The sequence below is a fragment of the Bacillus pretiosus genome (genome assembly GCF_051294775.1).
Classification (GTDB): domain Bacteria; phylum Bacillota; class Bacilli; order Bacillales; family Bacillaceae_G; genus Bacillus_A; species Bacillus_A wiedmannii.
Genome location: NZ_JBPPHF010000002.1, coordinates 602,014 through 1,063,386 on the forward strand (window position 1 = coordinate 602,014; position 461,373 = coordinate 1,063,386).

The window sequence follows — 461,373 nt, forward strand, 5'->3', positions numbered from 1 at the left end:
GCTGAGCAACATGGTGATATTTCTTTTGCGTTGCAACAAGGGAGCGCACTTCTTTATAAAAAGGATAAGTATCGGAAAGATATGATGAAAATAATGCAGTATCCTATGTTTTTGGCGTTCTTTTTAATAATCATGATTTTTGTTTTTAACCGCATTTTATTACCGCAGGTTGACATGGTATATAGTTCATTCGGTTCTACAGCACCGTTACTTACAGAACAAATATTAAGTGCAATTAAGCTGCTACCCAGCCTTATTTTTAGCACTATTTTTATCATTATGATTGGATGTAGTGTATATATGTTTTACTTTCGGAAACTCCCGCATATGAAGCTGGTAAAAATTATGCTTCGTATCCCCCTCGTAAAAACATTTCTTATTTTAAAGCATTCACATTATTTCGCCACTCAATTGAGCGGTTTATTACAAGGTGGACTATCAGTACTTGAGGCCCTAACAATAATGATGGAGCAAAATTATCATCCGTTCTTTCAATATGAAGCGGGTCGAATTGAACGCCAATTAATTGCAGGAGAACCGTTGCAATCTATTATTGCTAAAAGCGGATATTATGAGGAAGAACTTTCTTATATTATTACGCATGGACAAGCAAACGGTAATTTGGCGCTCGAATTAGGTGACTATAGCGATCTTATTATGGAAAAGATGGAGCAAAAAGTTAAACGTATGTTAGTGATCATTCAACCAATTTTATTTACGTGTATTGGAGGAATAGTCGTTCTTATGTATTTAGCGATGATTATGCCAATGTTTCAAATGATGAATTCTATTTAGGAGGCATTTACATGCAGAATGAAGAAGGGTTTACCCTTTTAGAAATGTTATTAGTTATGGTCGTCATAACTGTACTATTACTATTAATTATTCCGAATGTAGTTACACAGCGTTCATCTGTCGAAGGAAAAGGATGTAAAGCCTATGTGAAATCTATAGAAGCTCAAATACAAGCATACCATTTACAACATAATAAAATTCCCTCGCTAAAAGAGCTAAGGGATGAAAAATATATTACAGCTGATGAGTGTCCGAATGGTGAAGCCATTCATATTTCAAATGATGGCACAGTAACAACTGGGAAACTGTGAAACAAAAAGGTTTTACTCTTTTAGAAATGCTACTCGTTCTATTTGCAATTTCTGTACTAAGTATGGTCACGTATTTTAACGTACATTCATTACATGAAAAACAAAAAGTGGAACAATTTTTAAGACAGTTTTCAAACGATATTTTGTATATGCAACAATTAGCGATAAACCGTCAAAAACACTATACATTACGATGGTATAAAGATAGACATATGTATTATATAGGGGAGCTAAGTGAGAATCTTGCTATCATTAAAAGAGAATATGATAGCGATATACAAATTGATTTGAATACTTTTCCAAATCCGATGACATATAATCCGAGTGGAAATATTAATAGAGGTGGCACTATTTTACTTTCGTATCGAAGTTATAAATATGAGATTGTATTTCAGCTTGGGAGAGGGAGATTTACGTATCGTGAAATGTCAAAAAGGGTCAGTGATGGCTGAGATGCTTGTAGCATTAAGTATAGTAATGATGGCAGTATCTTTACTACTTCCGCAAACAGTATTGGTTATGCAAGAACGAAAAAACATACAAATTCGTTATAAAGCATTTGTATTATTAAAAAGGGAAGCAGCTTTATATATGTATGAGAATGGGGCGAAACGACCGCAAGAAAAAGTCGTAAACGGAAATGTATATTACACATATTGGGGAGGAAATGAAGTTTGTGCTATGTGGAAAGATGTGAAAGGAAGAATGATGGAACAATGCTTTTATGCAGGAGAAAAAATAAATTAGAAGTTGGGTTTACATTAATAGAAATGATCGTATGTTTTTTTCTGTTATCACTGTTCTTTTTACTCTTGCCACGTTTAAATTTTATTGGAATAGAAAACAACCAATCAAAAGGATTAAATAATTGGGAATGGGATGTGTTTATAGGACAAGTACAGTTAGAGTTTCGTAAAGTATCTTTTGTAGAAAAAATAGTCCCTGAAAATAAAGATAATCTTTTGCGCTTCCGTCTTCGCACTGGAGATGAAGTGACGTATGAAAAATTGAATAATCATCTTATAAGAAAAGTGAATATGCGCGGAAGAGAAGTTATATTGCAAAATGTTGAAATGGTTTCGTATGAAGTAACACCTCATTTGCTCTTTATAAATGTGAAAGATATGAGTGGGAAAATATATGAAGGTGTAGCTGTCAGGTATAGCGAAATGGAAATAAATATATGAGAAAACAAGATGGATTTACGATGCCAGGAACAATCATTTTTCTTGTATTATTAACTTCGTTCTTTGTATACGAAACGAATATGTTGCTTATAGATAAAAAATTTTATATTGAAATAGAGCAAAAGTTTGTACTGGAGGAACTACTAAATCGATCTATTACAAATATAAAAAAAGACTTACAGCAAAAAGAAAAGGAAGATACTTTTTTCTTTCAATATGAAAAGGGCGAAGCAAGTGGGAATTACGTCTTTGAAAACGATGTTATACTCGTTTCGTTGCAGTGCAAAATAAAACAAGAAGTTTTCTACAAGGTTAGTTTCCGGTATAGAAAAAAGGATGAGAAAATATTCGATTGGATAGAAGGATAGCATGTAAAATATACGGATGAAAACCATAATTTCTTATTTTAAAATAGGTTATTTTTTTATAGAAAATGGATAAATAAAACAATTGAAAGTTTAAATTTTCTCAAAAAAGAGAAAGGTAGGAAGAATATGATATATTCATGCTATCCAAACATATTTTTTTAGGGAGAATAGGGAAATGACAAATAACAATCAAATAGGTGAAAATAAGGAACAAACTATTTTTGATCATAAAGGAAATGCAATTATGACAGAAGATAGGGAAATACACATTATTTCAAAATTCGAAGAACCTCTTATTGTCGTGTTAGGAAATGTATTAAGCGATGAAGAATGCGACGAATTGATTGAATTGTCTAAAAGTAAAATGAAACGTTCTAAAGTTGGTTCATCACGTGATGTAAATGATATTCGAACGAGTAGCGGTGCATTTTTGGACGATAATGAACTTACTGCGAAGATTGAAAAACGAATTTCATCTATCATGAATGTTCCTGCGTCGCATGGAGAAGGATTACACATTTTAAATTATGAAGTGGATCAACAATATAAAGCGCACTATGATTATTTTGCGGAACATAGTAGATCAGCTGCTAATAATCGTATTAGTACGCTTGTCATGTACTTAAATGATGTAGAAAAAGGCGGAGAAACGTTCTTCCCGAAATTAAATCTTTCTGTGCACCCTAGAAAGGGAATGGCAGTGTACTTTGAGTATTTCTATCAAGACCAATCACTAAATGAGCTTACGTTACATGGAGGGGCACCTGTAACGAAAGGTGAGAAATGGATTGCAACGCAGTGGGTGAGAAGAGGCACTTATAAGTAAAAACGTGTATGTGACGTTTTGTTCTTCATTGTACAAGGAGAACAAAACGTTTTTTTATTAAATAATGTAATCTTTCGTTATAATAACAAATAATAACGGATGATTGAGAGGAACGAACATGAAAACTATATACATAACCGGTTATATGGGAGCTGGGAAAACAACAATTGGAAAAGAATTAAGTAAAGAACTTCATATGGATGTTGTCGATACCGACCAAAAGATTGAAGAGAAGCAAGAGAAGGCAATTCGTGATATTTTTGCCGAAGAAGGGGAAATCGCTTTTCGGGAATATGAAAGTGAAATGTTACGTTCACTACCCAGTTGTAATGTAATTATTACAACTGGTGGTGGAATCATTGAGCGAGAGGAAAACCGAAAGTGGATGAAGGAAAATGGAACTGTCGTGTATTTATATTGTGATCCACATGTAATTGCAGAAAGGCTTCGTGAAGATACGACACGTCCACTATTTCAGAAGAAAGATATAGAGGCATTTGTGGCAAAATTTGAATCGCGCCGAGCTCAATATGAAGAGGCTCATATTCATATCGATACGACGAATAAATCGGTAAAACAAATCATGAATGAATTAAAAGAAAAGATTAATGAATAAAAAAGTGGACATACTAATCAAGTAGAGGTGATGATAATATGTCTACTAATGATTATGTTCGCTTTGTGACACAGCAGTTTGTGTCGTATATGGATGCTCCAAAAGAAGATCGTAAACAAAAGAAAGAACAACGCCGTGCTGAAAAAGAGCCATTTATGAATAAGTGGTTTGGTGTTATGCCGCTTAGTGCTGCTTTGTTTTATCGAAACGTAAAAAATAAAAGAAAAAAATCAAGTTAACGATTTCTTAATATGTGTAGTAAAATGAAAATCCCCTAGTAGTATGATGCTACTAGGGGATTTTCATTTACTGTACAGATTCTTTTTCTTCTGTAACAGCATGTATTTTGTTGTTTACCCAAACAAATCCAATTCCGATACAAATGGAAATGCCCCATCCAACAGCGGTCATAATCGCTCTCATTTCACCATAGCCATCTACACCGAAAACAGAGATGAAATAAATTTTTAAGAAGCTTTTTAATATGAATTGTAGCCCGAAAAATAGCGTTAAATATTTTAGTGCTGGATAGATACGACTATCACGATACAGTTCACGACTTTTATCACGGTCATGGCCTTGCAATGCGGCAATATCTGCTGCGAAATATAACATAAGTGGTTTTTTTATAAAAATGGTACATATAACGATAATACCGAGCACGATGTGATAATACGCATCGTTCCATAACATTCGTTCAGCTGATCCAGATAATAGGTCTACCGTTGTATTAGAAATGAGTGTAATTAAAATAAAGAATCCTGTTACGTTAAACTGTTTTTCTTTTTTAAAGGTATACAGTGTATAAATAATCCCCGGAACAGAGGAAAGTAACATCGCGTAATAAGGATCGATATAAGGTTTTGCAAATTTCCAAATGAGGAATGGGATTACGAGATAAAAGACAAGATCTAATATAGCTTTTTTATTTTGATTCATATAAATCCTCCTTAAGTCATACATATATTTTATAATATAATTTCTGAAAATTGTATAATGTTTAATGGGAAAAGAAAAAATATATCACTTTTTGAGGGATTAGTAGATTGAAAAAATTGCCCCTAGCGTAGTAAGTTTTTTTAGTATATAATAAAGGAAACGCTTTCATTTTTTGGTTTGTTCACAAAATGGACGGAAAATCACATATTTACTATCGATATGTTGCTTTATAATGAAACTAATTAAATATACATGCATACAATATTGTGAAATAAATAACATAAATAATCTATATAAATGTAAACGTTATCAAAATAGAGAGGTGGAGACAATGAGTAAATTTTTCTTCAATCATAATCCAGCAACAGTAGAGGATGGAAGGCTTGTTAAGTATGCTGAAATTATTTATGGAGAAGGTGGCCGTTCTGTATTAGAAAATTTAATGGTGAAGGCATCTATCAGATTGCGTGATCGTTATCCGAATAAATCTGACGAGCAGATCTCGAACCTCGTAAATAAAGGCATCCATGATATGTTTCAAAAATATGTGAGTGAGTAAGAGTAGCCAATGGCTGCTCTTATTTTTTTGTATAAGGATTGTATCTCTAGCTGAAAATAAGGATGTATTTTGAAAGATATAAAAAGGAGTGATAAAGATGAGTAATGGAATTGGTCGTTCAAAAGAAAATCTTCCAACTGATGCTAATCATGTGAGCGCAAAGGATCGTGCGCATCAAAAACGTATGGCAAAGCAAAAACAACAAGAGCGTAATGGCGATAGAGGATAACTCAAAAAAAGCTCCTTCTAAAACAGAAGGGGCTTTTTAAGAAAGAAAATGATTCGCGGTAACATAAAAGAGTCCGCCGTTAATAATTTGTACTGTAATGCGTGGTTCATATTGCTCTTGCAAGGCTTGTTTTTCAATTTCATAGCTTTCGGGGAGTTCATCACTTTCTTCATAAAAACGATTTAAAAGATCTAAATCGTGATTCCAGCGCACTCTTGCTTCTTTCGCCCACGTATGGTCATCTTCTGCAATAATATTTTTTAAAGCATCCTCTATACGTTGTAAACCGCTTTGCGGTTTAATGATAGGCGAGAGCGTAAAGCAAAAGTCAGGTATTTTCGGTGTAAGTTTAATTTTAGCTAATGTTTCATGAAAGTTTGCAATCATTGTGCCAGAAATGAGATGAATCCCAATGGAGTGAAGGATGTCTTTTTTTCGATCACATTGATAGGAAACTTTAATATTTACACCGAGCCAAGGATGGAGTGGTGTATGTGTCGCTCCGCTATGCCGTACTTCCTCATATAAACGTATGTAAGAGCCTAATTCTTTTGTCGTTTGGAAAATTTGATGAAGACGTGGTGAACCGTAGTGAATAAGCTCACCATCGCTTTCTTCACTTTCTGGATTTGTAAGAAGAGTAAGGCGCATCGGATTCGGTACGCCTCCTGTTTTCTCAAGATAGTGCCAATAAAAAGGACGGTTCATTAATAATTTATCCATCTCAATTGTTAACTGCACATCTAATAGATGAGGGGAGCGCTTTAAAATTTCGCAGTTATTCGCCTCAAAAAAATTGTATAAGTAATTATGAATTTCATGTTGCTGCATAGCCTTGCACCTCAGCTTCATTTCGTTTCGCGAAGTCGATAATAGATGTTAAGTTTTCCATCTTAATTCGGATTTCTCCTTCGCTTTTTGATTGCGCAAATATTTCTTGAATATGTGCGTCGATGTTTTTCATATTAATTCTCGTTAAAATTTCATCAAGTTCACCGATAACACGCTCAAATAAATTGATTTTTTCATATAACAGTTTCAAAATATGTTCTTCAACAGTATGTTTTGTAGCTAAGTTATAAATATGAACATCATTCTTTTGACCAAGACGGTGAATACGTCCGATTCTTTGTTCAAGACGCATTGGATTCCACGGTAAGTCATAATTAATCATATGGCTACAAAACTGTAAGTTAATCCCTTCACCACCAGCTTCGGTTGCAATTAATACTTGTGCGTGGTTTTGGAAAAGCTCCTTCATCCAATCTTTCTTCCCACGTTTAAACCCGCCGCGGAATGGAACGGAAGAAATACCGTGTTGTTGTAAAAACCATTGTAAATACATTTGTGAAGCTCTATATTCAGTGAAAATAATGACTTTATCGTCAATTTCTTTTATAAGTTCTAGTGCTTTATTCGCTTTTGAGTTGAAAGGAATATGATTAATTTTGTCCATTAGCACATCAATATGCGGGTCTTTTATGTAATGCTCATTTTCTTTCTGCCTTTTTTCCACATGTTTTTTTAATGAATAGTAAACAGCTTCACGACTACTACACGCTTCCCGTTTTAAAGTTAACGATGAGAAAGCAGATGTGAAGGCATCTTGTCCTCGCCAATTTTCAATACCATTATACAAAGCTTGCTCTTCTTCATTAAACTCAACAAAAATTGTACGTACATGTCTCTTTGGCCAATCAATTCCGGTATTATGACGTCGATTTCGGACCATCACTTTGTTAATAAGAGATTTTAAATCTTCATCAGATTCGGCGGAACGATTTTTTGAAGCATAATATTCTTCAAAGTTGGATTGATTGCCTAAATGTCCTGGCTTTAATAAAGAAACGAGGTTGAAAATTTCATCAATCTTATTTTGAACAGGCGTAGCGGTTAATAATAAGCAAAATTTCTTTTTTAATCGTTGTGCAAATTCATAGTTTTTTGTTTTATTATTTTTAAGTTTATGTGCTTCATCGATAATAATAAGGTCATATTCTAAATTCAAAACGATATCGCGATGCGGTGAACGTTTTGCAGTATCAATTGATGATACAATCACATCGGCTTGTTCCCACGAGTAGCTTTTCTTTTGGGCTACAGCTGGAATAAAAAACTTTGTATTTAATTCGTATGCCCATTGTGATACGAGAGAGGCAGGGACGAGTATAAGTACTTTTTTCACAAGGCCGCGGACCATATATTCTTTTAAAATCAGCCCAGCTTCAATCGTTTTCCCAAGTCCCACTTCATCTGCTAGTATCGCTTTACCATTCATTTGTTCAATGACATTTTGAGCGACTTCTAATTGATGAGGAAGTGGTGTGAAATGAGATAAATGCTTCGGTGCTTGTAATCCATCGAAAGTAGGAACAAGTAACGATTTTTCTGTTTTATAAGCTAAATGATATAAATCCCAATTTGTCCAAGGACCATCTTCGTTAATTCTATTTAAAAAATTGTTTTGCCACGTTCGATCTACGGAAATATCGACATTCATTACGACTCTCCCACCTTTTATAAACTAAAGTAATTATTAAAAAAATCTTTATTATATAAGCCTTGTAATAAGGCTCTATTACACTTGCTGAAAATTAAAGAATAGGAAAAGATAAAGGGCTAAATTTTGAAAATTGTATTTAATAAGATTAAGAATGAAAAATTCTAAATTATTTTTTATGCTAGAATATTGATGAAATATAGCGAATAATGTTAGGATAATGGTGTGAAATGTGTGGAATCTTTCGTATTTTATCCAAGAAAGTGATTTTTTATTTACGCTTTCATAAAAAAATATAATGAGATTCCGTATATCCTATCTTTTCAGAGTGAAAATGTTTAGATATGGCGAGCAACTTTTATTGATTTGTCAAAGCATAAGGGGGAGAGAGCATGATTACATTACAACGTACACCGTTATTTGATGTATACGCGAAGTATGGTGGAAAAACAATCGACTTCGGTGGTTGGGAATTACCAGTTCAATTTTCAAGCATTAAAGAAGAACATGAAGCTGTACGTACGGCTGCAGGTTTGTTCGATGTGTCTCATATGGGAGAAGTTGAGGTAAAAGGTGTAGATAGTTTAGCATTTTTACAACGTGTTGTTACAAATGACGTTTCTACCTTAAAGGTAGGAGGCGCACAATATACAGCTATGTGCTACGAAAATGGTGGTACAGTAGATGATTTATTAATCTACAAACGTGGTGAAGAAGACTATTTATTAGTAATCAATGCATCAAATATCGAGAAAGATTACGAATGGTTAGCTAGCCATGTAATTGGCGATGCGACAGTAGTCAATGTTTCTAGTGAAGTTGCACAGCTTGCAATTCAAGGTCCAAAAGCAGAAGGCATTTTACAAAAAGTTGTGTCAGAAGATTTGAAAGAAATTAAGTTCTTTAAATTTAAAAACGATATTCTTGTAGATGGAATTCCAGCACTTGTATCTCGTACAGGTTACACAGGTGAAGATGGATTTGAAATTTACTGTAAGAGTGAAGAGGCTGCAAAACTTTGGGAAAAACTTCTTGAAGTTGGAGCAGAAGAAGGCTTAAAAGCATGTGGTTTAGGTGCTCGCGATACACTTCGCTTCGAAGCAACATTACCACTTTATGGTCAAGAATTATCAAAAGATATTACACCGATTGAAGCTGGCATCGGCTTTGCGGTAAAACCAAATAAAGAAGCAGACTTCTTTGGAAAAGAAACGTTAAAAGAGCAAAAAGAAAACGGTGCGCCTCGTAAATTAGTCGGCATCGAAGTAATCGAACGTGGAATTCCTCGTACACATTACCCTGTATTTATTGGAGAAGAAAAAATCGGGGAAGTAACGAGTGGTACACAATCTCCAACGTTAAAGAAAAGCATTGGTTTAGCACTAATTGATGTAAAATACGCAGCAGTTGATACAGAAGTAGAAATTGAAATTCGTAATAAACGCGTCAAAGCAGTAGTTGTTCCAACACCATTTTATAAACGTTCAAAGTAACGGGGAGAGGGGTAGATTTCATGTTGCATCGTTATCTTCCAATGACAGAAGAAGACAAAAAAGAAATGTTACAAACGATCGGCGTTCAAACGATCGATGAGTTATTCTCTGATATTCCAGAGAGTGTTCGTTTTAAAGGGGATTTAAAAATTAAAGAAGCAAAATCAGAGCCAGAGCTTTTAAAAGAGTTAACTCAAATGGCTAGTAAAAATGCTAACTTAAAAGAATACGCTTCTTTCTTAGGAGCAGGTGTATACGATCATTACGCTCCAGTAATTGTAGATCACGTTATCTCTCGCTCGGAATTTTATACAGCTTACACGCCATACCAACCAGAAATTTCACAAGGGGAATTACAAGCGATCTTTGAATTCCAAACAATGATTTGTGAATTAACAGGAATGGATGTAGCAAACTCTTCTATGTACGACGGAGGTACAGCTTTAGCTGAAGCGGCAATGCTAGCAGCTGGCCATACTCGCAAAAAGAAAATTCTTGTATCTAGTGCAGTTCATCCAGAATCAAGAGCAGTACTTGAAACGTATGCAAAAGGTCAACATCTTGAAGTTGTTGAAATTAATCATAAAGATGGTGTAACAGATTTAGACGTATTACAAAGTGAAGTAGATGATACAGTTGCTTGTGTAATCGTTCAATATCCAAACTTCTTCGGACAAGTTGAAAAATTAGCTGATATTGAAAAAATCGTTCATCAACAAAAATCATTATTTATCGTTTCTTCAAACCCATTATCATTAGGCGCATTAACACCACCAGGAAAATTTGGTGCTGATGTTGTAATCGGTGATGCACAACCATTTGGTATTCCAACGCAGTTTGGTGGACCACACTGTGGTTACTTTGCAACAACGAAAGCATTTATGCGTAAAATTCCAGGACGTCTTGTTGGACAAACTGTAGATTCAGATGGTAAACGTGGATTTGTATTAACGTTACAAGCACGTGAACAGCATATTCGCCGTGATAAAGCGACGTCTAACATTTGTTCAAACCAAGCGTTAAATGCATTAGCAGCATCAGTTGCAATGACGGCACTTGGTAAACAAGGTGTGAAAGAAATGGCACGTCAAAACATTTCTAAAGCACAATATGCAAAACGTCAATTTGAAGCGAAAGGCTTCACTGTAACATTTGCTGGACCATTCTTCAATGAGTTTGTTGTAGATTGCAAGCGTCCAGTGAAGGAAGTAAACGATGCATTATTACAAAAGAATATTATCGGCGGTTACGACCTAGGCCGTGATTATAAAGAGCATGAGAACCATATGCTTGTAGCAGTAACTGAGCTTCGTACAAAAGAGGAAATTGACACACTTGTAAACGAAATGGGGGCTATCCAATGAAGAATCAAGACCAAGCACTTATCTTTGAAGTGAGTAAAGAAGGACGCATAGGATATAGCCTACCAAAATTAGATGTAGAAGAAGTGAAACTAGAAGATGTGTTTGAGAGCGATTATATTCGAGTAGAAGATGCAGAGCTACCAGAAGTATCTGAACTTGACATTATGCGCCACTATACAGCACTTTCAAACCGTAACCACGGTGTAGATTCTGGATTCTATCCACTTGGATCTTGTACGATGAAATATAATCCGAAAATTAATGAGAATGTAGCTCGTTTCGCAGGATTTGCAAATATTCATCCATTACAAGATGAAAAGACAGTACAAGGTGCAATGGAATTAATGTACGACTTACAAGAGCACTTAATTGAGATTACAGGTATGGATACTGTTACATTGCAACCAGCAGCTGGTGCACACGGAGAATGGACAGGCTTAATGTTAATTCGTGCATACCATGAAGCAAATGGTGACTTTAACCGTACGAAAGTAATTGTTCCTGACTCTGCTCACGGAACGAATCCAGCATCTGCAACTGTAGCTGGCTTTGAAACAATTACAGTAAAATCAAATGAACATGGTCTTGTTGACTTAGAAGATTTAAAACGTGTTGTAAACGAAGAAACAGCAGCACTTATGTTAACAAATCCTAATACATTAGGTCTATTCGAAGAAAATATTTTAGAAATGGCAGAAATCGTCCATAACGCAGGCGGTAAATTATACTATGATGGTGCAAACTTAAATGCGGTATTAAGCCAAGCGCGCCCAGGAGATATGGGATTTGACGTTGTGCATTTAAACCTTCATAAAACATTTACAGGTCCTCACGGCGGCGGTGGCCCAGGTTCGGGTCCAGTAGGTGTGAAAGCTGATTTAATTCCGTACTTACCAAAACCAATTTTAGAGAAAACGGAAAATGGCTATCACTTTAACTATGATCGTCCAGAAGCAATTGGACGCGTAAAACCATTCTATGGTAACTTCGGAATTAACGTTCGTGCATACACATACATTCGTTCTATGGGTCCAGATGGACTACGTGCAGTAACGGAGTATGCGGTATTAAATGCGAACTATATGATGAGAAGATTAGCACCATTCTATGATCTTCCGTTCGATAGACATTGTAAGCATGAGTTTGTATTATCAGGTCGTCGCCAAAAGAAACTTGGCGTACGTACATTAGATATCGCAAAACGCCTGCTTGATTTCGGTTACCATCCACCGACAATTTACTTCCCATTAAATGTGGAAGAATGTATTATGATTGAACCGACAGAAACAGAATCAAAAGAAACATTAGATGGTTTCATTGATAAGATGATTCAAATTGCTAAAGAAGTAGAAGAAAATCCAGAAGTTGTACAAGAAGCGCCACATACAACGGTAATTAAACGTTTGGATGAAACATTGGCCGCTCGTAAACCAGTTTTACGTTATGAAAAGCTAGCTCCTGTACAAGTTTAATTAGAATAACAAAGGAAGAACTCGCTATATGCGGGTTCTTTTTTGTATGGAGAATTTGTCCCGCGATTTGTAGGCTGATAATCAATGGGGATGAACAAAAATCCCCCGCTGATTAAAGTTTCACTTTATGCAGAACTAGTGAAGAAAATGTTAAAATTTTATATTTTTTGTTTCATAATGGTGTAAAGAAGTAGTTTCATAGGTGATTTTGTTGAAAAAGTCAGTTTGATAAAAGTATTTATTTTTGTTAGAATTTTATTGAAATTAAGAAGATGCAATGAGATAGGAATGACTCATTTTTATGTATATGTGAAAAAACGAGCAAGTTGGGGGTGAAAATGTGGGATATCGGTGTTATAGAATGATATACCATTTAGAAAACGGAAAAACGATTAAAGATGTAAAAGAATTTTGTTATCGAGATCAAGGAAAAGTATTAGAAAGAGTAGCACATCGTGTAATGGATAATAGAGAAGTGACGGCAATTGATAAGAAAGGAACAATCATTTCAATAGCATGTGAGGACATTGTAAAGGTGGAACTTGATTACATAACAGAAAGTTAACCTTGAGTCATATCGAATTATTCGATACAATATACTGTTGAATGGTGATGAGAGAAGAGAGGAGTTTATTATGGGTAGTACAAGACACTTTTATATGTTTATCTTAGCGTTTGTTCTTGTTGTAGCATTAACGATTTATTTAATTGTTGATAGCACTTGGTACAACACAGTTCATCCGGCGTTCCTTCTGTTTATGTATGTAGGAATTGCGGTAGTGAGTTTCGGAATGAGAGATGAGATGTTAGATCGCTTTGAAAAGTGATACATATACGAAAGACCAACAGGAAAATGTTGGTCTTTTTTTCTTGCCAAAAATAGGATGGTGTGTATATACTGTGTATATAAGGTATATACAGTATATACACACTGGAGGAAAACATGAATATTATTATTTCGAATTCTTCCCAAGACCCTATTTATGTACAAATAAGAAAACAATTAAGCCAGCTTATTTTAAATGGTGGTTTAAAGGGTGGAGACCAATTACCGTCTATTCGTAGCTTAGCGAAGGAATTACAAATTAGTGTAATTACAACGAAGCGTGCGTACGAGGAGCTTGAAAAAGAAGGATATATAGAAACTGTTGCTGGGAAGGGGACTTATGTTTCACGTAAAAATAATGAACTACTAAAAGAACAAAGGCTTCGTCTATTGGAAAGTAAAGCGGAAGAGATTGTAAATGAAAGTAAAGCGTTGCAGCTTTCACTTGAAGATTTACAGCAGATGATTGCGTGTTTATATGAGGGGGAATAAGAGATGTTAGAGCTAAAAAATGTTTGTAAAAGTTATCAAGATTTTGCAGTGAAAAATATAAGTTTTACGTTACCACGCGGATATATTATGGGATTTGTCGGACCGAATGGCGCAGGGAAAAGTACGACAATCAAAATGATTATGAATTTAATTCGAAAAGATAGCGGCGATATAAAAATTTTTGGCAAAGACAATAAGAAAGCTGAAAAGGAAATAAAACAAAATATTGGTTTTGTATATGATGAAAATCATTACTACGAAGATTTAACGTGTGAACAAATGAAACGTATTATTGCACCATTATATAAAAAGTGGGACGAAGAGCAGTATCAATCGTATATGTACAGATTACAAGTTCCGAAGTATAAAAAAATTAAAGAACTATCAAAAGGGATGAAAATGAAATTTGCGATTGCTATCGCACTTTCACATCACGCAGAGTTTATCATTATGGATGAACCGACAGCAGGATTAGATCCAGTTGTTCGAAGTGAATTACTTGATATTTTGCAAGAAATTGTAATGGAGGATGAAGTATCTGTATTATTCTCAACGCACATTACAACAGATTTAGAGCGCATCGCAGATTATATTACGTTCATCAATGATGGAGAAATTATATTTACTGGTGAGAAAGATGAACTAATGGAGAACTACGTAATCGTAAAAGGAAGTAATGATTTATTAGACCGAGAAGGAAAAGAATTATTTGTTGGATTACGAAAAAATAAATTTGGTTTCGAAGGTTTAGCGAAGGATAAACAAGCAATTATCGATTGGTTTGGAAATGAGGTTGTACTAGAAAAGCCTACATTAGATGATATTATCGTTTACACTGCGAAAGGGAGAAGTGTTTATGCGTCAGCTCGTATATAAAGATTTGTTCTTTTTTCGAGGGATATGGCCAGTGTTTCTTATTATACCCTTTATATTCTTTTTATTTGAAAACGGTGATGGAATGCTGTTTCCTATGAGTTGTTTATTTATAACTCTTTCCGCAGTTATGGTATTAGTCGCAATAGATGAACGAAATACAAGTGACATTATTATGAATAGTTTACCGTTAAGCAGAAAGGATATCATAATTGCTAGATATATTTCCTGTGCAATATTCATTGTAGGGGGCATGGTTTCTACTATGCTAGTTGTTTTTCTTATAAGGTGTATCGCTGTTATTGGTGCATACCAACCTAAACTTTATATTGGGATTTCATGGTATGAAGTAATAAATGGAATTGTTTACGCCGTATTTTGGATGGCCACCTTTTTCCCTATTTATTATGTTGCAAAATCAAAGGCGGTAATAAGTATAATAGCAGCAGCTTCAATACTAGTCGGGGGGATACTTTGGATATTTATTAGTGATGGGCTGAATGAAACAACACCTTCATTCCTTGAGTGGATTATGAATCCTATGCATATTGGTATATTTATAGTTGGATTCATTATATTAGTCAGTATGTATATCGCTTCTATGTTTCTTACAATTAAAATTTATGAAGCACGTGATTTGTAGGGGGATGAATTGTATGCAACAGTTAATTTTGAAAGAGTTTTTCTTACAAAGAAAAATGTTTCTTATCTATTTAATCTTACCAATATACGGAGCATTCCAAAACACTATAAAACCATTTCAATTAGCATATGTTTGTTTTGCTATATGTCTTTTGATGATTTCAATCTCTTTATCAAATGAGGAGAAAAATAGTACGGAAAAAGTGTTAGTAAGTCTACCTTTTACTAGGAAAGATCTTGTCATTGCGAAATACATATCGACACTATTATTTATGGCATTCAGCTTAATCATTACATTTGTTTTCTTTGTACTACCTGTATTTGTATTAAAAGAAAATATAAATATACCTTGGTATGCAGCATTTATAGCTATTTTCTTTTCTATTCTGTATGCTGTTATGATCCTTCCCATAAAATATAGTGAGGATAAGCGAATGGTTACTATGTTTGGATTAGTTATGCTTTTTCCTATAATAGGCTTACTAGGATTTATGTGCAATATATTTATGGATGAAAGGCTTATGCTAATAATTTTTCGAACTTCCGATGTGCTAGTAGTCATAAGTATTTTAAGTATAGGCGCGTGTGTAAGTTATTTAGCTTCAATGTTTATAGCTATTGTGAGTTTTAAAAAGAGAGAGCTTTAATACGTATGGCTTGTCTTATATAAAAACGAATAATTGATGTTAAGGAATGAGTTTAGTGAGGTGTGATATATGATCAAGCAATTAGTTTTAAAAGATATGATGATGCAAAGAAAGGTAGGGTTGTTGGTTTTATATGCTTGCTTTTCCTAGCAATTGTTGATTTTGGTAGCGACACTTTTCTGTTGAAGCTTAGTATAATTATACCTATCCTTGGAACGATATGTTCGACGAGTTATGAGGCTAGAAATAAGAGTGAAAAGATATTAAATAGTTTACCACTTCAGCGTAAGGAAATTGTCATAGCAAAATACATATTTGTAAGTATTTTAGTTGCTTTAGGTGGAGGTTTCTCGCTAGTGATTGGTTTAATTCAGTTACAAAATGAATATATAACTGGACTTATGCTGTGGGGAGCTGTTCTTGGCGGAATAACGGGAGGATTGGTTTGTAGCATAATCGTACTCCCAATTGAATTTTTAGTAGGATATAGCAGTGCAAAACAAATTGCTCCGTTCGCCGGACTTGCGTTGGGGTATTTAAGTGGACTGATTGTAAGTAACGTCTGGTTAGATGTAGAAAATGCTTGGAACACGAGTTTAGTCGTAAATATTTGTTTTATAGCAGGGCTGCTTCTTTTATATGTTATGTCCATGTTTTTCTCAATTCATTTTTATAATGAGCGTGATCTGTGAGGGGGGAATAGCATTGAAACAACTAATTTTAAAAGATTTCATCATTCAATGGAAATTTTTAATTTGGTACATACTGTATCCTGTTTTCTTTTATATGGCCTTAACAGATACGAAAAATCTGTTCATAATTATGTCAGTAATTTTTACAATTGGGGCAACAGTAAAAACATTTGAAGCAGATAGTAAAAATGAGAGTGAAGTTATAGTAAATAGCTTACCAATATGGAGAAAACAAATTGTGTATGCGAAATATATAGTAGCAATTATTATTCTTTTTATAAGCGTAACGGTCGGTTGTTTCACGATGGGAATGAAGAATGGGGTTAACCTATTTGAATTTATTGAAACGACAATGATTGCTAGTATTAGCTTTATTTTAATGTATTTAAGCTTTGTTTTACCAATATCATTTTGGTTAGCATATAAAAAAACTGTTTTTATTGCGATTTTTATACTAATAGCACCTATGGCTGTTTCTTCTATTTTCTTTGGAATCAACTTAGAACAAATTCAACTATATAACAGCGTGTTATTCATTGGTGCAATTTGCATGTTCATAGTATCTATCTTCATTTCAGTGAAATTGTATGAGAAGAGAGAATTTTAAAAGGTGCCTTATATAAGGCACCTTCTTCAATAACGACAATATGAAAGTAAAAGTTTATAAACAGAGAGGCTGTTTGGTACAACATCTTTTGGAGTATGTAATATAAAGCTGAAAACGATAACGAGAATGAGAAAGAGGAAAAATAAAAATAGGATCTGCTTATGTATAGAATTTTGCATATTATCCACTCCTTTTTTAGGTAGTATGTCCAAAAGAAAGGAGTGTATGAAAAATGTTAGGGGGAGAATGATGAACAAAAGAAAATGGTTATATAGAATAGGGATATTTTTATTTTCAATCGGTCTCATTTTAGCAAATTTTTACTCGGATATCCCATCACCATTTCCTAACTTGCATAAAGGGATTGGTATAAGTATTGTCATAGTTGGTCTTCTTTGTCTTATCACATCAAACTTCTACAGAAAGTCTGAATGAATATAAAAAAGGACAGTTACTCTTTTTCAGAAGTACTGTCCTTTTTAAATAATTTATTCCATAGTTTGGCGATACTCCATATAATGACGATTGCAATGGAGGCAATAACTGACCAAGCAATAGATGCAATTTCAAGTGCCATGCTAGGAAGGAAGGTAAGAATGGATACTATTTTATGAAACAACCATTCTATTATATGAAAACTGATTTGCAATAGAATGACACTCCCGAGTGTAATCCATGCTAACATTTGTTTTCCTTTTTCTTTCCACATGACATTCACCTCACGTTAGCTTAATAGTTTTAAGCCAACAGCGCCGCATAGAATGCAACTTAAGAAGGCAAGACGACGCCAATCCGCTGATTCGCGGAAAATAAGAATACCTAGAAGTGCACTTCCCGCAGTTCCGATTCCAGTCCAAATCGCGTAAGCAGTTCCCATCGGTAACGTGTTCATCGCAAGGGATAAGAAGAAGAAACTTACGCCGAAGTTAGCGATTAAAATAACTTTTGGTGCCCAGCCTTTCTTTTCAGTGGCTACTTTCATAAAGAGTACACCAATAATTTCACAAATACCAGCTAGAATTAAAAATACCCAAGCCATTTTATGCGGCCTCCTTCGCTTCTTTTTCTTCTGTTACTCGTTTTAGCCCAATTACTCCGAAGAAGATTAAACCGATTAATAAAACTTTTACAATAGAGAAAGGTTCTCCGAAGACGAAAATCTCTGTAAGAACGATCCCACCAGCTCCAATTCCTGTAAAGACTGCGTATACAGTGCCGACAGGTAAATCTTTATAAGCTCTAAATAATAAGACGAAACTAATTGTAATTAATAACGCAACACCAGCCCATTCAAGTGGTGCCTCCGCTTTTTTAAGTCCAATAACCCAAAAGATTTCAATAATACCAGCTATGATTACATAAATCCATGCCATATGTCATTTCTCCTTCCTACCAGTCGTTAGGTAAAGGGCTTAAAAACGACGCATTGCAAAGGAGCAATCCGTCAGTTTGAAAGACCTCGCCAAAATACTTGCCAAGAGGCGTTTAAACGAGTCTCAAAGCGATTTAAACCTGCGAATAGTAGTTCCACCATAAGTCCGTCCAGTAAGCATAGAAAAGCTTCTAGAGCGTCTTTTACTTCAATGTTATGCAGTTCACTTTGCTCGTTTGCCTGTTTAAATATAGGGAATAAAAGTTTTCCGACGTTTTCAATGTGTGCATTCGCTTTTTCGATAATTTGTACGCGGAATGCATCAGGCGGAAAATAAGAAGTTCGTAACCAAAACATTGATTCTTCACTTTCACCAAATCGTTTTGCGTAGCCCTTTAGTAACTGTAAGAGCAATTCTTCAGTAGACGAATTTGAAAATTTTTCGATATCGTCTGTGAAGCTCTGTAAATCTTTTTGAAGAGCAGATTCTAAACATATAAAATATAGCTCTTCTTTTCCTTTAAAGTGTGCGTAAATCGATGGTTTTTTAATCCCAACTTCTTGAGCAATATTTGCCAATGAAGTTCCTTCGTAGCCGTAGCGTGCGAAATGAGAAAGTGCTACAGCTTTAATGCGGTTTGCTGTCATTTTCATCCCCTACCTACCGTTCGTTAGGTTCATTATATGAGATGGAAAATATAAAGTCAATAGGTGAAGAGCTGAAAAAGAGCGCTACAGGTAACGCTCTTTTTTTAGACAGTATCTCGCTCAATTAAATGGAATGAAAGCTCTTCTGCCTTCCCGGCAATTTGCTCGCTTTGGATTTGTTTATGGAATAAAGAAAAAGCATGTGAGCCCATTGCGAGACCGGGGTGTTCAATTGTGGAAATTTCTAACGCCTTTGAAATTTCATGATTATCAAATCCAAGGATAGCAAGTTCTTCAGGGACTCGAATGCCATGTTTTCGCGCCTCTGTTAATAAACCAGCTGCAACTTGATCGTTCGCTGTAAAAATAGCGGTTGGGCGATTTTTCATGTTTAAAATGCGATGAAGTATTTTTGCACCATCCTGCATCGTATAGCATTGATGAAAAATCCAATCTGGATGTACCGTTTTACCTTCGTTATGCAGCGTATCAGCAAATGCTTTTTCGCGCTCCATAGAATTTGCACTCGTTTTTCTTGCTAAACAGATTCCGATTTTTTCATGGCCTTTACTGAGTAAATAGGCAGTGCCGAGACGGAAGCCATCATAGTGATCTACGTAGACGGATGAAATGAGGGGATGCTTTATCTTTTCACATGAAATAATAGGGGCAAATTTTGCGAAAGGTTCAATTTGTTCCCAAGAACTCGTTCGAGAGCAAATAATCATTCCGTCGAATTGTTTCATTTTCATCATTTCAAGAACACGAATCTCTTCGAGGCTATCGTAATTTGTTTGACATAAATTAATGTGATATCCAGCTGTTAACGCTTCGTTTCCGATTCCTTCAATAATTGTACTGAAGTATGGAAGATTAATGAAAGGGAGCATAACCCCGATTGTATATGTTTTTCCCTTTATTAAATGAATAGCATTTATATTTTTTGCATAGTTCAATTCTTCAACAGCATCTAGAACACGCTTACGTTTTTCTTCTTTTACGTAAGGGTGATTATTAAGGACGCGGGAAACAGTTGATATGGATACACCAGCAGTTTTTGCAATTTGTTTTATATTGGCCATATGTATCACCTCTTTCCCTTATTATAAAGGGAAAATAACAAGAATGAAAAAATCTTGACCTGAAAAGCTTTTCACAAACTATGTTATAAATAAGGCTTCTTTTTATTCGCGTAACCTTTTTATTTGGGCGTAAGAATGATAGGGGGCTTTTTTGCGTCTATAAAAGAAGTTTTGTCAAAATGTGTGAGAATAACGTGGAAAGTTTTCAAAGGGGGAGTTTGTTAATGAAGCGAATATGAATAGCATACAAAGTGAAACTTTAATCAGTCGGGCATCTCCCGCGGGTTATTAGCCCCACCAATCGGGCATTAACGCTTTATTCATAAAGAGAGCGGTATGAAGAAAGGGCGGAAACAAATTGAAAAAAAGAATCATTTGTTTCGTGTTTTCTAGTCTAGTGCTAAGTTCATGTTCGTTTCAGCAAACGATGCAAGAAGAAAAAAACTTTGTGGGAACAACAGGGGGAGTGATGGATCGTGTTACGGATCCTATTCCGCTAAAGGAGCTTCCGAAATATTTTCCGGTGAAATTTAAAGTTCCGGAGTTTTTACCGTATGACATTACGAGTGATGTGAAGGGGGAAGTCAGAACGATTGGGAAAAAGAACACTGTTTTAATGATTAAATATAAACAGCGGGAGCCAGGTAGAAATGAGTATATTGAGTTAAATGTTGCGAACTTTCCTTATAGTTTTCCGGATCTCGTGGAAGAGAAGCGATTTCAAGAACAAATGAAATTGAATAGTGGAGCATTCGCTTATTTTAAAAATAAAGATGACTCTGGGCGAGGAGATGAATTCGCTACGCTTATTTGGAAAGAGAAAGGACTTGAATATCAGCTGCTGTATCGTAATGCACAAGAGAATGATAAAGATGTGATTAAGCAAAATTTATTATACATTGCAAATAATATGGAATGAAAAAACTAGCTGAATGATTCAGCTAGTTTTTGTATGTTATTATTTCTTTTTAATTTTTCCAGTCCACGTTTTGAATCCACCTTGTAATTGGTAGAAATCTTTGTAGCCTTGTTTTTTTAAGTATTGAGCTGCACGACCAGTACGGAATCCGCTTTGGCAGTATAAGTAAACTGGTTGATCTTTGCGAAGTTCTTTATGACGAAGGCGAATTTGTGATAACGGAATGTTACGTGCGCCTAAAATATGTCCTGCAGTATATTCGTCTGCTTCGCGAATATCGATAAGCTGTGCTTTACGGTAGCCAGCGCGAAACTCTTCTTCTGAAAGTGTTTTAATTAATTTTCTCTGATAGAAATACATCCATACAGTGTAGCCGATGAACGCTACGATTACGGCTAATAAAATAATCCAAGTTGTTGACACGGTTCTATCGCTCCCTTTTTTCTTATCCTACTTTCAATATTATAATGCCCGTATGTATTTATGCAACAGATTCATTTGCATATAAGAAGAAATTTCGTATTCTTTCACAAATTTTGTCGAATTTGGTAGACTAGAGAATGTGAAAAATAATTGGTTATATGAGGTGTAGGATGGGAAAAGAAAAATGGTGTTATATTAACTCTGGTCAATGTTCACCGGCATTTAATATGGCGTTAGATGAATGTTTATTAAATTGGCAAAGTGAAAAGAAAATGCCACCAACCATTCGTTTTTATGAATGGGAAGTACCAACATTAACAGTTGGGTATTTCCAGCGTGTTGAAAAAGATATTAATATGGATGTAGTTAACGAAAAGAAATATGGATTCGTTCGTCGTCAAACAGGCGGCAGGGGTGTACTACATGATAAAGAATTAACGTACAGTGTTATTGTGTCTGAAGATCATCCAAATATGCCAAAAACAGTTACAGAAGCGTATCGTATTATTTCGCAAGGTTTATTAGACGGTTTTAAGGCATTAGGATTAGAAGCATATTATGCAGTTCCAAAAACAGAAGCAGACCGTGAAAATTTAAAAAATCCACGTTCAGGAGTATGCTTTGATGCACCATCTTGGTATGAAATTGTAGTAGAAGGAAGAAAAATCGCAGGTAGTGCTCAAACACGTCAAAAAGGTGTGATTTTACAGCACGGATCGATTCCGTTAGAAATAGATTTAGATGAATTATACGATCTGTTTTTATTTCCGAATGAACGTGTAAAAGAGCGTATGAAGAGTATGTTCTCTTCTAAAGCGGTAGCAATTAATGAATTAACAGACCGTACGTTTACAATTGAACAGCTAATTAAAGCGTTTGAGGTTGGGTTTGAAAAAGGATTAGATGTAGAGCTTGTTCCGTATGAATTAACAGAAGAACAGTTACATGAAGTGCAAACATTAGCAAAAGAGAAGTATGAGAGTAAGGAATGGAATTATAAAAAATAAGAGGTGGCAATTGCCACCTCTTATTATTTTATAGTAAATTAAGTACTTTTTCTACTTTGATTCCTTTATCTTGTAAAGAACGAAGGCGATTTACAACGTCCATAATTTCTTTGTCAAATGTAACGCTAATACCTTGGCTTTGTAGTTCTTTTTTTAAGCTTTCAATAGAATCATCTATGTCGATGCCAAGCTCGTAATCTTGACAAACTTCAATTGTCTTTTTCACAAGTTTCACATAATTTTCTTGTAGTTTTGTATTTGTTTCAGTCAAAGCAGGTTGCTTCGGTTTTGCAGGAGCGACCGGTGCTGTCTCTTGCTTTGTAACTGGAGTTGGTGCTGCTTTTTTCACAGGTGCTGGAGTAGATAATTCCACAGCTGCTTCTACACTTACTGGCTTCGGTGTCGGTACCGGAGTAGGTTTAGATGCTGCAGGTGTTTCTACTCGCGTAACAGGTTTTGGAGCAGGTGTAACTGCTTTTGGAGCTTCTACAACTACTTCTTTTTTCGGAGTAGCTTCTACAACAGTTTCTTCTTGCTCAGCAGCTTCTTTATTTTCTTTGCTCCACATAACGCGTTCAACTTCTAGAGAAACATTATTTTTGTTCATCGCTGTTAATGTAACTTTACCAACTTCAGCGTTCCCAGTGAAATCAACAATTTTATAAATAACACTCTTGTTCCAATCCACGTTTCCGCTCAAAAATAATTCTTCGTTACATTTCGGCGTTAAGCCCTCGATTTTAATTTCTGCGTTTACACCGTTTTCACTATATACCATAATTAGCGAAGCATTTACATCTTCGTCTGCTAACATTAGTTCACGTACCATTTTGCCGGTGCGTACTTGCGTTTTCTTCTTAACTGACATTTAATTTCTCCTCTCAAAAATTCAGTAATAATAAAAAAATCGTATAACGAAAAATAATTGCTCACGAAGATTTATGATACCGATAATAAAAGCATCACGTCAACAATTAACTTTAATTATTTTGCATTTTTCTTATTTTCTTTATGAAATTTTTCAATTTGTAAAATTAGACAGAAGAAAAACAGCCTTTTGAAAGGCTGTTAAAAATTTGATTTTTTATATAGTAATTTATATAAAACAAAAAATAAGATAGCGATTAAGGCGTTTTGCCAAAAGGTTAGATGATAAATGAGATAAGGTTGTTTTTTAAAATAAATATTTAAGAATATAGCGGAACAAAATGGGATAGCAAATGCGAATCCAAATAGAATTCTTCTTTTCCAATTCATTTTCTGATCAAAGGAGTACCGCTTTAATAAATATAAAATGAATAGTATACCTAGTATAATTATTGAAACCGACAAAGTAGTTCCAAGGATACTAAAAGATGGACTTATTATTTCGGTGTTCTTTTCAAAAAAGAAAATGAAAAGAGAAGCAATGGTGTCCATTCCAAACTGTATAGCGAGAAGTAAGCTAATAACAAAGCCGATTAAAGAAGTTTTTTCTAACATTGTTTGAACCGGCAAAGCCGATATGAGTTCATCACAATAAGATTGTAAGTCATCACCAAAAATGTCATAAGCATTTTTATTTTCTGTTTGTGCTTCGATGAGATGGTCTAATATTTCTAGTAATAGTTCTTCTACTTGTTGTTCTGGCACGTTAGATAAACGAAGATAAACTAACATATCGCTATAAACAACTTCATTTTCAGGTGTTAGAAGTTCGCGTTTTTTGTTGTTCAATTTAATCATGTCTTGCGCATTCATCCTCATCACTCTCCCTGTAATAAATTGTTCACCGTTGTTGAAACCATTCCCCAGCTTTGTTTAAATTCTTCAAGCTGTTCTAATCCTTTATCGGTTACGTGATAATATTTACGTTTTGGACCGAGTGAGGAGGCTTTTAATGTTCCTTCAATCAATTTTTCTTTTTGCATACGTAACAATAACGGATATATGCTTCCTTCGCTTACGAATGTAAATCCGTGTTTATTTAATTTTGTACTCAGTTCATATCCGTACACTTCTTCTTGTGAAATGATGTATAGGATGCAACCTTCGAGCACACCTTTTAACATTTGGCTGTGCATGATTTCACCACCTTTTACTCAGGTAACTTGCGTTGCAAGGTAGCTGTTATCCAAATTATAACATTCAGTAACTTGCAACGCAAGTTACTGAAGTGGAAAACTTTAATGAGTGTTAATTTTTCATCGTTTCCCATACTAACGAGAGGAGGGAAGTATATGAAACCATTTATGCCAAAACTCGTTTACTTTGAACCGAAGGCACTCGAATATCCGCTTGGAAAAGAGCTGTATGAGAAGTTTACGAAGATGGGATTAGAAATTCGTGAAACGACGTCCCATAATCAAATTAGAAATTTGCCAGGTGAAAATGACTTGCAAAAGTATCGTAATGCAAAGGCAACACTTGTCGTTGGGGTGAGGAAAACATTAAAGTTTGATACGTCAAAACCGTCAGCTGAATATGCAATCCCGCTCGCAACGGGGTGTATGGGACATTGTCATTATTGCTATTTGCAAACAACACTTGGGAGTAAGCCCTACGTTCGCGTGTATGTCAATCTTGATGAAATATTTGAGAAGGCGAAGCAGTATATGGATGAAAGAGCACCAGAAATAACAAGGTTTGAAGCGGCTTGTACATCAGATATTGTTGGAATTGATCATTTAACACATGCATTAAAGCGGGCGATTGAATTCATTGGAGAAAGTGAGCATGGGCGTTTACGTTTCGTTACGAAATATTCGCACGTTGATCATTTATTAGATGCAAAACATAATGGGAAAACTCGTTTTCGATTTAGTATTAATTCACGGTATGTAATCAAAAATTTTGAGCCGGGGACATCACCTTTTGAAGAACGAATTGAAGCAGCTCGTAAAGTAGCAGGTGCGGGTTATCCACTTGGGTTTATAGTTGCGCCACTTTATATGCATGAAGGATGGGAAGAAGGATACCGTGAACTATTTGAGCGACTGTACAATGCGCTAAAAGATTTGTCGATACCGAATTTAACATTTGAATTAATTCAACATCGCTTTACAAAACCAGCAAAAAAGGTCATTCAAGAGCGTTATCCGAATACGAAGCTTGAAATGGATGAAGAGAAGCGCAAATATAAATGGGGACGATATGGCATCGGGAAATACGTATATAAAAAAGATGATGCAGAAGTATTGGAAGAAACGATTAGAGAATATATTCATCACTTTTTTCCTAACGCAGAAATTCAATATTTTACATGAAAGGAACTTGTATTGGAATGCAAGTTCTTTTTTCTTTTAAATATTTAGGCTTGTTTTCAACTTGTCACGTTATTCTTTCTGGTGTATCATTTTATTGATTGCTTCGTACGGAATGAGCAAAATGAAATTGGATGGAGGAAACCGATGCCTACCCCTAGTATGGAAGATTATATTGAACAAATTTATTTGTTGATTGATGAAAAGGGTTATGCCCGCGTATCTGATATTGCTGAAGCGCTGAGTGTACATCCATCCTCTGTAACAAAAATGGTGCAAAAATTAGACAAAGATGAATATCTAATTTATGAAAAATATAGAGGGCTTGTATTAACATCAAAAGGTAAAAAAATCGGAGAGCGTCTCGTATACCGTCATGACTTGCTAGAGCAATTTATGCGTATTATCGGTTTGGATGAAAGTAAAATTTACAATGATGTAGAAGGAATTGAACATCATTTAAGTTGGGAAGCAATTGACCGCATTGGTGATCTAGTGCAATATTTTGAACAAGATGAGATTCGAGTGGAAACACTTCGTGGCGTTCAAAAAGCAAATGAAGAGAAAAGTAATTAAGGGGGAACGTATGTCGTTTCCTTTTTTATTTCAACCGAAAAGGATGGGGAAATTATGAAAGCAATTATTTTTGATTTTGATGGATTAATTGTGGACACAGAAACAATATGGTTTCACTCTTTCAGAGACGCCGTTCGTGAGTACGGTGGGGAGTTACCTTTAGAGGAATTTGCAAAATGTATTGGAACGACAGATGATGTACTATATGCATATTTAAATGAGCAATTAAAAGAGAAGTTTAACAAGGATGCATTAAAAGAAAAAGTGAAAACTTTACATAAAGAGAAAATGAAAATACCAGAAGCTCGTGACGGGGTAAAAGAATATTTAGAGGAAGCGAAAGAAATGGGGTTGAAAATCGCATTAGCTTCCAGTTCATCTAGAGAATGGGTTACTTCTTTTTTGGAAGAGCTACAAATTCGAGATTATTTTGAAGTCATTAAAACAAGGGAAGATGTTGAGAAGGTAAAACCGGATCCAGCACTTTATCGAATTGCGATAGAAGATTTAGGGATTGATCCGTCTGAAGCTGTTGTATTTGAAGACTCGTTAAACGGATTAAAAGCAGCGATTGCAGCAGGATTAAAGTGCGTTGTTGTACCTAATGATGTGACACGGAATTTACCATTTGAAAATCATCATCTTCGAATTGAAAGTATGAAAGATAAAAGTTTGAAAGAAGTACTACAAAATATAAAAAAAGACCGTATTTCCTAAAAGGAAGCACGGTCTTTCTTTTTGTTTTTTTACCTTCAATGACAGTTAAATGAGATTGTTTTCTTTTTCGCTTCAAAGTGGAAGGAGCGCCTTTCTTACCTTTGTCATTAGAAGCGTTTGATTTCAAGAAAGAATTGCTTAGGGGTGCTACATTTTGTTTCCCATGTTTGCGGTTCGATTGTTTCGCTGCACGCTTATAAGAGCTTTGCGAATTTGCAGAACCACTAGAATTTGTAAACATCTTGTATAGCAAATAAAAGATACCGACAACAAGTAACATGTACCCAATATTTCTTAATACACCCATTGGATTTGTAATGACAGATGAGACAAGGCCGAATATTGCTAATCCGATAATAAGCATAACTATAGCGAATGTAAACGAACGACCGTTCATAAGGGACACCTCCTAAAAACATATATTAAATTAGTATATTAACGATGAGGAAAGGAGTTGAACACCAATTTTAAATAATTATTGTTTGTTTTCTAAACGTAATAATTCTTCAAACGATGCAATGGCTACTTCCACTTGATCATCTGTTGGTTCTTTCGTTGTTAATAGTTGCAGCCATAATCCGGGATATCCAAGTATGCGTAATACTGGAATATCGCGTAATCGATTTGTAAATTGTAACACTTCAAAAGAAATGCCGAGAACGACTGGAATTAATAAAATTCGGTTTACGACTCTGGCCCAAAGTGGATCTGTAGGGACAAGGAAATAAACAAACATTCCAATAATGACTGTAAATATAATAAAGCTACTGCCACAGCGATAATGAAGGCGAGTTTGTTTTTGAACATTTTCTACAGTCATTGGAAGATTATTCTCATAGGCATTAATTACTTTATGCTCCGCACCATGGTACTGAAATACCCGCTTAATAAGTGGGGTTAAAGAAATAAAGTATATATAGCTCAATAATAGCATGAGCTTAATGACACTTTCGACAATGATTTGCCCTGTATGAGAAGGGAAAATCGGTCTCGTTAATTCAGCTAGTAGTGCAGGAACTGCTGTGAAAATGACTTTACCGAATATGAAAGATAAAACGCCAACTGCTGCAACTCCTAATACCATCGTTAATTTCGATTGTTCTTCTTTGTTATTTGCAATTTGTTCGTCTTCTTCTGGGTGGACATCAAATCGTTCTGAAGCAAAGTTTAAATGTTTTGCTCCATTCGCACTTGCATCCACAATAGCGGCAATCCCTCGTAAAAATGGAATTTTTTTCAGGATAGATAATGCTTTATTACGAACGCGTGGTAATCGATAAAATTCAATCGATTTGTCTTTACGACGAACCGCTGTAACAGTATATTCTCTACCGCCAAACATAACTCCTTCTATGACTGCTTGCCCGCCATATATTTGTTTTGACTCTTCTGCCATGTTAACACCAACCTGTATTTGTTTCTCTCTTATGTAGAAAAAGAGGCAATTGTCATACTGGGTTCTGTCATTTTGAAATAAGACAATCACCGAGTTTCCTTTATTTTATCGACAAATACAAGTATATGACAAGGAAAAATGTTACGAGAGTCGGACATTTCTTATTCTTTTTATAGACAAATTTCGCAGTATTTAAACATGGTTCAAAATAGTTTCGGACATACTATTGAGCGGAGGTGTCGATGTGAGTCAAGAACAATTAGGAACAAGGAATTTTGTACAAATTGGTTTATTTGGTGGAATCTTTTGGGGGGGGATATGGTATTTCCTTCATATATTTTCATTTACGGAAGCAGGACCGAACTATTTACTTTTACCATTTGCCTTTGGAAGCTGGAAAGAAGGGGTATGGGGCAATGTGTCAGGAATTGTTTGTATGGGACTACTTTCGATTTTAATTGCCTTTTTGTATAAAGCGTTTTTGGCAAAGTTTGAAGGAATTATTCCAGGGATGATTTATGGGCTATTTTGGTGGGCGTTACTATTTTTCGGAATGGGATTAATAGCGCCTGCCATTAAAAGTGCACTCCATTTACCGAAAGAAACAATTGTGACGACGATATGTATTTTTATATTGTATGGTGTGTTTATAGCATACTCTGTTTCCTACGCAGTAAATACCAATAAAGCTGAGCGAGAAGGGGAAGAGAAGACAAACTATTCAAATAAGTGACTCCTATGTTAAAATGTTGTATAGATATTTAATATTAAGGAGTTTTAAACATATGAAAAAGGTACTCCTCGTAAACGGTCCTAACCTAAATCGCCTCGGTGTCAGGGAGGTAAATGTATATGGAAAGGGCACGCTAGCGACACTTGAAGCAGATATGAAGCAAGAAGCAGAAACAATGGGAGTGGAGTTAGAATGTTTCCAATCGAATCATGAAGGTGCGATTATCGATCGTATTCATGAGGCGGAAGATATATATGAAGGGATCATTTTAAATCCTGGAGCATTTACGCATTATAGCTATGCGATTCGAGATGCAATTGCGAGCATTTCGATTCCTGTTATTGAAGTACATATTTCTAACATTCACCAGCGTGAGTCGTTCCGTCACGAATCTGTGACGGCAGCTGTTTGTGCGGGACAAATTGTTGGATTTGGTTTTTATGGCTATAAGTTAGCGTTATTTGCATTAATGGAGAAATTGAGGGAGGCATAAAGTAATGGAGAAAATCGAAAGAGTAAGAAGTGCATTTGATGAGGCTGGTATTGACGGTATTTTGTTAACAAATGAACATAGTCGTAGATATATGGCTAATTTCACAGGAACAGCTGGTGTTGTACTGATTTCGAAAAATCGTGCTCAATTTATTACAGATTTCCGTTATGTAGAGCAGGCTAGTAAACAAGCGGTTGGATACGAGATTGTACAGCATGCAGGATTAATCATTGATGAAGTTGCAAAGCAAGTGAAGGAACTGGGAATTCAAAAGCTTGGCTTTGAGCAAGATACTCTTACATATAGTTCTTATTCAGCGCATAAAGAAGTAATCGATGCTGAATTTATCCCAACTTCTGGGCTTGTAGAAAAGTTACGCTTGATAAAGACTGATTCAGAGATTAAGATATTAAAGGAAGCTGCACAGATTGCAGATGCTGCCTTTGAACATATTCTATCATTCATTCGCCCGGGAGTATCTGAAATTGAAGTGTCAAATGAACTTGAATTTTTCATGAGAAAACAAGGAGCAACATCTTCTTCGTTTGATATTATCGTTGCTTCAGGTCTTCGTTCGGCATTACCGCACGGCGTGGCATCTGAAAAAGTGATAGAAACAGGAGATTTCGTTACATTAGACTTCGGCGCTTATTACAAAGGATATTGTTCTGATATTACTCGTACGATTGCAGTTGGTGAACCATCTGATAAATTGAAAGAAATTTATAATATCGTTTTAGAAGCACAATTACGTGGTGTGAACGGTATTAAAGCTGGTTTAACAGGCCGTGAAGCGGATGCGTTAACGCGCGATTACATAACGGAAAAAGGATATGGTGAATACTTTGGACACTCTACTGGTCATGGAATTGGTCTTGAAATCCATGAAGCACCAGGTTTAGCGTTCCGTTCTGATACAGTACTTGAACCAGGAATGGCTGTAACAGTAGAACCAGGTATTTATATTCCAGGTATTGGCGGTGTACGTATTGAAGATGATATCATTGTAACAAGTGAAGGTAATGAAGTAATTACGAAATCACCAAAAGAACTTATTATTTTGTAATATACAGGAGGATTTTTTTACATGATTTCAGTAAACGATTTTCGTACAGGTTTAACAATTTCAGTGGACAATGCCCTTTGGCAAGTAATGGATTTCCAACACGTAAAGCCAGGTAAAGGTGCTGCATTCGTTCGCTCTAAACTACGTAACCTTCGCACAGGATCTGTTCAAGAGAAAACATTCCGTGCAGGTGAAAAAGTAGAAAAAGCACACATCGAAAACCGTCGTATGCAATACTTATACGCGAGCGGTGAGTCTCACGTATTTATGGATAACGGAACTTACGAGCAAATCGAACTTGGTGAAAACCAAATCGAGCGCGAACTTAAATTCCTAAAAGAAAACATGGAAGTATCTATTATGACATACCAAGATGAAGTACTTGGTGTTGAACTTCCGAACACAGTTGAATTAAAAGTGTCAGAAACAGAGCCTGGTATTAAAGGTGATACAGCTTCTAACGTAACAAAACCAGCTACATTAGAAACTGGTCTTGTTGTACAAGTACCAATCTTCATTAACGAAGGCGAAATGCTTATCATCAACACTGGTGAAGGTAAATACGTTTCTCGTGCATAGTAGAAAAGCACTCGTGATCATCACGAGTGCTTTTTTTTATAGGAAATAGGGTAGATAGTAAATAGCAGTGATAATAAAACTAACTAAAACAAGTGAAAGAGTACCCGCCATATATGGAGTGAAAACAATTTGAAATGGTTTTATTTCGCCAGTCTCAACGCCAGTCAGTGTTTTACTTATTGCGTGATCCGTAATGTTGTTTCTATGAGTATTCATAATAATTAACCCCATAATTGCAAATATCGCTAAACTACCAAGGAAAAAGGTCTCCATAAATGACCAACCGACCAATTTTGAAAAAAGATAAATAAGAGCTAATTCTACTACGACTGTTAAACTAATTTTTACTACCTTCATATTTTTCCTTCTCCTTTTGTAGGTCTAGCCAATTTAGAAATTTTTCACGTGACACGACATGTAGTACACAAGAAGATTTTACTTCATTCTCTAAGGCAGAATGTTCACCAGGGAATCTATCTTCCACATGCAATGAAATATAAGGCAGTTTTTCTTGTGCTTTTAACGAGCGGACATTATTCGTTTTAGCTCCAGCAAATACGTAGGAAAGTTGTAAGTCCAAAAAAGCAATTTTAAAGATTTCTTTTTTAGCAGCCTCATTATACCCTTTTCCCCAGTATGGATAGCCGAGCCAACTACCAATGTGAGATTGTTTCTTCTCATAATTAATATGTTTAAGTGTGCTGAGACCAATTATTTCGTTTTCTTCATTTACAATCATTCTCGATAAAGACCTCTTTTGGCGCTCTTCTTCTATTGCGAAAAGAAGAAATGCTTTCGTGTCTTCGATCTTTTCTACTTTTATTCCTAATGCATTTTTTATGTGTGGATCACTTGATAGCTTGAAAATCACATTTGCATAGCGTAAATCGAGTGGTACTAAAGTAACGTGTTGCATCGTCTATACCCCTTTTAAATTAAATATACCATAAAATAATAGGAATATTCAGATTTAATAAAAGTGTTAGAGAAAAGTTATGTTTTTAATTCTGAAATAGACAACCCCTGCATATGGTTGTACAAATATATTCTTTTTTGGAATGTAGCAATAGTAACCGTTATGGGAGAAGGTGGGAGAATGAAACAGTGGCTAGCGGCAATGGAAACATCCGTGCTTGTAATGGGGTTACTTCGGTTGTTTTCAGGTAGCGCGGAAATATTCGCCGCTTTGCTTATGCTTTATGTGAATGATGCGAAGAAAGCATTGTTTATAAATGGTATGTTGGCGTTTGTTGGACCGACCGTATTAATTTTAACAATGACAATAGGCATAGCGAGTGTGGCAAGTGAGATTTCTTTCTTGAAACTCTTTTTTCTAGCGCTTGGAATTGGCTGCATTTTTATCGCGTTGTTGAAATAGTAAGTCGAGTATAGTGGGGAGAAGCTGATGAAAGAAGTATTAGAAGTTTTACCGAAAACGATGAAGCAGCTAGTGGAAAGTTGTAAGCAATACGATGCTCTAGAGGAAATTCGTGTTCGAATTGGAAGACCGCTAGAGTGTATTGCTCATGGCGAAGTGTTTTTTTATGACTATATCGTTACAGCAGAGGATGCCATTTACTTATTGAATAAGTTAAGTCAATTCTCAATTTATACGATGGAAGAGGAATTAAAACGTGGGTATGTGACACTTCGAGGAGGACATAGAATCGGCTTAGCTGGAAAAGTCATTACAGAAAAAAGCGCAGTGAAAATGATTCGAGATGTCTCTTCCTTTAATATTCGTATCGCTCGTCAAAAAATAGGAATTGCTGAACCACTTTTGCCGTATTTGTATGAATCACGATGGTTAAACACGATGGTAATTGGCCCACCGCAAACGGGGAAAACAACACTTTTAAGAGATGTAGCACGTTGCATGAGTCAAGGTGTAAGTGCTTCGAAAATTCCTTCTTGTAAAGTGGGGATTGTTGATGAGCGGTCAGAAATTGCAGGCTGCGTGAAAGGTATTCCGCAATATGACTTCGGCACACGAGTAGATGTGTTAGACGCATGTCCAAAAGCTGAAGGAATGATGATGATGATTCGTTCTATGAGTCCAGATGTTTTGATTGTAGATGAAATTGGACGTAAAGAAGATAGTGAAGCAATTATGGAGGCGGTGCATGCTGGGGTTCAGCTTTTTATAAGCGCACATGGATTTTCTTATGATGATGTTGTGAAACGTCCATCACTAAAAGCGGTGCTGGAGCTCGGTATATTTGATAGGTTTGTGGAGCTATCAAAAGCAAGAGGGCCAGGAACAGTTATGCAAGTAAAAGATAAATATGGAAAATCGGTATTACCTCATAGAAAGGCTGAGGGCGTATGGTAAAAATATTTGGTGCAGTGTTAATCGTTGCGGTCAGCACCTTTTTCGGATTTTCATACGCTAAAAGATACAGTGAGAGACCAAGGCAACTTAGATTATTAAAAGCGGCACTTCAATCATTAGAGGCAGAAATTATGTATGGGCACACACCTTTGTCTGAAGCTGCCGAGCGATTAGTGAAACAAATGCCTAAGCCGTTAAATTGGATATTTCAAAGTTTTGCTAGAAGGCTAGAAGGCGGAGAACAAACTGTAAGAGAAGCTTGGATAGATAGTTTGAAAGAAAATTGGAAGCTAACAGCATTTCAACAAACTGAGTACGAAATTTTGCAGCAATTTGGCGAAACGCTCGGACAACATGATCGAGAATCACAACAAAAACATATTCGCTTATGTATTACACATTTAGAGAGAGAAGAAGAGGAAGCGAAAGCATTACAACTGCAATACGAAAAAATGATCAAGAGCTTAGGGGTACTAGCGGGTCTACTTATCGTAATTTTACTGCTATAGGAGGGAGAAAGGCGATGTCCATTGATGTTGGATTAATATTTCAAATCGCCGGAATCGGCATTGTTTTAGCTTTTATTCATACCGTACTAAAAGAATTAAAGCGAGAGGATATTGCAAATTGGGTTATCCTTGTCGGTTTTGTCGTTATTTTATTTCATGTGGCATTTTTAATTAATACGCTATTCGACAAGATTAAGAGTGTCTTTCTCTTCCAGTAAAGGAGGCGGTTCGAATCGAAATTATACAAATTGTCGGATTAGGCCTCGTTGCTACGTTTTTAGCAGCTGTATTGAATCAGCATAAATCTAGCATTACGTCGTTATTTATTGTGTTCGTAGGTAGCGTGATGTTTCTTCTTTTAATTGATCAAATTCACTCTATTTTACAAATGATTGAGAGAGTAGCGAGTGAAGCAAAGGTTAGCAACGTATATGTAGAAACGTTGCTAAAAATTATTGGAATTGCTTATATTGCTGAGTTTGGAGCACAAATTACAAAAGATGCAGGGCAGGGGGCAATCGCTTCGAAAATTGAATTAGCTGGAAAAATCTTGATTTTAGTAATGGCGATTCCTATTTTGACGGTTGTCATTGAAACTATTCTCGGATTTTTACCGACGGGATAAGGGGGAGTGAATGTTGAGGGGGTTTGGAGCTAAGCTGCTATTTGCTTGCTTCCTTTTCTTTTCTTTACCGGTTGTTGTACAAGCTTCTCCTGTAGAAACAAACGTCGTTGATCAACAATTGGATAAGCTCGGAATTGAAGATGTGAAGCAATTTTGGGACGGGCTTGTTACAAAATATGGAGGTTATTTACCAGAGAGTCAAAAAGGTAGTTTTATGGAGTTTGTAAAGGGAGAAAAAGAAATTTCTATAAAAGAGTGGATGCTAGGTTTATTAAAGTATTTATTTCACGAGCTTGTTGCAAATGGGAAGCTGCTGGGAACGCTCATTATGCTTACAATTTTTAGTGCATTGTTGCAATCACTGCAATCTGCATTTTCAAAGAGTAGTGTAAGTAAAATTGCGGATGCAGTTGTATATATGGTACTTATTATTTTCGCTTTAAATAGTTTTTATGTCGTCATGACATATGCAAGAGAAACGATACAAACAATGGTAGATTTCATATTAGCGCTATTGCCAATCTTGCTTGCACTCATAGCAACTGGAGGTGGTGTTGTATCTGTATCGTTTTTTCATCCGATTATCATCTTTTTAATGAACACGAGCGGGCTTTTGATGAATTATATCGTTCTACCACTTTTATTACTTGCAACGATATTAAGTATTGTAAGTACGATGAGTGATCAATATAAAGTTACGAAATTGTCCAAGCTTCTGCAAAATGTTAGCGTTGGGATTATCGGTATTTTTTTAACGATTTTTTTAGGGGTATTATCTGTACAAGGAACAGCGACAGCTGTTGCTGATGGAATAGCTGTGAAAACTGCTAAATTTGTAACAGGGAACTTTATTCCCGTAGTAGGAAGAATGTTTACAGAGGCGGCGGATACTGTTATTAGTGCATCGGGATTATTAAAAAACACAGTCGGAATTATCGGGCTCGTCATTCTATGCTTAATTGTTGCTTTTCCAGCGATTCAAATTTTTTGTATCGCGTTTATTTATAAATTCGCAGCAGCAGTATTACAGCCAGTTGGCAGCGGAGCAATTATTCAATGTTTAGATATTATCGGGCGAAGCATCATTTATGTATTTGCTTGCTTAGCTATCGTATCATTTATGTTCTTTTTAAGTATCACAATTATTATTGCTGCGGGGAACATTACACTTATGATGCGGTAGGAGGTGAAGGGTATGCAATTTGTTACAGAGTGGATTAGAAATATTATCGTTTTTTTACTCTTAGCGACAATGCTTCATCTTATTCTTCCAAATTCAAATTTGCAAAAGTACGTTAAATTCGTTGTAAGTCTATTATTAGTTGTTTTAATCTTAACGCCTCTTTTTAAACTACTGCAAACAGATGTGAATGAAGTAATCGCAAATTTTAATGAAGAGAAGTACGTAGCAGAAGGATCTGTAAAAAATTCAATAGATTCGAAGAAAAAAGAAATACAAGCTCTAACACGTGCATATAGTTTAGAAGAGATGGCTACCAAAATGAAAAAAGAAGTAGGAAAAGAATTCGAGAAAAAGTATGGTATGACAGTCTCTGAAATACAAATAGTCGCAGCGGAAAGTACAGCGGAAGTAAAGTCAGCAAAAGATATTCAAACTGTTGTTGTGACGTTGAAAGAAAAAGAACGTAGTAAAAATGATGCAATCGAAACAGTAAAACCAGTTGAAATTAACACGAAGGAACCTCCGAAAAAAGTAGAAGAAACGAATGTGGAAATGAAAGATTTCTTTTCAAGCAGATGGCAACTAGAGAATAAACAAATCCAAGTTCAAATGGAAGGGAGGACAGGTAGAGTAAATGGACAATAAAGATAAAAATTCGAAGTTCTCATTTTTTCGAAACTTATTGAATGGGGATGAAAAAGAAAGCAATGAGAAGGGAAAAAAGATAACACCTAAGTTTTTACTTGTCCTACTCATACTTGGGATTTTGCTTATGTTTTCTAGTAGTCTTTTTTCAAGTAAAAAAGAAGAAGTACCTGTATTTAAAGAACAAAAAACGCAAAACCAAGAAAAAGACGTACCAACTTTTGGACAAAAAAATAATGATAGTATGTCAAATGTAGAAAAGTATGAAAAAGCGTATGAACAAGAATTAAAAGCAGCTTTAGAAGAAATAGCGGGAGTAAAAAATGTAACGATTACAGTAAATTTAGATTCATCTGAAGAAAAAATATTAGAAAAAAATACAGTGAAACGTTCACAAACAACAGGTGAAACAGATAAAACAGGCGGTCAGAGGAAAGTAGAAGATGAGTCCCTTGATGAAAAGACCGTCATTATACGTGAAGGGGATAAAGAAACTCCCGTTGTTTTACGAACAGAGAAACCGAAAGTGCGAGGTGTTCTTGTCGTAGCAAAGGGAGTGGATAATATACAAGTTAAAGCGATGGTAAAAGAAGCTGTCATACGGCTGCTAGATGTACCAGCCCATCGCGTTTCAGTTTCACCGAAAAATTGATAGGGAGGAAATAAAGTGTTAAAAAAACAAACGGTTTGGCTATTAACGATGTTAAGTTTAGTTGTTGTACTATCTGTTTATTACGTAACAACTCCTGACAAAATGAATACAGCATCGCCGGCAACAGGTGAAAAGATTGGACAAGAAAAACAAGGTACTGACAAAGCAGTAACAAATGAAGCACCTAAAGAAACGCCAAAAAAAGAAAATACAAGCAAGGAAACATCAAATAAAGAAACAAATAAAGAAACAGACAAAAAAGAGAGTGCTAACAAAGAAACAAGTAAAAAAGATGCTAACGTAACGGTTCAATCAAGTGATGAAAATTTCACAGCGTTACGTATGCAAATGGAAGATCAGCTAAGTGAACAAAAATCAAGATTACAAGAAGTGATGAATTCAGCAAAATCTTCAGCAACAGAAAAGAGTAAAGCGAAAGATAATTTTGATGCAATTACTACAATGGAAACGAAGCAAGAATTACTTGAGACAGTGATTAAGTCTCAAGGAGGATATAAAGATGCCCTTGTAAGAGCTGATGGAACTGACATTAAAGTAACTGTGAAAGCAGCAAAGCATTCACAAAAAGAAGCGAATAAAATTATACAGCTTGTAAGAAGTGAAGGCGGATCAAAAGATGTAGGTGTGAAATTTGATCCACCAACAAAATAAAAACTAATAATCCGCGGGGGAATTCCTCGCGGATTATTAGTTTTTACGAATCGGATTGTTTGAAAATAGTTATAGAAAAAAAGCTATCATTTTCGATAGCTTTTTTCTGTTTCGTCTTTGTAGTTGTTTTTATTATGTTCAACTCGGAACGGAGAAATACGCTGTGAGTAAAAGATTAGCGGTTCATGGTAATGATGATTACTTTTTCCGGATTTGACGTGGATGAAGAGAACGAATGCCCAGACCATTACGGCAGGTAAGAAGAGAATGAGCCATATCATATGTCCACACCTCGATACGATATATTTTCTACACTTTGAACATACTATTCTTATATGAAGGAATGATGAACGGTGTGTAAACAAAAAAATAATATTTGGTAAAAATATGTTGTTGACTATAGATGAGGTGAAGAGTGGAGCGGTAATGATTTGTTTATTGTGTAGCATTGTGAAAAAAGTAAGGAATGTTTTTTTAGAAGTGGTCTTGCCAATTTTGTGTGAAACTTGGTATTATTACTAGGTAATAAATTTTTATTGGAATAATATTTTTACAGGAGTTTCGATTTATTATAAAGAAATATAAATTGGAATGTTTAAAAAATTTATCGTAAGATGGAAATAGCAATTATTTCTATTAGTAAATGAAATGCATTTTCTAATAGAGTACATCGTATTTTTACAGTCAATCTAGTTTTAGTGACGATAATCTGTAAAAACGGGACAAACAAGAGTATGGGAGTGGATTTTACATGTTTAAAATTCAAGAAGTTCGTGAATTAATTAAATTAATTGATAGCTCTAATATTGATGAATTTGAATACAAAAAAGATGGTACGACAATCAAAATGAAAAAGCGTGGTAATGAAGTTGTTGCGGTGCAAGCACCTGTAGCAAAACAAGTCGTGCAACCAGTAGCACCTGTTGAAGTTGAAACAACAGTAGCGGCAGCACAAGTGGAAGTACCAAAACAAGAAGAGCAAAAAGTGGTTCAAAATGAAAACCTACATAAAATTACATCACCGATGGTAGGTACATTCTATTCTTCATCTTCGCCTGATACACCTGCATATGTAAGTGTAGGAGACAGAGTATCAAAAGATTCTATCGTATGCATTGTTGAGGCTATGAAGTTATTTAATGAAATCGATGCAGATGTAGATGGGGAAATTGTTGAGATTCTTGTTAATAATGGACAGCTTGTTGAGTATGGACAACCGCTATTTCTTGTAAAAGCGTAATAAGGGAGTCTTTGTGATGATAAAAAAAGTATTAATAGCCAATCGTGGGGAAATTGCTGTACGAATTATTCGTGCTTGTAAAGAAATGGATATTGAAACAGTCGCAATTTATTCAGAAGCAGATAAAGAGTCACTTCACGTACAAATTGCTGATGAGGCGTATTGTGTAGGACCAACGATTTCGAAAGAAAGCTATTTAAATTTGACGAACATTATTAGTGTTGCGAAGTTAACAGGCTGCGATGCTATTCATCCAGGATACGGATTTTTAGCAGAGAATGCAGATTTTGCAGAGCTATGCCGTGAATGTAACTTGATTTTTATCGGTCCAAGTCCAGAAGCTATTTCAAAGATGGGCACAAAAGACGTTGCTCGTGATACAATGAAAGAAGCAGGGGTTCCGATTGTACCAGGTTCACAAGGGATTATTAAAAATACCGAAGAAGCGATCGAGCTTGCTAATCAAATTGGATATCCAGTTATTATTAAAGCAACTGCAGGTGGCGGCGGAAAAGGTATTCGTGTTGCACGCCATGAAGAAGAGCTTGTAAAAGGAATTCAAATTACACAGCAAGAAGCTAGTACCGCTTTTGGGAACCCTGGTGTATACTTAGAAAAGTACGTTGAAGATTTCCGCCATGTTGAGATTCAAATAATGGCAGATACACATGGAAATGCCATTCATTTAGGAGAGCGTGATTGTACAATTCAGCGCCGCTTGCAAAAACTACTAGAAGAAAGTCCATCACCTGCACTTGATGAAAATGTTCGCAAGCAGATGGGTGATGCGGCAGTTAAAGCGGCGGTAGCGGTTGATTATACAGGTGCTGGTACGGTTGAGTTTATTTATGAATATAGAACGAAAAGCTTTTATTTCATGGAGATGAATACGAGAATTCAAGTTGAGCATCCAGTTACTGAAATGGTAACAGGGATGGATTTAATTAAAGAACAAATTCGTGTTGCTTCTGGAGAAAAGTTATCGTTACAGCAAGAAGAAGTACAATTTAATGGTTGGGCAATTGAATGCCGAATTAATGCGGAAAACCCTGCCAAAAAATTTATGCCATCCCCAGGTAAAGTAGAAATGTACTTGCCACCAGGCGGATTTGGTATTCGCGTCGATTCAGCTGTATATCCGGGATATTCAATCCCACCTTTCTATGATTCGATGGTTGCTAAATTAATTGTTCACGGAAAAACACGTGAAGAGGCAATTGCAAAAATGAAGCGTGCACTCAGTGAGTTTGTCATTGAAGGCGTACATACAACAATCCCGTTCCATTTGCAATTGCTAGATCATCCTGATTTTGTAAAAGGTGAGTTTAATACGAAGTTTTTGGAAGAGCATGAACTTGTGACGCAGTGATACATTAAAGGAGGTTTTTTTTCATGGCTGAACATATGTTAGATATGGGTCAAGATACAACTCTTGGTAAAGTAGAAATTGCACCAGAAGTAATTGAAGTAATCGCAGGTATTGCAGCTGCTGAAGTAGAAGGTGTAGCGGCAATGCGTGGTAATTTTGCTACAGATGTTGTTGAGAAGTTAGGTAAGAAAAATCATGGTAAAGGTGTAAAGGTTGAATTAGCAAACGAAGATATTATCGTTGACCTTTATGTTGTAATGTATTTTGGCGTAGCAATTCCAGTTGTTGCACAAAAGATTCAAGACAACATTCGCCAGGCACTCTTTACAATGACAGGGCTTGAGCCAAAAGAAGTGAATGTTCACATCGTTGGCGTAACATTCGAAACACAAAAAACAGAAATTGAACCAGTGTAAGAATGAAAAAGGTGCCTAGTAACATAGGCATCTTTTTTATCGTTTCATTTCTTCACAAATTAAAACCCTCTAATTATTATACTATTTCAAAAAATGAGAAATAAAAAAGAAGATGTTTCGTTTTTCCAAAAAACGTACATTGTGATAAGATATGGAACTTGAAGTTAATCTTTTTATTATTTTTCAGCCTTGTAACCCGTGTATGAAACGATAAATTGTGTTATTATCATTGTATTATAAGGTTGGAAAATCAATGAAAACTGTAAGAGTAAGTGAATTGACGGCTTATAAATTATAATAATATAACAAAGCATAAGGAAAGACTTGAAGCATAAAGGAGAGTTACAATGAAACGTAGGACGGCTAGAGAAAGAGCTATGCAAGCATTATACCAAATGGATATTACAGGTGAATTAGAACCGAAAGTAGCGGTGGAAAACACGCTAGATGAAGGTGAAGAAACAAATGATTTTCTAGAATCACTTGTAGTAGGTTTTGTAGAAAATAAAGAAGTAATTGATGAAGCGATTCGTCAAAACTTAAAAAAATGGAAGCTGGAGCGTATTAGTATTGTTGATCGCAGTATTTTACGTGTAGCTGTGTATGAAATGAAATACATGGAAGAAATTCCACACAACGTAACAATTAACGAAGCGATTGAAATTGCTAAAACATTTGGGGATGAGGAATCTCGTCGTTTTATTAACGGCGTTTTATCTAATATAAAAGATACACTGTAATTTCTTTAAGGGGGAATCTTAAAATGGTAGCAGTAATCATCAAAGGAAATGAAGTTGCGGAGAAAAAACGAGCACAATTAACAGAAGAAGTTGTGAAGTTGAAAGAGCAAGGGATTGAACCAGGATTAGCAGTTATTCTAGTTGGAGAAGATCCAGCATCTCGTTCTTATGTAAAAGGAAAAGAAAAGGGCTGTGAACAAGTAGGAATCTATTCAGAGCTAATTGAACTTCCTGAAACAATTACTGAGGAGCGTTTGCTTGCTGAAATCGATCGCTTAAATGGCGATGACCGTATTAATGGCATTTTAGTGCAATTACCTTTACCAAAACATATTGAAGAAAAAGCTATCATTGAAAGAATTTCACCAGAAAAAGATGTAGATGGATTTCACCCAATCAGCGTGGGACGTATGATGACGGGACAAGATACATTCCTTCCATGTACACCGCACGGTATCGTAGAATTAGTAAAAGAAACAAATCTTGATATCTCAGGAAAACATGTTGTAGTAATTGGAAGAAGTAATATTGTCGGCAAGCCAGTGGGGCAATTGTTCTTAAATGAAAATGCAACTGTCACATATTGTCATTCTAAAACGCAAAATATGAAAGAGTTAACGAAGTTAGCTGATATTTTAATCGTAGCTGTTGGACGACCTAAAATGGTAACAGCTGATTATATTAAAGAAGGAGCGGTTGTAATCGACGTTGGTGTGAACCGTTTAGAAACAGGTAAACTTTGTGGTGATGTTGACTTTGACAACGTGTTAGATGTTGCAGGGTACATTACACCTGTGCCAAAGGGTGTTGGTCCAATGACGATCACAATGCTTCTTCATAATACTGTTGAATCTGCTAAGCGTGCAGGTGTCGTTTGTAAATAATTTGAGTCGGCTATGAGGAGAGAGAAATGGAAAAACAATATTTAACCGTTACAGCGTTAACACGCTATATAAAAACAAAAATAGAATATGATCCGCATTTGCAGTCTGTTTGGTTAAAAGGTGAAATTTCCAACTTTAAAAATCATAGTCGTGGCCACATGTACTTTACATTGAAAGATGAAAATGCAAGAATCGCAGCGGTTATGTTTGCGGGTCATAATCGTAATATTAAATTCAGACCTGAAAATGGGATGAAGGTACTTGTGAAAGGGAAAATTTCCGTTTACGAGGCGAGTGGTTCTTATCAAATTTATATTCAAGACATGCAGCCTGACGGAGTCGGAAACCTGCATTTAGCTTACGAACAATTAAAGGTTCGTTTAGAGGAAGAAGGTTTGTTTTCTCAAGTTTATAAAAAAACAATTCCTCCTTATGCTAAAACAATAGGTGTGATTACGTCGCCAACAGGGGCAGCGATTCGTGATGTTATAACAACGATTAAACGTCGTTATCCAATTGGAAATGTTATTGTGTTTCCGGTACTTGTACAGGGGGAGTCAGCAGCTCCCTCAATTGTACAAGCGATTCGTACAGCGAATGAAATGGGAGAGATAGATGTCCTAATCGTTGGGCGAGGGGGAGGCTCTATTGAAGAGTTATGGGCTTTCAATGAAGAAATGGTAGCAAGGGCAATCTTTAAGAGTGAGATCCCTATTATTTCGGCAGTAGGCCATGAAACGGACTTTACAATTGCGGATTTTGTTGCCGATTTACGTGCGCCAACACCGACTGCAGCAGCTGAGCTGGCAGCGCCTAACATTATAGAGTTACAAGAAAAGGTATTACAAAGAACTCTAAGATTGCAAAGAGCAATGAGAGAGTTAGTACATAAAAAAGAAGAAAAACTACAAGTATTGCAAAAATCTTATGCGTTCCGTTATCCAAGACAAGTATATGAGCAAAAAGAAGAGCAATTAGATAGAGCGTTAGAACAGCTTGTTTTAGCGAAAGAGCGCTATATTGATAAAAAGGTAAATCAGTTAAAACAGCTTTCATTTTATTTAGAGAAGCACCACCCAGCTCAAAAAATTATGCAAACGAAGGTAGCGGTTGAAACATTGCAAAAGCAATTGCAACGTGAAATGCAAACATTACTTCAAACGAAAGAATTTGCCTTTGTAAGAGCTGCTCAAAAACTTGAAGCGTTAAGTCCGCTTAAAGTAATGATGAGAGGGTACGGGCTTGTATATGATGAAGAGAAGCAAGTGTTAAAAAGTGTGAAAGATGTCAGCCTTGGAGATGCTGTTTCAGTTCAATTACAAGATGGAATACTAGATTGTAGCGTATCAGGCATAGAGGAGCGTGAATTGAATAATGGAAAATAAATTAAGCTTTGAAGAGGCAATTTCGCAACTTGAGCACCTCGTTTCTAAGCTAGAGCAAGGTGACGTACCTTTAGAAGAAGCAATTTCTTATTTTAAAGAGGGTATGGAATTATCTAAGCTTTGTGATGAGAAGTTGAAGAACGTACAAGAACAAATGGCAGTTATTCTTGGGGAAGATGGAGAGCTTGAACCGTTTACTGCTTTAGGAGATGAAGCATAGTGACTATTGCTTTTGATACTTTTTTGAAAGAAAGTAAAACTTTCGTAGAAGAGAAGCTTGTAAGCTATGCAAATGAATTACAATGTCCAAATGTACTTCGTGAAGCGATGGCATATTCTTTGGAAGCGGGTGGAAAGCGTCTCCGCCCGTTACTTTTATTTGCGACATTACAAGCGTTTGGTAAAGAAAGAAATCTTGGAATAGGTGCAGCTTGTGCTCTTGAAATGATACATACATACTCGTTAGTTCATGATGATTTACCTTGTATGGATGATGATGATTTAAGAAGAGGTAAGCCCACAAATCATAAAGTATTTGGTGAAGCGATGGCAGTTTTAGCAGGCGATGGTTTGTTGACGTATGCTTTTCAAGTTATTATGGCATATGAACAAAAGGAAATCTCTGCTGAAAAAAAAGTAAGACTTGTACTTGAGCTTGCAAAAGCGGCAGGACCAGAAGGAATGGTTGGCGGACAAGTGGCAGATATGGAAGCTGAAGGGAAACAGCTTACGATTGATGAGTTGGAGTATATTCATAAGCATAAGACTGGGAAACTACTTGAATTCGCTGTACTTGCAGGATCGATACTTTCTGATGCCACAGAAGAACAAGAAGAAAAGTTACTTGCGTTTGCAAAATATATCGGCCTAGCTTTCCAAATTCGAGATGATATTTTAGATGTGGAAGGAACCGAAGAAGAGATTGGAAAACCGATTGGTAGTGATGTTTCCAACGAAAAGAGCACATATACGACGTTATTTACTGTAGATAGAGCGAAGGATATTTTAGAAGAAACAATTGCAAAAGCAAAAGGTGCTATTGGTTCCTTGCAATTACAAGATGAATATTTACTATCTATTTGCGATTTGATTGCAAAACGTAATAACTAATATAACAGCGTTTCCATTTGTTGAGTCATTCATCATTTTATGATATAAATGTAGGAAAAGGTTTTTCTTTTCTTGTTATTGGCAAAAATATATGTAGATTACATTGCCGTTATCACTTCGTGTTAGCGGCTATTTTTTTCATCGCCTAAAGAAATATGGTTTATAATAGGATTAGGGCGCAATAGACTGGTTAATTGCAGGACAAGGTGAAAAATAAAAAAAGATAATTTCTTGTTTTGTGTAAATGTTTTTTATAATATTTGACATGTTGACAGATTATGAAATGAAAGTGAGTGATCCATGTGGATCTAACGCAAATTCAAAACCCTAGTTTTTTGAAAGATATGTCTATCGGTGAACTAGAGGGATTGAGTGAGGATATTCGTAAGTTTTTAATTGAAGAGCTCTCTCAAACAGGTGGACATATTGCACCTAATTTAGGTGTAGTAGAACTCACAATTGCTCTGCATAAATTATTTGATAGTCCGAAAGATAAATTTTTATGGGACGTAGGACATCAATCCTATGTACATAAAATTTTAACAGGACGTGCAAAGGAATTCGGTACATTAAGGCAATATCAAGGTCTATGTGGTTTCCCAAAACGTTGCGAGAGTGAGCATGATGTATGGGAAACTGGCCATAGCTCAACATCATTATCTGCTGCAATGGGAATGGCTCTAGCACGTGATTTAAAGAAAACGAAAGAATATGTTATACCAATCATTGGAGATGGTGCTCTAACCGGCGGAATGGCTTTAGAGGCATTGAACCATATTGGACATGAAAAAACAGACATGATTGTTATTTTGAATGATAATGAAATGTCAATTGCACCAAACGTTGGTGCGCTTCATAATGTACTTGGACGTCTACGTACCGCAGGGAAATACCATTGGGTAAAAGATGAACTAGAGTATATGTTAAAGAAAATCCCAGCAGTCGGTGGGAAAGTTGCTGCGACAGCAGAGAAAATAAAAGATAGTCTTAAATATTTACTAGTATCCGGTGTCTTTTTCGAAGAATTAGGCTTTACATATTTAGGTCCAGTTGATGGGCACGATTATGAAAAGTTATTCGAAACGTTGCAATATGCAAAGAAAACAAAAGGCCCAGTGCTTGTTCATGTTATTACGAAAAAAGGAAAAGGTTATAAACCAGCTGAGAGTGATGTTATTGGAACTTGGCATGGAACAGGACCTTATAAAATTGAATCAGGTGACTTCGTTAAACCGAAAGAAGTTGCACCAGCATGGAGTGCTGTTGTTAGTGATACAGTACTTAAGCTAGCGAGAACGGATGAGCGTATCGTTGCAATTACACCTGCAATGCCTGTTGGATCGAAACTTGAGAAATTCCAAAAAGAATTCCCGGATCGTATGATTGATGTAGGTATTGCAGAACAGCATGCTACAACAATGGCGGCGGGTATGGCAACGCAAGGAATGAAGCCATTCTTAGCGATTTATTCAACATTTTTACAAAGAGCATATGATCAAGTTGTTCATGATATATGTCGCCAAAATTTAAATGTCTTCATCGGAATCGATCGCTCTGGTTTAGTAGGAGCAGATGGTGAAACGCATCAAGGTGTATTTGACATCTCATTCTTACGTCATTTGCCGAATATGGTACTTATGATGCCGAAAGATGAAAATGAAGGGCAACATTTAGTATATACGGCGATGCAATATGAAGATGGACCAATCGCATTACGTTATGCGCGTGGTAATGGACTTGGTGTTCATATGGATGAAGAACTAAAGGCGATTCCAATCGGTACTTGGGAAACGTTAAAAGAAGGTACACAAGCGGCTATTTTAACATTTGGTACGACAATACCAATGGCAATGGAAGCAGCTGAGTGTCTTGAAAAGGCTGGAGTTTCAGTGAAAGTAGTGAACGCTCGCTTTATTAAACCGATGGATGAAGCATATTTACATGATCTCTTAGGGAAAAATATACCGATTTTAACGATTGAAGAAGCTTGCTTAATTGGTGGTTTTGGAACGGGAGTAGTTGAATTTGCATCTGAGAACGGGTACCATAGTGCGTTAATTGAACGAATGGGTATTCCAGACCGTTTCATAGAGCACGGTAGTGTAACAAAATTATTAGAAGAAATTGGTTTAACGACAGATGCTGTTGTAGACCGTATTCATACAATGATTCCATCAAAACAAAAAAGGGCGTAACAAATGAGTGCAAAAAAAGAAAGAGTAGATGTACTATTAGTAGAGCGAGGACTTATAGAAACACGTGAGAAAGCAAAACGCGCCGTTATGGCCGGACTTGTATATGCGAATGAGATGAGACTTGATAAGCCAGGAGAGAAGATCCCACAAGATACAGAGATTACGGTGAAGGGACAAGTTATGCCGTATGTAAGCCGTGGTGGTTATAAACTTGAAAAGGCATTGGAGACATTTCACCTGGATTTACAAGATAAAGTTATGATAGATATTGGTTCATCAACTGGTGGCTTTACAGATTGTGCGCTTCAAAACGGAGCGAAATTATCTTATGCATTAGATGTAGGATACAATCAACTTGCGTGGAAATTGCGTCAAGATGAGCGTGTTGTCGTAATGGAACGGACAAACTTCCGTTACGTGACACCAGCAGACTTAGAACGTGGTTTACCGCAATTTGCTAGTATCGATGTTTCATTTATATCATTAAAGCTTATACTGCCGGTTTTAAAAACAATGCTTATGCCTAATGGGGATGTAGCAGCGTTAATTAAACCACAGTTTGAAGCTGGAAGAGAGCAAGTTGGGAAAAAAGGTATCGTTCGTGATCGAAAAGTACATGAGGCTGTCGTAGAAATGATTGTCGACTTTGCTATAAAAGAAGGATACGACGTAGAAGGTTTAACATTCTCACCAATTACGGGCGGGGATGGTAATATTGAATTTTTAATTCATCTGAAATGGCATGGTGAACGTGAGAATGGCGAAAATCATTCTCCAGTTTCTGTTGAGCAAGTAGTTACAGAGGCGCATGATATCCTAAAACAAAAAGGAAAAGGGGAATAACATATGTTGTTCCTCTTTTTGTTGTAATTGTATAATGATTGTAAAAACAATTGTGTACAAGCAACGAATAATAAGTTAACATAAATAAGTGAAGTATACCAATGTTTAAACTATGGTAAGAGATAGTGTGAGGTGCAAATGTATGAATAAAGGTCAGCGCCATATTAAAATCAGGGAAATTATTGCGAACAAAGAAATTGAAACACAAGATGAATTAGTTGATATTTTACGTAATGAGGGATTTAATGTAACGCAAGCAACAGTATCGCGCGATATTAAAGAACTGCACTTAGTGAAAGTGCCATTACATGATGGGCGCTATAAATATAGCTTGCCAGCAGATCAACGATTTAACCCGTTACAAAAATTAAAACGCAATCTAGTGGATTCATTTGTAAAATTAGACACGGCAGGACATATGCTTGTGCTAAAAACATTGCCTGGTAACGCTCATTCACTTGGAGCACTTATTGATCATTTAGAGTGGGATGAGATCATCGGAACCATCTGTGGTGATGATACTTGCTTAATTATTTGCCGTACACCTGAAGATACAGGTGTTGTCTCTGATCGTTTCTTAAATATGTTGTAAAAAAAAATCTTGTTTGCTTTCCTCTGTAAAGTGGAAAGTGAACAGGATTTTTTTATTGGTTAAAAATGTGAATCCTTAATTGTAATATAATATTTTCTTTGAATAAAATTAGAAAATAGGTGGATTGACCCGTAAAACGAATGTTTGGTACAATGGAGCGGTTAGAAAAGTAATTTATACATACAAACATATAGTTTGACTATTTGAATGAAGAACTGAGAAAAGCCCTTAATAGGGGATTAGTTTATAACGAGGTGAATGGGGCATTGTTATCGGAATTATCGATTAGAAACTTTGCTATTATTGAGGCATTAAATATTTCTTTTCAAAAAGGGTTAACGGTTTTAAGTGGTGAAACAGGGGCCGGAAAATCGATTATTATTGATGCGATTAGTTTACTTGTAGGTGGCCGTGGTTCAGCGGAATTTGTTCGATACGGAACAGAAAAAGCTGAGATAGAAGGGCTATTTTATGTAGAAGATGATAAGCATCCGTGTATTGAAAAGGCAGAAGAGTTGGATATAGAAATAGAAGACGGCATGATTATTTTGAAGCGTGATATCGCTGCAAACGGAAAAAGTGTATGTCGTGTAAATGGGAAACTGGTCACCCTTAGTATATTAAAGGAAATTGGAAAAACACTTGTTGATATTCATGGGCAGCACGAAACACAAGATTTAATGAATGAAGAGCGTCATATGTTTATGCTTGATCATTTTGATGGAGATCGCATTGTTAAACAATTGGGTATATATCAAAATGTATACGCTGACTATGAGAAATTAAAAAAACAGTTAAAATCGTTAAGTGAAAATGAACAACAAATGGCGCATCGCTTAGATTTAATTCAATTCCAGCATGAAGAAATCAGTAAGGCGGATTTAAAGATGGATGAAGAAATTGAATTAACTGAAGAACGATTGCAAATTTCTAATTTCGAAAAAATTTACAAAGCATTAGGCGATGCATATCGCTCATTAAGCGCTGACGGACAAGGGTTAGATAATGTACGAAGCGCAATGGGACAAATGGAGAGTATTACACATTTAGATGAAGTTTATCAAGAAAATCATGATTCAATTGCAAATAGCTACTACTTATTAGAAGAAGTTGCATATCAACTTAGAGAAAAGCTCGATATGATGGAATATGATCCGAAGCGTTTAGACGAAATTGAAACGCGTTTAAATGAAATTCGTATGCTAAAGAGAAAATATGGAAATACTGTAGAAGAGATTTTAGCGTATGCTGATAAAATTGAACAAGAAATTTTTACGATTGAAAATAAAGACGTTCATATTGAAACGACGAAGAAGCAATTAAAGGAATTAGAAAGTGTTATTCTGCAAGAAGCAACGTCGTTAAGTAATATGCGTCATGAGCTTGCAGAGCATCTTACAAATGCCATTCATCAGGAATTAAAAGAATTATATATGGAGAAAACAAAATTTGAAGTGAGAATCATGAAGAGAGAAGGAAATGCTGAAGAGCCTCTTGTTGAGGGTGCCCCGGTAAGACTTACGGCGGATGGCTACGATCATGTGGAATTTTATATTTCAACAAATCCAGGTGAGCCGCTAAAACCACTTTCAAAGGTCGCTTCTGGCGGAGAGTTATCTCGTATTATTTTAGCTTTAAAAAGCATTTTTTCTAAGCATCAAGGTGTTGCATCTGTTATTTTTGATGAAGTGGATACTGGTGTAAGTGGTCGGGTTGCACAGGCTATTGCGGAAAAAATTTATCGAGTATCAGTAAACTCGCAAGTACTTTGTATTACGCACTTACCTCAAGTAGCTTCAATGGCGGATTCACATTTATTTATTCGAAAACAAGTAGCGAATGATCGGACAATTACATCAGTTACCGTTTTAACTATGGAGGATAAAGTAACAGAAATAGCTCGAATGATTTCTGGTGTGGAAATTACAGATTTAACGACAGAACATGCGAAAGAATTACTTACGCAAGCGCATCATTTTAAACAGACAGCAGAGGCTATCCAGTAATGGATAGCTTTTTTTCTCAAATAATGATTTCTTAATTCTTCCGGTTATAAATAAAGCACTGCAAGGAGAGATTAAAAAGTGAAGCCAAGAGGCTGAATGTGGGGTAGGAGCGAGGAGAGTGAACAAATTGAGATTAGAAAGATTTCGCAAAATAATAGGTCTTTGTCTCCTTGTTTCTTTAGTTTTTATTGGGTGTTTTAAACCGCTTCGGACGTTTATTTCATCCCCGAAGCAACTTGTTGTTTTTGAAGGGCAACAATCAGAAATAGCTTCATTACCAGTTTTTCACGCTTCATCTACAGATCGTCATGTGTTTACAGTAAGTTCCAATGAACAAAAACAAGGACTTATGGTAAATCCTCATCAAAATGGTGAAGCAGATATGGTGTTTCAGCTTGCTGGTTTTCCAGTGAAAAAAGTAAATGTGAAAGTATTGAAAGATTTTAAAGTTATTCCAGGTGGACAATCAATTGGTGTGAAGTTAAATACAAAAGGGGTACTTGTTGTAGGCCATCATTTAATTCAAACTGAAAAAGGGAAAGTATCTCCTGGTGAAACAGCTGGTGTGCAAATTGGAGATATGATTACTGAAATTAATGGTAAAACAATTGAAAGAATGAGTGATGTAGCACCATTTATTCATAATAGTGGTGAGACAGGTGAACCGCTTAATCTTGTTTTGTTAAGAGATGGAAAACATATCCGCACTAAGTTAACACCACAAAAAGACAGTGGAGAATCGTCTTATCGTATTGGTTTATATATTCGTGATTCGGCAGCTGGAATCGGAACAATGACATTTGTTCATCCTGATTCTATGAAATATGGGGCACTTGGTCATGTCATTTCTGATAACGATACGAAAAAGCCGATTCAAGTCGAAGATGGACAAATTATGCGTTCGACAGTTACATCAATTGAAAGAGGTAGTCATGGGAATCCAGGAGAGAAATTAGCGAGGTTCTCACCAGATCGTGAAGTGATTGGTAATATTACAATAAATAGTCCATTTGGTATATTCGGGAAATTGAATACAAATATACCAAATGGCGTAATGGATAAAGCGATGCCTATTGCACTATCTCATCAAGTAAAAGAGGGACCGGCAAAAATATTAACAGTTATTGATAAAGATAAAGTGGAAGCGTTTGATATTGAAGTTGTAAGTACAGTACCGCAAAAGTTTCCAGCTACAAAAGGCATGGTAATAAAAGTAACAGACAAACGTTTATTAGCGAAAACGGGTGGTATCGTACAAGGCATGAGCGGAAGTCCAATTGTACAAAACGGGAAAGTAATTGGTGCTGTTACACATGTATTTGTAAATGATCCAACGTCAGGATATGGTGTTCATATTGAATGGATGTTACATGAGGCTGGAATTAACATTTATGAACAAGAAAGAAAAGCGAGCTAATTATTAATTAGCTCGCTTTTCTTTTGAAAAATTCGTTGAAATTTTGTAAAAGCTCCGCAAGAGGTGTTTTTTGTTGTAAAATAAAAGAAAAGGGTTGAACGTTTCGTTGTATTTCTATGATGGAATGTGTTGCGAAAGGGAATAAATGAACGATAAACATATTTTTTTGTGATTTTATCGGAAAGTAACAAACTTTAAAAGGGAATTTTCACACAATTGTCGAACAATTCATGTAGCCTAGAAGGATACACATGTCGGAGAATCGATTCGGTAAGGGAGGAAAAGCTGTGGAGAAAATTAAAGTCTGTCTTGTAGATGATAATAAAGAATTAGTATCAATGCTAGAGAGTTACGTAGCTGCTCAAGATGATATGGAAGTAATCGGTACTGCTTATAATGGTCAAGAGTGTTTAAATTTATTAAATGATAAGCAGCCGGATGTACTTGTTTTAGACATTATTATGCCACATTTAGATGGTTTAGCTGTACTAGAGAAAATGCGAAATATTGAAAGGCTAAGACAGCCTAGCGTAATTATGTTGACAGCATTTGGACAAGAAGATGTGACGACAAAAGCTGTTGACTTAGGTGCTTCATATTTCATATTAAAACCATTTGATATGGAGAATTTAACGAGTCATATTCGTCAAGTGAGCGGTAAGGCGAACGCTACCATTAAACGTCCACTTCCATCTTTCCGTTCAGCAACTACAATAGATGGAAAACCGAAAAACTTAGACGCGAGCATTACGAGTATCATTCATGAAATCGGTGTGCCTGCTCATATTAAAGGGTATATGTACTTAAGGGAAGCAATCTCTATGGTGTACAATGATATCGAATTACTTGGATCTATTACGAAAGTATTGTATCCAGATATCGCGAAGAAATATAATACAACAGCAAGCCGCGTCGAGCGTGCAATCCGTCACGCAATTGAAGTAGCATGGAGTCGTGGGAATATTGATTCTATTTCGTCCTTATTCGGTTATACAGTATCCATGTCAAAAGCAAAACCTACGAATTCCGAGTTCATCGCAATGGTTGCGGATAAGCTGAGACTTGAACATAAGGCTAGCTGAGAGTAAAGATAGTAAGGGATTTAAGTTTTAGTAAAGCTTAATCATTCTTTAAATTTATACTCGATATTAAATGTAAAACCAATGAACTTTTTATTTAATGACCAATGAATTTTAGAATTCGTTGGTCTTTTTATTTTATTGAGAACAAGAGATCATTTGATATCATGGAAGATAAATCCTGTTTTTAGTAATATTACATATAAGTGAGTTTTTTTATAAGATAATTAAATAGGTATAGATAGGGAGAAGGGGAATGAAAAATAAAATATTAACTTGGCTAGGATTAGTAGCAGCTATGGGAGTTCTTGCTGTTGCAGTTACATTTGGAATGTTAGAACTTGCCGATAATCCAGTAGATAAAGAAGTGAATGCTCAAATAGATAAAAAAGAAGATCCAACGATAGTAGGTAGAGAGGTAGATGGAGTCTTTGTTGATGTGTATGTTACTGAAAATTCTACTGAAAGCGAAGTCATTACAGTGATGCATCACATGACTCATCAAAAAGTAGTAGCAGAACGAAAATCAGAATCCATTCCAATGATTCAAAATAATGCTGAAAAATTAAAAAATATCATAAATAAGAGTGGCTTTGCGAAAAAAATGAGCTTTTAGAGATTGCTGATAGATGGGCGAAAAAAGATTTTAGTCAAATTGTAGAAGATCACAATTATTTCTCGGATGCCCAAGAAGGTAGCACTTGTAAAGCCACTAGAGCGATGGATGCGGTAGAAGAGCAACATTATATTTTAACTACATTCGGGGAGGAAAAAGCGAAAGAACTATACGATTCAGGAGATGCGCCACATGTGCAATAAAATGAACCTTTAATTAGTAGGGGCTCCCATCCCGCACCTAACGCCATCGTCAAATTGTGTGCCGGGATTCTTACTGCCTGTAAATAGTGAGATAAACTATAGATTACGAAGAAGCTTCCTTTTAGGGAGTTTTTTTATTTCCTTCGATTTAAGGGTTTTGAGGGAATATATAAATTTATGTGAAAAAATGTAGTGAAAAGAAGGATATGTACAGGAAATACGTGGGTTTGACATCATAATCTCTATAACGTATCATTGATTGGGAAAAGTTAGAGATATAGGAGAATGGACGAATGACTTTAAAAAAAATAGTGAATCGAGCTTACCCAATCATTGTTATGACGGTGTTTTTATCTATATTTTCAATGATAGTAAGTAAATTTTTTATCCCCAAAACAATTTTGATGAGTGGTGAATTTCCTTATCCGACTGAGGAGTACACTCCCCAAAAAGTCGGTGCTGTTCTAGCGGCGACGTTGCTTTTATTTGCGCTCTTCTTTATGTATTATAAATGGGTTATTAATAAAATGAAAAGAACGTACACAAATATTATGATTGCTTTAGGTATCGTAATCATTTTGACGACGGAAATAATGATTACTTCTATCGCATTTAACCCTGTTGTAGGAGATTATGCCATCCTTAAACAAGGAATTGTCTCTGTGTTTAATGGAGATAATCAATTTTTAGAAATGGGACAGCTTCTATTTTATCCATATAATACACATATTGTATTATTAGGAGGATATTTTGCTAAATTGGTAGGAAGCGTAGATGTGGCGATAAAAATATTACCAATAGTATGTATAACAGGTAGTATTATTTTAAATGTATTGATTGTAAGGAAAATTACAAACTTTAAAGTTGCTCACATATCGATCGTGTTATCTGTGCTAAACATTTTTATATATTGGCAGGCGCCAGTTTTCTATACGCATACATTAGTAATATTTTTTATTTCAGCAACGATGTATACATATTTATGTTTGAAAACAGCGGAAACAAAAAGGTTGAAGATTATTTTATGGATTTTATTAGGAGTTTTTGCGGCTTGTACTTATATTATAAGACCGACAGCATTGGCGTTAGCGTTATCGATTTTAATTGAGAATATTTTTAAATTTCGTAAGAAGTATTCTGTAAAGGTGTTAAGTAGTGTTTTATTTTGTTTAATCCTTATTGTAAGTTTTAAAAGTATAACGACAAAGCTAAATCTCAGTACCGATAATGAAATTGAAAAAATTCCATTCACTCATTGGGTGAAAATGGGGTTGAACAAAGATACGTACGGTGTGTGGAATCAGGCAGATGCAGATTATATTGATGATGAAAACATAAAGAATACGAAGGATTTAAATGAACACAATAAAGAAGTTATAGTGCAGCGTTTCAGTGAATTTGGTGTAACGGGTTATGTACACCATTTAAATGAAAAAATAACTAGAGAATGGGTATCAAGTCAGTTCTCCATGTACCGTATTGGACAATGGTTTGAGCAGAAGAACGACACGATAACTAATTACGTATCGAACTATAGTACAACGAAGTATAAAATCGTTACTGTATATTCGTATGTTATCAAATTATTTGTTTATGTAGCTGTTCTGGCGGCTGTTATACTTTATAAAAAGAAAGATGAAAATGAATCGGAAGTTATACGAATTGCGATGATTAGTACGTTAGGGGTGTTTACTTTCTTATTACTATGGGAAACAGCTCCTCATTATACTTATGAAGCATTTGCATTTATGAATATTCCAGCTTCTTTAGGGTTGTATAAATTGTTTATGATTTTTAATAAAGAAAAGAAACATGCATAATTTGAGTAACTGAAATGAGTAGTAAGAAACCCCTCTTTTATTAAAAGAGGGGTTTTAATTTATTGATTATAAATGTTTGAAAAAAAGATTAAATGGAATCATAGTATATCTGTTAAAGGATTTTAGTAGGGAAGTCATCCGTGATATAATAGAAAATAATAAAAAGCCCTGCAAAACAGGACTGTATTATTCCTCGTCTTTATTTTGTTTTTCTAATTCAACTAACTTTTGAATTAGAATGTGCTGCGGCATATGCATAAGTTGTTCAAGTGGAACACCTAATGCTTTTGATAGGCGGACTGCAGTGTCTGGAGAAATTTGTAATGGTCTCATAGAAGTACCTCCTTTTTCGTATAGTATAGCATAAGATTGGGGGAGTGAGGATGACTCTTATATTTGCACATCGTGGTGCAGCGGGAACGTACCCAGAAAATACAATGATTTCATTTGAAGCAGCTGAATCTTTTAGAGCAGATGGAATTGAGCTTGATGTTCAATTAACGAAAGATGGAAAAGTTGTCGTCATTCATGATGAAACAGTGGACCGGACAACAAATGGAAAAGGTGCGGTTCGTAATTATTTATATGAGGATTTATGTAAATTAGATGCGAGCTATAAATTCGGTGATAAAGTAGGCTTTTGTAAAATACCTCTTTTAGAAGAGGTGTTAGAATGGATTGATAAAACAGAGTTGCTACTTAATATTGAACTGAAAAATAATAAAATTCCATACAGAGGTTTAGAGGAAGAAGTTATAACGCTTGTACGGAAATGTAATCTAGAAGATCGTGTTATATTTTCTTCATTTAATCACTACAGTATGAAAAGGTGTCATATGATGGCTCCTGATATTCAAACAGCGATTTTATATCGTGAAGGTTTGCATAGTCCGTGGGCGTATGCGAAAAAAATGGGCGCTACAGCAGTGCACCCTAATTATCGTTATCTTCAAGATGCTGTTGCTGAATTAACGATGGAAAGTGGTGTAGAGGTTCGGCCCTATACAATAAATGAAGAAACGCTTATGCGTAAATATTTTGATATGAATATTTCGGCGATTATTACTGATTACCCCGAAACAGCAAGAATGTTATTGCCAATAAAAAAATGAGACCGCGTGTAACGGTCTCATTTTTTATTTATAAATAGTGGGGCCTTCCTACCTTCTAAAGCGAGCTTGTACTTTATTTCGTTTACGGTCTCGGTGTAAGACGAAGCCTCCGAAGATATAAAACCCGAGCCCGAAGCAGAGAGCGCCGATTAAAAATTGTAACCATAGTATAGAGAGTGGAGGAAATAGAATCCCGAATACAGTATCTCTCATTAACTTAATGCCAAACACAGCTAATGAAATAGGGATGAGTGCTAATGATAGAGCAAGGTAACGCTGCATATAAACGCTCCTTTTTAGATTATTTTGTTTATTTCAATGATGTTATATGAAAAGGGGGTTTGTCAAGAGGGGGCTGAACGAGTAAGATAAGGGTGTGAAAAATTTTGCAGAGATACTTCGAGAGGAAGTGTAATATATGAAACAAAAAGTTTTAATTGTTGGTGCAGGTGAAGGTGGTAGTACACTGCTGAATCTGTTACAAAGTTCAAATATATTTCAAATTATAGGGATTATTGATATAAATCCGATAGCAAAGGGATTACAAATGGCTAAGGAATATGGGGTTACAATTGGAGAGAGTGTAACGCCGTTTCTTTCTATGCATATTGATGTAATGTTTGATATGACGGGTGACGATGATTTACATAAAGATTTAATAAAGAAAAAGCATAAAGATACTCTTCTTATACCAGGTGATATTGCGAAAATTGTTACGAGATTAGCACATGAGAAGGAAAGTTTAATTGGAAAATTAGAAGAACAGACGCAGCAAGGGGATTTAATTTTAAATTCTACGCATGACGGTATGATTGTGATTGATCGAGAGGGACAAGTACGCCTATTTAATAAAAGTGCAGAGCGTATTATCGGATATAAAAAAGAAGATGCGGTAGGGAAATATATTTTAGAAGTTATTCCGACTAGTAAGTTGCTTCGTATTATACGTACGAAACAAATAGAAGTAAATTATGAACTGACATTAGAGAATGAAAAGAAAATTATTACAACCCGTATTCCAATATTAAAAGAGGGAGGAGAGGTACAAGGGGCATTTGCGATTTTTAAAGATATAACAGAGGTTGTAGATCTTGCGGAAGAAGTTACAGATTTAAAGGAGATTCAAACGTTACTTGAGGCGATTATCAACTCGTCTGAGGAAGCAATTTCGGTCGTGGATGAAAAGGGAAGAGGATTAGTAATTAACCCTGCGTATACGAAATTAACAGGTTTAACAGAAGAGGACATTATTGGGAAACCGGCTACAACTGATATTGTAGAAGGTGAAAGTATGCATATGAAAGTACTTCGAACGCGTAGGGCGGTACGCGGAATACATATGAAGATTGGACAAAAGAAGCGTGATGTAATTGTAAACGTAGCGCCAGTTATAGTGGATGGGATATTGAAAGGAAGCGTTGGTGTAATTCGTGACGTATCAGAAATTCAAAAGTTAACAAATGAATTGAATAGAGCAAGGCAAATTATTCGAACGTTAGAAGCGAAATATTCATTTGATGACATTGTCGGAAATTCAGATGAAACAACGGCCGCTATTGAACAGGCGAAACTTGGAGCGAATACACCGGCAACAGTATTACTACGCGGAGAATCTGGAACGGGTAAAGAATTGTTTGCACATGCAATTCATAATGGAAGTAATCGAAAATATAATAAATTCGTCCGGGTAAACTGTGCTGCTATTTCCGAGACTTTATTAGAAAGTGAATTATTCGGTTATGAGGAAGGTGCATTTTCAGGAGCAAAAAGAGGCGGAAAACGAGGTTTTTTTGAGGAAGCGAATAACGGTAGTATCTTTTTAGATGAAATAGGAGAATTGTCTGCAAATACGCAAGCGAAACTCCTTCGCGTGTTGCAAGAAAAAGAAATTGTAAAAGTTGGTGGAACGAAAGCGATACCTATAAATGTCCGGGTAATTGCAGCGACACATGTGAATTTAGAAAAGGGCATTCTAGAAGGAGAGTTTAGAGAGGATTTATATTATCGATTAAATAAAATTCCAATTCAAATTCCGTCTCTTCGTCAACGAAAAGGAGATATACCGGCAATTGCAGACAGATTGATTCAAAAAATTAACCAAGATTATGGTCGGAATGTAGAGGGGCTCACTGATTCGGCTATTTCATATTTACAATCATATGAATGGCCAGGAAATGTGAGGGAGCTTGAAAACATTTTAGGACGAGCTATTATCTTTATGAATTATAACGAAATATATATTGATGTCCATCATTTACCACCTTTACATACAGAGGAGCAGACTGAGGTAAAACAAAATAACTTATTACCTGAATTAGAAGAAAAGCCACTTGAACAATTAGTGACAGAGTTTGAAGGGCATATCATTCATGAATGTTTAGAGAGGTTTGATGGAAATAAAACAAAAACTGCAAGAGCATTAGGAATTTCGGTTCGAAATTTATATTACAAGCTAGAAAAGTATGAGTGTGCAAAAAATAGCATGCAATAAATTGCGTACCGTGCAATTTATTGCATGGTATACAAAAAGCGACAAAACAAGACAGAATGTTTTGTTATTTTCCAAAGTATTGATTTTACTGCATTTTGAATGCGTTTTCATTATTGGTAAGACCACTTTTGAAAGTTGGCACGGTATTTGCTTTATAAATAGACGAGGGACGACGGAAAGGGTTGATTACAAAATATGAAGTTAGAACACTTAATTGATCAAGCAGCAGGACAGCCTAAAAAAACTGTGGCTGTAGCAGTAGCTGAAGATCATGAAGTAATTGAAGCTGTAGCGAAAGCAATTAAATTACAGCTAGCTCAATTTCGTCTATATGGAAATCAAGAAAAAATAATGGGGATGCTACAAGAACATGGTTTACAAACTTCAGAACACATTGAAGTGATTGCAGCAGCGTCAAGTGCTGAGGCTGCAGAACTTTCTGTTAAAGCTGTAAGAAATGGCGAAGCAGATGTGCTTATGAAGGGAAACATCCCAACAGCAAATATTTTGAAAGCTGTATTAAATAAAGAGTGGGGACTTCGTAAAGGTAGCGTACTTTCACACGTTGCAGCATTTGAAGTTCCAAATTACGATCGTCTTATCTTTGTTACAGATGCAGCGATGAACATTGCACCTGATGTAACACAAAAAGCTGCTATTATACAGAATACTGTAGAAGTTGCCCAGGCAATAGGAATAGATTTGCCAAAGGTAGCACCAATTGCAGCAGTAGAGGTTGTGAATCCTGCGATGCAAGCGACAATTGATGCCGCGATGTTAACTCAAATGAATCGCCGCGGACAAATTAAAAATTGTGTCGTTGATGGACCACTTGCTTTAGATAATGCAGTATCACAAATTGCAGCAGAACATAAAGGCATAGTAAGTGATGTAGCAGGTAAAGCAGACATTTTACTCGTCCCAACGATTGAAGCTGGAAATGTGCTATACAAATCACTCGTATACTTTGCGGATGCAAAAGTAGGAGCTATGATTGCTGGCGCAAAAGCACCGATTGTTTTAACATCTCGTGCTGATTCAGCAGAAACAAAAGTATATTCATTAGCATTGGCAGTTACGACTGCTTCAAAATAAACCAAACAGGGTAAAACACTAGGGGGAAACGACAATGACATTAGAAATCTTCGAATACTTAGAAAAATATGATTATGAGCAAGTAGTATTTTGTCAAGATAAAGAATCTGGTTTAAAAGCAATCATCGCAATTCATGATACAACACTTGGACCAGCTCTTGGTGGAACAAGAATGTGGACATATGATTCTGAAGAAGCGGCGATTGAAGATGCATTGCGTCTTGCAAAAGGGATGACATACAAAAACGCAGCAGCTGGCTTAAACTTAGGTGGTGCGAAAACAGTAATTATCGGTGATCCACGTAAAGATAAGAGCGAAGCGATGTTCCGTGCATTAGGACGATACATTCAAGGACTAAACGGACGTTACATTACAGCTGAAGATGTTGGTACAACAGTAGATGATATGGATATTATTCACGAAGAAACTGATTTTGTAACAGGTATTTCACCATCATTCGGTTCTTCTGGTAACCCATCTCCAGTAACTGCATACGGTGTTTATCGTGGTATGAAAGCAGCTGCGAAAGAGGCTTTCGGTACTGATAATTTAGAAGGAAAAGTAATTGCTGTTCAAGGTGTTGGTAACGTAGCGTATCACCTATGCAAACATTTACATGCTGAAGGAGCAAAATTAATCGTTACAGATATTAATAAAGAAGCTGTACAACGCGCGGTAGAAGAATTCGGTGCATCAGCAGTTGAGCCAAATGAAATTTACGGTGTTGAATGTGATATTTACGCACCATGTGCATTAGGCGCAACAGTTAATGACGAAACTATTCCACAACTTAAAGCAAAAGTAATCGCAGGTTCTGCAAATAACCAATTAAAAGAAAATCGTCACGGCGACATGATTCATGAAATGGGTATTGTATACGCACCAGACTATGTTATTAATGCTGGTGGTGTAATTAACGTAGCAGACGAATTATATGGATACAATAGAGAACGTGCACTAAAACGTGTTGAGTCTATTTATGACACAATTGCAAAAGTAATCGAAATTTCAAAACGCGATGGCATTGCAACTTATGTAGCAGCAGATCGTTTAGCTGAAGAGCGCATTGCAAGCTTGAAAAACTCTCGTAGCACATACTTACGCAACGGTCACGACATTATTAGCCGTCGCTAATCATTCATATATTACTTTTACAAAAGGTGTGGTTACCTCTTATGAGGTTTCCACCTCCTTTTGAATTTATTAGTGGAGGTAGCAACAGTGTCTTTAAATCGAATTCTTGTTATTAATCCGGGTAGTACATCCACAAAAATTGGTGTTTTTGATAATGAAAGGCCCGTTTTAGAAGAAACTATTCGTCATGACGAAGAACAAATTGGAAAATATAAGAGAATTATCGATCAATATGAGTTTCGCAAAGAAACGATTTTAGAAGTTCTACATTCTCACGGTATTAACATTTCAAAGTTAAACGCAGTTTGTGGGCGTGGGGGATTACTTCGTCCAATCGAAGGCGGAACATACACAGTAAACGATTCGATGTTAGAAGATTTGAAAAATGGGTTTAGCGGTCATCATGCTTCAAACCTTGGAGGCATTTTAGCATATGAAATCGCTTCTGGATTAAATATTCCGGCATTCATAGTAGATCCTGTCGTTGTAGATGAAATGGAGCCGGTTGCTCGTATAAGTGGTATTGCTGGTATGGAACGTAAAAGTATTTTCCATGCATTAAACCAAAAAGCAGTTGCTCGTAAAGTGGCTGAAGAATTAAATCACAAATACGAGGATTTAAATTTATTAGTTACACATATGGGTGGCGGTATTACAGTTGGTGCTCATAAAAAAGGAAAAGTTATTGATGTGAATAACGGCTTAAACGGAGAAGGCCCATTTAGTCCAGAGCGTGCGGGTACAGTACCGGTAGGGCAATTAGTGGAGATGTGTTTCTCTGGTGAGTATTACCGTGACGAAATGGTTAAAAAACTTGTTGGACAAGGTGGACTTGTAAGCCTAATCGGTACAAATGATGCGATCAAAGTAGAACAAATGGTTGAAAAAGGTGATCCGGAAGCAACTCTTATTTATAAAGCAATGGCATATCAAGTTGCAAAAGAGATTGGCGGAGCTAGCGCTGTACTTCACGGGAAAATTGATGCAATCGTTTTAACTGGTGGACTTGCGTACAGTAAAATTCTTGTTGATGAAATAAAAGAACGTGTTGACTGGATTGCAGATGTTATCGTACATCCAGGGGAAGATGAATTACAAGCATTAGCAGAAGGAGCACTTCGTGTATTACGTGAAGAAGAAGCGCCGAAAGAGTATGTTGTACGAGAAAAACAAACAGTAGCTAGGGGTTGAGATAATGGCAAGAGAATATGATTTAGTCATCGTTGGCGGCGGTACTGGTGGATATGTTGCTGCTATTCGAGCATCACAACTAGGTTTAAAAACTGCACTTGTTGAAAAAGAAAATCTTGGTGGTACTTGTTTGCACAAAGGATGTATTCCTAGTAAAGCTCTTTTACGTAGTGCGGAAGTATACGCAACTGCTAAAAAAAGCGAAGAGTTCGGAGTTATTGCAAGTAATGTAGAACTAAACTTTGCGAAAGTGCAAGAGCGTAAAGAGAAGATTGTAACGCAACTTCATAAAGGTGTTCAACACTTAATGAAACAAGGTAAAATTGATGTGTTTGAAGGTATCGGCCGTATTCTTGGCCCATCTATTTTCTCTCCAATGCCAGGGACAATTTCAGTTGAACTTGCAAGTGGAGAAGAGAATGAAATGTTAATTCCAAAAAATGTACTTGTTGCAACAGGTTCTCGTCCGAATTCATTACCAGGTTTAGAATTAGACGGAGAGTATGTAATGTCTTCCGATCATGCCCTAAAAATGGAAACGCTTCCTAGCTCAATTATTATCGTTGGTGGCGGTGTAATCGGTATTGAGTGGGCATCTATGCTTGCTGACTTCGGTGTAGAAGTTACAGTATTAGAGTATGCGAAAACGATATTACCACTAGAAGATCAGGACGTTTCAAAAGAAATGCAACGTCTATTCAAGAAAAAAGGTATTAAAGTGGTAACTGGTGCAAAAGTATTACCAGAAACATTGGTAAAAGATAACGGAGTAACAATTCAAGCTGAACATAACGGTGAGAATAAAGAATTTAAAGCAGAAAAAATGCTTGTATCTGTAGGAAGACAAGCCAATACGCAAAATATTGGTTTAGAGAATACGGATATCGTTGTGGAAAAAGGATACATTCAAACAAATGAGTTTTATCAAACGAAAGAATCTCATATTTACGCAATCGGAGATGTAATCGGCGGCTTACAACTTGCTCACGTTGCTTCTCATGAAGGAATTGTTGCAGTGGAACATATTGCTGGTAAAGAAGTTACACCAATTGATTACTCTATGGTATCAAAATGCGTATATAGCAGTCCAGAAGTTGCTTCTGTCGGTTTAACAGAACAAGAAGCGAAAGAAAAAGGCTATAAGTTAAAAGTAGGTAAGTTCTCATTCCGTGCAATCGGAAAAGCACTTGTATACGGCGAATCAGATGGTTTCGTAAAACTTGTAGTTGATGAAGAAACAAATGACATTCTTGGTGTTCATATGATTGGACCACATGTAACAGATATGATTTCTGAAGCTGGTCTTGCAAGAGTACTTGATGCAACACCGTGGGAAGTAGCACATACAATTCATCCGCATCCATCATTATCTGAGGCGATTGGTGAAGCAGCATTAGCTGTAGATGGAAAAGCGTTACACGCATAAAAATGTGGATTTAGGAGGTTATGAAAAATGGCAGAAGTAAAAGAAAAGCGCCATGAAGAGCTTGGCTTAAGTGATGAGCAAGTATTAGAAATGTTCCGTACGATGTTACTTGCACGTAAAATCGACGAACGTATGTGGTTATTAAACCGTGCGGGTAAAATTCCATTCGTAATTTCTTGTCAAGGACAAGAGGCTGCACAAGTTGGAGCAGCATTCGCTCTTGATAGAGAGAAAGATTATGCATTACCATACTACCGTGATATGGGTGTTGTACTAGCGTTCGGTATGACAGCTAAAGAGCTTATGTTGTCTGCTTTCGCGAAAGCTGGAGATCCAAACTCTGGTGGTCGTCAAATGCCTGGTCACTTCGGTCAAAAGAAAAATCGTATTGTGACAGGATCATCTCCAGTAACAACGCAAGTACCACATGCAGTTGGTATTGCATTAGCTGGAAAAATGGAAAAGAAAGATTTAGTAACGTTTGTTACATTTGGAGAAGGTTCTTCAAACCAAGGTGACTTCCATGAAGGGGCAAACTTTGCTGGTGTACACAAACTACCTGTTATTTTCATGTGTGAAAATAATAAATACGCAATCTCTATTCCAGTTGAAAAACAATTAGCATGTAAAAACGTATCAGACCGTGCAATTGGTTACGGTATGCCTGGATATACAATAGACGGAAACGATCCACTTGCAGTATATAAAGCTGTAAAAGAGGCAGCAGACCGCGGCCGTCGTGGTGAAGGCCCAACTTTAATTGAAACAGTATCATATCGTTTAACAGCACATTCTAGTGACGACGATGATCGTGTTTATCGTGATAAAGAAGAAGTAGAAGAAGCAAAGAAAAAAGATTCAATCATAACATTTGCAGCTTATTTAAAAGAAGCTGGCGTGTTAACTGAGGAATTTGAAAAACAAATGTTAGACGAAATTATGCATATCGTAAATGAAGCAACAGAATATGCAGAAAATGCTCCGTATGCAGCACCTGAAGATGCATTGAAGCACGTATACGCAGAATAGGGGGGGAACGTTTCATGGCTGTAATGTCTTATATTGATGCTATTACATTAGCAATGCGCGAAGAAATGGAACGCGATGATAAAGTATTTGTTTTAGGTGAAGATGTTGGTAAAAAAGGTGGCGTATTTAAAGCGACACACGGATTATATGATCAATTTGGTGAAGATCGTGCGCTTGATGCACCGCTTGCAGAATCTGCAATTGCTGGGGTAGCAATTGGTGCGGCAATGTATGGTATGCGTCCAATCGCTGAAATGCAGTTTGCTGATTTCATCATGCCAGCAGTAAACCAAATTGTTTCTGAGGCAGCAAAAATTCGTTATCGTTCTAATAACGATTGGACTTGTCCAGTTACAATTCGTGCGCCATTTGGCGGAGGTGTTCACGGTGCATTGTATCATTCACAATCTGTGGAAGCGATGTTTGCGAACCAACCAGGTTTAAAAATTGTCATTCCTTCTACACCGTATGATGCAAAAGGTTTATTAAAAGCAGCAATTCGTGATGAAGATCCAGTATTATTCTTTGAGCATAAGCGTGCATATCGCTTAATTAAAGGTGAAGTGCCAGAGGATGATTACGTATTACCAATCGGAAAAGCAGATGTAAAACGCGAAGGTGATGATATTACTGTTATCACGTACGGATTATGTGTTCACTTTGCTCTTCAAGCAGCTGAAAAGTTAGCGCAAGATGGCATCTCTGCACATGTTCTTGATTTACGTACTGTATATCCATTAGATAAAGAAGCAATCATTGAAGCAGCTTCTAAAACAGGTAAAGTTCTTCTTGTAACAGAGGACAATAAAGAAGGAAGTATTATAAGTGAAGTGGCAGCAATTATTGCTGAAAACTGTCTGTTTGATTTAGATGCGCCAATCGCACGTCTTGCAGGTCCAGACGTTCCAGCAATGCCATATGCACCAACAATGGAAAAATTCTTTATGGTAAATCCAGATAAAGTTGAAAAAGCAATGCGTGAACTTGCGGAATTTTAATCGGGGGGACTATACATGGCTGTAGAAAATATCACAATGCCTCAGCTCGGGGAGAGCGTTACAGAGGGTACAATTAGTAAATGGCTCGTTAATGTTGGCGATCATGTAAACAAGTATGATCCACTTGCAGAAGTAATGACTGATAAAGTAAATGCTGAAGTACCATCTTCTTTCACTGGTATTGTGAAAGAATTAATTGCTGGTGAAGGTGAGACGTTAGCTGTAGGTGAAGTAGTTTGTGTTATTCAAGTAGAAGGCGCAGATGAAGTAGCAGCGACAGCTGTTGAGGAAAAAACAAAAGAAGAACCAAAGTCAGAAGTAGCTACGTCTGAAAAAGCACCGAAGGCAAAACAACCAACTGATGGAAAACCACGTTTTTCACCAGCTGTTTTAAAACTTGCAGGTGAGCATAATGTTGATTTAGATTTAGTAGAAGGTACGGGAGCAAATGGCCGTATCACTCGTAAAGATATTTTAAAGCTGGTGGAATCTGGAAATATTCCGCAAGCAGGTGCGAAGAAAGAGGAAGCGGTAGCAGCAGTAGTAGAAGCGCGTCCAGAAGCACCAAAAGCAGCGCCAGTAGCACAAAAAGTAGAAGCTGCAAAACCAGTTTCTGTACCAACAATGCCTGGCGATATCGAAATTCCAGTAACAGGTGTGCGTAAAGCAATTGCAGCGAACATGTTACGTAGTAAACACGAAGCGCCACATGCTTGGATGATGATTGAAGTAGATGTGACAAACCTTGTGTCATACCGTAATTCAATTAAAGGTGATTTCAAAAAGCGCGAAGGCTTTAATTTAACGTTCTTTGCTTTCTTCGTAAAAGCAGTAGCGCAAGCGTTAAAAGAGTATCCTCAAATCAATTCAATGTGGGCTGGCGATAAGATCGTTCAGAAGAAAGATATTAACCTTTCTATCGCTGTTGCAACAGAGGACGAACTATTTGTACCAGTAATTAAACACGCGGATGAGAAGACGATTAAAGGTATCGCTCGTGAAATTACAGAGCTTGCAGGAAAAGTACGTACGAAATCGTTAAAAGCGGACGAAATGCAAGGTGGAACATTTACAATTAATAACACAGGATCATTTGGTTCTGTTCAATCTATGGGTATTATTAATTATCCACAAGCGGCTATTTTACAAGTTGAATCAATTGTAAAACGCCCAGTAATTATGGATAATGGTATGTTCGGTGCTCGCGACATGGTTAACTTATGTTTATCACTTGATCATCGTGTACTAGATGGCTTAATTTGTGGTAAGTTCTTAGGACGTGTAAAAGAAATTTTAGAAAATACGTCAGAAAATAATACATCTGTATATTAATAAAAAGCTCGCTTATGCGAGCTTTTTATCATCTTATTTCTTCATCTACATCCTACTATATGTATAATATCTTCCCCAGTAATCTTACAATGAACGATTATGTATTAGGAATTTATGAAAATACATTGCTGATATATGGTATATGGATATAAAATAAGAAAAGAATAATTTTTTTGGCAAATCTTACTGACGAAACTGTAGTATAATATATTGTATTGTATGAAAAAGAGAGTTATTCTATATAAGTGTTTTATAGATAATGTGTAATCAGTCGTCAAAACATGAAGAATGTTGACTCCTGGTTTTTTATTTTGCTGTAACAATGTTTCAGGAGGATGTCATGAAAAGAAGTACCGAGTTTCTAAAAAGTTTAGATGTAAAATTAATATTAATTTTGTTAGCATTATGTGTTACGAGTATAGCCGCTATATATAGCAGTCAGCAAACTGGCCAATATGGAGAGGCAAACTTTGCGATGAAACAGGGTTTGAACTACATAATTGGAGTTGTATTGTTATTGCTTGTTGCAAGCATCGACTTAGATCAATTACAAAAATTGTCTTGGCCACTTTATATCGTTGGATTTGGTTCACTTATTCTTTTGAAAATACTACCGGTTTCCACTTTCACACCTGAAAAATTAGGTGCAAAAAGATGGTTTGTATTTCCGTTAGTTGGACAAATTCAACCATCTGAGTTTTTCAAAATTTCATTGCTTCTCGTAGTAGCAAGTATAGCAGTGAAACATAATGCACAGTATATGGCAAGGACATTCCAAACGGATTTACAATTAGTAGGTAAAATTGTGTTAGTATCCCTTCCGCCTATGGCTGTTGTATATAGCCAACCGGATACAGGGATGGTGTTCTTATATGCTGCTGCTATTGCATGTATTTTATTTATGTCAGGTATTCAGAAGAAATTGATAGCGTTATGTACAGTTATTCCGGTGACCGTATTATCTACGTTAATATTTATTTACGTAAGGTATGAGGATTTCTTCTTTAATAAGTTAGTTACGTTACTAAAACCTCACCAACAATCACGTATTGTAGGTTGGTTAAATCCATTTGAAAATGCAGATCAAGGTTATCAAACACAGCAATCGATTTTAGCTGTAGGTAGTGGCGGTATGGAAGGGAAAGGATTTGGCGAAGGGAACGTCTATATCCCTGAGAAGCATACTGACTTTATTTTTGCTACAATTGCCGAAGAAGGTGGATTTATCGTAGCCGCGTTAGTTGTATTTTTGTTCCTATTACTACTATATCGAACAATTATTATCGGTTATTCTGCTGATAATTTATTCGGTACATTATTATGTGCTGGAGCAATTGGAATATTAACGGTTCAAATATTCCAAAACATCGGTATGATCGTTGGATTAATGCCTGTAAAAGGGATTGCATTACCGTTCTTATCGTATGGGGGAAGTTCCTTGTTCTCGAATATGATTATGATGGGTCTCATATTATCGGTACGGAAAACGTATAAAAAGTATATGTTTTCTGTTAAGTAAAAAAGCTGGTTCGTGTAAATACGAACCAGCTTTTTTACATATATGCTCTTAAACGTTGCAAACTAAAACAAAGTAGCAGTTTGAGACGGGTAAGGAGTGCAAAGTGATGCATATGCATATTTTTGAAGGGGCACGGCATCTTTCCAATAGTGAATGGGTTATTCGGGCTATTATAGCATACATATTTTTAATATTAGTTGCGAAAGCGATGGGGCAAAGATCCATCGCGCAACTTCGTTTTTTAGATGTCGTATTAGTATTATTGCTTGGTGGAAATATTTCTAACGCATTATCTGATGAAAAAGTAGGATTACTCGGATCAATGATTACAACGTTCATACTCGTTGTACTTCACATTATAAGCTCAGTCTTAATGTTGAAATGGGATAGATGGAGACGCTTTTTAGAGCCAGCACCTATTATTCTTATACACAATGGTTCCATTGATTTTAGCAATTTGAAAAAAGCGAGAATTACGGTGGAATATTTATTTTCGGAACTTCGTATGCGAAATGTGAGTGATATTCAAAAGATTAAATTAGCATTATGGGAAGCGAACGGTGTCGTTTCTATATTTCAGTATCCAGAATATGAAGCAGTTTCGCGGCTTGATCTGAAAGTGGCGGGAAAAAAATCTCCAGTTTCATTTGTATTAGTAAAGGATGGGAGCATTCAGAAAGATGTTCTTGCTTTATTAGGGAAAACAGAAGAATGGGCGAGAGAATTTCTAGAGAAAAACGCAGAAGTTGAATCCATTATGTTAGCTACAGTAGATGAAGCACATAAAATAAATATTTTGTTAAAAAAATGAAAAATATACGCATTTTGTCGTTTCATACATATGATACAATAGTGTGGACAACGAAAAAGGAGGCGATACGATGGGATATGTAGAAGAATTACGAAAAATAGTTGGTCATCGCCCTTTAATTTTAGTTGGTGCTGTTGTACTCGTTATAAATGAAAATGGGGATGTTTTATTACAGCAAAGAACAGAGCCTTACGGAAAATGGGGATTGCCTGGCGGATTAATGGAGCTTGGCGAATCACCAGAAGAAACAGCTTGCCGTGAAGTATATGAAGAGACAGGAATAGAAGTGAAGAACTTGCGATTAATTAATGTATTTTCGGGAGCGAATTATTTTACAAAACTAGCAAATGGTGATGAATTTCAATCCGTAACGACAGCCTATTATACGGATGAATATGAAGGGGAGTTTGTTATGAATAAAGAAGAAGCGGTTCAGCTTACATTCTTCCCACTAACAGAACTACCTGACTATATTGTAGGATCGCATAAAAAAATGATTGGTGAATATATGAAGATTATGGAAAAAGAGATATAATAATAGTGAAAGAAATACAAAAACACAGTTCTGGTCGGTAGTCCAGACGCATGATTTCATGTCAGTAACCTTCCCCTCCGGGATGTCCAGTATTTCTAATTTTTTTAAAGGAGGGGCTGTCAATGGATTTGACAGTATATCACGATGGTCAATTTTTCGTAGGAATTATTACGCATAAAGAAAAAGGAAAATTGTATGGAGCAAGGTATATTTTTGGAATGGAACCTTCAGATGAAGAAGTACTTATATTTGTGAATGGTCCAATGTTAGCATATTTCCAGCATGTTGCAAAATGCGGTGTGGAAGTGGAAGAAAAACAGCGTCCAAAAAATATAAAACGTATCATACGACAAGCGGCAAAAGAAGTAAATGTAAAGCGTTTTACTAAGGCACAAGAAGCGATTAGTTTATCTTATGAATTGTATAAACAAGAAAAGAAAGTGCAGTCTAAAGAGAAGCGAGAAGCTGAAAAACAAAGAAGACGTTTAATTAAAGTACAAAAAGCAAAGCAAAAGCATCGTGGCCATTAAAAAAAAAGGTGTTAGAGCAAGGGCTCTAACACCTTTTCTATGCCTAAATACAAGTAAACTTACTTGTATTTCATAAACATTAACTGGTAAGATACAAATAGATAGTTTTAGAGGAGGGAAAAGATTGATTAATTTTAACTTTTTTATGAATGATGTTGTCCGCCAAGCGCGTGAAGAGATTGTCTCTGCTGGATATACAGAATTGACGACGCCGGAAGCAGTAGAAGAAGCGTTTAAAAGAAATGGAACAACACTTGTAATGATAAACTCTGTATGTGGTTGTGCAGGTGGTATTGCTCGTCCTGCTGCTGCGCATTCCGTACATTATGATAAACGTCCTAACCATCTTGTAACGGTGTTTGCAGGTCAAGATAAAGAAGCGACAGCAAAAGCTCGTGAATATTTCGAAGGATATCCACCTTCTTCTCCATCATTCGCTTTATTAAAAGATGGAAAAATTGTAACGATGGTAGAACGTCATGAAATTGAAGGTCATGAACCAATGCAAGTTATTGCAAAACTACAATCTTATTTCGAAGAGAATTGTGAAGAACTATAAATATAAGCGAAAAGGCGGTACGTCCACAATGAAGTGGATGTACCGCCTTTTTTTATTTAGTATTAAAATTTATGGGATATGCATAGTTATGTTGTTTTATGCAATGTTTTATACATAACAAACGTTGTTTGTATTGATATTTTATTTATTTTTATTTTATATATTGCATAAAAATTAAAGTGCTGATACAATACAAACATCGAATAAATATTCTATTAAACTTTTAAATATACATTATTAGGGGGAAGAAAGATGAAGAAGTTATTATCAATATCGTTTGCACTTATTTTAATTGTAAGTATGTTCAGTGCTTGTAGTAATGGGGAAGAAAAGGCTACTGGAAAAAATAAGAAAGTACTGGTTATGGGGACTTCAGCAGATTATAAACCATATGAATACGTAGAGGCTTCAAAAAGTGATGAAATTATCGGCTTTGATGTTGATGTTGCTAAATATATCGGAAAAGAACTTGGTTATGAAGTGAAAGTGAAAGATATGGATTTTGGTGGTTTATTAGCATCCCTTAGCTCAGGAAAAGTTGATTTCGTAATGGCAGGTATGACGCCAACGGCAGAGCGTAAAAATAATGTTGACTTCACAGATATATATTTTGTTGCGAAAAACATGGTCGTTTCTAAAAAGGATTCTAATATTCAATCTGTAGAGGATTTAAAAGGGAAAAAAGTAGGAGTACAAACAGGATCTATCCAAGAAGAGAAAGCAGCAGAATTTAAAAAACAAGTCGATTTCAAAGTTGAGGGACGTGACCGTATACCAGAAATCGTACAAGAAATTAAAGCTGGTCGTTTTGACGCTGCAATTATAGAAGACACAGTTGCTAAAAATTATTTAGAAAAAATGAAAGAATTACAAGGAATTGAAATTAAAGAAGCGCCAGAAGAAGTAGGAGCAGCAATTGCCCTTCCGAAAAATAGTGATAAAACAGCAGAATTTAATAAAGTAATTAAAAAAATGCAAGAAAATGGAGAAATGGATAAATTAGTGAAGAAATGGTTTGGCAGCGAAAAATAAGCTGCCTTTCACTTTTCTGTGAGGGGAATGAAAAGAATGAACTTAGATTTTTCGGCGATTACGCCTTCGATACCATATATACTAAAAGGCCTAGAAGTTACTTTAAAAATTGTAGCAGTATCAGCGTTAGTTGGGTTTATTTTAGGAACGTTATTAGCGCTTTGCAAAATTGCTAGAATACGAGCATTAAATATAGCGGCAGATTTTTATACATCAATTTTCCGTGGTACACCACTTGTATTGCAATTAATGATTATTTATTTCGGTGTCCCGCAAATAATTGGTTATGAAATACCAGCATTCGTAGCAGCTGTATTAGCATTTAGCTTAAATTCAGGTGCATATATGTCAGAGGTAATTCGTGCCGGCATTCAAGCGGTTGATAAAGGACAAACAGAAGCAGCGATGGCTTTAGGAATTCCTTACGGGAAAATGATGCGAAATATCATTTTCCCTCAAGCATTAAAAAATATATTACCAGCGCTTGTGAACGAGTTTGCGACACTTACGAAAGAATCGGCTGTAGTAACAGTAATAGGAGCGACCGATTTAATGCGCCGTGCTTACATTGTAGGCGGTGAAACGTTTAAATATCTTGAACCATTACTTTTTGTTGGACTCATTTATTATATGCTAGTCATTATTCTTACATTAGTCGGGAAGGCAATTGAAGGGAGAATGAAGAAAAGTGATTAAAATTGAAAACCTTCATAAATCATTTGGAAAAAACGAAGTATTAAAAGGGATTACAACAACGATTGAAAAAGGGGAAGTAGTAGCAATTATTGGACCGTCTGGATCAGGGAAATCAACATTTTTACGTTGTATGAATGTGCTAGAAGCACCGACAAATGGTCACATTTGGATTGGAACGGAAGAAGTAACGAATCCGAAAACGAATATTATGCACGTTCGTGAAAATGTCGGAATGGTATTTCAGCATTTTCACCTATTTCCTCATATGACTGTATTAGAAAATATTACGTATGCTCCTATCAATGTAAAAGGAGTAACGAAACAAGAAGCTGACAAGAAAGCCGAGAAACTTTTAGAAAAGGTCGGTTTATTAGATAAAAAAGATACGTATCCGAATCGTCTTTCGGGGGGACAAAAGCAACGTGTAGCAATTGCGAGAGCGTTAGCGATGGAACCAGAAGTGATGTTATTTGATGAACCAACATCAGCACTAGATCCAGAGATGGTAAAAGAAGTGTTAGAAGTTATGAAATCATTAGTTACGACAGGAATGACAATGGTGATTGTTACACATGAAATGGGATTTGCAAAAGAAGTAGCAGATCGTGTTCTCTTTTTAGATGGTGGAAAGCTTGTAGAAGATAGCGCGCCAACAGAATTTTTTGTAGCACCGAAAAGTGAACGTGCGCAACAATTTTTACAAAAAATATTGTAATATGTAAAGGTTGCGTGAATAATAAGTAGAAAAGGATGACATTGTGTCATCCTTTTTTTATACTAACTGTAAATACGTTTATACATATAGGAGCAGTGCTATGTTCAAAATTGGATACCGTACAGTAAAAACAGCAATAGGGACAGGCGCAGCCGTTTTTATTGCGCAGTTATTAGGATTAGAATTTTATAGTTCAGCGGGCATTTTAGTTATATTATGTGTACAAAATACGAAACGTAAATCACTTCAAGTGTCGTTACATCGTTTTTTAGCTTGTGTATTATCAATGGTATTCGCTTTTTGTATTTTTGAAACAATTGGATATACACCACTTGCAATTAGTATATTATTACTTACATTTATTCCGACTGCAGTTATGCTCAAAATTCAAGAAGGTATTGTCACGAGTTCAGTTATTGTGATGCATCTATATTCATTGAAACAAATTACATGGCTTATTGTTGGGAATGAAATTGCGATATTAACGATAGGAATTAGCGTGGCTTTATTAGTGAATATGTATATGCCAAGTAGTGAAAATAAGCTAAAAGAGTATCAGGATACAATAGAAAGTAACTTTAAAACAATTTTGTTTGAAATGGTCGTGTATTTACGAAACAGAGAAAGTAGCTGGAGCGGGGCAGAACTTATTGAAACTGAAAATATGCTAAATGAAGCAAGGGATTTATCGTTTAAGAAACTTGAGAATGCATTTATGCGAGAAGATGGCTATTACTATCGTTATTTTAATATGCGCATGCAACAATTCGAAATTTTAGAACGGATGATACCATTAGCAGCTTCTTTATCATGGACATATGAACAAGCTGATATGATTGCGGATGTGGTTGAAAACATTGGAAATGCTATTAGCCCTGAGAGTACTGGGGTTATTTCCTTAAGACAGCTTCAAGAAATGAGAGAATTATTTAGAGACATGCCATTGCCCGTTACACGTGAAGAATTTGAGATACGTGCGAAGCTTGTTCAACTTGTGTATGAAATGGAACAATATTTACTCATTAAAAGCCGTTTTAAGGGAAAGGATAATATAAAAGAACTTATATAGAAGGTAGGAATTATTATGCCGTATCTTCTCTCTTTCATATTATGTCTTTCTTTATCACCTATTTGGCCTCTTGGTGATAATCCACGTGCCGGAGATCCTTTTATTATTGTAAATAAAGCGACGAATAAACTAGCTTATATTGACGATGGAAAGATCCAAAAGGTTTTTCCAGTAGCGACAGGGAAAACAAATGAATTAACTCCAGAGGGAACTTTTGATGTTGTAATGAAAGCGAAGGATCCGTATTATATTGCGAAGGATATTCCAGGTGGGTCACCGAAAAATCCACTTGGGTCAAGGTGGATTGGATTTAATGCAAGAGGAACTGATGGAAGTAAATATGGAATACATGGAACAAACCAACCTAGTTCAATTGGAAAGTATATTTCACAAGGATGTATAAGAATGAAGAAAAACGATGTGGAGTATTTATTTGATCGCATTCCAATTGGAACGAAAGTATGGATTGTGAAGTCGAAAAAATCATTTCAGCAATTGGCAAAACAAAAAGGAGCCATTGCATATGAAAAAGCCAACAAAGGTTGGCTTTTTCTATTGTAATAAGTTGTCTTGACATGTGTACATAACCATGAGTTAATGAGAGTATAGAAAGATAAAGTGAAACTTTAATCAGTGGGATGTTTTTTACCCGCGGATTATCAGCCCTCACCGATCAGGATAAAAAATTAGATAAAGGGGTTGCTCATATGTACTTGAATCCAAAAATTTCGTATATGCAATTTTTTATGGGATTTCTATTTGTTATTACATTCATATTGGCAACTTTTAATATATGTTCTTATCTTGTAGCAATTGTATGTATGGCATTACTCAATCTTACTTTTGTTATTGGAGCATTTCAGCAGAAACAATATACAAGTTTTATAACAGCACTTGTAATGTCATTCTCCTTTAGTATTGTAGCGATTGTGCTTTATATAAAATAAACCATCTCGATATCGAGATGGTTTATTTTATTATGTTATGTGTAAAAAGTAAAAAAAGGACGAACACATCGTCCTTTTTACCAAAACATACTTGCGCCAGCAAGTAATGTTGTTACAAGCATAGAAATTAGCATTACATAAATCATAACTTTTTGAGCTTTTTTATGCATCGTTAAGCCTCCTTGCAAATCAGTACAATATTATTGTAACGAGAAATGATATTGTGGACAAGGGGAGAGAAGTGACAAAATTCGAGAAGTGCGTGTAAAGTATAACAGGAAATTTGTATGTATGTAGAGAATATATAATTAATGATAGAGTATAAGTTTTTTGTTATGCAAGCTGAAGAATGGAGATACGATGATGAAAATATATGAAACAAATCGTTTACATTTAAGGGAAATTGATGAGTCGTATGCTGAAAAAGTTCTTCAATATTACGACAGAAATCGTGAATTTTTAAAAGCTTGGGAAGAGTATAGACCGGATGATTTTTTTACGTTAGATTATCAGAAGAAAAAGTTACAAAAGGATAGAAAAGAGTTTGCAGAAGGTAAAATCATCAGGCTTTGGATTTTTAAAAAGGGTGATGATACGAAAATAATTGGATGTATTTCATTTAATTTAATTGTTCGCGGAATTTATCAATCTTGTGTACTCGGCTATAAATTAGATAAGGCAGAGTTAAACAAAGGTTATACGACAGAAGCGCTTAGAAAAGCGATTCAAGTTGCTTTTGAGGAATTTCAGTTACATCGTATAGAAGCACCGATTATGCCACGAAATTTAGCATCTATACAAGTAGTGACGAAGATAGGCTTTCAATATGAGGGCGTGTCTAGGAAAATGTTAATGGTTAATGGAGTATGGGAAGATCATATGCGCTGGGTATTGTTAAATGAGTAATAGAAAGCAGATGGTTATCTAGACATATAAACCGTCTGTTTTTTGTCTTGTATTTCGAAACTTTTGCGAAATTCTGTTATAATTAATAGTGTTACATACATAATGGTAGTGCAGGAGGCGCAGTCTTATGATTAATCAAGAACGTTTAGTAAATGAATTTATGGAATTAGTACAAGTAGATTCTGAAACGAAATTTGAAGCAGAAATTTGTAAAGTATTAACAAAGAAGTTTACAGATTTAGGTGTAGAAGTATTTGAAGATGACACAATGGCTGTTACTGGGCATGGTGCAGGTAATTTAATTTGTACTTTACCAGCAACAAAAGATGGTGTTGATACAATTTACTTTACTTCTCATATGGATACAGTAGTTCCTGGTAATGGAATTAAGCCTTCTATTAAAGATGGATATATCGTATCAGATGGTACTACGATTTTAGGTGCGGATGATAAAGCTGGATTAGCATCAATGTTCGAAGCAATTCGTGTTTTAAAAGAGAAAAACATCCCTCATGGTAAAATTGAATTTATTATTACAGTTGGAGAAGAATCTGGTCTTGTTGGTGCAAAAGCATTAGATCGTGAGCACATTACAGCGAAATACGGTTACGCATTAGATAGCGATGGAAAAGTTGGTGAAATCGTTGTTGCAGCTCCAACACAAGCGAAAGTGAATGCGATTATTCGTGGGAAAACAGCTCATGCTGGTGTAGCACCAGAAAAAGGTGTATCTGCAATTACTATCGCAGCGAAAGCAATTGCGAAGATGCCACTTGGTCGTATTGATTCTGAAACAACTGCAAATATTGGACGTTTTGAAGGTGGTACACAAACTAATATCGTTTGCGATCATGTACAAATCTTTGCAGAAGCGCGTTCTTTAATCAATGAAAAAATGGAAGCACAAGTTGCGAAAATGAAAGAAGCATTTGAAACAACTGCAAAAGAAATGGGTGGTCATGCAGACGTTGAAGTAAACGTTATGTACCCAGGATTTAAATTTGCTGAGGGCGATCACGTTGTAGAAGTTGCAAAACGTGCAGCTGAAAACATTGGTCGTACACCTTCTCTTCACCAAAGTGGTGGCGGAAGTGATGCAAACGTAATTGCAGGACACGGTATTCCAACAGTTAACTTAGCGGTTGGTTATGAAGAAATTCATACAACAAACGAAAAGATTCCTGTTGAAGAATTAGCGAAAACAGCAGAATTAGTTATAGCAATTATTGAAGAAGTAGCGAAGTAATGTAATAGAAAAAGCGTGTAAATCACAATTGATTTACACGCTTTTTATTTTGATTCGATTGCTTTTACAAGGCGGATCAGCCAATACAAGAAAATCCATGGCAATATATAAGTTGTTGCTATATGTACTAGACGAGGGAAGAATCCAAATGTATTAAAGTTGAAAATAGGAAGCAGTAAATAATTAATGGCTATGATTAATATAATCACAAGGAACGTATAGTTGAGTTTATTAGTTGATTTCATCATAATCACCCCTTTTTGTAATTTGATACATTTTATGTAAATTGTATCAAATGTATGAAAGGAAAAGAACAAGTAATTATTATAACTATTATGCAAAATTTGATATAATGAAAGAACGAACGTTCTGATTAGGGAGTGAGTACTATGCGAGAAATGTATCCGAAAAATGGTCGTGTTATTTTGCATGTAGATATGAATTGTTTTTTCGCATCTGTTGAAATTGCTCATGACCCATCATTACAAGGGAAGCCGTTAGCAGTTGCTGGAAATGAAAAAGAAAGAAAAGGAATTATTATAACATGTAGTTATGAGGCAAGAGACTATGGAATACGTACAACGATGCCTCTTTGGGAAGCAAAAAGGTTATGCCCGCAATTAGTTGTAATGCGTCCTAATTTTACATTATATCGTGAAGCTTCATTTCAAATGTTTCAAATTCTTTCACGTTTTACGGAAAAAATACAACCAGTCTCTATAGATGAGGGGTATTTAGATATTACAGATTGCTACGCACTCGGTTCACCTCTTGAAATAGCAAAGATGATTCAGCAGGCGTTATTAACAGAGTTACAGCTTCCGTGTAGCATCGGAATTGCTCCTAACCTTTTCCTAGCAAAAACAGCTTCTGATATGAAAAAGCCTCTCGGTATTACCGTGCTTCGAAAACGAGATATTCCAGAAATGATTTGGCCACTTCCAGTTGAAGCAATGCATGGAATTGGAGAAAAAACAGCTGAAAAATTAAATGATATTCATATACAAACAATTGAGCAGTTAGCAAAAGGAAACGAACATATCATTCGCGCTAAAATTGGAAAGCATGGCGTTGATTTACAAAGGCGGGCAAAAGGTATGGATGATAGGGAAGTTGACCCGAGTCAAATGGGACAACATAAAAGTGTCGGTAATTCGATGACTTTTTCAAAGGATATGGATGAAGAGAAAGAATTACTTGATATGTTAGAACGGCTATCAAAATCAGTGAGTAAAAGATTACAAAAGCGAACTCTTGTCAGCTATAATATTCAAATTATGATTAAATATCATGATAGGCGGACAGTAACACGGAGTAAGCAATTGAAAAATGCGATTTGGGAAGAACGAGATATTTTTCAGGCAGCATCTCGTTTATGGAAGCAACATTGGGACGGTGATTCTGTTCGTTTACTAGGTGTTACAGCCACTGAAATAGAGTGGAAGACAGAATCGGTGAAACAATTAGATTTGTTTTCATTTGAAGAAGATGCGAAAGAAGAGCCGCTACTTGCTGTCATCGATCAAATTAATGATAAGTATGGAATGCCGATTTTACAACGAGGTAGTCAATTATTACGTAAGCAAGAAAAGTCTTTTCAGCAAAAATTAGAAAATAAGTTTATGTAGAAGGTGTCATGAAGCTGTAAATATCATGACACCTTTTATTTTTACAATTAACTATGAAATTTTTTACTATAAAGTTTTTATAGAAAATAAATTGTTTCTTTTGCACTACAAGCAAAAGAATTATTTAATAAATCAAGTGAAAGGATAAATTTAGATGAGTTTGATCAAAGTATGTATACAAATTTTTTGACGGAATATGACGATTTGCTAAATAAGTATAAATAAAAAGCACTGTAACCAGTGCTTTTTATTATAGATTATGAGATTGTAGCATTTTCAAAAATAACAATTTCTGAACTGTTTGTTGTTGAAACGCGTTGTGCGTAATATGTTAAAGCTGAAGAAATATATGTTGGTAATGAATCATTTGTATGTGTTGTTGTATATTCATGGATTAATTCTTTCAAAGTCGTCCATTCTAATTGTGCTGGGTGATCAGAAACGAAAGAACTTACCCAGCGATCAAATGAAGATGAAAAATCAGTTTGTAAACGAAATGCTTCTTTCATAATAAAACGCTCCCTTAAAATGTAGTATAATCATTTTAACATAAAACACGAACGATTACTAAGTTTTTTGAGTATAACGTTCGTGATATATAGTTGTCTAGATGATCGGTTATGTAAATTCGATTTGCCATTTGAAATAACATTCCGTAAGATGAAAGGTAGATTATATAAAGAGCTGGAGGAAAGAAAGTGGAATTTGTATTTTTAGGAACTGGTGCAGGTGTTCCTTCGAAAGGAAGGAACGTTTCGGCAATTGCTTTGCAATTGTTAGAAGAACGAGGACAGACTTGGTTATTTGATTGTGGCGAGGCGACGCAACATCAAATATTACATACATCAGTACGCCCACGCCGCATTGAAAAAATATTTATTACGCATTTACATGGTGATCATATTTTTGGCTTGCCTGGTTTATTAGGAAGCCGTTCATTTCAAGGAGGGACTACACCTTTAACAGTGTATGGACCAAAAGGAATTAAACAATTTATTGAAGTGGCATTATCAGTAAGTACGACACATGTAAAATACCCACTTGAAATTGTGGAGATAATAGAAGAAGGTACTGTATTTGAAGATAATGAATTTCACGTGGAAACGAAAAGATTGTCACATGGTATTGAATGTTTTGGGTATCGTATTGTAGAGAAAGATATACAAGGTGCTCTTTTAGTCGATAAATTACTGGAGATGGGTGTGAAACCTGGCCCGCTCTTTAAACGTTTAAAAGATGGAGAAGTAGTTGAATTAGAAAATGGTACGATACTAAATGGAAAAGACTTTATTGGTCCACCTCAAAAGGGAAGAATTATTACCATTTTAGGTGATACAAGATATTGTGAAGCGAGTAGAGAGCTGGCACAAGACGCTGACGTACTTGTTCATGAAGCCACTTTTGCAGCAGAGGATGAACAACAAGCATATGATTATTTTCATTCTACATCTAAGCAAGCTGCGAGTATTGCACTTCAGGCAAATGCAAAACGATTAATATTGACTCATATTAGTTCTCGTTATCAAGGAGATACATATAAGGAATTATGGAAAGAGGCAAGAGAGCTATTTTCTAATACAGAAATAGCTACGGATTTGAAATCATTTCCAGTAGATAGATAATAATGGTGTGAAAAAATGGTGACGAAAGGTTGCCATTTTTTTATTTCTAAAAAAAATTTAAAATAAAACTGTTATCATTTTATGTTTATATTGGATGAAACAGAAAGTTTTAATGATGTGAAGAAATAGGATAAAAATACATAGTACCGATTGTTTAGAGAAACTGTTATATAAGTCAGACGACATACGAGTGGTACAAATAGCAAAAACGGATCGTTATTCAGAACTTTTAAAATTTATTAAAAGTAAGCGTTTTATTAAAAACAAGATATAATGAGGGCAGATTATAATTTATTGTAGGCTACATGCGTTTTAACCATTTGTCGTAACAAGTGGAGTTGACTAAATCGTGAGAGGGAAACATGAGAATTATAAATAAGAAGGATATTACTATTATTTGTACTAAGTCTTTTTTCATTTTTTAGCTTTAAAGCACTAAAAGGTATGAAAGCAATGGGAGTTTCACTTGTTTATGCTATGCTTGTAAGGGGTTCTGTGTTAAACTTTGGATTGCTACAAGACTTTATTGTGGATTAGCTTATATGATTAGTAAATGAAGGTAATGCTAAGTTTCTTATTTATTATGATAATTGGTATTATTTCAGGATATATTGTTTCACTGTTATTCAAAAACTATCCAATTCGTATAGCGGAACAAATTCGTCGTACAACTGGAAAAGCAACCGATTCGGTAGCTTAATAGAATAGTAAAAAATTTTTGCACAGAGGTTTAGGGGGAGTTATGATGAAGTATCGCTCAGTATTTGATATTATTGGTCCAGTTATGATTGGTCCATCAAGTTCACATACAGCAGGTGCAGCAAGAATGGGGCAAGTTGCTCGCCAGCTGTTTCGTCATGAACCAGAAAGAGTAAGCATTTCATTATATGGATCATTTGCAAAGACGTATCGTGGGCATGGTACAGATGTAGCGTTAATAGGTGGGATATTAGGGTTTGAAACAGATGACTTACGTATTCCAGAAGCGCTAGACATAGCAAAAGAGCGCAAAATCGAAGTAGAATTTATTGAAGAAGATGCAAATGCACCTCACCCAAATACAGCGAGAATTCGTTTGTATAAAGGTGAAGAAGAAATTGAAGTTGTTGCTTGCTCAATTGGTGGCGGTAAAATTGAAGTTGTAGAATTAAACGGATTCGATCTTCAATTAACAGGCACGAGTCCAGCACTACTTATTGTAAATAACGATCGCTTCGGTGCTATTGCAGCAGTAGCTTCAATCCTTGCGAAACATGAAATTAACATTAGTACAATGAGTGTTTCTCGTAAAGAAAAAGGAAGAAGAGCGCTTATGGTTATCGAAACAGATGAATTATTAGCAGATGAAGTGATTGAAGAAATAAACGCGCAACAAAATATTTGTCAAGTAACTATTATGGAATAATTGCAGGGGGGACACACCATGTTTCGGAACGCAGCGGAACTAGTGGCGCAAGCTAAAGAACAAAATGTAAAAATCGCAGAAATTATGATTCAATGTGAAATGAAAACAAGAAGTATTTCACGTGAAGAAGTAATTGCTGGTATGGAAAAGAACTTAGTCGTGATGGAGCAAGCAGTAGAACGTGGTATTCGCGGAGTGAAATCACCAACTGGTTTAACTGGCGGAGATGCTGTAAAAGTTCAGGCGTATATGAATAGCGGAAAAGGCTTATCTGGAGATACGATTTTGGACGCGGTGAGTAAAGCTGTTGCAACAAATGAAGTAAACGCAGCGATGGGAATTATTTGTGCAACACCAACAGCAGGGTCTGCTGGAACAGTGCCAGGTGTACTGTTTGCACTGCAAGAAAAATTACAGCCGACACGCGAAGAGATGATCGAATTTTTATTTACAGCAGGAGCTTTCGGTATGGTTGTTGCGAATAATGCTTGTATTTCCGGCGCGGCAGGAGGTTGCCAAGCTGAAGTAGGTTCAGCAAGTGGAATGGCAGCAGCAGCAGCAGTTGAGATGGCTGGTGGAACACAAGATCAAGCAGCTACAGCGATGGCGATTTCATTAAAGAATATGCTTGGTTTAGTATGTGATCCTGTTGCAGGGCTTGTAGAAGTACCTTGTGTAAAACGTAATGCAGCAGGAGCTGCGAATGCGATGATTTCAGCTGATTTAGCATTAGCTGGCGTAACGAGTACAATTCCATGTGATGAAGTGATTGAGGCGATGTTTAGAATCGGACAAACGATGCCAGTAGCACTTCGTGAAACAGCTGAAGGTGGACTTGCAGCAACACCAACTGGTCGCCGTCTGCAAGAAGAGATTTTTGGGAAGACTAATAACTAAACAATATATGTTAATGAAAAAATGGAGCTCAAGTAAGATTGAGCTCCATTTTTATTTTTCTTTTGTTAGTTGTTCTAATGTTTTCCCAAGATTATGTGATCGTTGTGTAGCCTGTGTAATACAAGAAATAAGTGCTTGTTGAAATTTATGTTCTTGTAATACTTCAATGCCTGCTTCGGTCGTTCCGCCAGGAGAAGTAATTTCCTTTCGCAAAACAGAAGGGTGTTTTTCACTTGCTTTTAGCATTTCAGCAGCACCAATCATCGTCTGAAGAATAAGTGACTTTGCAACATCTTCTTTTAAACCAATTGTTTTTGCGGCTTCTTCCATCGCTTCCACTACGTAATAAATATAAGCAGGCCCACTTCCAGATAATGCAGTGACAGCATGCATATCTTCTTCCTCTACAACAGAGACGAGACCGATCGTTTCAAATAAAGCTATGGCAGTCTGAATATGTTCCGCTGTTGCATGTTTTGAAGGCGAGATAGCAGTAGCTGATTTTAAAATAGCTGCAGATGTATTTGGCATCGCACGAATAATCGGAACATCTTTTTGAAGTAGGTTTCTAATCGAGTGAGTAGAAACACCTGCTAATAAGGAAATAATAAGCAGGTTATTATGTATATCTTCTTTAAAAGGAGTAAGCGCTTCTGCAACATCCTTTGGTTTCATTGCTAGAAAAAGAATAGTTGTATCAGTAAGTAGCTCTTTTTTATTATGCGTACCTTTTACGCCATATTTTTTATGTAGCTCCTGCAATCTTGTCTCGTTAGAACGATTACTTACAGTAATTTGTTCGCCTTTCACAACATTTGCATGTAACAAGCCACCAATAATAGCTTCAGCAATAGAGCCTGCACCGAGAAAGGAAATGTTTTGAATAGACATGATGTTCCTCCTTTAAATTTGGTTAGAAATTCTTATAAATGTACATACATTCGTTTTTTTACAGGAAACACCTCTTTTTATCTGAAAATAATGACAAATATATATAGAAGTTGTAAACTGAAGAAGTATTCATTTTTGAACCGGAAAGAGACAGGGGGGCTAAGCATGACGGCGATTCACCGAATGGAGATTCCTGTGCCATTTGCAGTTGAAACTGTGAATGTGTTTTTAGTTGAGGGGGAGACATTAACATTAATTGATACAGGGACGAATACAGAAGAGGCAAGAAGTGCTTTAGAAAGGCAATTAGGTACATTAGGATATGCGATAGAAGATATTAAAACAGTAGTCATTACGCATCATCATGCGGATCATTGTGGGCTTTTAAATATATTTTCTGAGAAAACGAACATTATTGGACATCCTTGGAATGAGCCTTGGATCACGCAAAATCCAGAATTTTTAAAGTGGTATCATGAGTTTTTTAGAGAGACAGCTTTGCAATTTGGTGTTCCAGCGGCATTTTTGAAAGACGAGGCGTTATTGACGACGAAGACACTTAAATATTCTTGTAATAGATCGTTAACGCATACTGTGAGAGAGGGAGATCGTATTGATTCTTTACCTGGGTTTACAGTAATCGAAACACCAGGTCATGCTTCCACTCATATTTCATTATATAGAGAATCTGATGGAATATTAATTGGCGGGGATGCTCTCATTAGCCATATTTCTTCGAATCCCATATTAGAACCACCATATGAAGGACAAACAGAAAGGGCGCGCCCGTTATTACAATATAATCAAACATTAAAGCGTTTAAGTGAAATGAATATTTCGCGCATTTTATCAGGACATGGAGAAGATGTTCTAAATGTGAAACAACTTATTGAAACGAGATTACAAAAGCAAGAAACACGTGCGTTTAAAGTGCTTGAGTTATTAAAGGAAAAACCAATGACAGCATTTGAAGTATGTGTAAAACTATTTCCGGTATTATATAAGGAGCAATTGCCGCTTACTATTTCAGAAACTGTTGGACAATTAGACTTTTTAGCATATAATCAACAAGTGATGATTGATGAATCTTCGCAACAATTGATTTATTATGCAAAGTAGGTGACAGCAATGACGGGACGTTTACAAGATAAAGTAATCGTCATTACAGGTGCTTCTAGCGGAATTGGAGAGCAAGTTGCAATGCAAGTTGCAGAGCAGGGGGCGACTCCAGTATTAATGGCTAGAACAGAAGAGAAATTAAAAGCGTTAGCAGAGAAAATTAAAGAAACTTATAATACGCCTTGCTATTATTATGTATTAGATGTAAGTGAAGAGATGGAAGTACAATCTGTTTTTTCAAAGGTATTACAAGAAGTGGGACGTATTGATATATTAGTAAACAATGCGGGATTTGGTATTTTTAAAACATTTGAAGATGCGTCAATGGATGAAGTGAAAGATATGTTCCAAGTAAATGTATTTGGATTAGTAGCTTGTACGAAAGCGGTACTACCCTATATGGTGAAAAGGAACGAAGGACATATTATTAATATTGCTTCACTTGCTGGGAAAATTGCAACTCCAAAATCGAGTGCGTATGCAGCGACGAAACATGCAGTATTAGGATTTACGAATAGTTTACGCATGGAGTTGTCTAGTACAAATATTTTCGTAACAGCGATTAATCCAGGTCCGATAGATACAAACTTTTTTGAAATAGCGGATCAATCCGGTACATATGTGAAAAACATGGGACGGTACATGTTAAAACCAACATATGTAGCAGAGCAGATCGTAAAATCGATGCAAACGAAAAAGCGTGAAGTAAACTTACCGAAGTGGATGGGCATTGGTCCGAAACTTTATGCACTATTCCCAGGTTTATTTGAGCGTGTTGCAGGTAAATCATTAAATAAAAAATAGGAGATTTCCATATGGAAATCTCCTATTTTTTATTTTCCAGTCACATAATCGTAAACGATATCCTCAACTGCCTCGTATACATCAATTTCAGTATTTGAATGAATTATCGTTTGAATATGTTTAATAAGCATTTCCTGATCCTCATTTGACATAGGATTACATTGATATTGCTGAAAACTTTTTATAATCATTTTCTCAATTAATTTCTCATTCATGTTTTTCCCCGCCTGTATGTATACATGTATTGTTTTACCCGGCATTAACGGGCAGTAAAACCCCCACCTTAAAATTCGGCTAGAGCAAAGAAGTTAGGTGGGAGATCGACTGCCCCTAAACGCCCGATTGGTGTGGGCTAATAATCAGGGAGGATGAACAAAACCCCACTGATTATAGTTTCACTTTATTGTACTTGAAGTGAAATGAAAAAACTACTATACACTATTTGTGTATAAAAATTCTATTGTGTATATTGTTTTTCTAGTAAAATTAAGTTTTTCAAGTTTGTAAAATTTATAAATATTTAATTGACTCTATAAATATACAATATTATAATCATACTTAATTTAAAGAATTGATATGAGGAGGAGCATATGAAAGTCGCGATTATTGGAGCAACTGGGTATGGAGGTATTGAGTTAATTCGGTTATTAGAGCAACATCCATATTTTTCGATAGCATCTCTTCATTCTTTTTCGCAAGTTGGCGAGTGTATAACAAATGTATATCCGCATTTTCAAAATGTTCTTGTTCATACGTTACAAGAAATTGATGCGGAAGAAATAGTGAAAGAAGCAGAAATTGTATTTTTGGCAACCCCAGCAGGAGTATCAGCAGAGCTAACTCCAAAATTATTAGCAGTAGGTTTAAAAGTAATTGACCTATCTGGAGACTTTCGTATGAAAGATCCTTTCATATATGAACAGTGGTATAAAAGGACAGCTGCAAAAGAAGCAGTTCTTAGTAAAGCTGTATATGGGTTAAGTGAATGGAAAAGGTCCGAGATTCAAAATGCAAATTTAATTGCAAACCCAGGATGCTTTGCTACAGCTGCATTATTAGCGGTATTGCCGTTAGTTCGTAGCGACATAATTGAAGAAGATTCCATTATTATTGATGCGAAATCAGGAGTATCTGGAGCAGGCAAAACGCCAACGACAATGACTCACTTTCCTGAGTTATACGATAACCTGCGTATTTATAAAGTAAATGAGCATCAACATGTTCCTGAGATTGAGCAAATGCTCGCGGAGTGGAATAGGGAAACGAAGCCAATCACGTTTAGTACACATTTAATACCGATATCAAGGGGAATTATGGTTACACTTTATGCGAAAGTAAAACGAGAAATGGAAATAGGGAAACTTCAAAAATTATATGAAGAAACGTATGAACAATCGCCTTTCATTCGAATTCGTACGCAAGGAGAGTTTCCAAGTCCGAAAGAAGTGAGGGGCTCAAATTATTGTGATATGGGGATAGCTTACGATGAAAGAACCGGAAGAGTGACAGTCGTTTCTGTTATAGACAATATGATGAAAGGTGCGGCTGGGCAAGCGATTCAAAATGCAAACATAGTAGCGGGACTAGAAGAAACAACAGGTTTACAACATATGCCGCTTTATTTATAAGGGGGACATGATGATTAAAGTAGAGTCTATTACAAAATTAGATAATGGTTCAATTGTAACGCCAAAAGGCTTTTCGGCAGTCGGTACTGCAAATGGTTTGAAAAAAGACAAAAAGGATTTAGGTGTAATCATTTGTGAAGTGCCAGCATCATGTGCTGCCGTTTATACAACGAATCAAATACAAGCAGCTCCCCTGCAAGTAACGAAAGACAGTATAACAGCTGAGGGGAAATTGCAGGCAATTATCGTCAATAGTGGAAATGCAAATGCTTGTACAGGAATGAAAGGGTTACAAGATGCTTACGAGGTGCGTGCATTAGGAGCGGAACATTTTGGAGTGAAAGAAAATTACGTTTCAGTAGCTTCAACAGGTGTAATTGGTGTCCCTTTACCGATGGATATAATCCGAAAGGGAATTGCAACTCTTATCCCGACGAAGGAAGAAAGTGAAGCTCATTCTTTTTCTGAAGCAATCTTAACGACGGATCTTATAACGAAAGAAACTTGCTATGAAATGATGATTGATGGGAAGAAAGTGACGATTGCTGGTGTTGCGAAAGGTTCAGGGATGATTCATCCAAATATGGCGACGATGCTAAGTTTTATTACGACAGACGCTCATATAGAGCATGACGTATTACAAACAGCATTATCACAAATAACGAATCGTACATTTAATCAAATTACGGTAGATGGAGATACTTCTACGAATGATATGGTCATCGTTATGGCAAGTGGATTATCAGAAACGAAACCAATCAATATGGAACATGCAGATTGGGAAACTTTCGTATTTGCTTTACAGAAGGTATGTGAAGATTTAGCGAAAAAAATCGCACAAGATGGTGAGGGCGCTACGAAGTTAATAGAAGTAAATGTGTTAGGAGCTCGAACGAATGAAGAGGCAAAGAAAATTGCAAAGCAAATAGTCGGTTCGAGTCTTGTGAAAACAGCAATACATGGTGAAGATCCAAACTGGGGGCGAATTATTAGCAGTATTGGACAAAGTGAAGTCACGATTAACCCAAATACAATTGATATTACTCTTCAATCTATTACGGTGCTGAAAAATAGTGAACCTCAAATGTTTTCTGAAGAGGAAATGAAAAAGAAATTAAAAGAACATGAAATTATGATTGATGTGTATTTACATTTAGGAGAAGAGACAGGATCAGCTTGGGGCTGTGACTTAAGCTATGAATATGTGAAAATAAACGCTTGTTATCGTACATAAGGAGAGGGAAGATGAGCGATTATATTGTAGTAAAATGCGGCGGTAGTATGTTGGATCAATTAAATGATGTGTTTTTTGATTGTATAAAGAAATTGCAACAGAAGTATAAAGTAGTGATTGTCCATGGTGGTGGCCCAGAAATTGATGCGCAATTAAAAGGTTGTAACATCAAAGTAGAAAAAAGAGATGGGTTACGAGTAACACCAAAAGAAGTTATGGATATTGTTCAAATGGTGCTATGCGGAAGTACGAATAAAAAATTTGTAATGAAGTTGCAAAGGCATAATTTACTTGCGGTAGGTTGTTCAGGGTGTGACGGCAATTTACTTCAAGTTCAACCTGTCAGCGAAGAAATAGGATATGTGGGAGAAGTAAGTTATGTCGAAACAACCTTACTAAAAGGATTGATAAATTTGAATTATATTCCTGTTATTGCTCCGGTCGGGATACATGATAATGAGATTTATAACATAAATGCGGATACAGCTGCAGCTGGAATTGCGGCCGCATTATCCGCAAAAGAACTCATTTTTATTACGGATGTAGATGGGATATTACATGAAGGGAAATTAGTAAAGAAAACGGATGAATCGGAAATTACTACTTTAATAGAAAAAGGAGTTATTACAGGCGGGATGATTCCGAAAGTACAGGCGGCACTAACGTCATTAAAAATGGGAGTGCAAAAGATAAGTATTGTGAACGGTACAAAAGATTTTACTGAAGTTACGGGCGAGTGTATCGGAACGACGGTAACGAAAGGAGTAAGTATCGTATGACAAGTCATCTTTTTCAAACGTATGGGAGAAGAAATATTGAGCTTGTAAAGGGAAGTGGAACGGAAGTTATTGATGAAAATGGTAAGCAATATTTAGATTTCATATCAGGAATTGGCGTATGTAATTTAGGACATTGTCATCCTAAGGTTATGAAAGCTGTCCAAGAGCAACTTCATGATATATGGCATATATCTAACCTGTTTACAAACAGCTTACAAGAAGAAGTCGCGTCATTATTAACAGAAAATATTGCATTAGATTATGTGTTCTTCTGTAATAGCGGGGCAGAGGCGAATGAAGCAGCTTTGAAGTTAGCCCGTAAGCATACTGAAAAGTCTCTCGTCGTAACATGCAAGCAGTCTTTTCACGGTAGAACATTCGGAACGATGAGTGCGACGGGGCAAAATAAAGTGAAAGAAGGATTTGGTCCATTACTTCCATCTTTTTTACATATTCCTTTTAATGATATTAAGGCATTGAAAGAGGTAATGAATGAAGAAGTTGCGGCAGTAATGGTAGAAGTTGTTCAAGGTGAGGGAGGAGTAGTACCTGCTAATCTAGCCTTTTTGAAAGAGATTGAAACATTATGTAAGAAGTCCGGTTCCCTATTTATTATAGATGAAGTACAAACTGGAATTGGAAGAACTGGGACATTATTTGCTTACGAACAAATGGGAATAGATCCTCATATCGTTACTACCGCTAAGGCGCTTGGAAATGGCATTCCAGTTGGAGCAATGATTGGCCGGAAAGAACTTGGAACATCGTTTCCTGCAGGATCACACGGTTCAACGTTTGGTGGAAATTATATTGCAATGGCTGCGGCGAAAGAAGTATTGCAAATAACTAAGAAGCCATCGTTTTTAAAAGAAGTAAAGGAAAAGGGCAAGTACGTATTACAGAAATTGCAAGAGGAATTACGACATGTCGACTGTATTCAAAATATACGTGGTAAGGGGCTTATGATTGGAATTGAGTGTAAGCATGAAGTTGCAAGTTTTATAGAACAACTAGAGAAAGAGGGACTTCTCGTATTACAAGCAGGATCTAATGTGATAAGACTATTACCACCACTTATTGTAACGAATGAAGAGTTAGAACAGGCAGTATATATGATAAAAAAAGTAGTTTGTACAAAAAACGTATCAATCATATAAGGGGGAAATTCCATGTCAACTGTACAAGTACCGAAATTAAATACGAAAGATTTTTTAACATTAGAAGAACTGACACAAGAAGAAATCATTTCTTTAATTGAGTTCGCTATATATTTAAAAAAGAATAAGCAAGAGCCTTTATTACAAGGAAAAATATTAGGGCTTATCTTTGATAAACATTCGACTCGTACTCGCGTATCTTTTGAAGCGGGAATGGTACAGCTCGGAGGACATGGCATGTTTTTAAGTGGGAAAGAGATGCAAATTGGAAGAGGGGAGAGCGTTTCAGATACTGCGAAAGTATTATCTCATTATATTGACGGGATTATGATACGTACATTCTCACATGCCGATGTAGAAGAGCTTGCAAAAGAATCGAGCATACCTGTTATTAATGGATTAACGGACGATCACCACCCTTGTCAAGCGTTGGCAGATTTAATGACGATTTATGAAGAAGTAAAGACATTTAAAGGAATTAAATTAGCTTATGTAGGTGATGGGAATAACGTATGTCATTCATTGTTGTTAGCGAGTGCGAAAGTTGGAATGAATATGACTGTTGCGACGCCTGTAGGATATGAACCGAATGAGGAAATTGTAAAAAAAGCGTTAATGATTGCTGAAGAAACAGGGGCTGTAATTGAAATTTTGCATAATCCTGAATTAGCGGTGAGTGAAGCAAATTTCATTTATACTGACGTTTGGATGAGCATGGGGCAAGAAGGAGAAGAAGAGAAATATACTTTATTTCAACCTTACCAAATCAATAAAGAACTTGTTATGCATGCGAAGCAAACATATCGTTTCTTACACTGTTTACCTGCCCATCGTGAAGAAGAAGTAACAGGAGAAATTATAGATGGACCACAGTCTATCGTCTTTGAGCAAGCTGGTAATCGATTGCACGCGCAAAAAGCATTATTAGTAAGTTTATTTAAAAATGTAGAAGAACTTTCCTAAATGATGTGCATCTCCAGTTGTTAGACATGAATAACAATTGGAGGTGTATTTTTTTATGGTTAAATTCTTACTAGAAGAAAAGTAAATGTAATAAAAACATATTCCCTTCAGTATACACTGAATGTACTTAATTATATGGATAGACGAGGGATATCCATTAGAGAAATAGCTACTTAATTTTTTGTCTAACCTTTTGGCCTTGTTCACCAGGAAGGCTCTTTCCTTTACTTCACATACACATAGGCTTCATTTGTTGTTAAGCAGGTTTTATGTTATATAAAGACTTTTGGTTAGCCTGAAGTTTCCGTATTTACATTTTTTTCTTTTTATCTCATAATTTTAATTGGGAGAGGGAGGAAAAAAATGGTTCAAATTAAAGTAACACCTGAAATGCTAGAAGAAGTTGCTAATCGTGCAAGTAATACTCGAATCGCATTAGAATCTATACATAATAAATTATGTAATGAAATAGATCAATTGTGTTTTCAGTGGATTGGTGCCTCCAATCAACAGTTCATTCAAATGTTCAATGATGCGCGACCAAAAGCTTTTACATCTATTCATTCACTTGTAAAAGTAGAAGAAGATTTGAAACGAATTGCTGAGAAATTCCGCAATACAGATAATCAAGATGTTACAATGGAAAAAGGTGCAATGTGTGGACCACTATCATCAGAAAAAGAGGGTTTTGATGGTAAAAAACTAGCTAGGGATATAGCGGGTGAAATAAGTGGTGAGTATGATATTCGTCGTGCTTGGGATGGGATTGATCCATCTACTGGCGAAAAACTTTCGGGGTGGGAACGTGCTGGGGCAGGTGTCATGGCTGTAGCCGGCCTTACACCCTTTGGAAAGATAGCTAAAGTAGGAAAAGGAGTTAAAATGACTGCTAAGGCTACTGAGGCTGTGAATAAAGCTAAAAAAGTACCTGTGGAGAAAGTCAATGGAGTTAATGGTGCGGATAAAGCTCTATTGACTAATGAAGGAAAAGTTGGAACCTATAAACAACTTGTGAAACAAGGAACTGCTTTTGATAATATTACTCCACATCATATGCCTTCTGCACAGAAAATGAAACAAGCTGGTATAAAAAGGAATGATGGTGTGAGTATGAATATGGAACAACCTCATCCTGGAACTGGTGGGAGACATCGTGAAACATATACATATGGTCTATCAGGAGAAAAATCGCAGGCGTATTTAAACCTTAGCTTTCGTGAGGCCTTATCTCATGATATCTTGGATGCTCGAAAAATTTATATAAAAGATGGTTTATATACTGTTGAGATAAGAGAAGGTTTAAGAGAAGTTATTAAAAGAAACAAAGAGCTGTATCCGCATTTATTTGATAAATAAAACATGGAAAGGATGATTACCTTTGGATATTAAGAGTCATTTAAAAAGACTATATGATAATCGTTTATTAGAAAATGAAAATGAGATACGAGATTTTAATGAGTCATTAATGGAAGTAATAGAGTACAATGACGTCTCTGTTATTACAGATTTATGTTTAGTTCTGGATGATGAGACTGAGCAATTTGAGGTTATGTTTGGTTTGATTCATGGAATAGAGAGCTTATATAAAAATAACATAGAAGAAGGACTTGTATGTATTGTTAAAGCTTTTCCAAAGATGATTAACTCAGCTAAAGAATGGGTAGAAATTTTACATTATAGAATTCTTAATCACCCTCAAGTAAGATTAGCATATGGAAAAGTACTTTCGGGATTTGATCCATCAATTACGATTAGTATTAAAGAATTATTGATTGATATAAAAAATGAAGACCCTGATATGTTTAGTGAATCTGTTAATGAGGTAATTAAGAGCATCTAACCATCTAATGTTTAAAGTTGAAACGATATATAAGCACATAAGGCAAGCTAACAGAAAAGAATTTATTATTGGAGTGGAAAGAAAAAGAATAAGAAAAAGAATAAGAAAAAGAATAAGAATAAGCTATTAAAAAGTACATACTCCATGATGGTTGTACCATCATGGAGTACTGTGTGCAATGATAGAATAGAAAAACGAAGTACGAGCTTAGGCGAGATGACATTTTACTGGATGATGAATATAAACACATGGAATGGACATAAAACTAATGAACTCGTACAAACTCGTAAGTTTTAACGTAGTAGTTGTCACAACATATAAAGGCTGTCAAACTGTTACTACAAAACTTAGAAATCTATGCTACTTAAAAACAGATGAACTTAAAGCACTGGGTTGTCGATTAAAGGCAACAAGTGCTTTTTTGTTTTAGCGTAGAAATAAGTTGGTACACGTATAATTGTATAAGTGTATGAAGTCTTAAATTTTATAGACTGTAATTTATCGCAATGTTCAAGATGGCGATAGTAAAGAGCTAATTTTAGTTAATACTGATGGTACACTTTCCTTAAATAGTAAATGGAGGGGAAATCATAACTTAAAGGTATCTACTAGAAAAGAGCACTCTACATATTTTAAAAATAAACGATCAGACTCATATATATTGTGGGATTTGAAGTAACATAAGTATTTAGATAAATTAATTAAAGAAAATGGGAAGAGATAATTTAATGAAAGTAGGTGCGTTTATGGGAGAAACAGGAAATCTGATGAGTAGTAAATGGTTTGGAGAAAAAACGACGTTAGCTCAATCGGAAATTAAAGAAGAAATTTTAAAATCTGTAACAGAAAAGGAAGTTTTATTTAACTTAATAGAATTATTTAAAACGGGGGATTTTACTCAAAAACCACTATTCGTTCAATTAATGAATCAGACTAAAGATGAGACGATTCTAAATTTATGTATTAGAGTGTTTTTCTCTGTCGCAACACATGAAGACTTAAGGGATTCAAATAATCTTCGTTTTCTTAGTGAGGCAACTGAAGAAACAGTAGAGACTTTTGCATCAGCAGCCACAACCTCACTTTCTTTTGAGGTAATTCCATATTTATTGGCTTTACTGGAAGAGTGGGAGGAAGTTAGTGATACAGCTACTATAATAAGAGACTCTATTGATTCTTTTATTAATTTTGAAGAGCAAATTGGTGAAGATGCAACTATTAATGAAATTGGAAGTTTTTATTTTATATATTGTCAGGAAAAGGATACAGATAGATATTATTTTCAACAAAATTTAGCTTTTCCAGGAGACTTAGCTAAAAAAATGATTCAGCGGGTTATGATTGCTGCAAATAATAAAGAACCATTAAAAATGGAATTAATACCATCTTTATTATCAATTTGGACTGGTGAAAGAGTGCCTGCGGATTACACCACTATTATTAGTGCAAGCAATTATAAAGATTTTATTGTTTATATAAATGGAATTTCAAGTGAAAACTGGGAAAAGGGACAAAAGTATTTTTACGGATATAAGCTTTGACTATAATATATGAACTTAAAGCACTTAATTGCCGACAAAAGGCAACAAGTGCTTTTTTCGTCTTGAGATAGAAATAAGATCTACTAAAGAAGAAGTTAATATTTTGTTAGGGTGAGATTATCACTATTAAAAAATAAGAGCTAGCATGTAGCCGGCGATGGTATAAAAACAATTCCTAAGAACGAAATTAATATAAATGATTCGGATGAATATAATGCTATTACGATGAATAAAACATCTATAAAAGACAATAAAGACATGTATAAACTACTTATTAAAAAGGGTTCAAACTATAATTAGAAAGATCAATTTGGAAAATCATGTGTGGATTATGCTAAAGAGTACTCTTGGAGAAATGATTTATTAACTATTATTGAGGAGTGTTAATATGAAAGTAAATAATTCTGATTATGGGGGCTTTATTGTTTCTAAAAATGTTGTAGCTGGAAAATCAATACGTTATACATTTAGAGAAAAATCAGAAATCCCTCAATTAAATGGGTGGACTATTTATTCTTCGGAAGATGATGATGAATATGTAAATGATTCTATTAATTTTCAAGTATTAGGAGCAAACTCTATATTAGAAATAGCTCCAGTTATGTTAGAAATTTTTGATGCTCCTTATGGTATAGATTTATGTTGGTTGTATGAAGAAGATATTCATGTAGGATTTTATGATTTAATAAGTGAAAATGAGAAAGATATTGATCAAATATTAAAAAGAAATTGATTTTATTTTTTTAGGTGAGAGGGGCAATTCCGAAAGGGATATGCTCTTTTTGTTTTATCTAGATGTGTAGAAGACATATAGGGTGTTTTATGAAGGTTTATGTTTGAGAACAGGGAATGAAAATCGGAAATGTATACACCGAAAATTGTTGCGGATCGTTTAGGGGTGACTCTTGATTTGCTTAAGGTATAATCAAACGGGCGAAGTCGGGAAGGGGGCGGAGATACTAGAAGGAAAATATAGGAGCCATAAGTATGAATGAGAGGGTGATAGTATAAATGGATATTGATAAAGCTGATTATAGGACTATTATAAAGTTCGGGAATCTTGAATTATTTTTAGAGAAGCTAAAAATTGAGGGAAACTGTATTGAAGAGATTGTAAATTCAAGCGATAAAAATGGTATTAGTTTACTTGAAAAATCATTAATTAGTAGAAAGTTTGATATAGCAAACTTTCTATTGGACAATGGTGCAAAGGTTAATATAATTTCTAATGATGAATGTAATGAATTGCACTATTTAGCAGCAAATGTTAATTGTCCAGGTGCGGTTGAAGTAGCTTGTAGGCTGGTTGATATGGGGGTAGATTTGAATTTGAAAGATAAAAAATTTGGTAATTCTGCAATATGGTCTTTATGTCAAGAAGTATTAAAAAAAAGAACAAAGGAAGGAAATGATTTAATTGTAAAATGTTTAGGAAAACGACCGAATATTAATGATGAAAATAAATCTGGATATTCATTAAGGTATTTAATTGAAGAATGTGGAACAGATGATATGAAAAAAGTTCTGGAGGTGATTATTTGAAAAAGAGTAGTGGATTGGGTGGTAGCGTTGTATCTAAGAATATTTTACAAAATAAAGGGAATGTGAAATGGTGTATTAAAGAACAACCAGTTAATGCTATTGATAATGGATGGAGGTTTTTGTCAGAAATAGATACAGATGAATATCTTGCTGATGCATCAAATATGTCAATTTGTGATTGGGGAACTATTATTGAAATAGAACCAGCGGTAATGAATATTTTTAATATGCCAATTGGAACAGATATTACTCTACTAAATGAAAATAATAAAAAGTATTTTGTTTATACTGATTCGGGAGAAAAAGTAGATTTTTAAGAAGATATATTAGTGATTAGTACAGGTATATATCTACTAGCATAAAACTTTATGCATATCAGTATATATTTCAAAAAGATTAAAGGAATAGATAATCTATACTATGGAATTGGGTAAAATACTATTGAAACCTTGATTGGCTATATGCCTTTCAAGGTTTTTTAGTAATCTAAAAAGTTTTACATAAAAACTTATGATGGTAAATTGATATTCAAATATAGCGACAATACTTACAGAACAATAGTTATCTGTTAAATGAAACCACAATTCATAAGTATTGATTTCTTTTTCTGGATCTGTAAAACAAATATTATATCTCTCCTTGAATCAAGGCAAATAGCTATCTTATTATTAGGCGATAAGACACTAAATAAAATAGGTCATGTCGCAAGAGAAGCAAGGTATCAAGTGGATTAAGTACAATCGCTAATGGATTAAAACTAGCAAAAGAAATGGCTAAAATAAAAAATAGTACAATATTTCCAGGAAGTTGGAGTGATACAAAGATTTTAGGTAGTATAACTGATATAGGAAATTCTTCCACGTCAAGTATTAGAGGAAGAGATGGAGCAACTTTTCATAGGAAAAGTATTGATGACGCAGAAATTGATGTAATAAAAATAGGTGACAATGTGGTTAGTGGATAGCCAACAGGCCAAATTAATGCACCATTACTAGGTGGATTTATCAAATAGAGGAGGAACATAAATGTATGAAAAAGTAGATGCAGTATTATCTGAAAATAGCTCAGATAACTATTTCTATGATGATGAATTTATGTATGTACAAAAATTGATAAGTGAATTTAATGAAAATGATTGGGATAAATTGCTTCAAAATTTAAAGGAAAGAGATGATAAATATAAAATTAGATTAGTATATTGTATAGATGAAGATACTGGGATGAATGGATTCAATTTATTACTAGATTTACTCAATGCGAATGATGAATTAGCTGAATATATAATGGACTCTTTTCGTTCTTTTAACAATGAAGAATATAAAAAAATAATCGCTTCCAACAAGAAAATTATGGCTAAAGCGGAGAGTCTAATGAAAAAATCGAGTCTGCCAGTTAAGAGAATTTTAGAAGCATTTTTACAACAAAATACACAGTCTTAGTATTTACATCTTTAGAAACAGCATTGTTTAAACTAAATAAAAACGAACTCTAGTATTCGAGTGGCGTCAAATAATAGAGGATTGACTAGTAAGAATCACCTGCCACCATTAGTCGGTGGTTGGTAGAGTGTGGCCAAAATGCTAAACTTATCAAGTAAGAGAGGAGAACTAATTAAATGATTAAGCCTTTATATGCAGAAAATATTATAGTGGGTGTAAAATATGAAAATAAGTTCAATTGGTATATAACTGAACCGGATTTATGGTATTTAGATTATAATCAAGCTGGGTACGCTCCTAGTGAATATCCAGAAGAAAGAAAAGGCATTCGTATTTTAAATGAGACTACAATAGCTAATTTTTTAGAAAGAATAGAAAAATATGAAAGATTTACAGAAGATAGTAGGTTAGAATTCTTAAGGGAACTAAGAACTAATAGAGAAGAAGCCTATTATGATTATAATCCATGTTTCTTGATAGATTTTGATCGTTTAATTTTTTATTCTAATTATCCGGAATCTATATCTTTTGAAGAATATATTCCGAATAACTGGGAAGGTTATTTACAGCGATTTGATGAACAAGTACTCTATGAGTATAGATACTGGGAAGATAAGAATAAAAGCTATTTAGTTAGAGAGGGTTAAGTTATACAAGAAAATAAATTAACTATGATAGAAGAAACATTTAAAAATGAAGAAACTGGTGAAATAACACCAGGAATCACTATAATCCTTGATGGAAATGTAAGGAGAGTATTGGAGATAATTATAGAAAAACAAGGTTATTCGGATTATCCAGAAGCTCTAAAAGAAGTTGTTTTTGAAGGGATTCATCATTTCGTGAAAAGAAATAACTAATAAATTGACATATATTCTTAAGATAAAGGGCAATTCTGAAAGGGATATGCTCTTTTTGTTTTATTTAAATGTGTAAAGGACATATAGGGTGTTTTATGAAGATTTATGTTTGAGAACAGAGTGAAATGATTTGATGAAATGTAAATTTACTAAGTGTGAGTACATTGAATATTTTTGAAATAATTTTTAAAAATAAAAAATCGCGTAAGAAAAACGAAGGGAACTGACCTGATGATATGGGACAAACATTAGGAGAATAAATAAGAAAAAAGTCGCCAAACTGAAATACCCCTCCAATTGTTAGACACGAATAACAATTGGAGGGGTGCTTTTTTATATTGAAATGTCGTATGTATATTTGGTTAATCATCTCTATATCATTTATAATAAAAGGAGTAAACTACATTTATTTTTCATATCATGTAAGGACATACTAGATAGAAAAAATATAGTTAAAGAGATGATGAATTTGAAAACAACTAAGAAAACATATTCGTTTTTTCAGCGGATGTGGAGAATATTAAAGTTTCAATATTATAAGTTACTTCGATCGCCAGAAGGAGCAAAGAAAGTATCATTAGGCTTTGCGATAGGTTTTGGTTTAGAGATGCTGGTCCTATATACGGCATCGCTCGTATATGTAATATTTTATCCGATCGTTCGATTGGCAAAGGGATCTTTTCCTGCGGCGGTTATTGGCAATATTATTGGGAAAATATCATTTTTACCAGTATTTTTATTTCCATTTGCATATGCGTTAGGAAAAATGATTTATCCATTTCATGTGAAAAAGATACATCATGAACCATTTACGATCTCTGACTTGTTTTCAAGCCATATTTTCACAATGTTAAAGAGCTTGTTACAGAGTGAAGTGTATGTATTAATTGGTATGACGATAATAGGAGTTGTGTTTGGGGTGATTTCATATTTTGTTGTGCATTATTTATATGAAAAGAACCGTAAGCTACGGTTGAAGAACAGAAAGAAACGAGTGAGAGAACCACTCGTGCAAATATAAAGAGTGTCACATTCATTTTCTCCTTGGAATATGTTTAAGAAAAAGGAGGAGAGAATGAATGTATTATTATTACGTACCGCAAGTATATCCATATGTAAATTATTATCCGGTAAATGATATGAGGCAGCAATTTGGAGTGTATCAGCAGCAGCAATTACCACAAATACCACAACAACAGCCTACGCAAGAACAAAAACCATATTTAACGACATGGCCATATTCAAATGTATACTATGGTAATTATTACGAATCATAAAGCTGCTTCTATGTAGAAGCAGCTTTATGCGTTTGTTTTCAAAATTAAATTTTGAATGGTTTGAAGAGAGTGAATGAGCTTTTCGCGCTCTTCCTCAGATAATGTTTGGAAATTTTCTTTTAATTTGTCTAAAATGAATTGTTGATACTGATTTACTAACAATTTCCCTTCAGCTGTTAGGGAAATTAAAATGACCCGTCGATCTTTTTCGCTATAATGACGCTCTATTAGTTCTTCTTGAATCAGTTTGTTTAATAGAGGTGTCATGTTAGGCCGTGAAATCGCTAGCCGCTTGCCGATTTCGGAAACTGCTAATGTACCATTTTCATGCAGAAGTAGCAATACTTGTGTATGTGATGGCGGCATATGTCTTTGAGAAGAAAATTCTCCAGGAAGCATAAATTTGCGATAAAAAAGAGGCACTAGCGAAAGAAGATGATCAACAATACGTTCCCACTCGCGTGATTCCATATAAAGGCCCCCTTCCACTATCATTGTAACAAAAAAGACATGTTATAAAAATAGAATTGTTTCATGGAAATTTTAATATTTGTAGGCCAACACTTTTTTTGTAAATGAATCGGCAATAATCGCGTAGCCATTATCATTTGGATGCACTTGGTCAAAGAGTAAATCTTTTTTATCATTTGATATTAATTTACGAATTGGTAAAACGATAGATGGTTGATTTGCTTTTGAAATGGAATAAACGGATTCATTCCATCCATCTAAAAACATATCTGCATAACTGGCGATGGAGTCATCGAGTTGTAACGGATTATAGAGTTCTGAGAGAATGAGTAAAGCGTTCGGATTTTGATCTCGAACTGTCTTTACAATATTTTTTATATCCGCTTCAAAATGAGCTTTTTCTTTATTTAACATTTTAATACCATCTATAACACCGACATCACGATTTAAACGGAATAAATTATTTCCTCCAATATTAATTGTAATGATATTTGCTGCTCTAATTTTTTGCTTTACATCTTCTGATTGCACTTTTTTAGCGAGACGATCTGTTGTAAGACCGTTTATCCCAAGGTTTTCTACTGTAATTGGCTTATGAATTTGTGCTTCTATTTGTCTAGAAGCTAATTCAGCAAATCCCCCTTGTGTCGATCCATATCCTTTGGCGAGTGAATCACCTAGTACGAGATGATAAAAGGAATCGTTTGTTTGCTTATCAATCCAACTTGGAGTAGATGTTTTTTCTGTGTTTTCTTCGGGTTCATTTTGTTTTGTCTCATCGTTCTTTTCAAAATAAGAATAAGAAATGATTAGAAGGAGGAGACAAACAATTGTTAAGATGACTTTTTTCATATATTCATCCTCCTTGTAATTGGTAATTGTATCATATTCAGCAGTATTAACAATGTAAGGGCATATTATATGTTTATGAAAAGTTTACAACAACTTTACAGAAAATTTGTAGAAGTATGTCAAAAAATATTGACGATATGAAAGTACATTATATATGATAATGTCAGATAAGGTGAAATTTTAATGAGTAGGGCTTTATTTCCCACTAATGAAAGTTTCACTAATCAGGCGTTTAAGGGGACTACTCATTAGCGCAGGATGAAATGAAAATCTTGTCTCTAATAGAAGAAAAAAGGTATGTGGTTAGAGGCAAATAGAAGTTTATTTCATTATTTTTGGTAATTGTATAAGGGGGATTTTTTGTGAAAAAGTCAAAAAAAATGCTAGCTGGAGCAACTCTTGCTATAGGTGTAATAGCGCCGCAAGTATTGCCAGCAACAGCTCATGCGGATGAGAACAACGGGGAGAGTACGGTTAACTTACGAATTCTAGAAACATCAGATATTCACGTTAACTTAATGAATTACGATTATTATCAAACGAAAACAGATAATAAAGTAGGTCTCGTGCAAACGGCAACACTTGTTAATAAAGCACGTGAAGAAGCGAAGAACTCTGTCCTATTTGATGATGGGGATGCATTGCAAGGGACACCACTTGGAGATTATGTAGCGAATAAAATAAATGATCCGAAGAAGCCTGTGGATCCTAGTTATACACATCCATTATATCGTTTAATGAATTTAATGAAGTATGACGTCATCTCTCTTGGGAATCATGAATTTAACTACGGTTTAGACTATTTAAACAAAGTAATTAGTAAAACAGAGTTCCCGGTTATTAACTCCAACGTCTATAAAGATGATAAAGATACTAATGAAGAGAACGACCAAAATTACTTTAAACCATATCATGTTTTTGAAAAAGAAGTAGAAGATGAATCAGGACAAAAACAAAAAGTGAAAATTGGCGTAATGGGATTTGTTCCACCTCAAGTTATGAACTGGGATAAAGCAAATTTAGAAGGAAAAGTGAAAGCGAAAGATATAGTTGAAACAGCGAAGAAAATGGTGCCAAAAATGAAAGCAGAAGGTGCAGATGTTATCGTTGCACTAGCGCATTCGGGCGTTGATAAGAGTGGATACAACGTTGGCATGGAAAACGCTTCGTATTATTTAACAGAAGTTCCTGGTGTAGATGCAGTATTAATGGGACATTCACATACTGAAGTGAAGGATTTATTTAATGGTGTTCCAGTTGTAATGCCTGGTGTCTTTGGAAGTAACTTAGGTATTATTGATATGCAATTGAAAAAGGTAAACGGAAAATGGGAAATACAAAAAGAGCAATCGAAGCCGCAACTTCGTCCGATTGCTGATAGTAAAGGGAACCCATTAGTGCAATCTGATCAAGAATTAGTTAATGAAATTAAAGATGATCATCAAGCGACAATTGATTATGTGAATACAGCTGTAGGAAAAACGACAGCGCCAATTAATAGTTATTTCTCATTAGTACAAGATGATCCTTCTGTACAACTTGTGACAAATGCACAAAAATGGTATGTAGAAAAGTTATTTGCTGAAAATGGACAGTATAGCAAATATAAAGGAATTCCAGTTTTATCTGCAGGCGCACCATTTAAAGCAGGTGGCCGAAACGGTGCTACATATTATACGGATATTCCAGCTGGAACGTTAGCGATTAAAAACGTTGCAGATTTATACGTATATCCAAATACGTTATATGCTGTAAAAGTAAATGGGGCACAAGTGAAAGAATGGCTTGAAATGTCTGCAGGTCAGTTTAACCAAATTGATCCAAAGAAAACAGAAGAACAGCCGTTAGTAAATATAAGCTATCCTACATATAACTTCGATATTTTAGATGGCTTAAAATACGAAATTGATGTAACACAACCAACGAAATACGATAAAGATGGAAAAGTTGTAAATGCAAATACGAATCGTATTATAAATATGACATATGAAGGTAAGCCAGTAGCTGACAATCAAGAGTTCATCGTCGCTACAAATAACTATCGCGGAAGTAGCCAAACGTTCCCAGGTGTAAGTAAAGGCGAAGTTGTATACCAATCACAAGATGAAACACGTCAAATCATTGTGAAGTATATGCAAGAAACACCAGTTATTAATCCAGCAGCAGATAAAAATTGGACGTTTAAACCGATTGTTGCAGATAAATTACATACAACATTCGATTCTTCACCAAATGCACAAAAGTATATAAAGAAAGATGGGAAAATATCATATGTTGGACCATCTGAAAATGAATTTGCTAAATATGCAATTGATATAACGAAGAAGAACGATGATGATAAGGAAACTGGTGGAGAGAATCCAACGACACCGCCAACAGGTGAAGGGAATAATGGAGGAAATCCAACGACACCACCAACAGGTGAAGGGAATAATGGAGGAAATCCAACGACACCACCAACAGGTGAAGGAAATAATGGAGGAAATCCAACGACACCACCAACAGATGAAGGTAGTAATGGAGAAAATCCAACGACACCACCAACAAATGAAGCAAATAATGCAGGATCTGGACAAACTACAACGGATAATCAAAACTCAAAAGAAACAACAACTGTAAGTGAAAATAAAGAAGACCGTGATTTACCGAAAACAGGTACAAGTGTTGCTTCTACAATTGGAGCAGGCTTGGCGTTTGTTGGAGCGGGATTACTTCTGTTATTTAGAAGAAAGAAGGCAAATAGATAGTGGAGAAATATAAAAAGGATTACCGATTCAGGTAATCCTTTTTAGTATATTATGAAATTGTTACTGCTTTTTCTTTCTTCCATGAAAGACCAAATCCAGTGAAACCAACAATAATTGTTAAGACTGGGCAAGCTAAACAGAAAATTGCGAATGGAAGGTAATCGAATGTCGGAACGCCAAGGACGTTTGACAAGAATACACCACTTACTCCCCATGGTACGAGCGGGTTAATAACTGTACCTGCATCTTCTAATACACGTGATAAATTACGACGTTCTAAACCGACTTCATCGTATTTATTAGCAAATGCTTGTCCTGTTAAAACGATGGATAAGTACTGCTCACCAAGTAAGAAGTTTACACCAATTGCAGTTGAAGCAGTAGAAATAATTAAACGTGTGCTATTTTTTACGAAGCTAGAGATGATATTCATGAGCTGCGTAATAATACCCATTCCTTGTAATAATCCTCCCATACAAAGAGCCAGGAAAATAAGTGCAATCGACATCATCATACTTTGTAGACCACCGCGAGATAGTAAGCTATCAATGCCTTTAATACCAGTTTTAGAAACGTATCCGTCTTGCATAATTTTCATTAAATCAGCTAAAGAAGTGCTAGGTTTAAAAATAAAGAGAATAATAATTCCTACCACAATTCCTGCAAGTAATGTTGGAACTGCTGGAACTTTTTTAAATGCGAATAGGAACAGTAATAAAATTGGAATTAGTGTAACGATAGAAATCGTCGTATTTTTCTCTAAAGTGCTAATAAAGTTTGTGAAGTCAACGTCTCCGCTAGTACCGCCTCCTAAAATGAAAAATGCGATAAAAGCAATAATGAAAGCTGGAACTGTTGTCCAAAGCATGTTACGAATATGCTCAAATAAATCTACACCCGTTACAGCAGGAGCTAAGTTTGTTGTATCAGATAAAGGAGACATTTTATCTCCAAAGAATGCACCAGAAATAATTGCACCAGCGATTAGAGCTGGATCGTATCCGAGAGCACTACCCATACCCATAAAGGCAAGTCCTACAGTTGCGGCAGTTGTAAAGGCACTACCGATACTTGTTCCAACAATTGCACAAACAACAAAAACAGTTGGAACGAAAATCTTTGGAGATACAAGCTGGAAGCCGTATACCATTAAAGTTGGAATTGTTCCAGCAGCGATCCAAACACTAATTAATACGCCTACAAGCAAGAAAATAAAAATAGATGGAATACCAGCTGAAATACTACTGATCATCCCTTTTTCCATAGTAGACCAAGAGATTTTTTTCATAAATCCAAATGCTAATAAAAGAACGATACCAAATAAAATTGGGATGTGTGGTGAAACTTCTAATTGAATAACACTAAAGCCAATACAGAAAAAGATAAATAATGTTAAAAGAACAGATTCAATTTTTGAAACCATTGTTTTCCCCTCCTAAGTAATTTAAAATAGCTCTTTTTTATATAAAATTCGCCAATATTGTGTATTTCCTTCTAAAATTTAGAATTTTGTGACAAATTATCGGTAATTGTTGGTCCTTCAATATGATACGGAAATGATTGGATAAAAAAACGTCCCTGCATATAATTATGCAGGGACGAAGATATCGCGGTACCACCCTAGCTTGTGAAATGAATGTATCACAAAATAAAGGGTCGTATGATATGCGCTAATAAAATAAAAACGCCCCTGCAATATATGCAGGGACGAAAAATTCGCGGTACCACCCTAAATTGTGAAACAGTTTCGTTTCACCACTCTTTAGATATAACGGTCTATAACCGTCTTTCACTACTCCTTACGTTTCGCAAAAGAAGCTCCAGGGGGTAATTCATAATTCGCTCTGTACTGGTTCGCACCGACCACCAGCTCTCTGAAATCAGAAATCGAAATACTACTAAATCCTATCAATGCCGATTCATATGATGTTAGTTAAATTTTTATCACATTTTTATCTTATATGTCAATAAAAATGTTCAATATTTTTTTAGGGAAATAAAGGTTAAATGTTTTTAATGTTCTAAATTTGTACGTTATAATGAATTTGAAAGGGGAGGAAAGAGTGAAGAAAAAAATAATTCTTTTTACCACCTTACTAGTCATTGGCGGAAGTGCTGGAATTTACACAGCTTTTGCAGCTGAATCAGAGCAGGCGAAACAAAAGCAAATACAGCAGTTAGAAGTGAAGAAAGCGAAAGAAACGGAAGAGAAGAAGTCGATGGAAAAAGCAGCTGAGAAACTAGGAGTTTCTACTGAAGGGAAAACAAAAGAAGAGGTTACGAAAGAAGTAAATACCGCAAGATTTGAGAAGCGCCATGATTTATTAATTGAACATGCAAAACAGCTTGGAATTGATACAGAAGGAAAAAAAGATGAAGAGATTATTTTAGAAATCGGAAAGGTACAACACGGAAAGTAGAACAACTTATCGTATGATAAGTTGTTCTTTTTTAAGAACTATTTGATTTAAAAATAATTGACAGTCATTTAAATTTAATGTTAACTTTATTTATAAATTAGTTAACATTAGGGGTGACAATTGTGACTGTTAATAGTAATACGACTGAAAAATCGTCTTATACATATGAAGAATTATCGGAGAAAAATAAAGCTTATGTATGGCATCCGTTTACACAAATGAAAGATTATTTAGAAGAAGACCCTGTCATTATTGAACGTGGAGAGGGAAGAAAGCTATACGATGTAAATGGAAATGAATATTGGGATGGTGTTTCATCTATTTGGTTAAATGTTCACGGACATCAAGTACCAGAATTAGATGAAGCAATTCGTGAGCAATTAAATAAAATTGCCCATTCTACTATGTTAGGACTTGCTAACGTTCCATCTATTTTATTAGCAGAAAAAATAATTGAAGTTGTGCCAGAAGGTTTGAAGAAAGTATTCTATTCAGACTCCGGTTCTAGCGCCGTTGAAATTGCAATTAAGATGGCCTTTCAATATTGGCAGCATAAAGGAAAACCGAAGAAACAAAGATTTGTTACATTAAAAGAAGCGTATCACGGTGATACAATTGGAGCTGTTTCAGTAGGAGCGATAGACTTGTTTCACCAAGTGTATAGTTCACTTTTATTTGAGGCAATTAAAATGCCGTATCCATATACATATCGTTCTCCTTATGGAAATAATAAGGAGGAAATTGTGAAAAAACATTTAGAAGAAATGGAAGAGCTGCTGAAAGAAAAGCATGAAGAAATTGCGGCGATTATTGTAGAGCCTTTAATGCAAGGTGCTGGCGGTATGATTACAATGCCAAAAGGATACTTAAGAGGGCTCCGTAATTTATGTACAAAATATAATGTTTTATTTATTACAGATGAGGTAGCGACTGGATTTGGGCGTACCGGGAAAATGTTTGCATGTGAACATGAAAATGTAACGCCGGACATTTTAACAGCCGGAAAAGGTTTAACAGGTGGATATTTACCAGTTGCAATCACCGTAACGACAGATGAAATTTATAATGCCTTTTTAGGAGACTATGAAGAACAAAAAACATTTTTCCACGGTCATAGTTATACAGGGAATCCGTTAGGGTGTGCGGTAGCCATTGCGAATCTAGAGCTATACGAGAAAACAAATTTAATAGAAGAAGTGGCAAGTAAGACAGAATATGTAGCGACGCAATTAGAATCGCTCTTTGCGTATAAACATGTAGGGGATATTCGTCAGTGCGGGTTAATGGTTGGAATTGAACTTGTGAAGAATAAAGTAACGAAAGAAGCGTTTGAATGGACAGAGAGAGTCGGTGTTCAAGTATGTAAACGTTCAAGAGAGCTGGGCATGATTTTGCGACCACTCGGTAATACGATTGTATTTATGCCTCCTCTTGCTTCTACAATTGATGAGATTGATGATATGTTACGTATTTTGTATAAAGCAATCTCGGATGTTACGGAGGGAGAATAATGGGCGGTTTTTTTGTTACAGCGACGGATACTGAAGTGGGGAAAACTGTAGTTGCGGGTGCATTAGCAGGTGTATTTAGAGAATTGGGATATAACATCGGGGTATATAAACCGTTGCAAAGTGGACATGTTGCATCAAATCCAGAGGGAGATGCAGCAAGGTTAAAAGCATTATCGGGTGTACCAACAAAAGAAGATGAAATTTGCCCTTATTCTATTGAAGAACCTCTTGCTCCGAGACTTGCCATGAAAAGAGCTGGAAGAGTAGTACATTTAAAAGACATTATGGATCATTATAATGAACGATTGAAAGAGTTTAATAGCCTATTTGTAGAAGGAGCAGGTGGACTGGCTGTTCCATATACAGAAGACGCTTTAGTAATTGATTTCGCAAAGGAATTACAGCTTCCTCTTATTATAGTCGCACGCCCTACATTAGGAACAGTAAATCATACAGTTTTAACAATTGCTTATGCAAAGGCACAGGGCTTAACAGTAGCAGGTGTAATTTTATCCGGCTGCAAAGAATGTGAAATGGAAAGAGTACAAGAAAATAAAGAAATGATTGAAGAGCTAAGTGGGGTACCGGTTTTAGGTTTATTACCATTCTTTGAAGGTGCGTTTACAAAAGAAGAAGTCTTGGAATCTGCAAAAGAGTATATAATGATTTCAAAATTAGAGGAGTTCATCCGAAATGAATCAAACGTGGCGCACACATCTTCAATCTAAATTGCAACAATTAAATGAACAAGGACAGTATCGCAATTTGCATGTAACAGAACAAGCAGAAGAGACATGGCTTATTCGAGATGAAAAAAGGATGCTAAATTTAGCGTCAAATAATTATTTAGGGTTAGCTGGAGATGAGAGGTTAAAAGAAGCTGCTATTGCATGCACAAGAAAATATGGAACTGGAGCGACAGCATCAAGGCTCGTTGTAGGAAATTATTCACTGTATGAAGAGGTTGAGAGAAGTATATGCGAATGGAAAGGCACTGAAAAAGCCTTAGTTGTAAATAGTGGATATACCGCAAATGTTGGAGTGATTTCTTCATTAGCCTGTCGTCACGATATTGTGTTTAGTGACAAATTGAATCACGCAAGCATCGTTGATGGGATTATATTAAGCGGAGCAGAGCATAAAAGGTATCGTCATAATGATTTAGATCATTTAGAGAAGCTGTTGCAAGCAGCGCCGCCCAAAAAGAAGAAATTAATCGTAACGGATACTGTTTTTAGTATGGATGGTGATACTGCGTATTTGAGAGAGTTAGTGGAGCTGAAAGAGAAATACGGGGCAATCATTATAGTCGATGAAGCACATGCGAGTGGAATATATGGAATTGATGGAGCAGGGTTGTCTCATATAGAAAAAGATATTGCTCAAAAAATTGATATACATATGGGGACGTTTAGCAAAGCTCTAGGGTGTTATGGCGCGTATTTGACAGGTGATGCAATGTATATAGAGTATTTACAAAATATGATGAGAAGCTTTATTTTTACAACAGCTTTACCACCAGGAACGTTAGGAGCAGTGCAAAAAGCAATTGAAATTGTGAAAGAAGATAATGAAAGAAGAGAGAGGCTTATAGAGAATGGAGCATATTTTAGGACACTTTTGCAAGAAGCTGGTTTTGATATTGGGAATAGCTCAACTCATATTGTACCAATTGTAGTCGGTTCAAATGAAGCAGCTTTACGGTTTAGTAGAAGGCTACAAGAGGGAGGTATTGCAGCAATTGCAATTCGTCCACCAACGGTTCCAGTTAATAGTTCACGGGTCCGTTTTGCAGTTACGTCCCAACATACAATAGCTGATTTGAAATGGGCTATTCAGCATATTATATGCATTGGTAAAGAAGAGGGGTTTTTCGTATGAAAGAGCTAAAGGTTATTTTTATTCCTGGATGGGGAATGGAAGAAGGTGTTTGGACTTTAGTTCTGCCGTATTTTAAAGGATATTCTGTTCAATGTATCAATTGGCGTAATGTGAAAGAACAAAGTGAATTTGCGGGGCGAATAATAGATGTAGCAAAAGATGAAAATGTAATTTTAGTTGGATGGTCACTAGGAGCGTTAGCAGCAGTTCAAGCTCATAAAAGGGTTAAGGCAAAAGGTATCGTACTAATTGGTGGTACTGCCAAATTTACAAATACGAGCGATTATACGAGTGGATGGAATACTCTGCATGTAGAACGGCTGAAAAAGAATTTAGCGAGAAAGAAAGAAGATACGCTCAAGCGGTTTTATGAAAATATGTTTACAAAAGATGAGCTGAAAGAGAATAAAAGGTTTGAAGATATGATAAAACGCTTTAAAGGTGATTCTATTCAGTCTTTGCAATTAGGTTTGGAGTATTTAATAGAAGCAGATATGAGAGAAGAACTGAAAGAAATTAAAGTCCCTATACTACTTATTCACGGAGAGCAGGATGTAATTTGTCCATTGTCTGCAGCGCGTAGTATGGCTGAGAATGAGACTGCCACGCTCAAGGTAGTAAGTGAGGCTGGACACGCATTATGCGTAACGAATTTCGAATATTGCGGAAATGAGATAATTCAATTTGTAGAGGGGATACGACATGATCAACAAAACGTTACTTCAAAAACGGTTTAACGCGGCATCTGTATCCTACGATCAATATGCAAATGTACAAAAAAAGATGGCACATTCATTACTTTCTACATTGAATCGGCGATATAGTGCAAATTCATCGATACGTATTTTAGAACTTGGATGCGGAACAGGATATGTTACAGAGCAATTATCAAACTTATTTCCGAAAGCACATATTACAGCCATTGATTTTGCTGAAAGTATGATTGCAGTTGCGAAAACTAGACAAAATGTGAAAAATGTAACGTTTTACTGTGAGGATATCGAAAGATTACGACTAGAAGAAACATATGATGTCATTATTTCAAATGCCACATTTCAATGGCTAAATGATTTAAAACAAGTGATAAGAAATTTATTTCATCATTTGTCTATAGATGGGATATTACTCTTTTCAACGTTTGGACATGAAACATTTCAAGAATTGCATGCTTCGTTCCAGCGGGCGAAAGAAGAAAAAAATATACAAAATGAAACATCGATTGGGCAACTTTTTTATTCGAAAAATCAGTTGCGCCATATGTGTGAAATAGAAACAGGGGATGTGCATGTTTCTGAAACATGTTACATAGAGAGATTTACAGAAGTTAGGGAGTTTCTACACTCTATTCGAAAAGTAGGAGCGACCAATAGTAATGAAGAATCATATTGTCAAAGTCCCTCACTCTTTCGTGCGATGCTTCGCATATACGAAAGAGACTTCACGGAAAATGAAGGGATAATGGCGACGTATCATGCTTTATTTATGCATATAACAAAAGAGGGGAAGAGATGGAATGAAACAAGTACAAACAAAAAGGGATTGGAAAAAACTTGCACATGACGTAGTAGAAGAGAAAATGATTACGAAAGAGGATGCAATTGCAATATTAGAAGCTGATGATACAGAAGTGTTAGAAATTATGAATGCAGCTTACATCATTCGCCATCATCACTTTGGTAAGAAAGTAAAATTGAATATGATTATTAATACGAAATCTGGATTATGTCCTGAAGATTGCGGATATTGTTCACAGTCTATTATTTCAGAGGCGCCGATTGATAAATATGCATGGCTAACGCAGGAAAAGATTGTAGAAGGAGCACACGAAGCAATTCGCCGTAAAGCGGGTACATATTGTATTGTAGCATCTGGTCGTCGCCCGACGGATAAAGAGGTGAATCACGTAATTGGAGCAGTTAAGGAGATTCGTGAAACGACAGATTTGAAGATTTGTTGTTGTTTAGGTTTCTTAAACGAAGATCAAGCAGGACGTTTAGCAGAAGCGGGTGTACATCGTTATAACCACAACTTAAATACACATGCAAATAATTACGAAAGTATTTGCTCCACTCATACGTATGACGATCGTGTTGATACAGTTCAAAAAGCGAAACAAGCAGGCATTTCACCATGCTCTGGGGCAATTTTTGGAATGGGGGAGACAATAGAAGAACGTGCTGAAATTGCATTTGAATTACAACGTATAGATGCAGATTCAATTCCATGTAATTTCCTTGTTGCTGTAAAGGGTACGCCGCTTGAAGGACAAAAAGAATTAACGCCGATAGAATGTTTAAAAGTACTGGCGATGATGCGTTTTGTAAACCCAACGAAAGAAATTCGTATTTCAGGAGGACGTGAAATCAATTTACGCTCTGTGCAGCCAATCGGTTTATTTGCAGCAAATTCTATTTTTGTTGGAGATTACTTAACGACAGCTGGACAAGAACCGACTGCAGACTGGGGTATGATTGAAGATTTAGGGTTTGAGATTGAAGAATGTGCATTATAAGATAGATAAAAAGCAAACTTGTAAAAGAGTTTGCTTTTTTTTTGTAAATAAAATGTAATAAATAGTTGTGAAAGCTTGATACTATTGGTTTTTGAGCAGAAAAAAGAATTTTGGTGGACGAATTTTCCAAGCCCCAATTGTACATAGTAAATATGTAATTTATATTGGGTTGGAGGATTTTACATGCACAAATATATATTAGCGATTATGACTTGTCTAATTTTACTAAAAGCAATAAGTGCTGATCCAGTTAAGGCTGCCGAAAATCCTGAACAAAAAGAAATGCAACAACGAATTGAACAACATTTTCGAACGAAAGCTGAACATTTTGGATTGAAAACAGAAGGGAAAGATTTAAAGGAAGTGCGAAAAGAAATTACTATTATAGAAGAAGCGAAGAAAAGAGAGAATGTATGGAGAACAGCACAAACGCTTCGTATACAAACAGAAGGAAAAACAATGGATGAATTAATAAAAGATGTACGGAAAAAAGTAAAAAAATAAAAAAGAGGCCGCAGCCTCTTTTTTATTTTTTATGCCCATTGTTTTGATAAATGAGCCATTTCAATCGCAGCAACGGCGGATTCATAGCCTTTATTACCTGCTTTCGTGCCCGCGCGTTCAATCGCTTGCTCGATCGTTTCAGTCGTTAATACACCGAAAATAACTGGGATGTCTGTTTGTAGTGATAAAGATGCAACTCCTTTTGCTACTTCATTACAAACGTAATCGTAATGTGTTGTAGCACCACGAATTACAGTACCTAACGTAATTACAGCATCATACTTTCCGCTATTAGCCATCTTTTTAGCGATTAAAGGAATTTCGAATGCGCCAGGAACCCAAGCAACATCGATATCAGTTTCTTCTACACCGTGACGCTTTAATCCATCTAAAGCTCCGCCGAGTAACTTACTTGTAATAAATTCATTAAAACGTCCAACAACAACCCCAACTTTTAATCCTGTACCAACTAAATGACCTTCGAATACCATAATAAACCTCTCCCTTAATTATAAGTTTAGTAAATGTCCTAATTTGTTTACTTTCGTTTGTAAATACGTTTTATTCTCTTCTTTTGTTGGCATTTGCAATGGTACACGCTCGATTACTTCTAAATCGTAACCTTGTAAGCCAGCAATTTTTCGTGGATTATTCGTTAATAATCGTAAATGTTGTAAACCTAAATCTTTTAAAATTTGAGCGCCAATACCGTAATCACGCAAATCAGCTGGGAACCCAAGTTTTTCGTTTGCTTCTACAGTATCGAATCCTTCTTCTTGTAACTTATAAGCGCGAAGCTTATTAAGAAGGCCAATGCCTCGTCCTTCTTGTCTCATATAGAGAAGAACGCCTTTTCCTTCACGCTCAATTTGAGCAAGTGCAGCATGGAGTTGTGGTCCGCAATCACAGCGGCACGAGCCAAATACATCTCCTGTTAAGCACTCTGAATGAACGCGTACAAGTACAGGCTCTCCTGTTGAAATATCACCTTTTACGAGTGCGATATGTTCTTTCGTATCTAATGAATTAGAATAGCCAATTGCATGGAAAGTACCGAAATCTGTAGGTAATGTAATTTCCACTTCTCGCGTCACTAGTGTTTCATGGTGGCGGCGGTAAGCAATTAAATCTTCTATTGTAATCATTTTTATATCAAATTGTTTTGCACACTGTAGTAAATCAGGTACGCGTGCCATCGTACCGTCCTCATTAATAATCTCGCAAATGACTCCAGCTGGTTCTGCTCCGCAAAGTCTGGCTAAATCGACAGCAGCTTCTGTATGACCAGCTCGGCGTAGGACACCGCCTTCTTTCGCGATTAATGGAAAGATATGTCCAGGACGATTGAAATCAGTACCTTTTGATGCAGGGTTTAATAATTCTTGTATCGTAGTTGCCCGTTCGTGAGCGCTAATCCCTGTTGTTGTAGAAACATGATCAATACTCACTGTAAATGCAGTATGATGCGAATCTGTATTATGAGCTACCATTGGTTCTAATTGTAGACGTTCTGCGTATTCTTCCGTAATCGGTACACAAACGAGACCACGCCCATGTGTAATCATAAAGTTAATCGTTTCTGGCGTAATATACTCTGCTAAAGCGATAAAGTCGCCTTCATTTTCACGGTTTTCATCATCGCATACGATAACGACTTTTCCTTGTTTTAAATCTTCTAGAGCTTCTTCAATACGATGAAACATAATGCTTCCCCCTTATAGAAATCCGTTTTCTTGTAAAAAGCTTTCGCTCATTGAACCTGTTCGTTTTACAGGTTTAGAAATAAAGCGTTCGATATATTTACCGATCATGTCACACTCAATGTTTACGATGTCACCGGCATTCTTTGCTCCGATAACAGATTCACTTACTGTGTGCGGGATGAGTGAGATTGTGATGGAAGATTCGTCTATATCAAATATTGTTAAACTCGTTCCATCAACAGCAACGGAACCTTTATGCAAACAATAGCGCAGCAATTCATCAGAAATAGCTATTTTGTAATAGACGGCATTATAGTGCTGTTTTTTGTTTAATATCGTTCCAATGCCATCAATATGTCCTGAAACGAAATGCCCACCGAATCGTCCGTTTGCAGCCATCGCCCGCTCTAAATTTACTTTAGAGTGTTGTGTAAGCATGCGAAGTGATGTTGATTGCATCGTTTCAGGCATTGCATCCACTGTGAATGAAGCTGTTGTGAAACTCGTTACAGTTAAGCAAATACCGTTAACCGCGATACTATCACCTAAGTGAACATCTGATAAAATTTTATTCGCATGGATCGTTAACTTCATCGCTTCTCCGCTTTGTTGCATGTTTGCAATCGTTCCTAATTCTTCTACAATTCCTGTAAACATTCCGTCACCTCACTTCGGGCATTCGCAACGATTTTTATATCATCACCAATTTGTTTCATCTCTTGAATTTCCAAGGAAATTGCATCTTGCAATGCTTTGAAACCATCTCCGCCAAATAAAGTAGGGGCATCTTTCCCGCCAATTAATTTGGGACTTATATAAGTTACAATTTCATTGGAATACTTTGTTTGTAAGAAGCTTGCGTGAACTGTTTGACCACCTTCAACGAATAGAGAAAGAATTTGCTTCTCTCCAAGAAAGAAAAGGAGGTCCTTGATTTCTATATGTTTTGTTTTCATTTGGAATATAGCTATATTTTCAGATTCATAAGAAGCTATTTTCTCTTTATTTACATCCTTACCGACAATAATCCATGTCGGTGCTAAACCATCTGTTATGACATGAGAAGATGGTGGTGTTCGTAAATGGGTATCTAAAATAACGCGTATAGGATGTTTACCCCCGTTAGGAATTCTTGTTGTTAAATGCGGATTATCAGCTATAACTGTATTCACTCCAACGAGAATTGCATCATGTGTATGGCGATATTGGTGAACATCAGCTCGTGCGGCTTCACCTGTAATCCACTTACTTTCACCAGTGACAGTCGCTGTTTTTCCGTCTAAGCTCATTGCTGTTTTTATTGTTACAAATGGACGTTTCGTTTTCATGTAGTGAAAAAAGTAGCGATTTAGTAAAACTGCTTCCGCTTCAAGAACACCAGTCGTTACTTCAATTCCAGCTTCTTCTAATCTCCTTTTTCCATTACCAGAAACGAGCGGATTACAATCAAGAGTAGCGATTACAACGCGCTTAACTTCTTTTTTGATGAGTAATTCACAGCAAGGTGGTGTTTTTCCAAAATGGCTACACGGTTCAAGTGTTACATACACGGTAGCTCCTTTTGCTTTTTCACCAGCCATATGAAGCGCGTGAACTTCTGCGTGTTCTTCACCAGCACGTAAATGAGCGCCAATACCGACGATGTTTCCTTCTTTTACAACAACAGCACCAACCATAGGGTTTGGACTTGTTTGTCCAGATGTCCCTTCTGCTAACTGTAGGGCAATCCTCATATATTCTTGATCTGTCATTCTCTTCACCTCTCCTGAAAAAATCAAAAAACCCCAAGGATTTTATATCCTTGGGGTTTGGGAGACGTGATTTCTAGAAATATAGTTCGAATACGAAAGTACAGGAAAGAAACCTAACGTTGATTGGTATTTTTGCATAAGGAAAAAACCTAGCAAAAATATCGAATTTTTCAAACGCTAGTCGTATCTTTTTATTTCAGTATAGAAACATAAGTATACAAAATAAAACATATATAAAGATTCAAAACGAAACTTTAAAAATATGCATACTGAAATAAAAGTGTATTCGCTATATAAAATTACTAGAAAACATATCCTTCTCCCATCCAGACTATACTGTCGGCCCTAGAGTTTCACTAGATCCACCGTTTTCGAGTTGAAAACGGGTCACGGACTTAGAAGTTTGCACTTCATCACCGCCGGTTGGGAATTTCACCCGACCCCGAAGGATGTTGTTTGCTCAAATTATAGCACAAAAAAAATAAAAGGCTAGAAAAAAATATTCGAATGTGAAGAATTGTGTGAAAATATATGTAAGTTGGAATGAGGACAAAAGTACGAGGAATGTTGTAAGGAAAAGGGGGACGAGAGTTAATGAAAAGAAAAAACATGCACAAAAAAATGTGCATGTCACATGTAAAATTATTCTGCCTCTGGTGCTCTAACGACAGACTCGAATTTCCCTTTATGCGAAGCATCGCAATAAGGCATATTTTTTGATAAACCACAACGGCATAAAGAAAATGCCGGTTTTGCTGGGAATACATTCCCTTGTGAATCGACTAATTCCACGTCCCCTGTAACGCGAAAAGAGCCATTATCATTTACTTTAATTTGTACTTTCGCCAACGCTATCCCTCCTTCCCAAACGCTTAATTTCATCATATAATTAAGAGAAGTACTTGACAATATAAAATGAGCACTTTCTTTGGGAGAGAAGAGAGTGTTATAATGTTTTTTATAACTGACTAGAGTAAGGTGACGAGAGATGGATAAACAATTACATACATTACGAAACATTGCAAATGAGCGCACGTGGGCATCATTTTTGAATGATAATCATCCATATAGTTTGTTACATTGGTCCATTGCAGGTGTAGGGCAAGAGGCAAAGGATGTTTGGTTACTTCAAGATGAAGTAACATTTCAAACGACAGAATTTCCAACGTTAGATGATGCAATGCAATGGATTTCTGTAAATATGGAACAAGTTACAGACGTTTTAGCGCAATAAAAAACAGGCTTATGCAAGCCTGTTTTTTGTTTCTTTTACATATGAGTTTAAAAATTGATCAACGGCTGCTTCATACTCTTCTTTATTTTCGTTATAAGAGCAAGCGTGTGCACCGCGTTCTGCAATATAAAGTTGTTTATTGTTTTCTTTTGCTTCATATAGTGATTTCGTCATATCAGCTAAAATATAATCATCATCTTTACTATGAATAAAGAGGACGGGATTATTAATATTTTTTATACAATCGATTGGTGAAACTTCGCGAATCGTATAACCGTCACGTACTTTTAAAAAAGCATTTGCTAAAGGTAATAAAGGCCATTTAGGTAAATGGAATTCAACCTTTAAACGGTGTTGTAATTGCCCGTAGAAATCAGAAAAAGGACAATCTGCAATATAGAAATCAGCACCATCTTCTACAAGTCCTGCGTATTGAAGAAGTGTTGCAGCTCCCATAGATTCACCATGAATACCGAGTGTTATATTTGTTCCAAAACGACTTTTTAGCCAGTCAACTACAGATTTTAAATCATGTTTTTCATAGTATCCATAGCTTGTTGTTTTTCCGCCAGTTTTACCATGACGACGATGATCATAAATCACGACATTATATCCTCTGCTTAAAAATAACCTTGCATATTTTACAGAGTTCATTTTATTTACAGTTACGCCGTGACAAAAAATCATAAACTTATTGGAATGACCAGCAGGAATGTAATATCCGTGAAGATCATATCCGAATTGCGAAGGAATATGAATTTCTTCTTTATGAAGAGCATCAAAATCCTCTAAACGAAAATGTTTTTTCGTTTCTCTTTCGAGTACTTCTTCCTCTGTTTTTTTCTTTAAGTACATCACTTTATTTGTAAAGAAAATCCCAAGGGCAGTTATCGCACCTAGTATAGTAAACAATGCTGCAAAAAAACGTTTCATACTTTACCTCATCCTCCAAATACCGTTACATGTGATACACTTACATTGTATCACAATGATAGAAAAGGGGAGAAATAGGAAATGGTGTATATACAAAAAATTACGCCAGCGATGAAAGAAACAATCCGAATGTTCATGTGTGAGAACTGGGGGAGTTCATTGATGGTTTCACGTGGTAAGGGGCATCAGTTAGAAGAGTTGCCAGGATTTGTTGCGCTCTTGGATGACAGAATAATCGGAATTATAACGTATGAAGTGACCGGAAATATTTGTGAAATTGTATCGTTAGATAGCTTTGAAGAAAGAAAAGGAATAGGGACGAAACTTGTAGATTGTGTATTACAATTTGCAGAAGAAGAACGGTGCGGGCGGGTTTGGCTCATAACAACAAATGATAATATGAATGCGTTACGTTTTTACCAAAAACGTAATTTTGTGATGACTAATTTATATGTGAATGCAGTGGAAGAGGCACGAAAAATAAAGAAAGAAATTCCGCGTATCGGATATGATAACATCCCAATTTTACATGAAATACAGTTGGAGTATCGTTTAATAAATTGATGTAACAATTTTCAGAAATATAAGTTATTAACCTTGACGAATATTGTAATTTAGGTTACCGTAAAATTGTAATCTATTACCATATTAAGGGGTGACGATGTGGCAACTATACGTGATGTTGCAAAATTGGCAGGTGTTTCAGTCGCAACCGTTTCACGAGTTATTAATGAAAAAGGATACGTTCATGAGGACACAGTAAAACAAGTAAAGGAAGCAATTGGGGAATTACGTTATAGGCCAAATAATGCAGCAAAGCCATTATTTAAAGAGAATTCAACGATAATTGCATTACTTGTAGATAATCTATATGACCTATCAAACATCCCTTTGCTACATTGTATTGAGGAAATAGCATATAAAGAAGGATATCAAATCATTGTTTGTAATATAGAGAATAAAGATAGATACATATATATGTTGAAGGAAAATAACGTTGCAGGTGTTATTTTAACAAGATCCGTTTTTAAAAGTATAGGAGAAATTCCACTTCCGTTTGTTGTGATTGATGAACAAAAATCCCATGCAAATTATTATGAAAGTGGACAAAGAACGGTTTCTTTATTAAAAGAAAAAGGCTGTCAATTTCTTGCTTATTTCGATGAGGGAGAAGATAGTGAAGAAATGGAAGAGCGCATATCAGGATTTTTAGACGCTGTTTGGGAGGAAGGGATCTCTTATCGAGAAGTATGTGTACAAGGGTATACGAATAAACAGTTTATTACATTCTTACAAACTTACCCGTATATAGATGGAATTGTAACTTCAAGTGAAAAGGTTACTTTTGAGTTAATTCAAGCAGCGAAAAATTTCAATATCCGTATACCGGATAAGTTGAAAATTATTGGACCGAACGGGAGCATAGACAGTGAATGGATAGGCTCGTCACTCATGAAAATTGAAAGTTGCGCCGAAGAAAATGGGAAAATAGCTTTACAACAATTAAAAGAAAAAATAAAAAAGTAAAAGGTGCGTATAAAACGCACCTTTTATAATGTAATTGCGGCAATAAAGCCGAATATAAGTAACGGTATATTATAATGCAGAAAAGTTGGTACACATGTATCCCATATATGATGGTGTTGACCATCAGCATTTAAACCGGATGTTGGCCCAAGTGTACTATCTGATGCTGGAGATCCCGCATCGCCTAGCGCTCCAGCTGTACCGATAATTGCAATTGTGGCCATTGGACTAAATCCAAGCTGCATGCAAAGAGGCACAAAAATTGTTGTTAAAATAGGGATGGTTGAAAAGGATGAACCAATTCCCATCGTAACGAGAAGTCCAATCACAAGCATAAGAAATGCAGCGAGTGGTTTGTTATTTCCAATTATATGTGCACTCGTTTGCACAAGAGATTCAACATGTCCTGTTTTTCGAAGAACAGCGCCAAATCCAGCGGCAGCGATCATAACAAAACCGATAAAGGACATCATGCGCATTCCGCTTGTTAATATCGCATCTGCTTCTTTAAGAGGTAGACTACCACTTACTGATAAGACGATAATCCCCGCTAAAGCACCGAAAATCATTGATTCTGTTGCTAATTGAACAGTTAATGTGGCTATGATAGATAACAATCCGAAAGTAATGCTACGTTTTGTATAGGGAACGATTTCATTTGCGGTAGTATGAACTTGTTCTGTTTCATACGTACGAGGTTTCCGGTACGTAATGAATACCGCTACACATAATCCAATAATCATACCGATTGCTGGAATAGTCATTGCTTTTGGAATAAGTGCGACATCAAATGTAAGACCACTTTGCGCAGCATTTGTTTGCAATACGTCATGATAAATTTTTCCGAACCCTGCTGGAATCCACATATAAGGAGTAATCAATCCGAATGTAATAATACATGTAACAAGTCGGCGATCCACTTTCAGCTCATTTAATACTTTTAAAAGTGCTGGAATTAAGATGGGGATGAAAGCGATATGAACAGGAATCACATTTTGTGAGAAACAAGCCATCGTTAAAATGATGAATAAAATAAGTATTTTAGAATAAACTTGTTTTTTCGTGTCTTGTTCATTGCCAATCCATTTTAGTGCAGTTTGAATCATGGCATCTGGAAGTCCTGTTTTGGAAAGGGAAATAGCGAAACCGCCAAGCATGGCATAACTTAAAGCGATTGGAGCACTGTTTCCAAGGCCAGTTGTAAAAGTGTTAATAGTTTCTGAAATACCGAGTCCACCGATAATTCCGCCTGTTAAAGCTCCAACAATGATGGCGACAATGACCTGGACACGTAACAAACTAAGCAATAGCATAACTGCTACTGCGACGAGTACAGCATTCATAATAAATGTAATCTCCCTAAAATTATATTGTGTTAAGGCAAGTAAATATGAAGCACTTTGCTAGATTTATACATAGTTGCGACATATTATTATAAATTGTTTTCTATGAAATGTAAAAGAGCCTTTTGTTACTAATGTTGAAAAGCTAGCTCTTGTTTAATTGATTGTAAAGAATTGGCGAATAATTCTGGTTCTTCTAAATCAGGAGAATGTGCTGAATTTGGGAACCAAATCATTTTTTTTATGGGGGCTTCTATCACATCACAATATTCCTGAACGAGAGCATAAGGAGTTTGATAATCATAGCGACCAGAACAAAAATAAACCGGAATAGATAAGCTTGAAATAGAAGAAAAGAAATCGATTGTCAACATTTCTTCCCATAAAACGCCAGATTTTAAATTTCCTGCGAGAAACTTGAACCAATCTAATAGCGTATATTCAGGGGAAAAGAAGCCTTTTCGTATGAAAGAAAAGGAAGATCCGTTTTGGATTGCTCCGCCGAATGTGCCAAGCCACTTTCTTTGAATAATAAGGCGTCTTGTATCTAAAAATGGTGGTTTGCCTAATTTCAAAAGGGACGCTAATGCTTTTTTATGATCATGTTTTTTTGCAGAACGAATTAAATGCTGATATAGCAATTCTTCGTTTTGTTTCATATGTACAATCTGCCCAATACCGATGTAAGCCTCGATATACTGTGGATATTGATGTGCTATGTTAAGCCCAATAATGCTTCCCCAAGAATGACCAGCGAGAAATAGTTTCTGTTTATTGAACTTTTTAAGTACATATTGAATCACTTCTTTTGCATCGGAAACGAATTGTTCGATTGTAAAATTTGCTCCGAAATCTTTCATTGAAAAGGATTTACCTGCCCCGCGCTGATCCCAATTAATAACGATGAAGTGTTTCTCCAATTCTTTTTGAAAATGACGAATAAATCCAATTTGTGCCATGCCAGGTCCGCCATGACAGCATAATAAAATTGGCTGCTCTACGTTTTGCCCGCGCATAAGGAGAGTTTGTTTTCGATTATGAATCATAACACTTTCCATCGTAGCAATACTATTAGGAATGAGTTGTTTATTTTCATTATAAAACTGTGGGGTATAGCTACGAAAAAGCATATGGAAAACCTCCTTTTCTGAAATCATATGAATCGCACAGGCTATTCGTTTTGCATATACTGTTAGAAAATCATTGTAACATACCATACTAGTGTCATTTCAACACGGGAGGAGGGAAATTGTGACGATTGGAGAAATTATAGATTGCTTAAATAGACGTGAATCCATCGCTATTATAGCAAAACGTCTTGAAATAAGCCCGTATACATTATCAAAGAAATTAAGATTAATTGGATATGAATATGATGGAGAACAGAAGAAACGTATTTTTGTAGGAGATGGAGAAGAACCTCGTCACTTACAACTCCAAGAAGCGACAGCCCTTCAATATGCGAAAACGGATTATCAATTATTAATTTATGAACAATTACAAAGTATTTATGAATTACTAAGCAAGAGAGAAGAAGTAAGTGTACCTATTATGAGTATAAGTACAGAAAAAAAGAAACGTACTTTTTCTATTAATAAAGAAATATTAGCAAAACTAGACGTTATATCAGAAGCGAAAGGAATTCAAAAATCGAAACTTGTAGAAGAGGCGTTACAACAATTTTTACAGCAATATGACTTTAACAAAACAGCACGTTTGGATGACTAAAGAAAAGGATACTATGTTCATTGTAAGAACGAGTATCCTTTTTAGGTTTTACTAATATTGTGGATTAAGTAAGTATAAGTGCGTACCGATACGATAAACTTAACTAAATCTATACAATTCAATCAAATTTACACAAGTTAGTGCTTCATCATGTTCTCGCAGCCCCAAAGGGACGAGGGGTATAACACTCCACACGAGGCAGTATCGTTACCTCCTATTATCAAGCATTTATTTTACCCATCTTGATAAATTTATCGAAGCATTTAAATCTCTATCGTGATGGCTATTGCACCCAACACAGTCCCATTCACGAATCTTTAAACTCCACTGTCCTTTTGGTTGAACTGAATGGTCGTATTTTACTCCGCAACATGAACAAATCTTGCTTGAGGCGAACCATTTATCAGCTTTTACATACGCAATGCCATACTTCTCGCACTTGTATGACAAACATTGAAAGAAGAAGTTTAATTTTTGAAATGAAAATGCTTTCGATAGTTTTTTGTTTTTTAACAGGTTTGAGATAAATAAGTCTTCTACAACAATTCTCATTGGTTTGGTTTTCACCAATTTAGCTGTTGCTTGATGGATATGGTTATTTCGGATATTCGTAATTTTCCTAGATAACCGCAGGTGCTCAGTTTTAGCTTTTTCATATCCGGCAGATTGAATTTTTACACCTTTTTTAAATCTCCTAGACATATCTCTTTGTGCTGACTTTTTCCTTTTCAAAAGTTTTTTAACCTTGGCATCTTTATTTATATTTCGTTCTTTCATACCATTAGAAGCTACAAAAAGCTCTTTTAAACCAACATCCACACCAATCGACTCATTCGTTAGTTCTTGTAATTCAAAGTCTTCTTGGAATCCTACACTAATCCACCAGTAACGACCGTCAAATGCAACTCTTGGATTTGATGGTTTTTTATTTCTTGGTAGTTGTTGGCTTGTTTTCACTTCTCCAATGGACTGAATATGAACTACTTTCTTTCCTATAATCAGTCTTTCATAATTGGCATAAAATCCTTGGATTACATCTTTTTTGGATTTATAAGAAGTGTGAGAACCATTTTTGTACTTTTTGAACGAATTTTTTCTCGCCGTATCAAAATCTTTTGAAGCCTGTTTAGGAACTTGTGCATTAATGTCATGTAACCACTCATATCTCTTTCGCTTCTTGATCTTTGTAAATCGTTTCTGTAAAGCTAACTGTGAAACAGATTTTCCAAATAGCTTATAGTATCTATCACTCATTCTTTTACAATAGTTATAAGCAAATCTCGCAGCACCGGCATGATTTCTAAGTACTTTTTCTTGTTCAGGCGTTGGAATCAATCTAACTTTCTTCGCCAATATCATCAGAATTTAACTCCTTTAATGAAAGATTTGTTCTTCTGACTAGTAGCGTGTTCCACCAGCATTCTCCTGAGACTACTCGGATGCAAACCTGTTAATTCTGATACTTGACTAACTCGTGAAAATTTCATTATTATTCTCACTTCATTGAATCAACCATAACACGTACGTTCGATAGATTTAATTAACTTTAGTTATAATTGATTAAATAAATCGTAACAGTTGGTTATCCTTTACAATAAAAATCTGGATCGCATATGAGGGAAATACTTAATTTATCTTTTGAATTCTTCCATCAATAACTGGCTGAATTGGTTCTTTTAATTGTTTTACATAATCGACTAGCGCTTCAAAGTCGTTTGGACCAGTTTCTGAATTCTTCCCATTTTTAAATGATACGAATCCGTCACCGCCAGAAGCTAAGAAAGCATTCGCAACTACGCTATACGTTTTAGATGGAGATAACTCTTCGCCATTTGTTAAGCGTATATTCGTAACCTTTTCACCGCTTGGTTTATTTGCATCCCACGTATATTGAATACCTGAAATTTGAAGCATTCTTGTTGTTCCTTTTTGCCATTGTTGATTTAAAATGTCGCGAATATCTTGACCTGTTAAATCTACTTTAATCAATTGGTTTCCAAAAGGCTGAATGCCATATAATTCGCCCCAAGTAATGTCGCCAGCATCTAAGTCATTACGAATGCCACCAGGATTCATAAGTGCGATTTGAGCTTGCATCGTTTGACGCTGTGCGTCGGCAATTACATTCCCAAGAGTAGATTCACCAGCATCATTTTGTTTACGGTCGATAGGTGCTGTAGATTTTCCTACAACTTCATTTACAAGTGGTGCGATTGTTTCTTTATATTGATCTATTTTTTGTTTTACTTGTTTATCAGGTTCCACACCTTCATGATATGTTGTAATCACTTCAGCTTTTTTCTTTACAATATCTTTTGTTTTACGATCAATTGTTACATCTACGTCTGAGAAAGCTGTTCCATAAGAGTTCGCTTGGACGATTAGTTTATTATTTACAGTACCATTTACATACGTGTGACTATGTCCACCGAAAATAACATCAACTTCCGAGTCTGTTTCATTTGCAATTCGAGTAAGGTCTCCATTTGTCACGCCAGACTCATCAGTTGTTCCGCCGACATGGGCAAGGACGACGATGGATTTAACACCGAGACGCTTTAATTGTTGCGCTGATTTATTAATTGCTTCTACTTCGTCAGTGATCTGTACATTTTTAAGCATAGTAGGCATCACGACATTTGGCGTATCGGTTGTAACAACGCCAATGAATCCTACAGGAACACCATCTACCATTTTTACAGTAAATGGTGGTAAAAATAAGCGACCAGTTGATTTGTTATAGAAGTTAGCAGCGACATAAGGGAAGTTAGCACCTTTGAAATTACCTGTTTTCTCGTGATATCCACCGTAAATGAGGCGTTTCATTTCATCGATACCTTCATCAAATTCATGGTTTCCGATTGTACCAACATCGAATTTTAAGTCATTTAAAAATTCAATTGTTGGTTCATCTTGTAACAACGCTGAAACTGGTGGACTAGCTCCGACGATATCGCCAGCATGTACGAGAAGTGTATTAGGGTTTTGTTTTTTACGTTCTTTTAAATAAGTAGCTAAGTACTCAGCGCCACCAGCTTCTTTGTTATTAATTTTTTTAACAGTATCTAGTTGTCCATGGAAATCATTAATACCAAGCATTTGTACGTCTACGTAGCGGTTTTGTTCAGCTGGAGTCTGGGATGGGGGAGCGGCAAATACGCTTGAAAAAGTAATGGTGCTTAAAACGGCAACAGCAGGAATGATTTTTTTCCACATAATTTAATTCTCCTTTTTTATAATCTGACATCATACGACATAATTTTAATAGATTCATAGGATTATATCTATATAAAAATTTAGTTTTTTTCGAAAAATTAACATATTTACAAAAAGTGAATAATAGAGTAACGAACCTTTTTTATTGTCGAGTTCATTGTGTATCTACTATAATGGAGAAAAAAGTAAAAGGTGAGTAGCATGAAGAAAAAGAAACAAAGACAAATGCAAAGACAATCGCAAGTGAATAGACCAGAGAAAGAGTCGCTTACATTAGGCGATCAATTAAATGATTCACTCATGCAGCAATTAAAGAATAAGAAGAAAGAATTGCAAGTGAGAGAAGAAGAAAAAGAGGCAGCTGAACTGGAAAGAAAGCGCCGAGAACAAAAAGAACGTGAAAAAAATAAATCATTTGAAGAACTGTTAAGTGAAAGTAGCCTTACTTGGAAAGACTTTAAATAATATAAAAAATGATCAGTGCATACCGCTGATCATTTTTTTGACGAGCTTGTAAGAAAAGGGGAGTTTTAATGAGAAAAATTGTAGTCGTTCCGCATGAAAATCATTGGAATGAAAAATTTCAAATAGAGGTCGAACGATTAAAATCGGCGATGCCAGAAATGGTGAAAGTCCATCATATTGGAAGTACATCAGTGCCAGGACTGGCAGCTAAACCAATTATAGATATGATTATGGAAGTAGAGTGTATCGACAGAGTAGATCATTGGAATGAACGTTTTGAAGAGCTTGGTTATATCGTAAAAGGGGAAAATGGTATTTCAAGACGTCGTTATTTTATTCATGGAACTGAGGAAAAACGCTCGTATCACTTACACGTTTTTGAAAAAGGAAATCCTGAGATAGTAAGGCATTTAGCGTTTCGTGATTATATGATGGCTCATTGTGAAGAAGCAGAGGCATATGCAACCTTAAAGAAAGAATTAGCCGAAAAATATACATATGATGGCACGTTATATACGGAAGGAAAAAATGAGTTTGTGCGTAGTGTTGATGAAAAAGCGAAAGAATGGAGAAAAGGAAATATGAATAATTGAGTTTGCGTTTTAGTGTATAAAATTATTATGTAAACTGTACATATGTTTTGACTTTTTGGTTGAATCTTGTTGAAATAAAGTGGTAGCTTATAAAAAATGTAAGAATGAAAGGGAGACGACTGTGCACATTCCAACAACTACACTTCATAATGGCGTAAAAATGCCGATGATTGGTCTAGGCGTTTATAAAGCGAAAGAAGGCGATGAAGTAAAACAAGCAGTAAAAACAGCGTTAGAAGTTGGATATCGTTCGATTGATACAGCAACTGTATATGAAAATGAAAGCGGTGTCGGAGAAGCGGTTCGTGAATCAGGGATTCCGAGAGAAGACATATTTATTACAACAAAAGTTTGGAACGACGATCAAGGATACGAGGAAACACTTGAGGCGTTTGAAAAAAGCTTAAAGAAATTACAAATGGACTATGTAGATTTATATTTAATACATTGGCCAATAAGAGGGAAGTATGTCGATACGTACCGAGCGCTAGAAAAACTGTATGAAGAAGGTAAAGTGCGCGCAATTGGTGTTTCAAATTTTCATAAACATCATTTAGAACTGTTATTACCAAATTGTAAAGTGAAGCCGATGGTCAACCAAGTGGAACTTCATCCGATGTTAGCGCAATTTGAATTGCGTAATTTCTGTCAAGGTGAGCAAATTCAAATGGAAGCATGGAGCCCATTAATGAGAGGCGGGGAAGTATTCAAGAACCCGATTATTCAGGCCCTTGCTACGAAATATGAAAAAACACCTGCGCAAGTTATATTAAGATGGGATATTCAGAGCGGGGTAGTGACGATTCCTAAATCTGTTACACCATCTCGCATTAAGGAGAATTTTTCTATCTTTGATTTTTCATTAACGGAAGAAGAGATGACTCAAATTAATACGTTAAATCGTAATTTACATGTAGGAACGAATCCGGATAAATATGATACGCTATAAAAAGACGCTACCAGTATGGTAGCGTCTTTTTAACGATGTAAAGCGTAAGTATCACATTTAGCAATTTGCTGAAGTTGTATATATTGAGCTGTTGTTAACTGTGTTTGTTTACTAGCCTGGGCATTTTCTTTCAATTGCCCAATAGAGCTTGCACCAGGTATAACAGCTGCAACAGTTTCGTTATGTAAGCAATATTGAATAGCTGTTCCTGTTAAAGAGCTTTCTCCGATTATTTCTTTTACATTCGCAAGTGTCGCATATAATTCATCGTAAGAATAAGAAAGATAATTCTTTTCTTTTACTCTTTCTATCTTTCTTGCATTATTATCAGTTAAAATTCCTTTTGCAAGTGGCCCACGAGCAATAATGCTAATTTGATGTTCACTTAGAAGTGGGAACCATTCTTCAGGGCGACGATTTAAAAGGCTATATTCCATTAGCACACTAACGATATTGGAACGTTTAGCATATTCACGGATAACATTTGGACGTATAGAAGAAATACCGTAATGACGAATAATACCTTCTTTTTTTAATTCTTCAAAGGCTTCAATTGTTTCATCTATTGGATCTTCAATCGTCCCGCCGTGAAGTTGATAAAGATCAATATAATCAGTTTGGAGTCTACGTAAACTTTCTTTCACTTCAGCCTTTATGTAACTTTTAGAAGGATCCCAAGACCACCCGTTTTTTTCTTCTGTCCATCGATTTCCAACTTTTGTTGTAAGAACAATTTGGTCTCGTTTCCCTTTTAAGGCTTTTCCAACAAATTCTTCGTTTAATCCATAATCATATAAATCCGCTGTATCAAAAAAATTGATTCCTAAATCGATTGCTTCATCGATAATACGCATAGCTTCTGTTTCAGATGTACCGAGAGACATACAGCCAAGTCCCATTTCTGTCACAAACAAATCTGAGTTTCCTAATTGACGTTTTTTCATAGGTCAACCTCCTTACCTTTATTGTACGCAAGGGAAAAGAGGTTGACAAACGTTTACTTTTTATTTGCTGTAATCCACTCTTGTACAGTTGTATACTCTTTTCCATATTGTTTTAGCTTATGGCGAATTTGCCATGCTTTTCCGACTAAAGTGACGCGATTTGGTAAAATATAAACTTTCATTTCTATCACGCTCCTTTCAATGTGGTAAAATGTATGAGGAAAGAATAGGAAATAGAACAGGGAGATGAAGTAGTATGAGTAATCTTGCAGAGAGAACAGTAAAAACTGAACCGATTTTTGATGGTAGAGTTATAAAAGTTCGTGTTGATGATGTAGTATTACCAAATGGAGCAATGAGTAAACGTGAAATTGTAAATCACCCTGGTGCAGTTGCTATTATTGCTATTACTGATGAGGGGAAAATTGTGCTTGTCGAGCAGTATCGTAAAGCGCTTGAAAAGGCGATTATAGAAATTCCGGCCGGCAAGTTAGAACCTGGTGAAAAACCTGAGGTGACAGCAGTTCGTGAATTAGAAGAGGAAACAGGATATGTATGTGAAAATATGGAGCTTATTACTTCTTTCTATACATCTCCAGGATTTGCAGATGAAATTTTATATGTATATAAAGCGACAGGTTTGACGAAAAAAGAAAATAAAGCCGAGTTAGATGAAGATGAATTCGTAGAATTGATGGAAGTATCATTAGAAGAAGCGATTATTCTTATGAAAGATCTTCGTATTCATGATGCTAAGACGATGTTTGCAGTACAATATTTACAACTACAAAAATAAACACTCGCCAAAGGCGAGTGTTTTTTAATTGATTTTTGCGTATACGCGTGCATCACGTAAGCTACCATCTGGTGCTATGAAATCATTTTCCATTGTACCTTCTAGAATAAATTCTAAACGTTCTGCTAGGTTACATGCATTTGCATTTGTTGCATCAGTACGAATTTCAATTCTTCTAGCACTTAGCTTATCAAAGGCAAATTGAATGGCACCTTTAATGGCTTCAGTCATATAGCCTTGTTTTGTATAAGCACTATGCAGCCAGAAGTGAAGTGAAAACTTTGGAATATCCCAGTTTTCAGGCTTGAGCGTTATAGCTCCGATGAATGTACCAGATACTTTATCGTATAAGTGAAAATCAAGTGTTTCACGAAGTAAAAACTGCCCGTGAGCGTTACGAACGATTTCTTCAGCACTTTCTTCTGTTTCAGCGTTAATTGGCATCCATGGTACTAAGTCTTCTAGAGAAGCTTGGATTGCTTCATACACTTCTGCACCATCACCTGGAAATGGCTTACGAACTTGTAAGCGTTCAGTTTGAAATAATGTTGGAAAATCTAATAATAATGGTTTCAAGAGAAATCCCTCCTATTCTCTACTTTTTAGTTTAGCAAAGTAGAGCGGAATTTCAATGTTAATTCGTCATACTTTTTTCTTTCTTTCATACATTTTTAGTAAGAGTGTGAACGGAGGGAAGAAAAATGTGGAGAAAAACTTGGCAAGACCGTGTAATGTCTCACATACAGGAAAACTCTTCATTATATATATTTAACGCTGTTTTATTATTGATGGGAGTAATATTTGGGGCCATTCTTGTAAATAGTTTACAATTAAATCAAAAACAAGATTTATCATTTTATTTACAACGTTTTTTTGGACAAGTTTCTAAAGGAGAATTTGCTGTTGCGAGCGAAATGTTTCGAGAAAGTTACTTTTCGCAATTAAAATACATTGGATTTATTTGGATTTTGGGGATTTCAATTATTGGATTGCCACTTATTTTTATTTTATTATTTGTAAAAGGAGTAGTTGTCGGATTTACAGTAGGTTTTTTAGTAAGTCAGCATGGATGGAATGGATTATTATTAGCATTCGTTTCTGTATTGCCACAAAATCTCATTATTATTCCAGTATTTCTCGTTATGACAACAATTGCCGCAAGCTTTTCCTTACGGATGATTAGACATCAATTTATTCGGAAAATAACCGAACCGCTATTACCATTATTAATTCGTTATACATGCTTCTTTCTTGTAATCGGAGTAGTGTTAGCTCTTGCTTCTAGTGTAGAAGCTTATGCATCACCAGTTTTAATGAAAGAAGTCGTTGAGGCTATTAATAAACAATAAATACTTTTTGAGAATAATTATCAATTTGTTTTTATTGTTTTTCTTTTGACAGAAGCCCTTCTTCTGATATAATGGTGTAAGAGTGGCGAGGAGGGAGTAGTACCGAATGGAAGAAAGAATTGAACGAATTAAGAAGCAATTACATGCAGCGAGCTACAAATTAACACCGCAACGTGAAGCAACAGTTCGTGTGCTGCTAGAAAATGAAGAAGATCATTTAAGCGCAGAAGATGTTTACCTCCTTGTAAAAGAAAAGTCGCCAGAGATCGGATTAGCAACCGTCTATCGAACTTTAGAACTATTATCTGAGTTAAAAGTTGTCGATAAGATTAACTTCGGAGACGGTGTTTCACGCTATGACTTACGCCAAGAAGGTGCGCAGCGTTTCCACCATCATTTGATTTGTACACAATGTGGTGCTGTACAAGAAATACAAGAAGATTTACTTGGTGAAGTGGAAAGGAAAGTAGAACATGACTGGAGCTTTAAGGTGAAGGATCATCGTTTAACATTCCATGGGATTTGTAAAAATTGTCAAGAAAATGAAACGGATGAAAAATAACCTTTTCCTATTTAACTAGGAAGAGGTTTTTTATTTGAATAAGGTATAAATTGGTGAAAGCTTGGCATATGTTGTAATAACTTATATTTTGGAGGAATTTACAATGCGCCGAGCTTTAAAATTAACTTTTGATGGGATAAAAGTATTTTTATTATTTACAAGTTGTACGATTTTGTTTTATTTCGCTATACTATGGATAAATGAAGAATATGAAAGCTATCATCGTTATGAAAAGCCAAAAGAAGAGACTGTAGAAAAAGTATCAGGGAATGAAGAGCCGGCAAAGGATGCTTTCGTAAATAGAATGATGTTTTTCTATGAAAATGGGGAGTAGTGTAGATTGGAAGATCAATTAAAAGATTTTATTCATTATATGGTTGTCGAAAAAGGGCTAGCGAAAAATACAGTAGTATCTTATGAACGTGATTTAAAAAGTTATGTAAAGTATTTGCAAAATGTAGAACAGGCGAAAAGCTTTCATGAAGTAACACGCTTGCACATTGTTAATTTTCTGCAGCACTTAAAAGAAAACGGAAAATCTTCGAAAACATTAGCACGTCATATTGCATCGATTCGTTCGTTTCACCAATTTTTACTTCGTGAACGGGCGGTAGAGCACGACCCATCCGTACATATTGAAACGCCGCAAGGAGAACGGAAATTACCGAAAGTACTATCAATCGATGAAGTAGAGGCGTTACTTCAGACACCGAAAATGACGAGTGCTTTTGGGGTTCGTGACAAAGCGATGCTAGAGTTATTGTATGCAACAGGACTTCGTGTTTCGGAATTAATTGCCTTAAATTTAGAAGATGTACATTTAACGATGGGATTTGTTCGTTGCATAGGGAAAGGGAATAAAGAAAGAATTATTCCACTAGGAAGTTTAGCGACGGAAGCGATTCAAAAGTATATTGAAAAGGGAAGAAGAGAATTGATGGGTAAAAAAGTAGTAGATGCACTCTTTTTAAACCATCATGGGAATCGATTATCAAGACAAGGATTTTGGAAAATTTTAAAACGATTGGCGAAAGAAGCAAATATTGAAAAAGAGCTTACACCGCATACGTTGCGCCATTCTTTTGCTACGCATTTATTAGAAAATGGAGCAGACTTGCGTGCTGTGCAAGAAATGCTTGGACATGCAGATATTTCAACGACGCAAATTTATACGCATGTTTCAAAAGCTAGATTAAAAGATGTATATAAACAGTTTCATCCGAGAGCATAGTTACTATGCTCTTTTTTCATAGATTCAAAAGGCTACAGTACTTCACAAAAACTTCACAAACATTTCGTACATTGTTTTCAGCAGAAGACTAGAATATTACAATGTATTTCCTCTATACTAAATAAGGTATGAAGGAGGAAATGATGATGAAAAAACTTATTATGACTTTATTTATCGCGATGCTAGCATTGGCTGGCTGTAATACAAACAAAGAAGAACCGAAAAAAGAACAGAAACTAGAAGCTGTAAAAGTAGCAGTTCAAACAAATCCGAAAGAAATTAAACCTGGTGAAAAAACAGAAGTACAAGCACTTGTTACACAAGGAAAAGAAAAAGTAACAGATGCTGATGATGTAAAGTTTGAAATTTGGAAAGCTGGCGACGAAAAGCACGAGATGTTAGATGGTAAGCATAAAGGAAAAGGTGTTTATGCAGTAGAGAAAACGTTCGAGACGGATGGAGTATACCATATTATCGCTCACACAAATGCACGTGAAATGCATGTTATGCCAGAAGTAAAAGTGGCTGTAGGAAATGCGAAAGTAGAAGATGCGAAAAAAGAAAATAGTCATCACGGTGCAGGGCATGGCGATCATAAAAGCGATACAATGATCCATCTTATGGCTGGTGATATAAAAGCAAATGCTGAATCGACTATGAAAGTTCATTTAAAACAAAAAGAAGAAGCGTTAACTGGTGCTGAAGTACAACTTGAGATTTGGAAAGATGGTGTTGAAAAACACGAATTTATTCCAGCGAAAGAAGGAAATAAAGGAGAGTATGAAACGAAACATACTTTCAAAGAAAATGGTTCTTACAAAGTGAAAGTTCATGTTAAAAAAGGCGAACTACATGAACATAAAGAAGAAACAGTAGAAGTAAAATAAAAAGCAGCTCTTTAGAGCTGCTTTTTATTTTTATTCCGTAAACGTCCAATTGATGAGGGCTTATAATCAGTGGAGAAGAACTAAACTCCTACTAATCAAAGTTTCACTTTATATGAAGAAATAAATCACAAAATAATTAGCACTTATTTGTATAATGGATTACAATAGAAGTGTGAAGAAAATGAGAAATTCTACGAAAATGTATTAAAAAGAAAGCGTAAACATGTTATGATATCTGTATCAGATGTCTGACATCTGACTTAGAAAAAACTAGAAATGTTTTTGAGTCGTTTCGAAGTAAACGAAATAGGTTAGAGAATCAATTAAAGAAGTACTGTTTGACAATGAGAACGAAAGAGAATTCTTATGGAGAACAGTTTCACTTTATAGCGTTTTGAACATACTACAAGAAGTAGAACTGAACTTATAGGAGGTCGCAGTTATGAATAAATATAAACGTATATTCCTAGTCGTAATGGATTCTGTTGGAATCGGTGAAGCACCAGATGCTGAGCAATTTGGTGATTTAGGATCTGACACAATTGGTCACATTGCTGAACATATGAATGGGTTACAAATGCCTAACATGGTGAAATTAGGTCTTGGTAACATTCGTGAAATGAAAGGTATCTCTAAAGTAGAAAAACCACTTGGATATTATACAAAAATGGAAGAGAAATCTACTGGTAAAGATACAATGACAGGTCATTGGGAAATTATGGGTCTTTACATTGATACACCATTCCAAGTTTTCCCTGAAGGCTTCCCGAAAGAATTACTTGATGAATTAGAAGAAAAAACAGGTCGTAAAATCATCGGTAATAAACCAGCTTCTGGAACTGAGATTCTTGATGAGCTTGGTCAAGAGCAAATGGAAACAGGATCTTTAATCGTTTACACTTCTGCTGATAGCGTATTACAAATCGCAGCACACGAAGAAGTAGTGCCGCTTGATGAGTTATATAAAATTTGTAAAATTGCACGTGAATTAACATTAGATGAGAAATACATGGTAGGTCGCGTTATCGCTCGTCCATTCGTTGGTGAGCCTGGAAACTTTACACGTACACCAAACCGTCATGATTATGCATTAAAACCATTCGGCCGTACGGTAATGAATGAATTAAAAGATAGTGACTACGATGTTATTGCTATCGGTAAAATCTCTGACATATATGATGGTGAAGGTGTAACTGAGTCACTTCGTACGAAGTCTAATATGGATGGAATGGATAAGCTTGTAGATACATTAAATATGGACTTTACAGGTCTTAGCTTCTTGAACTTAGTTGACTTTGATGCATTATTTGGACACCGCCGTGATCCACAAGGATACGGAGAAGCTCTGCAAGAGTATGATGCTCGTCTTCCAGAAGTATTCGAAAAACTAAAAGAAGATGATTTATTATTAATTACAGCAGACCACGGTAATGATCCAGTTCACCACGGTACTGATCATACACGTGAATATGTACCGTTATTAGCATATAGCCCAAGCATGAAAGATGGCGGACAAGAATTATCAATTCGTCAAACATTTGCTGATATTGGTGCAACGGTAGCAGAAAACTTCGGCGTGAAAATGCCAGAACACGGAACAAGCTTCTTAAACGAGCTAAAGAAATAGGGGGATAAACAAATGAATCGTGAACTTATTACAAAATCAGCTTCATACTTAAAAGAGAAATTTCAAGAAACGCCACAAGTAGGACTAATCCTTGGATCTGGACTAGGTGTATTAGCAGATGAAATCGAGAACGCAGTAACAGTACCTTACAGTGAAATCCCTGAATTCCCAGTATCAACTGTAGAAGGTCATGCAGGTCAACTAGTATTCGGTACACTTCAAGGTGTAACAGTAGTAGCAATGCAAGGACGTTTCCACTTCTATGAAGGATACGACATGCAAAAAGTAACATTCCCAGTTCGTGTTATGAAAGAACTAGGTGTAGAAACAGTTGTTGTAACAAATGCAGCTGGTGGTGTAAATACATCATTTGAGCCAGGCGATCTTATGTTAATTTCAGACCACATTAACTTCATGGGTACAAATCCATTAATCGGACCGAATGATTCTGAAATGGGCGTACGTTTCCCTGATATGTCTACATCATATACGACAGAACTTCGTGAAATGGCGAAACAAGTTGCAGCGGACTTAAATATTAAAGTACAAGAAGGTGTATACGTTGGAATGACAGGTCCTGTATATGAAACACCTGCTGAAATTCGTATGCTTCGTACACTTGGCGGAGATGCAGTTGGTATGTCAACAGTACCTGAAGTAATTGTAGCGCGTCATGCTGGTATGAAAGTACTTGGTATTTCTTGTATTTCAAATATGGCAGCTGGTATTTTAGATCAGCCACTTCACCACGATGAAGTAATCGAAACGACAGAACGTGTTAAAGCTAACTTCTTAGCATTAGTAAAAGCAATCGTAAAACAAATGAAGGGGTGACCTCACAATGAGAATGGTGGACCTAATTGCAAAAAAACGTGACGGACATGCATTAACGACAGAAGAAATTAACTTTATTGTTGAAGGATATACGAATGGTGATATTCCTGATTATCAAGTAAGTTCACTTGCAATGGCAATTTTCTTCCAAGATATGAACGATCAAGAGCGTGCTGATTTAACAATGGCAATGGTAAATAGCGGTGATACAATCGACTTATCAGCTATTGAAGGAGTAAAAGTAGATAAGCACTCAACAGGTGGCGTTGGTGATACAACAACACTTGTATTAGGTCCATTAGTAGCTGCTTTAGGTGTACCGGTTGCAAAAATGTCTGGACGTGGTTTAGGACATACTGGTGGTACAATTGATAAATTAGAAGCAGTTCCAGGATTCCATGTTGAAATCGAAAATGATGAATTCATGCGTCTTGTAAATGAAAACAAAATCGCAGTTATTGGTCAAAGTGGAAACTTAACACCTGCGGATAAAAAATTGTATGCACTTCGTGATGTAACGGCAACAGTAAACTCAATTCCGCTTATTGCAAGCTCGATTATGAGTAAAAAAATTGCTGCTGGTGCAGATGCAATTGTTCTTGATGTAAAAACTGGAGCAGGTGCATTTATGAAAACAGATGAAGATGCAAAACGTTTAGCAGAAGCAATGGTGCGCATTGGTAATAACGTTGGTCGTAATACGATGGCTGTTATTTCTGATATGAGTCAACCACTTGGTGAGGCGATTGGTAACGCACTTGAAGTACAAGAAGCAATTGATACGTTACAAGGTAAGGGGCCGAAAGATTTAGAAGAGTTATGTTTAACACTTGGAAGTCAAATGGTATACCTTGCTGGACAAGCTTCATCTTTAGAAGATGCACGTGAGAAATTAATTGAAGTAATGAACAACGGTAAAGCGCTAGAATCATTTAAAACGTTCTTATCAGCGCAAGGCGGCGATGCTTCTGTTGTTGATGATCCTTCTAAATTACCACAAGCACAGTTTAAAATTGAAGTAGAAGCGAAGGAAGACGGTTATGTATCAGAAATCGTTGCAGATGAAATCGGAACAGCAGCAATGCTTTTAGGAGCAGGACGTGCGACGAAGGAATCTGAAATTGATTTAGCAGTTGGCTTAATGCTTCGCAAAAAAGTAGGGGACAGCGTGAAAAAAGGTGAATCCCTTGTTACAATTTACGCAAACCGTGAAAATGTGGACGATGTAAAAACAAAAATTTATGAGAACATGAAGATTGCTAACGAACATGTAGATGCACCAACATTAGTGCACGGCATCGTTACCGAATAATAAAAAAGGGCCAAGGAGTATTTCTCCTTGGCTTTTTTTGCTATTTTTTGTTTATAATAATAATGGGTGAAATTATGATTAGAATTTGTGCAATAACAAAAACAGATGAAGTATTATATGATGTTTCGCTAGAAGAAACAACGAAAGACCATATTGTATGGTATTGGCTAGATTTATATAAGCCAACGAAAGAAGAGTATACATACATTTTGCAAGATCATTTTAAGTTCCATCCCCTTGCAATTGAAGACTGTATAGAATATGTACAGAGACCAAAAGTTGATTTTTATGATGGATATAACTTTTTAGTTCTTCATGCATTTGGTGAGGATGGATTAGAACCGCACGAGATTGATTTATTTATTAGTGATCGTTTTATTGTTTCTTTCCACTTTTCTCATAACAATGCAATCGAAAGAGTGTGGAAAACACTTGGGGAAAAGAAGCGTATTAAAAATAGTCCTTTACACGTAGCGCATACAATTATCGACCAAATTGTAGATGACTATTTTGCGCCTGTATATTACATTGAGGATCATTTAAATGCAATTGATGATAATTTAACGGGTGAGACAGCAGGAAGTGTATTAGAAGAAGTATTTGATATACGTACAGATTTATCGAAGCTAAGGCGCACAATCATTCCGATGCGTGATTTATTGTATCGTATTTTAAATTCGACTCGTTTTTACGGTATAAGTGATCATGAGATTTATTTTAAAGATATACATGACCATTTGCTTAAACTGACAGAAATGATTGAAGCAAGCCGCGAGTTAACGGCAGATATTCGGGATAGCTATTTTTCATTAAACTCACATCATATGAATAACATTATGAAAACATTAACTGTATTCTCGACTATTTTCATGCCATTAACATTTATTGCGGGAGTATACGGAATGAACTTTACGCATATGCCAGAGCTTGGTGGACAATATAGTTATTTTATTTGTCTACTTCTAATGGCGCTAATTGGCGGTGGGATGATGGCTTGGTTTTATAAAAAAGGATGGTTTAAGTAAAAAAACACCGAGGAAAATTCCTCGGTGTTTTTACTTAACCAATAGCATGTAATACGAACATGGCTAAGAATAAGCATGTAACGATATACATAGACGGTGCGACTTCTTTACGCTTTCCAAGAGCAACTTTTAAGATAGGATAAGCAATAAATCCGAACGCAATGCCATCAGCGATACTATATGTGAGCGGGATCATGACGATAATTAAGAACGCTGGAAATCCTTCTGAAAAATCGTTCAGAGGAATTTGCTGAATGCTTGTAATCATCAGGCCGCCAATAATAATTAAGATTGGTGCAATGGCACTATCAGGAATTAGTTTCACAAACGGAAGTGCAAACAGTGATGCGAAGAATAACAACCCTGTAACGATAGACGTCAGACCTGTCTTTCCGCCTGCAGTAATACCTGCAGCACTCTCTACTGTTGATACGGTAGGGCTTGTGCCAAATAGACCACATGTCATTGCTGAAATTGCATTGGCTTGGTAAGCACGTGGGAATTTACGGTCATCTTCTAATAAACCGTGCAGAAGTCCCATGTTCTCAAAAATAAGCACCATGCTTAAGGAGAATGTTGCAATCCAAAACGGTAAGGAAGAAAGTTTGCCAAATGACATAGCTCCAAACACATCGCCGTAATTAGCGAATGAGAATGAACTATTTCCGATTTGACTTGTATCAACAAGACCAAATAGCCATGCAATACCAGTTCCTATTGCAATCGTCCATAAAAAGCTTCCACGTACGTTACGAATAAATAGTACAAGTGCAACGATAAGAGTAAGTAGTGTCGCAAGAACGACAGGGTTACTTAATTTACCCATTGCAACAGCAGTATTTGGATTCGAAACGACTAAACCACCTTTTTGCAATCCGATAAATGCTAAAAATAATCCGATGCCGACAGTAATAGCTTCCTTTAATGACTTTGGAATCGATACTGAAAGCAAGCGAGCGATTGGTGTAAACGCAGCAATTGCAAAAATAATACCAGAGATGAAGACAGCTGCTAATGCTTCCTGCCAAGCTAATCCGAGCGTATGCACAGCAGTGTACGTGAAGAATGCATTTACGCCCATACCAGGGACAAGAATAGCAGGTGCATTTGCCCAAAATGCCATGAGCAGACATCCGACAAATGAACTGAAAACAGTTGCTAAAATTCCAGCTTCAAGAGGAATGCCAGCATCCGATAAAATTGATGCATTTACAATCATAATATATACGATTGTGAAAAATGACGTAACTCCAGCTAAAACTTCTTGTTTTGGTGATGTTTCGTGTAAACCTAATTTAAATGTTCTTTCAAGTATTCCTTTCATGTTAAACCTTCTTTTTCATATCCCTCTCCCACCCGTGATATCTCTTTTGTAAGAGCTCACCGTCCTTTATTATATCAGAACATCATGTTTTTACAACAAGGAAAATGATAACGTTTACTTATAAAAGAAATTATTTATAAATACGTAAAAATGGCTCGTATTGTTGAAATGATTTCTAATTCTCCTGATTGAATGGGCGGAGCTGCTTGCGCATGTAAAGTAGCATAGGACGTCACTTCCCGTGGTAATTGGGCGGATTCTTCAACGAATGAGAGTGGAACTGGATTAATGTTTAAATTGTATGTACTCGCAATAGCACGAGCTTTTTCTACCGCTTGTTGCAGAGCTTGAATAAGAGCTTGCTCATAATATTTATTTGGATGAGATATTCGAAAACGTAACCCTTTTGCTAAGTTTGCTCCATTTGAAACGGCTATATCATATACTTCCCCTGCTTTTTGTACATTTAAAACGGTAATTTCATACAAATGTTCCACACGATATCCTTGTAGTAATGCTTTATCATTTACATATTCGTACTGGGGCGTAATCGTATATGAAATGGTTTCTATATTTTTTTCGGCAATACCTAGTTGTTTTAGTGCATCCAATAATTGTTTTGATTGCACTGCATTCTCTTCTTGTGCCTGTTTTACATTTTTATGATCTGTACGAATACCAATCGTTAATATAACAACATTTGGTTTTGCTTTTACAACGCCTTCACCTTGCACCGTAATGGTAGCTTCTTTACCAGTATTAGCTGTACGTACGTTGTGTAAATAAGGATTCATTCCACCTTGCATCTTCCATCACCATCCTTATTTATATGTATATGTGTGAACAAAAAAGAAATTTGTATGAAAAAGTTACATAAATGAGAATGTTAAAGAAAGAAAGCATATACAATAAGGGTATTTATAGATTATAATATGTGTAAATATGATAAAAAAGGGACGAGGCTAGTGAACGAAAAAAGAGAAACACTGATTTTAGAGTTATCCGGATCATTTCGAAAGATGATACGTTTATTACAAAATGATATTAATACACGTTTTGCAGAACATATGCCATACAATGAATTTTCTGTATTACGCGCGTTATTTTTAAAGAGTCCACAGATGGCTTCGCAAATTGCGAGTGAAGTAAACGTAACCTCTAGTCATATTACAGCTGTTACTGATCGTCTCGTACGAAAAGGGTTTGTAGAAAGAAAGCGTTCAAATTCAGACCGTCGTATCGTGTACCTAGAAATTACAGAACACGGAAGAGAAGTAACTGAAAAACTTGAAGCTGTGCGTAAAGAATATTATAAAGAGAAATTTAAAGGTTGGAGCGACCAAGAAATCGAAATGGTGTTAGAGCTATTTGGCCGCGTATTATAATAAATGAGGATAGGAAGCGAAAGCTTTCCTATCCTTTTTCTTTTGAATAAAAACATTTTGAAACTCCAATACTTTAATTAAAAAGAATCGGAGTGAAAAATTATGAAACGTATTTGTATGCTTTTCATTATGATTGGAAGTTTTTTCTGCTTTAATCAATTCGTGGACGCTGCAACGCCTCTTCAAGTCGTTCAGAAAGAATTACAACATATTTCAAATAAGCAACCTGTTTTATATTCAAAACTATGGATTCGTTCTATGCAGAATGCTATTTTATTTCATCATAGTGATAACATTCGGCATGAAGATACGATAAGCAATGTGACAAAGTCTTCTCTTATAAAAGTAAAACAACTTCCACTTCAGAAAGCATCACAGTACATCCCGAGATTATCGCAATATATTTCTAAGTTTGAAGCTGAGAATGTGCAAGTGTATTATGTTGCAGCTCGTTATGAAGTGAAAAAAGAAAATCCGTATCAGTTAAATGGAATGAATTATTTTATGCAAGTGTTTATTCAACAAGTGGGAGAATGGAGAATTGCTGAAAGCATAGTTGCTCCAACAGATCAAATCGTGGCAAATGGTGACGGGTTTGGAATGAAGCAAGAAAAAGAGTATGGGAAAAGAAGAGAGAATGTGAAATAACCTCCTCAATAAGAGGAGGTTATTTTATTTAAAATTCCAATAGACTTTCCATTTTAATATTTTTGGTAGGAAGAAATACGTAATGAAGCTAGTCACTAAAAATCCGATGTAAAAGCTGGACAATGACTGCTTGTGACTTAGTATTAAACCTCCAACGATCCCACCAAAGAAAATCGCACAAGCTAAAACTACTTTTTGTAGTTTTGGATATAGTAAGTAGTTACCATTTCGCTCATTGGCTGAACGGGCATATAAATATATACCGAGTGGTAATAAAACAATGATATGTGCGATAGATCCAATCAATGTTTTTGCTGGTGGAATCTTTGTAAAGTTTGGTTCGTTATGACGCACTCCATTCTGATCGGTATAAGCGCTTTGTGGATCATAATTAAAGTCAATATAAAAATCTTCTGCTGGACTAGAAATACGTATGTTTTCCATCACATTATGTATAAGACTTTTGTCCTCATGAAATTCAGTGTTTGAGTGAACAACAATGACTCCTGAGATAAGTGATGGAAGTAAAGCTGGGAAGAATAGTATAACTGCAGTGAGAAATCCTTGCGATATAATATTCCCTGCAATGGTTCCTACACATAAGGCAAGTGTATAAATTGCGAATAATACAATTAACATGTATATAAAGTAACTATGAAATGGGGAGAATACTTGATATTTATTATGAAAAGTCAACTTTTTCATAATAGCAAATAGTCCCCAGTTTAAAACGACAACAGCGGCGATATTACAGAGTCCAAACAACCATTTCGTTATATAGAGGTGTGAACGTTTAAATGGCATAGACCATAACAAGTCACTATAGTTATTTTGTCTTTCCCAGCCGATTAATGTACAGGCCAGAACGATAAGTGCAGCACCTTGAAATATGACAGGTTCCATAAGTGATAAATCAAAATTGTAATGATATATAATTTTCGATTCTTTATTCATATTTAGAAAATATTGCTGTTGAATAGAAGTCATATAGTATTTATATGACAAAGTATAGAAGCTGACGAGCCAAAATAACCATACAACATATTTACTTTGTTGATATGTTCTTAGCCACAGTGCTTTTTGAAACATAGGATCTCTCCTTTAAAAAACTTTATAATTTGTTAGGCGTGATAATACAACATAAGTAATGATTCCAGCGAGAAACAAACTGATATAGTAGTTAGGTAAGAAATAAAATTGATTGATTTTATAGCCACCTAGTAATGCAAAGTAAATGGTTGTCCCCCATATCCATATTTTTAAATGTTTTTGGAAAATAAATATCTTTTGACTATTTTCATTTGGTGACCGCATATATAAATATGTCCCAAGTAGTAAATAAAATATTGTATAGAAAATAGGGACTAACATTGATTTGGCTGAATAATATTTATGAGATTCTGGCTTTCTTAAAGTAGTTGGATCGTTGTCATGCTTCCGGTATTCTGGATCATAGTTATAATCAATAGAAAAGCGATATATTGGTGCAACTATATTTGTTTTTTGATTGATTTCATAAAGTTGTTCATATAGCTTATAATTTTTAGGGTCGGTAGATTCTAAATGATTTATCGTAAAAGTGTAAACTAGTGGAATAAATGTAAGTCCCATTAGTAGCCACGGAATACAAAAAACAACCTGGGAAACAATGCTTCCAGTAAAAGTACCGATGCAAAGTGCAGCTGTATATACTGCAACATAAGAAACAATTGCATAAAGAAAGTATCGATGAAATGGACTAAATGATTGATAATCAAAATGAATAGTTGTTCTATAAATAACATACATAAGAATCCAATTTATAAGTAATGAGCTCACAATACAAAATGAACCGAAAGCCCATTTCGATAAGAAAACATCTTTTCTTTTAAACGGCATCGTCATAAGTAGTGTATTAGATTGGTTACTACGTTCCCAACCTATCAATAAGCAAGCTAAAGCAATGATAAGAAGAGTTAACCAAAAACTATTACCTTCTCCTGAAGAAAAGGTATAAAAATAATAATACTGTTTCCCTTTTTCTTGTAATTCGTAATATTTATCGAGTTCCATCTGAGCACTTCTATAGTATCCTAAAGATAAAAGATAAAGCGAACTAAAGAAGAATAGTAACACAGCATATTTCCCGCGCTTCCAATTCCACATCCACAACGCCTTATGAAACATACCCATCCTCCTCCAGTGTCGTAACGAAGACATCTTCAAGTGACATTGTTAATTCTTCAATGAGTATAGGTTGTTCTTTATAAAACTTCTCCAGTGTTGTAGCTACATTTCCCTCAATTAAGATTGTAAATACTTTTCCTGTTTGATTTAATATTTTAATATTGCTTAAGTTTTCTAGTTTTTGAGGTAATGACCGTTCATAAGCTACTTGTATTTTTGCAAATCGTGATTTTGCATCGTCTAGTGATGTAATAGAAGATATAGTATGGCCTTTTAATATAATGATTGTATCTGCAATTTGTTCCACTTCATCTAAATGGTGAGTTGAGATGAAAATGGTAATCTCTTTTTCTGCAACTTCTCCAACGAGAAACTGCAAAATCTGCCTTTTAACGATAGGATCAAGTCCGTTTGTCGGTTCATCCAAAATGATATATTCTGCTTTTGTAGAAACGGCTAAAATGATGGCAAGCAGTGCTTTCATCCCTTTTGAATAACTACGAATTCGTTTGTTTGGTAAGTTAAAACGTTCTAACAGTTCATAGAAATATGCTTCATCAAATGCGGTATAAACTTCTTTATAAAACTTTACAATTTCTTTTACCGTATATCCGTTCAGTATGTTAGTAGAATCCGGAACATATACGATTTTTTGCTTTATTTCAGGACAATGATGAATGTTTGTATCCTCATATGTAACAGTCCCTGCATCAGGGTCTAAAATGCCTACCATCGTTCGTAATAAAGTTGTTTTCCCCGCGCCGTTTCTTCCGAGTAATCCAATAATACTTCCTCTTTGTAATGTGAAAGAAACATCATCTAAAATTGTTTGATTATCAATTGTCTTCTTCAAGTTTTTCACTCTCAGCATCCGCATTTCCTCCAATCTCTTTATAGTATGAATCTATCCAATCATGAATTTTATCTTTCGTAACACCAAGATAAGAGGCTTCTAATAGTAATTGATGAAATTGCTTTTGAACCATAGCGATTTTCCTTTCGTCTAATGTTGGGGTAATCGATTGGGATACAAATGTTCCTTTTCCTCGTAATGTTTCAATAATTCCTTGTCGCTCTAACTCTTGATACGCTTTACTTACTGTATTTGGATTTATAACGAGTAAAGAAGCGAGTTCGCGTACAGAAGGAAGTTTATCACTTGGAGCTAACATGTTTTTCAATACGAGTTCTTTTATATTTTGAACAATTTGTTCCCATATCGGAGTGTTGCTTCTTGGATCAAGTTGAATATGCAAGAGCAATGTCTCCTTTCTGACTTGTATTAAGTGTACTACTGTATGTAATACACTTAATACAATATAGGTGATGAATATATTTGTCAACTGAAAATATTAGAAAAATATGGTATTAAAAAATAATAAATTGGAAAAAATAGGTTTGATATAGAATGGAGGGTTAGTCATGAAGCGAGTTTTTGGAATACTTGTTTGTTTCATGTTATTGCTTTCTGGTACTTCAGTTAGTTTCGCACAATCTGAGAAGACGAAGCAGGAAAAAACAGAAGAAACAACACCGAAGTTAGCGGAACAAGCGTCATCAGCAATTGTAATTGAACAAGATACAGGTAAAGTTTTGTTTGATAAAAATCCAAATGAGAAGTTACCACCTGCTAGTATGACGAAGATTATGACAATGCTATTAATTATGGAACAAGTTGAAAAAGGAAAACTAAAACTGACCGATAAAGTTAGAGCAAGTGAGCATGCAGCTTCAATGGGTGGATCACAAATCTTTTTAGAGCCTGGAGAAGAGATGACTGTAAATGAAATGCTAAAAGGTATTGCTATTGCATCTGGAAATGATGCGTCTGTTGCAGTAGCGGAGCATATCGCGGGTTCAGAAGAAGGTTTTGTAAATATGATGAACAAAAAAGCGAAAGATTTAGGACTGAAAAATACTCATTTTCAAAATCCAACAGGTCTTCCGGCTAAAGACCATTATTCCACAGCAAATGATATGGCTATAATGGCAAAAGAATTGATGAAGTACCCACTTATTCGCAAATATACAGGTAAATACGAAGACTATTTACGAGAAGATACGGATAAGAAGTTTTGGCTCGTGAATACGAATAAGTTAGTACGTTTTTATCCTGGAGTAGATGGTGTGAAAACGGGCTTTACGACAGAAGCAAAATATTGTTTAACAGCATCGGCTGAAAAAAATGGCATGCGTGTTATTTCAGTTGTTATGGGAGCACCTACATCGAAAGAACGGAATAATCAAGTAACAAAGCTTCTTGACTATGCATTTGGACAATATATGACAAAGAAATTGTATACACGTGGCGAAAAAATTAAGACTGTACAAGTAGGAAAAGGGAAAAAAGAAAAAGTAGATTTAGTTGCGTCAGACAATGTGTCTCTTCTTATGAAGAAGGGCGAAAATATGGACAAAGTAAAGCAAGAAGTAATTGCTGAAAAGAAAGTGAAAGCGCCGATTAAAAAAGGTGACGCGCTTGGTACACTTGTTATTAAAAAAGATAAAGATGTTTTATTAAAACAAACAATTGTAGCAAAAGAAGATGTTGCTGCAGCGAGCTGGTGGGAGTTATTTAAAAGAAGTTTTGGGATGTTTTCAACATCAAAATAGCGGCAAACATTTTGCCGCTTTTCTATTCGTATGAAAGTAAATAATTGCCGAATGTTTTCACTTTATGGCGAAATAGTTCTTCTTTTGTCAGCAGGAAGGATTCTTATGTTGTATCACGAAAATCTTTATGTATGTAAATGAGTAAAGTTTGAGCATAAGGAGGAAATCGTGTGAGTCTTTCCATGCAATTAGAAGTAAAGCGTGACGTCCTATGTGTGAGACTAGCGGGTGAATTAGATCATCATACTGCTGAAGAGTTGCGAACGAAAGTAACAGATATGATTGAGACACATGGTGTTCATCATATTGTTTTGAGCCTAGAGAACTTATCGTTTATGGATAGTTCTGGTTTAGGTGTTATATTAGGCCGATATAAGCATGTAAAGGGATTAGGTGGAGAAATGGTTGTTTGTGCAATTTCACCGCCTGTTAAGCGTTTATTTGAAATGTCGGGCTTATTTAAAATTGTTCGCTTAGAAGAAAGTGAAGCGCATGCGCTCGCGACGTTGGGGGTGGCATAAATGAGAAATGAAATGAACCTTCAATTTTCAGCATTAAGTCAAAATGAATCATTCGCTCGCGTTACAGTAGCTGCTTTCATTGCGCAACTAGATCCAACGATGGAAGAACTTACGGAGATTAAAACAGTTGTGTCAGAAGCAGTTACGAATGCAATTATTCATGGATACGATGGAAATGCAGAAGGTGTTGTTTATATTTCTGTAATTTTGGAAGAAGCAATGGTGAAACTCACGATTCGAGATGAAGGGATTGGCATCTTTGATTTAGATGAAGCAAGACAACCCCTTTTTACAACTAAACCTGAATTAGAGCGTTCCGGAATGGGATTTACTATCATGGAAAATTTTATGGATGAAGTAGAAGTTATTTCAAACGAATCTTTCGGGACAACAATCCATTTGACAAAATACTTATCAAATAGTAACGCTCTATGCAATTAAGGAGAATAGCCTATGGACATAGAGGTCAAAAATGAGAAGAAGAAACCTCAGTTAAAGGACCACGAGCTAAAAGCGTTAATTCAACAAAGTCAAGATGGAGATCAACAAGCGAGAGATACAATCGTTCAAAGTAATATGCGTCTCGTATGGTCGGTTGTGCAGCGTTTTCTTAATCGAGGATACGAACCAGACGATTTATTTCAAATTGGATGTATTGGGCTCTTAAAATCGGTAGATAAATTTGATTTATCTTTCGACGTGAAATTTTCAACATATGCAGTTCCAATGATTATTGGAGAAATACAACGATTTTTACGTGATGATGGATCAGTGAAAGTAAGTAGATCTTTAAAAGAAACAGGAAATAAAATTCGAAAGATGAGAGACGAGCTTTCGAAAGAATTCGGAAGGGCACCAACAATTAACGAAGTAGCCGAAGCGTTAGAACTAACGCCAGAAGAAGTGGTTCTGGCGCAAGAAGCAAGTCGTGCTCCTTCATCCATACATGAAACGGTGTATGAAAACGATGGAGATCCAATCACTATTTTAGATCAAATTGCTGATCAATCTGAAACGAAATGGTTTGATAAAATTGCTTTAAAAGAAGCAATTAGAGAATTAGATGATCGAGAACGTTTAATTGTATATTTACGCTACTATAAAGACCAAACCCAATCAGAAGTAGCGGAGCGCATAGGTATTTCGCAAGTACAAGTTTCAAGACTTGAAAAGAAAATATTAAAACAGATGAAAGATCGAATAGATGAGTAGCTATCTATTCGATTTTTTTTATGACTTTAATTTAGTAGAGATTGTAAACTTCCGTAAAAATTAACAGAATTTATTGATAATTTAGTAAATTTAAAATATAATCCAAGTATGAACTTGTCACAAAGGGGGAAGGAAATATGGAAACGAGGCAACAATGGGGAACGAGGGCCGGATTCATTTTCGCAGCGGTCGGCTCTGCCGTTGGATTAGGAAACATATGGCGTTTTCCTTATACAGCGTATGAAAATGGGGGAGGCGCATTCTTTTTACCGTACTTATTCGCATTATTAACGACTGGTATTTCATTATTGGCGTTTGAATTTGCTCTTGGGCATCGTCATCGTGGCTCGGCGCCACTTACATTCTTCCGTATTAGTCCGCGTGCTGAATTTATCGGATGGTGGCAAATGTGTGTAACGTTTATCGTTTCAACATATTATGCAGTAATTATTGCTTGGTCTATTTCCTATACGTACTTTGCAATTACTGGAGCATGGGGGAAAGACACACAATCATTTTTATTTAAAGAGTATTTGCATGTTGCAGATAAGCCTGGACAGTTTGGAGGGCTCGTACCGGAAGTATTAATTCCATTAGCTCTCGTTTGGATTATCGTGCTCGGTGTAGCATTTAAAGGAGTTAAAAAAGGAATCGAAGTTGTTAATCGTATTTTCATCCCTTTATTAGTTGTTATGTTCCTTATTATCGTAGTTCGTGCAGTGACGATGGAAGGTGCAATGCAAGGGTTGGATGCATTCTTCAAACCAGATTGGAGTCGTATTTTTGATGGGAAAGTATGGCTTGCTGCTTATGGTCAAATTTTCTTTAGCTTATCTTTAGCATTTGGAATTATGATTACGTATTCTAGTTATTTACCGAAAAACTCAGATACAACAAATAATGCCTTTATTACTGGCTTTGCAAACTCAGGATTTGAATTGTTAGCTGGGATTGGGGTCTTTGCAGCTCTTGGATTTATGGCAAATAATATGGGAGTACCAGTTGATAAAGTAGCAAGTGCTGGTGTAGGACTTGCGTTCGTAGTATTCCCGCAAATCATTAATGAGTTACCGATGTCACCGTTATTTGGCGTATTATTTTTCTTATCATTAACGGTTGCTGGAATTACATCCCTCATTTCACTTGCGGAAGTATGTTTTGCTGCCGTATCTGAAAAGTTCAGCTTAAGTCGCCAAAAAACAATTGGAATTATGGGGACGCTTCTCGTACTAGTTTCTCTTGTTTTTGCAACACGTGGCGGGCTTATGTTCCTAGATGTTGTTGATTATTTCGCTAATAACTTCGGATTAATTTCAATTGCATTAGCGGAAGTGGTTACGATAGGGCTCATTCTACGCCGTTTACCAGTTTACCAAAATCATGCAAACTTCGTATCTGATATTAAGTTAGGGACGTTTTGGAGAGTAAGTTTACTCGTTATTACCCCGCTTATGTTAGGGTACATGTTAATTGATGGCACAATCCAAAATATTAAAAAGAACTACGGAGATTATCCAACGGAGTTTGTCGTAACATATGGTTGGTCAATTGCAGCAGCCTTCCTTATCGTTGCACTAATCATTAGTATAAAGAAATGGAATGCACAAATACATTCAGATTCTGCTAAGCTTGAAAAAGAATGGAAAGATCGGGGTGTTTCATAATGAGCGGATCAGCGATTATGATGATGGTGATTGGTATGGTAGTCATTTGGGGAGGACTCGCATTAAGTATTGCAAATTTATTTAAGAAAAAGGCATAAACTAAAAAACATCTGTACCGAAACGGTACAGATGTTTTTTTATGAAAAAATTGTATTAGAAAAAAATTCAATAACCATACTACAACTACGAGGAAGAGTGAAGAGGTGAATAGAAATTGGAACAAACAATTTATATTAAAATGCGTAATCGATTAAAAGTTTCTCCTACGTATGAAGTGAAACTACGTGATGTCGCTCAACTTGCTGGAGATACTGAGGTAGTTGAGTCGTTACAGGATGAGGTAGTTTACAAAATAACAGCGCATGATAAGACACATGTTGTAATTGATGTTATGAAAATTATTGAGATTATTAGGCGAAAAGCGGCTCATATACAAATTAATTTACTCGGTTCTGGACAAATTCTTGTTGAAATTATATATGAAAAAAAGAAAGTACATCCGGTTTTCTTCGGACTTGTATGGTTGTTACTTTTTATTGGAGCGGCTCTTGCGATCATTTATTTCCATGAAGATGTAAGCATGCAACAAGTGCACCAGCGGTTATATTACATGATTACGGGAGAATTTAAGGCGCAGCCACTGCTATTTCAAATTCCTTATTCAGTAGGTCTTGGGTTAGGTATGGTCTTATTTTTTAATCATGTATTTCAAAAGCGAATTAATGAAGAGCCGAGTCCGTTAGAAGTGGAGATGTTCCAATATCAGCAGTCACTTGACCAATATGTAATTGTTCATGAAAACAAGGACAATATGAAACAACTTGCCGATGATTGAGTCTGGGCTTGTTATTTTAATTGGTTTAGCGGGAGGAATTGCAGTGGGTAGCGGATATGTCGCATTTTTAGCTGTACTTGGTATAATCCCCCGTCTAGCTCAATTAACGAGAAGTGGAAAGCACATTCAATATTTTGAGTGGGCAGTTATTGCAGGTACGTTAACAGGAGCTTGGTGTAGTTTGAAAAACATTACATTTCAAACGTCGCAATATTGGCTTGTTATATTAGGAATATTTTGTGGCACATTCATTGGAATGCTTGCAGCCGCATTAACAGAAGTGTTAAATGTTTTACCTATTTTAGCGAAACGAGTAGGGGTAGAAGGGAAAATCATTGTTTTACTCGTTGCTCTTGTACTTGGCAAAGTAATAGGCTCATTGTTTCACTGGATTTATTTCGTAAAGTAGGAGGCAGTATATAAATGACAGGGCGAAAACTAAAGGATGATTACATAAATAAAGTGAAGGAGTACCATCCAAAACCAAACTATTTCCTAAATTGTGTCAAGGCATTTCTTGTAGGTGGATTCATTTGTACTGTCGGAGAAGTATTGATGAAATTTTATATACATTATTTTCATTTCAGTGAACAAGAGGCAGGAAATCCGACAGTTGCAACGCTTGTATTATTATCAGCGATTTTAACAGGTTGTGGTGTATATGATAAAATCGGTCAATTTGCTGGAGCGGGATCGGCCGTACCTGTTACGGGATTTGCGAATTCTATGGCGAGCGCTGCGCTAGAACATAAGAGTGAAGGAATTGTGCTTGGGGTTGCTACAAATATGTTTAAGCTAGCGGGAAGTGTTATCGTTTTTGGGGTCGTTGGTGCATACGTTATTGGATTAATAAGATATACTTTTAACATTTTTATGTCTTAAAGGAGGGGCTAGTATGAGGTTGACCGGAAAACAAACGTGGGTATTTCAAAATGATATTTATGTGAATGCAACCGGTACTGCTGTCGGTCCAAAAGAAGCTGAGGGCCCTCTTGGGAAGGATTTTGATATTTCATATGATGATTTACATTGCGGAGAGGAAAACTGGGAACTTGCTGAACGAAGGTTAATGTCAGATTCAATTCAACAAGTCTTGCAAAAAGGAAATGTAAAAACATCACAAATTGATTTCTTTTTAGCGGGTGATTTATTAAATCAAACAGTGACAGCAAATTATGTTGCGCGTAGGTGGGGGATTCCCTTTTTAGGGATGTTTAGCGCTTGTGCAACCTCGATGGAGACTTTAGCGGTTGGATCAGCCTTTATAGATGGTGGATTCGCAAATCGTGTTTTAGCGACGGTAAGTAGTCATAATGCAACGGCTGAAAGACAGTTCCGTTATCCAACAGAGTATGGGGGACAAAAACCAGGAACAGCAAATTCCACTGTTACAGGTGCGGGATCCATATTAATTAGTAAAGAAAAAAGTGCTATTAAAATTACGGCAGCTACGATTGGAAAAGTGCAAGATTTAGGGATTGCGAATCCTTTAGATATGGGGTCGGCGATGGCACCTGCTGCTGCTCATACAATTCAACAACACTTTGAAGATTTGAAGAGAAGTGCAGCAAATTATGATTTGATTGTTACTGGTGATTTATCAGCTATTGGGACACCAATAGCAAAACAACTGTTACTGGAAGAAGGTTATGATCTTGGGCATATATATAATGATTGCGGATTAATGATTTATGATCCCGGTCAAGAAGAAGTATTTGCCGGTGGTAGTGGTTGTGCTTGTTCAGCTGTTGTCACATATGGTCATTTATTAAGCGAGATGCAAAAAGGGAATTTACAACGAATTTTTGTCGTTGCTACTGGTGCGTTATTAAGTCCGATGATGATGCAGCAGAAAGAAACCATTCCAACAATTGCACATGGTGTCGTATTTGAGAGAGTGAAGGGAGAGTGAATTGTGGATTTTATATATGCATTTCTTGTAGGAGGCGCCATTTGTGTAATTGGACAGGTATTGTTAGATTTCGCAAAGTTAACACCAGCCCATTTAATGGCTACCTTTGTAGTTATAGGAGCAGTTTTAGATGGATTTGGATTGTACGATAAGCTTATAAAGTTTGCTGGTGCTGGGGCGACAGTTCCTATTACAAGTTTTGGACATTCACTATTACATGGGGCAATGCATGCGGCAGAAAAACACGGATATATTGGGATTGGTATGGGTATGTTTAGTTTAACGTCTGCAGGCATTTCTGCAGCGATATTATTTTCATTTTTTGTAGCACTTATATGTAAACCGAAAGGATAAATCAAATGAGACGAAGGGTTGTTTTGGTCACAGATGGAGATGAATATGCAAAGCGAACAATTGAGCTTTTAACGAAGGAATTTGGGGGAAGGTGTATTTCAGCATCACAAAGTAATCCAACCAAATTGACAGGGAAGAAAGTTGTTGAGCTTATTATGCAAACGCCATATGACCCTGTATTTGTCATGTTTGATGACAGTGGATTTATTGGAGAAGGATCTGGTGAAAAGGCTTTAAAATATGTAGCCACACATAAACAAATTGATGTACTGGGGATTTTGGCAGTAGCGTCTAATACACATCATTGGGAATGGGCACGTGTAGATGTCAGTGTAGATCGAAACGGGAATTTAACCGAATACGGTGTTGATAAATTTGGACTACCAGATGGTGAAATTGGCAGAATTAGCGGAGATACAATTTATTGTTTAGATGATCTGAATGTTCCTGTCATTGTGGGAGTTGGTGATATTGGTAAGATGTGTGGAAACGATGAATGGGAGAGAGGATCACCTATTACTAGAAAAGCGATTCAATTAATTTTGGAAAGGAGTGGTTTTTATGACGAAGCCTAAAAAAGTGGATATCCCTATTTCATCTTTCATAAGTGATAATGAAAATTACTTAAAGCAAACAGCTGGACTGGGTGTTACATACGACGTTGGCATTCGTAAATTTCAAATTTTAAATAAAGAAATTGGTGTGTTATTTGTAAACGGACTTTGTGATACAAATTATATTATCCCTATTTTAGAAGAAGCGGTGGATACAAATGAGATAAGGGATGTAGAAGAAGATACAGTGAAGCTTTTAGAGAATCGTTTAATCCATCAACAAGTAAGCAAAGTGAAAACGATGGATGAGGTAATGCTCCAAGTATTATCAGGACTTATTGTTATATTTGTGGAAGGTGAAACGGAAGCGTTCGCAATAGATGTTCGCAGCTATCCAGGACGAACACCGACAGAACCTGATACTGAAAAAGTAGTACGCGGTGCGAGGGATGGATTTGTTGAAAATATCGTTGTAAATACAGCGTTAATTCGTAGGAGAATTCGAGATCCACGTCTTCGAAATGAAATGATTCGAGTAGGAGATAGATCCCAAACTGATATTTGTATTACATATGTTCAAGATGTTGCAAATCCAGATTTAGTAAAGATTATAAAGCAAGAATTAAATAACATTGATGTCGATGGAATTACGATGGCGGATAAAACAGTGGAAGAATTTGTTGTAAAGCAAAGCTATAATCCATTCCCGCTTATTCGATATACAGAAAGACCGGATGTAGCGGCGAATCATTTATTAGAAGGACATGTGTTAGTACTAGTTGATACATCACCGAGTGCTATGATTACTCCAACAACATATTTCCACCATTTACAGCATGCGGAAGAGTTTAGACAAAATCCAGCTGTCGGTACATTTTTACGTTGGGTACGCTTTTTAGGTGTCTTATTCTCCTTATTTTTACTACCATTTTGGTTAGTGTTTGTATTTGATCCAACTCTTTTACCAGAAAAACTTGCTTTCATTGGACCGACTAAGATGACACATTTACCAATTCTATTACAGGTGTTGATGGCCGAAATCGGACTTGAGTTTTTAAGGATGGCAGCCATTCATACGCCAACGCCGTTATCTTCTGCTGCAGGGTTAATTTCCGCCATATTAATTGGTCAAATAGCAATCGATGTAGGTTTGTTTGTACCAGAAGTTATTTTGTATGTAGCAGTTTCTATGATCGGTGCATATGCAACACCGAGTTATGAATTAGGATTAGGAAATAAAGTTGGAAAATTGTTTGTTATTATTTTAACAGGTCTCTTCCATGAGATGGGATTTGTAATTGGTATGACGATATTGATTTTATTTTTAACGTCTATAAAAAGTTTACAAACGCCTTATTTATGGCCGTTTTTACCATTTGATTGGGGTGCATTAACAAAAATTCTACTTCGCCCGACGATGTCTAGTTTAAAAGTACGACCAAGTATTGTAAGACCTCAAAATGTAAAAAGACAAAAATAAACGGGATTATACACCCGTTTATTTTTTTAGCAAAAATTTATTGTTTTTTAACAAAAATCAAACATTTTTTGTGTACACTTAGAGTAGATATTGTGTATGGAAGGGGAAGAGGACATGATTAAATTATTTGTAAGTGATTTAGATGATACGCTCGTTTACAATGTGAATCATATGCAAAAAGAAGATGAACGTGCACTTTGTTGGTTAGCTGAAAAAGGGACAAATATTTGTTTTGCCTCTGGCCGCTTTACTCATCGAATTGATGAAGTCGTAAATAGGTTTGCATTCCCGTATTACACAACTAGTTTAAATGGAGCAACGATGTTACTGCCGGATGGAAAAATATTTCATGAATCAAGTTTTGAAGATGGGATTGCCCAGGAAATATATCGATATATCCATAAAAAGGGACTAGCAGATATTGTTTGTGCAAATGAGCAACGGTATACAAAAAGAAAGAATGAACATCATCATACTTTTGAAACGTATATGGGCGTGCATATTGCTGAGATAGAAGCATTAGAAGAGGAATTTGGTAAGACTGTACATCCTGCGAAATTGTTTGTTTTTGGGGAAGAAGAGACAATTGCAGCATTAGATCAAGAGTTACGAGATACATTTCAGAGCGAAGCGGAAGTTTTTATGTCTGGTAAACGCTATGTTGACATTATGCCAAGGGGAGTAAGTAAAGGGAGTGCTTTAAGGCGACTAATGGAACATTTACAAATTGAAGCAAATGAAGTTGCATGCATTGGAGATTCTTTCAATGATATTTCTATGTTTGAAGTAACTCCGCATTCATTTACTCTACATCATGCTCATCCATATGTGAAGAATAAGGCAAATCATATTGTTCGTTCGGTCGAAGAAGCTGTTATGAAATTGCCATTACTTGTATAAAAAAAGAAGCTCGTCACTGACGAGCTTCTTTTTACTTGAATAACGATTTAACAAAATCAATGATACTTGAGAAGAAATCTTTAACTTTATCTAGGAAACCTTGCCCTTCTTCAGATCCTAAAAAGGCAGAAACGTGTTCTTTTGCTTTATTTAACTGATTGCCAACTTGATTCCAATCGATATTAAGATTTTTCATTTTATCAAATAGCGCAACTAAGTTATCTAACTGTTCATCCGTTAATGTAATACCAAGTTGATCCGCAATTTTTTTAATTAATGAACGTAAATCTTCAGTCGTTTTTGGCTGTTCTTTGGCAATTTCTTCTTTAATTTTTGCAACAAGTTGAACTGCTTTTTCTTCACCAATTTTATCGCCGAGCTGAGCTGTTTGCACCATTTCTTCATTTGCTACTTTTTTTACTTCCTCAGGAATTGCTTTGTTCGATGTTGTTTCATAGGCTTTCATTAAACCGGTTAAAGCAGCAGTTCCTGAAACTTTAAATGGTGCAGTAATTTGAATTTCTGCATCTTTCACACCTGCTGTAATAAGTGCGTTTGTGTACATTGCATCTGTTATCGAATTAATGTTTTTTGAACGTACAATGAGACCAGAACCTGGCTTTGTGTATGTAATCATAGAAGAGGAAATTGCTCTCGTACCAATTTGGGCTTTTGGAACAATCCCTTCTAGAAATTTATGTTCTTCCGCATTAGACACAGTAATGATTGTAGCATCTTTTGGTGCTTTCATTTCTTTTAACAGATCTTGTTTTTGTTGTTCAGACAAGTTTTCTCCTAGTGTAACAATTGATTCTCCTTCGATGATGTCTGCAAACGAAGCTGTTGGCATCATAAATACCGTTACAGCCAATAGCAGAGCTAGTAATTTCGTTTTCACGAAAAATCGCTCCCTTTCTCTTTCTAAAATTTTCGGGCAACACAGTTATTATAGTATATATTTCTTATTTGTCACCTAGCTTTTTCCACATTTCGAAAAAGAAGTATCTAGATTGTCGGATTCTTTTTGTTTCTAGTCATGAATGTGGTAATATAGTGCTGAGATAGTTGAAAGGAGACATATACGTATGAAAACTTTAGGATACATATTAATGGAAAATGGTGAAAAAATCGAGTTAGAATTTTTCCCAGAAGAGGCACCAAAAACAGTAGAAAACTTTAAAAAACTAGCAGAGCAAGGATTTTATGATGGTGTGACATTCCACCGCGTTATTCCTGGCTTCGTAAGCCAAGGTGGAGATCCAACAGGAACAGGTGCAGGGGGCCCAGGTTACTCTATCCCATGTGAAACTGATGGAAATCCTCATAGACACCTTGTAGGTTCACTTTCTATGGCTCATGCTGGCCGTAATACAGGCGGTAGCCAATTCTTTGTTGTTCATGAGCCACAACCGCATTTAGATGGTGTACATACTGTATTCGGTAAAGCAACAAGCGGTATTGAAACAGTATTAAACATGCGTCAAGGCGATGTAATGAAAGAAGTTAAAGTTTGGGAAGAATAAGTTAATGGGAAAAGAGAGCTATTGCTCTCTTTTTTGTTTTTTAATAGGAATGGGTATTTCGTTTGCAGTACATGATACAAGTAGTACTGTTATTGTAGCGAAAATATGGCGCTTATAAGAACAAAATTTTGACAAATTACATAGAATACATTAGATTTCATGTTTCAATAAATATTTTTATTACATTAATTTTGCTAGAATTCATTTGCTCTCAGGTGATGAATATTGAAGTGGTAATGAGCGGTGGATGTTTCTTTTTACTTTCATATAACAGCGTTTCTTAGTTAATCTACTTAGAAAAAATAGTACTGAAACATATATTTGACTTTCTTCTTTTCGCTTTGTATGATTATCAAGTTGTTTTAGGCCCTTCTCACTCTGTTGAAAATATTGTAAAATGAATGTGATATGAAAAGAGTGGTTGAGGGGATTAATAGTTTGTAACTTTTGTAAGAAGGGATAATGGTTATGTTAATTCGTTTTAAAAAAAGTTATGAAAAGATTGCAATGGGGCTTCTTTCATTTATGCCAACTGAAAAAGATGTGAAAACATTACAATTGACTATGAAAGATTATGAAGCAAAGGATGATTGGCAATTGTATTTGTGGAAACAAAACGAAGATTTTGTTGGGATAATGGGGATTGTAAAAAAAGAGAATCAAGTGTTGGAAATTCAGCATTTGAGTGTGAACCCGTCTCATCGTCATATGGGTATTGGGACGAAGATGGTTCAAGAGTTAAAGAGTAAATTTCTTGAGTTTACAATTTGCGGAAATGAGCAAACAGCAAGTTTTTGCAAAAAGTGTAAAGGGCTAGAACAAAATATACATTCGTAAAAGCAGAGATAAGTGGTTTATTATCTCTGCTTTCTTTTTTGTAATTGTTCGTTTCGTTCAGCGATGACCTCTGTTCGATCACGTAATGTGTGCTTATGTATTATATATTCATTAGAAGTAGCATTCACGTCTTTCCAAGGAAGGTTTTGTTTCTGACATAATTCCATGCAGTGCTTTTCTAATGCTGTATCCGATAACGGTAAAAATAACGGTGTAAAACTCTCTTCTTTCTGTATAGATTGCAATCTATCCTGGAGTAAGCATAGAAGTTGTGTCTGATTTATTCCTAAACGTAGTAAAGGTGCACTGTTTTTTTCTAAAATCGTTATGGCGCTTTTCATCATCTTCTCTGCGCCATTCCAGTTAGAGCGTCTTTGATGGTATAAAGAAACTGCAATTTGAATAAGACCGACTAAATAATTATCACGATTTCCTCTCGGTTTTGTTTTCCAATATTCTTCCAGTGTTTCGTGGCATTCAAAATAATCATAATCTCCGTGAAAATGAATTAAAAATTGTATGTATTCGGTAGGATACATTTTCTTCACCCCTGTTTAACGGTTATAAATACAAGTGTATCATAGAAATATAAACAATAAACGACTAGGGAATTGTCCCTAGTCGTTATTGTTCATATTAGCAGAAGCAAGCTGCCCCTACAATAATTAGTAAAATAAACAATACAACAAGTAATGCGAACCCACCGCTAAAACCGCAATCAACGTGACCCATAGTTTTTTGACCTCCTACATTGTTCTTACTACACTGTTATCATATGAAGCGGTGGGCATGATGATATAGGCATAGGTCTATTTTTAATTAAATTTCTTAAAAAGGTTGGATAGAACATGAGTATGCTCTATACTTATGTTGTTATAGAAAAAATGTGGTGGGATGCTTTGTGCAGTATAATTTTAAAGTAGAGGCTTTTGAAGGGCCTTTAGATTTATTGTTACATTTAATACATCGTTATGAAATTGACATATATAATATTCCTGTAGCGGAAATTACAGAGCAATATTTATCTTATGTTCATACGATGAAAGAACTACAGTTAGATGTTGCAAGTGAGTATTTAGTAATGGCTGCGACTTTATTACAAATTAAAAGTAAAATGTTGTTGCCGAAACATGAAGAAGATGTACTTGATAACGGTGATGACTTTATAGATGATCCTCGTCAAGAATTGATGGAGAGGTTAATTGAATATAAGAAATATAAGCAAGTTGCTACTGAGCTAAAAGAAAGAGAACAAGAAAGAGCACAGCTATATACACGTCCGCCAATTGATTTTACATCGTTACAACAAGAAGAGGAGACAAACTTGCCTCTTGATGTTACGTTATATGATATGCTAGCGGCATTTCAAAAATTAATGCGCCGTAAAAAAGCAAAGAAACCTGTAACAACACGTATTACTCGTCAAGAAATACCAATTGAAAAGCGCATGATTGATATTTTAAAACAGTTAGAAATACAAGGTGGTCGTCAAAGTTTTTATGATTTGTTTGTTGATGATGAACGGGAAATAATGGTTGTAACATTTTTAGCGGTTCTTGAGCTTATGAAAAATCAACAAATCATAATTGAACAAGAACATAATTTTGATGAAATTTTCGTATCAAGCTCTACTAAATCTGCATAGATTTAGTATGGAAAATGGGATGGGAATAATATATCTCATGCTAGGTTTGAATGTATCGTTTGGAACAAGAGAAAAAATATTGAACCGAACGCATTGATTGTGATTCGGTTTTTTGATGTGTATTTTTATGGAGAAAATTGGAGGAAGGAGCTCGTAAAATGGATAGAAAAGAACAGAAATCAATCATTGAAGGGCTTTTATTTGTTTCTGGTGATGAAGGGATTTATCCAGAACAAATAGCGAAAGTGCTTGAGATTGAAGGAAATGAAGTAATCGATATTTTAGAAGAAATGCAAAAAGAATGTGAAGGTGCACACCGCGGTTTGCAAATTGTACAGTATGCAAAAGTATATCGTTTTGCTACAAAGAAAGAACATGCTTCGTACTATCAAAAATTAATAGATATCCCAACAGCTGCTTCACTTTCTCAAGCTGCTTTAGAAACGTTAGCGATTGTGGCATATCGTCAACCTATTACAAGGACTGAAATGGAAGAGATTAGAGGGGTGAAAACCGATAAGGCGTTACAAACGTTAGTTTCACACTTACTTATAAAAGAAATGGGAAGAGCAGAAGGGCCAGGGCGTCCTATTTTATATGGAACAACGAAAGAATTTTTGGATACATTTGGATTGAAAACATTAGATGATTTACCGGCACTTTCTGAAGAGAATGAACAAATGAATGAAGCAGATTTATTCTTTGGTTCTTTACAGGAGATATCGAAATAAAAGCTTAGCATTTTGCTAAGCTTTTTTTGTATATCAATTATATACCGTGCCATACTAATTGAAAAAAGGAGACGAGTTATGAGAAGTATGCGAGGTATTTTATTGTTAGTTTCTGTTTTGTTATGCTTTTCTTTAAATAGTGCATCGGCTAAAAGATATATGATGTCTATTCATACCGCGTCTCCTTTACATATGCAGCGGCAACATTTTGGTAAAATGAAAGTGAGTTTTTTAAAAGTTGGACAAGGTGATGCGACACTTATTACATTACCAAATGGACAAACGATGTTAATTGACGGGGGACCTTATGAAGCCGGAGAGGTTATCATTCAAAAACTAATCGAAAAAGGGATTAACCATTTAGATGCTATCGTCAGTACGCATCCTGATATGGACCACATTGGAGGACTTATTCCGATTGTAGAGCAAATGCCGGTATCGCTTATATTAGATAGTGGAAAAACATATAGTTCTTTTACGTATCACACATACCGGAATCATATTAAAAAAAGAGGAATTCCTTTCGTTTCAGTAAAAGAGGGACAATACATACCGCTAGATCCGCATGTTTCCATACAAGTATTAAACAATGGGAAATCAAAAGATGAAAATAATGAATCTTCAATTGTGTTGAAGGTACGATACGGAAAAGCGGATTTTTTACTAATGGGTGATGCTGATGTGCGGACGGAAACTGAAATATTAAAGCAATTTGATGTACATGCAGATGTGTTAAAGGTGGGACATCATGGCTCCTATACTTCAACAAGTGAAATGTTTATAAAAAAAGTAGAACCACAGTTTGCGATTCTTTCATATGGAAGCAGAAATCCATATGGACATCCGCATCAAAGTGTAGTGAGACGCTTAAAACAGCATGGTATAATGATATATGGAACAAATAAACGTACAGTAGAAATGGAAACAGACGGCGAGCATATTACAATAGGCTCTAGTGGATTAATGCCATTACTTAAGTGAGTAATATGATAGGGGATATTCTCCCTTTTTGGAAAACTGAATAACATATATTATAATTGCAAGAGACGTACTAAGTTTCCTTTTTGTTAAACAAAGAGGAAATTTCATTCGAATGTCTAGACAACTACTCGTGCATATATTAAGATGGAATTAGGCGAATAAGGTAATAATAACAAGTAGGTATTTCATGGGAAAGGATCGATGAAAATGAAAACGCAAGTTGTCATCAATGCCAAAATTTATACAGGTCAAGAAGTAGTGGAAAACGGATTTATTCGTTACGCAGAAACAATTAAAGAAATTGGTTTGATGGCTCAATATGTATCACAAGAAAATGAAGCGGTTTTAGATGCAGCAGGGAAGATTGTGATTCCAGGTATGATTGATGTTCATATTCATGGTGGATACGATATTGATGCGATGGATGCAAATAGCGATGGATTAGTAACTCTAGGTAAAGAAATGTTAAAAGAAGGAGTTACAACTTACTTTCCAACAACAATGACACAAGCTCCAGAAGCAATCGAAGCGGCACTACATGCTGCGAAGGAAGCGAAAGAAAAAGGAGCACATTTCGAATATATTCACTTAGAAGGACCGTATGTTTCAAAAAAACGTGCAGGTGCACAACCACTTGAACATATTGTTCCTGCGAATATTGAACAATTTAAACAATGGCAGGAAGCAAGCGGGAATCTAATTAAATTAGTAACATATGCACCTGAAGAAGAAGGTGCGTTAGAGTTTGAGCAGTATCTTGCTGAAACTGGTGTTGTTGGCACAATGGGGCATACAGATGCAATTGATGCGCAACTAAAAAATAGAAACATTACACATGCAACGCATTTATACAATCAAATGCGTGGATTACATCACCGAGAACCAGGAGTTGTTGGTCATGTGTTATTAAATCCAGATGTAATGGTTGAAGTAATTACAGATGGTATTCATATTCACCCTGATATGGTGAAATTAGCATATAAATTAAAAGGACCGAAAAAAGTAAGTGTTATTACTGACGCAATGCGTGCAAAAGGTCTTGAAGATGGATTATATGAGCTTGGCGGACAGCCAGTACATGTAAAAGATGGTAGTGCTCGATTAGAAGATGGAACGTTAGCTGGTAGTATTCTAAAAATGGATCAAGCTTTCCGAAATGTAATTGAATTTACAGGTTGTTCAATCGAAGATGCAGTACTGATGACATCAGTTAACCAAGCAGAAGAGTTTGGATTAAATCATAAAGGTGCATTAGCGGTAGGAAAAGATGCAGACTTTGTTGTGATGAATGAAGATTTACATGTATATGATACGGTTCGTTTAGGAATTCATATGAAGGAAGGGAAGTAATTAAATGAATATTCTTGTTGTAAAAACTCCAGAAGAACTAGCAGAAGCAGGATATAAATTAATTGAAGAAGTTGTAAAAACAAAAGAAAATCCAACATTAGGAATGGCTACAGGAAGCTCTCCATTAGGTATTTATGCAGAAATGCGAAAAAATAAACTTGATACAAGCCGTGTAACCACTGTAAACTTAGATGAGTACGTAAATTTACCACATGAAGATAAAAACAGCTATCACTATTTCATGCAAGAACAGTTGTTTGATCATCTTCCATTTAAACAAACTTATGTACCAAACGGGATGGCAAGTGATTTAGAGGAAGAGTGCAAACGTTACGAGGGCATTCTAGCTGCTAACCCAGTTGACCTACAGATTCTTGGAATCGGTGAAAACGGTCACATCGGATTTAACGAACCAGGAACACTGTTTAATTCTCCAACAAACATTATTGAATTAACAGAATCTACACGCCAAGCAAACCTTCGCTTCTTCGAAAAAGAAGAAGATGTGCCAACGCATGCGATTACAATGGGAATTGGAAGCATTATGAAAGCGAAACAAATTCTACTTGTTGCTATGGGTTCTAAAAAGGCAGAAGCTGTGAAAGAATTATTGCAAGGTGAATATAGCGAAGCGTGTCCTGCTACAGTTTTACAACGTCATCCGAATGTAACCGTAATCGCTGATCAAGAAGCTCTATCTTTATGCAGTGAGGCGATTGCTGATGAACATCGACAAGTATTCACCATTTCCGATCTATTATCAGATTCAAGAGTGGGTGAAACAGCTAATTGAGGACGGCGAATGGAAGCCGGGAGATAAAATCCCATCTGAGAATGAACTTTGCGATAAGTTCGAAGTGAGTCGTATGACAATCAGACAGGCGATTAATAATTTAGTGGAACAAGGTTATTTATATCGGAAACGTGGAATCGGTACGTTTGTCCAACTTCCGAAAGTGGAACAAAAATTGCAAGGAATGACGGGATTCACAGAAGATATGATTTCTCGTGGGATGAACCCAAGTAGTCAATTACTTAGTTTCCGCCTAGTTCCAGCTACTGCGAAAATAGCAGACCGGTTGAGAATACAGGAGGGAGAGTCGGTTTATGAAGTGAGGCGTATACGTTTAGCTGATGATGAACCGATTGCTTTTGAGACGACATATTTGTCGCCAGCTCTTGTAAAAGATATTAACGAAGAAATATTGCAACAATCTTTATATGAACATTTAGAGAAAAAACTGGGCTTTAAACTTGTTAGCGCTACTCAATCAATTGAAGCTTCAATTGCAACGGATAATGAAGCTGAACATCTGCATATTCCTAAAAAGGCGCCAGTGCTTGTAATGCGTCAATGGTCATATTCAGAAGGTGAAGTACCGTTAGAGTATGTGAAATGTATTTATCGTGGGGATCGTTATAAGTTTATTACAAACATCGCACGTAACAAATAATATATTTCAGTTCGTGAAGTACAGTTAATGTCAAATTGTTTAACATGTAAAGAAAAAATACGACTCATCCTTACAAGGAGTGAGTCGTATTTTTATTATGAGTAATTACGTGGTTAACAGCATCTTTAACTGTATTTACTACATAGTGAGCGTGTTCTTTTACTGCTTCATCTGCTTGAGACATAGCAAAACTGTGAGGAGTTAAAGAAAACATCGGGATATCATTATAAGAATCCCCTATGCAAGCAACTTCCTCTGGTTGTAGTTGAAACTCTTTTAATAAAACAGAAATAGCAGCCCCTTTACTAATATTAGGTGGCATTACATCTAAACATTGTTCTGCTGAAATGAATGTACTAACTTTTCCGTGGAATTTTTCATCAATTTTTTTCTGAAGGAGTTGTAAGCTTTCCTTTGTTCCACCGACAGAGATTTTATTTGGGAAAATTGTATCATCAATTTTCTGTAATAGATGCGGTTCTTCAACAGAAGTCATCGTTACTTGTTGTTCAAGCTCTTGAATGAACGGTGTTTTCTCTTCAATGTAATAATTATGCTCATCACTTACATAACGAAAATAAGGATCTTCATTTGTCATTGCTAACAGATCAGGTAGAATACTCGAATCGAATGTTGCGGATAATAGTTGCTTGTTTTCATGTGTGTACACGAAAACACCATTTACACTAATACGATGGAAATTTGTATTTACAGTTTTCATTAAGTCTGCAATTTCATTATCCAATCGGCCAGAAGCGAAACAAAGAATAACATTTTGCTCAGCAAGACTACGAAGTGCTTCAATATCTTGTTCGTCAATTAACCCTCCGTGTTGCATCATTGTACCATCGATATCACTTACAAACATTTTAATCATGTTGTTATCTCCTTTCTATGTACAGTTGCTCTTACATTATACGCATCATATATAAACATGTCTAAAAAATGAATTTTTATAAAATGGTAGATGTTTTACATTGACGACAAAGAAGAATGTTCTGTAACATAAAAGCAGGCTATTTAAGTACGAGGGTGGTGTTATATGAATAATTATCTAGAAATTAAAAAAGTTTTAAATAATAATGTCATCATTGCTAGCCATCCTGAACATGAGGAAGTAGTAGTGATTGGTAAAGGAATTGGATTTGGGAAAAAAGCGAAAGATGTATTGGAGCAAGAACAAATTGAAAAAATGTTTGTTTTAAAAAATGAACGTGATCGTGAACAATACAAACTGTTAGTGCCGCATGTGAGTGAAAAACTAATTGAATTAATGAATGATATTATGTTCTACATTCAAGAAAAAGCAAAATCACCATTGAATGAACATATTCATATCGCTTTAACAGATCATATTTCTTTTGCGATTAAGCGGTTAAAACAAGGACTTACAATTGATAATCCTTTTTTAGTTGAAACGAAAATGCTCTATCCAGAGGAATATGAAATTGCTGAAGGTGTTGTAGACCTTTTAAATTCTCGTTTACAAATTACATTGCCAGAAGGAGAAATTGGTTTTATTGCACTCCATATTTACAGTTCGCTTACAAATTCAGATTTATCTTCAGTTAATCAAAACTCCCGTCTCATTGCACAGCTTGTATCTTTAATTGAGACAAACTTACAAATTACATTAGACCAAGAAAGTATCCACTATTTACGCCTTATCCGTCATTTACAATACGCAATTGAACGGGTAAAAAAAGGGGAAAAAGTAGAGGAATCACAAAGTTTTGCTGATTTATTAAAGGCAGAATATCCTGTCTGTTATAATTTAGCTTGGAAGCTAGTTAAGGTCATGCAAAAAGAATTGCAACTTCCTGTGTATGAAGCAGAGAGCATATATTTAACGATGCACCTGCAGCGCTTAGTGAAAGCAGAGCATGTGTAAAAAGACATATATTTTTGTCTAAAATGAAAACGTTAAAAAAAATCATTGAATCGCTTACAATAGTTATGTATAATAACTATTGCAAAGTTATACAAATTTCGACAAACACATTAAGGTAAGTAACGAAAACGTTTGCCTTAATTATAGTGAACTTATACGTAAACCTATTTTTGACACGTGTTACTGATTCGATCAGGCATGAGTGGAGAAAAGCAAGGAATGTAAGCTTGAGAAAGGGATATACTACCCTTTGTATAGCTATCGTTCTATCTTTTTTTCCTCATGTCTTTTTGGCGTTTGTCGGAAGGTATCAATATAGATAAGAGAGGAAGGGTTTCCATGTTTAAGAAGATCTTTGGTGTTCTTCAAAAAGTCGGAAAAGCGTTAATGCTTCCAGTAGCGATTTTACCGGCAGCAGGTATTTTACTTGGATTTGGTAATGCATTTCAAAATCCACAGTTAACAAATGTTATTCCTGCTTTAAAAGCAGATTGGTTCGTAATGGTAGCAAAAATTATGGAACAATCTGGTGATATTATTTTCGCTAACCTTGCATTATTATTCGCAGTTGGGGTAGCAATTGGTTTAGCTGGTGGAGACGGAGTAGCTGGATTAGCAGCGTTCGTCGGCTACTTAATTATGAACAAAACGATGAGTGTGTTCTTAGAAGTAGATAAGCTAGTGAAAGTAACAAGTTCTGGAGCAGACCCAGTAAAAATTGGATTTACAGATCCAGCATATGCAAACGTATTAGGAATTCCAACGCTACAAACGGGAGTGTTTGGTGGTATTATCGTCGGTATAGTAGCGGCATATTGCTACAATAAATACTTCAACATTGAATTACCATCATACTTAGGTTTCTTCGCAGGTAAGCGTTTCGTACCGATCGCAACTGCAACATTCTCTTTAGTAGTAGGTATAATCATGTGTTTCATTTGGCCATACATTCAAGGTGGCTTAAATACGTTCTCACATCAAATGATTGATGCAAATAGAACATTAGCAGCATTCATATTCGGTTTAATTGAACGTTCATTAATTCCATTCGGATTACATCATATTTTCTATTCACCGTTCTGGTTCGAATTCGGTCAGTATACAAATGCAGCTGGCGAATTAATCCGTGGTGACCAAAAAATCTTTATGGCACAGTTAAAAGACGGTGTAGAATTAACAGCAGGTACATTTACAACTGGTAAGTATCCGTTCATGATGTTCGGTCTTCCAGCAGCAGCATTAGCAATGTACCATGAAGCACGTCCAGAAAATAAAAAATTAGCAGCTGGTATTTTAGGTTCTGCTGCATTAACATCTTTCTTAACAGGTATTACAGAACCACTTGAATTTTCATTCTTATTCGTAGCACCAGTACTATTCGGAATTCACGCAGTATTCGCTGGTCTATCATTTATGACAATGCAAATTTTAGGTGTTAAAATTGGTATGACATTCTCTGGTGGTTTAATCGACTTTATGTTATTCGGTGTACTGCCAGGCCGTACAGCATGGTGGTGGGTAATTATTGTTGGTCTTGTACTAGCAGTTATTTACTACTTCGGATTCCGCTTTGCAATCCGTAAATGGGATTTAAAAACACCTGGTCGTGAAGTAGCAAATGCGAATGACGGCGCAGGTAAAACAGAAGCAGGAGAACTTCCACGTGAAGTATTAGTAGCACTTGGTGGTAAAGAAAACATTGCTTCTTTAGACGCTTGTATTACTCGTTTACGTGTTCAAGTTAACGAACAAAAGAATGTAAACAAAGATCGCTTAAAAGAGCTTGGAGCAGCTGGTGTACTTGAAGTTGGAAATAACATTCAAGCTATTTTTGGACCGAAATCTGACACATTAAAATCACAAATTCATGATATTATGTCAGGTCGTACACCTCATGTTGAAAAAGAAGAGCCTGTAAAGGTAGAAGAAACTCCTAAACAAGTTGATGAAAACGAAACAATCGTATCACCAATTGAAGGGAAAATCTTACCGATTACAGAAGTACCTGATCAAGTATTCTCAGGAAAAATGATGGGAGACGGATTTGCAATCGAGCCAACAGAAGGAACAGTAGTTTCTCCAGTTAACGGTGAGATCGTCAACGTATTCCCTACAAAGCATGCGATTGGTATTCAATCTGAAGGTGGAAAAGAAATTTTAATCCACTTCGGTATTGATACTGTAAAATTAAATGGTGAAGGTTTTGAAGCACTTGTAGCACAAGGCGACAAAGTGAAACAAGGACAACCATTATTAAAAGTAGATCTTGCATTTGTAAAAGAAAATGCACCATCTATCATTACACCAATTGTCTTTACGAATTTACAACAAGGACAACAAGTCGAATTGAAAAAAGATGGAAATGTTAAGAAGGGCGAAAACGCTATTATTGACATTCAGTAGGAATTTGACGCAAAATGTTTATAATTATAATAGGCGATGTGGTTGACCGAACATCGCCTATTATATACAATAGATGATGTAGTACTCACGTCTATACAACTAAAAAAATACTGTAATTTAAAGGAGATAAATTATCATGGAAAAAATCTTTAAAGTAACTAGCGACTCAGGAATTCATGCTCGTCCAGCAACTCTACTTGTAAACACTGCAAGCAAATTTGGTTCTGACATTAACTTAGAGTATAACGGAAAAAACGTTAACTTAAAATCAATCATGGGCGTTATGTCTTTAGGCATTCAACAAAACGCAGAAATTAAAATCACTGCAAATGGTGATGATGCAGCTCAAGCACTAGCAGCTATCGAAGAAACTATGAAAAACGAAGGATTAGGAGAATAATGACTCTTAATATTCAAGGGATCGCTGCATCAAGTGGGATTGCTATTGCAAAGGCTTTCAGACTTGAGAATCCTGAATTTAACATCGAAAAGAAATCAATTACAAACGAAGCTGCTGAAATTGCACGCTTAGACGCTGCGCTTGAGAAAGCAAAAACTGAATTAGAAGCAATTAAGGACCATGCTTTTGCTGAGCTGGGTGCTGATAAAGCTGCGATCTTTGAAGCACATTTATTAGTGTTAAATGATCCAGAACTAGTAAACCCAGTAAAAGATAAAGTAAATAGTGAAAAAGTAAATGCTGAATTTGCAATGGATGAAGTTGCATCCATGTTTATTTCTATGTTCGAAAACATGGATAACGAATATATGAAAGAACGCGCTGCGGACATTCGTGACGTAACAAAACGTGTTCTTGCACATTTACTAGGAATTAACTTCTCAAACCCTGGTACAATTTCTGAAGAAGTAATCATCATTGCTGAAGATTTAACACCATCTGATACAGCTCAGTTAAACCGTAAGTATGCAAAAGGTTTTACAACTGATATCGGTGGACGTACATCTCACTCTGCAATTATGGCTCGTTCTATGGAAATTCCTGCAGTTGTTGGTACGAAAGTTGTTATGGAGAAAATCCAAAACGGCGATATCGTAATCATCGACGGTTTAGATGGAGAAGTAATTGTAAATCCATCAGAAGAAACTCTTCGTTCTTTTGAAGAAAAGAAAGCGAAATTTGAAGAGCAAAAAACTGAATGGGCAAAATTAAAAGACCAAGCTACTGTAACAATTGATGGACATCACGTTGAGCTTGTTGCAAATATCGGAACACCAAATGATGTACAAGGTATTATCGATAATGGCGGAGAAGGCGTTGGTTTATACCGTACAGAATTCTTATACATGGGCCGTGACAATCTTCCAACAGAAGAAGAGCAGTTCGAAGCGTATAAAGCAGTTCTTGAAGGTGTAAAAGAAGGTCAACCTGTTGTTGTTCGTACACTTGACATCGGTGGAGATAAAGAGCTTCCATACTTACATTTACCAAAAGAAATGAACCCATTCTTAGGATACCGTGCAATTCGCTTATGTCTTGATGAGCAAGATGTGTTCCGCACACAACTTCGTGCATTACTTCGTGCTAGCGTATACGGTAACTTAAAAATTATGTTCCCAATGATTGCAACTCTTGATGAGTTCCGTCAAGCGAAAGCAATCTTATTAGAAGAGAAAGCGAAACTTGTAGAAGCGGGTACAACTGTTTCTGATTCTATTGAAGTGGGTATGATGGTTGAAATCCCAGCTTCAGCAGTATTAGCAGATCAATTCGCAAAAGAAGTTGATTTCTTCTCTATCGGAACAAATGACTTAATTCAATACACAATGGCTGCAGACCGTATGAACGAACAAGTAGCTTACTTATACCAACCATATAACCCATCTATTTTACGTCTTGTAAAAATGGTTATCGATGCTGCTCATAAAGAAGGCAAATGGGCTGGCATGTGTGGTGAGATGGCGGGCGATTCACTTGCTATCCCATTATTATTAGGATTAGGTTTAGATGAGTTCAGTATGAGTGCAACATCTATTCTTCCTGCAAGAACACAACTAAGCAAGTTGTCAAAAGCAGAAATGGAAACATTAGCAGAAAAAGCATTAATGATGTCAACTGCTGAAGAAGTTGTTGAACTAGTTAAAAGCATATAATCAATAAAAAAACCTGAGTCGATTTGAAATCGGTCTCAGGTTTTTTCTATGAGAAAAGTAAATCTTATTTTCTTACTATAGAGGATAAGGAACGGAATTAGATAGCGATAGCAACGATATCAGTTGGGCATACACGTAAAATACCAGTAAAAGTATTTCGGTTTTGATTGTGCTTATCATCTTTGTTATTATCTTTATTATCTTTGTCATTGTTATTACGAGCTAAAGCAGAGAAAAGAGCAACGCCGTTAGCGAAACCTTCAAAAATTACATTGTTGAATGTTCCGTTACCTCTAATGCTTAAAAGAGAAAGTTCTGTTCCAACTGAAATGCTAGCAAGTACGTTACATACAGCTGGTTGTTGTGGTTTTACCTCTCTCTCTTTCTCGCGATGGTCACGATGGTCGCACTCTCTTTCACGATGATGACAGTCTCTAAAGTTATCACAGCATCCAAATGATCCAAACATAATCCTCATCACCCCCTTCACACTTATAATCTATGTAAGTTCGGTAGTGAGTGACTGGACAGAGAGTGGATTTTTTTCTGGGGGATTTTCTCATTTTAAAAGACTAGCTGGGTGTTTAGTATGGAATGATGTTTAAAATAGGGAAAATATCACAAAAAAGTGTAAAGACCACCGAAATGAATGAAATAGGTAGGCTTTACACTTTTTTACTTTTATATAAAACGATGATATATACAGGGAGAGCTAAGAGTAGTGGTGCAATGGATCTTGCAGTATGTTTTTCTGCGTCTAATTTGAACGCTTCTTCTTTTGGGAATTGTAACACTGATATGTTTGTAGCATCGCCAATAAAATATAACAGAAGTACAGTTACTATGTAACTTAAAAGTGCGATAAAGCTTCCGTATGAACTCAATGAAAATCCCTCTCTTGTTATCTATTTGTTATCATTGTATCATAATTGTAACAAAAACACACGGTTATATTTCGATACTTTAACAAAATTCGACATGAAACGTCATTTATGTGTATGGGAATAGCATAAAGTTTACTGTTTTTTTATGTATAGATGTCGAATAATACATTGTAATATTACGGGTGTGTGACAGGATAAAAAAGAAACGAAGGTAATGAAATTACCTTCGTTTCTTTTTTATCCTGTATTAAAGAGCAGTAAGACCCCCACCTCAAAATTCAGCGAAAGCAAAGAAGTTAGGCGGAGGATTAACTGTCCATAAAAACCGATTATAGTTTCACTTTATTATTTTGCCCATTCACTCACTTGTTCTACGCTCATTCGTGGTGCAGGATGACCTTTTAAAGTTGATTCACCAATTGTAATAAGCATAATTGGTACGTAACGAGATGAAACATTGAATTCTTCTGTAAGTGCTTGTGGGTTGAAACCACCAATAGCACAAGTATCCCAGCCAGTTGCTTTAGCCGCAAGCATAAGTTGCATTGCTGCTAAAGATGCATTTGAAAAGGCTGCATCTCTTGGGAATTGCTCACGAGCATATGCAGACTCAATATTTTTAGCTAAGCGCTCTTTTGCTTCTTCTTTCATAAATCCTTGTTCTACAATTGGACCATAAACTGGTTCAACGTTTTTATAAGCTTCTAAATCACCTAAAATAGCGACTACAGCAGAAGCATCAAGTATTTGTTGCTGGTTATAAGCAATTGGATGCAATCGTTTCTGTACATCTTCACCTTGGAATACAAGGAATTTCCAGTGCTGCAAGTTCCAAGCAGAAGGTGCTTGAGCAGCTCCCTTTAAAATCTCGTGTAACTCTGTAGATGAAATTTCTTTCTCTGGGTTGAATGCACGTGTAGATGTGCGCTCGTATAGAACATTAAAAAAGTTGTCGTTTGTCATTATATATCCTCCAAGTAACATATCAAATTATAAAAAAATACATGTAATATATTCTACTTACATTTTGTAAGTTGTCGAATTTAAGAATATAATATCTTTATTTTAATTGTCAAGTTTTAAAGAGGAAGCTAGGGCATTCATACAAACGATACAATTCCTATAATCATACACTAGAAAAGGAATTTATAGAGAAAAAGCGAAGAGAGCATTCTCAATTAGCTTGTTAATATGTATCCCTCACTCATTAAAGTATTTAGAGAACAGTCTTTTTATAAAATGTTTGTGAGGAATGCAGTAGAACAAGATATATGAAGTGAGTGAAGACTAGTGATGAACATACTACATTTTTTATTAGAGAATACGGTTTTCCAAAATGTATTACAAGATCTTCAGTTAAATGTCCTTTATATAGAAAATGGATGTACACATCAACAAACGATAGAAAATATTCATCCAAAATGTATGTTTATAGCAAATAGTTTTGAAGAAGGAGAATTATTGTTTCAGAGAACAAAACCACATATTGTAATTATGTATGTAACAGATTTTTCTCAAATAAAATATATAAAGAATATGTATAATCCACAGAGTACATTTATTGTCATTTGGGATCAACAGATAACAAGCGAGTTTGCAGAGGTGCTTACGTTAGGAATACGTAATATTGTGATAGCTCCTGTGACTCCACAAATGGTGTTAGAGGAAGTGAATAAGAGTTTGTATCAGCTTTCTTTAGTGCGGCAAGTAAGTTTGCAACAAGAATTACTTCAAACGATGTTTGATTTTCAAAATGATCTATTATTTATAGTAGAAGACGATGAGATTGTTGATTGTAATACAAATTTTTTAGAGTTTTTCGGATATGAAAATTTATTTGCCTATCGTGAGCAACATTTAGTATTTGCTGAACATTTTATTAGAGAAAACGGATACTATTCAACAACTCACGATATAACATGGTTAGATGATACATTATCATATGATAGAAGAATTAAGATGTACAATTATGAAGGGGAAGTGTCAACTTTTTTATTGCGCGCGACACCACTGCCAGAAGATTTATCAAGATTTATTGTGAAGTGTACAGAGATTACAGAATTAGATGAAATCTATCAAGAACAAGAAAGGCTTGCTATGATAGATTCGTTAACAGAGATTTATAATCGTTTGAAGTTCCAACAAATACTAGAGGCAGAATGGGATAATGCAATGCGTAACGATGAAAAAATAGCACTTATTTTATTTGACATAGATAATTTTAAAACAGTAAATGACACGTATGGCCATGATTTTGGTGACTTAGCATTAATTCAGCTTGCAGAGCTTATGAAATCTAAAGTGGAGCAGCAACATGTATTTGCAAGGTGGGGAGGAGAAGAATTTATTATATTAGTAACTAACACAGTAGAAAAAGAAGCATTTCAGGTTGCGGAATCATTACGATTTTTCATTGAAACAAAGCAGTTCTCCGGAATTTCGAAATTAACAGCGAGTTTTGGAGTCGCGTTATATGAACAAGGGATTACAAGAGAAGAATTAATGCAACGAGCGGATATTGCATTATATGAAGCGAAAAAAAATGGAAAAAATCAAGTGTGTGTATATAGAAAAGAAAAAAAGTGATTTTTCGCAACAAATTGTTGCGATTTTTTTTTATTGTTTGATAATAGAATGTAGGGGGGATTTTGAACGAAGGAATTATGGAGGAACAACATGATAAAAAAATAATGACGATGGCTTCGCTGTCTGATGTAGTTTGTGGTGGAGTATACTATTTTTTCTATAACCCCAATATAAAGGGAAGCACTGTATTGACAACTAAGGTGAATCCTACTATTGAATCAGAAGTACAGGAGAATATAGAAGAAAAAAAGAACAACAAATTGATTATGCTAGTATATCTCAAAAGTTAGATCAATATTTAATAGGAAAGCAATTTAATGGGACAGTTTTAGTAACAGATAAAGAGCATGTTATATTGAATAAAGGATATGGATATGCTGATGTTCAATATAAGATAGAGAATACGCCTCAAACAAAATATCGTGTCGGTTCTATTACGAAAACCGTTGTAGCAACATCTATTTTACAGCTGCAGGAACAAGGGAAGTTAAATATTCAAGATAATGTAAATAAATATATTCCCTCTTTTCCAGTAGATAAAAATATTACCTTATATCATTTGTTAACACATACATCAGGTTTACCGGAAAGTGGAAAAGGGAAAGTGAATGCCGCTTCTCGTATAAATTTAGTAAATTGGATTGGAAGTCAAAAATTAGAATTTCCACCAGGCTCAGGCTGGAGATATACAGATTATAATTATATGGTGCTTGCCTATATTATAGAAAGTATATCAAAAAAACCTTTAGGAGATTACATAAAAGAAAATATATTTACTAAAGCAGAAATGTATGAATCTGGTATGGGAAATATGGTTCAGGGAGATCAGCATTTTACTAAAGGATATGTAAAGAAAGAGAATGTGCTTGAACCTGCACAAAAATTGTTAATGGAGTGGTTATACGGGTGCGGTGAGATGTATACGACAGTTGGTGATATGAAGAAGTTAGACGAAGCGATTATAAATGGGAAACTTCTTTCTGAGCAAAGTAGACAAGCGATGTTTTCACCTTCAACAGAACGAAAATATGCATATAGTTTTTACATATATCCGGATTATTTTCATAATCATGGTGTACTATCTGGTTGGAACACTTTCAATAATTTTAATAAAGAAAAAGGCACTTTTGTTATATTATTTTCAAATGTGAAAAATAGTATAGATGATGATTTTAATAATGAGTTTCGAAAGATGGTAAGTGATTTATTAGAACAAAGGGGATGAGAAAATGGAATGTAAAAATGTATCAATAGGTTTCATCGGTATTGGTGTAATGGGAAAAAGTATGGTGCGTCATTTAATGCAAGACGGCTATAAAGTATATGTATATAATAGAACGAAAACGAAGACAGACTCTTTAGTGCAAGATGGTGCGAATTGGTGTGATACACCGAAAGAGTTAGTGAAGCAAGTTGATGTTGTAATGACTATGGTTGGATATCCACATGATGTAGAAGAAGTGTATTTTGGGATAGATGGAATTTTGGAGAATGCAAATGAAGGTACGATAGCAATTGATTTCACGACATCTACACCAACATTGGCAAAACGTATTAACGAAACCGGTAAAAGTAAGAATGTATATACGTTAGATGCGCCTGTATCTGGAGGAGACGTTGGTGCGAAAGAAGCAAGGCTCGCAATTATGGTCGGTGGCGAAAAAGAAATATATGAAAAATGTTTACCGTTATTTGAAAAACTAGGGACAAATATTCAGTTGCAAGGACCAGCTGGAAGTGGACAACATACAAAAATGTGCAATCAAATTGCGATTGCTTCTAACATGATTGGAGTATGTGAAGCTGTTGCTTATGCGAAAAAAGCTGGACTAGACCCAGATAAAGTATTAGAGAGTATTTCAACGGGAGCAGCAGGTAGCTGGTCATTGAGTAACTTAGCTCCCCGAATGTTAAAGGGAGATTTTGAACCAGGGTTTTATGTAAAGCATTTTATGAAAGATATGAAGATAGCTTTAGATGAGGCTGAAAAATTGCAATTGCCAGTGCCAGGTTTAAGTTTGGCGAAGGAATTGTATGAGGAGTTAATGAAAGATGGGGAAGAGAATAGCGGAACACAAGTTTTATACAAAAAATACATAAGGGGGTAAATGAGATGGATCTTCAAAAATTTGATGAGATGATTGATACTGTTCAGCGAACAACTTGTATACAAATTAGTGCAAAACAAAAAGAAGCTTTTAAACAAAAATATGATTTTGAGCCGGAATTCGAATATGGAAGAGATGAGAAGGGGCATTATGTTATTCGAGCTTCAAAAAAGATGTTAGAAGAAATGGATTTTTATTTGGCATTGAAATATGATCGAGATGGGGTTGATCTTTATATGCAAGCAGAGATTGACGGTATATGTCACGTATCTGTTAGCTATAGTGAAGATGTCCTACATTTACAAGAATTGTTTCAATTTCTAGAAGAAAATAAATAAAAGTCCTCATTTGAGGACTTTTATTTATTTAGGTATATTTAATTTTTATAATTATAAGCTAGAAGCTCGGCGGCATCGTTCAATTGGGAATGGAATAACTTGCGCGATGTGATTAGGACCAAATTGTTTTGCACGAGCATGGCGTACTATATAAAATGCACACAGAATTGAAACAGGAATAGCGCCGAATAAACCGAAAAATAAAGCGCTTACACAAGATGCGACAAAACCTAAAACACCAACTTCTAACTCTTCCATAATAGCTCCTAGAATAACAGGAAGTGCTCCACACGTAACCCCTAGTATAAGTGCGATAAGTAAACTCATGATTATCCCCCTCTGTTTGCGATATTCTTTTCCTTTTTATTTAATAGTAGTATACCATACGTAAAACAGAATTTTCAGAAAAAATTCAAAAAAAGTTCAATAAATGTTCAAAAAAAGTTCAGAAATACACTTAAAAAATAGAAGGGGGAGGTTGTTTTTTTTGAACGAAAGGAATCGTAAGGTTAGGTACATAAAAAATCAGGCTTATTTCATTTTTTGAAATAAGCCTGTTCCATAGGAGGATGTATATATGTAGAGTGAATAAAAGGTTGGAAAAGGGGATCCAAGTCCTTTTATTCAACTAACTACCTTAATAAATTGGAACCCAGCCTTCAGTTGTAACAAAAATACGAATAGCTACAACTTGACGATCATCTTGCAAGGTAAAATAGTGTCTTGCATTTTCTGGAACAGATATGAGATCGCCTGGCTCAAGTTCAACGTCAAAGAATTTGCCATCTTTTCCTTCAATGGCAAAGATGCCATGTCCACTAACAATAAAGCGAACTTCATCATCGGTATGATGGTGTTCTTTTTGGAAATTAATTAATAATTCGTCAAGGTTAGGTGTGCTATTTGAAAGTGAAATTACATCATGTGCTTTATAACCTCGGCGCGCTGAAACATCAGCGATTTCTTTTGAAAACACAGCTAATATTTCAGCCTTGTTTTCATCTGTTAACGAATAATTTTCATTTAAATAAGTAGGAAGTTTAGAGATGTTCCATTTCTCATATAAAACGCCTTCCTCTTGTAGAAATTTAGATACTTCTACTTCATTTTCTATGCGAGTATTTACTTCATGAATACGAATTTGCGCCATTAGAAACGCCTCCTTGAATTGATAATAGTTTTATATGAAATTGGAATAAAAACTCATAAGCTTCTAATCTTTTCTTTGCATCAAAGCTATCTCGGCCCCATACGGTAATACCGTGGTTACGAATTAATACTGCTCCCGAATCTCCTTGTATGTGCTTTCGGAAGTTTTCTCCAAGCGTTGGGATATGGGCATGGTTTTCGATAATAGGAATGTGAATTGTTGCACCTTCTTCCCAAATATCGAGAGCTTTAATAATTTCTTGATTTTGAAGGGTGACTGCATCACTATATAAATTTGTGATGACATTATTATCAGTTGTATGAACATGAAGTACGCACCCAGCATTCGTATTGTTATAAATATGTGTATGCAATATTGTTTCTGCGGAAGGGCGTAATTCAGTCTCTAATACGGGAACCCCTAGATGATCTACTAATAGAAAATCATCTGGAGTAGTTTTTGTTTTATCTTTACCACTTGCTGTAATAAGAAAAGTAAGTGGCTCATGACTAACCTTTATAGAAATATTACCACTCGTTGCTGGAAACCAATTTCGTGTTGTTAATTCTTTTTTTATCTCGCTTAAGTCATACCATTGACGAAAAAGTTGTTTCATGATTTCACCTCCAACAAATGTTTTAATTGGGTTTGAACATCGTGAAATGTTTCAAACGGTGTATAAGCAATATAATTCTCTTCACACTTTGTAATAAGGAAGTCGCGAGCGAATACTTTATCTGCTTGTTTCGCAGCTTGTAAATCAGTAATTGAATCTCCAATCACAATATGGAAGTCATCCGTATCACTTAATTTACGGATTAAAGATGATTTGCATAATCCGCAATGATTTTGACAATGATGATCACAAGGATGAGGCCACTTAACTGTAATGAATTCACTTGAAAAGTCTGTTTCATTACAGTAAATTTGCTCTTTTGGAATGATTCCTTGTAAGAGTGGATAGACGAAGAAATCCATTCCACCTGATATAACGTAAAAAGAAATGTTATTTTCATTTACAAATTGTATAAATTCATGAAAACCACTACGGATTTCAGCAGTTTTTATTAAAAATTGAATCATATCATCGTGTAGACTAGTAGGTATTAATTGAAATAATTGAGAAACACCTTCTTGAATAGACAGCTCTTGTGATAAAATTCTATTCTTTACTTCTTCGGCTTCTGGTGGTGCGAATTTTTCCATAATGGACATAATGTTATCATTATTTGTAATCGTGCCATCGAAATCACAAAATACTTGAATACTCATAATTTCACCCCATGAGAGGGATTTCCCCATATTTGTAGTGCACTATGCAAATTTATGTCATCTACTTCATGGAGTGGTGTATTTTGCAAAGTAGCATTAATTGCAGTACGGAAAGCTTTACCGCCCCCTTGCGCCCCACTTGGATGTCCATGTATCCCGCCGCCAGCATTAATAACAACATCTTTACCGAAATCTCGTACAATAAAGGGAACGAAACCAGGGTGAATACCAGCAGACGGAACAGAAAAACTCTTCTTGAAAAATGCATCGTCTTCAGTTAAATGTTTTGAGATGGCAAGAGCCTCCTCTTTTTCTAGTGCAACACTTCCGTATGGAGATGGGAATAATGAAAAGTCAGCCCCAGCATAACGTAGTAGCTTTCCTAGTAATAATGGAGAGGAAACTCCATATAACTTGGATGATGAATAAGCACCACTTACAGCAGGGTGTGCCATAATAGGAACTGGGATTTCATCATCTTCTGCAAGTGATTGTATTACATCTAGTCCGTAAGCAAATACATTAAATAATAGAATATCTGCCCCAGCTTGCACTGCGCGTTTCGCATTTTCTTTTAAATCAAAAGTTCGTCCTGTTAAATTTACGGCATATAACGTTTTATGTCCGTATGTTTCATATACGGATTGTAAAACTTCTTTTCCAGATACAATGCGTTTCGTAAGTGGTGTTAATGTATTCTCAAATAATATTTCATCATCTTTTACTATATCTACACCACCAATTGCTTGATCACGTAATTGCGTTTTTAAATACCCAATATTTCGTCCAATCATTCCTTTAAAAATACTCATTAAAAGGGGACGCTCATGCACTTGTAAAAGATTTCGAATACCATCTATCCCGAATTTTGGACCAGGGAAATATTGTTTTAACTCGTCTGAAAATGTTAAGTCGATTAATTTCACTTCACCATCAAGTGATAGCTTTCCGAATGTAGTTGTTAAAATTGCTGGTAAGTCCGGACTGAAGTTTAATAACGGATATTCGATTTTAATAATCCCGCGTTTAACTTTTTTACGTAAATACGAATTGGTATGTTCTTGTTCAGCTAGTTCCTCAACATGAATGACGTTGCCTTTATGCTGTTTTAATTGTTCTTGCAATAAGTGTGGCAAATGAGTCCAAGAGCCAATTGTTAAACCGAGTGCAATTTGCTCGGCTTTTTTTTCTAAGTTATGTGAATCATCATGGATTAAATACGTTGCTATAATTCCGCTCATTGTTAAAACCTCCTAGTTAAATAAAAAAACCTCTCAGCTAAGGAGAGGTTTTTTTACAACCAGCTCCTTATCTGTCAGCATAATGCTGCGAGAATTAGCACCGTGTCTACAATTGTAGATCGGTTGCCGGGTTTCGTCGGGCTCGTCCCTCCACCTGCTCTTGATAAGAAGTATTTAGAAATGTTTAAATTTTTAAGATAACTGAATTTTGTCAGATATTTTTCATGTTGTCAATTACTTTTTGAAAAAATTTAATTTATCAATTCGATTAATGGCTTCTCTTAATCTATCTTCTGTATGCAAGAGACCAACACGGACATACCCTTCGCCATGTTCACCAAATCCAACACCAGGAGCAACTGCAACGTGTGCTTTTTCTAGTAAAATATTAGAAAATTGCTCAGATGTATATCCTTTCGGAACAGGAAGCCATGCAAAGAATGAGCCTGTTGGAATGTCTACATTCCAACCAATTGAGTGACAAGCTGAAACAAGAGCGTTTCTTCGAGATTCGTAACTATTTACAAGGTCTATTACGCAAGACTGTGAACTTAATAGTGCTTCGCGGGCAGCATCTTGAACTGCACCAAAAATACTAACATACATATGATCTTGTAATAAGTTAATTGTCTCAATCACACTTTCATTCCCCACAGCAAAAGCGATGCGCCATCCAGCCATATTGAAAGTTTTCGATAGAGTGTAAATTTCAATACCTGTATTTTTAGCACCGTCTGCTTGCAAGAAACTAACAGGTTTTTGACCATCGAATCCAATAGCACCGTAAGCAAAATCATGAACGACTAATATATTATGTTTATTAGCAAAATGAATGGTTTCATCAAAGAAACCTTTTGATGCAGTAGCACCGGTAGGATTATTTGGATAGTTTAAAAACATTAACTTTGCACGCTTAGCGGTAGCGGCATCAATTTTTGTATAATCTGGTAAAAAATTATTTTCTGCAATAAGCGGCATTGTTTCAAATTGTGCTTTTGCTAAAGCAACTCCTGATAAATAATCTGGATAGCCTGGATCTGGAACGAGAATAGTATCACCAGGGTTTGTAAAACAAAGTGGTAATTCTACTAATCCAGCTTTTCCACCAAACAAAATAGCAACTTCTGTTTTTGGATTTACTACTACATCATATTCGCGTTGATAGAATGTTGCCACGGCTTCTTTTAAACTTTCGTGTCCGCGAAATGGTGGGTATTTATGATGAATGGTCTTTTCAGCAGCATCTTGTAAAGCTTTTACGATATGCTGCGGTGTTGGTTGATCTGGATTACCTTGACCTAGATTAATAACATCGTGACCATCTGCAACGACTTTGTTAACTTTTGCAACAAGTGAAGCAAAAAATTGTGTAGGCAATGATGTTACTATCTCAGAAGGTTGAAATAATTTCATACTTTCCACCTCTTTTGAAAGTTGTTACAATTCTAGTGACAAATGATATAATCTTTCCAGTATTTTGTAAAGAAAAAATTAAGAATGGGGCTGACAAAATGAAAGTCGCATGTATTCAAATGGATATTGTCTTTGGAGATGTAGAAAAAAATATTGAGAATGCTAAAAATAAAATAAGCGAAGCGATGAAGGAAAGACCAGATGTGATTGTCTTACCAGAACTATGGACAACGGGATATGATTTAACGAGGCTTACTGAAATTGCAGATAGGGATGGATTGCAAACGAAAGAAAAGCTGAAAGAATGGTCGAAGCAATATGGTGTACATATTGTCGGTGGGTCTATAGCGAAGCAAACAGAACAAGGTGTTACAAATACAATGTATGTGGTAAACAAGGAAGGAGAACTAGTCAATGAATATAGTAAAGTGCACTTATTTCAGCTTATGGATGAACATAAATATTTAATCGCTGGAAATAGTACAGGTGAATTTAGGCTAGATGATGTAGAGTGCGCCGGCACAATTTGTTATGATATTCGTTTTCCAGAGTGGATGCGCGTTCATACTGCGAAAGGTGCAAAAGTTTTATTTGTTGTAGCAGAATGGCCATTGGTTCGTTTAGCGCATTGGCGTTTGTTATTGCAAGCAAGAGCAGTTGAAAATCAGTGTTATGTTGTTGCATGTAATAGGGCAGGAAAGGATCCGAATAATGAGTTTGCCGGTCATTCTTTAATTGTCGATCCTTGGGGCGAAGTTGTTGTAGAAGCGAATGAAGAAGAATCAATTTTATTGGGAGAGCTTCATTTTGAGAAAATTAAAGAAGTACGCAAAGGAATTCCAGTTTTTGCAGATCGTCGTCCAGAATTATACAAATAAAATGTTGACAAGTGATTTTTATTCTTGGTATAGTCTTCAACATAAAGTTAAAAATTCAAAAAATTATACAACTCTTATCAAGAGCAGGTGGAGGGATTTGGCCCGATGAAGCCCAGCAACCGACCGTAATACCATTGTGAAATGGGGCGTTTATTTACGCCAAAAGGCACGGTGCTAATTCCAGCAGAAAGTAAACCTTTCTGGCAGATAAGAGGGGAGAAGATAAACTTCAAACCTCTTTCTTTGTGGAAAGAGGTTTTTCTACGTCAGAAAAACCTCTGAATTAAAAAAGGGGGAGAAGACGATGGGATATTATTCATTAACTGAAACGACAGCTATACAATATGCGAAAGAACACGGTTATTTTGAAAAGAAAGCAAATGTAGTTTGTCATGAAATTGGAGATGGAAATTTAAATTACGTGTTCAAATTAGATGATGGAGAGAAGTCTATTATAATAAAACAAGCACTGCCATATGCGAAAGTAGTTGGTGAGAGCTGGCCACTGTCTATAAAAAGAGCGACGATTGAAAGTAAAGCATTACAAATTTTTGCGAAGTATGTGCCGGAATATGTGCCGGTAGTGTACAGTCATGATGAAGAGTTAGCAGTAACAGTCATAGAAGATCTATCAAGGCTAACAATTGCAAGAAAAGGATTAATAGATGGAGAGGAGTACCCGCTTTTATCCCAACATATTGGTCGCTTTCTAGCACATGTGTTGTTTTATACTTCAGATTTCGGTTTACAATCAGAAGAGAAAAGGGTACTAGAAGGTGCATTTGTAAACCCAGATCTTAGTAAAATCACGGAAGATTTAGTGTTTACAGATCCGTTTAGTCATTATGATACGAATGATTATGAACCAGAGTTACAACTAGCGGTGGATGAACTATGGAGTGACAAAAATTTAAAATTAAAAGTAGCACAGTATAAATATAAATTTTTAACGAGAAAAGAAGCGCTTATTCATGGTGATTTACATACTGGTAGTATTTTTTCATCCCCTGCTGAAACGAAAGTAATTGATCCAGAATTTGCAACATATGGTCCATGTGGATTTGATCTTGGCCAATTTATTGCAAATTTATTATTAAATGCACTATCCCGTGAAGAGGAAAAAAGAAGTGTGCTATTTTTCCATATTGAGAAAACATGGAGTTATTTTGTAGAAGCTTTTACGAAGTTATGGATTGGAGAAGGTGTAGAAGCATATACGAAAGAGAAACAATGGTTGCCAATTATTTTGCAAAATATTTTTACGGATGCCGTTGGATTTGCCGGATGTGAGCTTATCCGTAGAACAATTGGCTTAGCGCATGTAGCTGATTTAGATGGAATAGCAAATAAAGAAACGAGAATTCAAGCTAAGAAACAAGCGTTATCCTTAGGTAAAGAACTAATAAAATATGAATCTAAGAGTGCTGATATTCAACTGTTCCGAACATTATTTCAACAGACAGTTTCTGGAGGGATAAAAGCATGAGTACAATTGTTACTGTTCCGAGATCTGTCAGTTGGAAAGGTGATGCCATTGCAGTATTAAATCAAACAAAGTTGCCGCATAGTACAGAATACAAAACATTAACGACGATTGAAGAGGTATGGAAAAGTATTGTCATGCTAGAAGTACGAGGAGCACCTGCAATTGGAATTGTAGCTGCATTTGGCTTGGCACTTGCATCAAAAAAATATAATACTGTACATATGGAAGAATTTCAAAAGAAGTTTAATAGAGATTGTAATTATTTAGGAACGTCACGCCCAACAGCAGTCAATTTATTTTGGGCAATCGATCGTATGAGAGAATCAATTCGAGAAATTACTACAATAAAAGAATCACAAAAAAAATTAGAAGAAGAAGCGCTTCTCATTCAGCAAGAAGATGAAGCGGTATGCCGGAGTATTGGAGAACATGCATTAACATGTTTTAAAGATGGTGATCACATTTTAACAATTTGTAACGCTGGAAGTATTGCAACTGCTAGATATGGTACTGCATTAGCACCGTTTTATATTGGGAAAGAAAAAGGTGTACGTTTACATGCGTATGCGTGTGAAACGAGACCGGTTTTACAAGGCGGGCGTTTAACGACCTGGGAATTAAAACAGGCAAATATTGATGTAACACTTATTACCGATAATACGGCAGCTCATGCTATTCAAACGAAAGAAATAAACGCGATTATTGTAGGAGCGGACCGAATTGTCGCAAATGGAGATACAGCAAATAAAATCGGAACAATGAATTTAGCTATATTAGCAAATTATTTCGATATTCCATTTTACGTTGCAGCTCCGTTATCTACGTTTGATATTACGAAACAAACAGGTACAGAAATTGTTATTGAAGAAAGAGATGAAACCGAAGTTACGAAAATTTTTGGGAAACAAGTGGCGCCAATTGGAACTGATGTTTATAATCCTGCATTTGACGTAACACCGAATGAATTAATTACAGGTATTATTACTGAAAACGGCATCATATACGGAGATTATAAACGGGAAATTGCATCATTATTTGAAAGACAAGCTAATACATAATAGCTTGTTTTTTTTATGCCTAAATGTTTTCTTTTCTCTTATTTATATAATGGAAGGAGGCGGAAAAGATGGAAGAGTGGATCAGGATGGTAGGTAATGTAGGGTTTCCGATTGTTGTAACATTATATTTACTCCATCGTATTGAAAGTAAATTAGATGGGGTAATTGTTGCAATCGAGAAACTCCCTAAACAATTACTAAAGTAGGAAGGTCCTCGCGATAGAAAGTAAAATAAAGTTTGCTCTTCGTGAGCAAACTTTATTTTTTACCCCGCATTAATGGGCAGTAAAAGCCTTCACTTTATTGAGCAGTATAACCACCATCGATAACAACGGCTTGTCCAGTTATACCTCTTGCTTTTTCACTCGCTAAAAACATAGCATAATCAGAGATTTCTTGTACTTGTAATAAGCGTTTTTGTGGTACAAGTGGATAAATAACATCTTCTAAAACATTTTCAAGTGGTACATTTCGTGTAGTAGCTAAATCTTGTAGTTGATTACGTACAAGTGGGGTATCGACATAACCAGGACAAAGCGCATTAACGGTAATTCCGTGAGTAGCGCCTTCTAAAGCGGCAACTTTTGTTAATCCGATTACGCCATGCTTCGCGCTATTGTAGGCGGATTTTCCTGCAAATCCAACGAGGCCATTAATGGAGGCTACATTAATAATTCGGCCATACTTTTGTTTTTTCATGATTGGGAAGGCATGCTTAATTGCGATAAAAGGAGAGATTTGCATAATTTTAATAAGTAGTTCAAACTTTTCAGTTGGAAAATCTTCAATTGGTGAAACGTGCTGCATTCCTGCGTTGTTAATTAATATATGTAATGAACCGAAATGAGTAACGGTTTGAGAAATTGCAGCGGTAATTTCTTCTTCAGATGTAACATCACATTTTAAACCGATAGCTTGATAGCCTTCTTTTTGTAATTGTTCAGCAGCTTCTTTTGCACGTTCTTCAAGACGATCGGTAATGACAACTTTTGCACCTTCTTTTGCGAAAGCGTTTCCCATTTCATAACCAATACCGCTTGCAGCACCTGTTAAAAAGACAACTCGATTTGTAACCATGGTGAAAAACATCCCTTCGTAATAAAATTCTCATATTGCTCTATTTAGAGAGTAGATAATAAAAATCCTGCAAAGATTTGGAAAAATATTGTTAGCTATCTTGTTTAGCAAAATAGCTTCTGCTATACTATTTTGTAAAGCAAGATACTTACGCTTATCTATCTTGTAAAACAAGATAGTGGGAGGATTTGAATTATGTCGACAAGTCAAATGCTGAAAGGGATTTTAGAAGGATGCTTACTTGCTATTATTTCTGAAGGTGAAATATACGGTTATGAAATGAGTGAAAAGCTAGCGAAGTATGGCTTTACTATGGCGAGTGAGGGAAGTATTTATCCGCTATTAATACGAATGCAAAAGGAAGGATTAATAACAAGTGTAATGAAGGAATCTCCATCTGGTCCAAAGCGGAAATATTATACATTAACAGAAAAAGGCGAGGAAGCACTTAATGAATTTATGGATCGCTGGGAAACGATGCAAAGTAGTGTAGAGCGTCTACTTGAGGGGAAGGGGAGAAAAAAATAATGTTATCAAGTGAAGCACGAAAGTTTTTATTAGATATGAGATTATTTTTAGTGGCAAAGGGTGTAAAAGAAAGCGATATTGAAAATTTTATAGAAGATGCAGAACTTCATTTAATCGAGGGTGAGAGTGATGGGAAAAGTGTAGAAGATATTTTCGGAAGCTCACCGAAAGAATATGCAAATGAACTTGTAAAAGTAATGGAAAGAGATAGACAGGAAACGTGGAGACAAATTGGTTTTACAGTAATGAATATCGTATCGTTTTGGATTATTGCTTCTATCCTAATAGTGAATAACGGATTATTACAGATCTCACTTATTCAGTGCGTTGGGTATAGTTTGTCATTGATTTTAGTTGTTATAGGTCCTAATTTTTTACTTCGCAAAATGACCTTCGTAACAAGCTTTACAAAAACGTGGTTTTCTATGTGGTTTTTAGTTATGGTAGCGCCAATGTTTTTAATGGGGGCTGTTACGATATTAGATGTAATCTATCCTACCAAAACGTTTACATTCACCCAAACGCAAAGTTATATATTAGCTGGAGCTATTTTTATGATCACAGTAGCGATAAATATATATTTTGAAGGATGGTTTAAAAACTTATATTTAATTATTCCACTTTCGATTATGTTACTGTTTAAAACATTTACATCAGAAGATCTCGTGCCAATGTTATTTCAAATTATATGTTTATACGGAAGTTTGTTTATTTTAATTTTCCTTGAAATTATGATGAAGACGAATAGAAGAGAAACGGTTAAATAAGGGAGGGGTTATCATGCAGATTTCTAAAGAAGGAGAAAAGTTTTTAATCGATACGAAAGTGTATTTAATAACAAAAGGAATGAAAGAAGAAGATGTGGACGCTTTTATAGAAGATGCAGAGCTTCATTTAATAGAAGGTGAGAAAGAGGGAAAGACGGTAACGGATATATTTGGTGATTCACCAAAAGAGTATGCGGAAGAATTGGCGAAAGAGATGGAGAAGGATAAAGGTGGGAGTATAAAGAGTATTCTTGCGATGATAATTGGTATTGGCGGGTATTGGATATTAACTCATATTTTATTTAATAATCCAAATCAGCAATTTACACTAACGAATATACAGTTAATTGGCTATCCTATCGTCTTAATCATTACGATTATTGGAACCATTGTTGCTTTTAGAATGTCTTCTTTTAAAAATAAATTTGTAGAGTTCGGAATTATTTACATAATAGTAATGGTTCCCATTTTATTATTAGTATTATTGATGTTTGTTGATAAATGGTACGGTACACCTATTTTTCAATTATCGACAATGCAAACATATATAGTAGCAGCAAGTATCTTTTTATTACTTTTCGTTGGAGAAGTGTATGTCCTTGGTTGGATGGGTGTTTTGGTGCTAATTGTTCCTTTAGCGATTATGTTTATATTTAAAGGATTAGAAGAAAAAAATGTATTTTGGGGAATTGCAAAGATATTACTTATGTATGGAAGTATATATGGGTTAATGAGATGGTCTTTAAAAATTGAAGAGAGAAAAAGTGTAAACTAGTATTTCAAAAAAGTGGCTGCTCTGGATATACAAAAAATTATTTCCAAAGAAATACTATATTTTGATTTTTAGAGGGATTCGTTTTAGGTGTATAGTGTATCCTTTGCAGCCGGTATATCGTTTATTAATTGGAATAAATTGTTTTAAACAGTAACATGACAGTTACTGTTTTTTTCTTTGTAATAAAGAACTTTGTAAAGAGAGTGCTTTTTGTTCGTTTGTTAATAGGGATTGAATATGGACGTTTTCAGGACGAGGTACGATAGGGTACATAAGATTTGTTGGAGAAGGATGGTGCTCCGAGCCAGTTGGGGAATGAGGATCTGCGTGAGTAAGTTTTCCATGAACACGTCTTGTAAATAAAATATGACCGACTTCGTGAGCTAGCGTATATATATTTTTCATGGGAGCAGCCGAATTTGTTAAAACGATATAACCAGTAAGTTGCTGTTGTTTGGCTAAAGAGTACGCGCAGGCAATTACGGCTGTTTCTTTGAAATAATCACTGCCAATATAACAAATGTAAAGGTCGCATTCAGGAGCTTCATTTACACATGTTTGGAAAAAGGATGCTAATTTTTCCTGACTTTGAATAGAATTTTTATAACTAATTTCACGGTCAGAAAAACGAAAAAGTTCATTTAAAATAATTACGTCTTTAATTTGAAATGTAATGGGGTGCCAAATTGATTCTGCAACTGCTAAATCTTTTGCAATACGGTCATCAGAAATATCGGCGCCTGGAGTAATGCAAATACATATATTGACGTATGGATCCATAAGGAACACCTCAACTGAAAAAATTCTTTCTATAATATATGTTGGGAAAAGACCCTATGTATGGATAAAAGCCTTGTTTATTACAAGTCGAAAAAATTTCATAGTTCTATAACATGGTGTGGTCATCTTTTTGATATAGTAAAGAAAAGGGGGAGAATATATGTATACATTAAAAATCGTTTCAGACAGAGAAGCACTTTATCAATTTGCGAGTTATGTAAGAGTTGTACAAGGGGTTGAAGATGTATATGTAGAGGTGGGAGAACCTTTATATGAACATCCATTAATGAAGTTTTATGTACATATTAAGCTGGAGGAAACATATGAGCAACATAAAGCGTTACAAGAAATAGCAAGATTAGTAGAATTAGGGCGTTTTACATACGTTCATTATCGTAATGATGAAATTGAAGAAGCTTTTGAAGCTGTAAAATATGAAAGTTTTAAGAAATAAAAATGGAAAAAAGGAAGCGAAAGCTTCCTTTTTTTTCTTGGAAATTACATCAACAAAAGGAGAAGAATTTTGTTATGATAAGGGAGGGTGAGGAAAGGAGAATTTACATAATGGGGTATATTGAAGAGTTACGCAAAGTTGTTGGGACAAGACCACTTATTCTCGTTGGATCAGCAATAATTATACTAAATGATAATCAGGAAGTATTGCTTCAATATCGTTCAGATACATATGATTGGGGTGTACCTGGCGGCGCGATGGAACTAGGAGAAACGACGGAAGAAACTGCTCGCCGAGAATTATTCGAGGAGACGGGATTAACTGCAAAAATAATGCAATTTCTAGGTGTCTTATCAGGAAAAGAAGTATATTTCCGTTATCCTAATGGGGATGAAATTTTTAATGTTATTCATCTGTATCAGGGGCATCATGTGAGTGGAGAATTAAGGCTTGATCATGAGGGATTGAAGCTTCAATATTTTCCGGTAGATAAGTTACCAAAATTGAATGAAACGACAGAGAAAATTTTACAAAAATTTTTATATGCATTAACAGAATAGAAGGTTAATTCCTTCTATTTTTATTATATTAAATATTTTGATTTTTTAGTATGTTTATAGTATGATAGATGTAGACATACATCTTATGGAATTTCACCTAAAAACTGACTAGGGTACATAAGAGAGGGGCAAGTGCAAAATGCATAATGTTGTTATTACAGCTGCAGTTCGTTCGCCAATTGGAACTTTTGGAGGAGCGCTAAAAAATGTAACGCCAGTAGAATTAGCGGTTCCTGTACTTCAGGAAGCTGTAAAACGAGGCGGGGTAGAACCACACGAAGTTGATGAAGTAATTTTAGGTCATTGTATTCAAAGAACTGATGAAGCAAATACTGCAAGAACAGCTGCATTAGCGGCAGGATTTCCTGACACAGTTACGGGTTATACAATCCAACGCCAATGTTCTTCAGGTATGCAAGCAATTATGTCAGCTGCAATGCAAATTCAATTAGGTGTAAGTGATGTTGTTATTGCAGGTGGAGTAGAAGCAATGAGTTCAAGCCCTTATGCATTAAAACAGCACCGCTGGGGACAACGTCTACAGCACGGAGAAATTCGTGATACGGTGTGGGAAGTACTAGAAGATCCGATTCACCATATTATGATGGGTGAAACGGCTGAAAATTTAGTTGACCAATATGAAATTACAAGAGAGGAACAAGATGAAGTTGCGCTTCGTAGTCATACATTGGCACTGCAAGCAATCGAGTCTGGATATTTTGACGAGCAAATTGTTCCTATTACGATAAAAGAACGTAGAAAAGAAATAGTATTTTCGAAGGATGAACATCCACGTGCAGATATTACAGCGGAAAAATTAGCAGGATTAAAACCAGCTTTCCGTAAAGATGGATCTGTAACGGCAGGGAATGCATCTGGCCTTAATGATGGAAGTGCGGTTCTAGTATTAATGAGCGAAGAAAAAGCGAAAGAAAAAGGCTTACAACCGTTAGCTAGAATTGTTGGATATTCAGTAGCTGGAGTAGATCCGAAAATTATGGGTATTGGACCAGCACCAGCAATTCGTAAAGGGTTAGAAAAAGTAGATTGGTCATTAGAAGATGCAGATTTACTGGAAATTAATGAAGCTTTCGCGGCTCAATACCTAGCTGTAGAGAAAGAATTAGGTTTAGACCGTGAAAAAGTGAATGTAAACGGTAGCGGTGTAGGACTTGGACATCCAATCGGTTGTACAGGAGCTCGTATTACTGTAAGTTTAATTCATGAATTGAAGAGACGCGGTTTAGAAAAAGGAATTGCTTCTCTATGCGTCGGTGGCGGTATTGGGGTAGCATTATTTATAGAAGCACTATAAAAAAGAAGCAGCAATCGCTGCTTCTTTTTTATTAAGAATCAAATAAATGATGAAATAATCGATTACGATTTTCAAAGAAAAGTTTTGTCGTTTGGTAATGCTCGGTTTCTTCTAATGTGGATTCATGAATCCCTTCTTGTGTTAAAGAATATATAGTGGATTCAGGATAAGCCATTAAAATAGGAGAGTGCGTCGCGATAACAAATTGTGAACCTTGTTTCGCTAGTTCGTGCATTCGAATAAGCATGGAAAGTTGCCTCATTGGTGATAGAGCGGCCTCAGGCTCATCTAAAATGTATAAACCTTGTCCTGAAAAACGGTTCATAAATAAGGAAAAGAATGATTCACCATGGGATTGTTCGTGAAGTGAAACACCGCCATAAGATTTTATAGCGTCTATCTCATCAATATAAGAAGCAACGTTATAAAATGATTCAGCACGAAGAAAGAAACCGTCGTTTGGTGTATTGAAACTTTTAGAAATTCGAAGGTATTCATGTAAAGATGAATGTGAATCGTTTGTGCTAAAGCGGAAATTCTTCGTTCCACCTTCTGCATTAAATCCTAAAGCGATTGCAATTGCTTCGAGTAATGTTGATTTTCCCGTTCCGTTTTCTCCAATAATGAATGTTACATTTGGATGGAAGGCAAGTGATTGTAAAGTTCGGATAGCGGGTAGACAGTAAGGATATGCGGAAAAACTAGGGATATTTTCTTTTTTTAATGTGACATTTTTTAAAAAGGGTACGTCAATCAATATATAAACCTCAATTCATAACGGATTTTGATTCTAAAAAAGCAGCAAATACAAGGGTAAGACAGCTTGCAAATAGTATTGTATATTGAAGTGTGCCAAAGCCAAGACCTTCCCAGCCTAAAGTCATTCTCTTCCATATGACAATAAAAAGAACGCTTATAAAACCAAAGAGAGCAGGCATATATTTTATAATTTTTAAGTGCTTCCACAGAAAAAAGCCGATGTATGTAAGTACAAAGAAGATAAGCAGAATGAGAAAAAAGGCAAGTGTTAATGACACGTGAACCTCTCCTTATTTTCTGAATATTTTATGTGGATTATAACATGTAAACTATCATATTCCAATGTGAAAATAAATATTGCATCAAGATCAATTCTCTCGTTATGATAGATGGTATTCTATTGAAGATATGAAAAGGAGTTAAAACATGCCGTTTACATTTGCGCATCCAGCAGCAGTTCTTCCTTTTGTGAAAAAGCGTTCTCAATATATTTCAGTAACGGCTCTTATATTAGGCAGTATGGCGCCTGATTTTGAATATTTTTTACACTTTAGACCGTATGGTGTTATTGGGCATACATGGCTTGGATTCTTATATTTAAATTTACCACTTGTATTTCTGTTAGCATATATGTATCATTACATTTTAAAAAAGCCGTTTATAACACATTTACCTAAACCATTTGCTGGCTATTTTGCATATGCAGTAGATGAGAGGTGGGGGCTTCATACATGGAAGGATTTCTTTGTATTTTGCTATTCTGCTTTATTTGGTATGCTCACGCATGTCGTTTGGGATGCATTTACTCATAATACAGGCTATTTTGTTACGAAGATACCATTGTTACAAAGAGGATTACATAGTATCCCGGTGTATAAATATATGCAACACGGGAGTACATGTGTTGGTTTCTTATTACTATTATACGTACTATGGAAGTATAAAGATGAAACAGGGAAAGATATTATGATAGCTTCAGAAAAAAGGAAGTATTGGGTTTCGGCAATCATTTTCGCAGCTCTAGTATTTATCGTTCACGCATTCGTAGATCCCTATTTTCATATTTTCCAAATAGGGGGTATAATAGTATCTGGACTGACAAGTTCCTTTTGTGGAATTCTCATTGTTTCTATAGTCTACAAAGCAAAGGACTAATTTATATTAATGAATGATAGTGTTAGGAGAAATTATATGATGAAAGCATGGAAAAATATTTTTGTTTTATGTAGTTTTCTTCTTATGTTAAGTGGTTGCTTCCATCAAGAAGAAAAGAAAGTTGAACCGAAGAAGAAAGAATCTATTCCTGAAACAAAAGAATATGGTGGGCGTGAGCTGAAAAAAGTAGGACAAAAAGTGAAAGAAACAGGGTGGGGTACTTTTAAGTTAGAACAGATTCAATCTGTAAATCAAACATTTGAAGTAGCACCAATGAAAATTCACATACAAGATGTAAAAGTAATCTCTTTATCGCAGATGAGTAAAGATGCAAAAAATGCATTAAAAGTATTTACGGCATTAACTCCTGAAGAAGTAAAGCGTAGATTAGGAGATAAAGTAAGTCAAGAAGATGCGGAGTTATATGCATCGATAAGTGGTACAGAGATTAGTGATACGATTCGTTACGTTGAAATTACATATAAGGTGGAAAATAGCGGGAATAAAAATATGCAATTTTTCTCTATGAATGATGTTACGATTAATGATAAGCAACACTTTAAAGTAGCAACTCAAAACTTTTTATATGATGAAGATACGCTCGTTGGTACAAAAAATGTATCAAGGGAAGACTATAAGCCTGGTGAAACAAGAGATGGTATTATCGGCTTAATACTTGATGATGGAAAAGAAAAGGTAAAGGATATTAAGTTTACAACAGATAATGTAGTCGCAGCAGATACAGAAACGCAAGATGTTGTAAAAGAGGCACAAACTTTTAATATCTCACTTTCTGAGTAGGGGATTTTTAAAAACAGAAAAGAAAAAACAGTCAGCGTTAAAAATATTATGCTGACTGTTTTTTCTTTTCTTTTATGTATGAATCTACATTTTGAAAAGGTACCTTAATTTTAAATGCATCTTTTTGTTCATTAAATTGCTTTTCATTATAAGGACCAAAACGTTTATTATGCTTTACGTCAATAATCCAATAATGCTCACTTTTTTTATTTGCAATTGCTCCGTCAGGGTTATTCGGATCTGACTTTTCCTCAATTTGTTTTGCAATAATGTATTTATCATCCCAAGCTATGTCTGTAATTTTTGCAGGAATGTATTGTGTGGCATATACAGCATCCTGCGATGGGAAAAGTTCAAATGCATTTCCAGAAGTACGTATGAGTTCGTATTCATCGTTAATCGTATAAGTTATATGATTTGTATTTCCAGCACAACCGGCTAATAGGAATGCGACGAATAGGATTATCCATTTTTTCAATATGGGAACCTCCTTTACAATGCTGTTGTAACACATTGTACAAGAAAAGTAAGAGAAACGCTAGTTTACAATGTTTTTTAGAAGTGGTACGATGAGACGGGTAAAGAAGGATATGAAGGAGTCGACATAAAATGAAGCTAAAGATGCATCGTCCAGCGCTTGTAATGAATCGCATAGGTGCTTCCCTAATTGACATGTTTTTAATCTCGGTTATGTATGGTGCAGTAGTAGCTATTATGACCGGAAATTATAGTGCTATTTTTAATCGCTTTAATATTAGTTTTGGTGATTATAGATATGATCTCGCAGTAGTTTTTATATTAATGGCGATATATTTTATTTTGGTACCCTTTATTTGGAACGGTGTTACACTTGGTAAAAAGGTAACGAGAATAAAATTAATTTCATTGAAGAGTGAAAAGTTAACATTACAAACATTAATTATAAGATTTTTTGTATTGTTATTACCGAACATATTGCTACTTGGAATTCCGATATTATGTAACGTATATATGATGTTATTCCGCAAAGATAATTGTGGTTTTCAAGATTTAATTACAAAAACAAAAGTGATAAGTCTTGTATAATAAAACAGAGACCTTTTTATACATAAAATAAGAAGGTCTTTTTTAATTATATTTTAAAGGATATATAATAAGAAAAAGTTAATCCATATCATTTTTGATTTTAATAGATTGAAAATTAAGAAAATGTTATAATGATTAAAATAATATCTTTATATAATAAGGGGGAAATTGAAATGACTGGGGGTAGCGTAATCTTTTGGGGGATTTTAATTTTCATCGGTTTAGTTTTCGATCAGCGTAATAGTAAGAAAAAAGAAGGAGTAAAAAAGTAATCGCTTACAAATTAATAAGCAACTTTTCTTGCTTGCAGACTAATCTCATAAAGGAGTATACTGAATGACGGTAAGACTTACAGAAGGGGTAATGAAAATGAAGCTTGCAGGAAAAGTTGCTATCGTAACTGGCGGTGGCATCGGTATTGGACGTAATACAGCTCTTTTGTTGGCTAAACAAGGCGCAAAAGTAATTGTGACGGACATTGATCAAGAAAGTGGACAAGCAACAGTGGAGGAAATTACGAATCTAGGCGGAGAAGCACTTTTTGTATCCTATGATATGGGAAAGCAAGGAGATTGGCAACGCGTTATCAGTATTACTTTGAATGCATTTAGTCGCATTGATATGCTTTTTCAAAATGCTGGTTTATATAAAATAGATTCTATTTTTTCTCGCCAACAAGAGAACGATTCCAATGTACTTTGTATTAATGACGTTTGGATAGAGATAAAACAATTAACGTCATCTTTTATGAAACAGCAAGAAGAAGTGGTGCTGAGTGACTTACCGATTTTCGGTATTATTGGCACGAAAGGACAATCATTTCATACAGTAGAAGCCCTCGTATAATAATGAAAACCGCCCTCAAAGTATGTGGACGGTTTTTTTGTATGTTATACAGAGGAAAATTATTTTTTAACGAATACGTTGTTCAGTTTGATTATCAAAGAAATGTGCTTTATTCATATCAAATGCTAGTTTAATTTGATCTCCAGGTGAAAATGTATGTCTTGCATCAACACGTGCTGCAAAATCTTGATCTCCAAGTTTCATATATAAAATAGATTCAGCACCTAGTAACTCAGCAACTTCGATTTTTGTTGTGAAGGCAGTAGATTGTGAAGCTTCTAAAAATAATAGTTCGTCATGAATGTCTTCAGGACGAATACCTAAAACAATTTCCTTATTTACATAGCCTTGTTCACGTAACATCTTCATTTTTCCTTCAGTTACTTTGACTTTTAATGAATTATCTATAACGAAATCGGTTTCAGTCAATTTACCACGGAAGAAATTCATTGCTGGAGAGCCAATAAATCCACCAACGAAAATATTTTCAGGTGTTTCATATACTTCTTTTGGAGTTCCGATTTGTTGAATTTTTCCGTCTTTCATAACAACGAGACGTGAAGCCATTGTCATTGCTTCTGTTTGATCATGTGTTACGTAAATTGTTGTCGTTCCAAGACGGTGATGTAATTTAGAAATTTCTGAGCGCATTGCAACACGTAATTTAGCGTCTAAGTTGGATAAAGGCTCATCCATTAAGAATACTTTCGCGTCTCGAACAATCGCTCTCCCTAACGCAACACGTTGACGTTGTCCACCAGATAACGCTTTCGGTTTTCTATCTAAATATTGTTCCAGTCCTAAAATTTTTGCTGCATCTTTCACACGACGATCGATTTCATCTTTTGGTATTTTTCTAAGTTTTAATCCAAATGCCATATTATCATACACGCTCATATGTGGATATAAAGCATAGTTTTGGAAGACCATTGCGATATCGCGATCTTTTGGAGGGACATCATTCATTAGCTTACCATCAATTGAAAACTCTCCTTTTGAAATATCTTCAAGTCCAGCCACCATTCGTAATGTTGTAGATTTTCCGCATCCAGAAGGACCGACAAATACGATAAACTCTTTATCTTGAATGTGTAAATTAAAATCTGTTACAGCTGTTACATTATTATCATATATTTTATAAATGTTTTCTAATTTCAATTCTGCCATGGTATTGCCCCCTAGAAAAAATTATGCAAACGTTTTCTTTGAGTTCATTATAAACTAATAGATTCAAAAAATAAACAAAAAAATAAAACGTTTTCATTTATTAGAGGAATATTAGTAATTTGCGTATATTTTCTTAGAAAAATAAGAATAAAAGTTGTAAGCGCTATTTTAAATTAAGATAGAATCTGTTATCATTCATTAATGAAAACGTTTGCGCCTTAAAACAGAGAAAATCGAATTATTAATGAAATGGGGTAGCATAATGGAAAAACAGTGGTGGAAAGAAAGTATAGTATATCAAATTTATCCTCGTAGCTTTATGGATAGTAACGGTGATGGTATTGGGGATCTTCGTGGGATTATTTCAAAGCTAGATTACTTAAAAGAATTAGGGATTGATGTCATTTGGTTATCACCGGTCTATGAATCTCCAAATGATGATAATGGTTATGATATAAGTGATTATTGTAAAATTATGAATGAGTTCGGAACAATGGAAGATTGGGATGAGCTATTACATGAAATGCATGAACGTAATATGAAACTTATGATGGACTTAGTTGTTAACCATACTTCTGATGAACATAATTGGTTTATTGAATCACGTCAATCAAAAGATAATAAATATAGAGACTACTATATATGGCGTCCTGGAAAAGAAGGAAAAGAGCCGAACAACTGGGGAGCAGCTTTTAGTGGATCTGCATGGAAGTATGATGAAATGACAGATGAATATTATTTACATCTGTTTTCTAAAAAACAGCCGGATTTAAATTGGGATAATGAAAAGGTAAGACAAGATGTTTATGAAATGATGAAGTTTTGGTTAGAAAAAGGAATTGATGGCTTCCGTATGGATGTTATTAATTTTATTTCTAAAGAAGAGGGATTACCAGCTGTTGAAACCGAAGAAGAGGGGTATGTTTCAGGTCATAAGCATTTTATGAACGGTCCAAACATTCATAAATATTTACATGAAATGAATGAAGAAGTATTGTCTCATTATGATATTATGACGGTTGGTGAAATGCCTGGTGTAACGACAGAAGAAGCGAAAATGTATACTGGAGAAGAACGAAAAGAACTGCAGATGGTATTCCAATTTGAACATATGGATTTAGATTCGGGAGAAGGCGGAAAATGGGATGTAAAACCATGCTCACTTCTTACTTTAAAAGAGAATTTAACGAAGTGGCAAAAAGCATTAGAGCATACAGGGTGGAATAGCCTGTATTGGAATAACCATGATCAGCCACGCGTTGTATCTCGTTTTGGTAATGATGGAATGTATCGCATTGAATCTGCGAAAATGTTAGCGACGGTGCTTCATATGATGAAAGGAACACCGTATATTTATCAAGGAGAAGAAATCGGAATGACGAACGTTCGATTTGATTCGATTGATGAATATCGAGATATTGAAACGTTAAATATGTATAAGGAAAAAGTGATAGAGTGCGGTGAAGATATAGATAAAGTGATGCAGTCTATTTATATAAAAGGCCGAGATAATGCTAGAACACCGATGCAGTGGAATGATAAAGAACATGCTGGATTCACAACAGGTGAGCCTTGGATTACGGTAAACCCTAACTACAAAGAAATCAATGTGAAACAAGCAATCCAAAATAAAGATTCAATTTTTTATTACTATAAAAAATTAATTGACCTACGCAAAAATAATGAAATAGTTGTGTACGGATCATATGATTTAATATTAGATAATAATCCTTCTATTTTTGCATACGTAAGAACATATGAAGAAGAAAAACTTCTTGTTATTGCAAACTTTACGGCGGAAGAATGTGTATTTGAATTGCCTAAGGACATTAGTTATAGTGAATCAGAGTTATTAATACACAATTACGACGTAGAGAGTGGATCAATAGATAACATTGTATTACGTCCATATGAAGCGATGGTATTTAAATTAAAATAAGAAAAATCCTTATGCCACACCTTGGCATAAGGATTTTTTATTACCATTTTAAGATTGAGAATCCATATGGAGGAAGTGTAACTTGTAATACACTTGCTTCCGCTGAAAATTCTTCGTTTGTATAAATGTTAATAATTTTCTTTCCAGTAACATGGAGAGGGAGTGAAGCTATAACATCACTATTAGTCGGATTTAAAACGAAAAAGATAGTTTCATCTTCATATGTTTTCGTATAAGAAATATAATTATGTTCATCATTTGCTTCGATGAATTGGAAAGTACCATGTCCTCCAAATGCTTTATATTGCTTTCGTAATGAAATTAATGTTTGTATATGTGTAAATAATAGATGATCTTGTTCTTTCGTATCCCAAACCATACATTTGCGACAATCTGGGTCCATACCACCGTCCATACCAATTTCGTCTCCATAATAAATACAAGGAGAGCCGATGAAGGAAAGATGGAATACATAAAGTAACTGTAACTTATTTTTATCTCCGTTACATGTTGTCAATATTCTTGGTGTATCATGACTGTCTAATAAATGAAACGCTGCTTCATTTACATTCATAGAGTAGGAATGTAGAGATTCTGTAATTTGTTTCATAAATTCATTTGCTTTAATGGAATCATTAGCAAAGTAAGACAGTAGAGCGTTTGTAACAGGGTAGCTCATTACAGCATCAAATTGATCTCCTTGTAGCCATGGAAGTGCATCGTGCCAAATTTCTCCTAAAATATATACTTCAGGATTTAATGCCTTTATCTCACTTCGGAATTCTCTCCAAAAGCTGTGGTCTACTTCATTTGCTACATCAAGGCGCCAACCGTCTATATTGAATTCTCTTACCCAATAACGCCCTACTTCAAGTAAGTATTCTTTTACATCTGGGTGTGCTGTATTTAATTTAGGCATATACGGTGTAAACGCGAAAGTATCATAATTCGGGAGTGGCTCCGTTACAATTGGAAATTCATGAATATGGAACCACTCTTTATAAGCAGACTTCTCACCGTTTTCTATTACGTCTTGGAATTTATCGAAAAAGTATCCACTATGATTAAACACGGCATCGAGCATTACTTTTATACCGTGTGTATGACATGCCTGAACGAGTTCTTTGAACGTTTCTTTCGTCCCGAATTGCGGATCGATTTCCATGTAGTCAATTGTGTCATATTTATGATTTGAATGTGCTTTGAAAATAGGTGTGAAGTATATTCCCGAAATTCCAAGCTTAACAAGATAATCGAGGTTTTGAATAATACCAGCAAAATCTCCGCCGAAAAAATTAGTTGGAGTTGGCTCAGCGCTTCCCCAAGGAAGAGTGTTTTCTGGATTTAGTGCACGATCTCCATTAGCGAACCGTTCTGGGAAAATTTGATACCAAACGGTGTCTTTAATCCAAGAAGGTGCTTGAAACACATCATTTGCATGAATAAATGGCAAACAGAAAAAGTTACCAACGTCATCATTTGGAATACTGGAAAAAAATCCTCGCTCTGCATAAATAAGCGTTTCTGTATCATTTTTTAATTCGAATCCATAACGTAAGCGCTTAAATTTAGGCTCGATGGAAATGGACCAATAATCAAACAATGCAGTAGAACCAGTTTTTTTCATCGGTGTGCTTGATGTAATCCATTTCCCGTCTTTCCATTCATAAGGATCACCGTAAATAAGAGTGGCGCTTTGAACATCTTCTCTTTTAGTACGTATTCGGATATGAATCGTTTTTTCATCATAAGCGTATGCGTAATTATCTTTTGGCCTATGATAAATAGCTTCTTTAAGCATATAGAAAATCCCCCTTTAATATCTCCATGCATATTGTTTCCTTAAGTATAATAATAAAGTATATGTTGCAAACGATTGCTTTTTGCATAGCTTTAATATTGCTTATAAGAGTAGTATTCATTTCATATAAAGTCAATGTATAAGGAGTGTAGTAATAATATTTTAAAATTAATATTTGCAAAATGAATAAAAGAATGTATAATGAGAGACAAATAGCGCAAACGTTTTCATAGATTGAGATATTGTTTGTGCTTCTATTAAACCATTTAATGCAAACGTTTTCAATTAGTAAGGTACATATACAATTTAGGGAGGTTTTTGGGATGAAGAAAGCATTATCATTATTAACGGTTTCAGCATTATCAATTGGTATGTTATCTGCATGTGGACCGAAAGATTCAGGGAAGAAAGAAGAAAGTAAAGCGAAGAAAGATTACGATCTTCTCGTTTGGGAAGATGATAAAAAAGGTGTTGGTTTAGAACCAGCAGTGAGAAGTTTTGAGGAAAAATATAAAGTAAAAGTAAAAGTCGTTGAAATGCAAATGACAGATCAAGTGAAGAAGTTACGCCTTGATGGACCAGCGGGGACGGGACCAGATGTTGTAACATTGCCACATGATCAAATTGGAAACGCAGTAACAGAAGGTTTACTTTCTGAAGTGAAAGCTGATGATGCTGTGAAGAGTAGATTTACTGAATCATCAATAGAAGCACAGACATATAACGGGAAATTATATGGTTTACCAAAAGCAATTGAGACACCAGTCTTTATTTACAATAAAAAATTAATGCCAAAAGCACCAGAAACGATGGACGAGCTGTTTAACTTCTCAAAAGAATTTACGAAGGATGGCAAGTATGGATTTTTAACACTAGGAGATAACTTCTACTTTGCTAATGCATTCATGGCAGGTATGGGTGGTTATGTGTTTGGTGAAAAAGATGGAAAGCCAAATGCAAGTGATGTTGGATTAAATAATAGTGGGGCAGTACAAGGTGCTGAATATCTTCAAAAATGGTACAAAGAAAAGTTATTCCCGAAAGGTATTATCGGTGAATCTGGTGGACCTGCTGCTGATGGACTATTTAACGAAGGAAAAGCAGCATCTATCATGAATGGTCCATGGGCGTTCCAAGCAATGGAAAAGAACGGAATTGATTATGGCGTTGCTCCAATGCCGAAATTACCAAACGGTCAACCAATGAAAACATTTGTTGGGGTTAAAGGGTGGCATGTAACAAGTTTCTCTAAACAAAATGATTTAGCTACAAAGTTCACTGAATGGGTAACAAATGAAGAGAACGCAAAAATTCGATTTGAGAAAACAAAAGAAATTCCTCCAGTAAAAGCAGTAATGGAAGATCCAATCATTAAAGATAATGAAGCTGCAAAAGCAGTTGCAACACAATCTGAAAATGGAATTCCAATGCCGAACATTCCAGAAATGCAAGAAGTATGGAAACCAGCTGGAGATGCGCTTCAATTAGTTGTTACGGAAAAAGAGGCACCAAAAGCAGCACTTGACAATGCAGTGAAGCAAATTAAAGGTAATATTGAGGCAAATCATAGTAAGAAAAAATAAGGTGAAATTCGTGCCTCTCATATGAGGGGCATGAATTCTCTCCCAGAAAAAAGGGGGAAGGAACATGCAAACATCTATGGAACCAGCAAACGGTTTAAACGGTTCAAAGCATAGGAAAATGGCAACCATGTTATCTATCATTCCAGGCGTGGGCCAAATGTATAATAAGCAATTTGTAAAAGGGCTTATTTTTCTAGTATTAACAGGTTCATTTATTGTAGCCTTTGCTGATTTATTAAATATGGGATTATGGGGAATTGTAACGCTAGGTACAGAAGTTCCACGTGATCATTCTGTCTTTCTATTAGTAGAAGGAATCTTGGCACTCATCGTCATCGTTTTTGGACTCGGAATATATGCATTTAATTTATATGATGCATACCAAAACGGGAAGAAACGTGATATAGGAACACCTTTAAACTCTGTAAAAGAGCAATACCGTAATTTACTAGATCAAGGTTTTCCATATTTAATGGTTTCACCAGGTTTTCTATTACTTATCTTTGTAGTTGTATTTCCAATCATCTTCGTAATTTTAATTGGATTTACGAATTATGATTTATACCACTCTCCTCCAGCTAAATTAGTAGATTGGGTGGGCTTCAAAAACTTTATTGATATCTTTACATTACCGATGTGGAGAGAGACATTTTTAAGCGTATTTTCTTGGACTGTCATTTGGACATTCGTTGCAACGACATTACAAGTTGCGCTTGGTATTTTCTTAGCGATTATCGTAAATCAGCCTGGTATTAAAGGGAAGGCAATTATTCGAACAATCTTCATTTTACCGTGGGCGGTTCCAGCATTCGTATCTATTCTTGTTTTCTCTGGTATGTTTAATGAGACATTTGGAGCAATTAACAATCAAGTATTAGCTTTATTTGGAATCGAAAAGATTGCTTGGATGACAGATCCATTTTGGGCAAAAATTGCTTTAATTATGATTCAAACGTGGCTTGGATTCCCGTTCGTCTTTGCAATGACAACAGGTATACTGCAATCGATTCCAGGGGAATTATATGAAGCTGCTACAGTAGATGGAGCTACAGCTTGGCAACAGTTTCGTAAAATTACATTGCCACTTGTTCTATATGCAACAGCACCAATATTAATTACGCAATATACGTTTAACTTTAATAACTTTAGTATCATCTATCTATTTAACGGCGGAGGTCCTGCTGTAGCTGGACAAGACGCAGGTGGAACAGATATTTTAATTTCATGGATTTATAAGTTAACGATGACTTCGGCGCAGTACGGGAAAGCGGCAGCTCTTACAATGATCTTATCGTTAATCGTTATTACAGTTGCGTTATGGCAATTTAAGAGAACAAAATCATTCCAAGAAGAGGATATGATGTAAATGAATATTAAAAGACAAAAGATGTTACGTCTCTCATTAAGTTATCTCGTTATTTTCGTAATGTGTGCCATCATTTTCTATCCATTATTATGGATTATTGGCTCATCGTTTAATCCGGGTGATAGTTTATCTGGATCAAGTATTATTCCGCAAAATGCAACGTTAGATCATTATCGTAAGTTATTAGATTTAGAGAATAGTAATTATTTACTATGGTATAAAAACACATTAAAAGTAAGTGTTATAACGATGATTTTCTCAGTGTTAGCAATTAGTTTTACTGCTTATGCATTTTCAAGATACCGTTTTGTTGGAAGAAAAAATGGTTTATTAACATTTTTAATTCTGCAAATGATTCCAAACTTTGCGGCGCTAATCGCTCTATACGTATTAGCACAGTTAACAGGGTTAATCGATACGCACCTTGCATTAATTTTAATTTATGTAGGCGGGGCAATTCCAATGAATACATGGCTTATGAAAGGATATTTTGATACGATTCCGAAAGAATTGGATGAGTCAGCTCGTATGGATGGGGCAGGACATTTCCGTATTTTTTGGCAAATCATTATGCCACTTGCAAAGCCAATCGTAGCGGTTGTGGCGTTATTCACTTTCATCGGTCCATTTACAGATTTCATTTTAGCGAGTGTTATTTTGCGCACACCAGAAAATTATACGTTAGCAGTTGGGTTATATGAAATGGTAGCGAAGAAATTTGGTAATGAATTCACAACGTTCGCAGCGGGTTCAGTATTGATTGCAATCCCAATTTCAATTTTATTCCTATCACTACAAAAATACTTTATCTCTGGTTTAACTGCTGGAGGTACGAAAGGATGAAAAATGGGACATTATGTCCCATTTTTCTTTTCATCTCCCTATAAAAAGCTTTATAGGGAGATGAAAAGAGATTTGACATCACATATGAAAAGAAGTGCAATAAATAGTATATTATAGTATAGGAAAAAAGAGCTATATCCCTTACAATACATGGAGAGGGAGAATATGATAGGTATTACAAGATAGAATCAATGAAAGTTTATGATTGCTCCTATTACTTGCAACGGGTGCAAGATTAAAATATATAACAAAATGGCAGAGAAGTGAGAGGAGGGGGATTTTTATGACAGTTACAATTAAAGATGTGGCGAAGAAGGCGAATGTAGCACCATCTACCGTTTCTCGTGTAATTGCTGATAATCCAAGTATAAGTGAAAAAACAAAGCGTCGTGTTCGGAAAGTAATGAGTGAACTAGGGTATCATCCCAATTTAAACGCAAGAAACCTAGCTAACCAAACAACAAAAACACTTGGTCTTGTTATGCCAAGTTCTGCAAGTAAAGCTTTTCAAAATCCGTTTTTCCCAGAAGTTATAAGAGGGATTAGTTCATTTGCACATGTGGAAGGGTATGCGCTTTATATGTCGACAGGTGAGACGGAAGATGAAATTTTTAATGGTGTTGTAAAGATGGTACAGGGGCGCCAAATTGGTGGCATTATTCTTTTATATTCAAGAGAGAATGATCGGATTATTCAATATTTGCATAAACAAAATTTCCCGTTTGTTTTAATTGGGAAACCGTATGATCGAAAAGATGAAATTACATATGTAGATAATGACAATTATACAGCTGCAAGAGAAGTAGCAGAATATTTGATTTCATTAGGTCATAAACAAATCGCGTTCATCGGCGGTGGATCAGATTTACTTGTAACGAGAGATCGTTTGGCTGGTATGAGTGATGCTTTAAAATTAGCGGACATTGTATTACCAAAAGAGTATATTTTACATTTTGATTTTTCGAGGGAAAGTGGTCAACAAGCCGTTGAGGAGTTAATGGGACTACAGCAACCACCGACAGCAATTGTGGCAACGGATGATTTAATTGGACTTGGTGTGTTAAGTGCTCTTTCTAAAAAAGGATTCGTTGTACCAAAGGATGTTTCCATTATAAGCTTTAACAATGCTTTATTATCAGAAATTGCGAGTCCGCCACTTTCGACAGTTGATGTGAATATTTATCAACTAGGATATGAGGCAGCAAAAGCTTTAGTGGATAAAGTAGAGAATGCAGAGTCTACTGCAAAGTGTATTATTATTCCTCATAAATTACTAAAGCGCCAAACTTGCGATCATTATGCAACAAAAAGCTGAGAGTTTAACTCTTAGCTTTTTGTTGTAGAAAGGCCTCTAATCGATCACAGCCTTCTTTTAAAGTTTCAATACTATACGCATAGGACAAGCGAAGATAGCCTTCACCATATTCAGAAAATGCAGTTCCAGGAACGATAGCTAGTCCAGCTTCTTTGACAAGGTCAAGTGCAAAATCAAATGATGAAGATGTTAAATGACCAACATATGGGAATAAGTAAAATGCACCTGTTGGCTTTTCAACTGTTAAGCCCATTTGAATGAGTCGATTATATACATAATCGCGGCGTTTCTTGTATTGATGACGCATCATTTTTGGTGCATCTTTAGCAGCTGTTAATGCTTCAATTGCAGCATATTGAGCGATTGAAGTAGCACACGTTACGTTGTATTGATGAACTTTTAGTATATGTCCTGCTAAATAGCTTGGTGCGAATAATAGACCGATACGCCAGCCAGTCATAGAATGAGATTTTGATAAACCGTTAATGACGATAGTCTTTTCACGCATTTCTGGGAAATGAGCGATAGATGTATGCTTTTGTTCATATACAAGTTCGCTATAAATTTCATCAGAAAGGACGAAAATATTTTTATCTTTTAAAACAGTTACAATATCCTGTAATTCTTCTTTTGATAAAGTTACACCAGTTGGATTAGAAGGATACGGCAGTACGACGCATCTTGTTTTTTCTGTAATAGCATTTTCTAGCGCTTCGGCTGTTAAACGGAAGCCAGTTTCACGAACATCGATAAAAATAGGTGTAGCACCGCATAATCGAATAATTGGTTCGTATCCTGGATAAATAGGGGCAGGTAAAATAACTTCTGTTCCTGGCTCTAAAATCGTTCGGAATGCAATATCAATTGCTTCACTAGCACCGATTGTAACGATGGTTTCGTTTTCAGGTGAATACTGTAAATCGTAGTTATCTTTTACAAAGTTACAAGCTGCCTTGCGTAATTCTAGTAAACCAGCGTTATGTGTATAGCTTGTATAATTTTCTGTAATAGCCCGTTTTGCCGCTTCTTTTACGAGAGAAGGCGTAGGGAAATCGGGTTGTCCAATTGTTAAAGAGATAAGATTATCATAGTTTTGAATCATGTTAGAGAATTGACGGATTCCAGAAATTTGGATGTCCTTCACTCTAGGATTAATGAATTGTTCCATTGTATCTCCCTTTCTTCCGTTTGAAAATTAAGTTCATTTTAACATATTTTCTATGATTTCGCTTGCGTATATGTTATGTAGAAAGAGAGGGATAATAGAAAAAAAGCCGCTGTAAGCGACTTTTTAATATCCGTACTCCCAATCTATTTCATCTTCATTCCAAAGTACAGAGGATACTTTGCCAAGGTGAACAACTGATTCATTCACAGCACATGTGCAATTTTCTTCTCCGGTTTTATGCTGTAACTCTTCATATACTGATTTTTCAACATTTTCTAGAACGACCAAATTTTCTTCTTTTAAAACAAGCGTAGTACCCGCCATATTTATCTTCCTCCTACTAAAATAATGATCACTTATTTGTAAACATAGATAGTATGGATTATATGCTGTATTTTGCTATAGTTGTCCGTCTCATGAAGTATTTTTTATTTTCTTTGTAATCCGTATTCATTGTATACTGTCAGGCAGAAATTTGGTACAGGGTTTACATTCATTTCGAAAATCTGTAACAATTATTATGTGCTGTTAACAAAGAATTAACAAATATGTTAAGAAAAATCAAAATTTTAAAACAAATAAACCCGTAAAATGATATAATCATATCAAAATACATATAGGGGATGAGAGGCTATGGAGCTGATCCGTGATTTAATGATCCAAATTGCCATCATTATTTTGCCACTATTTTTATATGAAGCGATTCGTTTAAATCGTTATCAAGAAATGCCTCCGAAGCCGAACCGCTACTTTATTATGTTTTTATCCAGCATTACACTCATTCTCTCCATGACATACTCTATTTGTTTTGGTGACATTTGTGGGTATAATTTTCACCCAATCCCGATTGTTAGTGGTTTTTTATATGGTGGGATTGTTGGTTTAATCCCGGCCGTTATTTTTGTTGCATATGAATGGGCGCTAAAGGGAATGAGCCTTCTTCCGGTCATAGAAGTAATATTTCTATTGATAGTTCCATTATTTTTATCAAAGAAATGGTCTCTATTTTCAAGGGATAAGAAGCTAATTTTAGCATTTATGATTTCATCATTGTACGTACTTGTTTCTTTAGTGATTGGTATGATTAACGTTCTGTTAGAAACGGGGTTTACACCACACATTTCACACTTATATAGCGGATATATATTTGCTTCGCTTATTATGGTTATGACTATGGTATTTCAAGTGTACTTAACAGAATATTTAAACGAAAATGCAATATTACGTACAGAGATGCAAAAGTCAGAAAAGCTTAATATTGTAAGTGAGTTGGCAGCAAGTGTTGCACATGAGGTTCGAAATCCGCTCACTGTTGTTCGTGGTTTTATTCAATTGTTAGAAAGTACGGAAGATGTGAAGAATAAGGATTATATGCGTCTCGTATTAGCCGAATTGGATCGGGCAGAACAAATTATTTCAGATTATTTGAATTTAGCAAGGCCGCAAATTGAGAAAAAAGAACACATTTGCTTATCCGCTCAATTAATTGAAATGACAACTCTTATGTCATCATTTGCAGCGATGCAAGGTGTATATTTGCAAGTTGAGATTTCTGAAAGTCTTTATACGATCGGTGATAAGACGAAATTGAAGCAAGCTATTATGAATGTTGTTAAAAATGGTATTGAAGCAATCCAAGGAAATAAAGGATATTTAAAAGTAACGGCTATGCAAAAAGATGAAACGATAGTAATAAGAGTTAAAGATAGTGGTGTTGGAATGACGAAAGAACAGTTAGTAAGACTGGGACAACCGTATTATTCTTTAAAAGAAAAAGGGACAGGATTAGGACTTATGGTAACATTTAGTATTTTACAAGCGCATAATGGTACGCTGGAATATAAAAGCGAAAGTGGGAAAGGAACTGAAGCGATTATTATATTGCCAGCTGTAAGAAATAAGGAATAAAAGTTACCGATGGAAGGTAACTTTTTATTTTATATAGGAAAAAAATATTATTTTATTCAGATGTTTTTTCTTGTTTTGATCGGCTAAATAAACTTCTAAATGATTGAAAAAAACTTTGTTCTTTCGAAGCTGCGACTAATCTTTTTGTTTCTTGAATTTCGCGAATCACTTGCATAAGTTGTGCATCCCGGTTGCTGTCTTTATTATAAATTTGATTTACGAGTTTATTCATTTTTTCCTCTTGCTTGGATTCTCGTTTATACATATGATTCATTAATAAGTCCATCTTTTCTTTTTGCAGCGCATCTGTTTGAGCGGCATGATCTACTAACTCTTGTAGCATTTTTTCTTGAGAGCCTTCTTTTACATAAACTTGTTGCATCAATTCATCTAGCTTTTCATCTTTTAAACGATTTTGGGTAATAAGGGTAGAATTTTGATGAATAATTGCTTCATTTAATTGAGCGAGCATTTCAAGTTTTAACATGAACTCCTCAAAGGTACGCCCATCTTCTTTTTCTTTCGTTTGTATTTCTTGCTTATCTTGTATAGCGGGTACAGGCGGGGCCTCTTTTTCTTTTAAAATAATAGGTATCGTTTCTGAAATATCTTCTTGCAGTTTAGCAGCTCTTTCATGTATAGATTTCAATAGTTTTAAATCATCCAGTTTATAAATACGAGCATCAGCTGTTTTTGAAATGATATAACCATGTTCCTCTAACAGTTGGCTATATTTACGGACTATATGTTTTGGGATGCCTGTTTTATTCGTGACATCTTTCGTTTTATAGATAGCTTCCATGTTATTTCCTCCCCAAAAAGTATCGTATATATCATTTCAATCTTTTATGAGGACTTCCTTTAAAAAAGAATGTCGGAAGGTTATTAGTTTTCTACAGCATTAGTGAAAAGATGAAGAAAAATGAGAGTTTTTGGCGGAATGGCGAAGAAGAGCTAAAATAATGTCTGAAAACATATACAGGAGAAGTTTGTTATAATAACTGAGGAAAAGAAACTGGTAGAAGCATGGAGGTATACATGAAGCAATTAAAAGGTATTATCATTTCAATTATTGCAATTCTTTCTATTGTAGTAGCGGTTTATGAAGTACTTGTTCCAGAGGAAACAAGTATCAAAAAAACGAATGCATATGATCAAGTTCTAGAATTTCCGAAAGAGCGATATCCAGAGACAGGGAAACATATTACGGATGCTATAAAAGAAGGACATTCAGAAGTTTGTACAATCGACCGTGGTGGTGCTGCGGATAGAAGAAAATTATCGTTAGCTCCATACCCATCAAAAAAAGGGTATGATCGTGATGAATGGCCAATGGCGATGTGTAAAGAAGGCGGAAAAGGAGCACATATTGAATATATAAGTCCAGCAGATAACCGCGGAGCAGGGTCTTGGGTAGGAAATAAGTTAGATAAATACCCAGATGGTACGCGTGTGAAATTTGACGTAAAGTAGTAGTTGCATATTTCATAATGAAGGAGAAGGGGAACGATGGAGTTAACAATTTCTTATTCGCAATTAATGTTGATGAACTATGACGGTGATCAGCCTTACGTAGACTGGACGGATGAAGATTTTGAAAGAGGTTATGCGAAGGCGGATGGAACTGTTATTTTTGAAGCACTCTCTGATTATACTTGTGAAGTAAAAGTGACCTCTGGGAAACATATTGAGAAAGAAGAGGTGATTAGAACGGTTAAAGTTCCTTTTACAGTTAAAAATGAATGTATCGTTGTAACAAGTATTCTTTCGAATAAATTCCAAATCCCTATTCCGAATGGTGAGTATACGGTTGTATTACAGGCAACTCCTCTTGAAGAACCAACGGATGATGAATTATATAAAATACAATACGAATTCTTTTTTGAAAGTAAAGAATAAAAAATGGGTTATCCTTTTTGAGGATAACCCATTTTTGTTATGCGTTTGTTTTTAGCAGGGAACGAGCATCTTTTGCTGCTTGCACCATGTGTTCTAAAGCCGGGATAACTTCTTCCGTTCTTCTCGTTTTTAAACCACAATCAGGATTAATCCAGAAATATTTAGGATCACATACTTCTAAAGATTGTTCTACGATTTTATACATTTCATCTTTACTCGGTACACGTGGGCTATGAATATCATATACACCTAGACCGATGCCTTTTTCGTATGTTGTATGTTTTAATGTGTCAATAAATTCACCGTGACTTCTTGATGTTTCGATAGAAATCACATCTGCATCTAATGCGCGAATCGCATCAACAATATCTTCGAAGTTACTGTAACACATATGCGTATGAATTTGTGTTTCATTTGCTACAGAAGAAGTTGCTAAAAGGAAGGATTGTACTGCCCATGAAATATAAGCATCCCAATCTTTTTCTTTTAGTGGCATTCCTTCACGAAGTGCTGGCTCATCGACTTGGATTACTCGAATTCCGGAAGATTCAAGTAGTTCAATTTCGTGACGAAGAGCTAATGCAATTTGATACGAAACTTCTTTTCTTGGAATGTCATTTCGAACGAAGGACCAATTTAAAATCGTAACAGGTCCAGTTAACATTCCTTTTACAACTTTCTCTGTTAAGCTTTGTGCATAAACCGTTTCCTTAATAGTCATTCCGTTAATAAAGGCAACATCGCCATAAATAACAGGTGGTTTTACGCAGCGAGAACCGTATGATTGTACCCAACCGTTTTTAGTGAATGAGAAACCAGCAAGGCGCTCGCCAAAATATTCGACCATGTCAGTTCTTTCGAATTCACCATGTACAAGAACATCAAGACCAATTTCTTCTTGGTAACGAATCCATTTTTCTGTCTCTTTTTCAATAAATTGTTCATATTGTTCATTTGAAATAACACCGTTACGCCATTCTTTTCGAGTTTGACGAACTTCAGTTGTTTGCGGGAAGCTACCAATAGTCGTTGTTGGTAATAACGGTAACTCCAGGGCAACTTGTTGTAATTCGTATCGTTTTTCAAATGGAAGAGGACGTGAAAAATCTTCTTCTTTTAGTGCTGTTCGTGCTGCTTTAACATCTTCTCGGTTACGTGCAGCAGATGAACGAATTGTATGATGTACATTTCGGTATGTTTCCAGCTCATTACTAATGCTTTCTGTACCTTGAGAAAGAGCGGAATGAATAAGAACTAACTCTTCTAATTTTTGATTTGCAAATGCTAACGCATCGAATAGCTCAGTGGATAAGTGAGTTTCTTCTGTTTTATCAATTGGCGTATGCAATAAGCTACAAGAAGGCTGAACGATGAAATCTTTCGTTTGGACTTGTTTTTGTAACGTTGTAAATAACGTCAGAACTTCATCAAGGTCAGCTCTCCAAATGTTACGGCCATCTATACAACCGACAGCTAAAGTTTTATCAGCTGGGAATCCATATTTTGAAATAGCATTTAGATTACCTTCTTTACCATGAACGAAATCTAATCCAATACCGGATACAGGGAATGTAATAATTTCTTCATAGTTTTCTTCTACACTATCAAAATATGTTTGTAAAAGAAGATTCGCATTTGGAACTTCTTTACGAATAGCTTCATAAATTTCTTTTGCTTGTTGAACTTCTTCTTTCGTTAAAGAAGCAAAAATCGGTTCATCAACTTGAATGACTTGTGCACCAGCTGCATGTAGTTCTGAAATCAGTTGTACGTAAGGTGCAACTAACTGTTTTAAAATCGTAGCAAATTGCTCTTGTGTGTAGCCTTTAGCTAATTTTAAGAAAGTATATGGTCCTAAAATAACAGGTTTTCCATCTACTCCTAATTCTTGTTTTGCCTCTTCGTATAAGCGAAGTGGACGATTATCTTTTAAAGAGATTTGTAATCCCTCTTCATATTCAGGTACGATATAATGATAGTTTGTGTTAAACCATTTTGTCATTTCAGAAGCTACGTGATCTTTAGAGCCACGCGCCATTGCGAAATATACATCAAGGTAAGATGTAAACTCAGAAAAACGTGATGGGATAAATCCTAGCATATAAGCAGTATCCAAAACGTGATCATAATATGTAAAGTCGCCAATTGGAATGAGTTCAATCCCTTTTTCTTGCTGTACTTTTACGTGTTGAAGGCGAATTGTTTTCATCTTTGTTAAAAATTGTTCTTCATCGATTTTATTGGACCAAAAAGCTTCCAATGTCTTTTTCCACTCTCGTTGTAGTCCGATACGTGGATAACCTAAGTTACTTGTTTGAATTGCCATTTTAAATTCCTCCCTAATTGAAAGTAAGCATTTCCGTTTACTAGGAAATACCTATAACAAAAAGCATAAAGGCATAGAAAATAAGCCTTCCTTTTTGTTTTAACACCTCATCATCATCCGTGAATCTATCAGTGTTGTTAAAACAGGCAGGTCTCCTGACTTATGCTTCATATAACCTCTTTTACCTTCCCGTTTTCACAGTGGCATAGAAAAGAAATCTCAGCATTTACAGTGGCGGGACCGTGTTGGAGTTTCACCAAGCTTCCCTTTTAAACACGAAACGAAATTTTCGTGTACCTATTTTCCTTTTGAAAGGAAGTTAACAAGCGATATGATATTGAAACAAATTCTAACACAATTTTTGGAATTTTGTCTACTGTTTTAAAATAAGAAAATTCTAAAGTTTTTTATTTTTATTATTCGGATTATTCTGGTTTTTATAAGGCGAAGAAAAGTAAGAGGAATTGAAAGTAAGTACGATCAAACATACAAAGAAGTATGTACTTGTACAGAGCTAAGATGCTAGTTATGTTATTTGAAAATTAATCCATGTTCTGGAATGAGGAAGGGGATTGAATGGTTCATTTTGAAATAGTAAGTTATCACAAGAAAGAAAAAGGTTTCTGTATAAAGATACATATACTAAGTTTATAGAAATGGGGAATTTCAATTGGAACAAAGTACACAAAATATTTATTCACCACCAAAACATATAGTTTCAGCAGCGACAATTGTAATTAATGAACAAAAAGAAATCTTATTAATTAAGGGACCTAGAAGAGGATGGGAAATGCCAGGTGGACAAGTTGAAGAAGGAGAGTCTTTGAAGGATGCTGCAATAAGGGAGACTAAAGAGGAGACAGGTGTTGATATTGAAGTTTTAAAATTTTGTGGGGTATTCCAAAATGTGAACCATTCAATATGTAATACGTTGTTTTTAGCTAGACCAGTTGGAGGTAAATTAACGACTACACCAGAAAGTTTGGAAGTAGGGTTCTATCCTATTGAGCAGGCGTTAGAGATGGTGAATTTTATGAATTTCAGACAAAGAATTGAATACAGTTTGGATGAAAATCAACAACCTTTTTATATAGAATTTTAAGAAATAATCTTCTATTATGGGATGCCGGTGATAAATAAATCTTTGTTATATTTTTGAGTGCAGTGAAATAAGTATCTTATAGCGAAAATAAAACAAGCATCCCCCGTCCCAAATTAGAACGGGGCTATGCTTGTTTTAGGGTTTAAAAAGAAATAACTTTATTGTCTTTTTACAGTTTCTTCTTTATAAGTTTAATTTGTATCTATATCAATTTCCGACAGTCGCCCTGCAACTGCATCTGTAAGGAGGGTGTTTAACCATTGCAATTCAACTGTAATATGTTCAATAACGCTTTGTAAAATATATAGTTGTGCACGTGGAATTTGTCCTTTACTACAATCATATATAGTTTGCATTTTATGTAAATATTGAACGGTATCATTTTTCTTTTTTTTTAAAATAGGAATTAACTCTTGATCATCACCAAAATGAGCGAAAGAGAGTGCTGAATAAATTGGTTTATATATTTGATTTTTTGCCTCGAATTGTTTTAATAGTAACGTGTGAAATAACCGTTTACCTTCTTCTGTTATATGAAAGATTGTTTTATCGGGTCTATTCGTATCTCGAACAATCGTGGTAATACGAATTGCACCCTGCTTTTCTAATTGCTCGAAGGCGTAGTAAAGTGATCCTTTTGCATATTTAATATAACAATCCATTTGTCGTTCTTTCATGATGTGCTGCACTTCATATGGATGTTTATCTCCTTCGAGTAGCAAGCCGAGAATGACTAGTTTCATGCTCATGCTGTCTCAACTCCTATAAATAAAAACTTTATACATAGTATAAACGGCATATCCGTTTTCATAAAGGGATATGCCGTTTCTTTTCTCTATATTAACTTACTTGCTTTTGTTTTTGTTTCGTTTTTGGACCTGTAAAGAGGCGTTCATTTCCCATAAGTAAAATACAAATAATACTTAGTACAGCCGGGATCAGTGCCCAGAAGAATGTACTGGCAATAGAGGTAGCGAGAGCATCTTTAATACCAGTTAATATTTCAGCTGGAATCTTCTCGGTAGCACCTTGTGATAATAAGAAACTTGTGTCTCCGCCTTTTGGAGCTAATTTAGCTAGTTCTGGAGGGAACACAGTGTTTAATTTAGTAGTAAAAATATGGTTTTGAATTGTACCAAAAATCGTTACACCAAGAGTCATACCGAGTGAACGGAAGAATGAGTTTGTTGATGTAGCAGAACCACGGTCTCGCATTTCTAACTTGTGGATAGAAGACATACTTAAAACTGAGAACGAGAAACCAACTCCAAGTCCAGTGAGAACCATAAATAGCGTTACAAGTAGACGAGGTGTATCCATTGTTAAAGTGCTTAGTAAATAAATACCAATTACGAAGAAAATGCCAGATACCATCATGATGTTACGATAGCTTGTTCGAGAAGCTAACTGTCCACCTGTTTGACTTCCAATTACAGAGCCAACCATCATAGGTGTTAAAATTAATCCAGCATTGGAGGCTGAACCACCGAGAACACCTTGAACGAAGATTGGGATATAAACTGTACAGATAATAAAAGCGGCACCATAGAAAAAGGCAACGCCTTGGCTAGCTGCGAATAAAGGTTTTTTAAATAGATGGAAAGAAATGATAGGCTCAGTTGCTTTTCGTTCTACGAAGAAGAAAATAATAAGCATAATAACAACTGTTGTAAATAAACCGATAATTACAGTGGAATTCCATGCGTATTCTTTACCACCAAGTTCTAAGGCGAACATTAAGCAAACGATACTAATAACAAGTGTAATAGCGCCAGCCCAATCAATTTTTTGTTTTCTAAATTCTAGAGATTCACTGTAGTATTTAGTAATGAAGAAGAAGGAGATAATTCCTAATGGAATATTAATATAGAAGACCCAATGCCAACTTATATAGTCTGTAATATAAGCACCTAATAAAGGGCCAAATACACTAGATGTCCCGAAAACCGCACCAAATAGCCCTGTCATTTTTCCGCGTTTTTCTGGTGGGAATATATCGTACATAATCGTGAAGGCGATAGGCATAAGAGCACCGCCACCGATCCCTTGAATTGCTCTATAAATACTTAGTTGTTCAATACTAGATGCTGTCCCGCAAAGTGCAGAACCGAATAAGAAAAGAATGAGACCACCAATATAAAAGCGTTTCCGTCCGTACATATCAGAAAGTTTTCCGAAGATAGGCATCCCTGCCATTGTTGCTACCATATATGCAGACGTGACCCAAACAAATTTGTCAAATCCTCCTAGGTCTCCAACAATCGTTGCCATTGCTGTTGCAACGATTGTATTATCCATTGCCGCCATTAAAATACCAAGTAATAAACCTGCAACAACAAATTTTGTATTGTTGGAGTCTTTTTTTGATAATTGAGATTCCAAATATAACCCTCCTTTAATAATAAGTAAACTATATGAAGTTTTGAGTGCAGCGCATAAAAATTTGAAATATAGTTTTTTAAATTAATTTACATAAGTGCACTGACAAAGCCATAAAGAATATTATAGTCAAATTTGACTAAAAGGCAAACTTTTTCTTACGTCAAAATATTCTGTTGTATGTGCAGCGAAAGAGTGAGCAATACTTAGTATTGGTGTAAAGTCAATGAAGGAAATTGTAAAAAAATATTTCAGTAAGAATACCTTCTGTTAACAGAGGAAAAATGGTTTTTTCTTTATATTGTCGAATAGGATAAAAGAAAGAGTAATAACTATATATCGTTTGTAACAAGCTTTATTAATATTGTGTGGAGAGGCAGAATAAGGTCGTATGGATATGATGCATCTGAAATGGGGTGAATATTATTATGAAAATATGGAAACGAATTTCAGATCAAGGTAGGCGTTCAATGCCGCTACAACCGGTGTTATGGATTGATGGCTCAAAAAAGGAAAACGAATGTCCTAATGTAGCAGTTACATTGCAAATCCGTAGTATGTATAAAGAAAAATTTTCATATGAACTGACCTATGATGTAAATGACATACTTATTATTCGAATTGAAGTTGAAAATAAAGGAATGGAAATGATTTCACGAGTTGTAGTAAGTCATATGATTCGAGATTATTTTGCCTATATTCCAAACTCATTAAAGGCTGATAAGGGGATGAGTGAGTTCCTGTTCCAGCTTGTAAGGTGGCGGATTGATAATTTATTACCGAATGAGAAGGTAGAACTAATTTGTAAAATAAAAGCAAATAAAGATAAAGCACTTAAAAACGCATTATTTCAGGCTACATATACATTTCAATATAAAGGAGTATCATATGGTCCACTGCAAACAAATGAAGTTGTTGTGCGGCAATGATAAAAAGGAACCTGTAAGAAAGGTTCCTTTTTTAATGAAGATTGTGTTTTTTGAGTACTTTTTTTTGCTCCATTCCTTTTTTTCCTACATAATTATTTTTATAACCAAAATATAAAATGAAAAGAAAGGAAGCAACATTTACAATAGCATCAATTTGATCGTTTGTAATAAAGTTCACTCCGAAAGAATTAAACAGTAATTTTAATGATAATAGAAAACCTGCTAGTAAACGTATAATATCTGATAGATTCTCTTTTTGTAGCATATAAGTCACCTCTTTCTAAAACGATATATAGTATATATATGAAATAGAATAGAAATGGTAGACAAGCTTAAGCGGAAATGTACACTCAATATGTACATTTTTTATTTTGTAGAAAAACATAATTGTTATAGAAACATATATTGGTATAGAAAGGAGGAGAAGTATGAAACATAAAGGGAAAATTAGTGGGTTATTACTTGGGAATACAGTGGCAGTTACAGAATGGATTGCGCTTCAGGATGTAATTACAAAACTGGATTCGCGATCATTTTATACCGTCTTTATTATTTATATATTTCAAATGATACTCAGCTATTATTTTGGACATTGGTATGATAAAAGAGCGAGTGGGCGTATGGATACGGGAGTAGGGGGAATGGCAAGTAATGATTTTGTAGTTGATTTCTTTGAGAAAGTAGCTGCTTTATCAGAACGGGATTCTCATAATATTACAGTGTACATCCTTTCTGTGAAAGAATGGAAAGAACTAAAAGAAACAGTGCAAGAAAAAAAATTGGAGGTGTTAGTACAAAAATTGGAGAGTACGATTGTAAAGACAATTCGTAAAGGAGATGTCGTTACTAGGTGGGATGAAAATAAGTATGTTATTGTGGCGATTGATAACGGACATGAAAAGTCGACAATAACAAATCGATTAATGAAAAATATTGAAAGTGAAATAGAAAATGGTTTGTTAAGTATGACGCTATTATTTGGAGCTGCTAGTTATCCAATAGGAGGAAAAACTTTTGAAGAATTGTTAAGAAAGGCACAAAATCAATTGTACCAGCATAGGGATTTGTAAGAAAATGAGTGAAACTTTGATTTAAAGAAATATGATATGAAGAAGTTTTTAATGTAACATTTTTTTGACTTTTATTACAAAAAGAACTTTTATTGTAATAAAAGTCTTTAAAAATATATGGAATAAGCATATAATTATGATGGATGTGTCAATGCATTTTGCACAATGTGTTTCATTTTAAAAGTGTAGAGGGAAGCATGCTCTACACTTTTCCTTTTTAGGGAATGACAAGAATAATTGTAAGTTGTTGCAAGTTAGCATTTAAACTGTGTAAAATGAACAAAGAAATTATTTGATGAAAAGCGGAAAGGGAATGATAGAATGATAGACGTGAGAGAACAACGAACATCTTTTATCAGGTGAATTATTACTGTTGTTCTTCAAATTATTATGGCTGTGATGAATTCCGTTGTACTTTTATGTAATACATAGTATGAACAAGTTTTAAAAAGTACCAAGTAAAAGTATATGTAAAGATGGATACGAAACTGCTATTGAGTTCAAAGACGTAAAATGTAATTTTAAGTAATACAATTTGACAAGTATAATAAATAATATCAATGATTTTCGTAAAAAAGGTGCGAGTGTGGAGTTTATAGAAGGGTATATAATTTTCATAGCTTTTTACACGATGATCGTATATAAGTAGGAGGAAAAAGATGTTGAAGTATAGTAAATTAGCAATTGTAACTGCATTATCAATGACTTTATTAGCCGGTTGTTTCGGGCCGAAACCAGAAGAGGAATTATATGTTGCGTTTGAAAATGCTGCAAAGCAAGAAAAAACAATGTTTGAAGATGCAAAGAAACTTGAAACTTTAGAGAAAGAAGGACAAGAATTATATAACCAGATTGTTCAAGAAGGAAAAGATAATAATCAAACTGTTAAGGAAAAACTGAACCAAGCAGTGAAAAATACAGATGAACGAGAAAAAGTGCTAAAAAAAGAAAAAGAATCTTTAAATAAGGCACAAGAAGAAGTGAAATCAGTAGATAAATATGTGAAGAAAATTGAAGATAAGAAATTGAAAGATCAAGCAGGTAAAGTGAAAAGCACATATGAGAAACGACAAGATTCATTTAACAAGATGTATGATAGCTATAATAAATCGTTAAAACAAGAAAAAGAATTATATACAATGTTACAAGATAAAGGTACAAAATTAAAAGATATTAGTGAAAAGGTAAAAGTAGTAAATCAATCTTATAAGGATATTGAATCAGAAAAAGACAAGTTTAATGAATTTACGAAATCTTATAATACAGAAAAAATAGCTTTTTATAAACAAGCAAATATTAAAATTAAAGAAGAGAAAAAATAAAACAGTTTGGCCTACAATTGGCCAAACTGTTTTATTTTTTTGTATAAGTACGACTATACCATGGAACAGGTTCACTTAATTTTTTTTCTTGTTTCAATGCTTCAGGACCAATATAATCTTGAAGTGTTTTTTTTGCTACTGTTAAAGATAAGGTTGTTTTCGGATTTCGATAGGAGGATTCAAGATGACCAAGATGTGGTAGGATTCGAAAATCTTCTTTGGTAGGAGGAATATGGAAAAAATAATCACCTAAACGTATAAGAACATCAGATTGTTGTTGGCTAAAACGTGGATTTCTAGAAAAATGTAATCCTTCTTTAATAGCTTTTTTCTCAGCAATTAAGCGTTCTAAAGCCGTCTTTTTTAACCAGTATAAATACTTCGGATTAGTTGCAGCTTTAGCATGACGATTCACAACGAAAATAGATTGAGCTAGTCGATTAATAGAATGTTGGTTTTGTAATTGAGATTGTGGTTGTGAAGGCTTCATATTGAATCTCCTTTCAATTTTTCATTATTATAACATAAATAAAAGAGGTTTTTATTATATGCAAAAAGTGATTGTATATATTTTCAATATTAAAGCAATATTGTTACAAAAAACAACTATTTTGTATAATAGTAATAGAACGTGTTTTAGAAATTTGATAATGAAAGAGTGAGAAGTTTGAAAGAAATATTAAAACAGCAATATGCCATTATAGATATTGGATCTAATACAATGCGTTTAGTTATTTATGAAAAGCAAAACGGAGGTTTTTATAAGGAGATTGAAAATACGAAAGTGGTTGCTCGGCTAAGGAATTACTTAATTGATGGTGTGTTAAATGAAGAAGGAATAGAGGTATTGTTACAAACGTTATTTCAATTTCAAGAAAGTACACGATTCCACCAGTTGCATCATGTACTTTGTGTTGCAACAGCAACAATTAGACAGGCTGAGAATCAAGAGGCAATTAAAAAACTGGTTGAAGGACAAACAGATTTTACTCTTAGGGTCTTATCAGAATATGAAGAAGCACGTTACGGCTATTTAGCAGTTATGAATTCAACTTCGTTCTCTGAAGGAATTACAGTAGATATTGGTGGAGGAAGTACAGAAGTTACATACTTTCGAAATAGAGAGATTCTAGAGTACCATAGCTTTCCTTTTGGAGCACTTTCTTTAAAGCAACAATTTATTAAAGGGGATATACCTACTGAAGACGAGTTGGAAAAGATTCAAACGTACTTAGAATATCAATTTCGAACATTACCATGGTTAATTGATAAGAAATTGCCTCTTATTGCAATTGGTGGTAGTGCGAGGAACTTAGTGAAAATCCATCAAAATTTAATTTGTTATCCTATAGCAGGGGTACATTTATATAAAATGAAAGAAGAAGATATTAAAAATGTGAAAGAAGAATTGGAAGCATTGTCGTTCATAGAACTTCAAAAATTGGAAGGATTGGCAAAAGATCGAGCAGATACAATTATTCCAGCAGTCGAAGTTTTTCATACGCTTGTTAATGTTATAGAGGCACCAGCATTTGTGTTAAGTAGAAAAGGGTTACGAGAAGGTGTTTTCTATGAAGAGTTGACAAAAGATTTGGGGATTTCATATTATCCGAACGTAGTCGAAGAAAGTTTGTATTTATTATCACATGAATATGAAATGGATATGGAATTTGTAATGCAGCTTATTAAACATGGAAGACTCATTTGTCAACAACTTGAAGAAACAGGGCTGATTTCTATGTCAGTAAAAGACTGGGAAGTATTTCATCAAGCAGCGAAAGTATTTAATATAGGTAAATATATAGACGAAGAAGCGAGCCGCTTACATACGTTTTATTTATTAGCGAATAAAACAATTGATGGGATGATGCATAAAGAGCGAGTTAGATTAGCGCTTATTGCGTCTTATAAATCAAAAATGTTATTCAAACAACATTTGTCCCCATTTGAAGGATGGTTTGATAAAAATGAACAAAAAAAAATTCGCCTATTAGGGGCTGTTTTACAGTTTTCAGCAGCTCTGAATATAAGACAAAGATCGCTTGTTGAATCGATATCTATAACAGAAAGTAAAGAAGGATTAACATTTAAAATTGTATGTGAGCAATCGGCATTAGCGGAAAAAGTGCAAGCTGAAAAACAAAAAAAGCAGCTGGAAAGAGTGTTGAAAACGACTATTAATTTATCCTTCGAATCAAAACGTTAAGTTGTACGGATGTCTTTACAAAAAATTAACACCTTGGAATATTGTAATTTGCTAAAATAAAAGTAACTAAATTATAGTAAAAAAGTTTCAGGGGAAGTGTGAAGAGGATGGAAATGTTGATGGGGAATATAGTGAATTTAAATGATACAGCTTATTACAATAATCGAGAATTAAGTTGGTTAGCATTTAATGAACGTGTACTACAAGAAGCGCAGGATGAAACAAATCCGCTCTTGGAAAGATTAAAGTTTATTAGCATTTTCAGTTCCAATTTAGATGAATTCTTTATGGTACGCGTAGCAGGATTGAAGGATCAAGTGAGTGCTGGGTTTAACCAACCAGAAAATAAGGCTGGCTTAACACCAAAAAAGCAATTAAATAAAATTGCGATAAAGGCCCATGAATTAATGACTGTACAATATGATACGTTTAAAAATTATGTGTTGCCAGCGCTGGAGTTAGAGGGGATTGAACGTTTAACATTCCACGATTTGACGAAAGAACAGAGGGAATTTATAGAAGAGTATTTTGATGAGCAGATTTTTCCAGTCTTAACACCTGTAGCTATTGATGCATATCGTCCATTTCCGATGTTATTAAATAAAAGTTTGAATTTAGCTACTCTTTTATATGATGAGAAACAAGTGGAGGAAGAAAACCGCACGAAGTTAGGAATTGTACAAGTTCCTTCATTACTTGAACGTTTCATATTTTTACCGAGTGAGGGGCAAAAGCATAAATTTATTTTATTAGAAGATGTAATTAGTGGTTTTACTCATAAATTATTTACAGGATATAAAGTATCGTCTGTTACTCGTTTCCGTATTACACGCAATGCGGATTTAACGATTCATGAAGAAGGTGCGAGGGATTTATTAAAGGTAATTGAAAAAGAATTAAAAAAGCGTAAGTGGGGAGCTGCTGTACGTTTAGAAGTTGGCAAAGAGCATATTGATGAAAGAGTATTAGCATTATTATATGAGGTGTTGGAAGTAAAAGATGAAGATGTGTATATAATGGATGGACCATTAGATTTAACATGTCTATTTTCTTTATATAAAAAACTAGCTCCTTTATATGAACATCTAGTATATCCGGCTCTTATTCCGCAACGGCCTCAAGACTTGGGGGATGCGGAAGATGTATTCGAAAAAGCAATTGAGCATGATATTTTATTACATCATCCTTTTGAATCATTTCAGCCAGTAGTTGATTTTGTCCGTGATGCGGCAGACGATCCGAATGTACTTGCAATCAAACAAACATTATATCGAGTAAGTGGGGATTCACCGATTATTCAGGCGCTAAAGGTAGCAGCTGAAAAAGGGAAGCAAGTTACGGTATTAGTTGAATTGAAGGCAAGATTTGATGAAGAGAATAATGTGCATTGGGCTAAAGAATTAGAAAAGGCAGGATGTCACGTTATTTACGGTGTAAGCCACTTGAAAACACATAGTAAAATTACGCTAGTTGTAAGAAGAAAAAACGGAAAAATCGAAAGGTTCGTACATCTCGGGACTGGAAATTATAATGACGCAACAGCAAAGTTATATACTGATTTCGGTTATATTACATCACGAAAAGACTTTGGGGTCGATGCAACAAATTTCTTTAATTATTTGAGTGGTTATACAACCAAGCCACATTTTCATCATTTATCGGTTGCACCATTTGATATAAGAGAGCAATTTATGGATTTAATAGATGAAGAAATCCGTTATCATAGGCAATATGGAAATGGATATATTATCGCTAAGATGAATTCATTAACAGATAAACCATTAATCAAAAAAATGTATGAAGCATCACAAGCTGGAGTAAAGGTAGAGCTCATTGTTCGAGGAACTTGTTGTTTAAGGCCTGGTATTCCAAATGTAAGTGAAAATATTCGGGTAGTTAGTGTTGTCGGGAGATATTTAGAACATAGCCGAATTTATTATTTCCATCATAATGGAGAAGAGAAAATATACTTATCTTCAGCTGACTGGATGACGCGGAATATGGAGAAGCGAGTAGAAATATCTTTCCCGATATTAGATATTGAAATGAAGGCGAGAATTAAGGCGATTTTACAACTTATATTAGCTGATAATGTGAAAACACGTGAACAGAATAAATCTGGTGAGTACTACTATGTTATTAATAGTAGTACAGAAGAAATTGATAGCCAAGTGAAGTTGTTTAAGATGGCGTATCAAAACACGGATGCTGAATAATGAGAACAAAGTAAAAAAACCTCTTTTTTTAAGAGGTTTTTTTACTTTGTTCTCTACTTATTATACATTCTCTAAATAGAAGGATGCGTAGAGAGAATAGTTTTTATTGTAAGCATGTTAATGGATCAGTTAAGAGAGGGAATAACATTGGTAGAATTGTTGGAGTACATTAATAATAGAATGGTTGTTGACAAGGTCCGCCATAACAAGGATAAGGTGTTGGCGGTGGGAAAGGTGGTGGATATGGTGGGTAATACGGTCTAGGACCGAAAGCTAATGCTCCACCGAGCAGTCCACCAGCAATCCCAGCTAGAAATGGAACACCAAAAAACGGAAAGAAGCGTGAGTCGCCTACTGGACCAATAGGTGCTGAACGGACTGGGATTGGTTGATAATATGGATACATGAACAAACCTCCTTTATTGGACTCATTTTTATCATATGGTAAATGAAACGTGGATGAGCGCGTACAAGAAAGGATATGTAAGAAAATAGGCGAATTATTACGAATGTTGGAGCGTAAAAATTGTAATTTCAGGTTTTGCCATAAATCGGAATGGGACGCGTGTTCTGCCAAGACCTCGATTGACATAGAGAGCTAAATCTTGAATCGTATAGAAACCTTCAACATAGTTTTTAGCAAGTGATGGGGTAATAATAGCACCTAAAAAGGGAATTTGTACTTGTCCGCCATGGCTATGACCAGAAAGTTGTAAGTTAACTGGATATTTAGCGATTTGTGGTGCAATATCTGGCTCGTGAACAAGAACAATGTTATAAGTGTTTTGCCTCGCGTGCTGTAGTGTTTTCTCTATTTTGGGTTTGCCTAGTAGTATATCATCAAGACCGAAAATTGAAATTTCACTATTATCCAGTAGACGAATTCTCTTTTCGCTATTTAGTAGTAGTTCAAATCCAGATTCACGCATGATGTGCTCGTAGTATTCCGTTCCATATCCGCCGTGATCATGGTTACCATAAATAGAAAATTTACCGAAGGGTGCTTGTATATTTTTTAAAATAGATGGAACGAAAGGAGTGTCAGTATATGTTTGATAATTATCAATGAGATCACCAGTGAAAAGAACAATGTCAGGTTTTACAGCATTAATTTTAGAAACGATTTGAGATAAATGTTGGAGAGAGAAATAGTATCCGAGATGTAAATCGCTAAATTGAAGAATCTTCATACCATGAAAACTTTTGGGTATGAGTTGTGATTTAAGTGTATGCTCTGTAAAAGAGAGTAAATGAGGCTCAATATATTTAGCGTAATAGTATCCGATGCTAGTGGTTATAAATGAATATAGACAAGTGCGCATTCCAGCTTTAAAAAAATCTCTTCTTGTAATTTTCTTCATAAAAATATGAGTATACCTATTTAACTTATATCACATGTTTTCGTTACATTTATAGGTTACTCAAATCTCCTTTCAGTTTATTTAAAATATATTTTAAATAATAAAAAAGTAGTATAGATTACGAAAAAAACGAATAAAAAGAAACCTCTTTACGTTAAAATATCAGAAAAGTTTAAAAATATAAAGATTTCTATTAAATAAAATGATAAAATGAATGTGTATTCATTTTTGGGAGGGGATGTATGTGAAAGAAAAGGTAGTTATTATAACAGGTGGATCGAGCGGAATGGGAAAAGGAATGGCGACCCGTTTTGCAAAAGAAGGGGCACGAGTTGTTATTACAGGACGTACAAAGGAAAAACTAGAGGAAACAAAGTTGGAAATTGAACAATTTCCGGGGCAAGTATTACCCGTACAAATGGATGTAAGAAATACTGATGACATTCAGAAAATGATTGAAGAGATTGATGAGAAGTTTGGTCGAATTGATGTTTTAATAAACAATGCAGCTGGAAACTTTATTTGTCCAGCAGAAGATTTATCCGTGAATGGCTGGAATTCAGTCATTAATATTGTATTAAACGGTACATTTTACTGCAGCCATGCTGTCGGAAAATATTGGATTGAAAAAGGCATAAAAGGGAATATCATTAACATGGTAGCAACATATGCATGGGATGCAGGTCCGGGAGTTATTCATTCGGCTGCTGCGAAGGCTGGAGTATTAGCAATGACGAAGACACTCGCTGTTGAGTGGGGCCGTAAATATGGAATACGAGTTAATGCTATCGCGCCAGGACCAATTGAACGTACGGGCGGTGCTGATAAATTATGGATTTCAGAAGAAATGGCTAAGCGTACGATACAAAGTGTTCCGCTTGGAAGACTGGGCACGCCAGAAGAAATTGCAGGTCTAGCTTATTATTTATGTTCAGATGAAGCTGCGTACATAAATGGAACTTGCATGACAATGGATGGAGGACAACATTTACATCAATATCCATTTTAAAAGGGATAAGAAAATGAATGTTTGATTCATATTCTCAAGGTTAAATGTGACGGAATTGTGACATGTGAAAGAAAAGTGTTTACAAGAGGTCATATATACGTTATATTTAAGACCTCTTTTTTCTTCATAGTAGAATTGCTAATTCCCCTTAGCATTTTACCCCTCTAATCCCTTCAGGAAAACTGAAGGGATTTTTTATTATTTTTCCGTAAATATCATGTTATAATTTTTGAAAAGTAAAGGGAGGGAAGTACATTGATAGATGCATTAGATGTAATGAGTAACTTGGATAAAGTCCTTCCTTATTATCAAGCTATTTTTAGTGCTGATGAGCATACTGTAATTGGATATGAGGTAGTAGGACGTATTCAAACAGAAGAGGGCATACAAAGTTTAGCTTCTTTCTTTCATGATGATTCTATTCCGAGTGAGTTTCAACTGGAAGCGGATAACATTATAGTAGAAAAAGCTTTAAATCGTTATTTAGAAAGTGATCAAAAACTATTATTATTTATACATCGGAATGCTAACGTATTAATGAACGATGATGATGAAAGTTTACTTCAACTTTTATTGATGTATGAAGAGCAAGGTTTAAATTTGAAACACATTGTTTTAGAAATTACAGAACATGAATGTAAAGAAGATATAGAGCAATTTAATCATTTGCTTATGTATTATCGTACATATGGTATTCAAATTTCGATTAATAAAGTCGGAACGGGTACAAGTAATTTAGAACGTATTAGCGTGTTAGCACCGGATATTTTAAAAGTAGATTTAACAAACTTAAGGCAAACTGCACTTTTACAATCTTATCAAGATATTTTATATTCTTTATCATTACTTGCTAGAAGAATTGGTGCAACATTGTTATATGAAGAAATAGATGCTTTTTATCAACTACAATATGCTTGGAAAAACGGTGGTAGATATTATCAAGGGAATTATTTGAAAGAGTGCTTACCTGATTTTATTGAAACGAATGTTTTGAAAGAACGACTTGGTAATGAGTGTCATCAATTTATTCAACATGAGAAGAAGAAATTACAAAAAATTTATAATTTAACAGAAATGTTACGTGATCGAATTGGTGATGTTCTAGCCAAACAGAAAAAGAATGAAGATATAAATGATTGGTTATTACAATTTAGCCAAAGTGTATCACAGTGTAGTTTCCGCATATTTATTTGTAACGAAGATGGTTTCCAACAATCAGGAAACGTTATGAAAAAAGATGGGGAATGGATTGTGATGCCTGAGTATTATATGAAGAACTGGAGTTGGCGTCCGTATTTTCTAGAAAATATTATGAAAATGCGTTTTGAGAATAAGGCAAGACTTTCAGATTTATATGCTGATATTGAAACCGGTGAGATGGTACGAACATTTTCCTTCCCAATTGATGATGAAAACTTTTTATTTATAGATTTATCGTATGAATATTTATATGAAGAAGATGTTTTATTTTAATGCACGAAGAGATTCGTGCATTTTTTGTTTGTTTTTATCATAAATTGGTAATAGTGAAAATGGTGATGAAAATGCTGTCTATCGTTGTAAAGATTTTACGAACGAAACCACCCCTGTCTTTGCATAATCATTGTTACAATGAATACTACAAAGACAAGTTTTCTTAAAAGGAAGGTGAAAAAATGAGGAAATATGGAATATGGTTAGTTCTATTTGTATGCGTTGCCTTTCTAGTTGGTTATAGTGTCACAACTGTTTTAGGAAAAGAGGAAGTGAAAGTCGATCGGGAAGAAGTGTTTACAACGATACAAAAGGGCTATGAAACCCAATTTTCAATTCGTGGGAAGCATTTGCCGATGAATAAGATGATAGAAACGTTATCACCATATTTTACAGAGAATTTCCTTCAAGTATTTACAGATGAAAATAGTAGAAGTGATAAACAAAGTGGTGAATATTTACTTCCAGCAAAAGAAGCGCCGTTTTCTTTTCATTCAGAAACGAAAATGTCATATGATGAAGAGCATAAAATTTTATATGTATATGAGCGGGCGAAAAGTGGACAATATCAAATTGTAACATTGCAAAGAGATCAAGGGAAATGGAAATTGGCCGGATATCATGAAAGCCAAGAACTTTTAACTGAAATAAAACGATTACAACAATTATAAAGTGAAACTGTAATTGGTGGGGGATGTTCATCTCTCACTGAGTAATAGCTCGCACCAATCGGGCTATTACTGCCCACAAATAGTGGGATAAAAATAAGAATAGGTCTTTACCTATTCTTATTCAATATTGAGTAGCTGTTGTAATTTTTCAATTTGAAAACCAGCAACAACTTCTCCATCAATTACAACTGTTGGAGTTGAATACGAATCATAGTCGTATAAAAGACGATTGCGTGCAGCAGCGTCTTTTTTTACGTCAAATTCTTCATATACAACGTTATTATGCTTTAAAAATTCTTTCACAATGACACATGGCGGACAATCAGGTTGTGTGTAAACCTCAATTTTTCTCATTGTAATTCCTCCTTTTTTCTGTTTTTTATTATATTCTTCCAGTATAAAAATCGCAATAAAGAAGGGAAAAGATGTTCTTTCTGTTTTTTCCTTCGCATTTCGACAAATTTTTAGTTGAGTTTCTGGCCAATAACCTTTATCCTAGACTGTGGAACATTTTTTCTGTTATGACGGATAGAATGAGTATAGCTGTAAAACCTATTGGTAGGAAGATCAGAGAAAGGAGAGATTTCATGTCTCTACTCCAAGGAATTTTAACTCGACTTGTTAGTCTACAAGAACAAGCTGAAAGCGGTGAAGTAGCACAACGCTATTTTGAAGTGAACGGTGAGCGCAAATGTAGCGTGAAATTTTTCGATAAAAGTGAAATGTATGAGTTAGAAGTGTATCAACAAGGTGAAAAACCTCAAGTGTATCAATTCGATAATATCGATATGGTTGCAATTGAGATTTACGATATCATTTCTTGATACATATAAAAAAGGTGTTGCCATATGGCAACACCTTTTTTAGTTCTATTACTTTTTAGCATATATGTATAGGGAGTTTTCATTTTTCCTACAATGGTAATAAAGTGAAATTGTAATCAGTGGGGCTTCTTCGTCCTATACTGAATATTAGTCATCACCAATTGGTTGTTTACAGATAGCAAAAGCGAGATAAAAATAACGAGGAGGTGTGTTGTATGGAACGTTTACCAGTTGTGCTTTGTCCTAAATGTCACAATTCTGCTGAGATTATTCATGTATTAACAGCTCAATCGAATCAAAATGTAATTTATACGTGCCAAGTTTGCCATTATGTAATTCGAAATATTGAAACGAATAAAGGATAGGAAGTTATAATTTTTATTTTTGTCCCATACAATGAGAATACGAAAAGTCTGTCTAATTGAAAGGACGTGACTATGTGGCCGGTGAACATACATTTTATAATGTTTCAGAGAGACATTTAAATTTTGATATGGTCTTTAGCCGTATTTGTAGTTTCATTGAAAAGGATCCACGAAATTTATATCGCTTATCCATTGGGACAGACTCACAAGCACATCAAAAGGATACGAGGTTTATTACGGCAATTCATATTCATCGCGTTGGAAAAGGTGCCTGGGGGTGTTTACACCATAAATCAGTGAAAGATAAGCCAGCAACTTTACGTGAGAAAATATATTTAGAAACGCAGTTTAGCCAAGAGATCGCATGCCTATTTACTCCAAATCATATACAAACAATATGGGATTTATTGCATCCATATGCTCAAGAGGGAGCTGGATTTATAATGGAAATTCACTTGGATATCGGAAATGATGGTTTAACAAAAGAATTTATTCTAGATATGACAGCGAAAATTCAAGCGATGGGATTAACTGCAAAAATTAAGCCAGATGCTTATGCGGCGTTTAGTTATGCAAATCGATATACGAAATAAAAAACAATTTTTATATATCCTTTGCTAAAAACTGAATATTACATCTATTAAATAGGTTGGAAATTATATATAATAAGAGTAACGATGCGAGTATAAGGAGAGGGGTATATGAAAAGGGAATTTGTTTTAACAGAAGAAGAAGAGAGTTTGTTACTAGATATTCTATTTCAGCAAAATTATGCGAGTGAAATTTTAGCTGTGGAAATTACAGATATTGAGAATGGTTTAAAACAGACAGATGTGACACAATATAAAAAAATCACAAGGTTATTTTACAGATTAAAAAATAAGGGGTATTAAGCGCTACCGGGATGGTAGTCTTTTTTTTGTGTTGTATGCTAAAATAGCTGTGTAATTTTGTTTTTATTGAAATAAAGTAAGGACAAAATAATAATATGAAAACGCTGTCATAAAATATGAATAGATTCGGTGATTAAAAGTAGGAAAATGGGGGATGTAATATGATTAGTATTCCGAAAGACGAGTTTCAACAAATTTTTGTGAAAGATTTAATGATTTCATCAGAAAAAGTAGCACATGTCCAAATGGGGAATGGTTTAGAGCATGCTTTACTCGTTCTTGTGAAATCTGGATATTCGGCGATACCTGTTTTGGACCCGATGTATAAATTGCATGGGTTAATTAGTACTGCTATGATTTTAGATGGTATGTTAGGGTTAGAACGTATTGAGTTTGAAAGACTTGACGAAATGAAAGTAGAACAGGTGATGAAGGAAGACATTCCGGTTCTTAAGTTAGAAGATTCGTTTGCAAAAGCTTTAGAAATGACAATTGATCATCCTTTTATTTGCGCTGTCAATGAAGATGGGTATTTTGAGGGGATTTTAACACGTCGGGCTATTTTAAAATTGTTGAATAAAAAAGTAAGGCAACATAATCGATAATGTGAGAAAAGTGACTTCATAGAAGCGGAGAAGTCACTTTTTTTTCGTGCATATCAGTTGTGTATGTATTATATTTAAAAAGATAAAAAATATAAGAGTATATAGTTAAATTAAGGATGAAAAGCTTATTAAGATAAGGTGTATGGAAGCTAAGGAAAGAGGGAGAAAGTTGCAAATTGATGATTTTCAAATGATGGTTGTGTTAGCTCAGGAATCAAATATGAGAAAAGCGGCGGAACGTTTATTTGTTTCACAACCTGCGCTTAGTCAACGATTACAATCTATGGAGAAACAATGGGGAATGAAGTTTTTTATTCGCTCACAAAAAGGATTGACAATTACACCTGAAGGGGAAAAAGTCGCAAATTATGCAAAAGAAATGCTGCAAAAGGAAGAGGATATTAAAAGTGAGCTAGCTGTTTTTAGAACAGAAACTCACGGAACGTTAAAAATAGCTGTTGCATCAGTTATTGGTCAATATTGGCTTCCTCCTGTTTTGAAGAAGTTTGTACATAAATACCCTTCTGTGAAAATATCGCTGTTTACTGGCTGGAGTAGTGAAGTACAAAAGCAATTTTATGAAGGGGACGTTCATGTTGCTATATTGAGAGGAACACAAGAATATAAAGGTCAGAAGCAACAATTATTTGAAGATGAACTTTATTTAGTGGATAAAGAAATAAAAGATATTACGATGTTAAAAGAAACAAATAGACCATTTATTCAATTTAAAAGTGATTCGACTTATTATGGACAAATACAAAATTGGTGGTATGGTTTATTTTCTAATCCACCTAAGAGAACAATTGTGGTTGATCAAATTGAGACTTGCAAGCAACTCGTTTTAAATGGTATAGGTTATGCTCTTTTACCTTCTACTGTTTTAAAAGAAGTACAGGAAAATATGTATAAAACACCTGTTCAATTAACGAGAGAAACATGGTTATTGACGAGTGAATCGGCCAGACAATTGAAGCAAGTAAGGGCATTTTTAGAAATTATAGAAGAAATTCAAATGGAAAAATAGGATTATTATCTTGCTACTCGCTCTATCGTTTGGTAGAGTAACATTATAAATGGATTTAGGAGGCAACAAGAATGAAAATGATGGACGCTAACGAAATTATTTCGTTTATTCAAAAAAGTGAAAAGAAAACTCCTGTAAAGGTATACATAAAAGGGGATTTAAAAGAAGTAACATTCCCTGAAACGGTACAAGCATTTGTAAATAAAAAGTCTGGTGTATTATTTGGAGAATGGTCTGAAATTAAGACAATTCTTGATGAAAATAGCAAGCACATCGTTGATTACGTTGTTGAAAATGACCGTCGTAATTCTGCAATTCCAATGCTTGATTTAAAAGGTATTAAAGCTCGTATTGAGCCAGGCGCGATTATTCGTGATCACGTTGAAATCGGCGACAACGCTGTTATTATGATGAATGCAACAATTAATATCGGTGCTGTAATTGGTGAAGGTACTATGATTGACATGAACGCGGTACTTGGTGGACGTGCAACTGTTGGTAAGAACTGTCACGTAGGTGCAGGTGCAGTACTTGCAGGTGTTATTGAGCCGCCTTCAGCAAAACCAGTTATCGTTGAAGATGATGTTGTAATTGGTGCAAACGTAGTTGTGTTAGAGGGAGTTACAGTAGGTAAGGGTGCAGTTGTAGCAGCAGGAGCTGTTGTAACAGAAGATGTACCTCCATATACAGTTGTTGCCGGTACTCCAGCACGTGTAATTAAAGAGATTGATGAGAAGACAAAAGCAAAAACTGAAATTAAACAAGAGCTTCGTCAATTAAACCCAGAGAAATAAACACAAAAAAAGCGTAAGAGCATAACAGGCTCTTGCGCTTTTTATAGATAGAGGTGCAAAAATGGCAGTAAGCAAATTCGTTCAAATTCGTAGAGACTTACACAAAATACCGGAAATTGGATTTAAAGAGTGGAAAACACAACAGTATATTTTAGATTACATAGGAACGCTTTCGAATGAATATGTGGAAGTGAAAGTATGGAAAACGGGTGTCATTGTTAAAGTAAATGGAAAAAATCCAGAAAAAATTATCGGTTATCGCGCAGATATAGACGGTTTACCAATTACCGAAGAAACTGGATATGAGTTTGCTTCTATTCATGAAGGAATGATGCATGCATGTGGACACGATTTGCATACAACAATCGGTTTAGGCCTTCTAACAGCAGCTGTAACAGAAAGAATAGATGATGACCTTGTGTTTCTATTCCAACCAGCTGAAGAAGGGCCAGGAGGGGCTCTTCCTATGTTAGAGAGTGAAGAGTTAAAAGAATGGAAGCCGAATATAATTCTTGGTCTTCATATTGCACCTGAATACGCTGTAGGAACAATTGCCACAAAAGAGGGGCTATTATTTGCAAATACATCAGAGTTATATGTTGATTTGAAAGGGAAAGGTGGACATGCAGCCTACCCGCATACTGCAAATGATATGATTGTAGCGGCAAGTCACCTTGTTACACAACTTCAATCCGTTATTAGTCGTAATGTGAATCCTCTTGATAGTGCAGTGATTACAATCGGAAAAATAACAGGTGGTACAGTTCAAAATATCATAGCAGAAAAGTCTCGGTTAGAAGGAACGATTCGAACTTTATCAGTGGAATCAATGAGGCGTGTTAAAAGTAGGATTGAGGCAATTGTTGCAGGTATAGAAGCTTCCTTCCAATGTGAAGCTGTTATTGACTATGGAGCAATGTATCATCAAGTATATAACCATGAAGTATTAACGAGAGAGTTTATGCAGTTTGTAAGTGAACAAACTGATATGAATGTAATTACATGTACTGAGGCAATGACAGGGGAAGATTTTGGTTATATGCTTCAAGAGATTCCTGGATTTATGTTTTGGCTTGGGGTAAATTCAGAATATGGTTTACATCATGCAAAATTAAAACCAGATGAAGAGGTTATTGAGAAAGCTATCGCATTTTTAGATCAATATGTAAAGTGGAAAGGAACTAGAAAGTAAACTCGCTCGCCAACTTTGAAAAAACTTACAGTGGGTACTTGTTAGTTCCAAGACGAAAACATCTTTCATATTTGTTTTGGATACACATGGGCATACAAATGGATAAAGTAATGAGCAGCGGTTTTGAGCCGCTGCTCATTATTCATTATCGCTTATTGAGAAGATGATTAGTTAACTAGCTTATATATGTTTACATTTCGTGTAGAAAGTGTGTAAAATCAAGGTGAAACATAGAAAAAAGGGTGGGGAATTACGTGCAAATTAGCAGTGCAATGTTGTGTTTCGTCTTATATGCGTATGTTATTATTGCGGCGGTGTATTTTGGGATAAGTTTTTATGCCTACCGTTTAGTAGATAATCACGAATATGACGAAACATATAAATGGGTGAAAAGATATTTATCACCTGTATTAGAAATTATGAATGGGTTTGTGCTCTTTTTATTTATTGGATTAATTGCTTTCTCGACGAGTTTAGTAGGGAATAAAACGACATTATTTGTACTAGGTATCATTATTTTTATGTTGTTAGGGATACGGATTGGTAACACAGTGTTTTGGAATGAAAGAAAAGTAGATGGTTGGACTGGAATGTTAATCCCGTGTATGTTAGCGGCTATCGTGACAAACATAGAGCATGAGTATTATCAATTACATTTTTGGCTTATTATCGTTTTAACAATTCTTTCAGTTTTGTACATAAGTACGGTAGTACTCACATACATTGCACATGAAAAAGGTGATGTTAAAGGAACACGCTTCTTTAGAGGGCGAGCATTATTTTGGAGTGTGCCAACGATGGCTGTTATAGGAATTATTGCGATATTAGTAAATGGATATCAATTTACTAATTGGCAACTGTTTTTAGAAAATTGGTGGATTTTCATTATTTCGTTTATCGCTTTTTTAGGTGCAACACATTATTTATTCCATCAACATCATTATATATTGGCATTGCTATTCGCATTTACACAACTATTATTTGCTTTCTTCGGACAAGAAACGTTATTATTCGTTTTTGAAACATTTAGTTCATTTGGAAATATATTTGTATTTGGTATGTTAATTTTCAGTATCGCATTTTATTTACAACAGTATTTTTATATGCAAAAACAAAAATAAGAATGATATACAGGTTTTTGTAGCAAATCTAAAGTATGTTACAATAAAAATACATAGTATTCGATGTTATTGGAGGAATTCCTGTGGGTGAAAAAGAGAAAGAATTTGCTGTCATTGGCCTTGGACGTTTTGGTGGAAGCATTTGCCGAGAACTCGCTCAATTAGGTATGGAAGTAATGGCAATTGATTCAGATGAAGATAAAATTAATGAGTTTGCAAATATAGCTTCACATGCTGTAATTGCAGATTCAACAGATGAGATGGTATTAAAAAGTCTTGGTATTCGTAATTTTGATCATGTAGTCGTTGCTATTGGAGACAATTTAAATTCAAGTATTTTAACAACATTAATTTTAAAAGAGTTAGGTGTAAAAAATATTACTGTAAAAGCTCAAAATGATTACCATGAAAAAGTGTTAAGTAAAATAGGGGCAGATCACATTGTGCACCCCGAGCGTGATATGGGAAAAAGGATTGCTAATAATATTGCATCAAGTAATGTATTAGACTATCTTGAGCTTTCAGATGAGCATAGTATTGTAGAGATTATTGCAAATAAAAAAATTGATGGTCATTCTTTAATCGAATTAGATATTCGTGCGAAGTTTGGATTGAATATTGTAGCGATTAAACGTGGTAAAGAAGTTATTGTATCTCCTCGAGCTACGGAAAATATTCAAGCGGGAGATATATTAATTGTAATTGGTCATGACGATGAAGTAGATCGTTTTAAACACTTTTTAAGATAAGAGAAAAGGACAATACCATGAAGGTATTGTCCTTTTTCTTATATTTCCATAATGATTGGTAAAATCATTGGGCGACGTTTCGTTTTCTCATATAGGAATGGTGCTAATGTATCTGTAATTTCATTTTTAATTTCAGACCATTGTGTTGTTTTACGCTCCATTACTTTTTCTAAATGAGTTGTAATTAATGTTTGAGCATCATTAATTAAATCACTACTTTCGCGCATATACACAAAACCACGTGAGATAATATCAGGTCCTGCTGCAACTTTAAACTCTTTCATATCAATGCTTACAACTACAATAACAAGTCCTTCTTCAGAAAGAATACGACGATCGCGTAACACGATATTACCGATATCTCCAATACCATTTCCGTCAATATAGACAGATCCAGATGGTATTTTACCAGCTACGCTTGCTTCATCAGAACGAAGAGCAAGAACATCTCCATTATCCATGATGAAACAGTTTTCTTCTGGAATACCACAATCGTTTGCTAACTTCATATGCATACGTTGCATGCGGTATTCACCATGAATTGGCATGAAATACTTCGGTTTAATTAGACGAAGCATTAGTTTTTGTTCTTCTTGTCCACCGTGTCCACTCGTATGAATGTTTGACAGTTTTCCGTGGATTACATCAGCACCAGCACGATACAACATGTTAATTGTACGGCTTACACTAATTGTATTACCAGGGATTGGTGAAGAAGAGAAAACAACTGTGTCGCCAGGAATGATTTGAATTTGACGATGAGTACCATTAGCAATACGTGAAAGTGCTGCCATTGGCTCACCTTGACTACCTGTACATAAAATAACAACTTTATTAGCCGGTAGGCGGTTTAGTTGAGCTGTATCTATGAATGTATCCTTCGGACAGCGAATATAACCAAGGTTTTGTCCGATTTCAATCGCCGCTTCCATACTGCGACCGAACACAGCCACTTTACGATTGTTTTCAACAGCCGCTTCAACAACTTGTTGTAGACGATGGATATTTGATGCAAAGGTTGCAAAGATAATACGACCTTCTACTTTGCGGAAAATATCTTGAATACTATCACCAACACGGCGCTCAGACATTGTAAAGTTTGGAACTTCACTGTTTGTACTGTCAGATAAGAGACAAAGTACGCCGTCTTTTCCGATTTCAGCCATTTTTGTTAAGTCCGCTGGTTCACCGACTGGTGTGAAATCAAATTTGAAATCGCCAGTATGAACAACTTGTCCTTGAGGTGTTTTCACAACAACTCCGTATGAATCTGGGATACTGTGAGTTGTACGGAAGAAGGAAACAGATGTCTTTTTAAATTTAATAACATCATCTTCTTGAATTTCATAAAGTTTTGCTTTACGAAGTAATCCGTGCTCTTCTAATTTGTTTTTGATTAGTGCAATTGCTAATTTTCCGCCATAAATCGGGATGTTTACTTGACGTAATAAGTAAGGAATTCCACCGATATGATCTTCGTGACCATGTGTAATGAATAATCCTTTAATTTTATCTTCGTTTCGCACAAAATAAGTGTAATCTGGTATTACATAATCGATTCCGAGGAGTTCGTCTTCTGGAAATTTAATTCCAGCATCAATAATAATAATTTCATCTTGAAATTGAACAGCATATGTATTTTTACCGATTTCACCAAGTCCACCTAAAGCAAAAACGGCAGCTTGATCATTCTTTAGAAATTTCATATGACTATACGATTTCCGCTAATATTAAATCAGCGTTTTCTTTTTCATATTCAAGATGAGCACCAGTAACAGACTGAACGAACTCGATATTATATGCGAACTTATTTAATTTCTTACGAACATCCTTTTCAGACGTAGCCTCTAAATATAAAACTTTTGTATTTTCACGTACTGGAACCTCAGTCAATTTTACTTGATAAAATACTTTAAAAATCATTTGGAAAACCTCTCCTTGTCTATGTTTTGCATTATCTGTTACTTATTATAAAGCAAACAGTCACGATTTTCATGTTTTTTCGAATGAGAATGAAGAAAAAGCCCGAAATGGGCACAATTTAAGCGATTGTCTTTTTACGGACTAGATCTTTTAAATAACGCTTGAGCTTTTTCTTCAGCTTCTTCAGCATGATTACTCCTTCCTTTCCTTATTTAAAACATGCATATTACTAGTGAAAACTCCGTCTCTGATATAAGAAAGAAGACAAAAGTGAATGTTGAATCTTGTCCTTTCTCATACAGGGAAAGTTATTCTATAGTAACGATTAGTAGCCGTTAGTTATAGGTATAGTATGAGAAAGAATAGAAAAGAAAATTCATACGAACAAGTATCCACATTTTTTACTAATATATATATGCAGGTTTCATAAATAAGGTCAGAAAGTGAACGCTTTCTTCACAGATGTTTAATATGTTATACTTTTTTTTAGAATTTGAAAAGCGATAATCAAAATAGGAATATAGAGTAACAGAAAGGATTTTGACAAATGAATGATAAAATTGTCTTTTTTGATATTGATGGAACATTATTAGATCATGATAAGAAGATTCCGCAATCTACACGAGATGCAGTAAGACATTTACAAGAGAAAGGTGTGCATGTAGCAATTGCGACAGGACGTGCGCCATTTATGTTTGAAGATATTCGTGAGGAACTCAATATACATAATTATGTTAGCTTTAATGGACAGTACGTTGTATTTGAAGATGAGGTAATATTTAATAACCCGTTACATCCAGCTGCCTTACATAAGTTTACTCAGTTTGCAAAACAAGAAGGATATCCACTTGTATATCTTGATCATCAAGAAATGAGAGCATCGGTGGAATATCATGATTATGTGAAGGAAGGTTTTGGAAGCTTAAATTTTGAGCATCCGGCATATGAACCTGATTTCTATGAGAAACGTAATATTTATCAAACACTTCTTTTCTGTGAAGTGAATGAAGAAGAAAAGTTTATTAATCATTATCCAGACTTTCATTTTATTCGCTGGCATGCATATTCAATGGATATTATTCCGAATGGTGGTTCGAAGGCAAAAGGAATTGAGAAATTCATTGAAAAATTAGGATTTAACCGTGAACAAGTGTATGCATTTGGAGATGGTTTAAATGATTTAGAAATGATCGAAGCAGTTGGGACAGGTATTGTGATGGGTAATGGTCATGAAGACTTGAAAAAACTTGCAAATCACGTGACAAAGGATGTTAGTGAAGACGGCATATATCATGGATTAAAATGGGCTGGATTGCTATAAGTGAATATGGAACCCATTTCATATAAAAAAAGGCGGAAGATTAACTTCCGCCTTTTTTTATTATCGCTCTAAAGGTTTTGAATCGTCAGGAGCAGCAAATGGATTTTCTTTATTAATGTGATCATAGAACATAACACCATTTAAATGGTCAATCTCATGCTGAAATACGATTGCTGGTAAACCTTTTAAACGTAATTTTACTTCTTCGCCGTTGATAGATGTTGCTTTCACTGTAATTCTTGTGTAACGAGGGACATAACCAGGTACTTCGCGGTCTACTGATAGACAGCCTTCTCCACTTTGTAAATATGTACGTTCAACAGAATGACTAATGATTTTTGGGTTGAATAATGCATGACTATATAACGTACCGTCCGTATCAGTTACATGAACCGCAATCATTTTCTTCGAAATACCGATTTGTGGAGCCGCTAATCCGATTCCAGGGCGCAAACTATATTTTTCAGCCATTTCAGGATCTTGGCTATTTATTACAAATTCAATCATTTCTTTAAGGGTAGTTGTATCTTCTTCGCTCGCCGGCATTGATACCTCTTCTGCAACGTTTCGCAAAATAGAATCTCCTTCGCGAATTACATCTTTCATTGTAAGCATATGTAATCTCTCCTTTCTTCTTTAGTCTACCAAAGGAGGTGGAAAAAGTCATCGACAAGTAGGGAAGCACTTTGGAAAGTGTTTTACTATAGAATATTTATGTATGTAATAAAAAGAAAAGACGGCAAAGCCGTCTGTTTCTTTCCATAGTTGTTTCATTTTACATTAGCGAATGCAAGCAGCACCAACGATAATTAAAAGAATAAACAACACAACGATTAAGGCGAAGCCGCGTCCAGACCCGCCACAAGAACCGCCATAACCGTAGGATGGATTTGAACAAGTTGGATAGCAATATGAGTATCCGTACATGAGATGACCTCCTTTATCATTTCCCGCTAACACTGCGGTTACTATAATGTATGGAGGGAAGGATAGAAATGTATGGGTAATTACCTATAAAAGGAAGAAGAGTTTGTATATTTTTGCTAAGAAGAGAGAAAAACTAAAGAGAATTAAATCGTTTACATATTATTCTAAGAGAAAAAATAAGTTGAAAAGGGAATAATATAACAGTAGGTTAATGCTTACTAATACAGATGTGAAAAATAAAAACACGTTTGTGTAGAAGAAACCTGCAGATTATTTATAAAAAAACGTATCCAAAGTAATTGACATCGTAATTAGAATAGTTGTAAACTAAAAAACGTGATCAAGATTGTATTAATATGTTTCTGAAAAAACATTAGTACAGATTGTTAGGTACACAAAATTATTCTCAACCGACAGATAAATTTGTTGGTTTACATTGTTGCGTTTTCAGTCTAGCTAATAGATAGTGAAAGCGTTTCAGAATATGGTTCAAGAGAGGAAGAGGTGAACGGAATGGGTACTAAAACAAAAAAGACCCTATTTAATGTTGATGAGCAAATGAAAGCTATCGCAGCTCAATTTGAGACATTACAAATTTTAAATGAAAAAGGCGAAGTTGTGAATGAAGCGGCTATGCCTGAATTATCTGATGATCAATTAAAAGAATTAATGCGCCGTATGGTGTATACTCGCGTACTAGATCAACGTTCTATTTCTTTAAACCGTCAAGGACGTTTAGGTTTCTACGCACCAACAGCTGGACAAGAGGCTTCTCAATTAGCAAGTCATTTCGCACTTGAAGCAGAAGATTTCATCTTACCAGGATATCGTGATGTGCCACAATTAGTATGGCACGGTTTACCATTATACCAAGCATTCTTATTCTCTCGTGGACATTTCATGGGTAACCAAATGCCTGAGAATGTAAATGCACTTGCTCCACAAATCATTATCGGTGCGCAAATCATCCAAACTGCTGGTGTTGCGTTAGGTATGAAACTACGTGGGAAAAAATCTGTTGCAATTACTTACACTGGTGACGGTGGTGCTTCACAAGGTGACTTCTACGAAGGTATGAACTTTGCGGGTGCATTCAAAGCTCCAGCAATCTTCGTTGTACAAAACAACCGTTATGCAATCTCTACTCCAGTAGAAAAGCAATCTGCAGCTAAAACTGTAGCACAAAAAGCAGTAGCAGCAGGTATTTACGGAATTCAAGTAGACGGTATGGATCCATTAGCTGTATACGCAGCAACTGCTTTCGCTCGTGAGCGTGCAGTAAACGGAGAAGGCCCTACTTTAATCGAGACTTTAACATTCCGTTACGGTCCACATACAATGGCTGGTGATGACCCAACTCGTTACCGTACAAAAGATATCGAGAACGAATGGGAACAAAAAGATCCAATCGTACGCTTCCGTGCATTCTTAGAAAACAAAGGCCTATGGTCTCAAGAAGTTGAAGAGAAAGTAATCGAAGAAGCAAAAGAAGATATCAAACAAGCAATTGCTAAGGCTGACCAAGCTCCAAAACAAAAAGTTACTGATTTAATGGAAATCATGTACGAAAAAATGCCTTACAACTTAGCTGAACAATATGAAATTTACAAAGAAAAGGAGTCGAAGTAAGCCATGGCTCAAATGACAATGATTCAAGCAATCACTGATGCTTTACGCGTTGAAATGAAAAATGACCCTAACGTACTTGTGTTTGGTGAAGACGTTGGTGTAAACGGCGGTGTATTCCGTGCTACTGAAGGTTTACAAGCTGAATTCGGTGAAGATCGTGTAATGGATACTCCACTTGCAGAGTCTGGTATTGGTGGACTTGCAGTTGGACTTGCATTAGAAGGCTTCCGTCCAGTTCCAGAAATCCAATTCTTCGGTTTCATTTATGAAGTAATGGATTCAGTTTCTGGTCAATTAGCTCGTATGCGTTACCGTTCTGGTGGACGTTGGACTGCTCCAGTAACAATTCGTTCTCCATTCGGTGGCGGTGTTCATACTCCTGAACTACATGCTGATAGCTTAGAAGGATTAGTGGCTCAACAACCTGGTCTAAAAGTTGTTATTCCATCTACTCCATACGATGCAAAAGGTCTTTTAATCTCTGCGATTCGTGACAACGATCCAGTTATCTACTTAGAGCATATGAAATTGTACCGTTCATTCCGTCAAGATGTACCAGAAGGCGATTACACAATTGATTTAGGTAAAGCTGATATCAAACGTGAAGGTACAGATGTATCTGTTATCGCTTACGGTGCTATGGTTCATGCTGCATTAAAAGCTGCTGAAGAACTTGAAAAAGAAGGTATCTCTTTAGAGGTAGTTGACTTACGTACAGTTCAACCATTAGATATCGAAACAATCATCGCTTCTGTTGAAAAAACAGGCCGCGTAGTTGTAGTTCAAGAAGCACAAAAACAAGCTGGTATTGCAGCTAACGTTGTAGCGGAAATTAACGACCGTGCAATCTTAAACTTAGAAGCTCCAGTTGTACGTGTTGCAGCTGCTGATACAGTATTCCCATTCTCTCAAGCTGAGAGCGTATGGTTACCAAACCATAAAGATATTGTTGAAGCTGTTAACAAAGTAATGAACTTCTAATTTTTAGCTTTTCATGTGCAAAAGAAATCAGCACATGCTGGTTTCTTTTGTACATATTCCATAATAATGAAATGAATCAGGGGGCTGAATTCCGTGGCATTTGAATTTAAACTACCAGATATCGGTGAAGGTATCCACGAAGGTGAAATCGTAAAATGGTTTATTAAACCAGGCGATGAAGTAAACGAAGACGATGTACTTCTTGAAGTACAAAATGATAAAGCAGTAGTAGAAATCCCTTCTCCTGTTAAAGGTAAAGTACTTGAAGTACTTGTAGAAGAAGGAACAGTTGCAATTGTAGGAGATACATTAATTAAATTTGATGCTCCTGGATACGAAAACCTTAAATTTAAAGGTGACGATCATGATGCAGCTCCAAAAGCTGAAGAAGCAGCAGTAGAAGCTCCAGCAGCGGAAGCTACTCCAGCAGCAACTGCAGAAGTAGTAAATGAGCGCGTAATCGCTATGCCATCTGTTCGTAAATATGCTCGTGAGAACGGCGTAGACATTCATAAAGTAGCTGGTTCTGGTAAGAACGGCCGTATCGTAAAAGCTGACATCGATGCATTTGCAAATGGTGGACAAGCAGTAGCAGCAACTGAGGCTCCAGCAGCAGTAGAAGCTACTCCAGCAGCAGCGAAAGAAGAAGCACCAAAAGCACAACCAATCCCAGCTGGTGAATATCCAGAAACTCGTGAGAAAATGAGTGGTATCCGTAAAGCGATTGCTAAAGCAATGGTTAACTCTAAGCATACAGCTCCTCACGTAACATTAATGGATGAAGTAGATGTAACAGAACTTGTTGCTCACCGTAAGAAGTTCAAAGCTGTTGCAGCTGACAAAGGTATTAAATTAACTTACCTTCCATACGTTGTTAAAGCTTTAACATCTGCATTACGTGAATACCCAATGTTAAACACTTCTTTAGATGATGCTTCTCAAGAAGTAGTTCATAAACATTACTTCAACATCGGTATCGCAGCTGATACAGACAAAGGTCTATTAGTACCAGTTGTTAAAGATACAGATCGCAAGTCTATCTTCACTATTTCTAACGAGATCAATGATCTTGCTGGTAAAGCACGTGATGGTCGTTTAGCTCCGGCTGAAATGAAAGGTGCTTCTTGCACAATCACAAACATTGGTTCTGCAGGTGGACAATGGTTCACTCCAGTTATCAATCACCCAGAAGTAGCAATCCTTGGTATCGGCCGTATCGCTGAGAAGCCAGTTGTGAAAAACGGTGAAATCGTTGCAGCTCCAGTATTAGCATTATCTCTAAGCTTTGACCATCGTTTAATTGACGGCGCAACTGCTCAAAAAGCATTAAACCAAATTAAACGTCTATTGAATGACCCACAATTATTAGTAATGGAGGCGTAATAACAATGGTAGTAGGAGATTTCCCAATTGAATTAGATACAGTCGTTGTTGGTGCAGGTCCTGGTGGATACGTTGCGGCAATTCGTGCAGCACAATTAGGTCAAAAGGTAGCAATTATCGAAAAAGCTAACCTTGGTGGCGTATGCTTAAACGTTGGATGTATTCCTTCAAAAGCGTTAATCAATGCAGGTCATCGTTATGAGAATGCAATGCATTCTGATGACATGGGTATCACTGCAGAGAACGTAAAAGTTGACTTTACAAAAGTTCAAGAATGGAAAAACGGCGTAGTTAAGAAATTAACTGGCGGTGTTGAAGGCCTTCTTAAAGGTAACAAAGTTGAAATCATTCGCGGTGAAGCTTACTTCGTAGATGCTAACACATTACGCGTAATGACTGAAGATGCAGCACAAACGTATACGTTTAAAAATGCTGTTCTTGCAACTGGTTCTACACCAATCGAAATTCCAGGATTCAAATACTCTAAACGTGTTATCAACTCTACAGGTGCTTTAAGCTTACCTGAAATTCCTAAAAAACTTGTTGTAATCGGCGGCGGTTACATCGGTATGGAATTAGGAACTGCATATGCTAACTTCGGTACAGAAGTTACTGTAGTAGAAGCTGGCGACGAAATCTTAGCTGGTTTCGAAAAAGCTATGAGCTCTGTTGTTAAACGTGCTCTTCAAAAGAAAGGTAACGTAAATATCCATACAAAAGCTATGGCTAAAGGCGTTGAAGAAACAGAAACTGGCGTAAAAGTTAGCTTTGAAGTTAAAGGTGAAATCCAAACTGTAGAAGCAGATTACGTATTAGTAACTGTAGGTCGTCGTCCAAACACTCAAGAAATTGGTCTTGAGCAAGTTGGAGTTAAAATGACTGACCGCGGCATCATCGAAATCGATGAGCAATGTCGTACAAACGTATCAAACATCTATGCAATCGGTGATATCGTTCCTGGACCACCATTAGCTCACAAAGCTTCTTACGAAGGTAAAGTAGCTGTTGAAGCAATTAGTGGCCATGCATCAGCAATCGATTATATCGGAATTCCTGCAGTATGCTTCACTGATCCTGAATTAGCATCTGTTGGTTACACTAAGAAACAAGCTGAAGAAGCAGGAATGACAGTAGCTGTATCTAAGTTCCCATTCGCTGCTAACGGTCGTGCATTATCATTAAACAGCACTGACGGTTTCCTACAACTTGTAACACGTAAAGAAGATGGTCTTCTTGTAGGTGCTCAAGTTGCAGGTGCAGGCGCTTCTGATATTATCTCTGAGATTGGTTTAGCTATCGAAGCTGGAATGACAGCAGAAGATATCGCTCAAACAATCCACGCTCACCCAACATTAGGTGAGATCACAATGGAAGCAGCTGAAGTTGCTCTTGGAATGCCAATTCACATTGTAAAATAATTATAAAAAAACGTCTTCTAAATTTAGAAGACGTTTTTTTTATTCTTTATTTTCAAATTGATACATTTTTTATTTGTACTAGTGTCATTATAAAGGAATAACACGATATCAGCATTTAGTTTTTCGAGTTCTTGTTTTACATTTTTGCTTGCCGCAAATCGTGGATCAATAAATGTTGTTTGTTCAAACTCTTGTGCAAATAAAGGATAAGTTGCATCTGCATAAGAATCTTTAATAATGACAGCATGTAGTTTGGTTTTTGCATCTGGATTTAAAATATTTATCTGTGCATAGTCTGTTTTGTAAACGAAACTATAGTCTGGTGAAAGCTTATTTTTGTCCACTGCAAAGAATTCCTTCATCGGCATTTTCATCGATTCTTCTGATTTTGGACCGAGATATACAGTGTAATTATCCCACATATTTGGGTTTTGCTTTAATTGTACATATGGGATTGTTTCAGGTGTTTCTATTAAATTATACAGTTGTTTATTCCAACTACCGATAAAGTGTCCATTCGGTTTTTCTATAGTTATTTTATAATCATCTCGATTAACAGCATTACCTTTAAATGTTTTAGATTCATTAGCAATGTGCTTCATTGTTTGCTCGTATGCATAAAATGCACCTTTCATATTCCAATGATGATCGGTCTTAAAGTATAGATCTTCTAATTGTTCATGAGTAAATTCCTTTAGTGAAATTTTTCATAGTTAGCCCTCCTTTAGAAGCGGAAGTAAATAAATGGATTGTAAGTTGCATTCGTTAAATACATCATAGTTATGATTAAGACACTCAAGTAATAAAGTGGAGATAAAATGACTACCTTTTTATTTGCTAATTGATTCTTGATCCAAGAGAAAAATGGAGCGGATGTAATAATAGCAAGTATTAAAGATTAACCAATAATTCATCACATAGAAATAACTCGTAATGTCAGTCAACGATCTATTTAATCCGAACATTGCTTGTGAAAATTTAGAACAGTAGCTAAAATTATCAGCGCGGAAGAACACCCAACCAATAATCACTAAAAACATAACGTATACGTGTTGAATCGGCCAACATAATTTTTGTAATAATTTTTCGAAACCAGCCTTTTCTAAAGCGATTAAACATCCGTAATAAATACCCCAAAATCATAAATGTCCAACTAGCTCCATGCCAAAATCCGGTTAACGCCCATACAATGAAGAGATTACGATAGATTTTCCAAGTGGATACGCTCATTGTTGCTGGATCCATCGCAAATATTTCATCGGCAATAGCTCCTAATTGATTCGCAATTAAAACCTTCTTTCCTAATCCAATGATAAAATGACGAATTCCTTCTGAAAACTTATCAGCAGTAACTGTTCTAACATGTAATTGAAAAGCGATTGTATTATATCGAACAATGGGTCCTGCTATTAATTGTGGGAAAATAGTAAAGTATAGTGCAAGGTCAAATAGATTTCGCTGAGCTTCTACTTTTTTCTTATAAATGTCAATAATATAACTCATTGCATGGAAAGTGAAAAATGAAATCCCAATTGTAAGGGGATTTTTTCTAGTACAATGTTTGTATGAAAAATGCCATTTATATTATCTACTAAGAAATTAGCGTATTTAAAATATCCGCGTATAGCAGTATTGACAACGATTGCTATAGTCAGAATAACTTTTCTATTTGTACTAGACAGTCGGTCTTTATTAAGCCATATTTCGAACCAATAGTTGATGAAAATAGAAAAAAGCATTAGGAAGACATATATTGGTTCTCCCCAAGCATAAAATAATAAACTAAATAATAGAAGAACTATGTTTTGTAATTCTTTCCGTACTGAGTAGTACACGAAAGGAATTGCAGGTAAAAAAAGGCATAAGAAAAACAAATTGCTAAATACCATGTATCATTAAATCCTTTCTATCTTTTCTCTTTAAGGAGTATGCCATGCGATGAATGAATAATCTATCTTATAGGAGATATGAGAGAATGTATTGTTAAAAACGAGGAATATTCGCATTAGAATAGTTGGAGAATTTGAAAAAGAAAAATACAACGATGAATTAGGTGGGATTTGGAAAAGTCTACCTTCAAAATGTTAAGAGGGAAGAGCTGAAGCATATAATAGGAAGAAAAAGGAGGTAACGCTATGAAAATTACACTAGCTTCATTTTTTCATCTAGTTTTATGGAGTGGATTTTCAGTAGTGTTATTATTGTCAAGTCGTGATAAACTTCATTATAAAATTTTTCTTTTTCTTATATTTTTGTACTTAGCGTATGTAATAGCGTATGTCATACTAAGTGCAAGGAGAAAAGCGATGCTTCTTACTTGCACAAATAGTATGATCTTTCTAATCATTTATTTTTGTTTTTAAATTAACGCTTATAGAAATACATTGTTCTTCCATTAAATAATTGTAATTCTCCTTCTAATTTCTTCGCTAGAAAACGGCAAAATTCATTTGCTTTTCCTTTATCACCGAATGTTGCATTAGGTGGTAAAGAAATCTGAATAAAAGATTGTTCCTTTTCTATACCAACACCAACATATATGGAGTCATATCGATCGTGAGTAGCTTGTAGTTTTAATGTTGTTGCTGATGTATCTAAAATTTCATAAGGAAAAGCGGTATTTGTATAAGCGTAATTAATTTGAACACCAGTTTTGGAAGTAACTGTTTTATAGTACTGAAAAAGTTGTTTTATATCATCTGTTGAAACAGTTTGTTGATTGGATTTAGGTACAAGCGTAATAAAGGCATGTTGCATATAAGTTCCTCCTAACTTAGTAGAATACTATCATTCTACATCCTACTGAATTTTTTGACAATTAAAAGGAGTATTCCTTTTTTTGTTTAATATACTAATGAAAGGTGATGTAGAAAGGTGGAAACCGATGTTTGAAAAATTGTATGATGAGCATGAAAGTGTGAAGGTACGATTTTTGGGGTTTATGACACATGATACTCGTTATGATTTTGGTGTTATTTATACAAATATGTTTTTTGGAAAGCTGCTCATTGTTTGTATGCAAACAGGAAGGTCTACTTTACTTGGAAGAGATGATGTAGAGAATGTGCAACATATACAGGAAGTTTTTAAATTAGGGTCAGAAGAGGAAGCAGCAGAGTTAGCTCAGTTTTTTAAATTTTTAGTCCCATCTACTTCTTTGCATGCGGAATATGAAGAATAATTAATGTAAAACAGTCGTACGTATAAATATGGCTGTTTTTTTGTTCGAATATCGCATACTAATTTAAATTAAAAATATTTAATGTGTTATACTAAAAACCTATTGACGTAAAAAGTATAACATATTAAAATAAAGACAGAAAGTTAAGCGGTTACAAAAGTTTTTGGGATTATAAACTTAGGGGGAAATGAAAAATGGGAACGATCGTATGTCAAGATTGTGAAGGTACAATTGCACACTTCGAGGATGAGAAAGTAACGGTACTTTACGGGAAATGTGGATCTTGCGGATGTGATCACACAGAGCATACAAAAGCCCAATAATTGATAGGAAATGGACAGCTAAAAGTTTTTAGGACCATAAACTTAGGGGGAAATGAAAAATGGGAACAATCGTATGCCAAGTATGTGAAGGAACAATCGGACATTTTGAAGATGAAAAAACGACAGTGCTTTACGGAAAATGTGGTACAAATTGTGACTGTGCTAATAGAGACAAGGCGAAAGCTTAATTATAAATAAGTAGATTATTATTAAAACTCAGGGGGAAATGAAAAGTGGGAACAATCGTATGCCAAGTATGTGAAGGAACAATCGGACATTTTGAAGATGAAAAATCAACAGTACTATACGGAAAATGTGGATCTCATTGCGAATGTGACCATAAAGAACATACAAAAGCTTAAATAAGAAGAAGCGCCTACATATGTAGGCGCTTTTTTTAATAAATTGTAGTTGTATGGCCAACTGTTGCAACGATTGCATCATCTCTAATCGGAATAAATCCTATCGATGTCTGTGGAGTGCTAGGAGAGGCGTAGTGGCTCATGAGACGGCTATCAATACGGGTAATAGTATCGGTCAAGAAAGCTGAAATAAAAGCGTAAGGGACTCGTCGTTCATTTAATGAGTATATAATTTCCTCTTTTGTTTTTACACCTACGCCATGTCCGTAAAAAAAGAAATTTCCTAGATAGATTGTATTTTCTCCTTGCCACTCGATCGTAGCTGGATTCACTTGTGGATTTTTAAAATAAACGAGATCACCTGGAACAAGATCGCCACCCGTTTTTGTTATGAGCTTTAAATCTTGATCGTAGTCCCACGTATAAAGTAAAAGGTTTGCAAAGAGACGGTTGAAAGTTTCTTCCTCATATAATGATAGTAAAGCTTTGTAAAAAATAATGATCATAGCGGTGGCGCATTCAGTTCCATATAGTTTTCCGTTTTTGAAAATATCTTGTATGGCAATGGAAGGGGGTATGTTTGGTAGTAGCTCGAATCCTCCAAGTGGTGTTCTTTTCCAATACTGGGGGTTGCAAAAGGATTGTTGAAATGTGCGAAACTGAAATCCACTTTGAAAAAGTTCTAATGCAGAAGTAATAATATTCACTCGCAAATTTAGATCAAAGCTGAGTTCATCAGATGTTCGGAAGGAATAAATTTCTTGATTTCCTGCCATTATCGATAAAATTTGTTGTTTCTCAGCTGCAAATGGCTCATATTCATTTGTGATATAAGGATGTACAATAGAACGGCCTATTACAATCATAATAGTATCCCCACCTATACGTTACATTACTTAATATCGTATGGGAAAAGAGAAAAAAGGTGAAAGAAAAGCCTATCAACTGATAGGCTTGTACTCTTTAATCACACGTAATGTTTGTAATGTCATATCTTCAGGACCTTGTACAGGTAAACCCGCTTCTAAGTTTTTACGAATATACTCTAAGTTATCTTGTGTAATAATTTCCCCCGGAGTAAAGATTGGAATCCCTGGCGGATAAACCATAACGAAATCAGCTATAATACGACCTGCTGCATTTTCAAACGGAATGACTTCTGTTTCCGAATAAAAAGCATCTCGAGGAGAAAGTGCTAGCACTGGTATTTCTGGAATTTCTACTTGTATTTGAACACCTTTATCGGCTTTATTTCTAAATGTTGCTGCTAAATCTTGTAATGCTGCAATAAGTGTATTTGTCTCACTTTCTGTATCCCCAAAAGTGACAAGACATAGTATGTTGTATAAATCCGAGAGTTCTACTTCAATGTTATATTGCTCTCTAAGCCATACTTCAGCCTGATGGCCTGTAATACCTAAATCTTTTACAGATACAATTATCTTTGTAGGATCGTAGTTAAAAGTAGCATCTGTACCTAGCATTTCTTTCCCAGGACAGTAAAGATCCTCAACAGCATTAATAGCATCACGAACTTGTTCCGCTAATTGAATTGTTTGTTCTATGAGTGCTGTTCCTTCTGTAGCAAGACGTTTTCTAGCAACATCTAGGGATGCTAACAAGATGTAAGAAGTTGATGTAGTCGTAAGCATGCTAATAATAGATTGAACATGTTTAACGTTCACAAGGCCTTCCTTCACGTTAAGAATAGAACTTTGCGTTAAAGATCCTCCTAATTTGTGAACACTTGTTGCTGCCATATCTGCACCGGCTTGCATCGCTGACATCGGCAATTCATCGTGAAAATGAATATGAACACCATGAGCCTCATCAACTAGTACAGGGATATCATAAGAATGGGCTAATTGGACAATCTGTTCTAAGTCCGCAGCAAAGCCAAAGTATGTTGGATTAATAACAAGTAAGCCTTTCGCATCTGAATGCTCTTCAAGTGCCTTTTTGACAGATTGAATTGTGATTCCGTGTGAAATACCAAGTTTTGGATCGATTTCAGGATGCATGAAAATCGGTTTTGCACCTGAGAAAATAATAGCTGACATTACTGATTTATGCACGTTTCGTGGCACTAGGATTTTGTCACCAGGACCGCACACGCTCATCACCATTGTCATTATTGCACCACTTGTACCTTGAATAGAAAAGAAAGTATGATCTGCACCAAATGCAGCGGCTGCTAAATCTTGTGCTTCTTTAATCATACCTTTTGGATGATGTAAATCATCGAGCGGCGCAATATTAATTAAATCAATTGCTAATGCATTATGCCCAATAAATTCGCGAAATGTAGGATCCATGCCCTGTCCTTTTTTGTGACCAGGAATATGGAATTGAATTGGATTTCGCTTACTGTGCTCAACTAAAGCGGTAAACAATGGTGTTTCGTATTGGGACAATCTATACACCCCTTCTTTTTCATAATATTTATTAGAGTTTGTTTTATATAATCTTGTTCTAAAAAAATTAAGTGCTTTTTAGAATGAGACTTGTTTTTCTGCCAATCACAAAAGCATTTTTGAGATGGTAGGTTCACTTTATTTTCTATAAAACAAAAGCATTATATCACCAATAATTATTGATGTATAGAAAAAAATATTTTTACAGTGAGTATGTTAAATAGTTATTTCCAATTAACTTATAGAGGAAGACAATTCCATCACAATGAATAAATAGTGTATAATGCAAAGTGGCTATAGTGAAGAAGAAAAAAATCCCTTTAAGATAGCATATTGAAATAAGAAGAAATGATAAATGAGGTGCGAAATGGAATATCAATATCCGTTAGATTATAATTGGTCAAATGAGGAAATGGTTGTAATTGTGAAGTTTTATGAAGCAATTGAGAAAGCATATGAAAAAGGAATTATAAGAGAAGAATTAATGGGATTATATCGTCGTTTTAAAGAGATTGTTCCATCTAAAGCAGAAGAGAAGAAAATTGATAAAGAGTTTCAAGAAGTAAGTGGATATTCTATATACCGTGCGATTCAAAGGGCGAAAGAAACTGAAGAACAAAAGCTTGTGAAAATGTAAAAAAATTTTGAAAAATGAAAACTGAAGTGATATAATGTGATAACAACTAAAAACGGACAATATAAATTGTCCGTTTTCTACTATCGATTACAAAGTGCATATAAAGGAAGGAGTGATTGCATCGTAGATTCAATCTTAGCAAGGAATTGTTCGTTGGTCATTGCTGAAAACTCCTCTGGTGATATATGAATACCAACTAATAATTCTGCTTTTTTCACAGTAGCTAGACGTTCAATCATCTTTTGTAAGTCTTCTGTTTCAAGTGTTTTATGTAATTTTACACTTGGTTTAGTATGGTCAATGGACCAAACGAAGTCATTTGGAATATTTGTTTTTAAATCATTTAAATGTTCTAAGAAGGCGTGAGCCGTCTCCACTTTTTGTGGACACTCATAGATTAAACCAAAGTATATGAAGGCATGAGTACCCCATAATCCAATTTGGAAATGTGGCAGCATTTTATAACCGCGTTTATTTGTTGAAAAAGCAACCCAAGTATCGTTTGGTGGATTGACTTTGCGGCGTGCATGTTTTGCTACATGATAAAAAAAGTTCTCATCAGTTTGTTTGGATAAATACGTTGCAAACTGTTCCCCTAAAGCTTCAAGCTTAGGATGAATGTTCGTTTTAATTGCACTCATTCGTTCTTCGAGACCATCAACTGTAAAGACCTCAAAATCAGTTGACTTGAATGTTTGTAGTGTCATGATTGTTCCTCCAACTCCTATTTTGCTTTTATTTTAGCATAGCTTGTACTATTCATAAAAAAAACAGCACAAAAAAATTTAAATAAAAAAATATAATTTTGTTGCATAGATGATTTATCCAACATAGTATAGTATAAAACAAAAAATCAGAAAATTGAATCAATTCCAGTCCGAGGGCAGACGAATATTGGGAGGAGGCAAATAATATGAGACAGGTGATTAATGCGTTAAAGAGAACAGATGCTGAAAAGAGAATACCGGTGCTACGTTTGGAGCTAGATTATGAATTAGCAACTTTATATGATGCGATGATGGAAAATGATAAACTGAAAAAAGAAGAGTGTGTACAAAAGTTAGAAGTGTTAAGACTTGAAATGATTCGTTTAGAAGCGTAATAATAGTATATGTATAAAAAATTAGTTGGTGCGAACCTTATAAAGGGTTCGTTTTTTCTGTGAACAGTATAGATCGGAGTGTTTAAACATGCAAGAAGTATGGAAAGACATCGATGCACACGCCAAACAGTGGATTCGAGATGCAGGAGAGTTTTTAAAGGCATCAATGGAAAAAGCACTTATTATAGAAACGAAATCCAATGCAGCTGATTTAGTAACAAATATGGACCGAGAAATAGAACAGTTTTTAATTGGGAAAATTAAAGAAACATTCCCGAACCATAATATTTTAGGAGAAGAAGGTTATGGAGATGAGGTAACTTCTTCTGATGGGGTTGTTTGGTTAATTGATCCAATTGATGGCACGATGAACTTTGTTCATCAAAAAAGAAATTTCGCAATTTCAATTGGAATTTATGAGAACGGTATCGGAAAGGTTGGACTCATTTATGATCCAGTTCATGATGAATTATACCATTCGGTAAAGGGAGCTGGAGCATTTTGTAATGAAGTACCAATACCTTTATTGGAAAAAGGAACTGTAGAGCAAGGTATTGTAGCTTTAAATGCGATATGGCTTACCGACAATCCAATGCTTAATAAGGAAAGTATGATGGCGCTGGTTAAGAAAGCAAGAGGCACGAGATCATATGGCTGTGCAGCGTTAGAGATGGTATACGTTGCAACAGGAAGAATAGATGCATATGTAACGCCGAGATTATCACCATGGGATTTTGGTGGGGGACAGATAATTGTAGAGGAAGTTGGAGGCAAGGTGACAACTTTTTCTGGATCCCCGCTTTCTATCGTAGAGAAGAGCAGCGTATTAGTTGCAAAACCAGGAGTGTATGAAGAGTTGTTACGATTTATAGCGGAGTAACAAAAAAAGTAAGAGGCTGTATAAGCGCTTCTTACTTTTTGACGTTATTTCGATTTACGCATTTTTCTTTTTGTTACAAAACCGTATCCAACTGTAACAAATGTGCCGATAATGCAAATAATAATACCGATGGGACTATTTTCAGCAACCATAATGCCGATACCGATTAAGAAAATAACACCGATAATTGCAGTTAATAAAAAGCGATATTGAATGTGTTCCATTTCTTCACCCTCCAATCTCATTTTACTTTCACAAAAGTAAGAATACAACTATATTTTCATTCTTGATTTTATTTTGATTGCCATTGTATCCCCTTCGCTCTTATAATAGAGAAGGATTAAAAAGACATTAGGAGTTGGACATGTTGAAAAAACGACAAGATTTACGAAATATAGCAATTATTGCCCACGTTGACCATGGTAAAACAACACTTGTTGACCAGTTATTACGTCAAGCGGGGACGTTCCGTGCGAATGAACATATTGAAGAACGCGCAATGGACTCAAACGATCTAGAAAGAGAACGTGGTATTACAATTTTAGCGAAGAATACTGCGATTCACTATGAAGATAAAAGAATTAACATTTTAGATACACCTGGTCACGCTGACTTCGGTGGAGAAGTAGAACGTATCATGAAAATGGTTGATGGTGTTCTACTTGTTGTTGATGCATATGAAGGTTGTATGCCACAAACACGATTTGTTTTAAAGAAAGCTCTTGAGCAAAACTTAACTCCAATCGTTGTTGTAAACAAAATTGACCGTGACTTCGCTCGCCCTGATGAAGTAGTTGATGAAGTAGTTGACTTATTCATCGAACTTGGTGCAAACGAAGATCAATTAGAGTTCCCAGTTGTATTTGCATCAGCAATGAACGGAACAGCAAGCTTAGATTCAAATCCAGCAAATCAAGAAGAGAATATGAAATCATTGTTTGACACAATTATTGAACATATTCCAGCACCAGTTGATAACAGCGAAGAGCCACTTCAATTCCAAGTAGCACTTCTTGATTACAATGACTATGTTGGTCGTATCGGGGTTGGACGCGTATTCCGTGGTACAATGAAAGTAGGACAACAAGTTGCATTAATGAAAGTTGATGGAACTGTAAAACAATTCCGTGTAACGAAATTATTTGGTTACATTGGATTAAAACGTCAAGAAATTGAAGAAGCAAAAGCTGGAGATTTAGTAGCTGTTTCGGGTATGGAAGACATTAACGTAGGTGAAACGGTATGTCCGGTTGAGCATGAAGAGGCTTTACCATTATTACGTATTGATGAGCCAACACTACAAATGACATTCCTTGTAAATAACAGCCCATTTGCAGGTCGTGAAGGTAAATTCATTACATCTCGTAAAATTGAAGAGCGTCTTCGTTCACAATTAGAAACAGATGTAAGTTTACGTGTAGATAATACAGATTCTCCTGATGCGTGGATCGTATCTGGACGCGGGGAATTACATTTATCTATCCTAATTGAAAACATGCGTCGTGAAGGTTATGAACTACAAGTATCTAAGCCTGAAGTAATTATTAAAGAAGTTGATGGCGTAAGATGTGAGCCTGTAGAGCGCGTGCAAATCGATGTACCTGAAGAATACACTGGTTCTATTATGGAATCTATGGGTGCACGTAAAGGTGAAATGTTAGATATGGTGAATAACGGAAACGGTCAAGTTCGCCTTACTTTCATGGTTCCAGCACGTGGTTTAATTGGTTACACAACAGAATTCTTAACATTAACTCGTGGTTACGGTATTTTAAACCATACATTCGATTGCTACCAACCAGTACACGCTGGACAAGTTGGTGGACGTCGCCAAGGTGTTCTAGTTTCACTTGAAACAGGAAAAGCATCACAATACGGTATTATGCAAGTTGAAGACCGTGGTGTAATCTTCGTTGAACCAGGTACAGAAGTATATGCTGGTATGATTGTTGGAGAACATACTCGTGAGAATGACTTAACAGTTAACGTTGTAAAAATGAAACAACAAACTAATATTCGTTCTGCGACGAAAGATCAAACTTCAACAATGAAAAAACCACGCTTAATGACTTTAGAAGAGTCATTAGAGTACTTAAACGATGACGAGTTCTGTGAAGTAACTCCAGAATCAATTCGTCTACGTAAAAAGATTCTTGATAAGAGCGAGCGCGAAAGAGCTGCTAAGAAAAAGAAATCTGTAGAAGCGTAAAATAATAGAACAGCTACCTTTGAGGGGTGGCTGTTTTTTATTGTATTTATTTTTGGAATATTTACTCTTTTTTGTGGACAGTATTTTTTTTGCGGGTTACTCTTGTATTAAGTACATAAATAAAATTTGTTTCTTGTGAGAAAGGGGGATGAATGATGTTAGAAAGAATGTCGTTTTTTGCGAAATTATGTAAAGTTGATGAAAATCCGGAACTAGGGATGTGGTTGCTGTATGGCATCATTATTATATTAAGTGCACTTGTGTATAATTTAGGTTTTGCAAGAAAACTATCAATAATAAAAAATATAGTGATATATATATCGTTAGCGATTGGATGTACAGTTTTAACTTTCTTTGCAGTTTTTTTACCTGTTGGAGAGGGCCTTGTTGTAGCGGCAATTGTACTTGGGATTTATAGGTTGCGTTTACGTCAAGCGAGACAACAAAAAGCAGGGTGAGGGGGCAAATTTTTATGCGTTCAGTACAAGATGCGTTATATAATTGGTTAACAATTAAAACAGTTGCCGAAGCACGTCCAGATGATCGTGCTGCACAAGAAACGTATTTGTTATTTGAAAATATGATATATGAAGAACATAAATTAAAGAATGTGGAAGTTAAAAAGAATGAAGAAATGTATTTGATTACATATGAAATGAATGGAGAAAGAAAATCTGCAAGGTTTCCGTTAGAAGCTATTGATTGTTTTTTGGATCAAATGAATCGTGAACCTGAAAAATATAAATAAGTCCTTATCTATATGATTAAGGACTTATTTACATTTTACCAATCGTCTTCGACTTTTTTATCACGGTATAATCGGAAATTACCACTTGCATGACGTTCCATCGTACGTTCTGCAATTCGTTCCGAACATTCCATGCACATATATGTATGAATAGGGCGGTTACGTAGTTTTTTTGCCATAGGATTTTCATCATCTAACATATCTTTTTTATCACAAATCATACACTTGACTCTCATTTCGTCACCTCAATACGAATTCTATCAGTATAAGTATATCATGGAAGTGTAATATTTTTGAATAATAGCGGGAAAAAATAATATTTTCGCAATTCAAAAAATAAGTTATGATAAGGATATAGTAAGTATATTTGGAGGTGGAAATATGGCGAATGTAGTAGATCCTACATTAACAGATGATTTAGTACAAACGTTACGTAAAGAATGTATTGTTATGGTAGCAACAACAGACTTCGAAAAACAAGTTCCTAACGTAAGTGCTATTTCTTGGGTGTATGCAGTGAGTAAAACTAGTATTCGATTTGCAGTAGATCAACGTTCACGTATTGTGGAAAATATACGGCATAGTACTGGGCTAGTATTGACTATAATGGCGAATGAATCCGTATTTTCCATAAGTGGTGCAGGTGAAATTTTGACTGATAGAATGGAAGGCATTCCTCTAAAATTAACTGTAATAGAAGTAAATGTACAAGAAGTACGTGATGTTATGTTTTATGGAGCGAAGCTTGCAACTGAGCCAACCTATGAAAAAACATATGATATTCGCGCAGCGAAAAAGCTGGATAACCAAGTGTTAGTAGGAATAAAAGAATTATAAATGTGATAAATAAGAAAATAAGTTATTAACTTTTGTAATCAGTTATTGTGATTTTATGTTAATAATTATAATTAAAAGTAATATATTGAATAGAAATGAATAAAAAATAAATAAAAGGTTTCATGGTTATGAATTTCGATTCTACCTCGTTTATACGGTACATATAATTATAACAATGGTTCGTCCATATTTTATGGATGAAACCCTTGTTCTACAAATTTAAAAGTGGAGTCAGGGGGTAACAGGTTGGATAAAATTTATGTGTTAGATACGAATGTACTTTTGCAGGATCCTTTATCTATTTTTTCATTTGAAACAAATGAAGTAGTGATTCCAGCAGTTGTATTAGAAGAGGTTGATTCGAAAAAACGTTATATGGATGAAGTAGGACGAAACGCTCGTTATGTATCTAAGTTAATAGACAAATTTCGTGAAATAGGAAAGCTGCATGAAAGTATTCCGTTAGAAAACGGCGGTACATTTCGTATTGAATTAAATCATCGTTCATTTGTTCAACTACAAGATATTTTTGTAGAAAAAACAAATGATAATCGAATTTTAGCTGTAGCAAAAAATCTATCTTTAGAAGAACAAGAAAAAGAGGACGGGAAGTCTGTTATTTTAGTAAGTAAAGACGTGCTCGTAAGGGTAAAAGCTGATGCAATTGGTTTGAAGGCGGAAGATTATTTAAGTGATCGTGTAATTGAAGTAGATAATATATATTCAGGATTTTTAGAAGGGTATATATCAAAAGAGCAATTAGATTATTTTTATGAAAAAGGTGAATTGCCTTTATCCGAAATTGCAAATCACCCTTTTTATCCAAATCAGTTTGTAGTAATGAAAGATGCATTAGGGGGATCTAGTTCAGCACTTGGCATTGTGGATCATTTAGGTAAGAAGGTAAAGAAACTTATTTTTCACAATGAACAAGTATGGGGGATACGACCACGAAATGTGCAGCAAATTATGGGGTTAGAATTGTTGCTTCGTGAAGATATTCCGCTAGTAACGTTAACGGGGAAAGCTGGTACAGGAAAAACATTACTCGCGTTGGCTTCAGGACTCATGCAAACGGAAGATTTAGGACTATATAAAAAACTACTCGTTGCAAGGCCAATTGTTCCAGTCGGAAAAGATATCGGTTATTTACCAGGAGAAAAAGAAGAAAAGTTAAGACCATGGATGCAACCGATTTTTGATAATCTAGAGTACTTATTTAATACGAAAAAGCCAGGAGAGTTAGATGCTATTTTAGCTGGAATGGGTTCGATTGAAGTAGAGGCCCTTACCTATATACGTGGGAGAAGTATTCCAGATCAGTTCATTATAATTGATGAAGCACAAAATTTAACGAAGCATGAAGTGAAAACGATATTAACAAGGGTAGGAGAAAAAAGTAAAATTGTATTAATGGGAGATCCTCAGCAAATTGATCACCCGTATTTGGATGAATATAATAATGGTTTAACATATGTTGTAGAGAAGTTTAAAGAGCAACGTATTAGTGGTCATGTAAAGTTTGTTAAAGGGGAGCGGTCTAATTTAGCTCAACTTGCAGCGGATTTATTATAAAAGGAGTGAGCTGAGGCTCACTCCTTTTTCTTCCAAGTATACACTTTAAATAATTGTAAATTTACGGATGTTACGGATTGGATTTTGTCTATTAGATCCATCATTGTAATATAGATGAACAGGTCCATCCTCTTTTAATGGCTTTCCTTCTTTTGAAAAACCAAGAATAGCATTTTCTACAGTTTCTAATGGAAGTATTATTGTTTGATCTACTGTTTCAATTTCGACTTGCGTAGCGTCCTCTGAAATTTCGGCGTTAGCAAGAAATGGATGAAATGGTATACCGAACGTTCCGGTAATTAGTTGTTCTTTTTTATATTTCTTTACACTTTGTTGTATCGGTGGAAACGCAGCACCATCACGGATTTCGCGATCCCAATGCTCTGAAGTGTTTTTTAAATAAGCTTCTAGTTCTGAAGTGTTTTCTCTTGTTTCATCAAAGTAAGTTGTCAAATCTACTTTTCGATCATCAAAGATCCAAACAGTTGGATCGATAGTGATTGGAAAACGAACTTTTCCATTAATAAATAAAATTTCGCTCATTGTTGTTCCCCCATTTGTGTTATACTCCCACTTTTCAGTATAATAGCATTAGACACGGTTGTCACAAAAAATGTTTCTATTGCAATTTACTAAAACTATCGCTAATATTAATAGATAGGAGAGAGTAGGACGGAAACGGAGGGAATCAATTTGGCGTCTGAGACAGTATCAAATCATCAGGAAAAGGCACTAGCCCTTCTACAAGCGGATGCGGAGAAGATTTTAAGACTTATTAAGGTACAAATGGACAATCTTACAATGCCGCAATGTCCATTATATGAAGAAGTGTTAGACACACAAATGTTTGGACTATCCCGCGAGGTCGATTTTGCAGTTCGCCTTGGTCTTATTGCAGAAGAACAAGGGAAAGCAATGTTAGGAGAGCTTGAACGTGAGTTATCTGCACTTCATGAAGCATTTACAAACAAACAACAATAACGGGTTCAAATAGGGGGGCTCAAACTGAAATAGTTTGGGCTTTTTATTTGTATAATAAAGCAGGAAGAATCAATGTACATATGGAATACAACAATAATTAAATTGAAACAGAAAGAGGAAATGAAATGAAAAGAGTATGGAAATCAATGGATTATTCATTATTACTTCCTCTTGTTATATTATGTGTGTTGGGAGTTATAATGGTATATAGTTCTAGTTCCATTGTCGCGATTTCGTCGAAATATAACTGGCCAGCAGATCACTTTTTTAAAAAACAATTAGTTGCTCTTGCTATTGGAACGGTAATACTTGTGATTGCCGTTATAATCCCTTACAAATTGTGGAGGAAAAAAATAGTTCTTGCAGCGATGGGGTTAGGGAGTATTGGATTACTAACAGCAGCTTTCCTTTTCGGTAAGGTAATCAATGGTGCAAAAGGATGGATACTAGGTATACAACCAGCTGAGTTTGTAAAAATAGCAGTTATTGTTACGTTAGCAAGTTTTTTTGCTAAGAAACAAGAGAGGCAAACCCCTTTTTTCCAAGGGATAATACCTCCCTTATTTGTTGTCGGTGGATCGATGGTGTTAATTTTATTACAAAATGACTTAGGAACTGACATATTAATAGGTGGAACAGTGTTAATTATGTTCTTCTGTTCAGGAGTTAATGTTAACTTGTGGATAAAAAGATTTTTATTAACATCTGTCGTGTGGATACCGGCGTTGTATTTTATTGGGGACTATAAATTAAGTAAATACCAAAAAGCTCGATTTTCAGTTTTTCTTGATCCATTTAGTGATCCTCAAAATGATGGATTTCAATTAGTTAATTCCTTTATTGGAATAGCTTCAGGTGGGTTAAATGGTAGAGGACTAGGAAATAGTATACAAAAGTATGGCTACTTACCAGAGCCGCAAACGGATTTTATTATGGCGATTATATCTGAAGAACTAGGTTTTATAGGTGTAGCTATCATTTTAATCTGTTTACTACTTATTATCATTCGTTCGTTTAGAGTAGCACAGAAGTGTAAAGATCCATTTGGAAGTTTAATTGCAATCGGAATTGCAAGTTTAATTGGGATACAAACTTTTGTTAATGTTGGTGGTATGTCTGGATTAATACCACTTACAGGAGTACCTTTACCGTTTATTAGTTATGGTGGTAGTTCTTTATTGGCTAATCTAATTGCGATGGGTATATTATTAAATGTTGCTAGTCACGTAAAACGACAAGAGAAACAACAAAATGAGATAATGAAAGAAAGTGAGCAAGATGGACCGCGTCTTGTTGTAGTAAAATAAAAAACACATTGTGCTTTAGAGCGCGATGTGTTTTTTTATGTGCAAGAAACATTAAATAGGATGCATTAATTGGTATATACACTAAAAAATATATCACATTAAATCAAATGTGATATACAATTAAGTTGTTAGAAAAGGAAGAGGTATGCTATACTATTTTTGTGAAACAAATTGATCAGAAAACTTATCATTTGTTAAAAAATAAGGTATGATGGATAAAAATAAAGTGAAGCTTTCTAAGTATAATATAATGTAGAAAGTGAAGAACTTCACGCTCTTTAGGGTGTGTATATATTTTATCTCTAGAGTGGTAGGAAAGTAGAGGGGGAAAATCATGACAAAGCTGCAACGTATTCAAAAAGTATTGGTAGCTAACCGTGGAGAGATTGCAATTCGTGTGTTTCGAGCTTGTTCGGAACTTGGATTAAAAACAGTTGCAATCTATTCTAAAGAGGATAGTGGTTCTTATCATCGTTATAAAGCCGATGAGTCCTATTTAGTTGGGGAAGGGAAAAAGCCAATTGATGCTTATCTAGATATTGAGGGCATTATTGAGATTGCGAAAAGTAATCATGTAGATGCAATCCACCCTGGATATGGTTTCTTGTCAGAAAATATTCAATTCGCAAAACGTTGTGAAGAAGAAGGGATTATCTTTATTGGTCCAAAGAGTAAGCATTTAGATATGTTTGGAGATAAAGTGAAAGCAAGAACACAAGCGCAGCTAGCACAAATTCCAGTTATTCCTGGTAGTGATGGGCCGGTAAATTCAGTAGAAGAAGTTGGAGAATTTGCTGAAAAGTATGATTACCCGATTATTATTAAAGCTTCCCTTGGCGGTGGCGGTCGTGGTATGCGTATTGTACGTAGTAGTGAAGAATTAAGAGAATCGTATAATCGAGCGAAGTCAGAAGCGAAAGCAGCCTTTGGTAATGATGAAGTATACGTTGAAAAATTCGTTGAAAAACCTAAACATATAGAAGTTCAAATTTTAGCAGATGAAGAGGGCAATGTTATTCATTTATACGAGCGTGACTGTTCTGTACAACGTCGTCACCAAAAAGTGGTAGAAATCGCACCTAGTGTGTCGCTTTCAGATGATTTGCGTCAGCGTATTTGTGATGCTGCTGTGAAATTAACGAAAAATGTAAATTATTTAAACGCAGGAACAGTAGAATTTCTTGTAAAAGGTGATGAGTTTTACTTTATTGAAGTAAATCCGCGTGTTCAAGTTGAACATACAATTACAGAAATGATCACAGGGGTAGATATCGTTCAATCGCAAATTTTAATAGCTGATGGACATGCATTACATAGTAAAATGGTAGGTGTTCCGAAGCAAGAGGAAGTAGTTGTTCATGGATTTGCGATCCAATCTCGTGTAACGACTGAGGACCCACTAAATAATTTCATGCCGGATACAGGGAAAATTATGGCATACCGATCAGGCGGTGGTTTCGGTGTTCGTCTTGATACAGGTAATAGTTTCCAAGGTGCTGTTATTACACCGTACTATGATTCTTTACTTGTAAAAGTTACAACATGGGCACTTACTTTTGAACAAGCTGCTGCGAAAATGGAACGTAACTTAAAAGAATTCCGTATTCGTGGTATTAAAACAAATATTCCATTCCTAGAGAATGTAGTAAAACATAAAAACTTCTTATCAGGAGAATATGACACTTCATTTATTGATGCGTCACCTGAACTATTCCTGTTCCCGAAACGTAAAGACCGCGGAACAAAAATGTTAAATTACATTGGGTCAGTAACAGTAAATGGCTTCCCAGGAGTAGGGAAAAAAGAGAAACCAATTTTCCCGGATGCTCGTATACCGAATGTATTACACTCAGAGCCGGTTCAAAATGGAACAAAACAAATTTTGGATGAGCGTGGAGCGGACGGATTAGTAAAATGGGTACAAGATCAAAAGCGTGTACTTTTAACGGATACAACATTCCGTGATGCGCATCAGTCATTACTGGCGACGCGTATTCGTACAAAAGATTTACATCAAATTGCAGAGCCGACAGCGAGAATGTTACCGAACCTATTCTCAGCGGAAATGTGGGGTGGTGCAACGTTTGATGTTGCATATCGTTTCTTAAAGGAAGATCCATGGGAACGATTACTAGATCTTCGTGAAAAAATGCCAAACGTTTTATTCCAAATGTTACTTCGCTCTTCAAACGCAGTTGGTTACAAAAACTATCCGGATAATTTAATTCAAAAATTTGTGGAATGTTCTGCTCAAGCTGGAATTGATGTGTTCCGTATTTTTGATAGCTTAAACTGGGTAGAAGGTATGAGAGTTGCGATTGATGCTGTACGAGATACTGGTAAAATTGCAGAAGCAACAATGTGCTACACAGGAGATATTCATGATCCGTTACGTAGTAAATATGATTTAAATTACTATAAAAACTTAGCAAAAGAGTTAGAAGCATCAGGAGCACATATATTAGGAATTAAAGATATGGCAGGCTTATTAAAACCTAATGCGGCATATGATTTAGTTTCTGCATTAAAAGAGACGGTATCGATTCCGATTCACTTGCATACACACGATACGAGTGGAAATGGTATATTAACGTATACAAAGGCAATTGAAGCAGGTGTTGACATTGTCGATGTAGCAGTAAGTTCTATGGCTGGTCAAACGTCACAACCAAGTGCGAACACGCTATACTATGCATTAGGTGGAAACGAAAGACAGCCAGACGTTAATATAGATTCATTAGAAAAACTATCTCATTATTGGGAAGATGTACGTAAATACTACGCACCGTTTGAAAGTGGTATGAATGCACCTCATACAGAGGTATATATGCACGAAATGCCAGGCGGACAGTATAGTAATCTACAACAACAAGCGAAAGCGGTTGGTTTAGGAGATCGCTTCGATGAAGTGAAAGTAATGTACCGCCGTGTGAATGACATGTTTGGCGATATTGTTAAAGTAACGCCATCATCTAAAGTTGTCGGTGATATGGCATTATTTATGGTTCAAAATCACTTAACAGAACAAGATGTTTTAGAGCGTGGGCATTCTATGGACTTCCCAGGATCTGTTGTTGAAATGTTCTCAGGAGATTTAGGACAGCCATATGGTGGTTTCCCGAAAAAGTTGCAAGAAATTATTTTAAAAGGGAAAGAGCCATTAACAGTAAGACCGGGTGAATTATTAGAGCCAGTAGATTTCGACGCGTTAAAAGAAGAGCTATTCCATAAGCTTGGACGCGAAGTGACGATTTTTGATGTAGTTGCATATGCATTATATCCAAAAGTATTTATGGATTACGAAAAAGTTGCTGAGCTTTATGGAAGTGTATCTGTGCTTGATACACCGACATTCTTCTATGGTATGAGACTTGGTGAAGAAATCAATGTGGAAATCGAACAAGGTAAAACATTGATGGTTAAACTAGTATCAATCGGAGAGCCTCAGCCAGATGGAAATCGTGTTCTTTACTTGGAGTTTAACGGTCAACCACGTGAGATAGTTGTGAAAGACGAAAGTGTGAAAGCAACAGTGGCACAACGTGTGAAAGGAAACCGTGAAAACCCAAACCACATTAGTGCAACAATGCCAGGAACGGTTATTAAAGTAGTTGTTAAAGAAGGCGATGAAGTGAAAAAAGGCGATTCTATGGCAATTACAGAAGCGATGAAAATGGAAACGACAGTTCAAGCGCCGTTCAATGGTAAAGTGAAAAAAGTATATGTTAACGATGGAGATGCAATTCAAACGGGTGACTTACTGATTGAATTAGATCACTAAAAAAGAAAAAGAGCTGTGTAAATGCAGCTCTTTTTCTTTATCCCGCTATTCGCCGGGCAGTAAGACACCCGCCTCAAAATTCAGCGAAAACAAAGAAGTTAGATGGGGGATCAACTGCCCATAAAAGCCTGATTGGTGCGGGCTAATAATCAGTGGGGGATGAAGACCCCCACTGATTAAAGTTTCACTTTATTGCAAAAAATACCTTGCCAATTCAGCAAGGTATTTTAATTTAAATTTATTTTGTTTGTTTAGAAGTTGATTCAGCTTCTTTTGCATTCACTTTACTTCGTGTACCTAACATAACTAAATAGCATAGTACAGCAAACAAGCAAGAAATGAATAGTGAATGTAATAATGCCATTACTAAATTAGCATTTGTAAATACGACTAAAATTCCTACGATAGCTTGAAGTGTAACAAGGATAAATGAAATGATCCATCCCCAGTATACGACAGGCTGCTGCTTGTAATGGCGAATAGCGAGAATCATCGCGTATAGTATCCAAGCGAAAATTAACATCGCTGCAACTCTATGTCCCATTTGAACCCATTCATGTAGTTGAGTTGGCATAGGTCTATTTTTGCTACATAAAGGAAAGTCTGGACAGGCTAAGCTAGCTCGTTCGTGACGTACTAAAGCACCTGTGTAGACGACAATATAACTGTAAATTGTTACACCATAAATATGAAATTTCATTTTTTTGTCCATAATAAGTGAACGTGCATCAAATTTCTGATCAATTTCAAAGATAAGACACGTTAATAAAATGACAGAAGCAAATGAAATTAAGGAAATACCGAAATGGATAGCAAGTACAGCTGGCATTTGTCCCCAAACAACTGCTGCCGCTCCCATTAATGCTTGCGCAACTAAAAATACGAAGGATAAAATTGCTAACGTTTTTGTTTCGCGCACATGTTTATAATATTTCCAGGACAAAATACAAAGGAGAGTGACAAGAATTCCTGCTGATCCTGATGTAAGGCGGTGACTTAGTTCAATAATAGTTTCCATTGATAAATTAGATGGAACAAATTCACCGTTACAAAGTGGCCATGATTTACCGCACCCTTGGCCAGAACCTGTTTTTGTAACTAAGGCGCCTCCTAGTAAAACTATTAATAAATCAAGACTCGTAATGACTGCTAACCATTTAATAAAGCGTTGCAATCTATTTCACCATCTTTCTGCTATGAAGTTATTGCGAAATATTTTCATTCCATTATGTATAGAATAAAAAGCGCTAGTTCCTATGATATATAAAAAATAATAAAATAGCAAAGAAATGGCGGGGGCAGACAGGGGAGAGAAAATGGGTGTGGAAATAGGATATATAAGGGAATTTTTAGGTGGAAAACAGGCTATTTTGAAAAGATATGGGGAGAATACGTGTTAAATATGACAAAAAAGTTTATTATAGAAGGTAACATCATGTTATGATAAGGACAAGTAAGAATTAAGTTTTTATATTCGACACAAAAAGTTCATGTTTTCTTCACAAAATGTTCGGGAAATATGATTTAATATATTGGAGTATGGGCGTAGATTAGTAGTAGAATGGATTAACAATATTTCTACTGTAATAATATTGCTATATAGAAGCGAAATATTTCATTCGAAATAGGCGCAAAAAGAAAGATGAAAGTTTTAAGAGGGGGTTAAAGTGATGAGCCATGCAACAAGTGAGCTGCATGATGAGTCAGCTGTTACAAGTGTACCGGAAACAACTCGGCTACAAGATTTATCAGCGCTCGTTAAAATGGGGATTGTAAACTCAAATACACTTACTGTATTTACAGGATTTTGGTTGGCATTACATTTTAATGGATTAAGTGTGATGGACAATCTGGATAAGTTATTCTTTACAATCGTTGGTTCTGGATTAATTATGGCAGGGGTATGTTGTTTAAATAACTACATTGATCGAGACATCGACCCGTTAATGGAAAGAACAAAAACCCGTCCAACAGTTACTGGGAAGTATAAACCGGGATTTGCACTTACATTTGGACTAGTTATATTACTTCTTGGATTTGTATTTTTATTATTAACAACACCAATGGCAGTATTAATGGGATTTATTGGTGCTTTCACATATGTTGTCTTATATACGTTATGGACAAAGAGAAAGTATACACTAAATACTGTTGTAGGTAGTATATCTGGAGCAGTTCCACCTTTAATTGGATGGGCAGCAATCGATCCATCTTTAGGCCATCCAATTGCTTGGATGTTATTTTTAATTATGTTTATTTGGCAAATCCCACATTTCCTCGCATTAGCGATGAAACGTGTTGATGAATATCGAAATGCAGGAATTCCAATGCTTCCTGTAGTTCATGGATTTGAAATTACGAAACGCCAAATTATGATTTGGACAGTATGTTTATTACCACTACCATTTTATATGAGTGGACTAGGGATAACATTTATGGTAATTGCAACATTGTTAAACATCGGATGGATCGTTTTAGGATTTTATGGCTTCCGTAAGCAAGATGACATCAAATGGTCCGTACAAATGTTTGTTTATTCCCTAAATTATTTAACAATCTTATTTGTATCAATGATTGTAGTTACATTCTTCTAAGACAACGACATAATTGGATTTCTTTACGTTGAGATTTACTTTACTTAACTATAAAGTACAATCTAATTCACAAGGAAAGTGGGGGTTGTTTGTATGAAGAAACAGTGGCGACTGCTTTCGTTCGTTTCACTGCTGGCTTTACTGTTAGGGGGATGCGGTAAAGCCTTTCAATCTACTTTAATTCCGCAAGGAGAAGTAGCAAAAATGCAATATGATTTGCTCTTACTAGCAACTGCGATTATGGTAGGAGTAGTACTAGTAGTTACTATTATTTTCTTATATGTAATTGTGCGTTTCCGACAAAAGAAAGGTCAGGAAGATTATATTCCAGAGCAAGTTGAAGGGAATCACAAACTAGAAATTATTTGGACAGTTATTCCGATTATTCTTTTGTTAATCTTAGCTGTTCCGACGGTTACATATACATTCAAACTTGCTGATGTAAGTGCGATGGAGAAAAAGAATATTGATAAAGATACTATCGTTGTTGATGTAACAGCGAATCTTTATTGGTGGGAATTTTCTTATAAATCAGAAAAAATAGTGACTTCTCAAGATTTAGTCATCCCCACAGGTAAGAAAGTGTATTTGAATTTGAAGGGTGCCGATATTAAACATTCGTTTTGGGTTCCATCTTTAGCTGGGAAAATGGATACAAATACAGACAATGTGAACAAAATGTGGTTAAAGGCAGATAAATCGGGCACTTATAATGGTTTTTGTACAGAATTTTGCGGCCCATCACATTCTTTAATGCAATTCAAAGTGAAAGCTTTAGATGAAAGCGAGTACAAAAAGTGGCTTGCTGATATGAAGAAGATTGATGGGAAGAAAGAAGTAGCTTCAACAAAGGCGCAAGAGGGCCAAGAAATATTTAATAAAAGCTGTATTGGTTGTCACGCAGTTGGATCTAATGATAGTAGACCACCTTCCGCTCGTATCGCACCAAACTTAGCAAACTTTGCGGATCGCGATATGGTTGCCGGTATTGCCGAAAACAATGAAGAAAACTTAAAAAAATGGCTGAAAGATCCTGAAAATATGAAACCAGGAAATAAAATGACTGGTAAATATGGCAACTTAACGGATGATCAAATTGATGCATTAAATGCATACTTACAAACGTTAAAAGTTGAAAAGTAAAGAGGGATTATTCGCGAAGGGGAGGTTGAAAACGTGAGTTCTGTAGCAAAAAAACAGGGGATGGGTGCTGTCATATGGGATTATTTAACGACAGTAGACCATAAAAAGATTGCCATTCTCTATTTAATTGCAGGTGGATTGTTTTTTATAATAGGCGGAATAGAAGCTCTATTTATTCGCCTTCAATTAGCGATTCCTAACAACGCTTTTCTTGTTGGGGATGCTTATAATCAAGTATTAACGATGCACGGTACAACAATGATTTTCCTCGCAGCTATGCCACTCGTGTTTGCATTTATGAACGCCGCTGTACCACTTCAAATTGGTGCACGTGATGTAGCGTTCCCGTTTTTGAATTCACTCGGATTTTGGTTATTTTTCTTTGGTGGAGTATTTTTAAATTTAAGTTGGTTTTTAGGTGGAGCACCTGATGCAGGCTGGACATCTTATGCATCTTTAGCTTTAGCCTCTAAAGGCCATGGTGTTGATTTTTATGTACTCGGCTTGCAAATCTCCGGTATTGGTACATTAATTGGAGGTATTAACTTCCTTGTAACCATTATTAATATGCGTGCGCCAGGAATGACGTATATGCGTATGCCGATGTTTACATGGACGACATTTGTAACATCTTCTCTAATATTATTCGCTTTTCCACCGTTAACTGTAGGATTAGGACTTTTAATGTTAGATCGTTTATTTGGAACAAGTTTCTTTAATCCAGCATTGGGCGGGAATACAATTATATGGGAGCATTTATTCTGGATTTTCGGTCATCCAGAAGTATACATTCTTATACTCCCAGCTTTCGGAATATTCTCAGAAATCTTCGCGACATTTTCGAAAAAACGATTATTTGGTTATTCGTCGATGGTGTTCGCGACAGTATTAATTGGATTCTTAGGATTTATGGTATGGGCGCATCATATGTTTACTGTTGGACTTGGTCCAGTTGCAAATGCTATTTTCTCAGTTGCAACAATGGCGATTGCAGTACCGACCGGTATTAAAATATTCAACTGGCTCTTTACGATGTGGGGAGGAAGTATTCGTTTTACGACACCGATGATGTGGGCAGTAGCTTTCATTCCATCATTCGTAATGGGTGGAGTTACAGGTGTTATGCTAGCATCTGCACCAGCGGATTATCAATTTCATGATAACTATTTCGTAGTAGCTCACTTTCATTATGTAATTGTCGGCGGTGTTGTATTTGGTTTACTTGCAGGAGCTCATTATTATTGGCCACTGATGTTTAATAAAGTATTGAATGAAACGTTAGGAAAGATAACATTTTGGCTATTCTTTATCGGTTTCCATTTAACGTTCTTCATACAGCATTTCCTTGGTTTAATTGGTATGCCACGTCGTTACTACACATATCTTGAAGGCCAAGGGCTGGAAATGGGGAATATGATTAGTTCTATTGGAGCGGTATTTATGGCTCTTGGAACGATTGTTCTTCTATTCAATGTAATTAAAACGACAGTTTCAAAAGAAAAGGCTGGTCGTGATCCATGGGATGCACGTACATTAGAATGGACAATGCCAGCACCAACACCAGAATATAACTTTAAACAATTACCATTTGTTCGCGGGTTAGATCCGTTTTGGATTGAAAAACGTGAAGGGAATAAAGAGATGACAGCGGCGGAACCAATTGGTGATATTCATATGCCAAATCCATCGTTTTCACCATTTATCATTTCTTTAGGATTGTTTATAGCGGCATTCGGTGCAATGTATATGCAGGGTGGAAAAGATAAGTTTTGGTTATTAGTAGCAATTATCGGTTTAATCATTACATTTGGTACAATGTTCCTACGTTCAGTAATCGATGATCATGGATATCATATTCATAAGGAAGATTTAGAAGATAAGGGGGGCAAGGCATAATGCATGTAGATGAAAAATTAACGAATGAAACATTTCCAGCAGAGCCTGAAAAAGCAACCCTTGAGGGAAAAAATAAGTTCGTCGGTTTTTGGTTATTTCTTGGAGGCGAAACAGTATTGTTCGCTTCCTTGTTTGGCACATATTTAGCGTTAAAGAATTCTACAAATGGTGGACCAACATCTCAAGAGATGTTCCAAATGCCACTCGTTTTCATTATGACGATGCTTTTATTAACGAGTAGCTTAACGAGCGTATATGCGATGTATCATATGAAAAACTTTAACTTTAAGAAAATGCAACTTTGGCTATTAGTAACAGTGTTGCTAGGTTTAGGGTTTTTAGCATTTGAGATATATGAGTTTTATCATTATACGCATGAATTTAAGCATACTATGAGAAGTAGTGCATTTGGTTCCGCGTTTTATGCTCTTGTTGGTACACATGGTCTCCACGTATTGTTTGGATTATGTTGGATTTTAACATTAATCTTTAGAAATGCGAAGAGAGGTCTAAATTTATACAATGCACCGAAGTTTTATGTTGCATCGATTTATTGGCACTTTATTGACGTAGTTTGGGTGTTTATTTTCACTGTAGTATATTTGATGGGAATGGTGGGATAAACAATGGCGATAAAGCAAATGAATAATCCTAAAGTTGATCTTGTTTATCGGAAGAGAAAAAGTGCGGAGGAAATGAAGCATCAAGTTATTACATTTGCATTAATGATTTTTTTAACATTAGTTGCATTTGCAGCAGTCGCATATCCGAAAACTTTTAGTCCGACTTTCTCAGTACCATTTATTTTACTATTAGCAGTGGTACAAGTAATTTTTCAATTGTATTATTTTATGCATATGAGTCATAAAGGACATGAAGCGGCAAGTTTCTTTCTTTATTCTGGTCTGTTGATCGGGTTAATTACAATTTTAGCTTTTATGACAATTGTGTGGATTTGAAAAGTGAAGAATAAGGGAGCTTGTGTCGTCACAGCTCCCTCTTCATGTTATGTGAAAGGATAACCTTAAGAAGGTAGGTGTGACAATGAGTAACTTGTGGATATTTGGTTTTCAAGCTCTATGGAGTCCAATCTTTTTACTATTTATGCTTTCGATCCTTATCGGGTACTTTTTAATTATTGGGCCATATAGAATGCGATTTGAACATGCGAAAAAGGTAAGTAAGAAGCAAGTTTTTTATTTTACGACCGGGATTGTTCTTTTGTATTTTGTAAAGGGAGGGCCTATTGATTTAATTGGTCATATTATATTTAGTGCACATATGTTTGAAATGGCAGTTATGTATATTGCAGTTCCACCGTTATTGTTGCTTGGTATACCAGTTTGGTTATATCGTTATATTACTTCTTTTAAGTTCGTTCAAATTATATTGAAGATATTTGCTAAGCCACTTATTGCATTGTTTGTATTTAATGGCCTGTTTTCTTTTTATCATTTACCAGTTGTTTTTGATACAGTAAAACAAAGTCAAATTGCTCATCCTATTTGTCTCGCTATATTGTTCTTTACGGCAATCATGATGTGGTGGCCGATGCTAAATCCATTACCAGAATATCAAACGTTAAGTGATATAAAGAAACTGGGTTATATGTTTGCTAACGGTATATTATTAACGCCAGCTTGCGCGTTAATCATTTTTGCGACGGCGCCATTATTTGCAACGTATACGGATCCGGCTGCTTGGATGAAGGCGATGGAACTATGTGTACCAGCGGGAACTTTATCTGATTTAAATATAACTGGACCAGAATTTTTACACTGGATGCCAGTCGTACAAGATCAACAAACAGGTGGCATCATTATGAAAATTGTCCAGGAAATAGTGTACGGTACGATTATTGGTTATGTATTTTTTAGGTGGGCACGTAGAGAGCGTGAAAAAGATAAAGAGCAGTTGCAACAATTACCGCCATATTTACAGACTAAGTAAAAAAAGTGTATGGGTTTCCATACACTTTTATAGTTTTAGTAAACTATAAAAGATTGAATTTTCAATTTATTCATGTTAAGTTAGTGTAGGCATGTACTAAAAGTGGATATAAGATTTACTACTAGCTTTAATACGTAATAATTCCATGTGTAGTGCAAGTTTTTTAGAGAGTTACAAATTTATATTGTTATCTTTAATAAACAAGAACTATTTTAAGGGGGAATTTAAATGGGTAGTAGTGGAAGTATGGTAAAGCCAATTAGTGGTTTTTTAACAGCATTAATACAATATCCAGTACCGGTAGTAGAGTCACGTGCAGACATTGATAAACAAATTAAACAGATCATAAAAACAATTCATTCAACTAAATCAGGGTATCCTGGATTGGAATTGATAGTATTTCCAGAATATAGTACACAAGGGCTTAATACAAAAAAATGGACTACAGAAGAGTTTTTATGTACAGTTCCTGGGCCAGAAACAGACTTGTTTGCTGAGGCATGTAAAGAGTCTGAGGTATATGGTGTTTTTTCTATAATGGAAAGAAACCCTGATGGTGGAGAACCGTATAATACAGCAATAATTATTGATCCACAAGGTGAAATGATTTTGAAGTATCGTAAGCTAAATCCTTGGGTGCCAGTCGAACCTTGGAAAGCTGGAGATTTAGGCTTACCTGTTTGTGATGGACCTGGAGGAAGTAAATTAGCTGTTTGTATTTGTCATGATGGTATGTTTCCTGAAGTAGCTCGTGAAGCAGCTTATAAAGGTGCAAATGTCTTGATTCGTATTTCTGGATATAGCACACAAGTTAGTGAACAATGGATGTTAACTAATCGTTCGAATGCATGGCAAAACTTAATGTATACATTGTCAGTGAACTTAGCGGGTTATGATGGGGTATTTTATTACTTTGGTGAAGGACAAGTATGTAATTTTGATGGGACTACTTTAGTGCAGGGACACCGAAATCCTTGGGAGATTGTTACTGCCGAAGTATATCCAGAGCTAGCAGATCAGGCTAGATTAGGATGGGGTCTCGAAAATAATATATATAATTTAGGTGCAAGGGGATATGTAGCGACTCCTGGAGGGGTGAAAGAAAACCCGTATACGTTTGTAAAAGATTTAGCTGAAGGTAAATATAAGGTTCCTTGGGAAGATGAGATTAAAGTAAAGGATGGAACTATTTATGGGTATCCAGTCAAAAAGACGATTCATTCTTAAGTAAGATAAATAGAAAAAGCGCATCAATATGATGCGCTTTTTCTATTTACTCAATGATTTGGAACTCTTTTAACTCTTTTTCGATATTTTGTAGGAGTTGTTCGCTTTTTTGAAGTACATTCGTTGGGAAAGTTTCACCATCACCATATTCAACGCCGTGAGGATAATAGTGTTTTCCTAATAAGGGAGGAAGTAGCTTTATTTCAGCGTGTCTGCTACCAACATCACCTTCAACAGCCAAACCTTGTACGCGCAAATAATAAATATCATTTAATATTTCAAATTTATAATCGTATGTAACTCGTTCATAATCCCACTGTCCAGCAAGTACAAAATGGTTCTTTTCCATAATCTCTGTTAATAGTGTTAAATCAACGACTGCCCCATTAAATTTCGTATTGGTAAATTGCATATAATACCTCCTCTTTTCATGTTACATCATTATTTTTATAATAGTATGAATAGTAAGAAAGTGCAATTCATATTGAGAGAAAAGGTAGAATCCAGACTTTTTTTGCGAAAATATGATATAGTGAAAAGAGTACGGTACACACAAAAAAAGGAAAGAAAAGGATTTGTGTATATCTCAATTTTATGTTTTGTGCAGGAGGTATATCGATTGAAGAAATTATTGCGTATCGTAATGATTACATTTTTAATTTTAGCTGTTGATTTATACGGGAAATTACTCGTTTCACAATATATATTAACCCCATCGCAATCAAAGCAAGAAAATAAAATTGTGAAAAAGAAAAAACAAGTAAATGAAGACTCTTCCGATACTGTTTTAAATATGATTGGTGGGGACTCTGAAAATTTATTAGCAAAATGGGGCGAACCATCTCGAATAGAGCCATCTGCTTACGGATATGAATGGTGGGTATATAATCAAGATTTAACTAAGTATGTGCAATTTGGAGTTGCAGAACGAAAAGTTGTAACGGCGTATGTTGCTGGTGAGCAAGTTAAGGTGCCGCCTTATTATATAAATGAAAAGTATGAAGAAGTGTATAAAAAGAATCCACTCTCGCATGAGATTTCGTTAAAAAGAGGGAAAAATAGTTATCAATTTGAGTTATCTGACACGGAAGTGATGGAACAACCATTAATACCTGTAGAAGATGGCTGGGCACAATTATATTTTGATCATTTTACACATGAGCTTGTTGGTGTTCGTTATATGGATGATGAAACGTTATTACGCCAAAGACCGTATCAGCTTGTTTATTCGGGTGAATTACTAGCTGAACAACCATTGACTCCAGATAAAATGAAACAAATAGAGAATGGGAATATGCAACAAATTTTTGATTTAACAAATATTATTCGAAGTCGCCATAAGTTACCGCTGTTAGCTTGGGATCAACAAACAGCAGAGGTGGCTATAGGGCATAGTAAAGATATGAAGGATAATAATTACTTTTCACACGATTCACCTACACTAGGTACGTTAGGAGATCGTTTACAGCGCGGGAAAGTAGGGTTTCAACTTGCTGGTGAGAACATAGCGGCGCAACATAGTGATGGAATTGCGGCGGTGCAAGGTTGGTTAAATAGTGAAGGGCATAGAAAGAATGTATTAAATGAACAATTTACAGGATTAGGTGTTGGGGTATACGATAAGTTTTATACACAAAACTTTATTCGAAAATAAAATGAAATTTTAAGTTGTGTAGGGGAAACCTCACGTTTAAGTACTTCGTATTCACTGAAGTGTAGGTCGGAATCTTACCGTATGCAAATAGCAGGATAAAAAGGTGCATGAATCGTCTAAAAATAGGCGAACCATGTGCCTTTTTTTTCTTACTATATAGTAGATATACATGAAGAGGTGAGGATTATGCCAACAACAAAAGGGCCGTTACATCCATCGGTTCAACAGTTTAAAGAGTTTGTAAACCATCACCCTAAAATGGTTCATGAGGTTAGAAGTGGTCACAAAACTTGGCAACAGTTTTATGAAGAATGGTACTTACTTGGTGAAGAAGATCCGATATGGGCAACTTTTAGGCCTGATGGAGCGCCAGCTTTTTCTTCGGTAAAAGAAAATAAACAAGAAAAAGAAAAAGATAATCGAACTGAAGAGGAAAAAACTGCTGATGTGATGGGACAAATGCTTTCTTTCTTTAAAAAGCTAGATGTGGAACAGATGCAACACCATTTAGCTAATGTGACGAGTGCTATTGGTAGTGTGCAACAAGTTTTTCAACAATTTCAAGGGAAGCCCGCGCGGCAAGAAGAAAGTACTTCCGAAAATAATCCATTTTTCTTTCAGAAGGATTAGGGGGAAAGCGGATGAGAGCAGAAATTATGGAGTTTATAAAGGCTGATGAGGATTTATCTCGCTATATTAGGGAGCAACCGTACTGGTATAGAAAACTAACGCGAAACCCTGAAGAAAAAGAGGCATTTGAGTTAGCGGCTATGCAGCATTTCAAAAAAACGATACCAGATAAAGTTGAGAAATTTCAAAACCAATTGGCAGTTGCCTCCATTATGATCGATATGTTTCAGTATATGAAGCAGCAAAATACAACATAATTGGAAGGGAAAACTATGTCCGTCATGCAGAACTTTTGATACAATAGAAGCGGATTATTTAAAAAGGAGTTGCAGCATGAGCATGACGGAAATTTGTTTAGTACGACATGGACAAACTGATTGGAATTTTCAAGAGATTATTCAGGGACGTGAAGATATTCCACTTAATGAAGTGGGAAAGAAGCAAGCAAGTCAAAGTGCAGTTGCTTTGCAAGCGGAAGCATGGGATGTAATTATAAGTAGCCCATTAATTAGAGCGCACGAAACAGCTAAGGAAATTGCAGGGGCTGCAGGATTGCAATCGATTTTATTAGATGAGCGATTTGTTGAACGTAATTTTGGTGAAGCTTCTGGGAAGCCGGTTGCGACTGTTAGGGAGCTAATTGCAGAAGGTAAAGTAGAAGGTATGGAGCAAGATGAAGAGATTGTAACTCGTTGCTTTGCTGCTATAAAAGATGTTGCAGAAACCCATTCTGGCAAACGTATTATCATTGTAGCTCATTCACATGCGATAAAAGCAATTTTACATGCAATTGCACCGGAAGATATTTCGTTTAAGACACCATTAAAAAATGCATGTATTAGTTATGTGAAAGAAAATAGTGGGAAATGGGATGTTCTGAAATATAATATTGCGGAACATATTAATGTATAAGTATGTGCTGGGATTATACGGAAAATAGTTAGAGTGATATCTTTCTGTTTAGTGAGACACTTCAATTAGTAGTTCTATTCTAAATGTGGTATGATGAATACTCGGAGGTGTCTCTCATGATTGTAGCGACGCTAGAAAGCGTATTGATATTAGATAAGGCAGAGCAGCTTGCAAAAGCGATTATCTGTTCAGATATAGCAGAAGACTATCGTAAGTGTTATAAAGAATTGCATGAAGATATGGAAGTTCAGACGTTAATTCAGCAATTTACAGCGATGAAAGAACGATATGAAGAAGTGCAACGTTTCGGTAAATACCATCCTGATTATACTTTCGTTTCGACGAAAATGAGGGAGTTAAAGCGTTCTGTAGACTTACATGATAAGGTTGCAGCTTTTAAACGAGTAGAAACAGCTTTGCAAAAGTTGTTAGATGAAGTTAGTGTAGCAATCGGTTCTGAGGTATCTTCTTCTATCAAAGTTCCAACAGGAAATCCATTTTTTGATGCTGGTGGCTGTGGTGGCGGTTGTGGTACCGGCGGAGGTTGTGGCTGTAAAACGGGGTAAATTACCCCGTTTTTTAGAAGATAGAAGAAAACGTATACAGAGTTTGTCCTGTAATGTCATAAATTTCTGATTGGTTTTCATAAAATATAAAATATATGTTTTTAAAAGGAGAAGATGGAGAAGATTATGTTCGGGCAACGACAAAGTATGATTGTTTATTTACATTCATTGAAACATGCCAAGATTTTAAGGAAATATGGTAACATACATTACATATCAAAACGCTTAAAATACGCAGTAGTATATTGTGATATGGAACAAATTGAGCATATGATGCAAAAGTTGAACAAACTTCCTTTTGTGAAGAAGATAGAACAGTCGTACCGCCCGTATTTAAAAACGGAATTTGAAAATTCACGTCCTGATCGGGCAAAAGAATACGATTATAGTTAATAGAAAAAATCCCCTGCTAATTTTAGCGGGGGATTTTTTTACTTGAAATAACACTTTATTTCATTGGAGGAATGAAATTATTCATTCGTAAAATACCAATTAAATGATTGAAAAACAGTTCTTTTTCTGGGAAAGTTGTGGATGGTTTTACCGTAAAGGTAGTCACTTTTCTTCCTAGTTGTTCTGCCGTTTCTTCAAATAAAATGACGCGTTTACTTTTTTTATTCTCAAGTACAGGAATGCCTTCACGACATATGTATAATGGTTGGAAATCACCAGTAGTAGTTGGTTTTAATATTACAACAAGTGAGCACACTTTTTTTTCATTTTTAATCGTTTCAAATTGTAACATATGTGTTATACGTTCTTGATTTGCTTTGGCAATTTCAAGTAATTCATATAAATCAGAGTAGCCTTCTCCAAGTTCTATAAAGCGTTGAATCATATTTTTTCCTCCTCTTTCTTTCTTTTACTTACTGTACCATCTCACTTTTTAAATGAAAAGTAGACAAAGAAAAAAAACCCTGCAAAGCAGGGCCCTTCTTATACTAGCATGTACTAGTAAGAAGGCAAAGGGAGAGGAGAAACCGGAGGAAGAACTTATGGGGAAACGTAAGTCTTCTCCGCGGTTGGCAACAACATCGAAGGTGATGTTGTTATAATTATTTATGTCCAATCTAAATGAAGATATACATCATGAAATTAAATTTTATGTTTGGCTTTTTATTTTTCTTTTTTTTATTTTATGATAGGATAAAAAAGATAAAGTGAAACGAATATACATAATGGGTTCGTGTTAGCGCATGGTGAGATGAATACATAAAAATGCAGAGCGGTTATTTTAAGCCAAAGTTCTCCTATTGTTCGTTGAGAAATGAATGGGAAATTTCATGGAATAGTATAGTTTGGTAGCGGTTACCGAATGGAGAAAGGTTTTCTATAATTGCTCGATAGATTGAAATAAAGGTAGTGACAACAGATGAGAGTAGTTTCAGGAAAATGTAAAGGGCATCCACTAAAAGCGGTGCCAGGTAATACAACACGTCCAACGACAGATAAAGTAAAAGAATCAATCTTTAATATGATAGGTCCTTATTTTGATGGTGGTATCGCTCTTGATTTATTTGGCGGTAGTGGTGGTCTTGGAATCGAGGCTATAAGTAGAGGGATTGATAAAGCAATTTTTGTTGATCGAGATAATAAAGCGATAAAAGTAATCCATCAAAATTTAGAAAGTTGTCGAATACAGGAACAAGCTGAAGTATATCGAAATGATGCAGAACGTGCGGTAAAGGCTCTTATAAAACGTGAAATATCATTCGATCTTATATTAATTGATCCTCCATATAAAGATCAAAAAATTGTATCTTTAATTAGTGTGATGGATCAACATGGATTGCTACATAGAGATGGATTAATTATGTCAGAGCATGGTAATGATGTGGTTTTACCTGATTCTATAGGGAGTCTTGTAAAAGTAAGAGCTGAAAATTATGGGATTACAGCAATATCGATTTATAAGTATGAAGGTGAGGGGACGGAATGACTAGTATAGCTATTTCTTCGGGAAGTTTTGATCCAATTACCCTTGGGCATCTGGATATTATTAAAAGGGGAGCAAAAGTATTTGATGAGGTATACGTAGTAGTTTTAAACAACTCGTCAAAAAAACCGTTCTTTTCAGTTGAAGAGCGCTTAGATTTAATTCGAGAAGCAACAAAGGATATCCCGAATGTAAAAGTAGATTCACATAGTGGACTACTAGTGGAGTATGCGAAAATGCGTAATGCAAACGCGATTTTGCGTGGGTTACGAGCGGTTTCTGATTTTGAATATGAGATGCAAATTACTTCTATGAATCGAAAATTAGATGAAAATATTGAAACCTTTTTTATTATGACAAATAACCAATATTCATTTTTAAGCTCGAGCATTGTAAAAGAAGTTGCGAGATATGGAGGAAGCGTAGTAGATCTTGTACCTCCTGTTGTAGAACGTGCTTTAAAAGAAAAGTTTCAAACCCCGTTAAAGTGAACGGGGTTTTTCTTTGTTGCTACGAAAAAATAATAAGATAACATATACATATAGACAAAATAAAGTAAAGATCGGTCCATAGTGTACAAAAGATGTCCAAATTTCTTGCAGTATAGAAGAATGATTCGATAAAAATACGGGGATATCTTTTTGCATAGGTGAAAAAGAGCTTACTTTTTCATAAAATGGTTTCCAAAATATAAAAGTAAAAATAGGAGCCAGAATACTTTGGATAATTCGTGCGAAAAAATAGGGCTTAAATCGGATGTCTGTTTCAGCTAATATGCTAGCAACTTGTGCCTGAATAGAAAGGCCGCTAAACGCTAAAATAAAGCTTGTTACCATAGCTTGCTGCAGGAGGGGTGTTTCATTTATTTGACTAATCATTTGGCTACCGAGTGTCATTTCAAAAATGCCTGATAAGATTGGAATACTAAATTCTGTAGTTAGTTGGAAGAATGATAAAATATGTTGCATAATAAAAGAAAGTGCTGCTGTAATATGAAATACAGTAATCATTTTATTTAAAACAGAGAATAAAATAATAAATCCACCAATCATAAGTAACGTTTGAATAGAAGAAACGATAGCGTCCCCAAGTAATTTTCCTAATGGTCTTTTTTCTTGCATACGCGTCTCGTGTAGGACTGAAAAAGGGTTTTGAAAAGGACGTTTTTTAGTAGGATGTTGATCCTTCGTGGAAATATTGTTATTGCCGTAAAAACGCATCAATAACCCGACGGCAAAGTTACTTAAATAATGTGCAGCAGCTAATACGATTCCTAATTTCGGATTATTGAAAAAACCGATAGAAACAGCTCCAAAAATAAAAAGTGGATTAGATGAGTTTGTAAAAGATACGAGGCGTTCTGCTTCGATTTGTGTTAGCTGATTACTTTTACGTAGTCTAGCGCTTAATTTGGCGCCAGCAGGGAATCCAGAAGCCATTCCCATGGCCCAAACAAATCCGCCTATCCCTGGAACGCGAAAAAGTGGTCGCATGAGTGGTTCTAATATAACACCTATAAATTTTACAACACCAATACTAATTAGAAGTTCCGCAATGATGAAAAACGGTAAAAGTGAAGGGAATACAACTTCCCACCATATATTTAACCCTCGAATGGAAGCTTGCAAAGCAGCTTGGGGGTGAAGTACAAGAGAAAAGGTTAAAAACAGTGTTGATATGGTAAGAAAAGCCGTTTTCCATTTTTCATACATGTAAGTAAATCCCCCTTTGTCCCAAAAAACGTTCATTTCAGTATACGTGGATACGTAGTGCATTTAGACCATAAGTATGAAAAAGGAATGAAAAAAATTAAAGGGTGAGAAAAATGAAAGAACCGAAAATTGGATTAGCTCTTGGATCTGGGGGCGCAAAAGGGTTTGCGCATATTGGTGTTATAAAAGTTTTAAGAGAAAATGGTATACCGATTCATATGATTGCAGGAAGTAGTATGGGGGCTTTAGTAGGTACGTTTTATGCAGCTAGCTCGAACGTTGAAAGGTTGTATAAACTGGCAAATGTTTTTAAGAGGAAATATTATTTAGATTTTACAGTTCCGAAAATGGGATTTATTGCTGGAAAACGTGTCAAAGATATGATTAAAATGTTTACATATAATAAAAATTTAGAAGAGTTAGATATCCCGACGGCTGTTGTGGCTACTGACATCTTGAAGGGGGAAAAAGTAGTTTTTACAAGTGGTCCTGTTGCAGAGGCTGTGAGAGCTAGCATATCTGTACCTGGAGTGTTTGTACCAGAAAAGATAGATGGACGATTATTGGTGGATGGCGGAGTGATTGATCGCATTCCAGTATCGGTTGTGAAAGAGTTAGGTGCCGATATTGTTATTGCTGTTGATGTATCGCCGATTAAAGTGAATGGAGAGGTTACGTCTATTTATGATGTAATTATGCAGAGTATTGAAATTATGCAACATGAGCTGGTGATGAATCGACAAATTGCATCGGATTTAATGATGCGACCAGCTGTAGAACAATTTAGTTCACGTGCTTTTACAAACATTGAAGACATTATTCGAGTTGGAGAAGTAGAGGCGGAAAAACATGTTGCAAATATTTATTTATTAATTGAGCAGTGGAAGGAGAAACATAATGTTTAAGCGTTTTCGGTTTATATATGCAATTTTAATAGGGGTTATATTGGCGATGTTACTTGTTTACGTACGTTTACCGTATTATGTAACAAAACCAGGAATGGCGGCCAAATTAGAGCCTTACGTTCAAGTTGAGGGTGGAACGAAAGAATCCGGTGATTTTATGCTTGTTACGGTTTCAATGGGACCAGCAAATGTGGTGAATTTAATAGCGGCACAGTTTAATAAATATACACATATTTCGAAAGCGGAAGAAATATTGCAAAAAGGTGAGAGTGATGAAGAATATCAATTTCGCCAAAATTATGCGATGAAAGATTCGCAAAATGCAGCAATCTATAATGCGTATAAACGTGCAAACCGTACTGTTTCTTTTGAAAATAAAGGTGTATTGGTTGCAGGAGTAGCGAAAGGGATGCCGTCAGAAGGAAAGCTTAAGCTTGGAGATGTCATCATAGCTGTCGACGGAAAAACATTTGAAAAGACGGAGCAATTTATTGAATATATGACAGGGAAAAAAGAAGGGGAAGCAGTAAATATTGAGTACAAGAGAAATGGAAAACAGTTAAAAGAAAATTTAAATGTAAAGACCATTCCGAATGGAAATGGGCGTGTTGGTATAGGGGTTTCTATCGTTACTGAAAGAGAATTAATGGTAGATCCGAAAGTGAAAATTGATTCTCATGAAATAGGCGGACCATCGGCAGGCCTAATGTTTACATTAGAAATATATAATCAACTTGTGGAAGATGATTTAACAAGAGGACATGAAATAGCTGGAACAGGGACGATAAATGAAAAGGGAGAAATTGGCCCGATTGGTGGTATTCAGCAAAAAGTGGTTGCTGCAAGTGATGCTGGTGCTGAAGTGTTCTTTGCGCCAAATGAAAAAGGTGCGGAGAAATCGAATTATAAAGATGCGCTTGAGGCTGCGAAAGATATTAAAACAAAAATGAAAGTTGTACCAGTTGATACGCTGGATGATGCATTGCTGTATTTGGAAAAAATGGGCGAGAAAAAATAAACCTCTCTGAAAAAGAGAGGTTTTTTATAGAAATTTTGCAGTTGTTTCATCATAACGAATTGGATGGTGTGTTGCATCTTGTTTTAGTAGTTGTGTTCGTAATGGTTCTTGCATGATGGAGAAATATACAGAATTGGCTTTTCGCTCTATGTGTAAAGTAGGATGGTCAAATGTTTTTGTATGGGTAAGGATGGGAAGTTCTATTTTTTTCTTGTTTTTTGAAAGGTAAGTTTGTCCTTTTTGTGACATGCCTAGTAGACGAATGTACGGCGCGTGCTGCTCTATATTTGCGCTATGTATTTCTTCTTTTGTTGTATTTGTTAAAATGTGTGTACAAGCTCTTTGTAATCTAGTCCATGTATAACGCTTCGTTTTTAATGCTTCCATGAATGAATGGAAGGAGGAACTGTTTTGTATTTTTGATAAAATACGATGCTCTAAACCTTCTTCTATTTCATATATATGTCGTAAGTCTTCTGGAGACATCGTCATGAGTTTGTATTTGAAAAATGAAAAGTATTGTTCCCAATTATGTAATATCCCGTAGTTTTGTTTGTAACTTGCTAAAAGAGAAGCAGTCGCTTTTGGGATAAAAGGCTCAATTTCTGTAAAAGAACTATTTTCGCTAAAAAGTTTTTTACGAATACTAGTTGCGCTTGCAATATGTTGGTCGCTAAATGTTTCATCATGATAATGAGATGCGAATCTTTTTATCGTTTGTGCTTGCATAGAACTATTTTGTAAGAAAATTGATTTCATGTATTGGAATCCTAATATGTTATTCGGTTGTGACATGTCTATGTTTTTTTCGGATGGTAAAATGTGTAGGAAGGCTTCAGATGTAGCTTTTGCGTAACTGTTACCTGCATTCATAAATTGCTTTACAAGACGATTAAAAGTATCTTCTTCATTTTTTTGCACAGAGATGGTGTTATGAAAATTTTCAATCTGCCCATCTTCACTACCGAAACAAATTTCAGAAACACGCAGGGCGTTTAAAATAGAAATAGCGCCATTTGCAAAGGTTTCAGCCTTTTGTGTTGAGAAGGCGTATGGAAGCTCTACAACAAGGTCTACACCGCATGATAAGGCCATTTTGGTACGATACCATTTGGATATGAGTGCTGGCTCACCACGCTGTAAAAAAGGGCCACTCATAACAGCGATTGTAATATCGGCGTGTGTTAACTTTTTTGTTTGTTGCACATGATAATCATGACCGTTATGAAAAGGGTTATATTCAACAACAATACCACTGGCTTTTATGGTAATCTCTCCTTTCGATGTAGCATCTTTTTCAAAAACGTGATACTCTATATATTATTTACTATGATGACTTCATTATAGTGTAAAGAAAAAACATTGACAAATATAAAATGGCTAGCTATAATTTTGTTTGTTGCCTTGAGGTGATATGATATGAAATGGTCCATCCATCAATTGAATAAATTGAGAAATAAAGGATTGACATTGGATGAGATGGTAGATGTAAGTGAGCTACAAGAGGTCGAGAAAGATATTCGTGAAATTAATCCTGCTCATGTAACAGGAAGAGTTGATTTTGGCTCCGGTAAGTTTACGTTCCATCTACATATAACTGGAAGCATGGTTTTACCATGTTCTCGCTCTTTAGTAGATGTGACATTACCATTTGACATTAAAACAACTGAGGTGTTCCAAACTTCACAAGAAGAATTTGAAACTGAAGCTGAAATTCATTGTTTAGAAGGAGAAGTACTTGACTTACTGCCCGTAATCAAGGAAAATATACTTTTGGAGATTCCAATGCAAATTTTCAGTGATGATGTTTCTGGTGGAGCACCGATGCAAGGTCAAGACTGGCAAGTGATTTCGGAAGAAAACAAAGAAAAGACTGTTGATCCACGATTAGCAGGACTTGCAAAGTTTTTTGACAAATAATCGGAAGACTGGTTTAGGCCTTCATATGAAAATAACTATTTCTTTTAAGGAGGTGGGAAGAATGGCTGTACCTTTTAGAAGAACTTCTAAAACAGTAAAAAGAAAGCGTCGTACGCATTTCAAATTATCAGTACCTGGTATGGTAGAGTGCCCAAGCTGTGGTGAAGCGAAATTAGCTCACCGTGTATGTAAAGCATGCGGTACTTACAAAGGTAAAGAAGTAATCAGCAAGTAATTGCGGGAAAATAAACGTAGAAGATATCTTCTGCGTTTATTTTTTTTTGTCTTATTCTTTATTTGTTGTATTCTATCTTTTCTAGTAACTGCATATGCTTAATAAAAAATGCATAGGGAGGACTAGAGAGATGGCGACAACAAGACAAGATGCTTGGACTGATGATGAAGATTTGCTTCTGGCAGAAGTAGTACTCCGGCATATTCGAGAAGGTGGAACGCAATTATCTGCCTTTAAAGAAGTGGGAAGACATTTATCTCGTACACCAGCAGCATGTGGCTTTAGATGGAATTCTTACGTTAGAAAGCAATACAAAGAACGTATTGAAGAAGCGAAGCAACTACGTAAAGTAGAAAATTATGAAGTAAAAGAGACAAAGGTAGTAGAGCCTACGTCAATTACATTGAATGATGTTATTGATTTCTTGCAAAATTATAAAGATGAAAACTCTTTAATGGTGTTGCAACAGCAAATTGAATCGTTACAAACAGAGAGAGAGAGTCTTTTGGAGCGATTATCAGTATATGAGGAAGAGTATAGAACATTGCTTGATTATATCGATCAAAAAAGAAGTGTAATGGTAGCGGAAAGAAATAGCGCTCGTTCGAATGGGAAATTAGAAAAGTTAAAGAAATAAAAAAACAGCTGCTATGTAGCTGTTTTTTTATTTCTTATGCAGACTCTTCGTTTGTAACCGTATTCAAATTTGTTTCTGGGTTCCAAACATAAAAATCACCATCTGGTACTGATACAGGCTGGAAATTTAATTTATCCCAAAAACCAGCTGAATGGATACGTGCGATCGTTTTAATTGGGAACTGTAGCTCCTTCGCATAATTTACAAGCATTTCTCCGAATCCTTGTTTTTGGAAAGTTGGTAACACTTCAAGTTTATAGAGTTCTAGGTAAGTACCTGTAATTTCGAATGGTTCTCCGCCGTTCCTTTTCATATATAGACTCATACGTGCAATTAGTGATCCGCCATAATAAATACCGTAAAATGGAGATTCACTATCGTTTTCAATAATGTTTGCCTGTAATTCTTCTAACATGGATAGTTCTTGAGCTCCGCAACCTTTAAATTTTTTAAATTCGTCTAATGTTTTATAATTGATGAGCAAGCGCTCAACTTTTGGGAATCCCATAACATCACATCCTTTTCTTGTCTCGTTGAATGCAGAAAAGTAAAAATATTTACAATAATATTATAACTCATTTTTTTATTTTTATGAAGAAGATAGTATATTTCTTTTATTATTTTTTTGAGGATTTGCTAAACTAAGAGTAGAAACATATTAATAGGTAGTATATACATATTGAAAGTAGAGGTTGCATTTGTTTGTTAAAGAGTAATGAAATTGTAAACTATGTTCATGGAATTGAGAAAGGTAAAGTGAAACTGTAGTCAGTGGGATTTGTTCACCTTTAGTTAATTATGATTCCGCACCAATCAGGCGTTTGCGGGATACAAAGGGGGAGGGAAAAGGGACTTGTGTAACGTATTTATATGAGTTCCTTGTGTGAAAATGAAAATCGGAGTTGTAGGACCAGGAGCTATCGGTCTGTTATATGCATTTTATTTACAAAAAAGTAATCAAGATGTTACGTTGTTTACAAGGACAGCTAAACAGGCTGAGGAATTGAATAGAACGGGTGTAACTTGTATGAGGGACGAAAAACGTGAAACTGTATTCCCACCTGCTTTACCAATAGAAAGTATGCTAGACCAGAAGCTAGACTATATATTTATTGCTGTTAAGCAATATCATATAACTGACATACTACCTTTTGTGCGAGGGGAATCCTCATTAATCTTTTTGCAAAACGGAATGTCGCACCTTCATGCTATGCAGCAAATAAGGAATGAAAATATTGCGGTTGGGATTGTAGAGCATGGTGCAAAAAAAGAAGAAAGACATATCGTTTATCATACGGGGTTAGGTGTAACGAAGTTTGGAATCGTGCACGGCCAGTCTATACATTTTGAAAAAATATTTAATTGCTTTCCATTTCCTCATTTTCCGATTCAAATAGAAGATGATTGGAAGGATGTCATGCACAAAAAATTAGTAGTTAATGTATGTATCAATCCATTGACAGCATTATTACAAGTCCGGAACGGAGAGTTGATTACGAACCCGTTTTTTTATCGATTGATGGAGCAAGTTTTTCAGGAAGTCGTTTTTCTTGTTAAAGAAGAAAAAGAAATGGTATGGAAAATGGTACGTCACGTATGTGAAAGAACGTCTCGTAATACATCATCTATGCTGGCAGATGTAAGGGCAAATAGACAAACGGAAATCGGTGCGATTGTTGGATATGTATTAGAAGAAGCTAAGAAACAGCAACAATCTGTTCCGACACTGCAATTTTTGTTCGATGCAATAAAAGGATTAGAAGTAAAAGAATAAGTGTAATTCTTTGCTTTTACGTGCAACATTGACTACAATGTGGATTGGTGAGAGAACAGGATACGAAAGGAAGAATTATATGGAGATAAAAGAAATCTCTGTTCCGCAACAAGGTGTTGTAGCGGACTATATGAACGGTAAAAAAGAGATACAGTCGTGTTTTGACTATATGTTAACAGAAGATGCTTTTAAACAGCGTGTACATGATTTGCGTGAGAGGGAGTTTTTCCGCCAAGGTTTAGTAGCGCATTTATTAGAATATAATACAAAATTACAAGCGGGAGAAGCTACGATTCAAAATGTAAAAGCGCTTGGAGATGAAAATACATATGTTGTTATAGCTGGACAACAAGCTGGGTTATTAACTGGACCACTTTATACAATTCATAAAATTATTTCAGTTTTACAGCTTGCGAGGGAAAAGGAAGAAAGTTTAGGTGTTAAAGTCGTTCCTGTTTTCTGGATTGCTGGTGAAGACCATGATATGGATGAAATTAATCATACTTTTGTAACGAAGAATAAAAAAATAAAAAAGACTATTTTTCATGACCGTAATCCGAAAGTGGCGAGTGCTTCAGAGTCCGAGCTTTCTTTGGAAGACTGTAGAAAGTGGATTGAAGAAATTTTCAAAACATACCCTGAAACGAATTTTACAAAGGATGTACTGCAATTTATTGATGATTCTTTGGGGAAATCGAATACGTATGTAGATTTCTTTGCCCATCTTATTATGAAAATGTTCGTTAATTCTGGTTTAATTCTTGTTGATTCGCATCATCCTGAATTAAGAAAATTAGAAGTGCCGTTTTTTAAGCAAATTATAGGTAAGTATAAAGAAGTGCAAGAGGGGCTTCATAACCAACAGGAAATAATTAAAGAATTAGGATATAAACCGATTATTGAAACAAAGTATAATGCAGTACATATATTCATGGAAATTGATAATGAGCGAGTATTACTTGAAGACGATCAAGGGAAGTTTGTAGGGAAGGATGGAGCGTATTCCTTTTCATATGAGGAATTGATGGAAGAGATGGAAAGAAGTCCGGAACGCTTTAGTAATAATGTTGTAACGCGCCCTCTTATGCAAGAGTATCTATTTCCTACGCTCGCGTTTATTGGAGGACCAGGGGAATTAGCTTACTGGAGTGAATTGCAACAAGTTTTCCATACGATTGGTTTCCAAATGCCGCCTGTCGTTCCGCGTATTACAATCACTTATGTAGAGAGGGATATAGCGACAGATTTATACGATTTGCAATTGCAAGACAGTGATCCGTTTTTAAATAACGTAGATAAGTTGCGTGAAAACTGGTTATCTAATCAAATAGAGGAACCGATAGATGATCGATTTGTAGAGGCGAAAAAAGAAATAATTGATATCCATACGTCATTACAACAGTTTGTGAAGAAAATAGATCCTGGATTAAGTGCGTTTGCAGGGAAAAATGAATTCAAAATTAATGAACAAATTGAACTGTTGGAAAGAATGTTGAAAAGAAATGTTGAGAAAAAACATGAAGTACAGCTAAATAAATTCCGTCGCATACAATTTGCACTTCGTCCATTAGGGGCGCCGCAAGAGCGTGTGTGGAATGTATGTTACTATTTAAATCAGTTTGGTTTGGATTTCGTTGATCGTGTAATGGAAAAACCGTTTTCTTGGGACGGAAAACATCATGTTATAAAACTATAGAATCTTGCTCTTAGGAGCAGGATTTTATTTTTGTCTTGTTGAATTTACTGTGAAGTGAAATTTTTCTGAATTATCAATTTTAAAAAAGTGAATATCGTAATTATGCAGGATACTTAAATATATGACAAAATAGCACAAAATGTAAACGTATTATCATCTTTTTCGACAGTTTTTTATTTAAATTCCCGCAAAAGATGATAAAATTTAGTATATAATAAAAGAAAATAGCGATTTGTATAGTATGCTGCTTTTGTAGGCAAGTTAAATGAGTCGTTCTTTCATAGTATTTCGTTCTCTAATCGTGAAATATGCGTTAGGAGGAGGAGATGCATTCAACATAATTAATTGGAAAAAGAGTAGGTGCAACAATGTTTAAACACGTAACAGTGCTTTTGAAGGAAACAGTAGACGGCTTAGATATAAAGCCAGGTGGTACATATGTAGATTGTACACTGGGGGGAGGAGGACATAGTTCTTATTTATTATCCCAATTAACTGAAGGTGGAAGATTAATCGCGTTTGATCAAGATGAGATAGCGATTCAAAATGCGAAAGAAAGATTCTCTTCATACGGTGAGCAGTTCATAACAGTAAAGAGTAATTTCCGTTATTTATCTGAAAAACTACAGGAATTAGGTATAACAGAAGTAGATGGTATTTTATTTGATTTAGGTGTTTCATCCCCACAATTAGATACACCAGAGCGTGGCTTTAGTTATCATCATGATGCACCGTTAGATATGCGGATGGATCAAGATGCCCCATTAACAGCATATGATGTTGTAAATAGCTGGTCATATGAGCAACTTGTAAGAATTTTCTTCCAGTATGGTGAAGAGAAATTTTCAAAACAAATAGTAAGGAAAATTGAAGCGTATCGTGAGAATAAAGCTATTGAAACGACAGGAGAATTAGTAGAACTAATTAAAGAGGGTATTCCAGCTCCTGCTCGTAGAACGGGTGGACACCCTGCGAAGCGAGTGTTCCAAGCAATCCGTATTGCGGTAAATGATGAATTGAAAGTATTTGAAGAAGCGTTGGAATCTGCAATTGAGATGGTCAAGCCGGGCGGAAGAGTTAGTGTTATAACATTCCATTCTTTAGAAGACCGTATTTGTAAAACGACGTTTAAACGAAATAGCACAACGCCACAATTGCCACCAGGATTACCGATTATTCCTGATGAATTTAAGCCAAAATTAAAGCTTATTACGAGAAAACCGATTTTACCTTCTGATATAGAGTTAGAAGAAAATAATCGAGCGCGTTCTGCGAAATTGAGAATCGCTGAAAAACGATAAAAAGGGGAGAGAGGTATGAGTAACTTAGCTGTAAAGTACAAACAACAAGCGCAAGAAGAGATACAGATTCAAACGCCCCCACAGCAGATGGTTCAGCCAAAAGCTAAAGCGAAGATTACAAGAATCGAAAAACTGTTGTATGTAGCATTTATTGGCTTTTTATTGTATGCCTGTGTAGCGTTTATTGGAAATAAAGCAGGCCTTTATCAAGTTAATGTAGAAGCAGCGACGATAGAACAAAAAATTGTACAGAAGCAAAAAGAAAATCAAGAGTTACAGGCTGAAGTAGAGAAGTTAAGTCGCTATGAACGAATCGCTGAAGTTGCAAAAAAACACGGGCTAGAAATTAATGCGAATAATGTGAAGGGCCTCAAATAAGGCAATAGGTGTGAAGGGAAAATGAAGAGAAATATGACTAAATTTCATACCAATAAGGGAGCAGGGTATTTTATGATTTTATTCCTCCTGCTCTTTTTGCTATTATTAGCCCGATTTTTTTACATACAAGCAACAGGAACAGTGCATAATCAAGATTTGGATAAACTCGCTCAGCAAAAACATAGTAAAGCAGGAGTTCTCGAAGCAAATCGAGGAACGATTTATGACCAAAATGGTCATGTATTAGCGCAAGATGCAAACTCTTATAAACTTGTAGCGGAATTAAAAGGTGCGAAGCCGGTTGAGAATAAAGAGGACACTGCAAAGAAAATTGCAGGAGTACTTGGAAAAGGCGAAGAGGATATTTTAGCTGCGTTAAATAAAGATAAAAGTCAAGTGGAATTCGGGAAATTAGGTAAGGGCTTGACGAAAGAACAGAAAGATCAAATAGAAGCATTAAAATTGCCAGGTATATCTTTTATTACTGAAAATGCCAGAGTATATCCAAACGGTGATTTCGCATCTTATGTCGTAGGTCATGCGAGACCTGATGATAAGGGGATTGCTATAGGACAATTTGGTTTAGAAAAGAGTTTGGATAAGTATTTAGGAGCTTCTAACGGAGAAGTAGCTTATACAGGCGATCGTAGAGGCGTATCTCTTGACGGCGGAAAAGTGAATGTAAAGGCACCTAAAAATGGAGATAATGTATATTTAACGCTTGACCAGCGTATTCAAAGTTTTTTAGAAGACGCAATGAAAGAAGCGAGTAAACATTATGAACCAGAAAGCTTAATAGGGATTGTTGCGGATCCAAAAACAGGGAAAATATTAGGAATGTCTACTAAACCTAGTTATGATCCGAACCGAGAGGATATTAAATATTTTTATAATGACGCAATTGCAAATGCATTTGAACCTGGATCAACAATGAAAATTTTCACGCTAGCAGCAGCTATTAATGAAGGTGTGTACAAAGGACAAGATTATTATCAGTCTGGTACATATCAAGTCGGAAACCGAAAAATAAAAGATCATAACGGCGGCGCTGGATGGGGATCTATCACATTTGATGAAGGGGTAGAGCGCTCTTCCAACGTAGCGTTTGCAATTTTAGGGGATCAAAAACTTGGACCAGAACGATTCCGAAAATATATTCATAGTTTTGGATTAGATGAAAAAACGAAGATTGATTTACCTGGTGAAGGTTCAAATACAATTGGATTCGATCAGCAAATACAGCAAGTAACAACAGCTTTTGGACAAGGTTCTACTGTAACACCAATTCAGCTTGTGCAAGCTGCAACTGCTATTGCAAATGACGGAAAAATGATGAAGCCTTATACAGTTGATAAAATTGTAAATCCAATAACAGGGGAAGTAAAATTAGAACATAAGCCAGAAGAAGTGGGAAAACCTGTTACAAAAGAAACAGCAGCGCAAGTAAGACAGTTATTAGAACGTGTTGTTACATCGCCGAAAGGAACAGGAACCGCTTATAAAGTCGATGGTTATTCAGTTGGTGGTAAAACAGGAACAGCTCAAATTCCGGATGGAAAAGGTGGCTATATGACAGGGAGAGAGAATTATATATTCTCGTTCTTAGGTATGGCACCTATGGATGATCCGCAACTTGTTGTATATGTAGCTGTTAAACAACCGAAATTGAAAGATGATGAGAGTGGCGCACAACCTTTAGCTGATATTTTTAAATATGTAACGAAGAATAGTTTAGAGTATTTAAAGATTAAGCCTAATGAAGTGAAAGATCCGAAGAAATATGTGAAAGAGCAGCAAACTGCTGTTCCAGATGTAACCGGAAAAACGATGGAAGAAGCGAAAAAAGCTATTGATAAAGCAAAACTTCGTCCAATCGTATTAGGTGAAGGGAAAGTACAGCAGCAAGTACCGAAAGCGACTGAACAAACATTGAAGGGTGACCGAGTCTTCTTAGTGGGAGATAAACCTACAATGCCAAATATACAAGGCTGGGCGCTTCGTGATGTTATGAATTTAGCAAAAACATTAAAGCTTAACCTAAAACCTACTGGTACCGGATACGTAACCGAACAAAGTGTGGCAGAAGGAACATTGTTACAACCTGGTACAGAGTTAGGTGTAACGCTTGTACCGCCACTTGAACCACAACAAGAAGCAGAAGAACAGTAATGGTAAAAGAGAAGAAGTTCTAATTAAATAAGTACAAGCATATATTGGAACAAGCTAGGCGTAAGGGAGGCTTGTTCCAATATGCGTGTATCAAATGTAACGGTTAGAAAACGACTTATTTTTATACTCATATCAGGTATACTTATTTTCACTATCATCGATATTCGTCTTGGATATGTGCAATTTTTTCTTGGCAATATGTTAACGGATCGTGCGAAGGATTCATGGAGTCGAAATATTACTTTTGAACCTGAACGTGGGAAAATTTTAGACCGGAATGGTGTGGAACTTGCTACGAATAAAAGTGCCCCAACTGTCTTTGTTGTACCGAGGCAAATTGAAAAACCAGCAGAGACTGCAGAGAAGTTAGCTGCAGTATTAGGTGTGGAAAAAGATGAGATTTATAAGAGAATTACAAAAAAAGAATCAATTGTAAGGTTAGATAAAGGCGGAAGGAAAATATCACATGATAAAGCGAAAGAGGTACGAGGATTAAGTTTGAAAGGTGTTTATATCGCAGAGGACTCTATCCGGTACTATCCATTTGGCAACTTTTTATCACACGTATTAGGGTTTGCAGGTAGTGATAACCAAGGTCTTATGGGACTGGAAAAATATTATGATAAAGAGCTAAATGGTGATGAAGGTCATGTGCGTTTTTTTGCAGATGCAAAAGGACAAAGGATGCCTAATGTTGGCGATGATTTCAAAAAACCAGAAGCTGGTTTGAATTTAGGTTTAACAATTGATGCACGTATTAATAGAATTATGGAAAGAGAAATGAATATTGCAGAGTCGACATATAATCCAGATGGTATGATTGCGATTGCAATGAATCCGAAAAATGGTGAAATTTTAGGTATGTCGAGTCGGCCGAGTTTTGATCCAGCAGATTTTCAAAGTGTTTCTCCAGAAGTGTATAATAGAAATTTACCAGTATGGAGTACGTATGAGCCTGGTTCAACATTTAAGATCATTACGTTAGCAGCAGCCTTGAATGAAAATTTAGTAGACTTAGAGAAAGATACGTTTTATGATGATGGAGCAGCTGAAGTGGGTGGAGCTAGATTGAAATGCTGGAAAGCGGGAGGCCATGGTAGCCAAACGTTTTTAGAAGTAGTTCAAAACTCATGTAACCCAGGGTTTATTGAACTTGGTGATCGTCTTGGTAAAGACCGATTGTTTAAATACATTCGTAATTTTGGCTTTGGACAGAAAACCGGAATTGATTTGCAAGGTGAAGGTAGTGGGATTTTATTTAATTTAGATAAAGTCGGCCCAGTCGAGCAAGCAACTACTTCATTTGGTCAAGGAGTTTCTGTAACACCAATTCAACAAGTAGCAGCAGTAGCAGCGGCTGTAAATGGTGGGACATTGTATCAACCGTATATAGCTAAGGAATTTATTGATCCGAAAAATAATCAAGTTGTAAGTAAAAAGACACCTGTGGAAAAAAGAAAAGTTATTTCCAAGGAAACTTCAGAAAAAGTTCGGTATGCATTAGAGAATGTTGTAGCAAAGGGATCTGGTAAAGGTGCTTTCATTGATGGGTATCGTGTAGGTGGAAAAACAGGTACGGCTCAAAAGGTGAAAGATGGTAAATATTTAGAGAATAATTATATAGTATCTTTTATCGGTTTTGCTCCAGCGGATGATCCGGAAATTGTTGTCTATGTTGCTGTTGATAATCCGAAAGGTGTAACGCAATTTGGTGGAGTAGTAGCAGCTCCAATTGTTGGGAATATTCTTCGGGATGCACTTCCTGTTATGGGAGTGAAACCGAGAAAAGAACAAGTTGAGAGAGAATATAAATGGGGCGATACACCAACTGTGGAAGTTCCGAATTTAATTGGTATGAAAAAGAAAGACTTACAGACACAACTCGTCGATTTGAAGCTTGATATAAGTGGAGACGGAGAGAAAGTAATTAAACAATCCCCAGAAGCAGGAGCTAAAGTGAAAGAAGGCTCAAAAATTAGAATTTACTTCGGGAATTAAAGGTAACCTAGTACGTTTTATGGTACAATTGGTGGAAGTGAGTTCTTTATAGAAGAGTTACTTAATTTGAGGCTGTAAGAGCCCCAATTATAAATAAGTCTATTTATTAGACACAGTAGCACTTACCTCCTATTTTACATATTTAGGAGGTAACGTGTTGCTTATTAAAAAAGAGATAAATACACAATGTAGAGAGGGTTTAGTGAAATGAAGTTGCATACACTTTTATCATGTTTGCATGATTTTCCAGTTGTTCCAAAAGAAAATCCAGAAATCACATCTATAGAAGCTGATTCACGTAAAGTGAAAGAGGGAAGCTTATTTGTATGTATGAAAGGATATACGGTTGATAGCCATGATTTTGCTAAGCAAGCAGCGGCACAAGGAGCGGCTGCTATTGTTGCGGAAAGACCAATTGATGTTGACGTTCCAGTTGTACTTGTGAAAAACACTTTTCGTTCGTTAGCGGTTTTAGCTGATTATTTTTATGGTCAACCAACACACAAGTTACATTTAATCGGAATTACAGGTACAAATGGAAAGACAACAACATCGCATATTATGGATGAGATTATGCGCGCACATGGTCATAAAACGGGGCTAATTGGAACGATTAATATGAAAATCGGTGATGAAACATTTGAGGTGAAAAATACAACACCAGATGCACTAACACTTCAACAGACATTTTTAAAAATGGTTGAGCACGGTGTAGATAGTACAGTAATGGAAGTTTCGTCACATGCTTTAGATCTTGGTCGTGTACACGGATGTGATTACGATGTAGCAGTGTTTACAAATTTAACACAAGATCATTTAGACTATCATAAAACGATGGAAGAATATAAACATGCAAAAGGGTTGCTATTTGCACAACTTGGCAATAGTTATAACCATGATCGTGAAAAGTACGCGGTACTGAATAACGATGATGCTGTAACTGCGGAATATATGAGAAGTACTGCGGCAACTGTTGTAACGTATGGAATTGATACAACAAGTGATATTATGGCCAAAGATATCGTTATGACGAGTGGTGGAACTACATTTACGCTTGTAACACCGTATGAAAGTGTAAATGTTACGATGAAATTGATTGGGAAATTTAATGTATATAACGTACTAGCGGCAACAGCGGCAGGACTTGTTTCTGGTGTAAGTTTAGAAACGATTATTGATGTAATAAAGCAACTAGCTGGAGTTCCAGGACGTTTTGAAGTAGTTGATAGTGGACAAAATTATACAGTTATTGTTGATTATGCACATACACCAGATAGCTTAGAGAATGTATTAAAAACAGCAAAACAGTTTGCAAAAGGCGATGTATATTGCATCGTCGGTTGTGGTGGAGATAGAGATCGAACAAAGAGACCAATCATGGCAAGTGTTGCAACAAAATATGCAACTCATGCAATTTACACTTCAGATAATCCAAGAAGTGAAGAGCCAGGAGCTATTTTAGATGATATGGTACAAGGTGCAAATGGGAATAATTATGAAGTAATTATTGATAGAAAAGAAGCAATATACCATGCAATTGCTAACGCGAAAGCTGAAGATATCATCATTATTGCTGGTAAGGGTCATGAAACGTATCAAATTATTGGTAAAGACGTTCATCATTTTGACGATCGTGAAGTGGCTAAAGAAGCAATTACAGAGCGTTTAAACAACGAAGAGTAACAACGTGAGAGGAGGACTACATGTGCTTGAGCAAGGTTTATTAGTAACGGCTGGGGTAGCATTCTTAATTTCTGTTGCCCTTTCGCCATTGTTTATTCCATTTTTAAGGAAATTAAAGTTCGGACAGAGTATTCGTGATGAGGGACCAAAGTCACATCAAAAAAAATCAGGGACACCTACAATGGGTGGTATTGTCATATATGTATCTATGATGGTAACTTCACTTATTATGGCGATTAAGTTTAATCATTTAGGTGCAGAGGTTTCGTTATTATTATTAGTGACATTTGGCTACGGATTAATTGGATTTTTAGATGACTACATAAAGGTAGTTAAGAAGAGAAATCTTGGTTTAACATCAAAACAAAAATTAGTAGGTCAGCTTGTTATTGCTATTGCGTTCTTTTTAATTGGAAAAGGGCAAGCGTTCCACACATACATCATGATTCCGGGAACAGATGTTAAGTTTGAACTAGGTTGGGCGTATTTTGTACTTGTATTATTTATGCTTATTGGTGGATCAAATGCAGTTAACTTAACTGACGGTTTAGATGGTTTATTATCAGGAACAGCTGCTATTGCATTTGGAGCTTTTAGTATTATTGCAGTAGCGCAAGAGCAATTTGGAGTAGCGATATTCTGTATGGCAGTTGTAGGAGCTGTACTTGGATTTTTAGTATTCAATGCAAATCCAGCGAAAGTGTTTATGGGAGATACAGGTTCCTTAGCTTTAGGTGGAGCCATTGCAGCTGTAGCGATTTTATTAAAACAAGAATTACTACTTGTAATCATTGGTGGAGTATTCGTAATGGAAACTTTATCTGTTATTATTCAGGTCATTTCTTTTAAAACAACAGGAAAACGTGTCTTTAAAATGAGTCCATTACACCATCATTATGAATTATGTGGTTGGTCAGAGTGGCGTGTTGTTGTGACATTTTGGTCTGTAGGATTTTTATTAGCTGTGTTAGGAATTTATATCGGGGTGTGGATGTAATTGAAAACTGTAACTGAATTTCAAAATAAAAATATTCTTGTATTAGGCATTGCAAAAAGTGGTTATGCAGCAGCTACGTTGTTACAAAAATTAGGGGCAAATGTTATCGTAAATGACGGAAAGCCTTTAGCAGATAATGTACTTGCTGCAGAATTACAAGCAAAAGGAATGGACGTTGTATGCGGTGGTCATCCTTTAGAATTGTTAGAGAGAAATATTTCTCTTGTAGTAAAAAATCCAGGAATCCCGTATTCTAATCCAATATTAGTTGCTGCGAAAGAAAAGCAAATCCCAATTGTTACGGAAGTTGAATTAGCATATCGTATTTCAGAAGCGCCATTTGTTGGGATTACGGGGTCTAACGGTAAAACGACGACGACAATGCTTGCATTTGAAATGCTAAAAGAAGGACAAAAGCATCCTATAATTGCAGGGAACATAGGAACTGTAGCGTGTGAAGTAGCACAGGATGCAAAAGAAAATGAAGTTGTAGTTACAGAGCTTTCATCGTTCCAACTGATGGGAGTAGAATTGTTCCAACCTAAAATTGCTGCGTTTTTAAATTTATTTGAGGCCCACTTAGATTATCACGGGACGAAGAAGGAATATGGTTTAGCAAAAGCAAATATTTTTAAAAACCAAACAGAAAATGATTATAGTGTAATAAATGCAGATGATGCAGATGTGATGGCTTTATCTGCTTATAGTAAAGGGCAAAAAGTACTATTCTCGACAAAGAAAGAAATTGAAGATGGTGCGTGTATAAAAGAGAATGCTCTTTGTTTTAAAGGTGAAAAAGTTGTTGAAGTAGGCGATATCGTTTTACCTGGTCAACATAATTTAGAAAATATTTTAGCAGCGATGAGTATCGCAAAATTATTGGGTGTTTCTAATGAAGCGATTACGGTGGTATTAAAACGTTTTACAGGTGTAAAACATCGTTTAGAATATGTAACAACTATTAACAATCGTAAGGTTTATAATGACTCAAAAGCAACGAATATGTTAGCGACTGAGAAAGCTTTATCTGCGTTTACACAACCGATTGTGTTATTAGCAGGTGGGCTTGATCGTGGAAATGAATTCGATGATTTAATTCCATATTTCAAAAATGTAAAAGCAATTGTAACATTTGGACAAACAGCTCCAAAACTAGTAAGAGCTGCAGAAAAAGCGGGATTAGATACAATTGAAAGTGTAGATACTTTAGATGAAGCGGTAGTGAAAGCTTATGCTCATTCTACAGATGGCGATGTAATTCTTCTTTCTCCAGCATGTGCAAGCTGGGATCAATTTAAAACATTTGAAGAAAGAGGAGACATTTTTATACAAGCTGTGCATAAACTTATATAAAGTAAATCAAAACATCAGTAGGCTAACACCTACTGATGTTTTGTTACATAGGGCAAAAGTTTCTGCCTAAAGAGGTGGTGTTTATGGGTAATGAAGAAAACGCCTGATTTTATTCTCATCATCGTTACACTTGCGTTGTTAACAATCGGAATGGTTATGGTGTATAGTGCGAGTGCGGTTTGGGCCTCTTATAAAATGGGGGACTCATTCTTTTTTGCAAAAAGGCAATTGCTATTTGCAAGTATTGGTGTAGTGGCTATGTTTTTAATTATGAAAATTGATTATTGGGTGTGGCGTACGTATTCAAAAGTAATTTTGCTAGTTTGCTTCATTCTTCTTATTCTTGTTCTTATTCCTGGGGTAGGACTTGTTCGAGGAGGAGCGCGAAGTTGGATTGGAATCGGGGCATTTTCCATTCAACCGTCAGAATTTATGAAGTTTGCGATGATTATTTTCTTAGCAAAATTTTTAGCGGAACGACAAAAATTAATTACCTCTTTTAAACGTGGTTTACTACCAGCTCTTAGTTTTGTATTTCTTGCTTTTGGGATGATTATGTTACAGCCAGATCTTGGCACAGGAACTGTAATGGTTGGGACATGTATTATTATGATATTTATCTCGGGAGCAAGGGTATTTCACTTTGCAATGTTTGGTTTGCTTGGTGTAGCAGGATTTGTAGGGCTAATTGCATCAGCGCCGTATCGAATGAAACGTATTACATCATATTTAGATCCGTGGTCAGATCCGCTTGGAAGTGGATTTCAAATTATTCAATCGTTACTCGCAATTGGACCTGGTGGATTATTCGGGCTTGGACTTGGACAAAGTAGACAAAAGTTTCTTTATTTACCTGAACCGCAAACAGACTTTATATTTGCGATCTTATCCGAGGAATTAGGTTTTATTGGTGGTTCATTTGTGTTATTATTATTTAGTCTATTATTATGGCGTGGGATTCGTATAGCTTTAGGAGCGCCAGATTTATATGGTACGTTTTTAGCAGTAGGTATTGTGGCGATGATTGCGATTCAAGTAATGATTAATGTTGGTGTTGTAACAGGATTGATGCCTGTAACAGGTATTACTTTGCCGTTTTTAAGTTATGGTGGATCAAGTTTGACATTAATGTTAATGGCAGTAGGTGTATTATTAAATATAAGTCGCCATTCTCGCTACTAAACCCTGTTTTATAAGACAGGGTTTTTCGTATGTGCGCGAAGAAACATGATGTATATAGAAATAAATACAACTGAAATAAGAAAAGAGAAGCGGAGGAGTTAGTAGTGCGTGTATTAGTAAGTGGTGGGGGCACTGGAGGTCATATTTATCCGGCTCTTGCTCTAATAAGAGAAATAAAAAAATTAAATCCGGAAGCAAGGTTTTTATATATTGGTACGGAGAGTGGATTAGAGAGCACAATCGTTCCAAAAGCAGGCATACCGTTTCAATCTATTGTTATAAGTGGATTTAAGCGTAAAATATCGTTAGATAACGTGAAAACGGTGATGCGTTTCCTAAAGGGTGTACAAGATAGTAAACGATATATTCGTCGTTTTAATCCTGATATTGTGATTGGAACGGGTGGATATGTATGTGGACCAGTTGTATATGCTGCAGCAAAATTAGGTATTCCAACCATTGTACATGAACAAAATAGTGTACCTGGTGTAACGAATAAATTTTTAAGCCGCTATGTTGATAAAGTTGCGGTTTGTTTTGAAGCGGCTGCAGAACATTTTCCACAGTCAAAAGTGGTGATGACAGGGAATCCAAGAGCATCAGAAGTAATGGATCAGAATGGAATGAAAGGAAAACGTTCAGTAGGTTTATCTCTTCCTAAAAAATCGGTACTTATTTTTGGTGGAAGTCGTGGGGCTAGACCGATTAACGATGCTTTCGTAGAGGCAATTGAACAGTTTGGAAATAAAAGTTACGAAATATTGTATGTAACAGGTGAAGTTCATTATGACAAAGTGATGGAAGCAGTGAAGCAAAAAGGGAATCCGAATAATGTTATTATTAAACCTTTCATTCATAATATGCCAGAGGTACTTACAGGTGTAGATCTTGTTGTTTCAAGAGCGGGGGCAACAACACTTGCAGAATTAACCGCGTTAGGTAAGCCAAGTGTGTTAATACCGAGTCCTTACGTAACAAATAACCATCAGGAAAAGAATGCACGTTCCGTTGTCGATAAAGGAGCAGCAAAAATGTTGCTTGAAAAAGATTTAACAGCAGAAACGCTTATTCGTGATATTGATGAGATTTTATTGGATGCACAAACATTACAAAATATGAAGCTGGCTGCGGGGCAATTAGGTATTCCAGATGCAGCAAATAAGCTGTATGAAGTAATGAATAAGCTTGTAAAAAAATAACGTTAGGTGAACGCCCTGCATACTACTGTAATAAGGATACTTAGTATGGGGGAGATTGTTTATGGAGCAATTAGTAAATGAGCTTATAGAAGCAAATGTTGGTCGCGTGTTAGTGAATGAAGCGTTAGCGCGTTATACCACTATGAAAATAGGTGGACCAGCTGATATTTTAATTGTGCCAAAGCATGTTGCCAGTATTGAAAAAACGTTGCAGTTAGTAAAAAAATATAAAACAAAGTGGACTGTAATTGGTCGAGGTTCGAACCTTCTTGTATCTGATCTAGGTATAGAAGGTGTCGTTATTCGTTTAGGAGAAGGATTAGACCACTTAGAAGTCGAAAAACATAGAGTAAGAGTTGGTGGTGGGTATCCCCTTATTAAATTATCAACTTTACTTAGTCGTCAAGGGTTATCCGGCCTGGAATTTGCCAGTGGTATTCCAGGAAGTGTTGGTGGTGCAGTGTATATGAATGCAGGAGCACATAAATCGGATATATCAAACATATTATCAAAAGCTCTTATTTTGTTTGAAAACGGAACAATTGATTGGTTAACACATGAAGAAATGGAGTTTTCCTATCGTACTTCTGTATTGCAAACGAAACGTCCTGGTATTGTTTTGGAAGCTGAGTTTCAATTGCAGGTAGGGGAGCGTGAGGGAATCGTAAGCGTCATGCAAAAGAATAAAGACTACCGTCGTGAAACACAGCCGTGGAATCATCCTTGTGCAGGAAGCATATTTCGGAATCCAATCCCATACTTTGCAGGAGACTTAATAGAAAAGGCGGGGCTTCGTGGTTATCAAATAGGCGGAGCTCAAATTTCTGAAATGCATGGGAATTTTATTATTAACACTGGGGGAGCCAGTGCGCAAGATGTCTTATCTTTAATTGCATTAATAAAACAAACAATCGAGGATAAATTTGGCGTAGAAATGCATACAGAAGTAGAAATCATTGGAAGATAACGGTTATTCGTTCCGCTCATTATCATTTATGTTATAATAAGAAGATAAGAACGGCATGAGGAACATGCCGTTTTTTATGTTACGTAGGGGGATCGTACATGAAAAATAGTAAAGTGATTAAACTACAGGATCGTGTACCAAAGTTAAAAAATCAACAGAAGAAAAACAAGAAAAATGTTAATCATCGGTTGATTTTATACATATCAATTTTATTTTTATTAGTGCTCTTTTTAATTTATTTTCGGTCTCCGCTAAGCAATATCAAAAAGATAAGTGTGTTTGGAAATCATTATATGACAGATGAACAAGTGATGAAGGAATCAGGTGTGACGTATGATACAAGTTATTTCCGAGTGACAGCACATAAAGCAGAAGAAAACCTAACGAAACGAAAAGAAATTAAAGCAGTAAATGTAAAAAAACGTTTTCCAAATAAAATTGATGTTCATATTGAAGAATATTTAACGATTGGTTATATAAACAAAGATGGGAAATTACAACCGTTACTAGAGAACGGGAAAACACTTGATGTACTTCCGAACGGAAAACTTCCTGTTGCAGCACCAATTTTTGAACCTTTTAAAGAGGAAAAAATGAAGGAGTTAATTGCTGAGCTTGAAAAATTAACACCAACTATTTTAAGGTCTATTTCTGAAATTCGTTATTCACCGACGAATGCGAATGAAGATCATCTTACTTTATATATGAACGAAGGGTACGAAGTGAGCACTACGATTCAAAATTTCGCAAAGCGTATGGAAGCTTATCCGCTTATCTTAAAAACAATTGAGCCGGGTAAAAAGGTATTAATTGATTTAGAAGTAGGGGCATATACGAAAGAATTAGGAGCGGAAGAAAAAAAAGAATAGAACGATAGTTTTTACTACGTTCCTGTAGAAAAAACGAAACGAACGTTCTATTGAATGCATCTGAATTTACAAGAATGGTTCATTTGATGAAAAAGATGTAAAAATTCTTAGATTCATACTAGGATTGGTACAAGTTTCACTTTTCTATGAGTACATCTTAGTGTAGACTTATACTTGGCGGTAATCTTTACACTTGAAATAGAATTATTTCAAGATAAGCAGTTATTCACAGTTTACTGCGATATTCTTAAATGAATGTTAAATAAAAATAAGAAAAATATAGGGTTAAAAAAGGGAAACGTATAAAGACGTTGAATATTTTTCTTATAAATAGTAAAGTTGCGATTGTTGTTCCATATATTGAGTTGTATGGTATAAATAAAGAAGGAGGTGCCAAAGAATGAACAGCAATGAAATATATGTTAGTCTTGACATCGGTACATCCAATGTTAAAGTCATCATTGGTGAAATGGTTAATGACAGCTTAAACATTATTGGTGTTGGAAATGTAAAATCAAATGGTTTAAAGAAGGGATCGATAGTTGATATAGACGAAACTGTTCGATCAATTAAAAAAGCAATTGAACAAGCTGAGCGCATGGTGGGAATCCACATTGAGCAAGTTGTAGTAGGTGTCAATGCAAACCAGGTACAGCTACTTCCTTGTCACGGAGTAGTCGCTGTTTCAAATGAAGATCGTGAAATCGGGAATGAAGATGTCTTACGCGTTCTAGATGCAGCACAAGTTGTGTCAATTGCTCCAGAGCGTGAGTTTATTGATGTGGTACCTCGACAGTTCATCGTAGACGGTCTTGACGAGATTAACGATCCACGCGGGATGATCGGTGTAAGATTAGAAATGGAAGGTACACTTATAACAGGCTCGAGAACTTTACTACATAACCTACTTCGTTGTGTAGAAAAAGCAGGTCTTGAAATAGTTGATATTTGTCTTCAACCTTTAGCGGCTGCAACAGTTGCTATATCTTCAGATGAAAAAAATAGAGGAGTAGCCCTTGTTGATATGGGGGGAGGATCTACAACTTTATCTATTTTTAAAGATGGAGAGTTACAAGCGACGAGCGTATTACCGTTAGGTGGAGACCATATAACGAAGGATATTGCGATTGGGTTGAAAACTTCAACAGACAATGCAGATCAAATAAAGTTGAAATATGGACATGCTTTTTATGATACAGCATCTGAAGAAGAGATGTTTACGGTTTCTATTATGGGAAGCGATCAAACAGAACAATATTCTCAGTTGGAATTATCGGATATAATAGAGGCTCGTGTAGAGGAAATTTTAATGTTTGTTCAAGATGAAGTGCGTAAGTTAGGAGTAAAGCAAGTAGCTTCTGGCTATGTACTAACTGGTGGAATTGCTTCTATGCCGGGTGTTCTTGATCTTGCATATGATATTTTACATGAAAATGTTCGTATAGCGACTCCTGATTATATTGGTGTGCGTGAGCCCCAATATACAAGTGGAGTAGGATTAATTAAACATTCTTATCAAAAAGCTAAATTACGTGGAAAAAATGTGCAGGAAAAGCAAGAACATTTTGAACCAGTACCAGCACCAGCACCAACGCCGGTACAACAGCAACCTGCGAAACAAAAAACTCGTAATCAAAACAATAATAATCAAAATGATGAACGTATGATGTCAAAAGTAAAACGTGTATTCCGTTATTTATGGGATTAAAATTGGACACGAAAAATGAGGTTCTAGGGGGATTTCGACATGTTAGAGTTTGATACTACTCAAGATCAATTAGCGAATATAAAAGTTATCGGTGTCGGCGGTGGCGGAAACAATGCTGTAAACCGTATGATTGAACACGGTGTACAAGGTGTAGACTTTATCGCTGTGAATACTGATGCACAAGCATTAAATCTATCAAAAGCTGAAACAAAAATGCAAATTGGTGGAAAATTAACACGTGGACTTGGTGCAGGTGCAAACCCTGAAGTAGGGAAAAAAGCTGCAGAAGAAAGTAAAGAACAGATCCAAGAAGCACTTCGTGGTGCAGATATGGTCTTCGTAACTGCTGGTATGGGCGGCGGAACTGGAACTGGTGCAGCTCCAGTTGTTGCTCAAGTTGCAAAAGAATTAGGTGCATTAACAGTTGGTGTTGTGACACGTCCATTTACATTTGAAGGACGTAAACGTGCAACGCAAGCAGCATCTGGTATTGCGGCATTTAAAGAAAATGTAGATACACTTATTGTAATTCCAAACGATCGCTTATTAGAGATTGTTGATAAAAATACGCCGATGTTAGAAGCATTCCGTGAAGCAGATAACGTATTACGTCAAGGTGTTCAAGGTATTTCTGATTTAATTGCAACACCAGGTTTAATTAACTTAGACTTCGCAGACGTAAAGACAATTATGTCTAATAGAGGTTCTGCTTTAATGGGTATTGGTTCTGGTAATGGAGAAAATCGAGCTGCTGAAGCTGCGAAAAAAGCGATTTCTAGTCCATTATTAGAAACATCTATCGATGGAGCTCAAGGTGTTATCATGAACATTACGGGTGGAGCTAACTTAAGCTTATATGAAGTACAAGAAGCGGCAGACATTGTAGCTTCAGCTTCAGATCCAGAAGTAAATATGATCTTCGGTTCTGTTATTAATGAAGGATTAAAAGATGATATCGTTGTAACTGTAATTGCAACTGGTTTTGATGATAGTGCTTCGACGCAGCCACCAAAACCAATTATCCGTCCGACTGCGAATCACACGCAACAACAGCAACAGCAAGTAGCTCAACCTTCAAAACAACGTGAAGTTAAGCGTGAAATGAAACGTGAAGAGCCGGTTGTGCATGAGCGTCATACAGATTCAGATGACATTGATATTCCAGCATTCTTACGTAACCGTCGTAGACGATAAAAGAAAAGGAGCTTTTATGCTCCTTTTTTGTTTTATACAGGGAAAAGATCTGCTAAGCAGGTCTTTTTTTATTTTATATATTTCGATTTATCCCGCTATTTGCTGGGCAGCCTGATTGGTGCGGGGTGATTAAAGTTTCACTTAATATATAAGTAAAAAGATATAGTGTTCTATGAAACATATACTTTTATTTTTTACCGACAGATTTTGTCTAGAAAGCACAAAATAACAAAAAAACACCTCCGCAAATTGACACACTTTCCTATTGGATATGCATTATACTAGTCTCAACTTAAAAAAAGAGGTGAATTGTTTGGTTGTTTACGCCGACGTTGTTTGGTTGTTAAACGCCTGCATTGATTTTCTTTTACTTTTATTAACAGCAACCGTGTTAAAAAAGAAGATCAAAAGATGGAGGCTTGTGTTAGGGGCATTTATAGGTTCAACCATTGTTATTTTTGCCTTTACTCCTTTTGCTTCTATGATGACACATCCAATTATGAAACTACTGTACTCGTTACTTATTGTGTATACAGCATTTGGGTTTACAACGTTTAGAAACTATGCACAAACTGTTTTTACTTTTTACTTTGTAACCTTTATGGTTGGCGGAGGGTTAATTGGGACTCATTTCTTTTTGCAAACGAATGAAATGGTAAATGGATTGGTTCAATCTCAATCAATTTCTTACGGTGATCCAATTAGCTGGTTGTTTGTTGTTTTTGGTTTTCCAGTAATTTATTATTTTTCTAAAAAGCGTATTGAAAGCGTAGAGGTTACAAAAATACACTATGACCAAATTGTGAAATTGAAAATTCAATTAGCTGAAGAGGAACTAGAACTCGCAGGTTTAATTGATAGTGGGAACCAACTTTACGACCCGTTAACAAAAACACCCGTTATGATTATGCATATTTCATCATTAGAGCATTGCTTGCCAGCTTGGTTAACAGAACAAATTTATTCCAAAACAGAGATTCCTCAAATACCAGAAAATGATTCTGGCTGGGCGACAAAATTACGCTTAATTCCTTTCAGAGCAGTAGGAGTAGAGAATCAATTTTTATGGGCAATTAAGCCAGACAGTGTGCAAATTTATCATGAAGGTAGTTCTATTGTAGTCAGCAAAGTATTGATTGGATTAAATACACAACAGTTGTCAACCAATGGAGAGTATCAATGTATTGTGCATCCGAAAATGTTAATTTCACAAAAAATGGTAATTGCTTAATAATGGGAGGCGGGATAATATGATGAAATTAAAATTTTATTTAGTATACCTTTGGTATAAAGTATTGTTGAAATTAGGAATTAAGACCGATGAAATTTATTATATCGGTGGAAGTGAAGCGTTGCCACCACCGTTAACGAAAGAAGAAGAGGAAGTTCTTTTGAATAAATTGCCAAAAGGAGATCAGGCAGCAAGATCGTTACTGATTGAACGCAACTTACGGTTAGTTGTATATATAGCAAGAAAGTTTGAAAATACAGGGATAAATATTGAAGATTTGATTAGTATAGGAACAATCGGCCTTATTAAAGCAGTGAATACATTTAATCCGGAAAAGAAAATAAAATTAGCGACATATGCCTCACGTTGTATAGAAAATGAAATTTTAATGCATTTGCGTCGGAATAATAAAAATCGTTCAGAAGTTTCTTTTGACGAACCGCTTAACATCGATTGGGATGGGAATGAACTTTTGTTATCAGATGTATTAGGTACAGATGATGATATTATTACAAAAGATTTAGAAGCTACTGTAGATCGTCATCTTCTAATGAAAGCATTGCATCAATTAAATGATCGTGAAAAACAAATTATGGAACTTCGGTTTGGGCTTGCTGGAGAAGAGGAAAAGACGCAAAAAGATGTGGCGGATATGCTTGGGATTTCACAGTCATACATTTCGCGTTTAGAAAAAAGAATCATAAAAAGATTACGAAAAGAATTTAATAAAATGGTGTAAAGAATAAGACCAGCCGTTATCTAGGCTGGTCTTATTCTCTTTCGTTGTATGAGAAGAGACAACGAAAATGAAAAATGAAGAGAAAACCGCATGCATAAAATCCCCTTCAAAGGAAATACTTTACACTGTACAGCAACTCCCGATAGGAGGGAACACTTTGACGAGAAACAAAGTAGAAATTTGCGGTGTTGATACAGCTAAACTTCCCGTACTAAAAAATGATGAAATGCGTAAATTATTTCGTGAAATGCAAAGTGGAGAGATAAGCGCAAGAGAGAAATTAGTGAATGGAAACTTACGTCTTGTACTGAGCGTCATCCAAAGATTTAATAACAGAGGAGAATATGTTGACGATTTATTTCAAGTTGGTTGCATCGGACTTATGAAATCCATTGATAACTTTGATTTAGGCCAAAATGTAAAATTTTCAACGTATGCTGTGCCGATGATTATTGGGGAAATACGCAGATATTTGCGTGATAATAATCCGATTCGCGTATCTCGATCATTACGAGATATTGCGTATAAAGCGTTACAAGTAAGAGAGAAATTGATTGCAGAAAATTCAAAAGAACCAACAGCAATGGATATTGCAAAAGTGCTTGAAGTGACTCATGAAGAAATTGTTTTTGCATTAGATGCGATTCAAGATCCAGTGTCATTATTTGAACCGATTTATAACGATGGGGGAGATCCTATCTTTGTTATGGATCAGTTAAGTGATGAAAAACAAAAGGACGAGCAGTGGGTTGAAGAGTTAGCACTGAAAGAAGGGATGAAGCGTTTAAATGATCGTGAGAAAATGATTATTCGAAAACGTTTCTTTCAAGGAAAGACACAAATGGAAGTTGCAGAAGAAATTGGGATTTCTCAAGCACAAGTGTCACGTTTAGAGAAATCAGCTATTAAACAAATGAATAAGACGATTCAAGGATAAGGTTTCACCATTTATGGTGAAACCTTTTTATATGTAATATAGTTTGTCTTCGCTCATAGTAGGGAAGCTGTGTTCATATAATGAAAATAATATGGGATTAGTAGAGGGTGCTTCCTGTTAATTTGAGAAACAGTGTTTTTTTCAATTCGTCATATATAAGGGAGAGGATGAAAATGATAAGAATTTCGGAGTTGCAGATGAAAGAGATAATAAATGTTTCAGATGGAAAAAGGCTTGGGAATATTGGAGATATTGAAATTGATATGAACACAGGGAAGATCGGGTCTATTATTATTTCCAAACAGGCACGTATGTTAGGGATCTTTGGGAAGGATGTAGAAATTGTAATTCCTTGGGAGGAAATTATGAAAATTGGGGAAGATGTCATACTTGTTAGAGTGAATCCTGTTAATTCTGTAACAGAATCAATACAAACACCGACAATTTCATAAAGAATATTACAAATTCCTCTTTTTTTTCTGTTGGCATTATGAAAAAATAAAAGTATGGTAAAATAGACAGGAAGTACCATGCTTTTTTATGTTATTTTAATTAAAAGGAGTCACTTTATGAGACAACCATTTAAATATGTGGACGGTATACTGTATTTACAAGCGTGGAAAGAACTTGGAAACATTACTGCTGGATTTACGACAAAAGATGGTGGGGTAAGTACGGGCTCCTTTCATGCGATGAATTTAGGATTACATGTGAATGATATCGTGGAGAACGTTCATGAAAACAGACGCATTTTAGCAAATAAGTTACAAAAACCATTAGAAAACTGGATTTGCTCTGAACAAGTTCATGATCATCATGTTGAAAAAGTAGGACAACAGGAAAAAGGAAGTGGCGTCTATTCATATGAAGACGGCATTTCAAAAACAGATGGCATTTATACGACTAATAATGATGTTCTTCTAACATCATGTTACGCGGATTGTGTTCCACTCTATTTTTATGCACCATCACATGGTATGATAGGACTTGCGCATGCTGGATGGAAAGGGACTGTAAAAGAGATTGCAAAGGAAATGATTCAAAAATGGAATGCAGAAGGGATTTCAAGTGATGAAATTCATGTTGCAATTGGACCAGCAATTGGATCTTGTTGTTACGTTGTTGATGATCGAGTGTTAACAGCAGCAGAGCAAGTAGTAAACGGCTCTGTCCCTTATAAAAAAATTTCTGATGGGCAGTACGCAATTAATTTAAAAGAAATTAATCGTATATTATGTGTACAATCAGGCATAAAAGAAGAGAATATTGTAATGTCATCTCTTTGTACAAGCTGTGAAGAACAACTATTTTTCTCTCATCGTCGTGATCAAGGTAAGACAGGAAGAATGTTGAGTTTCATAGGTTTTAAGGAGGAAGAAAGCAAGTGACAGTACAAAAAAATTTAACAACTGTAAATGAAGCAATTAAACAATCTTGCGTACGAGCGGGACGTTCGTTGCAAGATATTAAACTCGTTGCGGTTACAAAAACGGTAGGAATTGAAAAAACAAACGAAGTAATTGAAGCTGGAATTATCGATTTAGGTGAAAATAGAAATGAAAGTTTCTTACAGAAGTACGAACATTTCGGTTCAAAAGTGAATTGGCATTTTATTGGATCATTACAAACGAGAAAAGTAAAAGAAATCATTAATGAAATTGATTATTTACATTCGTTAGATCGTCTTTCACTTGCAAAAGAAATTCAAAAACGTGCTGATAAGAAAGTGAAATGTTTTATTCAAGTGAAAACATCACCTGAAGAATCAAAGCAAGGATTGGCAATAGAAGAAACCGTTTCTTTTATTCAAAGTTTGCAAGAATTGGATAAGATTGAAGTGGTGGGACTAATGACAATGGCTCCGTTTACAGAAGAAGAGGAAGAAATCAGACGCTGTTTTAAGGAGTTGTGTATGCTACAAACAGAGGTGCAGGAGCTAGAATTATTACATGCGCCATGTAAAGAATTATCAATGGGAATGTCTAATGATTACACGATTGCAATTGAAGAAGGTGCTACATATATTCGTTTGGGGACGATTTTAGTAGGAAAAGCGTAAAAGGAAGGAGAATCTTATTATGAGTTGGTCAAAAGTAAAATACTTCTTTTTTGATACACCGGAAGAAAAAGAAGCAGCTCAATATAGTTATGAAAAGGAGCAAACAGACATGAAGAAGCAGCAAGATCCGCCAGAACAACAAGATGTTGCGTTTCCAAAAGCGCAACCGAAACAAAATGTTGTGAGCATTGAAACGGCAAAGCAATCTTCAAAAGTTGTTTTATTAGAACCACGCACATATTCGGAAGCACAAGGGATTTCGGACCATTTAAAAGGTAGACGAGCTGTTGTGATTAATTTACAACGAATGTCTACTGATCAAGCTGTACGTATCGTTGACTTTTTAAGTGGTACTGTATACGCTATAGGCGGGGACATTCAAAAAATAGGACCGAAAACATTTATGTGTACCCCTGAAAATGTAGATATTGTTGGTGCAATTTCAGAGTTATTCGGTGAAGAAGAAGACACAAATATAAAGAGGTGGTAATACGCCATGGTAACAGTTTTAAACGTTTTAATTACTGCTATCGAGATCTACTCGTGGGCACTTATTATTTACATTCTTCTATCATGGTTCCCTGGTGCAAAGGAATCAACTTTTGGAGAAATTCTTGCGCGTATTTGTGAACCGTATTTAGAACCATTTCGCAGATTTATTCCGCCGCTTGGTATGATTGATATCTCTCCACTCGTTGCGATTTTCACGTTAAAGCTTGCTACGAATGGTTTAATAAGTATATTCAACTATTTCTTATAGTAAGAGGTTAAATACATGAGCATCTATGAACATTTCAGACCCGATGAAGAGGTCTTTGTGGATAAGGTGTTAGAGTGGAAGCGAGCAGCGGAGTACCATCAAGTGAAGTTAACAGACTTCCTTGATCCAAGACAACAACAAATTGTCACTATGGTAATAGGACAAGGGGATGTTGCTGTACAGTTTGATGGTGCAACGCCTCATGCAGAGCGTAAGAGAGCACTCATTTATCCGGACTATCTAGTAGTGAATGAAGAGGAATTTCAAGTAGAAGTATTGGAAATTGACTATCCTTCCAAGTTTTATACGCTAGAACATAGGCAAATATTAGGTACATTTATGTCTCTTGGTTTAACGAGAGAAAAATGTGGCGATATTTTGCTTCAAGAAGATCGTGCCCAAATTGTAGTCGCGAAAGAAGTTGTATCTTATATTGAGATGAACTTACAATCTATAGGGAAAGTGAAAGTCTCCTTATCACCAGTGCAAGGAGAAAAAATTCTACAGATGCAAGAAACGTGGGGAGAGAAATCTGGAACGGTTTCTTCACTTCGTTTAGATGTTATGTTAGCTGAAATGTTACATATATCCAGACAAAAAGTACAACCTTTCATAAAAAATGGTTTAGTAAAAGTTAATTGGAAAACAGTGGAGCAAACTTCTTATGAATGTTATCCAGGAGATGTTTTTTCAGTGAGAGGATATGGACGAAGTAAATTGTTTTCTGTAGAAGGTAGAACAAAGCGCGACAAATGGAGAATTTTGTATGGTATACTAAAATGATTGGTTTTTTAGAAGGAAATCCTCCTATTTTGTCGAAGAAAAGATATAATTGAAATAGGAAATTTAGATAACTACTTGGAGGTGGCGTTGTGCCGTTAACACCATTAGATATTCATAACAAAGAATTTGGTCGCGGATTCCGTGGCTATGATGAAGATCAAGTAAATGAGTTTCTTGATCAAATTATCAAAGATTATGAATTAGTCATTCGTGAGAAAAAAGCTTTAGAAGAAAAAGTTGCGCAATTAGAAGGGAAGTTAGATCATTTCTCTAATATTGAAGATACGTTAAACAAATCTATCATCGTTGCACAAGAAGCAGCGGAAGAAGTAAAACGTAATGCGCAAAAAGAAGCAAAATTAATCGTACGTGAAGCTGAAAAGAATGCAGACCGTATTATTAACGAAGCGTTAGTAAAATCAAGAAAAGTTGCCTTTGATATTGAAGAGCTAAAGAAACAAGCGAAAGTATTCCGCACTCGTTTCCGTATGTTATTAGAGACACAGCTTGAAATGTTAAACAACGATGATTGGGATAAACTAATTGAGTTAGAAGACGAAGTAGATGAACTGTTGAAAAAAGAAGAAACAGTGTAAGCTTGACGTTTTTCTCATTATTACATATAATTTTAAACAACATATTTATTAAGAAAAACGAAGATAGGGATAAGTACCTTTTTCATACCTTATATAGCGAACTGAGGATGGTGTAAGCTCAGGATAAGGAGATAATGGGAATATCACCCTGGAGTTCCGCGCTGAACAAATAGAGTAAGCGTAGGCGTATATTCGCGTTAAGAATATAAAGAGGATTGTATACATACGTATAGGGTCTACTAGGGTGGTACCGCGGGAGACTTTCTCGTCCCTTTTTGGGATGAGAAGGTCTCTTTTTTATTCCGTTTTTTAAGTGTTTCTTTTATACATGTAAGGAGGAATTGAGCATGGAGTACAAAAATACATTACTAATGCCAAAAACAGAGTTCCCAATGCGTGGGAATTTACCAAAACGTGAGCCTGCAATGCAAGAACAGTGGGCTGAAATGGATATTTATGAAAAGGTACAAGAACATACGAAAGGTCGTCCTTTATTTGTACTGCATGATGGACCTCCATATGCGAATGGTGACATTCATATGGGACATGCATTAAATAAAGTGTTAAAAGACTTTATTGTTCGTTATAAATCAATGACTGGATACTGCGCACCATATGTACCGGGTTGGGATACACACGGTTTACCAATTGAGCAAGCTTTAACAAATAAAGGTGTAAAGCGTAAAGAAATGACAGTTGCTGAGTTCCGTAAGTTATGTGCAGAGTATGCATATGAACAAGTAGAACGTCAACGTGAACAATTTAAGCGTTTAGGTGTACGTGCAGATTGGGATAACCCATATATTACTTTAGAGCCGGCTTATGAAGCGCAACAAATTAAAGTGTTCGGTGATATGGCGAAAAAAGGTTATATCTATAAAGGACAGAAACCAGTTTACTGGTCTCCAACGAGTGAATCAGCTTTAGCAGAAGCTGAAATTGAATACCAAGATAAAAAATCAGCATCTATTTACGTAGCATTCCCTGTAAAAGACGGAAAGAACGTATTAGAAGGTGATGAGAAATTCATTATCTGGACAACAACACCTTGGACGTTACCTGCAAACTTAGGTATTTCTGTTCACCCAGAACTTGAATACGCTATTGTAAAAGTAAATGATGAAAAATATATTATTGCTTCTGAACTATTTGAGACAGTTGCAAAAACATTAGCGTGGGAAAATGCTGAAGTTGTGAAAACGGTAAAAGGTAGCGAACTTGAGTATACAGTTGCAAAACATCCATTCTACGATCGTGATTCATTAGTTATGCTAGGAGATCACGTAACAACAGATGCAGGTACAGGTTGTGTTCATACAGCACCAGGACACGGGGAAGATGACTTCGTTGTTGGTAAAAAGTATGGATTAGAAGTACTTTGCCCAGTTGATGATAAAGGTGTATTAACAAATGAAGCACCTGGATTTGAAGGCTTATTCTATGATAAAGCTAACAAGCCAATTACAGAAAAATTAGAAGAAGTAGGCGCGTTACTGAAGCTAACATTCATTACGCATTCATACCCACATGATTGGAGAACGAAAAAACCAATTATTTTCCGTGCGACAGCACAGTGGTTTGCATCTATTGAAGCGTTCCGTAAAGAATTATTAGAAGCTGTTGCGGAAACAAAATGGGTACCAGCATGGGGAGAAACTCGTCTTCATAATATGGTTCGTGACCGTGGTGACTGGTGTATTTCTCGTCAGCGTGCATGGGGTGTGCCAATCCCTGTATTCTATGCAGAGAATGGTGATCCAATTATTACAGATGAAACAATTAACCATGTAGCAGATTTATTCCGTGAGCACGGTTCTAACGTATGGTTTGAGCGTGAAGCGAAAGATCTATTACCAGAAGGATTTACACATACAGGTAGCCCAAATGGTGAATTCCGTAAAGAAACAGACATCATGGATGTATGGTTCGATTCAGGTTCTTCTCACCAAGCAGTATTAGAAGAGCGCGAAGACTTACAACGTCCAGCTGATTTATATTTAGAAGGATCTGACCAGTATCGTGGTTGGTTTAACTCTTCATTATCAACAGCAGTTGCTGTAACAGGTAAAGCTCCATATAAAGGCGTACTAAGCCATGGTTTCGTATTAGATGGTGAAGGACGTAAAATGAGTAAGTCGATTGGAAACATCGTCGTACCGAAGAAAATTATGGATCAATTAGGTGGAGATATTTTACGCTTATGGGTATCTTCTGTTGACTATCAATCTGATGTACGTATTTCAGATGATATTTTAAAACAAGTAGCAGAAGTGTATCGTAAAATCCGTAACACATTCCGTTTCTTATTAGGAAACTTAGATGACTTTAAGCCAAGTGAAAATACAGTAGCTGTAGCTGAACTTCGTGAAGTAGATCGTTACATGTTAGTGAAATTAAATGACTTAATTACAAAAGTAAAAGAAGCATATGAAACATACGACTTCGCTGCTGTGTATCATGCAATTCATAACTTCTGTACAATTGATTTAAGTTCATTCTACTTAGACTTTGCAAAAGACATTTTATACATTGAAGGTGCAAACCATGAAGATCGTCGTGCGATTCAAACTGTATTATATGATGTTCTTGTTGCATTGACGAAACTTGTAACACCAATCTTACCGCATACAGCTGATGAAGTATGGCCATACATTCCGGGTGTAACAGAAGAAAGTGTACAATTAACTAATATGCCAGAAGCTGTACAATTAGATGGTGCGGAAGCATTAAAAACAAAATGGGATGCATTTATGACGCTGCGTGATGACGTATTAAAAGCGTTAGAAGTAGCTCGTAATGAGAAAGTAATCGGTAAGTCATTAAATGCAAGTATTACGCTATATCCGACTGTAGAAATGAAAACTATGTTAGAGTCTATTAGCGAAGACTTAAAGCAATTATTCATCGTTTCTGAGTATAAACTTGGTGGTATGATGGAAGAAGCGCCAGCAGATGCGCCGAAGTACGAGCATACAGCGGTTGTTGTTGCTCAAGCAACTGGTGAAACATGTGAACGTTGTTGGGTAGTTTCAGAAACAATTGGTAAAGACGCTGAACATGAAACATTATGTGAGCGTTGTGCAACAGTTGTTAAAGAAAACTACGTAAAATAATAAAAAAACTGACTGTGCGTAAGTACAGTCAGTTTTTTTATTGATGATATATTAAAATAACTTTCACTCTCTTTCCTATGAAGGAAAAATGTGTGTGAGGTAAGCATAGAAATTTCGGACACACTAATCGTACATTGCAGCTGGGAGGAATGTACACGTGAATGAAATGTATATGGAAATCAAAGAAGAATTGCAATTGATGCGAAAAGAGTTACAAGAGAGGCTAGCTAAAGAGGTCATGCACAAATATGATACAGAGTTTAGCGAAGAGCTTGGATATGAAATTAAGGAAGAGATAAAGAAAAAACTCCTATTACATGATATAAAAGAGGACTTAAAAGATGTAGAACGTGCATTATTTAAAATGGAAATAGATATGTATGGTATTTGTGAAGAAACAGGGAGAGCAATTTCGGTAAAACAAATGAAGACGATGCCGACTGCCCGTACCATTCATGAATTTTTCTATGAAAAAGTAAATGTATGAATGCGCACAACGATATTATATTACCTTTTTTTAATTTATTTTATTCTTCTATAAAGGTTCATTGTGAAAAGGTTGCAGCTATGCTAAAATTTTGAGGTACACTGTCTTTGTGGGGGAAATGAAAATGATATATTATGTAATAGCGTTATTTGTCATTGCCATCGATCAAATATCGAAATGGCTAATTGTAAAGAACATGGAATTGGGTACGAGCATTCCGATTATCGATAATGTATTATACATAACATCACATCGAAATAGAGGAGCTGCCTGGGGGATTTTAGAAAATAAAATGTGGTTTTTCTACATTATTACAGTCGTTTTTGTAGTATTTATCGTAATTTATATGCAAAAATATGCGAAAACAGACAAACTTCTAGGGATTTCATTAGGTCTAATATTAGGCGGAGCAATTGGTAATTTCATTGATCGTGTATTTAGACAAGAAGTAGTGGATTTCATTCACGTGTATATTTTCTCGTACAACTATCCAGTATTCAATATAGCTGATTCAGCATTATGTATTGGTGTTGTATTAATTATTATTCAAACATTATTAGAAGGCAAGAAAACGAAGGAGTAATTGAATGAGTGAAGTAGTACAAGTAACAGTTGCAGAAGAACAAAAAAGTGAGCGAATTGATAAATTCGTTGCAGAAATAAACAGTGAATGGTCACGTTCACAAGTACAACAATGGATTAAAGATGATGTCGTTACAGTTAATGGAAAATCGGTAAAAGTGAATTATAAAGTTAAAGAAAACGATGAAATTACAGTAACGATTCCTGATCCAGAAGAGTTAGATATCCAAGCAGAAGATATGGGCTTAGAAATTTATTATGAAGATGCAGATGTACTCGTTGTAAATAAGCCACGTGGTATGGTTGTACATCCAGCTCCAGGGCATACAAGCGGTACGCTTGTAAACGGACTTATGCACCATTGTACAGACCTGTCAGGTATTAACGGTGTAATGCGTCCTGGTATTGTGCATCGTATTGATAAAGATACATCTGGACTATTAATGGTTGCTAAAAATGATGTGGCGCATGAGTCACTTGTAAATCAACTTGTAGCAAAAACAGTAACAAGACGTTACAAAGCGATTGTACACGGTGTGATTCCGCATGATAAAGGAACGATCGATGCGCCAATTGGTCGCGATAAGAAAGAACGTCAAAGCATGACAGTTGATGAAAATGGTAAGAATGCTGTTACACACTTCCAGGTGTTAGAACGCTTTAAAGATTTTACACTTGTAGAATGTCGCTTAGAAACGGGACGTACGCACCAAATTCGTGTTCATATGAAATATATTGGCTATCCACTTGCAGGAGATCCGAAGTATGGTCCGAAGAAAACATTAGACATGAATGGACAAGCACTTCACGCAGGTATTTTAGGGTTTGACCATCCTCGTACTGGTGAATATATTCAGTTTGAGGCACCGATTCCAGAAGTGTTTGAAGACGCATTAAATATTTTACGGAAATAGTATTGACAAATCATAAGAAAACTGAGATACTGACAACAGTTAAATAATGATCCTTTAACACAGCCCCGTGAGGTTGAGAAGGTAACGGTTTGAAATATATAGGGTATGCTGTACCCTTTTTTCAAAAGTCCTCTCGCACACGCTGAGAGGACTTTTTTTATACCATTACTCTCACGCAAGAAAAAAGCTTGGAGGTGTAGAGCATGCAAGAGAAAGCTGTCGTTTTAGATGACCAAATGATTCGCCGCGCTTTAACACGAATTAGTCATGAAATCGTGGAACGAAATAAAGGTGTCGATAATTGTGTTCTTGTCGGAATTAAAACTCGTGGAATTTTTATTGCACAACGTTTGGCAGAACGAATTGGTCAAATTGAAGGAAAAGAAATGGAAGTTGGAGAGCTAGATATTACGTTATATCGTGATGATCTAACACTACAATCGAAAAATGAAGAACCACTTGTAAAAGGTTCTGATATCCCTGTAGATATTACGAAGAAAAAAGTTATCCTTGTGGATGATGTATTATATACAGGAAGAACAGTTCGAGCAGCAATGGATGCTCTTATGGATTTAGGTAGACCATCACAAATCCAACTGGCGGTTCTTGTTGATAGAGGTCATCGTGAACTACCAATTCGCGCTGATTATGTAGGAAAGAACATTCCAACATCAAGTGAAGAGCGTATCGAAGTTGATTTGCAAGAGACAGATCAACAAGATCGAGTAAGCATATACGATAAGTAAAGCCCTTTTAAATGTAGTCCTGTGAGGCTGCCAAAGGGTCTTGGCTTTCATATGTCAAATTTGGCATACGAAAGTGTAGGACTCTTTGTGCACAGGCACAAAGAGTTTTTTTATTGCAAAGATTTAAACTGAAGGAGGATGTAACAATGGAACAAAAGCCAGTGTTAGACGTTAATGAAGTACCGAAACCGGGAAAATGGTTATTTTTAAGTATACAACATTTGTTCGCGATGTTTGGATCAACAGTGCTTGTTCCGTTTTTAACAGGATTGAATCCGTCAGTAGCATTAATATCAAGTGGATTAGGAACGCTAGCGTTTCTTCTTATAACGAAAGGTCAAGTACCTGCCTATCTAGGATCATCATTCGCCTTTATCGCACCGATTATAACAGCGAAAACAGCAGGTGGACCTGGAGCAGCAATGCTTGGTGGTTTGTTTGCAGGACTTGTGTACATCTTAATCTCACTCGGAATTAAGAAGTCAGGATCAGAGTGGATTATGAAATTACTTCCGCCAATCGTAGTTGGTCCAGTCGTAATGGTAATCGGTCTAGCTTTAGCACATACAGCAGTTAACATGGCGATGAACGGTGCGGATGGCAAATATAGCTTTACACACTTTTCAGTAGCATTAGTAACATTAGCAATTACAATTATCTGCTCTATATTCGGAAGAGGGTTTTTCAGTATCATACCAGTGTTACTGGGCATTATCGGCGGATATATCTTTGCTTACTTCCAAGGGCTAGTAAACTTAAAGCCGGTAGCTGAGGCAAAATGGTTTGTTGTACCAGATTTCACAGTACCATTTGTAACATATACTCCGGAGTTTTCGTGGAAGATTGTACTCTTGATGGTACCAGTAGCATTAGTAACAATTTCAGAACATATCGGACATCAAATTGTACTAGGAAATGTTATTAAAAGAGATTTAATTGAAAAACCAGGTTTACATCGCTCAATCTTCGGTGATGGAATAGCAACATTGATTGCATCACTAATAGGTGGACCACCGAATACAACGTATGGTGAAAACATCGGTGTGTTAGCAATTACGAGAGCATACAGTGTATACTTATTCATCGGCTCAGCAGTGTTTGCAATCATGTTCGGATTTATCGGTAAGATTTCTGCACTGATTCATTCGATCCCAACACCAGTTATGGGTGGTGTATCAATCTTACTATTCGGTGTAATTGCATCAAGCGGATTACGCATGATGGTAGATGATAAAACAGACCTAAGTGACAAACGAAACTTAATGATTGCATCAGTAATACTAGTAATCGGTATTGGTGGAGCGGTACTCCACGTAGGAGAATCGTTCCAAGTAGAAGGAATGGCACTAGCAGCAATTGTGGGTGTACTATTAAATCTACTACTACCGGAAACGAAACAAATAAAACAATCTAAGCAGATTGCTTCATAATAATAACCTTTTAATTCAGTCCTGTGAGACCGGAAAGGGTGGCTTCTTCCTTGCACCCTAGTCTCAAATGACTAGGGTATTTTTATACAAAAGTTGTTATAAAAATACAAAAGTGGTAACATAAAAATCAGAAAGATGAGGGATGACGATGAGCCATTTGTTAACGATGAGTGAATTATCGGAAGTAGAAATTTCAGAAATCCTAAAAGACGCAGAAGATTTCGCGAATGGAAAAGAGAGCAAAACGACAGAGCAAACTTTTGTTGCGAACTTGTTCTTTGAGAATAGTACGAGAACGAGATTTAGCTTTGAAGTTGCTGAGAAGAGATTAGGACTTGAAGTTTTAAACTTTTCAGCGGATGCATCAAGCGTACAAAAAGGAGAAACTTTATACGATACGATAAGAACACTGGAATCAATCGGAACAAAAGCGGTGATCGTCCGCCATGAGCAAGATCGCTACTTCGATGAACTAAAAGAACAGGTAAATATCCCAATCTTAAACGCTGGAGATGGATGTGGAAACCATCCAACGCAGTGCCTACTCGATCTTCTTACAATTAAACAAGAGTTTGGAAGATTTGAAGGATTAAAGATTGCGATAGTAGGAGATATTCGTCATAGCCGAGTAGCACGTTCTAATGCAGAAGCATTAACGAAACTGGGTGCAACAATTTACTTTGCAAGTCCAGAAGAGTGGAAAGATGAAGACAGCACGTTTGGAACATACAAACCATTAGATGAACTTGTTCCAGAAGTGGATGTAATGATGTTACTTCGTGTACAACATGAGCGTCATGATCATTATGAAACAGACATTATGAAAGAGTATCATGAGAAACACGGATTAACAGTGGAAAGAGAAAAGCGTATGAAAGAAGGAAGCATTATTATGCATCCAGCTCCTGTAAACCGTGATGTTGAAATTGCAAGTGAACTTGTTGAGTGTGAGCGTTCACGCATATTTAAACAAATGGAAAATGGAGTTTACGTAAGAATGGCTGTACTAAAACGCGCCTTACCAAATGTATTAGGAGGAATGAAACATGAATTACTTGTTTAAAAATGGTCGTTATATGAATGAAGAAGGAAAAATCGTAGCAACAGATCTTCTCGTACAAGACGGTAAAATCGCTAAGGTAGCAGAAAATATTACGGCAGATAATGCTGAAGTAATCGATGTGAACGGAAAGTTAATCGCACCTGGATTAGTAGATGTACACGTACACCTTCGTGAACCAGGTGGTGAACATAAAGAAACAATTGAAACAGGTACACTAGCAGCGGCAAAAGGTGGGTTCACTACAATTTGTGCAATGCCAAATACACGCCCAGTACCAGATTGCAGAGAACATATGGAAGACTTGCAAAATCGTATTAAAGAAAAAGCGCATGTCAACGTACTACCATACGGAGCAATTACAGTACGCCAAGCTGGTTCTGAAATGACAGATTTCGAAACATTAAAAGAACTTGGAGCATTTGCTTTCACTGATGACGGTGTAGGCGTACAAGATGCTAGCATGATGTTAGCTGCTATGAAGCGTGCAGCGAAATTAAATATGGCAGTAGTTGCGCATTGTGAAGAGAATACTCTTATTAATAAAGGTTGTGTACATGAAGGGAAGTTTTCTGAGAAACACGGATTAAACGGTATCCCATCAGTATGTGAATCTGTACATATTGCAAGGGATATACTGCTTGCTGAAGCGGCAGATTGTCACTATCACGTATGTCACGTAAGTACGAAAGGTTCTGTACGCGTAATTCGAGATGCGAAACGCGCTGGAATTAAAGTAACAGCAGAAGTAACACCTCATCACTTAGTGTTATGTGAAGATGATATCCCATCAGCTGATCCTAACTTTAAAATGAACCCGCCGCTTCGTGGAAAAGAAGATCACGCAGCACTAATTGAAGGTTTATTAGATGGAACAATTGATATGATCGCAACTGATCATGCACCGCATACAGCGGAAGAGAAAGCGCAAGGAATTGAAAGAGCACCATTCGGAATTACTGGTTTTGAAACAGCATTCCCACTTCTATACACAAACCTTGTGAAAAAAGGAATTATTACATTAGAGCAGTTAATTCAATTCTTAACAGAAAAACCAGCTGATACATTCGGCTTAGAAGCAGGTCGCCTGAAAGAAGGTAGAACAGCTGATATTACAATCATTGATTTAGAACAAGAAGAAGAGATTGACCCAACAACATTCTTATCAAAAGGAAAAAATACACCATTCGCAGGTTGGAAATGCCAAGGATGGCCGGTAATGACAATCGTTGGTGGTAAGATCGCATGGCAAAAGGAGAGTGCATTAGTATGAAAAGACAACTTATCTTAGAAGATGGAACAGTATTAATTGGAAAAGGTTTCGGAGGAGAAATCGAAAAGTCAGGTGAGGTTGTATTTACAACAGGAATGACTGGATATCAAGAAACATTATCTGATCCATCATATTGCGGTCAAATCGTAACATTCACGTACCCATTAATCGGAAACTACGGCATCAACCGTGACGATTTTGAATCAATTCACCCATCTGTAAATGGTTTAATCGTAAACGAAATTTGTGATCATCCATCAAACTTCCGTAATGAAATTTCGTTAAATGATTACTTAAAAGAAAGAAATATCCCAGGGTTAGCAGGAATTGATACAAGAAAATTAACGAGAAAAATTCGTCAATACGGTACATTACGTGGACGTCTATGTAACATGGATGCAGATGTGGAATACATCGTGAGCCAATTAAAAGCGACAGTCTTTACAGATCACGTGAAACGCGTATCAACGAAAGATCCATACCCAAGCCCAGGCCGTGGACACCGAGTTGTACTTGTAGACTTCGGAATGAAACATGGTATTTTACGAGAATTAAATAAACGTGACTGTGATGTAATTGTAGTACCTTACAATACAACAGCAGAAGAAATTTTACGTCTTAGCCCAGATGGAATTATGTTAAGTAACGGACCTGGAGATCCAAAAGATGTACCAGAAGCAATTGAAATGTTAAAAGACATTATCGGTAAAGTTCCTTTATTCGGAATTTGCTTAGGACATCAACTATTCGCTCTAGCATCTGGTGCGAATACAAGTAAGTTAAAATTCGGTCACCGTGGTTTAAACCATCCGGTAAAACATCTTGCAACTGGAAAAGTAGCAATTACATCTCAAAATCATGGTTACGCAGTAGAAGATGAATCAGTTAAAAATACAGAACTTGAAATTACACATGTTGCTTTAAATGATGGAACAGTAGAAGGTCTTCGTCATACGAAGTTCCCAGCATTTACAGTACAATACCATCCAGAAGCTTCTGCAGGACCAGAAGATGCAAACGATTTGTTCGAAGATTTCTTAGCAATGATTGAAAACTTCAAGAAAGAAGGGGAAGAGTTATGCCAAAACGCCTAGACATTAACACAATTTTAGTAATCGGATCAGGACCAATTGTAATTGGGCAAGCAGCAGAGTTTGACTACTCTGGTACACAAGCTTGTCAATCTCTTAGAGAAGAAGGTTACAAAGTAATTCTTGTTAACTCTAACCCAGCAACAATTATGACAGATACTGCAACGGCAGATAAAGTATATATAGAACCATTAACACTAGAATTCGTAAGCCGTATCATTCGTAAAGAACGTCCAGATGCAATCTTACCAACATTAGGTGGTCAAACAGGCCTGAATATGGCTGTTGAACTTGCGAAATCAGGCATACTTGAAGAGTGCGGAGTTGAAATTTTAGGAACAAAATTATCAGCAATCGAGCAAGCGGAGGATCGTGATTTATTCCGTACCTTAATGCAGGAATTAAATGAACCAATTCCATCTAGTACCATTATTCATACGCTAGAAGAAGCACATGAATTTGTAAAAGAAATTGGATATCCAGTTATTGTTCGCCCAGCATTTACAATGGGGGGAACAGGTGGCGGAATCTGTAGTAATGAAGAAGAACTAATTGAAATCGTATCAGGTGGATTAAAACATAGTCCGGTAACACAATGTTTATTAGAAAAGAGCATTGCTGGTTGTAAGGAAATTGAATATGAAGTAATGCGTGATTCAAATGATAACGCGATTGTAGTATGTAACATGGAAAATATCGATCCAGTTGGGGTTCACACAGGTGATTCTATCGTTGTAGCACCGAGCCAAACATTAAGTGACCGTGAATATCAAATGTTACGAAACACTTCATTACGAATTATTCGTGCATTAGGAATTGAAGGTGGATGTAACGTTCAGCTTGCACTTGATCCACATAGCTTCCAATATTATGTAATCGAAGTAAACCCGCGTGTAAGTCGTTCATCTGCACTAGCATCTAAAGCAACTGGATATCCAATTGCGAAGCTAGCGGCAAAAATTGCAGTCGGTTTAACATTAGATGAAATTATAAATCCAGTAACACAAAAAACATATGCTTGTTTCGAACCAGCATTAGACTATGTTGTTTCAAAAATTCCACGCTGGCCATTTGATAAGTTTGAATCAGCAAACAGAACACTGGGTACACAAATGAAGGCAACTGGTGAAGTTATGTCAATCGGACGTAACTTAGAGCAATCATTATTAAAAGCGATTCGTTCTTTAGAACTTGGTGTTTATCACTTAGAGTTAGAGCATTTAAAAGAGCTTGATAAAGAGACAATGAAAAAACGCATTATAAAAGCTGATGATGAGCGACTGTTTATTGTAGCAGAAGCAATTCGTCAAGGTGTAACGAAAGAAGAAATCAACAATTGGTGTGAAATGGACTTCTTCTTCTTACAAAAAGTTGAAAATATCGTAAACATGGAACGCGAAGTAAAAGCAAATGTAGGAAATATGGAAGTATTACAATCAGCGAAGGAAATGGGCTTCAGTGACCATTACATCGCCAATGCTTGGAACAAAACAGAGCGTGAAATTTACGATATGCGTAAAGAAAGCAACATAACTCCTGTTTATAAAATGGTAGATACTTGTGCGGCAGAGTTTGAATCTGCAACACCATACTACTACAGCACATATGGTGACGAGAATGAATCAGTTAGAACAGATCGTAAGAGTGTAGTAGTTCTAGGATCTGGTCCAATCCGTATCGGTCAAGGTGTTGAGTTTGACTATGCAACAGTTCACTCTGTATGGGCAATTAAAGAAGCGGGATATGAGGCAATCATTGTTAATAACAATCCAGAAACAGTTTCAACAGACTTCAGTATTTCTGACAAATTATACTTTGAACCATTAACAATCGAAGATGTAATGCACATTATCGATTTAGAAAAACCAGAAGGTGTTATCGTCCAATTCGGTGGACAAACGGCAATTAACTTAGCTGCTAAATTAGAGGCTCACGGTGTGAAAATCTTAGGAACATCACTTGAAGATTTAGACCGTGCAGAAGATCGTGATAAGTTTGAAGCAGCTCTAACACAACTTGGTATTCCGCAACCAGTTGGTAAAACAGCAACGACTGTAGAGCAAGCGGTAGCAATCGCTGAAAAAATTGGTTACCCAGTATTAGTAAGACCATCTTACGTACTAGGTGGACGCGCGATGGAAATCGTATATCGTCAAGAAGAACTGCTGCACTACATGAAAAATGCGGTTAAAGTTCACGCAGATCACCCAGTATTAATCGATCGTTACATGGTTGGTAAAGAAATTGAAGTAGATGCAATTTCAGACGGTGAGAATGTATTCATTCCAGGTATTATGGAACATATTGAACGCGCTGGAGTTCACTCTGGTGACTCAATCGGAGTATATCCACCGCAAAGCTTATCTGCAAAACTGAAAGAACAAATTATTGAACATACAATTGCACTTGGAAAAGGTTTAAACATTGTTGGATTACTAAACATTCAGTTTGTAGTATTCAAAGATGAAGTGTATGTAATTGAAGTAAATCCACGTGCGAGTCGTACAGTACCATTCTTAAGTAAAATTACAGGCGTACCGATGGCGAATGTTGCAACGAAAGTTATTTTAGGTCAAGATCTTGTAGAACAAGGATATGGAACTGGTTATCACCCAGAAGAGAAAGAAGTGTATGTAAAAGCACCGGTATTCTCATTTGCGAAGCTACGTTCAGTTGATACAACATTAGGACCTGAAATGAAATCAACAGGGGAAGTAATGGGTAAAGACTTAACACTTGAAAAAGCATTATACAAAGGGTTAGTTGCTTCAGGAATTAACATCCCAACGCACGGATCAGTAATCATCACTGTAGCGGATAAAGATAAAGAAGAAGCAATGGAAATTGCAAAACGTTTCCACGAAATCGGCTATAACTTATTAGCAACAGCTGGAACAGCACAATCGTTAGCAGAGCAAAACATTCCAGTGCAAGTTGTAAATAAAATTGATTCTGAAGAATACAACTTACTTGATATTATCCGTCAAGGAAAAGCACAGTTTGTAATCAATACATTAACAAAAGGCAAACAACCAGCGCGTGATGGTTTCCGCATTCGCCGTGAATCAGTAGAAAATGGTGTGGCTTGCTTAACATCACTTGATACAACGAGAGCAATCTTACGAGTACTAGAATCTATGACATTCTCAGCTCATTCAATGAAAGAAATTACGCAAACGAAGCGTCACGAGGTGGTACATGCATGATGCAAAAGCAAAATATGATCGTCGTTAACCAAAAAGAAATCGCAAAAAACATTTACGAATTAGTGCTTCAAGGGGATCTAGTGCAGCAAATGAACGATCCAGGGCAGTTTGTACACATTAAGGTAGCAGAGGGCATTACGCCCCTTCTGCGCCGCCCAATTAGTATTTGTAATGTCGATCAAGACAAGAACGAATTTACAATGCTATATCGTGCGGAAGGACAAGGAACAAAAACATTAGCGAAAAGAAAACAAGGCGAACTTGTAGATGTGTTAGGACCACTTGGACATGGTTTTCCTGTAGAAGAAGCGGAAGCTGGACAAACGGCTCTATTAGTTGGAGGGGGAATTGGTGTACCACCACTATATGAATTGTCACAGCGTCTTGTAGCAAAGGGAGTACGCGTTATTCACATCTTAGGTTTCCAAACGAAAGATGTTGTCTTCTATGAAGAGAAATTCGCAGAGCTTGGTGATACGTATGTTGCAACAGTTGATGGTACGCATGGTACAGAAGGCTTTGTAACAGATGTAATTGATAGCTATGGAATCGACTTTGACATTCTATACTCATGTGGACCTTTAGCGATGCTTCGTGCATTAGAAGGACGCTATAAAGAGAGAAAAGCCTACATTTCATTAGAAGAGCGTATGGGCTGTGGCATTGGAGCATGTTTCGCATGTGTATGCCATTTACAAGCAGATCCGAGTGGACATTCTTACAAGAAGGTGTGTAGCGACGGACCAGTATTTCCAATCGGGGAGGTTGTACTATGAACAGATTGCAAGTTGAATTACCAGGGTTATCATTAAAAAATCCAATCATCCCAGCATCTGGTTGCTTCGGATTTGGTCGTGAGTATGCACAGTTCTATGATTTAAGTGTACTTGGATCAATTATGATTAAAGCGACAACAGAACAGCCTCGTTACGGAAACCCAACGCCTCGTGTTGCGGAAACACCAGGCGGAATGCTAAATGCAATCGGGCTTCAAAATCCTGGATTAGAAAAGGTAATGAATTCTGAATTACCTTTTCTCGAGCAATTTGATCTTCCGATTATTGCGAATGTTGCTGGCTCACAAGCTGAGGATTATGTAGCAGTTGCGAAAGAAATTTCAAAGGCACCTAATGTTCATGCGCTAGAATTAAATATTTCTTGTCCAAACGTAAAAACGGGTGGTATCGCTTTTGGTACGAATCCTGAAATTGCTGCTGATTTAACGAAGCGAGTAAAAGAGGTTTCTGAAGTACCGGTATATGTGAAATTGTCACCGAACGTGGCAAACATTGTGGAGATTGCAAAAGCAATTGAAAATGCGGGTGCGGACGGTTTAACGATGATTAATACATTGCTTGGTATGCGTCTAGATTTAAAAACAGCTAAACCAATTTTAGCAAACCGTACAGGCGGATTATCAGGTCCTGCGATTAAGCCAGTAGCAATTCGTATGGTACATGAAGTAAGTCAAGCGGTTAACATTCCGATTATCGGAATGGGTGGTATTGAAACTGCGGAAGATGTAATTGAATTCTTCTATGCTGGCGCAAGCGCGGTTGCAGTTGGAACAGCGAACTTTATCGATCCGTTCGTATGTCCGACAATTATTGAAGAATTACCAGCATTACTAGATGAATTAGGATTTGATCATATTTCGGAATGTCAAGGAAGGAGCTGGAAACAAACATGTCACAGTCGTTAATCGTTGCACTAGATTTTCCAGGGAAACAAGATGTAGAACAATTCTTACACCACTTTGAAGGGGAAGAGTTATTTGTCAAAGTGGGTATGGAGTTATTTTACAAAGAAGGCCCTGCGATTATTACGTACTTAAAAGAAAAAGGGCATAAGATCTTCCTAGATTTAAAACTTCATGATATTCCGAATACAGTAAAAAGCGCTATGCGTAGCCTAGCTAGTCTAGATGTTGATATGGTAAATGTTCATGCTGCTGGGGGAAGCAGTATGATGAAAGCTGCGATTGAGGGATTAGAGGAAGGTAAGCAAGAAGGAAAAGAGAGACCGATTTGTATTGCAGTTACACAACTAACAAGCACTTCGGAAGCTATGATGAAAAAAGAGATTGGCATTGAGAAAACGTTAGAAGAAGCGGTTGCTCATTATGCAAAACTAACGAAAGAAAGTGGACTTGATGGTGTTGTTTGTTCAACACTTGAAGTTCCGAAATTACGTGAAGTATGCGGAAATGAATTTGTAACAGTAACACCGGGGATTCGTCTTGCAAGCGATGATGTAAATGACCAGGTGCGCGTAGCAACACCGAAACGTGCGAGGGAACTTGGCTCAAGCTACATCGTAGTTGGACGTAGTATTACAAAAGCGGGAAATCCGCTTGAAGCGTATAAAACAGTAAAACAACAGTGGGAAGGTGTAACAGTATGAAAAAAGAAATCGCATCGCATTTATTAGAAATTGGAGCAGTATTTTTACAACCGAATGATCCATTCACTTGGTCTTCAGGTATGAAATCACCAATTTATTGTGATAATCGTTTAACTTTATCTTATCCAAAAGTACGTCAAGCGATTGCAGCTGGATTAGAAGAGTTAATTAAAGAGCACTTCCCAACTGTAGAAGTTATTGCAGGAACAGCAACTGCTGGTATTGCGCACGCTGCATGGGTAAGCGATCGTATGGATTTACCAATGTGCTACGTGCGTAGTAAAGCAAAAGGTCACGGTAAAGGGAACCAAATCGAAGGAAAAGCTGAAAAAGGTCAAAAAGTAGTAGTAGTAGAAGACTTAATTTCAACTGGCGGTAGTGCAATTACATGTGTAGAAGCACTTCGCGAAGCTGGATGTGAAGTATTAGGAATCGTATCAATCTTCACATACGAGCTAGAAGCAGGAAAAGAAAAACTAGAAGCAGCTAACGTAGCATCATACTCTTTAAGCGACTACAGTGCATTAACTGAAGTAGCAGCAGAAAAAGGTATGATCGGACAAGCTGAAACGAAAAAATTACAAGAGTGGCGTAAAAATCCAGCAAACGAAGCTTGGATCACAGCGTAACACGAAAAAAGACGACCGCGGGGGAACGCGGTCGCCTTTTTTATATCATTGCTAAAATTTTATGTAAAGTTCCATCGACATCAAAGAAAAACATATTACAATCTCCTCGCTAATAACTATTTAGCGTTTTCTACAACTTCATATCCTCTTACAAACAATAGCGTCATATAAGAAACAATAAATGAGAAGATGCTATACATGCCAACCCAAAAGAAGAATTTTGGCGTGAAGGCGATAACACCTATTATTAAAAAACTAGCAAACGTTACAATCGGCATTACGTAATACGTTTTCGTCTTGCGTGTTCCAATAACAGAAATGATAAAGATAAGTAATGGACAAATTAATAAGACGAAAATCAATTCATTCATAGTTATGTCCCCTTTTCTAATTGAAGTAATCTGTTTCTCGTAAACGTTTTGAAATAAATACTCTCCTAATATAACTTCGCTAACATATACATAATCCCTTTTGAAAGTCAGTAATAAATGATTGATTTCACAATAAAAAACGTAAGCAAGAGAATACTCGCTTACGTTATAGAATAAACATCGCAACGATCGTGGTGACAATTAAGCCAATCACAACTGGTAAAAAATTTCGGCGTGCGAGTTCAAATGGGTCCACTTTACAAATGGCAGCGGCAGGAATAAGTGCCCAAGGAATTAAAGTCCCGCCTCCGGTCCATATGGCAGCAATTTGCCCGAGTGCTGTTAATGTAGCTGTTCCATGCCCAAGTGCTGTTCCGAAAAGATTGGCAATTGAACCAGCAAGTGATATACCAGAAAAGCCAGATCCATCTAATCCAGTTATGATGCCAACGATAGTTAATGTTCCCGCCGATAAGTGCAGTTGCGTCGCTTCCTTGTAGTTTAAATTGAATCATGCAAAGGATATCGATGGCATATACGATTGGAATACAAATAGCGAGCCATTTTTTTGTCCGAGGAGATAATGAAGTGAGCGTTTTAGAAGACTCAGTTGATGGGATAGATTCTTGTATAGATAAGCCTGTATGGAATTCTTTTCGTAAGAAGAAAAATGCGACGGAAGTTGTCACAATACCCATAACGATAACGAGGGGAACACTGGCGGAAACAACGCTAGAAACAGGAAGACCAGCAGCATCCGCTGTTAATTTCGGTGCACCTTGAATAACGAAGTCACCAGATAAGGCGATGCCGTGTCCGAACAAGTTCATAGCAATGGCAACTCCAATTGGCGGAAGGCCGACGCGTACAGCGACGGGTAATAAAATAGCTCCCATTAAAGCGACAGCTGGAGAAGGCCAAAAGAAGAAAGAAATTGTCATCATTAAAAGGCCGATAATCCAGTAGGCGAGGGTAGGGGTACGAATCATCTTTGTAAATGGTGAAATCATCGTATCATTTATGCCAGTATGAACGAGTAGATTGCTCATTGATACGATAATGGAGATGATTAATATAGTTGGTAATAGTTCAGTAATAGCGTAAATGAAACTTTGAAAAATACCGCTAACGGCAAGAGGGATAGAACTTGTAGCAGTTAATGCTAATAAAAAGATAAAAACGATACAAATAATCGTCGTATCTTTCCGGAGAATAAAAAAAGTAATAATAGTGAGTAAACAAAGAATATAGAGAGCATGCAACAGCGTTAATTCAACTCCCATAACATTCACATCCTTTAGGCATTCGTGTAGTTTATTGTATGAAAGCAGTAAAAGTATGTGAGTATAGGAAAAAGAAAAAAAGTGAAATTTCATGTACTGTAATGGTAAGAAGTAGAAATGGAGGTTACAATACAATTAATCCAAAAAATGGGATTTAAGGAGGGTTTATGCGCAAAAAAATTGGGTTTTGGGGATTCATCCTTTCTTGTAGTCTATTAATCATTTTGAATCTGTTTACAAGTAATGAATGGATCAGTATTATACCTGTTTTCGGGTTTGTATTTATACTTTTATATAACTGGGATGATATGAAACAATATAGTAAGAAAAGTATCGGATGTATGATAGGCATTATTGTTATTTGTTCATTTGTCGCAGGGATTATTTTAATAGAGGGGCAGAAGCAAATGGAGAAAATGTCTATTTTTCAAGAATGGATGTCTTCTGCAAAAGGTCTTTATCTTGTAATTGTCGTTGTTGTTTTTCTAAGAATTGTTATAAGCGTAGTAAGTCACATATTAAAGGAGAAGTAGAATAGGGGAGTACGAATGAGAGAGAAAATAGGTTATTATGGTGTGCTCGTTTGTTTACTATTATCAGTTGTTTCAGGGCATATGTATAGGAGTATTGATTTTTGCACCTATGTATCGCTGGAAAGAATGGAAGGCATATAGCCGAAAAAAGAAAATTGTTTTCAGCATCGAGTTTGTCATTGTAATAAGCACGATTCCATTTTTGTTATTGAAAGGAAATGAGATAATAGATGGAATTGTAATGTTTCAAGGCTGGTTATTTATTGCGAAATCGATATATTTAATATGCATTTTAATGTTGGTAGCGGTAGTCGCTAAAAAAGTAAATGAAAAGCTATTCGCTAATGAATAAAAGAAAATGCCACCTTATTCGGTGGCATTTTTTTCTATGATTTCAACAAGGGATAACAATTAGTTCCCGATTTGATTTTGTAATCACTTCATATCCATCTTTTGTAATGACGATATCGTCTTCAATTCTACAACCGCCCCAGTTCGGAATATAAATACCAGGTTCAACTGTAACAACCATACCTTCTTCTAAAATAGCTTTACTTTCTTGGGATAGGCGAAGAGGTTCATGTATTTCTAACCCAAGACCATGACCAGTAGAGTGTCCAAAATATTGGCCATATCCATGCTCAGTTATGTAATCTCTCGTTATATCATCGATACTTTTCGCAGTTTCTCCAGGTTTAATTGCTTCCGTCCCACGTTTTAATGCTTCCCGTACAACATTGTATATTTTTTTGAATTCTTCTGATGGTTCCCCAATTGCTACAGTACGTGTTATATCGGAACAATATCCATCGTAAAGTGCACCGAAATCTAATGTAACGACGTCGCCTCGTTCGATTATTTTATTGGATGCAACTCCATGAGGAAGTGAAGAACGGACGCCAGAAGCTACGATGATTTGGAATGAAGAGGATGTAGCCCCTTTTTTTCGCATGAAAAATTCTAACTCATCTCGTACATCATTTTCACTTATTCCTGGTTTTAGAAACGTAAGGATGTGATGAAATGCTTCGTCCGCGATATTAGCTGCGATTTTCATTGTTTCTATTTCAGGCGTGTCTTTAATGATACGAATATTTTCGATGATTTCGCACACTTGAACCATTTCTACATGTACGTATTTTTGTAAGTTTTTATATTGTTGCAATGTCATGTTGTTTTCTTCAATTCCGAGTTTTTGAATGTTTAATTTCGATACTTGATTTGCAATTTCTTTTTCTAAATTTCCTTTATGCATAATAATTTCAGCATCTTTTATTTGTGATTTTGCTTGATCTACATAGCGAAAATCAGTTATAAAAACAGCCTTATCCGCAGAGAGTAAGACGACGCCAGCGCTACCTGTAAAGCCAGTTGCATATTGGCGGTTTTCTTTTTTTGTAATAAGCAATCCGTCAATTTCATAGTTTTGTAGTTGATTTTGGATTTTATTAATTTTTAAAGTCATGTTAATTCCCCCTATTCACAGTATTGAATAAAGCAAATAGCGTGCCAAAATATATATTTGAAGAAAAGATAGTAGGAACAACATATATTTTAGGGGAGATAAAAAATAGCAGGGGGATGAAAAAATATTGATTGGAGTTGCACTTTATTTACATGCTGTAAAAATTTTTATACAACTGTGAAATGACACTGTCAATTTTTTTGACAATATTGAAGGGGAGAAAGATGTTTTGAGTCATTGAATGGATATAGGAACTAAATTGAAAAAATATAAAAAATGCGTTGCTTATAAGCAACGCATTTTTTATTTACGCTTTTAATTTCATTACAGTATCAGCATCAGGTGTTACATATACGGTTTGCTGATTGTCGTACGTAACAAAACCAAGTTTTGCACCACTCGGTTTTTTGACATGGCGTATTTTAGTGAAATCTACAGGGACAGAACTAGAATCTTTTGCTTTACTGAAATAGGCAGCGATTTTAGCAGCTTCTAATACGGTTTCTTCGGTAGGTTCAAGAGAACGAATGACAACATGAGACCCAGGGATATCTTTCGTATGTAACCAAATTTCATCACGACGGGCAAACTTCGTTGTTAAATAATCATTTTGCTTGTTGTTTTTACCGACGAAAATTTCTGTTCCATCACTAGCTAAATATTTGTCCAATACCGGTTTAGTTGGTTTTTTCTTAGCATTTTTTGCTTTACGATTGCGCATATAACCTTCTTCAGCTAATTCCTCACGAATTTCTTCAATATCTTTTGAAGAAGCAGCTTCCATTTGTTGAAGTAAGCTATCAAAATAAATAATTTCTTCATTAGTTTTTTCGATTTGTTCTTCTACAACAACAACTGAATTTTTCGCTTTTTGGTACTTTTGGAAATAGCGTTGCGCATTGTCAGATGGTGTTTTTAAAGGATCTAATGTAATTTTTACAGTTCCGCCATTTTCGTCGTAATAGTTAACGACTTCAATATCTTTATCACCTTTTTTCAAAGCGTACATATTGGCTGTAAGTAGTTCTCCGAATAGTTGATATTTATCTGCTTTTCCGGCATCTTGTAATGTTTTTTCTAGTTTAATGAGTTTCTTCTCATTTTTATTTTTTTCGTTTTGCATAAAGCGCTCTAAATCATAAGCTTGTTGTTTTACACGGTCGCGCTCTGCTTTTCCGAAAAAGAAACGGTCTAGCAATTCACTAACAGATGAGAATGTCTTGTCTTCTCCTTGCAAGTGTGCAAGAGGGAAAAGATAAAAGAATTCTTTCCCATTTGAAGTAGTCATTGTTGGTGAATATGTATGAGTTAGTAATGGTTTTTGTATGGAGAAAAATGCGTCCGCTAATGCTTTTTCATTTACCATACCTGCTTTTTTCACTACTTCTTTTGCGAATAACGGCGAAATTCCCGTGAAGGTGCCGACAAGCTGTTTATCCATATTTCCAGATAGAAAGTCTAGCGGTCTAATAAATTCATCATTTGTTTCAATCTGGAGTGGGTTAATTTTATGTTGTGCTGGTGGTGCAATGTACTCCGCTCCAGCATATACAGTTCGATGTCTGTTTACCGCTAAAGAAACGTGTTTTAAGCTATCTAAAATATTGTTTGTTTTTGTGTCTACTAAAATGATGTTACTATGTCGTCCCATTATTTCAATTACTAATGTTTTTAGCGATTCGTCACCAATTTCATTTCTGCTACGAACGGTAATTTGAATAATGCGCTCTAAATCAATTTGTTCAATTTTTTCAATGAACCCACCTTCTAAATGCTTACGAAGAAGCATACAAAACATTGGCGGAAGTGCAGGTGAATCGTAATTTTGATTTGTTAAGTGTAAACGTGCATATGTCGGATGAGCGGAAAGAATTAGTTTTTGATTTTTTCCGTTTGCTCGAATATGTAATAAAATCTCGTATTTTGAAGGTTGATATATTTTGGAAATTCTTCCTGTGTAAAGAGAATTTGCAATTTCATGTGTAATTGCTCTTGTAAATAATCCATCGAATGCCATAAATGAACACTCCTTTCTAACTAAAAGTTAATTATAGCATTTTTTTGGACGAGGCTGAATAAGCTTTCAATAGAGTATGTCTGGAATCAGGAGGTCGATAGCGGGATGAACTGGTATGGAATGCGCGCACACGAAGTGGAAGAAAGAACGAATACGAATGTGAAGGTTGGGCTTACAGAGAAGGAAGCAGAAGGGCGAATAAAAAAATTTGGTACAAATGAATTAGATGAAGCCAAAAGGCCTTCTGCACTGATGGTATTTTTGGCGCAGTTTAAAGATTTTATGGTACTTGTTTTATTTGGTGCAACAATAGTTTCAGCTTTTTTAGGTGAATACATTGATTCTATTGCGATTGTTGCGATTGTTATTATCAATGGTATTCTTGGCTTTTTTCAAGAAAGAAAGGCTGAAAAGTCACTGGAAGCTTTAAAAGAGCTAGCCGCCCCGCAAGTTACTGTAATGCGGAATGGAAATTGGGTAAAAGCACCGTCTAAAGCACTTGTTTTAGGTGATATCATTAAATTTTCTAGTGGTGATCGTATTGGGGCGGATGTACGTCTTGTTGAGGCATCAAGTTTATATATCGAAGAATCAGCTTTGACAGGAGAGTCAGTACCGGTGCAGAAGAAGGTAGAAGCTCTGCAGGGGCAAGATGTTTCAATTGGTGATCAAAAAAATATGGCTTTTATGGGTACTATGATTACACGAGGAGCTGGAACAGGGGTCGTTGTAGCAACTGGTATGAATACAGCGATGGGCCAAATTGCAAATATGTTACAAAATGCAGAGCAAATGGAAACACCACTGCAAAGAAGATTAGAGCAACTCGGGAAAATATTAATTATTGTGGCTCTTGTTTTGACAGCGCTTGTCGTATTAGCCGGTGTGTATCAAGGGAATGAAGTGTATCATATGTTTTTAGCAGGCGTGTCGCTAGCTGTTGCTGCTATTCCTGAAGGATTACCAGCAATTGTTACAGTAGCTTTATCGCTTGGTGTACAGCGTATGATTAAAAAGAGAGCAATTGTAAGGAAGTTACCAGCGGTAGAAACGTTAGGATGCGCTTCTGTTATATGCTCTGATAAAACAGGAACAATGACGCAAAACAAAATGATGGTAACACATATGTGGTCAGGTGGGGAATTATGGAAAGTTACGGGTCAAGGATATGAACCTAATGGCTCTTTTTTGAAAGGTGAAAAAGAATGCGATCCAGCTAAAACAAAAGCACTGTATCAACTACTAACATTTGGTTCACTTTGTAATAACGCAAATATTATTCAAAAGAAAAAGGCGTATGTATTAGATGGAGATCCAACTGAGGGAGCACTTGTAGCTGCAGCAATGAAAGCGGGGATAACGCGTGAGGCACTGAAAGGGAAATTTGAAATTATTCGTGAATTTCCATTCGATTCAACTCGAAAAATGATGAGTGTTATTGTGCGAGATAGAGAGGGGAAAAAGTTTCTTGTTACGAAGGGAGCACCAGATGTCCTCCTGCAAATGAGTCAAACGATTTTATGGGGGGATAAGCAACAACCGTTAAGTGAGTTGTATAGAAAAGAAGTACAGGCGGCTATTCATAGTTTAGGTAGTCAAGCGCTCCGAACAATTGCAGTTGCATTTAAGCCATTAAAAGTAACAGATTCTATTGAACATGAAAGAGACGTTGAAAAAGATTTTATGTTGGTCGGGATACAGGGAATGATTGATCCGCCAAGACCAGAGGTAGAACAGGCTGTAAAAGAGTGCAGAGAAGCTGGTATTCGAACAGTGATGATTACAGGAGATCATAAAGTGACAGCAATGGCAATTGCGGAACAATTAGGGGTTTTACCACCTCGTGGACGTGTTGTTGAAGGAGTAGAACTCGCGAATATGGATGTAGAGGAACTAGAAAGTGTTGTAGAAGACACGTATGTATTTGCTCGAGTATCACCTGAACATAAATTGAAAATTGTTAAGGCGTTGCAAAATAAAGGGCATATAGTAGCGATGACAGGTGATGGAGTAAACGATGCTCCGGCTATAAAAACAGCGGATATTGGGATAGCGATGGGAATTACAGGGACAGATGTTGCGAAAGAAGCTTCTTCTCTTGTTTTGCTAGATGATAATTTTGCTACGATTAAATCAGCGATTAAAGAAGGTAGAAATATATACGAGAATATACGTAAGTTTATTCGTTATTTATTAGCATCGAACGTAGGAGAAATTTTAGTCATGTTATTTGCAATGTTACTTGCATTACCGCTGCCGATGGTTCCCATTCAAATTTTATGGGTGAACTTAGTGACTGACGGATTACCGGCGATGGCATTAGGATTGGATAAGGCGGAAGGAGACGTTATGAAGAGAACGCCGCGTCATCCGAAAGAAGGGGTATTTGCTAGAGGGCTTGCCTGGAAAATTATAAGCCGTGGCTTTCTAATTGGAGCAGTGACGTTAGTGGCGTTTATTATTGCATATAATCAACATCCAAATGAACTGAAATATGCACAAACTGTGGCGTTTGCGACGTTGGTACTTGCACAACTTATTCATGTATTTGATTGCCGGAGTGAACATTCTATCTTCCACCGTAATCCGTTTGGGAACGTGTATTTAGTAGGAGCGGTTATTATTTCTTTACTGTTAATGTTAGTGGTTATATATTACCCACCGCTACAACCGATCTTTAGTACAATGCCAATACAAGCGAGAGATTGGTTGTTAATTGGAGGTTTGTCATCAATTCCGACCTTCTTGTTAGTAGGTTCTTTATTAACAGGGAAAAAGGGGAAGAAGGAAAAGCCAGTATTATATAAGAAGGGATTAAACTTGAAATAGTCAATGATATGAAAATGTGATATAATTTACAGAAGGTAGTAGAGCCTTGTCTCTATTACCTTTTTCATTGAGTTATTTCATGGCTTGGATGTGATAAAAATGATTTGTAGTATGACAGGATTTGGAAGATCGAAAGTAGAAAATGATACTTTTCAAATTACAGTAGAAATGAAATCGGTGAACCACCGTTTCCTAGAGATGAGTATTCGACTTCCGAAGCAAATGATGATATTTGAAGAAAAAATTCGTAAAATAATTGCAGAACAAGTTCGGCGTGGACGCATTGAAGTGTCTATTAGTATAACGGGTGAAGGGCTTGTTGAAAGAAAATTAAGTGTGAATTGGTCGCTTCTTGAGCAGTACCAATCGATTATGGAAGATATAAAAGGAAAATTTCAATTACAAGATTCTATTACACTTCAGCAATTAATGGAAATGCCAGAAGTAACAGCGATTGAAGAAGTAGAAAATGTAAATGAACAATTTGAGAACGGTTTATATGAGGCTGTTCGCCAAGCTGCTCATATGTTAAAAACGATGAGAGATGGCGAAGGAGAACGATTACATAAAGATATAGCGTATCGTTTACAAGAGATTCACAATTGTGTAAATGCAATTATTCCGCATGTACCGATTGTTACACAAAAATATCGTGAACGATTAGAAAATCGCTTAAAAGAATTACATAATCAAGATCTAGATGAACAAAGATTGTTAACAGAAGTCGCAATCTTTGCAGAGCGTTGTGATATTCACGAAGAGTTAGTTCGTTTGCAAAGTCATTTAGAGCAATTTCGTGAAACACTGCAGATTGAAGAGCCTGTTGGAAGGAAAATGGATTTCATCGTGCAAGAGATGCATAGAGAAATTAATACGATTGGTTCTAAGGCAAATGACTTAACAATTTCAAAATATGTTGTAGAAATGAAAAATAACCTTGAAAAAATTCGTGAACAAGTACAAAATATTGAGTAGCTTTCAAAAAATATATAAAGTTATACGTGGTGGAGAAATCGGATAGACTTACTAGGAGGCGCAAACTATGGCCATGCGGTTTTTAAATATTGGATACGGAAATATTGTATCTGCTCATCGAATTATTGCTATTGTAAGTCCGGAGTCAGCTCCTATTAAACGAACAGTACAGGAAGCACGCGAACATAATGCTTTGCTTGATGCTACGTATGGGAGAAAAACAAGGGCGGTTATTGTTATGGATGATGGGCATGTGGTATTAAGTCCAATTCAGCCAGAGACGATTGCACATCGTTTGAATAATAAAGAAGATTTAAGTGAGGAAGGGTAGGTTTTACATATTTATGAGAAGTAGAAGAGGATTGCTCATCGTTCTTTCAGGACCTTCTGGGGTTGGTAAAGGAACGGTTCGAAAAGAGCTGTTTAGTCATGAGGATACACGTTTTCAGTACTCCATTTCAGTAACGACACGTAAGCCACGTGAAGGTGAAGTAGATGGTGTGGATTATTTCTTTAAAGAGAGAGAAGAATTTGAGGAAATGATTCGTAATGAAAAATTACTTGAGTGGGCTGAGTTTGTAGGTAATTATTACGGAACACCGATTGACTATGTTGAAAAAACATTACAAGAAGGAAAAGATGTATTCTTAGAAATTGAAGTGCAAGGAGCAATTCAAGTTAAGAAAGCTTTCCCAGAAGGTGTATTTATTTTCTTAGCACCTCCAAGTTTATCTGAACTAAAGAACCGTATTGTCGGCCGTGGTACAGAAACTGAAGATGTTATTGAAAATCGTTTAACGGTAGCGAAAGAAGAAATCGAAATGATGGACGCTTACGACTATGTTGTAGAAAACGATCAAGTTGAATTAGCTTGTGAAAGAATTAAAGCAATTGTGGTTGGTGAACATTGCCGCCGCGAAAGAGTAGCAAAATATTATAAAGAAATGACGGAGGGTCTATAATTATGTTAAATCCATCAATTGATTCATTATTAACAAAAATCGATTCTAAATATACACTTGTAACAGTAGCTGCAAAACGTGCGCGTGAAATGCAACTTGCTGATAACTGTGTTATCGAGCAACCTGTTTCTCATAAATGTGTAGGTAAATCATTAGAAGAAATCGATGCAGAAGTATTAAAATATGTACCAAGCGAAGGCAAAATCATCGATTAAGACATTCTTTTCGACAAATTAAAACATAGACTTTATAATTTTCTATGTAACGGTAACAACCTATTTACAAGTAGGTTGTTATTTTTTTACGATAGGGAAGAAATATTGGTACTGATGAGCTGGGAATTCTGTTTCAGTATTATAAGTTTGAAAAAGAAAGAGGACGAGCCATATGCTAAAAGGGAAAAAGATACTTCTATGTGTAACAGGAGGCATTGCGGTCTTTAAAGCGGCTGCGTTAACTAGTAAATTGACACAAGCTGGTGCTATTGTAAAAGTAATGATGAGTGGGTCGGCAATGAAGTTTGTTACGCCTCTTACATTTCAAGCACTTTCTCGCCATGATGTATATACAGATACATTCGATGAGAAAGACTCGGCTGTTATTGCACATATCGATTTAGCAGATTGGGCAGATGTAGTACTTGTTGCACCTGCTACTGCCAATTGTATTGGGAAGTTAGCTGGTGGTATTGCAGACGATATGATTACAACTACTTTGTTAGCTACTACAGCCCCAGTGTGGATTGCACCTGCTATGAATGTGCATATGTATGAAAACAAAATTGTACAAAAAAATATGATGACGTTGAAAACGTTAGGATATACATTTATTGAGCCTGGAGAAGGTTTTTTAGCGTGTGGTTATGTTGCGAAGGGAAGACTAGAAGAACCGGAAGCAATTATTGCACGGTTAGAAGAGGCTTTTTCCGAACAAAAACCGTTGCAAGGAAAAAAAATATTAATAACTGCTGGCCCAACTCGTGAAAAGATTGATCCAGTGCGTTTTATGACCAATTTTTCTTCTGGGAAAATGGGATATGCAATTGCGGAAGTGGCAGCGAACTTAGGTGCTGATGTCATACTTGTTTCGGGACCGACAGCATTAAACGCACCATTACATGTAAATACGGTACAAGTGGAATCTGCACAAGATATGTTAGAAGTAGTTCTGCAACAGTATCAAAACGTAGATGTTGTCATTAAAACAGCAGCAGTTGCAGATTATCGCCCGAAATATGTTCATGATAATAAAATGAAAAAGAAAAATGGAGATGCTGTAATCGAACTCGAGAGAACAGTAGATATTTTAAAAACGTTAGGTGAGATGAAGGATCAACAGTTACTTATCGGTTTTGCGGCTGAAACGACAAAGGTAGAAGAATACGCAACAAAAAAATTACGTGAGAAAAATGCGAATATGATTGTTGCGAACGATGTAAAGGCACAAGGAGCTGGATTTGGTACAGATACAAACATTGTAACAATGTATAGAAAAGATGGAGAAGTCATCGAGTTACCACTTTTAACGAAGAAAGAGGTTGCTCGTGAAATATTAAAGCAAATTGAAATGATGTTAGAAGATGATCGTCTATGAAATTTGCAAGTGTAATTGTTGATGTACCTGCACGTCAGACAGATCGACCATTTGATTATATTATCCCTAAAAAGTGGGAAGATATTGTCCAGACAGGCATGCGTGTAGTAGTTCCATTTGGCCCAAGGAAATTGCAAGGTTTTATTATTGGGATCAAAGATTCGGCTGAAGTAGAAAGTAAGAAGCTAAAGACAATCCATGAAATATTAGATGTAACACCAGTTTTAAACGAGGAATTATTAAAGCTTGGATATTGGCTTACAAGCGAAACGTTATGTTATATGATTTCAGCCTTTCAAGTCATGCTTCCAACGGCGATAAAAGCTACGTATAAAAAGCGTCTACAACTTCGTAAACAAGAAGTAGTAGCACCTGAACTACTGTTTTTATTTCAGGACAAAGAAGCGATAGATTGGGAAGCTATTGAGACGCAGCCGCATCTATACCGCACGATTCAACAAGAAATTAAAAATGGCACGATTGAAGTTGTTTATCAGGTAAAAGATAAAGTGCAAAAGAAGAAACAAAGAGTCGTTCAACCGGAGTTGTCAGAAGATAAATTGGAATTAGCAGCATTTGAACTGAAAAGTAAAAAACAACAAGATGTACTCTATTATTTTGTGGAAAATTATAAAAGTGTGCCGTTGAAAGTGATAACAGAAGAGTTGCAAATAACAGACGCTCCGATTAAAGCACTTGTTAAAAAGGGGCTAATTTCAGAAAAGTATGTGGAAGTGTACCGAAATCCGTATGACGATGATGATTTTGAACAAACGAAACCATTCCCACTTACGGAGGAACAAAAGCAAGTTATTGCACCGATTTTATCATCAATTACAAATGAAACTTACAATCCATTTTTACTATATGGTGTTACAGGAAGCGGAAAAACAGAAGTATATTTACAATCTATAGCAGCGGTGCTCGCGAAAGGGAAAGAAGCTATTGTACTTGTTCCTGAAATTGCACTAACGCCTCAAATGGTAGATCGTTTTAAAGGCAGATTTGGCTCGCAAGTTGCGGTTCTTCATAGTGCGCTGTCTGTTGGAGAAAAATATGATGAATGGCGTAAGATTTTAAGAAAAGAAGTGAAAGTTGTAGTTGGTGCACGTTCAGCTGTATTTGCTCCTTTTGAAAATTTAGGGATTATTATTATTGATGAGGAGCATGAATCGAGCTATAAGCAAGAAGATAATCCGAGGTATCATGCAAGGGATATAGCTGTCTGGAGGGGGCAATATCATAAATGTCCTATCGTTCTTGGTAGTGCAACACCGACACTTGAATCGTTTGCAAGAGCGAAAAAAGGTGTGTATGAATTACTAACGATGGAAAAACGTATGAATAAACAAGCGTTACCAACAGTAGAGATTGTTGATATGCGTGAGGAACTTCGTGACGGGAATCGTTCCATGTTTTCGAAGGCATTGCATGAAAAAATAGCAGATCGATTAGAAAAGAAAGAACAGATGGTGCTCTTTTTAAATAGAAGAGGTCATTCTACATTTGTTATGTGCCGTGATTGCGGGTATGTTGTACAATGTCCGCATTGTGATATCTCGCTGACATATCATAAAATGAACCATCGTTTAAAATGTCATTACTGCAGTCACGAAGAGAATATGCCGACTGAGTGTCCTGCTTGTCAAAGTACATATATTCGTTTCTTTGGTACAGGTACACAAAAGGTAGAAGAAGAAATTACAAAACTATTTCCAGAGGCACGAGTCATTCGAATGGATGTAGATACGACAAGTCGCAAAGGAATGCATGAAAAATTATTAAAGGCGTTCGGGGAAGAAAAAGCAGATATACTACTTGGAACACAAATGATTGCGAAAGGATTAGATTTTCCTAAAGTAACGCTTGTCGGGGTTTTAACTGCAGATACGATGCTTCACTTGCCTGATTTTCGAGCGAGTGAAAAGACGTATCAGTTATTGACGCAAGTAAGTGGACGAGCAGGCAGACATGAATTGCCAGGGGAAGTTATAATTCAAACGTATACGCCAGAACATTATAGTATAGAGTTAGCAAAGAACCAACAATATGATGTGTTTTTTGACCAAGAAATGCAAATGAGACGAACAAGACAATATCCACCTTATTACTATGTTGTACTTGTAACAGTATCTCATCCAGAATTATTAAAGGCGGTGCAAGTGACGGAAAAAATTGTCGGTCATTTACGGGCGCACTGCACAGAACAAACGATGGTGTTAGGACCGGTTGCTTCAGCAATTCCAAGGATAAAAGATAGATATCGTTATCAATGCATGATAAAATACAAACGGGAACCAAACTTAAAGAACGTGCTCAAAATGGTAAATGAACATTATCAAGCAGAAATGCAAAAAGAGCTACAAATCTCAATTGATTTTAATCCAACAATGTTAATGTAGCGGAGGGAAATATGGCAGTTTTAGAAATAGTAAAGCATCCAAATGAAGTGTTAGAAACACCATGTGAAAGAGTAATTAACTTTGATAAAAAGTTAGTGAAATTGTTGAAAGATATGCATGAAACAATGTTAATTGCGGACGGAGTCGGTTTAGCTGCGCCTCAAGTAGGTGTAAGCTTGCAAGTTGCGGTAGTTGATATCGGTGATGATACGGGAAAAATCGAGTTAATCAATCCATCGATACTAGAAAAACGTGGTGAACAAGTAGGTCCCGAAGGCTGTCTAAGCTTCCCGGGACTTTATGGTGAAGTGGAACGTGCGGATTATATTAAAGTACGTGCTCAAAATCGCCGAGGTAAAGTATTTTTACTAGAAGCAGAAGGATTTTTAGCACGTGCAATTCAACATGAAATCGATCATTTACACGGTGTGTTATTTACATCGAAAGTGACAAGATATTATGAGGAAAACGAATTAGAATAGGTATTAAAAGGAGCGGTTTTTGAATGATAAAAGTAGTATTTATGGGAACACCGGACTTTTCAGTGCCGGTGCTTCGTCGTCTTATCGAAGATGGCTATGATGTAATAGGTGTTGTGACGCAGCCTGATCGTCCGGTAGGTAGAAAAAAAGTATTAACACCTACACCTGTTAAAGTTGAAGCAGAAAAACATGGTATTCCGGTGTTACAACCGTTAAGAATTCGTGAAAAAGACGAATATGAACAAGTCTTGGCATTAGAGCCAGATTTAATTGTAACAGCTGCTTTCGGTCAGATTGTACCAAATGAAATTTTAGTAGCACCGAAGTATGGATGTATTAACGTCCACGCGTCTTTACTACCTGAACTTCGTGGTGGTGCACCAATCCATTATGCAATTATGGAAGGTAAAGAAAAAACGGGTATTACAATTATGTATATGGTAGAGAAATTGGATGCTGGTGATATCTTAACGCAAGTAGAAGTTGAGATTGAAGAGCGTGAAACGACAGGCTCTTTATTCGATAAGTTAAGTGAAGCAGGGGCACACCTTCTATCTAAAACAGTACCTTTATTAATTCAAGGTAAGTTAGAACCAATTAAACAAAACGAAGAAGAAGTAACGTTTGCATATAATATAAAACGTGAGCAAGAGAAAATTGATTGGACAAAAACAGGTGAAGAAGTATACAATCACATTCGCGGATTGAATCCATGGCCAGTCGCTTATACGACTTTGGCAGGACAAGTTATTAAAGTATGGTGGGGAGAGAAGGTCTCTATTACAGAGAAAGCTGAACCAGGTACAATAGTAGCTCTTGAAGAAGATGGATTTGTTGTTGCAACAGGGAATGAGACAGGTGTTAAAATCACTGAATTGCAACCTTCTGGTAAAAAACGTATGAGTTGTTCGCAATTTTTACGTGGCACAAAACCTGAAATTGGAACGAAGTTAGGAGAAAATGCATGAGACAAAATGTTCGTGAGTTAGCTCTTGATGGCTTAATTCAAGTAGAAAAAAGTGGTGCATACAGTAACTTACTTTTAAATAATCTAATTGAAAAAAATGCAATTGATAGAAAAGATATTGGTTTGTTAACTGAAATTGTATATGGAACGATTCAACGTCGTGACACATTAGATTATTATTTACAGCCTTTTTTAAAAAAGAAGGTTGAGGCGTGGGTAAGAGTATTACTTCGCTTATCTTTATATCAAATGATTTATTTAGACCGAGTGCCAGAAAGAGCGGCTATTCATGAAGCAGTTGAAATTGCAAAGCGTCGCGGGCATAAAGGGATTGCTGGTATGGTAAACGGGGTATTACGTTCGATTCAGAGAGAAGGGGTACCTTCTGTAGATGAAATCAAGGATCCAATAGAACGTTTGGCAATTGCAACAAGTCATCCAATGTGGCTTGTGCAAGACTGGGCTTCTGAATATGGTTTAGAGACAGCAGAGAAAATGTGTGAAGTGAACATGTTACCCCCGGTACCAACAGCGCGTGTAAATGTTGATAAAATAACAGTAGAAGAAGCAATAGAGTTGTTGGCTGGTGAAGGTATAGAAGCGAAGCGCGGCGATTTATCAGAGGATGCAATTCAAATTGAAAGAGGGAATGTAGCGCATACAGATGCGTTCAAAAAAGGTTTTCTTTCTATTCAAGATGAAAGTTCTATGCTTGTAGCACGCGCTTTAGAACCGAATGAGGGAGATGAAGTTCTTGATAGTTGTGCTGCTCCGGGCGGAAAGACAACGCACATTGCAGAGCGATTAAAAGGAACAGGTCAAGTTATGTCTCTTGATTTACATGCACACAAAGTACGTTTAATTAAACAACAAGCGGAGAGACTTGGTCTAGAAAATGTCGAAACAAAAGCACTAGATGCTAGAAAAGTGCAAGAACACTTTGCGAATGAAACATTTGATAAAATATTAGTAGATGCACCATGTTCTGGATTTGGTGTGATTAGACGTAAACCTGATATTAAGTTAGGTAAAAATAAAGGCGATAGTGAAAGATTATCGACGATTCAACTTGCAATACTAGAAAAAATAGCACCGTTATTAAAACAAGGTGGTCGCCTTGTTTATAGTACGTGCACAATAGAAAAAATAGAAAATGAACAAGTAATAAAGCAATTTTTACAAGAGCATCCTGAATTTGAATGGGATACTACGATAAAAGATCGCATGCCAGAAAAGTTAAATCCGTATATTGATGAAGGTCAAGTGCGAATTTTACCGCATTATTTTGCAACAGATGGCTTTTATATTGCTTGTTTAAGGAAGAAGGTGTAGCATCGTGGAAACGACTGTGAGAAAACAAAAGAAAAATCTAGAAACGAAGAAACCATCAATTTATTCTTTACAACTTCATGAAATGCAAGATTGGTTAAAGGAACAAGGAGAACCTAAATTCCGTGCAGGACAAATCTTTGATTGGCTATATAAAAAACGTGTAAAAAATTATGACGACATGTCGAATCTTTCTAAAGGATTACGCGATAAATTGTCGAATTCCTTTGATATTACTACTTTAAATACATTAGTAAAACAAACATCTTCTGATGGAACAATTAAATTTTTATTCCAACTATATGATGGTTATTCTATTGAAACAGTGTTAATGCGACACGAATATGGAAATTCTATTTGTGTAACAACACAGGTTGGATGCCGTATTGGTTGTACGTTCTGTGCATCTACACTTGGTGGGTTAAAACGAAACTTAGAGGCTGGAGAGATTGTAGCGCAAGTAGTAGAAGTGCAACGTGCACTTGATGAAACAGAAGAACGTGTAAGTTCGCTTGTTGTTATGGGAATTGGAGAGCCGTTTGATAATTACGACAACTTAATGTCATTCTTACGCATTGTAAACCATGAAAAAGGAATTCATATTGGTGCAAGACATATGACAGTTTCAACAAGTGGAATTGTTCCAAAAATTTATAAGTTCGCTGAAGAAGATATGCAAATTAATTTTGCGATTTCATTGCATTCTGCAAATACAGAGTTACGTTCAAAATTAATGCCGATTAACCGTGCTTATAAGCTACCAGACTTAATGGAAGCTGTTAAATACTATGTAAATAGAACAGGGCGTCGTATTACGTTTGAATATGGCTTATTTGGAGGAGAAAATGACCAAGTTGAGCAAGCTGAAGAACTTGCTGCGCTTTTAAAAGGTGTAAAATGTCATGTAAACTTAATTCCGGTAAACTACGTACCTGAACGTGATTATGTACGTACGCCACGTGAACAAATTTTCTTATTTGAAAAAACGTTAAAAGATCGTGGAGTGAATGTAACAATTCGCCGTGAACAAGGTCATGATATTGATGCAGCCTGCGGTCAGTTACGTGCGAAGGAGCGTAAAGAAGAGACGAGGTGACGAGATGAAAGCCGTGTTTCTATCAGATAAAGGAAAAGTTCGTCAACATAATGAAGATAGTGCGGGAGTTTTTCACAATTTAGATGGAAATATTTTAGCGGTAGTAGCAGATGGAATGGGAGGTCATCGAGCTGGTGATGTAGCTAGCTCGATGACCATTCAATTATTCCATGATTATTGGAAGCAAACGCATAATATGAATGAACCAAAAAAAGTAGAAGAGTGGTTACATACGAGTGTTGGGATTATTAATGAGCGTATATATGAGTACTCTAAGCAACATGTAGAATGTAATGGTATGGGAACAACACTTATAATAGCGATTTGTACGCCAAACTTTGTGACAATAGGTCATATAGGAGATAGTCGTTGTTATATGGTATCAGAGGGAGAAATCTCGCTTGTAACGGAAGATCACTCACTTGTAAATGAACTTGTAAGACATGGTGAAATTTCAAAAGAAGACGCAGAATATCACCCGAAAAAGAATGTTTTGTTAAGGGCATTAGGAACAGAAGAAAAAGTCGGATTAGATGTTAAAACATTGGTGCTTGAGGAAGATGATCAGTTACTTCTTTGCTCGGATGGGCTATCTAACAAAGTTTCTATTGCTGATATGCAACAAATTTTACAGTTAAATGAACAGCTTGAAACTAAGGGACAACGTCTCATTCAATTGGCGAATGATCGTGGCGGGGAAGATAATATCACCCTTGTTCTTATTGATTATGCGGGTTCGACAAACGAAAGTAGGTGAAGTGCAACGTGCTGATTGGAAAACGCTTAAATGACCGTTATAAGCTGCTGAAAATGATTGGTGGTGGTGGAATGGCCAATGTGTATTTAGCTCATGATGATATACTTGGCCGAGATGTAGCGGTAAAAATATTAAGACTCGACTATTCAAATAATGAAGAGTTTATTAAACGTTTCCATCGAGAAGCGCAGTCTGTTACAACGTTGTCGCATCCAAATATTGTGAATATGTATGATGTCGGAGAAGAAGATGGTATATATTATCTTGTAATGGAGTATGTACCAGGACAAACATTGAAGCAATACATAATTGAGCGAGGGATGTTACCTATAGGAGAAGCTCTTGATATTATGGAGCAGTTAACATCCGCCATGGCACACGCCCATCATTTTGAAATTGTGCACCGTGATATTAAACCGCACAATATTTTAATTCGAGCTGATGGAGTAATAAAAGTAACAGATTTTGGAATTGCGACAGCTACAAGTGCAACAACAATTACACATACAAATTCGGTACTCGGTTCGGTGCATTACTTATCACCAGAACAAGCACGCGGCGGGATAGCAAATAAACAATCAGATATTTATTCCCTAGGAATCGTTATGTTTGAGTTGTTAACAGGAAGACAACCGTTTTCTGGCGAATCTGCTGTTGCTATAGCTTTAAAACATTTACAAAGTGAAATTCCGTCTCCAAAGAGATGGAATGAAAATATTCCGCAAAGTGTCGAAAATATTATATTAAAGGCAACTGCGAAAGATCCGTTTCACCGATATCAATCTGCCAATGCGATGAAACGAGATATTGAAACTGCGCTATATCCAGAGAGGATAAATGAGCAGCCATTTTACATACCGGAAGATATGGAAGCGACAAAAGCGATTCCGATTATTCAACAAGAACAATTATTCGAAAATGTAACTGATGAAACAATTGTTTTAAAAGGAAGTAAAGTGGATGAACAGAAAAGAAAAGAAGAAACGGAATTATATAAGAAGAAAAAACGAAGTAATAAATGGATTAAAGTTTTAATTACGACATTTTTACTTTTAGCAATTGGAATAACGTTAGCGCTTACTGTTATTCCGGGATTCTTTATTCCAAAAGATGTAAAAGTCCCTGATGTGGCTGGTATGAAGTATACGACAGCAGTAAATACATTAGTTGAAAAGGGTTTTGAGGTTACGGAACCTAATATTGTATATACAGATGATGTTGAAACCGGTGATGTGATAAAAACAGACCCTGTGGCAGGTAGAGTCGTGAAAGAAAACTCTAAAATTACTATCTATCAATCAGGTGGAAAAAAGAAAAGTAAGATGAGTGATCTCACAGGAAAAGATTTTGAGAGTATAAGGAATGAATTAGAAGAAAAATATAAGCAAGTTACAATAAATTATATTGAAAATGATAGGCCAAAAGGTGAAATCGTAGAGCAAATTCCGACGCCTGATCAAATGGTAGTAGAGGCGGAACAAGAACTGAAAATTTGGGTAAGTAAAGGTCCTTATCAAATTAGACCAGGTGATTTTTCAGGATGGACTGAAAATAGCGTAAATGGTTATTTGAATGAGAGAAAACTAACTCCAGATATAAAACGAGAGTATTCCGATACTGTTGATAAAGGACTTGTAATTTCGCAATCTCCAAAACCAGGAACGCCGTTAAAAGAAGGAGATAAAGTGACGATTATCATCTCAGAGGGGCCTAAGCCGAAAGTAACGAAAACAGTGAAAGTGGATAATATTTCTATTCCGTATGAGTCTTCTATAATTGGTGAGAAAAAACCGCAAACAATAGAAATTTATAAAGAAGATATGCAACAAAAAATGGATAGACCAATTGAAACTAGAACAATTTCAGAGTCGGCAACTATTTCTTTAGAATTTGTAATTCAAGAAGGTACAAAAGGACACTATAAAATTGTACGAGATGGTGTAACAATTATCGACAAAGAAGTACCATACCCAACTCAATAATAATGACTTCCATTTTCTTTCTAGAGGGGATGGAATGTATTACTCTTGCCTGTTATGCTGTCTACATATAGTGGACTGTATAACAGGCAAAAATATATGATTCAAAAAGCTATAAAAGTGATACTGTTATAAATAATATTTTAAATTTGATGGTAGATTAAATATATTAACTTGTATATATGACGGGTTTTGAAATAAGTATTTAAAGAATTTTAAACCATTTAATATTAATGACAGCTTCACTTTATACAAAATAAAGGAGAATTATATGCCAGAAGGAAAAATTGTAAAAGCTCTAAGTGGATTTTATTATGTGCAGCATGAAGAAGGGATTACACAATGCCGTGGGCGTGGTGTGTTCAGAAAAAATAAAATTACGCCACTGGTAGGAGACCAAGTTGTCTTTCAAGCAGATAATCCAACTGAAGGATATGTGCTTGAAGTATTTGATCGGAAAAATGAACTTGTTAGGCCTCCTATTGCTAATGTTGATCAAGCGATTCTCGTTTTCTCTGCAGTAGAACCAGATTTTAATCCTGGACTATTAGATCGATTTTTAGTGCTGATTGAATATCATAACATTAAGCCGATTATTTGCATTAGTAAGATGGATTTAGTGGATGAAAAAATGAGAGAGACTGTTGAATCTTATGCAAATGACTATCGTGAGATGGGATATGATGTATTATTTACTTCTATAAATACATCGGAAAGTATTGATATTTTAAAACCATTCTTAGAAGGGTGTATTTCTGTCGTTGCAGGGCAATCTGGTGTTGGGAAATCTTCTATGCTTAACGTTTTACGTCCAGAGTTAGAACTGAAAACGAATGATATTTCCTCGCATTTAGGACGCGGGAAACATACGACAAGACACGTGGAATTAATTGCGGTTGGAAGCGGACTAGTTGCAGATACACCTGGTTTTAGTTCACTGGATTTCATAGATATAGAGGTAGAAGATCTTACATATTGTTTTCCAGAGTTGAAAGAAGCGAGCCAATACTGTAAATTTAGAGGGTGTACACATCTTTCTGAACCGAAATGTGCTGTGAAGACAGCAGTTGAAGAAGGGAAGATTACAGAATATCGTTATAAAAATTACAAACAATTCGTAGAAGAAATTAGAGAGAGAAAGCCGAGGTATTAGTTATGATTAAAATTGCACCATCGATCTTATCAGCAGATTTTTCAAAATTAGGGGAAGAGATTAAAGATGTAGAAAAAGGTGGAGCGGATTACATTCACGTCGATGTAATGGATGGACATTTCGTACCAAATATTACGATTGGACCATTAATTGTAGAAGCTATCCGTCCAATTACATCTTTACCATTAGATGTACATTTAATGATTGAAAATCCTGATAACTATATCCCGACTTTCGCAAAAGCGGGAGCAGATATTATTACTGTTCATGTAGAGGCGTGCCCTCATTTGCATCGTACAATTCAGCTAATTAAGTCTCATGGCATTAAAGCGGGAGTTGTATTAAATCCGCATACGCCAGTTTCGACGATTGAGCATGTATTAGAAGATATCGATATGGTATTGCTTATGACAGTAAACCCTGGATTTGGTGGACAGAAATTTATCCATTCTGTATTACCGAAAATTAAACAAGTGGCAGAAATGGTTAAAGAGCGCAATCTAGAAGTAGAAATTGAAGTTGATGGTGGTGTAAACACTGAAACAGCACGACTTTGTGTTGAAGCAGGAGCAAATGTACTTGTAGCTGGATCAGCAGTATACAATCAAAAAGACCGTGGTGAAGCAATTCGTGTCATTCGTGGATAATGAATGAACGAGTCTTTATCCTAGTGAAACTGCTAGTGTAGTAAGTTTTCACTATTTATAAAGGATAGAGAAAAAATATGTAAAAAGGCAATCTACCGAATGGCAGATTGCCTTTTTACAATAGAAGGGGAAGGAAACATGATTATTCATATTTTAGCGGGTGGACCTGCGGAATATTGTGCAGATTTTTCTAGATATGAAAATGAGAAAGTAGTGTGGGCGGCAGTTGATAGAGGAGTATATCGTCTATTAAAAGGAGGGATTACTCCAGCTGTTGCATTTGGAGATTACGATTCAGTTACTGAAGAGGAATTAGTATGGATGGGCCAGCAAACAAATGACTTACATATTGTTCCTCGTGAAAAAGATCAAACAGATTTAGAAATTGCGATTAACTGGGCGTTAGAACAAAATCCGACATTGATTCGTATTTTTGGTGCCACCGGTGGAAGGCTGGATCACGGTTTAGCAAATATACAGATGCTTTTAAGAGGGTTAGAAGTAGGGATAGAAATGTGTATTGTAGACAATAAAAATGAAATAAGCGTGAAAAAAGTGGGTACACATATAATTGAAGAAAATAAAAATTTCCCTTATGTATCTTTTGTGCCGGTTACTGAAATAGTAGAAGGGATTACATTACTTGGTTTTAAGTATCCTCTAACTAATAAAACAATAGAATGGGGATCAACACTTTGTATTAGTAATGAACTCGTTGAGGAAAAAGGTACTTTTTCATTTACTTCTGGCATATTAATGGTGATAAGAAGCACTGATTAAAGAAACAATTTTGCTCCTTACATCATATAGTGAACAAGTGGAGTAATGGGGATTAGGAGGGAAACCATGAGATTTTATACAATTAAGTTACCTAAATTTCTTGGTGGAATTGTTCGTGCCATGTTAAATACCTTCAAAAAAGATTAAAAAAAGCACCTATTACCGGTGCTTTTTCCATTGTCATAGTAAAAAAAGAGCCTAGCGGCTCTTTTTTTTATTATTAAACACGTTCGATTTTGCCAGATTTTAATGCTCTAGCAGAAACGTAAACACGTTGAACTTTTCCGTCGATGCGTACGCGAACTTTTTGAAGGTTAGCGCCCCATTTACGTTTTGTAGCGTTCATTGCGTGAGAACGAGAGTTACCAGAACGAGCTTTTCTTCCAGTGATAGCACAAACACGAGCCATTTATATTTCCCTCCCTTGATACCTTACCATACGTAATTTTTCAATGTTAGTCTTTTTTGCGATGCTAAAAACACTACTATAATTTAACACAACTAAAAAGAGAATGCAACACCGTAGAAAAAAGAAATCAAGAAAAATTACTTGACACCATATGTCGATGATGAAAAGTTGAAATCAAGAAAAATTGCTTGACATATTATAGTGGTACATGTTGTATAATAACAATGGACTATTTTGCTCATCATAACAAATGTGATTTAAAACATAAAATATGAGAGTGAAAAGAAAGAACGATGGAATTTTCTTTAAAAAGATTATATGATAGTAACTAAAGTAGTCTAGCTCACTTTCACCATTTATGAAGGGGGAAACGAGATGTCAATTGAAATTAAAACGAAGTATGGTCAAATTGATATTAGTACAGATGTAATTGCAACAATTGCTGGAGGTGCCGCAGTAGATTGCTACGGTATCGTAGGTATGGCATCAAAAAATCAGTTAAAAGATGGTTTAACAGACATTTTACGAAAAGAAAACTTCACTAGAGGTGTTATTGTTCGTAAAGATGAAGATGAAGTACATATTGATATGTATATTATTGTGAGCTATGGTACGAAAATTTCAGAAGTAGCACATAACGTGCAGACGAAAGTGAAATATACATTAGATCAAACTGTAGGACTAGCAGTAGATTCTGTAAACATCTACGTACAAGGAGTTAAAGTAATAAACTTGTAATGTGCATTAAGGAGGAAAATCTGTGTCAATTCAAAAAATTGATGGGAAACGTTTATCACAAATGATCATGCAAGGAGCGAATAATTTAACAAATAATGTTCAGCTTGTTGATGCATTAAACGTATTTCCGGTTCCAGATGGCGATACCGGTACAAACATGAACTTATCAATGACTTCAGGCGCACGTGAAGTGAAAGCAAATCCTTCACAGCATGCTGGTAAAGTCGGTGTAAGTTTAGCCAAAGGATTATTAATGGGAGCACGTGGTAACTCTGGAGTTATTTTATCTCAGTTGTTCCGTGGTTTCTCTAAATCCATTGAACAAAAAGAAGAATTAACAACAGTTGATTTTGCTGCAGCTTTAGATGCTGGGGTAGAAGCGGCTTACAAAGCGGTTATGAAACCGATTGAAGGAACGATTTTAACGGTTGCAAGAGAAACGGGTAAATATGCAGTGACAGTTGCGAAAAAACAGCGCGACTTTGTTTTGTTTATGGAAGACGTTGTGAAAGAAGCGAATGCATCGTTAAATCGTACGCCGGATTTATTACCTGTATTAAAACAAGTTGGCGTTGTAGATAGCGGTGGTAAAGGTCTTGTTGTTGTATACGAAGGATTTTTAGCTGACTTAAAAGGAGAAACGATTTCTTCTAATGTGTCTGCCCAACCATCTATGAATGACATGGTACGCGCAGAACATCACCGTAGTGTACAAAGCCAATTGAGTACAGAAGATATTAAGTATGGATATTGTACGGAATTCATGGTGAAATTAGAGCCTGAAAAAATGAAAGAACATAATTTCTCTGAACAAAAATTCCGTGAAGATATTAGTGTGTACGGAGATTCACTACTTGTTGTATCAGATGATGAGGTTGTTAAGGTTCATATTCATGCGGAACATCCTGGAGATCCTATGAATTATGGACAACGCTATGGTAGTTTAATTAAGATTAAAGTAGAAAATATGCGTGAACAGCATACTGCTTTATTAGATGAGCCTACTATGATGCCTGAGCCAACTAGCCAGTCTAAAGAGAAACAACCGTACGGTATCGTAACTGTTGCTATGGGATCTGGTATCAAAACTTTATTTGAGAGCATTGGCGCGACGAAAGTTATCGAAGGTGGCCAAACGATGAATCCAAGTACGGAGGATATTGTGAAGGCGATTGAAGAAGCGAATGCTGAAAAAATCATTATTTTACCGAACAACGGAAATATCGTGATGGCAGCAGAACAAGCAGCGTCAGTTGTGGATCAAGAAGTGATTGTAATTCGTTCAAAAACAGTTCCTCAAGGTATGGCTGCAATGTTAGCATTTAATCCAGTTGGAACGTTAGAAGAGAACGAAGAAAACATGAAAGAAGCTTTATCTCATGTGAAAACCGGTCAAATTACGTATGCTGTACGTGATACGGAAATTGATGGTGTAGCGATTCAAAAAGATGATTTCATGTGTATTGCAGATGGAAAAATTGTATCAACAAATGCTGCAAAAGTAGGAGCTGCAAAGCAATTACTAGAAGCACTTATTGATGAAGATTCTGAAATTGTAACGATTCTACAAGGTGAAGATGCAACTGACGAAGAAGTAGCTGAGTTAGTTGCATTTGTAGAAGAGAATTTTGAAGATGCAGAAGTAGAAGTACATGCTGGAAACCAACCGGTGTATTCGTTCATCTTCTCTGTAGAATAAGAAAAAATTCGTTTTGAAAATAAATGGATTACTTACTTGCTAATGGATAAGAAGTAGTAATATGAAGTTTATTACTAGTTTTTATTCAAAAGGCTAGCATATTGAAGATAAAAAAGAGCCTTGCTGCTAATAGTGAGGCTCTTTTCTTTCGTATTGTTTATGAGGGATTTGAGTAGTTTCTCTAAGAATGCCTATGATAGAATATATAGGGTGAAAGAGAGCGATTACAGATGTCAATAGTATGAATGAATCAAAGAAAATAATGTGACGGAGCGTGAGAATCTTGAATGAAGTTGTACAAGTTCCTGTTACGGATGTAAAGGGAATCGGAGGAGAAACATCTGAATTACTACACGAGATGGGGATTTATACAGTTTCTCATCTATTAGAACATTTTCCGTACCGTTATGAAGATTATGCGATGAAAGATCTTGCTGAAGTAAAGCATGATGAACGTGTAACAGTTGAGGGAAAGGTTCATAGTGCTCCTTTACTGCAATATTATGGGAAGAAGAAGTCTCGTCTTACGGTTCGTGTCCTCGTCGGTCGTTATTTAATTACAGCTGTATGCTTTAATAGGCCGTACTATAAGCAGAAGTTAAATTTAAATGAAACAGTAACGATTACTGGTAAATGGGATCAGCACCGTCAAACGATTGCGGTATCAGAGCTTCATTTTGGACCAGTTGTACGTCAACAAGAAGTAGAGCCTGTATACTCAGTGAAAGGGAAACTTACAGTAAAACAGATGCGCCGTTTTATTGCCCAAGCGTTCAAGGAGTATGGAGAATCTATAGTTGAAGTGTTACCTGATGGATTGCTAAGTCGATATAAATTATTGCCGCGTTATGAAGCGCTTCGGGCGTTGCATTTTCCAGCAGGACAGGAAGATTTAAAACAAGCACGTCGCCGTTTTGTGTATGAGGAGTTTTTCTTATTTCAGCTAAAAATGCAAACATTACGGAAAATGGAGAGGGAAAATTCGAAAGGGACGAAAAAAGAAATTCGTTCAGCAGAATTGCAAGAGTTTATTGATGCACTTCCGTTTCCATTAACTGGTGCACAGCGTCGGGTAGTAGATGAAATTATGAAAGATATGACATCTCCTTATCGAATGAATCGTCTGTTGCAAGGTGATGTAGGTTCTGGGAAAACAGTCGTTGCAGCGATTGGCCTTTATGCAGCGAAGTTAGCACATTATCAAGGTGCTTTAATGGTTCCTACAGAAATTTTAGCAGAGCAACATTATCAATCGCTTGCAGAGACGTTCTCGCACTTTGGTATGAATGTTGAATTGTTAACCAGTTCTGTTAAAGGTGTAAGGCGTCGAGAGATTTTGGCAAAATTAGAACAAGGAGAAATAGATATCCTTGTTGGAACACATGCTTTAATTCAAGATGAAGTTATCTTTCATAGGTTAGGTCTCGTTATTACTGATGAACAACATCGATTTGGTGTAGCGCAGCGACGAGTTTTAAGGGAGAAAGGTGAAAGTCCGGATGTTTTATTTATGACGGCGACGCCAATTCCGCGTACGTTAGCAATTACTGCATTTGGAGAGATGGATGTTTCTATAATCGATGAGATGCCAGCTGGTAGAAAGGTAATTGAAACATACTGGGCAAAACATGATATGTTAGATCGAGTTCTCGGTTTTGTGGAGAAGGAGATAAAAAAAGGAAGACAAGCATATGTTATTTGTCCCCTTATTGAAGAATCTGAGAAACTTGATGTACAAAATGCGATTGACTTACATAGTATGCTGACTCATCATTATCAAGGGAAATGTCAAGTCGGATTAATGCATGGCAGACTCTCATCTCAAGAAAAAGAAGAGATAATGGGACAATTTAGTGAAAATAAAGTGCAAATTCTTGTGTCGACAACAGTTGTTGAAGTAGGTGTGAACGTACCGAATGCGACTGTAATGGTTATTTATGATGCAGAGCGTTTCGGTTTATCGCAGCTCCATCAGCTCAGGGGACGTGTTGGGCGTGGTAGTGAACAATCATATTGTTTATTAATCGCGGATCCAAAATCGGAAACGGGAAAAGAGCGAATGCGTATTATGACCGAAACGAATGATGGATTTGTATTGTCAGAAAAAGATTTAGAGTTAAGAGGTCCTGGAGATTTCTTTGGAAGTAAGCAAAGTGGTTTACCAGAGTTCAAGGTTGCTGATATGGTACATGATTATCGAGCGTTAGAAACAGCTAGACAAGATGCGGCGTTACTAGTAGAATCAGAAGCGTTTTGGCATAATGATCAGTATGCTTCGCTGCGTACTTATCTTGACGGGACAGGTGTGTTCCAAGGAGAGAAGCTCGATTAAAGGGAGGCAACGAAAGTTTTTGTTGCATTCTACTTTTATTGATTATATACTACTGTTAGTACCTAGTCATAAAAATGGATGGTGCGGTATGAAAAAAAGAAGAAGTAAAAAAGAAAGACAACAATTATTACAACAAACAATAGAAACGAATCCTTTTATTACGGATGAAGATTTAGCAGAAAAATTTCAAGTGAGTATACAAACCGTACGTCTTGACCGTATGGAATTATCTATTCCTGAATTAAGAGAAAGAATTAAACATGTAGCTACAAAGCAACATGAAGAAGATGTGAAATCTTTACCGTTAGAAGAGGTTGTCGGAGAAATTATCGATATAGAATTAGATAGACATGCGATTTCTATCTTTGAAGTGAAGGTAGAACACGTATTTAAAAGAAATCAGATTGCCCGTGGGCATCATTTGTTTGCACAAGCAAACTCACTAGCTGTTGCGGTTATTGATGAAGAATTAGCTTTAACTGCAAAGTCTACCATTCGATACATTCGTCCTGTAAAATTAGGAGAGCGTGTTGTTGCAAAAGCGCGCGTTGAAGATGTAGAGAATGATAAAGGACGGACCGTTGTCAAAGTGCGTAGCTTTGTTGGAGAAGAACTTGTTTTTACAGGCACTTTTGAAATGTATCGATCTAGTAATTATAGTGAGGAAGGTAACAACTTATGAAAATCGCAATAGATGCAATGGGCGGCGATCATGCTCCAAAGGCTGTCGTATTAGGAGCAATGAAAGCTATTAAGGAATATTCTGATTTACATATTACGTTAGTAGGGAAAGAAGAGGAAATTCGTCAATACTTAACGAGTGAAGAACGAATTACTATACTTCATACAGATGAAAAAATCGAATCGACAGATGAACCAGTAAGAGCGGTTCGACGAAAAAAACAAGCCTCAATGGTACTAGCAGCGCAGCAAGTGAAAGACGGCGTAGCGGATGCTTGTATATCAGCTGGTAGTACAGGAGCTTTAATGGCGGCTGGATTGTTCGTTGTAGGTCGTATGGAAGGAATTGAGCGACCAGCTTTATCCCCTACAATGCCAACGGTTGATGGAGAAGGTTTTGTTATGTTAGATGTTGGAGCGAACGTTGATGCAAAACCAATTCATTTATATCAATATGCAGTAATGGGATCTGTATACGCTGAGAAAGTAAGAGGAATTAAAAATCCTCGTGTTGGACTTTTGAACGTTGGAACAGAGGATGGCAAAGGGAACGAGCTTTCAAAACAAGTCTTTGCAATGCTTAAGGATGCCCCAATTAATTTCGTTGGGAACGTTGAATCAAGAGATTTATTGCAAGGTGTAGCAGATGTTGTTGTATGTGATGGTTTTACAGGGAATGTAGCGCTAAAATCATTAGAAGGAACAGCACTTGCGTTATTTTCTATGTTAAAAGAGCAGTTAATGAGTTCGTTTACGAGCAAATTAGCAGCAGCGGTATTAAAGCCAAAACTTATGGTATTAAAAGATAAAATGGATTATTCGGAGTATGGAGGAGCGGCATTATTTGGATTGAAAGCTCCAGTCATTAAGGCTCACGGTTCTTCCAATGACCAATCAATATTTAGTGCGATTCGTCAAACGAGAGAAATGGTAGCGAAAGAAGTTATTCCTACTATTTCAAGCGTAATGGAGAAAGAGCCACTCCAATAAGAGGAGGATTTGAAATGGGAAAACTAGCATTTCTTTTTCCGGGCCAAGGTTCACAGGCAGTTGGAATGGGTAAACAGTTAGCGGAGAATAATAAAGAGGTTGCAAATGTGTTTGCGAAAGCAGATGAGGTGTTGCAAGATTCACTTTCAGAAGTGATTTTTGATGGGCCGCAGGAAAAGCTTACGTTAACGACAAATGCGCAGCCTGCCTTATTAACAACGAGTTTTGCTATTTTGACAGCTTTGAAAGAGTATGATATTACACCAGACTTTGTTGCAGGGCATAGTTTAGGTGAATATAGCGCTCTTGTAGCAGCGGGTGCAATAACTTTTGAAGACGCTGTATATGCTGTAAGAAAACGTGGGGAATATATGGAAGAAGCTGTTCCTGGTGGAGAAGGTGCAATGGCGGCTATTTTAGGTGCTGATCCACATATGCTGAAACAAGTTACAGAAGAAGTAACAAGTGAAGGATATGCAGTGCAAATCGCTAATATGAATAGTACGAAGCAAATTGTGATTTCTGGAACAAAGCAAGGAGTTGAGATTGCTTCTCAAAGAGCGAAAGAAAATGGTGCAAAGAGAGCAATTCCGCTTAAGGTAAGTGGACCGTTCCACTCTTCGCTTATGAAGCCAGCAGCGGAGAAGTTCCAAAGTGTCTTAAAAGAAATTACAATTCAAGATACGAATATTCCTGTTATTGCAAATGTAACAGCAGACGTTATTACAAGTGGTGCACATATTCAAGAAAAGCTAATTGAACAGCTCTATTCGCCTGTCTTATGGTACCCGTCCATTGAAAATATGGTGAATCAAGGGGTAGATACATTTATTGAGATTGGACCTGGGAAAGTGCTTGCTGGACTTATGAAGTCAATTGATTCATCAGTGAAAGCATATGCGATATACGATGAAGAGACATTAAAAGATACCATTTCAAATTTGAGAGGAGAAAACTGATGTTAAAAGGGAAAGTAGCATTAGTAACTGGCGCTTCACGTGGAATTGGTCGTGCGATTGCGATTGATTTAGCGAAACAAGGGGCAAATGTTGTAGTAAATTATGCTGGTAATGAGCAAAAGGCGAATGAAGTAGTTGATGAAATAAAGAAATTAGGTTCGGATGCAATTGCAGTAAGAGCAGATGTTGCAAATGCTGAAGACGTTACAAATATGGTGAAACAAACTGTAGATACATTTGGACAAGTTGATATTCTTGTAAATAATGCAGGTGTAACAAAAGATAATTTATTAATGCGTATGAAAGAAGAAGAATGGGATACAGTTATTAATACAAACCTAAAAGGTGTATTCTTATGTACGAAGGCAGTATCTCGATACATGATGCGCCAGCGTCATGGACGTATTATTAATATCGCTTCTGTTGTTGGAGTGACAGGTAATCCAGGACAAGCAAACTATGTTGCTGCTAAAGCGGGTGTAATTGGATTAACAAAAACATCAGCAAAAGAATTAGCGAGCCGTAATATTACTGTAAATGCAATTGCTCCAGGTTTTATTGCGACTGATATGACGGATATATTAGATGAAAATATAAAAGCCGAAATGTTAAAGTTAATTCCTGCAGCTCAGTTTGGTGAGGCGCAAGATATCGCAAATACTGTAACGTTTTTTGCTTCTGATCAAAGCAAATATATTACAGGGCAAACGTTAAATGTTGATGGCGGAATGGTAATGTAATAAAAGAATTGATTTCAACTAGTTTTTTTGGCCAATATTTAATATAATATTTGAGGGGAGGTGAATGGAATGGCAGATGTTTTAGAGCGTGTAACAAAAATCATCGTTGATCGTTTAGGTGTAGAAGAAACTGAAGTAGTACCAGCTGCGAGCTTTAAAGAAGATTTAGGCGCAGACTCCCTAGATGTAGTAGAACTTGTAATGCAATTGGAAGATGAATTCGAAATGGAAATTTCTGATGAAGATGCTGAAAAGATTGCTACTGTTGGCGATGCTGTGACTTACATAGAGAGTCATCTATAATGCTTAAGTGAAGTCCCGTTTTTTTAGCGGGGCTTCTCGGCTTATATCTGGAGGGACTTATGCCGTACCGAAAACATAGAGAAAAAAAATACGAAACAAAATATCGTGAAGCGTTTAAAGTATTTCAAGAAGAGATAGGTATTACGTTTTCAGATGAAAAATTATTGATTCAAGCATTTACGCATTCATCGTATGTGAATGAGCATCGAAAAAAACCGCATGAAGACAATGAGCGTCTCGAATTCCTTGGAGATGCGGTATTGGAACTTACTGTGTCACAGTATCTGTTTCAAAAATATCCGACAATGAGCGAAGGAGAGTTAACGAAACTACGTGCAGCTATTGTATGTGAACCATCTCTTGTTCGTTTTGCAAACGAGTTGTCATTTGGTAGCCTTGTTTTATTAGGAAAAGGTGAGGAAATGACAGGTGGACGTGAACGACCAGCTTTATTAGCGGATGTCTTTGAAGCGTTTATTGGTGCCCTTTATCTTGATCAAGGGTTAGAAACAGTATGGGGCTTCTTAAAAGAAATTGTATACCCTAAAATTAATGAAGGTGCTTTTTCTCATGTGATGGATTATAAGAGTCAATTACAAGAGTTGATTCAGCGTGATGGTAGTGGCAATATTGAGTATCAAATTTTGCAGGAAAAAGGACCGGCCCACAATCGAGAATTTGTGTCACGTGTTACGTTAAATAACGTGGCTTTAGGTCTTGGTAGTGGCAAGTCGAAAAAAGAAGCAGAGCAACAAGCTGCTGCAGAAGCATTGAAAAAATTAAAAGAACAACTATAAGGAATCCCCCTTTGAATGAGGGGGATTCCTTATGCATAGAATGAAACTTTCTTTTTGTTTGTGAATAAAGGGAAGGGAAATCCGTATAATAGCTTGTTTTTGTATAGACAACAGTTATAACAACGGAGAATAGGAGGAAGGCCTTTCGTGTTTTTAAAAAGATTAGAAATAGCAGGGTTTAAGTCTTTTGCTGAGCGTGTATCTGTTGATTTTGTCCCAGGTGTAACTTCCGTAGTAGGACCTAATGGAAGTGGGAAAAGTAATATTACTGATGCGATTCGCTGGGTACTTGGTGAACAATCTGCAAAATCATTACGTGGTGCAAAGATGGAGGATATTATTTTTGCAGGCAGTGATACGAGAAGAGCAGTTAATGTTGCTGAAGTAACAATAACTTTAAATAATGAAGATCAACGTTTACCGATTGAATATAATGAGGTGTGTGTAACGCGTCGTGTATCTCGTTCTGGTGATAGTGATTTTTATATTAATAAACAATCATGTAGATTGAAAGATATTATCGATTTATTTATGGACTCTGGTATGGGAAGAGAAGCTTTTTCGATTATTAGCCAGGGGAAAGTTGAAGAGATTTTAAGTAGTAAATCAGAAGAACGTCGTGGTGTATTTGAAGAAGCTGCGGGAGTGCTGAAATACAAACTTCGTAAAAAGAAAGCTGAAGTGAAATTAGCAGACACACAAGAAAACTTAAATCGTGTACAAGATATCATTCACGAATTAAGTAGTCAAGTAGAACCTTTAGAAAGACAAGCTTCTATTGCGAAAGATTATCTCGAGAAAAAAGAAGAATTAGAGAAAGTAGAAGCGGCGCTTATTGTACATGAAATTGAAGAATTACATGAGAAATGGGAAGCGCTTCGAAATCAGTTTGGGCATAATAAAAACGAAGAAGCTAAAATGTCAACGCATTTACAAAAAGGTGAAGAAGAGCTTGAGGAATTACGAGGACAATTACAAGCAGTAGATGAGTCTGTAGATTCCTTACAAGAAGTGCTGCTTCTTTCTAGTAAAGAGCTAGAAAAGTTAGAAGGACAGCGTGAGTTATTAAAAGAGAGAAAACAAAATGCAACGACGCATTGTGCACAACTCGAACAGTTAATTGTTGAATTAACAGAGAAAGCTACAAGTTATGATGGTGAAATTGAATCCAGTACAGAAGTGTTGATGCAATTTGTAAATCAAGTAAAAGAGTTGGAGACGAAATTGCATGATAATGAGCTACTGCTTGCAACTTTTGCTGACAATTTAGAGGAACAAATTGAGAATTTAAAAGGTGACTATATTGAACTTTTAAATCAACAAGCTAGTCATCGTAATGAGTTATCTATGATTGAAGAACAATCTAAACAACAAAACTCAAAAAATGAACGCCTCGATGAAGAAAATGCGAAATATGTAGAAATACGCATGGAAATTACAGCGAAAAAGACGAAACTTGTGGAAAGTTATGAACAAGTGAAAGAAAAAGTAGCTGGTATTCTTTCGAATATACAAAAGACAGAAGCGGCACTTGGAAAATGCAAGACGCAGTATAGTGAAAATGAAACAAAACTGTATCAAGCGTATCAATTTGTACAACAGGCACGTTCTCGAAAAGAAATGCTAGAAGAGATGCAAGAGGATTACTCTGGTTTCTATCAAGGGGTACGTGAAGTATTAAAAGCTAGAGAAGATAGGTTGCAAGGTATCGAGGGTGCTGTTGCAGAACTGCTAACGGTACCGAAAGAATATGAAATTGCAATGGAAATTGCTCTAGGTGCAGCGATGCAGCATATTGTCGTACAAAAAGAAGAACATGCTCGTAATGCAATTACGTTTTTAAAACAAAATAAACATGGACGAGCAACGTTTTTACCACAAGCTGTTATTAAAAGTAGATCGTTATCATTTGAACAATTACGTATTGTAAATCAATACCCATCGTTTGTAGGTGTGGCGGCAGAACTTGTGCAATATAACAATAAATATGAAAATGTAGTTTCAAATTTATTAGGTACTGTTATTGTTGCGAAAGATTTACGTGGGGCGAATGAGTTGGCGAAACAACTGCAATACCGTTATCGCATTGTAACAATCGAAGGTGATGTAGTGAACCCTGGAGGTTCTATGACTGGTGGAGCGGTAAAACAGGCGAAATCTTCTTTATTAGGACGTCAACGTGAGCTAGAAGAGTGGACGAACAAGTTAACTGATATGGAAGAAAAAACGACAAAGTTAGAAAACTTTGTTAAAGCAGTAAAGCAAGAGATTCAAGAAAAAGAAGTGAAAATACAGGAACTAAGGCAAAGTGTAGAAGCAGAGCGTGTAGATGAACAGAAATTAAGAGAAGAAATTAGTCGCTTAGAATTAGAAGAACATCGTATTAATGATCGTTTATCTATTTACGATTTAGAGATTGAAGGATTCTTACAAGATCAAGTGAAAATACAGGGACGTAAAGAAGAGCTAGAAAAGATTTTAGCAACGCTTCAAGCGGAGATTACGGAATTAGATAGCAAAATTGTCGCTTTAACAAAACAAAAAAGTGAGCAGCATTCTTCGAAGGAAAAAGTGCAAAAAGAAATGACTGAGTTAAAAGTGTTGGCGGCTGAAAAGCAACAACGCTTATCTAATCAAAAAGAAAAAGTTGAACGATTGACGAAGGAAAAAGAAGAAACGGATGCAACGCTTGTCAAAACGAAAGAGGATTTAGCATTCTTAAAACAAGAAATGACATCTAATTCAAGTGGTGAAGAACAGATTACGAATATGATTGAGAAGAAAGCATATGATCGTAATCAAACTTCAGAGTTAATTCGCTCTCGTCGTGAACAACGCGTATCGTTACAAGAGAGAGTAGAACATTTAGAACGTAATCTGAAAGAAACAACAGGTAAACATAAATACATTCTTGAGATGCTGAAAAATCAAGAAGTAAAAATAAACCGACTTGATGTAGAGTTAGAAAATAGATTACAACATTTACGTGAAACATATACGATTTCATTTGAAGCAGCAAAACTGAAGTATACAATGATGATGCCTGCAGAGGATGCACGTAAAAAGGTGAAACTAATTAAATTATCCATCGAAGAGCTAGGCACAGTGAACTTAGGGGCAATTGAAGAGTATGAGCGTGTAGCAGAGCGTCATACATTCTTACTAGAGCAAAAAGATGACCTAGAAGAAGCGAAAGCGACATTGCACCAACTTATTACCGAAATGGATGAAGAAATGAAAAAACGTTTTTCTACTACGTTTGAAGGAATTCGAATGGAGTTTCAATCGGTATTCTCTGAATTATTTGGAGGCGGTAGAGCGGATTTAGTCATGACGAATCCAGAGGACTTATTAAATACTGGTATTGATATTGTAGCGCAACCGCCAGGGAAGAAACTGCAAAACTTAGGTTTACTTTCTGGTGGGGAGCGTGCTTTAACAGCAATTGCGCTGTTATTCGGTATTTTAAAAGTGCGCCCAGTCCCATTCTGTGTATTAGATGAGGTAGAGGCGGCTCTTGATGAGGCGAATGTTGCCCGTTTTGCGCAGTATTTAAAGAGATTTAGTGATGAGACACAGTTTATTGTTATTACACATAGAAAAGGTACAATGGAAGAGTCTGACGTATTGTACGGTGTAACAATGCAAGAGTCAGGGGTATCTAAACTTGTTTCGGTTCGTTTGGATGATGGAGAAGAACTAGTTGCAAGTAATTAGGAAGGATGGGACAGTATGAGTTTTTTTAAAAAATTAAAAGAAAAAATTTCAAAACAAACAGATACGGTAACAGAGAAATTTAAACATGGATTAGAAAAAACGAGAAATTCGTTTGCAGATAAAGTAAATGATTTAGTTTATCGTTATCGTAAAGTAGATGAAGATTTCTTTGAGGAATTAGAAGAAATTTTAATTGGTGCAGATGTCGGAGTTTCGACGGTAATGGAATTAATTGATCAATTGAAAGAAGAAGTGCAACGTCGTAACATCCAAGATCCAAAAGAAGTACAAGCTGTTATTTCAGAAAAGTTAGTAGGAATTTACAAAGGCGACAGTGAGTTTAGTAACGAAATTAATATGCAAGAGGATCAATTAACAGTTGTTTTATTTGTCGGTGTTAACGGCGTAGGGAAAACGACGACGATTGGTAAACTAGCACATAAATTCAAATCAGAAGGTAAGTCTGTCCTATTGGCGGCAGGAGATACATTCCGCGCAGGAGCGATTGAACAATTAGAAGTATGGGGCGATCGCGTTGGTGTAGAAGTGATTAAACAAGGGTCGGGATCTGATCCAGCGGCGGTTATGTATGACGCTGTACAAGCCGCGAAAGCACGTAAAGTAGACGTATTACTATGTGACACAGCAGGACGCTTACAAAATAAAGTAAACTTAATGAAAGAGTTAGAGAAAGTGAAGCGTGTAATTGAGCGTGAAGTACCGGGGGCTCCTCACGAAGTATTACTTGTTATTGATGCAACAACAGGACAAAACGGTTTAAGTCAAGCGAAGACATTCCGTGAAGCAACGAATGTTACTGGTATTGTTTTAACGAAGTTAGATGGAACTGCTAAAGGTGGTATTGTATTAGCGATTCGTAACGAAATGGATGTACCGGTGAAATTCGTTGGATTAGGAGAGCAAATGGATGACTTGCAGCAGTTTGATCCAGAACAATATGTGTATGGTTTATTTGCGAACTTAGTAGAAACAGAAGAAGTGTAAGTGAAAGAAGCGGTATTTTCCGCTTCTTTTTCTATAAAAATATGTGATGTTAAGAAAAAAACTTGACACTCTTTTGTACTCCATGTAAACTAATTCATGTAAAGGGAAATCACTTAACAAAGGATGATCCAACATGCTCGAGAAAACAACGAGAATGAACTATTTATTTGATTTTTATCAATCGTTGTTAACGCAAAAACAAAGAAGTTATATGTCGCTTTATTATCTAGATGATTTATCTCTTGGTGAAATTGCGGAAGAATTTGATGTAAGTCGCCAAGCCGTGTATGATAACATTAAACGGACTGAAGCGATGCTTGAAGAATATGAAGATAAATTAGTATTACTTCAAAAGTTTCAAGAGCGACAGCGACTTGTTGCAAAGCTAAAACAGCTAATCAGCGAAGAAGAGCATGTGAATGAAGAAATGAAACAAGTTGTTGAAGCTATCGAAAAATTAGATTAGGAGGGCGGCAATATGGCATTTGAAGGATTAGCCGACCGACTTCAACAGACAATGCAAAAAATCCGCGGCAAAGGAAAAGTTTCTGAAGCCGATGTGAAAGAAATGATGAGAGAAGTTCGTCTAGCTCTTTTAGAAGCGGACGTTAACTTTAAAGTAGTAAAAGATTTTGTAAAGCGTGTGTCTGAACGTGCTGTCGGACAAGATGTAATGACAAGTTTGACACCTGGACAACAAGTAATTAAAGTCGTACAGGAAGAACTTACAGAACTTATGGGCGGAGAGCAAAGCAAAATTGCTGTTGCTAATAGGCCACCGACTGTTATAATGATGGTTGGTCTGCAAGGTGCGGGTAAAACAACGACGACAGGTAAGCTTGCGAATTTGCTTCGTAAAAAGCATAATCGTAAACCAATGCTTGTTGCAGCGGATATTTACCGTCCAGCAGCGATTAAACAGCTTGAAACATTAGGGAAGCAATTGGACATGCCTGTATTCTCTTTAGGAGATCAAGTAAGTCCTGTTGAAATTGCGAAACAAGCGATTGCAAAAGCAAAAGAAGATCATCACGATTATGTTTTAATTGATACAGCAGGTCGCCTGCATATTGATGAAGAACTAATGGATGAATTAGCGAAAGTGAAAGAAGTTGCGAAACCGGATGAAATTTTCCTTGTTGTCGATGCGATGACGGGACAAGACGCGGTAAATGTTGCACAAAGTTTCCATGAACAGTTAGGTTTAACAGGTGTTGTATTAACGAAATTAGATGGTGATACGCGCGGTGGTGCGGCATTATCTATTAAGGCGGTAACAAATACACCGATTAAATTTGCTGGTATGGGTGAAAAACTAGATGCGATTGAAGCGTTCCATCCAGAGCGTATGGCATCCCGTATTTTAGGGATGGGAGACGTCTTAACATTAATTGAAAAAGCGCAAGCTACAGTTGATGAAGAGAAAGCAAAAGAACTTGAGCAAAAAATGCGTACGCTTTCGTTTACGCTTGACGATTTCCTAGAACAACTTGGACAAGTGCGTCAACTTGGACCGCTTGATGAATTGTTAGGAATGCTTCCTGGTGCAAATAAAATTAAAGGGCTGAAAAATGCGCAAGTTGATGAAAAACAAATTGGGCATATTGAGGCAATTATTCGTTCTATGACTAAATTAGAGCGAGAACAACCGGAAATAATCAATGCTAGTCGCAAAAAGCGCATTGCCAAAGGTAGCGGTACAACGGTACAAGAAATCAATCGTTTAATCAAGCAATTTGATGATATGAAAAAGATGATGAAAACGATGACGGGAATGCAAAAAGGTAAGAAAAAAGGACTAGGTGGATTGAAGTTTCCATTCATGTAAGGAAAAAAGATGGCTCTGTTAAGAAAAAATACTTTACAAAGCAATAGTCTTTTTGCTAATATAATTATCTGTGTGAAATAAATTCGGAGGTGCTTTATAAATGGCAGTTAAAATTCGTTTAAAACGTATGGGAGCTAAAAAAACTCCTTTCTATCGTGTAGTTGTTGCAGATTCTCGTTCTCCTCGTGACGGACGTTTCATTGAGGAAATCGGTACTTACAATCCGGTTGCTCAACCAGCTGAAGTTAAGATCAACGAAGAAGCAGCATTAAAATGGTTAGGAAATGGTGCTAAACCATCTGATACAGTTCGTAACTTATTCTCTAACCAAGGTATCATGGAGAAATTCCACTTATCTAAACAAGGTAAGTAATTGAGGCAATGACTATGAAGAAGTTAGTCGAGACGATTGTCAAGCCTCTTGTCGATCATCCTGAAGATGTAAAAGTTACACAGGAACTTTACAACGGAGAGATAAAGTATCGATTAACTGTACATCCTGAGGATGTTGGAAAAGTCATTGGAAAGCAAGGGAAAGTTGCGAAAGCAATTCGAATGCTCTTGTATTCAGTGGGACATCATAATGATGAAAAAGTAACACTGGAAATTCAATAAATGTAAAAAGGGCGAGGAGTTATTTCCTCTCCCTTTTTTAACATTTAAAGAGAAGTTGCATGTTCCATATGTGAAATGGAGATGCTTAATTTATATAGAAACCAGGGGTGACATACTATTTATGACAAAATGGTTTAACGTAGGGAAAATTGTAAATACTCATGGCGTAAGAGGAGAAATACGTGTTATTTCTCGTACTGATTTTCCAGAAGAGCGATATAAAGTAGGAAACACGTTATACATAAGTAATGAGAAAAGTACAGACTACCTTCCAGTGAAAGTAACTTCTCATCGTCAACATAAGACATTTGATCTATTAACATTTGAAGGATACAACAATGTAGATGAAGCAGAGAAGTTTAAAGGTTCTTTAATAAAAGTACCAGAAGAGCAGTTAGGTGAACTAGCTGAAGGCGAATACTACTACCATGAAATTATTGGTTGCAGTGTTGTAACGGAAGAAGGAGAAGCGTTAGGAACAATAAAAGAAATTTTATCTCCTGGTGCAAATGATGTTTGGGTAATTAAACGTCCAAAAGGTCAAGATCTATTAATTCCTTATATTGATGATGTTGTACTTCAAGTTAACATTGAGAATAAATTAGTAACCATTCATGTAATGGAAGGGCTATTATAATGAAAATTGACATTTTAACATTGTTTCCAGATATGTTTACGGGTGTGTTTGGATCTTCAATTTTAAAGAAAGCGCAAGAAAAAGAAGCGGTAGAGCTTCGTGTTGTCAATTTCCGCGATTATACAACGAGTAAGCATAATAGCGTAGATGATTATCCGTATGGTGGTGGCGCTGGGATGGTATTAACCCCCCAGCCTATCTTTGATGCAGTGGAAGAGTTAACGAAGGAAACAGACCGTAAACCGAGAGTTGTCCTAATGTGTCCACAAGGAGAGCGTTTTACGCAGAAGAAGGCAGAAGAACTTGCTGAAGAAGAGCATGTTATTTTTGTGTGTGGTCATTATGAAGGGTACGATGAACGAATTCGTGAGCATCTCGTAACGGATGAAATTTCTATCGGTGACTACGTATTAACCGGCGGAGAGTTAGCCTCTATGGTTATTACGGATAGTGTCGTGCGTCTCCTCCCGGGAGTGCTAGGAAATCATGCTTCACAAGTCGAGGATTCGTTTAGTACAGGTTTATTAGAACATCCTCATTATACACGTCCAGCTGATTTTCGTGGTATGAAGGTACCGGATGTACTAATGTCAGGAAATCATAAAAATATTGATGAATGGCGACACAAAGAATCACTACGTCGTACGTACACGCGTAGACCGGATTTACTGGAAGAACGAGAATTATCTAAGCAAGAAGCGAAATGGCTAGAACAAATTAAAGAAGACAAGTAAGGGCTTGATATATTTTCTATTGCAACAGTCCTAGCAATATGCTATTATAACACTTGTGCTACTGAAATCAGTGGCCGTATTAACGATGTTCCGCTGTAATTTATTAAGACTTTATAAGAGCATCTGTTTAAAGGAGAGAATTTAATATGCAACAATTAATCGCAGAAATTACTCAAGGCCAATTAAAAACTGACCTTCCTTCATTCCGTCCTGGAGACACTTTACGTGTACACGTAAAAGTAGTTGAGGGAACTCGTGAAAGAATTCAGCTTTTCGAAGGTGTTGTAATTAAACGTCGTGGTGGCGGAATCAGTGAAACATTCACAGTTCGTAAGATTTCTTACGGTGTAGGTGTTGAGCGTACATTCCCAGTTCACACGCCAAGAATCGCGAAACTTGAAGTACTTCGTCGTGGTAAAGTACGTCGTGCTAAGTTATACTACTTACGTAACCTTCGCGGTAAAAAAGCACGTATTAAAGAAATTCGATAAGACATGTATGGGAGCTTGTAAATACACAAGCTCCCTTTTTCCAATCTATATAAAATTTTGATATAATACGAGCAGCTTACATAATCGTGGAGGGGAAATGCATGAAAAAAGAAAAGAGTTCACTTTGGGAATGGATCAAAGCAATTTTGATTGCTGTTGTATTAGCGGGTGTTATTAGACAGTTTTTCTTTGCTCCAATTCTCGTAGATGGAGTATCGATGGCATCTACTTTACATGATCGCGATCGAATGATTGTCAATAAAATTGGTTATCACATAGGAGATCCGAAACGATTTGATATTATCGTATTCCGAGCAACGGAAGATAAAGATTATATTAAGCGCATTATCGGCCTGCCAGGCGATGAAATAGAGTATCGTAATGATAAACTATATGTTAACGGAAAGGCTTATGAGGAGCCGTATTTAGACAAGCAAAAAAAACAAATTGCTGACGGACCGCTTACATATGATTTTACTCTTGAAGAAATGACAGGGAAGAAAACTGTTCCAGAAGGTCAATTATTTGTTTTAGGCGATAATCGTCGTTTTAGTAAAGATAGCCGTTCGATTGGTACAATTGCAATGGACCAAGTGATTGGAAAAGCAAATATACTATATTGGCCGTTAAAAGATGCTCGTATTGTGAAATAAAAGAAAAAGAAGGTGGCAACATGGTAATTCAATGGTTCCCGGGACATATGGCAAAGGCTAGACGCCAAGTAACAGAAAAATTAAAGTTAATTGATGTTGTAATTGAGCTTGTAGATGCTCGATTACCTTTATCTTCTAGAAATCCAATGATCGATGAGATTATTACACATAAGCCGAGGCTTGTTGTTTTAAATAAAGCGGATATGGCAGATGATCGTTTAACAAAGCAGTGGATTGCATATTTTAAAGAAAAAGGCCAAATGGCAATTTCAATTAACGCACAAGCTGGACAAGGTATGAAGGAAATTGCAGCGGCTTGTAAAGTGTTGGTGAAAGAAAAATTTGATAAAATGGTTGCAAAAGGTATTAGACCGAGAGCAATTCGTGCATTAATTGTAGGTATACCGAATGTTGGTAAATCTACGTTAATTAATAAGTTGGCGAAGAAAAATATTGCTAAAACAGGAGATCGTCCTGGTGTAACAACAGCTCAACAATGGATTAAAGTTGGGAAGGAAATGGAACTGTTAGATACACCGGGTATTTTATGGCCTAAATTTGAAGATCAATTAGTGGGTCTTCGTTTAGCGACAACAGGCGCAATTAAAGATTCAATTTTAAATTTACAAGATGTTGCTGTTTACGCTTTACGTTTTATGGAAAAGCATTATCCAGAACGTTTGAAAGATCGATATAATTTAAATGAAATTCCAGAAGATATTGTGGAGTTATTCGATGCAATTGGAAAAAATAGAGGCTGTTTAATGGGCGGCGGAATGATTGATTATGATAAAACATCTGAGCTTATACTTCGTGAGCTTCGTGGTGGGAAACTTGGGAAAATGACGTTTGAAACACCAGAAGAGTTTGCGGAGCAAGTAGAAGGTGTTGAAAAAGTAGAAGAAGTATAAGACGTGCGTTTGTACGTCTTTTCTTTTTTGTATATAAAAGGAGTGTGCGTGAATGCAAAAAGTGACTATTCAAGAAGCGGAACATTTACTGCAAAAAATTATGAGTGAAGAGGACAACCGCTTTCAAATATTAATGAAAGATGAGCGAAAAGGGGTACAAAAGCTCATTTTGAAGTGGCATAAACAAAAAGAGTTAGCGCAGAAAGAAAAAGAAAAGTTTTTCGAAATGTCCAAGTATGAGATTGCATTACGTGAAAAAGGGCTCACATTTATTGCAGGTATAGATGAAGTAGGGCGTGGGCCGCTAGCTGGGCCTGTCGTGACGGCAGCTGTTGTCCTTCCGGAAGATTCTTATATTCCAGGGTTAAATGACTCGAAAAAGCTGAGTGAGGCGAAGCGAGAGCGTTTTTATGATGAAATTAAAGCACAAGCAATTGCAATTGGAGTTGGAATTGTATCACCACAAGTTATTGATGAGATAAATATTTATCAAGCGACGAAACAAGCGATGTTAGATGCTGTTGCGAATTTATCTTGTGCACCAGAACATTTATTAATTGATGCGATGAAACTTCCTACACCAATTCCGCAAACATCCATTATTAAAGGTGATGCGAAAAGTATTTCTATTTCAGCTGCATCCATTATTGCGAAAGTAACGAGAGATCGTATGATGAAAGAGCTTGGAGAAAAGTATCCTGCATATGGATTTGAACAACATATGGGATATGGCACAAAACAACATTTAGAAGCGATTGAAGCGCATGGAGTATTAGAAGAACATCGCAAATCGTTTGCACCAATTAAAGATACGATTCAAAAATAAGCTGCGAATATGCAGCTTATTTTTTTATTTTGGTATATGAACATTATTATTTTCAAAAAAGAATAAAGCGATTTCAGTTTTCTGACACTTTATTGTAGACAGCGTGCCAATCATCTTATACAATGGCAATGTAATGTTTTTTAAACATTTAAAAACTTTTCGAGTAAAACAGGAAAACAGGGGAGGATGGGACCATGAATATCCATGAGTACCAAGGTAAGGCAGTCCTTAAAAGCTATGGGGTTAGCGTTCCGAACGGGAAGGTTGCATTTACAGTAGAAGAAGCTGTAGAAGCAGCGAAAGAATTAGGAACGGATGTATGTGTAGTAAAAGCACAAATTCACGCTGGTGGACGCGGCAAAGCTGGCGGAGTAAAAGTTGCAAAAAATTTAGATGAAGTTCGTACATATGCAGAGAGCATTTTAGGAACTACACTTGTGACACATCAAACAGGTCCTGAAGGTAAGGAAGTAAAACGCTTACTTATCGAAGAAGGTTGCGATATTAAAAAAGAATATTATGTTGGTCTAGTTTTAGATCGTGCAACTTCTCAAGTTGTTTTAATGGCATCTGAAGAAGGTGGAACAGAAATTGAAGAAGTAGCAGAGCAAACACCTGAAAAGATCTTTAAAGAATATATTGATCCAGCAGTAGGCTTACAAGGCTTCCAAGCGCGCCGAATCGCGTTTAACATCAATATTCCAAAAGAGCTTGTAGGACAAGCTGTGAAGTTTATGATGGGCTTATACCGTGCGTTTATCGAAAAAGATTGCTCTATCGCGGAGATCAATCCACTTGTTACAACAGGTGACGGTAAAGTTATGGCATTAGATGCGAAATTAAACTTTGATTCTAATGCTTTATATCGCAATAAAGACATTTTAGAACTTCGTGATCTTGATGAAGAAGATTCAAAAGAAATTGAAGCTTCTAAATATGACTTAAACTACATTCCTTTAGATGGAAATATCGGTTGTATGGTTAATGGTGCAGGTTTAGCGATGGCTACAATGGATATCATTAAACATTACCATGGCGATCCAGCTAACTTCTTAGATGTTGGTGGCGGTGCAACAGCTGAAAAAGTTACAGAAGCATTCAAAATTATCCTTTCTGACAAAAATGTAAAAGGTATCTTCGTTAACATTTTTGGTGGCATTATGAAGTGTGATGTTATCGCAGAAGGTGTTATTGAAGCGACGAAACAAGTAGGTCTTGAATTGCCTTTAGTTGTACGTCTTGAAGGTACAAACGTAGAGTTAGGTAAGAAAATTTTAAATGAGTCTGGCTTAAATATTGTTGCAGCAGAATCTATGGCAGACGGTGCACAAAAAATTGTTTCACTAGTGGGCTAATAGAAAGCGGGGGAGAAAAATGAGCGTATTAGTTAATAAAGATACAAAAGTTATTGTTCAAGGTATTACAGGTTCTCAAGGTTTATTCCACACAAAACAAATGATTGAATACGGTACGAAAATTGTCGGTGGTGTAACGCCAGGTAAAGGTGGCACTGATATTGAAGGTGTACCAGTATTTGATACTGTAGAAGATGCAGTGAAAGCAACAGGCGCAAACGCTTCAGTTGTATACGTTCCACCCGCTTTTGCGGCTGATGCAATTATGGAAGCAGTTGATGCAGAAATCGATTTAGTAGTATGTATTACTGAAGGTATTCCTGTATTAGATATGGTAAATGTAAAGAGATATATGGCGGGTAAACATACACGTTTACTTGGACCAAACTGTCCTGGTGTTATTACGCCTGATGAATGTAAAATTGGTATTATGCCAGGGTACATTCATAAAAAAGGCCATGTAGGTATCGTATCTCGCTCTGGTACATTAACGTATGAGGCTGTACATCAGTTAACACAAGAAGGTATTGGCCAATCTACTGCTGTAGGTATCGGCGGGGACCCAGTTAACGGTACGGACTTTATAGATGCGTTAAAAGCATTTAATGAAGATGAAGAAACACATGCTGTAATTATGATTGGTGAAATTGGTGGTACAGCGGAAGAAGAGGCGGCTGAATGGGTGAAAGCTAATATGACAAAACCTGTTGTAGGCTTCATTGGTGGCCAAACAGCGCCTGCTGGCAAACGTATGGGCCATGCTGGTGCAATCATTTCTGGTGGTAAAGGAACTGCTGCTGAAAAGATTAAAACGATGGAAGCTTGTGGTATTAAAGTAGCGGAAACTCCAGCGGTTATGGGTGAAACACTAATCTCTGTCTTAAAAGAAAAAGGTCTATTTGAGACTTGTAAAAACTACTAATCTGTTGAAAGACACCTTCTTGCTTGAAGGTGTCTTTTTACGCAATTCTTGTTTACATAATAAAAATTATGGGTAAGGAGAATTAAGATGAAAAGAGAACGATTATTACATCTTCATTATTTTTTAGCAGATCATTGGAAGGCAATGGAAAGACTACTATATGTCGATCCTGAATTGAAGGGAATATACACTTTTAATACAAAACAATTGGAATACTACACTGGAATATCCTTGAAAAAATCTTTAGAATTAGTAAATTTTCTTCAAAGTTCAAATCTCCCGCAATATATATCTTATTTAGAGAAAAATCGAATCTTCTATATGACTATATGGGACGAAGATTATCCACAATTATTACGTGAAATACAGGATCCCCCATTTGTATTATATGGAAAAGGAGAGAAGTGTTTTCTCAGTAAAGCTAATAAATTAGCGGTTATTGGAACGAGAGAACCGACTTTATATGGACATGAGAGTTTAAAATTTATTTTACACCCATTATTAGAAAGGGAATGGCTTATTGTCAGTGGGTTTGCAAGAGGGATAGATACAATGTCTCATGAAATTACAGTAAGACGGCATTGCCCGACTATTGCAATACTAGGACATGGATTATCGTATATGTATCCAAAAGAGAATAGACATTTATATGAAACGTGGAATGAATATATATTGTTATTAACAGAGTATCCGCCGCACTATGCACCGAAAAAATGGTATTTTCCAAAAAGGAACCGGATTATTAGTGGTATAAGTAAGGGTGTTTTAGTTGTAGAAGCGAAATCAAGAAGTGGAACACTTATTACTGCGGACCTTGCTTTAGAGCAAAATAGAGAGGTATTTGCACTTCCTGGACCTATATTTATAGATAGTGCATCAGGAACGAATCATCTGATTCAACAAGGAGCAAAACTAGTAAGAAATGCAGAAGATATCTTGGAAGAAGTTTTAAATTAACTTTATATTTTTATGTTTTTATTAAACAATTATTGACAAATGGTAGATAGGCACTGTATGGTATATTCATTCTTGATTGACAAAAACAAGAGAAATCAATAAGATTGATGAAGACTTGAATCCACCTCTTAAGGAGGCACTAGCATGTCAGATTACCTCGTAATCGTGGAGTCGCCTTCTAAGGCGAAGACCATTGAGAAATATTTAGGGAAAAAATACAAAGTTGTCGCGTCTATGGGACACGTTCGCGATTTACCTAAAAGCCAAATGGGGATAGAAGTAAAGAACAACTTCACCCCGAAGTATATTACCATTCGTGGTAAAGGTCCCGTCTTAAAAGATTTAAAATCAGCGGCCAAAAAAGCAAAGAAAGTCTATCTCGCGGCCGATCCAGACCGCGAAGGGGAAGCGATTGCTTGGCATTTAGCTAATACGTTAAATGTGGACGTTGAATCAGATTGCCGAGTTGTGTTTAATGAGATTACAAAAGATGCAATAAAAGAATCATTTAAACATCCTCGTGCGATTAATATGGATTTAGTAGATGCACAGCAAGCAAGGCGTATACTAGATCGTCTTGTTGGTTACAATATTAGTCCTTTATTATGGAAGAAAGTAAAAAAAGGATTAAGTGCAGGACGCGTACAATCTGTAGCAGTTCGTTTAATTATCGAACGTGAAAAAGAAATTCAAATCTTTGAGCCTGAAGAATTCTGGACAATTAAGACAGAATTTGTGAAAGGGAAAGACACATTTGAAGCAAATTTTTACGGTGTAGATGGTGAAAAAGTTCAATTAACGAATGAAACGCAAGTGAATGAAATAATTGAACAGATGAAAGATAATGCGTTTTCAGTTGAAAATGTAACGCGAAAAGAGCGAAAACGTAATCCTGCATTACCGTTTACAACATCTTCCTTGCAACAAGAGGCAGCTCGTAAGTTAAACATGCGAGCAAAGAAAACAATGATGCTCGCGCAGCAATTGTATGAAGGGATAGATCTTGGAAAGCAAGGGACTGTAGGTCTTATTACGTATATGAGAACTGACTCAACACGTATCTCAGAAACAGCTCAAACAGAGGCGCGTACATACATTACTGAGGCGTTTGGTGCGGAATACATAGGGACAGAAAAGAAGAAAGAAACGAAAAAGTCGAACGCGCAAGATGCGCATGAGGCAATTCGTCCTACTTCGGTAATGAGAAGGCCAGAGGAACTAAAGAGTTTCTTAAGTCGTGATCAACTTCGGTTGTATAAACTGATTTGGGAGCGATTTGTTGCAAGTCAAATGGCGTCTGCTATAATGGATACTGTGACAGCTAGACTCATTAATAACAATGTTCAGTTCCGTGCAAGTGGATCGGTTGTAAAGTTTCCAGGATTTATGAAAGTGTATGTAGAGTCGAAAGATGACGGGGCTGAAGAAAAGGATAAAATGTTGCCACCTTTAGAAGTAGGGGAAACGGTATTTTCGAAGGATTTAGAACCGAAGCAACACTTTACACAACCTCCGCCGCGCTATACAGAGGCTCGTCTAGTAAGAACACTTGAAGAGCTTGGAATTGGAAGACCGTCGACTTACGTACCGACACTTGAAACGATTCAAAAACGTGGATACGTAGGTTTGGATAATAAACGCTTCGTTCCAACTGAACTTGGTGAAATAGTAATTGAACTTATTTTAGAGTTTTTCCCAGAAATTATTAACATTGAATTTACTGCTAACATGGAGCAAAGTCTTGATGAAGTAGAAGAAGGAAATGCGAATTGGGTAAAAATTGTTGATGATTTCTACGTAGGCTTTGAACCGCGTTTAGAAAAAGCGGAAAAAGAAATGCGTGAAGTGGAAATTAAAGATGAACCAGCTGGGGAAGACTGTGAATTGTGTGATCACCCAATGGTCTTTAAAATGGGTAAATACGGGAAATTTATGGCTTGTTCGAATTTCCCAGATTGTCGTAATACAAAACCGATTGTGAAAGAAATCGGTGTTACTTGTCCGAAGTGTGATAAAGGTCAAATTATTGAACGCCGTAGTAATAAAAAGAAACGTCTTTTCTATGGATGCGGTACGTATCCAGAGTGTGACTTTGTATCTTGGGATAAACCAATTGGTCGTAAATGTCCGAAGTGCGAAGGTATGCTTGTAGAGAAGAAGTTGAAAAAAGGCGTGCAAGTACAATGTATTTCGTGTGATTATGAAGAAGAACAACAAATGTGAGCGTAACTGCTCACATTTTTTTCGGGAAGAAAAGGAAAGGTGATAAATATGACAACACAAGTAGTAAACGTCATTGGCGCAGGTCTTGCAGGAAGTGAAGCAGCTTACCAAATTGCAAAACGTGGTGTCCAAGTGAAATTATATGAAATGAGACCAGTAAGGCAAACGCCAGCTCATCACACAGATAAATTTGCAGAGTTAGTATGCAGTAACTCGCTTCGCGCAAACACATTAACAAACGCTGTTGGTGTTATTAAAGAAGAAATGCGTTTAATGGACTCTGTTATTATTCGTGCAGCTGATGAGTGCTCTGTACCAGCAGGAGGAGCTTTAGCTGTAGATCGTCATGAATTTGCGGCAAAGGTAACAGAGTATGTGAAAAACCATCCGAACGTAACTGTGATGAATGAAGAAATTACTGAAATTCCAGAAGGGCCTACTGTTATCGCGACAGGTCCACTTACGTCTCCTGATCTTGCTGCACAATTAAAAGAATTAACAGGTGAAGATTATTTTTATTTCTATGATGCTGCAGCACCGATTGTTGAGAAAGATAGCATTGATATGAATAAAGTATATTTAAAGTCTCGTTACGATAAAGGGGAAGCTGCATATTTAAACTGCCCAATGACGGAAGAGGAATTTGACCGTTTTTACGAGGCATTAATTGCTGCTGAAACAGTACCTTTAAAAGAATTTGAAAAAGAAATTTTCTTTGAAGGTTGTATGCCGGTAGAAGTTATGGCAAGTAGAGGAAGACAGACGCTAGTATTTGGACCGATGAAACCTGTTGGATTAGAAGATCCGAAAACAGGAAAAACGCCATATGCTGTTGTTCAGTTACGTCAAGATGATGCAGCAGGAACGTTATACAATATCGTAGGTTTCCAAACGCATTTAAAGTGGGGACCACAAAAAGAAGTGTTACAGTTGATTCCAGGACTGGAAAATGCAGAGATTGTACGTTATGGTGTAATGCATCGTAATACGTTTATTAATTCACCTAACTTGCTTCGTCCAACATATCAATATAAACAACGTGATGATTTATTCTTCGCTGGCCAAATGACTGGAGTAGAGGGATATGTTGAATCGGCGGCATCAGGATTACTAGCGGGTATTAACGCTGCTCGACTTGTGAAAGGTGAAGAGCCGGTTGTATTACCGCCTGTAACTGCAATGGGAAGTATGGCGAATTATATTACTGCGACAAACGCGAAAAACTTCCAGCCAATGAATGCAAACTTCGGTTTGTTTGCACCGTTAGAGAAGAAAATTAAGAGGAAAGCAGAACGAAATGAAGCATATGCAACACGCGCTTTAGAAACAATTCAAAATTTTGTAAATATTTAGTTAAATTTCTTGCAAAGGCTACTAAGTTGTGATACGATTTAGTAGCCTTTATTGAGGTGAATTGTGTGAATGTGAAGAAATTGTTACAATTATTCGTTGGATATTTACAAATTGAAAGAAATTATTCAAAATATACAATTGCAAGTTATCAAAATGATTTAGAACATTTTGTGCAATTTATGGAGCGAGAAGGAATATCCTCTTTTTTAGATGTTACATACGCGGATGTTCGTTTGTACTTAACGACATTGCACGATGAAAAGTTAGCCCGTAAATCTGTCGCAAGAAAAGTATCAAGCTTACGAAGTTTATATCGTTTTTTGATGCGTGAAGGTTATCGGAAAGATAATCCGTTTGCACTTGCGTCACTCCCCAAAAAAGAATTGTCAATCCCAAAGTTTTTATATGCTGAAGAATTAGAGGAATTATTTGAAGTTGCTGATACGGAAACACCGCTAGGTCAAAGGAATCAAGCTTTATTAGAGTTGATGTATGCGACTGGAATCCGTGTGAGTGAATGTGTCAATTTACAACTTACCGATATTGACTTCGCGGTGGGAACAATTTTAGTAATGGGAAAAGGAAAAAAACAAAGGTATATTCCGTTCGGAAGCTATGCGCAAGATGCTTTAATTACTTATATAGAGAACGGGAGAAAACAGTTGGCTCACAAAACTGAAGAACACTCTCATATGGTATTTTTAAATGCGAAAGGCACGCCGCTAACAAGTCGAGGGGTACGCTATGTATTAAACGAACTCATTAAGAAGGCTTCACTGACAATGCGGATAAGTCCCCATATGTTAAGGCATACATTTGCTACACATATGTTAGATGAAGGGGCAGATTTACGTACTGTACAGGAACTACTCGGTCATGAGAATTTGTCGACGACACAAATTTATACGCATGTCTCTAAAGAAAGATTGCGTTCGGTCTACATGAAGCATCACCCGCGGGCATAAATTGCTTTTAAAGCTATAAAAACATATAAAGGAGTTTTTTCTATGGGAAATTTCCACGCTACAACGATATTTGCAGTTCATCATAATGGAGAATGTGCAATGGCTGGAGATGGTCAGGTGACAATGGGAAATGCAGTTGTAATGAAACATACAGCTCGTAAAGTCCGTAAACTTTTCCAAGGGAAAGTTTTAGCTGGCTTTGCAGGTTCCGTTGCTGACGCATTTACTCTTTTTGAAATGTTTGAAGGGAAATTAGAAGAGTACAATGGGAACTTGCAGCGTGCTGCAGTTGAGATGGCAAAACAATGGCGTGGCGACAAAATGTTACGTCAGCTAGAAGCGATGCTCATTGTCATGGATAAAACAACTATGCTTCTTGTTTCAGGTACAGGAGAAGTGATTGAACCAGATGATGGGATTTTAGCGATTGGATCTGGTGGGAATTATGCGCTTTCTGCAGGTCGTGCTTTAAAGCAATATGCAAGTGAACATTTAACAGCGAAGCAAATTGCGAAAGCGAGTTTAGACATTGCTGGCGATATTTGTGTTTATACAAACCACAATATAATTGTGGAAGAATTGTAGAATCGTAAGGGAGGCATTTTATATGCATTTACATTTTACTCCGCGTCAAATTGTGGAAAAATTAGATCAATACATTATCGGTCAAAAAGATGCGAAGAAAGCGGTTGCTGTAGCTTTAAGAAATCGATATCGTCGAAGTAAATTAGCTGAAAATCTACGTGATGAAATTGCGCCTAAAAATATTTTAATGATTGGACCGACAGGTGTTGGTAAAACAGAGGTAGCACGACGAATGGCGAAACTCGTTGGAGCACCTTTTATTAAGGTTGAAGCTACTAAATTTACAGAAGTTGGATATGTAGGTAGAGATGTAGAATCGATGGTACGTGACCTTGTGGAAACGTCAGTTCGTATCGTGAAAGAAGAAATGGTAATTAAAGTACAAGACAAAGCAGAAGAACAAGCGAACCAACGTCTTGTTGAAATTTTAGTGCCGAGTCCGGAGAAACAATCTGGATTTAAAAACCCATTAGAAATGCTATTTGGTGGTGCTCAAAATTCGAATCAAACATCTGATGCACAGGAAGATGGTGAAATCGAAAAGAAACGTCAAGATGTGGAAAGAAAGCTTGCTGCAGGACTTCTTGAAGATGAAATTGTATCGATTGAAGTGACTGAGCAACAGTCTTCCATGTTCGATATGTTACAAGGAACTGGTATGGAACAAATGGGAATGAATTTCCAGGATGCATTAGGAAGTTTTATGCCGAAAAAAACAAAAAAACGTAAACTTTCTGTGAAAGAAGCAAGAAAACTCTTGACAAATGAGGAAGCACAGCGTTTAATTGATATGGATGAAGTTACACAAGAGGCTGTTTATCGTGCTGAACAGCTCGGGATTATTTTTATCGATGAAATTGACAAAATTGCTGGTAAGCAGTCGAATAGCGTAGATGTATCACGTGAAGGTGTGCAACGTGACATTTTACCAATTGTAGAAGGATCGAATGTTGCGACAAAATACGGATCAGTAAAAACGGATTATATTTTATTCGTTGCAGCTGGAGCGTTTCATATGTCTAAACCGTCGGATTTAATTCCGGAACTGCAAGGGAGATTTCCGATTCGAGTAGAATTAACAAAATTATCGACAGATGATTTTGTTAAAATATTAATCGAGCCTGATAATGCGTTAATTAAACAATATATGGCTTTATTAGCGACTGAAGGTATAGAAATTGAATTTTCAGACGAAGCTATTCGTAAGATTGCTGAGATTGCTTATCAAGTTAATCAGGATACAGATAATATTGGAGCAAGAAGACTTCATACGATTATGGAGAAACTCCTTGAAGATTTATCGTTTGAAGCATCTGAAATTACGTTAGAGAAAATAACGATAACACCTCAATACGTTGAGGAGAAATTAGCAACGATTGCTAAAAATAAAGATGTGAGCCAGTTTATTTTGTAATAGTGTCATCAGGTGACTCGCCCTAGTTTCCAAGTGATGAAAAAATATGTAAGTAACATGTAGGAGGAACTTTTGAAATGGAATTATTAGCAAAAACAAGAAAATTAAATGCGTTATTACAGAGCGCAGCAGGAAAGCCTGTAAACTTTAGAGAAATGTCTGACACAATGTGTGAAGTAATTGAAGCGAACGTATTCGTAGTAAGTCGTCGTGGTAAATTACTAGGTTATGCAATTCACCAACAAATTGAGAATGAGCGTATGAAACAAATGCTTGCAGAGCGTCAATTCCCGGAAGAGTACACGCAAAGCTTATTCAACATTACAGAAACATCTTCAAACTTAGATGTAAACAGTGCTTACACAGCATTCCCAGTAGAAAATAGAGAATTATTCGGTCAAGGTTTAACTACAATCGTACCAATCGTTGGTGGTGGTGAGCGTCTAGGCACATTAGTGTTAGCTCGTCTTGGTCAAGAGTTCTTAGACGATGATTTAATCCTTGCTGAATACAGTTCAACTGTAGTAGGTATGGAAATCTTACGTGAAAAAGCAGAAGAAATCGAAGAGGAAGCACGTAGTAAAGCTGTTGTTCAAATGGCGATTAGCTCATTATCTTACAGTGAGTTAGAAGCAATCGAGCATATCTTCGAAGAATTAAATGGAACAGAAGGTTTACTTGTTGCAAGTAAAATTGCTGATCGCGTAGGAATTACTCGCTCTGTAATCGTAAATGCACTGCGTAAATTAGAAAGTGCTGGTGTTATTGAGTCTCGCTCTTTAGGTATGAAAGGAACATACATTAAAGTGCTAAACGACAAGTTTCTACAGGAACTTGCTAAATTAAAAACAAACTAATTTATAAAACTCTCCTCGTTTTTTGAGGAGAGTTTTTTGTGTGTAAAAGATTAATGGTGTCTGTAAAAAGCGTCATAATCGTGTTCTTTGGAAAAGCTATGAGTTGAATTTCACTTTTTTGCTTAAAAGAAATGCAGGTTGGTAATACTAGAATTCGAGTGTGAACAAAGAAAGTTTTACATTGTTCGCATTTTCGACTTGATTGTAATATTTCAGTATGATATAGTAAACAGTGGTGTCAGTACAAAGTACACACGTTTGCTGATTTAAGTGTTGGTGCTACGTTTGTAGTTTCGCTTAGAGATGAAGTAAACGGAGGATATCAAAAACCATTTAGGAGGAACTATATTATGTCAGTAATTTCTATGAAGCAATTGCTTGAAGCTGGTGTTCATTTCGGACATCAAACTCGTCGTTGGAACCCAAAAATGAAGCGTTACATTTTCACAGAGCGTAACGGTATCTACATCATCGACTTACAAAAAACTGTGAAAAAAGTTGAGGAAGCTTACAGAACGATGCGCGACATCGCTGCTGAAGGTGGAGACATTTTATTCGTAGGTACTAAAAAACAAGCACAAGAAGCTATTAAAGAAGAAGCAACTCGTGCTGGTATGTACTTCGTTAACCAACGTTGGTTAGGTGGAACTTTAACAAACTTCCAAACAATCCAAAAGCGTATCAAGCGTCTTAAAGACATCGAAAGAATGCAAGAAGATGGTACTTTCGAAGTACTTCCTAAGAAAGAAGTTGTTCAACTTAAAAAAGAGTTAGAGCGTCTTGAGAAATTCTTAGGCGGTATTAAAGATATGAAAGGTCTTCCAAGTGCATTATTCATAGTAGACCCTCGTAAAGAGCGTATTGCAGTTGCTGAAGCACGCAAATTACACATTCCAATCATCGGTATCGTTGATACAAACTGTGATCCAGACGAAATCGATCACGTTATCCCAGCAAACGATGATGCAATTCGTGCTGTAAAACTTCTTACATCTAAAATGGCAGACGCGATCCTTGAAGCAAAACAAGGTGAAGAAACTGTTACTGCGTAACAAATTTGGAAAGGTGATAAGGGGTTCGGCCTTTTATCACCTTTTTTAAGGTATAAACACCTTTATAAAAGGTATAAATACATATTTTAGGAGGATGAAAAATATGGCAATCACTGCACAAATGGTAAAAGAACTTCGTGAAAAAACAGGCGCAGGTATGATGGACTGCAAAAAAGCTTTAACTGAGACTAATGGCGACATGGAGAAAGCAATTGACTTCTTACGTGAAAAAGGTATTGCAAAAGCTGCTAAAAAAGCAGACCGCATCGCTGCTGAAGGCTTAACTTTCATCGAAACAAACGGTAACGAAGGTTTAATCTTAGAATTAAACTCTGAAACTGATTTCGTTGCGAAAAACGAAGGTTTCCAAGCATTAATTAAAGAATTAGCTGCACACTTATTAACTAACAAACCAGCTAACATTGAAGAAGCTATGGCTCAAACAATTGAAGGCGGCAAAACAGTAGAAGAGCACATCAACGAAGCAATCGCTAAAATTGGTGAAAAACTTACACTTCGTCGTTTCGAAATCGTATCAAAAACTGATGCTGATGCATTCGGCGCTTACCTACACATGGGTGGACGTATTGGTGTATTAACAGTTCTTGAAGGTTCTACTGACGAAGCTGCTGCTAAAGATGTAGCAATGCACATCGCAGCAGTTAACCCTAAATACATCGACCGCGATGCTGTAACAGCTGAAGAAGTTGAGCATGAGCGTCAAGTATTGACACAACAAGCTTTAAACGAAGGCAAGCCTGAAAAAATCGTTGCAAAAATGGTTGAAGGCCGTCTAGGCAAATTCTTCGAAGAAATTTGCTTACTTGACCAAGCATTCGTTAAAAACCCTGATATGAAAGTTCGTCAGTTCGTTGAGTCTAAAGGCGGAACATTAAAAGGATTCGTTCGCTACGCTGTTGGTGAAGGTATCGAAAAACGCGAAGACAACTTTGCTGAAGAAGTAATGAACCAAGTAAAAGGTAGCAACTAATAAAGATTAGGGAACACATTGTGTTCCCTTTTTTAAAATAAAGATGTAAGCAATTGGAGGTTCATTATGAGTAAACCGAAATATAATCGTGTCGTATTAAAGCTAAGCGGAGAAGCGTTAGCTGGCGAACAAGGATTTGGAATTAACCCGTCTGTTATTAAATCAGTTGCGGAACAAGTGAAAGAAATTGCAGAACTTGATGTAGAGGTTGCTGTTGTTGTTGGTGGCGGAAACATTTGGCGTGGAAAAATCGGAAGTGAAATGGGAATGGATCGTGCTGGAGCAGATTACATGGGTATGTTAGCAACAGTTATGAACTCATTAGCTCTTCAAGATAGCCTAGAGAACATTGGAATTCAAACTCGTGTTCAAACTTCAATCGAAATGCGTCAAGTAGCAGAGCCTTACATTCGTCGTAAAGCAATTCGTCATCTAGAGAAAAAACGTGTTGTGATCTTTGCAGCAGGTACAGGTAACCCATATTTCTCTACAGATACAACGGCAGCACTACGTGCAGCGGAAATCGAAGCAGACGTTATCTTAATGGCGAAAAACAATGTAGATGGCGTATATAATGCAGATCCATCTCTTGACCCAACAGCTACGAAATACGAAACACTTACTTACTTAGATGTATTAAAAGAAGGTTTAGGTGTAATGGATTCAACAGCTTCTTCTTTATGTATGGACAATGATATTCCATTAATTGTATTCTCGGTTATGGAAAAAGGTAACATTAAACGTGCCGTTTTAGGCGAAAATATCGGAACAGTTGTAAGGGGGAAATAAATATGGGACAACAAGTATTGAAGTCTTCAAATGAAAAAATGGAAAAAGCAGTTGCTGCTTACTCTCGTGAATTGGCAACAGTTCGCGCAGGTCGTGCAAGCTCGTCTGTATTAGATAAGGTACAAGTTGATTACTATGGTGCACCAACACCTGTTGTGCAATTAGCGAACATTACAGTTCCAGAAGCACGTTTACTTGTAATTCAACCTTATGATAAAACTTCTATCGGTGATATTGAAAAAGCAATCTTAAAAGCAGATTTAGGCTTAAATCCTTCTAATGATGGAACTGTAATTCGTATTGCATTCCCTGCATTAACAGAAGAGCGTCGTCGCGATCTTGTAAAAGTTGTGAAAAAATATGCTGAAGAAGCAAAAGTTGCTGTTCGTAACGTACGTCGTGACAGTAACGATGATCTTAAGAAGCTTGAAAAAGCTGGCGATATTACAGAAGATGATTTAAGAGGATATACTGAAGATATCCAAAAAGAAACAGATAAATATATTGCAAAAGTTGACGAAATCGCAAAAAACAAAGAAAAAGAAATCATGGAAGTGTAATAGCGATACCTTCGCAAATATGACCCTCTTCTTAAGGGGGTCTTTTTACACTTTTAGGCATACGTCTGCTTGCTGGAGGGTATGAATGATGTTTAAAAACTTTCCTTTTTTTAAAAGTAAAAAGGTCGCATCGTTTGATCATCTCGTTGAAAAAGTGAAAAAAGGATACATCCCAGAACATATTGCCATCATTATGGATGGTAATGGAAGATGGGCAAAGAGGAGAGCGATGCCTCGTATTGCGGGACATCATGAAGGCATGCAAGTTGTAAAGAAAATCACAAAATTTGCAAGCAAACTTAATGTGAAAGTGTTAACTCTTTATGCTTTTTCAACTGAGAACTGGAAAAGACCGAAAAAGGAAGTTGACTATTTAATGAGGCTTCCAGAAGAATTTCTAGGTACATTTTTACCAGAATTGATTGAAGAGAACGTACAAGTCCGAGTGATAGGACAACAAGATCGTCTTCCTACGCATACACGCAGAGCGATGGAAAAGGCCATGGAAGATACGAAAGAGAATACGGGATTAATTCTTAATTTCGCGTTAAACTATGGAAGTCGAGATGAGATCGTTTCTGCTGTGCAACATATGGTGAAAGATAGTGAGGAAGGAAAAATTCGTGTTGAAGATGTAAGTGAAGAAATGCTTTCTTCCTACTTAATGACGAGTTCTTTACCTGATCCAGAGTTGTTAATTCGTACGAGCGGAGAGCTACGTATTAGTAATTTCATGTTATGGCAAATTGCATATTCGGAGTTTTGGTTTACAGATGTGTATTGGCCAGATTTTACCGAGGAACATTTGCTAAATGCGATTACAGACTTTCAACATAGAGGGCGCAGATTCGGAGGCGTGTAGAAAGAGAGGGTTTGGTAGTGAAACAGAGAATTATTACTGGAGTGGTTGCTGCCGCGCTATTCATTCCCATCGTAATTTACGGTGGCGTGCCTTTTACGGTTTTAGTGTATGCACTTGCTTCTATAGGTTTATATGAATTAATTCGTATGAATAAGCTTACGCTTATTTCAATACCAACAGTTTTAGCTGCAGTATTATTATGGGTTATTTTAATTCCAAGTAGTGCATCAGAACTGTTTACTTGGATTGGATTAGGTAAATTAGAAATCACATTTGTGATTGTTTTATTACTTTTATCATATACAGTCCTTTCTAAGAATACATTTACTTTTGACCATGCTTCCTTTTTACTAATGGCAACAACATATGTTGCAATGGGATTCTTATATTTGAATGAAACGAGAATTTTAGGAATTAAATATGTGTTTTGCGCATTATTTGTTATATGGGCTACCGATTCAGGCGCATATTTCGTAGGGAAAGCATTAGGAAAAAGAAAATTATGGCCAGAAATTAGTCCGAATAAAACGATTGAAGGTTCATTAGGCGGCATCGTTTGTGGGATTGTTGTGGCACTTGTTTACAATATGTTCTTCCCAGTTGAGGCTAATGTAGGGATTTTAATTGTGTTGACAATTATCATTTCTATTTTTGGACAAATTGGTGATTTAGTACAATCTGCATTTAAACGTCATTATGGCGTAAAAGATTCAGGTACAATTTTACCTGGACATGGTGGTATATTAGATCGAACAGATAGTTGGTTATTTGTTTTACCAATTCTCTACTTCTTATTACAATACAATTAATAAATGAACGAGGGGTTGGAGTCATGAAAAACATTAGTTTATTAGGTGCAAGCGGATCAATTGGTACACAAACTTTAGATGTATTACGCTCGCACCCAGACCAATTCCGTCTCGTTGCTTTTTCTGTAGGGAAAAATATTGACTACGCAGTAAAGGTCATTCAAGAATTTTCTCCGCAAATTGTCTCTGTGCAAAGAGAGGAAGATGTTTTAAAATTACAAGCTGTCTCTGGTAATACAAAAATTGTATATGGTAGTGAAGGGCTTTTAGAAGTAGCATTACATCCAGATGCAGAGATTGTAGTAAATGCTGTTGTAGGTAGCGTAGGGTTGTTACCAACACTTCGTGCAATTGAGGCGAAAAAAACAATCGGAATTGCAAACAAAGAAACGTTAGTAACCGCAGGGCATCTTGTAATGGAAGCAGCACGAAAACATAATGTTTCGTTACTTCCAGTAGACAGTGAACATTCAGCTATTTTTCAATGCTTGAATGGTGAAAATGAAAAAAGAATTTCTCGACTAATTATTACGGCTTCTGGTGGAAGTTTCCGTGATAAAACGAGAGATGAATTGCATCATGTGACCGTAGAAGATGCGCTTCGACATCCAAACTGGTCAATGGGTTCGAAAATTACAATTGATTCTGCTACAATGATGAATAAGGGGCTAGAAGTAATTGAAGCACATTGGCTTTTTGGTATCCCTTATGAGCAAATCGATGTTGTTTTACATAAAGAAAGTATTATTCATTCTATGGTTGAATTTGAAGATCGTAGTGTGATGGCACAGCTTGGCTCACCTGATATGCGAGTACCAATTCAATACGCACTTACATATCCTGATCGATTACCTCTTTCAGACACAAAGCAGTTAAATTTATGGGAAATGGGAACATTGCATTTTGAGAAAATGAACCAAGAACGTTTCCGTTGTTTGCGTTTTGCGTATGAAGCTGGAAAAACAGGTGGAAGTATGCCAGCTGTAATGAATGCAGCGAATGAAGTAGCTGTTGAAGCATTTTTACAAAAGAGAATTGGTTTCTTAACAGTGGAAGACCTCATTGAAAAAGCAATGAACCATCACAATGTCATTGCACGTCCGAGCTTAGAGGAAATTCTGGAAATTGATGCAACCACAAGACGGTTTGTGATGGAACAAATTTAGCAAAGGTGGTATGGAATTGAATACAGCGATTGCCTTTATATTAATTTTCGGTGCACTCGTATTTTTCCATGAGCTAGGGCATCTATATTTCGCAAAAAGAGCAGGTATTTTATGCCGTGAGTTTGCGATTGGTTTTGGTCCGAAAATATTCTCATTTGAAAAGAATGAAACGGTGTATACGATTCGATTACTGCCCCTTGGTGGCTATGTAAGAATGGCTGGCGAGGATGCAGACACAGTTGAGTTAAAGCCTGGAAAAAAGGTTGGCCTTGTATTAAATGAAAAAGACGAAGTTGCGAAATTAGTTTTTGATGGATATGAAAAGTATCCAAATGTTCGTGTCATTGAAGTCGAACAAGCTGATTTAGAGCATAATTTAACAATTTCGGGCTATGAAGAGTACGAGGAAGAGCTTCAAACATTCCGAGTGAATGAAAAGGCTCGTATTATTACTGCTGGTGAAGAAATACAAATTGCTCCGTATAATAGGCAATTCGGCTCCAAGAAATTGGGTCAACGTGCCTTAACAATCTTTGCAGGTCCTGCAATGAACTTCATTTTAGCATTTGTTATTTTTGTGATTCTTGGATTTGTACAAGGTGTTCCTGTTGACAAGCCAATGGTCGGAAAAGTAATGGAGAATAGTGCAGCCGAGCAAGCCGGATTAAAAGAAAATGATACAATTCAAGCAATCGATGGGAAAAACACAAGTACATGGAAAGATGTTGTTACCATTGTACGTGAAAACCCAAATAAAGAAATTACGTTACAAGTAAAGCGTGATAATGAACAGTTTAATGTAAAAGTAACGCCAACACTCGATAAAGAAGGAAAAGACGAAGTAGGTAGAATTGGTGTTTACTCTCCAGTAGAGAAAACAGTAATGGGTTCTATTAAATCAGGATTTGAACAAACATACCAATGGACAAAACTAATTTTTGATTCACTTGTGAAATTAGTAACTGGTCAATTCTCTATTAATGAGTTGTCAGGTCCAGTAGGAATTTATAATCTAACAGATCAAGTCGTAGATTATGGATTTACGCGTGTATTAAGTTTAGCAGCAGTTTTAAGTATTAACCTTGGTTTATTTAATTTACTACCAGTCCCTGCTTTAGACGGTGGACGTTTGTTCTTCTTCTTAATTGAAGCGTTACGAGGGAAACCAATTGACCGCCAAAAAGAAGGAATGGTTCACTTTATTGGTTTTGCATTATTAATGTTACTTATGTTAGTTGTAACTTGGAATGACATTCGTAAGTTTTTCTTGTAAAATAAAGTGAAACTTATAATGAAATAGAGCTCGTAGAATAAAATCCCTCACCTAACTCGAGGTGAGGGGTTTTACTGCGTGTAAGAGTAAAATGAAGAGGTGCGAATAAATGAAACAAAGTATGGTATTCAGTCCTACATTACGTGAAGTTCCAGCTGATGCGGAGATTAAGAGTCATCAGTTATTACTTCGTGCAGGTTTTATGCGTCAAAATGCTTCTGGTATTTATAGTTTTCTACCATTTGGATTAAAAGTACTACACAAAGTAGAACGTATCGTTCGAGAAGAAATGGAGCGCGCAGGAGCTGTAGAATTATTAATGCCAGCGATGCAAGCTGCAGAATTATGGCAAGAATCAGGCCGTTGGTATTCTTACGGATCTGAATTAATGCGTATGAAAGATCGTAACGCTCGTGAATTCGCATTAGGAGCGACACATGAAGAAGTAATTACGGATCTTGTACGTGATGAAGTGAAATCATATAAAAAATTACCGTTAACATTGTACCAAATTCAAACGAAATTCCGTGATGAACAAAGACCTCGTTTCGGTTTATTACGTGGAAGAGAGTTTCTAATGAAAGATGCATACTCTTTCCATGCTACACAAGAGAGTTTAGATGAAGTATACGATCGCTTATACAAAGCATACTCTAACATTTTTGCTCGTTGTGGCTTGAATTTCCGTGCAGTTATTGCTGACTCTGGAGCAATGGGCGGAAAAGATACGCATGAATTTATGGTATTATCTGAAGTTGGTGAAGATACAATTGCATACTCTGATACATCTAATTATGCAGCAAACATCGAAATGGCTCCTGTGGTAGCTACGTATACGAAGAGTGATGAAGCAGAAAAGGCACTTGAAAAAGTAGCAACACCAGATCAAAAAGCAATTGAAGAAGTATCTGCATTCTTAAACATTGAAGCTGACAAGTGCATTAAGTCTATGGTATTTAAAGTAGATGAGAAATTAGTAGTTGTACTTGTTCGTGGTGATCATGAAGTAAACGATGTAAAAGTGAAAAATGTATACGGCGCTTCAGTTGTTGAGCTTGCTTCTCATGAAGAAGTGAAAGAGTTATTAAACTGTGAAGTTGGTTCTTTAGGACCGATTGGTGTAACAGGTGATATCGAAATTATCGCAGACCATGCTGTAGCATCAATTGTTAACGGATGTTCAGGAGCGAACGAAGAAGGGTTCCATTATGTAAATGTAAATCCAGAACGTGACTTTAAAGTAAGTCAATATACAGATTTACGCTTCATTCAAGAAGGAGACCAGTCTCCAGATGGAAATGGAACAATTCTTTTCGCACGCGGAATTGAAGTTGGCCATGTATTCAAATTAGGAACTCGTTATAGTGAAGCAATGAACGCAACATTCCTAGATGAAAACGGAAAAACACAACCACTTATTATGGGTTGTTACGGTATCGGTGTATCTCGTACAGTTGCAGCAATCGCAGAGCAGTTTAATGATGAGAACGGTTTAGTTTGGCCAAAAGCTGTTGCACCGTTCCATGTGCATGTAATTCCAGTAAATATGAAATCTGATGCGCAACGTGAAATGGGTGAAAACATCTACAACTCATTACAAGAGCAAGGGTACGAAGTATTACTAGATGATCGTGCAGAACGTGCAGGTGTTAAATTTGCAGATGCAGATTTATTCGGCCTTCCAGTTCGCGTGACAGTTGGTAAAAAAGCAGACGAAGGTATTGTAGAAGTGAAAGTACGTGCTACAGGCGAGTCTGAAGAAGTGAAAGTAGAAGAACTTCAAACATATATTGCAAATATTTTAAAATAAGAAGAGGTACCTCGTAATGAGGTACCTTCTCTTTCTTTGTAAACGTATTTTGTAAAAGAAGGAGGGAGAAATCTTTCTTTGTAGTACGTTTCAATTTATAATAGCAAATGGAAGGAGAGTGCTTATGTCTTTAACAAATGAACAACAAGAGCGATTTCAAATTTTGCTCCAGCAGTTGCAAATACCAGACGACCTTATAAATCAATATTTACAAGGTGGTGGCATTGAAAGGCTCGTTATTGATAAAACGAATAAAAGTTGGCATTTTGATTTACAAGTGCCACGAATTTTGCCTACAGAATTATATGAATTGCTAGAAACAAAGCTTAAGCAATCATTTTCTCATATTGCAAGAACAACATTTGCATTAGAAACAGAGAATAAACAATTTACAGAAGAAGAAGTGAGGGCGTATTGGCCACTTTGTACGGAACGAATTACATTTTCACCTATGTTTGCTTACTTAAAAAAGCAGCTTCCGCAGGTGAATGGAGTGAAGTTGCTAATAAATGTGAATAATGAGCTGGAATCTACTGCTTTAAAGAAAAACGTTGCGAAACCAGTAGGGGATCAATACGAAACTTTTGGATTCCCGCGTTTTCAGTTAGACACACATATACAGCAAAATACAGAAGAAATGCAAAAGTTTCGTGAGCAAACGCAGCAAGAAGATCGTGAACGTGTTATACAAGCTATGGAAGAAATGGCAAAGAAGCAAGCTGAAGAAAGTAGCGTTGTGCATGAAGGACCGGTTGTACTCGGATATCTTATTAAGCCGGATGAAGAGATTACACCGATGCGAGAAATTCAAGATGAAGAAAGAAGAAAAACAGTTCAAGGGTATGTCTTCCATGTAGAAACGAAAGAGCTACGTAGTGGCCGTACGTTATTAACTTTAAAAATAACAGACTATACGGATTCAATTATGATTAAAATGTTCTCGCGTGACAAAGAAGATATTCCAATGCTGCAATCCTTGAAAAAAGGAATGTGGGTGAAAGCGCGTGGTTCTGTTCAAAATGATACATTCGTTCGAGATTTAGTAATGATTGCAAATGATATAAATGAAATAACAGGACCGTCTCGTAAAGATAAAGCGCCAGAAGGTGAAAAACGTGTAGAGCTGCATCTTCACACACCGATGAGCCAAATGGACGCTGTTACTCCTGTTTCTAGACTTGTTGCCCAAGCAGGTAAATGGGGACATGAGGCAATCGCTGTTACAGACCATGCTGTTGCGCAGTCTTTCCCAGAGGCATATTCTGCGGGTAAAAAGGCTGGGGTTAAAGTTATATATGGTGTAGAGGCGAATTTAGTTAATGATGGTGTACCGATTGCATATAACGAAGCGCATCGTTTACTTGCAGAGGAAACTTATGTTGTTTTCGACGTTGAGACGACAGGTTTATCAGCTGTATATGATACTGTTATCGAGTTAGCGGCTGTAAAAGTAAAAGGTGGCGAAATTATTGACCGCTTTGAATCTTTCGCAAATCCACATCAACCATTATCTGCGACGATCATTGAATTAACAGGTATTACAGATGATATGTTAACGGATGCACCAGAAGTGGACGAAGTGTTTAAAAAGTTTGAAGCATGGATGGGTGACCATACACTTGTTGCTCATAACGCAAGTTTTGATATGGGCTTTATTAACGTAGGTTTTAAAAAGGCTGGACTAGAAAAAACGAATAATCCTGTTATTGATACGTTAGAACTTGCAAGATTCTTATTCCCGGAAATGAAAAACCATCGATTAAATACGATGTGTAAAAAGCTTGATATTGAATTAACGCAACATCACCGTGCGATTTATGATACAGAAGCAACGGGATACTTACTTGTGAAAATGTTAAAAGATGTGATTGAAAAGGGATTTGAATATCACGATCAATTAAATGATAGCATGGGGCAAGGGGATGCGTATAAGCGTGGACGTCCAAGTCATATGACGTTACTTGCGACATCAGATGTAGGGTTGAAAAATTTATATAAACTTGTTTCCTATTCTCACCTAAATTACTTTTACCGTGTACCACGAGTACCAAGGTCACTATTAAAAAAATATCGTGAAGGAATTTTAGTAGGAACGGCTTGTGATAAAGGTGAAGTGTTTGAGGCGATGATGCAAAAAGCTCCTGAAGAGGTAGAAGAAATTGCGCAGTTCTATGATTACATTGAAGTAATGCCTCCAGAGGTGTTACGTCATTTAGTAGAGCGTGAACTTGTTCGAGATGAGGGACAATTAAAAACAATTATTTCTAACTTAGTAAAACTAGGTGAGACGTTAGATAAACCAGTTGTTGCTACAGGAAACGTGCATTATATAGATCCAGAGGATGCAATGTATCGCAAGATTTTAGTCAGTTCGCAGGGCGGAGCCAATCCGTTAAACCGGCATTCATTACCACCTGTACATTTCCGTACAACGGATGAAATGTTAGAGTGTTTTTCATTCTTAGGTGAAGACGTAGCGAAAGAAATTGTTGTAACGAATACACAAAAGATTGCATCATTAATTGGTGATGTTCATCCAGTGAAAGATGATCTATATACACCGAAAATTGAAGGTGCAGATGATGAGACGCGTGATATGAGTTATAAAATGGCGCGTAGCATTTATGGTGAAGAGTTACCTGAAATTGTAGAAGCACGTTTAGAAAAAGAATTAAAAAGTATTATTGGGCATGGATTTGCCGTAATTTATTTAATTTCACATAAGCTTGTGAAAAAATCGTTAGTAGACGGATATTTAGTAGGTTCGCGTGGATCGGTAGGTTCATCATTCGTTGCAACGATGATGGAAATTACAGAAGTAAACCCGTTACCACCACACTATGTATGTCCGAAGTGTAAGCAATCAGAATTCTTTAATGATGGTTCTGTAGGTTCTGGTTTTGACTTGCCGGATAAAGAATGTCCTGCATGTAATGTTCCATACGTGAAAGATGGACATGATATTCCGTTCGAAACGTTCCTTGGATTTAAAGGAGATAAGGTACCCGATATCGATCTGAACTTCTCCGGGGAATACCAACCACGTGCCCATAACTATACGAAAGTACTGTTCGGTGAAGATTATGTGTACCGTGCGGGTACAATAGGTACAGTTGCGGAAAAAACGGCTTATGGATATGTAAAAGGTTATGCAAATGATCATAATTTAACGATTCGAAATGCAGAGATTGACCGCTTAGTAGCAGGATGTACGGGCGTAAAACGTACAACCGGACAGCATCCAGGTGGTATTATCGTTGTGCCAGATTACATGGATATCTTTGATTTCTCACCAATTCAGTTTCCGGCAGATTCAATAGGGGCTGAGTGGAGAACTACACACTTTGATTTCCACTCCATTCATGATAATTTATTGAAACTTGATATACTAGGACACGATGATCCTACTGTTATTCGTATGTTACAAGATTTAAGTGGTATTGATCCGAAAACAATCCCAACAGACGATCCGGAAGTAATGAAAATTTTCTCAGGCCCGGAATCGTTAGGGGTAACGGAAGAACAAATTAACTGTAAAACAGGTACACTTGGTATACCAGAGTTTGGTACGAAATTCGTAAGGCAGATGTTAGAAGAGACGAAACCTACGACATTCTCTGAGTTAGTCCAAATCTCTGGACTATCACATGGTACAGACGTATGGCTTGGTAATGCAAACGAGTTAATTTATAACGGTACATGTACGCTGAGTGAAGTTATCGGTTGTCGTGATGACATCATGGTATATTTAATCTATCAAGGTTTAGACCCATCATTAGCCTTCAAAATCATGGAGTCAGTTCGTAAAGGTAAAGGTGTACCGGAAGAATGGGAAGATGACATGAAAAGTAATAATGTACCAGGTTGGTATATTGATTCATGTAAGAAAATAAAGTACATGTTCCCTAAAGCCCATGCGGCTGCTTACGTACTTATGGCTGTACGTATTGCATACTTTAAAGTACATTTCGCGCTTCTATTCTATGCGGCATACTTTACAGTTCGTGCAGATGACTTTGATGTAGAGGCGATGGCGAAAGGTTCAGCATCTATACGTGTAAGAATTGATGAAATTGCGCAAAAAGGTTTGGATGCAGCGCCGAAAGAGAAAAGTTTATTAACAGTACTAGAAATGACACTTGAAATGTGTGAGCGTGGATACTCATTCCAAAAGGTTGATTTATACCGTTCGCATGCAACAGAATTTATTATTGATGGGGATACTTTAATTCCTCCATTTAATGCAGTGCCTGGACTTGGTACAAATGCAGCTTTAAGTATTGTAGAAGCACGCAAAAATGGAGATTTCTTATCAAAAGAAGACCTGCAGCAGCGCAGTAAGGTTTCGAAAACAATTATTGAGTATTTAGATAGTCAAGGTTGCTTAGGTGATCTACCTGATCAAAACCAGTTATCACTGTTCTAATAGGTAGGAAAATTCTTTGCAAATCAACATTTGCTATGGTATACTATTAACCGAGATAACCATGTCATGTATATTGTGTAAAAAAAAGAGTGGGGAAACCCACTCTTTCGTGTTACTATCTACGTTTTATTGATGTGGAGAGGTAAGAAATTTCTGTCGTATATACATATTTTGTTACAAGTTTTACTTCTTAAATTTGGTAATACTAAGACAGATATTCCCTGCTTAACGGCAGGGGCTTTTATTAGCTAACGAGAAAGAATAAGATGGACCGTTTTTATGGACGGGGTCTTTTCTTGTAAATGGTACATGGCGGCAGGAAGGAGGCTGTTTATGGATAAGAAAGTCACAGAAGTTGTAGAAGCATTTGCGCAGCCAATCGTTGAAGAGTTAAATCTTGAACTTGTAGATGTAGAGTATGTGCAAGAAGGACAAGACTGGTTCTTACGCGTATTCATCGATTCTGAAAAGGGAGTCGACATTGAAGAATGCGGTGCGGTAAGTGAACGTTTAAGCGAAGCTTTAGATAAAGAGGATCCAATTCCTCATCTTTACTTTTTGGATGTATCATCTCCTGGAGCGGAACGCCCATTAAAGAAAGAGAAAGACTTCCAGCAAGCGGTAGGAAAACAAGTGGCAATTAAAACATATGAGCCGATTGATGGTGAAAAAATGTTTGAAGGAAAGCTACTTTCCTACGATGGTACTACAATTACATTATTATTAACAATTAAAACACGTAAAAAAGAAATCCAAATTTCAATGGATAAAGTTGCAAATGCGCGACTTGCTGTTACGTTTTAGTTAGAAGGGGGATCTTCATGAGCACTGAGTTGTTAGATGCCTTGCTCGTATTAGAGTCAGAAAAAGGAATTAGCAAAGATATTATTATTGATGCGATTGAAGCAGCGTTAATCTCTGCTTATAAACGCAATTTTAACCAAGCACAGAACGTTCGTGTGAGCTTTAACCCAGAAGTGGGAACAATTCAAGTTTTAGCACGTAAAGACGTTGTTGATAATGTGTTTGATCCACGTCTTGAAATTTCTGTTGAAGAAGCAAGACAAATTAATCCAAACTATCAAGATGGTGACGTACTAGAGATTGAAGTAACACCAAAAGATTTCGGTCGTATTGCAGCACAAACTGCAAAACAGGTTGTAACACAACGAGTGCGCGAAGCAGAGCGTGGTGTTATTTACTCTGAGTTTAGTGACCGTGAAGAAGATATCATGGTGGGTATCGTACAACGTCAAGATGCTCGTTTCATCTATGTAAGCTTAGGGAAAGTAGAAGCTTTATTACCTGTAAGTGAGCAAATGCCAAACGAACAGTACAAACCACATGATCGTATTCGCGTATTCATTACGAAAGTAGAAAAAACAACGAAAGGACCACAAATTTACGTATCACGTACACATCCTGGTCTTTTAAAACGTTTATTCGAAATGGAAGTTCCTGAAATTTATGATGGAACTGTTGAAATTCGTTCTGTAGCACGCGAAGCAGGCGATCGCTCTAAAATTTCTGTACATGCAGAGAACATTGATGTTGATCCAGTAGGTTCTTGTGTAGGACCGAAAGGACAACGTGTACAACGCATTGTAGACGAACTAAAAGGCGAAAAGATTGACATCGTTCGCTGGTCAAATGATCCAGTAGAATATGTTGCAAATGCTTTAAGCCCATCACAAGTTGTTAAAGTGCTTGTAGATGAAGAAGAAAAAGCAACAACAGTTGTTGTTCCAGACCACCAACTGTCATTAGCTATTGGTAAGCGTGGACAAAATGCACGTCTTGCAGCTAAATTAACAGGTTGGAAAATTGATATTAAGAGTGAGTCTGATGCGAAACAACTTGGTATTGTAACAGAAGAAGATAGCGTAATCGCATTCGGATTCGATTCAGTTGAAGACGAAATCGAATAGAGGTGATGAGTATGAGCAATCGAAAAGTTCCGTTACGAAAATGTGTTGCAACGCAAGAAATGAAATCAAAACGAGAGCTCGTTCGCATTGTTCGTTCCAAAGAGGGAGAAGTGTCCATTGATTTAACTGGAAAGAAATCAGGACGAGGTGCTTATTTATCAAAAGATAAAGAAAGTATTCTTCAAGCCCAAAAGAAAAATGTTTTGGAACATCATCTAAAAGCGAAAATCGACGGTTCTCTATACGAAGAGCTTCTTGAGCTTGTTGAGAAGGAGTCGAAATAAGTGTCCGATTGGAAATCGTTTTTAGGACTAGCAAACCGGGCTCGGAAAATTATTTCGGGTGAAGAACTTGTTTTAAAAGAAGTACGAAGTGGCAAAGCAAAACTTGTATTGCTATCTGAAGATGCGTCAGCAAATACTACAAAACGCATCACGGATAAAGCGACGTATTACAACGTACCAATGAGAAAGGTCGAAAATCGACAACAATTAGGGCATGCGATTGGGAGAGACGAGCGAGTCGTTGTAGCTGTGTTAGATGAGGGCTTTGCGAAAAAGCTGCGTAGCATGCTCGATACAAATTACCGGGGGTGAAGGTATGAGTAAAATTCGAGTGCATGAATATGCAAAACAACATAATATCTCAAGTAAAGATCTTATGACAAAACTAAAAGAAATGAATATCGAGGTTTCGAATCATATGACAATGTTAGAAGATGAAGTAGTAAATAAATTAGATAATGCGTATCAAACTGAAAAACCTTCTGTTGCAGATGAGTTTGAAGTAGAAGAAAAAGTTGTTCGTAGTAAAAAGAACAGCAATAAGAAAAAGAAAAAAGGCAAAGGAAATGAAGACAAACGTCAAGATAACTTTGCTGGAAGACAACAAACACAAACTGTAGAAACACCAGATAAAGTTACTTTCTCTGGAAGTCTTACAGTAGGTGAGCTTGCTAAAAAATTAAGCAAAGAGCCATCTGAAATTATTAAGAAGCTCTTTATGCTTGGGATTATGGCAACAATTAACCAAGACTTAGATAAAGATACAATTGAGTTAATTGCTACTGATTATGGTATTGAAGTAGAAGAAGAAGTAGTTGTAAGTGAAACTGAATTTGAAACATTCATCGATGAGCAAGATGATGAAGAGAACTTAAAAGAGCGTCCAGCTGTAGTTACAATTATGGGGCACGTTGACCATGGTAAAACAACTTTACTTGACTCTATCCGTAATTCAAAAGTAACTGCAGGCGAAGCAGGTGGAATTACTCAGCATATTGGTGCATACCAAGTTGAAGTAAATGACAAGAAGATTACATTCTTAGATACGCCTGGTCACGCGGCATTTACAACGATGCGTGCTCGTGGTGCGCAAGTAACGGATATTACAATCCTTGTTGTTGCAGCTGATGACGGTGTTATGCCACAAACAGTTGAAGCAATTAGCCATGCGAAAGCAGCTGGAGTACCAATTATTGTAGCTGTGAATAAAATGGATAAACCAGCGGCAAATCCTGATCGTGTAATGCAAGAATTAACAGAATATGAATTAGTTCCAGAAGCTTGGGGCGGAGATACAATTTTCGTACCAATTTCTGCAATTCAAGGTGAAGGAATTGACAACTTATTAGAAATGATTCTTCTTGTAAGTGAAGTAGAAGAATATAAAGCAAATCCAAACCGCTATGCAACTGGTACTGTAATCGAAGCACAGCTTGATAAAGGTAAAGGAACTATCGCGACATTACTTGTTCAAAACGGTACACTTCGAGTTGGAGATCCAATCGTTGTTGGTACTTCATTCGGACGTGTTCGTGCAATGGTAAGTGATATTGGTCGTCGTGTAAAAGTTGCTGGTCCATCAACTCCTGTTGAAATTACAGGTTTAAACGAAGTACCACAAGCGGGAGATCGTTTCATGGCATTCGCTGATGAGAAGAAAGCTCGTCAAATCGGTGAATCACGTGCACAAGAAGCGTTACTTGCTCAACGTGGTGAAAAATCTAAATTAAGCCTTGAAGATTTATTCCAACAAATCCAAGAAGGCGATGTAAAAGAAATTAACTTAATTGTGAAAGCAGACGTACAAGGTTCTGTAGAAGCAATGGCAGCGTCACTTCGTAAAATTGATGTTGAAGGTGTTAAAGTTAAAATTATCCATACAGGCGTAGGTGCGATTACAGAATCTGATGTTATTTTAGCTTCTGCATCTAATGCAATTGTAATTGGATTTAACGTACGCCCTGATGTGAATGCGAAGCGTACAGCTGAATTAGAGAATGTTGATGTTCGTTTACACCGTATTATCTATAAAGTAATCGAAGAAATCGAATCAGCAATGCAAGGTATGCTGGATCCAGAATTCGAAGAAAAAGTAATCGGTCAAGCGGAAGTACGCCAAACATTCAAAGTAACAAAAGTTGGAACAATCGCAGGTTGTTACGTAATTGACGGTAAAATTACACGTGATAGTGGCGTGCGTATTATCCGTGATGGCGTAGTAATTTTCGAAGGACAACTTGATACGTTAAAACGTTTCAAAGATGACGTAAAAGAAGTTGCACAAAACTATGAGTGTGGTATTACAATTGAGAGATATAATGATCTTAAAGAAGGGGACATCATTGAAGCGTACATTATGGAAGAAGTGAAGCGATGATTATCGCTTCACTCTCATTCGAGTGTATGATTTACGATGTGCATTCTTTAAAAGAGAAACGAGCAATTTTGCAACGGGTGCTAACTCGTGTGAAGCAGCGTTATAATGTAGCTGTTTCAGAAGTAGGGCATCAAGATGTATGGCAACGTACAGAAATTGCAATTGTTTCTGTATCCTCTAATCGTGTTATTTGTGAAAAAGAAATGAATCGTGTACTCGAGTACATCGATTCATTTCCTGAAATTGAACGTACAATAACACAATTGGAATGGTATTGAATGAGGTGAAGAGTTATGAAATTACGTGCAAACCGTGTAGGCGAGCAAATGAAAAAAGAATTAGGCGACATCATCAGTCGTAAAATTAAAGATCCACGTGTTGGATTTGTTACAGTAACAGATGTACAAGTGAGTGGAGATTTACAAATTGCTACAGTATATATTTCTGTTTTAGGTGATGAGGAACAGAAAGAAAGTACATTAAAAGGTTTAGCGAAGGCAAAAGGTTTCATTCGTTCAGAAATTGGCCAGCGTATTCGTCTTCGTAAAACACCGGAAATTTCCTTTGAGTTTGATGAGTCTATCGGATATGGTCATCGAATTGATACACTTTTACATCAAATTAATAAAGACGGTAAACGTGAAGAATAATGGATAGACATTTGTCTATCCATTTTTTCAATGCAAAATTAATTTTGGATAATTACTATGAAAGAATTATGATGAGGTGAACATATATGGAAGGTGTAGTATTATTACATAAGCCAAAAGGCATGACATCACATGATTGTGTATTTAAATTAAGAAAGATATTGCGTGAGAAACGAATTGGTCATACAGGAACATTAGATCCAGATGTAACAGGAGTATTACCTATTTGTGTAGGACGAGCAACGAAGATTGCACAATTTTTAACAAGTGAGACGAAAACATATGAAGGTGAAGTAACACTTGGATTTTCAACGACAACTGAAGATGCTTCTGGTGAAGTTGTTGAAACGAAAAATGTAGATCGTGTTATTACTCGTAAGGAAGTAGAAGGGGCTCTTGCTGCATTAACAGGTACGATTGAACAAATGCCTCCAATGTTTTCAGCTGTAAAAGTTAACGGAAAAAAATTATATGAATATGCAAGAGCAGGACAAGAAGTTGAACGTCCAGTTCGTACAATTACAATTCATGAATTTGTATTACTAGATGACCGTGAAGTGTTTGAGGGGGGAAATATTTCATTCCGTTTCCGTGTAACGTGTAGTAAAGGGACATATGTAAGAACGTTAGCAGTAATGATTGGTGAAAAACTTGGTTTCCCATCACATATGTCTCACCTTGTAAGAACAGCTTCTGGTGAGTTTTTATTAGAAGATTGCATATCATTTGAAGAAATTGAAGAAAACGTGCAAAATGGAACAGTAGAGTCTATCTTCATTTCAATTGATGAAGCATTAAGTAAGTTTCCGAAAATGGTTGTAGATGAAAAGCAAGCAGAGAAAATAAAGAATGGTATGTTCTTAAAAAATGAATTGCAAATAACGGCGCCATTTATAACAGTGTTTGATACAAATAATCGTTGCCTTGCAATTTATGAGCACCATCCAAAACACCCTGGTATGCTAAAGCCGATGAAAGTACTTGTGAATAATCAAGAACTAAAGCTATAATGAATTATTGGAAGGATTATTTCAGAAAAAGGTGAATTCAAGCGTGAAACTTATTCATTTAACTCATCCACATGAACAAAATAAATTAGAATTACCACCTACTGTAATGGCATTAGGATTTTTTGATGGCATTCATTTAGGACATCAATGTGTGATTCGAACTGCGAAACAAATAGCTGATGAACGAGGATATAAAAGTGCAGTTATGACATTTTATCCGCACCCATCTGTTGTTTTAGGAAAAAAGGAAGCGCATGCGGAGTATATTACACCAATGTGTGATAAAGAAAAAATAGTCGAAAACTTAGGGATCGATATATTATATGTTATTAAATTTGATGAATCGTTTGCAGGCTTATTGCCACAACAATTTGTAGATGATTATATTATTGGTTTGAATGTAAAGCATGTAGTAGCAGGGTTTGATTATTCATATGGACGTTTAGGAAAAGGAAAGATGGAGACTTTACCATTTCATGCAAGAGGGGAGTTTACACAGACTGTGATTGAAAAAGTTGAATTTCAAGAAGAGAAAGTAAGTTCTACAGCATTACGAAAGTTAATTCGAAATGGCGAAATGGAACAAATTCCATCTATTTTAGGTAGAGCATATACAGTAGGGGGAACAGTTGTACACGGTGATAAGCGTGGACGTCAAATTGGTTTTCCCACAGCTAATATAGGTTTAAGTGATGAGTATCTATTACCACCTGTAGGTGTTTATGCAGTGAGATTAAAAGTTCACGATGAATGGTACGATGGTGTATGTAATATTGGATATAAACCAACTTTTAAAGAAGATGAGCGTCAATTATCTATTGAAGTGCACTTATTTGAATTTAACAAAGACATATATGATCAAAATGTTACAGTAGAGTGGCATATGCGTATAAGAGAAGAAAAAAAATTCAATGGCATCGATGAGTTAGTTGAACAAATTGCAAAAGATAAGAAAATAGCACAAGAATATTTTGCGAACGAAAAGAATATACTTGCTTTTTCAAATGAAAAGTAGTATTCTATGTTATGTACTTTATGACAACCATTGCTTGGCATTGCGACTCACCGACGCTTGCTAGGTAATTGGGGGTTTAATTAATAGGAGGTGAAATAGGATGGCTTTAACACAAGAGCGTAAAAATGAAATCATTGCACAATTTAGAACTCATGAGACTGATACTGGTTCTCCAGAGGTTCAAATTGCTGTCCTAACGGAGCAAATTAACACTCTAAACGAGCACTTACGTACTCACAAGAAAGATCATCATTCACGTCGTGGTCTATTAAAGATGGTTGGTAAACGTCGTAACTTACTAACTTACCTTCGTAATAGCGATATCACACGTTACCGTGAATTAATCACAAAGCTTGGCTTACGTCGATAGTCAAAGAAGCGGGAATATTCCCGCTTTTTTGTTAGGTAAAAATATATCTTCTACCCTTTATAGCTTACTTCATTTTCGGTAATACTAGAGGTAGAATATTGTGATATACTATCCATTTACATAGAAGAATTGAATACTTTAAATTGAGAGGGGTACTTAAATGAGTCAAGAAAAGCAAGTCTTCTCGATAGATTTAGCTGGTCGCCAGCTAACAGTTGAAACAAGTCAGCTTGCGAAGCAAGCGAACGGAGCAGTATTAGTAAGATATGGCGATACAGCGGTTCTATCTACAGCAACTGCATCAAAAGAACCAAAAAATGTAGATTTCTTCCCACTTACAGTAAATTATGAAGAGCGTTTATATGCAGTCGGAAAAATTCCTGGCGGTTTCATTAAACGTGAAGGTCGTCCGAGTGAAAAAGCAATTTTGGCAAGTCGTTTAATCGACCGTCCAATTCGTCCGCTTTTCGCAGATGGTTTCCGTAACGAAGTACAAGTTGTCAGCATAGTAATGAGTGTTGATCAAGATTGTTCTTCTGAAATGGCAGCTATGCTAGGTTCTTCATTAGCGTTATCGATTTCAGATATTCCATTTGAAGGCCCAATCGCGGGTGCAACAGTTGGTCGTATTAACGGCGAATTCGTTATTAATCCAACAGTAGAACAGCAAGAACAAAGTGATATTCACCTTGTTGTAGCTGGTACGAAAGATGCAATTAACATGGTTGAAGCAGGAGCAGATCAAGTGCCTGAAGAAACAATGTTAGAAGCAATTATGTTTGGACATGACGAAATTAAACGTCTAATTGCATTCCAAGAAGAGATTGTACAAGCTGTAGGTAAAGAGAAATCAGAAGTGAAACTTTATGAAGTTGACGCTGATCTTAATCAAGCTGTACGTGAAATGTCTGAGAAGGATATGCATTCTGCAATTCAAGTACATGAAAAACATGCACGTGAAGATGCAATTAACGAAGTGAAAAAGCGTGTAATTGAGCATTACGAAGCGCAGGAAGCTGACGCTGATACATTAGGACAAGTAAGTGAGATTTTATATAAAATTGTAAAAGAAGAAGTACGTCGTCTTATTACAGTTGAAAAAATCCGCCCAGATGGCCGTAAAGGTGACGAAATCCGTCCATTAGCATCAGAGGTTGGTATTTTATCTCGTACACACGGTTCTGGTTTATTCACACGTGGACAAACACAAGCATTAAGTATTTGTACATTAGGTGCATTAGGTGATGTACAAATTTTAGATGGTCTTGGTGTAGAAGAATCAAAACGTTTTATGCACCATTACAATTTCCCATCATTTAGTGTTGGTGAAACAAGACCGATGCGTGGACCAGGTCGTCGTGAAATTGGTCACGGTGCACTAGGAGAACGTGCTCTTGAGCCTGTAATTCCATCTGAAAAAGATTTCCCATATACAGTACGTCTTGTATCTGAAGTTTTAGAATCAAATGGTTCTACTTCACAAGCAAGTATTTGTGGTAGTACTTTAGCAATGATGGATGCTGGTGTTCCGCTTAAAGCTCCAGTTGCAGGTATTGCAATGGGTCTAGTTAAAACTGGTGAGCATTACACAATTTTATCTGATATTCAAGGTATGGAAGATCATTTAGGCGATATGGACTTTAAAGTAGCAGGTACAGCAAAAGGTGTAACTGCACTGCAAATGGACATTAAAATAGATGGTCTATCTCGTGAAATTTTAGAAGAGGCATTACAACAAGCGAAAGTTGGTCGTGTGCACATTCTAAATCATATGTTATCTGTTATTGCAGAGCCACGTACTGAATTATCAGCTTATGCTCCAAAGATTATTACAATGACAATTAACCCAGATAAAATCCGTGACGTTATTGGGCCGAGCGGTAAACAAATCAATAAAATTATTGAAGAAACTGGCGTTAAAATTGACATCGAGCAAGATGGTACAGTATTCATTTCTTCAATAAATCAAGAAATGAATGACAAAGCTAAGAAAATTATCGAAGATATCGTTCGCGAAGTACAAGTAGGTGAAATCTACGAAGGAAAAGTGAAACGTGTTGAGAAATTCGGTGCTTTCGTTGAATTATTCAGCGGTAAAGACGGATTAGTTCACATTTCTGAACTTGCACTTGAGCGTGTAGGTAAAGTAGAAGACGTTGTGAAAATCGGTGATGTAATTACAGTTAAAGTTATCGAGATTGACAAGCAAGGTCGCGTGAATCTATCTAGAAAAGTATTGCTAAAAGAAGAGCAAGAAAAAGAAGCTGCTAAAGAAGAAAACAAACAAGAGCAGCAATAAGTAAAAGCCAGTTAAACTGGCTTTTTTTGTTATGTAAAAAATATGATTTACATATATTTTTATGTCAGTATAGGTATAGTTTTCATTATAACGCTCAAATTAACAAAGATAAGAAGAAAAAAGGTTTTTATATAGTTAATGGGAGGGTTTATATGAAAGCTCGTGTATTGGCATACATATGTATATTCTTTTTATATGTCAGTGTAGGCTCTTATTCCGTTTTTGCACAGGATAACTTATATGAAGAAATTCAAAAACATGCAAAACAATATGAGATTGCACCTCAAAATGCGATGATTGATAAGATATGGAAATCAACACCAGGATATAATGGAAGACAAGTTGATATCGAAGCATCCTATAATAATATGAAGAAACTAAAGAAATTTGATCAAAGAAATCTTGAATTCAAGGAAGTATCACCGAGTGTCCACTTAGAAGATTTATCACCAGCCCCAATTTATAGGGGACATCCAAATAAAAAGATGGTGGGATTAACAATAAATGTGGCGTGGGGAAACGAGTATTTGCCTCGTATATTAGAAATATTGAAAAAACATGATGTGAAAGCGACTTTCTTTTTAGAAGGACGTTGGGTGAAGGAAAATTTGCGATTTGCCAAAATGATTGTTGATGCAAATCAAGAAGTCGGAAATCATTCTTACACACACCCTAATATGAAAACGCTATCTTCTGATGAAATCCGAGATCAGTTACAAAAAACAAATCGAATGATCGAAGCAGCTACGAATCAAAAGGTAAGATGGTTTGCTCCGCCGAGTGGAAGTTTTCGGGATGAAGTCGTGAAAATTGCAGATGATTTCCAAATGGGAACGATTATGTGGACTGTAGATACAATTGATTGGAAGCGACCTGAGCCAGAGGTACTATTGCAGAGAGTGATGAGAAAAATACATCCAGGTGCTATCGTATTAATGCATCCAACGTCATCTACAGCAGAAGCATTAGATACAATGATTACAAAATTGAAGGAACAAGGATATAAAGTAGGGAATATAACAGAATTACTGGATGAAAAACGTGTGGATTAAATACATTTGCATGACATTCATCCTTAAACTTGTTATCATTAAATAATAGCACTTATTTAGAGAAACTGGCAGTAGGAGGAAAGTTTTTGATTAAAAAATATACTTGTAAAAATGGTGTAAGAATTGTTATGGAGAATATACCAACTGTAAGATCGGTTGCGATTGGTATTTGGATCCATGCGGGATCAAGAAATGAAAATGAAAAAAATAACGGGGTTTCCCACTTTTTAGAGCATATGTTCTTTAAAGGAACAGAAACACGTAGTGCACGCGAAATTGCAGAATCATTTGATAGCATTGGTGGGCAAGTGAATGCTTTTACTTCAAAAGAATACACTTGTTATTATGCAAAAGTGCTAGATGAGCATGCTAAATATGCTTTAGATGTATTAGCAGATATGTTCTTTAATTCAACATTTGATGAGGAAGAACTGAAAAAAGAGAAGAATGTCGTATGTGAAGAAATTAAAATGTACGAAGATGCTCCAGATGATATTGTGCATGATATGTTAACGAAAGCAACATATGAAACGCATCCGCTTGGATATCCTATTTTAGGAACAGAAGAAACGCTTGATACGTTTACAGGTGATACGCTACGCCAATATATCAAGGATCATTACACACCTGAAAATGTCGTTGTTTCAGTTGCAGGGAATATTGATGAAGCCTTTTTACAAACAGTAGAGCAATATTTCGGTAGTTATGAAGGAACAACAAATCGTGAACAAGTACATAGCCCAATTTTCCATTTTAATAAGGTAGCACGTAAAAAGGAAACAGAACAAGCTCATTTATGCTTAGGATATAAAGGCTTACAAATGGGACACGAAGATATTTATAACTTAATTGTATTAAATAACGTTTTAGGCGGTAGTATGAGTAGCCGTTTATTCCAAGAAGTACGTGAGCAACGCGGGTTAGCCTATTCAGTATTTTCTTACCATTCTTCTTATGAAGATACAGGTATGTTAACGCTGTATGGTGGAACAGGTAGCCAACAATTAGATACACTGTATGAAACAATGCAAGAAACATTAGAAACATTGAAAAATACAGGTATTACAGAAAAAGAGCTTATTAATAGTAAAGAGCAATTAAAAGGAAACTTAATGTTAAGTTTAGAAAGTACGAATAGCCGTATGAGCCGTAATGGTAAAAATGAATTGCTACTTCGTAAGCATCGTTCACTTGATGAGATTATTGAAAGTGTAAACACAGTAACAAAAGAAAATGTTGATGAGTTAATTCGTAACATGTTTACAGATGAATTCTCTGCAGCATTAATTAGTCCAGATGGAAAACTTCCAAAAGGAATAAAACTATAATTGCTTTATATGAAGTATGTAAAAATAACCGTATCTCTTTTAAATGAGATACGGTTATTTTTTTGGGATATACAGAATAGGTACTAATTATAGATAACTTAAATTCATAATTCGGTTGGGGGAGAGTGTATGCGATTAAGTGAATTAAGTGGCAAAGAGATTGTAAATTTAGAAAGAGCAGAAAAAATGGGAGTTTTAGGTTATGTTGATTTAGAGATTGATGAGAAGGATGGCCAAATACAGGCTCTTATCATACCGGCTGGGAAATGGGGAGGTTTTAAAAAGGAACCACAAGAAGTAAGAGTCACGTGGAGCCAAATTAAGAAAGTAGGGCATGATATGATCCTTTGTGATATTACGGATCATTCAAATTCGAAGTGAAAGGTGGCCATTTTGGTCATCTTTTTTTGTTCATTCTCCTCTGAGTAAAAGCTCACATGAATCGAGCGTTTACCGGAAATCAATTTCCCGTATAATGTCCTCTCATATGTCGAATGTTGAGATGGAGGTCTAACTGCATACAAATAGCGGGATAAATCATACGTGCTTTTGTTTTTCAATCACCTAAAACTCGTACATTACATATGATGTGGAGGAAAAAGAAAAAGTAGGCACTTTTCTTATAAATGACAGAAAAAGAAGGTGAATTAGGGAATGTTGACTGAGATGCATATTGCTGTCATAGGAGGAGATGCAAGACAGCTAGAAGTAATTCGCAAGCTAGTTGAATTGGATGCGAAACTTTCATTGATAGGGTTTGATCAGTTAGATCATGGCTTCACAGGGGCAGCAAAAGAAAGTATACAAAATTTAGATTTCACTTCTGTAGATGCAATTATTTTGCCAGTTGCAGGTACAAATGCCAAGGGAGAAGTAGATACTATTTTTTCAAACGAAAAAGTTTCTATAACGAAAGAACAAATTGAAAATACACCAGAACACTTTACTATATATTCAGGTATTGGTACGCCTTACTTGGAAAATCTCGTATCTACTACAAACCGCAAACTTGTTAAATTATTTGATCGTGATGATGTGGCAATCTACAATTCTATACCAACTGTAGAAGGTACATTAATGATGGTAATTCAACATACCGACTATACAATTCATGGTTCTAATGTAATGGTTTTAGGATTTGGTAGAACAGGGATGAGTGTTGCCAGAGCATTTCAATCATTAGGAGCCCATGTCAAAGTTGGAGCAAGACGATCGGAACATATTGCACGTATTACAGAAATGATGTTTTCTCCTTTTCATATGCAAAATATTGAGAAAGAAGTAGGAAATATCGATATTGTCATTAATACAATTCCGCATCTCATCGTGACAGCAAATGTTATTTCGAAAATGCCGGCTCATACGTTAGTAATTGATTTAGCTTCTAAACCAGGCGGTACCGACTTTAGATATGCGGAAAAAAGAGGAGTCAAAGCGCTGTTAGCACCTGGATTACCAGGTATTGTTGCTCCAAAAACAGCAGGACAAATTTTAGCGAACGTTCTTTCTCAGTTACTAGCAGAAGACGTAATAGCAAGAAAGGAGAATGGGGAATGAATTTAAAAGGGAAAAGAATAGGGTTTGGTTTTACTGGTTCACATTGTACGTACGAAGAAGTAATGCCTCATTTAGAAAAATTAATTGCTGAGGGAGCAGAAGTACGCCCCGTTGTTTCTTACACTGTTCAATCAACAAACACGAGATTTGGAGAAGGAGCAGAGTGGATTAAAAAGATTGAAGAAGTAACAGGATTTAAAGCAATTAATTCAATCGTTGGCGCAGAACCACTAGGACCTAAAATTCCACTAGATTGTATGGTAATTGCACCACTAACAGGAAATTCTATGAGTAAATTTGCAAATGCAATGACAGACTCTCCAGTACTAATGGCAGCGAAAGCGACGTTAAGAAATGGCAAGCCTGTCGTATTGGCTGTTTCGACGAATGATGCTTTAGGGCTGAATGGAGTAAATCTCATGCGCCTAATGGCAACAAAAAACATCTACTTCGTCCCATTCGGTCAAGATGCACCAGAGAAAAAACCAAACTCAATGGTAGCTCGCATGGAGCTGCTGGAAGATACAGTATTAGAAGCGCTGCAAGGGAAGCAATTGCAGCCGGTTGTCGTAGAAAAATTCAGATATATGAATTAAAAAACGAAAAAAAACGGACAATTTTTGATGAAACCATCATTCTTACTGTAGAATATGATAAAATTAACGTTATTAAGATTAGAAGGGGTATTGTATACTCCTTCTAATTCTAAGTTATAGAAGGATTGGTATCTAGAAAGGGGCATAGTGATGGAAAAGCAAAAAACTTTTCATGTCGCTGTAGTTGGAGCAACCGGCGCAGTTGGTGAACAAATGTTAAATACTTTAGAGAAACGAGAATTTCCAATCGGGAAGTTAACGTTACTTTCATCTAAACGATCTGCAGGTAAGAAACTTGTATTTAAAGGCGAAGAATTTACAGTTCAAGAGGCAACTCCTGAAAGTTTTGAAGGAGTAGATATCGCACTATTTAGTGCTGGTGGATCTGTATCAAAACAATTAGCGCCAGAAGCAGCAAAGCGCGGTGCGATTGTTGTTGATAATACAAGTGCATTCCGTATGACAGAAAACGTGCCACTTGTTGTACCTGAAGTAAATGAAAACGACTTAAAAGAACATAATGGTATTATTGCAAATCCAAACTGTTCTACAATTCAAATGGTAGTAGCTCTTGAGCCAGTTCGTCAGCAATATGGTTTAAAACGAGTAATCGTTTCCACATATCAAGCTGTATCAGGTGCTGGTGCGGCAGCGATTGAAGAACTTCATGAACAATCACAAGCAATCTTAAATGGTGAAGAAGTGAAGGCGAATGTTTTACCTGTATCAGGTGATAAGAAACATTTCCAAATTGCTTTCAACGCGATTCCACAGATTGATAAATTCCAAGATAATGGATTTACGTTTGAAGAAATGAAAATGATTAATGAAACGAAAAAAATTATGCATATGCCTGAATTAGAAGTAGCGGCAACATGTGTACGTTTACCAGTTGTATCAGGTCACTCTGAGTCTGTTTACATCGAAGTAGAAAAAGAAGGTGTAACAGTAGAAGAATTCAAGAGCTTACTTGCAAATGCGGAAGGTATCGTTCTGCAAGATAATCCAGAAGAGCAGTTATATCCAATGCCAGCTACTGCAGTAGGTAAAAACGAAGTATTCGTTGGAAGAATCCGTAAAGATTTAAATAACGATAAAGGATTCCATCTTTGGGTCGTATCTGATAACTTATTAAAAGGCGCTGCATGGAATTCTGTTCAAATTGCAGAGCGCTTAGTAAAATTACAATTAGTGTAAACGGCTAAGAGAAGGTGCAAAATATGAAAATTATTGTTCAAAAATTTGGTGGCACATCCGTACGTGATGAAAATGGACGTAAGCATGCGCTTCATCATATAAAAAAATCGCTAGATGCGGGTTATAAAGTAGTTACTGTCGTATCTGCTATGGGCCGTAAAGGTGAACCATATGCAACTGATACTTTGTTAAGTCTTGTAAATCAAGAGGAATCTCGCATTTCTAATCGTGAGCAAGATTTATTATTATCATGCGGAGAATTAATCTCAGCAATCGTCTTCTCTAACATGTTAAATGAGAACGGTATAAAAGCAGCGGCATTAAATGGTGCACAAGCTGGTTTTGTAACAAATGATGATTTTACAAATGCTAAGATTATTGAAATGAACTGCGATCGTATACATGAAGAGCTAGAAAATCTAGATGTAATCGTCGTTACAGGATTCCAAGGTCAAACGAAAAAAGGTGATACGACAACACTTGGACGCGGAGGTAGCGATACTTCAGCTTCTGCATTAGGTGTTGCGCTTCATGCTGAATTTATTGATATCTTTACAGATGTAGAAGGTGTTATGACTGCGGATCCTCGCATTGTAAAAGATGCACGTCATCTTCAAACGGTAACATACAATGAAATTTGTAACATGGCATATCAAGGTGCAAAAGTCGTTCATCCACGTGCAGTTGAAATTGCGATGCATGCCAAAGTACCACTTCGTGTACGTTCTACGTATTCTGATAGTGAAGGTACGCTGATTTCAGCATCGGACGGTGCGACAAAAGGCCGTGATGTAGAAGAACGTCCTGTTACAGGTATCGCTCATGTATCAAATGTGACGCAAATTAAAGTGCTTGCAAAAGAAACAGCATATGATTTGCAACAGCATGTGTTTAAAGAAATGGCGAATGAAGGAATCAGTGTCGATTTAATTAACATTTCACCTACTGGGGTAGCTTATACGGTGAGTGATAGTGTATCAAGTCGTGCAGTTGAATTATTAAAAAACCTTGGATATGAGCCAATTGTGACAGAGCATTGTGCAAAAGTATCTATTGTAGGAGCTGGAATGGCAGGATACCCAGGGGTTACTGCGAAAATCGTTACAGCTTTAGCGGAAAAAGGTATTCAAATTCTGCAATCGGCAGATAGCCATACGACAATTTGGGTTCTTGTAAAAGAAACTGATTTAGTGGAGGCTGTAAATGCATTACATAGTGCGTTTGAGCTTTCAAAAGAAAAGCAACTGGAACAATAAGGAGTGAGACCATGATAGATTTTGGGACAATTGCAACCGCGATGGTAACTCCGTTTGATAAAAACGGAAATATCGATTTTGCGAAGACAACGAAATTGGTAAATTATTTAATAGATAACGGTACAACAGCAATCGTGGTAGGAGGAACGACAGGAGAATCTCCTACATTAACTTCAGAAGAAAAAGTAGCGTTATATCGCCATGTCGTATCTGTTGTCGATAAAAGGGTGCCCGTAATCGCTGGAACAGGTAGTAATAATACGCATGCTTCTATTGACTTAACTAAAAAGGCAACAGAGGTTGGTGTTGATGCAGTAATGCTAGTAGCACCGTATTATAACAAACCGAGTCAAGAAGGAATGTATCAGCACTTTAAAGCAATTGCTGAAAGCACGCCGCTTCCGGTTATGCTATATAACGTTCCAGGACGATCTATTGTACAAATCTCCGTTGATACAGTTGTTCGTTTATCAGAAATAGAAAACATTGTTGCGATTAAAGATGCAGGCGGCGATGTGTTAACAATGACAGAAATCATTGAAAAAACAGCGGACGACTTTGCAGTATACAGCGGTGATGATGGTTTAACGTTACCAGCTATGGCAGTTGGAGCGAAAGGTATCGTTTCTGTAGCATCTCATGTGATTGGAAATGAAATGCAAGAAATGATTGCAGCATTCCAAGCAGGAGAATTTAAAAAGGCGCAAAAATTACATCAATTACTTGTAAGAGTAACGGATTCATTATTTATGGCGCCAAGCCCAACGCCAGTAAAAACAGCGTTACAAATGGTTGGGTTAGATGTAGGTTCTGTACGTTTACCACTTCTTCCATTAACAGAAGAAGAAAGAGTAACGTTACAATCTGTTATGCAATCTATCCCTCGTTAATAAAAAAATGACCTAGTGTAGAACTAGGTCATTTTTTTATGGTATGAAAATCTTTGCCGCTCTTTTTTACCTACCATATTACTCCATGTGTTTGATTGCTTTTTCATTATGTTTTGCAACATGTACAAGAAAATAATTGTACCCCTTTAAATGAATCAAAAAAACACAGTTATTATAGAATAAACATTTGTATAAACGTAATAAACTATCGATTCTGTTTTTCAGAGGAATTGCCTCAAATGTGACGTGATTCATAAAAAAGCTTCATTTTATAAGTGTTTTTGTTCGATTCTAGAAAAATAAGTCTTGAAAATCCATATAATGAAATAAATTTAGCGTATTTATGGCTATTTCTTCAAAATAATATGGAGTATAAAATCGGAGTAAATATAAAGGAAATACGTTCGATACTTTTGTTGTAATTCCGTTCTTTTACTTTCTCTTTCGCACGATTTAACTTGTGTTCTATTTCTTGTATCAGGTATAATATGGCTAAGTAGCTTAGTACGGGTATGCTTAGCAAAATTGGTAAAAATTATAATTTGATTACATTTTCATATCATATCGAATAAGATATTTGATTTATATAATGAAAGAGAGGTGAAACCTGGTTTAAAAAATAAACAAGGACATGATATCGCATAACGGTAAGGACATTCGTCTTGGACGGTGAATATATGGTGGTTGTAGAGTTTCCCCTGGTGTCTCTGCAATTTTAGTGAAATCAGTGTTTGAAAGATTTTTAAACCAGGCAACAACATGAAGAGAAAAGAGAATGAGTCTGTTAAAGTATTTGCTCTTGGTGGAGTAGGTGAAATCGGGAAAAACATGTACTGTGTTGAAATTGATTCTGAAATCTTTATTGTAGATGCAGGATTAATGTTCCCAGGAGATGAAATGTTTGGAATTGATATCGTTATTCCTGATATTACATATTTAGTGGAAAACCAAGAGCGAGTAAAAGGTTTATTTATTACTCACGGTCATGAAGATCATATTGGTGGAATTGTTTACGTACTTCGTAAATTATCAATTCCAGTGTATGCAACGAAATTAACAGTAGGACTTATACAAGAAAAACTTGGCGAAGCGGGTATGTTAGGCCGTGTAGACTTAAAAACAATCGATTCAAATTCAACAGTAGAGTTTAATACTACAACGGTGTCATTCTTTGGAACGACACATAGTATTCCAGATTCTGTTGGTGTTTGTTTCCATACATCAAAAGGTGCTATCGTATACACGGGAGACTTTAAATTCGATCAAACTCCAATTGGAAATAGTGGAGCAGACCTTGGAAAAATGGCACAAATCGGAAATGAAGGCGTACTGTGCTTATTATCTGATAGTACAAATGCTGAGCGTCCAGGCTATACAGGTTCTGAAAAAGAAGTTGGTGTAGAAATTTCTAAAGTGTTCTACGGCGCAGAAGGACGTATTATCGTTGCTTCATTTGCATCGAATGTACATCGTATTCAACAAGTATTTGATGCAGCTGCTGAAACAGGACGAAAAGTAGCGGTTGTAGGACGTAGTATGGTGAAAGTGGTAGATATCGCAAGACGTCTTGGTTATTTAGATGTTCCAGAAGGTATGGTTATTTCACTACAAGAAGTAGACAATTTCCCAGAGAAAAAGGTAGCTATTTTAACGACAGGTAGCCAAGGTGAACCGATGGCAGCCCTTTCTAGAATGGCGAAGCAAGCTCATAAACAAATTTCAATTCGTAAAGGCGATACGGTTATTATTGCGGCTTCTCCAATTCCGGGTAATGAAATATCTGTATCGAAAATTATTGACTTGTTATTTAGAGCTGGAGCTGATGTTATTTATTACGGTGAAAGAAAAGTTCACGTTTCAGGTCACGGTAGCCAAGAAGAATTAAAGTTAATGTTAAATTTAATGAAACCGAAATATTTTGTACCCGTACATGGTGAGTTCCGTATGCAAAAAGCACATGCATATTTAGCTGAAGATGTAGGTATTGCAAGAGAGAATATCTTTATCGTAGAAAAAGGTGATGTGATTGCTTTTGGTGACGATGACGCAAACTTAGTTGGCAAAGTACAAGCTGGTAATGTGTTAATTGATGGATTAGGTGTAGGTGACGTTGGTAATATCGTTCTTCGAGATAGAAAAATGTTATCTCAAGATGGAATATTAGTAGTTGTTGTAACACTTGGTAAAGATGAAAAGAAAATTATCTCTGGTCCAGAAATCATTTCACGTGGTTTTGTGTATGTTCGTGAATCAGAAGCGTTAATTGACCGCTCTACAGAGATTGTACGTATGATTGTTGAGCAATCGATTAAAGAGTATTCAATTGAATGGTCTATGTTAAAACAAAATATTCGTGAATTATTAGGGCAGTTCTTGTACGAAGAGACAAAGAGAAAACCTATGATTTTACCGATTATTATGGAAGTATAAAAAAGATCACCTTTACGGGTGATCTTTTTTTCTTTTTAAACTCTATCGAATGAAATTTATAACTTAAGAAATAATAGTTATATACGAGTGAAAGGGGATGCGATATGACAGAACGTGATCGTTATACAAATGAAGGGAAAGAGGCTGAGCCGAAAGAAACTGGGAAAGAAGCTTCGATAGTGGAGAAAATTCAACAGCTAGGGCAAACGAATGTACCACAAATGAATGAATCAAGTATTCATTGTTTAACAATCATCGGGCAGGTGGAAGGTCATGTTCAGTTGCCACCGCAAAATAAAACAACAAAATATGAGCATATTATTCCGCAAATTGTTGCGATAGAACAAAATCCGAAAATTGAAGGTTTGCTTTTAATATTAAACACGGTCGGAGGTGACGTTGAAGCAGGGTTAGCAATTTCTGAGATGGTAGCTTCGCTTTCAAAGCCAACGGTATCACTTGTTCTGGGCGGAGGGCATTCTATCGGTGTACCAATCGCCGTCTCTACGGATTATTCATTTATTGCGGAAACTGCGACGATGACAATTCATCCCATTCGTCTAACAGGTCTTGTTATAGGTGTGCCGCAAACATTTGAGTATTTAGATAAAATGCAAGAAAGAGTCATTCGATTTGTGACGAAGCATTCGAAAGTAACCGAAGATCGTTTTAAAGAACTTATGTTTGCGAAAGGGAATTTGACGCGAGATATTGGGACGAATGTAATTGGTGGCGATGCAGTGAAATATGGTCTTATAGATGATGTCGGTGGTATTGGGAATGCGATTCGAAAACTGAATGAATTAATAGATGCTCGCATGGATAATAGTGCAGAAGGGACAATGTTACAATGATTTTATACACAATTATGCCAGAGCAACTTGTATATCCAGCTGATTATTCGCAATGTGAAAGCCAAAAAGTTGTAAATATAAACGGTGTTGAATTAATGGTTTCTGAAGAAGAACATGGGTGTTATTCTATTGTACGTGTGTTAAGTACGGATCCGCTACACTACTTAGAGTTTGAGCCCGGCCAGAAAATAACCTTTTAGCAAAAAGAAGGATTTTGTTTAGAAGCTATGGTATAATATAAAAAACAAGACGGTTGAGCAGCCATGAGAGGGCTGCTTTCTTCTGTTTATTTAACAATTTACAAGAAGTGTAAAAATAGAAGATATAAGACCTGAAAAAATAGAGAAAACAGACATATAAGTAGTGCTTTTTTAAGGAAGCCCTACTTACATGTAGAACACGAGGTGAAGAAATGGCAAAACAAAAGCAAAGAGGGACGAAGGCAAAAGCAAGACGCACGATAAAGCCAACTTTGTATTATGAAATCGTCGGTTTAACTCTTTTTGCACTTTCAATCATTACGATTTTACAGCTAGGTGTTGTAGGGAAATCGTTTGTGTTATTTTTTCGCTTCTTCTTTGGTGAGTGGTACATAATTGGTGTGTTAGGTGTAATAGCTTTATCGGTTTCGTTTGTTATCAAACGTGGATGGCCGAACCTTTTAAATAAACGGTTAATTGGTTTTTATTTAATAGTATTGGCGATATTAATGTTTAGTCATATTACATTATTTAACCTTCTTACGAAAGATGGAGCAGTGCAAAATACTTCTGTTATTGTGAGTACGAAAGATAACTTCTTTCTTGAAATGAAAAAGGGGCCAGATAGCGTTCATTTAGGCGGTGGTATGTTTGGTGCGCTTATGTTCGCGACGTGTTACTTTTTATTTGATGAAGTAGGAGCTTATATCATTGGTATTATTTTAGTGATTCTCGGCATACTTTGTATAACAAATAAGCATATTGGAGAAGTACTTGCACCTGTAGGAAGGATCCTTAGAAGTCAATTTGAAGTAATGCAAGGGGATTATAAAGATTGGAGATCCAAAAGGACGGCTGAACAAACAGAAAAGAAAAAAACAACGAGAAGCACAAGGAGCAAACGTGCTGCAGAACAAGAAGAGATTATTGAGCCGATGGAAGAAATCTCAATTGACCCTCCAATTATTTCGAATTTCACTGAGAATTATCCTGTAAATGAAGAAGAGAATAAACGAATTAGCGAAGAACAGGAAGCAGAGTTAATAAATTCACCGTCTATTGAAGAGGCTCCGTCTGTTGAAGAATCTAAGAAAAAGCGTGGAGAAAAGATTGTAGAATCTTTAGAGGCGGAAACAAGTGCCCCGCCAATGCAATTTTCAAATGTAGAAAATAAAGATTACAAGCTTCCTGCACTTGATATATTGAAATTTCCTAAGAATAAGCAAGTTACAAATGAAAATGCAGAAATTTATGAGAATGCTCGTAAATTAGAACGTACATTCCAAAGTTTTGGAGTGAAAGCGAAAGTAACAAAAGTACATAGAGGTCCTGCAGTTACAAAATATGAAGTGTATCCTGATATGGGAGTAAAGGTAAGCAAAATCGTTAGTTTAAGTGATGATTTAGCACTTGCTTTAGCTGCGAAAGACATTCGTATTGAAGCACCTATTCCCGGGAAATCAGCTGTAGGGATTGAAGTTCCGAACTCAGAAGTATCTATGGTAACGCTAAGAGAAGTTCTTGATTCTAAGGCTAATAATCATCCGGAAGAGAAGTTGTTAATTGGTCTTGGACGAGATATTACAGGTGAAGCTGTATTAGCCCGTTTAAATAAAATGCCCCATTTACTGGTAGCTGGTGCGACAGGTAGCGGGAAAAGTGTATGTATTAATGGTATTATTGTTAGTATTTTAATGCGTGCAAAACCACATGAAGTAAAATTAATGATGATTGATCCGAAAATGGTAGAGTTAAATGTATATAACGGTGTTCCGCATTTATTAACACCAGTTGTAACTGATCCGAAAAAAGCATCACAAGCTTTGAAAAAAGTCGTGAGTGAAATGGAACGACGTTATGAATTATTTGCTCATAGTGGCACGCGTAACATTGAAGGATATAATGATCATATTAAAGAACATAATAGTCAATCAGAAGCGAAACAACCGGAATTACCTTATATTGTAGTAATAGTGGACGAGTTAGCCGATTTAATGATGGTTGCTTCATCAGATGTAGAGGATGCGATTATGCGTTTAGCACAAATGGCTCGTGCGGCTGGTATTCATTTAATTATTGCGACGCAGCGTCCATCGGTTGATGTTATTACGGGAGTTATTAAAGCGAATATTCCATCACGTATTGCATTCGCGGTATCTTCTCAAACGGACTCTCGTACAATTCTTGATGGTGGTGGTGCAGAGAAACTGCTAGGTCGTGGAGATATGCTGTTTATACCAATTGGTGCATCGAAGCCTGTACGTGTACAAGGTGCATTTTTATCCGATGATGAAGTTGAGAGAGTTGTAGAGTATGTTATTGGTCAGCAAAAAGCGCAATATCAAGAAGATATGATTCCACAAGATGTTCCTGATACGAAGCAGGAAGTAGAAGATGAATTATATGATGAAGCAGTTCAGCTTGTAGTGGAAATGCAAACAGCATCTGTTTCTATGTTGCAACGTAGGTTTAGAGTAGGTTATACGCGAGCTGCCCGTTTAATTGATGCAATGGAAATGAATGGTGTAGTAGGTCCGTATGAAGGTAGTAAACCACGAGAAGTGCTCATTAATGATGTACAAGAAAAAAGTTCATAAAAAAAGCCTAATTGTTTTTACAATTAGGCTTTTTTATATGCTAGTTTTGTTATATACTATATTCAGCGATAAAGAAAGGGCTTACATCTAAAGCGATTCTTTAGAATACGAATACTTTTATTATGTTTTTAATGAATGTTCGATATTTAATGTAGAAAAATGTTAAATTTTGTTGACACGTATGGGAGCAAGTGGTAAGATTACTTCGAAAAGAATCACTGCCTCATATAATCTTGGAGATAAGGTCCATAAGTTTCTACCCGGCAACCATGAATTGCTGGACTATGAGGGGAAAAGTGTGTAACAAAGGATGTAAGAGATCTTTGTGCCGAACTTTTTCTCGAAATGAGGAATGTTTATGGTGCGAAGTTTTTTTTATGCAGTAAAGAGTGAAAATTTCATCTTGAAAAATTATTAATATTTATTCGACAATTAAGCTTATTTTTAGTATTTAGCAATTTTTATTATGTTGTAAGTTGAAAAAAGAGAAAAGAAGTCTTACATCAGAGGTCGAATAATTGAAATGCGGGGGAGTCTTATGTCAGTAAAATCCGATAGTCGTCACCTATATTTACGGGTAATTGATCACATCAAAGAAAAAATTAAAGATGGAGCTTACAAAGAAAGACAGAAGTTACCATCAGAGTTTGATTTAGCGAAAGAACTTGGTGTAAGTAGGGCGACTTTAAGGGAAGCGCTGCGTATTTTAGAAGAAGAAAATGTTGTCATTCGTAGACATGGTGTAGGAACATTTGTAAATGCAAAGCCGTTATTTTCTTCTGGGATTGAACAACTTTCTAGTATTACAGATATGATTTCTAGTGTGGGGAAAACACCAGGAACTATCTTTTTATCATCATCTACAACAAGTTTAACAGAAGAGGAAAAAGAGAAGTTTAATAGTGAAGACGGTTTTAATGCGGTAATGATTGAGCGTGTGCGTACAGCAGATGGGGAACCTGTTGTATATTGTATCGATAAACTTGCAAAAGAAATCTTGCCAGATTTATCGGGATACAACGAAGAATCGTTACTTACAGTGATACATAACAATACGCACAAACGTATCACATACGCAGTTGCTCACATTGAGCCAATTGGCTATCATCCGAAAATCTCACCGATTTTAGAATGTGAACCGGAAACGGCACTGCTAGTTTTAAAACAAATGCACTATGATCAAAATGATGAGCCAATCTTATATTCTATCAATTACTTTAGAGCTGATAAGTTTAGCTTCCACGTATTAAGAAAACGTATGTAGGTAAGTTCCATTTTAGGGAGGTGACAGCAAGAAGTTAGGGACAGCAGCGTAAGAATAAAGAGATATATATAATTTTAGGAGGGGTTTCTAGTATGAAGAAAAAAACAGGTCTTTTATTATCATTAACATTAGCAGCAAGCGCGATTTTAGGTGCATGTGGTAACTCGGATAAGGCGAGCAGTGACAAGAAAGAAGATAAAGAATTCAAAGTTGGTATGGTAACGGATGTTGGGGGTGTTGATGATAAATCATTCAACCAATCTTCTTGGGAAGGTTTGAAAAAGTTTGGTAAAGATAATGGATTAAAGGAAAAGACAAATTATCGTTACCTACAGTCTGAAAAAGAAGCAGATTATATTCCAAACTTAAAGAAATTTTCAAAAGATAAGTATGATTTATCTTTCGGAATCGGTTATAAATTAGAAGGTGCAATTAAAGAAGTAGCAAAAGAAGCTCCAAAACAACAATTCGCAATTGTGGATACTGTTGTAGATGCACCGAACGTAACAAGCATCACATTTAAAGATCATGAAGGTTCATTCCTTGTAGGTGCGGTAGCGGCTATGTCAACAAAATCTAATAAAGTAGGATTTGTTGGTGGAATGAAGAGTGATTTAATTAGTAAATTTGAAAATGGATTTAAAGCGGGTGCAAAGGCAGTAAATCCAAATATTGAAATCGTATCTGAATATGCAGAAGCATTTGATAAACCGGAAAAAGGTACAGTTCTTGCATCAGCAATGTATGGTCAAGGTGTAGATGTAATTTATCATGCTGCTGGTGGTACAGGTAACGGCGTGTTCACTGAAGCGAAAAACCGTAAGAAAAAAGGTGAAAATGTTTGGGTAATCGGTGTGGACCGTGACCAAAACCAAGAAGGTATGCCTGAAAACGTAACATTAACTTCAATGGTAAAACGTGTAGATATCGCTGTTGAAAAAGTAGCACAAGAAGCGAAAGATGGTAAATTAAAAGGCGGTAAAATAGAAGCGTTTGGCTTAAAAGATGACGGTGTTGGTATTGCAAAAACAACTGACAACGTGAAAAAAGTTAACCCTGAAATTTTAACAAAAGTAGAAGAGTTTGAAAAGAAAATTACAGATGGTGAAATTAAAGTACCAGCTACAGATAAAGAGTATAAAGAATATGAAGCTTCTCTAAAAAAATAAATAGAGAAATAGCAAAGGTTAGTTCATAGAACTAACCTTTGTATGTATAAAACTTCCAAATTGCTTAATAAGTTAATAGTGTAATAGGGGAATGTTCCCTGTTAAAAGGAGGAACAAAATGGAATACGTAATTGAGATGAATAACATTACGAAAGTATTCCCAGGCATTGTAGCGAATGATGATATTACGCTGCAAGTAAAGCAAGGAGAAATACATGCTTTACTTGGAGAAAATGGTGCAGGGAAATCCACATTGATGAATGTACTATTTGGTTTGTATCAACCAGAACAAGGTGAAATTAAAATTAAAGGAAAGTCTGTAAACATTACCAATCCGAATGTGGCAAATGACCTTGGTATTGGAATGGTTCATCAGCACTTTATGCTTGTTCATAATTTTACAGTTACAGAGAATATTATTCTCGGAAATGAACCGAAGAAAAACGGGAAAATTGCTGTTGAGGAAGCTGCTAAAGAAATTCAAAAACTGTCTGAACAATACGGATTAGCTGTAGATCCATATGCGAAAATACAGGATATTTCAGTTGGTATGCAGCAGCGTGTTGAGATTTTAAAAACACTTTACCGTGGGGCAGAAATTTTAATATTTGATGAACCGACAGCTGTGTTAACACCGCAAGAAATTCATGAGCTAATTCAAATTATGAAAAAGCTTGTACAAGAAGGAAAATCTATTGTTCTTATTACACATAAGTTGAAAGAAATTATGGAAGTTTGCGATCGTTGTACGATTATTCGTAAAGGAAAAGGGATTGGAACGGTTGACGTTGCAAATACGGATGAAAATAAACTTGCAGAATTAATGGTCGGACGTCAAGTGAATTTTAAAACAGAAAAAATAGACGCGAAGCCAAAAGAAGAGGTACTTTCAATTGCAAATCTTGTTGCTCACGATGCACGTCAACTACCTGCTGTAAAAGGCCTTGACTTAACTGTTCGTGCGGGGGAAATTGTTGGAATTGCAGGGATTGATGGAAACGGACAAAGTGAATTGATAGAAGCAATTACTGGTTTACGAAAAGTTGAGTCAGGTTCTATTGCAATTAAAGGAAAAGAAATAACAAATTGGCCTGTTAGAAGGATAACAGAAGAAGGAATTGGTCATATTCCAGAAGATCGTCATAAACACGGCCTTGTTCTTGATTTTTCTGTTAGAGATAATATAGTTCTGCAAACGTACTATAAAAATCCGTTTTCAAAGAAAGGGATTTTAAATTTTAGTAAAATTACAGAAAAAGCAAAGGCACTTATTGAACAGTTTGATGTACGTACACCTAGTGAGCAAACGTTAGCGCGCGCTTTATCCGGGGGGAATCAACAAAAAGCAATTATTGCACGTGAAGTAGACCGTGATCCAGATTTATTAATCGCGGCACAGCCAACACGTGGTTTAGATGTAGGAGCAATTGAATTTATTCATAAGAGATTAATAGAGCAAAGGGATAAAGGAAAAGGTGTATTACTTTTATCTTTAGAGTTAGATGAAATCTTAAATGTTAGTGACCGAATTGCTGTTATTTATGAAGGGAAAATTGTAGCAATTGTTGATGCGAAAGAAACGAATGAACAACAGCTTGGATTGTTAATGGCTGGAGGAACAAAGAAGGAGCAGGTGGGTACAAATGGCTAAAAAACTTTTAACAGAACGAACGATAAATATTTTAGTCCCAGTACTATCCGTTATTTTTGGCTTACTTGTCGGAGCAATTGTAATGCTAGTTAGTGGCTATGATCCAATTGTTGGTTATAGTGCACTTTGGACAGGAATGTTCGGTAGCCCAAGTGCAATAGGTGAAACGCTTCGTACAATGATCCCGCTTATTCTTGCCGGCTTATCAGTGGCGTTTGCATTTCGTACAGGTTTATTTAATATCGGGGTAGAGGGGCAATTACTAGTTGGTTGGCTTGCAGCAGTTTGGTTCGGTTATGCAGTTTCGCTACCAGCTGTTCTTCACATTCCGTTATCTATTTTATTTGCAGCATTGGTAGGTGGAATTTGGGGTTTCATCCCTGGATATTTAAAGGGGAAATTTCAAGTTAATGAAGTTATTGTAACGATTATGATGAACTATATTGCGTTATACGTAACATATGACATTATTAAGCGTTTCTTGCACGAGGGTAATGATAAAACGTACGACATCAAAGCGAGTGCGTCATTATCTTCAGACTGGCTTGCTGCCATCACTGACGGTTCGCGCCTTCACTGGGGAATTGTTGTAGCAATTTTAATCGCTATTTTAATGTGGTTCTTATTAGATCGAACAACTTTAGGGTATGAATTAAAGTCGGTAGGATTTAATCAACATGCCTCCCAATATGCTGGTATGAAAGTTTCTCGCAATGTAGTATTCTCTATGACAATTGCTGGTGCATTTGCAGGGATTGGTGGTGCGATGGAAGGGTTAGGAACATTCCAAAGTATGACAGCAATGTCTTCGTTTACAGGAGTAGGATTTGACGGGATTGCCGTAGCCTTACTTGGGGGGAATAATCCGTTTGGTATTATCCTTTCAGCTTTATTATTTGGTGGTTTGAAAAGTGCTTCCCCTCAAATGAACTTTGAGGCAGATGTACCATCAGAGCTTATTAATGTGATTATTGCATGTATCATCTTCTTTGTTGCATGTAGTTATGTGTTAAGATGGGCGCTTACACGCATGAGCAAGGAGGGGAAATAAATGAGCTTTTTAGATATATTAGCCATTCTTGTGACGGGTACGTTATATACATCAGCACCTATAATTTTTACAGCACTAGGTGGTGTATTTAGTGAACGATCAGGTGTTGTAAATATTGGATTAGAAGGACTAATGCTATTTGGTGCATTTATTGGAGTTGTTACAAACTTATTAATGGGTGATACATGGGGAACGATGACTCCGTGGATTGCGTTATTATTTGCGGCAATCGGTAGTGGGTTATTTGCATTACTTCATGCGGTAGCATCTATTACATTCCGAGCGGATCAAGTTGTAAGTGGTGTAGCGATTAACTTCTTATCTCTTGGATTAACGGTATTTGCAATTAAGAAGATTTTTGATAAAGGACAGACTGACTTTATTCAGTACCGTATTGAAAAGATTGATATTCCAGGCCTTTCGGATATTCCGGTTTTAGGGAAAATATTCTTCTCTAACGTACCGATAACGTCGTATATTGCTATTATTTTAGCATTCGTTGTTTGGTATGTTATTTATAAAACACCGTTCGGTCTTCGTCTTCGTGCGGTTGGTGAGCATCCAATGGCAGCTGATACGATGGGAATTAACGTATATAAAATGCGCTATATTGGTGTTTGTATATCAGGTGTGTTTGCTGGAATTGGTGGAGCAATTTTTGCAATGTCAATTTCTAATAACTTCTCAGGGGCAACTATTACTGGACAAGGTTTCTTAGCGTTAGCTGCCATGATCTTTGGGAAGTGGAATCCATTAGGTGCATTAGGTGCAGCGCTATTCTTTGGTTTTGCACAATCGTTAAGTGTAACAGGTGGAACAATTCCTGTATTAGATCAAATTCCAAGTGTATTCTTAACGATATTACCGTATGTATTCACAATATTAGCACTTGTTGGTTTTGTAGGTCGTTCTGAAGCTCCGAAAGCGTTAGGAACGCCGTATGAAAAAGGAAAACGATAAGTATAAAAAAGCTCGCACATTAGTGCGGGCTTTTTTACATAGAATATATGTAATACGGAATTTTACTATGTTCCTTACATATGAAAGTTTTTAGAAAGAGCCTCATGTAAGTATAGTGAGGAAGAAAAGTTGATTTTTCATTTCTAAAAACTGTATATTGAAGAGGAATATTCCTATATACGTAAAGGAGGGCTATAAATGAAACTAATGGAACAACAGTTACATGAGTTAGGTGGTTTGCGAGTACATATTATTCCGACTGATAAATATAAAACAAATACTTTTGTATTTCGTTTTAAAGCACCTTTAAATGAGGAGACGGTGACAGAGCGTGCCCTATTGCCATACGTATTGCAAAGTGCGACAGAAAAGCTTCCTTCTGTAATTCGTCTTCGTCAATATTTAGAAGAATTATACGGATCTTCTTTGGCAGTAGATGTAAGTAAAAAAGGAGAAGACCATATTATCTCTATTTATGTAGACATTGCAAATGAAGTATATTTACATGATGCACCACCGCTATTTGAAAAAGCGCTTTCTATGTTATCGGATATCGTTTTACATCCAGCAACAGAGGGGAATGGTTTTTTACCTTCTATCGTAGAAAGTGAAAAGAGAGCGCTCTTGCAACGAATTGAAGCTACGTACGATGATAAAATGCGCTATGCAAACGAGCGTTTAATTGAAGAAATGTGCAAAGTAGAACCGTATCGTTTAAGTGCACATGGGAAAAAAGAGATTGTTTCTTCTATTACAAATGAAAGTTTGTATCAATATTATCAAAAAGTGTTAGCAGAAGATGAAATGGATCTATACATTATTGGTGATATTTCAGAAAACGCAGTGGATCTTGTAAGTAAGTATTTTTCTATTTCAGCGCGTCCTGCGAGAGAAAGAAATGTACTTCTTCATAAGAGAAATAATGAAGAAAAAGAAGTTGTTGAAAAACAAGAGTTAAAACAAAGTAAATTACACATTGGTTATCGTACGTTTATTACGTATAAAGACGAAGATTATTTTGCGCTACAATTGTTCAATGGATTGTTTGGAGGATTTTCTCATTCGAAGTTATTCGTTAACGTTCGTGAAAAAAATAGTTTAGCGTACTATGCGGCATCCCGCTTTGAAAGTCATAAAGGCTTATTGTTTGTCATGTCAGGGATCGAAGCGAAAAATTATGAAAAAGCTGTTGAGATTATTAAAGAACAAATGTTAGCGATGCAAAATGGTGATTTTTCTGAAGAAGAGATGCATCAAACGAAAAGTGTTATTCAAAATCAAATATTAGAGGCGATTGATACACCACGCGGATTTGTGGAGATGCTGTATCATGGTATTATTTCAGATCGTACGCGTCCGGTTGAAGAATGGCTTACAGGCATTGAAAGTGTGACGAAAGAAGAGATTGTGAAAGTTGCTAAAAATATTGAACTAGATACAATTTACTTTTTACAAGGAACGGAGGGAGAATAAATGGAGAAAATTGTTTATGAGCAATTAAAAGAGACACTCTATTATGAAAAACTTCCTAATGGATTAGATGTATATATTTTACCAAAGCAAGGATTTAATAAAACATTTGCAACGTTTACGACAAAATATGGTTCTATGGATAATACATTCGTACCACTAGGTAAAGAAGAAATGGTTCGTGTGCCTGATGGAATTGCTCATTTTCTTGAACATAAATTATTTGAAAAAGAAGATCACGATGCTTTCCAATTGTTTAGTAAACAAGGAGCATCAGCAAATGCTTTCACATCTTTCACAAGAACAGCTTACCTGTTTTCATGTACATCAAATGTAGAACAAAATTTAAATACATTGTTAAACTTCGTACAAGAGCCTTACTTCTCTGAAAAAACAGTTGAAAAAGAGAAGGGGATTATTGGGCAAGAAATTCAAATGTATCAAGATAATCCAGATTGGCGCTTATACTTTGGATTAATTGATAGCTTGTTTGTAAAGCACCCAATTAAAATTGATATTGCAGGGACAATCGAGTCTATTAGTAAAATTACGAAAGACTTATTATATGAATGTTATGAAACATTTTATCATCCGAGCAATATGTTATTGTTCGTTGTGGGGGCAATTGATCCAGAGAAAACAATGGATTTAGTACGTGAAAATCAAGCGAAAAAAGATTATAAAAACCAGCCAGAAATTGTACGTTCATTTGAAGAAGAACCAGATGAGGTAAATGAAAAGAAGAAAATTATTTCCATGCCTGTACAAACACCGAAATGCTTAGTTGGTATTAAAGCGACAAATTTAAAAGAAAAAGGGAAAGCCCTTTTAAAACAAGAAATTGCGCTTACGTTACTTTTAGATTATTTATTTGGGAAAAGCTCCGTTCATTACGAATCTTTATATAATGAAGGTCTTATTGATGATTCGTTCTCGTATGATTATACGGAAGAGAATAACTTCGGTTTTGCAATGGTTGGCGGCGATACGAAGCAACCTGATGAGCTGGAAGAGCGTTTGAAAAGCATTTTACTAAATACAAATTATGATCAATTAGATGAGGTGGCATTAGAACGAGTAAAGAAAAAGAAAATAGGTGGCTTTTTACGCTCGTTGAATTCGCCGGAATATATTGCAAATCAATTTACACGATATGCGTTTAATGAATCTAGTCTGTTTGAGGCATTGACTGTATTAGAAAGTTTAACTGTTCAAGATTTACAAGAAGTAGCCAAATTATTATTATCAGAAGAGAAAATGAGTGTTTGTCAAGTTTTACCGAAAAAATAAAAGATTTCATAATAATACCCTCATCTTATCATTGATAAATTGTAAGATGAGGGTATTATTTATAGGAGAAAGATTTTGTTGAGATAAGAGAGGAATTGTATGAAAAAGTATGCATTAGTAACTGGAGGAAGCGGAGGGATTGGCTCTGCTATTTCAAAACAATTATTTCAAGATGGATATACAGTATATGTTCATTATAATAACGGTGAAGAGAAAGTGAACGAGTTGCAGAAAGAATGGGGTGAAGTGATTCCTGTTCAAGCGAATTTAGCTTCTACTGATGGGGCAGAGCAGTTGTGGGAACAAATTGAACATCCTCTTGATGTTATCGTATATGCAGCTGGGAAGAGTATCTTTGGACTCGTAACAGATGTAACGAACGATGAATTGAATTATATGATAGAACTTCAAGTGAAGAGTATCTATAAATTATTATCAAGGGCGCTGCCATCGATGATTCAGCGGAGAAGTGGTAATATTGTACTTGTTTCTTCTATATGGGGCCAAATCGGCGCATCATGTGAAGTGCTTTACTCGATGGTAAAAGGTGCACAAAATTCATATGTGAAAGCTTTAGCGAAAGAAGTTTCATTAAGTGGATTAAGGGTTAACGCGGTGGCGCCAGGTGCAATTGAAACGGAAATGTTACAAGTATTTTCAGAAGAGGATAAGAATGAAATTGCTGAAGAGATCCCATTAGGCAGGTTGGGACTACCAGAAGAGGTAGCGAAAACAGTGTCATTCCTCGTATCACCAGGAGCATCTTACATAACTGGACAAATTATCGGAGTAAATGGTGGTTGGCATTGCTAAAAATTTCTTACATAAAAAATGAAAAACTGTACAAATTAAGCATGATTCTATTACTAAGTAGTGAGGTGCTTACACATGTCAGTTTTAGATAATTTTGATCAATGGAAGAGCTTTTTAGGAGAACGTTTAGAACAGGCTTCAGGAAAAGGTCTTGATGGTGGTGCTGTATCAGATATGGCATTTCGTGTTGGAGATTATTTAGCAAATGAAGTAGAAGCGCGCAACGATCAAGAGAAATTATTGTCTGAGCTTTGGAAAGTTGCTGATGAACAAGAGCAACATACAATCGCAAACTTAATGGTGAAGTTTGTACAGCATAAGTAAAAAATAGAGAGGAGATTCTCCTCTCTATTTTTTTTGTATAATAATTGAACGGGATAGATTATACATTTAGCTTCCCTATTAAGGTGAAATCATATAATATAGTACGTAGGTGTAAAGTAAGCAAGGGGAGTGATCTTGGATGATTGAATGGTATTTTGAATATGAAATACATAAAAACCGACCTGGCTTGCTTGGTGACGTTTCTTCGTTAATCGGTATGCTCGGCATTAATATTGTCACAATTAATGGTGTAGATAATGCACGACGTGGATTACTCCTTATGTGTGATAATCAAGAGCAAATCTCTAGACTTGAATCAATTTTAAATACGATGGATAACATAACGGTAACGAAATATCGTCCGCCAAAGCTAAGAGATAAGCTAGCGGTTAGGCATGGTAGGTACATACAACGAGATGCAGATGATAAGAAGACATTTCGATTTGTACGTGATGAATTAGGGTTACTTGTAGACTTTATGGCTGAAATAATGAAAAAAGAAGGTCATAAACTAATCGGGATACGAGGAATGCCTCGTGTCGGAAAAACAGAATCCATTGTTGCCGCAAGTGTTTGTGCAAATAAAAGATGGTTATTTGTATCATCCACTCTTATTAAACAAACTGTTCGTAGTCAATTGATTGAAGATGAGTATAGCGACGACAATATTTTTATCTTAGATGGAATCGTGTCAACAAAGCGTGCTAACGAAAGGCATTGGCAGCTTGTTCGTGAAATTATGAGATTACCTGCAACGAAAGTTGTGGAACATCCTGACGTATTTGTGAGTCAGTCAGAATACACATTGGATGATTTTGATTATATTATCGAGTTGCGTAACGATTATGATGAAGAAATTCAATATAATTTAGTAGATGAAATTGAGCAAGGTACGCAAAATAATTTCTCTATGTTTGACTTTTAAAGAAATATTGAGGTGTTAGTAGTGACAGAATTAGGACAAAAGCTGAAAGAAGCAAGAGGTACGAAGGGCTTGTCTATGGATCAGCTGCATGAGATTACAAAAATTCAAAAACGCCATTTAGTAGCGATTGAGGAAGGCAATTATGATGTATTGCCCGGAGCTTTTTATGCGCGTGCATTCATTAAACAATACGCAGATGCGGTTGGGTTAAATGGAGAGGAACTGCTTGTAGAATATCAGAGTACGATACCACAATCTGAAAAACGCGACGTTCCACAAGTATCAACAGGACAGAAAACACAAGAAACAATGCAAAAATCTTCATCATGGCCAATTGCAGATCATATGCCGAAAGTTTTAGTTGCGCTATTAGTAATTGCATTTGGAGTGGTAATTTGGTTTGTTTTCCAAGCGTTAACTGGAAAAGGTGATGAGAAAGTTCCGAATGCTCAAAGTGAGAAAATTGAAGTTAAAAAAGCAGAAAACTCTCCGTTAGATACGAAGAAAGATGAAGTGAAAGCGGAAGAGCCGAAAAAAGAGGAACCAAAGAAAGAAGAGCCAAAGAAAGAGGAACAACCAGCACAACCAACGGGACAAGAAGAAGTAAAAGTAGTTGGTACAACTGGTAAAGTATCTACTTTGGAAATTCATAACAATAAAACATTAGAACTGGAAATATCGGGTAAAGGTGCGAGTTATGTAGATGTTAAAGATGATGCGGGGAATGTGATTCTAAACGCTACAGTACAAGAGGGCCAAATAGAAAAACGTGATGTATCAACATTAAAAGAAGTGCGACTTAATATTGGGAATGCAACGAATGTTGAAGTTAAACTGAATGGCCAAGTGGTCGCTTATCCATTGGATCCAGAAAAAGAACTTCACCAAAGATTGGTGATAAAAAACCAAGGGATAGGGCAACCTGCACAATAATAGTCATCGCCTCGATGACTTTTTTCAATGAACAAATGTTTTTGATATGATGGAGGAATAGCTGTGAATTTACCAAATAAAATTACAATATCTAGAATCTTCTTAATTCCAATTTTTATGGTAATTATGTTAGCGCCCTTTGATTGGGGTTCATACACAATTGGTGATGTTGATTTACCAATTCAACATTTAGTAGGGGCACTTATCTTTATTATTGCTTCGGCTACAGATTGGATTGATGGACATTACGCAAGAAAGTATAATCTTGTAACGAATTTAGGGAAGTTTCTTGACCCGTTAGCTGATAAATTACTTGTTTCAGCAGCGCTTATTACATTAGTTGAGATGCAATACGTACCTGCTTGGATCGTTATTGTAATTATCAGCCGTGAGTTTGCAGTAACTGGTTTACGCCTTGTACTTGCTGGAACAGGAGAAGTAGTGGCAGCAAATCAGTTAGGGAAAATTAAGACGTGGACACAAATTATTGCAATTGCGGCGTATTTATTACACGATGTACCTTTAAATTTAATCCATATCCCAGTTGCTGATATTTTCATATGGATTGCATTAATCTTTACTGTTATTTCAGGGTGGGATTATTTCTGGAAAAATAGAGCTGCTTTTGTAAACTCAAAATAGAAGTTTATGGGGGAATTGGGATGAATGCTGAAATTATTGCGGTTGGAACTGAATTATTACTTGGACAAATTGCAAATACAAATGCCCAGTTTTTATCTGAAAAGTTAGCTTCAATCGGAATTAATGTGTACTACCATACTGTAGTTGGAGATAATAACAAGCGATTACAGCAGGCGATTGAAGTTGCGGAAGAACGTGCTGACATACTTATTTTCACAGGTGGATTAGGCCCGACAAAAGATGATTTGACGAAAGAAACGATATCTTCTAGGTTGGGTGAAGAGCTTGTATATGATGAAAAGGCATTAGCATCGATAAGCGAGTACTTTAAGCGTACAGGTCGCGAGTTCACAGAGAATAATAAAAAGCAAGCGCTCGTTTTGAATGGAGCAACTGTATTTGCGAATGATCACGGCATGGCACCTGGTATGGGGCTAAATAAGAACAGGAAAGTTTATATTTTATTACCAGGACCACCGAAAGAGATGAAGCCGATGTATATAAGTTATGTAGAGCCTTTTTTACGTAACTTTACAACAGGAGAAAACATTTATTCTCGTGTGCTGCGCTTTTTCGGGATTGGGGAATCTCAATTAGAAGTGAAAGTTCAAGATTTAATTGATGGACAAACGAACCCGACAATCGCCCCCCTTGCGAATGATGGAGAAGTGACACTACGTTTAACTGCCAAACATCAAAATGCTGATGAAGCTGCGAAACGCATTCAGCATATGGAAGATTTGATTTTAGAAAGAGTAGGAAAATTTTTCTACGGGTATGATCAAGAGTTTCTGCATGATAAGGCGATAGAGTTATTGAAGAAAAAAGGATTAACTTTAGCGTGTGCAGAAAGTTTAAGCGGTGGTCTCTTCGGCAATCAAGTAACAGAAAGTGCTGGTGTGTCTTCAGTATTTAAAGGCGGTGTCATTTGTTATCATAATGATGTGAAGCAACATGTTTTACATGTACCTGCGGAAGTGTTGTCTACTGATGGTGCAGTTAGTAAAGAATGTGCTCGTTATCTTGCTGAAAATGTTAAGGGCTTATTAAAAGCGGATATCGGAATTAGTTTCACTGGGGTAGCAGGACCGGATGCTTCAGAACATAAAGAGCCGGGAACAGTATTCGTTGGATTGGCGATTAAGGATGAACCAACTGTAGTTTTTCCTCTTATTTTAAGTGGAAGTCGTCAACAAATTAGGGAACGTTCGGTGAAATATGGATTTTATCATTTATATAAAAAGCTAGAAGAGATATAAGTTTCTTCTAGCTTTTTTTATGGTTAAACTCATTTTTATTTAATGGAAAATAAAAAAATCGAATAAATGTTCGATTTTGTTGGCAAATTGAATTGAAAATAGGTATAATAAGATTAGCAATTGAGTTAAGGAGGAATTTTGAATGAGTGATCGTCAAGCGGCGTTAGATATGGCGTTAAAACAAATAGAGAAGCAATTCGGTAAAGGTTCAATTATGAAATTAGGAGAACAAGCGGAGCGTAGAGTTTCTACAATTTCAAGTGGTTCTTTAGCACTTGATGTGGCATTAGGGGTAGGCGGATACCCACGTGGCCGTATTATCGAAATTTATGGACCAGAAAGTTCAGGTAAAACAACAGTTTCATTACACGCAATCGCGGAAGTACAGCGTCAAGGTGGACAAGCAGCGTTTATTGATGCGGAGCATGCAATGGATCCTGTATATGCACAAAAATTAGGCGTTAACATAGATGAATTACTATTATCACAACCTGATACAGGGGAGCAAGGACTAGAAATCGCAGAAGCACTTGTACGAAGTGGCGCGGTTGATATTATCGTAATTGACTCTGTAGCAGCTCTTGTACCGAAAGCTGAGATTGAAGGAGACATGGGTGACTCACACGTAGGTCTACAAGCTCGTTTAATGTCTCAAGCACTTCGTAAGCTGTCAGGTGCAATCAATAAATCAAAAACAATTGCAATCTTTATTAACCAAATTCGTGAAAAAGTTGGGGTTATGTTCGGGAACCCAGAAACAACTCCAGGTGGTCGTGCGTTGAAATTCTATTCAACAGTTCGTCTTGAAGTGCGTCGTGCGGAGCAATTAAAGCAAGGTAACGACATCGTTGGTAATAAAACAAAAGTAAAAGTAGTTAAAAATAAAGTGGCACCACCATTCCGTGTTGCTGAAGTTGATATTATGTACGGAGAAGGTATTTCAAGAGAAGGTGAAATCTTAGATATGGCTTCTGAACTTGATATCGTTCAAAAGAGTGGTGCTTGGTACTCTTATAATGAAGAGCGTTTAGGGCAAGGTCGTGAAAATTCGAAGCAATTCTTAAAAGAGAATACGGATTTAAGAGAGGAAATTGCCTTCTTTGTTCGTGACCATCACGGAATTGGTGAAGACTCTGGTGCTGAAGAAACGGAAGATTCAAATCTTCAAGATTAAAAAATAAAAGACACGGTTCCGTGTCTTTTATTTTTAATTATTATGAAAGCGTTGTATATCGTTGGAGATAAAATATTTAATCTGCCTAAAAGGCTATGTATAAAGAGGGATATATGCATGTTTTGTATGCATAAACTGGAATTCACTAAGGTTTTCCAGGATAATATGCTGTCTTCTTTTTAAATTCATATATGAATTAGAGCTGAAGGTAAAGAAAGTAAAAGTAGACAACGCTTGACAATGAAAATTGCGATAGATACAATGAGAATGTATATTTTTTCTTATATACGAAACACTCTTCTCAAGAAGAGAAGTAATATTCGGAGTAAGACTTAAATCTTGCCGAAATAATAATATGACATTTTAATTGTGAAATGAAGAAAGTCCCTTAAAAAAGCGGGACGACGGTCTTTGCTGTATGTTGGTATTCAATGTACATGCCGACAGTCTTTTTTCATTCATAGCAAGGGGAGGTGAAATCATGAGTAGTACAGTTTGGATACTCATCTCCATTTTGCTTGCAACAGTCGGTGCAGTTGTTGGCTTTTTTGTTCGAAAGTCTATTGCTGAAGCGAAGATTAATGGTGCAGCTAACGAAGCGAAACGTATTCTAGACGAAGCGAATCGTGAGGCTGAAGCACTTAAGAAAGAAGCGCTTTTAGAAGCAAAGGATGAAATTCATACACTTCGTACAGAAGCTGAATTAGAAATTCGTGACCGTAGAAGCGAATTACAAAAACAAGAAAATCGTTTAATGCAAAAAGAAGAGAACCTTGATCGTAAAGACGAAACGCTCGATAAACGCGAGCGACAGTTAGAAAAGAAAGAGGAATCTCTTGTAGCGAGACAACAACAGATTGAAGAGTTGGAAAGCAAAGTGGGAGAGTTAGTTCAAAAGCAACAAACAGAATTAGAGCGCATTTCCAATCTGACACGCGAACAAGCGAAAGCAATTATTCTTGGTAAAGTAGAAAGTGAAGTTTCTCATGAAATTGCCGTAATGGTAAAAGAAAGTGAAGTTCGTGCGAAAGAAGAAGCGGATAAGAAAGCAAAAGAGATTTTATCTCTTGCAATGCAAAGATGTGCAGCTGATCATGTTGCTGAAACAACCGTTTCGGTTGTAAATCTTCCAAATGACGAAATGAAGGGACGTATTATCGGACGTGAAGGTCGAAATATTCGTACGTTAGAAACGTTAACAGGTATTGACCTAATTATCGATGATACACCAGAAGCGGTTATCCTTTCTGGATTCGACCCAATTCGTCGTGAAACAGCTCGTATCGCTCTTGATAAACTAGTACAGGACGGACGTATTCACCCAGCGCGTATTGAAGAGATGGTCGAAAAATCAAGACGTGAAGTGGACGAGTATATTCGCGAAGTCGGAGAGCAAACAACGTTTGAAGTGGGTGTTCACGGATTACATCCAGATTTAATTAAGATTTTAGGTCGTTTAAAATACCGTACAAGTTACGGACAAAACGTCTTAAAACACTCTATGGAAGTTGCATATTTAACTGGACTTATGGCAGCGGAGCTTGGTGAGGATGAAAAACTAGCAAGACGTGCTGGTCTATTACATGATATCGGTAAAGCAATTGATCATGAAGTAGAAGGTAGCCACGTTGAAATTGGTGTAGAACTCGCAACGAAGTATAAAGAGCATCCTGTAGTTATAAACAGTATTGCATCTCACCATGGGGACACAGAACCAACTTCTATCATTGCAGTTTTAGTTGCAGCAGCAGATGCATTATCAGCTGCAAGACCTGGAGCTCGTAGTGAAACACTTGAGAACTATATTCGTCGTCTTGAAAAGTTGGAAGAGATTTCAGAGTCTTATGAAGGCGTAGAAAAATCATTCGCAATTCAAGCAGGGCGAGAAGTTCGTATTCTGGTAAAACCAGATACAATTGATGATTTAGAAGCTCATCGTTTAGCTCGTGATATTCGAAAACGTATTGAGAATGAACTGGATTACCCAGGACATATTAAAGTAACTGTTATTCGTGAAACACGTGCAGTTGAATACGCAAAATAAAGTGGTGAAATACCACTTTATTTTTTTGTGTTGGAATTGGTTAAAATAAAGGGAATTAGTATACAAGTGAAACAAACTTATAATAAATATATTGTAAGGAAATCACTTGAAGCTATAGTAATAAAAAATGTAGTACATAGGAAGGGTAAGACATATGAGAATATTATTTGTTGGGGATGTAGTAGGATCTCCTGGTAGAGGTATGATTCAACAATACGTACCGGCATTAAAGAAGAAATATACACCTACAGTAACCATTATTAATGGAGAAAATGCAGCAGGTGGACGTGGAATTACGGAAAAAATATATCGAAACTTTTTAGAATGCGGGGCACAAGCGGTTACACTTGGAAACCACGCTTGGGATAACCGTGAAGTATTTGAATTTATTGATGACGCAAAATATCTTGCAAGACCAGCTAACTTCCCAGAAGGAACTCCAGGAAAAGGACTTATCTTTGTGAACTGCAATGGAACAGAAGTGGCAGTTATTAACTTACAAGGACGTACATTCCTCCCTCCAATTGATTGTCCATTCCGTAAAGTGGATGAATTAATTAACATTGCAAAAAAACGTACGAATATTATCTTTATTGATTTTCATGCGGAAACTACAAGTGAAAAACAAGCGTTAGGTTGGTATGTAGATGGTCGTGCTACAGCAGTAGTGGGTACACATACACATGTTCCTACAGCAGATAATCGTATTTTACCAAGCGGAACTGCATATATCACAGATGTTGGTATGACAGGTCCTTACGATGGGATTTTAGGTATGGATCGAGAAGCGGTATTGAAGAAGTTTTTAACAAACTTACCAGTACGATTTGAAGTGACAAGTGGTAGAACACAATTAAGTGCAGTGCTAGTTGATGTGGATCCTAATACAGGAAAAGCTAAGAAAATCCAGCGTATCTTAATTAATGATGATCAGCCATTTTTTGAGTAATTTCTGGGTAAGATTTAGAAAAGTTATTATTTTTTAATTTTTTAGAAAAATTACAGAAATTTAGCAGGAATACGCGTCATTCCTCGTGAATATAAGTTAAAGTGAAATAATTGCTAATACTTTTTATAGAAACGAGGAGGAAACGCGGAATGGAAATATTAAAAGTTAAAGCAACGTCGGTCCCTAATTCTGTAGCTGGTGCACTTGCAGGTGTTATTCGCGAACGCGGAACAGCAGAAATTCAAGCCATTGGTGCAGGTGCATTGAACCAAGCGGTAAAGGCAGTAGCAATTGCAAGAGGATTTGTAGCGCCTAGTGGTTTGGACCTGATTTGTATCCCAGCGTTTACGGATATTATGATTGATGGGGAAGAACGTACAGCAATAAAATTAATTGTAGAACCTCGTTAAGCTTAAACAACCTGTTTGCAGTATGCAAACAGGTTGTTTTTATAATGGAGGAATGAAAATGAAAATTTTTGATGCTCATTGTGATGTGCTTCTTCAGTTATGGAGTGCACAAGGGAAAAAGAATTTTAAACATGATCCGCAATTACATATTACATTTGAACAATTAAAGAGAAGAAAAGGAAGTATACAATGTTTTGCTATATATGTGCCAGAAACAGTGCTATATGAAAACCGATTTGAAGTAGCATTACAAATGGTAGATATTTTTTATAATGAAATTTTATCCCTACCAGGTGTGAAGTTTATTCAGACAAAAGATGATATTAACATGTTAAAACAGGACGAGATTGGAGCGATATTAACACTAGAAGGATGCGAAGCAATTGGAAGAGATGCAATGAAATTACGGTTGTTGTATCGCCTAGGAGTACGTTCTTTTGGACTAACATGGAATTATGCCAATCTATTAGCTGATGGTGCGCTAGAGACACGTGGGGCAGGTTTAACGACTTTCGGTAAAGAAGTTGTACAAGAACTTAATACGTTACATGCATGGACTGATGTGTCTCATCTAAATGAAAGAAGTTTTTGGGATGTTGTAGAAAGTGCAAAAAATCCTATTGCTTCCCACTCAAACTGTATGAAACTTTGTCAGCATCCACGTAATTTAAACGATGAACAACTTAAAGCTCTTATAAAGCGAAATGGCATGATAGGTGTCACTTTTGTACCGCAGTTTCTAACAAATGAAAAACAAGCGAATATAGCAGATATAGTAAGACATATCGAATATATTTGTTCATTAGGTGGAGAGAACAATATAGGATTTGGTTCAGATTTTGATGGGATTTTAGAAACGGTTGTAAATGTATCAGCGTATCGAGATTATGAAAATGTAATGAATGAGCTTTGTAAACACTATGCTGCATCTACTGTAGAGCGATTTTTATATGATAATTTTGTTGAACATATAAGTTTTTGAGATTTTCGTTTTAAAAATCCAGAAAAATTAGAATTAATTCATTTGATATTATTGCTTTTTTTAAGACCTAATACTAGAATGAAAAACAAAATAGCTTTATACTAAAGATTCAGGGAAATCAGAAGAGGCATAATTTGCGTCCGTTGTAGTTTATTTGTATAAAAAATGCTAAACTATTACTGTAAAAAAATACACTACAATGAATGCAGCCAAAAGGGGTGTAGGAGATGATTAGTCAACTTTCATGGAAAGTTGGAGGCCAACAAGGTGAAGGAATTGAAAGTACAGGAGAAATCTTCTGTATTGCATTAAACCGATTAGGATATTACCTATACGGTTACCGCCACTTCTCATCACGTATTAAAGGCGGCCATACAAATAATAAAATTCGTGTAAGTACAACAGAAGTACGCGCGATCTCAGATGATTTAGATATTTTAATTGCTTTTGATCAAGAAACAATTGATTTTAACTTCCACGAACTACGTCCAGGTGGAATTGTAGTTGCGGATGCGAAATTTAATCCAACAATACCTGATAATACAGATGTAAATCTATATGTGATACCGTTTACAGATATTGCTTCAGAATTAGGTACATCATTAATGAAAAACATGGTTGCTGTTGGGGCATCAAGTGCGGTATTAGGATTAGATGAAACAGCTTATTTAAATGTTGTTGAAGAGATCTTTGGTCGTAAAGGAGAGCAAGTCGTTCAAAAGAATATGGACGCAATTAAACGTGGCTCTCAATATATGAAAGAGTTGCTAGGTGAGAAAGTTAACATGATGCAGCTTGAAAAAGCTGATGGTAAGAAACGCATGTTTATGATTGGAAACGATGCAATCGCATTTGGTGCGGTAGCTGGTGGTGCTCGCTTTATGTCTGCATATCCAATTACACCTGCATCTGAAATTATGGAATACTTAATTAAAAAATTACCAAAAGTTGGCGGAACAGTAATCCAAACTGAGGATGAAATTGCAGCTTGTACAATGGCAATCGGTGCAAACTATGCTGGTGTTCGTACATTAACTGCATCTGCTGGTCCGGGGCTATCTTTAATGATGGAAGCGATTGGTTTAGCGGGGATTACAGAAACACCATTAGTAATTGTTGATACACAACGTGGTGGTCCAAGTACAGGATTACCAACGAAACAAGAGCAGTCGGATTTAATGGCGATGATTTACGGTACGCACGGTGAGATTCCAAAAATCGTAATGGCGCCAAGTACAGTTGAAGAAGCTTTCTATGATATTGTAGAAGCATTTAACCTAGCTGAAGAATATCAAGTACCTGTTATTTTCTTAACGGATTTACAGCTTTCTTTAGGAAAACAAACTGTAGAACCGCTTACGTTAGATAAAGTGGAAATTCGTCGCGGTAAGCTTGATTTAGAAGCGGAATTACCAGAACGTGAAAATAAAGCATACTTCAAGCGTTATGAAGTAACCGAAGATGGCGTTTCACCACGTGTTTTACCTGGTATGAAAAATGGTGTTCACCATGTTACAGGTGTAGAACATGATGAAACTGGTAAACCATCTGAATCAGCAATAAACCGTAAAGATCAAATGGACAAACGTTTCCGTAAAATGGAGAACTTGAAGTTTAACACCCCTGTCTATAAAAATGTTAAGCATAAAGAAGCGGACGTATTGCTTGTTGGGTTTAACTCAACTCGTGGTGCAATCGAAGAGGCAATGGAGCGCTTAGAACAAGAGGGTATGAAAGTAAACCATGCTCATGTACGTTTAGTTCACCCGTTCCCAACAGCTGAAATCGATCCACTTGTGAAAAATGCGAAGCGTGTTGTAGTGGTAGAAAACAACGCAACAGGTCAGCTTGCTAACATTATGAAAATGAATCTTGGTAACGGTGAGAAAATTTCTAGTCTTTTAAAATATGATGGGAACCCATTCTTGCCGAAAGAGATTTACAACGAATGCAAAAAAGGGGTTGTATTAAATGGCAACATTTAAGGACTTTCGTAACAGCGTAAAACCAAACTGGTGCCCAGGTTGCGGAGACTTCTCGGTGCAAGCTGCAATTCAACGTGCGGCAGCTAACGTTGGTTTAAATCCAGATGAACTTGCTGTTATCTCCGGTATCGGCTGTTCAGGTCGTATTTCAGGTTATATTAATTCATATGGTGTGCATAGTATTCATGGTCGTGCCCTTCCGATTGCACAAGGTGTGAAAATGGCAAATCGTGATTTAACAGTTATCGCATCAGGTGGTGACGGTGATGGATTTGCGATTGGTATGGGACATACAATCCATTCTATTCGTCGTAACATCGACATTACGTACATCGTAATGGATAACCAAATTTACGGATTAACAAAAGGGCAAACTTCACCGCGTAGTGAAGCTGGATTTAAAACGAAAAGCACACCACAAGGTTCAATTGAACCGTCACTAAATGTTATGGAAATGGCTTTAACAGCTGGTGCTACATTTGTGGCGCAAAGCTTTTCAAGTGATTTAAAAGAACTAACACAAATTATTGAAGCTGGTATTAACCATAAAGGATTTTCATTAATTAACGTATACAGCCCATGTGTTACTTACAATAAAGTAAATACTTACGATTGGTTTAAAGAGAATTTAACAAAACTAAGTACAGTAGAGGGATATGATCCATCTAATCGCATGATGGCTATGCAAACGTTAATGGAAAATAACGGATTAGTAACAGGTTTAATATATCAAAATACAGCGCAACCTTCATACCAAGAACTTGTAAAAGGCTATAGTGAGAAGCCTTTAGTGCAAGCTGATTTAAATATGGATCAGAAAATGTTTGATGAACTCGTAGCTGAATTTATGTAATGCAAGAAGAGGAGGTTGCCATTTGGTAACCTTTTTTATGAGTAAAAAATATAGGATAGTCTTATTTACTTAGAAAATTCAGAATGGTAAAATAATATATAAATCGTTGTATGAAAATGGCGAGTTCATTGCTGATGAAATGTAAGATCAGACAGAGCCTCTTTCTTGTTAAAATTGGCGCAACGCTTCATACTATGGTAATGTTTATAGGGATAAAGCAATATGCTTTTGGATAGGACAAAAAGAAGTATGAAAAGGGAATGTCTATTTGTGTGGGGAAGACTTCATTCTTATGAATGATTAGATTGATTACTCAAGTTTCAAAGGACAAGTTATCTCTCAAGCTATCTAACCATTTTTGAGGTGAGTCAAAGCGCATTAAAATGGACTATAGAGTGTGTATAGTTAAGGGTGAAAGGAGATTACCAATGAACGAGCAACAACGATTAGCAAGTCGACAAGCAAATTCCTCTACGAAAAAAGAAGAGAAAGATTATAGTAAATACTTTGAAAGTGTATACCAACCACCTTCCTTAAAAGACGCGAAAAAACGAGGAAAAGAAGAAGTTAAAATTGAACGGGATTTTGGCTTATCTGAAGAATTTCGCAATTTTGGTACAGGAAGAAAGTTCTATATTCGTACATATGGTTGTCAAATGAATGAGCATGATACGGAAGTAATGGCGGGTATTTTCACCGCACTTGGATATGAGCCAACCTTTTCAACTGAAGATGCAGATGTAGTTTTATTAAATACTTGTGCAATTCGTGAAAATGCTGAAAATAAAGTTTTCGGTGAACTAGGTCATTTAAAGTCATTAAAAAGAAGAAATCCGGACCTTTTAATTGGTGTATGTGGTTGTATGTCTCAAGAAGAATCTGTTGTAAATAAAATTATGCAAAAAAATCAGCATGTAGATATGGTGTTTGGAACGCATAATATTCATAGATTGCCGTATATTCTTAAAGATGCGATGTTCTCGAAGGAGACGGTAGTTGAAGTTTGGTCAAAAGAAGGGGATGTAATTGAAAACCTTCCGAAAGTACGCCGTGGTGATATTAAAGCTTGGGTAAATATTATGTATGGCTGTGATAAGTTCTGTACATATTGTATCGTGCCGTATACACGTGGAAAAGAGCGAAGCAGACGTCCAGAAGACATTATCCAAGAAATTCGTCATTTAGCTGCGAATGGTTATAAAGAAATTACATTACTTGGCCAGAACGTAAATGCATATGGTAAAGACTTTGAAGATTTTGAATACGGTCTTGGCGATTTAATGGACGAACTCCGTAAAGTTGATATTGCCCGTATTCGTTTTACAACGAGCCATCCACGTGATTTCGATGATCACTTAATTGAAGTGCTTGGAAAAGGTGGAAACTTAGTAGAACATATTCACTTACCAGTTCAATCTGGAAGCACAGATATGTTAAAAATTATGGCGCGCAAATATTCACGTGAGCATTATTTAGAACTTGTAAGAAAAATTAAAGAAGTAATTCCAAATGCAGTATTCACAACTGATATTATCGTTGGTTTCCCGAATGAAACAGATGAGCAATTTGAAGAAACGATGTCGTTATATCGTGAAGTAGGATTTGATACTGCCTTTACCTTTATTTATTCTCCGCGCGAAGGTACACCAGCTGCAAAAATGAAAGATAATGTACCGATGGAAGTGAAAAAAGAACGTCTTCAACGCTTAAATACACTAGTAAATACGTTGGCGATTGAAAAGAATAATCGTTACAAAGGTCAAATTGTAGAAGTGTTAGTTGATGGGGAAAGTAAAAATAATCCAGAAGTACTCGCAGGTTATACTCGTACGAATAAACTTGTAAACTTCGTCGCTTCAAAATCTTTAATTGGTCAGCTTGTGAAAGTAAAAGTAACGGAAGCAAAAACTTGGTCTCTTAACGGGGAATTAGTTGAAGAGCCGATTGAGGTGGAATAATAGATGAAAGCATATTCGAAAGATGAAATTGTTGAGCAAGCGAAAGAATTAGCAAAAATGATTTCTGAAACAGAAGAAGTTGATTTCTTTAAGAAAGCAGAGGCGCAAATTCATAAAAATGAAAATGTAAAGCGCGCAATTGATGAAATTAAAGCACTGCAAAAACAAGCAGTAAACTTGCAGCATTACGGGAAATGGGAAGCTTTGAAAAAAGTAGAAGCTGACATTGATGCATTGCAAGATAAGTTGGATAGTATCCCAGTTGTGCAAGAATTTAAATCTTCACAAACATATGTAAATGACTTACTGCAGCTAGTTGCAAGTACGATTTCTAACAACGTAACAGATGAAATATTAATTTCAACTAATGGCGATGTATTGAAGGGTGAAACGGGCGCAGCGGTAGAAAGTAAAAAAGGAAATTGTGGTTGTTAAAGAGATGTCGAATTGACATCTCTTTTTTTAATGGGTTAAACGTAAGTTCTTCTCGAAAAAAGAATGACACATTCCGCTATTGTCACGCATATGATTAAGTGAATAGTGATTGAGGAGGGTTACGAATGTCCGAATTTAGAGAGATTATTACAAAAGCAGTGGTTGGAAAAGGACGTAAGTATACAAAGTCAACGCATACATGTGAATCGAATAATGAGCCAACAAGTATTTTAGGGTGCTGGGTAATTAACCACTCGTACGAAGCAAGAAAGAATGGAAAGCATGTGGAAATTGAAGGTTTCTATGATGTGAACACTTGGTATTCATTTGATGGTAATACAAAGACAGAAGTTGTAACAGAACGTGTGAACTACACTGATGAAGTGAGTATTGGGTATCGTGATAAAAACTTTTCTGGTGATGATTTAGAAATTATTGCTCGTGTCATTCAGCCACCAAATTGTTTAGAAGCTCTTGTATCACCAAATGGTAATAAAATTGTTGTAACTGTAGAACGTGAATTTGTAACAGAAGTAGTTGGGGAAACGAAAATTTGTGTAAGTGTAAATCCTGAAGGTTGCGTAGAATCAGACGAGGATTTCCAAGTCGATGATGATGAGTTTGAAGAATTAGATCCGAACTTTATCGTCGATGCAGAAGAAGAGTAATAGAAAGCTAGGGAGAAGTTCTTCCTAGCTTTTTACTTTACATAAGTGATGCTTGAATGGACATGATTCCTTATGAAATGTGCTATAATGAGGAAAGACTCCTGAAATAGGAGATATGGATGTCCGTGAAGTGTGACATATATGAAAATTGATTACTATGTAAGAATTATGGAGGAAAAGTATGACTCAATATACCCCTATGATACAGCAATATTTAAAGATTAAGGCAGACTATCAAGATGCCTTTTTATTTTTCCGATTAGGTGATTTTTATGAAATGTTCTTTGAAGATGCGGTTAAAGCAGCTCATGAACTTGAAATTACATTAACGAGCCGAGATGGTGGTAGTAGTGATCGTATACCGATGTGCGGTGTACCACATCATGCAGCTAAAAATTATATTGAACAACTTGTTGAAAAAGGATATAAAGTAGCTGTTTGTGAGCAAGTGGAAGATCCAAAAACAGCTAAAGGTGTAGTACGCCGTGAAGTAGTACAACTAATTACGCCAGGAACGATGATGGAAGGGCGTACTATTGATGAGAAAGAAAATAACTTCTTAGCAGCATTAACACATTTTGAAGATGGATCGTATGCTTTAGCTTGTAATGATTTAACGACTGGACAAAATACAGTAACGTTGTTAACAGGTTCAGTAGAAGATATTTTATTAGAAGTGTATGCAACTGGTTCAAAAGAAATTGTTGTAGATTCTACATTTTCAAAAGATGAATTAAATAAATTAACTGCAACATTAAAAATGACGATTTCGTATGAAGATGCAACAACGATTCCGGAAGGGTTAGAACATCTTGTGAAAAACGTTTCGCAAGCAAAGTTAATTAAAGCAGTTGGACGTTTATTTAACTATGTAATAAGAACGCAAAAACGTTCGTTAGACCATTTACAACCAGTGGAAATTTATTATACGAATCAATTTATGAAAATTGATGTGCATTCAAAGCGAAATTTAGAGCTGACAGAAACACTCCGAACGAAAGAAAAAACAGGATCATTATTATGGCTATTAGATAAAACGAAAACAGCTATGGGTGGTCGTATGTTAAAACAGTGGATGGAACGTCCGCTGATCCAAAAAGAAAAAGTAGAAGAGCGTTTAGAAATGGTTGAAACATTTGTAAATGATTACTTCTTACGTGAAGATTTAAAAGAAAAATTAAAAGAAGTATATGATTTAGAACGTTTAGCAGGGAAAGTTGCATTTGGTAATGTGAATGCACGGGACTTATTACAGTTAAGACGATCTTTACTTCAAGTACCGGCTATTTTAGAAGCGATTAGTTTGTTAGATAATGCTTATGCAGCAAGGTTAATTCAAGGTGCGGATCCATGTGAGAGCTTAACTGAATTACTAGGAAGAAGTATTCAAGAAAACCCACCGCTTTCTATTAAAGATGGAGATATTATTAAAGACGGTTATAATGACAAGCTTGATCAATATCGTTACGTTAGTAAAAACGGGAAAACGTGGATCGCTGAGCTTGAAAAACGAGAGCGTGATATTACAGGAGTTAAATCGTTAAAAATCGGGTACAACCGTATTTTCGGCTACTACATTGAAGTGACGAAGGCGAATCTTGCAGCGCTTCCAGAAGGCCGCTATGAGCGTAAACAAACGCTTGCTAATGCGGAACGTTTCATTACAGATGAATTGAAAGAAAAAGAAACATTAATCTTAGAAGCAGAAGAGAAAATTGTACAATTAGAATACGATTTATTTACAGCGCTTCGTGAAGAAGTAAAAGTATTTATTCCGAAATTACAACATTTAGCGAAAGTAATTAGTGAATTAGACGTACTGCAAAGTTTCGCGACAGTTAGTGAAGAAGAACAGTTTGTAAAACCTGTTTTAACAACTAAGCGCGAAATCTTTATTAAAGATGGTCGTCATCCTGTCGTTGAAAAAGTATTGAACGGGAAATTGTATGTACCGAATGATTGTATTATGCCGGAGAAGATGGATGTCTTTTTAATTACAGGACCGAACATGTCTGGTAAAAGTACGTATATGAGACAATTAGCACTTGTAACTGTTATGTCACAGATTGGTTGTTTCGTACCAGCAACAGAAGCGGTATTACCTGTATTCGATCAAATTTTTACGAGAATTGGTGCAGCGGATGATTTAATTTCGGGTCAAAGTACATTTATGGTCGAAATGTTAGAAGCGAAAAATGCAATTGCAAATGCATCAGAAAGAAGTTTAATTTTATTCGATGAAATTGGACGCGGTACATCTACGTATGATGGTATGGCACTTGCACAAGCAATTATTGAACATATTCATGACCAAATTGGTGCGAAAACGTTATTCTCTACGCATTATCATGAATTGACGGTGCTAGAAGAAAGTTTAGGACAATTGAAGAATGTACACGTTTCAGCTATTGAAGAGAATGGAAAAGTAGTATTCCTTCATAAAATCCAAGATGGAGCAGCTGATAAAAGTTACGGAATTCACGTTGCGCAACTTGCGGAGCTTCCAGATAGCTTAATCGCTCGTGCGAAAGAAGTGTTAGCGCAACTAGAAGGACAAGAAGAAATTATTATTCCAAAGCGTACAGAAGTGAAAGTACAAGAAGTGGCTCCAGAACCAGCTGTTGTAAAAGAAGAACCAGCAGAAATACAAGAGACGAAAGTAGAGACTGAGGAAGAATCGCAATTATCATTCTTTGGTGGAGAACAGTCTTCGAAAAAACAAGACAAGTCAGTTCTAGATGCAAAAGAAACGGCAGTACTTGCGCAAATTAAAAAAATTGATTTACTTGATATGACACCTTTAGAGGCGATGAACGAACTGTATCGCTTGCAGAAAAAGTTAAAGAAAGGATGAGTAAGTAGATGGGGAAAATTCGCAAACTCGATGATCAACTCTCTAACTTAATTGCGGCAGGGGAAGTAGTAGAGCGCCCTGCCTCAGTCGTAAAAGAACTTGTGGAAAATTCTATCGATGCGAATAGTACATCTATTGAAATCCACTTAGAAGAAGCTGGTTTATCAAAAATTCGCATCATTGATAATGGGGATGGCATTGCAGAAGAAGATTGTATCGTCGCTTTTGAACGACATGCGACGAGCAAAATTAAAGATGAAAACGACCTGTTTCGCATTAGAACACTCGGTTTCCGCGGTGAGGCATTGCCGAGTATTGCCTCAGTTAGTGAATTAGAATTAATCACTAGCACAGGTGATGCGCCTGGTACACACCTTATGATTAAAGGTGGAGACATTATAAAGCAGGAGAAAACAGCGAGCCGAAAAGGAACAGATATTACAGTACAAAACTTATTCTTTAATACACCAGCGCGTCTTAAATATATGAAAACCATTCATACAGAGCTTGGGAATATTACAGATATCGTGTATCGTATTGCAATGTCACATCCAGAAGTATCATTAAAGCTGTTTCATAATGAAAAGAAATTGCTTCATACATCAGGAAATGGTGATGTAAGACAAGTACTTGCATCAATTTATAGCATTCAAGTTGCGAAGAAACTTGTTCCAATTGAAGCTGAATCTTTAGATTTTACAATTAAAGGCTATGTCACATTACCAGAAGTAACGAGAGCATCTCGAAATTATATGTCAACGATCGTAAATGGTCGTTACGTTCGAAATTTCGTATTAATGAAAGCCATTCAGCAAGGATACCATACATTACTGCCAGTCGGACGATATCCAATCGGCTTCTTATCGATTGAAATGGATCCAATGCTTGTTGACGTTAACGTACATCCAGCGAAATTAGAAGTTCGTTTTAGTAAAGAACAAGAATTACTAAAGCTTATCGAAGAAACATTGCAATCGGCATTCAAAAAAATACAGCTCATTCCAGATGCAGGTGTAACAACGAAGAAAAAAGAAAAAGATGAAAGTGTGCAAGAACAGTTCCAGTTTGAGCATGCGAAGCCGAAAGAGCCATCTATGCCAGACATTGTTTTACCGACTGGCATGGATGAAAAACAAGAAGAACAACTGGCTGTGAAACAGCCAGCACAACTGTGGCAACCGCCGAAACAAGAATGGCAACCACCACAGTCGCTCGTAAGGGAAGAACAAAGTTGGCAGCCATCTACTAAACCGATAATGCAAGAACCAATTCAAAAAGAGAAATCGTGGAACAGTAACGATGAAGACTTTGAATTAGAGGAATTGGAAGAAGAAGTTCAGGAAATAGAAGAGATTGAAATGAACGGTAATGACTTACCACCGCTTTATCCAATTGGACAAATGCACGGAACATATATTTTCGCTCAAAATGATAAAGGCTTATATATGATTGACCAACATGCCGCGCAGGAACGTATTAATTATGAATACTTCCGGGATAAGGTAGGAAGGGTAGCGCAAGAAGTACAAGAACTACTTGTACCATACCGTATTGACCTATCTCTTACTGAATTTTTACGTGTCGAAGAGCAACTAGAAGAACTGAAAAAAGTTGGACTATTCTTGGAGCAATTCGGCCATCAATCCTTTATCGTCCGCTCGCATCCAACGTGGTTCCCAAAAGGTCAAGAAACAGAAATTATCGACGAAATGATGGAACAAGTTGTCAAACTAAAAAAAGTGGATATTAAAAAGTTACGTGAAGAAGCAGCCATCATGATGAGCTGTAAAGCATCCATTAAAGCAAATCAATATTTAACGAACGATCAAATATTTGCTTTACTGGAAGAACTACGTACAACAACAAACCCATATACATGCCCGCACGGAAGACCAATTCTTGTGCATCATTCTACTTATGAGTTGGAGAAGATGTTTAAGAGGGTTATGTAGGGATACTGTTCATAGAGAAAAAATGGTTTCTTGTTATTTTAATAAAATATAGAGTGAAATAAAAAGGAGCGATAGTAATAAGTCGCTCCTTTTTAATATAATTCTTTTGCAACTATATTTTAAAAAATCATTTATAAACTAGAGATAACCTTAACCTATTTGTACTTTATATGTGCTTTCTCAATTTTTTTGTAAGGAAAGAGGTTTTTAATTTACAGATTTATCAGAATTAAGTAAAGTGTAGATAAAACCATAAAACGGGGTGTTCTTTATGTGTACTAGTTTGACATTACAGACAAAAAACGGTCAGCATCTTTTTGCAAGAACGATGGACTTCACATTAGATTTGAATCAAGAAGTAATAGTCATTCCTCGACATTATCAGTGGAATAATATAACTGGTGAAATCATTAATACGAAACATGCTACGGTCGGAATGGGAATTAATCATCAAGGAAGAATCATTATGGCGGACGGAGTAAATGAAGCAGGTATGACATGTGCAACACTCTATTTTCCAGGATTCGCTACTTATAGTCAAAGCATAGATGACAACAAAACGAATTTGGCTCCATTTGATTTTGTGACTTGGAGTCTCACACAATTCAATTCTGTCAAAGAGTTAAAGGAATCTGTAGATAGCCTTACCTTTTTGGATATACCATTACCGGATTTAGGACTTACGCCACCGCTACATTGGATTTTAGCGGATAAATGGGGAGATTGCATTGTACTGGAGCCGACAAATGAAGGGTTAAAAATGTATGATAACCCACTAGGAGTGATGACGAATAGTCCGGAGTTTAATTGGCATTTGCAAAATTTAAGACAATATATTGGCCTTAAATCGCAGCCATTCGCGCCAACTGAGTGGAGTAACTTACCATTAAGTGCTTTTGGTCAGGGCTCAGGTTCAATGGGACTTCCAGGGGATTTCACCCCGCCATCAAGGTTTGTGCGAGCAGCATATGGCAAACAAAACATTCAAGGTATAGATAGTGAAGAAGAGGGAGTATCGGCCCTATTTCATATTTTATCAAATTGCGAGGTTCCTAAAGGCGGAGTAATAACAGAAGAAGGTGCATTAGATAATACCATATATACAAGCGTAATGTGTATGGAGTCCGGAACATATTATTATCATACCTACGATTGTAGACAAATTATAGCCATTCATTTATTTCATGAAAATTTAGATACAGATGAGATTAAAGCTTATCCGTTCCAACGGAAACAAAAAATATTTTATGAAAACTAAGTAGCTTTGAAACAACTTTTAGTAAATTTTTAAATATATATAATAGAGCAATAATGGCCAATATAATTGTTGGGTGCTTCTTTAACTTTGTGATTTATCATAAATTTACTCCTTTCTTTAATTACGCCAACGAGTAAATTTATGCTGGTAGGAGCATTGGCTAAGAAATTTATTTTTAATTAAACTAGTTTTTATTTTTTCTAGAGGGGCCATTAAAGTGCTACTAGGTAAAATAAATATGGGCGTACTTTATTTATAAATAGTAAAGAACAAAAAGGGTATGGAAACTATCCATACCCTTTTTTGTTCTTCTATTATCTATGTATAAAAAAGCGCTGTATATCAGCACTTTTTAAAAATAGGTGGGTTGTATAAGAAAGATTTATATAATAACTATGCAAGGTTTAATATAGATTCTTATTTGATTAATTGTTATAAGAGTCTATAAGGTTATTTATTTTTATTATTATTAATTTTTTCCGTATATAACACCTGTTCTTTATAGTGTTTTTTAATTGGGAAAGTATGTGTACCAGAGCCGTTTTTGAAAGTTTTATTGATGGGGTTTTTTAGCGGGATTGTTGTAGTTTCAGTAAATTCATATGGGTAGTTTATTTTAGATTTATCTTCAAACATGAAAATGCCTCCTTTTAGGATTTCCTGAATTCTTTACTATAACATGATATGCATATAGATTTTTTTTGGACTAGTTATTTATAGAGGTTAATGGAATTAAATTACGTAACTACTGAAATATTTCAAAGGAAAACAATGTGAGAAATATATGATAATGCTTCTTTTATTTATTAGGGAAGGGAATAATGCATATATATTCGTTATAAATTGTTTTTATAATATGGGTTTATATAGATTTTTCCTGATAATATAATGCGGGAGATTATAGTGTTATTAGGTTATTAGGAACATTTAATGCTGTTTCATAACTGAAAGGAAATTGAAAAAAAACTGAAACTTTTCTCATAAAAATTCAATCTAACTTGAAAAATGAAAGGAAAATGAAATTTTCCAAAAGATATTCTTTGTTAAGATAAAAAGCATACATACAAAAAGTATTGACATATCTTAAAAATGTATTTTCAAGATATAGTGGGGGAAAAGATGAGAGTAGAAAAACAATTAATAAAAAAGATGTATTATGAAACATTCCTAATGGAGAATGAAACAAAACCACCTATTGATGTACTTGGAGAAGCTTATGTAAACGAAGAAAGAAATGAGATTTCTGATGGATCTTACATTCGTTTTGCACAAGGTGAATTTTATTATCGCCATCAAGATTTTGAAGCAGCTATTTTTAAATGGGAAAAAGTTAATAATGAATTAGCACCATGGGCACAAAAAAATATTGCCGATGCTTATTTCGAGCTTAATCAATTACCAGTTGCTGAAAATGTTTATACGTCCATTACTACTGATAATATAATATTGATGACGGAGATTAGATTACAATTACTTTCTCTTTACATAGAGCAAAATAATTTTGACTCTGCTTTCGCTGTTATTAAAGAAGCAGTTTCTTTAAATCCGGATTATCCAAATGTCACAAAAATTGCCCGTTCCTTTTATGAGGAGCAGCAAGATTTTGATAGTGCAGTAGAGCTTGCTGTGAATGAGTTAATTCGAACAGAATCTTATCCGTGGTTTGAGGTTTTAAAAGGATATATCGATAAAAGATTTACTAAACATATTTCACCAGATTATTTTTATGAAGTATTAGTTACGTTAAATAATGTAGATCAAGTACAATTTACGCAAATGGTTTCATCACTTTGGAATAGTTATAAAAACGAACAAAATTACTTATCATGGCTTAACACAATAAATGAATTTTTCTTACATATTGAAATACATTCGTCCGATATATGGGACAAAATTTCTTCTCTTTACGAAGGAACGTACTTTGAATTAATTCAAGGTCAATATATGCTTAAACAATTGCACGATATCATTCCAAACTTGTTAACAAATTGGTTAAAGGTTGTCAATCCATCTTATGCTGTATTTCCATCTGCAGCTGTATTGGCATGGGATGAGATTTTCCCTTCCGAAATAGATTCAGCAAATATAAAACATGCTGAAAACCTGTTGTTATATTCTATTAATCATGTGGATGGCTTAGAGTATAGTTTGCATCTTTTTGAATCTATTACAGAGTGGGCACAAAAACATAATATAGAAATGGGTCACCGATTTAGATGGTTAGTTGGCGAGCTCGCAGATTTAAGCACAAATCGCATTTTAGTAACGGGAACTTCAGGAAACGGAAAAACTACATTTATTAACTCTATAATAGGAGAAAATATATTAGAAAAATCAATTTCAAATGTAGTAGTTTTAAAAAATGATGCGCATACAGAAATTAACGCCATAACAGACTCAGCAATTACAACAACGGAAGATGTCTCTGATTACCATAATATGATGTCTCAGCACCATCAAACATATAGAGATAGAGCATGTGTTGAATTTAAATTACCATGCAGATTTTTAAGTGAAAATAAACTTACATTTGTAGTTACACCTGGATTTAATAGGAATAACGATACTAGAGATGAGGTATTCGAATATTTAAATTCTGTAGACGAATTACTATTCGTATTGAATGCGGATTCACCTTTTACTGACAAAGAACGTGATATTCTATTAAGCATTCAAGAACATACACCAAATTTACAAATTCATTTCTTATTAAATAAAATCGATAACATTTACAGTGATGCAGAAGTGAAAAGAGTATTACATGATACGCAAGCGAGAATAAACACATATTTCCCGCATGCGAGAATTTTCCCTTACTCTTCGTTATATACAAGTAGTCAACAATTAAATGATTTAACTGAGTTTATTCATTTTAACTTTAATCATAAAAATGTCGATGCAGAACGTACGGAAAAGCTATTGTTTTTCATTCGAAAAACAATTACATATCTATTGGATAAACGCGTTGAGAAAGAAAACAATTTAGTGGATTCTATTCATTGGAATGAAGATATGCTAGTGAAACTAAATGGTAGCAGTAATAATCTTACTACTTTTGAGAAGGAAAAAATTCATTTCATTACACAGTCATATCGTACAATGAAAACGGAAATTACGAATGAACTTACTGAAAATATTCCGAAGATATTACAGAGTTGTTCAGATTTAATTAGTGAAGAAAGCGATTTCGGGCACATTGATACGGAACTAAATAAAGCGATGAATGAAAGAGTACATAAATATTTAGAAC

Annotated in this window: 486 protein-coding genes, 12 pseudogenes, 5 riboswitches and 2 other annotated features (2 of these 505 cut by a window edge); of the genes and pseudogenes, 395 read left to right on the forward strand and 103 right to left on the reverse strand. The window is 36.0% G+C overall.

Going from position 1 to position 461,373, the window contains the following annotated elements; translation table 11 throughout:
• The 9 genes from comGB to ACSG5Z_RS11345 form a co-directional block, all read left to right on the forward strand.
• Positions 1–795 carry the 3' portion of a competence type IV pilus assembly protein ComGB gene (comGB, locus tag ACSG5Z_RS11305; protein ID WP_435711464.1) on the forward strand. Its footprint begins 237 nt before the window's first position, so 795 of the gene's 1,032 nt are visible here — the last part of the coding sequence; its start codon lies off the left edge, out of view; it ends in the stop codon at positions 793–795.
• An 11-nt stretch (positions 796–806) separates the two neighbouring features.
• On the forward strand, positions 807–1,106 hold the full coding sequence (gene comGC / locus ACSG5Z_RS11310) for a competence type IV pilus major pilin ComGC (protein WP_088064405.1): 300 nt from the start codon (positions 807–809) through the stop codon (positions 1,104–1,106).
• A complete protein-coding gene (gene comGD / locus ACSG5Z_RS11315) occupies positions 1,103–1,558 on the forward strand; it encodes a comG operon protein ComGD (protein WP_435711465.1) in 456 nt (151 codons plus the stop codon). Before comGC ends, comGD begins: the two co-directional genes overlap by 4 nt.
• A complete protein-coding gene (locus ACSG5Z_RS11320; protein ID WP_000829516.1) occupies positions 1,551–1,853 on the forward strand; it encodes a hypothetical protein in 303 nt (100 codons plus the stop codon). Before comGD ends, ACSG5Z_RS11320 begins: the two co-directional genes overlap by 8 nt.
• Positions 1,823–2,293: a competence type IV pilus minor pilin ComGF gene (gene comGF, locus ACSG5Z_RS11325; RefSeq protein WP_097907746.1), complete on the forward strand. Its 471-nt coding sequence runs from the start codon at positions 1,823–1,825 to the stop codon at positions 2,291–2,293. The genes ACSG5Z_RS11320 and comGF overlap by 31 nt, the downstream gene beginning before the upstream one ends.
• Positions 2,290–2,661, forward strand: a complete 372-nt coding sequence (gene comGG, locus ACSG5Z_RS11330; protein WP_046956345.1) for a competence type IV pilus minor pilin ComGG — start codon at positions 2,290–2,292, stop codon at positions 2,659–2,661. Before comGF ends, comGG begins: the two co-directional genes overlap by 4 nt.
• A gap of 175 nt (positions 2,662–2,836) precedes the next feature.
• Positions 2,837–3,487: a 2OG-Fe(II) oxygenase gene (locus tag ACSG5Z_RS11335; RefSeq protein WP_435711466.1), complete on the forward strand. Its 651-nt coding sequence runs from the start codon at positions 2,837–2,839 to the stop codon at positions 3,485–3,487.
• Positions 3,488–3,605: 118 nt separating this feature from the next.
• Positions 3,606–4,103 carry a shikimate kinase gene (locus ACSG5Z_RS11340; RefSeq protein ID WP_137010971.1) on the forward strand — a complete coding sequence of 166 codons (498 nt, stop codon included), beginning with the start codon at positions 3,606–3,608 and terminating at the stop codon, positions 4,101–4,103.
• A 38-nt stretch (positions 4,104–4,141) separates the two neighbouring features.
• Complete coding sequence (locus tag ACSG5Z_RS11345; protein WP_000106081.1) at positions 4,142–4,342, forward strand: YqzE family protein; 201 nt, start codon at positions 4,142–4,144, stop codon at positions 4,340–4,342.
• 67 nt (positions 4,343–4,409) lie between these two features.
• On the opposite strand, the gene ACSG5Z_RS11350 is transcribed toward ACSG5Z_RS11345, so the two are convergent.
• Together ACSG5Z_RS11350 and ACSG5Z_RS11355 are read right to left on the reverse strand one after the other, a co-directional pair.
• Positions 4,410–5,042: a VC0807 family protein gene (locus ACSG5Z_RS11350; RefSeq protein WP_088064402.1), complete on the reverse strand. Its 633-nt coding sequence runs from the start codon at positions 5,040–5,042 to the stop codon at positions 4,410–4,412.
• A gap of 140 nt (positions 5,043–5,182) precedes the next feature.
• Positions 5,183–5,300 (reverse strand): annotated as a pseudogene (locus ACSG5Z_RS11355) (GTP pyrophosphokinase).
• 73 nt (positions 5,301–5,373) lie between these two features.
• Between ACSG5Z_RS11355 and ACSG5Z_RS11360 the strand changes: the two are divergent.
• Positions 5,374–5,601 carry a hypothetical protein gene (locus ACSG5Z_RS11360; protein ID WP_000032702.1) on the forward strand — a complete coding sequence of 76 codons (228 nt, stop codon included), beginning with the start codon at positions 5,374–5,376 and terminating at the stop codon, positions 5,599–5,601.
• 97 nt (positions 5,602–5,698) lie between these two features.
• Complete coding sequence (locus ACSG5Z_RS11365) at positions 5,699–5,830, forward strand: hypothetical protein (RefSeq protein WP_000064661.1); 132 nt, start codon at positions 5,699–5,701, stop codon at positions 5,828–5,830.
• Positions 5,831–5,866: 36 nt separating this feature from the next.
• Here ACSG5Z_RS11365 and ACSG5Z_RS11370 read toward each other — a convergent pair whose 3' ends face one another.
• The gene (locus ACSG5Z_RS11370; protein WP_001183978.1) at positions 5,867–6,661 is read right to left on the reverse strand and encodes a YqhG family protein; all 795 of its coding nucleotides are present in this window, start codon (positions 6,659–6,661) and stop codon (positions 5,867–5,869) included.
• Positions 6,648–8,330: a DEAD/DEAH box helicase gene (locus tag ACSG5Z_RS11375; protein WP_046956347.1), complete on the reverse strand. Its 1,683-nt coding sequence runs from the start codon at positions 8,328–8,330 to the stop codon at positions 6,648–6,650. The genes ACSG5Z_RS11370 and ACSG5Z_RS11375 overlap by 14 nt, the downstream gene beginning before the upstream one ends.
• Before the next feature lie 392 nt (positions 8,331–8,722).
• Between ACSG5Z_RS11375 and gcvT the strand changes: the two genes are divergently transcribed.
• From gcvT to ACSG5Z_RS11435, 12 genes and pseudogenes are all read left to right on the forward strand, one after another.
• A complete protein-coding gene (gene gcvT / locus ACSG5Z_RS11380) occupies positions 8,723–9,823 on the forward strand; it encodes a glycine cleavage system aminomethyltransferase GcvT (protein WP_137010970.1) in 1,101 nt (366 codons plus the stop codon).
• Between the two features lie 20 nt (positions 9,824–9,843).
• Positions 9,844–11,187, forward strand: coding sequence for an aminomethyl-transferring glycine dehydrogenase subunit 1 (gene gcvPA / locus ACSG5Z_RS11385; protein WP_000903246.1), 1,344 nt, complete (start codon positions 9,844–9,846; stop codon positions 11,185–11,187).
• Positions 11,184–12,659, forward strand: coding sequence for an aminomethyl-transferring glycine dehydrogenase subunit 2 (gene gcvPB / locus ACSG5Z_RS11390; RefSeq protein WP_000795689.1), 1,476 nt, complete (start codon positions 11,184–11,186; stop codon positions 12,657–12,659). The genes gcvPA and gcvPB overlap by 4 nt, the downstream gene beginning before the upstream one ends.
• A gap of 361 nt (positions 12,660–13,020) precedes the next feature.
• Positions 13,021–13,224, forward strand: coding sequence for a DUF3929 family protein (locus tag ACSG5Z_RS11395; RefSeq protein ID WP_000639158.1), 204 nt, complete (start codon positions 13,021–13,023; stop codon positions 13,222–13,224).
• A 70-nt stretch (positions 13,225–13,294) separates the two neighbouring features.
• The gene (locus ACSG5Z_RS11400; RefSeq protein ID WP_000535935.1) at positions 13,295–13,486 is read left to right on the forward strand and encodes a hypothetical protein; all 192 of its coding nucleotides are present in this window, start codon (positions 13,295–13,297) and stop codon (positions 13,484–13,486) included.
• A 116-nt stretch (positions 13,487–13,602) separates the two neighbouring features.
• Entirely contained in the window at positions 13,603–13,977 is a 375-nt protein-coding gene (locus tag ACSG5Z_RS11405; protein ID WP_001021351.1) for a GntR family transcriptional regulator, read from the forward strand.
• A 3-nt stretch (positions 13,978–13,980) separates the two neighbouring features.
• Positions 13,981–14,853, forward strand: a complete 873-nt coding sequence (locus tag ACSG5Z_RS11410) for an ABC transporter ATP-binding protein (protein WP_435711467.1) — start codon at positions 13,981–13,983, stop codon at positions 14,851–14,853.
• On the forward strand, positions 14,834–15,493 hold the full coding sequence (locus ACSG5Z_RS11415) for an ABC-2 transporter permease (RefSeq protein WP_435711468.1): 660 nt from the start codon (positions 14,834–14,836) through the stop codon (positions 15,491–15,493). Before ACSG5Z_RS11410 ends, ACSG5Z_RS11415 begins: the two co-directional genes overlap by 20 nt.
• 13 nt (positions 15,494–15,506) lie before the next feature.
• The gene (locus ACSG5Z_RS11420; RefSeq protein ID WP_435711469.1) at positions 15,507–16,139 is read left to right on the forward strand and encodes an ABC-2 transporter permease; all 633 of its coding nucleotides are present in this window, start codon (positions 15,507–15,509) and stop codon (positions 16,137–16,139) included.
• 69 nt (positions 16,140–16,208) lie between these two features.
• Positions 16,209–16,831, forward strand: a pseudogene (locus tag ACSG5Z_RS11425) (ABC-2 transporter permease).
• Positions 16,815–17,438 (forward strand): ABC-2 transporter permease, encoded by a 624-nt coding sequence (locus ACSG5Z_RS11430; RefSeq protein ID WP_435711470.1) that lies wholly within the window; start codon positions 16,815–16,817, stop codon positions 17,436–17,438. Before ACSG5Z_RS11425 ends, ACSG5Z_RS11430 begins: the two are co-directional and overlap by 17 nt.
• Positions 17,439–17,687: 249 nt before the next feature.
• Positions 17,688–17,873 (forward strand): hypothetical protein, encoded by a 186-nt coding sequence (locus tag ACSG5Z_RS11435; RefSeq protein ID WP_048531110.1) that lies wholly within the window; start codon positions 17,688–17,690, stop codon positions 17,871–17,873.
• A gap of 16 nt (positions 17,874–17,889) precedes the next feature.
• Here the strand turns inward: ACSG5Z_RS11435 and ACSG5Z_RS11440 are convergent, their stop codons facing one another.
• The 5 genes from ACSG5Z_RS11440 to ACSG5Z_RS11460 form a co-directional block, all read right to left on the reverse strand.
• Positions 17,890–18,147 carry a DUF3975 family protein gene (locus ACSG5Z_RS11440; protein ID WP_087985176.1) on the reverse strand — a complete coding sequence of 86 codons (258 nt, stop codon included), beginning with the start codon at positions 18,145–18,147 and terminating at the stop codon, positions 17,890–17,892.
• Positions 18,148–18,162: 15 nt separating this feature from the next.
• Positions 18,163–18,477: a DMT family transporter gene (locus ACSG5Z_RS11445; protein WP_000312623.1), complete on the reverse strand. Its 315-nt coding sequence runs from the start codon at positions 18,475–18,477 to the stop codon at positions 18,163–18,165.
• A gap of 1 nt (position 18,478) precedes the next feature.
• On the reverse strand, positions 18,479–18,811 hold the full coding sequence (locus ACSG5Z_RS11450; RefSeq protein WP_000312344.1) for a DMT family transporter: 333 nt from the start codon (positions 18,809–18,811) through the stop codon (positions 18,479–18,481).
• A 71-nt stretch (positions 18,812–18,882) separates the two neighbouring features.
• The gene (locus tag ACSG5Z_RS11455) at positions 18,883–19,464 is read right to left on the reverse strand and encodes a TetR/AcrR family transcriptional regulator (RefSeq protein ID WP_002107720.1); all 582 of its coding nucleotides are present in this window, start codon (positions 19,462–19,464) and stop codon (positions 18,883–18,885) included.
• A gap of 98 nt (positions 19,465–19,562) precedes the next feature.
• A complete protein-coding gene (locus ACSG5Z_RS11460) occupies positions 19,563–20,540 on the reverse strand; it encodes a LacI family DNA-binding transcriptional regulator (RefSeq protein ID WP_435711471.1) in 978 nt (325 codons plus the stop codon).
• 382 nt (positions 20,541–20,922) lie between these two features.
• On the opposite strand from ACSG5Z_RS11460, the gene ACSG5Z_RS11465 reads away from it, so the two are divergent.
• The gene (locus ACSG5Z_RS11465) at positions 20,923–21,459 is read left to right on the forward strand and encodes a DNA polymerase III subunit delta (RefSeq protein ID WP_147786733.1); all 537 of its coding nucleotides are present in this window, start codon (positions 20,923–20,925) and stop codon (positions 21,457–21,459) included.
• Positions 21,460–21,498: 39 nt separating this feature from the next.
• Here ACSG5Z_RS11465 and ACSG5Z_RS11470 read toward each other — a convergent pair whose 3' ends face one another.
• Positions 21,499–21,882 (reverse strand): rhodanese-like domain-containing protein, encoded by a 384-nt coding sequence (locus ACSG5Z_RS11470; RefSeq protein ID WP_000108656.1) that lies wholly within the window; start codon positions 21,880–21,882, stop codon positions 21,499–21,501.
• 170 nt (positions 21,883–22,052) lie between these two features.
• Between ACSG5Z_RS11470 and lipM the strand changes: the two genes are divergently transcribed.
• The gene (gene lipM / locus ACSG5Z_RS11475; protein ID WP_000514071.1) at positions 22,053–22,889 is read left to right on the forward strand and encodes an octanoyltransferase LipM; all 837 of its coding nucleotides are present in this window, start codon (positions 22,053–22,055) and stop codon (positions 22,887–22,889) included.
• A 28-nt stretch (positions 22,890–22,917) separates the two neighbouring features.
• Here lipM and ACSG5Z_RS11480 read toward each other — a convergent pair whose 3' ends face one another.
• From ACSG5Z_RS11480 to ACSG5Z_RS11490, 3 genes are all read right to left on the reverse strand, one after another.
• Entirely contained in the window at positions 22,918–23,757 is an 840-nt protein-coding gene (locus ACSG5Z_RS11480) for a hypothetical protein (protein ID WP_000111931.1), read from the reverse strand.
• A 200-nt stretch (positions 23,758–23,957) separates the two neighbouring features.
• On the reverse strand, positions 23,958–24,629 hold the full coding sequence (locus ACSG5Z_RS11485) for a DUF1129 domain-containing protein (protein WP_435711472.1): 672 nt from the start codon (positions 24,627–24,629) through the stop codon (positions 23,958–23,960).
• Between the two features lie 5 nt (positions 24,630–24,634).
• Positions 24,635–24,952: a PadR family transcriptional regulator gene (locus ACSG5Z_RS11490; RefSeq protein ID WP_000556083.1), complete on the reverse strand. Its 318-nt coding sequence runs from the start codon at positions 24,950–24,952 to the stop codon at positions 24,635–24,637.
• Positions 24,953–25,108: 156 nt separating this feature from the next.
• On the opposite strand from ACSG5Z_RS11490, the gene splB reads away from it, so the two are divergent.
• From splB to ACSG5Z_RS11505, 3 genes are all read left to right on the forward strand, one after another.
• Positions 25,109–26,134 (forward strand): spore photoproduct lyase, encoded by a 1,026-nt coding sequence (gene splB / locus ACSG5Z_RS11495; protein WP_137010964.1) that lies wholly within the window; start codon positions 25,109–25,111, stop codon positions 26,132–26,134.
• Between the two features lie 144 nt (positions 26,135–26,278).
• Complete coding sequence (mntR, locus tag ACSG5Z_RS11500; protein ID WP_001143070.1) at positions 26,279–26,707, forward strand: transcriptional regulator MntR; 429 nt, start codon at positions 26,279–26,281, stop codon at positions 26,705–26,707.
• A 54-nt stretch (positions 26,708–26,761) separates the two neighbouring features.
• Positions 26,762–27,424 (forward strand): HAD family hydrolase, encoded by a 663-nt coding sequence (locus ACSG5Z_RS11505; protein WP_048546402.1) that lies wholly within the window; start codon positions 26,762–26,764, stop codon positions 27,422–27,424.
• On the opposite strand, the pseudogene ACSG5Z_RS11510 reads toward ACSG5Z_RS11505, so the two are convergent.
• Positions 27,421–27,821: pseudogene (locus ACSG5Z_RS11510) on the reverse strand (SA1362 family protein). The gene ACSG5Z_RS11505 and the pseudogene ACSG5Z_RS11510 overlap by 4 nt on opposite strands.
• Positions 27,822–27,899: 78 nt before the next feature.
• On the reverse strand, positions 27,900–28,820 hold the full coding sequence (locus ACSG5Z_RS11515) for a DUF1385 domain-containing protein (RefSeq protein ID WP_000807116.1): 921 nt from the start codon (positions 28,818–28,820) through the stop codon (positions 27,900–27,902).
• A 244-nt stretch (positions 28,821–29,064) separates the two neighbouring features.
• Here ACSG5Z_RS11515 and ACSG5Z_RS11520 point away from each other — a divergent pair, with 244 nt between their 5' ends.
• The 4 genes from ACSG5Z_RS11520 to efp are packed head-to-tail and all read left to right on the forward strand — an operon-like array spanning position 29,065 to position 31,691.
• Complete coding sequence (locus ACSG5Z_RS11520) at positions 29,065–29,553, forward strand: YqhR family membrane protein (RefSeq protein WP_000076890.1); 489 nt, start codon at positions 29,065–29,067, stop codon at positions 29,551–29,553.
• A 52-nt stretch (positions 29,554–29,605) separates the two neighbouring features.
• Positions 29,606–30,046, forward strand: a complete 441-nt coding sequence (aroQ, locus tag ACSG5Z_RS11525) for a type II 3-dehydroquinate dehydratase (RefSeq protein ID WP_000757087.1) — start codon at positions 29,606–29,608, stop codon at positions 30,044–30,046.
• A 4-nt stretch (positions 30,047–30,050) separates the two neighbouring features.
• Complete coding sequence (gene pepQ / locus ACSG5Z_RS11530; RefSeq protein ID WP_048562330.1) at positions 30,051–31,112, forward strand: Xaa-Pro dipeptidase; 1,062 nt, start codon at positions 30,051–30,053, stop codon at positions 31,110–31,112.
• A 21-nt stretch (positions 31,113–31,133) separates the two neighbouring features.
• Complete coding sequence (gene efp / locus ACSG5Z_RS11535; protein WP_000626521.1) at positions 31,134–31,691, forward strand: elongation factor P; 558 nt, start codon at positions 31,134–31,136, stop codon at positions 31,689–31,691.
• A 36-nt stretch (positions 31,692–31,727) separates the two neighbouring features.
• Here the strand turns inward: efp and ACSG5Z_RS11540 are convergent, their stop codons facing one another.
• The gene (locus tag ACSG5Z_RS11540) at positions 31,728–32,048 is read right to left on the reverse strand and encodes a hypothetical protein (RefSeq protein WP_435711473.1); all 321 of its coding nucleotides are present in this window, start codon (positions 32,046–32,048) and stop codon (positions 31,728–31,730) included.
• A complete protein-coding gene (locus ACSG5Z_RS11545; protein ID WP_435711474.1) occupies positions 32,029–32,607 on the reverse strand; it encodes a GNAT family N-acetyltransferase in 579 nt (192 codons plus the stop codon). Before ACSG5Z_RS11545 ends, ACSG5Z_RS11540 begins: the two co-directional genes overlap by 20 nt.
• Before the next feature lie 180 nt (positions 32,608–32,787).
• On the opposite strand from ACSG5Z_RS11545, the gene ACSG5Z_RS11550 reads away from it, so the two are divergent.
• Genes ACSG5Z_RS11550 through ACSG5Z_RS11590 form a run of 9 tightly spaced genes read left to right on the forward strand, consistent with a single transcriptional unit; the run spans position 32,788 to position 38,309 of the window.
• Positions 32,788–33,069 (forward strand): YqhV family protein, encoded by a 282-nt coding sequence (locus ACSG5Z_RS11550; protein WP_000816054.1) that lies wholly within the window; start codon positions 32,788–32,790, stop codon positions 33,067–33,069.
• A gap of 27 nt (positions 33,070–33,096) precedes the next feature.
• Positions 33,097–34,023: a stage III sporulation protein AA gene (spoIIIAA, locus tag ACSG5Z_RS11555; protein ID WP_088064391.1), complete on the forward strand. Its 927-nt coding sequence runs from the start codon at positions 33,097–33,099 to the stop codon at positions 34,021–34,023.
• On the forward strand, positions 34,017–34,532 hold the full coding sequence (gene spoIIIAB / locus ACSG5Z_RS11560; protein ID WP_000238693.1) for a stage III sporulation protein SpoIIIAB: 516 nt from the start codon (positions 34,017–34,019) through the stop codon (positions 34,530–34,532). Before spoIIIAA ends, spoIIIAB begins: the two co-directional genes overlap by 7 nt.
• Positions 34,533–34,546: 14 nt before the next feature.
• A complete protein-coding gene (gene spoIIIAC / locus ACSG5Z_RS11565; RefSeq protein ID WP_000020914.1) occupies positions 34,547–34,750 on the forward strand; it encodes a stage III sporulation protein AC in 204 nt (67 codons plus the stop codon).
• A 23-nt stretch (positions 34,751–34,773) separates the two neighbouring features.
• Complete coding sequence (gene spoIIIAD, locus ACSG5Z_RS11570) at positions 34,774–35,157, forward strand: stage III sporulation protein AD (RefSeq protein WP_079998460.1); 384 nt, start codon at positions 34,774–34,776, stop codon at positions 35,155–35,157.
• A 10-nt stretch (positions 35,158–35,167) separates the two neighbouring features.
• Positions 35,168–36,340, forward strand: coding sequence for a stage III sporulation protein AE (spoIIIAE, locus tag ACSG5Z_RS11575; protein ID WP_000943696.1), 1,173 nt, complete (start codon positions 35,168–35,170; stop codon positions 36,338–36,340).
• Positions 36,341–36,352: 12 nt separating this feature from the next.
• Positions 36,353–36,985, forward strand: a complete 633-nt coding sequence (gene spoIIIAF / locus ACSG5Z_RS11580; RefSeq protein ID WP_001161039.1) for a stage III sporulation protein AF — start codon at positions 36,353–36,355, stop codon at positions 36,983–36,985.
• Entirely contained in the window at positions 36,975–37,637 is a 663-nt protein-coding gene (gene spoIIIAG / locus ACSG5Z_RS11585) for a stage III sporulation protein AG (protein WP_435711475.1), read from the forward strand. The genes spoIIIAF and spoIIIAG overlap by 11 nt, the downstream gene beginning before the upstream one ends.
• Before the next feature lie 15 nt (positions 37,638–37,652).
• Positions 37,653–38,309: a SpoIIIAH-like family protein gene (locus ACSG5Z_RS11590; RefSeq protein WP_087985166.1), complete on the forward strand. Its 657-nt coding sequence runs from the start codon at positions 37,653–37,655 to the stop codon at positions 38,307–38,309.
• An 86-nt stretch (positions 38,310–38,395) separates the two neighbouring features.
• On the opposite strand, the gene ACSG5Z_RS11595 is transcribed toward ACSG5Z_RS11590, so the two are convergent.
• Positions 38,396–38,590 (reverse strand): hypothetical protein, encoded by a 195-nt coding sequence (locus ACSG5Z_RS11595; protein WP_002107729.1) that lies wholly within the window; start codon positions 38,588–38,590, stop codon positions 38,396–38,398.
• A 470-nt stretch (positions 38,591–39,060) separates the two neighbouring features.
• On the opposite strand from ACSG5Z_RS11595, the gene accB reads away from it, so the two are divergent.
• The 16 genes and pseudogenes from accB (at position 39,061) to ACSG5Z_RS11675 (ending at position 56,224) form a co-directional block, all read left to right on the forward strand.
• Positions 39,061–39,549, forward strand: coding sequence for an acetyl-CoA carboxylase biotin carboxyl carrier protein (gene accB, locus ACSG5Z_RS11600; protein ID WP_000472875.1), 489 nt, complete (start codon positions 39,061–39,063; stop codon positions 39,547–39,549).
• Positions 39,550–39,565: 16 nt separating this feature from the next.
• Entirely contained in the window at positions 39,566–40,918 is a 1,353-nt protein-coding gene (gene accC / locus ACSG5Z_RS11605; protein WP_000592872.1) for an acetyl-CoA carboxylase biotin carboxylase subunit, read from the forward strand.
• Positions 40,919–40,941: 23 nt separating this feature from the next.
• Complete coding sequence (locus ACSG5Z_RS11610) at positions 40,942–41,334, forward strand: Asp23/Gls24 family envelope stress response protein (RefSeq protein WP_000807630.1); 393 nt, start codon at positions 40,942–40,944, stop codon at positions 41,332–41,334.
• A gap of 347 nt (positions 41,335–41,681) precedes the next feature.
• The gene (gene nusB, locus ACSG5Z_RS11615) at positions 41,682–42,074 is read left to right on the forward strand and encodes a N utilization substance protein NusB (RefSeq protein ID WP_000830244.1); all 393 of its coding nucleotides are present in this window, start codon (positions 41,682–41,684) and stop codon (positions 42,072–42,074) included.
• A gap of 23 nt (positions 42,075–42,097) precedes the next feature.
• Positions 42,098–42,958 (forward strand): bifunctional methylenetetrahydrofolate dehydrogenase/methenyltetrahydrofolate cyclohydrolase FolD, encoded by an 861-nt coding sequence (folD, locus tag ACSG5Z_RS11620; protein ID WP_088064388.1) that lies wholly within the window; start codon positions 42,098–42,100, stop codon positions 42,956–42,958.
• Between the two features lie 26 nt (positions 42,959–42,984).
• A complete protein-coding gene (gene xseA / locus ACSG5Z_RS11625; RefSeq protein WP_000415269.1) occupies positions 42,985–44,343 on the forward strand; it encodes an exodeoxyribonuclease VII large subunit in 1,359 nt (452 codons plus the stop codon).
• Entirely contained in the window at positions 44,333–44,563 is a 231-nt protein-coding gene (gene xseB, locus ACSG5Z_RS11630; RefSeq protein ID WP_000428423.1) for an exodeoxyribonuclease VII small subunit, read from the forward strand. The genes xseA and xseB overlap by 11 nt, the downstream gene beginning before the upstream one ends.
• Complete coding sequence (gene ispA, locus ACSG5Z_RS11635) at positions 44,563–45,453, forward strand: (2E,6E)-farnesyl diphosphate synthase (protein ID WP_000150365.1); 891 nt, start codon at positions 44,563–44,565, stop codon at positions 45,451–45,453. Before xseB ends, ispA begins: the two co-directional genes overlap by 1 nt.
• 302 nt (positions 45,454–45,755) lie before the next feature.
• Positions 45,756–47,648 carry a 1-deoxy-D-xylulose-5-phosphate synthase gene (gene dxs, locus ACSG5Z_RS11640; protein ID WP_435711476.1) on the forward strand — a complete coding sequence of 631 codons (1,893 nt, stop codon included), beginning with the start codon at positions 45,756–45,758 and terminating at the stop codon, positions 47,646–47,648.
• 3 nt (positions 47,649–47,651) lie between these two features.
• On the forward strand, positions 47,652–48,491 hold the full coding sequence (locus ACSG5Z_RS11645; protein ID WP_088064387.1) for a TlyA family RNA methyltransferase: 840 nt from the start codon (positions 47,652–47,654) through the stop codon (positions 48,489–48,491).
• A gap of 142 nt (positions 48,492–48,633) precedes the next feature.
• On the forward strand, positions 48,634–49,083 hold the full coding sequence (gene argR / locus ACSG5Z_RS11650) for an arginine repressor ArgR (protein ID WP_001032581.1): 450 nt from the start codon (positions 48,634–48,636) through the stop codon (positions 49,081–49,083).
• A 266-nt stretch (positions 49,084–49,349) separates the two neighbouring features.
• Complete coding sequence (gene recN / locus ACSG5Z_RS11655; RefSeq protein ID WP_000947743.1) at positions 49,350–51,089, forward strand: DNA repair protein RecN; 1,740 nt, start codon at positions 49,350–49,352, stop codon at positions 51,087–51,089.
• A 118-nt stretch (positions 51,090–51,207) separates the two neighbouring features.
• Complete coding sequence (spoIVB, locus tag ACSG5Z_RS11660; RefSeq protein ID WP_048546381.1) at positions 51,208–52,506, forward strand: SpoIVB peptidase; 1,299 nt, start codon at positions 51,208–51,210, stop codon at positions 52,504–52,506.
• Between the two features lie 287 nt (positions 52,507–52,793).
• Complete coding sequence (gene spo0A, locus ACSG5Z_RS11665) at positions 52,794–53,588, forward strand: sporulation transcription factor Spo0A (protein WP_033658812.1); 795 nt, start codon at positions 52,794–52,796, stop codon at positions 53,586–53,588.
• 253 nt (positions 53,589–53,841) lie between these two features.
• Positions 53,842–54,404: pseudogene (locus ACSG5Z_RS11670) on the forward strand (PRK06770 family protein).
• Positions 54,405–54,697: 293 nt separating this feature from the next.
• Complete coding sequence (locus tag ACSG5Z_RS11675; protein ID WP_435711477.1) at positions 54,698–56,224, forward strand: glycosyltransferase-like membrane protein; 1,527 nt, start codon at positions 54,698–54,700, stop codon at positions 56,222–56,224.
• A 186-nt stretch (positions 56,225–56,410) separates the two neighbouring features.
• On the opposite strand, the gene ACSG5Z_RS11680 is transcribed toward ACSG5Z_RS11675, so the two are convergent.
• The gene (locus ACSG5Z_RS11680; protein ID WP_001247671.1) at positions 56,411–56,557 is read right to left on the reverse strand and encodes a YycC family protein; all 147 of its coding nucleotides are present in this window, start codon (positions 56,555–56,557) and stop codon (positions 56,411–56,413) included.
• A gap of 50 nt (positions 56,558–56,607) precedes the next feature.
• On the opposite strand from ACSG5Z_RS11680, the gene ACSG5Z_RS11685 reads away from it, so the two are divergent.
• Positions 56,608–57,336, forward strand: coding sequence for a glycerophosphodiester phosphodiesterase (locus tag ACSG5Z_RS11685; protein ID WP_048546379.1), 729 nt, complete (start codon positions 56,608–56,610; stop codon positions 57,334–57,336).
• Positions 57,337–57,384: 48 nt separating this feature from the next.
• Here the strand turns inward: ACSG5Z_RS11685 and ACSG5Z_RS11690 are convergent, their stop codons facing one another.
• Positions 57,385–57,618, reverse strand: a complete 234-nt coding sequence (locus ACSG5Z_RS11690; RefSeq protein WP_001190198.1) for a DUF2627 domain-containing protein — start codon at positions 57,616–57,618, stop codon at positions 57,385–57,387.
• A 136-nt stretch (positions 57,619–57,754) separates the two neighbouring features.
• Between ACSG5Z_RS11690 and ACSG5Z_RS11695 the strand changes: the two genes are divergently transcribed.
• From ACSG5Z_RS11695 to ACSG5Z_RS11785, 19 genes are all read left to right on the forward strand, one after another.
• A complete protein-coding gene (locus ACSG5Z_RS11695; protein ID WP_048546377.1) occupies positions 57,755–59,827 on the forward strand; it encodes a sigma-54 interaction domain-containing protein in 2,073 nt (690 codons plus the stop codon).
• Positions 59,828–60,022: 195 nt separating this feature from the next.
• Entirely contained in the window at positions 60,023–60,922 is a 900-nt protein-coding gene (gene yqiS / locus ACSG5Z_RS11700; protein ID WP_088048131.1) for a phosphate butyryltransferase, read from the forward strand.
• A gap of 34 nt (positions 60,923–60,956) precedes the next feature.
• Positions 60,957–62,057 carry a leucine dehydrogenase gene (locus tag ACSG5Z_RS11705; RefSeq protein WP_000171359.1) on the forward strand — a complete coding sequence of 367 codons (1,101 nt, stop codon included), beginning with the start codon at positions 60,957–60,959 and terminating at the stop codon, positions 62,055–62,057.
• A gap of 87 nt (positions 62,058–62,144) precedes the next feature.
• The gene (gene buk / locus ACSG5Z_RS11710) at positions 62,145–63,248 is read left to right on the forward strand and encodes a butyrate kinase (protein ID WP_000056197.1); all 1,104 of its coding nucleotides are present in this window, start codon (positions 62,145–62,147) and stop codon (positions 63,246–63,248) included.
• 4 nt (positions 63,249–63,252) lie between these two features.
• Entirely contained in the window at positions 63,253–64,674 is a 1,422-nt protein-coding gene (gene lpdA / locus ACSG5Z_RS11715; RefSeq protein WP_000090438.1) for a dihydrolipoyl dehydrogenase, read from the forward strand.
• Positions 64,675–64,701: 27 nt separating this feature from the next.
• On the forward strand, positions 64,702–65,703 hold the full coding sequence (gene bfmBAA / locus ACSG5Z_RS11720) for a 3-methyl-2-oxobutanoate dehydrogenase subunit alpha (RefSeq protein ID WP_000852549.1): 1,002 nt from the start codon (positions 64,702–64,704) through the stop codon (positions 65,701–65,703).
• A gap of 14 nt (positions 65,704–65,717) precedes the next feature.
• Entirely contained in the window at positions 65,718–66,701 is a 984-nt protein-coding gene (gene bfmBAB / locus ACSG5Z_RS11725) for a 3-methyl-2-oxobutanoate dehydrogenase subunit beta (RefSeq protein ID WP_097889624.1), read from the forward strand.
• 15 nt (positions 66,702–66,716) lie between these two features.
• The gene (locus tag ACSG5Z_RS11730) at positions 66,717–68,033 is read left to right on the forward strand and encodes a dihydrolipoamide acetyltransferase family protein (protein WP_000257677.1); all 1,317 of its coding nucleotides are present in this window, start codon (positions 66,717–66,719) and stop codon (positions 68,031–68,033) included.
• A gap of 340 nt (positions 68,034–68,373) precedes the next feature.
• Positions 68,374–69,552, forward strand: coding sequence for an FtsW/RodA/SpoVE family cell cycle protein (locus ACSG5Z_RS11735; protein WP_087985160.1), 1,179 nt, complete (start codon positions 68,374–68,376; stop codon positions 69,550–69,552).
• Between the two features lie 106 nt (positions 69,553–69,658).
• Positions 69,659–70,363 carry a DUF421 domain-containing protein gene (locus tag ACSG5Z_RS11740; protein ID WP_048546371.1) on the forward strand — a complete coding sequence of 235 codons (705 nt, stop codon included), beginning with the start codon at positions 69,659–69,661 and terminating at the stop codon, positions 70,361–70,363.
• A 70-nt stretch (positions 70,364–70,433) separates the two neighbouring features.
• The gene (locus tag ACSG5Z_RS11745; RefSeq protein WP_087985159.1) at positions 70,434–70,898 is read left to right on the forward strand and encodes an NUDIX hydrolase; all 465 of its coding nucleotides are present in this window, start codon (positions 70,434–70,436) and stop codon (positions 70,896–70,898) included.
• Positions 70,899–71,020: 122 nt separating this feature from the next.
• Complete coding sequence (locus ACSG5Z_RS11750) at positions 71,021–71,428, forward strand: YjdF family protein (RefSeq protein ID WP_073516449.1); 408 nt, start codon at positions 71,021–71,023, stop codon at positions 71,426–71,428.
• A 145-nt stretch (positions 71,429–71,573) separates the two neighbouring features.
• Positions 71,574–71,987, forward strand: a complete 414-nt coding sequence (locus tag ACSG5Z_RS11755) for a BrxA/BrxB family bacilliredoxin (RefSeq protein ID WP_170968331.1) — start codon at positions 71,574–71,576, stop codon at positions 71,985–71,987.
• A gap of 252 nt (positions 71,988–72,239) precedes the next feature.
• Positions 72,240–73,019 carry a transporter substrate-binding domain-containing protein gene (locus tag ACSG5Z_RS11760; protein WP_000735475.1) on the forward strand — a complete coding sequence of 260 codons (780 nt, stop codon included), beginning with the start codon at positions 72,240–72,242 and terminating at the stop codon, positions 73,017–73,019.
• A 36-nt stretch (positions 73,020–73,055) separates the two neighbouring features.
• Complete coding sequence (locus ACSG5Z_RS11765) at positions 73,056–73,715, forward strand: amino acid ABC transporter permease (protein ID WP_001046922.1); 660 nt, start codon at positions 73,056–73,058, stop codon at positions 73,713–73,715.
• Positions 73,708–74,430: an amino acid ABC transporter ATP-binding protein gene (locus ACSG5Z_RS11770; RefSeq protein WP_087985156.1), complete on the forward strand. Its 723-nt coding sequence runs from the start codon at positions 73,708–73,710 to the stop codon at positions 74,428–74,430. Before ACSG5Z_RS11765 ends, ACSG5Z_RS11770 begins: the two co-directional genes overlap by 8 nt.
• A 100-nt stretch (positions 74,431–74,530) precedes the next feature.
• The gene (locus ACSG5Z_RS11775) at positions 74,531–75,499 is read left to right on the forward strand and encodes an aromatic acid exporter family protein (protein ID WP_000472675.1); all 969 of its coding nucleotides are present in this window, start codon (positions 74,531–74,533) and stop codon (positions 75,497–75,499) included.
• 15 nt (positions 75,500–75,514) lie between these two features.
• Complete coding sequence (locus ACSG5Z_RS11780; RefSeq protein WP_106382652.1) at positions 75,515–76,060, forward strand: L,D-transpeptidase; 546 nt, start codon at positions 75,515–75,517, stop codon at positions 76,058–76,060.
• A gap of 146 nt (positions 76,061–76,206) precedes the next feature.
• A complete protein-coding gene (locus tag ACSG5Z_RS11785) occupies positions 76,207–76,446 on the forward strand; it encodes a DUF3894 domain-containing protein (RefSeq protein ID WP_000281162.1) in 240 nt (79 codons plus the stop codon).
• A 77-nt stretch (positions 76,447–76,523) separates the two neighbouring features.
• Here the strand turns inward: ACSG5Z_RS11785 and prli42 are convergent, their stop codons facing one another.
• A complete protein-coding gene (gene prli42, locus ACSG5Z_RS11790; protein ID WP_000549038.1) occupies positions 76,524–76,616 on the reverse strand; it encodes a stressosome-associated protein Prli42 in 93 nt (30 codons plus the stop codon).
• A 190-nt stretch (positions 76,617–76,806) separates the two neighbouring features.
• Here prli42 and ACSG5Z_RS11795 point away from each other — a divergent pair, with 190 nt between their 5' ends.
• Positions 76,807–77,352: a GNAT family N-acetyltransferase gene (locus ACSG5Z_RS11795; protein WP_002008488.1), complete on the forward strand. Its 546-nt coding sequence runs from the start codon at positions 76,807–76,809 to the stop codon at positions 77,350–77,352.
• Positions 77,353–77,479: 127 nt separating this feature from the next.
• A complete protein-coding gene (locus tag ACSG5Z_RS11800) occupies positions 77,480–78,598 on the forward strand; it encodes a tripeptidase T (RefSeq protein WP_435711478.1) in 1,119 nt (372 codons plus the stop codon).
• A 44-nt stretch (positions 78,599–78,642) separates the two neighbouring features.
• On the opposite strand, the gene ACSG5Z_RS11805 is transcribed toward ACSG5Z_RS11800, so the two are convergent.
• Positions 78,643–78,843, reverse strand: coding sequence for a hypothetical protein (locus tag ACSG5Z_RS11805; RefSeq protein ID WP_046956380.1), 201 nt, complete (start codon positions 78,841–78,843; stop codon positions 78,643–78,645).
• 144 nt (positions 78,844–78,987) lie between these two features.
• Between ACSG5Z_RS11805 and ACSG5Z_RS11810 the strand changes: the two genes are divergently transcribed.
• Both ACSG5Z_RS11810 and ACSG5Z_RS11815 read left to right on the forward strand, forming a co-directional pair.
• On the forward strand, positions 78,988–80,226 hold the full coding sequence (locus ACSG5Z_RS11810; RefSeq protein WP_088064378.1) for a DNA polymerase IV: 1,239 nt from the start codon (positions 78,988–78,990) through the stop codon (positions 80,224–80,226).
• Between the two features lie 90 nt (positions 80,227–80,316).
• A pseudogene (locus tag ACSG5Z_RS11815) lies at positions 80,317–80,451 on the forward strand (DNA polymerase IV); the annotation flags it as partial.
• 32 nt (positions 80,452–80,483) lie between these two features.
• Here the strand turns inward: ACSG5Z_RS11815 and ACSG5Z_RS11820 are convergent.
• Positions 80,484–80,735 (reverse strand): DUF3932 family protein, encoded by a 252-nt coding sequence (locus tag ACSG5Z_RS11820; RefSeq protein ID WP_000656495.1) that lies wholly within the window; start codon positions 80,733–80,735, stop codon positions 80,484–80,486.
• A 189-nt stretch (positions 80,736–80,924) separates the two neighbouring features.
• On the opposite strand from ACSG5Z_RS11820, the gene rnz reads away from it, so the two are divergent.
• The 4 genes from rnz (at position 80,925) to sdaAA (ending at position 84,150) form a co-directional block, all read left to right on the forward strand.
• Complete coding sequence (rnz, locus tag ACSG5Z_RS11825) at positions 80,925–81,848, forward strand: ribonuclease Z (RefSeq protein WP_088064377.1); 924 nt, start codon at positions 80,925–80,927, stop codon at positions 81,846–81,848.
• A 553-nt stretch (positions 81,849–82,401) separates the two neighbouring features.
• Positions 82,402–82,548, forward strand: a complete 147-nt coding sequence (locus ACSG5Z_RS11830) for a hypothetical protein (protein ID WP_179194447.1) — start codon at positions 82,402–82,404, stop codon at positions 82,546–82,548.
• A 45-nt stretch (positions 82,549–82,593) separates the two neighbouring features.
• The gene (gene sdaAB / locus ACSG5Z_RS11835) at positions 82,594–83,253 is read left to right on the forward strand and encodes an L-serine ammonia-lyase, iron-sulfur-dependent subunit beta (protein ID WP_000877441.1); all 660 of its coding nucleotides are present in this window, start codon (positions 82,594–82,596) and stop codon (positions 83,251–83,253) included.
• A gap of 18 nt (positions 83,254–83,271) precedes the next feature.
• A complete protein-coding gene (gene sdaAA, locus ACSG5Z_RS11840; protein ID WP_000489470.1) occupies positions 83,272–84,150 on the forward strand; it encodes an L-serine ammonia-lyase, iron-sulfur-dependent, subunit alpha in 879 nt (292 codons plus the stop codon).
• A gap of 51 nt (positions 84,151–84,201) precedes the next feature.
• Here sdaAA and proI read toward each other — a convergent pair whose 3' ends face one another.
• Positions 84,202–85,041 (reverse strand): pyrroline-5-carboxylate reductase ProI, encoded by an 840-nt coding sequence (gene proI / locus ACSG5Z_RS11845; protein WP_000027261.1) that lies wholly within the window; start codon positions 85,039–85,041, stop codon positions 84,202–84,204.
• A 165-nt stretch (positions 85,042–85,206) separates the two neighbouring features.
• Between proI and ACSG5Z_RS11850 the strand changes: the two genes are divergently transcribed.
• Together ACSG5Z_RS11850 and ACSG5Z_RS11855 are read left to right on the forward strand one after the other, a co-directional pair.
• Complete coding sequence (locus ACSG5Z_RS11850) at positions 85,207–86,160, forward strand: MBL fold metallo-hydrolase (RefSeq protein ID WP_064474854.1); 954 nt, start codon at positions 85,207–85,209, stop codon at positions 86,158–86,160.
• Positions 86,161–86,169: 9 nt separating this feature from the next.
• A complete protein-coding gene (locus ACSG5Z_RS11855; protein WP_075308096.1) occupies positions 86,170–86,964 on the forward strand; it encodes an SDR family oxidoreductase in 795 nt (264 codons plus the stop codon).
• A 29-nt stretch (positions 86,965–86,993) separates the two neighbouring features.
• Here the strand turns inward: ACSG5Z_RS11855 and ACSG5Z_RS11860 are convergent, their stop codons facing one another.
• The gene (locus ACSG5Z_RS11860; RefSeq protein ID WP_001003210.1) at positions 86,994–87,179 is read right to left on the reverse strand and encodes a YqzH family protein; all 186 of its coding nucleotides are present in this window, start codon (positions 87,177–87,179) and stop codon (positions 86,994–86,996) included.
• Positions 87,180–87,554: 375 nt separating this feature from the next.
• Between ACSG5Z_RS11860 and argC the strand changes: the two genes are divergently transcribed.
• The 17 genes from argC (at position 87,555) to ACSG5Z_RS11945 (ending at position 101,224) form a co-directional block, all read left to right on the forward strand.
• On the forward strand, positions 87,555–88,592 hold the full coding sequence (gene argC / locus ACSG5Z_RS11865) for an N-acetyl-gamma-glutamyl-phosphate reductase (protein WP_088064375.1): 1,038 nt from the start codon (positions 87,555–87,557) through the stop codon (positions 88,590–88,592).
• Between the two features lie 10 nt (positions 88,593–88,602).
• Positions 88,603–89,826, forward strand: coding sequence for a bifunctional glutamate N-acetyltransferase/amino-acid acetyltransferase ArgJ (gene argJ, locus ACSG5Z_RS11870; RefSeq protein ID WP_435711479.1), 1,224 nt, complete (start codon positions 88,603–88,605; stop codon positions 89,824–89,826).
• Between the two features lie 11 nt (positions 89,827–89,837).
• On the forward strand, positions 89,838–90,605 hold the full coding sequence (argB, locus tag ACSG5Z_RS11875; protein ID WP_060488328.1) for an acetylglutamate kinase: 768 nt from the start codon (positions 89,838–89,840) through the stop codon (positions 90,603–90,605).
• Complete coding sequence (argD, locus tag ACSG5Z_RS11880) at positions 90,602–91,762, forward strand: acetylornithine transaminase (protein ID WP_435711480.1); 1,161 nt, start codon at positions 90,602–90,604, stop codon at positions 91,760–91,762. Before argB ends, argD begins: the two co-directional genes overlap by 4 nt.
• A 12-nt stretch (positions 91,763–91,774) precedes the next feature.
• The gene (argF, locus tag ACSG5Z_RS11885; protein ID WP_088064371.1) at positions 91,775–92,725 is read left to right on the forward strand and encodes an ornithine carbamoyltransferase; all 951 of its coding nucleotides are present in this window, start codon (positions 91,775–91,777) and stop codon (positions 92,723–92,725) included.
• A 363-nt stretch (positions 92,726–93,088) separates the two neighbouring features.
• Positions 93,089–94,081: a WXG100 family type VII secretion target gene (locus ACSG5Z_RS11890; protein ID WP_227557437.1), complete on the forward strand. Its 993-nt coding sequence runs from the start codon at positions 93,089–93,091 to the stop codon at positions 94,079–94,081.
• Between the two features lie 22 nt (positions 94,082–94,103).
• Positions 94,104–94,565, forward strand: coding sequence for an Imm30 family immunity protein (locus tag ACSG5Z_RS11895; RefSeq protein ID WP_002190613.1), 462 nt, complete (start codon positions 94,104–94,106; stop codon positions 94,563–94,565).
• A gap of 728 nt (positions 94,566–95,293) precedes the next feature.
• Complete coding sequence (gene imm47, locus ACSG5Z_RS11900; RefSeq protein ID WP_002190610.1) at positions 95,294–96,106, forward strand: Imm47 family immunity protein; 813 nt, start codon at positions 95,294–95,296, stop codon at positions 96,104–96,106.
• A 388-nt stretch (positions 96,107–96,494) separates the two neighbouring features.
• The gene (locus tag ACSG5Z_RS11905; protein ID WP_002190609.1) at positions 96,495–96,839 is read left to right on the forward strand and encodes a DUF2185 domain-containing protein; all 345 of its coding nucleotides are present in this window, start codon (positions 96,495–96,497) and stop codon (positions 96,837–96,839) included.
• A 278-nt stretch (positions 96,840–97,117) separates the two neighbouring features.
• On the forward strand, positions 97,118–97,648 hold the full coding sequence (locus ACSG5Z_RS11910; protein ID WP_435711481.1) for an ankyrin repeat domain-containing protein: 531 nt from the start codon (positions 97,118–97,120) through the stop codon (positions 97,646–97,648).
• Positions 97,645–97,965: an immunity protein Imm33 domain-containing protein gene (locus ACSG5Z_RS11915; protein WP_000749723.1), complete on the forward strand. Its 321-nt coding sequence runs from the start codon at positions 97,645–97,647 to the stop codon at positions 97,963–97,965. Before ACSG5Z_RS11910 ends, ACSG5Z_RS11915 begins: the two co-directional genes overlap by 4 nt.
• A gap of 452 nt (positions 97,966–98,417) precedes the next feature.
• Positions 98,418–98,612: an EndoU domain-containing protein gene (locus ACSG5Z_RS11920; protein WP_078175439.1), complete on the forward strand. Its 195-nt coding sequence runs from the start codon at positions 98,418–98,420 to the stop codon at positions 98,610–98,612.
• A 61-nt stretch (positions 98,613–98,673) separates the two neighbouring features.
• Positions 98,674–99,087: a hypothetical protein gene (locus ACSG5Z_RS11925; RefSeq protein WP_002190606.1), complete on the forward strand. Its 414-nt coding sequence runs from the start codon at positions 98,674–98,676 to the stop codon at positions 99,085–99,087.
• A gap of 176 nt (positions 99,088–99,263) precedes the next feature.
• The gene (locus ACSG5Z_RS11930; RefSeq protein ID WP_435711482.1) at positions 99,264–99,734 is read left to right on the forward strand and encodes a hypothetical protein; all 471 of its coding nucleotides are present in this window, start codon (positions 99,264–99,266) and stop codon (positions 99,732–99,734) included.
• A 3-nt stretch (positions 99,735–99,737) separates the two neighbouring features.
• Positions 99,738–99,947 (forward strand): hypothetical protein, encoded by a 210-nt coding sequence (locus tag ACSG5Z_RS11935; RefSeq protein WP_033728149.1) that lies wholly within the window; start codon positions 99,738–99,740, stop codon positions 99,945–99,947.
• Between the two features lie 460 nt (positions 99,948–100,407).
• Positions 100,408–100,968 carry a DUF2062 domain-containing protein gene (locus ACSG5Z_RS11940; protein WP_073516940.1) on the forward strand — a complete coding sequence of 187 codons (561 nt, stop codon included), beginning with the start codon at positions 100,408–100,410 and terminating at the stop codon, positions 100,966–100,968.
• Positions 100,969–101,026: 58 nt separating this feature from the next.
• Entirely contained in the window at positions 101,027–101,224 is a 198-nt protein-coding gene (locus tag ACSG5Z_RS11945) for a hypothetical protein (protein ID WP_060488332.1), read from the forward strand.
• A gap of 24 nt (positions 101,225–101,248) precedes the next feature.
• On the opposite strand, the gene ACSG5Z_RS11950 is transcribed toward ACSG5Z_RS11945, so the two are convergent.
• Both ACSG5Z_RS11950 and ACSG5Z_RS11955 read right to left on the reverse strand, forming a co-directional pair.
• Entirely contained in the window at positions 101,249–101,695 is a 447-nt protein-coding gene (locus tag ACSG5Z_RS11950; protein ID WP_000445817.1) for a MarR family winged helix-turn-helix transcriptional regulator, read from the reverse strand.
• A 72-nt stretch (positions 101,696–101,767) separates the two neighbouring features.
• Positions 101,768–102,547: a GDSL-type esterase/lipase family protein gene (locus tag ACSG5Z_RS11955; RefSeq protein ID WP_087985149.1), complete on the reverse strand. Its 780-nt coding sequence runs from the start codon at positions 102,545–102,547 to the stop codon at positions 101,768–101,770.
• Positions 102,548–102,909: 362 nt separating this feature from the next.
• Between ACSG5Z_RS11955 and cpdB the strand changes: the two genes are divergently transcribed.
• Positions 102,910–105,294 (forward strand): bifunctional 2',3'-cyclic-nucleotide 2'-phosphodiesterase/3'-nucleotidase, encoded by a 2,385-nt coding sequence (gene cpdB, locus ACSG5Z_RS11960; protein WP_435711483.1) that lies wholly within the window; start codon positions 102,910–102,912, stop codon positions 105,292–105,294.
• Positions 105,295–105,343: 49 nt separating this feature from the next.
• On the opposite strand, the gene nhaC is transcribed toward cpdB, so the two are convergent.
• A complete protein-coding gene (nhaC, locus tag ACSG5Z_RS11965) occupies positions 105,344–106,717 on the reverse strand; it encodes a Na+/H+ antiporter NhaC (protein WP_435711484.1) in 1,374 nt (457 codons plus the stop codon).
• A 277-nt stretch (positions 106,718–106,994) separates the two neighbouring features.
• Positions 106,995–107,215, reverse strand: a binding site (T-box leader).
• Between the two features lie 142 nt (positions 107,216–107,357).
• Between nhaC and ACSG5Z_RS11970 the strand changes: the two genes are divergently transcribed.
• The 8 genes from ACSG5Z_RS11970 (at position 107,358) to ACSG5Z_RS12005 (ending at position 114,122) form a co-directional block, all read left to right on the forward strand.
• A complete protein-coding gene (locus tag ACSG5Z_RS11970; RefSeq protein ID WP_137011333.1) occupies positions 107,358–107,714 on the forward strand; it encodes a hypothetical protein in 357 nt (118 codons plus the stop codon).
• A 122-nt stretch (positions 107,715–107,836) separates the two neighbouring features.
• Entirely contained in the window at positions 107,837–109,225 is a 1,389-nt protein-coding gene (gene bioA, locus ACSG5Z_RS11975; protein ID WP_088064365.1) for an adenosylmethionine--8-amino-7-oxononanoate transaminase, read from the forward strand.
• Positions 109,225–109,953 carry an ATP-dependent dethiobiotin synthetase BioD gene (gene bioD, locus ACSG5Z_RS11980; RefSeq protein ID WP_097889632.1) on the forward strand — a complete coding sequence of 243 codons (729 nt, stop codon included), beginning with the start codon at positions 109,225–109,227 and terminating at the stop codon, positions 109,951–109,953. The genes bioA and bioD overlap by 1 nt, the downstream gene beginning before the upstream one ends.
• On the forward strand, positions 109,919–111,106 hold the full coding sequence (gene bioF / locus ACSG5Z_RS11985) for an 8-amino-7-oxononanoate synthase (RefSeq protein WP_435711485.1): 1,188 nt from the start codon (positions 109,919–109,921) through the stop codon (positions 111,104–111,106). Before bioD ends, bioF begins: the two co-directional genes overlap by 35 nt.
• Positions 111,103–111,843: an alpha/beta fold hydrolase gene (locus ACSG5Z_RS11990; protein WP_435711486.1), complete on the forward strand. Its 741-nt coding sequence runs from the start codon at positions 111,103–111,105 to the stop codon at positions 111,841–111,843. The genes bioF and ACSG5Z_RS11990 overlap by 4 nt, the downstream gene beginning before the upstream one ends.
• Complete coding sequence (bioC, locus tag ACSG5Z_RS11995) at positions 111,809–112,666, forward strand: malonyl-ACP O-methyltransferase BioC (protein WP_435711487.1); 858 nt, start codon at positions 111,809–111,811, stop codon at positions 112,664–112,666. The genes ACSG5Z_RS11990 and bioC overlap by 35 nt, the downstream gene beginning before the upstream one ends.
• Positions 112,620–113,618: a biotin synthase gene (gene bioB, locus ACSG5Z_RS12000; RefSeq protein ID WP_000815838.1), complete on the forward strand. Its 999-nt coding sequence runs from the start codon at positions 112,620–112,622 to the stop codon at positions 113,616–113,618. The genes bioC and bioB overlap by 47 nt, the downstream gene beginning before the upstream one ends.
• Before the next feature lie 183 nt (positions 113,619–113,801).
• A complete protein-coding gene (locus tag ACSG5Z_RS12005; protein WP_000549778.1) occupies positions 113,802–114,122 on the forward strand; it encodes a hypothetical protein in 321 nt (106 codons plus the stop codon).
• Between the two features lie 29 nt (positions 114,123–114,151).
• On the opposite strand, the gene ribH is transcribed toward ACSG5Z_RS12005, so the two are convergent.
• The 5 genes from ribH to ACSG5Z_RS12030 all read right to left on the reverse strand — a co-directional run bounded on the left by ribH (position 114,152) and on the right by ACSG5Z_RS12030 (position 118,425).
• Entirely contained in the window at positions 114,152–114,613 is a 462-nt protein-coding gene (gene ribH / locus ACSG5Z_RS12010) for a 6,7-dimethyl-8-ribityllumazine synthase (RefSeq protein ID WP_000230900.1), read from the reverse strand.
• A gap of 18 nt (positions 114,614–114,631) precedes the next feature.
• Positions 114,632–115,825, reverse strand: coding sequence for a bifunctional 3,4-dihydroxy-2-butanone 4-phosphate synthase/GTP cyclohydrolase II (ribBA, locus tag ACSG5Z_RS12015; protein WP_097889634.1), 1,194 nt, complete (start codon positions 115,823–115,825; stop codon positions 114,632–114,634).
• A gap of 12 nt (positions 115,826–115,837) precedes the next feature.
• Positions 115,838–116,482 (reverse strand): riboflavin synthase subunit alpha, encoded by a 645-nt coding sequence (gene ribE / locus ACSG5Z_RS12020; protein ID WP_262748943.1) that lies wholly within the window; start codon positions 116,480–116,482, stop codon positions 115,838–115,840.
• The gene (ribD, locus tag ACSG5Z_RS12025) at positions 116,464–117,576 is read right to left on the reverse strand and encodes a bifunctional diaminohydroxyphosphoribosylaminopyrimidine deaminase/5-amino-6-(5-phosphoribosylamino)uracil reductase RibD (protein WP_435711488.1); all 1,113 of its coding nucleotides are present in this window, start codon (positions 117,574–117,576) and stop codon (positions 116,464–116,466) included. The genes ribE and ribD overlap by 19 nt, the downstream gene beginning before the upstream one ends.
• A 310-nt stretch (positions 117,577–117,886) precedes the next feature.
• A riboswitch (FMN riboswitch) is annotated at positions 117,887–118,030 on the reverse strand.
• Positions 118,031–118,218: 188 nt separating this feature from the next.
• Positions 118,219–118,425: a CDGSH iron-sulfur domain-containing protein gene (locus ACSG5Z_RS12030; RefSeq protein WP_001151582.1), complete on the reverse strand. Its 207-nt coding sequence runs from the start codon at positions 118,423–118,425 to the stop codon at positions 118,219–118,221.
• Between the two features lie 139 nt (positions 118,426–118,564).
• On the opposite strand from ACSG5Z_RS12030, the gene ACSG5Z_RS12035 reads away from it, so the two are divergent.
• Complete coding sequence (locus ACSG5Z_RS12035; protein ID WP_000360794.1) at positions 118,565–118,810, forward strand: DUF2552 family protein; 246 nt, start codon at positions 118,565–118,567, stop codon at positions 118,808–118,810.
• Positions 118,811–118,819: 9 nt separating this feature from the next.
• Here ACSG5Z_RS12035 and ACSG5Z_RS12040 read toward each other — a convergent pair whose 3' ends face one another.
• Complete coding sequence (locus ACSG5Z_RS12040) at positions 118,820–119,743, reverse strand: alpha/beta hydrolase (protein WP_087985138.1); 924 nt, start codon at positions 119,741–119,743, stop codon at positions 118,820–118,822.
• Positions 119,744–119,824: 81 nt separating this feature from the next.
• Here ACSG5Z_RS12040 and ACSG5Z_RS12045 point away from each other — a divergent pair, with 81 nt between their 5' ends.
• Positions 119,825–120,307 carry a GNAT family N-acetyltransferase gene (locus tag ACSG5Z_RS12045; RefSeq protein ID WP_060488342.1) on the forward strand — a complete coding sequence of 161 codons (483 nt, stop codon included), beginning with the start codon at positions 119,825–119,827 and terminating at the stop codon, positions 120,305–120,307.
• Positions 120,308–120,406: 99 nt separating this feature from the next.
• Positions 120,407–121,270 (forward strand): LacI family DNA-binding transcriptional regulator, encoded by an 864-nt coding sequence (locus tag ACSG5Z_RS12050; RefSeq protein ID WP_060488343.1) that lies wholly within the window; start codon positions 120,407–120,409, stop codon positions 121,268–121,270.
• Positions 121,271–121,293: 23 nt separating this feature from the next.
• On the opposite strand, the gene ACSG5Z_RS12055 is transcribed toward ACSG5Z_RS12050, so the two are convergent.
• Together ACSG5Z_RS12055 and ACSG5Z_RS12060 are read right to left on the reverse strand one after the other, a co-directional pair.
• Positions 121,294–122,613 carry a Na+/H+ antiporter family protein gene (locus ACSG5Z_RS12055; RefSeq protein ID WP_000994830.1) on the reverse strand — a complete coding sequence of 440 codons (1,320 nt, stop codon included), beginning with the start codon at positions 122,611–122,613 and terminating at the stop codon, positions 121,294–121,296.
• A 131-nt stretch (positions 122,614–122,744) separates the two neighbouring features.
• Positions 122,745–123,743: an alpha/beta fold hydrolase gene (locus ACSG5Z_RS12060; RefSeq protein WP_435711489.1), complete on the reverse strand. Its 999-nt coding sequence runs from the start codon at positions 123,741–123,743 to the stop codon at positions 122,745–122,747.
• A 121-nt stretch (positions 123,744–123,864) separates the two neighbouring features.
• Here ACSG5Z_RS12060 and ACSG5Z_RS12065 point away from each other — a divergent pair, with 121 nt between their 5' ends.
• On the forward strand, positions 123,865–124,341 hold the full coding sequence (locus ACSG5Z_RS12065) for a ribbon-helix-helix domain-containing protein (protein WP_073516408.1): 477 nt from the start codon (positions 123,865–123,867) through the stop codon (positions 124,339–124,341).
• Between the two features lie 228 nt (positions 124,342–124,569).
• Here the strand turns inward: ACSG5Z_RS12065 and ACSG5Z_RS12070 are convergent, their stop codons facing one another.
• Positions 124,570–125,700, reverse strand: a complete 1,131-nt coding sequence (locus ACSG5Z_RS12070) for an RNA-guided endonuclease InsQ/TnpB family protein (protein ID WP_435711490.1) — start codon at positions 125,698–125,700, stop codon at positions 124,570–124,572.
• Positions 125,701–125,967: 267 nt separating this feature from the next.
• On the reverse strand, positions 125,968–127,557 hold the full coding sequence (locus tag ACSG5Z_RS12075) for a bifunctional metallophosphatase/5'-nucleotidase (RefSeq protein ID WP_088123356.1): 1,590 nt from the start codon (positions 127,555–127,557) through the stop codon (positions 125,968–125,970).
• A gap of 201 nt (positions 127,558–127,758) precedes the next feature.
• Between ACSG5Z_RS12075 and ACSG5Z_RS12080 the strand changes: the two genes are divergently transcribed.
• The 3 genes from ACSG5Z_RS12080 (at position 127,759) to ACSG5Z_RS12090 (ending at position 129,564) form a co-directional block, all read left to right on the forward strand.
• Positions 127,759–128,022: a YqkE family protein gene (locus tag ACSG5Z_RS12080; RefSeq protein ID WP_000727564.1), complete on the forward strand. Its 264-nt coding sequence runs from the start codon at positions 127,759–127,761 to the stop codon at positions 128,020–128,022.
• 68 nt (positions 128,023–128,090) lie between these two features.
• A complete protein-coding gene (locus tag ACSG5Z_RS12085) occupies positions 128,091–128,615 on the forward strand; it encodes a GrpB family protein (RefSeq protein ID WP_435711491.1) in 525 nt (174 codons plus the stop codon).
• 121 nt (positions 128,616–128,736) lie between these two features.
• Entirely contained in the window at positions 128,737–129,564 is an 828-nt protein-coding gene (locus ACSG5Z_RS12090; RefSeq protein ID WP_097907163.1) for an aldo/keto reductase, read from the forward strand.
• A gap of 29 nt (positions 129,565–129,593) precedes the next feature.
• On the opposite strand, the gene lolS is transcribed toward ACSG5Z_RS12090, so the two are convergent.
• Complete coding sequence (gene lolS, locus ACSG5Z_RS12095) at positions 129,594–130,508, reverse strand: aldo/keto reductase (RefSeq protein WP_137013660.1); 915 nt, start codon at positions 130,506–130,508, stop codon at positions 129,594–129,596.
• 53 nt (positions 130,509–130,561) lie between these two features.
• Positions 130,562–130,690: a Z-ring formation inhibitor MciZ gene (gene mciZ, locus ACSG5Z_RS12100; protein WP_000870295.1), complete on the reverse strand. Its 129-nt coding sequence runs from the start codon at positions 130,688–130,690 to the stop codon at positions 130,562–130,564.
• 74 nt (positions 130,691–130,764) lie between these two features.
• Between mciZ and ACSG5Z_RS12105 the strand changes: the two genes are divergently transcribed.
• Complete coding sequence (locus tag ACSG5Z_RS12105) at positions 130,765–131,304, forward strand: NUDIX domain-containing protein (protein ID WP_000067040.1); 540 nt, start codon at positions 130,765–130,767, stop codon at positions 131,302–131,304.
• Between the two features lie 24 nt (positions 131,305–131,328).
• Here the strand turns inward: ACSG5Z_RS12105 and ACSG5Z_RS12110 are convergent, their stop codons facing one another.
• Complete coding sequence (locus ACSG5Z_RS12110) at positions 131,329–131,880, reverse strand: GNAT family N-acetyltransferase (RefSeq protein ID WP_000803489.1); 552 nt, start codon at positions 131,878–131,880, stop codon at positions 131,329–131,331.
• Between the two features lie 155 nt (positions 131,881–132,035).
• On the opposite strand from ACSG5Z_RS12110, the gene spoIIM reads away from it, so the two are divergent.
• The 9 genes from spoIIM to corA all read left to right on the forward strand — a co-directional run bounded on the left by spoIIM (position 132,036) and on the right by corA (position 140,131).
• Positions 132,036–132,653: a stage II sporulation protein M gene (spoIIM, locus tag ACSG5Z_RS12115; protein WP_223261357.1), complete on the forward strand. Its 618-nt coding sequence runs from the start codon at positions 132,036–132,038 to the stop codon at positions 132,651–132,653.
• 106 nt (positions 132,654–132,759) lie between these two features.
• Positions 132,760–133,215: a ferric iron uptake transcriptional regulator gene (gene fur / locus ACSG5Z_RS12120; protein ID WP_000392655.1), complete on the forward strand. Its 456-nt coding sequence runs from the start codon at positions 132,760–132,762 to the stop codon at positions 133,213–133,215.
• Between the two features lie 103 nt (positions 133,216–133,318).
• The gene (locus tag ACSG5Z_RS12125) at positions 133,319–133,549 is read left to right on the forward strand and encodes a YqzK family protein (RefSeq protein WP_001250432.1); all 231 of its coding nucleotides are present in this window, start codon (positions 133,319–133,321) and stop codon (positions 133,547–133,549) included.
• A 6-nt stretch (positions 133,550–133,555) separates the two neighbouring features.
• On the forward strand, positions 133,556–134,446 hold the full coding sequence (gene xerD, locus ACSG5Z_RS12130; protein ID WP_000390083.1) for a site-specific tyrosine recombinase XerD: 891 nt from the start codon (positions 133,556–133,558) through the stop codon (positions 134,444–134,446).
• 143 nt (positions 134,447–134,589) lie between these two features.
• Entirely contained in the window at positions 134,590–135,333 is a 744-nt protein-coding gene (locus ACSG5Z_RS12135) for a FixH family protein (protein ID WP_137013664.1), read from the forward strand.
• A gap of 442 nt (positions 135,334–135,775) precedes the next feature.
• On the forward strand, positions 135,776–136,960 hold the full coding sequence (deoB, locus tag ACSG5Z_RS12140; RefSeq protein WP_048546267.1) for a phosphopentomutase: 1,185 nt from the start codon (positions 135,776–135,778) through the stop codon (positions 136,958–136,960).
• 12 nt (positions 136,961–136,972) lie between these two features.
• Positions 136,973–137,794, forward strand: coding sequence for a purine-nucleoside phosphorylase (locus ACSG5Z_RS12145; protein ID WP_001078444.1), 822 nt, complete (start codon positions 136,973–136,975; stop codon positions 137,792–137,794).
• A gap of 7 nt (positions 137,795–137,801) precedes the next feature.
• Positions 137,802–139,106 (forward strand): pyrimidine-nucleoside phosphorylase, encoded by a 1,305-nt coding sequence (locus ACSG5Z_RS12150; protein ID WP_435711492.1) that lies wholly within the window; start codon positions 137,802–137,804, stop codon positions 139,104–139,106.
• Between the two features lie 62 nt (positions 139,107–139,168).
• Positions 139,169–140,131, forward strand: coding sequence for a magnesium/cobalt transporter CorA (gene corA, locus ACSG5Z_RS12155; RefSeq protein ID WP_060488448.1), 963 nt, complete (start codon positions 139,169–139,171; stop codon positions 140,129–140,131).
• A gap of 34 nt (positions 140,132–140,165) precedes the next feature.
• Here the strand turns inward: corA and ACSG5Z_RS12160 are convergent, their stop codons facing one another.
• Both ACSG5Z_RS12160 and ACSG5Z_RS12165 read right to left on the reverse strand, forming a co-directional pair.
• Positions 140,166–141,455, reverse strand: a complete 1,290-nt coding sequence (locus tag ACSG5Z_RS12160; protein ID WP_060488352.1) for an NCS2 family permease — start codon at positions 141,453–141,455, stop codon at positions 140,166–140,168.
• Positions 141,456–141,589: 134 nt separating this feature from the next.
• Positions 141,590–142,261: an SIMPL domain-containing protein gene (locus tag ACSG5Z_RS12165; protein ID WP_001161447.1), complete on the reverse strand. Its 672-nt coding sequence runs from the start codon at positions 142,259–142,261 to the stop codon at positions 141,590–141,592.
• Between the two features lie 159 nt (positions 142,262–142,420).
• Between ACSG5Z_RS12165 and ACSG5Z_RS12170 the strand changes: the two genes are divergently transcribed.
• A complete protein-coding gene (locus ACSG5Z_RS12170; protein WP_001003308.1) occupies positions 142,421–142,840 on the forward strand; it encodes a MarR family winged helix-turn-helix transcriptional regulator in 420 nt (139 codons plus the stop codon).
• A gap of 102 nt (positions 142,841–142,942) precedes the next feature.
• Positions 142,943–143,488, forward strand: coding sequence for a hypothetical protein (locus tag ACSG5Z_RS12175; RefSeq protein WP_435711493.1), 546 nt, complete (start codon positions 142,943–142,945; stop codon positions 143,486–143,488).
• 24 nt (positions 143,489–143,512) lie between these two features.
• Here ACSG5Z_RS12175 and ACSG5Z_RS12180 read toward each other — a convergent pair whose 3' ends face one another.
• Genes ACSG5Z_RS12180 through ACSG5Z_RS12195 form a run of 4 tightly spaced genes read right to left on the reverse strand, consistent with a single transcriptional unit; the run spans position 143,513 to position 146,910 of the window.
• Positions 143,513–144,577, reverse strand: a complete 1,065-nt coding sequence (locus tag ACSG5Z_RS12180) for an ABC transporter permease (RefSeq protein WP_060488355.1) — start codon at positions 144,575–144,577, stop codon at positions 143,513–143,515.
• A 12-nt stretch (positions 144,578–144,589) separates the two neighbouring features.
• Positions 144,590–145,654: an ABC transporter permease subunit gene (locus ACSG5Z_RS12185; protein WP_435711494.1), complete on the reverse strand. Its 1,065-nt coding sequence runs from the start codon at positions 145,652–145,654 to the stop codon at positions 144,590–144,592.
• A complete protein-coding gene (locus ACSG5Z_RS12190) occupies positions 145,644–146,525 on the reverse strand; it encodes an ABC transporter ATP-binding protein (RefSeq protein WP_435711495.1) in 882 nt (293 codons plus the stop codon). Before ACSG5Z_RS12190 ends, ACSG5Z_RS12185 begins: the two co-directional genes overlap by 11 nt.
• The gene (locus ACSG5Z_RS12195; RefSeq protein ID WP_000548043.1) at positions 146,491–146,910 is read right to left on the reverse strand and encodes a GntR family transcriptional regulator; all 420 of its coding nucleotides are present in this window, start codon (positions 146,908–146,910) and stop codon (positions 146,491–146,493) included. The genes ACSG5Z_RS12190 and ACSG5Z_RS12195 overlap by 35 nt, the downstream gene beginning before the upstream one ends.
• A gap of 166 nt (positions 146,911–147,076) precedes the next feature.
• Between ACSG5Z_RS12195 and dacF the strand changes: the two genes are divergently transcribed.
• The 14 genes from dacF to ACSG5Z_RS12265 all read left to right on the forward strand — a co-directional run bounded on the left by dacF (position 147,077) and on the right by ACSG5Z_RS12265 (position 157,699).
• Positions 147,077–148,267 (forward strand): serine-type D-Ala-D-Ala carboxypeptidase DacF, encoded by a 1,191-nt coding sequence (gene dacF / locus ACSG5Z_RS12200; RefSeq protein WP_000831992.1) that lies wholly within the window; start codon positions 147,077–147,079, stop codon positions 148,265–148,267.
• A 170-nt stretch (positions 148,268–148,437) separates the two neighbouring features.
• Entirely contained in the window at positions 148,438–148,788 is a 351-nt protein-coding gene (gene spoIIAA / locus ACSG5Z_RS12205) for an anti-sigma F factor antagonist (RefSeq protein WP_000059133.1), read from the forward strand.
• Positions 148,789–149,229, forward strand: a complete 441-nt coding sequence (spoIIAB, locus tag ACSG5Z_RS12210) for an anti-sigma F factor (RefSeq protein ID WP_048546248.1) — start codon at positions 148,789–148,791, stop codon at positions 149,227–149,229.
• Between the two features lie 12 nt (positions 149,230–149,241).
• The gene (sigF, locus tag ACSG5Z_RS12215; RefSeq protein ID WP_000350733.1) at positions 149,242–150,000 is read left to right on the forward strand and encodes an RNA polymerase sporulation sigma factor SigF; all 759 of its coding nucleotides are present in this window, start codon (positions 149,242–149,244) and stop codon (positions 149,998–150,000) included.
• A 137-nt stretch (positions 150,001–150,137) separates the two neighbouring features.
• Complete coding sequence (locus tag ACSG5Z_RS12220; protein ID WP_000450092.1) at positions 150,138–151,664, forward strand: sodium-dependent transporter; 1,527 nt, start codon at positions 150,138–150,140, stop codon at positions 151,662–151,664.
• The gene (locus ACSG5Z_RS12225; protein ID WP_000016829.1) at positions 151,664–151,762 is read left to right on the forward strand and encodes a methionine/alanine import family NSS transporter small subunit; all 99 of its coding nucleotides are present in this window, start codon (positions 151,664–151,666) and stop codon (positions 151,760–151,762) included. The genes ACSG5Z_RS12220 and ACSG5Z_RS12225 overlap by 1 nt, the downstream gene beginning before the upstream one ends.
• A gap of 116 nt (positions 151,763–151,878) precedes the next feature.
• Complete coding sequence (gene spoVAA / locus ACSG5Z_RS12230; protein WP_435711496.1) at positions 151,879–152,499, forward strand: stage V sporulation protein SpoVAA; 621 nt, start codon at positions 151,879–151,881, stop codon at positions 152,497–152,499.
• Positions 152,492–152,908 carry a stage V sporulation protein SpoVAB gene (spoVAB, locus tag ACSG5Z_RS12235; protein WP_106101682.1) on the forward strand — a complete coding sequence of 139 codons (417 nt, stop codon included), beginning with the start codon at positions 152,492–152,494 and terminating at the stop codon, positions 152,906–152,908. Before spoVAA ends, spoVAB begins: the two co-directional genes overlap by 8 nt.
• Positions 152,909–152,922: 14 nt before the next feature.
• Positions 152,923–153,381, forward strand: coding sequence for a stage V sporulation protein AC (spoVAC, locus tag ACSG5Z_RS12240; protein ID WP_000147730.1), 459 nt, complete (start codon positions 152,923–152,925; stop codon positions 153,379–153,381).
• A 13-nt stretch (positions 153,382–153,394) separates the two neighbouring features.
• Complete coding sequence (gene spoVAD, locus ACSG5Z_RS12245) at positions 153,395–154,411, forward strand: stage V sporulation protein AD (protein ID WP_262748934.1); 1,017 nt, start codon at positions 153,395–153,397, stop codon at positions 154,409–154,411.
• Positions 154,412–154,414: 3 nt separating this feature from the next.
• Complete coding sequence (gene spoVAE / locus ACSG5Z_RS12250; protein ID WP_000345909.1) at positions 154,415–154,765, forward strand: stage V sporulation protein AE; 351 nt, start codon at positions 154,415–154,417, stop codon at positions 154,763–154,765.
• A gap of 5 nt (positions 154,766–154,770) precedes the next feature.
• Entirely contained in the window at positions 154,771–155,340 is a 570-nt protein-coding gene (gene spoVAEA, locus ACSG5Z_RS12255) for a stage V sporulation protein SpoVABEA (RefSeq protein WP_001254416.1), read from the forward strand.
• Positions 155,327–156,799 (forward strand): spore germination protein SpoVAF, encoded by a 1,473-nt coding sequence (spoVAF, locus tag ACSG5Z_RS12260; RefSeq protein WP_087985122.1) that lies wholly within the window; start codon positions 155,327–155,329, stop codon positions 156,797–156,799. The genes spoVAEA and spoVAF overlap by 14 nt, the downstream gene beginning before the upstream one ends.
• Positions 156,800–156,895: 96 nt before the next feature.
• Positions 156,896–157,699: a Cof-type HAD-IIB family hydrolase gene (locus ACSG5Z_RS12265; RefSeq protein WP_002008448.1), complete on the forward strand. Its 804-nt coding sequence runs from the start codon at positions 156,896–156,898 to the stop codon at positions 157,697–157,699.
• A 31-nt stretch (positions 157,700–157,730) separates the two neighbouring features.
• On the opposite strand, the gene ACSG5Z_RS12270 is transcribed toward ACSG5Z_RS12265, so the two are convergent.
• Complete coding sequence (locus ACSG5Z_RS12270; RefSeq protein WP_435711497.1) at positions 157,731–158,597, reverse strand: DUF1002 domain-containing protein; 867 nt, start codon at positions 158,595–158,597, stop codon at positions 157,731–157,733.
• A gap of 187 nt (positions 158,598–158,784) precedes the next feature.
• Between ACSG5Z_RS12270 and ACSG5Z_RS12275 the strand changes: the two genes are divergently transcribed.
• From ACSG5Z_RS12275 to ribT, 3 genes and pseudogenes are all read left to right on the forward strand, one after another.
• Positions 158,785–159,222 carry a peptidylprolyl isomerase gene (locus ACSG5Z_RS12275; protein ID WP_000853789.1) on the forward strand — a complete coding sequence of 146 codons (438 nt, stop codon included), beginning with the start codon at positions 158,785–158,787 and terminating at the stop codon, positions 159,220–159,222.
• 218 nt (positions 159,223–159,440) lie between these two features.
• Positions 159,441–159,623: pseudogene (locus ACSG5Z_RS12280) on the forward strand (hypothetical protein).
• A gap of 67 nt (positions 159,624–159,690) precedes the next feature.
• Positions 159,691–160,059 carry a GNAT family N-acetyltransferase RibT gene (gene ribT / locus ACSG5Z_RS12285; protein WP_000908397.1) on the forward strand — a complete coding sequence of 123 codons (369 nt, stop codon included), beginning with the start codon at positions 159,691–159,693 and terminating at the stop codon, positions 160,057–160,059.
• Positions 160,060–160,079: 20 nt separating this feature from the next.
• Here the strand turns inward: ribT and ACSG5Z_RS12290 are convergent, their stop codons facing one another.
• Complete coding sequence (locus ACSG5Z_RS12290) at positions 160,080–160,598, reverse strand: DUF309 domain-containing protein (RefSeq protein ID WP_000283609.1); 519 nt, start codon at positions 160,596–160,598, stop codon at positions 160,080–160,082.
• 97 nt (positions 160,599–160,695) lie between these two features.
• A complete protein-coding gene (locus tag ACSG5Z_RS12295) occupies positions 160,696–160,791 on the reverse strand; it encodes a YjcZ family sporulation protein (RefSeq protein WP_000510194.1) in 96 nt (31 codons plus the stop codon).
• A 169-nt stretch (positions 160,792–160,960) separates the two neighbouring features.
• Here ACSG5Z_RS12295 and ACSG5Z_RS12300 point away from each other — a divergent pair, with 169 nt between their 5' ends.
• From ACSG5Z_RS12300 to phnF, 6 genes are all read left to right on the forward strand, one after another.
• Entirely contained in the window at positions 160,961–161,704 is a 744-nt protein-coding gene (locus ACSG5Z_RS12300) for a segregation/condensation protein A (RefSeq protein WP_001199757.1), read from the forward strand.
• Between the two features lie 158 nt (positions 161,705–161,862).
• On the forward strand, positions 161,863–162,435 hold the full coding sequence (scpB, locus tag ACSG5Z_RS12305) for a segregation/condensation protein ScpB (protein WP_000375162.1): 573 nt from the start codon (positions 161,863–161,865) through the stop codon (positions 162,433–162,435).
• A 78-nt stretch (positions 162,436–162,513) separates the two neighbouring features.
• Positions 162,514–163,416: a ComEC/Rec2 family competence protein gene (locus ACSG5Z_RS12310; RefSeq protein WP_001257286.1), complete on the forward strand. Its 903-nt coding sequence runs from the start codon at positions 162,514–162,516 to the stop codon at positions 163,414–163,416.
• 207 nt (positions 163,417–163,623) lie between these two features.
• Positions 163,624–164,766, forward strand: coding sequence for an N-acetylglucosamine-6-phosphate deacetylase (gene nagA / locus ACSG5Z_RS12315; protein ID WP_002107769.1), 1,143 nt, complete (start codon positions 163,624–163,626; stop codon positions 164,764–164,766).
• Between the two features lie 4 nt (positions 164,767–164,770).
• The gene (nagB, locus tag ACSG5Z_RS12320; protein WP_435711498.1) at positions 164,771–165,559 is read left to right on the forward strand and encodes a glucosamine-6-phosphate deaminase; all 789 of its coding nucleotides are present in this window, start codon (positions 164,771–164,773) and stop codon (positions 165,557–165,559) included.
• Entirely contained in the window at positions 165,489–166,220 is a 732-nt protein-coding gene (gene phnF, locus ACSG5Z_RS12325; protein ID WP_002194085.1) for a phosphonate metabolism transcriptional regulator PhnF, read from the forward strand. Before nagB ends, phnF begins: the two co-directional genes overlap by 71 nt.
• Before the next feature lie 70 nt (positions 166,221–166,290).
• Here the strand turns inward: phnF and ACSG5Z_RS12330 are convergent, their stop codons facing one another.
• Positions 166,291–167,097, reverse strand: a complete 807-nt coding sequence (locus ACSG5Z_RS12330) for a Cof-type HAD-IIB family hydrolase (protein ID WP_088608107.1) — start codon at positions 167,095–167,097, stop codon at positions 166,291–166,293.
• Positions 167,098–167,262: 165 nt separating this feature from the next.
• Between ACSG5Z_RS12330 and glcT the strand changes: the two genes are divergently transcribed.
• The 4 genes from glcT (at position 167,263) to ptsP (ending at position 172,626) form a co-directional block, all read left to right on the forward strand.
• Positions 167,263–168,111, forward strand: coding sequence for a glucose PTS transporter transcription antiterminator GlcT (gene glcT / locus ACSG5Z_RS12335; protein WP_001067321.1), 849 nt, complete (start codon positions 167,263–167,265; stop codon positions 168,109–168,111).
• Positions 168,112–168,450: 339 nt separating this feature from the next.
• Entirely contained in the window at positions 168,451–170,514 is a 2,064-nt protein-coding gene (gene ptsG, locus ACSG5Z_RS12340; protein ID WP_000473194.1) for a PTS glucose transporter subunit IIABC, read from the forward strand.
• 136 nt (positions 170,515–170,650) lie between these two features.
• The gene (gene ptsH / locus ACSG5Z_RS12345) at positions 170,651–170,914 is read left to right on the forward strand and encodes a phosphocarrier protein HPr (RefSeq protein ID WP_000411080.1); all 264 of its coding nucleotides are present in this window, start codon (positions 170,651–170,653) and stop codon (positions 170,912–170,914) included.
• A complete protein-coding gene (gene ptsP, locus ACSG5Z_RS12350) occupies positions 170,914–172,626 on the forward strand; it encodes a phosphoenolpyruvate--protein phosphotransferase (RefSeq protein WP_435711499.1) in 1,713 nt (570 codons plus the stop codon). The genes ptsH and ptsP overlap by 1 nt, the downstream gene beginning before the upstream one ends.
• Before the next feature lie 97 nt (positions 172,627–172,723).
• Here the strand turns inward: ptsP and ACSG5Z_RS12355 are convergent, their stop codons facing one another.
• The 3 genes from ACSG5Z_RS12355 to ACSG5Z_RS12365 all read right to left on the reverse strand — a co-directional run bounded on the left by ACSG5Z_RS12355 (position 172,724) and on the right by ACSG5Z_RS12365 (position 174,473).
• On the reverse strand, positions 172,724–173,095 hold the full coding sequence (locus ACSG5Z_RS12355) for a DUF3915 domain-containing protein (protein WP_137013680.1): 372 nt from the start codon (positions 173,093–173,095) through the stop codon (positions 172,724–172,726).
• Positions 173,096–173,291: 196 nt separating this feature from the next.
• Entirely contained in the window at positions 173,292–173,510 is a 219-nt protein-coding gene (locus tag ACSG5Z_RS12360; RefSeq protein WP_088064340.1) for a hypothetical protein, read from the reverse strand.
• 345 nt (positions 173,511–173,855) lie between these two features.
• Positions 173,856–174,473 carry a nitroreductase family protein gene (locus ACSG5Z_RS12365; RefSeq protein ID WP_000180385.1) on the reverse strand — a complete coding sequence of 206 codons (618 nt, stop codon included), beginning with the start codon at positions 174,471–174,473 and terminating at the stop codon, positions 173,856–173,858.
• A 330-nt stretch (positions 174,474–174,803) separates the two neighbouring features.
• Between ACSG5Z_RS12365 and ACSG5Z_RS12370 the strand changes: the two genes are divergently transcribed.
• From ACSG5Z_RS12370 to ACSG5Z_RS12385, 4 genes and pseudogenes are all read left to right on the forward strand, one after another.
• The gene (locus ACSG5Z_RS12370) at positions 174,804–176,096 is read left to right on the forward strand and encodes a GGDEF domain-containing protein (RefSeq protein ID WP_435711500.1); all 1,293 of its coding nucleotides are present in this window, start codon (positions 174,804–174,806) and stop codon (positions 176,094–176,096) included.
• A 77-nt stretch (positions 176,097–176,173) separates the two neighbouring features.
• Positions 176,174–177,321, forward strand: a pseudogene (locus ACSG5Z_RS12375) (serine hydrolase domain-containing protein).
• Between the two features lie 4 nt (positions 177,322–177,325).
• Positions 177,326–178,204, forward strand: coding sequence for an NAD(P)-dependent oxidoreductase (locus ACSG5Z_RS12380; RefSeq protein WP_087985116.1), 879 nt, complete (start codon positions 177,326–177,328; stop codon positions 178,202–178,204).
• Between the two features lie 5 nt (positions 178,205–178,209).
• Positions 178,210–178,542 (forward strand): DUF3909 family protein, encoded by a 333-nt coding sequence (locus ACSG5Z_RS12385; protein ID WP_087985115.1) that lies wholly within the window; start codon positions 178,210–178,212, stop codon positions 178,540–178,542.
• A gap of 51 nt (positions 178,543–178,593) precedes the next feature.
• Here the strand turns inward: ACSG5Z_RS12385 and ACSG5Z_RS12390 are convergent, their stop codons facing one another.
• From ACSG5Z_RS12390 to ACSG5Z_RS12415, 6 genes are all read right to left on the reverse strand, one after another.
• Positions 178,594–178,869: a hypothetical protein gene (locus ACSG5Z_RS12390; protein ID WP_000054671.1), complete on the reverse strand. Its 276-nt coding sequence runs from the start codon at positions 178,867–178,869 to the stop codon at positions 178,594–178,596.
• A gap of 310 nt (positions 178,870–179,179) precedes the next feature.
• Positions 179,180–179,692, reverse strand: coding sequence for an acireductone dioxygenase (gene mtnD, locus ACSG5Z_RS12395; protein WP_000057324.1), 513 nt, complete (start codon positions 179,690–179,692; stop codon positions 179,180–179,182).
• Entirely contained in the window at positions 179,670–180,308 is a 639-nt protein-coding gene (locus tag ACSG5Z_RS12400; RefSeq protein WP_000811328.1) for a methylthioribulose 1-phosphate dehydratase, read from the reverse strand. Before ACSG5Z_RS12400 ends, mtnD begins: the two co-directional genes overlap by 23 nt.
• The gene (locus ACSG5Z_RS12405) at positions 180,305–180,964 is read right to left on the reverse strand and encodes a 2-hydroxy-3-keto-5-methylthiopentenyl-1-phosphate phosphatase (RefSeq protein ID WP_147786673.1); all 660 of its coding nucleotides are present in this window, start codon (positions 180,962–180,964) and stop codon (positions 180,305–180,307) included. Before ACSG5Z_RS12405 ends, ACSG5Z_RS12400 begins: the two co-directional genes overlap by 4 nt.
• Entirely contained in the window at positions 180,961–182,205 is a 1,245-nt protein-coding gene (gene mtnW / locus ACSG5Z_RS12410) for a 2,3-diketo-5-methylthiopentyl-1-phosphate enolase (RefSeq protein ID WP_137012409.1), read from the reverse strand. Before mtnW ends, ACSG5Z_RS12405 begins: the two co-directional genes overlap by 4 nt.
• A gap of 64 nt (positions 182,206–182,269) precedes the next feature.
• Positions 182,270–182,375, reverse strand: a riboswitch (SAM riboswitch).
• 64 nt (positions 182,376–182,439) lie between these two features.
• The gene (locus ACSG5Z_RS12415; RefSeq protein ID WP_435711501.1) at positions 182,440–183,618 is read right to left on the reverse strand and encodes a pyridoxal phosphate-dependent aminotransferase; all 1,179 of its coding nucleotides are present in this window, start codon (positions 183,616–183,618) and stop codon (positions 182,440–182,442) included.
• Positions 183,619–183,632: 14 nt separating this feature from the next.
• Between ACSG5Z_RS12415 and ACSG5Z_RS12420 the strand changes: the two genes are divergently transcribed.
• The 4 genes from ACSG5Z_RS12420 to ACSG5Z_RS12435 all read left to right on the forward strand — a co-directional run bounded on the left by ACSG5Z_RS12420 (position 183,633) and on the right by ACSG5Z_RS12435 (position 187,246).
• Entirely contained in the window at positions 183,633–184,496 is an 864-nt protein-coding gene (locus tag ACSG5Z_RS12420) for a carbon-nitrogen family hydrolase (RefSeq protein ID WP_141542705.1), read from the forward strand.
• Between the two features lie 71 nt (positions 184,497–184,567).
• Positions 184,568–184,710: riboswitch (SAM riboswitch) on the forward strand.
• A 90-nt stretch (positions 184,711–184,800) separates the two neighbouring features.
• The gene (mtnK, locus tag ACSG5Z_RS12425) at positions 184,801–185,982 is read left to right on the forward strand and encodes an S-methyl-5-thioribose kinase (RefSeq protein WP_088064335.1); all 1,182 of its coding nucleotides are present in this window, start codon (positions 184,801–184,803) and stop codon (positions 185,980–185,982) included.
• Positions 185,979–187,040 carry an S-methyl-5-thioribose-1-phosphate isomerase gene (gene mtnA / locus ACSG5Z_RS12430; protein ID WP_137012407.1) on the forward strand — a complete coding sequence of 354 codons (1,062 nt, stop codon included), beginning with the start codon at positions 185,979–185,981 and terminating at the stop codon, positions 187,038–187,040. The genes mtnK and mtnA overlap by 4 nt, the downstream gene beginning before the upstream one ends.
• A 68-nt stretch (positions 187,041–187,108) precedes the next feature.
• Positions 187,109–187,246, forward strand: a complete 138-nt coding sequence (locus ACSG5Z_RS12435) for a YvrJ family protein (protein WP_000393345.1) — start codon at positions 187,109–187,111, stop codon at positions 187,244–187,246.
• A gap of 94 nt (positions 187,247–187,340) precedes the next feature.
• On the opposite strand, the gene ACSG5Z_RS12440 is transcribed toward ACSG5Z_RS12435, so the two are convergent.
• Positions 187,341–188,117 carry a 3-hydroxybutyrate dehydrogenase gene (locus ACSG5Z_RS12440; protein ID WP_435711502.1) on the reverse strand — a complete coding sequence of 259 codons (777 nt, stop codon included), beginning with the start codon at positions 188,115–188,117 and terminating at the stop codon, positions 187,341–187,343.
• A gap of 195 nt (positions 188,118–188,312) precedes the next feature.
• Between ACSG5Z_RS12440 and ACSG5Z_RS12445 the strand changes: the two genes are divergently transcribed.
• The 4 genes and pseudogenes from ACSG5Z_RS12445 to ACSG5Z_RS12460 form a co-directional block, all read left to right on the forward strand.
• A complete protein-coding gene (locus tag ACSG5Z_RS12445; protein WP_097889645.1) occupies positions 188,313–188,645 on the forward strand; it encodes a PadR family transcriptional regulator in 333 nt (110 codons plus the stop codon).
• Positions 188,645–189,412: a DUF1129 domain-containing protein gene (locus ACSG5Z_RS12450; RefSeq protein WP_435711503.1), complete on the forward strand. Its 768-nt coding sequence runs from the start codon at positions 188,645–188,647 to the stop codon at positions 189,410–189,412. Before ACSG5Z_RS12445 ends, ACSG5Z_RS12450 begins: the two co-directional genes overlap by 1 nt.
• Before the next feature lie 13 nt (positions 189,413–189,425).
• Positions 189,426–190,187: a DUF1129 domain-containing protein gene (locus ACSG5Z_RS12455; protein ID WP_087985108.1), complete on the forward strand. Its 762-nt coding sequence runs from the start codon at positions 189,426–189,428 to the stop codon at positions 190,185–190,187.
• Between the two features lie 10 nt (positions 190,188–190,197).
• Positions 190,198–190,334, forward strand: a pseudogene (locus tag ACSG5Z_RS12460) (DNA-binding protein); the annotation flags it as partial.
• A 15-nt stretch (positions 190,335–190,349) separates the two neighbouring features.
• Here the strand turns inward: ACSG5Z_RS12460 and ACSG5Z_RS12465 are convergent.
• Positions 190,350–190,967: a DUF955 domain-containing protein gene (locus ACSG5Z_RS12465; protein WP_087985107.1), complete on the reverse strand. Its 618-nt coding sequence runs from the start codon at positions 190,965–190,967 to the stop codon at positions 190,350–190,352.
• Between the two features lie 160 nt (positions 190,968–191,127).
• Between ACSG5Z_RS12465 and ACSG5Z_RS12470 the strand changes: the two genes are divergently transcribed.
• From ACSG5Z_RS12470 to ACSG5Z_RS12480, 3 genes are all read left to right on the forward strand, one after another.
• Positions 191,128–191,421 carry a DUF3928 family protein gene (locus ACSG5Z_RS12470; protein ID WP_000288327.1) on the forward strand — a complete coding sequence of 98 codons (294 nt, stop codon included), beginning with the start codon at positions 191,128–191,130 and terminating at the stop codon, positions 191,419–191,421.
• 110 nt (positions 191,422–191,531) lie between these two features.
• The gene (locus ACSG5Z_RS12475) at positions 191,532–191,981 is read left to right on the forward strand and encodes an NUDIX hydrolase (RefSeq protein ID WP_000540530.1); all 450 of its coding nucleotides are present in this window, start codon (positions 191,532–191,534) and stop codon (positions 191,979–191,981) included.
• Between the two features lie 139 nt (positions 191,982–192,120).
• Entirely contained in the window at positions 192,121–193,296 is a 1,176-nt protein-coding gene (locus tag ACSG5Z_RS12480; protein ID WP_000552069.1) for an acetyl-CoA C-acetyltransferase, read from the forward strand.
• Positions 193,297–193,327: 31 nt separating this feature from the next.
• On the opposite strand, the gene ACSG5Z_RS12485 is transcribed toward ACSG5Z_RS12480, so the two are convergent.
• Together ACSG5Z_RS12485 and ACSG5Z_RS12490 are read right to left on the reverse strand one after the other, a co-directional pair.
• Entirely contained in the window at positions 193,328–194,053 is a 726-nt protein-coding gene (locus tag ACSG5Z_RS12485) for an AAA family ATPase (RefSeq protein ID WP_435711504.1), read from the reverse strand.
• Between the two features lie 10 nt (positions 194,054–194,063).
• Positions 194,064–194,333: a hypothetical protein gene (locus ACSG5Z_RS12490; protein WP_435711505.1), complete on the reverse strand. Its 270-nt coding sequence runs from the start codon at positions 194,331–194,333 to the stop codon at positions 194,064–194,066.
• Positions 194,334–194,481: 148 nt separating this feature from the next.
• On the opposite strand from ACSG5Z_RS12490, the gene ACSG5Z_RS12495 reads away from it, so the two are divergent.
• Both ACSG5Z_RS12495 and ACSG5Z_RS12500 read left to right on the forward strand, forming a co-directional pair.
• Positions 194,482–195,210 (forward strand): DUF4184 family protein, encoded by a 729-nt coding sequence (locus ACSG5Z_RS12495; RefSeq protein WP_048546183.1) that lies wholly within the window; start codon positions 194,482–194,484, stop codon positions 195,208–195,210.
• Positions 195,211–195,246: 36 nt separating this feature from the next.
• Positions 195,247–196,011 carry a CREC-EF hand family protein gene (locus tag ACSG5Z_RS12500; RefSeq protein ID WP_048546181.1) on the forward strand — a complete coding sequence of 255 codons (765 nt, stop codon included), beginning with the start codon at positions 195,247–195,249 and terminating at the stop codon, positions 196,009–196,011.
• 46 nt (positions 196,012–196,057) lie between these two features.
• On the opposite strand, the gene ACSG5Z_RS12505 is transcribed toward ACSG5Z_RS12500, so the two are convergent.
• On the reverse strand, positions 196,058–196,489 hold the full coding sequence (locus tag ACSG5Z_RS12505; RefSeq protein ID WP_000758773.1) for a DUF3997 domain-containing protein: 432 nt from the start codon (positions 196,487–196,489) through the stop codon (positions 196,058–196,060).
• Positions 196,490–196,620: 131 nt separating this feature from the next.
• Between ACSG5Z_RS12505 and ACSG5Z_RS12510 the strand changes: the two genes are divergently transcribed.
• The 3 genes from ACSG5Z_RS12510 (at position 196,621) to ACSG5Z_RS12520 (ending at position 197,922) form a co-directional block, all read left to right on the forward strand.
• Positions 196,621–197,076 (forward strand): RDD family protein, encoded by a 456-nt coding sequence (locus ACSG5Z_RS12510; RefSeq protein WP_000769076.1) that lies wholly within the window; start codon positions 196,621–196,623, stop codon positions 197,074–197,076.
• A gap of 173 nt (positions 197,077–197,249) precedes the next feature.
• Positions 197,250–197,348 carry a hypothetical protein gene (locus ACSG5Z_RS12515; protein WP_000145657.1) on the forward strand — a complete coding sequence of 33 codons (99 nt, stop codon included), beginning with the start codon at positions 197,250–197,252 and terminating at the stop codon, positions 197,346–197,348.
• Positions 197,349–197,412: 64 nt separating this feature from the next.
• Complete coding sequence (locus ACSG5Z_RS12520) at positions 197,413–197,922, forward strand: SDR family NAD(P)-dependent oxidoreductase (RefSeq protein ID WP_087985103.1); 510 nt, start codon at positions 197,413–197,415, stop codon at positions 197,920–197,922.
• 66 nt (positions 197,923–197,988) lie between these two features.
• Here the strand turns inward: ACSG5Z_RS12520 and ACSG5Z_RS12525 are convergent, their stop codons facing one another.
• Entirely contained in the window at positions 197,989–199,089 is a 1,101-nt protein-coding gene (locus ACSG5Z_RS12525; RefSeq protein ID WP_087985102.1) for an ABC transporter ATP-binding protein, read from the reverse strand.
• 262 nt (positions 199,090–199,351) lie between these two features.
• Here ACSG5Z_RS12525 and malL point away from each other — a divergent pair, with 262 nt between their 5' ends.
• Complete coding sequence (gene malL, locus ACSG5Z_RS12530) at positions 199,352–201,028, forward strand: oligo-1,6-glucosidase (RefSeq protein ID WP_137012395.1); 1,677 nt, start codon at positions 199,352–199,354, stop codon at positions 201,026–201,028.
• A 40-nt stretch (positions 201,029–201,068) separates the two neighbouring features.
• Here malL and ACSG5Z_RS12535 read toward each other — a convergent pair whose 3' ends face one another.
• Positions 201,069–202,829: an alpha-glycosidase gene (locus ACSG5Z_RS12535; RefSeq protein WP_098148232.1), complete on the reverse strand. Its 1,761-nt coding sequence runs from the start codon at positions 202,827–202,829 to the stop codon at positions 201,069–201,071.
• A 323-nt stretch (positions 202,830–203,152) separates the two neighbouring features.
• On the opposite strand from ACSG5Z_RS12535, the gene ACSG5Z_RS12540 reads away from it, so the two are divergent.
• The 4 genes from ACSG5Z_RS12540 (at position 203,153) to malR (ending at position 207,936) form a co-directional block, all read left to right on the forward strand.
• Positions 203,153–204,412, forward strand: coding sequence for an extracellular solute-binding protein (locus ACSG5Z_RS12540; RefSeq protein WP_435711506.1), 1,260 nt, complete (start codon positions 203,153–203,155; stop codon positions 204,410–204,412).
• Positions 204,413–204,476: 64 nt separating this feature from the next.
• Positions 204,477–205,778, forward strand: a complete 1,302-nt coding sequence (gene malC, locus ACSG5Z_RS12545; protein WP_001194989.1) for a maltosaccharide ABC transporter permease MalC — start codon at positions 204,477–204,479, stop codon at positions 205,776–205,778.
• Positions 205,779–206,621 (forward strand): maltosaccharide ABC transporter permease MalD, encoded by an 843-nt coding sequence (gene malD, locus ACSG5Z_RS12550; protein ID WP_001022607.1) that lies wholly within the window; start codon positions 205,779–205,781, stop codon positions 206,619–206,621.
• 283 nt (positions 206,622–206,904) lie between these two features.
• Entirely contained in the window at positions 206,905–207,936 is a 1,032-nt protein-coding gene (gene malR, locus ACSG5Z_RS12555) for a maltose operon transcriptional repressor MalR (protein WP_048546170.1), read from the forward strand.
• A 4-nt stretch (positions 207,937–207,940) separates the two neighbouring features.
• Here malR and ACSG5Z_RS12560 read toward each other — a convergent pair whose 3' ends face one another.
• Positions 207,941–209,104, reverse strand: a complete 1,164-nt coding sequence (locus tag ACSG5Z_RS12560) for an aminotransferase A (RefSeq protein ID WP_435711507.1) — start codon at positions 209,102–209,104, stop codon at positions 207,941–207,943.
• Positions 209,105–209,227: 123 nt separating this feature from the next.
• Positions 209,228–209,428, reverse strand: a complete 201-nt coding sequence (locus ACSG5Z_RS12565; protein ID WP_000929285.1) for a protein YkzT — start codon at positions 209,426–209,428, stop codon at positions 209,228–209,230.
• Positions 209,429–209,737: 309 nt separating this feature from the next.
• Between ACSG5Z_RS12565 and kinB the strand changes: the two genes are divergently transcribed.
• The gene (gene kinB / locus ACSG5Z_RS12570; RefSeq protein WP_000420378.1) at positions 209,738–211,012 is read left to right on the forward strand and encodes a sporulation sensor histidine kinase KinB; all 1,275 of its coding nucleotides are present in this window, start codon (positions 209,738–209,740) and stop codon (positions 211,010–211,012) included.
• Positions 211,013–211,064: 52 nt separating this feature from the next.
• Here kinB and ACSG5Z_RS12575 read toward each other — a convergent pair whose 3' ends face one another.
• The gene (locus tag ACSG5Z_RS12575) at positions 211,065–211,814 is read right to left on the reverse strand and encodes a DUF3967 domain-containing protein (protein WP_435711508.1); all 750 of its coding nucleotides are present in this window, start codon (positions 211,812–211,814) and stop codon (positions 211,065–211,067) included.
• A gap of 236 nt (positions 211,815–212,050) precedes the next feature.
• Here ACSG5Z_RS12575 and nucA point away from each other — a divergent pair, with 236 nt between their 5' ends.
• Together nucA and comJ are read left to right on the forward strand one after the other, a co-directional pair.
• Positions 212,051–212,485, forward strand: coding sequence for a DNA-entry nuclease (nucA, locus tag ACSG5Z_RS12580; protein WP_000811502.1), 435 nt, complete (start codon positions 212,051–212,053; stop codon positions 212,483–212,485).
• A 36-nt stretch (positions 212,486–212,521) separates the two neighbouring features.
• A complete protein-coding gene (gene comJ / locus ACSG5Z_RS12585) occupies positions 212,522–212,911 on the forward strand; it encodes a competence protein ComJ (RefSeq protein ID WP_435711509.1) in 390 nt (129 codons plus the stop codon).
• Positions 212,912–212,948: 37 nt separating this feature from the next.
• Here the strand turns inward: comJ and metE are convergent, their stop codons facing one another.
• On the reverse strand, positions 212,949–215,237 hold the full coding sequence (metE, locus tag ACSG5Z_RS12590; protein WP_435711510.1) for a 5-methyltetrahydropteroyltriglutamate--homocysteine S-methyltransferase: 2,289 nt from the start codon (positions 215,235–215,237) through the stop codon (positions 212,949–212,951).
• A 128-nt stretch (positions 215,238–215,365) separates the two neighbouring features.
• Positions 215,366–215,553: riboswitch (cobalamin riboswitch) on the reverse strand.
• Between the two features lie 354 nt (positions 215,554–215,907).
• On the opposite strand from metE, the gene ACSG5Z_RS12595 reads away from it, so the two are divergent.
• Positions 215,908–216,339 (forward strand): NUDIX hydrolase, encoded by a 432-nt coding sequence (locus tag ACSG5Z_RS12595; RefSeq protein ID WP_046957439.1) that lies wholly within the window; start codon positions 215,908–215,910, stop codon positions 216,337–216,339.
• Between the two features lie 191 nt (positions 216,340–216,530).
• Here ACSG5Z_RS12595 and ACSG5Z_RS12600 read toward each other — a convergent pair whose 3' ends face one another.
• Positions 216,531–217,088: a PadR family transcriptional regulator gene (locus ACSG5Z_RS12600; RefSeq protein WP_435711511.1), complete on the reverse strand. Its 558-nt coding sequence runs from the start codon at positions 217,086–217,088 to the stop codon at positions 216,531–216,533.
• Between the two features lie 91 nt (positions 217,089–217,179).
• A complete protein-coding gene (locus tag ACSG5Z_RS12605) occupies positions 217,180–218,721 on the reverse strand; it encodes an MDR family MFS transporter (RefSeq protein WP_137013480.1) in 1,542 nt (513 codons plus the stop codon).
• Positions 218,722–219,146: 425 nt separating this feature from the next.
• Between ACSG5Z_RS12605 and ACSG5Z_RS12610 the strand changes: the two genes are divergently transcribed.
• Positions 219,147–219,647, forward strand: a complete 501-nt coding sequence (locus ACSG5Z_RS12610) for a hypothetical protein (protein ID WP_000708184.1) — start codon at positions 219,147–219,149, stop codon at positions 219,645–219,647.
• A 31-nt stretch (positions 219,648–219,678) separates the two neighbouring features.
• On the opposite strand, the gene ACSG5Z_RS12615 is transcribed toward ACSG5Z_RS12610, so the two are convergent.
• On the reverse strand, positions 219,679–219,912 hold the full coding sequence (locus tag ACSG5Z_RS12615; RefSeq protein ID WP_048546155.1) for an SPP1 phage holin family protein: 234 nt from the start codon (positions 219,910–219,912) through the stop codon (positions 219,679–219,681).
• Between the two features lie 163 nt (positions 219,913–220,075).
• Here ACSG5Z_RS12615 and ACSG5Z_RS12620 point away from each other — a divergent pair, with 163 nt between their 5' ends.
• Both ACSG5Z_RS12620 and ACSG5Z_RS12625 read left to right on the forward strand, forming a co-directional pair.
• Entirely contained in the window at positions 220,076–220,717 is a 642-nt protein-coding gene (locus ACSG5Z_RS12620; RefSeq protein ID WP_262748922.1) for a diguanylate cyclase domain-containing protein, read from the forward strand.
• A 659-nt stretch (positions 220,718–221,376) separates the two neighbouring features.
• The gene (locus tag ACSG5Z_RS12625; RefSeq protein WP_088608085.1) at positions 221,377–222,039 is read left to right on the forward strand and encodes a YkyA family protein; all 663 of its coding nucleotides are present in this window, start codon (positions 221,377–221,379) and stop codon (positions 222,037–222,039) included.
• A 31-nt stretch (positions 222,040–222,070) separates the two neighbouring features.
• Here ACSG5Z_RS12625 and ACSG5Z_RS12630 read toward each other — a convergent pair whose 3' ends face one another.
• Positions 222,071–222,529, reverse strand: coding sequence for a YkyB family protein (locus tag ACSG5Z_RS12630; protein WP_000804864.1), 459 nt, complete (start codon positions 222,527–222,529; stop codon positions 222,071–222,073).
• 168 nt (positions 222,530–222,697) lie between these two features.
• On the opposite strand from ACSG5Z_RS12630, the gene ppx reads away from it, so the two are divergent.
• Together ppx and ACSG5Z_RS12640 are read left to right on the forward strand one after the other, a co-directional pair.
• Entirely contained in the window at positions 222,698–224,245 is a 1,548-nt protein-coding gene (gene ppx / locus ACSG5Z_RS12635) for an exopolyphosphatase (RefSeq protein ID WP_303740890.1), read from the forward strand.
• Positions 224,246–224,352: 107 nt separating this feature from the next.
• The gene (locus ACSG5Z_RS12640; RefSeq protein WP_000425559.1) at positions 224,353–226,461 is read left to right on the forward strand and encodes a polyphosphate kinase; all 2,109 of its coding nucleotides are present in this window, start codon (positions 224,353–224,355) and stop codon (positions 226,459–226,461) included.
• Positions 226,462–226,630: 169 nt separating this feature from the next.
• Here ACSG5Z_RS12640 and ACSG5Z_RS12645 read toward each other — a convergent pair whose 3' ends face one another.
• Positions 226,631–226,867 carry a hypothetical protein gene (locus ACSG5Z_RS12645; RefSeq protein WP_000283744.1) on the reverse strand — a complete coding sequence of 79 codons (237 nt, stop codon included), beginning with the start codon at positions 226,865–226,867 and terminating at the stop codon, positions 226,631–226,633.
• Between the two features lie 97 nt (positions 226,868–226,964).
• Entirely contained in the window at positions 226,965–227,822 is an 858-nt protein-coding gene (locus ACSG5Z_RS12650; protein WP_048546146.1) for a metallophosphoesterase, read from the reverse strand.
• A 244-nt stretch (positions 227,823–228,066) separates the two neighbouring features.
• Between ACSG5Z_RS12650 and fadH the strand changes: the two genes are divergently transcribed.
• The 3 genes from fadH to ACSG5Z_RS12665 all read left to right on the forward strand — a co-directional run bounded on the left by fadH (position 228,067) and on the right by ACSG5Z_RS12665 (position 230,975).
• On the forward strand, positions 228,067–228,831 hold the full coding sequence (gene fadH / locus ACSG5Z_RS12655) for a 2,4-dienoyl-CoA reductase (RefSeq protein WP_000660912.1): 765 nt from the start codon (positions 228,067–228,069) through the stop codon (positions 228,829–228,831).
• Between the two features lie 255 nt (positions 228,832–229,086).
• Entirely contained in the window at positions 229,087–230,304 is a 1,218-nt protein-coding gene (locus ACSG5Z_RS12660) for an EAL domain-containing protein (RefSeq protein WP_000564300.1), read from the forward strand.
• 182 nt (positions 230,305–230,486) lie between these two features.
• Positions 230,487–230,975: a DUF3993 domain-containing protein gene (locus tag ACSG5Z_RS12665; protein WP_001233813.1), complete on the forward strand. Its 489-nt coding sequence runs from the start codon at positions 230,487–230,489 to the stop codon at positions 230,973–230,975.
• A gap of 117 nt (positions 230,976–231,092) precedes the next feature.
• On the opposite strand, the gene ACSG5Z_RS12670 is transcribed toward ACSG5Z_RS12665, so the two are convergent.
• Positions 231,093–231,329 carry a glutaredoxin family protein gene (locus ACSG5Z_RS12670; RefSeq protein WP_001225788.1) on the reverse strand — a complete coding sequence of 79 codons (237 nt, stop codon included), beginning with the start codon at positions 231,327–231,329 and terminating at the stop codon, positions 231,093–231,095.
• A gap of 233 nt (positions 231,330–231,562) precedes the next feature.
• On the opposite strand from ACSG5Z_RS12670, the gene ACSG5Z_RS12675 reads away from it, so the two are divergent.
• The 10 genes from ACSG5Z_RS12675 (at position 231,563) to ACSG5Z_RS12720 (ending at position 238,545) form a co-directional block, all read left to right on the forward strand.
• Positions 231,563–231,799 carry a YkuJ family protein gene (locus tag ACSG5Z_RS12675; protein ID WP_000055151.1) on the forward strand — a complete coding sequence of 79 codons (237 nt, stop codon included), beginning with the start codon at positions 231,563–231,565 and terminating at the stop codon, positions 231,797–231,799.
• Between the two features lie 215 nt (positions 231,800–232,014).
• Positions 232,015–232,164, forward strand: coding sequence for a hypothetical protein (locus ACSG5Z_RS12680; RefSeq protein ID WP_087985092.1), 150 nt, complete (start codon positions 232,015–232,017; stop codon positions 232,162–232,164).
• A gap of 74 nt (positions 232,165–232,238) precedes the next feature.
• Positions 232,239–232,757, forward strand: coding sequence for a ribonuclease H-like YkuK family protein (locus ACSG5Z_RS12685; protein ID WP_000896655.1), 519 nt, complete (start codon positions 232,239–232,241; stop codon positions 232,755–232,757).
• 108 nt (positions 232,758–232,865) lie between these two features.
• Positions 232,866–233,057 (forward strand): antirepressor AbbA, encoded by a 192-nt coding sequence (abbA, locus tag ACSG5Z_RS12690; RefSeq protein WP_048546142.1) that lies wholly within the window; start codon positions 232,866–232,868, stop codon positions 233,055–233,057.
• 161 nt (positions 233,058–233,218) lie between these two features.
• Complete coding sequence (gene cbpB / locus ACSG5Z_RS12695; protein ID WP_000623572.1) at positions 233,219–233,662, forward strand: cyclic-di-AMP-binding protein CbpB; 444 nt, start codon at positions 233,219–233,221, stop codon at positions 233,660–233,662.
• A 142-nt stretch (positions 233,663–233,804) separates the two neighbouring features.
• Complete coding sequence (ccpC, locus tag ACSG5Z_RS12700) at positions 233,805–234,689, forward strand: transcriptional regulator CcpC (protein WP_002008407.1); 885 nt, start codon at positions 233,805–233,807, stop codon at positions 234,687–234,689.
• A gap of 71 nt (positions 234,690–234,760) precedes the next feature.
• Complete coding sequence (dapD, locus tag ACSG5Z_RS12705) at positions 234,761–235,483, forward strand: 2,3,4,5-tetrahydropyridine-2,6-dicarboxylate N-acetyltransferase (RefSeq protein WP_000783245.1); 723 nt, start codon at positions 234,761–234,763, stop codon at positions 235,481–235,483.
• Positions 235,484–235,544: 61 nt separating this feature from the next.
• A complete protein-coding gene (locus ACSG5Z_RS12710; RefSeq protein WP_000301171.1) occupies positions 235,545–236,675 on the forward strand; it encodes an N-acetyldiaminopimelate deacetylase in 1,131 nt (376 codons plus the stop codon).
• A 254-nt stretch (positions 236,676–236,929) separates the two neighbouring features.
• The gene (locus ACSG5Z_RS12715; RefSeq protein ID WP_046956446.1) at positions 236,930–237,796 is read left to right on the forward strand and encodes a hypothetical protein; all 867 of its coding nucleotides are present in this window, start codon (positions 236,930–236,932) and stop codon (positions 237,794–237,796) included.
• 83 nt (positions 237,797–237,879) lie between these two features.
• The gene (locus tag ACSG5Z_RS12720; RefSeq protein ID WP_000504032.1) at positions 237,880–238,545 is read left to right on the forward strand and encodes a potassium channel family protein; all 666 of its coding nucleotides are present in this window, start codon (positions 237,880–237,882) and stop codon (positions 238,543–238,545) included.
• Between the two features lie 38 nt (positions 238,546–238,583).
• On the opposite strand, the gene rnjA is transcribed toward ACSG5Z_RS12720, so the two are convergent.
• Together rnjA and ACSG5Z_RS12730 are read right to left on the reverse strand one after the other, a co-directional pair.
• Entirely contained in the window at positions 238,584–240,251 is a 1,668-nt protein-coding gene (gene rnjA / locus ACSG5Z_RS12725; protein WP_000670370.1) for a ribonuclease J1, read from the reverse strand.
• Between the two features lie 4 nt (positions 240,252–240,255).
• A complete protein-coding gene (locus tag ACSG5Z_RS12730) occupies positions 240,256–240,468 on the reverse strand; it encodes a DNA-dependent RNA polymerase subunit epsilon (protein ID WP_048546139.1) in 213 nt (70 codons plus the stop codon).
• A gap of 547 nt (positions 240,469–241,015) precedes the next feature.
• Here ACSG5Z_RS12730 and ACSG5Z_RS12735 point away from each other — a divergent pair.
• Entirely contained in the window at positions 241,016–241,789 is a 774-nt protein-coding gene (locus ACSG5Z_RS12735; RefSeq protein WP_000998280.1) for a Cof-type HAD-IIB family hydrolase, read from the forward strand.
• 60 nt (positions 241,790–241,849) lie between these two features.
• On the opposite strand, the gene def (ACSG5Z_RS12740) is transcribed toward ACSG5Z_RS12735, so the two are convergent.
• Both def (ACSG5Z_RS12740) and ACSG5Z_RS12745 read right to left on the reverse strand, forming a co-directional pair.
• Positions 241,850–242,404, reverse strand: coding sequence for a peptide deformylase (def, locus tag ACSG5Z_RS12740; RefSeq protein ID WP_076539891.1), 555 nt, complete (start codon positions 242,402–242,404; stop codon positions 241,850–241,852).
• Between the two features lie 165 nt (positions 242,405–242,569).
• Positions 242,570–242,716 carry a YjcZ family sporulation protein gene (locus ACSG5Z_RS12745; protein ID WP_000274561.1) on the reverse strand — a complete coding sequence of 49 codons (147 nt, stop codon included), beginning with the start codon at positions 242,714–242,716 and terminating at the stop codon, positions 242,570–242,572.
• Positions 242,717–243,229: 513 nt separating this feature from the next.
• On the opposite strand from ACSG5Z_RS12745, the gene pdhA reads away from it, so the two are divergent.
• The 4 genes from pdhA to lpdA (ACSG5Z_RS12765) all read left to right on the forward strand — a co-directional run bounded on the left by pdhA (position 243,230) and on the right by lpdA (ACSG5Z_RS12765) (position 248,127).
• Positions 243,230–244,345 (forward strand): pyruvate dehydrogenase E1 component subunit alpha, encoded by a 1,116-nt coding sequence (gene pdhA / locus ACSG5Z_RS12750; protein ID WP_000536893.1) that lies wholly within the window; start codon positions 243,230–243,232, stop codon positions 244,343–244,345.
• A gap of 3 nt (positions 244,346–244,348) precedes the next feature.
• On the forward strand, positions 244,349–245,326 hold the full coding sequence (pdhB, locus tag ACSG5Z_RS12755; protein WP_000068162.1) for a pyruvate dehydrogenase complex E1 component subunit beta: 978 nt from the start codon (positions 244,349–244,351) through the stop codon (positions 245,324–245,326).
• Between the two features lie 93 nt (positions 245,327–245,419).
• Entirely contained in the window at positions 245,420–246,709 is a 1,290-nt protein-coding gene (gene pdhC / locus ACSG5Z_RS12760; protein WP_000863412.1) for a pyruvate dehydrogenase complex dihydrolipoyllysine-residue acetyltransferase, read from the forward strand.
• Positions 246,710–246,714: 5 nt separating this feature from the next.
• Complete coding sequence (lpdA, locus tag ACSG5Z_RS12765; RefSeq protein ID WP_000260106.1) at positions 246,715–248,127, forward strand: dihydrolipoyl dehydrogenase; 1,413 nt, start codon at positions 246,715–246,717, stop codon at positions 248,125–248,127.
• A 39-nt stretch (positions 248,128–248,166) separates the two neighbouring features.
• On the opposite strand, the pseudogene ACSG5Z_RS12770 reads toward lpdA (ACSG5Z_RS12765), so the two are convergent.
• Positions 248,167–248,822, reverse strand: a pseudogene (locus tag ACSG5Z_RS12770) (DHHW family protein); the annotation flags it as partial.
• A 29-nt stretch (positions 248,823–248,851) separates the two neighbouring features.
• Positions 248,852–250,016: pseudogene (locus tag ACSG5Z_RS12775) on the reverse strand (MBOAT family O-acyltransferase).
• Positions 250,017–250,262: 246 nt separating this feature from the next.
• Here ACSG5Z_RS12775 and ACSG5Z_RS12780 point away from each other — a divergent pair.
• Positions 250,263–250,490: a hypothetical protein gene (locus ACSG5Z_RS12780; protein WP_048546134.1), complete on the forward strand. Its 228-nt coding sequence runs from the start codon at positions 250,263–250,265 to the stop codon at positions 250,488–250,490.
• Position 250,491: 1 nt separating this feature from the next.
• Here ACSG5Z_RS12780 and ACSG5Z_RS12785 read toward each other — a convergent pair whose 3' ends face one another.
• Entirely contained in the window at positions 250,492–250,884 is a 393-nt protein-coding gene (locus ACSG5Z_RS12785; RefSeq protein ID WP_001163318.1) for a DUF1885 family protein, read from the reverse strand.
• 127 nt (positions 250,885–251,011) lie between these two features.
• Between ACSG5Z_RS12785 and ACSG5Z_RS12790 the strand changes: the two genes are divergently transcribed.
• The 4 genes from ACSG5Z_RS12790 (at position 251,012) to ACSG5Z_RS12805 (ending at position 251,993) form a co-directional block, all read left to right on the forward strand.
• The gene (locus ACSG5Z_RS12790; RefSeq protein ID WP_088064496.1) at positions 251,012–251,308 is read left to right on the forward strand and encodes a DUF3055 domain-containing protein; all 297 of its coding nucleotides are present in this window, start codon (positions 251,012–251,014) and stop codon (positions 251,306–251,308) included.
• A 194-nt stretch (positions 251,309–251,502) separates the two neighbouring features.
• Positions 251,503–251,631 carry a GapA-binding peptide SR1P gene (locus ACSG5Z_RS12795; RefSeq protein WP_000536778.1) on the forward strand — a complete coding sequence of 43 codons (129 nt, stop codon included), beginning with the start codon at positions 251,503–251,505 and terminating at the stop codon, positions 251,629–251,631.
• Positions 251,632–251,690: 59 nt separating this feature from the next.
• Complete coding sequence (locus ACSG5Z_RS12800; protein WP_000536801.1) at positions 251,691–251,819, forward strand: GapA-binding peptide SR1P; 129 nt, start codon at positions 251,691–251,693, stop codon at positions 251,817–251,819.
• A 45-nt stretch (positions 251,820–251,864) separates the two neighbouring features.
• Positions 251,865–251,993: a GapA-binding peptide SR1P gene (locus ACSG5Z_RS12805; RefSeq protein ID WP_000536796.1), complete on the forward strand. Its 129-nt coding sequence runs from the start codon at positions 251,865–251,867 to the stop codon at positions 251,991–251,993.
• Positions 251,994–252,028: 35 nt separating this feature from the next.
• Here ACSG5Z_RS12805 and ACSG5Z_RS12810 read toward each other — a convergent pair whose 3' ends face one another.
• Positions 252,029–252,859, reverse strand: a complete 831-nt coding sequence (locus tag ACSG5Z_RS12810) for a protein-glutamine gamma-glutamyltransferase (RefSeq protein WP_000635322.1) — start codon at positions 252,857–252,859, stop codon at positions 252,029–252,031.
• 75 nt (positions 252,860–252,934) lie between these two features.
• Complete coding sequence (gene speA, locus ACSG5Z_RS12815) at positions 252,935–254,407, reverse strand: arginine decarboxylase (RefSeq protein ID WP_000084901.1); 1,473 nt, start codon at positions 254,405–254,407, stop codon at positions 252,935–252,937.
• Positions 254,408–254,774: 367 nt separating this feature from the next.
• Between speA and ACSG5Z_RS12820 the strand changes: the two genes are divergently transcribed.
• Entirely contained in the window at positions 254,775–255,044 is a 270-nt protein-coding gene (locus ACSG5Z_RS12820; RefSeq protein ID WP_000456567.1) for a UPF0223 family protein, read from the forward strand.
• Between the two features lie 80 nt (positions 255,045–255,124).
• On the opposite strand, the gene ACSG5Z_RS12825 is transcribed toward ACSG5Z_RS12820, so the two are convergent.
• On the reverse strand, positions 255,125–255,751 hold the full coding sequence (locus tag ACSG5Z_RS12825; RefSeq protein ID WP_000175087.1) for a YktB family protein: 627 nt from the start codon (positions 255,749–255,751) through the stop codon (positions 255,125–255,127).
• A gap of 206 nt (positions 255,752–255,957) precedes the next feature.
• Here ACSG5Z_RS12825 and ACSG5Z_RS12830 point away from each other — a divergent pair, with 206 nt between their 5' ends.
• Together ACSG5Z_RS12830 and ACSG5Z_RS12835 are read left to right on the forward strand one after the other, a co-directional pair.
• Complete coding sequence (locus ACSG5Z_RS12830; protein ID WP_001250166.1) at positions 255,958–256,146, forward strand: YkzI domain-containing protein; 189 nt, start codon at positions 255,958–255,960, stop codon at positions 256,144–256,146.
• Positions 256,147–256,234: 88 nt separating this feature from the next.
• A complete protein-coding gene (locus tag ACSG5Z_RS12835; RefSeq protein WP_098230329.1) occupies positions 256,235–257,026 on the forward strand; it encodes an inositol monophosphatase family protein in 792 nt (263 codons plus the stop codon).
• 44 nt (positions 257,027–257,070) lie between these two features.
• Here ACSG5Z_RS12835 and ACSG5Z_RS12840 read toward each other — a convergent pair whose 3' ends face one another.
• On the reverse strand, positions 257,071–257,250 hold the full coding sequence (locus ACSG5Z_RS12840; RefSeq protein WP_000400128.1) for a DUF5325 family protein: 180 nt from the start codon (positions 257,248–257,250) through the stop codon (positions 257,071–257,073).
• A gap of 140 nt (positions 257,251–257,390) precedes the next feature.
• Between ACSG5Z_RS12840 and typA the strand changes: the two genes are divergently transcribed.
• From typA to ACSG5Z_RS12855, 3 genes are all read left to right on the forward strand, one after another.
• Complete coding sequence (gene typA, locus ACSG5Z_RS12845) at positions 257,391–259,235, forward strand: translational GTPase TypA (RefSeq protein WP_000914755.1); 1,845 nt, start codon at positions 257,391–257,393, stop codon at positions 259,233–259,235.
• A 155-nt stretch (positions 259,236–259,390) separates the two neighbouring features.
• Positions 259,391–259,693 (forward strand): YlaH-like family protein, encoded by a 303-nt coding sequence (locus ACSG5Z_RS12850; RefSeq protein WP_000893656.1) that lies wholly within the window; start codon positions 259,391–259,393, stop codon positions 259,691–259,693.
• Between the two features lie 14 nt (positions 259,694–259,707).
• On the forward strand, positions 259,708–259,983 hold the full coding sequence (locus ACSG5Z_RS12855) for a hypothetical protein (protein ID WP_046956451.1): 276 nt from the start codon (positions 259,708–259,710) through the stop codon (positions 259,981–259,983).
• Positions 259,984–260,018: 35 nt separating this feature from the next.
• On the opposite strand, the gene ACSG5Z_RS12860 is transcribed toward ACSG5Z_RS12855, so the two are convergent.
• The gene (locus ACSG5Z_RS12860) at positions 260,019–260,219 is read right to left on the reverse strand and encodes a YlaI family protein (RefSeq protein ID WP_001995040.1); all 201 of its coding nucleotides are present in this window, start codon (positions 260,217–260,219) and stop codon (positions 260,019–260,021) included.
• Between the two features lie 145 nt (positions 260,220–260,364).
• Here ACSG5Z_RS12860 and ACSG5Z_RS12865 point away from each other — a divergent pair, with 145 nt between their 5' ends.
• Positions 260,365–260,820, forward strand: coding sequence for a PNPOx family protein (locus ACSG5Z_RS12865; RefSeq protein WP_000024571.1), 456 nt, complete (start codon positions 260,365–260,367; stop codon positions 260,818–260,820).
• Between the two features lie 246 nt (positions 260,821–261,066).
• Positions 261,067–262,395 (forward strand): PhoH family protein, encoded by a 1,329-nt coding sequence (locus ACSG5Z_RS12870; RefSeq protein ID WP_000358079.1) that lies wholly within the window; start codon positions 261,067–261,069, stop codon positions 262,393–262,395.
• 45 nt (positions 262,396–262,440) lie between these two features.
• Here the strand turns inward: ACSG5Z_RS12870 and ACSG5Z_RS12875 are convergent, their stop codons facing one another.
• Positions 262,441–262,938, reverse strand: a complete 498-nt coding sequence (locus ACSG5Z_RS12875) for a molybdopterin-binding protein (protein WP_088123318.1) — start codon at positions 262,936–262,938, stop codon at positions 262,441–262,443.
• A 150-nt stretch (positions 262,939–263,088) separates the two neighbouring features.
• Between ACSG5Z_RS12875 and ACSG5Z_RS12880 the strand changes: the two genes are divergently transcribed.
• From ACSG5Z_RS12880 to pyc, 3 genes are all read left to right on the forward strand, one after another.
• Positions 263,089–263,376: an Fpa/YlaN family protein gene (locus ACSG5Z_RS12880; protein ID WP_000135698.1), complete on the forward strand. Its 288-nt coding sequence runs from the start codon at positions 263,089–263,091 to the stop codon at positions 263,374–263,376.
• Between the two features lie 125 nt (positions 263,377–263,501).
• Positions 263,502–264,683, forward strand: a complete 1,182-nt coding sequence (ftsW, locus tag ACSG5Z_RS12885; protein WP_435711512.1) for a putative lipid II flippase FtsW — start codon at positions 263,502–263,504, stop codon at positions 264,681–264,683.
• 334 nt (positions 264,684–265,017) lie between these two features.
• Entirely contained in the window at positions 265,018–268,464 is a 3,447-nt protein-coding gene (pyc, locus tag ACSG5Z_RS12890) for a pyruvate carboxylase (RefSeq protein WP_097889653.1), read from the forward strand.
• A 238-nt stretch (positions 268,465–268,702) separates the two neighbouring features.
• Here the strand turns inward: pyc and ctaA are convergent, their stop codons facing one another.
• The gene (ctaA, locus tag ACSG5Z_RS12895; protein ID WP_001188735.1) at positions 268,703–269,638 is read right to left on the reverse strand and encodes a heme A synthase; all 936 of its coding nucleotides are present in this window, start codon (positions 269,636–269,638) and stop codon (positions 268,703–268,705) included.
• A gap of 496 nt (positions 269,639–270,134) precedes the next feature.
• Between ctaA and ctaB the strand changes: the two genes are divergently transcribed.
• The 7 genes from ctaB (at position 270,135) to ACSG5Z_RS12930 (ending at position 277,274) form a co-directional block, all read left to right on the forward strand.
• Entirely contained in the window at positions 270,135–271,058 is a 924-nt protein-coding gene (gene ctaB / locus ACSG5Z_RS12900; RefSeq protein WP_000017546.1) for a protoheme IX farnesyltransferase, read from the forward strand.
• 93 nt (positions 271,059–271,151) lie between these two features.
• A complete protein-coding gene (coxB, locus tag ACSG5Z_RS12905; protein WP_000745278.1) occupies positions 271,152–272,201 on the forward strand; it encodes a cytochrome c oxidase subunit II in 1,050 nt (349 codons plus the stop codon).
• A 60-nt stretch (positions 272,202–272,261) separates the two neighbouring features.
• Complete coding sequence (gene ctaD, locus ACSG5Z_RS12910) at positions 272,262–274,097, forward strand: cytochrome c oxidase subunit I (protein ID WP_170956742.1); 1,836 nt, start codon at positions 272,262–272,264, stop codon at positions 274,095–274,097.
• Positions 274,097–274,720, forward strand: coding sequence for a cytochrome c oxidase subunit III (gene ctaE / locus ACSG5Z_RS12915; RefSeq protein WP_000557858.1), 624 nt, complete (start codon positions 274,097–274,099; stop codon positions 274,718–274,720). The genes ctaD and ctaE overlap by 1 nt, the downstream gene beginning before the upstream one ends.
• A gap of 3 nt (positions 274,721–274,723) precedes the next feature.
• Positions 274,724–275,056, forward strand: coding sequence for a cytochrome c oxidase subunit IVB (gene ctaF, locus ACSG5Z_RS12920; protein ID WP_000985692.1), 333 nt, complete (start codon positions 274,724–274,726; stop codon positions 275,054–275,056).
• A gap of 85 nt (positions 275,057–275,141) precedes the next feature.
• Positions 275,142–276,047 carry a cytochrome c oxidase assembly factor CtaG gene (gene ctaG, locus ACSG5Z_RS12925; RefSeq protein WP_000069010.1) on the forward strand — a complete coding sequence of 302 codons (906 nt, stop codon included), beginning with the start codon at positions 275,142–275,144 and terminating at the stop codon, positions 276,045–276,047.
• A gap of 228 nt (positions 276,048–276,275) precedes the next feature.
• The gene (locus ACSG5Z_RS12930; protein ID WP_046956455.1) at positions 276,276–277,274 is read left to right on the forward strand and encodes a formamidase; all 999 of its coding nucleotides are present in this window, start codon (positions 276,276–276,278) and stop codon (positions 277,272–277,274) included.
• 46 nt (positions 277,275–277,320) lie between these two features.
• Here the strand turns inward: ACSG5Z_RS12930 and ACSG5Z_RS12935 are convergent, their stop codons facing one another.
• Entirely contained in the window at positions 277,321–277,686 is a 366-nt protein-coding gene (locus ACSG5Z_RS12935) for a YugN family protein (RefSeq protein ID WP_001160938.1), read from the reverse strand.
• Positions 277,687–277,893: 207 nt separating this feature from the next.
• Between ACSG5Z_RS12935 and ACSG5Z_RS12940 the strand changes: the two genes are divergently transcribed.
• The 6 genes from ACSG5Z_RS12940 (at position 277,894) to ACSG5Z_RS12965 (ending at position 281,429) form a co-directional block, all read left to right on the forward strand.
• Complete coding sequence (locus ACSG5Z_RS12940) at positions 277,894–278,928, forward strand: CAP domain-containing protein (protein ID WP_000735384.1); 1,035 nt, start codon at positions 277,894–277,896, stop codon at positions 278,926–278,928.
• Positions 278,929–279,114: 186 nt separating this feature from the next.
• Positions 279,115–279,558 carry a YlbD family protein gene (locus ACSG5Z_RS12945; RefSeq protein WP_001143336.1) on the forward strand — a complete coding sequence of 148 codons (444 nt, stop codon included), beginning with the start codon at positions 279,115–279,117 and terminating at the stop codon, positions 279,556–279,558.
• An 11-nt stretch (positions 279,559–279,569) separates the two neighbouring features.
• The gene (locus ACSG5Z_RS12950) at positions 279,570–279,815 is read left to right on the forward strand and encodes a YlbE-like family protein (protein ID WP_001200991.1); all 246 of its coding nucleotides are present in this window, start codon (positions 279,570–279,572) and stop codon (positions 279,813–279,815) included.
• A gap of 82 nt (positions 279,816–279,897) precedes the next feature.
• Positions 279,898–280,470, forward strand: a complete 573-nt coding sequence (locus ACSG5Z_RS12955; protein WP_033657734.1) for a histidine phosphatase family protein — start codon at positions 279,898–279,900, stop codon at positions 280,468–280,470.
• A 116-nt stretch (positions 280,471–280,586) separates the two neighbouring features.
• Positions 280,587–281,036: a YlbF/YmcA family competence regulator gene (locus ACSG5Z_RS12960; protein WP_000634355.1), complete on the forward strand. Its 450-nt coding sequence runs from the start codon at positions 280,587–280,589 to the stop codon at positions 281,034–281,036.
• A 126-nt stretch (positions 281,037–281,162) separates the two neighbouring features.
• Positions 281,163–281,429, forward strand: a complete 267-nt coding sequence (locus tag ACSG5Z_RS12965; protein ID WP_002080814.1) for a YlbG family protein — start codon at positions 281,163–281,165, stop codon at positions 281,427–281,429.
• Between the two features lie 55 nt (positions 281,430–281,484).
• Here the strand turns inward: ACSG5Z_RS12965 and ACSG5Z_RS12970 are convergent, their stop codons facing one another.
• Positions 281,485–281,874: a DUF7147 family protein gene (locus ACSG5Z_RS12970; RefSeq protein ID WP_000616012.1), complete on the reverse strand. Its 390-nt coding sequence runs from the start codon at positions 281,872–281,874 to the stop codon at positions 281,485–281,487.
• Between the two features lie 534 nt (positions 281,875–282,408).
• On the opposite strand from ACSG5Z_RS12970, the gene rsmD reads away from it, so the two are divergent.
• The gene (gene rsmD / locus ACSG5Z_RS12975; RefSeq protein ID WP_001266975.1) at positions 282,409–282,975 is read left to right on the forward strand and encodes a 16S rRNA (guanine(966)-N(2))-methyltransferase RsmD; all 567 of its coding nucleotides are present in this window, start codon (positions 282,409–282,411) and stop codon (positions 282,973–282,975) included.
• Positions 282,972–283,463 (forward strand): pantetheine-phosphate adenylyltransferase, encoded by a 492-nt coding sequence (coaD, locus tag ACSG5Z_RS12980; protein WP_000200598.1) that lies wholly within the window; start codon positions 282,972–282,974, stop codon positions 283,461–283,463. Before rsmD ends, coaD begins: the two co-directional genes overlap by 4 nt.
• On the opposite strand, the gene spoVV is transcribed toward coaD, so the two are convergent.
• Positions 283,455–284,684 carry a dipicolinic acid transporter SpoVV gene (spoVV, locus tag ACSG5Z_RS12985; RefSeq protein ID WP_000273093.1) on the reverse strand — a complete coding sequence of 410 codons (1,230 nt, stop codon included), beginning with the start codon at positions 284,682–284,684 and terminating at the stop codon, positions 283,455–283,457. The genes coaD and spoVV overlap by 9 nt on opposite strands.
• Positions 284,685–284,797: 113 nt before the next feature.
• Here spoVV and ACSG5Z_RS12990 point away from each other — a divergent pair, with 113 nt between their 5' ends.
• Both ACSG5Z_RS12990 and ACSG5Z_RS12995 read left to right on the forward strand, forming a co-directional pair.
• Positions 284,798–285,589, forward strand: coding sequence for a patatin-like phospholipase family protein (locus ACSG5Z_RS12990; protein ID WP_000662602.1), 792 nt, complete (start codon positions 284,798–284,800; stop codon positions 285,587–285,589).
• The gene (locus tag ACSG5Z_RS12995; protein WP_000476311.1) at positions 285,582–286,607 is read left to right on the forward strand and encodes a SepM family pheromone-processing serine protease; all 1,026 of its coding nucleotides are present in this window, start codon (positions 285,582–285,584) and stop codon (positions 286,605–286,607) included. The genes ACSG5Z_RS12990 and ACSG5Z_RS12995 overlap by 8 nt, the downstream gene beginning before the upstream one ends.
• 24 nt (positions 286,608–286,631) lie before the next feature.
• On the opposite strand, the gene ACSG5Z_RS13000 is transcribed toward ACSG5Z_RS12995, so the two are convergent.
• Positions 286,632–287,873: a nucleotidyltransferase gene (locus ACSG5Z_RS13000; protein WP_165775555.1), complete on the reverse strand. Its 1,242-nt coding sequence runs from the start codon at positions 287,871–287,873 to the stop codon at positions 286,632–286,634.
• 153 nt (positions 287,874–288,026) lie between these two features.
• Between ACSG5Z_RS13000 and ACSG5Z_RS13005 the strand changes: the two genes are divergently transcribed.
• From ACSG5Z_RS13005 to ACSG5Z_RS13015, 3 genes are all read left to right on the forward strand, one after another.
• Positions 288,027–288,527 (forward strand): YceD family protein, encoded by a 501-nt coding sequence (locus ACSG5Z_RS13005; RefSeq protein ID WP_000872150.1) that lies wholly within the window; start codon positions 288,027–288,029, stop codon positions 288,525–288,527.
• Between the two features lie 61 nt (positions 288,528–288,588).
• Positions 288,589–288,762 (forward strand): 50S ribosomal protein L32, encoded by a 174-nt coding sequence (gene rpmF, locus ACSG5Z_RS13010; RefSeq protein WP_001984764.1) that lies wholly within the window; start codon positions 288,589–288,591, stop codon positions 288,760–288,762.
• Positions 288,763–288,892: 130 nt separating this feature from the next.
• Complete coding sequence (locus ACSG5Z_RS13015; RefSeq protein WP_000246481.1) at positions 288,893–289,399, forward strand: RsfA family transcriptional regulator; 507 nt, start codon at positions 288,893–288,895, stop codon at positions 289,397–289,399.
• A gap of 34 nt (positions 289,400–289,433) precedes the next feature.
• Here ACSG5Z_RS13015 and ACSG5Z_RS13020 read toward each other — a convergent pair whose 3' ends face one another.
• Positions 289,434–289,907 carry an N-acetyltransferase gene (locus ACSG5Z_RS13020; protein ID WP_087985078.1) on the reverse strand — a complete coding sequence of 158 codons (474 nt, stop codon included), beginning with the start codon at positions 289,905–289,907 and terminating at the stop codon, positions 289,434–289,436.
• Between the two features lie 375 nt (positions 289,908–290,282).
• Between ACSG5Z_RS13020 and panE the strand changes: the two genes are divergently transcribed.
• The 39 genes from panE (at position 290,283) to pyrE (ending at position 333,906) form a co-directional block, all read left to right on the forward strand.
• Positions 290,283–291,173 carry a 2-dehydropantoate 2-reductase gene (gene panE, locus ACSG5Z_RS13025; RefSeq protein ID WP_435711513.1) on the forward strand — a complete coding sequence of 297 codons (891 nt, stop codon included), beginning with the start codon at positions 290,283–290,285 and terminating at the stop codon, positions 291,171–291,173.
• A gap of 79 nt (positions 291,174–291,252) precedes the next feature.
• Complete coding sequence (bshC, locus tag ACSG5Z_RS13030) at positions 291,253–292,869, forward strand: bacillithiol biosynthesis cysteine-adding enzyme BshC (RefSeq protein WP_087985076.1); 1,617 nt, start codon at positions 291,253–291,255, stop codon at positions 292,867–292,869.
• Positions 292,870–293,237: 368 nt separating this feature from the next.
• A complete protein-coding gene (gene rsmH / locus ACSG5Z_RS13035) occupies positions 293,238–294,170 on the forward strand; it encodes a 16S rRNA (cytosine(1402)-N(4))-methyltransferase RsmH (protein ID WP_000472512.1) in 933 nt (310 codons plus the stop codon).
• A gap of 15 nt (positions 294,171–294,185) precedes the next feature.
• Positions 294,186–294,548: a cell division protein FtsL gene (gene ftsL / locus ACSG5Z_RS13040; RefSeq protein ID WP_000067078.1), complete on the forward strand. Its 363-nt coding sequence runs from the start codon at positions 294,186–294,188 to the stop codon at positions 294,546–294,548.
• Positions 294,549–294,569: 21 nt separating this feature from the next.
• The gene (locus ACSG5Z_RS13045; protein ID WP_435711514.1) at positions 294,570–296,717 is read left to right on the forward strand and encodes a penicillin-binding protein; all 2,148 of its coding nucleotides are present in this window, start codon (positions 294,570–294,572) and stop codon (positions 296,715–296,717) included.
• Between the two features lie 81 nt (positions 296,718–296,798).
• Positions 296,799–298,715: a stage V sporulation protein D gene (locus ACSG5Z_RS13050; RefSeq protein ID WP_001266227.1), complete on the forward strand. Its 1,917-nt coding sequence runs from the start codon at positions 296,799–296,801 to the stop codon at positions 298,713–298,715.
• 207 nt (positions 298,716–298,922) lie between these two features.
• The gene (murE, locus tag ACSG5Z_RS13055) at positions 298,923–300,398 is read left to right on the forward strand and encodes a UDP-N-acetylmuramoyl-L-alanyl-D-glutamate--2,6-diaminopimelate ligase (protein WP_435711515.1); all 1,476 of its coding nucleotides are present in this window, start codon (positions 298,923–298,925) and stop codon (positions 300,396–300,398) included.
• Positions 300,399–300,420: 22 nt separating this feature from the next.
• Positions 300,421–301,395, forward strand: a complete 975-nt coding sequence (mraY, locus tag ACSG5Z_RS13060; protein WP_000893058.1) for a phospho-N-acetylmuramoyl-pentapeptide-transferase — start codon at positions 300,421–300,423, stop codon at positions 301,393–301,395.
• Entirely contained in the window at positions 301,396–302,748 is a 1,353-nt protein-coding gene (gene murD, locus ACSG5Z_RS13065; RefSeq protein WP_087985073.1) for a UDP-N-acetylmuramoyl-L-alanine--D-glutamate ligase, read from the forward strand. It begins immediately after the preceding gene.
• Between the two features lie 90 nt (positions 302,749–302,838).
• Positions 302,839–303,930, forward strand: a complete 1,092-nt coding sequence (gene spoVE / locus ACSG5Z_RS13070) for a stage V sporulation protein E (RefSeq protein ID WP_000753516.1) — start codon at positions 302,839–302,841, stop codon at positions 303,928–303,930.
• Between the two features lie 104 nt (positions 303,931–304,034).
• Positions 304,035–305,129, forward strand: a complete 1,095-nt coding sequence (gene murG / locus ACSG5Z_RS13075; protein ID WP_001265424.1) for an undecaprenyldiphospho-muramoylpentapeptide beta-N-acetylglucosaminyltransferase — start codon at positions 304,035–304,037, stop codon at positions 305,127–305,129.
• A gap of 61 nt (positions 305,130–305,190) precedes the next feature.
• Positions 305,191–306,096, forward strand: a complete 906-nt coding sequence (murB, locus tag ACSG5Z_RS13080) for a UDP-N-acetylmuramate dehydrogenase (protein WP_048546089.1) — start codon at positions 305,191–305,193, stop codon at positions 306,094–306,096.
• 98 nt (positions 306,097–306,194) lie between these two features.
• Positions 306,195–306,965, forward strand: a complete 771-nt coding sequence (divIB, locus tag ACSG5Z_RS13085) for a cell division protein DivIB (RefSeq protein WP_000798232.1) — start codon at positions 306,195–306,197, stop codon at positions 306,963–306,965.
• A 400-nt stretch (positions 306,966–307,365) separates the two neighbouring features.
• Positions 307,366–308,673, forward strand: coding sequence for a cell division protein FtsA (gene ftsA, locus ACSG5Z_RS13090; protein ID WP_435711516.1), 1,308 nt, complete (start codon positions 307,366–307,368; stop codon positions 308,671–308,673).
• A 39-nt stretch (positions 308,674–308,712) separates the two neighbouring features.
• Positions 308,713–309,867, forward strand: a complete 1,155-nt coding sequence (ftsZ, locus tag ACSG5Z_RS13095) for a cell division protein FtsZ (protein ID WP_000888983.1) — start codon at positions 308,713–308,715, stop codon at positions 309,865–309,867.
• 313 nt (positions 309,868–310,180) lie between these two features.
• Positions 310,181–311,098 carry a sigma-E processing peptidase SpoIIGA gene (spoIIGA, locus tag ACSG5Z_RS13100; protein WP_000261976.1) on the forward strand — a complete coding sequence of 306 codons (918 nt, stop codon included), beginning with the start codon at positions 310,181–310,183 and terminating at the stop codon, positions 311,096–311,098.
• Between the two features lie 19 nt (positions 311,099–311,117).
• A complete protein-coding gene (gene sigE / locus ACSG5Z_RS13105) occupies positions 311,118–311,837 on the forward strand; it encodes an RNA polymerase sporulation sigma factor SigE (protein WP_000976947.1) in 720 nt (239 codons plus the stop codon).
• A 157-nt stretch (positions 311,838–311,994) separates the two neighbouring features.
• On the forward strand, positions 311,995–312,774 hold the full coding sequence (gene sigG, locus ACSG5Z_RS13110) for an RNA polymerase sporulation sigma factor SigG (RefSeq protein WP_000197753.1): 780 nt from the start codon (positions 311,995–311,997) through the stop codon (positions 312,772–312,774).
• A gap of 173 nt (positions 312,775–312,947) precedes the next feature.
• Positions 312,948–313,226, forward strand: coding sequence for a YlmC/YmxH family sporulation protein (locus ACSG5Z_RS13115; RefSeq protein ID WP_000619414.1), 279 nt, complete (start codon positions 312,948–312,950; stop codon positions 313,224–313,226).
• Between the two features lie 117 nt (positions 313,227–313,343).
• A complete protein-coding gene (gene pgeF, locus ACSG5Z_RS13120; protein WP_046956465.1) occupies positions 313,344–314,162 on the forward strand; it encodes a peptidoglycan editing factor PgeF in 819 nt (272 codons plus the stop codon).
• Positions 314,159–314,833, forward strand: coding sequence for a YggS family pyridoxal phosphate-dependent enzyme (locus ACSG5Z_RS13125; RefSeq protein WP_087985071.1), 675 nt, complete (start codon positions 314,159–314,161; stop codon positions 314,831–314,833). The genes pgeF and ACSG5Z_RS13125 overlap by 4 nt, the downstream gene beginning before the upstream one ends.
• Before the next feature lie 19 nt (positions 314,834–314,852).
• Positions 314,853–315,323 carry a cell division protein SepF gene (locus ACSG5Z_RS13130; protein ID WP_000119131.1) on the forward strand — a complete coding sequence of 157 codons (471 nt, stop codon included), beginning with the start codon at positions 314,853–314,855 and terminating at the stop codon, positions 315,321–315,323.
• A 6-nt stretch (positions 315,324–315,329) separates the two neighbouring features.
• A complete protein-coding gene (locus tag ACSG5Z_RS13135) occupies positions 315,330–315,593 on the forward strand; it encodes a YggT family protein (protein ID WP_000259082.1) in 264 nt (87 codons plus the stop codon).
• Positions 315,594–315,608: 15 nt separating this feature from the next.
• On the forward strand, positions 315,609–316,376 hold the full coding sequence (locus tag ACSG5Z_RS13140; RefSeq protein WP_000029706.1) for a YlmH family RNA-binding protein: 768 nt from the start codon (positions 315,609–315,611) through the stop codon (positions 316,374–316,376).
• Positions 316,377–316,465: 89 nt separating this feature from the next.
• Entirely contained in the window at positions 316,466–316,972 is a 507-nt protein-coding gene (gene divIVA / locus ACSG5Z_RS13145) for a septum site-determining protein DivIVA (RefSeq protein ID WP_001131609.1), read from the forward strand.
• Between the two features lie 51 nt (positions 316,973–317,023).
• Positions 317,024–317,248, forward strand: a binding site (T-box leader).
• A 71-nt stretch (positions 317,249–317,319) separates the two neighbouring features.
• A complete protein-coding gene (gene ileS2, locus ACSG5Z_RS13150; RefSeq protein ID WP_435711517.1) occupies positions 317,320–320,085 on the forward strand; it encodes an isoleucine--tRNA ligase in 2,766 nt (921 codons plus the stop codon).
• Positions 320,086–320,242: 157 nt separating this feature from the next.
• Positions 320,243–320,572, forward strand: coding sequence for a TraR/DksA C4-type zinc finger protein (locus ACSG5Z_RS13155; protein WP_001004658.1), 330 nt, complete (start codon positions 320,243–320,245; stop codon positions 320,570–320,572).
• A 124-nt stretch (positions 320,573–320,696) separates the two neighbouring features.
• Positions 320,697–321,155 carry a lipoprotein signal peptidase LspA gene (gene lspA / locus ACSG5Z_RS13160; RefSeq protein WP_000642186.1) on the forward strand — a complete coding sequence of 153 codons (459 nt, stop codon included), beginning with the start codon at positions 320,697–320,699 and terminating at the stop codon, positions 321,153–321,155.
• Positions 321,156–321,159: 4 nt separating this feature from the next.
• The gene (locus ACSG5Z_RS13165) at positions 321,160–322,068 is read left to right on the forward strand and encodes an RluA family pseudouridine synthase (RefSeq protein ID WP_000005846.1); all 909 of its coding nucleotides are present in this window, start codon (positions 321,160–321,162) and stop codon (positions 322,066–322,068) included.
• Between the two features lie 203 nt (positions 322,069–322,271).
• Positions 322,272–322,814: a bifunctional pyrimidine operon transcriptional regulator/uracil phosphoribosyltransferase gene (pyrR, locus tag ACSG5Z_RS13170; protein WP_001156490.1), complete on the forward strand. Its 543-nt coding sequence runs from the start codon at positions 322,272–322,274 to the stop codon at positions 322,812–322,814.
• A 146-nt stretch (positions 322,815–322,960) separates the two neighbouring features.
• Positions 322,961–324,244, forward strand: a complete 1,284-nt coding sequence (gene uraA / locus ACSG5Z_RS13175; RefSeq protein WP_000435919.1) for a uracil permease — start codon at positions 322,961–322,963, stop codon at positions 324,242–324,244.
• A 148-nt stretch (positions 324,245–324,392) separates the two neighbouring features.
• Entirely contained in the window at positions 324,393–325,307 is a 915-nt protein-coding gene (gene pyrB / locus ACSG5Z_RS13180) for an aspartate carbamoyltransferase (protein ID WP_048546070.1), read from the forward strand.
• The gene (pyrC, locus tag ACSG5Z_RS13185; protein WP_001108374.1) at positions 325,291–326,577 is read left to right on the forward strand and encodes a dihydroorotase; all 1,287 of its coding nucleotides are present in this window, start codon (positions 325,291–325,293) and stop codon (positions 326,575–326,577) included. The genes pyrB and pyrC overlap by 17 nt, the downstream gene beginning before the upstream one ends.
• Positions 326,574–327,671 carry a carbamoyl phosphate synthase small subunit gene (locus ACSG5Z_RS13190; RefSeq protein WP_097889660.1) on the forward strand — a complete coding sequence of 366 codons (1,098 nt, stop codon included), beginning with the start codon at positions 326,574–326,576 and terminating at the stop codon, positions 327,669–327,671. The genes pyrC and ACSG5Z_RS13190 overlap by 4 nt, the downstream gene beginning before the upstream one ends.
• On the forward strand, positions 327,656–330,874 hold the full coding sequence (gene carB / locus ACSG5Z_RS13195) for a carbamoyl-phosphate synthase large subunit (protein WP_097889661.1): 3,219 nt from the start codon (positions 327,656–327,658) through the stop codon (positions 330,872–330,874). The genes ACSG5Z_RS13190 and carB overlap by 16 nt, the downstream gene beginning before the upstream one ends.
• Entirely contained in the window at positions 330,871–331,650 is a 780-nt protein-coding gene (pyrK, locus tag ACSG5Z_RS13200) for a dihydroorotate oxidase B electron transfer subunit (protein ID WP_000983346.1), read from the forward strand. The genes carB and pyrK overlap by 4 nt, the downstream gene beginning before the upstream one ends.
• Positions 331,647–332,576: a dihydroorotate oxidase B catalytic subunit gene (gene pyrD / locus ACSG5Z_RS13205; RefSeq protein WP_001081053.1), complete on the forward strand. Its 930-nt coding sequence runs from the start codon at positions 331,647–331,649 to the stop codon at positions 332,574–332,576. Before pyrK ends, pyrD begins: the two co-directional genes overlap by 4 nt.
• Positions 332,561–333,277, forward strand: a complete 717-nt coding sequence (gene pyrF, locus ACSG5Z_RS13210) for an orotidine-5'-phosphate decarboxylase (protein WP_097889662.1) — start codon at positions 332,561–332,563, stop codon at positions 333,275–333,277. Before pyrD ends, pyrF begins: the two co-directional genes overlap by 16 nt.
• Positions 333,274–333,906 (forward strand): orotate phosphoribosyltransferase, encoded by a 633-nt coding sequence (gene pyrE / locus ACSG5Z_RS13215; protein ID WP_000711449.1) that lies wholly within the window; start codon positions 333,274–333,276, stop codon positions 333,904–333,906. The genes pyrF and pyrE overlap by 4 nt, the downstream gene beginning before the upstream one ends.
• Positions 333,907–334,022: 116 nt before the next feature.
• On the opposite strand, the gene ACSG5Z_RS13220 is transcribed toward pyrE, so the two are convergent.
• Together ACSG5Z_RS13220 and ACSG5Z_RS13225 are read right to left on the reverse strand one after the other, a co-directional pair.
• Positions 334,023–334,277 (reverse strand): YbeF family protein, encoded by a 255-nt coding sequence (locus tag ACSG5Z_RS13220; protein WP_001003926.1) that lies wholly within the window; start codon positions 334,275–334,277, stop codon positions 334,023–334,025.
• 166 nt (positions 334,278–334,443) lie between these two features.
• A pseudogene (locus ACSG5Z_RS13225) lies at positions 334,444–335,560 on the reverse strand (hypothetical protein).
• A 167-nt stretch (positions 335,561–335,727) separates the two neighbouring features.
• On the opposite strand from ACSG5Z_RS13225, the gene ACSG5Z_RS13230 reads away from it, so the two are divergent.
• Positions 335,728–336,093, forward strand: coding sequence for a YoqO family protein (locus tag ACSG5Z_RS13230; RefSeq protein ID WP_435711518.1), 366 nt, complete (start codon positions 335,728–335,730; stop codon positions 336,091–336,093).
• Between the two features lie 15 nt (positions 336,094–336,108).
• Positions 336,109–336,445, forward strand: a pseudogene (locus ACSG5Z_RS13235) (YoqO family protein).
• 42 nt (positions 336,446–336,487) lie between these two features.
• On the opposite strand, the gene ACSG5Z_RS13240 reads toward ACSG5Z_RS13235, so the two are convergent.
• The gene (locus ACSG5Z_RS13240) at positions 336,488–337,558 is read right to left on the reverse strand and encodes a M24 family metallopeptidase (protein ID WP_098145696.1); all 1,071 of its coding nucleotides are present in this window, start codon (positions 337,556–337,558) and stop codon (positions 336,488–336,490) included.
• Positions 337,559–337,865: 307 nt separating this feature from the next.
• Positions 337,866–339,575 (reverse strand): Rqc2 family fibronectin-binding protein, encoded by a 1,710-nt coding sequence (locus ACSG5Z_RS13245; protein ID WP_087985060.1) that lies wholly within the window; start codon positions 339,573–339,575, stop codon positions 337,866–337,868.
• Positions 339,576–339,680: 105 nt separating this feature from the next.
• Here ACSG5Z_RS13245 and ACSG5Z_RS13250 point away from each other — a divergent pair, with 105 nt between their 5' ends.
• From ACSG5Z_RS13250 to spoVM, 17 genes are all read left to right on the forward strand, one after another.
• Positions 339,681–342,404: a calcium-translocating P-type ATPase, SERCA-type gene (locus tag ACSG5Z_RS13250; protein ID WP_435711520.1), complete on the forward strand. Its 2,724-nt coding sequence runs from the start codon at positions 339,681–339,683 to the stop codon at positions 342,402–342,404.
• A 99-nt stretch (positions 342,405–342,503) separates the two neighbouring features.
• Positions 342,504–343,379, forward strand: a complete 876-nt coding sequence (locus ACSG5Z_RS13255; protein WP_000563111.1) for a YicC/YloC family endoribonuclease — start codon at positions 342,504–342,506, stop codon at positions 343,377–343,379.
• Between the two features lie 67 nt (positions 343,380–343,446).
• Positions 343,447–343,710: an extracellular matrix/biofilm regulator RemA gene (gene remA / locus ACSG5Z_RS13260; protein ID WP_001251456.1), complete on the forward strand. Its 264-nt coding sequence runs from the start codon at positions 343,447–343,449 to the stop codon at positions 343,708–343,710.
• A gap of 13 nt (positions 343,711–343,723) precedes the next feature.
• The gene (gene gmk, locus ACSG5Z_RS13265) at positions 343,724–344,341 is read left to right on the forward strand and encodes a guanylate kinase (protein WP_001257740.1); all 618 of its coding nucleotides are present in this window, start codon (positions 343,724–343,726) and stop codon (positions 344,339–344,341) included.
• A gap of 2 nt (positions 344,342–344,343) precedes the next feature.
• Positions 344,344–344,556, forward strand: coding sequence for a DNA-directed RNA polymerase subunit omega (rpoZ, locus tag ACSG5Z_RS13270; RefSeq protein ID WP_000933965.1), 213 nt, complete (start codon positions 344,344–344,346; stop codon positions 344,554–344,556).
• 172 nt (positions 344,557–344,728) lie between these two features.
• Positions 344,729–345,934, forward strand: a complete 1,206-nt coding sequence (gene coaBC, locus ACSG5Z_RS13275) for a bifunctional phosphopantothenoylcysteine decarboxylase/phosphopantothenate--cysteine ligase CoaBC (protein WP_435711523.1) — start codon at positions 344,729–344,731, stop codon at positions 345,932–345,934.
• On the forward strand, positions 345,931–348,336 hold the full coding sequence (gene priA / locus ACSG5Z_RS13280) for a primosomal protein N' (protein ID WP_435711525.1): 2,406 nt from the start codon (positions 345,931–345,933) through the stop codon (positions 348,334–348,336). The genes coaBC and priA overlap by 4 nt, the downstream gene beginning before the upstream one ends.
• A gap of 11 nt (positions 348,337–348,347) precedes the next feature.
• Complete coding sequence (gene def / locus ACSG5Z_RS13285; RefSeq protein ID WP_000279468.1) at positions 348,348–348,818, forward strand: peptide deformylase; 471 nt, start codon at positions 348,348–348,350, stop codon at positions 348,816–348,818.
• 23 nt (positions 348,819–348,841) lie between these two features.
• Positions 348,842–349,786 (forward strand): methionyl-tRNA formyltransferase, encoded by a 945-nt coding sequence (gene fmt, locus ACSG5Z_RS13290; protein ID WP_087985056.1) that lies wholly within the window; start codon positions 348,842–348,844, stop codon positions 349,784–349,786.
• Positions 349,783–351,117, forward strand: a complete 1,335-nt coding sequence (gene rsmB, locus ACSG5Z_RS13295; RefSeq protein ID WP_001249653.1) for a 16S rRNA (cytosine(967)-C(5))-methyltransferase RsmB — start codon at positions 349,783–349,785, stop codon at positions 351,115–351,117. The genes fmt and rsmB overlap by 4 nt, the downstream gene beginning before the upstream one ends.
• Before the next feature lie 4 nt (positions 351,118–351,121).
• Positions 351,122–352,210, forward strand: a complete 1,089-nt coding sequence (rlmN, locus tag ACSG5Z_RS13300; protein ID WP_000450539.1) for a dual-specificity RNA methyltransferase RlmN — start codon at positions 351,122–351,124, stop codon at positions 352,208–352,210.
• Positions 352,211–352,214: 4 nt separating this feature from the next.
• Complete coding sequence (locus ACSG5Z_RS13305; protein WP_000648694.1) at positions 352,215–352,967, forward strand: Stp1/IreP family PP2C-type Ser/Thr phosphatase; 753 nt, start codon at positions 352,215–352,217, stop codon at positions 352,965–352,967.
• A gap of 8 nt (positions 352,968–352,975) precedes the next feature.
• A complete protein-coding gene (gene prkC, locus ACSG5Z_RS13310) occupies positions 352,976–354,949 on the forward strand; it encodes a serine/threonine protein kinase PrkC (RefSeq protein WP_088064291.1) in 1,974 nt (657 codons plus the stop codon).
• Positions 354,950–355,217: 268 nt separating this feature from the next.
• Positions 355,218–356,099: a ribosome small subunit-dependent GTPase A gene (gene rsgA / locus ACSG5Z_RS13315; RefSeq protein WP_001113945.1), complete on the forward strand. Its 882-nt coding sequence runs from the start codon at positions 355,218–355,220 to the stop codon at positions 356,097–356,099.
• Between the two features lie 2 nt (positions 356,100–356,101).
• Positions 356,102–356,746, forward strand: coding sequence for a ribulose-phosphate 3-epimerase (gene rpe / locus ACSG5Z_RS13320; protein WP_000589963.1), 645 nt, complete (start codon positions 356,102–356,104; stop codon positions 356,744–356,746).
• 99 nt (positions 356,747–356,845) lie between these two features.
• Positions 356,846–357,526, forward strand: coding sequence for a thiamine diphosphokinase (locus ACSG5Z_RS13325; protein WP_060488423.1), 681 nt, complete (start codon positions 356,846–356,848; stop codon positions 357,524–357,526).
• A 66-nt stretch (positions 357,527–357,592) separates the two neighbouring features.
• Complete coding sequence (gene spoVM, locus ACSG5Z_RS13330) at positions 357,593–357,673, forward strand: stage V sporulation protein SpoVM (protein WP_001213599.1); 81 nt, start codon at positions 357,593–357,595, stop codon at positions 357,671–357,673.
• Between the two features lie 73 nt (positions 357,674–357,746).
• Here spoVM and rpmB read toward each other — a convergent pair whose 3' ends face one another.
• Positions 357,747–357,935, reverse strand: coding sequence for a 50S ribosomal protein L28 (gene rpmB / locus ACSG5Z_RS13335; protein ID WP_000124776.1), 189 nt, complete (start codon positions 357,933–357,935; stop codon positions 357,747–357,749).
• Between the two features lie 375 nt (positions 357,936–358,310).
• Here rpmB and ACSG5Z_RS13340 point away from each other — a divergent pair, with 375 nt between their 5' ends.
• The 89 genes from ACSG5Z_RS13340 to ACSG5Z_RS13780 all read left to right on the forward strand — a co-directional run bounded on the left by ACSG5Z_RS13340 (position 358,311) and on the right by ACSG5Z_RS13780 (position 458,123).
• The gene (locus ACSG5Z_RS13340; protein ID WP_000021109.1) at positions 358,311–358,673 is read left to right on the forward strand and encodes an Asp23/Gls24 family envelope stress response protein; all 363 of its coding nucleotides are present in this window, start codon (positions 358,311–358,313) and stop codon (positions 358,671–358,673) included.
• A 22-nt stretch (positions 358,674–358,695) separates the two neighbouring features.
• Positions 358,696–360,372, forward strand: coding sequence for a DAK2 domain-containing protein (locus ACSG5Z_RS13345; RefSeq protein WP_000027123.1), 1,677 nt, complete (start codon positions 358,696–358,698; stop codon positions 360,370–360,372).
• Positions 360,373–360,655: 283 nt separating this feature from the next.
• The gene (recG, locus tag ACSG5Z_RS13350; protein WP_087985054.1) at positions 360,656–362,704 is read left to right on the forward strand and encodes an ATP-dependent DNA helicase RecG; all 2,049 of its coding nucleotides are present in this window, start codon (positions 360,656–360,658) and stop codon (positions 362,702–362,704) included.
• 88 nt (positions 362,705–362,792) lie between these two features.
• The gene (gene fapR / locus ACSG5Z_RS13355) at positions 362,793–363,386 is read left to right on the forward strand and encodes a transcription factor FapR (protein ID WP_048546022.1); all 594 of its coding nucleotides are present in this window, start codon (positions 362,793–362,795) and stop codon (positions 363,384–363,386) included.
• On the forward strand, positions 363,383–364,375 hold the full coding sequence (plsX, locus tag ACSG5Z_RS13360; RefSeq protein ID WP_000684108.1) for a phosphate acyltransferase PlsX: 993 nt from the start codon (positions 363,383–363,385) through the stop codon (positions 364,373–364,375). Before fapR ends, plsX begins: the two co-directional genes overlap by 4 nt.
• A gap of 14 nt (positions 364,376–364,389) precedes the next feature.
• Positions 364,390–365,334, forward strand: coding sequence for an ACP S-malonyltransferase (fabD, locus tag ACSG5Z_RS13365; protein WP_435711531.1), 945 nt, complete (start codon positions 364,390–364,392; stop codon positions 365,332–365,334).
• Positions 365,334–366,074 (forward strand): 3-oxoacyl-[acyl-carrier-protein] reductase, encoded by a 741-nt coding sequence (gene fabG, locus ACSG5Z_RS13370; RefSeq protein ID WP_000911777.1) that lies wholly within the window; start codon positions 365,334–365,336, stop codon positions 366,072–366,074. Before fabD ends, fabG begins: the two co-directional genes overlap by 1 nt.
• A gap of 69 nt (positions 366,075–366,143) precedes the next feature.
• A complete protein-coding gene (gene acpP, locus ACSG5Z_RS13375) occupies positions 366,144–366,377 on the forward strand; it encodes an acyl carrier protein (RefSeq protein WP_000786062.1) in 234 nt (77 codons plus the stop codon).
• A 59-nt stretch (positions 366,378–366,436) separates the two neighbouring features.
• Positions 366,437–367,174, forward strand: coding sequence for a ribonuclease III (gene rncS / locus ACSG5Z_RS13380; RefSeq protein ID WP_001146867.1), 738 nt, complete (start codon positions 366,437–366,439; stop codon positions 367,172–367,174).
• A gap of 147 nt (positions 367,175–367,321) precedes the next feature.
• On the forward strand, positions 367,322–370,891 hold the full coding sequence (gene smc / locus ACSG5Z_RS13385) for a chromosome segregation protein SMC (RefSeq protein WP_435711532.1): 3,570 nt from the start codon (positions 367,322–367,324) through the stop codon (positions 370,889–370,891).
• Between the two features lie 15 nt (positions 370,892–370,906).
• Entirely contained in the window at positions 370,907–371,896 is a 990-nt protein-coding gene (ftsY, locus tag ACSG5Z_RS13390) for a signal recognition particle-docking protein FtsY (RefSeq protein ID WP_000007644.1), read from the forward strand.
• Positions 371,897–372,029: 133 nt separating this feature from the next.
• Positions 372,030–372,362: a putative DNA-binding protein gene (locus ACSG5Z_RS13395; RefSeq protein ID WP_000891061.1), complete on the forward strand. Its 333-nt coding sequence runs from the start codon at positions 372,030–372,032 to the stop codon at positions 372,360–372,362.
• A 12-nt stretch (positions 372,363–372,374) separates the two neighbouring features.
• On the forward strand, positions 372,375–373,724 hold the full coding sequence (gene ffh / locus ACSG5Z_RS13400) for a signal recognition particle protein (RefSeq protein ID WP_000863466.1): 1,350 nt from the start codon (positions 372,375–372,377) through the stop codon (positions 373,722–373,724).
• Between the two features lie 100 nt (positions 373,725–373,824).
• Positions 373,825–374,097 (forward strand): 30S ribosomal protein S16, encoded by a 273-nt coding sequence (gene rpsP / locus ACSG5Z_RS13405; RefSeq protein ID WP_000268750.1) that lies wholly within the window; start codon positions 373,825–373,827, stop codon positions 374,095–374,097.
• A 14-nt stretch (positions 374,098–374,111) separates the two neighbouring features.
• Positions 374,112–374,339: a KH domain-containing protein gene (locus ACSG5Z_RS13410; RefSeq protein WP_000737397.1), complete on the forward strand. Its 228-nt coding sequence runs from the start codon at positions 374,112–374,114 to the stop codon at positions 374,337–374,339.
• A 121-nt stretch (positions 374,340–374,460) separates the two neighbouring features.
• On the forward strand, positions 374,461–374,976 hold the full coding sequence (gene rimM / locus ACSG5Z_RS13415; protein ID WP_000170282.1) for a ribosome maturation factor RimM: 516 nt from the start codon (positions 374,461–374,463) through the stop codon (positions 374,974–374,976).
• Complete coding sequence (gene trmD, locus ACSG5Z_RS13420; protein ID WP_000686894.1) at positions 374,976–375,710, forward strand: tRNA (guanosine(37)-N1)-methyltransferase TrmD; 735 nt, start codon at positions 374,976–374,978, stop codon at positions 375,708–375,710. The genes rimM and trmD overlap by 1 nt, the downstream gene beginning before the upstream one ends.
• A gap of 146 nt (positions 375,711–375,856) precedes the next feature.
• Entirely contained in the window at positions 375,857–376,201 is a 345-nt protein-coding gene (gene rplS / locus ACSG5Z_RS13425) for a 50S ribosomal protein L19 (protein WP_001186518.1), read from the forward strand.
• Positions 376,202–376,302: 101 nt separating this feature from the next.
• The gene (gene lepB / locus ACSG5Z_RS13430; protein WP_087981660.1) at positions 376,303–376,854 is read left to right on the forward strand and encodes a signal peptidase I; all 552 of its coding nucleotides are present in this window, start codon (positions 376,303–376,305) and stop codon (positions 376,852–376,854) included.
• A 20-nt stretch (positions 376,855–376,874) separates the two neighbouring features.
• The gene (ylqF, locus tag ACSG5Z_RS13435; RefSeq protein ID WP_048546006.1) at positions 376,875–377,765 is read left to right on the forward strand and encodes a ribosome biogenesis GTPase YlqF; all 891 of its coding nucleotides are present in this window, start codon (positions 376,875–376,877) and stop codon (positions 377,763–377,765) included.
• 52 nt (positions 377,766–377,817) lie between these two features.
• The gene (gene rnhB, locus ACSG5Z_RS13440; RefSeq protein ID WP_435711535.1) at positions 377,818–378,591 is read left to right on the forward strand and encodes a ribonuclease HII; all 774 of its coding nucleotides are present in this window, start codon (positions 377,818–377,820) and stop codon (positions 378,589–378,591) included.
• A 194-nt stretch (positions 378,592–378,785) separates the two neighbouring features.
• On the forward strand, positions 378,786–379,946 hold the full coding sequence (gene sucC / locus ACSG5Z_RS13445; protein ID WP_001020778.1) for an ADP-forming succinate--CoA ligase subunit beta: 1,161 nt from the start codon (positions 378,786–378,788) through the stop codon (positions 379,944–379,946).
• A 19-nt stretch (positions 379,947–379,965) separates the two neighbouring features.
• Positions 379,966–380,868: a succinate--CoA ligase subunit alpha gene (gene sucD, locus ACSG5Z_RS13450; protein ID WP_000115178.1), complete on the forward strand. Its 903-nt coding sequence runs from the start codon at positions 379,966–379,968 to the stop codon at positions 380,866–380,868.
• Positions 380,869–380,955: 87 nt separating this feature from the next.
• Positions 380,956–381,825, forward strand: coding sequence for a DNA-processing protein DprA (dprA, locus tag ACSG5Z_RS13455; RefSeq protein ID WP_435711538.1), 870 nt, complete (start codon positions 380,956–380,958; stop codon positions 381,823–381,825).
• Positions 381,826–381,969: 144 nt separating this feature from the next.
• Positions 381,970–384,048 (forward strand): type I DNA topoisomerase, encoded by a 2,079-nt coding sequence (gene topA, locus ACSG5Z_RS13460; protein ID WP_435711540.1) that lies wholly within the window; start codon positions 381,970–381,972, stop codon positions 384,046–384,048.
• Positions 384,049–384,096: 48 nt separating this feature from the next.
• Positions 384,097–385,401 carry an FADH(2)-oxidizing methylenetetrahydrofolate--tRNA-(uracil(54)-C(5))-methyltransferase TrmFO gene (trmFO, locus tag ACSG5Z_RS13465; RefSeq protein WP_000211996.1) on the forward strand — a complete coding sequence of 435 codons (1,305 nt, stop codon included), beginning with the start codon at positions 384,097–384,099 and terminating at the stop codon, positions 385,399–385,401.
• 65 nt (positions 385,402–385,466) lie between these two features.
• The gene (gene xerC, locus ACSG5Z_RS13470; RefSeq protein WP_001101235.1) at positions 385,467–386,366 is read left to right on the forward strand and encodes a tyrosine recombinase XerC; all 900 of its coding nucleotides are present in this window, start codon (positions 385,467–385,469) and stop codon (positions 386,364–386,366) included.
• 42 nt (positions 386,367–386,408) lie between these two features.
• The gene (gene hslV, locus ACSG5Z_RS13475) at positions 386,409–386,951 is read left to right on the forward strand and encodes an ATP-dependent protease proteolytic subunit HslV (RefSeq protein WP_000526271.1); all 543 of its coding nucleotides are present in this window, start codon (positions 386,409–386,411) and stop codon (positions 386,949–386,951) included.
• A gap of 22 nt (positions 386,952–386,973) precedes the next feature.
• Complete coding sequence (hslU, locus tag ACSG5Z_RS13480) at positions 386,974–388,365, forward strand: ATP-dependent protease ATPase subunit HslU (RefSeq protein ID WP_060488429.1); 1,392 nt, start codon at positions 386,974–386,976, stop codon at positions 388,363–388,365.
• A 77-nt stretch (positions 388,366–388,442) separates the two neighbouring features.
• Positions 388,443–389,222 carry a GTP-sensing pleiotropic transcriptional regulator CodY gene (gene codY, locus ACSG5Z_RS13485; RefSeq protein WP_000421290.1) on the forward strand — a complete coding sequence of 260 codons (780 nt, stop codon included), beginning with the start codon at positions 388,443–388,445 and terminating at the stop codon, positions 389,220–389,222.
• A gap of 350 nt (positions 389,223–389,572) precedes the next feature.
• Entirely contained in the window at positions 389,573–390,274 is a 702-nt protein-coding gene (rpsB, locus tag ACSG5Z_RS13490; protein WP_048546000.1) for a 30S ribosomal protein S2, read from the forward strand.
• 103 nt (positions 390,275–390,377) lie between these two features.
• Entirely contained in the window at positions 390,378–391,265 is an 888-nt protein-coding gene (gene tsf / locus ACSG5Z_RS13495) for a translation elongation factor Ts (RefSeq protein ID WP_048545999.1), read from the forward strand.
• A gap of 66 nt (positions 391,266–391,331) precedes the next feature.
• The gene (gene pyrH / locus ACSG5Z_RS13500) at positions 391,332–392,054 is read left to right on the forward strand and encodes a UMP kinase (protein ID WP_000042666.1); all 723 of its coding nucleotides are present in this window, start codon (positions 391,332–391,334) and stop codon (positions 392,052–392,054) included.
• Between the two features lie 2 nt (positions 392,055–392,056).
• Entirely contained in the window at positions 392,057–392,614 is a 558-nt protein-coding gene (gene frr, locus ACSG5Z_RS13505) for a ribosome recycling factor (RefSeq protein WP_000531506.1), read from the forward strand.
• Positions 392,615–392,699: 85 nt separating this feature from the next.
• Complete coding sequence (gene uppS, locus ACSG5Z_RS13510; RefSeq protein WP_000971311.1) at positions 392,700–393,476, forward strand: undecaprenyl pyrophosphate synthase; 777 nt, start codon at positions 392,700–392,702, stop codon at positions 393,474–393,476.
• Positions 393,477–393,493: 17 nt separating this feature from the next.
• The gene (gene cdsA / locus ACSG5Z_RS13515) at positions 393,494–394,285 is read left to right on the forward strand and encodes a phosphatidate cytidylyltransferase (protein WP_048545995.1); all 792 of its coding nucleotides are present in this window, start codon (positions 393,494–393,496) and stop codon (positions 394,283–394,285) included.
• Between the two features lie 23 nt (positions 394,286–394,308).
• Positions 394,309–395,451, forward strand: a complete 1,143-nt coding sequence (gene dxr / locus ACSG5Z_RS13520) for a 1-deoxy-D-xylulose-5-phosphate reductoisomerase (protein WP_000790363.1) — start codon at positions 394,309–394,311, stop codon at positions 395,449–395,451.
• Positions 395,452–395,467: 16 nt separating this feature from the next.
• Positions 395,468–396,724, forward strand: coding sequence for an RIP metalloprotease RseP (rseP, locus tag ACSG5Z_RS13525; protein ID WP_001090238.1), 1,257 nt, complete (start codon positions 395,468–395,470; stop codon positions 396,722–396,724).
• Between the two features lie 109 nt (positions 396,725–396,833).
• A complete protein-coding gene (locus ACSG5Z_RS13530; protein ID WP_046956487.1) occupies positions 396,834–398,534 on the forward strand; it encodes a proline--tRNA ligase in 1,701 nt (566 codons plus the stop codon).
• A 124-nt stretch (positions 398,535–398,658) separates the two neighbouring features.
• Positions 398,659–402,960: a PolC-type DNA polymerase III gene (locus tag ACSG5Z_RS13535; protein WP_098145662.1), complete on the forward strand. Its 4,302-nt coding sequence runs from the start codon at positions 398,659–398,661 to the stop codon at positions 402,958–402,960.
• A gap of 333 nt (positions 402,961–403,293) precedes the next feature.
• On the forward strand, positions 403,294–403,764 hold the full coding sequence (gene rimP / locus ACSG5Z_RS13540) for a ribosome maturation factor RimP (protein ID WP_000359099.1): 471 nt from the start codon (positions 403,294–403,296) through the stop codon (positions 403,762–403,764).
• A 17-nt stretch (positions 403,765–403,781) separates the two neighbouring features.
• The gene (gene nusA / locus ACSG5Z_RS13545; RefSeq protein ID WP_000102596.1) at positions 403,782–404,888 is read left to right on the forward strand and encodes a transcription termination factor NusA; all 1,107 of its coding nucleotides are present in this window, start codon (positions 403,782–403,784) and stop codon (positions 404,886–404,888) included.
• Positions 404,889–404,899: 11 nt separating this feature from the next.
• Complete coding sequence (gene rnpM / locus ACSG5Z_RS13550) at positions 404,900–405,172, forward strand: RNase P modulator RnpM (RefSeq protein WP_000071127.1); 273 nt, start codon at positions 404,900–404,902, stop codon at positions 405,170–405,172.
• Positions 405,173–405,484: a YlxQ family RNA-binding protein gene (locus ACSG5Z_RS13555; RefSeq protein WP_001286521.1), complete on the forward strand. Its 312-nt coding sequence runs from the start codon at positions 405,173–405,175 to the stop codon at positions 405,482–405,484.
• A 4-nt stretch (positions 405,485–405,488) separates the two neighbouring features.
• Positions 405,489–407,549 (forward strand): translation initiation factor IF-2, encoded by a 2,061-nt coding sequence (infB, locus tag ACSG5Z_RS13560; protein ID WP_000036353.1) that lies wholly within the window; start codon positions 405,489–405,491, stop codon positions 407,547–407,549.
• The gene (locus ACSG5Z_RS13565; RefSeq protein WP_000582364.1) at positions 407,546–407,827 is read left to right on the forward strand and encodes a DUF503 domain-containing protein; all 282 of its coding nucleotides are present in this window, start codon (positions 407,546–407,548) and stop codon (positions 407,825–407,827) included. Before infB ends, ACSG5Z_RS13565 begins: the two co-directional genes overlap by 4 nt.
• 15 nt (positions 407,828–407,842) lie before the next feature.
• Positions 407,843–408,199 carry a 30S ribosome-binding factor RbfA gene (gene rbfA / locus ACSG5Z_RS13570; protein WP_000776445.1) on the forward strand — a complete coding sequence of 119 codons (357 nt, stop codon included), beginning with the start codon at positions 407,843–407,845 and terminating at the stop codon, positions 408,197–408,199.
• Positions 408,200–408,285: 86 nt separating this feature from the next.
• Positions 408,286–409,209, forward strand: coding sequence for a tRNA pseudouridine(55) synthase TruB (gene truB, locus ACSG5Z_RS13575; protein WP_435711547.1), 924 nt, complete (start codon positions 408,286–408,288; stop codon positions 409,207–409,209).
• A 43-nt stretch (positions 409,210–409,252) separates the two neighbouring features.
• The gene (ribF, locus tag ACSG5Z_RS13580) at positions 409,253–410,224 is read left to right on the forward strand and encodes a bifunctional riboflavin kinase/FAD synthetase (RefSeq protein WP_088123292.1); all 972 of its coding nucleotides are present in this window, start codon (positions 409,253–409,255) and stop codon (positions 410,222–410,224) included.
• Between the two features lie 100 nt (positions 410,225–410,324).
• The gene (gene rpsO / locus ACSG5Z_RS13585; protein WP_001229392.1) at positions 410,325–410,594 is read left to right on the forward strand and encodes a 30S ribosomal protein S15; all 270 of its coding nucleotides are present in this window, start codon (positions 410,325–410,327) and stop codon (positions 410,592–410,594) included.
• A 160-nt stretch (positions 410,595–410,754) separates the two neighbouring features.
• On the forward strand, positions 410,755–412,893 hold the full coding sequence (gene pnp, locus ACSG5Z_RS13590) for a polyribonucleotide nucleotidyltransferase (RefSeq protein ID WP_046957398.1): 2,139 nt from the start codon (positions 410,755–410,757) through the stop codon (positions 412,891–412,893).
• A gap of 152 nt (positions 412,894–413,045) precedes the next feature.
• Entirely contained in the window at positions 413,046–413,945 is a 900-nt protein-coding gene (locus ACSG5Z_RS13595; protein ID WP_088064282.1) for a polysaccharide deacetylase family protein, read from the forward strand.
• Positions 413,946–414,031: 86 nt separating this feature from the next.
• Positions 414,032–415,273, forward strand: a complete 1,242-nt coding sequence (locus tag ACSG5Z_RS13600; protein ID WP_000593006.1) for a M16 family metallopeptidase — start codon at positions 414,032–414,034, stop codon at positions 415,271–415,273.
• A 129-nt stretch (positions 415,274–415,402) separates the two neighbouring features.
• A complete protein-coding gene (locus ACSG5Z_RS13605) occupies positions 415,403–415,654 on the forward strand; it encodes a YlmC/YmxH family sporulation protein (RefSeq protein WP_001239751.1) in 252 nt (83 codons plus the stop codon).
• A gap of 273 nt (positions 415,655–415,927) precedes the next feature.
• Positions 415,928–416,830 carry a dipicolinic acid synthetase subunit A gene (gene dpaA, locus ACSG5Z_RS13610; RefSeq protein WP_435711548.1) on the forward strand — a complete coding sequence of 301 codons (903 nt, stop codon included), beginning with the start codon at positions 415,928–415,930 and terminating at the stop codon, positions 416,828–416,830.
• Positions 416,827–417,426, forward strand: a complete 600-nt coding sequence (gene dpaB / locus ACSG5Z_RS13615) for a dipicolinate synthase subunit B (RefSeq protein ID WP_001049480.1) — start codon at positions 416,827–416,829, stop codon at positions 417,424–417,426. Before dpaA ends, dpaB begins: the two co-directional genes overlap by 4 nt.
• 150 nt (positions 417,427–417,576) lie before the next feature.
• Entirely contained in the window at positions 417,577–418,623 is a 1,047-nt protein-coding gene (gene asd, locus ACSG5Z_RS13620; RefSeq protein WP_000414854.1) for an aspartate-semialdehyde dehydrogenase, read from the forward strand.
• A 23-nt stretch (positions 418,624–418,646) separates the two neighbouring features.
• A complete protein-coding gene (gene dapG, locus ACSG5Z_RS13625) occupies positions 418,647–419,879 on the forward strand; it encodes an aspartate kinase (RefSeq protein WP_000692477.1) in 1,233 nt (410 codons plus the stop codon).
• An 11-nt stretch (positions 419,880–419,890) separates the two neighbouring features.
• Entirely contained in the window at positions 419,891–420,769 is an 879-nt protein-coding gene (gene dapA / locus ACSG5Z_RS13630) for a 4-hydroxy-tetrahydrodipicolinate synthase (protein WP_000564777.1), read from the forward strand.
• Between the two features lie 759 nt (positions 420,770–421,528).
• A complete protein-coding gene (locus ACSG5Z_RS13635) occupies positions 421,529–423,199 on the forward strand; it encodes a ribonuclease J (protein WP_000823079.1) in 1,671 nt (556 codons plus the stop codon).
• A gap of 104 nt (positions 423,200–423,303) precedes the next feature.
• A complete protein-coding gene (tepA, locus tag ACSG5Z_RS13640) occupies positions 423,304–424,053 on the forward strand; it encodes a translocation-enhancing protein TepA (protein WP_000139829.1) in 750 nt (249 codons plus the stop codon).
• On the forward strand, positions 424,050–424,253 hold the full coding sequence (locus ACSG5Z_RS13645) for a YlzJ-like family protein (RefSeq protein WP_000605020.1): 204 nt from the start codon (positions 424,050–424,052) through the stop codon (positions 424,251–424,253). Before tepA ends, ACSG5Z_RS13645 begins: the two co-directional genes overlap by 4 nt.
• A 212-nt stretch (positions 424,254–424,465) precedes the next feature.
• Positions 424,466–426,850, forward strand: a complete 2,385-nt coding sequence (locus ACSG5Z_RS13650; RefSeq protein WP_098089540.1) for a DNA translocase FtsK — start codon at positions 424,466–424,468, stop codon at positions 426,848–426,850.
• Between the two features lie 203 nt (positions 426,851–427,053).
• Positions 427,054–427,155, forward strand: a riboswitch (purine riboswitch).
• 233 nt (positions 427,156–427,388) lie between these two features.
• Complete coding sequence (locus ACSG5Z_RS13655; protein ID WP_000114176.1) at positions 427,389–428,114, forward strand: GntR family transcriptional regulator; 726 nt, start codon at positions 427,389–427,391, stop codon at positions 428,112–428,114.
• 92 nt (positions 428,115–428,206) lie between these two features.
• Positions 428,207–429,283, forward strand: coding sequence for a BMP family lipoprotein (locus ACSG5Z_RS13660; protein WP_088610159.1), 1,077 nt, complete (start codon positions 428,207–428,209; stop codon positions 429,281–429,283).
• A gap of 118 nt (positions 429,284–429,401) precedes the next feature.
• Entirely contained in the window at positions 429,402–430,934 is a 1,533-nt protein-coding gene (locus ACSG5Z_RS13665) for an ABC transporter ATP-binding protein (RefSeq protein WP_064475025.1), read from the forward strand.
• Positions 430,927–431,985, forward strand: coding sequence for an ABC transporter permease (locus ACSG5Z_RS13670; protein ID WP_001085261.1), 1,059 nt, complete (start codon positions 430,927–430,929; stop codon positions 431,983–431,985). The genes ACSG5Z_RS13665 and ACSG5Z_RS13670 overlap by 8 nt, the downstream gene beginning before the upstream one ends.
• The gene (locus ACSG5Z_RS13675) at positions 431,986–432,945 is read left to right on the forward strand and encodes an ABC transporter permease (protein WP_062923045.1); all 960 of its coding nucleotides are present in this window, start codon (positions 431,986–431,988) and stop codon (positions 432,943–432,945) included.
• Between the two features lie 198 nt (positions 432,946–433,143).
• Entirely contained in the window at positions 433,144–434,418 is a 1,275-nt protein-coding gene (yfmF, locus tag ACSG5Z_RS13680) for an EF-P 5-aminopentanol modification-associated protein YfmF (RefSeq protein WP_048545971.1), read from the forward strand.
• The gene (yfmH, locus tag ACSG5Z_RS13685; protein ID WP_048545969.1) at positions 434,419–435,705 is read left to right on the forward strand and encodes an EF-P 5-aminopentanol modification-associated protein YfmH; all 1,287 of its coding nucleotides are present in this window, start codon (positions 434,419–434,421) and stop codon (positions 435,703–435,705) included.
• 99 nt (positions 435,706–435,804) lie between these two features.
• Entirely contained in the window at positions 435,805–436,518 is a 714-nt protein-coding gene (gene ymfI, locus ACSG5Z_RS13690; protein WP_435711552.1) for an elongation factor P 5-aminopentanone reductase, read from the forward strand.
• A gap of 75 nt (positions 436,519–436,593) precedes the next feature.
• On the forward strand, positions 436,594–436,842 hold the full coding sequence (locus ACSG5Z_RS13695; RefSeq protein ID WP_000114455.1) for a DUF3243 domain-containing protein: 249 nt from the start codon (positions 436,594–436,596) through the stop codon (positions 436,840–436,842).
• Positions 436,843–436,981: 139 nt separating this feature from the next.
• A complete protein-coding gene (locus ACSG5Z_RS13700; RefSeq protein ID WP_000574107.1) occupies positions 436,982–437,767 on the forward strand; it encodes a DUF3388 domain-containing protein in 786 nt (261 codons plus the stop codon).
• A gap of 21 nt (positions 437,768–437,788) precedes the next feature.
• Positions 437,789–438,700: a helix-turn-helix domain-containing protein gene (locus tag ACSG5Z_RS13705; RefSeq protein WP_000137490.1), complete on the forward strand. Its 912-nt coding sequence runs from the start codon at positions 437,789–437,791 to the stop codon at positions 438,698–438,700.
• A gap of 63 nt (positions 438,701–438,763) precedes the next feature.
• Positions 438,764–439,342: a CDP-diacylglycerol--glycerol-3-phosphate 3-phosphatidyltransferase gene (pgsA, locus tag ACSG5Z_RS13710; RefSeq protein WP_046956497.1), complete on the forward strand. Its 579-nt coding sequence runs from the start codon at positions 438,764–438,766 to the stop codon at positions 439,340–439,342.
• 20 nt (positions 439,343–439,362) lie between these two features.
• Positions 439,363–440,601: a competence/damage-inducible protein CinA gene (cinA, locus tag ACSG5Z_RS13715; RefSeq protein WP_087985039.1), complete on the forward strand. Its 1,239-nt coding sequence runs from the start codon at positions 439,363–439,365 to the stop codon at positions 440,599–440,601.
• Between the two features lie 142 nt (positions 440,602–440,743).
• Positions 440,744–441,775 (forward strand): recombinase RecA, encoded by a 1,032-nt coding sequence (recA, locus tag ACSG5Z_RS13720; protein WP_075312643.1) that lies wholly within the window; start codon positions 440,744–440,746, stop codon positions 441,773–441,775.
• A 481-nt stretch (positions 441,776–442,256) separates the two neighbouring features.
• Entirely contained in the window at positions 442,257–443,819 is a 1,563-nt protein-coding gene (rny, locus tag ACSG5Z_RS13725) for a ribonuclease Y (RefSeq protein ID WP_048545962.1), read from the forward strand.
• Positions 443,820–443,973: 154 nt separating this feature from the next.
• Positions 443,974–444,768 (forward strand): 2',3'-cyclic-nucleotide 2'-phosphodiesterase, encoded by a 795-nt coding sequence (gene ymdB / locus ACSG5Z_RS13730; RefSeq protein ID WP_001221093.1) that lies wholly within the window; start codon positions 443,974–443,976, stop codon positions 444,766–444,768.
• 149 nt (positions 444,769–444,917) lie between these two features.
• Entirely contained in the window at positions 444,918–445,178 is a 261-nt protein-coding gene (gene spoVS / locus ACSG5Z_RS13735) for a stage V sporulation protein SpoVS (RefSeq protein ID WP_000404341.1), read from the forward strand.
• 58 nt (positions 445,179–445,236) lie between these two features.
• A complete protein-coding gene (locus tag ACSG5Z_RS13740) occupies positions 445,237–446,160 on the forward strand; it encodes a dipeptidase (protein ID WP_435711556.1) in 924 nt (307 codons plus the stop codon).
• Between the two features lie 227 nt (positions 446,161–446,387).
• Positions 446,388–448,145 carry a 2-oxoacid:acceptor oxidoreductase subunit alpha gene (locus tag ACSG5Z_RS13745; protein WP_048545957.1) on the forward strand — a complete coding sequence of 586 codons (1,758 nt, stop codon included), beginning with the start codon at positions 446,388–446,390 and terminating at the stop codon, positions 448,143–448,145.
• The gene (locus ACSG5Z_RS13750) at positions 448,132–448,998 is read left to right on the forward strand and encodes a 2-oxoacid:ferredoxin oxidoreductase subunit beta (protein WP_000190158.1); all 867 of its coding nucleotides are present in this window, start codon (positions 448,132–448,134) and stop codon (positions 448,996–448,998) included. The genes ACSG5Z_RS13745 and ACSG5Z_RS13750 overlap by 14 nt, the downstream gene beginning before the upstream one ends.
• A gap of 428 nt (positions 448,999–449,426) precedes the next feature.
• Entirely contained in the window at positions 449,427–450,956 is a 1,530-nt protein-coding gene (gene miaB / locus ACSG5Z_RS13755) for a tRNA (N6-isopentenyl adenosine(37)-C2)-methylthiotransferase MiaB (protein WP_435711558.1), read from the forward strand.
• 3 nt (positions 450,957–450,959) lie between these two features.
• On the forward strand, positions 450,960–451,391 hold the full coding sequence (locus tag ACSG5Z_RS13760) for a YlbF/YmcA family competence regulator (RefSeq protein ID WP_000649386.1): 432 nt from the start codon (positions 450,960–450,962) through the stop codon (positions 451,389–451,391).
• Between the two features lie 125 nt (positions 451,392–451,516).
• Positions 451,517–452,059, forward strand: a complete 543-nt coding sequence (gene cotE / locus ACSG5Z_RS13765; RefSeq protein ID WP_001288802.1) for an outer spore coat protein CotE — start codon at positions 451,517–451,519, stop codon at positions 452,057–452,059.
• Between the two features lie 181 nt (positions 452,060–452,240).
• The gene (gene mutS / locus ACSG5Z_RS13770) at positions 452,241–454,913 is read left to right on the forward strand and encodes a DNA mismatch repair protein MutS (RefSeq protein ID WP_435711561.1); all 2,673 of its coding nucleotides are present in this window, start codon (positions 452,241–452,243) and stop codon (positions 454,911–454,913) included.
• A gap of 8 nt (positions 454,914–454,921) precedes the next feature.
• Positions 454,922–456,865 (forward strand): DNA mismatch repair endonuclease MutL, encoded by a 1,944-nt coding sequence (gene mutL / locus ACSG5Z_RS13775; protein WP_087985033.1) that lies wholly within the window; start codon positions 454,922–454,924, stop codon positions 456,863–456,865.
• Positions 456,866–457,136: 271 nt separating this feature from the next.
• Positions 457,137–458,123: a choloylglycine hydrolase family protein gene (locus ACSG5Z_RS13780; RefSeq protein ID WP_435711562.1), complete on the forward strand. Its 987-nt coding sequence runs from the start codon at positions 457,137–457,139 to the stop codon at positions 458,121–458,123.
• A gap of 450 nt (positions 458,124–458,573) precedes the next feature.
• Here the strand turns inward: ACSG5Z_RS13780 and ACSG5Z_RS13785 are convergent, their stop codons facing one another.
• On the reverse strand, positions 458,574–458,759 hold the full coding sequence (locus ACSG5Z_RS13785) for a hypothetical protein (protein ID WP_000461129.1): 186 nt from the start codon (positions 458,757–458,759) through the stop codon (positions 458,574–458,576).
• 483 nt (positions 458,760–459,242) lie between these two features.
• Between ACSG5Z_RS13785 and ACSG5Z_RS13790 the strand changes: the two genes are divergently transcribed.
• A protein-coding gene (locus ACSG5Z_RS13790) for a dynamin family protein (RefSeq protein ID WP_435711564.1) crosses the window boundary here: on the forward strand, positions 459,243–461,373 show its 5' portion. The gene runs 653 nt beyond the window's last position; 2,131 of the gene's 2,784 nt are visible here — the first part of the coding sequence; its start codon is at positions 459,243–459,245; its stop codon lies off the right edge, out of view.

Excerpts from the sequence above, each read along its gene's own strand:
- comGC (WP_088064405.1), top strand. The coding sequence starts at position 807 with ATGCAGAATGAAGAAGGGTTTACCCTTTTAGAAATGTTATTAGTTATG.
- ACSG5Z_RS11320 (WP_000829516.1), top strand. The coding sequence starts at position 1,551 with ATGGCTGAGATGCTTGTAGCATTAAGTATAGTAATGATGGCAGTATCT.
- comGF (WP_097907746.1), top strand. The coding sequence starts at position 1,823 with ATGCTTTTATGCAGGAGAAAAAATAAATTAGAAGTTGGGTTTACATTA.
- comGG (WP_046956345.1), top strand. The coding sequence starts at position 2,290 with ATGAGAAAACAAGATGGATTTACGATGCCAGGAACAATCATTTTTCTT.
- ACSG5Z_RS11335 (WP_435711466.1), top strand. The coding sequence starts at position 2,837 with ATGACAAATAACAATCAAATAGGTGAAAATAAGGAACAAACTATTTTT.
- ACSG5Z_RS11340 (WP_137010971.1), top strand. The coding sequence starts at position 3,606 with ATGAAAACTATATACATAACCGGTTATATGGGAGCTGGGAAAACAACA.
- ACSG5Z_RS11345 (WP_000106081.1), top strand. The coding sequence starts at position 4,142 with ATGTCTACTAATGATTATGTTCGCTTTGTGACACAGCAGTTTGTGTCG.
- ACSG5Z_RS11350 (WP_088064402.1), bottom strand. The coding sequence starts at position 5,042 with ATGAATCAAAATAAAAAAGCTATATTAGATCTTGTCTTTTATCTCGTA.
- ACSG5Z_RS11360 (WP_000032702.1), top strand. The coding sequence starts at position 5,374 with ATGAGTAAATTTTTCTTCAATCATAATCCAGCAACAGTAGAGGATGGA.
- ACSG5Z_RS11365 (WP_000064661.1), top strand. The coding sequence starts at position 5,699 with ATGAGTAATGGAATTGGTCGTTCAAAAGAAAATCTTCCAACTGATGCT.
- ACSG5Z_RS11370 (WP_001183978.1), bottom strand. The coding sequence starts at position 6,661 with ATGCAGCAACATGAAATTCATAATTACTTATACAATTTTTTTGAGGCG.
- ACSG5Z_RS11375 (WP_046956347.1), bottom strand. The coding sequence starts at position 8,330 with ATGAATGTCGATATTTCCGTAGATCGAACGTGGCAAAACAATTTTTTA.
- gcvT (WP_137010970.1), top strand. The coding sequence starts at position 8,723 with ATGATTACATTACAACGTACACCGTTATTTGATGTATACGCGAAGTAT.
- gcvPA (WP_000903246.1), top strand. The coding sequence starts at position 9,844 with ATGTTGCATCGTTATCTTCCAATGACAGAAGAAGACAAAAAAGAAATG.
- gcvPB (WP_000795689.1), top strand. The coding sequence starts at position 11,184 with ATGAAGAATCAAGACCAAGCACTTATCTTTGAAGTGAGTAAAGAAGGA.
- ACSG5Z_RS11395 (WP_000639158.1), top strand. The coding sequence starts at position 13,021 with ATGATATACCATTTAGAAAACGGAAAAACGATTAAAGATGTAAAAGAA.
- ACSG5Z_RS11400 (WP_000535935.1), top strand. The coding sequence starts at position 13,295 with ATGGGTAGTACAAGACACTTTTATATGTTTATCTTAGCGTTTGTTCTT.
- ACSG5Z_RS11405 (WP_001021351.1), top strand. The coding sequence starts at position 13,603 with ATGAATATTATTATTTCGAATTCTTCCCAAGACCCTATTTATGTACAA.
- ACSG5Z_RS11410 (WP_435711467.1), top strand. The coding sequence starts at position 13,981 with ATGTTAGAGCTAAAAAATGTTTGTAAAAGTTATCAAGATTTTGCAGTG.
- ACSG5Z_RS11415 (WP_435711468.1), top strand. The coding sequence starts at position 14,834 with ATGCGTCAGCTCGTATATAAAGATTTGTTCTTTTTTCGAGGGATATGG.
- ACSG5Z_RS11420 (WP_435711469.1), top strand. The coding sequence starts at position 15,507 with ATGCAACAGTTAATTTTGAAAGAGTTTTTCTTACAAAGAAAAATGTTT.
- ACSG5Z_RS11430 (WP_435711470.1), top strand. The coding sequence starts at position 16,815 with ATGAGCGTGATCTGTGAGGGGGGAATAGCATTGAAACAACTAATTTTA.
- ACSG5Z_RS11435 (WP_048531110.1), top strand. The coding sequence starts at position 17,688 with ATGAACAAAAGAAAATGGTTATATAGAATAGGGATATTTTTATTTTCA.
- ACSG5Z_RS11440 (WP_087985176.1), bottom strand. The coding sequence starts at position 18,147 with ATGTGGAAAGAAAAAGGAAAACAAATGTTAGCATGGATTACACTCGGG.
- ACSG5Z_RS11445 (WP_000312623.1), bottom strand. The coding sequence starts at position 18,477 with ATGGCTTGGGTATTTTTAATTCTAGCTGGTATTTGTGAAATTATTGGT.
- ACSG5Z_RS11450 (WP_000312344.1), bottom strand. The coding sequence starts at position 18,811 with ATGGCATGGATTTATGTAATCATAGCTGGTATTATTGAAATCTTTTGG.
- ACSG5Z_RS11455 (WP_002107720.1), bottom strand. The coding sequence starts at position 19,464 with ATGAAAATGACAGCAAACCGCATTAAAGCTGTAGCACTTTCTCATTTC.
- ACSG5Z_RS11460 (WP_435711471.1), bottom strand. The coding sequence starts at position 20,540 with ATGGCCAATATAAAACAAATTGCAAAAACTGCTGGTGTATCCATATCA.
- lipM (WP_000514071.1), top strand. The coding sequence starts at position 22,053 with ATGGGAAAAGAAAAATGGTGTTATATTAACTCTGGTCAATGTTCACCG.
- ACSG5Z_RS11480 (WP_000111931.1), bottom strand. The coding sequence starts at position 23,757 with ATGTCAGTTAAGAAGAAAACGCAAGTACGCACCGGCAAAATGGTACGT.
- ACSG5Z_RS11485 (WP_435711472.1), bottom strand. The coding sequence starts at position 24,629 with ATGAATGCGCAAGACATGATTAAATTGAACAACAAAAAACGCGAACTT.
- ACSG5Z_RS11490 (WP_000556083.1), bottom strand. The coding sequence starts at position 24,952 with ATGCACAGCCAAATGTTAAAAGGTGTGCTCGAAGGTTGCATCCTATAC.
- splB (WP_137010964.1), top strand. The coding sequence starts at position 25,109 with ATGAAACCATTTATGCCAAAACTCGTTTACTTTGAACCGAAGGCACTC.
- mntR (WP_001143070.1), top strand. The coding sequence starts at position 26,279 with ATGCCTACCCCTAGTATGGAAGATTATATTGAACAAATTTATTTGTTG.
- ACSG5Z_RS11505 (WP_048546402.1), top strand. The coding sequence starts at position 26,762 with ATGAAAGCAATTATTTTTGATTTTGATGGATTAATTGTGGACACAGAA.
- ACSG5Z_RS11515 (WP_000807116.1), bottom strand. The coding sequence starts at position 28,820 with ATGGCAGAAGAGTCAAAACAAATATATGGCGGGCAAGCAGTCATAGAA.
- aroQ (WP_000757087.1), top strand. The coding sequence starts at position 29,606 with ATGAAAAAGGTACTCCTCGTAAACGGTCCTAACCTAAATCGCCTCGGT.
- pepQ (WP_048562330.1), top strand. The coding sequence starts at position 30,051 with ATGGAGAAAATCGAAAGAGTAAGAAGTGCATTTGATGAGGCTGGTATT.
- efp (WP_000626521.1), top strand. The coding sequence starts at position 31,134 with ATGATTTCAGTAAACGATTTTCGTACAGGTTTAACAATTTCAGTGGAC.
- ACSG5Z_RS11540 (WP_435711473.1), bottom strand. The coding sequence starts at position 32,048 with ATGAAGGTAGTAAAAATTAGTTTAACAGTCGTAGTAGAATTAGCTCTT.
- ACSG5Z_RS11545 (WP_435711474.1), bottom strand. The coding sequence starts at position 32,607 with ATGCAACACGTTACTTTAGTACCACTCGATTTACGCTATGCAAATGTG.
- ACSG5Z_RS11550 (WP_000816054.1), top strand. The coding sequence starts at position 32,788 with ATGAAACAGTGGCTAGCGGCAATGGAAACATCCGTGCTTGTAATGGGG.
- spoIIIAA (WP_088064391.1), top strand. The coding sequence starts at position 33,097 with ATGAAAGAAGTATTAGAAGTTTTACCGAAAACGATGAAGCAGCTAGTG.
- spoIIIAB (WP_000238693.1), top strand. The coding sequence starts at position 34,017 with ATGGTAAAAATATTTGGTGCAGTGTTAATCGTTGCGGTCAGCACCTTT.
- spoIIIAC (WP_000020914.1), top strand. The coding sequence starts at position 34,547 with ATGTCCATTGATGTTGGATTAATATTTCAAATCGCCGGAATCGGCATT.
- spoIIIAE (WP_000943696.1), top strand. The coding sequence starts at position 35,168 with ATGTTGAGGGGGTTTGGAGCTAAGCTGCTATTTGCTTGCTTCCTTTTC.
- spoIIIAF (WP_001161039.1), top strand. The coding sequence starts at position 36,353 with ATGCAATTTGTTACAGAGTGGATTAGAAATATTATCGTTTTTTTACTC.
- spoIIIAG (WP_435711475.1), top strand. The coding sequence starts at position 36,975 with ATGGACAATAAAGATAAAAATTCGAAGTTCTCATTTTTTCGAAACTTA.
- ACSG5Z_RS11595 (WP_002107729.1), bottom strand. The coding sequence starts at position 38,590 with ATGATATGGCTCATTCTCTTCTTACCTGCCGTAATGGTCTGGGCATTC.
- accB (WP_000472875.1), top strand. The coding sequence starts at position 39,061 with ATGTTTAAAATTCAAGAAGTTCGTGAATTAATTAAATTAATTGATAGC.
- accC (WP_000592872.1), top strand. The coding sequence starts at position 39,566 with ATGATAAAAAAAGTATTAATAGCCAATCGTGGGGAAATTGCTGTACGA.
- ACSG5Z_RS11610 (WP_000807630.1), top strand. The coding sequence starts at position 40,942 with ATGGCTGAACATATGTTAGATATGGGTCAAGATACAACTCTTGGTAAA.
- nusB (WP_000830244.1), top strand. The coding sequence starts at position 41,682 with ATGAAACGTAGGACGGCTAGAGAAAGAGCTATGCAAGCATTATACCAA.
- folD (WP_088064388.1), top strand. The coding sequence starts at position 42,098 with ATGGTAGCAGTAATCATCAAAGGAAATGAAGTTGCGGAGAAAAAACGA.
- xseA (WP_000415269.1), top strand. The coding sequence starts at position 42,985 with ATGGAAAAACAATATTTAACCGTTACAGCGTTAACACGCTATATAAAA.
- xseB (WP_000428423.1), top strand. The coding sequence starts at position 44,333 with ATGGAAAATAAATTAAGCTTTGAAGAGGCAATTTCGCAACTTGAGCAC.
- ACSG5Z_RS11645 (WP_088064387.1), top strand. The coding sequence starts at position 47,652 with ATGAGTGCAAAAAAAGAAAGAGTAGATGTACTATTAGTAGAGCGAGGA.
- argR (WP_001032581.1), top strand. The coding sequence starts at position 48,634 with ATGAATAAAGGTCAGCGCCATATTAAAATCAGGGAAATTATTGCGAAC.
- ACSG5Z_RS11675 (WP_435711477.1), top strand. The coding sequence starts at position 54,698 with ATGACTTTAAAAAAAATAGTGAATCGAGCTTACCCAATCATTGTTATG.
- ACSG5Z_RS11680 (WP_001247671.1), bottom strand. The coding sequence starts at position 56,557 with ATGAGACCATTACAAATTTCTCCAGACACTGCAGTCCGCCTATCAAAA.
- ACSG5Z_RS11685 (WP_048546379.1), top strand. The coding sequence starts at position 56,608 with ATGACTCTTATATTTGCACATCGTGGTGCAGCGGGAACGTACCCAGAA.
- ACSG5Z_RS11690 (WP_001190198.1), bottom strand. The coding sequence starts at position 57,618 with ATGCAGCGTTACCTTGCTCTATCATTAGCACTCATCCCTATTTCATTA.
- ACSG5Z_RS11695 (WP_048546377.1), top strand. The coding sequence starts at position 57,755 with ATGAAACAAAAAGTTTTAATTGTTGGTGCAGGTGAAGGTGGTAGTACA.
- yqiS (WP_088048131.1), top strand. The coding sequence starts at position 60,023 with ATGAAGTTAGAACACTTAATTGATCAAGCAGCAGGACAGCCTAAAAAA.
- ACSG5Z_RS11705 (WP_000171359.1), top strand. The coding sequence starts at position 60,957 with ATGACATTAGAAATCTTCGAATACTTAGAAAAATATGATTATGAGCAA.
- lpdA (WP_000090438.1), top strand. The coding sequence starts at position 63,253 with ATGGCAAGAGAATATGATTTAGTCATCGTTGGCGGCGGTACTGGTGGA.
- bfmBAA (WP_000852549.1), top strand. The coding sequence starts at position 64,702 with ATGGCAGAAGTAAAAGAAAAGCGCCATGAAGAGCTTGGCTTAAGTGAT.
- bfmBAB (WP_097889624.1), top strand. The coding sequence starts at position 65,718 with ATGGCTGTAATGTCTTATATTGATGCTATTACATTAGCAATGCGCGAA.
- ACSG5Z_RS11730 (WP_000257677.1), top strand. The coding sequence starts at position 66,717 with ATGGCTGTAGAAAATATCACAATGCCTCAGCTCGGGGAGAGCGTTACA.
- ACSG5Z_RS11735 (WP_087985160.1), top strand. The coding sequence starts at position 68,374 with ATGAAAAGAAGTACCGAGTTTCTAAAAAGTTTAGATGTAAAATTAATA.
- ACSG5Z_RS11740 (WP_048546371.1), top strand. The coding sequence starts at position 69,659 with ATGCATATGCATATTTTTGAAGGGGCACGGCATCTTTCCAATAGTGAA.
- ACSG5Z_RS11745 (WP_087985159.1), top strand. The coding sequence starts at position 70,434 with ATGGGATATGTAGAAGAATTACGAAAAATAGTTGGTCATCGCCCTTTA.
- ACSG5Z_RS11750 (WP_073516449.1), top strand. The coding sequence starts at position 71,021 with ATGGATTTGACAGTATATCACGATGGTCAATTTTTCGTAGGAATTATT.
- ACSG5Z_RS11755 (WP_170968331.1), top strand. The coding sequence starts at position 71,574 with ATGAATGATGTTGTCCGCCAAGCGCGTGAAGAGATTGTCTCTGCTGGA.
- ACSG5Z_RS11760 (WP_000735475.1), top strand. The coding sequence starts at position 72,240 with ATGAAGAAGTTATTATCAATATCGTTTGCACTTATTTTAATTGTAAGT.
- ACSG5Z_RS11765 (WP_001046922.1), top strand. The coding sequence starts at position 73,056 with ATGAACTTAGATTTTTCGGCGATTACGCCTTCGATACCATATATACTA.
- ACSG5Z_RS11775 (WP_000472675.1), top strand. The coding sequence starts at position 74,531 with ATGTTCAAAATTGGATACCGTACAGTAAAAACAGCAATAGGGACAGGC.
- ACSG5Z_RS11780 (WP_106382652.1), top strand. The coding sequence starts at position 75,515 with ATGCCGTATCTTCTCTCTTTCATATTATGTCTTTCTTTATCACCTATT.
- ACSG5Z_RS11785 (WP_000281162.1), top strand. The coding sequence starts at position 76,207 with ATGTACTTGAATCCAAAAATTTCGTATATGCAATTTTTTATGGGATTT.
- prli42 (WP_000549038.1), bottom strand. The coding sequence starts at position 76,616 with ATGCATAAAAAAGCTCAAAAAGTTATGATTTATGTAATGCTAATTTCT.
- ACSG5Z_RS11795 (WP_002008488.1), top strand. The coding sequence starts at position 76,807 with ATGATGAAAATATATGAAACAAATCGTTTACATTTAAGGGAAATTGAT.
- ACSG5Z_RS11800 (WP_435711478.1), top strand. The coding sequence starts at position 77,480 with ATGATTAATCAAGAACGTTTAGTAAATGAATTTATGGAATTAGTACAA.
- ACSG5Z_RS11805 (WP_046956380.1), bottom strand. The coding sequence starts at position 78,843 with ATGAAATCAACTAATAAACTCAACTATACGTTCCTTGTGATTATATTA.
- ACSG5Z_RS11810 (WP_088064378.1), top strand. The coding sequence starts at position 78,988 with ATGCGAGAAATGTATCCGAAAAATGGTCGTGTTATTTTGCATGTAGAT.
- ACSG5Z_RS11820 (WP_000656495.1), bottom strand. The coding sequence starts at position 80,735 with ATGAAAGAAGCATTTCGTTTACAAACTGATTTTTCATCTTCATTTGAT.
- ACSG5Z_RS11830 (WP_179194447.1), top strand. The coding sequence starts at position 82,402 with ATGAAGGTAATGCTAAGTTTCTTATTTATTATGATAATTGGTATTATT.
- sdaAB (WP_000877441.1), top strand. The coding sequence starts at position 82,594 with ATGAAGTATCGCTCAGTATTTGATATTATTGGTCCAGTTATGATTGGT.
- sdaAA (WP_000489470.1), top strand. The coding sequence starts at position 83,272 with ATGTTTCGGAACGCAGCGGAACTAGTGGCGCAAGCTAAAGAACAAAAT.
- proI (WP_000027261.1), bottom strand. The coding sequence starts at position 85,041 with ATGTCTATTCAAAACATTTCCTTTCTCGGTGCAGGCTCTATTGCTGAA.
- ACSG5Z_RS11850 (WP_064474854.1), top strand. The coding sequence starts at position 85,207 with ATGACGGCGATTCACCGAATGGAGATTCCTGTGCCATTTGCAGTTGAA.
- ACSG5Z_RS11855 (WP_075308096.1), top strand. The coding sequence starts at position 86,170 with ATGACGGGACGTTTACAAGATAAAGTAATCGTCATTACAGGTGCTTCT.
- ACSG5Z_RS11860 (WP_001003210.1), bottom strand. The coding sequence starts at position 87,179 with ATGAATGAGAAATTAATTGAGAAAATGATTATAAAAAGTTTTCAGCAA.
- argC (WP_088064375.1), top strand. The coding sequence starts at position 87,555 with ATGAAAGTCGCGATTATTGGAGCAACTGGGTATGGAGGTATTGAGTTA.
- argJ (WP_435711479.1), top strand. The coding sequence starts at position 88,603 with ATGATTAAAGTAGAGTCTATTACAAAATTAGATAATGGTTCAATTGTA.
- argB (WP_060488328.1), top strand. The coding sequence starts at position 89,838 with ATGAGCGATTATATTGTAGTAAAATGCGGCGGTAGTATGTTGGATCAA.
- argD (WP_435711480.1), top strand. The coding sequence starts at position 90,602 with ATGACAAGTCATCTTTTTCAAACGTATGGGAGAAGAAATATTGAGCTT.
- argF (WP_088064371.1), top strand. The coding sequence starts at position 91,775 with ATGTCAACTGTACAAGTACCGAAATTAAATACGAAAGATTTTTTAACA.
- ACSG5Z_RS11890 (WP_227557437.1), top strand. The coding sequence starts at position 93,089 with ATGGTTCAAATTAAAGTAACACCTGAAATGCTAGAAGAAGTTGCTAAT.
- imm47 (WP_002190610.1), top strand. The coding sequence starts at position 95,294 with ATGAAAGTAGGTGCGTTTATGGGAGAAACAGGAAATCTGATGAGTAGT.
- ACSG5Z_RS11905 (WP_002190609.1), top strand. The coding sequence starts at position 96,495 with ATGAAAGTAAATAATTCTGATTATGGGGGCTTTATTGTTTCTAAAAAT.
- ACSG5Z_RS11910 (WP_435711481.1), top strand. The coding sequence starts at position 97,118 with ATGGATATTGATAAAGCTGATTATAGGACTATTATAAAGTTCGGGAAT.
- ACSG5Z_RS11920 (WP_078175439.1), top strand. The coding sequence starts at position 98,418 with ATGGCTAAAATAAAAAATAGTACAATATTTCCAGGAAGTTGGAGTGAT.
- ACSG5Z_RS11925 (WP_002190606.1), top strand. The coding sequence starts at position 98,674 with ATGTATGAAAAAGTAGATGCAGTATTATCTGAAAATAGCTCAGATAAC.
- ACSG5Z_RS11930 (WP_435711482.1), top strand. The coding sequence starts at position 99,264 with ATGATTAAGCCTTTATATGCAGAAAATATTATAGTGGGTGTAAAATAT.
- ACSG5Z_RS11940 (WP_073516940.1), top strand. The coding sequence starts at position 100,408 with ATGATGAATTTGAAAACAACTAAGAAAACATATTCGTTTTTTCAGCGG.
- ACSG5Z_RS11945 (WP_060488332.1), top strand. The coding sequence starts at position 101,027 with ATGTATTATTATTACGTACCGCAAGTATATCCATATGTAAATTATTAT.
- ACSG5Z_RS11950 (WP_000445817.1), bottom strand. The coding sequence starts at position 101,695 with ATGGAATCACGCGAGTGGGAACGTATTGTTGATCATCTTCTTTCGCTA.
- ACSG5Z_RS11955 (WP_087985149.1), bottom strand. The coding sequence starts at position 102,547 with ATGAAAAAAGTCATCTTAACAATTGTTTGTCTCCTCCTTCTAATCATT.
- nhaC (WP_435711484.1), bottom strand. The coding sequence starts at position 106,717 with ATGGTTTCAAAAATTGAATCTGTTCTTTTAACATTATTTATCTTTTTC.
- bioD (WP_097889632.1), top strand. The coding sequence starts at position 109,225 with ATGGGCGGTTTTTTTGTTACAGCGACGGATACTGAAGTGGGGAAAACT.
- bioF (WP_435711485.1), top strand. The coding sequence starts at position 109,919 with ATGAATCAAACGTGGCGCACACATCTTCAATCTAAATTGCAACAATTA.
- ACSG5Z_RS11990 (WP_435711486.1), top strand. The coding sequence starts at position 111,103 with ATGAAAGAGCTAAAGGTTATTTTTATTCCTGGATGGGGAATGGAAGAA.
- bioC (WP_435711487.1), top strand. The coding sequence starts at position 111,809 with ATGATCAACAAAACGTTACTTCAAAAACGGTTTAACGCGGCATCTGTA.
- bioB (WP_000815838.1), top strand. The coding sequence starts at position 112,620 with ATGAAACAAGTACAAACAAAAAGGGATTGGAAAAAACTTGCACATGAC.
- ACSG5Z_RS12005 (WP_000549778.1), top strand. The coding sequence starts at position 113,802 with ATGCACAAATATATATTAGCGATTATGACTTGTCTAATTTTACTAAAA.
- ribH (WP_000230900.1), bottom strand. The coding sequence starts at position 114,613 with ATGGTATTCGAAGGTCATTTAGTTGGTACAGGATTAAAAGTTGGGGTT.
- ribBA (WP_097889634.1), bottom strand. The coding sequence starts at position 115,825 with ATGTTTCATCGTATTGAAGAAGCTCTAGAAGATTTAAAACAAGGAAAA.
- ribE (WP_262748943.1), bottom strand. The coding sequence starts at position 116,482 with ATGTTTACAGGAATTGTAGAAGAATTAGGAACGATTGCAAACATGCAA.
- ribD (WP_435711488.1), bottom strand. The coding sequence starts at position 117,576 with ATGACAGATCAAGAATATATGAGGATTGCCCTACAGTTAGCAGAAGGG.
- ACSG5Z_RS12035 (WP_000360794.1), top strand. The coding sequence starts at position 118,565 with ATGGATAAACAATTACATACATTACGAAACATTGCAAATGAGCGCACG.
- ACSG5Z_RS12040 (WP_087985138.1), bottom strand. The coding sequence starts at position 119,743 with ATGAAACGTTTTTTTGCAGCATTGTTTACTATACTAGGTGCGATAACT.
- ACSG5Z_RS12045 (WP_060488342.1), top strand. The coding sequence starts at position 119,825 with ATGGTGTATATACAAAAAATTACGCCAGCGATGAAAGAAACAATCCGA.
- ACSG5Z_RS12055 (WP_000994830.1), bottom strand. The coding sequence starts at position 122,613 with ATGAATGCTGTACTCGTCGCAGTAGCAGTTATGCTATTGCTTAGTTTG.
- ACSG5Z_RS12060 (WP_435711489.1), bottom strand. The coding sequence starts at position 123,743 with ATGCTTTTTCGTAGCTATACCCCACAGTTTTATAATGAAAATAAACAA.
- ACSG5Z_RS12070 (WP_435711490.1), bottom strand. The coding sequence starts at position 125,700 with ATGATATTGGCGAAGAAAGTTAGATTGATTCCAACGCCTGAACAAGAA.
- ACSG5Z_RS12075 (WP_088123356.1), bottom strand. The coding sequence starts at position 127,557 with ATGTGGAAAAAAATCATTCCTGCTGTTGCCGTTTTAAGCACCATTACT.
- ACSG5Z_RS12080 (WP_000727564.1), top strand. The coding sequence starts at position 127,759 with ATGAAGAAAAAGAAACAAAGACAAATGCAAAGACAATCGCAAGTGAAT.
- ACSG5Z_RS12085 (WP_435711491.1), top strand. The coding sequence starts at position 128,091 with ATGAGAAAAATTGTAGTCGTTCCGCATGAAAATCATTGGAATGAAAAA.
- lolS (WP_137013660.1), bottom strand. The coding sequence starts at position 130,508 with ATGAAAAAACGTCAATTAGGAAACTCAGATTTGTTTGTGACAGAAATG.
- mciZ (WP_000870295.1), bottom strand. The coding sequence starts at position 130,690 with ATGAAAGTTTATATTTTACCAAATCGCGTCACTTTAGTCGGAAAAGCA.
- ACSG5Z_RS12105 (WP_000067040.1), top strand. The coding sequence starts at position 130,765 with ATGAGTAATCTTGCAGAGAGAACAGTAAAAACTGAACCGATTTTTGAT.
- spoIIM (WP_223261357.1), top strand. The coding sequence starts at position 132,036 with ATGTCTCACATACAGGAAAACTCTTCATTATATATATTTAACGCTGTT.
- fur (WP_000392655.1), top strand. The coding sequence starts at position 132,760 with ATGGAAGAAAGAATTGAACGAATTAAGAAGCAATTACATGCAGCGAGC.
- ACSG5Z_RS12125 (WP_001250432.1), top strand. The coding sequence starts at position 133,319 with ATGCGCCGAGCTTTAAAATTAACTTTTGATGGGATAAAAGTATTTTTA.
- ACSG5Z_RS12135 (WP_137013664.1), top strand. The coding sequence starts at position 134,590 with ATGATGAAAAAACTTATTATGACTTTATTTATCGCGATGCTAGCATTG.
- deoB (WP_048546267.1), top strand. The coding sequence starts at position 135,776 with ATGAATAAATATAAACGTATATTCCTAGTCGTAATGGATTCTGTTGGA.
- ACSG5Z_RS12145 (WP_001078444.1), top strand. The coding sequence starts at position 136,973 with ATGAATCGTGAACTTATTACAAAATCAGCTTCATACTTAAAAGAGAAA.
- ACSG5Z_RS12150 (WP_435711492.1), top strand. The coding sequence starts at position 137,802 with ATGAGAATGGTGGACCTAATTGCAAAAAAACGTGACGGACATGCATTA.
- corA (WP_060488448.1), top strand. The coding sequence starts at position 139,169 with ATGGGTGAAATTATGATTAGAATTTGTGCAATAACAAAAACAGATGAA.
- ACSG5Z_RS12160 (WP_060488352.1), bottom strand. The coding sequence starts at position 141,455 with ATGAAAGGAATACTTGAAAGAACATTTAAATTAGGTTTACACGAAACA.
- ACSG5Z_RS12165 (WP_001161447.1), bottom strand. The coding sequence starts at position 142,261 with ATGCAAGGTGGAATGAATCCTTATTTACACAACGTACGTACAGCTAAT.
- ACSG5Z_RS12175 (WP_435711493.1), top strand. The coding sequence starts at position 142,943 with ATGAAACGTATTTGTATGCTTTTCATTATGATTGGAAGTTTTTTCTGC.
- ACSG5Z_RS12180 (WP_060488355.1), bottom strand. The coding sequence starts at position 144,577 with ATGTTTCAAAAAGCACTGTGGCTAAGAACATATCAACAAAGTAAATAT.
- ACSG5Z_RS12185 (WP_435711494.1), bottom strand. The coding sequence starts at position 145,654 with ATGTTTCATAAGGCGTTGTGGATGTGGAATTGGAAGCGCGGGAAATAT.
- ACSG5Z_RS12190 (WP_435711495.1), bottom strand. The coding sequence starts at position 146,525 with ATGCTGAGAGTGAAAAACTTGAAGAAGACAATTGATAATCAAACAATT.
- dacF (WP_000831992.1), top strand. The coding sequence starts at position 147,077 with ATGAAGCGAGTTTTTGGAATACTTGTTTGTTTCATGTTATTGCTTTCT.
- spoIIAB (WP_048546248.1), top strand. The coding sequence starts at position 148,789 with ATGAGAAATGAAATGAACCTTCAATTTTCAGCATTAAGTCAAAATGAA.
- sigF (WP_000350733.1), top strand. The coding sequence starts at position 149,242 with ATGGACATAGAGGTCAAAAATGAGAAGAAGAAACCTCAGTTAAAGGAC.
- ACSG5Z_RS12220 (WP_000450092.1), top strand. The coding sequence starts at position 150,138 with ATGGAAACGAGGCAACAATGGGGAACGAGGGCCGGATTCATTTTCGCA.
- ACSG5Z_RS12225 (WP_000016829.1), top strand. The coding sequence starts at position 151,664 with ATGAGCGGATCAGCGATTATGATGATGGTGATTGGTATGGTAGTCATT.
- spoVAB (WP_106101682.1), top strand. The coding sequence starts at position 152,492 with ATGATTGAGTCTGGGCTTGTTATTTTAATTGGTTTAGCGGGAGGAATT.
- spoVAC (WP_000147730.1), top strand. The coding sequence starts at position 152,923 with ATGACAGGGCGAAAACTAAAGGATGATTACATAAATAAAGTGAAGGAG.
- spoVAD (WP_262748934.1), top strand. The coding sequence starts at position 153,395 with ATGAGGTTGACCGGAAAACAAACGTGGGTATTTCAAAATGATATTTAT.
- spoVAEA (WP_001254416.1), top strand. The coding sequence starts at position 154,771 with ATGAGACGAAGGGTTGTTTTGGTCACAGATGGAGATGAATATGCAAAG.
- spoVAF (WP_087985122.1), top strand. The coding sequence starts at position 155,327 with ATGACGAAGCCTAAAAAAGTGGATATCCCTATTTCATCTTTCATAAGT.
- ACSG5Z_RS12265 (WP_002008448.1), top strand. The coding sequence starts at position 156,896 with ATGGAAGGGGAAGAGGACATGATTAAATTATTTGTAAGTGATTTAGAT.
- ACSG5Z_RS12275 (WP_000853789.1), top strand. The coding sequence starts at position 158,785 with ATGAAAACTTTAGGATACATATTAATGGAAAATGGTGAAAAAATCGAG.
- ribT (WP_000908397.1), top strand. The coding sequence starts at position 159,691 with ATGTTAATTCGTTTTAAAAAAAGTTATGAAAAGATTGCAATGGGGCTT.
- ACSG5Z_RS12290 (WP_000283609.1), bottom strand. The coding sequence starts at position 160,598 with ATGTATCCTACCGAATACATACAATTTTTAATTCATTTTCACGGAGAT.
- ACSG5Z_RS12295 (WP_000510194.1), bottom strand. The coding sequence starts at position 160,791 with ATGGGTCACGTTGATTGCGGTTTTAGCGGTGGGTTCGCATTACTTGTT.
- scpB (WP_000375162.1), top strand. The coding sequence starts at position 161,863 with ATGGATAGAAAAGAACAGAAATCAATCATTGAAGGGCTTTTATTTGTT.
- ACSG5Z_RS12310 (WP_001257286.1), top strand. The coding sequence starts at position 162,514 with ATGAGAAGTATGCGAGGTATTTTATTGTTAGTTTCTGTTTTGTTATGC.
- nagA (WP_002107769.1), top strand. The coding sequence starts at position 163,624 with ATGAAAACGCAAGTTGTCATCAATGCCAAAATTTATACAGGTCAAGAA.
- nagB (WP_435711498.1), top strand. The coding sequence starts at position 164,771 with ATGAATATTCTTGTTGTAAAAACTCCAGAAGAACTAGCAGAAGCAGGA.
- phnF (WP_002194085.1), top strand. The coding sequence starts at position 165,489 with ATGAACATCGACAAGTATTCACCATTTCCGATCTATTATCAGATTCAA.
- ACSG5Z_RS12330 (WP_088608107.1), bottom strand. The coding sequence starts at position 167,097 with ATGATTAAAATGTTTGTAAGTGATATCGATGGTACAATGATGCAACAC.
- glcT (WP_001067321.1), top strand. The coding sequence starts at position 167,263 with ATGAATAATTATCTAGAAATTAAAAAAGTTTTAAATAATAATGTCATC.
- ptsG (WP_000473194.1), top strand. The coding sequence starts at position 168,451 with ATGTTTAAGAAGATCTTTGGTGTTCTTCAAAAAGTCGGAAAAGCGTTA.
- ptsH (WP_000411080.1), top strand. The coding sequence starts at position 170,651 with ATGGAAAAAATCTTTAAAGTAACTAGCGACTCAGGAATTCATGCTCGT.
- ptsP (WP_435711499.1), top strand. The coding sequence starts at position 170,914 with ATGACTCTTAATATTCAAGGGATCGCTGCATCAAGTGGGATTGCTATT.
- ACSG5Z_RS12355 (WP_137013680.1), bottom strand. The coding sequence starts at position 173,095 with ATGTTTGGATCATTTGGATGCTGTGATAACTTTAGAGACTGTCATCAT.
- ACSG5Z_RS12365 (WP_000180385.1), bottom strand. The coding sequence starts at position 174,473 with ATGACAAACGACAACTTTTTTAATGTTCTATACGAGCGCACATCTACA.
- ACSG5Z_RS12370 (WP_435711500.1), top strand. The coding sequence starts at position 174,804 with ATGAACATACTACATTTTTTATTAGAGAATACGGTTTTCCAAAATGTA.
- ACSG5Z_RS12380 (WP_087985116.1), top strand. The coding sequence starts at position 177,326 with ATGGAATGTAAAAATGTATCAATAGGTTTCATCGGTATTGGTGTAATG.
- ACSG5Z_RS12385 (WP_087985115.1), top strand. The coding sequence starts at position 178,210 with ATGGATCTTCAAAAATTTGATGAGATGATTGATACTGTTCAGCGAACA.
- ACSG5Z_RS12390 (WP_000054671.1), bottom strand. The coding sequence starts at position 178,869 with ATGAGTTTACTTATCGCACTTATACTAGGGGTTACGTGTGGAGCACTT.
- mtnD (WP_000057324.1), bottom strand. The coding sequence starts at position 179,692 with ATGGCGCAAATTCGTATTCATGAAGTAAATACTCGCATAGAAAATGAA.
- ACSG5Z_RS12400 (WP_000811328.1), bottom strand. The coding sequence starts at position 180,308 with ATGAAACAACTTTTTCGTCAATGGTATGACTTAAGCGAGATAAAAAAA.
- ACSG5Z_RS12405 (WP_147786673.1), bottom strand. The coding sequence starts at position 180,964 with ATGAGTATTCAAGTATTTTGTGATTTCGATGGCACGATTACAAATAAT.
- mtnW (WP_137012409.1), bottom strand. The coding sequence starts at position 182,205 with ATGAGCGGAATTATAGCAACGTATTTAATCCATGATGATTCACATAAC.
- ACSG5Z_RS12415 (WP_435711501.1), bottom strand. The coding sequence starts at position 183,618 with ATGAAATTATTTCAACCTTCTGAGATAGTAACATCATTGCCTACACAA.
- mtnK (WP_088064335.1), top strand. The coding sequence starts at position 184,801 with ATGGGATATTATTCATTAACTGAAACGACAGCTATACAATATGCGAAA.
- mtnA (WP_137012407.1), top strand. The coding sequence starts at position 185,979 with ATGAGTACAATTGTTACTGTTCCGAGATCTGTCAGTTGGAAAGGTGAT.
- ACSG5Z_RS12435 (WP_000393345.1), top strand. The coding sequence starts at position 187,109 with ATGGAAGAGTGGATCAGGATGGTAGGTAATGTAGGGTTTCCGATTGTT.
- ACSG5Z_RS12440 (WP_435711502.1), bottom strand. The coding sequence starts at position 188,117 with ATGGTTACAAATCGAGTTGTCTTTTTAACAGGTGCTGCAAGCGGTATT.
- ACSG5Z_RS12445 (WP_097889645.1), top strand. The coding sequence starts at position 188,313 with ATGTCGACAAGTCAAATGCTGAAAGGGATTTTAGAAGGATGCTTACTT.
- ACSG5Z_RS12450 (WP_435711503.1), top strand. The coding sequence starts at position 188,645 with ATGTTATCAAGTGAAGCACGAAAGTTTTTATTAGATATGAGATTATTT.
- ACSG5Z_RS12455 (WP_087985108.1), top strand. The coding sequence starts at position 189,426 with ATGCAGATTTCTAAAGAAGGAGAAAAGTTTTTAATCGATACGAAAGTG.
- ACSG5Z_RS12465 (WP_087985107.1), bottom strand. The coding sequence starts at position 190,967 with ATGGATCCATACGTCAATATATGTATTTGCATTACTCCAGGCGCCGAT.
- ACSG5Z_RS12470 (WP_000288327.1), top strand. The coding sequence starts at position 191,128 with ATGTATACATTAAAAATCGTTTCAGACAGAGAAGCACTTTATCAATTT.
- ACSG5Z_RS12475 (WP_000540530.1), top strand. The coding sequence starts at position 191,532 with ATGGGGTATATTGAAGAGTTACGCAAAGTTGTTGGGACAAGACCACTT.
- ACSG5Z_RS12480 (WP_000552069.1), top strand. The coding sequence starts at position 192,121 with ATGCATAATGTTGTTATTACAGCTGCAGTTCGTTCGCCAATTGGAACT.
- ACSG5Z_RS12495 (WP_048546183.1), top strand. The coding sequence starts at position 194,482 with ATGCCGTTTACATTTGCGCATCCAGCAGCAGTTCTTCCTTTTGTGAAA.
- ACSG5Z_RS12500 (WP_048546181.1), top strand. The coding sequence starts at position 195,247 with ATGATGAAAGCATGGAAAAATATTTTTGTTTTATGTAGTTTTCTTCTT.
- ACSG5Z_RS12510 (WP_000769076.1), top strand. The coding sequence starts at position 196,621 with ATGAAGCTAAAGATGCATCGTCCAGCGCTTGTAATGAATCGCATAGGT.
- ACSG5Z_RS12515 (WP_000145657.1), top strand. The coding sequence starts at position 197,250 with ATGACTGGGGGTAGCGTAATCTTTTGGGGGATTTTAATTTTCATCGGT.
- ACSG5Z_RS12520 (WP_087985103.1), top strand. The coding sequence starts at position 197,413 with ATGACGGTAAGACTTACAGAAGGGGTAATGAAAATGAAGCTTGCAGGA.
- ACSG5Z_RS12525 (WP_087985102.1), bottom strand. The coding sequence starts at position 199,089 with ATGGCAGAATTGAAATTAGAAAACATTTATAAAATATATGATAATAAT.
- malL (WP_137012395.1), top strand. The coding sequence starts at position 199,352 with ATGGAAAAACAGTGGTGGAAAGAAAGTATAGTATATCAAATTTATCCT.
- ACSG5Z_RS12535 (WP_098148232.1), bottom strand. The coding sequence starts at position 202,829 with ATGCTTAAAGAAGCTATTTATCATAGGCCAAAAGATAATTACGCATAC.
- ACSG5Z_RS12540 (WP_435711506.1), top strand. The coding sequence starts at position 203,153 with ATGAAGAAAGCATTATCATTATTAACGGTTTCAGCATTATCAATTGGT.
- malC (WP_001194989.1), top strand. The coding sequence starts at position 204,477 with ATGCAAACATCTATGGAACCAGCAAACGGTTTAAACGGTTCAAAGCAT.
- malD (WP_001022607.1), top strand. The coding sequence starts at position 205,779 with ATGAATATTAAAAGACAAAAGATGTTACGTCTCTCATTAAGTTATCTC.
- malR (WP_048546170.1), top strand. The coding sequence starts at position 206,905 with ATGACAGTTACAATTAAAGATGTGGCGAAGAAGGCGAATGTAGCACCA.
- ACSG5Z_RS12560 (WP_435711507.1), bottom strand. The coding sequence starts at position 209,104 with ATGGAACAATTCATTAATCCTAGAGTGAAGGACATCCAAATTTCTGGA.
- ACSG5Z_RS12565 (WP_000929285.1), bottom strand. The coding sequence starts at position 209,428 with ATGGCGGGTACTACGCTTGTTTTAAAAGAAGAAAATTTGGTCGTTCTA.
- kinB (WP_000420378.1), top strand. The coding sequence starts at position 209,738 with ATGGAGCTGATCCGTGATTTAATGATCCAAATTGCCATCATTATTTTG.
- ACSG5Z_RS12575 (WP_435711508.1), bottom strand. The coding sequence starts at position 211,814 with ATGGAAGCTATCTATAAAACGAAAGATGTCACGAATAAAACAGGCATC.
- nucA (WP_000811502.1), top strand. The coding sequence starts at position 212,051 with ATGAAGCAATTAAAAGGTATTATCATTTCAATTATTGCAATTCTTTCT.
- comJ (WP_435711509.1), top strand. The coding sequence starts at position 212,522 with ATGGAGTTAACAATTTCTTATTCGCAATTAATGTTGATGAACTATGAC.
- metE (WP_435711510.1), bottom strand. The coding sequence starts at position 215,237 with ATGGCAATTCAAACAAGTAACTTAGGTTATCCACGTATCGGACTACAA.
- ACSG5Z_RS12600 (WP_435711511.1), bottom strand. The coding sequence starts at position 217,088 with ATGAGCATGAAACTAGTCATTCTCGGCTTGCTACTCGAAGGAGATAAA.
- ACSG5Z_RS12610 (WP_000708184.1), top strand. The coding sequence starts at position 219,147 with ATGAAAATATGGAAACGAATTTCAGATCAAGGTAGGCGTTCAATGCCG.
- ACSG5Z_RS12615 (WP_048546155.1), bottom strand. The coding sequence starts at position 219,912 with ATGCTACAAAAAGAGAATCTATCAGATATTATACGTTTACTAGCAGGT.
- ACSG5Z_RS12620 (WP_262748922.1), top strand. The coding sequence starts at position 220,076 with ATGAAACATAAAGGGAAAATTAGTGGGTTATTACTTGGGAATACAGTG.
- ACSG5Z_RS12625 (WP_088608085.1), top strand. The coding sequence starts at position 221,377 with ATGTTGAAGTATAGTAAATTAGCAATTGTAACTGCATTATCAATGACT.
- ACSG5Z_RS12630 (WP_000804864.1), bottom strand. The coding sequence starts at position 222,529 with ATGAAGCCTTCACAACCACAATCTCAATTACAAAACCAACATTCTATT.
- ACSG5Z_RS12640 (WP_000425559.1), top strand. The coding sequence starts at position 224,353 with ATGGAAATGTTGATGGGGAATATAGTGAATTTAAATGATACAGCTTAT.
- ACSG5Z_RS12645 (WP_000283744.1), bottom strand. The coding sequence starts at position 226,867 with ATGTATCCATATTATCAACCAATCCCAGTCCGTTCAGCACCTATTGGT.
- ACSG5Z_RS12650 (WP_048546146.1), bottom strand. The coding sequence starts at position 227,822 with ATGAAGAAAATTACAAGAAGAGATTTTTTTAAAGCTGGAATGCGCACT.
- ACSG5Z_RS12665 (WP_001233813.1), top strand. The coding sequence starts at position 230,487 with ATGAGGAAATATGGAATATGGTTAGTTCTATTTGTATGCGTTGCCTTT.
- ACSG5Z_RS12670 (WP_001225788.1), bottom strand. The coding sequence starts at position 231,329 with ATGAGAAAAATTGAGGTTTACACACAACCTGATTGTCCGCCATGTGTC.
- ACSG5Z_RS12675 (WP_000055151.1), top strand. The coding sequence starts at position 231,563 with ATGTCTCTACTCCAAGGAATTTTAACTCGACTTGTTAGTCTACAAGAA.
- ACSG5Z_RS12680 (WP_087985092.1), top strand. The coding sequence starts at position 232,015 with ATGGAACGTTTACCAGTTGTGCTTTGTCCTAAATGTCACAATTCTGCT.
- abbA (WP_048546142.1), top strand. The coding sequence starts at position 232,866 with ATGAAAAGGGAATTTGTTTTAACAGAAGAAGAAGAGAGTTTGTTACTA.
- cbpB (WP_000623572.1), top strand. The coding sequence starts at position 233,219 with ATGATTAGTATTCCGAAAGACGAGTTTCAACAAATTTTTGTGAAAGAT.
- ccpC (WP_002008407.1), top strand. The coding sequence starts at position 233,805 with ATGGAAGCTAAGGAAAGAGGGAGAAAGTTGCAAATTGATGATTTTCAA.
- dapD (WP_000783245.1), top strand. The coding sequence starts at position 234,761 with ATGAAAATGATGGACGCTAACGAAATTATTTCGTTTATTCAAAAAAGT.
- ACSG5Z_RS12710 (WP_000301171.1), top strand. The coding sequence starts at position 235,545 with ATGGCAGTAAGCAAATTCGTTCAAATTCGTAGAGACTTACACAAAATA.
- rnjA (WP_000670370.1), bottom strand. The coding sequence starts at position 240,251 with ATGAAATTTCTAAAGAATGATCAAGCTGCCGTTTTTGCTTTAGGTGGA.
- ACSG5Z_RS12730 (WP_048546139.1), bottom strand. The coding sequence starts at position 240,468 with ATGATTTTTAAAGTATTTTATCAAGTAAAATTGACTGAGGTTCCAGTA.
- ACSG5Z_RS12735 (WP_000998280.1), top strand. The coding sequence starts at position 241,016 with ATGAATGATAAAATTGTCTTTTTTGATATTGATGGAACATTATTAGAT.
- def (WP_076539891.1), bottom strand. The coding sequence starts at position 242,404 with ATGCTTACAATGAAAGATGTAATTCGCGAAGGAGATTCTATTTTGCGA.
- ACSG5Z_RS12745 (WP_000274561.1), bottom strand. The coding sequence starts at position 242,716 with ATGTACGGATACTCATATTGCTATCCAACTTGTTCAAATCCATCCTAC.
- pdhA (WP_000536893.1), top strand. The coding sequence starts at position 243,230 with ATGGGTACTAAAACAAAAAAGACCCTATTTAATGTTGATGAGCAAATG.
- pdhB (WP_000068162.1), top strand. The coding sequence starts at position 244,349 with ATGGCTCAAATGACAATGATTCAAGCAATCACTGATGCTTTACGCGTT.
- lpdA (WP_000260106.1), top strand. The coding sequence starts at position 246,715 with ATGGTAGTAGGAGATTTCCCAATTGAATTAGATACAGTCGTTGTTGGT.
- ACSG5Z_RS12780 (WP_048546134.1), top strand. The coding sequence starts at position 250,263 with ATGAAAATTACACTAGCTTCATTTTTTCATCTAGTTTTATGGAGTGGA.
- ACSG5Z_RS12785 (WP_001163318.1), bottom strand. The coding sequence starts at position 250,884 with ATGCAACATGCCTTTATTACGCTTGTACCTAAATCCAATCAACAAACT.
- ACSG5Z_RS12790 (WP_088064496.1), top strand. The coding sequence starts at position 251,012 with ATGTTTGAAAAATTGTATGATGAGCATGAAAGTGTGAAGGTACGATTT.
- ACSG5Z_RS12795 (WP_000536778.1), top strand. The coding sequence starts at position 251,503 with ATGGGAACGATCGTATGTCAAGATTGTGAAGGTACAATTGCACACTTC.
- ACSG5Z_RS12800 (WP_000536801.1), top strand. The coding sequence starts at position 251,691 with ATGGGAACAATCGTATGCCAAGTATGTGAAGGAACAATCGGACATTTT.
- ACSG5Z_RS12810 (WP_000635322.1), bottom strand. The coding sequence starts at position 252,859 with ATGATTGTAATAGGCCGTTCTATTGTACATCCTTATATCACAAATGAA.
- ACSG5Z_RS12820 (WP_000456567.1), top strand. The coding sequence starts at position 254,775 with ATGGAATATCAATATCCGTTAGATTATAATTGGTCAAATGAGGAAATG.
- ACSG5Z_RS12825 (WP_000175087.1), bottom strand. The coding sequence starts at position 255,751 with ATGACACTACAAACATTCAAGTCAACTGATTTTGAGGTCTTTACAGTT.
- ACSG5Z_RS12830 (WP_001250166.1), top strand. The coding sequence starts at position 255,958 with ATGAGACAGGTGATTAATGCGTTAAAGAGAACAGATGCTGAAAAGAGA.
- ACSG5Z_RS12835 (WP_098230329.1), top strand. The coding sequence starts at position 256,235 with ATGCAAGAAGTATGGAAAGACATCGATGCACACGCCAAACAGTGGATT.
- ACSG5Z_RS12840 (WP_000400128.1), bottom strand. The coding sequence starts at position 257,250 with ATGGAACACATTCAATATCGCTTTTTATTAACTGCAATTATCGGTGTT.
- typA (WP_000914755.1), top strand. The coding sequence starts at position 257,391 with ATGTTGAAAAAACGACAAGATTTACGAAATATAGCAATTATTGCCCAC.
- ACSG5Z_RS12850 (WP_000893656.1), top strand. The coding sequence starts at position 259,391 with ATGTTAGAAAGAATGTCGTTTTTTGCGAAATTATGTAAAGTTGATGAA.
- ACSG5Z_RS12855 (WP_046956451.1), top strand. The coding sequence starts at position 259,708 with ATGCGTTCAGTACAAGATGCGTTATATAATTGGTTAACAATTAAAACA.
- ACSG5Z_RS12860 (WP_001995040.1), bottom strand. The coding sequence starts at position 260,219 with ATGAGAGTCAAGTGTATGATTTGTGATAAAAAAGATATGTTAGATGAT.
- ACSG5Z_RS12865 (WP_000024571.1), top strand. The coding sequence starts at position 260,365 with ATGGCGAATGTAGTAGATCCTACATTAACAGATGATTTAGTACAAACG.
- ACSG5Z_RS12875 (WP_088123318.1), bottom strand. The coding sequence starts at position 262,938 with ATGAGCGAAATTTTATTTATTAATGGAAAAGTTCGTTTTCCAATCACT.
- ftsW (WP_435711512.1), top strand. The coding sequence starts at position 263,502 with ATGAAAAGAGTATGGAAATCAATGGATTATTCATTATTACTTCCTCTT.
- pyc (WP_097889653.1), top strand. The coding sequence starts at position 265,018 with ATGACAAAGCTGCAACGTATTCAAAAAGTATTGGTAGCTAACCGTGGA.
- ctaB (WP_000017546.1), top strand. The coding sequence starts at position 270,135 with ATGAGCCATGCAACAAGTGAGCTGCATGATGAGTCAGCTGTTACAAGT.
- coxB (WP_000745278.1), top strand. The coding sequence starts at position 271,152 with ATGAAGAAACAGTGGCGACTGCTTTCGTTCGTTTCACTGCTGGCTTTA.
- ctaD (WP_170956742.1), top strand. The coding sequence starts at position 272,262 with ATGGGTGCTGTCATATGGGATTATTTAACGACAGTAGACCATAAAAAG.
- ctaE (WP_000557858.1), top strand. The coding sequence starts at position 274,097 with ATGCATGTAGATGAAAAATTAACGAATGAAACATTTCCAGCAGAGCCT.
- ctaF (WP_000985692.1), top strand. The coding sequence starts at position 274,724 with ATGGCGATAAAGCAAATGAATAATCCTAAAGTTGATCTTGTTTATCGG.
- ctaG (WP_000069010.1), top strand. The coding sequence starts at position 275,142 with ATGAGTAACTTGTGGATATTTGGTTTTCAAGCTCTATGGAGTCCAATC.
- ACSG5Z_RS12930 (WP_046956455.1), top strand. The coding sequence starts at position 276,276 with ATGGGTAGTAGTGGAAGTATGGTAAAGCCAATTAGTGGTTTTTTAACA.
- ACSG5Z_RS12935 (WP_001160938.1), bottom strand. The coding sequence starts at position 277,686 with ATGCAATTTACCAATACGAAATTTAATGGGGCAGTCGTTGATTTAACA.
- ACSG5Z_RS12945 (WP_001143336.1), top strand. The coding sequence starts at position 279,115 with ATGCCAACAACAAAAGGGCCGTTACATCCATCGGTTCAACAGTTTAAA.
- ACSG5Z_RS12950 (WP_001200991.1), top strand. The coding sequence starts at position 279,570 with ATGAGAGCAGAAATTATGGAGTTTATAAAGGCTGATGAGGATTTATCT.
- ACSG5Z_RS12955 (WP_033657734.1), top strand. The coding sequence starts at position 279,898 with ATGACGGAAATTTGTTTAGTACGACATGGACAAACTGATTGGAATTTT.
- ACSG5Z_RS12960 (WP_000634355.1), top strand. The coding sequence starts at position 280,587 with ATGATTGTAGCGACGCTAGAAAGCGTATTGATATTAGATAAGGCAGAG.
- ACSG5Z_RS12965 (WP_002080814.1), top strand. The coding sequence starts at position 281,163 with ATGTTCGGGCAACGACAAAGTATGATTGTTTATTTACATTCATTGAAA.
- ACSG5Z_RS12970 (WP_000616012.1), bottom strand. The coding sequence starts at position 281,874 with ATGATTCAACGCTTTATAGAACTTGGAGAAGGCTACTCTGATTTATAT.
- rsmD (WP_001266975.1), top strand. The coding sequence starts at position 282,409 with ATGAGAGTAGTTTCAGGAAAATGTAAAGGGCATCCACTAAAAGCGGTG.
- coaD (WP_000200598.1), top strand. The coding sequence starts at position 282,972 with ATGACTAGTATAGCTATTTCTTCGGGAAGTTTTGATCCAATTACCCTT.
- spoVV (WP_000273093.1), bottom strand. The coding sequence starts at position 284,684 with ATGTATGAAAAATGGAAAACGGCTTTTCTTACCATATCAACACTGTTT.
- ACSG5Z_RS12990 (WP_000662602.1), top strand. The coding sequence starts at position 284,798 with ATGAAAGAACCGAAAATTGGATTAGCTCTTGGATCTGGGGGCGCAAAA.
- ACSG5Z_RS12995 (WP_000476311.1), top strand. The coding sequence starts at position 285,582 with ATGTTTAAGCGTTTTCGGTTTATATATGCAATTTTAATAGGGGTTATA.
- ACSG5Z_RS13005 (WP_000872150.1), top strand. The coding sequence starts at position 288,027 with ATGAAATGGTCCATCCATCAATTGAATAAATTGAGAAATAAAGGATTG.
- rpmF (WP_001984764.1), top strand. The coding sequence starts at position 288,589 with ATGGCTGTACCTTTTAGAAGAACTTCTAAAACAGTAAAAAGAAAGCGT.
- ACSG5Z_RS13015 (WP_000246481.1), top strand. The coding sequence starts at position 288,893 with ATGGCGACAACAAGACAAGATGCTTGGACTGATGATGAAGATTTGCTT.
- ACSG5Z_RS13020 (WP_087985078.1), bottom strand. The coding sequence starts at position 289,907 with ATGGGATTCCCAAAAGTTGAGCGCTTGCTCATCAATTATAAAACATTA.
- bshC (WP_087985076.1), top strand. The coding sequence starts at position 291,253 with ATGGAGATAAAAGAAATCTCTGTTCCGCAACAAGGTGTTGTAGCGGAC.
- rsmH (WP_000472512.1), top strand. The coding sequence starts at position 293,238 with ATGTTTAAACACGTAACAGTGCTTTTGAAGGAAACAGTAGACGGCTTA.
- ftsL (WP_000067078.1), top strand. The coding sequence starts at position 294,186 with ATGAGTAACTTAGCTGTAAAGTACAAACAACAAGCGCAAGAAGAGATA.
- ACSG5Z_RS13045 (WP_435711514.1), top strand. The coding sequence starts at position 294,570 with ATGAAGAGAAATATGACTAAATTTCATACCAATAAGGGAGCAGGGTAT.
- ACSG5Z_RS13050 (WP_001266227.1), top strand. The coding sequence starts at position 296,799 with ATGCGTGTATCAAATGTAACGGTTAGAAAACGACTTATTTTTATACTC.
- murE (WP_435711515.1), top strand. The coding sequence starts at position 298,923 with ATGAAGTTGCATACACTTTTATCATGTTTGCATGATTTTCCAGTTGTT.
- spoVE (WP_000753516.1), top strand. The coding sequence starts at position 302,839 with ATGAAGAAAACGCCTGATTTTATTCTCATCATCGTTACACTTGCGTTG.
- murB (WP_048546089.1), top strand. The coding sequence starts at position 305,191 with ATGGAGCAATTAGTAAATGAGCTTATAGAAGCAAATGTTGGTCGCGTG.
- divIB (WP_000798232.1), top strand. The coding sequence starts at position 306,195 with ATGAAAAATAGTAAAGTGATTAAACTACAGGATCGTGTACCAAAGTTA.
- ftsA (WP_435711516.1), top strand. The coding sequence starts at position 307,366 with ATGAACAGCAATGAAATATATGTTAGTCTTGACATCGGTACATCCAAT.
- ftsZ (WP_000888983.1), top strand. The coding sequence starts at position 308,713 with ATGTTAGAGTTTGATACTACTCAAGATCAATTAGCGAATATAAAAGTT.
- sigE (WP_000976947.1), top strand. The coding sequence starts at position 311,118 with ATGATGAAATTAAAATTTTATTTAGTATACCTTTGGTATAAAGTATTG.
- ACSG5Z_RS13115 (WP_000619414.1), top strand. The coding sequence starts at position 312,948 with ATGATAAGAATTTCGGAGTTGCAGATGAAAGAGATAATAAATGTTTCA.
- pgeF (WP_046956465.1), top strand. The coding sequence starts at position 313,344 with ATGAGACAACCATTTAAATATGTGGACGGTATACTGTATTTACAAGCG.
- ACSG5Z_RS13130 (WP_000119131.1), top strand. The coding sequence starts at position 314,853 with ATGAGTTGGTCAAAAGTAAAATACTTCTTTTTTGATACACCGGAAGAA.
- ACSG5Z_RS13135 (WP_000259082.1), top strand. The coding sequence starts at position 315,330 with ATGGTAACAGTTTTAAACGTTTTAATTACTGCTATCGAGATCTACTCG.
- ACSG5Z_RS13140 (WP_000029706.1), top strand. The coding sequence starts at position 315,609 with ATGAGCATCTATGAACATTTCAGACCCGATGAAGAGGTCTTTGTGGAT.
- ileS2 (WP_435711517.1), top strand. The coding sequence starts at position 317,320 with ATGGAGTACAAAAATACATTACTAATGCCAAAAACAGAGTTCCCAATG.
- lspA (WP_000642186.1), top strand. The coding sequence starts at position 320,697 with ATGATATATTATGTAATAGCGTTATTTGTCATTGCCATCGATCAAATA.
- ACSG5Z_RS13165 (WP_000005846.1), top strand. The coding sequence starts at position 321,160 with ATGAGTGAAGTAGTACAAGTAACAGTTGCAGAAGAACAAAAAAGTGAG.
- pyrR (WP_001156490.1), top strand. The coding sequence starts at position 322,272 with ATGCAAGAGAAAGCTGTCGTTTTAGATGACCAAATGATTCGCCGCGCT.
- uraA (WP_000435919.1), top strand. The coding sequence starts at position 322,961 with ATGGAACAAAAGCCAGTGTTAGACGTTAATGAAGTACCGAAACCGGGA.
- pyrB (WP_048546070.1), top strand. The coding sequence starts at position 324,393 with ATGAGCCATTTGTTAACGATGAGTGAATTATCGGAAGTAGAAATTTCA.
- pyrC (WP_001108374.1), top strand. The coding sequence starts at position 325,291 with ATGAATTACTTGTTTAAAAATGGTCGTTATATGAATGAAGAAGGAAAA.
- ACSG5Z_RS13190 (WP_097889660.1), top strand. The coding sequence starts at position 326,574 with ATGAAAAGACAACTTATCTTAGAAGATGGAACAGTATTAATTGGAAAA.
- carB (WP_097889661.1), top strand. The coding sequence starts at position 327,656 with ATGCCAAAACGCCTAGACATTAACACAATTTTAGTAATCGGATCAGGA.
- pyrK (WP_000983346.1), top strand. The coding sequence starts at position 330,871 with ATGATGCAAAAGCAAAATATGATCGTCGTTAACCAAAAAGAAATCGCA.
- pyrD (WP_001081053.1), top strand. The coding sequence starts at position 331,647 with ATGAACAGATTGCAAGTTGAATTACCAGGGTTATCATTAAAAAATCCA.
- pyrF (WP_097889662.1), top strand. The coding sequence starts at position 332,561 with ATGTCACAGTCGTTAATCGTTGCACTAGATTTTCCAGGGAAACAAGAT.
- pyrE (WP_000711449.1), top strand. The coding sequence starts at position 333,274 with ATGAAAAAAGAAATCGCATCGCATTTATTAGAAATTGGAGCAGTATTT.
- ACSG5Z_RS13220 (WP_001003926.1), bottom strand. The coding sequence starts at position 334,277 with ATGAATGAATTGATTTTCGTCTTATTAATTTGTCCATTACTTATCTTT.
- ACSG5Z_RS13230 (WP_435711518.1), top strand. The coding sequence starts at position 335,728 with ATGCGCAAAAAAATTGGGTTTTGGGGATTCATCCTTTCTTGTAGTCTA.
- ACSG5Z_RS13240 (WP_098145696.1), bottom strand. The coding sequence starts at position 337,558 with ATGACTTTAAAAATTAATAAAATCCAAAATCAACTACAAAACTATGAA.
- ACSG5Z_RS13245 (WP_087985060.1), bottom strand. The coding sequence starts at position 339,575 with ATGGCATTCGATGGATTATTTACAAGAGCAATTACACATGAAATTGCA.
- ACSG5Z_RS13250 (WP_435711520.1), top strand. The coding sequence starts at position 339,681 with ATGAACTGGTATGGAATGCGCGCACACGAAGTGGAAGAAAGAACGAAT.
- ACSG5Z_RS13255 (WP_000563111.1), top strand. The coding sequence starts at position 342,504 with ATGATTTGTAGTATGACAGGATTTGGAAGATCGAAAGTAGAAAATGAT.
- remA (WP_001251456.1), top strand. The coding sequence starts at position 343,447 with ATGGCCATGCGGTTTTTAAATATTGGATACGGAAATATTGTATCTGCT.
- gmk (WP_001257740.1), top strand. The coding sequence starts at position 343,724 with ATGAGAAGTAGAAGAGGATTGCTCATCGTTCTTTCAGGACCTTCTGGG.
- rpoZ (WP_000933965.1), top strand. The coding sequence starts at position 344,344 with ATGTTAAATCCATCAATTGATTCATTATTAACAAAAATCGATTCTAAA.
- coaBC (WP_435711523.1), top strand. The coding sequence starts at position 344,729 with ATGCTAAAAGGGAAAAAGATACTTCTATGTGTAACAGGAGGCATTGCG.
- priA (WP_435711525.1), top strand. The coding sequence starts at position 345,931 with ATGAAATTTGCAAGTGTAATTGTTGATGTACCTGCACGTCAGACAGAT.
- def (WP_000279468.1), top strand. The coding sequence starts at position 348,348 with ATGGCAGTTTTAGAAATAGTAAAGCATCCAAATGAAGTGTTAGAAACA.
- fmt (WP_087985056.1), top strand. The coding sequence starts at position 348,842 with ATGATAAAAGTAGTATTTATGGGAACACCGGACTTTTCAGTGCCGGTG.
- rsmB (WP_001249653.1), top strand. The coding sequence starts at position 349,783 with ATGAGACAAAATGTTCGTGAGTTAGCTCTTGATGGCTTAATTCAAGTA.
- ACSG5Z_RS13305 (WP_000648694.1), top strand. The coding sequence starts at position 352,215 with ATGAAAGCCGTGTTTCTATCAGATAAAGGAAAAGTTCGTCAACATAAT.
- rsgA (WP_001113945.1), top strand. The coding sequence starts at position 355,218 with ATGCCAGAAGGAAAAATTGTAAAAGCTCTAAGTGGATTTTATTATGTG.
- rpe (WP_000589963.1), top strand. The coding sequence starts at position 356,102 with ATGATTAAAATTGCACCATCGATCTTATCAGCAGATTTTTCAAAATTA.
- ACSG5Z_RS13325 (WP_060488423.1), top strand. The coding sequence starts at position 356,846 with ATGGCAGATTGCCTTTTTACAATAGAAGGGGAAGGAAACATGATTATT.
- spoVM (WP_001213599.1), top strand. The coding sequence starts at position 357,593 with ATGAGATTTTATACAATTAAGTTACCTAAATTTCTTGGTGGAATTGTT.
- rpmB (WP_000124776.1), bottom strand. The coding sequence starts at position 357,935 with ATGGCTCGTGTTTGTGCTATCACTGGAAGAAAAGCTCGTTCTGGTAAC.
- ACSG5Z_RS13340 (WP_000021109.1), top strand. The coding sequence starts at position 358,311 with ATGTCAATTGAAATTAAAACGAAGTATGGTCAAATTGATATTAGTACA.
- fapR (WP_048546022.1), top strand. The coding sequence starts at position 362,793 with ATGAAAAAAAGAAGAAGTAAAAAAGAAAGACAACAATTATTACAACAA.
- plsX (WP_000684108.1), top strand. The coding sequence starts at position 363,383 with ATGAAAATCGCAATAGATGCAATGGGCGGCGATCATGCTCCAAAGGCT.
- fabD (WP_435711531.1), top strand. The coding sequence starts at position 364,390 with ATGGGAAAACTAGCATTTCTTTTTCCGGGCCAAGGTTCACAGGCAGTT.
- fabG (WP_000911777.1), top strand. The coding sequence starts at position 365,334 with ATGTTAAAAGGGAAAGTAGCATTAGTAACTGGCGCTTCACGTGGAATT.
- acpP (WP_000786062.1), top strand. The coding sequence starts at position 366,144 with ATGGCAGATGTTTTAGAGCGTGTAACAAAAATCATCGTTGATCGTTTA.
- rncS (WP_001146867.1), top strand. The coding sequence starts at position 366,437 with ATGCCGTACCGAAAACATAGAGAAAAAAAATACGAAACAAAATATCGT.
- ftsY (WP_000007644.1), top strand. The coding sequence starts at position 370,907 with ATGAGTTTTTTTAAAAAATTAAAAGAAAAAATTTCAAAACAAACAGAT.
- ACSG5Z_RS13395 (WP_000891061.1), top strand. The coding sequence starts at position 372,030 with ATGCTCGAGAAAACAACGAGAATGAACTATTTATTTGATTTTTATCAA.
- ffh (WP_000863466.1), top strand. The coding sequence starts at position 372,375 with ATGGCATTTGAAGGATTAGCCGACCGACTTCAACAGACAATGCAAAAA.
- rpsP (WP_000268750.1), top strand. The coding sequence starts at position 373,825 with ATGGCAGTTAAAATTCGTTTAAAACGTATGGGAGCTAAAAAAACTCCT.
- ACSG5Z_RS13410 (WP_000737397.1), top strand. The coding sequence starts at position 374,112 with ATGAAGAAGTTAGTCGAGACGATTGTCAAGCCTCTTGTCGATCATCCT.
- rimM (WP_000170282.1), top strand. The coding sequence starts at position 374,461 with ATGACAAAATGGTTTAACGTAGGGAAAATTGTAAATACTCATGGCGTA.
- trmD (WP_000686894.1), top strand. The coding sequence starts at position 374,976 with ATGAAAATTGACATTTTAACATTGTTTCCAGATATGTTTACGGGTGTG.
- rplS (WP_001186518.1), top strand. The coding sequence starts at position 375,857 with ATGCAACAATTAATCGCAGAAATTACTCAAGGCCAATTAAAAACTGAC.
- lepB (WP_087981660.1), top strand. The coding sequence starts at position 376,303 with ATGAAAAAAGAAAAGAGTTCACTTTGGGAATGGATCAAAGCAATTTTG.
- ylqF (WP_048546006.1), top strand. The coding sequence starts at position 376,875 with ATGGTAATTCAATGGTTCCCGGGACATATGGCAAAGGCTAGACGCCAA.
- rnhB (WP_435711535.1), top strand. The coding sequence starts at position 377,818 with ATGCAAAAAGTGACTATTCAAGAAGCGGAACATTTACTGCAAAAAATT.
- sucC (WP_001020778.1), top strand. The coding sequence starts at position 378,786 with ATGAATATCCATGAGTACCAAGGTAAGGCAGTCCTTAAAAGCTATGGG.
- sucD (WP_000115178.1), top strand. The coding sequence starts at position 379,966 with ATGAGCGTATTAGTTAATAAAGATACAAAAGTTATTGTTCAAGGTATT.
- dprA (WP_435711538.1), top strand. The coding sequence starts at position 380,956 with ATGAAAAGAGAACGATTATTACATCTTCATTATTTTTTAGCAGATCAT.
- topA (WP_435711540.1), top strand. The coding sequence starts at position 381,970 with ATGTCAGATTACCTCGTAATCGTGGAGTCGCCTTCTAAGGCGAAGACC.
- trmFO (WP_000211996.1), top strand. The coding sequence starts at position 384,097 with ATGACAACACAAGTAGTAAACGTCATTGGCGCAGGTCTTGCAGGAAGT.
- hslV (WP_000526271.1), top strand. The coding sequence starts at position 386,409 with ATGGGAAATTTCCACGCTACAACGATATTTGCAGTTCATCATAATGGA.
- hslU (WP_060488429.1), top strand. The coding sequence starts at position 386,974 with ATGCATTTACATTTTACTCCGCGTCAAATTGTGGAAAAATTAGATCAA.
- codY (WP_000421290.1), top strand. The coding sequence starts at position 388,443 with ATGGAATTATTAGCAAAAACAAGAAAATTAAATGCGTTATTACAGAGC.
- rpsB (WP_048546000.1), top strand. The coding sequence starts at position 389,573 with ATGTCAGTAATTTCTATGAAGCAATTGCTTGAAGCTGGTGTTCATTTC.
- tsf (WP_048545999.1), top strand. The coding sequence starts at position 390,378 with ATGGCAATCACTGCACAAATGGTAAAAGAACTTCGTGAAAAAACAGGC.
- pyrH (WP_000042666.1), top strand. The coding sequence starts at position 391,332 with ATGAGTAAACCGAAATATAATCGTGTCGTATTAAAGCTAAGCGGAGAA.
- frr (WP_000531506.1), top strand. The coding sequence starts at position 392,057 with ATGGGACAACAAGTATTGAAGTCTTCAAATGAAAAAATGGAAAAAGCA.
- uppS (WP_000971311.1), top strand. The coding sequence starts at position 392,700 with ATGATGTTTAAAAACTTTCCTTTTTTTAAAAGTAAAAAGGTCGCATCG.
- dxr (WP_000790363.1), top strand. The coding sequence starts at position 394,309 with ATGAAAAACATTAGTTTATTAGGTGCAAGCGGATCAATTGGTACACAA.
- ACSG5Z_RS13530 (WP_046956487.1), top strand. The coding sequence starts at position 396,834 with ATGAAACAAAGTATGGTATTCAGTCCTACATTACGTGAAGTTCCAGCT.
- ACSG5Z_RS13535 (WP_098145662.1), top strand. The coding sequence starts at position 398,659 with ATGTCTTTAACAAATGAACAACAAGAGCGATTTCAAATTTTGCTCCAG.
- rimP (WP_000359099.1), top strand. The coding sequence starts at position 403,294 with ATGGATAAGAAAGTCACAGAAGTTGTAGAAGCATTTGCGCAGCCAATC.
- nusA (WP_000102596.1), top strand. The coding sequence starts at position 403,782 with ATGAGCACTGAGTTGTTAGATGCCTTGCTCGTATTAGAGTCAGAAAAA.
- rnpM (WP_000071127.1), top strand. The coding sequence starts at position 404,900 with ATGAGCAATCGAAAAGTTCCGTTACGAAAATGTGTTGCAACGCAAGAA.
- infB (WP_000036353.1), top strand. The coding sequence starts at position 405,489 with ATGAGTAAAATTCGAGTGCATGAATATGCAAAACAACATAATATCTCA.
- ACSG5Z_RS13565 (WP_000582364.1), top strand. The coding sequence starts at position 407,546 with ATGATTATCGCTTCACTCTCATTCGAGTGTATGATTTACGATGTGCAT.
- rbfA (WP_000776445.1), top strand. The coding sequence starts at position 407,843 with ATGAAATTACGTGCAAACCGTGTAGGCGAGCAAATGAAAAAAGAATTA.
- truB (WP_435711547.1), top strand. The coding sequence starts at position 408,286 with ATGGAAGGTGTAGTATTATTACATAAGCCAAAAGGCATGACATCACAT.
- rpsO (WP_001229392.1), top strand. The coding sequence starts at position 410,325 with ATGGCTTTAACACAAGAGCGTAAAAATGAAATCATTGCACAATTTAGA.
- pnp (WP_046957398.1), top strand. The coding sequence starts at position 410,755 with ATGAGTCAAGAAAAGCAAGTCTTCTCGATAGATTTAGCTGGTCGCCAG.
- ACSG5Z_RS13595 (WP_088064282.1), top strand. The coding sequence starts at position 413,046 with ATGAAAGCTCGTGTATTGGCATACATATGTATATTCTTTTTATATGTC.
- ACSG5Z_RS13605 (WP_001239751.1), top strand. The coding sequence starts at position 415,403 with ATGCGATTAAGTGAATTAAGTGGCAAAGAGATTGTAAATTTAGAAAGA.
- dpaA (WP_435711548.1), top strand. The coding sequence starts at position 415,928 with ATGTTGACTGAGATGCATATTGCTGTCATAGGAGGAGATGCAAGACAG.
- dpaB (WP_001049480.1), top strand. The coding sequence starts at position 416,827 with ATGAATTTAAAAGGGAAAAGAATAGGGTTTGGTTTTACTGGTTCACAT.
- asd (WP_000414854.1), top strand. The coding sequence starts at position 417,577 with ATGGAAAAGCAAAAAACTTTTCATGTCGCTGTAGTTGGAGCAACCGGC.
- dapG (WP_000692477.1), top strand. The coding sequence starts at position 418,647 with ATGAAAATTATTGTTCAAAAATTTGGTGGCACATCCGTACGTGATGAA.
- dapA (WP_000564777.1), top strand. The coding sequence starts at position 419,891 with ATGATAGATTTTGGGACAATTGCAACCGCGATGGTAACTCCGTTTGAT.
- ACSG5Z_RS13635 (WP_000823079.1), top strand. The coding sequence starts at position 421,529 with ATGAAGAGAAAAGAGAATGAGTCTGTTAAAGTATTTGCTCTTGGTGGA.
- tepA (WP_000139829.1), top strand. The coding sequence starts at position 423,304 with ATGACAGAACGTGATCGTTATACAAATGAAGGGAAAGAGGCTGAGCCG.
- ACSG5Z_RS13645 (WP_000605020.1), top strand. The coding sequence starts at position 424,050 with ATGATTTTATACACAATTATGCCAGAGCAACTTGTATATCCAGCTGAT.
- ACSG5Z_RS13650 (WP_098089540.1), top strand. The coding sequence starts at position 424,466 with ATGGCAAAACAAAAGCAAAGAGGGACGAAGGCAAAAGCAAGACGCACG.
- ACSG5Z_RS13655 (WP_000114176.1), top strand. The coding sequence starts at position 427,389 with ATGTCAGTAAAATCCGATAGTCGTCACCTATATTTACGGGTAATTGAT.
- ACSG5Z_RS13660 (WP_088610159.1), top strand. The coding sequence starts at position 428,207 with ATGAAGAAAAAAACAGGTCTTTTATTATCATTAACATTAGCAGCAAGC.
- ACSG5Z_RS13665 (WP_064475025.1), top strand. The coding sequence starts at position 429,402 with ATGGAATACGTAATTGAGATGAATAACATTACGAAAGTATTCCCAGGC.
- ACSG5Z_RS13670 (WP_001085261.1), top strand. The coding sequence starts at position 430,927 with ATGGCTAAAAAACTTTTAACAGAACGAACGATAAATATTTTAGTCCCA.
- ACSG5Z_RS13675 (WP_062923045.1), top strand. The coding sequence starts at position 431,986 with ATGAGCTTTTTAGATATATTAGCCATTCTTGTGACGGGTACGTTATAT.
- yfmF (WP_048545971.1), top strand. The coding sequence starts at position 433,144 with ATGAAACTAATGGAACAACAGTTACATGAGTTAGGTGGTTTGCGAGTA.
- yfmH (WP_048545969.1), top strand. The coding sequence starts at position 434,419 with ATGGAGAAAATTGTTTATGAGCAATTAAAAGAGACACTCTATTATGAA.
- ymfI (WP_435711552.1), top strand. The coding sequence starts at position 435,805 with ATGAAAAAGTATGCATTAGTAACTGGAGGAAGCGGAGGGATTGGCTCT.
- ACSG5Z_RS13695 (WP_000114455.1), top strand. The coding sequence starts at position 436,594 with ATGTCAGTTTTAGATAATTTTGATCAATGGAAGAGCTTTTTAGGAGAA.
- ACSG5Z_RS13700 (WP_000574107.1), top strand. The coding sequence starts at position 436,982 with ATGATTGAATGGTATTTTGAATATGAAATACATAAAAACCGACCTGGC.
- cinA (WP_087985039.1), top strand. The coding sequence starts at position 439,363 with ATGAATGCTGAAATTATTGCGGTTGGAACTGAATTATTACTTGGACAA.
- recA (WP_075312643.1), top strand. The coding sequence starts at position 440,744 with ATGAGTGATCGTCAAGCGGCGTTAGATATGGCGTTAAAACAAATAGAG.
- rny (WP_048545962.1), top strand. The coding sequence starts at position 442,257 with ATGAGTAGTACAGTTTGGATACTCATCTCCATTTTGCTTGCAACAGTC.
- ymdB (WP_001221093.1), top strand. The coding sequence starts at position 443,974 with ATGAGAATATTATTTGTTGGGGATGTAGTAGGATCTCCTGGTAGAGGT.
- spoVS (WP_000404341.1), top strand. The coding sequence starts at position 444,918 with ATGGAAATATTAAAAGTTAAAGCAACGTCGGTCCCTAATTCTGTAGCT.
- ACSG5Z_RS13740 (WP_435711556.1), top strand. The coding sequence starts at position 445,237 with ATGAAAATTTTTGATGCTCATTGTGATGTGCTTCTTCAGTTATGGAGT.
- ACSG5Z_RS13745 (WP_048545957.1), top strand. The coding sequence starts at position 446,388 with ATGATTAGTCAACTTTCATGGAAAGTTGGAGGCCAACAAGGTGAAGGA.
- ACSG5Z_RS13750 (WP_000190158.1), top strand. The coding sequence starts at position 448,132 with ATGGCAACATTTAAGGACTTTCGTAACAGCGTAAAACCAAACTGGTGC.
- miaB (WP_435711558.1), top strand. The coding sequence starts at position 449,427 with ATGAACGAGCAACAACGATTAGCAAGTCGACAAGCAAATTCCTCTACG.
- ACSG5Z_RS13760 (WP_000649386.1), top strand. The coding sequence starts at position 450,960 with ATGAAAGCATATTCGAAAGATGAAATTGTTGAGCAAGCGAAAGAATTA.
- cotE (WP_001288802.1), top strand. The coding sequence starts at position 451,517 with ATGTCCGAATTTAGAGAGATTATTACAAAAGCAGTGGTTGGAAAAGGA.
- mutS (WP_435711561.1), top strand. The coding sequence starts at position 452,241 with ATGACTCAATATACCCCTATGATACAGCAATATTTAAAGATTAAGGCA.
- mutL (WP_087985033.1), top strand. The coding sequence starts at position 454,922 with ATGGGGAAAATTCGCAAACTCGATGATCAACTCTCTAACTTAATTGCG.
- ACSG5Z_RS13780 (WP_435711562.1), top strand. The coding sequence starts at position 457,137 with ATGTGTACTAGTTTGACATTACAGACAAAAAACGGTCAGCATCTTTTT.
- ACSG5Z_RS13785 (WP_000461129.1), bottom strand. The coding sequence starts at position 458,759 with ATGTTTGAAGATAAATCTAAAATAAACTACCCATATGAATTTACTGAA.